We start from the raw sequence: 453275 nt of genomic DNA on the forward strand, positions 1-453275 counted from the left end.
TGGACGAGCCTGAACCGGCGGAGTAGGGGTCGGCCATACCGGCAGGACAACGGGAGGTGCCCGGCCATGACGCTATCGATGATCCAGCGGGGATTTCCCGCCTTTGGTCGTCGTCTCAAACGGCTTCGGCGGGCCACCGGGATGAAGCAGGCGGCGCTTGCACATGTGATGCGGGTAGATCAGGCCTCGGTGTCGCGCTGGGAAAACGGGGTCCAGACGCCAAGCCCCGAACAACAGGCCGCGGTTTTCGCGGCGCTTTCGGATCACCGCGCCGACGATGCAGCACTGAAGCGGCTTGTCGGCAGTTCGCAAGCCTGTCTGCATCTGGTGGACGAGGCGAGCCATGTTTGTCTGGCCTATTCACCCAGCCGCGCACGGGATTGGTCAGCCAGCCAGCACTCGTTGTTGGGGGTGTCGCTGTGGCAGTTTGCCACCGACGAGATCCGCCAGGCCGAAATGGAGTTGACGGACGAGGGTTGGTGGGACCTGCAGGCGCCAAATCCCAAGGCTTTCATCACTTCCCAGGCCGTGCACGACCAGATCACCATCAGCGCAGGCCAAATCGTATGGGAGCGGCTGTATCTGGCCGATGGAACCCCAGTGCGCCTGGTCAGTGGCACGCGCGTACGCGCCGCATAATATATGCGTTCACCTTGCCTGGGGGCGAGGGTAGAACGCGGGTGTGACTCAATCGTTTCGCATATTCCTGCAGGTGATCCTGTTGTGGCTGGCCGGACTGGGCGCGGCCACGCAGTTCGCCAAGATCGCCGTCGCCTTTGACGCGGTCGGTGCATTGTATCCAGGCTATGGGGATGCGATCGGCTGGTTGTTGTCGATCATCAGTTTGATGGGCGCCGTGCTGGGGGCCATGTCAGGCGCCATTACCGCGCAGTTCGGACCGGTCCGCCTGCTGGTGTTCGGTTTGCTACTGGGCGGCGTTGTATCGGTGTTCCAGTCCACTATACCCGGCTTTCACGTGATGCTGGGCAGCCGGATCATCGAGGGCGTTTCGCATCTGGCGATCGTGGTTGCCGCTCCGACGCTGATCGCACAGATCACACGCGGAGCCGCGCGCAATGCCGCCATGGTTTTGTGGAGTTCTTTCTTTGGAGTTGCTTTTGCGCTGAACGCTTGGTTCGGCCTGCCGATGATCCAGCGTTTTGGATTGGCGGATTACTTCATGGGCCACGGTTTCCTGATGGCGCTGATTGCAGGACTGGTCGCCCTGTTTCCGCCAAAGGTTCCGCCCATCGCGACGGAACGGCAGGGGTGGGGGCTGGGGTCCATCCTGCAGACGCATCTTGAAACCTACCGCTCGCCCCGCATGGCAGCACCGGCGATCGGATGGTTCTTCTACACTCTGACCTTCGTGTCGTTGCTGGCGATCCTACCCGGCCGTATGCCCGAGGATCAGTCGATTCTTGTAGCCAGTCTGATGCCGCTGGCGGGTATCGTGCTGTCGTGGGTCGCGGTGCCCGTGCTCTTGACGTTCGTGTCTGCGGTCACGGTTGTAAATCTTGGTTTTGCGGCCGGGATGGTTGCCTTGGCTCTGCTGTTTTTCGGAGCGCCTCTGCCCGTTGTCGGCATTGTGCTGTTTGCGGTGTTGGGCCTGGTGCAGGGCGGCAGTTTCGCGGCGGTTCCTCAACTGAATGGCTCGGCCCGGGATCAGGCGCTGAGCTATGGGGCGATGGCGCAGATGGGAAATGCGGGCAACCTGCTGGGCACACCTGTTCTGCTTGCAATCCTTTGGCGTGCCGGAGAGGGCTCGATGTTCGTGGCCGTACTTGTATTCTATGCAGCCGCCATCGCAGCACATCTGCTCCTGTCACTCCGCCGGCGACCGTCACCCGGCGATCTGGGCTGAGTTCAGTCGGTCAGCCCGGCAACCCCGGGGTGATGATCTGGAATGACCCGTCGTCGAATTTGACGAAACAAGACGCCGTGCCCAATGGCGGCAGGACGGTTGTTCGGGTCGGCGGAACGCCCGATTTGACCGATTGTTTACAGGGCGGCAGGCTGATGGGGCGGTATCCCTTTTTAGCCATGCACTGCGCCTCGACCGTGTTTCGCAGTCCCTGATTTACATCCACGGTGTAGACGCGGCCCGGCTCCCACCAACCTCCGGTGCGGTAGCATCGCCCGCGCCCGTCGCAATAGGTGCGGCCCGGCCAATAGGTGGGCGGGCTTTGGCGCACCTGATTTGCAACCGGTGCATCCTTAAGCGCCTGCACTTGGCATTCGGTCGTTTCGGCCTGCATCCGCGAGACGCTTTCGCCTTCGCGATAATACATCGACAACGGACCGCAGCCGGCCAGCAGGGCAAGGGGAACAAGCAATCGAAGCACTGTTTTCATTCGCTTATCTTGCATCACACAGGCCGTCATGACAATTCGATTGACCGCTTTGTGGGCATCTGTCATTCAAAACGCTCAGGCAGAAAGGCCAAAGGCATGAAGGTCATCATTTGTGGCGCCGGCCAGGTGGGCTGGCAGATCGCTCGGCACCTTTCGGGCGAATTGAATGACGTCACCGTTGTGGACAACAACCCTGACCTGGTACGCCGGGCGACCGAGACGCTGGACGTTCAGGGCATCGCCGGCTTCGCCAGCTATCCCGACGTGCTCGAGCGGGCCGGAGCCCGTGACGCCGACATGATCATCGCCGCGACCCATTCGGACGAGGTGAACATGGTCACCTGCCAGATGGCGCACTCGGTGTTCTCGATCCAGCGCAAGATCGCGCGGTTGCGGTCGAAATCCTACCTCGAAGCGATCCATCGCGACCTGTACCGCCGCGACCATCTTCCGATCGACGTGGTGATCAGCCCCGAACGTGAAGTGGCCGCAGCAGCCATGCGCCGCCTGTCGGCGCCTGCGGCTTTTGACACGGAACTGTTCATGGATGGCAAGGCGCAGCTTCTGGGTATTCGGATCGCCGAGGATTGCCCGATCGTCAACACGCCCCTGCGCCAACTGACAGACTTGTTTTCAACGCTCAGCGCCATCGTGGTGGGTATTCGCCGCGACGGAACACTTTTCGCGCCGGAATCCGAGGACCAATTGTTCGTCGGTGACGAATGTTATGTCTTTACCAGCGTCCAAGACGTTGATCGTACGATGGAAGTCTTTGGTAAATCGCAGAAAAAGCAGGATCGCGTGGTTATCGTGGGCGGCGGGAACGTCGGCCTCGAAGTTGCCCGGACGCTGGAAGAACGCGAGGGCCGCATCCGTGCAAAGGTTATCGAGCGTGATCGGCGCTGTGCGGAACTGGCCGCCGAGTCGCTGGAGCGTACGATCGTTCTGAACGGCGACGGTCTGGATTCCGCCCTGTTGAGCGAAGCGGGGATCGAGCGCGCGGACGCGATGCTGGCCGTCACCGATGACGATCGGACCAACATGCTGGCTGCGGTCCGAGCCAAGGCCGAAGGTTGTCCGCTGGCGATTGCGCTGATCAACGACCCCAGCATGGTGGCCTTGATGGGGCCATTGGGGATTGACGCCTATATCAACCCGCGGGCCACGACCGTCAGTTCGATCCTTCGCCATATCCGGCATGGCCGGGTGCGACAGGTCTATTCGATCGGCGATGCCGAGGCCGAAGTGATCGAGGCCGAAGTGCTGTCGACCTCGCCAATGGCCGGGCAGAAACTGCGCGACATCGACTTTCCCGAAGGCGTCTTGGTCGGCGCCGTGCGCAAGGGCGACGAGGTCCTGCGGCCCACTGGCAGTCTGCGGATTGACGAAAAGGACGTGGTTGCGATTTTCGCAATGGCCAATGATGTACCCGAGGTCGAACGCCTGATGCAGGTTTCGATCGACTTTTTCTGATGGCTGTCGCCCGCGCACCCAAAATCAGCGTAATTCGGCGGCTGCCGCTGTTTCTGTTGATCACGGCGGTTGTGTCCTTGGCGATGTGGGTCCCGGCGATCTACGCCCTTGCCTTGGATGACCATCCAACGTCGCGGTCGTTCTTTTATTCGGGTTTGGTTGGGCTGTTTCTGGTCACGATCGTAGGTCTGGCGACGGCCAGCCGGCAACCGCGGCGCGGAACCTTGGGGCAGTTGGCTGTCCTGCTGGGCTCGTTGACGGTATTGCCGCTGTTTCTGGCCGTTCCGGTCCATGACGCGTTGGGGAACACGACCTTTCTGAACGCCTATTTTGACATGGTCAGCGCCATCACCACCACCGGAGCGGACCTGTTTCCCGACCCCGAGCGCCTGTCGGCGCCGGTTCACCTGTGGCGGGCACTCGTCGGCTGGATGGGTGGGCTGCTGATGTGGATCTCGGCGGCTGCGATCCTGGCGCCTCTGTCGTTGGGCGGGTTCGAGATTACCGCGCGCGGACAACCGGGCCGCCCGGTTTCTGGCGTAGCCCAGAGCGAAAGGGTCGACCCGCGGGGGCGACTGCTCCGTGTGACGGCGACATTGACCCCGGTTTATGCCAGCCTCACAGCGGTAATCTGGGTCTTGCTGTTGATCGCCGGAGAAAAGGGCCTGACGGCCATTTGCCACGCAATGTCGGTGATGGCCACGTCCGGCATATCGCCAGTGGGCGGGTTGGAAGGATCCACCGCCGGGATCACCGGCGAGGCCATCCTGTTTCTGTTCCTGTTCTTTGCCTTGTCCCGCCTGACGTTTTCAAAGGACACCGCAACAACGGGTTATTCCCGGCTGGACCACGATCCAGAATTCCGGATCGGCCTGATGATCGTCGTCGGCGTGGCGGCACTGTTGGTCTTCCGAGTGCTGGCGGGGGTTGCCGAGATCGGCGGGCAGGTGACGGGCCTGCAAACGCTGAACGTCATCTGGGGCATGTTGTTCACGGTGATGTCGTTCCTGACGACGGCCGGGTTCGAAAGCGCTTATTGGAACGACGCGCAACAGTTGTCCGGCCTGGGAACACCGGGGCTTGTGTTGATGGGGCTTGCGCTTATCGGGGGCGGGGTCGCCACCACCGCCGGCGGGGTCAAGCTGTTGCGGGTCTATGCGCTTTACCTGAATGGCGCGCGTGAACTGGACAGGCTGATCCACCCGTCATCGGTCAGCGGGGCGGGCGGTGGCAACCGCCGCATCCAAAGCCAGGGTGCCTTTATCGCGTGGGTCTTTCTGATGATGTTCGCGCTGACGCTTGCGTTGCTTGATGTCGTTCTCGCTGCCGAAGGGGTTGGGTTTGAACGCGCCATGGTGCTGAGCGTCGCGGTGCTGAGCACGACCGGTCCGTTGATCGAACTGGCCACCGATCTGCCGATCCGTCTGATCGATCTGTCGGCCGGAGCCAAGCTGACCATGTGCGCCGGCATGGTGATCGGCCGGCTAGAGACACTGGCGATCATCGCGTTGATCACTCCGGCCCTGTGGCGGGATTGAACCGCCAATTCGGGCCTTCACGTTACTGCCTGATTTTTCATCTGGAATATCTCTGCGCGTCACTCCATACTCGCGCGGAGGGAGCGCGTTGGTCCGCAGCGCGTAAGCAAGAACAACGGCGAGATAACAAAATATGGCTTCGGACAGACAGAATCTTCAGGATGCCTTCCTGAACAATGTACGGAAAGCAAAGGTTCCCGTTACAATTTTCCTGATCAACGGTGTGAAATTGCAGGGTGTCATCACCTGGTTCGACAATTTCTGCGTATTGTTGCGCCGCGACGGACAGTCGCAGCTTGTCTACAAGCACGCGATCTCGACCATCATGCCGTCGCAGCCGATCAACCTGTATGAGGGCGAAGACGCCTCTTGATGGAACATGACCGGAGGCGCACCCGGGCTTGGGTGCTGCATCCCGATATCAAGTCAGATGACCAGCGCCGCGACCCCGTTCCGGCGTTGGAAGAGGCGGTGGCACTGGCTGCCGCTTTGCCCGATCTGGATGTGATCGGGTCCGAGATTGTGCGCCTACCGCGGGCGCAGCCCGGCCTGCTGTTCGGCAGCGGCAAGATCGAGGAATTGGGCGCGCGTTTTGCGGAAAACGAGATCGAGCTGGTTCTGATCGACGGGCCGGTCACCCCGGTTCAGCAGCGCAACCTGGAAAAGGCGTGGAAGGTCAAGATCCTCGACCGGACGGGGCTGATTCTGGAAATCTTCTCGGACCGCGCCCGCACGCGCGAGGGTGTGCTGCAGGTCGAGATGGCCGCGCTGAGCTATCAGCGGACGCGGCTGGTGCGAGCCTGGACCCACCTGGAACGTCAGCGCGGTGGGCTGGGCTTTGTCGGCGGACCGGGGGAAACCCAGATCGAGGCCGACCGGCGTGCGATCGACGATCAACTGGTGCGGCTGCGTCGTCAGCTGCAGAAGGTCGTGAAGACACGGACGCTCCACCGGGCCGCGCGGGCCAAGGTGCCGTATCCGATCGTGGCGCTGGTCGGCTACACCAACGCGGGCAAATCCACGCTGTTCAATCGCCTGACCGGGGCTGAAGTCATGGCCAAGGACATGCTGTTTGCCACGCTGGACCCGACCATGCGCCGGATCGAACTGCCCGACGGGCCCGAGGTGATCCTGTCAGACACGGTGGGTTTCATCTCGAACCTGCCGACCGAACTGGTCGCGGCCTTCCGCGCCACGCTCGAAGAGGTTCTGGCCGCCGACCTGATCGTGCATGTGCGCGACATCAGCCATGCCGAGACCGAGGAGCAGGCCGAGGATGTGCGCACGATCATGGCCTCGCTGGGTGTGGACAATACCCGCCCTCAGCTTGAAGTCTGGAACAAAATCGACCTGCTGTCCGATGAGGACCGCGATGCCGTGCAGGCCCGGGCCGAGCGCGATCCGGCGGTGTTCCCGATATCGGCCGTGACCGGCGAGGGGATCGACCCGCTGTTGACCGAGATCGCCACGATCCTGCAGGGCGTGCGCCGGGAAGAGGTTTTGAAGCTGGGCTTTGCCGACGGCGACAAACGCGCCTGGCTGTTCCGTCAGGACGTGGTGCGCGATGAAAAACAGACCGAGGACGGGTTCGAGATCACCGTTCTGTGGACCGACAAGCAGGCCAATCAGTTCGCGGGCCTCTGACGATCAGGCCCCGTCGATCTGGCGCTGATGGTCGTCGGCATCGAACCAGCACAACGACGACCGGATCTTGTACTCCGCGTCCAGCTCCCATTCTTCCCAGCCGCGCGTGATCACCGCATTTCCGGTCTGTGCATGGTGCCCTTCCAGGGTCCAGACGAAAATGGCATGGGGACCGGCCCATCGCAGCATATCGCAGCGCACTTCAAGATCGGGAAAGTCGGTATGAATCCCGCGCGCCATTTCCGCGATGGCCGCCCGCCCGACGATGGGCGCGCCGCGATTGATCGTGATCTGCCCGTCCGACGTAAAGAAGTCGGCCACGGCATTGGCGTCACCCGAGCTCCAGGCGATGGCATAGTCGCGGGCTAGATTGTTCAGGGTATCGCGCAAACTGGCCATGATCTTCCCCCTCGCGCTGCGGTCCGGGCGCTCCGGAATGGTAGGCCAAGCCACGGGGCCACGTCCACGGGGCGACAAAAAAGGGGCGGGGGTCCGCCGAAACCCCGCCTATTGCGGCATCAGGCGGGTGGTCCCGACGGCGGCGGCGCGCGCCAGATCCAGATCCAGCGACATCGGAATGTACTCACCCCGGCGCCACAGTTGCGCCTGATCGTCATAGTAGCGCGACAGGAAGTGGCCCGATTGCCCGGTGGCCGTGATGAAGACCGAGCTGTCGGGGTCGGCAAAGTCATAAACCCCACGATAGCCCGCGCCGTGCACGTTCTGGAACGGGTCCGGCCCTTCGCCCGAGGTGCGTCCGCGCTGCAGGGTGTTGTCGCCGCCGCTGGTCGATTGGCGGATGTTAACAAAATAGCGCAGCACCGGAACCTCACCCAGCACCGTGTGATCATGGGTGGCCTGGTGGGCATCGCCCCAACGCAGGGATTCCAGTTGGCTGCCATAGCGCTCGGAAATCCAGACCAGTGCATCGTCAAGGGCCAGCCGGGCCATGTCGGTGCAGCTTTCCACCGGTGCGCTCTGCCGGACGTCGCACCAGGTCGAGGCCCCGTCGATGTCGCGAAAGACGCGTTCGATGAACAAGGGCTCGACATGCTTGAATTCCTTGGCCAGCGGCCCGAGGTCATCGGCGATCAGTCGTTTTTGCAGCGCGCGGACCCAGGCCGCATAGATCAGCGGCTCGGGCAGGTGCTCGTTCATCTCGCCGTTCCATTCGGCCAGCAGGGTCAAGGCGATCTGGCGCTGGCGTTCGGGGGTGCCTTCGGGCGCGGCCTCGCCGGTGAACCAAAGGTCGGCCCCGATCAGCGGCAGCAGTGACCGCGCGGTGAAGCTGACCGTGTCCAACTGCGCCTCGATGAAGCTGTCGCGGGTGTGCACCTCGCGGGATTGCATCAGGAATTCCCAGCGGTGGACGCGCTGCGTATCGCCCCATTCATAGGACACATGCAGGGGGAAGGGCCGGTCGATGATCTTGTTGTTGGTGTTGCCCAGTACGCCGCCGGCCGGAGCCACGAATTCGGGGTTGTCGGAATAGGGCAGACGGCCCTGCCAACGGTTGGCAGCGATCCAGCCCGGGGTCGGGATGCGCCCACGGCTCTGGTTGTTGAGGTCGCGGCTGGGCATTGCGCCGATGAGTTTCATGCCGACGGTCGTCTTGTCGACCACCGACAGGTTTTGCGACGGCGCGATGAACAGCTCGGCGGCTTCAATCGCTTCACGTACGGTATCCGCGTTCATCAGCGCCATCGACGCGCTGATCGAGGTGTCGCGCGGACTGAGCGCCGTCCAGGACAGCGAGGCGACATGCCCCGGCGGTGTGATGGTTTCCAGGTTGAAATGGGTGCCTGGCAGGACGGGGCCGTTCTCGGTCCAGCGCAGGGTCAGGGTGATTGGGGGGGCGTCCTTGATCTCGATGATTGAAGGGCGCGACTTGAAGGGTTTGAAGCCTTCGGGCGTCAGATATTCCTCGGGGTTGTCGGGATTCACTCGTTCGATATGCACGTCCTGATCGTCCAGATAGGACGAGGTCAGGCCCCATCCCAGCCGGTCACTACGGCCGGACATAACCGCCGGAATGCCGGGGATGGTGGCGCCGATCACGCCGCCCTTGGTCAGTTCAAGACGCGCCAGATACCAGATCCCCGGCGCAGTCAGGCCCAGATGCGGATCGTTTGCCAACAGGGTTCCACCGGTTGCCGACCGCGAAGGAGCCGCAGACCATGCATTCGAGGCACCCGCCAACCCGCGCTGCGGGACCGGGTTCAGCCATGAGGCCGCGGGTTCCGAATTGGCGGCATAGCGGGGCAGGTTGGGAAACAGCGCCGCATATTCGGGCAGCGCTGCAATGCCCGCGCCAGGCACGTCCGGCAGAATATCTGAGAGCCGCTGCGGATCGTTCAGCATCAACGAGGTGCGCGCCCGCAGCACTTCGTCCTGCAAATGCCCGGATAGCTGAACCGCCATCAGCTTGATCATGGCTATGCTGTCACCCGGTTGCCAAGGAGCAACCGGTGCGTTGAACAAGAACATTTCGGGCGCGCCGCGGCCCAGGGCGTTTTCGTTGATTTCGTCCAGCCGCGCATTGACACCGGCGGCATAGGCGCGAAGAGCGGCCTTTGTGTAATCGTCCTGAACCTCGAAGGACTGATGCGCCAGCCCGTATAGATCCAGCCGACGCATGAGCTTGTCGATATGCACGGTCCGCTGGCCAAAAACCTCGGACAGGCGCCCCTGCACGGTCCGGCGCATGACCGTCATCTGCCACAACCGGTCCTGGGCATGCGCATAGCCCAGACCGAAGAACACGTCGGGGTCGGTCTGCCCCAGGATGTGAGGCACGTTGGCTGTGTCGCGCACGATCTCGACCGGGGCATTCAGGCCTTTGACCTGCAGCGTTTGATCGTAGTCAGGCAGCGACTGGCTGGCCAGGAAATACACCAGACCGATCGCCGCGAGGGTCAGCAGGACCAGACCCGAGGCGATACGCATCAACCAGCGAAAGACGACACCCATCAGCAGCGCACCATTTGAATTTGCAGATCAGGCGAAGGTTAATTCATGGCTCTGGCGACCGAAAGAGGCCGCGCCGCGGAATCTGCGTCTGAAACGAAAAACTCCGCCACGGCATTGGCCAGTGACGGAGTTTTCTTGAGGGGGGTCAGGGGGTCAGGGAATAATGCGCGTGTATTTGATGCCTTCGACCGTCGCGCCCAATTGCAGCCCAGCCTGACCGAAGACCGCCGCCAGCACGGGTTTGCGCAGGGTGGTCAGGTCGGTCGACAACTGGTCCGCCTGGTCGCTGACGACATATCCAATGTCCGCGCCGGCGGTCCATCCGCTTGAGCGGCGGAAATCGTTCAGGGCGTCTTCGGTCATGAAGAATAGGACATGGGCGTATTGCTGGGCGCCAATCTGAAGCCCCGCAGTGCCCTTTACGGCGGAGTAGTAGTCGACCGTGGCGCCATTGATGCGCAGTGCGCCTTTTCCGTAGCCGCCTCCAAAGACGAACCCCGCCTCGGTGATCAGCGGCATGACCAGCATCCCGTTGGCCTTGTTGGCGATTTCCTGGGTGTTCGGGTAGCGGGTATACATCTCGGTCAGCGTGGCATCGACGCGGGCATCGATCGTTGCCGCGTTCGAGTTTCCGACGCCGTTGCCGCAGGCGGCGGTCAGGGTCAGTCCGGCCATGCCAAAGGCAAAGCCGCGACGGCTCAGTCGTGGTGTGTTGGAACTGCTCATGTTTGTTTTTCTCTGTCTATGTGCCTGAAAAGCCGGGTGGTCCCGGTCTTGTGTGCAAGAATACGCCGAGCCGCCTCGGGTGTCACGGGAAAACCGGCAGGCCAAGGCCGGCCGATCGGCGAAAAATCGCGGAGTCCCGCGGGATTAGCCGTGCAGAAGCCGGGCGACCTGCGGTGCGAAATAGGTCAGGATGCCGTCACAGCCCGCGCGTTTGAAGGCCAGCAGGCTTTCCAGCATCACCTTTTCGCCGTCGATCCAACCGTTCTGCGCCGCGGCCTGGATCATCGCGTATTCACCCGACACCTGATAGGCATAGGTGGGTGCGCCAAACGTGTCCTTGACCCTCCGGCAGATGTCCAGATAGGGCATGCCGGGCTTGATCATCACCATGTCGGCGCCCTCGGTCAGGTCGCGTTCGATCAAGCGCAGCGCCTCGTTCGAGTTGGCCGGGTCCATCTGATAGGTCTTCTTGTCGCCGGTCAACGCGCCCGAGGCGCCCACCGCATCACGGAAGGGTCCGTAGAAGGCGCTGGCATATTTCGCGGCATAGCTGAGGATCATGACGTCGTGATGGCCGACGGCCTCGAGCGCCCGGCGCATCGCGCCGATCCGGCCGTCCATCATGTCGGATGGGCCGATGATGTCGGCTCCGGCCTCGGCCTGGGCCAGCGTCATCTTGACCAGCGCCTCGACCGTTTCGTCATTCACGATCTTGCCGTCCACCACGTATCCGTCGTGGCCGTTGATGTTGTAGGGGTCCAGCGCCACGTCGGTCATCACCGCGATCTCGGGCGCGGCCTGCTTGATCGCGCGGATGGCGCGGTTCGACAGGTTGTCGGGGTTCCACGCCTCGGCACAATCCTGAGTCTTGAGGCTGGGATCGGTGTAGGGAAACAGGCAGATCGCCGGGATGCCCATAGCCTGCGCCTCGGCTGCGGCCCTGGCGATCAGATCGACCGAGCGGCGCACCACGCCGGGCATCGAGGGCACGGGCTCTTCGATGCCCTCGCCGTCGCGCACGAAAACCGGCCAGATCAGGTCATCCACGGTCAGGGTGTTCTCGCGCACCAAGCCCCGGATCGCCTCGGACTGGCGGGCGCGACGAAAGCGGCCGTGGGGGTAGGGGGCGATTGTCGGTTTCATGGCGCGTTCTCCTTGAACAGTCGCGCATTGGGTGGCATGAATTTGCACAGGTCTCAAGGGTACCAATGGCCGCGCCGTTGCGATAGAACCGCCTGAGAATTTTGAACAATGAGGCAAGTTTGGACTGGTACTCCACGATCTTCGAGCTCATCGACATGCGCAGTTTCTCGAATCTGTGGTACTGGATCGCGCTTGCGGTGCTGTGGTCGACAGCCAGCCATTGGGTAATGGGCGTTCCCTATGATCTGGTCGTGCGCGCCCGCCGCGTCGGAGGCCAGGCCGAGACCGACCTGCTGGACATCGTGCGGATCAACACCAACCGCATCCTCTACATTGCCGACGTTTCGGGGGTCGTGATCTTGGCGCTGTGTTGTTTCCTGTTCGCGGGGCTGGCGACGCTGGGGTTTTACTATCAGGTCGAGTTCGCCCAGGCGGTGTTCCTGCTGCTGTTCCCGATGGTTCTTGTCGGCGCAAACAGCCTGCGGGTGGCCCGGAACCTGCGGCGGCAGGAGTTGACGATTGAAGCTGTGTCCAAGGCGCTGCATCGATGCCGGCTGGCGACGCAGGTCATCGGTATGTTTGCGATACTGGTCACTTCGATGTGGGGCATGTATCAGAACCTTTCGATAGGCGTTCTGGGATAGCAAAATCTGAAAGGCGAGGCGATGAAGGCTCCGAACCACGTGACAGTCGGCGGCGCCCCCGAGGGGTTTGACGCGCAGCTGGTGCTGAACGAGGTTGCCCGCTCGGGCGGGCCGGTTCTGCATGTGGCGCGCGACGACAAACGTGCCGAGGCGATGCGCGCCGCGCTGCGTTTCTTTGCGCCCGACATGCCGGTGATCCTGTTTCCCGGCTGGGATTGCCTGCCTTTTGACCGGGTGTCGCCCAACCCCGACATCGCGGCGGCGCGGGTGGCGACCCTGGCGGCACTGGTGCACCAGATGCCCGAGCGGTTCGTTCTGCTGACCACGCTGAACGCGGCCACCCAGCGCGTGCCGGCGCGCGACGTGCTGCGGCAGGCGGCGTTCACCGCTCGGGTCGGCCAGCGCATCGACGAGGCCGCACTGCGCGATTTTCTGTTGCGCATGGGTTTCAGCCAAAGCCCCACCGTGATGGAGCCCGGCGACTATGCCGTGCGCGGCGGGATCATCGACATCTTCCCGCCGGGCGAAGCAGGGCCGGTGCGGCTGGACCTCTTCGGTGACGTGCTGGACGGCGCGCGCCGGTTCGATCCGGCCACCCAGCGCACCACGGAAAAGCTTGATCTAGTCGAACTGGCCCCGGTTTCCGAGGTGATCCTGGACGAGGCCGCAATCACCCGGTTCCGTCAGAACTATCGCATCGAGTTCGGTGCGGCCGGTACGGATGATCCGCTGTACGAGGCGGTCAGCGCCGGGCGCAAGCATCAGGGCATGGAGCACTGGCTGCCCCTGTTCCACGAAAAGCTGGAAACGTTGTTCGACTACCTGCCGGACGCGACGATCACGCTGGACGATCAGGTCACGCCCGCCCGTCTGGCCCGGTGGGACAGCATCGCCGATCAATACGAAACCCGGCGTCTGGCGCTCGAGAACCGCTCGCGGATGGATTCGGTCTATAAACCCACGCCGCCGGGCCTGCTGTATCTGGATGATGACGCCTGGACCCAGGCGGTGGCGCAGCGGCGGGTGCTGCAGTTCAGCCCCCTTCCGCAGGCCAGTGGCCCGGGGGTGATCGATGCGGGCGGTCGGATCGGGCGCAACTTTGCCCCCGAGCGGCAGCAGGAAAGCATCAGCCTGTTCGGCGCGCTGGCCAGCCACATCAAGAACAAGCTGGAGAAGGGGCCGGTTCTGGTCGCGTCCTATTCCGAGGGCGCGCGCGAACGCCTGACCGGATTGATCGAGGATGAGGGCTTGGCCGAGGCGATTCATGTGCCCGACGGCTCGCGCATCGGCAAGCGCGGTTTACACCTTGCGGTTTGGGCGCTGGAGCACGGCTTCGAGACGCCCGACATGACGGTGATTTCGGAACAGGATGTGCTGGGCGACCGGCTGATCCGCCAACCCAAGAAACGCCGCAAGGCCGAGAATTTCCTGACCGAGACCCAATCGCTCAGCCCCGGCGATCTGGTGGTGCATGTCGATCACGGCATCGGCCGTTATATGGGCATGGAAGTCGTGACCGCCCTCGGCGCCGCGCATGAATGCCTGCTGCTGGAATATGCCGAAGGCGCCAAGCTGTACCTGCCGGTCGAAAACATCGAGCTGCTGTCGAAATACGGGCACGAGGAAGGTTTGCTCGACAAGCTGGGCGGTGGTGCGTGGCAGGCCAAGAAGGCCAAGTTGAAAGAGCGGATCCGCGAGATGGCCGACCGGCTGATCCGCATCGCCGCCGAACGCGCCCTGCGCAAGGCCCCGATCATGGACCCGCCGCCCCACGCGTGGGAGGAGTTCAGCGCCCGCTTCCCCTATCAGGAAACCGAGGATCAGCTGCGCGCCATCGCCGACGTAATGGAGGACCTGCACTCGGGCACGCCGATGGATCGCCTGATCTGCGGCGACGTGGGCTTTGGCAAGACCGAGGTCGCCATGCGCGCGGCCTTTGTTGCGGCCATGTCCGGCCTGCAGGTGGCAGTGATCGCGCCCACAACGCTGCTGGCCCGTCAGCACGCGGCCAGTTTCAAGGACCGGTTCCGGGGCTTCCCGCTGGAAGTCCGGCAATTGTCACGTTTCGTCTCGGCCAAAGAGGCGCAGCAGACCCGCGAAGGGCTGGCAAAGGGCACGGTCGATATCGTGATCGGCACCCATGCGCTGCTGGCCAAGGGCATCCGGTTCCAGAATCTGGGCCTGCTGATCATCGACGAAGAGCAGCATTTCGGCGTGGCCCACAAGGAGCGGCTGAAGCAACTGCGCTCGGACGTGCATGTGCTAACGCTGACCGCGACGCCCATTCCGCGTACCCTGCAACTGAGCCTGACCGGCGTGCGCGACCTGTCGATCATCGGCACGCCGCCCGTCGATCGCCTTGCGATCCGCACCTATGTCAGCGAGTTCGACGCCGTCACCATCCGCGAGGCGCTGCTGCGCGAGCATTATCGCGGCGGGCAGAGTTTCTATGTGGTCCCGCGCATCTCGGACTTGCCCGAGATCGAGGAATTCCTGAAAGAACAGCTGCCCGAACTGACCTATGTGGTGGCCCACGGCCAGATGGCGGCGGGCGAGTTGGATGATCGGATGAATGCCTTCTATGACGGCAAGTATGACATCCTGCTGGCCACCACGATCGTCGAAAGCGGGCTGGACATTCCCACAGCCAACACGATGGTTGTGCACCGGGCCGACATGTTCGGGCTGGCGCAGCTTTATCAGATCCGGGGCCGGGTGGGGCGGTCCAAGACCCGCGCCTATGCCTATCTGACCACCAAGCCGCGCGCGCGGCTCACCCCGGCGGCCGAAAAGCGGCTGCGGGTTCTGGGCTCGCTCGATACGCTGGGGGCGGGGTTCACGCTGGCCAGCCAGGATCTGGACATTCGCGGCGCGGGCAACCTGCTGGGCGAGGAACAGTCGGGCCAGATGCGCGACGTGGGCTATGAACTCTACCAGTCGATGCTGGAAGAGGCGATCGCCAAGATCAAGGCCGGTGAGATGGAGGGGCTGAGCGAGGCCGACGACCAGTGGGCGCCGCAGATCAACCTGAGCGTTCCGGTACTGATTCCCGAAGACTATGTGCCTGATCTGGACGTGCGGTTGGGCCTCTACCGCCGCCTGTCGTCGCTGTCGACCAAGGTCGAACTGGAGGGCTTTGCCGCCGAGTTGATCGACCGGTTCGGCCCGCTGCCGAAAGAGGTGAACACCCTGCTTCTGGTGGTGCGGATCAAGGCCATGTGCAAACGCGCCGGCATTGCCAAGCTGGACGGCGGACCGAAGGGGGCCACGATCCAGTTCCACAATGACAAGTTCGCCTCGCCGGAAGGTTTGGTCGAGTTCATCCAGAACCAGCGCGGGCTGGCCAAGGTCAAGGACAACAAGATCGTGGTGCGGCGCGACTGGAAAAAGGACAGCGACAAGATCAAGGGCGCCTTTGCCATTGCCCGCGATCTGGCCGAGAAGGTCGCCGCCGAGAAAAAGAAGAAGGCCAGCGCCTGAGGGCGCGGCCTAGTCCCCGGCCACGAACGTACACAGCTGCCAGTCACCGCTGTCCGACTTCACGAAGGCCGCGCGATAGCCGACCATCGACCACAGGAATTCGGAATAGATATAGCCGCGCGTTCCGTCGGTCAGGATGACGCCCTGATATTCGGCCTCTTCCAGATAGTCCGGCACGATCACCACCTCGTGGCTGATCAGGTCCAGAATGGGCGCGCCGCGGTTTGGGGCCTGGCGCAGGGTGACATCCTGACCGGTCACGAAATAGGCGGTGAACGGATCCAGCTTCGCTGGCAGGGTAAGCCGCCACTGGTGCGGCATCCAGAATTCGCCATCCTCGTCGAAATAGCCGGGCTGGGCCAGCGTGGTCTCGAGGTCGCGCCAGTAGTCCTCGCGGATGGTGGCGGCGTGGCGGTGGTCGGCCTCGGGCAGGGTTTCGGGATCGACCGTCAGATTGGCGCGGAACGTCTCGGGGCCGTCCTCGTCGCCGTGGCTGGTGTAGATCTCGGGGCAGGTGGCGGCCATCACGCCCTCGAGGTCGCGGGCGGCGACCTTTGCGCGCAGGTCCGCACGAAAGGCTTCCAGTGCCGGGTCTTGGCTGGCCTCGTCCACAGGCGGAAAGGTCTGACGGTCGGCCCAGGCGGGACCGCAGCACAGCGCGATCAGCGCAGCGTTCAACAGTTTCATTCAGCGGCTCTCATCGCGGCCTGGGCGCAGAAGCACGAGGCGCCGACGCTGCGGTCGGCCCGCGCCAGGGCCAGGTCAAGTCGTTGTCGGATCAGCTGCAATTCCTCTACCGCGCCACGCGCCTTGAGGCAATCGTGCAAGCCCTTGAGGCTCCAGACATTGTCGGGATGGATCGAGGCGCGGCTGAGGGTGCCGCCCAGACCCAGATCCTCGCGATAGACGGCTTCGGCCTCGGCCACGTGGCCCTGCTCGAACAGCAGCGCCCCCAGCGCGTGGCGGGTGGGCTGCATCCAGCCCCAGGGCTCGTCATAGGGCAGATTGTCGTCCAGCTCGACCGAGCGGCGCAGGTGGGCGAAGGCCGTGTCGAAATTGCCTTTGCGGTACTCGATCTCGCCCCGCAGCATCTCGCGCGCGATCTCCAGCAGGTCAATCACGCGGTTGTTGTGCAGCAGGCGGGTTTCGGGCACGCGGTCCTTGGCGGCGAGGAACAGCAGTTCCTCGGCCTCGGCCTCGGCCACGTCGCCGGTGGCGGCATGGGCGATGGCGCGGGCGTAATGCGTGGTGGCCGTCACCGTCAGATACAGGTCGGGATCGGGGGGCAGGGGCAGGGCCTTGGCTTCCTCCCACCGGCCGAAACGGATCAGGATATGCGGCCCCATGGCCATGTAGCTTTCGAAGTAATCCGCCATCGGCGGGCTTTCGATGCGAAGCATCTCCTCGGGCGTGGTGTCCCACAGGCCCTTGTTGGCACGCAGGGCGGGCTCCATCTGGCCCAAGAACAACGCGCCATAGATAACGAAGTGGTAGTTGTGCTGGCGATAGCCGGTATAGATGTTGAACGCGCCTTCGCGCTGGTAATATTTCAGATCGGCGATGACGGCCTGTTCGTTCCAGTGGACGACGTTCTGGTAGTGGCCGCACAGCACGTCGATATGGGTGGGCATGTGCACCAGATGCCCGGCATCCGGCACCAGCGTGCGCAGCACGTCACCGGCCTTCAGTGCCTTTTCGGGCGTGGGCGACATCTCCATCAGATGCACATAGAGGTGCAGCAGACCCGGATGCGACATCGCCGCCGGATCGTGAGCCATGGCCCATTCCAACGCCTCCTGCGCTTCAAGCGTGGCGGCGCCTTCGGCAGGCTGGCCTGTCCTCAGATCCCACATCTGCCAGGGGGTCAGGTTCAGCAGCGACTCGACATAGATGGTGCGCAGGTCCAGATGATCGGGCTGGGCCGCGAAGGCGGCGCGCATGGCGTCGGCGAAGTCGTCGTCCCAGCGGTGCATGTCGGGCGCCGGGTCACGCTGGGGATAGCGGGCGGGCAGGGCGCGGATCAGTTCGCGTTCGACGGGCGTGCAGCGATCCAGCAGGGCCTGTGCGCATTGGGTTGCGTCATAGGCGCAGTTCAGGGCCTTGGCCTTACCGCGGTCGTCCAGCAGATCCCAGGGCAGGTTGTAGTTGGGCCCGGCGGCATAGGCCACGCCCCAATGGGCCATGGCGCAGTCGGGGTCATGCTCCAGCGCGCGCTGGAAACACACGACCGCCTCTTCATGGTTGTAGCCGTAGGTCCAGACAAGGCCCCGGTCGAACCACAGCTGCGCCTGATCCGAGGACGTGGTGACGGGGCAGCTATGCGTGCCCAGATCGTAATAGTCGCTCATGCCGAACTCTCCCTGACTGGGGCGAGCCTAGCGCAGTTCGGGTGCGCTGCACAGGTCAGGCGGGAACGCGGTCTTCGATCCGGCCCATGTGGACCATCAGCCCGAAGGCCAGCGCGCACATGGTCAGGATGCCGATGGTCAGCGGCCCCAGCGTGCCGTCGAACAGCAGCCCCACCGGCGCGGCGATCGCGGCGGCCAGCACGGTCGAGATCGACCCGATGACCGAGGCCGCCATGCCGGCGATATGGCCCATCGGCTCCATCGCGATGGCATTCAGGTTACCCATGGTGACGCCGGCCATGAAAAAGACCGTGGTCTGCCAGAACACGAACAGCGCAAACGAGGCCTGCGGCGACAGGTTCGACATGTTCAGGGCAATCACCAGCGAGGTGATCAGGATCTGTCCGGCCAGCGCCCAGGTCACCATACGGCGCATCCCCACGCGCACCACGACGGCAGCGTTCAACAAGCTGGCCGAGCCGGACATCAGCGCCACGAATCCGAACCAGAAGGGGAAGCTGTCGGCGCGGTGGTGGATCACGTCATAGACCGGCTGCACCATGGTCAGCATGGTGAACAGCATGCCCATGCACAGGGTCTGGACAAAGATCGACAGGCGCACGGTGGGGTGGGCAAACATCTCTTTCACCGCACCGACCATCAGCGGCAGGCGGAACGGGCGGCGGTTTTCCGGCGCAAGCGACTCCGGCAGTCGGAACCCCATCCAAACAATGATCACCAGCGCGAACAGGATGAACGACATGAACACACCGCGCCAACCGGCGAAGGCAATCACGGCGGCTCCGGCCATGGGCGCGATGGCGGGCACCAGGGTGAAGATCATCATCGCGATGGACACGATCCGCGCCATTTCCCGGCCCGAGAACAGATCGCGGATGATCGCCATGGCGACCACGCGGGGCCCGGCGGCCCCCAGCCCCTGAACCACCCGGGCGGCCAGAACCAACTCTAGCGACGAACTGGCCCAGGCCACGGCCGATGCCAGAATATAGACTGCTGCTCCGGCAAAGATCACCGGCCTGCGTCCGACCGCATCCGAGATCGGGCCGGTGAAGAACGTGCCGATTCCCATTCCCAGAACAAAGCTGGTCAGGATCAACTGCGCCCGGTTCACGTCATCAGGGCTGAGCTGCGCGCCGATCTCGGGCAGGGCAGGCAGCATTGAATCAATCGAAAATGCGATGGTGGCAAACATCATCGCGATCAGCGCGATGAATTCGGCCTTGGAAATACGGTCAGCCATGCGGGGACTCCTTGCTCCAACGCGCTAACACGACAGGGCAAGGTGGGCTAGGTGCAATCGCGCACAGAACTCTGTGCTATTCTGCAGAGGAAGGCTCAAGCTGAGACATTATTTCGCCGATCACTTGCGCCCACAATTCCGGTGGTTGCGCCCCAGGGACCGCGTGCTGGTTGGCGACGATGAAGGTGGGGACCGAGTTTACGCCCATTTCACGCGAGTGCGTATCCCGCTGACGAATGTCGTCCCGGTCGGCGTCGGATTTCAGCAGCTTCAGAACAACTGCGGCGTCCATGCCCACGCTGTCGGCGATGTCGGCCAAAACCTCGTGGTCGCCGATGTCGCGGCCCTGCACGAAATACGCAGTGAACAGCGCATCCACCACCTGGTTCTGCTTGCCCTCGATCCCGGCCCAATGGATCAGGCGATGGGCGTCCAGCGTGTTCGGGGTGCGTTTCATGGCCTCGAAATCGATGTTCAGGCCGGCCTTTTCGGCATGCTCCACCACCGGCGCATAGGCGCGAACCGCACCCTCCTTGCCACCGAATTTGCGTTCCAGGTATTCGCGCCGGTCCATGCCGCCTTCGGGCATGTCGGGGTTCAGCTGGAACGGATGCCATTCGATCACGAACGGATGATCCGGGACCGAGGCCAGCGCCTTGTCCAGGTTGGTCTTGCCGATATAGCACCACGGGCAGATCGGGTCGGACAGGATATCAAGCTTGACGGTCTGGGTCATTCTTCGGGTGCCTTGAAATAGGCCGGCAATGCGCGGCGCAGGAGTTTTCCGTTGCCCCCGGTGGGCAGTTCGGGAAGATGGATGAAGGCGCGGGGTTGCTTGTAGCGCGCCAGGTTGGCCTCGACATAAGCGCGCAGGGCGGTTTCGTCCAGTTTTTCCGGCCCGGAATAAAAGGCGGCGATCACGAAGGTGTCCGGTTTGACCTCGACCGCCGCCGCGCCGACCTGAACGATTCCGGGAAAGCGCGACAGGACGGATTCGACCTCGACCGGGGATACCCGATAGCCACCGGCGTTCATCATGTCGTCGTCGCGCCCCAGATAGGTGATCTGCCCATCCACGGCCATCGCCCCCTGATCGCCGGTCAGGAACCAATCGCCCTGCATGCGCGCGCGGGCCTCGTCCGGGGCGTTGAGATAGGTCAGCATCAGCCCCGGGTCCGAGCGGTGAATGGCGATGGTGCCTTCCTGCCCCTGCGGAACCGGCCCGTCAGGCCCCAGGATCGCCACGCGGCGCCCCGGTTGCGGCTGGCCCAGAGAGTCTCCGCGCGCGGGGTGGGATGGGCTGGATGAGATGAAGGTCGAACATTCCGACATTCCATAGGCCTCGTACAGCTCGGTCCCGGTGGCCTGAACCCAGCGTTCGTGCAAGGCGCGCGACAGTTTCTCACCGGCGCTCAGGCCGTGGCGCAGATCGGGCAAGGACAGCGTGTCCGCCGCATTCAGCATCTTGCGGTAGACACCGGGGGCGGCCGCAAAGATCGAGGCGCGGTGGCGGCGCAGCAACTCAGGCAGGGCTGCCGGGTCGGTTCCGGGTTCGGGGATCAGCGCGGTGGCACCGATGGTCCACGGGTCCATCAAGCCGGTGCCCAGCGTGTAGGTCCAGTTGAACGCGCCCGCGTGGCACAGGCGGTCGGCCTCGCGCAGACCGTACCAGCCATCGACCATCATCTGCCGCGCCCAGATCGCGCGATGCGCATGGGCCACGGCGCGTGGTTTGCCCGAGGTGCCCGAGGTATAGACGACATAGGCCATGTGTTCCGGATCGCCCATGTCGAACGCCGCGGGCGGCAGGTTGCGCATGGCGGCAAGGTCGGCCAGGCAGATCTGGTTGGGGTGCGCGGCACAGGCCACGGACGGATCGCGCAGAATGGCGGCTGGAGACAGTTCCCGGATCATCCGCTCCGTTTCCGGCTCGGTCAGTTGCGAGGAGGTGGGCACCGGGACCAGCCCGACCGCGATTGCCCCAAGATAGGCGATGGGAAAATCGACCGTATTGCCCAGACGCATCAGCACGATGTTTCCGGGCACGAGGCCTGCACGCAGCAGCCCGGTTCCTGTGCCCAGAACTGCAGATTTCAACTTCGCAAAGGTCCAGTCGTTCGAACCGTCAGGGCGCAGCACGGACAGGGCCACCTTGTCGGGCGTGGCATCGGCGCGGCGCAGCACATGGGCGGCCAGGTTGAACGGCGCGGGGCAGGGCGTCGGCGGCCCCTGATCGAAAATCGACAACATGCGCCTTGGCTATTGCCGTTTGTCATGCGTTGCAAGCGCTCGGCGCTGGCCCTATAGAATGACGCATGACGAGCAAAGACCACAAATCCATCGTACGCATCGCCCGCGACAACGGTTCCCGCACCGAGCTGGAGCCGGTGGATCTGGGTGCCCGAGTGCGTGAACTGCGCAAGGCACGGAAATGGACCCTCGAGCAGGCGGCGAACCAGGCCGGGTTGGCCCGGTCCACGCTTAGCAAGATCGAGAATGGCCAAATGTCGCCGACCTATGATGCGCTCAAGAAGCTGGCGATCGGTCTCGAAATCTCTGTACCGCAGCTGTTCACCCCGCCCGAGCGGGATCAGGTTATCGGTCGCATGGCAGTGACCAAGATGGGTGAAGGCACCGCGCACGCCACCACGACCTACGAGCACGAGTTGCTGGCCGAAACGCTGACCAAGAAGCAGATGCTGCCCTATCGGGCCCGTGTGCGCGCCCGGTCAATGGACGAGTTCGACGGCTGGGTGCGTCACGATGGCGAAGAATTCCTGTATGTGCTGACCGGCGTGATCCGCCTGTACACCGAATTTTATGAACCGGTTGAGATGCGTCGGGGCGACAGCGCCTACTACGACGGCAGCATGGGGCACAACGTGATCTCGGTAAGCGATGAGGACGCGACCATCCTGTGGGTCACGTCGCTGGCCTAACGCCGGGCTAGCTCGCGGTTCAGGCCTTCGGTGTAAAGGAAATCCTCGACCTCTTCATGGGCCTCGTTCACCGTCAGGTGGTGCCGCTCGGCCAGATAGGCCTCAAAGCGTTTCCTGTCCGTCCTCACGCGCGCCATATCCTGATCGCGCAGGTTCGGAAAACGGCGCTTGGCACGTGCGTAGGACGCGCTCCAGTCTTGTGTCAAATCAGTCCAGTTCAACATCTGCGAGCCTTCCGTGGTTCGGGTTTCAGGACTGCTCTTCCCCAGACCAGCGTACGGAGCGCGCAGCCCGCGCGAAGACATGACAAAATGTCGCAGGTCAGGGCGCTGGAAAATCAAAGCGGTTTTTCACGCCGTGCTCGGCCCGTTTTCCCACTCACTGTCGGTTTTGGCGATCGTTCAAATGCTCGCACTCTGGACTGCGCCGAATACAGGGCTTTGTTCTATCTAAGAAATCTGTTTTCGGTGCAGGTGTCCGTTGCGTCGATCCTCACTTGGATTGCGAGATATCGTGGTAACAAGCGTTCCACCCGCAAAAAGTAGTCAAATGCTCTAGAAATAGCGGCCAGCGGATTTGTTTGATCGCCTTTTGGTGTTTGGTCACATGTGCCGAAAATTGCCGACGCCCGCGCGGCGTCCGATCCGAGCTAAGTGCATCACTTGAAATGGGCCGGGGCACAAGCCCCTGCCGGTTGCCTGCTACTCCTCGTACCACCAGACGTCGGGCATGAACTGCGGCCCGTCGCCGTAGATTGGCAAGATCTGAGGATGCTTCATTTCCTTCACATGGGCGATGCGGCCAACATCAAAGCTCCAGATTGGAATGACATACCGTCCGGCGGTCAGAACCCTGTCAAGCGCGCGGGTGGCGGCCACGAAATCCTCACGGCTTTCCGAGGCCAGCATCGCATCGATCAGCCCATCCACTGCCGGAGAGGTGACCCCCATCAGGTTGCGTGTCCCTGAAGCATCCGCGCCTTCGCTGCCCCAGTAGAGGCGTTGTTCGTTGCCCGGCGACAACGACAGTGCGCGGCGGAACGGGGTCATGTCGAAATCCAGCTCGGACACTCGCTGGGTGTATTGTGCGTCATCCACCTTGTCGACGGTCAGCTCGATCCCCAGCCGTTCCAGCGCGCGGGCATACATCTCGGCAATCGCATCCACGTTCTGAACCACATTCAAGCTTCCCTGACTGATGACCAGGGTTATCTTGAGCGGCTCTCCCGCTGCGTTCTTCAACACGCCGTCCTGGATTGTCCATCCGGCTTGCTCCAGCAGATCTGCCGCCTTGCGGATGTCCTTTCGGTTGCGAACCGAGTCGTCGCCTTCGGGCAGAACATACCCTTCCAGAGTTCCCGGAGGCAGATCAGCCGCGTAGGGCTGCAACATCTCAGCCACCCGGCCGGTTGCCGGTCCGGGTTGCATCGCCAGTTCAGACCCCGAGAAATACGAGGTGATCCGAGGCTGAGCACCGCCAGTGATCGTGCCGTTGATGAACTCAAAATTGAACGCAAGCGTCAGCGCCTCGCGCACGCGCCAATCGTCAAAAGGCGCTTTGCGCGTGTTCATGACCAGACCTGTCATGCCCGAGGGCTTTTTATGCGGGATCTCGGTTTTGATGACATCGCCGCGCTGAACGGCCGGGAAATCGTATTGTGTGGCCCATTTGTCGGCGTTGAACTCGCGGACGGCCGAAAGCGCGCCGGCCTTGAAGGCCTCGAACAGAACCGTCTGGTCGCCGTAGAACTCCAACCGCATCTCGTCGAAATTCATGGTACCCCGGCGGAACGGGACATCGTTGCCCCAATAATCCGGATTGCGTTTGAGGTTCACGAAACGCCCGGCCTCGTAGTCATCGATGACATAGGGGCCGGTGCCGATCGGGACATCTTGCAGCGCTGCCTCGGCGAAATCCTTGCCCTCCCATTGGGCCTTCTTGAGGATCGGCCGCAGCCCTGCGATCAGGGCCAGCTCGCGGTCTGGCTCGTTGAAGATGATCCGGACCGAGCGTGGTCCGGTCTGCTGAATGCTGTCGATCTTGGACCACAAACCGCGATAGCGCAGATGCCCCTGCGTTCCGAGGGTTTCGTAAGACCAGATCACATCGTCTACCGTGACCGGCGATCCGTCAGAGAATCGGGCAGTCTCACGCAGGGTGAATTCGACCCAGGATCGGTCCGGCGCGGTGTCGATTGATTCGGCCAAAAGCCCGTAAAGAGTGAAAGGTTCGTCCCACGAACGGCCCATCAACCCCTCGTGGGTCCAAAATCTCAGCTGCCAAGGGGCGGTGCCTTTTTGCACAAACGGGTTGAGACTGTTATAGCCGCCGGTATTGCCGAACACGACCTTGCCGCCCTTGGGCGCGTCGGGGTTGGCATAAGGCAGCGACACAAAATCCGGTGGTAGGGCCGGGTCTCCATACATAGCTATGCCATGGGTCGATTCTGCTTGCGCTAACGTGGCGACAACCGAGGCAGCGATTCCCGCGATCAACGGGCGGATGGGACGGAGAATATCGGGGCTCATTTTGGAAACAATCCTGCTCTGGCCTTATTTTGTTGGGATTCACCGTACCGATGATTTTTCTTATTATCAAACTTTTAGCTTGGATGACGGCGCGGAATTGCTTATAAAGGTTCCACTGCTCGATAGGTTTCTTGCCTGTATGAAACCTGCCTCAATAACTTAACGCCCGCTTCGTGCGGGCGTTTTTTTCTGCCTCGAGCTCCGAACTTCCCGCCCATAAATTGACCGTATCCGCAACCGGGTCTTTCCCCGTTTATTTTGCAGGTGCAGCATGGCACTGTGTCTCCAAATCATGAGTCTGTGGGAGACCCAAAATGAACCTGTCGGGAAAAACAGCAATCATCACCGGATCGAACTCGGGCATCGGGTTGGGCATTGCGCGCGAATTGGCCAAGGCGGGGGCCGACGTGGTTCTGAACTCGTTCACCGACCGCGATGAAGATCACGCGCTGGCGGCCGAGATCAGCAAGGAGACCGGAACCAACGCGCGCTACATCAAGGCCGACATGTCCAAGGGCGAGGAATGCCGGGCGCTGATCGAACAGGCCGGAGCCTGCGATATCCTGGTCAACAATGCAGGCATTCAGCACGTCGCGCCGATCGACCAGTTCCCGGTCGAGAAATGGGACGCGATCATCGCCATCAACATGAACTCGGCCTTTCACACGATGGCGGCGGCGCTTCCGATGATGCGCAAGGCCGAGTGGGGGCGGATCGTCAACATTGCCTCGGCGCATGGGTTGACTGCATCGCCCTACAAGGCGGCTTATGTGGCGGCCAAGCACGGGGTTGTCGGCATGACCAAGACCGTTGCGCTGGAAACCGCGCAGGAGCCGATCACCTGCAACGCCATCTGTCCGGGCTATGTGCTGACGCCGCTGGTCGAGGCGCAGATCCCCGACACGATGAAGGAATACAACATGAGCCGCGAGGACGTGATCAAGAACGTCATGCTCGAACGGCAACCCTCGAAAGAGTTCGCGACCGTCGAACAGCTGGGTGGAACCACCGTGTTCCTGTGCTCGGACGCCGCGGCCCAGATCACCGGCACCACGATCTCGGTCGACGGCGGCTGGACCGCGTTGTGATCCGCGGCGCGTGCCGGGGCTGGCCGATATGGTAAAGCGTATCAATCTTGCCCTGCAGGGCGGCGGCGCGCATGGCGCATTCACCTGGGGCGTGCTGGACCGTCTGCTGGACGACGAAGACATTGAGGTTGCGGCGATTACCGGAACCTCGGCCGGGGCGCTGAACGGAGCCGCGTTCAAGGCCGGCATGGTTCATGCCGGTCGCGATGGCGCGCGCGAGACCCTGAACGCCCTGTGGGAGAGGATGGGCGCGGTGGGCGACATGCGCATCGCCAACTGGCTGGCCGGGACGGAGCCCGCTCAGATCGCGCAGGCGATGGAGTATTCCTTGCCGTTCTCGGTGGCTGATACCTGGTCGCGGATGGTGTCGCCCTATGCCTATGGACCGTTCTACCGCAATCCGCTGGCCCCGGTGGTCGAGGCGTTTGATTTTGGCGAGGTCTGCGCCGATCAGGGGCCACGCCTGTTCGTCTGCGCCACCTGTGTGCGCAGCGGCAAGATCCGTGTTTTCACGGGCGATGAGGTGACGACTGACGCGATTCTCGCCTCGGCCTGCCTGCCGAACCTGTTCCAGGCGGTTGAAATCCACGACCCCGAAACCGACCGGACCGAAGCCTATTGGGATGGCGGCTATACCGGCAACCCGGCGCTGTTTCCGCTGTTCAACGCGGGCCTGCCCGAAGATGTTGTGATCGTGAACATCAACCCGCTGGAGCGCGACGAGGTTCCCAAGACCCCGCAGCAGATTCAGAACCGGATCAACGAGATCAGCTTCAATTCTTCCCTTCTGCGCGAGCTGCGGGCGATCAACTTCGTGCAGCGCCTGTTGGCCAAGGGCAAGCTGAAGGCGGGTGAAATGAGCCGGGTCTTCGTGCACATGATCGCCGATGACGCGCTGATGAACAGCCTGTCGGTGGCGACCAAGACAGTGCCCAACCCGGTGGTTCTGCACAGCCTGAAACAGGCGGGACGGGCCGCGGCCGACCAGTTTCTGGCCGATCACAAACCCGATCTGGGTGCGCGAAGCTCCGTTGATCTGCCCGCGATGTTCGGCTGATCACTCAGGCGGCTGCGTGGGGTCTTTCTGGTTCGGATAGACCAGCCCGGCCGAAATCACCAGCTTGGCGGCATCCTCGATCGACATGTCCAACAGGATTACGTCTTCCTCGGGGAAGAACAGCAGAAAACCCGAAGTCGGGTTCGGTGTGGTTGGGATGAACACGCTCAGCAGACCGCCGCCGGTTTCGGCGCGTTTGTTGATTTCGCCCTTAGCCTCGGTCGAGACGAAGCCGATGGCCCAGATGCCGCGGCGAGGATACTGCACCAGGCAGGCTTTCTCGAACGACCGCTCGGTCTGGGCAAAAACGGTTTCCGAGATCTGCTTGATCCCGGAATAGATCGACCGGACGACGGGCATCCGGTTGACCAGGCTTTCGGCAAAATGGATCAGTGACCGGCCCAGGATACCTTTGGCGATCCAGCCGACCAGAACCGTGAAGATCAGGAAGAACAGCACGCCCACGCCGCGCAGGTTGATGCCAACATATTGCTCGGGGCGGAACTGGTGTGGGATCAGGGGCAGGACCGCGCTGTCGATCCAACCGACCACCGACAGGATCAGCCACAGCGTCAGCCAGACCGGTGCGATGACGACGATACCCGTCAGAAACGACGCGCGTAGCCGCGACAGCAGGCCGGGGCGGCGGTGTGGTTCTTCATCAAACGGTGTGTTCATCGCGGTTCCGAGCGGTTTGCCGGACTAGTTAATCAGTCCGGCGCCTTGGTACAATAGGTCCGTTTGACGTTCAGCCAGCCTGAGCCTTCAAAGCCTTGGCGATACCAGCCGCAAGGCGCGCATTGTTGCGCACCAGGGCGATATTGGCGATCAGCGATCGGCCTTCGGTCCGCTCGTAGATGCGCTGCAGAAGATAGGGCGTGACGGCTTTGCCGGTGATGCGATGCGCTTCGGCGTCTTGCTGGGCCGAGGCGATGATGGGGTCCAGTTCCTCGGACGGGATCTGGTCGGCCAGCGGGATCGGGTTGGCTACCAGTTGTCCGCCGGGCAGACCCAGCGCGCGGCGCGTCGCATGGGCCTTGGCGATCTGCTCGGCCGTGTCCATCCGCAAGGGCGCGGCAAAGGGCGACTTGGCCGACCAGAAGGCCGGGAATTCATCCTGCCCATGGGCGATGACCGGCACGCCCAGCGTCTCAAGCACTTCGAGCGTTTTGGCCAGATCGAGGATCGCCTTGGCCCCTGCGGCCACGACCGTGACCGGGGTCTGCGCCAGTTCGTGCAGGTCGGCCGAGATGTCAAAGCTGGTTTCCGCGCCGCGATGCACCCCGCCGATGCCGCCGGTGGCAAAGACCTCGATCCCCGCGAAATGGGCCGCAATCATCGTGGCGGCAACAGTCGTTGCCCCGGTGCCGCCCGAAGCGATACAGGCGGCCATGTCCGCGCGCGAGATCTTGGCCACGCCCTGCGCCTGTCCCAGATCCTTCAGCTGATCGGGCTCCAGCCCCACATGCAGCCTGCCGTCGATCACCGCAATGGTGGCCGGAACGGCGCCCGCGTCGCGGATGTCCTGCTCGACCTGGGCCGCCACCTCGATGTTCTGCGGGTAGGGCATGCCGTGGGTGATGATGGTGCTTTCCAGGGCAACGATGGGGGTTCCGTCGTTCTTGGCCGCGCGCACTTCGGCGGAATACTGGATGTCGATCACAGGGGGGTCTCTCCGGATACATAGGTTGCGGCGGCATGCAGGGCGCGGGTCAGAGCCTCGTCGATGCTGGCGCCATTGGCTTCGGCGGCGATATGCGCCGCCATGAAGGTGTCGCCTGCGCCGGTCACGCGCGTGACCAGAACCGACGGGGGTTTCTGGGTGATCACCGCCTGGGCACTGGCCACGGTGGCCGAGTTGCCCCCGTCGGTAACAAGCGCACGCAGCGCGCCCCGGTCCAGCAGAGCGCGGGCGGCGGTTTCGGAATCGGCGAACTCGCGCTGGCACAGCAGCCCGGCTTCTTCGAGGTTCACGTACAGCGTGGCCCGGCCGTGCTTGAGGAAGGGCGACAGCCGTTCGGCCTTGCCGGGCGAGGCCGGGGCCACGCGCAGGTCGGCACGGGCGAAGGCCGGGCTGACGGCGATTTCTTCCAGAAGGTCCAGCGTGAGGTTGCCGTCCAGCGCGATCTGGCCCTCGAACGGGGTGTTTTCATAGCCCAGCGGGCCATGGATCAGCGGGCGCAGGATCTTGGCGCCGGCAGCCTCCAGCGAATGGGCGTCGGCGATGGCGGCGATCAGGCCGTTTGCGCCTTCGACCGCCATGTACCGGTCGGTGGGCAGGTCCTGCGAGCGGTAGACATGGGTCGTGTCCATGCCCAACCGCTTGCAGGCATGGACCAACTCGTCGCCTTCGGGGTCGCTGCCGATGGCGGTCAGCAGGGTCGGGGTCATGCCAAAGCGCACAAGCGTCATGGCGATGTTCATCGCAACGCCACCGGGCAGGCGCGTGATGCGGCCGGGCACGTCCGACCCTTGCCGCATGTGGCTGGCGGATCGTCCGATCACGTCCCACAGGACGGATCCGATACACAGGATGTCGCTGTTCTGAGTCATTTCCTCGTCATGCCGCAGGCGCAGGGCGCGCGCAAGCCGGAAGCTGCGCGGGCTGGGTCCACGTCGGCGATTTGGCTTGCCAATTGTTTGGAAGGACGAAACACTCGGACACAGTGTTTTTTGGTTCTTTTGGATATTTTCGGATGGGTCTCAATATCCGTTTGCTGACCTTCCTGCGGTTTCGCGCCTGGATAATTGCGCCATTGCTGGCATTTATGTTTTTGGCAATGCCTGCATGGGCGCAACAAAGCGGACGGACAATCGTTGACTTTCAGGTCCGGGACGGTCGGCTTCTGGTCGAAATCGCCTTGAACGCCGAGGCCGTTCTGGCCGGGGTCGATCCGCAAGAAGTCGCGAAGGGCGGCGACGGCGGGAGCGCGCGTTACGCACAGCTGCGCCGGCTTGTCTCGTCCGAGCTTGAGGAACACGTCCACGATTTTGTAACGGATTGGAAGCAATCCTTGCAGATCGACGTGAACGGGCCGGTTGCGTTGTCCTATGAAGGCGCAAGTATTCCGGTGGTCGGCAACCCGGACGTTCCGCGAATTTCCCGAGTGCTTTTGGCCGGTCCTCTGCCACCCGATGTAAGCAGCCTGCGCCTGACATGGCCCGAAGGGATCGGCCCCGTGGTCTTGCGCCAGCAAGGGGTCGAGGCGCCCTATACCGGGTTTCTGAGTGGCGGCGAGGTCAGTCCTCGCATTCCCTTGGCAGGCGGAGCCGGGCTGGGTGCCCAGCAAGCGGCCGAGGCTTTTTTCCGGGCCGGGCTGCTGCATGTCGCGGGCGCGGGGGCACAGCTTCTGGCGCTGGCCTCGGTTCTGGTTTTCTTGTCACTGAAGTTGCGCCCGGTCCTTGTTCAACTTGCCGCGCTGGGGCTGGGCGTTCTGGTGACGCTGCCGCTTGGGATGTTCGACGTGTTGAATGCGAGGCCGTTCCTGCCGTGGCCGGTTGTGCCGGCGGCCATCGCCTTGTTGGCGCTTTGGAACCTCGTCACCGACCGGTTGGGGGTCTGGCGCGTGCTGTTCCTTTTGGCGACCGGTGCGGTCCTTGGCCTGACACTGTCAGAAACATCGTCGCGCCTGGGTGTGCCGCCGCACCATGTCGCGCCGGCGGTGCTGGGTTTTGCCGCTGGCATCCTGTTGGCGCTGAGCGGTGTCGCGATCCTGATCCTCGCCACCCTGACCGTGCTCTTGCCGGATTCGCCCAGGCTGCGCGGCCGTATCTCCACAGTCGCCTCGCTGTTGTTGGCGGGCTTAGGGCTGTACTGGGCGGTTGTGTCCTAACCGCCGGTTTTCATCGGCGCGATCAGCGTGTGCAGGGCGCTGAGCGGGTCCTCTGCGGTCCAGATCTCGTCTCCGATACCGAAGAAGTCGGTGCATTCAGCCAGTTCGGCAACCAGTTCGGGTGTCAGGCCGCCTTCGGCGACAACCGGAACCTCGATCATCTCGGACCACCATTGGAACAGATCACGCTCGGCGCGGGTCCCTTTGCCCAAGGACACATCTCCAACGGGCCCAAAGGCCACATAGTCGGCCCCGGCTTCGCCCGCGGTCATCCCGTCATGGCGCGAGGTTCCGCAGAAACTGCCGACGATGGCATCCGCCCCCAGCTCTTTGCGCGCGGCCCGGACCGAGCGGGCCGCATCCTCCAGATGCACCCCGTCCAGCCCCAGCCGTTGCGCCAGCAGGACATGGTTCGAGATCACCAGCGCCACGTCGCGCGCATGGGCCACCTCGCGGCAGGCGTCGGCCGCGCGGGCGATGGCGTCCTCGTCGCTGCCGGCCAGCGCCAGCCGGATGCAGGCGATCTCGGTCCCGTCCAGAACGCGGGCCAGCCGGTCGGGAAAGGTGGCCGGGTCGATGGTCGGCGGGGTGATCAGATAGATCTGAGGCTGCTCGGGGGTGTCCATTGGCGGATCCTTCGCGGTTGGTCTTTGGCGCGGTTTAGCCGATTGCGGCGGCGAAGCAAACTTTATTGCCCGCAGACCGCGTGATTTGCAATCGGGCAGGGCGGCCGGGCTTGCCCTGTGCCAGCGGCGGCAGTATGGCAGGCGCAACTTTCGGAGATCAGAATGCCCATCGACAGACCCCAGCCCTCATTCGTGCTTGTCCGCCCGCAGATGGGCGAAAACATCGGCGCCGCGGCGCGGGCGATGTGGAATTTCGGTCTGGACCGTATGCGCATCGTCGCCCCGCGCGACGGCTGGCCCAACCCCAAGGCCGTGGCCATGTCGAGTGGTGCCGGGCGGCTGCTGGACGAGGCGCAGTTGTTCGACGATCTGGCCGGCGCGTTGGGCGACCGCACATACGTTTTCGCCACCACCGCCCGTCAGCGTGGCCTGACCAAACCCGTCTACAGCCCCGAACGCGCCATGCAGATCGCGGCCCAAAAAGTGGCGGCGGGCGAAAAAGTGGCCGTGCTGTTCGGGCCCGAGCGGGCCGGGTTGGAGAATGAAGACATCGCCAAGGCCAATGCGATCATCTCAGTGCCGGTGAACCCCGAATACGCCTCGCTAAACCTGGGGCAGTGCGTGTTGCTGACCGCCTATGAGTGGATGCGCCAGACCGGCAACTTGGTGCACGAGGCCACCGATCTGGGCAAAGGCGACTGGGCCACCGGCATCGAGGTCGAGAAACTGGTCGAACACTACGAACAGCGGCTGGACGAGGCCGGGTTCTTCTACCCGCCGGAAAAGGCCGAAGGGATGAAGGTGAACCTGCGCAACCTTTGGTCGCGCATGCGGATGACGCGGGCCGATGTGCAGATGCTGCACGGGATCATGCGTCAGATGGTCCGCTGGAAGGACAAGGGCTGAGGCTGGACCTTCCCGGGCACTGGCCCTAGCTTGCGGGAAAATCAAGGACATGAGGACGGCATGAGCGGCAAGCGCAGCATCTTCGAAGAAGTCTCGGGTGAACAAAAGCAGGAAACGGTCCAGCCCGGCATGATCGACCGCGGCCGGGGCGGCGCGCGCAAGGCCATCCGTATCTGGCTGATGATCCTGTTCGCGCTTGTCGTCATGATGATCGCGGTGGGCGGGTTGACGCGTTTGACCGACAGCGGCCTGTCGATCACCGAATGGCGACCGGTCACCGGGGCGATCCCGCCGATGTCCGAGGCCGACTGGCAGGCCGAGTTCGACAAGTACAAACAGATCGACCAGTGGCGCATCATGAACCAGTGGATGGAGTTGGAGGACTTCAAGACCATCTACTGGTGGGAATGGGGCCACCGGCAGCTGGGCCGGGTGATCGGTCTTGTCTGGGCGCTTGGCTTCTGTGGCTTTCTGGTGCTGCGCAAGATCCCCGCAGGCTGGACCGGGCGCCTTGCGATCCCCGGACTGCTGGGCGGCGTTCAGGGCGCCGTCGGTTGGTGGATGGTGGCTTCGGGCGTGACGCAGGGCGAGGGGATGACCGCAGTTGCCAGTTATCGTCTGGCTACCCATCTTGGCCTCGCGTTCGTGATCCTCGGCTTTCTGGCCTGGTACATCTTCATGCTGGGGCGCGAGGAACGCGACCTGATGCAGGCCCGCCGCGCGAAAGAGGCGCGGCTGTTCTCGCTGTCGACCGGGCTGCTGCACTTTGCCTTTCTGCAGATTTTGATCGGCGCATTGGTGGCTGGCATCGACGCCGGCCGGTCCTATACCGACTGGCCGCTGATCGGCGGGCAACTGCTGCCGCCGGACGCCACCGCGCTTGAACCGCTGTGGCGCAATTTCTTCGAAAGTCCGGGACTGGTGCAGTTCATCCACCGCTGCGTAGGCTATGCACTGTTCGCCTTCGCCATTTTCGTCTGGCGGCGCGGCAGCAGCAGCGCCCACCCGCAGACTCGGTTCGCCTTCAACGCCATGTTCGCGGCGCTTTCGCTGCAGGTGGTCGTGGGCATCCTCACCGTGGTCTATGGCGCGCCCTGGCAGATCGCCATCTTCCACCAGTTCATGGCCGTGGTCGTTTGGACCCTGATCCTGCGCGCCCGGTTCCTGACCGCTTATCCCATTGCAACCTCGCTGCGCGGAGCTTGACCCAATGACTGCATTCAACGACCTGATGGCCTTTCAGCGGGAAACCTCGGCACTGGCACAGATCGCCGGGCGTCTGGGCTGGGACCAGGAGACTGTCATGCCGCGCGGGGCCGCCAACCAGCGCGCCGAGGAGATGGCCGCGATCGAAGCCGTCCTACATGCGCGCCGTTCGGATCCGCGCGTGGCCGAGTGGTTGGAAAACGCCCATGCCGACACTGAGGTCGGTCAGGCGCAGTTGCGCGAAATCCGTCGCACATACGAGCGCACGGTCAAGGTGCCCGCTGATCTGGCCACGGCTATCGCCCGCGTGACCTCGGCCGCGCAGGGCAAGTGGGCACAGGCCCGCGCCGACGAGGATGTTGCCGCGTTTCTTCCGGTTCTGGAGGAAGTCGTGGCTCTGCGGCGTGAGGAAGGGGCGGCTCTGGCGCAAGGCGGCGATGTCTATGACGCGCTGGTCGAGGATTACGAGCCCTACACGACCTCTGCCCAGATCGGTGCGATCTTCGACGCCATGCGCCCACGCCTGGTTGCGCTGCGCGCGGCTGTGCTGGACCGGCCGTCCCCGGCGGGGGTGACCGGCACGTTCGACGAAGCGGCGCAGATGAAGCTGACGCAAAAGCTGGCCGTGACTTTCGGGTACGACTTGAATCGGGGGCGGGTGGACAAGGCTGTTCACCCGTTCAGTTCGGGCAGCGGCGATGACGTGCGGATCACTACCCGCACCAGCGAAACCGACCCGTTCAACTGTTTCTATTCGACCATCCATGAGGTCGGGCACGCCTGCTATGAGCAGGGCATCGATCCGGCTTACGCTCTGACTCCGCTGGGTGAGGGCGTTTCGATGGGCGTCCACGAAAGTCAGAGCCGCATCTACGAAAATCAGCTGGGCCGCTCGCGCGCCTTCACGGGCTGGCTGTTCCGGCAGATGACGGCCACCTTCGGTGACTTCGGTATCGCGGATGAAGATGCCTTCTATGCCGCCGTCAACCGGGTGCACAACGGATACATCCGCACCGAGGCGGACGAAGTTCAGTACAATCTGCACGTCATGCTGCGGTTCGATCTGGAACGCGCATTGATGTCTGCTGATCTGCAGGTGCGGGACCTTGAGGCCGCTTGGAACGACCGCTTCCATGCCGATTTCGGCTATGCGGTCGACAAGCCGTCGAACGGGTGTCTGCAGGACGTGCACTGGTCGGTTGGCCTGTTTGGCTACTTCCCGACCTATTCGCTGGGCAATGTGTACGCAGGCTGTCTGTATCAGGCCCTGCGGGCGGCAGTTCCAAGCCTGGACGACCAATTGGCGCATGGCGATACCTCCGCGGCAACCGGATGGCTGCGCGAGCATGTTCAGCAGCATGGCGGTCTGTATGCCCCACGCGACGTCATCCGCCGCGCTAGCGGCATGGAGCCCGGACCCGAGCCGTTGTTGGCTTATCTCGAAGACAAATTCGGCACGCTCTACGGTCTGTGACCTGGAAAGATGACCGCTATGGGTATGATAGGGGTCATCTAGCTGCGGTGTGCATCAGGCACCCAGTCTTCCAGAGGCCGGTTCCAGAACCGGTTCGGGTTGTCTTCGTCCTGCCCGCGGATGTGCAGCGTTCGAAAACACGTGTGCAGATAGATCACCGGTTCTTCATAGGGATGGGCCGCGTAGATTGCGCGCAGCACCTTCGAACGCACGCCGTTCGATACATCCAGAAAGAACGAGACTTCGACGCAGGGAACATCGACCGTGTCGCAGGTGACGGCATTTCGTCCGGTCCCGAGTGACCGAAAGCTCTGAGTTCCGGGCGTCGACCGGAAGCTGACGTGATCATAATCGCCGTAAACCAGGTTGGCCTCGGCCAGAACAGCATCAATCACCGCCTGCGCGCGGTCCTCGGGAACCTGAACGATCACGCGCCAACCTTCGTCTGTCAGATATCGTTCGGTGTCCTGTGGTTTTTGGGTCATTCCAGTCTCCTAACCAAGCAACGTCAGAATGGCCGGGTTTGCACCTCAAGTGTGACTTATCGCTTCGCCATCGACCGAATTGCCGGCCGGAGGCAATCAAACGCGGAGTCCGACAGGCCGAAATGGCGAGCCAGAGCGATCTTGCCTTCAGGTGTTACGGTCAGGGCGCGGCTGGACCTTTGGCGCGTCAACCATTTGTCTTTCAGAGCTTTTTCCAGAATCGCGATTCCCAAGGGACCTGAGATGTGATGGCGGCGCTCCGTCCAATCCAGACAGAATTTGGCGACCGGCCGGTGGGCGCTGACCCGCGGTGGGTCCAGGTCGAGATCGGTCAGAAACGCGTAATATCGCGGACCCGGCGCCAGAGCGCCATGTGCCAGTTGCAGAACACCCGTATCCAGCAGGTTGTCCGTGATCCACACACCGAGACGCCCGGCAAGATGATTATAGCAGCAACGGGCCAACAGGACGCCCGAGTCCGGTTTCGCGGCCCGCCGGACATGATCGCTGGGAGTTAGCGTCGACAGTTTTTCCAAAGCCAATGCGACCTGTTCGTTTGTGATCCGGTGATAGACATGCCTGCCGCTGCGCATCGATGTGGTCAGGCCGGCCTGCTCCAACTGCTTGAGATGGGCCGTTGCAGTTGGTGGCGTTATGTTGGCAGCGCAGGACAACTCCTTGTTGGTGAACGCCCGACCGTCCATCATTTCGCACAGGATGCGTGCGCGGGTTGGGTCGGCGAGGGCGGCGCCGATGATGTCCAGTCTGGGTTCGGGTCTCATTGGATGAGCCTACCGCAAAGCCCGGCTTGACCCCAGAAAGAACGCTTCGACATCCGCCGAAACGAAAAGGAGCGGCTGCTGTTGCAGAGCCGCTCCGTCGTCGTTGAAATGAGGGCCGCCGATCAGAGGCGGCCATCCTTACGTTTCGCTATCGTCTTCCTCGTCACCCTGGTCTGCGATCCAAGCGACGCTGACGACTTCCTCGCCTTTGCCGGTGTTGAACACCTTGACCCCGCCCGCACTGCGGGACCGGAACGATATACCGTCGACCGGAACCCGGATCGACTGCCCCTTGGACGTGGCCAGCATGATCTGGTCGTCGATTTCGACGGGGAACGAGGCCACCAGCGGGCCGCCCCGCATCGCCTTGTCCATCGCCATCACGCCCATTCCACCGCGGCCGCGCACCGGGTAGTCATGCGACGAGCTGAGCTTGCCCGACCCGCCGGCCGTGATAGTCAGGATAAGGTTTTCCGCCGCAGACATCTCGGCATAGCGCTCCTGAGGCAGGATGCTGTCTGCGTTGCCTTCGTCTTCGTCGGTTTCGGTCTCTTCGGTGACACCTGCCATCAGGCGGCGCATCTTCAGGTAGGCGGCGCGCTCGTCTGCCGTGGCCTCGAAGTGGCGAATGACGGACATCGAGACGACTCGATCGCCATTCGTCAGTTTGATGCCGCGCACACCGGTCGATTTGCGGCCCTTGAACACGCGCACGGCAGTGGTCGGGAAGCGGATTGCCCGGCCGGAGTTGGTGACCAGCATCACGTCGTCATCCTCGGAACAGATGCGCGCGTTGACCAGTTCCACACCCTCGGGCAGATCCATCGCGATCTTGCCGTTGCGCTTGACGTTGGTGAAATCGCTTAGCGCGTTTCGGCGCACGTCACCGGCACTGGTGGCGAAGACGATCTGCAGGTTTTCCCATTCTTCATCCGGCACATCGACCGGCATGATCGCCGCAATCGAAACACCCGTGGGAATCGGCAGGATGTTGACGATGGCCTTGCCCTTGCCGGTGCGCCCAGATTGAGGCAAGCGCCATGTCTTGAGCTTGTAGACCATCCCATCGGTGGTGAAGAACAGCAGTTGCGTATGCGTGTTCGCCACGAACAGATTGGTTACGACGTCCTCTTCCTTGGTCTGCATCCCCGACAGACCCTTGCCGCCGCGCTTCTGCGCGCGGAAGTCGGCCAGCGGCGTACGCTTGATGTAGCCGCCCGAGGTCACGGTGACGACCATGTCCTCGCGTTCGATCAGGTCCTCGTCTTCCATATCGCCGGACCAGTCGACGATTTCAGTGCGGCGCGGCACTGCGAACTGCTCTCGAACCTCGCGCAGCTCGTCGGCGATGATGCTCATGATGCGCTCGCGCGAGGACAGAATGTCCAGGTATTCCTTGATCTTGGCGGCCAGGTCTTCCAGCTCGTCCGTGACCTCTTTGACACCAATCTGGGTCAGGCGTTGCAGGCGCAGATCAAGGATCGCGCGGGCCTGAACCTCGGTCAGGTTGTAGGTGCCGTCGTCGTTCATCTTGGACAGCGGATCGTCGATCAGGCGTAGATAGCTCTCGATCTCGGCTGCGGGCCAGCGGCGGGTCATCAGCTTTTCGCGCGCCTCTGCCGCGTCGGCCGAGGACCGGATCGTGGCAACGACCTCGTCCACGTTCGAGACCGCTACGGCCAGACCGCACAGGATATGGCTGCGTTCCCGTGCCTTGCGCAGGTCGTATGCAGTGCGGCGGGCAACGACATCTTCGCGGAAGTCGATGAAGCTGGTCAGGAACCGGCGCAGGGTCAGCTGCTCGGGGCGACCGCCATTCAGCGCCAGCATGTTGCAGCCGAATGAGGTCTGCATCGGCGTGAACCGGTAAAGTTGGTTCAGCACCACCTCGGGCGTTGCGTCGCGCTTCAGCTCGACCACCACCCGCACGCCGTTGCGGTCAGATTCGTCCTGAACGTGGCTGACGCCTTCGATGCGCTTTTCACGCACGGCTTCGGCGATCTTCTCGATCATCGAGGCCTTGTTCACCTGATAGGGGATCTCGTCCACGATGATGGCATAGCGGTCCTTGCGCAACTCCTCGACGCGGGTTTTGGCGCGGATGATGACGCTGCCACGGCCCTCCAGATAGGCCTTGCGCGCACCGGACCGGCCCAGCATCACGCCGCCCGTGGGGAAATCGGGGCCGGGGACGTATTCGATCAGCTGTTCGCTGGTCAGGTCCGGATCGTCGATCAGCGCCAGCGTCGCGTCGACCACTTCGCCCAGGTTGTGCGGCGGGATGTTGGTGGCCATGCCCACCGCGATACCGCCGGCGCCGTTGACCAGCATGTTCGGGAACCGCGCGGGCAGGACGGTGGGTTCCTTGTCCTTGCCGTCGTAGTTGTCCTGGAAATCGACCGTCTCTTTCTCGATATCCGCCAACAGGGCGGCGGCTGGCTTGTCCATGCGGACCTCGGTGTAGCGCATGGCCGCCGGGTTGTCGCCGTCCATCGAGCCGAAGTTGCCCTGACCGTCCAGCAGCGGCAGCGACATCGAGAAATCCTGCGCCATCCGCACCAGCGCGTCATAGATCGCGCTGTCACCGTGCGGGTGGTATTTACCCATCACGTCGCCCACGGGACGGGCCGATTTGCGGTAAGCTTTGTCATGGGTGTTCCCGGTCTCGTGCATCGCATAGAGGATGCGCCGATGCACCGGTTTCAAGCCGTCGCGCAGATCGGGGATCGCACGGGACACGATGACCGACATCGCATAGTCCAGATAGGACGTGCGCATCTCGGATTCGATGGATACCGTCGGGCCGTCGTAAACCGGGCGCTCGGGCGGGGTTTCATCCATGTTTTTGGGGATTTCTGGCGTATCGCTCACGTAAACTGCCCGTTTATTGTGCTGGGTCTATATCTTGTGGATGCATCTTATCAGACCCGGCACATAGGGTGCAAGCAAGCAACCCGGAAGTGGCCAGAAACCGCGGTGTTTTTCGGGTAACACATTGTTTTAATACGGATTGAAAAGGAATCATGTTACCCTGAAGGGACCTTTGAGGAAATCTGGAGGTCTGAATGGAGAAAAACGAAACCGAATTGATGCTGAAGGGGTATGGCCTGACAACGGCTGAAATCTTCTATCGCATGCCGGATTTCATCCATGTTCTGAACACGTTCATCTGGCAGGATTACGACTTGGCGCCGGATCATCCCAAGCTGTTCAATTTCATCGAGTTCTGGCAGCGCGAAATAGAGGGGCCGCTGCATTCGGTGCGCTTTACCCACCGCAAGATGATCGCGCCCGGAGAATGGCGAAATGTCGTCGGAGAATACCGGCTGAACTAGCGTTTCGGCTAGGTTGCGCTCAAGGCCAATGCGCCTTGATCCGGCCGATGGATCATCGAATGAATGCCGACCTGCGTTTCGGCGCAGGTTACTCACTCTCTTAATTTCAAAACACAACCTGATCTTGGGAATCCTTTGACGGCGGACGCGCTGAGCGGTTGAATATTCTTCTGCGTTTCGGTCGCAATTCGGCGCAGCGCATACGATTGGCACAGATTGGAAAATCAGAGAAAGTCCACGATATGATTGCGCTAACATTGGACATGCCGGCGATGGCGCGTTAAGGACGGCTCATGGTTTCTCGAGTTATACCCGTCGACCCATTTGATCTGGTCATTTTTGGTGGCACCGGGGATCTGGCGCAGCGCAAGATTTTGCCTGCCTTGTTTCGCCGTTATTGCGCGGGACAGTGGAATGACGATGTTCGGATAATTGCCGCAGCAAGATCCGCGCATGACCAGGCGGGCTATCGCGCGATCGTGGCCGAGTCGCTGGCCCAGCACGCACCTCCTCAAGCGGCGGATCCCGTCAACATTGATGGGTTTCTGAACCGGCTGCAGTATCTGCGGTTGGATGCCAGTTCTGATGATGGGTGGGAAAACCTTTCAGGGCAGTTGACGGATTCGCGGATCCGCGCCTTCTATTTCTCTGTCGGACCCGGGTTGTTCGCCCCGTTGGCGGAGAAAATCCGCCAGCACGGTCTGGCAAACGAGCAGACGAGGATCGTTGTCGAAAAACCATTCGGTCACGACCTGGACAGCGCGCGGGCGTTGAATTCCACGCTGGCCTCGTATTTCAGCGAAAGCCAAGTCTACCGGATCGATCATTACCTGGGCAAGGAAACCGTCCAGAACCTGATGGCCGTCCGGTTCGGCAACATGCTGTTCGAGCCGCTGTGGAACAGCCAGTATGTCGACCATATCCAGATCACCGTCGCCGAGACCGTCGGCGTGGATGGTCGCGAGGAATATTACGAGCGCGCCGGGGCCATGCGCGACATGGTGCAGAACCACCTGATGCAGCTGTTGTGCCTGATCGCGATGGAACCGCCCGCCAAGTTCGATTCGGACGCCGTGCGCGATGAAAAGCTCAAGGTAATCCGCGCGCTGGACCCGGTGCAGCCGCACCACATCGTGCGTGGGCAGTATTCGGGTGGTCCCGACGGGCCGGGCTACCGCGAAGCGGTGGGCAATCCGCGCTCGACCACCGAAAGCTATGTGGCGCTGCGGGCGCATGTCAGCAATTGGCGGTGGGCGGGGACTCCGTTTTACCTGCGCACCGGCAAGCGGCTGGTGGCAAGGTCCTCGGTCATCAACGTGATTTTCAAGGACGCCCCGCATTCCATATTTGGGGCCGAGGCCGGTCGGCATGCCAACACGCTGTCGATCCGGCTGCAGCCGAACGAAGGCATCACGTTGAAAGTCACGATCAAAGAACCGGGGCAGGGTGGCATGCGCTTGATCGACGTCCCGTTGGATATGAGCTTTGCCGAAGCGCTCGGGCCCGAAAACCAGGAAGCGCCGGATGCTTATGAGCGTTTGGTGATGGACGTGATCCGGGGCAACCAAACCCTGTTCATGCGCGGAGACGAGGTCGAGGCCGCTTGGGCCTGGACCGACCCGATCATTGCAGGGTGGCAGGCGCGCGGCGACGTGCCAAAACCCTACGACAGCGGCAGTACCGGTCCCGGCGACGCCGAACTGCTGATGAAACGCGACGGTCGCCATTGGCAAGGGATCAAGCCATGAAGATTCAGGAATACGCTGACAGGGACATGCTGGCCATTGATGTTGCCAACGTTCTGGCCGGAGAGTTGGAGGCCGCGCTGCTGCACAACGATGTTGTGGCTTTTGCGGTTCCCGGCGGCACCACGCCCGGACCGATCTTCGACAGCCTGTGCGCCGCGGACCTTGAATGGGAGCGTGTCCGTGTGCTGCCCACTGACGAGCGCTGCGTCCCGGCAGACAGTGACCGGTCGAACGAACGCCTGATCCGCGACCGACTTCTGACCAACCGGGCGGCGGCGGCGGACTATGTCCCGCTCTATGTTCCCGGCAAGGCGCCCGAAGAGGTTCTGCCCCAAATCGAAGCTCTGATCGAGCCGCTGCGCCCGTTGGCGGTGCTGGTTCTTGGAATGGGCGACGACATGCATACGGCCTCATTGTTTCCGGGGATGGAGGGGCTGGCGCAGGCATTGGCCAGCAACGCACCGGCGTTGGCCGTTGCTCGCCCGCAGACGCAGCCCGAGACGCGCATCACCCTGACGGGTCCGGTTCTGGATGGCGCCCTTTCCAAACACTTGGTCATCTATGGTGAAAAAAAGCGCGCAGCGCTCGAGCGTGCCATGAGCCTGCCGCCCGAGGAGGCGCCAATTGCGGCAGTCTTGGATGGAATGACGGTACACTGGGCGGATTGATCTCATGCAACTGGACACTCTAAGAACTCTAGCGGCCAAAGGCGCCGACACCCGAATCCTCGATCTGTTCGCGCAGGATCCCGGCCGGGCGCAGAGCTTCTCGGCCTCGACAGGCGATTTGCTGTTCGACTATTCGAAAACCCTGATCGACGCGGATATCCGTGCGGCGCTGATTGACCTGTGCGATCAGGCCGCTCTGGCCGAGCGGCGCGACGCGATGTTCCAGGGCGACAAGATCAACGAGACCGAGGGCCGCGCGGTGCTGCATACGGCGCTGCGCAATCTGGATGGCGGCCCGGTCGAGGTTGATGGCCAGGACGTGATGCCCGACGTTTTGGACACCCTGCAGCGCATGCGCGTGTTCGCCGAAGAGGTCCGGGGCGGAACGGCCCAGGGGGCCGGGGGCAGCTTTACCGACGTGGTGAATATCGGCATCGGCGGTTCGGACCTTGGGCCGGTGATGGCGACGCTGGCGCTGGCGCCCTATCACGACGGGCCGCGCCTGCACTATGTCTCGAACGTGGATGGTGCGCACATCGCCGACACACTGCGAGAACTGGACCCGACGCGGACGCTGGTGATCGTGGCGTCCAAGACCTTTACCACCATCGAAACCATGACCAACGCGCGGACTGCGCGGGCCTGGATGCTGGACGGCGGCGGCGACCCGGGGCGGCAGTTCGCGGCCGTGTCCAGCGCCGTGGACAAGACGGCCGATTTCGGCATCCCGTCTGACTGCGTATTCGGCTTTGCCGATTGGGTCGGTGGGCGCTATTCGGTCTGGGGTCCGGTGGGGCTGCCAGTGATGATCGCGGTGGGCTCGAACGCCTTTGACGCGTTCCTGCGCGGCGGGCAGGCGATGGACGTGCATTTCCGCGCCGCGGACTGGGCCGAGAACATGCCGGTAATGCTGGCGCTGGTGGGCATCTGGCACCGTCAGGTGCTGGGCCATGCCAGCCGCGCGGTGCTGCCCTATGATCAACGGCTGCTGCGGTTGCCGGCCTATTTCCAGCAGCTCGAGATGGAATCGAACGGCAAATCGGTGGCTATGGACGGCTCGGCGCTGAGCGTGCCTTCGGGGCCCGTGGTCTGGGGTGAACCCGGCACCAATGGACAGCACGCGTTCTACCAGCTGATCCACCAAGGCACCGACGTGATCCCTTGCGAATTCATGGTGGCCGCGGAAGGGCACGAGCCCGAGCTGGCCCATCATCACCGTCTGCTGCTGGCAAACTGCCTGGCCCAGTCCGAGGCGTTGATGCGCGGCCGGTCGTTGGAGGAAGCGCGGGCGCGCATGGCCGAGAAGGGCCTGCAGGGCGACGAGTTGGAGCGTCAGGCCCGGCATCGCGTGTTCCCGGGCAACCGGCCCTCGACCACGCTGATCTATCCGCAGCTGACGCCCTTCGTTCTGGGGCAGATCATCGCGCTCTATGAGCACCGGGTGTTCGTCGAAGGCGTGCTGTTGGGCATCAACTCGTTCGACCAGTGGGGGGTGGAGCTGGGCAAGGAGCTGGCCACCTCGCTGGGGCCGATCGTCGATGGCGATGCGGGCACCGAGGGCAAGGACGGCTCGACCGCCGCACTCGTGGCCTATGCGCTGCGGCACCGGAGCTGAAGCCCTGCAAATCTGACGACCTGCCGCTGCGGCAGGTCGCATTCTTTTATTGTCAGACAATTAAATGATTGGCAGGATCGGCCCCGAGGAGAAGCCCCGGGGCCGGCCATGTCGCCGTGCCGCCGGGCCGCAACAGACGCCGCATCAAGGCGGCGCGATGAATGGGAGGATGTCCATGCTGGGACAGATGATGACGCAACCGTTGTTGATTTCGTCACTGATCGATCATGCTGCGCGCTATCATGGTCAGACCGAGATCGTGTCGGTCGAAACCGACGGAACCGTCACCCGGACGAACTGGGGCGAGATCGGCGCCAACGCCCGGCGCATGGGTTCGGCGCTGACCAAGCTGGGCCTGCAGCCGCAGGATCGGATCGGCACCCTGGCCTGGAACAACCGCCGGCATCTTGAGATCTACTATGCGGCCTCGGGCGCAGGGTTTGTCTGCCACACGATCAACCCGCGCCTGTTCCCCGAACAGCTGGTTTACATCATCAACCACGCGCAGGACCGGGTGCTGTTCTTCGACGCCACCTTCCTCCCGCTGGTTGCCGCGATCCGCGATCAACTGATTGAGGTGAAGCATTTTGTCCTGATGGGGCCGCGCGACGAGGACGCACTCCAGCAGATTCCCGGCCTGGAATTCTATGACGAGTTGATCGAGACCGGCGACGCCGATTTCGAATGGCCCGTCTTCGATGAAAACACGGCCTCGAGCCTGTGCTACACCTCGGGCACGACCGGTCACCCCAAGGGGGTTCTGTATTCGCACCGTTCGACCGTTCTGCACAGCTTTGCCTCGAACACCCGCGACGTCATCGGGTATTCGGCGATGGATGTGGTGATGCCGGTGGTGCCCATGTTCCATGTCAACGCCTGGGGGTCGCCCTATGGCTGCGCCATGTCCGGTTCGCAAATGGTGCTGCCCGGGCCGGACCTGCATGGCGAGGCGCTGGTGAACCTGATCGACACCTATGGCGTGACGCTGGCGATGGGGGTTCCCACGATCTGGCAGGGACTGCTGGCCCACGCCGCCAAATGCGGCACCAAGCTGGAAAGCCTCGAACGTACGGTGATCGGCGGTGCGGCGTGCCCGCCCTCGATGATCGAGACCTTCAGGGAAAAATACGGCGTCGACACCGTGCATGCTTGGGGGATGAGCGAAATGAGCCCGCTGGGCACTGCCAACATTCCGCTGGCCAAGCATCGCAAGCTGCCGATCGAGGAACAGCACAAACTGCGCGAGAATCAGGGCCGTCCGCCCTTTGGGGTCGAGCTGAAGCTCGTCGATGACGACGGCAACGATCTGCCGCATGACGGGGTAACGCAGGGCGACCTGATGGTGCGCGGACACTGGGTGTTGGACAGCTATTTCCAGTTGCAGGATCAAGAGCTTCTGCAGGATGGCTGGTTCGCCACCGGTGACGTGGCCACGCTGGATCCCGATGGCTACATGACCATCCGCGACCGCTCCAAGGACATCATCAAGTCGGGCGGTGAATGGATCAGCTCGGTCGAGCTGGAAAACATTGCCGTAGCGCACCCGAAACTGGCCACCGCAGCCGTGATCGGCGTGCCACATCCCAAATGGGACGAACGCCCGCTGCTGGTGGCCGTCAAGGCCGAGGGCGAAGACCCGTCCGAGGCCGAGCTGCTGGGGTTTTTTGACGGCAAGATCGCCAAGTGGCAGGTGCCGGACAAAGTGGTCTTCGTCGACGCACTGCCGTTGAACGCCACGGGCAAGGTTTTGAAACGCAAACTGCGTGATGAGTTCAAGGATGCCTTGGCAGGTTAACGCTTGATTTATTGGGATTTTTGGCTCCGGCGGTAGGGATCGAACCTACGACCAATTGATTAACAGTCAACTGCTCTACCGCTGAGCTACGCCGGAACGGTGCGCGCCGTATAGCAACCCGGTCCGGCGGCGTCCAGAGGAAGATGCGACATTTTTTGGTCGATTTTCGGATTGCCCAAATACCGAGAAATGCGCGCCAAACTATGTAATTTGAAAGTGTCTTCAGAGGAGGTTTTGGCTCCGGCGGTAGGGATCGAACCTACGACCAATTGATTAACAGTCAACTGCTCTACCGCTGAGCTACGCCGGAACTGAGGCGCGTATAGCAATCCGGTTTTTCGGCGTCCAGAGGGGAAAAGCACCGAGGGCGAATTTTTTGTGCGTTCAGGAGATGCGATGAAAACTGGTCTGCACCGACAGCGCGCCCCGGGGGGCGACGCGGTCTTTTCCGGTCAGGTCCACCAGATGGGCAAACACGTTGCGCTCGGCCGCTGGAAGCAGGGCAGGCGGGGTTTCGACATAGATCCGCTGGGCCAGATCCCGGGCTGTGCCCGGGCGCTCGGCCAGCGCGTCGAGTATTTGTGCCTCACGTTCGAGCCGGTGGCGGATCAACCAGTCAAGCCGACCCGAAGGGTCTGTGATCGGCGCGCCGTGTCCGGCATGGAAGACGGACCAGTCGCGTGCGCGTAGCCGGTGGCAGGCTTTCATGAAGTCTGTCAGATCGCCATCCGGAGGCGAAACCAGCGAACTGGCCCAGCCCATCACGTGATCGGCGGTGAAACACACGTCTCCCCAGGCCAGCGCGATGTGATTGCCCAGATGACCCGGCGTGTGAATGACCTCAAGGCCCCATCCGTTCCCCTCGATCCTGTCGCCGTCCGCCAACTCGATGTCCAGGCGGAATTCCGAGTCGATTCCCTCGCCGCCGCCGGCGAGGCCTTGCTCGGCCAGTTGGGACATGATCGCGCTGCGCCCTGCCTGTGGCCCGCCAAAGGCGTAGATCGGGGCACCTGTCCGCTCTGACAGCGGAGCAGCCAGCGGCGAATGGTCCAGGTGGCTGTGGGTGACCACGATATGGCTGATCTTTTGCCCGGGCTGCAGCGCATCCAGAATGGCTTGCATGTGACTGTCGCTCAACGGTCCGGGGTCGATTACGGCAAGGTCGCTGGTGCCCAGGAGGTATGTATTTGTCCCCAGATAGGTCATCGGCGACGGGTTTGGGGCCAGCAAGAGCCTGAGGCCCGGCTGCAGGGCGACAGGGATCCCCGGTTTCGGGTTGAAATCGTCTGCTTGCAGCATCTTGGCCTCTTTCTCTTGGCGGAGCAGCCCGCTAGGTTTAGCGCATGTCCTCGCGCTGGCTCAAACCCTATTTGCCCCGCAGCTTGTATGCCCGGGCGGCCCTGATTCTGGTGCTGCCGGTGATCGTGGTTCTGTTGGTGGTGTCGGTGGCATTCGTGCGTGAACACCTCGAGGATGTGACCGGTCAGATGACCCGCGCAGCGTCGCGCGAAGTGCGGCTGGTTCTGGAAGATATTCAGGGTGCCGAAACCCAACAGCAGGCGTTGGCCGCGGTGCGCCCGGATCTGAGGGTGCTGGACATGCAGGCCCGGTTTCTGGGGATCAACGAAACGCCTACGATTGAACCTCGGCGCTGGTATGATTTCATCGCACCGCAGATCGACGCTGATCTTCGAGAGCTGCTGCCGAACCTCGTAGCGGTATCGTTGCCGGACAGTCAGGTCGCGACTTTGTTCTTGAACACCCATCTGGGTGTTTTGGAGCTTGGCTTCGATCGCCGGCGTCTGTCGACGGTCGCCCCGCACCAGTTGATCGTCACGATGCTGTTCTTTGCGGTGATCATGACCTCGATTTCGTTCTTGTACATGCGCAATCAGTTGCGGCCGATCACTCGGCTGGCCGATGCGGCGCAGGCTTTTGGTCGCGGTCGGGTCGTGCCGTTCACCCCCGGAGGGGCCGTCGAGGTGCGGGCCGCTGGCAGCGCGTTTCTTGACATGCGCGCCCGGATCGAGCGGCAGATCGAGCAGCGGACCCTGATGCTGTCGGGTGTCAGCCATGACCTGCGAACACCTCTGACCCGGCTCAAGCTTGGCCTGTCGATGCTGCCCGAGGAAGATGCAAAGCCGCTGCTTCAGGACGTGAACGAAATGCAGTCACTCCTGGATGCCTTCCTTGATTTCTCGCGTGGCGCGTCCGAGGGCGAGCAGGTCGAGGTTCGTCCGGATGAGCTTTTGCGCTCGATCGTGGATGATGCGCAACGGGCCGGGCAAAGTGTCGAGTTGCTGCCGCTCGAAGGGCAGGGTGCAGTGATGCTGCGTCCGACTGCGATCCGCCGCGCCGTGGAAAACCTGATCGGCAACGCGGTGCGCTACGGGTCGCACGCGATGGTCAGCATGACTCTGACCGACAAATCGCTGCGCATTCGGGTTGAGGATGATGGCCCCGGCATCCCGCCTGAACAGCGGACCGAGGCGGTGAAGCCGTTCAGCCGGTTGGACCCGTCGCGGAACCAGAATCAGGGCAGCGGGGTGGGCCTCGGGCTGGCGATCGTTGCAGATATTGCTCGTGTCCACGGCGGTGTTTTACGCTTGGGACAAAGCGAGCGCTTGGGCGGTTTGTGCGCAGACATCATCATCGGGCGGTGATTTCGGCCGAATATGGTAGGCCCGGAGGGACTCGAACCCCCAACCAAAGCGTTATGAGCGCTCTGCTCTAACCAATTGAGCTACAGGCCCGCCTGAGCGCTTGGGTACCACGCAGAACAGCCGCGTCAAGCCTGACCGTTGCAACGCGGCGCACAATCGACTAACCCGCGCTGAAAGCATTCATGAGGGAACGGCCATGACAGCGGGCAAGAACGGCATCACCTATGCAGATGCGGGTGTGGACATCGATGCGGGCAATGCCCTGGTTGACCGGATCAAGCCCGCCGCCAAGCGGACGAACCGCCCCGGCGTCATGAGCGGCCTTGGCGGGTTCGGCGCGCTGTTTGACCTGAAGGGGGCAGGGTATTCCGACCCGATCCTGGTGGGGGCAACCGATGGCGTGGGCACCAAGCTGCGGATCGCGATCGACACGGGCGTGGTCGATGGTGTGGGCATCGACCTGGTGGCCATGTGCGTGAACGACCTGATCTGTCAGGGGGCCGAGCCGCTGTTCTTCCTGGATTACTTCGCAACAGGCAAGCTGGACACTGACACTGCCGCGCGGATCATCGAAGGCATCGCCGAGGGCTGCGTCCGCTCGGGATGTGCCTTGATCGGGGGTGAGACCGCCGAAATGCCGGGGATGTACCCCGATGGCGATTTTGACTTGGCCGGCTTTGCCGTCGGCGCGATGGAGCGCGGCAGCGATCTGCCTGCCGGTGTGCAGGCCGGGAATGTTCTGCTGGGGCTGGCCTCGGACGGGGTGCATTCCAACGGCTATTCGCTGGTGCGTAAGCTGGTTCAGATCTCGGGCTTGGGATGGGACGCGGACTCGCCCTTCTGCGACGGGCCTTTGGGAGAGGCGCTGCTGACGCCCACGCGGCTCTATGTCAAACCCGCCTTGGCCGCGATCCGGGCCGGTGGTGTGCATGCGCTGGCGCATATCACCGGCGGCGGGCTGACCGAGAACCTGCCGCGCGTGCTGCCCGACGATCTGGGTACGCAAATCGACCTGAATGCCTGGGACCTGCCGCCGGTGTTCAGGTGGATGGCGGAAACCGGGGGCATCGCCGAGGCGGAAATGCTCAAGACCTTCAACTGCGGGATCGGCATGATCGTCGTCTGTGCCGCCGACCGCGCAGATGACCTGGCCGCCCTGCTGACGGATGCCGGCGAGAGCGTCGCGCGCATCGGATCGGTCACCGAAGGGGCGGGCGTCAGCTACGCAGGCAAGCTGCTGTGAGCCACAAGCGCGTCGCCATCCTGATTTCCGGGGGCGGGTCGAACATGGTGTCGCTGGTCGACAGCATGACAGGCGACCACCCGGCGCGGCCTTGTTTGGTTCTGTCGAACAATGCAGATGCTGGCGGACTGGCCAAGGCTGCGGATCGCGGGATTGCCACGGCCGTGGTCGATCACCGGCCGTTCGGCGGCGACCGCGCCGCATTTGAGGCCGAGTTGTGCAAGCCGCTGCTGGAAGCCAAGCCCGACATCATCTGCCTGGCGGGGTTCATGCGCGTGCTGACTGGCGATTTCGTGTCCCGGTTTCAGGGGCGGATGCTGAATATCCACCCCTCGCTGCTGCCCAAGTACAAAGGGCTCAACACCCACGCCCGCGCCATCGCCGCCGGGGATGCCGAACACGGCTGCACCGTCCACGAGGTCACCGCGGCGCTGGATGACGGTCCGATCCTGGGTCAGGCGCGGGTTCTGGTCGAACCCGGCGACACCCCGGATTCGCTTGCTCGGAAGGTGCTGGCCTGGGAACACAAGCTGTATCCGGCGGTTCTGGAGCGCTTTGCCCGTGGCGATCGCGCACCGGTGTTACTCCCCTGATCTTGCGCCAGAGATTTACATGAGCGGCCAATTCGGCCTATGGTCTGGCCAAGCGCTCGGGGCAGAAGAAACCAACGGGCAATGACCAGAGCAAGAGCAAGAATAGCAAGCGCATGAAGACCCTCAAAACCACGCGAGAGTTGGCTGACTTCTGCAAGGCTGCCGCCCAACACCCCTATGTGACCGTCGACACCGAATTCCTGCGCGAGCGGACCTACTACTCCAAGCTATGTCTGGTGCAGTTGGCTGTGCCCTCTGAAGACGAGGACAGCGCGGTATTGGTCGATCCGCTGGCAGACGGGTTGTCGCTGGAGCCGCTTTACGAATTGTTCCAAAACGAAAACGTCGTCAAAGTGTTCCATGCCGCCCGCCAGGACCTTGAGATTTTCTGGGTAGAAGCCGGCATTTTCCCCAAACCGCTTTTCGATACGCAGGTCGCTGCGATGGTTTGCGGTTTCGGCGAACAGGTTGGCTATGAAACGCTGGTTCGCAAGATCTGCAAACAGGGTCTGGACAAGACCTCGCGGTTTACCGATTGGTCGCGGCGCCCGCTGAGTGAGGCGCAGCAGACCTATGCGCTGGCGGATGTGACGCATCTGCGCAAAATCTATGAACATCTGGCCGCCGAGCTGGAAAAGTCCAAACGCAGCCATTGGGTAGCGGAGGAGTTGCGCGTTCTGACCGATCCCGCAACCTATGACATCCGCCCCGAAGAGGCATGGCGGCGGGTCAAGACCCGGACCAACTCGGCCAAGTTCCTTGCGGTGGTGCGGGAGCTTGCCCGGTTCCGCGAGGAATATGCCCAACAAAACAACGTGCCGCGAAGCCGTGTATTCAAGGATGATGCGCTGGTCGAACTGGCGTCGACCAAACCACGCACGCATGCTGATCTGGGCGGCTCGCGTTTGCTGCTGCGCGAAGCGCGGAAAGGTGCCATCGCCGACGGGATTCTGGCCGCCGTGCAGGCAGGTGTGAATTGCCCGCCAGAGGATCTTCCCAAAGTGGACAACAGCCGGGACAAGATCAAGGTGAACCCTGCGCTGGCTGACCTGCTGCGAGTTTTGCTGAAGTCAAAGACGGAAACCGCAGGGGTCGCGGCCAAGCTCATCGCGACCAGCTCGGAGCTGGATCAGATCGCGGCTGGGGACCGTGACGTTGCTGCGATGTCCGGCTGGCGGTTCGAGGTTTTTGGAGAGGACGCGCTCAAACTCTGCAGAGGCGAGATTGCCTTGGCAGCGAAGGGACAAACTGTTCAGGTCGTCCCCCTGTAAGATCGATTTCAGCGCCGACGCGATTCCAGGGCGTTCTGCTGACCGACCACGCGGATCAGACGAATGCCTTCAAGGTCCTGACGGCTGACATTGACTGCATCGGTCACTTCACGCGTACGTTCGGGCCCCTGCGCAGTGGCATAGGTCGGGTAGTTCACGCGAAAAACGAACTCCATGACGCCGTTCTTCCGGTTTTCCTCGGATTCGACGAAGGTGAGCTTTGCGTCATAGGCGCCTTGGCGGAAGGCGGTGCCTTGCGCAACAACGATGGCACCCGAGGCGTTCGGCTCGATCCGCAGCTCTGTGATGGTGGTGATCGGTACGCTGGTGTCTTCAGGTTCAGGGCGCGCGAACAGTCCCCGGCCCGAGCTTTGCTTCGGTACCAGCGCGTCTGCGTCGCTGGCCGATGTCTCGACCGGGGCAGGGGTGCTGTTCCCGAACCAGTTCGACGGGTTTGCCCGGGAGTCGCGCCAGCTGCTGCAGGCGGACAGGGTCAACAGGGTGACGAGAAGGACGGAAACAGTTTTTTGCATGGACCCAAAGCTTTGCAAGGTATTACTCGCACTGGGTAGCCTACTTTGGGTCGTTTGAAAAGCCGCCCATAGGGGTGGACACCGGACATCGGGCGACTTAGGTCAGAACCAGAACCGCAACCAGAGGACCCACGTTCATGGCCACGCCTGCCTTTGAGGAGATTGTCGAGGATTTCGAGTTCCTTGAGGACTGGGAGGACCGGTACCGCCACGTGATCGAGCAGGGCAAGGCGATGGAGCCGCTGGATGACGCCTTGAAGGTGCCGGCAACCAAAGTCCATGGCTGCGCTAGTCAGGTCTGGCTTCATCCGGTGATCGAAGATGGTGTTTTTCGGTTTGACGGCGACAGCGATGCGCTGATCGTGCGTGGTCTGATTGCTGTATTGCGCTCGCTTTACAACGGTTTGCCCGTTGCCGAAGTGGAGAAGGTCGACGCCGCGGCCGAGCTTGCCCGATTGGAATTGAATGAACATCTGTCGGCCCAGCGGTCGAACGGTGTGCGTGCGATGATCGACCGAATCCGAGACGTAGCGCGCGAAAACGCCTGAGACAGTTTCACCACTCGGGGGCCAATCAGGAAGATTTGGGGCCTGCGCCGGCCCAGTCTGTCAGCGTGGTCTGGAGATCGCCATATCCGGTGAAACGGCGTTCGAACTCCAGCCCCATCCGCTCCGCGCATTCCTGTGCCCGACGGGTCAGTTCGGGGTCATCTGTCTGCGCCTGGTAGATCAGCTTGGTGTAATTTCCGAAATACATGTCGCGCAGTTCCGGGTGCCGATCCAGCCCCAGCGGCTTCCAGACGAACGCATCGAATTGTCTGGCCAGAAAGTCGGTCAGGTAGAAGGCCGTAGTCTCATCGTCGCCGCGTTCGGCGAATTTTTCGTTTCCTTCGAAGAAGGAATAGCAGTGCGGCCCCCGCACCATTTCGACACCCAGCCGTTTACACGCCTGCTCCAACAGTCCGCCGGTCCCGCAATCGGCATAGACGACAAAAATCCGGTCATACTGGTCGCGATGCTTGGCGACGGCATCCTCGACAGCCTGAGTGATCCGTTCGGGATAGACATGCAGGATGGCAGGCAGGCACGTCAGTGCAAGGTGGTCCCAGCCGTTGCGTGTCTTCAGATCCAGAATCTCGCGCGCCAACGCACCGCAGGCGATCAATAGGATGCTTTGCTGTGAATCCATTTCGTCAAACCCCTGTTCCGTCAGGCATTTGTCGTCAGGTATGTCATGCTGCGGCATGTGTCGCCTCCGCAAGGTTCCAATGTCAAATGACTGCGAAAAAGCCCCGGATGCAAGTTCGCGGCCTTTGGGATCACACACTCGGCACCTGAGTTTCGATCTCGTTGTGATGCCACGGCCCGGAAATGAAAAAGCCGCCCGGACAGGCGGCTTTGACAAAACAAGGCGTGCAGGATCAACCCGCCAGTTGGTTGTGCTTGCGCGAGACGAACTCCTTGGCGGTTTCGACCGCAACCGCCGCGTCCCGGCAATAGGCGTCAGCGCCGATCGCCTTGCCGAACTCTTCGTTCAGCGGGGCGCCGCCTACCAGCACGATGTAATCGTCACGCTTGCCCTGTTCGACCAACGTGTCGATGACCACTTTCATGTACGGCATGGTCGTCGTCAGCAGGGCCGACATGCCCAGAATATCAGGCTGCTCGGTTTCAAGCGCTTCCAGGTAGTTTTCGACCGGATTGTTGATGCCGATATCGACAACCTCGAAACCGGCGCCTTCCATCATCATCGAGACGAGGTTCTTGCCGATGTCGTGGATGTCGCCCTTGACGGTGCCGATCACCATCTTGCCAACGCGCGGAGCGCCGGTTTCCGCCAGCAGAGGCTTGAGGATGGCCATGCCGCCCTTCATCGCGTTGGCGGCCAGCAGAACTTCGGGCACGAACAGGATGCCGTCGCGGAAATCCTGGCCGACGATAGTCATGCCGCCGACAAGCGCCTTGGTCAGAATGTCATAAGGTGCCCATCCACGTTCCAGCAGGATGTTCACGCCTTCTTCGATCTCTTCCTTCAGACCATCGTAGAGGTCATCAAACATCTGTTCGACGAGTTCGTCGTCGTTGAGTTCCGACAGGACGATGTCTTCTTCATCGGACATGGGTCATTTCCCTGAGCTGGCGGGCCTTGCGCCCTTGGTGGCTGTTTTTCCCGTTTTGGCCATTTCGCCGCAGTTAGACTGTGACGATTGCGACCTCGGCGGTTCCGAGACCGACCTATAGGTGAAAATCTTGCCGCGCTCGACGCCAAATTTCACATGATCTTTCTGAGCGGTATTCATGGGTTCTGTGCTTGAGACAAGGCCGGCAACTGTGATGGCAGACTTGCCGCGGAAACCCGCAGATGCTAGGAATTACGGGAACAAAGAGGGAACAAATATGCCGTTGCGCCACACTATTTCCGGGCGAGGTGCCGTATCGAACGATGCTGGTCGGTACGAGGCGTATGCGCACGAAGCGGTCGATGACGGCTGGGAGGATCCCGAGCCTCTGCCTCCCTTGCGAACCTCGGTTCGGGACGAGGTCGCGAAGTCTCTGATCACCTACAACAAGTCACCCGATCTGCCATTTGACCGGTCGATCAACCCGTATCGCGGGTGCGAACACGGTTGCGTCTACTGCTTTGCCCGACCCACACATGCATATCTCGGTCTATCTGCCGGGTTGGATTTCGAAACGCGACTGATCGCACGTCCGAACGCGCCTGATGTGCTTGCGCGCGAGCTTTCGTCCGCGCGGTACAAGGTGGCGCCGATTGCGCTGGGTACAAATACGGACCCGTATCAGCCGATCGAAAAAACACGTTCAATCACAAGGGCCTGCCTGGAGGTTCTGAGAGATTTCAACCACCCGGTTGCGATCGTGACCAAGGGTGCTTTGATCGAACGGGATATCGACATTCTCGCTTCGATGGCCGCCCTCGGGCTGGTCAGGGTCGGCATCTCGCTGACCACGTTGGATGATGGCCTGTCGCGGCGGATGGAACCGCGTGCCCCTGCACCAAAACGTCGGCTGCGCACGATCCGAAAGTTGACCGAGGCCGGGATTCCCGTGCGCGTCATGACGTCCCCGATCATTCCGGGACTGACCGATCACGAGCTTGAAGCGCTGTTGGAGGCGGGCCGCGACGCAGGCGCGGATGCGGCCAGTTGGATCATGCTACGGTTGCCCCGCGAAGTCTCTCAACTGTGGCAGGAGTGGTTGTCCGAGCACGAGCCCGGTCGCGCCGAAAAGGTCATGGCGCGGTTGCGCGAAATGCACGGGGGCAGGGACTACGACCCGCGGTGGGGGCATCGGATGCGCGGCGAGGGGGTCTACGCCGAAATGGTCGCCAAGCGGTTCAAGTCTGCGATTGCGCGATTTGGATTGGCGACCACAACTCCCAAACTGCGTTGCGACCTCTTTGCCCGGCCTGCGCGGGCCGGGGATCAATTGTCACTGTTCCAATAAGAAAAGACCCCGCTCGATGGCGGGGCCTTTTGTCTGTCTCAGCGGTTTTCGATGTCGACGTAGTCGCGCAGAGTTTCGCCCAGATACAGCTGGCGCGGGCGGCCAATCTTGTTCTGAGGATCGGCGATCATTTCTTTCCACTGGCTGACCCAGCCAACGGTGCGCGACAGGGCGAAGATCGGGGTGAACATCGAGGTCGGGAAACCCATCGCCTCGAGAATGATGCCCGAGTAGAAATCGACGTTCGGGAACAGCTTCTTGTCGACGAAATACGGATCTTCCAGTGCCTGTTTCTCAAGCGCCTTGGCGACCTGCAGTTTCGGGTTGTTCTCGATGCCCAGCAAGTCCAGAACCTCATCGGCCGACTGCTTCATCACTTTGGCGCGCGGGTCAAAGTTCTTGTACACGCGGTGACCAAAGCCCATCAGGCGGAACGGATCGTTCTTGTCCTTGGCGCGTTCGATGAACTCGGGGATGCGGTCGACGCTGCCGATCTCTTCCAGCATCTCGAGGCAGGCCTGGTTGGCGCCGCCGTGCGCCGGGCCCCAGAGGCAGGCGATACCGGCCGCGATGCAGGCGAACGGGTTCGCGCCCGACGACGAAGCCAGACGCACGGTCGAAGTCGAGGCGTTCTGTTCGTGATCGGCGTGCAGGGTGAAAATCCGGTCCATGGCGCGGCTGAGGATCGGGTTGACGACGTAGTCCTCGGCCGGAACGGCGAAGCACATGTACAGGAAGTTCGACGCGTAGTCCAAGTCATTGCGCGGGTAGATGAACGGCTGACCGATCGAGTATTTGTATGCCATCGCCGCAATTGTCGGCATTTTGGCGATCAGGCGGTGCGTCGCGATTTCGCGCTGGCGCTCGTCGCCCACGTCAGTCGAGTCGTGATAGAAAGCCGACATGGCTCCGACCACGCCCACCATCGTAGCCATCGGATGCGCGTCGCGGCGGAAGCCACGGAAGAAATAGTGCATCTGCTCGTGGATCATCGTGTGGCGGGTGATGGTCGTTTCGAACTCTTCCAGTTCGTCGGCCTTGGGCAGGTACCCGTACAGAAGCAGGAAGCACACTTCGAGGAAGTGCGATTTCTCGGCCAGTTGGTCGATCGGATAGCCACGGTGCAGCAATTCGCCCTTTTCACCGTCGATATAGGTGATGGTGCTGTCGCAGCTTGCGGTCGAAGTGAAGCCCGGGTCGTAGGTGAACACGCCGGCCTGACCGTAGAGCTTGCGGATGTCGACTACGTCGGGTCCGGCCGTTGGCGAATGAACCGGCAACTCATAGGTTTTTCCGTGGACGGTCAGAGTCGCTGTCTTGTTGCTCTCGGTCATGTTTTCCCTTCCTCAATCATACGAATGCCGGCTCGCTGACCGACAAAACGGGCGGTGATCGCGCAAGTCTGCGCGAGTCAGGTCGTAGCGGAGCAGCGTTACCCGAATGTGAAGTCAGGACTGTGCCGCTGCATCAGAAATCCGTGCAATGGTCTCATCCCGACCCAGCACGAGCATCATGTCAAAAACCGAAGGTGTGACGGCCCGACCCGCCAACGCAGCCCTGAGGGTGCCAGCCAGCTTGCCGAACTTCAACCCGTTTGCCTCGGCAAACGAATTGAGGGTCTCCTCCAGTTCGTTCCGGGTCCAGCTAGCATTTTGCAGCTGCGGCGTCAATTGATCCAGTATACCGTCGGATACAGAACTCAGCGCCTTTTCTGCCTTCTCATCGCGCTCGATCGGTCGCGAAGTCAGTGCAAAATTCGCCTTTTCAAGGAGTTCCGGAAATGTACGCGCCCGATCCTTGAGGCAATACATCGCACGTTCCAAATCACCCGATTGTGTTTCTGTCAGCGCAGGCAGGCCAGCGGCGTCCAGATATTCTTCGATTTCTTGCCGCAATGCAGCATCATCGGATATGGCGATGTGCTGTCCGCACAAGTTCTCGAGCTTTTTCAGATCGAACCGCGCCGGGCTTTTCCCAATTCCGTCCAGGTCGAACCATTCCTTGGCCTGTTCATCTGTAAAAAACTCGTCGTCCCCGTGGCTCCAGCCCAGGCGCGCCAGGTAGTTTCGCATACCGGCGGCAGGATAGCCCATGGCCTGATACTCCTGCGCGCCCAACGCGCCGTGCCGCTTGCTGAGTTTCTTGCCGTCAGGGCCGTGGATCAGCGGGATGTGCGCCCAAACCGGAACCTTCCAGCCCATGGCTTCATAGATCATCATCTGCCGCGCCGCGTTGTTCAGGTGGTCGTCGCCGCGAATGACATGCGTCACACCCATGTCGTGGTCATCAACGACCACCGCCAGCATATAGACCGGTGTGCCGTCCGAACGCAGGAGGACCATGTCGTCCAGCTGATCGTTTCGGATGGTCACGTCACCCTGGACCTTGTCGCGGATGACGGTTGTGCCGTCCTGCGGAGCCTTGATCCGCACAACGAAGGGGCGATCGGGGTGGGTGCTGGGATCGGCGTCGCGCCACGGGCTGCAGAACAAGGTCGACTTGCCTTCGGCCCGGGCCTGTTCACGAAAGGCCGCGATCTCTTCCTGGGTTGCAAAGCACTTGTATGCTTTGCCTTCTGCCAGCAGCTGGTGGGCGACTTCGGCGTGACGAGCTGCGCCCTCGAACTGGCTGATGACATCTCCGTCGTGGTCGAGCCCGAGCCAGCTCATGCCCTTGAGGATTGCCTCGGTCGCTTCGGGCGTTGACCGTTCGCGGTCCGTGTCTTCGATCCGCAGCAGGAACTTTCCGCCACGACCGCGGGCGTAAAGCCAATTGAACAGCGCAGTACGGGCTCCGCCAATGTGCAGATAGCCGGTGGGCGAGGGTGCAAATCGGGTGACGACCTGATCGGACATTGTAGTGATTAACCTTTTGGTAACCGCGTTGAGCGTAGAGTTGAGCCTGTCTAACGAGCCTCAAGGACGGGGGCAACCATGCGTGTTGTGGCGTGGGTCGAAGGTGCGTTGCTAAACCAGCGAGGGCACCTTTTGCCTTGGTCTCCGGTTTGTCTGGCCATCGGCATAGGCCTGTATTTCGCAATCCGGTTCGAGCCGGATGCGCGGATTTATTCCGGCCTGTCCGGGTTGGTCCTGCTTGCCATTTGGGCCAGCCGCCGGATGTCGTCTGCCTGGGCTCCGTTGGCAATAGGGGGGGCGCTGGTCGCCGTTGGGTTCATCCTGGCGGGTGCTCGCGCTCACATGGTTGCAGAGCCGGTTTTGAAATGGCGCTATTACGGCCCGGTTGAGGGGAGGGTCGTGGCGTTGGATCGCTCTGCTTCGGATGCGCTGCGGGTTACGCTGGACCAGGTACGGATCGGGGACGTGCCGTCGGACCAAGCCCCGCGGCGCATCCGACTTTCGTTGCATGGCGACCATGTACCGATTGTGCCAGGGCAACGCGTTATGACGACGGCCCATCTGTCACCGCCGCAAGGTCCCGTCGAACCCGGCGGCTTTGATTTTCGCAGACACGCCTGGTTTCAGCGCTTGGGCGCGGTCGGATACGCGCGCACGCCAGTGGTCACCGCCGCTCCGTCCCGCTTTGAGGCCGGGGTGCGTATCGCTGCCGTGCGCATGGCCATTTCCGACAGAGTGAGAGAAGTGCTGCCAGGTGATGTCGGCGGCTTTGCCGCAGCTGTTTCGACCGGGGATCGCAGCGGCATCAGCGCCGCCGCTTTGGACAATTTGCGTGCGTCGAACCTTGCCCATCTGCTTGCAATCTCCGGCCTGCATATGGGGTTGTTGACGGGGTTCGTCTTTGTGACTTGCCGGGTACTGCTTGCGGCCTTGCCCGCCTTGGCGTTGCGGTGGCCGGTTCGCAAGGTTGCCGCGGTCTGCGCGCTGATCGCTGCAACGCTCTATCTGTTGCTTTCTGGGGGCAATGTCGCGACCGAGCGCGCCTTCGTGATGGTATCGGTTCTGTTTGGGGCAGTTTTGATCGATCGGCGTGCCATATCCTTGCGGGCCGTCGCGGTTTCCGCGCTGTTGGTGCTGTTTCTTCGCCCTGAATCATTGCTCAGCCCCGGTTTTCAGATGTCCTTTGCCGCCACGACAGCACTGGTCGCGGTTTTCGGTGCCCTTCGCGACGTCGAGGTTCCAAGAGCGCCCAAGTGGTTGCGCCCGGTGGGTGGGCTTCTGTGCTCCTCGGCGGTCGCTGGTTTGGCGACCGCCCCAATTGGTGCGGCGCATTTCAACATGGTTTCGCACTACGGCTTGCTGGCCAACACCCTGTCCGTGCCGGTTATGGGATCCGTCGTGGTTCCCTCGGCAGTTCTGGCAGCGATCCTCGCGCCTTTCGGGATCGAGGCCGTGGCGATCCATGTGATGGGTTTCGGGCTGGCGTGGATCCTGGCCGTTTCGGACTGGGTGTCCGGCCTGGATGGTGCGCGGAGCTTTGTTGCCAGCTCGCCCGGTTTTGTCCTGCCGCTGTTTTCCTTGGGTGCGCTGTGGGTCGTTTTGTGGCAGGGACGCAGCCGCTGGGTCGGAGTTTTTCCGATGGCGTTTGCCGCCGTATTCTGGGGACAAGGCCAGCGACCCGAGGTGCTGATCGCCGATTCAGGTGGTTTGGTTGGGGTGATGACCGAGCGGGGCCGCGCGTTGAGCAAGGAAAAGGGCGCTGGGTTCGTCGCTTCGGTCTGGCTTGAAAACGATGGAGACGGAGCAACCCAGCCGGAGGCTGCAGGCCGGTGGCCATCGGCCCCAGATCTTGTTCAGCGATACCCTTTCGAGAAATTCCAGCTGGTCCACATCACGGGCAAGCGCGCGGCCCAGCAGGTCACCGTTTGCCACCCGGGCGAACTCGTGGTCTCTGCTGTGCCGATCAAGCTGACTGGTGACTGCGCCGTTTTTGATCCAGATCGACTGCGAAAGACCGGAAGCCTTGCGATCCGCCAAGGAAAGCTGTTCAGCAGCGCTGATGCGACGGGGCCGCGCCTTTGGTCACCGGCTCGGCCCGACGGCTTCAGTAAGTCCGAATAAGTCCGACCAGACGCCCTTGGACCTTGACCTTGTCCTCGGGCAATACCCGCGTTTCGTAGGCGGGGTTGGCAGCCTCGAGCGCGATCGCCTGGCCGCGCCGGAAGAACCTTTTGAGGGTTGCTTCCTGGTCTTCGACCAAGGCCACGACAATGTCGCCATTGTCTGCCGAAGATGTTTCGCGGATCACGACTACGTCCCCGTCATTGATACCGGCGTCGATCATGGAATCTCCGCGCACCTCAAGGGCATAGTGTTCGCCACGGCCCGATACCATCGTGCCCGGTACCGCAACATGATGGGAAACGTGGCTGATCGCCTCGATCGGAACACCGGCGGCAATTCTGCCCATCACCGGAAGTTCGAGAGCGTCCACCGACACAGGCTCGACATTGGCGGGGCGGGGCACGCTGGGCTTGTCACCTTCGATCACGCGGGGCGTGAAGCCGGCGGTCGGCTCGCCCCCCAGACTTTCGGGCAGTTTCACGATCTCGATCGCGCGCGCCCTGTGGGCGAGACGCCGAATGAACCCACGCTCTTCCAGCGCGGTGATCAACCGATGGATGCCGGATTTGGATCTCAGGTCCAACGCCGTTTTCATTTCGTCAAAGCTGGGTGGAACACCGTCCGCCTGAACGCGTTTGTGGATGAATTCCAGCAAATCCAATTGCTTCTTGGTCAGCATCGCTCACACCTCGTTGCCCATACGTTTTCTTTTGTTCTACGCATGTTCACGTTTTGTGTCAATGGATTTGCCGACTGAACCTAGATGGCCAGGTAGGACACCGTTTCCCCCGCAGCCCGCGCGGGATCGTTTGGAGGGCGCATCAGCAAGGCGTTCGACCGCGCCAGAACGCTGAGCAGCGAACTGTCCTGATCCTCGAATGCGCGTATCCCATTGCTTTCCAATCGAGCGCGCATGTAATGCTCGCGCGGGCCGTTTGGTGGAAGGGCATCCGACAAGATGGCCTGATGGAGAATCGGGTCAACAGTCTGGATGCCCAGCATCTTTTTGACCAAGGGGACCAGGAAGAGATATCCGCAAACCATCGCGCTGACCGGGTTGCCGGGCAACCCGATCATCGTCGCATCACCCAGCCGCCCGGCCATCAGCGGCTTGCCGGGGCGCATCAGGACCTTGTAGAAGGATTGCTTGAGCCCCAGCCGATGCGATGCTTCGGCCACAAGGTCGTAGTCACCCACCGACGCTCCGCCAATTGTCACGACCAGATCGGAGCCTTCGGCCAAGCCAAACGCGGTTTCCAGCGATGACAGGGTGTCCTGTGCCACTGGCAACATGCGAACATTTGCGCCAGCTTTCTCGAGCAACGCTTTGATGCCAAACGAGTTTGAGGCAATGATCTGGTCAGGTCCCGGAGTTTCGCCCGGCATGACCAGCTCGTTTCCCGTAGCGATCAGCGCGATCTGAGGTTTGCTGGCCACTGAGACGGTTGGAACATTCATCGCCGCCAGCAATGCAAGATCTTCGGGCGAGAGAACTCGCGGTGCACTAACCGTATCGCCGATGGTAAAATCCACGCCTGCCGGTCGGATGTTGGTTTTTTGGCCGGGTTCTTCCGTGATCGTCAACAGATCGCCGCGCCGGTCGGTATCTTCCTGGATGACGACGAAATCTGCCCCCTCGGGGACCGGAGCCCCGGTGAAGATCCGAACCGCCTGACCCGGGCCCAGCGTACCCGTGAAACGCTGGCCAGCGGCGGCCTCACCGATGACCTTGAACATCGCGTGACGTTCAACCTCGGCCGACTTCAGCGCATATCCATCCATTGAAGAGGCGGCAAACGGGGGTTGGTCCCGCTCGGCTTTGACATCCCGCATCAGCACTCGGCCGGCCGCGTCAGCCAGCGCAATCTTCTCTTCGGGCATGGTGGCTACCAGGCCGAACAGCAGCTGTCGGGCTTCTTCAACCGTTATCATTTCGCCTCGTAACGACCGGATTTTCCGCCATCTTTCAGCAGAACATGGATGCCGCCGATTTCCATCCCCTTGTCAACGGCCTTGGCCATGTCATAGACGGTCAGCGCTGCGGTAGACACGGCTGTCAGGGCCTCCATCTCGACGCCAGTCTGTCCGGTGGTCTTGACCGTCGCTTCGATCTGCACGCCGGGCAGGTCAGGGTCCAATGTCAGGTCGACCGACACTTTGGTGACAGGCAAGGGATGGCACAGCGGAATCAGGTCCGGTGTTTTCTTTGCCCCCATTATTCCGGCCAACCGGGCAACCCCGAGAACATCGCCCTTCTTCGCGCGGCCTTCGGAAATGATTTCAAAGGTTTGGTGCGCCATTTTCACGTGGCCCGCGGCAACGGCGACCCGGTTTGTCGTGTCCTTGTCCGATACATCGACCATATGGGCCTGGCCGTCGCTGTCAAAATGCGTCAGGGGCATCACATGACCCCCGGCACCAGCGGGTTCGACAGGATGTGACGGGTTGCGGCGGCGACGTCCTGCTGCCGCATGAGGCTTTCTCCGATCAGGAAACACCGGGCACCATAGCGGGCGATATCCGCTAGGTCTTCCGGAGTGTTCAGCCCGCTTTCGCACACGATCATGCGGTCAGCGGGAACCAGCTTGGACAAGCGTCGAGTGGTATCAAGCGAAGTTTCGAACGTCTTGAGATTGCGGTTGTTTATCCCGATGAGGGGGCTTTTTAGATCGGCCGCGCGCTCAAGCTCGGCCTCGTCATGTACCTCGATCAGGACATCCATGTCCCAGTCAAACGCGGTCTGTTCCAGTTCGGCGGCTTGCTGGTCGTCCACCGATGCCATGATGATCAGGATACAGTCGGCGCCCAGTGCGCGCGCTTCGACCACTTGATAGGGATCATACATGAAGTCCTTGCGTAATGCCGGAAGCGAGCATGCAGCCCGGGCCGCGGTCAGGAATTCCTTGGCACCCTGAAAGCTTGGTGTGTCGGTCAAAACCGAAAGGCAGGCGGCGCCGCCTTCTTCGTAGGCCTTTGCCAGCGCGGGCGGATCGAAATCCTCACGGATCAACCCTTTGGACGGGCTTGCTTTCTTGATTTCGGCGATCAGACCATACCCGCGGCGACTGGCCGTGCGCAGTGCCTCCACAAAGCCGCGCGTCTCAGACGCTTCGCGGGCTTGTTGCTCAACCTCGTCCAGGGGAACTTGGGCTTTGTCGGCGGCGACTTCTTCCAGCTTGTAGGCCTTGATCTTATCCAGAACGGTTTCGGTCATGCGGCTTCCTGTGTGAGTTGTGCCAAAGCAGCAATCTTGTCTTTTGCCTTGCCGCTGTCGATGCTTTCGGCGGCCATTTCGACGCCTTCTTTCAGGTCTGGTGCAGCTTCGGCGACCACAAGGGCCGCAGCCGCGTTCAGCAGGACCGCATCCCGATAGGCCGACGGCCCGCCATCCAGTAACGCGCGGAACGCGACGGCGTTTTCCTCGGGTGTGCCGCCCAGAATATCTTCAAATGGATGAACCGGCAGGCCCGCATCTTCGGGATGCAGTTCAACCTCTTTCACCCGTCCGTCCTCAAGCGACGCAACCCAGCTGATGCCAGTAATCGTCAACTCGTCGGTCCCGTCCGAGCCATGTACCAGCCAGGCGTGCTCGGCCCCAAGCAGGCCAAGGGTCTCGGCCATCGGTCGGATCAGGTCACGGCTGAAGGCTCCGGTCAGCTGCCGCTTGACGCCGGCGGGGTTGGTCAGGGGGCCAAGGATGTTGAAGATGGTTCGGGTGCCAAGCTCTTGCCGGGTGGGCATGACATGGGCGATGGCCGGGTGATGCATGGGGGCCATCATGAAACCAATGCCGACGGTCTGCAAAGCATTTTCAACGACTTGCGGCCCGACCATCACATTGATTCCCATCTGTCCCAATGCATCGGCGGCCCCGGATTTCGAGCTGAGATTCCGGTTGCCGTGCTTGGCCACGGTCACGCCCGCGCCAGCAACGACAAAGGCCGTTGCGGTCGAGATATTGAGTGTGCCTTTCCCGTCGCCGCCGGTCCCCACGATGTCAATCGCGCCCGCTGGTGCTTTGACCGCGTTGCATTTCGCTCGCATCACGGCGGCGGCGGCGGCATACTCCTCGACCGTTTCGCCGCGCGTCCTCATAGCCATCAACAGACCGCCGATCTGGCTGGGCGTCGCGCGACCCTCAAACAGGATCTCAAAGGCCTGTTCGGCTTCGGCACGGGTCAGGGCGCGATCGGCCGCAGCTCCGATCAACGGTTTCAGCGCGTCACTCATGCGGGGACTTTCATTTCGTTCAGGAAATTCTTCAGCAGAGCGTGGCCGTGTTCCGAGGCGATCGATTCCGGGTGGAATTGAACACCATGGATCGGCAGCTCCTTGTGTTGCAGGCCCATGATGGTGCCGTCTTCCAACTCTGCCGTGATTTCGAGGCAATCGGGCAGGGTATCCCGATCGACGACCAGTGAGTGGTAGCGGGTCGCCTCAAACGGTGACGGCAGGCCGGCGAACAGGCCATTGCCAGTGTGATGCATGGTTCCCATTTTGCCGTGCACGATTTCGTGGCACCGCACAACCTTGCCGCCGAAGGTCTGACCAATGGTCTGGTGACCCAGACATACACCCATCAAAGGCGTGCGCGTTTCCGCAGCTGCCTCGGTCAGCGCGAGGCAGATCCCGGCCTGGTCCGGATCACAAGGGCCGGGGCTCAGCAAGATGCCGGCAGGGTTCATGGCCATTGCTTCCTGCACATCCAGCGCATCATTGCGGCGCACGACCATTTCCGCGCCCAATTCGCCCAAATAGTGGACAAGGTTGTAGGTAAACGAGTCGTAGTTGTCGATCAGCAGCAGCATTTGGCACTTGTCTTGTGTTTGGGCAATTCGGACTGGCGATACAGCCCCGCGCCACGGTATAGTGTTGGGACATACATGCTCAGGCTTGTGCGGCAGCGTCAAGGGGACAACCTCTACAAGACGACCGGACGGGTGAGTGCCGCAGAGACGGTGCACGGGCTGCCGAGGCAGGATGAAAGACGAGAGGCAAGAACAGATGGGCGGATTTATCGGTGGAATGATCGCCGGCGCGGTCGTTGTGTTGGTTCTGGGCGCAGTGCTTTCCCTGAACACGCCACTTGGCAGCAAACCGGATATTCAGACAGCGGCGCCAGCCGCGGCGGAAGCCGATCTGCCCAAGGCGGATACGGAAGTACAGGGCGCTGGTCCGGATTCCGATCTTGTCGAAATCGCACCACGAGCGCTCGAGGCGCTGGACGATACGTCGGATGGGGCCACTGGACTGGATGGCATTCAGGCCGAGCCGGATGATCGTCCGCAGGTCGGTGACACCGTGGCAGGCTTGAACGACCCGGGTGCGGGAGACGCCGCGTCGGTCGATGTGACGACCGACGCGCCAGCCGCGCCCCCGGCGCCCGGACCGGTTCCGTCCAGCCCGGACGAAGAGGTCCAGCCTGTCACTGTGGACGCGACGCCGCCGACCGCACCGCAGCCACCGGCGCAAGAGGTCACGGCCGTCGAGCCCGAGACCGCCGAACCAGAGACCACGGCAAATGCGGAACCCGAAGCGACCCCCGAGCCGGAAACAGCCGCGCTGCCATCGACGCCTGAGCCGGATCAACCGACCGGAACCGGCGACAGCCCGATCGCGGTCGAGGGGGACGAAGACACGCAGCCTCGCAAACGGGCCCGGATCGCGGCCTTGCCCCAGATCGGCGGCGAACAGGCAACGGCCTCATCCTCGATTGCCGGCAAACGCGTGATCCCGCTGACCGAACGCGATGATGCCCCGGCCGATCAGCCGGCAGAGGGTGAGGGCATGCCCGGCAAGCCGATCGATGCTTATGCGGCTGCCTTTGACAACCCGGATGCCAAACCGCTGATGTCGATCATCCTGATCGATGACGAAGGTGCGTTCGGGGCCGAGGCGCTGAAGGATTTTCCGTATCCACTGAGCTTTGCGGTCAGCCCTTCGGATCCGCAAGCGGCGGAGAAGATGAAGCGCTATCGCGAGGCTGGGTTCGAGGTTCTGGCCTTGACCGACCTGCCAAAGGCGGCCAGCGCGCAGGATGCCGAAGTTTCGCTGGCGGTCTGGCTTGAAACCTTGCCTGAAACCGTTGGCCTGCTTGAGGGCGTGAACACCGGGATACAAGGCAACCGAAAGTTGGCCGATCAGGTGGCTGCCATCGCGGCAGGAACGGGCCGTGGGCTGGTCGTGCAGGACAACGGGCTGAATACCGTTCAAAAGCTGGCCGCGCGGGCCGGTATTCCATCCAGTGTGGTGTTCCGCGACATCGACGGTGCGCGTCAGGATCCAACGGTCATGCGCCGGTTTCTGGACCAGGCCGCTTTTCGTGCCGGGCAGGAAGGCGCGGTTGTGATGCTGGGCCGATTGCGGCCCGAGACAATTTCGGCGTTGTTGCTCTGGGGGCTTGAGGATCGCGGCAACCGAGTTGCCCTGGCCCCGATCTCGGCGGTGATGAAAAGCCAGATCCAGTAATCAGTGTAGAAAAAGAAGAAAAGGCGGCCAGGTTAGCCGCCTTTTTTATGAATTCCCGGATCCGGTGAACCGCGCCGCATCCGCGGCGGCCCGCCTGATCGCATTCGATTTGTGCACGGTTTCCATATATTCGGCCTCGGGGTCGCTGTCATAGACGACACCACCGCCGGCCTGGATATATAGTTTCTGGTCCTTCACGATGGCCGTACGCAGCGCAATGCACATGTCCATGTCGCCACCGGCGCTGAAATAGCCGACACCGCCACCGTAGACACCGCGCTTTTCGGGTTCCAACTCGTCGATGATCTGCATCGCCCGGACCTTAGGTGCGCCTGACACCGTGCCCGCCGGCATCCCGGCAAAGAAGGCGTCCAGGGCATCCTTGTCGTCGGCCAACTCGCCCACAACGTTCGACACGATGTGCATCACGTGGCTGTAGCGCTCGATGATGAATTCCTCGGTCGGGCGGACGGTGCCGATTTTGGACACGCGACCTGTGTCGTTGCGGCCCAGGTCCAGCAGCATGAGGTGCTCGGCCAGTTCCTTTTTGTCGGCCAGCAAATCCAGCTCGTTCGCCTTGTCCTCTTCGGGGGTCGCACCACGGGGACGTGTTCCGGCGATCGGCCGGATGGTCACTTCGTTGCCGAACACGCGCACAAGTATCTCGGGGCTGGCGCCGATCACCTGAAAGCCACCGAAGTTGAAATAGAACATGAACGGCGACGGATTCGTGCGGCGCAAGGAACGATACAGTGCAAAGGGCGGCAGCGGGAAATCCTGCGTCCAGCGTTGTGCCGGAACCACCTGGAAGATGTCACCAGCCTGGATGTACTCCTTGGCCTTTTCCACGGCTTCCATGTAGCCCGATTTGGTGAAGTTGGATACCGGCGGCGCGATCTCGTGCGCTTCGCCCAAATCCCGCGATTCCGAGGGCATTGCGCGTTCCAGGTCGCGCACCGCGTCCATCACACGCTCGGCCGCTTGTGCGTAGGCGGCCTTAGCTGACTGCCCGTCGCTGGCCCAGGCCGGAGACACAATGGTGACTTCGCCTTTCACACCGTCCAAGACCGCAACCACCGACGGGCGCAGCAGTATCGCATCCGGCAGGCCCAAAGGATCGGGGTTAACATCCGGCAGGTATTCGACAAGGCGCACCATGTCGTATCCCAAATAACCGAACAGGCCGGCCGCAGCCTGGGGCAGGTCATCGGGCAGGTCGATGCCGCTTTCGGCGAGCAGCGCGCGCAGGTTGTCCATCGGGTTGCCATCTTGCGCGTCGAACGCATCCGCATCAAACCGCGCCGAACGGTTCAATTCCGAGGTTTCGCCCCGACAGCGCCAGATCAGATCCGGCTTCATCCCGATGATCGAATACCGCCCGCGAACTTCGCCTCCGGTCACCGATTCAAGGACGAAGGCGTCCTTCTGGGCGCCCGTCAGCTTGAGCATCAGCGAAACCGGTGTGTCCAGATCCGCGGCCAGACGGGTATAAACGACTTGGTTCTGTCCGGCCTCGTAGGCGCGGGCAAAGCTGTCGAAATCGGGTGTCAGAGCCATTTTCGTTCCGGTCAGAAGTTGGCCTGAACCGCGTTCAGCGCGCGCTGGTCCAGGGTCGGCCGCGCGCGTGTCTGAGCGTCGCGCACATAGATGTCGAAGATGTTTTGGGCCAGTGCCTGGTTCAGCTGAGCGGCAGCGGCTTCCTGCATCAGGCGCTGTTCGTCGGTTTCCGCAGGCGGAAGAACCTCGTCCAGCCGAACGATGAATGCCGCATCCGGTCCCGCGATCACGCGCAGCTCATTGGGCTCCATCTCAAAGATCTGGGTCATGAAGTCGGCCGGTACGTTATCCAGAAACGCGGTACGGGTCAGCGCGTTTTCGACACGGAATGGCAGACCGGTCGCCGTGAAATCACCGTCGACGGCCAATTGAGTCACGATGCCGTTGGCCTGTTCCTCAAGCGCCTTGGCCGTCTGTTCCTGTACCCATGCGGCGGCGACGCGGTCGCGAGCGGACTCCAGCGGCTCGGGGCGCGGCGGCAGAACCTCATCCAGCCGCAGGGCAAAGATCGAACCATCCTCGAGGAATCCGATTTCCGGGAAATCATCTTCGCGGACGGCCTGAGCGGCCTGGCGGAAGCCGTCATACGCGGCGATGCCGTCGTCGCTTTGGCGGGTCCAGTCAATCTTGCCAAGCTCCATTTCGGTTTCGTTGGCCAACTCTTCCAGCGTGGCGCCGCCGGCCAGCATGTCGTTGATATCTTCGGCCTGGCTTTCGATCAGGCGCCGGGCGCGTTCGCCGGCCAGCTCTGCGCGCAGTTCCGGTTCGGCGTCCTCAAAGCTCACGTTCTGTTCGGCCAGCGATCCGTTGACCCGGAACAGGGCCGGACCAAAGACCGAGGGCAGGGGACCCACGACCTGATCAATCTCCGCGGCAAAAACAGCATCCGCGGCCTCGCCCAGATCTTCGCGGGTCACATCACCCAGATCGACGCTGCTCAGTTCAAGTTCGCGTTCGCGTACCAGCTGCTCAAAATCCGCCCCGCCGACTTCCAGCTGCGCCATCGCCGCAGTCGCCTCTTCTTCCGAGGGGTAGACCAGCCGCTCAACCAGACGACGTTCGGGTTGCTGATACTGGTCCTTGCGCTGCTCATACAGACGCTTGAGCGCGTCTTCGTCGATTTCGACCGTATCCTGCAGCATCTCCGGCGACAGAACGGCGTAGGTGATCTTTTTGGTGCGCGGCAGAGTGAACCGATCGGTATTCGCGCCGTAATACGCTTGAATCTCGGCGTCTGTCGGCTCGGGGATCGGGGTCGTCAGAGCGTCCGGCGACAGAGTTGCGACGGTAAAGCTGCGGCGAGCGAGAACATAGTCGGCCAAGGCTTTGGTCATGATTGCGGGCATTTCAACACCGTCCATCATCGCGCCTTGGACAATTGTCCGTGCTGTTTCCTTTCGCAGGTCTTCCTCGAACTCGGTTTCGGTCATGCCGATCTGTTCCAGCTGGAACCGGTAGGCTTCGCGGTCAAAAGATCCGTCAGGGCCCTGAAAGGCCTGAATGCCGACGATTTCCTTCTGCAGGTTGGCATCACCGATCGAAACACCCAGCTGTGCGACCTCGTTGTTCAGGGCTGCCAGCGAAACCAGACGCGCCAAGGCCCGCTGATCCAGCCCCAGCTCGCGGGCTTGTGACATCTGCATCGGTTGACCGGTCTGCGCCTCGACCGCGCGGATTTCCCGCTGCAGCTCGCGGACATAGGCATCGACCGAAACGTCCTCATCCCCGACCTGGGCGACAGTGCGTACCGTTCCGCTGAGGTTGACGGCGCCAAAACCGGCAAGACCCAGCATCAGCATGCCCATGAGAATCCAAACGAAGGTTTTGGAGAGTTTATTAATGCCTGCGGCCATAGTGCCCTCTTGGATCTTGCGGCAGGGTTCTGCCGTGACTGTTGCGGCCCTGAATACGACGCGGGATGCCGGGGGGCAAGCTCAGAAGGACAGAGCCTGCAAGCGGTCGAACAATAGCCCGATTCCGGCACGGTCTAGATTGGCAAAAGCAATGCGCACCTGGCGTTTCCCGGCGGGGTCGTGATCGGGCATGAACATCGTACCCGGCAACAGCAGAATACCGGCCTGGGAGACCAATCTGCGCGCCAGTTCGTCCGACGGCATGTCGAACGGATGTTCGAGATAGGCGAAGTAGGCCCCCAGACCCAGCAGCCGCCAGCCCTTGTCGGTCAGGCGGGGCATGTTCTGCGTGATTGCGGCGCGGCGATCGAGAATCTCGGCGCGTTCGCCCGCCAGCCACTGCGACAGGTTCCGCATCCCCCACAGCGCCGCGAACTGGCCCATCTGGCCGGGGCAGATGGCGACGGTGTCGAGGAATTTCTCGACCTCGGACAGCAGCGGCGCACCTGTGGCGATCGCGCCCACGCGGTGGCCGGTCAGGCGGTAGGCCTTCGAGAAGGAATAGAGATGCACCAGCGTCCGGTCCCAGTTGGGCTGCTGGAACAGCGCGTGTGGCGGGCCGCTGCGGCTGTCGAAATCACGATAGGTTTCATCGACCAGCAGGCGCAGGCCATGCTGTTGCGCCAGGTCATAGAAGGCACGGACCAGATCCGCCGGGTATTCGACGCCACCCGGGTTGTTGGGTGTGACCAACGCGATCGCGCGCGTGCGCTTGGTGATCAGCGCGCGCGCCTGTTCCGGATCGGGCAGCAGGTCCGACCCGGTCGGCAGATCAACCGTTTTGACACCGGCCATGTCCAACCACATTTTATGGTTGAAATACCAAGGCGTTGGCAGGATGACCTCATCCCCCTGATCCGTGATCGCCGAGATGACCGAGGCAAAGGCCTGATTGCAGCCCGAGGTGATGGCTGTCTGCTCCGGCCGAACCTCGGCAGCGTAGTGATCGCCGATCTCACGCGCGAGCTCCGCGCGCAGATCGGGGTTGCCCAATACCGGGCCGTAGAGATGTGCGGCGTCCTGATTGATCGCGAAATCGGCCATCGCCTGCCGCAGCGCCAGAGGCGGCGGATCGACCGGCGCCGCCTGGCTGACGTTGATCAGCGGGCGGTCATCCGAGAACGTGACCCCTTCGAGCCAACGCCGCGCCTCCATCACCGGAGGGGCGAAGGTGGCGGCGGTGCGGGTCAATGTCATCGGGTGTCCGGTCTTGCTGATTTGTGGTGGTTAAGTGGGATCAGTCGGTGCCGCGATAGGGCTCGACATATTGCAGGGCCATATCCCAAGGGAAGAAGATCCAGGTGTCTTGGCTGACCTCGGTGATGAAGGTATCGACCATCGGGCGGCCCTTGGGCTTGGCATAGACCGTGGCGAAATGGGCCTTGGGGTACATCTTGCGCACCAGTTCCAGCGTCTTGCCGCTGTCGACCAGATCATCGATGATCAGCACGCCCTCACCATCCCCCATCAGATCGGCATCGGGGGCCTTGAGCACCTCTGCCTCGCCACGTTCCTGATGGTGATAGGATTTGACGCTGATGGTATCGACGGTGCGGATGTCCAGCTCTCGGCTGACGATCATCGCCGGTGCCATGCCGCCGCGCGTGATCGCGACGACGGCGCGCCAAGCACCGTCATCGGGGCCCTGACCGTCCAGCCGCCAGGCCAGCGCGCGCGAGTCGCGGTGAATCTGGTCCCAGCTGATATGAAAGCCTTTTTCGTGGGGCAGGCGGTCCTTTGCGCTCATGGTCTTATCCCTTTTCCACATCCGGCGCGTCGACGGCTTTCATGCCGACGATGTGATAACCCGAGTCAACGTGCAGGTTTTCACCGGTTACGCCGCTGCTGAGATCCGACAGAAGATAAAGGGCCGATTTGCCCACGTCATCGATGGTCACGTTGCGGCGCAGGGGAGAGTTGTACTCGTTCCACTTCATGATGTAGCGGAAGTCGCCGATGCCGCTGGCGGCGAGGGTCTTGATCGGCCCGGCCGAGATCGCGTTGATGCGGATGTTGTCCTTGCCCAGGTCCTCGGCCAGGTATTTCACCGACGCCTCGAGCGCAGCCTTGGCAACACCCATGACATTGTAATGCGGCATGACCTGCTCAGCACCATAATAGGTCAGGGTGATGGCGCTGCCGCCGTCAGTCATCAGCTTCTCGGCGCGTTGCATCACCGCGGTGAAAGAGTAGACCGACACGTCCATCGTCAGCTTGAAATTCGCGCGCGACGTGTCGACATAACGGCCGCGAAGTTCGTTCTTGTCGGAGAAACCAATGGCGTGGACGACGAAATCCAGCTTGCCCCATTTCTCTTTCAGCGCTGCGAACAGTTCATCGATCGACTCTTCGTTGCTGACGTCACACGGCAGGACGATTTCGCTCCCCAGTTGAGCCGCCAACGGGTCGACCCGTTTTTTCAGTGCATCCCCCTGATAAGAGAAAGCCAGTTCGGCTCCGGCTTCGGACAAGGCGCGGGCGATTCCCCATGCGATTGATTTGTCATTGGCCAGTCCCATGATGAGGCCGCGCTTGCCGGCCATCAACTGATTTGACATGTTCGGTTCTCCGCCTGTCGTCGCGATGTGTTGCGTTGGTTTATGCCATTGATTGCGCTGCATCAAGGCCATGCACTCTTGCCCGGGGCGGGTTCTCGCCGTAGGGTCATGTTCAATTCGTTCCAGGGGATGGACATGAGTGAGCGAAACGGCATCTTTGCCGGTGACGATCCGTTCGTGATCGCGGCCCGTTGGTTGGCCGAGGCCGAAAAGACGGAACCGAACGATCCGAACGCGATTGCCCTGGCGACCGTGGACCCCGATGGTATGCCGAACGCACGGATGGTGTTGCTGAAGGATATCGAGGCGGACTCCTTCGTTTTCTATACCAACTATCACAGTGCCAAGGCCCAAGAGCTGGATGCGGCCGGCAAAGCCGCCTTTGTGATGCACTGGAAATCACTGCGGCGTCAGATCCGGGTTCGTGGTACAATCACCAAAGAAGACGGTCCCTTGGCCGACGAATATTATGCGTCACGCTCGCTGAAAAGCCGGCTGGGTGCCTGGGCATCGCGACAGTCGGAACCTCTGAGCAGCCGGGCTGCCCTGATGGCCGAAGTTGCAAAGGTGACGGCAAAGCTGGGATCCAACCCGCCGAGGCCCGAATTCTGGGGTGGCTACAGGCTGACGCCGGTTGAAATCGAGTTTTGGGCGGATGGTGCCTTTCGGCTGCACGACAGGTTCCGCTGGCGGCGCGACCCGTCCGAGCAAAAGTGGAACGTACAGAGGTTGAATCCATGACGTTCGCGTATCGTGAAATGCAACACCCGGAAATGTCTGAATTTTTTCAGCTTGAATTTGCCCGACGTTTCCATACACATCAGACCCCTAACGACCCTTTGAATCTCGTGATGGGAACACCGTGCCAGAAGACCTGAACAGCATGTACCGCGTTCGTGGACACGTAAAATGGTTTGACCCCGCAAAGGGGTATGGCTTTGTCGTGTCCGACGATGGCGGTCCTGATATCCTGCTGCACGTGAACGTTCTGAGGAACTTCGGGCAAAGTTCGGTCGCGGATGGCGCGGGCATTGAGATCATGACTCACCGCACCGATCGTGGGGTTCAAGCGGTTGAGGTCGTGAGCATCGATCCGCCCGAACGGGCCGACTCGGTGATGCTGGCGGATTTCGCCGAAATGGATCCCAATGAGATCGCGCATGCGCCGCTCGAGGCTGCGCGGGTCAAGTGGTTCGACAAGAGCAAGGGTTTCGGCTTTGCCAATGTCTTTGGCCGCAGCGAGGACGTGTTTCTGCATATCGAAGTTCTGCGCCGGTCCGGGTTGGCCGATCTCCAGCCGGGCGAGGCGCTGGCGATGCGGGTCATCGACGGCAAGCGGGGGCGCATGGCCGCGCAAGTGCTTGCGTGGGAATCCGCGCTCAATGACTGAGCGCTGCGCGTGATGCGGATTCTGGCCGGTCTTCTTCTGAGTATTTTTCTGTCACAAGGCGCCTTTGCCGAATGCCGGCCTGACCGGGTGGACCTTCGCAATGACAAGGCACAGGTCCGGTTTCTGGTCGAATTGGCCGTTTCTCCGCAGGAGCGGGCAAAGGGTTTGATGTTCCGCGAAAGCATGCCTCAGGGCGAAGGGATGCTGTTCGTGTTCGATCCGCCCCAGCCGGTCGCATTCTGGATGAAGAACACCTTGATCCCGCTGGACATGATCTTTCTGGATCGCACTGGAGTGGTGACCCGTGTTCATGCCGACGCCGTACCGGGGGATCTGACCCCAATCGAGGGCGGCGATTCGGTCTTTGCGGTCCTTGAGGTCAATGCGGGACTGGCCGCCCGTTACTCGATCGCACCAGGTACGGTCATGCGCCACGAAATTTTTTCGCAAGGCTCTGCAATCTGGCCCTGTTAGGGCTTTTCAAATCCGAATGACGCCGTTAGGAAGGCGCACGGTCCGGGGCGTGGCGCAGTCTGGTAGCGCACCTGTTTTGGGTACAGGGGGTCGTGAGTTCGAATCTCGCCGCCCCGACCACTTTCCTTACAACGGAGTTCCACCGAAATAACGGTAGAGCCGTGTCAATTCATCATCCAGAACCGAGCTTTCGACGGGAACCTTGATCGTCGCTCCGTCCTTCTGGGGGACCAGGAAAAACAACTCGGCATCGACCCGGTAACCGGCCTGATTGCGGGTTGAAGACATGCGGCGCACCCCTTTGGGCAAGTCCTGCGGGTAACCGTCATAGTTGAGGATCAAGAACGCGGTGGTTTCCGGAGGCAGAGAGGAACGGCACTCGAAACTGCTGCGCTCGGGGCGTGTGAACCGTTCCTCCGGACCTTCGCAGCTGATCTCGAACGTGCTGAACAATTGATCGGGGTATTCGGCGAACTGAGCGCTGCGTGAAGACTTTTCCGGCTCCGGCGTCGCGCAAGCGGCCAGCAAGGTAAGAACCGGTAACAAACGGATAATCGAGGTTTTCACGGCGCACTCCGTCTTTTGTGTGTCGTGATGCGTCGCGTTGCGCTGCCACGAAGATTGGTGATTCTCCTCCCAGTATGGGGCACGGGCGGGCGGGTGACCATTTTCTCGTAACCGGGCCGGGAAAAAAGAAAATCCGATTTGACCGAACTGCACGGTTTTGTGGACAGCGTTGTGGAGGAATCGGCGCGTTCTGTCTTGGCCCATCCTGCGGTTTTGCGGTCAACAGAAAAGTTTTGGTTCGGAGCCAAAAAATGCCGTTGACCAACTATGGGTAGATACGCCAGATTGTATGAGCCGAGTGAGTTGCCACTAAATCTGGTAGGAATAGCCGGAGTTGGCATAGGGCGAGGGTCGGAAAGCACTCCAAACTGACGTGCAACCGTGCGAACGGGTTTGCGCTGCCAAAGGCAGCGCCCGGTCCTTAGCGTCCCTGATCGGCGGTCAAGGCGGGCGGCACCCCGCCAAAAAATGGAATTGGTGCCGGACAACCGAATTTGGGCTGATTGATCTAGGGCGGCGGACATGAAGATTGAAAGAACATTTACCAAGGCAGGGCAGGACGCATACGCAGAGTTGGACTTCGTGTCCGTCACGTCCGAGATCCGCAATCCGGATGGAACGATCGTGTTCCGCCTTGATAACATCGAGGTCCCCTCTCGGTGGAGCCAGGTCGCCAGCGATGTGATCGCTCAGAAGTATTTCCGCAAGGCCGGCGTTCCCAGCAAACTGAAAAAAGTCCGTGAGAAGGACGTGCCCGAGTTTTTGTGGCGCTCGGTTCCGGCCGACGATGCCGAATTTGGCGGCGAGACGTCTTCGAAGCAGGTGTTTGACCGCCTGGCGGGGGCGTGGGCCTATTGGGGCTGGAAGGGCGGTTACTTCTCGACCGAGGAAGACGCGCGCGCCTATTTCGACGAGATGCGCTACATGCTGGCGACCCAGCGCGCCGCGCCGAACAGCCCGCAATGGTTCAACACCGGTCTGCACTGGGCCTATGGGATCGACGGCCCGGCCCAAGGTCACCACTATGTGGACTACAAAACCGGCAAGCTGACCAAGTCGAAATCGGCCTATGAACATCCGCAGCCGCACGCGTGCTTCATCCAGTCGGTCGATGACGACCTGGTGAACGAAGGCGGCATCATGGATCTGTGGGTGCGCGAGGCGCGCCTGTTCAAATACGGCTCGGGTACCGGGACCAACTTCAGCCATCTGCGTGCAGAAGGCGAAGCGCTGTCGGGTGGCGGCAAGTCCTCGGGCCTCATGGGCTTTCTCAAGATCGGCGACCGCGCCGCTGGCGCGATCAAATCAGGCGGGACAACCCGTCGGGCAGCAAAGATGGTGATCGTCGATGCAGATCACCCTGACATCGAGCAATTCATCGAATGGAAGGTGATCGAAGAGCAGAAGGTGGCCTCGATCGTTGCTGGATCGAAGATGCACGAGAAGATGCTGAACGGCATTTTCGAGGCCATCCGCGCTTGGGACGGCGCACAGGACGACGCCTATGACCCCAAGAAAAACGACGCGCTGAAAGCGGCGATCCGCGAAGCGAAAAAGGTCGCGATCCCCGAGACTTATATCAAGCGCGTGCTGGATTATGCCAAGCAGGGCCACGACAGCATCGAGTTCCCGACCTATGACACCGACTGGGACTCTGAGGCCTACAGTTCGGTCTCGGGGCAGAACTCGAACAACTCGATCCGTGTGACCAACGCTTTCCTGAAGGCGGTAGCAAAAGATGCCGATTGGGAGCTGATCAACCGTACCGACGGCAAGGTTGCCCGGACGGTCAAGGCACGGGATCTGTGGGAAAAAGTCGGCCACGCGGCCTGGGCCTGCGCCGATCCGGGCATTCAATTCCACGACACGGTCAATGAATGGCACACTTGCCCTGAAGACGGCGAGATTCGTGGCTCGAACCCGTGCTCAGAGTACATGTTCCTGGATGACACGGCCTGCAACCTGGCTTCGATGAACCTGTTGACCTTCCTGAAGGATGGCGAGTTCCAGGCGGCCGACTACATGCACGCGGCCCGTCTGTGGACGCTGACGCTGGAAATCTCGGTGACGATGGCGCAGTTCCCGTCGAAAGAGATCGCACAGCTGTCTTACGACTTCCGTACGCTGGGTCTGGGTTATGCCAACATCGGCGGGCTGCTGATGAATATGGGCTATGGCTACGACTCGGACGAGGGTCGGGCGATCTGTGGCGCCCTGACCGCGATCATGACCGGCGTTGCCTACGCCACCTCGGCCGAGATCGCCGGAGAGCTGGGGCCGTTCGCCGGCTACAAGCGCAACGCCGAGCATATGCTGCGGGTCATCCGCAACCACCGTCGCGCTGCGCAGGGTGTGACCGAGGGCTATGAGAAGCTTTCGGTCAAGCCGGTGCCGCTGGATCACGCCAACTGTCCGGACAAACGCCTTGTCGATCTGGCCATGAGTGCCTGGGACGAAGCGTTGAGCTTGGGCGAGAAGAACGGCTATCGCAACGCGCAGGCCACGGTGATTGCGCCGACCGGCACGATCGGTCTGGTGATGGACTGCGACACCACCGGGATCGAGCCCGACTTTGCGCTGGTGAAGTTCAAGAAACTGGCCGGGGGCGGCTACTTCAAGATCATCAACCGCTCGGTGCCGTCGGCGCTGGAAAAGCTGGGCTATTCCTCGGCCCAGATCGAAGAGATCGTGTCCTACGCGGTGGGTCACGGCACCTTGGGCAACGCGCCGGGGATCAACCACACCTCGCTGACCGGTCACGGGTTCGGCCCGAACGAGCTGGCCAAGATTGACGCCGCGCTGGAAAGCGCGTTCGACATCCGGTTCGTCTTCAACCAGTGGACGCTGGGCGAGGATTTCTGTACCGGTGTTCTGGGCATCCCGGCCAGCAAGCTGAACGATCCGACCTTTGACATGCTGCGCCATCTGGGTTTCAGCAAGTCGGATATCGACGCGGCCAACGACCATGTCTGCGGCACCATGACCCTGGAAGGGGCCCCGCATCTGAAGCCCGAGCACTATGCAATCTTCGACTGCGCCAACCCGTGTGGAAAGAAGGGCAAGCGGTTCCTGGGTGTTGACAGCCACATCACCATGATGGCTGCGGCGCAAAGCTTCATCTCGGGCGCGATCAGCAAGACGATCAACATGCCCAATGACGCTACGATCGAAGATTGCCAGAAGGCCTACGAGCTGTCCTGGAGCCTGGGTGTCAAGGCCAACGCGCTGTATCGCGACGGGTCCAAACTCAGCCAGCCGCTGGCAGCGGCGCTGGTCGAGGATGACGACGAAGCGGCTGAAATCCTCGAAAGCGGCTCGATCCAGGAAAAGGCCGTGACGCTGGCCGAGAAGGTCGTCGAAAAGGTGGTGGTCAAAGAGATCATCCGCAGTCACCGCGAAAAGCTGCCGCACCGTCGCAAGGGGTATACCCAAAAGGCGATCGTGGGAGGGCACAAGGTTTATCTGCGCACCGGCGAATTCGAAGATGGGCAGCTGGGTGAGATCTTCATCGACATGCACAAAGAAGGCGCTGGCTTCCGTGCGATGATGAACAACTTCGCCATCGCCGTCTCGGTCGGTCTGCAATATGGCGTGCCGCTGGAAGAGTTTGTCGACGCCTTCACCTTCACCAAGTTCGAACCGGCCGGGATGGTTCAGGGCAACGACTCGATCAAAAACGCGACGTCGATCCTCGACTACATCTTCCGCGAACTGGCCGTGTCGTACCTCGATCGCACCGACCTGGCGCATGTGAAGCCCGAGGGCGCAACATTCGACGACCTGGGTCGTGGCGAGGAAGAGGGCGTATCGAACGTCTCGGAGATCAGCGACAGCGCGGCTTCGAAATCCTTGGAGGTGCTGAAACAGATCAGTTCGACCGGCTATTTGCGCAAGCGTTTGCCGCAGGACCTGATGATGTTCAACGGTGCCGCCGAAGCGACCGGACTGTCCGAAGCGGCCGTGACCTTTGAAACCAAGAGTGAAACCACCGTCGTCACCGAAACGGCCACCGGGATGGATGCCCGGACCAAAGCCAAAATGCAGGGATACGAGGGTGATCCGTGTGGCGAATGCGGAAACTACACGCTGGTGCGCAACGGCACCTGCATGAAGTGCAACACCTGCGGGGCAACCAGCGGGTGTAGTTAAGGCAAACGCCCCGCCAGGCGGGGTGTAGGGACCTGGATTTCCCCCCGGACTTCCGGTCCCGACGAATTCGGAGCAGGGCAAAACCTGAGACTTACCCTAGGTCGCCCTGGTCCACTCGGCCGGCATGCCCGTGCTGGCCGGGAACAGGGTGGGGCGGAATATCGGTCCTTCCCACTCTCTCACGGGGCGGGTGCGCTCGCCCCATGTGCAGTCCAGGCCGCAGGCAAAAAAACACCGGGCGGTCAACGAATTGAGCCTGGACGGCAAAACTGACAGGGGGCTTCGGCCCCCTTTCTTTTTTCGACTCAGTCGGGCTGAGCGACAGTTTGCCGGGAACAGGGGTACGGATGAGGGAAGTTGTGCCGATAGGCCGGCAAGCGGCTTGGCGCAGCGAAAGCTTGCGAATCCAAATGGCCCAAACGGGCAGGGATTGGCGCGAATTGCGGGAAAATCTCTGCGGTCGATGACAGTGCGGCTGAGCGGGTGTTTTGTGTGCCTGTCCGGACAGACTACCACAAACCCCCTATCAGGAGACTGACAATGAACTCTCAGAAACTGGCCGTTCTGGCCGCAGTTGCCCTCGGGTTCCCTGTGCTTGCATTCGCGCAGAGCTCGGCAGACGCAAATGGCAACGGCGTTCTGACCATCGAAGAGGTTCAGGCCGTTGTGCCGGACATGGATGCCGATGCGTTCGCGCTTTTGGACGCGAATGGTGACGGCGCTTTGGATGAGGCCGAAATCGCAGCCGCGCAAGAAGCCGGTCTGCTGCCGCCCAGCAACGGTTAACAGTTTGAAAAACGAGGCAGCCCAGAGTGATCTGGGCTGCTTTTCAATTGGTTATGCAGGCAAGTGAATGTTGAACCTGCTTCTGAGTTCCGCATCCAGCGCGGGATCGAAACGCGCCGGAGACGGAGCGCCAAGGATCTCTTCTTTGCGCGCGGTGGCCTTTTCGACCAGGTCCGGCTTGCCCAGCTCGGCCCATTCCTTGGGCGAGGTCCGGTCGCCAAGCGCCGGATAGACATAGTCGGCCTGCATCCGGCTGAGTGTTGCGTCGGTTCCCAGGTAGTGACCCGGGCCACCGAGACAGACCGACGCGATCTGGTCCAGCGCCAGCGTGTCGTCCGTGACCTCGATCCCACGAACGCATCGCAGGGCCTGACCAATCAGATCGTCACCAAGGATCAGGCTTTCAAAGCAGAAACCCAGCAGCGAAGCGTGCATGCCGGCTGCTTCGTAGACCATGTTCAGGCCGGACAGCCCGGCCATGACGTTGGAACACATCTGCTCCCATCCGGCTTGCATGTCGGGCAGTTTGGAGTCCGAAGCACCGGCTGCAGCGCCACCGGGCAGGTCATAGAATTTGTGCATCTGGGCGCAACCTGCCGTCAACAGGGCCTGCTCGCCAGACCCGACGCTCATTGCACCGGTCCTGAGATCAAGGCCAAATGGCCAAGTGCCAAAAACCGCCGGGGCGCCTGGGCTTACGGCGTTTACATAAACCAGACCGGCGAGGCATTCCGCCGTAGCCTGGACAATCGCACCGGCCACCGTTGACGGGGCCGTGGCACCCGCCATCCCAGCGGATAGCAACAGGACCGGCATCCCCGCCTTGATGCATTCTTCCATCACCTGGCAGCTCTCGGTCGCGAATTTCATCGGCGGCACGACAAAGCAGTTCGAGTTCGAGACGAAGGGCCGTTCACGCCATTTATCCTCGCCGCCAGCGATCATATGCAGCATTTCCATGGCCGGAGCTACATAGCTGGGGTCTGTGAAGGATGTTCCGACATGCTTGTAAGTCCCAGAACAACAAGCATAAATCGTGTTCAGGTCCATCTCGCGGTTGTCGGTGATGTCACGGCAGACCATGGGGCGCTGCACGAAATGGATATTGTCCAGTTGTTCGCAAATCCGCGCGGCATCGTGCAAGTCCTGCACGGTTGAGTCGCGGTAGTTGCGGCCTTGGGCGTCGACCATGCTGACGGCTGCACCGGCGGTTCCATAATGAACGCGTCCGCCGGACAGTTCGAGATCGGTTTTGCCGTCGCGGCTGTACAGCGTTACCGACCGGTTGGCGCGGGCGATCGTGTCCTCGACCAGCGCCCGGGGAAAACGGATGCGTCCGTCATCGCCCAGCGTACAGCCGGCATTGACCAGGTAATCGATCCCGCTGGGTGGCGCGTCGGCCAGACCGATGGTTTCGAGCGCATCGAGAGCGGCGGAGTGAATACGCTCCATGTCCTGTTGGCTGAGCGGTTTGTAGGTGCCGCCCTCAAGCCCCGGGCGGACGGGGCGCAGATGTTCGGGCAGGGCCGCGGCACGGGCGGCCCGTCGGGCGGCGCGGCCGCCACTGCGGGACGTTGAGCGGGATTGGTCGTTCATGGTGAGGATTCCAAATTGAAAGTCAGGTCAAAAGGGGGAAGCTTCAACCCGTCCCGGCCGTCCTCGTGCCGCACGCCCCCGATCGGCACCGATGGTGCGGCTGATCAGGCAGATCTTCCAGATATCGTTTGGCATGTGGTCCTCAACTCCTGCGACGAATGGTGTCAGGGTCCGCGCAAGCAATCTGTCCTGTTTGCGACCGATGTCGCTTTTGGCCCCGAAAATTTGGAACTTCGATGAACGCCGCAGGAAATCCTCACGCAAAGGGCGAAATATGTTATGCTTCCATTACTTATTGTTAAGATTTGCGTGACTTGAATTGATCTGACGGCACCAAAGCACATGTTTAATTGAGGTGCACATCACCGCATCTGTTGCAATCGCAAAGGGTGCTGAATGAAAACTCGGAGGGCTGCATGAAACTGATCCGCGCCTTGCTGTCGGTCCTGCTGATTCCAGCGGCGCAGGTGGCGTTGGCCGAGGATTGGACGGGTGCTTATGCCGGGTTCACCTTCGGTTATACCGACGCGGACGGTCCTGGCGGCAGCGGTGGCAATTCGGGCAGCATCGGTGCGAATATCGGATACGATCTGGATCTGGGCAGCTTCGTCGTCGGGGGTGAGTTGGAATATGACCGGCTGAATCTCGACTTAGGAGCCTCGGAGGGCAGTTTGGACAGCGTGTCCCGCGTGAAACTGCGCGGAGGGTACGAGTTCGGGCCCGCTTTGGGCTACGTCGTGGTGGGTGCCGCGCGGGCGAATACTTCGGGCGACAGCGACACGGCGGCCGTCTACGGGATCGGCGTAGCCTATCCTCTGAGTGACCGGCTGATCATCAGTGGCGAAGCCTTGCGGCAGAATTTCAACGATGTCACGCGGTCGCGCGGCGATCTGGACACCAACACCTTCAATCTGCGCACGACCTTCCGGTTCTGAACGAAACCCGTCTGCAGTTACTCGGCCGCTGTCTGACCCGCTAGCCGGGCGGCGAAATCGCATAGGGTCTGAAGGGCGGCGGCGAACCGGTCATCGTCAATGGTCATGGCCACACGCACATGCCCTGCGGCGGCTTGGCCAAAACTTTCTCCGGGCATGACCGCGATGGCGTGGGTGTCCAGCAGCGCATTGGCGAAGTCTTCGCCGCTTTGCCCCGTCGCGCGGATGTCCAGCATCAGATACATCGCGCCTTGGGCCGGGATCAGGCCCACGGTGTTCTGTCGGGCCAGAACCTGCATCGCCAAGGCGCGGCGGCGGCGGAAGGGAGCCGCGACCTCTTCCTCCAGTTCGTCCCCGGCGGTCAGCGCAAAGCTGGCAGCGTCCTGAATGAATCCCGGAACCCCGTAGGTGGTGTGCGTGGCGAGGTTGATCAAATGGTCGATGGCCTCTTCGGGGCCGACGATCCAACCGCAGCGTGATCCGGTCATGGCGTGGGATTTCGACATCGAGCCCACGACAAGGGTGCGGTCGGCCATACCGGGCAGGGCGCGGGGCGACAGGTGCGCGCCGTCCCAGACCTGCGTGTCATAGACCTCGTCCGAAATCAGCCAGATGTCGCGTTCGCGGCACAGATCGGCGATCTCGGTCAGGGTCTCGCGGGAATAGACGACCCCGGTCGGGTTGTTCGGCGTGTTGATCAGCAGCGAAGCGGCACCCTTGGCCTGTTCCGCGATCATGGCCGCGTCGGGTTGAAAGGCGTCCTCGGCTCGGGTCTGAACCGCGCGCGCGATCGCGCCGGCCCCGCGGATCGTGCCGGGGTAGGTGGCGTAGAACGGATCGAGATAGAGGCCCACATCGCCCGGGTCGCACACGGCCATATGCGCGGCGAACAGCGCGGCCTGTCCGCCCGGGGTGATCAGCACGTTGTGGCGCGTGGTGGGAACGCCCGTCCGGGTCTGCACCCGCGCGGCCACGGTATCGCGCAGCAGATCGGTGCCCGGAACCATGGCGTATCCGGTATGGCCCGCGCGCGCCGACCGGTCCATCTCGGCCAGGATCGAGGGGTGGGTGCGGATGTCATGCTCGCCGATGGTCAGCTCGGTCACGGCTTGGCCTTCGGCGATCATGCGGCGCGCACGATAGAACACGTCCCACCCGTCCGAACCTCCTCCGGTCAGATGCGTGATGCGGTGCGAAAGTTTCATGGCGCGCCTCCGTTGCAGCAAGCCCGCCGAATGGGTCAGAGCCGCGGTGATTTGTCAATCAGCTTCCCCGGTTGGCAACAGAAGTCTTGGCGCGCGGGACCGGGCGTGCTATGCGATGGGCCATGAACCGGAAGACCTGCATCATTATCTGCTGCATTCCCTGCTGAACTTTCACGCGGGCCGGTTTCTTTCGTTTTCTTCCCTGAGACAAGTTGCTAAGCCCGCGTCAACGCGCACGCTATTGCTGTATCCAGGAGCCAGACGCATGACGACGATCAAACTGCACAACACGTGGACCCGGACGAAGGAAGATTTCGTTCCGATCGATCCCGACAACGTGCGGATGTATGTCTGCGGACCCACCGTGTATGACCGGGCGCATCTGGGCAACGCGCGGCCGGTGGTGGTGTTTGACGTGCTGTATCGCCTGCTGCGTCATGTCTACGGGCCCGAGCATGTGACCTATGTGCGCAACTTCACCGACGTTGATGACAAGATCAACGCGACGGCCCTGGCGCGCAAGCAGGCCGGGGCCGAAGGAACGCTCGAACAGTTGGTGCAGGAGCGGTCGGACGAGACGATCGGCTGGTACCTGCATGACATGGGCGCGCTGGGGGCGCTGGAGCCCGACCAGATGCCGCGGGCCACGCGGTACATTGACCAGATGATCGCCATGATCGAGGACCTGATCGCCAAGGGTCACGCCTATGAGGCCGAGGGGCATGTTCTGTTTGCGGTGGACAGCTGGCGCGACGACTATGGCAAGCTGTCGGGCCGGTCGGTCGATGACATGATCGCAGGCGCGCGAGTCGAGGTGGCGCCCTACAAGAAGAACCCGATGGATTTCGTGCTGTGGAAGCCCTCGGACGATGAACTGCCCGGTTGGGAGTCGCCCTGGGGCCGGGGGCGTCCGGGCTGGCATATCGAGTGCTCGGCCATGAGCTATGAGTTGCTGGGCGAGAGTTTCGACATCCATGGCGGCGGCAATGACCTGATGTTCCCGCACCACGAAAACGAGATCGCCCAGAGCAAATGCGCCCATCCGCACGGCGAATTTGCGCGCTATTGGCTGCATAATGAGATGCTGCAGGTCGAAGGCAAGAAGATGTCCAAATCGCTGGGCAATTTCTTCACCGTGCATGACCTGCTGGATCAGGGCGTGCCGGGCGAGGTGATCCGGTTCGTCTTCCTGCAGACCCACTATCGCAAGCCGATGGACTGGACCGAGAAGAAGGCACGCGAGGCTGAGGCCACGTTGCGCAAGTGGCGGGCGCTGACTGCGGGCATTGAACCCGCAGCCAGCGCGGCGCCCGCGGTGATCGCGGCGCTTGCCGATGACCTCAACACTGCGGGCGCCCTGGCCGAGCTGCATCGCCTGGCCTCGGACGGCGACGCCGCTACCTTGCTGGCCAGTGCGCGGGTCTTGGGCCTGTTGGAATCCGAGATGGGGGGCTGGGCCGAAACCGACGGCGTGGATCTGTCGGCCCATGCCGACAGGCTGGCCCGTGTTCGGGCCGAGGCGATGCAGACCAAGGATTTCTCGGAAGTGGATCGGTTGAAGGCCGTCTATTTGGCGGCTGGTCTGGAAGTGCGGATGAGCAAGGACGGGGTCGAACTGGTGCCCGGCGCGGGCTTTGACGCCAGCAGGCTGGAGGGCGTGGAATGAGCAAAGAGCGCCTGTACCTCTATGACACCACGCTGCGCGACGGGCAGCAGACGCAGGGCGTTCAGTTCTCGACCGCCGAAAAGGTCCAGATCGCGCAGGCGCTGGATGCTTTGGGGGTGGACTATATCGAAGGCGGCTGGCCCGGCGCGAACCCCACCGACAGCGCGTTTTTCGATACTGCGCCAAAGACGCGCGCCCGCCTGACCGCTTTTGGCATGACCAAGCGGGCCGGGCGCTCGGCCGAGAATGACGACGTGCTGGCCGCCGTCATGAACGCCGGCACGCGGGCGGTCTGTCTGGTGGGCAAGTCGCATGACTATCACGTGACCGACGCGCTGGGGATCTCGCTGGAGGAGAATGTCGAGAACGTCCGCGCCTCGGTCGCGCATATCGTGGCGCAGGGGCGCGAGGCGCTGTTCGATGCCGAGCATTTCTTTGACGGCTACAAAGACAACCCCGCCTATGCGATGCAGGTCTGCCAGGCGGCGCTGGAGGCCGGTGCCCGCTGGGTGGTGTTGTGCGACACCAATGGCGGCGCGCTGCCGGCCGAAGTGGGGCGGATCGTGTCCGACCTGGTCGCCGCGGGCTTCCCCGGCGACCGGCTGGGCATCCACACCCACAACGACACCGAAAATGCTGTGGCCTGTTCCTTGGCGGCCGTGGATGCCGGCGCACGCCAGATCCAGGGCACGTTGAACGGGCTGGGTGAGCGTTGCGGCAACGCCAACCTGACCGCCCTGATCCCGACGCTGCTGTTGAAGGAGCCCTATGCCTCGGCCTTCGAGATCGGCGTCAACCGCGACGCGCTGACCGGTCTGACCCGCATCAGCCGCATGCTGGATGACATCCTGAACCGGGTGCCCAGCAAACAGGCGGCCTATGTCGGGGCCTCGGCCTTTGCGCACAAGGCGGGGCTGCACGCCAGCGCGATCCTCAAGGATCCGTCGACCTATGAACATGTCGATCCGGCCACCGTGGGCAATGCGCGGATCATTCCGATGTCGAACCAGGCGGGCCAGTCGAACCTGCGCAAACGCCTGACCGAGGCTGGGTTGCAGGTAGAGCCGGGCGACCCGGCGCTGGGGCGCATTCTGGAACGGATCAAGGCGCGCGAGGCCGAGGGGTATTCCTATGATACCGCGCAGGCCAGTTTCGAGCTGCTGGCCCGCGATGAACTGGGCCAGCTGCCGCAATTCTTCGAGGTCAAGCGCTACAAGGTCACGGTCGAGCGGCGCAAGAACAAGTACAACCAGATGGTCAGCCTGTCCGAGGCGGTCGTCGTGGTGAAGGTGGATGGCGAGAAGAAGCTGTCGGTCAGCGAGTCGATGGACGAAAACGGTAGCGACCGTGGCCCGGTGAACGCGCTGGCCAAAGCTTTGGCCAAGGATCTGGGGCAGTACTCGCCGATCCTGGACGATATGCACCTGGTGGACTTCAAGGTGCGCATCACCCAGGGCGGGACCGAGGCGGTGACCCGCGTCATCATCGACAGCGAAGACGGGCAGGGACGGCGCTGGTCCACGGTTGGGGTCAGCGCGAACATCGTTGATGCTTCGTTCGAGGCGCTGCTGGATGCGATCCAGTGGAAGCTGGTGCGCGATTGCAGCCCGCAATCGGTGGTGGCCGAGTGAGCGTGCCCTTCGACGACGACGTCAAGGCCTGCGCGGCGCTGGTCCACCGGGCCGACCCCGATCGGTTCATGGCCGCGATGGCGGCGCCGGTGCCGGCGCGGGCCGTGCTGTTTCCGATCTATGCGATGAACATCGAGGTCGCCCGCGCGCCGTGGGTCACCCAAGAGCCGATGATCGCGGAAATGCGCCTGCAATGGTGGCGCGACGCACTGCAGGAGATCGCCGAAGGGCCCTCCGTGCGGCGGCACGAGGTGGTCACGCCCCTGTCGCGCGTCCTGTCCCCGCATCTGGCGGCGATGCTGGATGAATTCGTGGCCGTAAGGCGTTGGGATATCTACCGGGATCCGTTCGAGGATGAGGAACACTTCGAGGCCTACCTCACCCACAGCGCAGGGTCGCTCATGGTCGCCTCGGCGCAAGCCCTGGGTGCCGCCGACGAAACGGTCCTGCGCGACTTTGGCTACGCGGTCGGTGTGGCGAACTGGTTCCGCGCCATCCCCGAGCTTGAAGCCCGCGGGCGCATTCCCCTGTTGGACGGGACGCCGAACGGGGTGCGCCAGTTGGCCGAGCGCGCGCTGGACAGGATGTCCGCGGCGCGAGCACGGCGCGCCGATGTTTCGGATCAGGCGCGCCCTGCGCTTTTTGTCGGCTGGCAGGCAGACCGTGTCCTGCGTCGTGTGCTGGCTGAGCCTGGTCGGGTCGCTGCTGGTGCGCTGGACGTGGGCGAAATCCGACGGCGCGTGTCACTGATCTGGACGGCTTCGACCGGTCGGTGGTGATCAGGAGAGTTTGGCCTCGCGGGGTCTGAGCACCAGCCACAGCAGCGCGCCGCCCGCCAAGGTCAGCAGCGGCACCATCGCCAGGTTGACGGCGGTCCATCCCTCGACCGGGGATCCGCCCGAACAATTCATCAATCCGCCCGAGGCCAGCGACGCTATCGTCACGCCGCCGAACACCAGCAGGTCGTTCAGGCCCTGCACTCGGCCGCGTTCATGCACCTCGTGCTCGGCCGCCAGCATGCTGGTGGCGCCGATAAAGCCGAAGTTCCAGCCGATGCCAAGCAGCACGAGGGCCAGAAAGAAGTTCTCGACCTCAACGCCTTGCAGGGCCACAACGCCCGCACCGCCCAAAACCGCCAAACCGATGGCGACCATCTTCTCGGCCCCGAACCGGGCGATCAGATGGCCGGTGAAGAAACTGGGAACATACATCGCTAGAACGTGGCTGGTGACCACATCCGCCGCATCACCTTCGGAGAAGCCGCAGCCGACGACCGCCAGCGGCGTCGAGGTCATCACCAGGTTCATCAGCGCGTATGAGACCATGGCACAGATGATGGCCACGGCGATGCGCGGAGTTTTCAGCAGTTCGAGCCGCGACCGGCCTTTGGGTGCATCCTGTGACGGACGGTCGGGGGTCGGAATGTCCAGAAACAGGAACAGGACCGAACCGATGACGTTCACCGCGATCACCGCGAAATAGGTGCCCAGGAACGGAATGACATAGGCCTGCGAGGTCAGTTTGACGATCTGCGGCCCGATGATGGCCGCAGCCAGACCGCCGGCCATGACGTACGAGATCGCCTTCGGCCGGAACGCGTCCGACGCGGTATCAGCGGCGGCAAAGCGATAGAAGCCATGTGCGCTCATGTAGATGCCGGTCAGCAGGCTGCCCAACAGGAACACGGGAAACGATCCCAGGTACAGGCCATAGGCGCCTACGGCGCCGCCCACCGCTCCGGCGGTGGCGCCGACGAGGAACCCAGCGCGGCGGCCCCAGCGCTGCATGATGGCCGAGACCGGCGTGGCCGCCAGCATCGAACCCAGAACGATCAGCGAAATCGGCAGCGTGGCGAGGCAAGCGTTGCTGGCCAGCGACTGGCCCGCCAATCCGCCGACGATGAAGATCATCGGCATCTGCGCGCCCAGAATCGCCTGGGCCGCCACCAGAACGGCAACGTTGCGCTTGGCGCGGGTATCGTCGGGGGCGGTGCTGGTCATCGTCATGCGCAAATGGGTATCGGCGAACCGACAGACATACAAGCGGGTTGCATATGCGACAAAGCAGCCTAACCTGCGCCCCGAACCGCCACCCGGAGCCGCCATGACCGTTGGTCGAATTATCGAGACACCAGAATGCGTTGCGGAAGGGGCCGAGTGGCTGTCTGACGCCTGTCCGCGCATGGCGCACGCGATCGAACTGACCCGCCCGTTGCCCCTGCGCCGTCGGCCCGACGGTTTCGCGCAACTGCTCAGCGCCATCGTCAGCCAGCAGGTCAGCGTGGCCTCGGCCAACGCGATCTGGGGGCGGATGCAGCAGGCGGGCCTGACCGGGCCGCGCAAGATCAAATGGGCCAGCGATGATGACCTGCGCGCAGTGGGGCTGAGCCGCCAGAAGATCCGCTATGCCCGGGCGTTGGCCGAGGCGCGGATCGACTACAAGGCCCTGCGCGACGCACCCGATGACGTAGTCATTGCGACTCTGACGCAGGTGCCGGGCATCGGGGTCTGGACGGCCGAGATCTATGCCATGTTCTCGCTGGGGCGGGCGGATGTGATCGCGCCGGGCGATCTGGCCCTGCAGGAGGCCGCGCGGATGCTGTACGGCCTGCCGGATCGGCCGACCGACAAGGCGCTGCGGCAGATGGCCGAGGCGTGGTCGCCGTGGCGGTCGGTTGCAGCCCGGGTTCTGTGGGCCTATTACCGCGTGGCCAAAGATAGGGAAGGGATCAGATGACACGGGTTTTGAACGCGCTCCGCAAAGAGCCGGTTTCGGGCGACACGCGCTCGGTTGTGGTGTTCGTGCATGGCTACGGCGCCAACGGGGCCGATCTGCTGGGGCTTGCGGATGTTCTGGGCGAACACCTGCCCGACACGCTGTTCGTGGCCCCCGACGCGCCCGAGCAGATCCCCGGCATGCCCAACGGGTATCAGTGGTTTCCGATCCCGTGGATCGACGGCTCGTCCGAGGAAGAGGCCCGGCGCGGCATGGAAATGGCGGTCGAGGATTTCAACGCCTTTCTCGATGCCCTGATGGTGGACGAGGACGTGCTGCCCGAGCAGGTGGTGCTGTTCGGCTTTTCCCAGGGCAGCATGATGAGTCTGCACGTGGCCCCGCGCCGCGAAGATCCGGTGGCCGGCGTGATCGCGTTTTCGGGCCGCCTGCTGGAGCCAGACCTGCTGGCCGACGAGGTGGTCAGCCGGATGCCGGTGCTGCTGGTCCATGGCGATGCCGATGACGTGGTGCCGCCGCAATCGCTGCCCGAGGCCGCCGAGGCCCTGCAGCGCGCAGGCTTCAAGGAGGTCTTTGCTCATGTCATGAAGGGCACGGGCCACGGTATCGCACCCGACGGGTTGGGCGTCGCGTTGGCCTTCATGCGCGACAAGCTGAGCCTGTAACGCGGCAGGGTCACCCCCACAGGTGACCCTCGGCAAACTCCACCGAATTTCCGGCCGGGTCTCGCACATAGAGTGACCGGGCCCCGTTGGGCCAGTCAAACTCGGCCTCGACCGGGACGTTCCAGTCCAGCAGATGCTTGCGCATCAACGCGATCTGGTCGCGCGTCAGGATCAGGCACACATGCCCCGGACCGCGTGCGCCATGTGGCGGCACCGGCAGGTCAGGGTTGGTCGTGGGCTGTTCCGTCTGGTCCGGGTTGAACAACAGCAACACCGAGGCGCCGACCCGGAAGAACACGTGCCGGCCCTCTACGCGCTGAATACGTTCGAGGCCCAGAACTTCGCCATAGAACCGTTCGGCGGCGTCCAGATCATCGACATACAACGCGGCCTCGAGAATGCCCGAAGGCGACGGGATTCCGGCTGCTACTTTCATGGAGATATGATAGCGGAAATCGCCGAAAAAGTCACCGCCTCGGACGCCGGTCCCGCTTGCGTTGGGGGGCCGTTTCCAGAACGGGCATCGGCAGGCTGTCCCAGCTGCCGGGGGCGAGGTCGTCCAGCGTCCAGTCGCCGATCCGGGCGCGGATCAGGCGCAGGGTGGGGTGGCCCACAGCGGCCGTCATGCGGCGCACCTGACGGTTGCGCCCCTCGCGCAACGTCAGTTCCAGCCAGCAATCCGGCACCGACTTGCGTTCGCGGATCGGGGGCGTGCGTGGCCACAGGCCCTCGGGTTCGTCGATCAGCCGCGCCTTGGCTGGGCGGGTCATGCCGTCATTCAACTCGACCCCGTCGCGCAGGGCCCGGATGGCCGCCGCATCCGGGATTCCTTCGACCTGAACCCAGTAGGTTTTGGGCATTTTGTGCTTGGGGTCCGAGATCTGGGATTGCAGCCGCCCATTGTCGGTCAGCAGCATCAACCCCTCGCTGTCACGGTCCAGCCGCCCGGCCGGATAGACCCCCGGCAGGTCGATGAAATCCGACAGGGTGCTGCGGGGCGACTCGGCATTTTTCCGGTCGGTGAACTGCGGCAGCACGTCAAAGGGTTTGTTGAAGCGGATGAACCATGACATGAGCTCCGCCTTACTCTCAGTTCCGGACCTGCGCAAGCTGTGGATAACTGTCACGTGATTGTTACGGATTCGGAATAGTCCGTTACCGAGATGTTGTGGAAAAACAGGACTTGTCAGAGTTTTAACACGATATATAGTTAAGTTAAGACCGGGGCGGGTGCTCCCCGCTCTGGTGTCCCATACAGGCAGCCGAGAGCGAGGAGCGATTCAGCCATGGACGGAGATTTCAGGACCGAATTTGTCAGGGAGCCAGGTGCCCTCAAGCACCATCCGGCATTGGTTTTGAACGCCGATTACCGCCCGCTTTCCTACTATCCGCTGTCGCTGTGGCCCTGGCAGGAGGCGATAAAGGCCGCCTGGCTGGACCGGGTCGATATCGTCGCCGAGTATGACGAAGTGGTCCGCAGCCCGAGTACGGTGATCCGAATACCGTCGGTGGTTGTCCTGAAAGACTATGTGAAACCCAGAAAGCGCGTGGCCTTCACGCGCTTTAATTTATTTCTGAGGGATGAATTCCGCTGCCAGTACTGCGGCAGCCGGGGCGAACTGACTTTCGACCATGTCGTGCCGCGTGCAGCAGGGGGCGTCACCAGTTGGCAGAACGTGGTGGCCGCCTGCAGTCCATGCAATCTGCGCAAGGGGTCGAAATCGCTGCGTCAGGCGGGGATGAGCCTGCGCAAGCCGCCTCGGCAGCCTGACGCCATAATGCTGCAGAATATCGGACGGAAATTTCCGCCGAACCACCTGCACGAAAGCTGGATCGACTTTCTGTACTGGGACGCGGAACTGGACGCCTAATAGGGTCAGCGCGCGCGCCAGGCGGCCAGCCACACCAGAACCAGACCTGCGGACAGCAGTGCGTTCCACCCAGCCATGGACAGCCCGAACATTTCCCACGGGATATCATCGCACCGTACCAACGGGGCGGCCATGATCTGCTCCATCAACTCCTCGGCGGACAGGCCACTGATACTGCCCGATGTGCAACTGGACGGGCCTTCCAACAGCCCGCGCTCGACCCCGGCGTGATAGACGCCGATGCCGGACGTGGCGGCGGCAGCGGCTGCGCCGAGGAGGGGCAGCAGGCGCACGCCCGGAAATGCAAAAGCCAGCACGCCGAGCAGCACAGCCGCACCATGCGGGTAGCGTTGCCAGATGCACAATTTACACGGGGCCATGCCGCCCAGATATTGGAACCCCCAAGCCGCAAGAAGCAATGCTGCAGACCCACCCGCGGCCAGCAAAATGAGTGTCCGTTTCCGCGTCATATGTATTTCACCACCAGAAATCCGCCGATCAGAAGAATGATGAACAAGGTGAACATCAGCCCAAGCCGCTTTTCGATGAAGTCCCGGATAGGCTCGCCAAAGCCCCAAAGCAACCCGGCGACGATGTAGAACCGCAAAGCGCGGGCGAGAATCGAAGTGGCGATGAAAGTTCCCAGCGGCATTCCCGTCCAACCGGACATGATCGTGATGACCTTGTACGGGAAAGGCGTGACACCGGCGGTCAGAACGGCCCAGAACCCGAAATCGTTGAACCTCTGGTTGAATTCCTGCATCGCGTGACCCTTGCCCATCGCTTCGAGGATGGGTTGTCCGATGCTGTCGTAGAAAAACGCGCCGATTGCGTATCCCAAAAGCCCGCCCAGGACCGAGAACACCAGCGCGACGGTGGCAATCAGCCATGCCCGCGATGGGCGCGCCAGAATCATTGGGATCATCAGCACGTCGGGTGGAATCGGAAAGACCGAGCTTTCGATGAATGCCACAAATGCCAACACCCACAGGGCGTGTGGGTGGTCGGCCAGTCGGATCGTCCGATCATAAAGCGATTGCAGCATCAGCGCGAGTTCCCAAGCTTAGTCATGACGAGGCAAACCACGCGCCCGACGGGGCGTCAACCGATCTGTCTCGGGCTGATCGTCGATTGACCGATTTTTGCCTCTGGACCTTCGGCCAGATGGGCGGTAATTCAATGCGCGTGGCCCAAGTGGCGGAATGGTAGACGCAGGGGATTCAAAATCCCCCGCCTTCACGGGCGTGAGAGTTCGAGTCTCTCCTTGGGCACCACCACCGCACCCGTTTTGGTATAGTGTTCAGGGCATTTGCTCTGTCAATTGTGGCGTGTGCGGTTGACTGCGACTCGGGCATCCAGCCTCGAATTGGGCGACGAAACTGTACGCGGACTAGCGGGATCTGGACCGTCTTCGATGCAATATCGGGGGCGGCGGTAGAGTTTCCAGATCGCCAACTATAGCTACAACAAGGGTCGTCTGTGTCTCCGCTGCACGGTGTCTCTGGCAGCGTATCCGCGCGCGACTGGGCGCTGAAGTGGGCGCATTCCAGAGTGACGTGATCCTTAAAGCTCGCGCAATATGAATACGGCCGCTTTGGGTGCAGAGCTGTCAAACACTTGAAAGAACGCGATTATGGTACAGCGTCACCGGGACAGGCCGTGACGCCATCATTTGGCCATAGAAATTGGTGAAACAAAGAGCCGTGACAGGCACTGACGTGATATCAAAGCAGGCTATGACGAGAAGAGTTGGCGGGCACGGCTGTGCAGTTGCCATGCCTTTTGAGCTTTGCAATAACGGACCTCATAGTTCCCCGTCCCGGGTAATGATTATAGTTGGTTGATTTATGTGCAAAATCCTTGTGGTAGATCTGGATGGCACTCTTTTGAAGAGTGACATGCTGTACGAAAGCTTTTGGTCGGCTTTCGGACGGAACTGGCGCAGCCCGTTTCACTCCGCCGCGGCTCTGTTGGGTGGACGCGCTTCATTGAAACGTTACCTGGCCGAAGAGGCCGAAATTGACGTCACCTCGTTGCCCTATGATCCCAAGGTGGTGGAATACGTCGAGAAATGGCGCGCTGATGGCGGCAAGACCGCTCTTGTGACGGCCTCGGATGAGGGCATTGCCCAAAGCATCGGAGCCCATCTGGGTATTTTCGACGAGGTTTATGGCTCCGACGGGTCGCTGAACCTGAAAGGTGAAAACAAAGCCGAGTTTCTGGACGAACGCTTTGGTCCGGGCGGATACGCCTATATGGGCGATTCCCACGCCGACCTTGCGGTGTGGCGAAGGGCCAATCTGGCGGTTTCCGTGAACGCGGGGCCGGGACTGGCGAAACAAGCGGAAGCGGTCGCACCCAAGGTCGAGCATCTGCACACACACGAAGTGACCGCCAAGTCCTACCTCAAGGCCTTGCGTCCGCATCAATGGATGAAGAACCTTCTGGTCTTTTTGCCGATGCTGGCGGCCCATCAACTAACGGGGCAGGTGTTTTGGTTGTCGTTGCTGGCTTTCATATCGTTCAGCCTGATCGCATCCAGTGTCTATGTCCTGAATGACTTGCTGGACCTTGCAGCAGATCGGGCGCATCCGCGCAAACGCGCGCGGCCGTTTGCTTCGGGCAGCATTCCGATTTCGTCTGGAACGTGGATGGCTGCCGGTCTGCTGATTTCAGGCTCGGTCATTGCAGCCATGGTCGGGCTGGAGTTTTTCCTTGTGATGGTGGCGTATTATGCACTGACGACCGGGTATTCATTGTATCTAAAGCGCCAGTTGGTCATCGACATCTGTGTCTTGGCCGGCCTTTACACGACCCGGATCGTGGCGGGTGGAGCGGCAACAGGGTTGGAGCTTTCAGTCTGGCTCCTGGCATTTTCGATGTTTCTGTTCCTGTCGCTTGCGGCGGTCAAAAGGCAGGCCGAGTTGGTGGACTATGCGGCACGCGGTAAATTGTCGGCAACCGGGCGCGGTTATCACGTGGATGACCTTCCAATCATCTCCATGATCGCCGTCAGCGCGGGTTATGTCGCCGTACTGGTGATGGCACTTTATGTCAGCTCGCCGGCGGTGGTGCAGCTCTACTCCTACCCGCAGGCCCTGTGGGGCGTGTGTGCTGTTCTGCTGTTCTGGATCACCCGGGCCGTCATGATTACGCATCGTGGCAACATGCACGATGATCCCGTGATCTACGCGGCCAAGGACCAGGTCAGCCTGCTTTGCTTTGCCATAATTTTGCTGTTCGTCGTCGCGGGGTCAATGCTGTGACGGTTCAGGGATTGATTCTGCGCTATTCCGCCTTTGCCATCGTGGCGATGGCCTTGAACCTGGCCGCGCAGCGCGCAGTCCTGTCGCTTGGCGAGGGTGGCTGGTACTTCGCGGCTGCAGTGTTTGCGGGTACTCTGGTCGGCCTTGTGGTCAAGTATACCCTCGACAAGCACTGGATTTTCTATGACCGGCAGACGGGACTGAAGGCCCACGGTCAGAAATTCTCGCTGTATACGGCGATGGGTGTGGTCACCACTGCAATTTTTTGGGGCACCGAGACGGCCTTTTGGGTGGTTTGGAAAACCGATCTCATGAGGGAGGTTGGCGCGGTTATCGGGCTGACAGTGGGTTACGTGATAAAGTACCATCTCGATAAGCGCTTCGTATTCAACACCGGCTCGGCGGAGGCGCGGGCATGAGGCTTTCCGGCTGGGGCAGGTACCCCGTTCTTGAGACCAGCGTGATCGCGCCGCGCAGCGTCGAAAGCCTTCGATCGGTCGTGCGGGAGGGACCCGATGTGATCGCGCGCGGCAATGGACGTGCCTACGGGGACAGCGCAATTGGGCGCACGACAACCGTACACACCCGGCATCTGAACAGGATGGTGTCCTTCGACAACCAGACCGGAGTGCTGGTTGCCGAGGCGGGAGTTCTGCTAGGCGACGTGATCGCAGCGTTTCTGCCCCGGGGTTGGTTTCCGATCGTTACACCGGGCACCAAATTCGTCACGATCGGCGGTGCCATCGCCGCAGATGTTCATGGCAAGAACCACCACCGTGTCGGTAGTTTCCGCCATTGCGTCGAATGGGTTGAGGTCATGGGCGATGATGGGGAAATCACCCGATGCAGCCGCGCCTCGAACAGCGCATTGTTCGACCACACCTTGGGCGGCATGGGCCTTACCGGGATCATCGTACGGGCCGCGGTTCGGCTGCAGCCGGTCGAGACAGGTTGGATCAAGCAAAAGACCATAGCCGCACCCAGCCTTCAGGATGCGATGAATGCATTCGAGGCCGCACAGGATGCAACATACTCGGTCGCGTGGATCGACTGCTTGTCCACTGGCCGAAACCTGGGGCGGTCTCTGGTGATGCTGGGAGAACACGCTGCGGTCTCGGACCTGCCGGGGCGGTATGCCCGGCAACCCCTGATCTGCCCGACCAAGCGAAAAAAATCCGTGCCGATGGATCTGCCGTCGTTTGCCTTGAATCGCCATTCGGTTCGGGCGTTCAACGCCGGTTACTACTGGATGGGGGTTCGAAACGGCGACACCAAGCTGGTGAACTGGGATACGTTCTTTTATCCGCTGGACGCCATATTGGGGTGGAACCGTATCTACGGTCGCAGCGGCTTTGCCCAGTTTCAATGCGCGTTGCCTATCCACCGTTCACGCGCCGGTCTGACCGAGCTTTTGCAAGCTATCGCTGGCAAAGGCATGGGTTCGTTTTTGTCCGTGCTGAAACGGTTCGGTCCACAGGACAGTCCGTTTTCCTTCCCCATGGAGGGATACACGCTGGCGCTTGATTTCCCGATTTCCGACAAAACGCTCATCCTCATGGACAAGCTGGATCGGATTACTCTGGAACATGGTGGACGGTTCTACCTGGCCAAAGACAGCAGAATGTCGGCCAATACTTTGAACAGATCAGACGATCGCGTGACCCGATTCCGCGAGGCGCGCAACGTCAATGGGTGGCGGGACCGGTTCCGCTCGGCCCAGTCAGAAAGGCTTGAAATATGACAATGGAACACGTTCTCGTTCTTGGTGCCCGGTCGGATATCGGCAAGGCCATCGCTCATGAGTTTGCCGAGCGGGGGCACCCGGTCCAGCTGGCCGCCCGGAATGCTGAGACGCTCGAGGCCGACAAGGCCGATATCGAACTGCGCTATGGTGTCGGGGCAACGTTGCACGAGTTCGACGTTCTGGAAACCGGCAGCTTCGATGGGTTCATCGATGCGTTGCCTGATTTGCCGGGGATCGTCGTGTGCGTTGTCGGGTACATGGGCGAGCAGACCGAGAATGAAGGGGACGCTGCCGCGGCTTCTCTGGTGATGCGCAGCAACTTCGAAGGGCCGGCTCAGATCCTCGGAGCGTTTGCCAACCGGTTTGAAGAGCGCGGATCGGGTACGATTGTGGGTGTCAGTTCCGTGGCCGGTGATCGGGGCCGGGCGACCAACTATGTTTACGGATCGGCCAAGGCCGGCCTGACTGCTTTTCTGTCCGGCTTGCGCAACCGGCTCGCCAAGAAAGGCGTGCATGTCGTGACGGTTCTTCCGGGATTCGTCGACACACAAATGACCGAAGGAATGGACTTGCCCGAGCGTCTGACGGCGCAGCCGTCCGAAGTTGCCGCCGCAACGGCCCGGGCGGTCGAGCGCGGTCGGAACGTGATCTACGTTAAGCCGATTTGGCAATTGATCATGGCGATCATCCGAAACATCCCCGAGCCGGTGTTCAAGAAGCTCAGCATCTGACCTCGCGTTGCCGGGTGGCCTCGTCACTCATTGCCGTCTCTAGACGAAGTCGCGCGCAAGTTGTCGCTGGCTGCGAGGGCCTGAATGCAGCCCACGACAAAAAACGGCATGAAGTACATGACCAGCCGACCGATATTGAACTGTACGTTCAACATGGCGATGAGCGAGAAAAACGCCAGCAGCGCCAAAACGTCCGTCCGGCGTAGGACCTGATTTTCAGCTTGACCGGTCACGGCAATCCACCAGCAGGCGGTCAGAACCAACAACGGCCAGACGTTCAGATACAGTCCTTTGACACTTGTGCTGCCTTTCAGCGTGGACAGCGCGCTGGAGATGAATTGCCCAATCTCTCTCTGATTGTCGTTCACGCCCGGAAACGGAAATGCGGTAATGACAACCAGAAATCCAACGAACAGGCAAAACAGAGCGGCCGTGACCTTGGCCTCGTGGCTGCGCAAGGACATTATTGCCAATGCGCGCAGACCAAAGATCAGCAGCGTCACGATGATGATCTTTTCATTGATGAACGCGCCAAGAAACACGGTAAGAAGAAACCACTTCCATTTCTTCTCGGCAGCAAACAGAAGGGCCACTGTCAATGGAAAGACCGAGATGCCGTCATTGCCTTCCAGCGCCAGAAACTGCCCCAGAAACAGAACTGACGCGGCGCCGATGAATGCCCACTGCGCATTGGTTCCAACACGCCGCAGCAAATAGGCGTAAACCAGAAGCGCCGTCAGAACCAGGTAGAAGACGTTTGCGGCACACATCGCGGCCAGTGCCTTTGCGTCAGCAACGCTGTCAGGAAGAAAGACTTCTCCCGACCCGGTGGACAGTGAGACGAATGGCAGATTGTAGAACGGCAGCGCAAGTATAACCGAGCCTATGCGGTAAACATGCGGCGAAGGGGGAACCCGGCCACGCTCTTCATCCAGAAGATACAGCAGGTAGTGGGAATAGTCGTCAAAAGAGACCGCGCCAAAGTAAACGACGCGATATGTGTCGAAAAACATCTCGCCGGCGGCGACCGTGAAGACCAGCGCCAGAAACAAATGCCAGCGGAACTCGCTGATTGATGACGATTTGCTTTGCAATGAAGAATAACCAATCACGCTGTGAACTCACACGAACAGGAAAAAAACAAATAACCGATTGTCACAAAACAAGAAATCTTCGAACTCAGCGACCTGAGAGATCATACTTGACGCGCCACAGACCGGTCAACACGGTGCGACACCCATAGTTGCGGGGTCAAGCCGGGGAAATTTTCGGGTTCTACGTCATATGTGCGTCCCGGCGCCGGGGACGGGCGCTTAACGCTTGACAACAGCGGTACGGGCAACAAACCATCGTGACCGTTGGGAGAATTCGGGAAAATTTGAGCTCATCCGTTGCCTGCTCATGCGGATTGTCATAATGGCTCGTCCCCCGGACAAGGGGCCTTTGGCCTGTCTTCCGTCCACAATAAGAATCTTGGGAGTTCCTAAATGATCAAGAAAAGCAAGCTCAGCCTCGGCGCGGTCGTGACCGCTGCCCTCATGGCTCCGGCGGCTTATGCCGAAGAATTCATCACCATCGGCACCGGCGGTGTGACCGGCGTGTACTATCCCACCGGTGGCGCGATCTGCCGTCTGGTGAACAAGGGCCGCAAAGAACATGGCGTGCGTTGCTCGGTCGAATCGACGGGTGGATCGGTCTACAACATCAACACCATTCGCGAAGGCGAGCTGGAATTCGGTGTGGCCCAGTCCGACTGGCAGTACCATGCCTACAACGGCACCTCGAAATTCGAGGAAAACGGCCCGTTCGAAGAGCTGCGCGCCGTATTCTCTGTTCACCCCGAGCCGTTTACCGTGGTGGCCCGTGCCGATTCCGGCATCAAGAACTTCGAAGACCTGAAGGGCAAGCGCGTCAACATCGGCAACCCCGGTTCGGGTCAGCGCGGCACTATGGAAGTTCTGATGGAAGCCCTGGGCTGGACCACGGATGACTTCGAACTGGCAACCGAGCTGAAGGCCGCCGAACAGTCGGCCGCGCTGTGTGACAACCAAATCGATGCGATGGTCTACACCGTCGGCCACCCGTCCGGTTCGATCCAGGAAGCCACCACTGCGTGCGACTCGGTTCTGGTGAACGTCAGCGGCGAAGCCGTTGACAAGCTGGTTGCCGACAACTCGTTCTACCGTACGGCCACCATCCCCGGCGGCATGTATCGCGGTTCGGACGCTGACACCCAGACCTTCGGTGTCGGCGCGACCTTCGTGACTTCGGCAAACGTGTCTGACGATGCGGTGTACGCGGTTGTCAGCTCGGTCTTCGAGAACTTCGACGACTTCAAAAAGCTGCACCCGGCCTTCGCCAACCTCAAGCCTGAGGAAATGATCAAGGACGGTCTGTCGGCTCCGCTGCATCCGGGCGCCGAGAAGTACTACAAAGAAAAAGGCTGGATCCAGTAATCCACCTTCAAGTCCAGAAACGAGGCGCTGTTCGCGCCTCGTTTTCACCGGTGAGAGGCCGGTAATACCAAAACTGCGCCGGAAACCGGCCGTTGGACGGGGAGACATTTGATGAGCGCTGATCAACAGGGCAATCGTCCGTTATCCGAAGAAGAACTACAGGAACTGGTCGCATCCTCGGATGCGGGGGCGCGGGACCCGGCTGGCAATGTCGGCTTGTTCCTGGCGATCGTGGCCGCGATTTGGTCGATCTTTCAAGTCGTTCTGGCGTCACCGATTGCCAACTATGTGCTGCCCGGCAGCGTTGTGAACAACGCGCGTCAGTTTCATTTGGCCTTCGCGATGTTCCTGGCCTTCGCGGCTTATCCAGCGCTTAAATCCAGTCCGCGAAACTACATTCCGATCCAGGATTGGATCATGGGTGTACTGGGGGCCGGTGTCGCCCTTTACGGCTATTTCTTCTATGACAAGATCGTCAATGCGGGCGGTCTGGCGGATGATGTCGACAAGTGGATCGCCCTCGGTGGTTTGATCCTGCTGTTCGAAGCCGCGCGGCGCGCGCTTGGCCCCGCCATGGCGATCATTGCGACGATCTTCCTGGCCTATGTGTTCTTCGGCTCGTCCGAGTGGGTGCCCGAGGTGATCCGCTGGAAAGGCGCCAGCCTGAAAAAGGCGATGAGCCACATGTGGATCACGTCCGAGGGTGTGTTCGGTATCGCCTTGGGTGTTTCGACGAAATTCGTGTTCCTCTTCGTTCTGTTCGGCGCTTTGCTGGATAAGGCCGGGGCAGGGAATTACTTCATCAAGATGGCCTTCGGCGCGCTGGGTCACCTGCGCGGCGGTCCGGCCAAGGCCGCCGTTGTCGGCTCGGCCGCAACCGGCCTGATTTCGGGCTCGTCCATCGCCAACGTCGTCACCACCGGCACCTTCACCATCCCGCTGATGAAGCGCGTAGGCTTTACCAGCGAGCAGGCCGGCTCGGTCGAGGTTGCAAGTTCGGTCAACGGCCAGATCATGCCGCCCGTGATGGGCGCCGCCGCCTTCCTGATGGTTGAGTACGTGGGCATCTCGTATGTCGAGGTCATCACCCACGCCTTCCTGCCGGCGGCGATTTCCTACATCGCGCTGGTCTACATCGTCCATCTCGAGGCCGTGAAGCGGAACATGCCCACTCTGGGCGACCGCGACGTGCATCTGGCGCGCACGGTCGTGGGGATGCTGATGTTCTTCCTGGTGTTTGCGGGGCTCTGCTATGGTTCGCAGTTCCCGGTGGATGCCGTCACAAGCTGGGCGCCGTCCAGCGCTGGTCTGATCCTGAGCGTGGCGGTGTGCGCCGTCTATGTTGCTCTGCTGTACCTGGCGGCTCAGGTTCCCGACCTTGAGCCCGATGACCCGAACGCGACCGAAGTGAAGCTGCCGGTGATCTCCGAGATCTACAAGGCCGGCCTGCATTACCTGCTGCCGATCATCGTTCTGGTCTACTTCCTGATGATCGAACAGAAGTCGCCGGGTCTGTCGGCCTTCTGGGCAACCGCGCTGCTGTTCGTGATCCTGCTGACGCAGAAACCGCTCAAGGCGATTTTCCGGGGTCAAAGCGATCTGGCAAACTCCTTTGTCGATGGAGTTGCCGATCTGTGGCAGGGCCTGATCGACGGCGCGCGCAACATGATCGGCATTGCTCTGGCCACGGCCACGGCCGGTGTGATCGTCGGCACCGTGACCCTGACCGGCGTGGGGCAGGTGATGGCCGATCTGGTCGAGTTCCTGTCCGGCGGCAACCTGATCCTGATGCTGGTGATGGTCGGGCTGCTCAGCCTGATCCTCGGCATGGGGCTGCCGACCACGGCAAACTATATCGTCGTCAGCTCGTTGATGGCGGGCGTTGTGGTGGAACTGGGCGCGCAAAGCGGCCTGATCGTGCCGCTGATCGCGGTCCACCTGTTCGTGTTCTACTTCGGTATCATGGCCGACGTGACGCCTCCTGTGGGTCTGGCCAGCTTTGCTGCGGCCGCCGTTTCGGGAGGTGATGCGATCAAGACCGGCTTCACCGCCTTCTTCTACAGCCTGCGTACCGTGGCGCTGCCTTTCGTGTTCATCTTCAACACCGACCTGCTGCTGATCGATGTCACCTGGGTTGAGGGGATCATAGTGGCCATATTCGCCACGATTGCGATTCTCGTGTTCACGGCCGGCACGATGGGCTACTTCCTGACCCACAGCCGCATCTACGAAAGCGTTGCGCTGATCGCGATCGCTTTCGCGCTGTTCCGGCCGGATTATTTCATGGATCGCATCTCGCCCTCGCACCTCGAAGTTGAGCCGGCCGGATTCGTTCAGGCCATTGGTGACGCTGAACCCGGCACCGACGTGCGGGTCGTGGTCGGCGGGCCGGATTTCGACACCGGCAACATGACCGAGACCACGGTCGTCGTCACCGTGGGGGCCGAACCTGATGGTGCGGCGCGTGTTGATGCCATGGGCTTTTTGTTGATCGAGGAAGATGGCCTGGTGAAGATGGACGAACCTATGTTCGGCTCGCCCATCGCCGATGACCTGGCCAATTTCGACTATTACGCGGACGAGCCGGTGCGTATCGCATCCGCCGATCTGCCGGTCAGCCAGCCGCCAAAACAGTTGATCTATATCCCGGCCATGCTGCTGCTGGGGTTGATCGCCTTCCTGCAACGCGGCCGTGCCGCCAGACAAGAGGTGCCCGCATGACAAAGTCCGTCCTGTGCGCCGTTGATATCAGCAACGGCAATATCGATGCTCCTGTCCTGAAAATTGCCGCGAAACTGGCCGATCTCGACGGGGCGCAGCTGGACGTGGTGACCGTTCTGCCGGATTTCGGTGAAAGCTGGGTGTCCGGCTTTTTCCGGCCCGACTTCCACGACAAGGCGCAGCACGAAGCGCATGACAAGCTGGTTGAGCTGTGTGTCGATGCGGTCGGGTCGGAGCGCAACGCCACGATCCGCCATGTCGTTGCAACCGGCACGGCCTATCAGGAGATCCTGAAGACCGCCGAAAGCGCCGGCAGCGATTTGATCGTGATTGGTGCGCACAAGCCGGATTTCAAGGACTACCTGCTGGGGCCGAACGCGGCGCGAGTGGTGCGCCACTCGAACGTCTCGGTCTACGTGGTCCGCTAAGTCCCGCTAATACCCGGTCATCTCAAGGTAGCCGCGCCCGTTGTGGCTGCCTGACACGGTGACCGGTCCCTCCCAGTATTGAAAGCGCGTTCCCATCCAGGCTTGGGAGTTCTGAGCTCGGACGCGAATGTCCAGATCCTCGCCCGGGATGGACACGCGCCAATCTGTCGGAACATCGCGGTCCGCCACCCGGCTGGTTTCCAGTGGCGTGAAGATAACCGATCCGTCCGGCAGACTGCGGCTGGAACCGTCCGCGTTGATCCAGGTGGCCGAGGTATAGTCCCCACGTCCGCCGCGCAGGCGAAACGCCATCAACTTGTCGCCGTCCTCGAAACTGAGTGAGAACCAGTCCCACCCGGATTGATCGGCGGCCAAAGGCTGCGAAGACCACTCGCGGTCCAGCCATCCGCTCCCAGTGACCGCCACATCGCCGTCGGGCAGATGTAGCGTGCCTTGGACGGCGTAGCCCGGCTGGGAATAATAGTAGCTGGCCTGCCCATCAGCGGATTTCACGGAAAACCCATTCTCACCATGAAAAACCAGCGGCCCCGAAGCAGACAGGTTCAGGTCGTACCCGAAATCGGCTCCGTTTGCAGTCAGGGTCAGGGTCTGGAGCGTTGGTCCTGCCATGCGCCATTCGTCGATCCATGCTTCGAACGGGTCGGCTGTGACACCGGCCTGACCAATTCCACCACGAGACAGGCGCTCGGCAAAAAAGTGGCGTTCCGGAGTTGTCAGCGCGGCATGGCCCATCCAGATCTGTGGGCTTTGCCAGCTGGCGGTTTCAAATGGCTTCAAGGCAGAGCGAAACAGAGTCCACTGTATGCCGTAGTCCCGACCGTCCTCTCCGGTCAGGTTGGCCGTCAGGTACCACCATTCGATCCGATAGGATGGATGCGGGCCGTGGTCGGTGGGAAAATCGAACTGGTACTCTGGCTGTGGTACGTCAAACCCGTCGGCAGAACCGCCCAAACCGGCAAACCCCTGCGCCATTGCCGCAAGTGGCCAGAACAGTGCACACACAAGTAGTTTAGCGTTCATTGGCAAAGACCCTCAGCAAATCGGCCGGCGGCACCCGCCGAAGCCGCCAGGCAGGCAGCGCCGCGGCAAGGGCGGCGGCCACAAGTGTCCACAGCATGAGCTGCACCCATGACAACGGGAAAAGGTGCATGGGTAGCCGCCATCCGAACGCCTCGACATTGATGACAGCCAGCAGAATCCACGCCAGCGCCAGGCCCAGCGGCAAGGCGAGGCAGGCGGTAAGGAAAGCCAGAACCATGCTGCGCGCCAGTTCCAGTTTGGACAAATGCGACAGCGTCAGCCCCATTGCCCAGACCGGAGCGATCTGAGGCAGCCGCTGGGTCCAGAGCGTCAGCAAGCTGGTCAGAATGGCAAAGCCGGCCACGCCAAGCGTCAGGATGTTCAGCGCGGATGTCACGACAAATGTCTTTTCGAAGATCGCCATGGACTGTGCCTTCAGCGCGGCCTGCCGGATGATCGCGCCGGGGTCCAGATCAAACCTGTTCTGCAGATCCGCCGCCAGCTCATCTGAGCGCTCCGGAGCGATGCGAATACCAAACTGTCGGTTTTCGGCATTTGGCGCGATCCTGCCGAACAGGTCCATTGAGACGATCGCTTGCCCGGTCGGATTGCCGTAGTCGGAATAGACCCCAGCGATTGCCAGAGTGTGATCGGCGGTGAGCGCAATCGAATCCCCAGGCCACAGATCAGCACGGCGGGCAAGCTGTTCGTTTATCAGGATGGCGCCGTCGGACAGAACCTTGGTCCATACGTCCGGGGCCGCGGCGACAAGGGGCCAGTTGTCCCGGTAGGTCGCATGATCGACCACTCCGTACAGAAACAGCGGGCCTGTGGGATGATCCAGCTCCACATTGCGTATCGGCAGGACTGCGTCCACGCGCGGGGTCAGCCATGTCTCGATCTCGCGTCCTTGATCCGAGTCCTTTGCCGTGATGTACAGCTCGGCCATCAGGCGCTGGTCCAGCCAACCGACGAAGGTAAGCCGGAAGCTGGAAACCATGGTTCCGACACCGATATTGGCGGCCAGGGCCAGCAGCAGGGCCATCAGCGCAAGCGACAGGCCCGGCAGCTGGGCCTGCATGTCGGCCAGCACCCACTGCCGCACCGGGTCACGGACGCGCCCTGCACACAGGTGCAATATGCTGGACAAAACCAAAGGTAGCAAAAGGGCGCTGCCGGTCAGAATGCCTGCCATCAGAGCGAAACCAGCGACCAATCCGTCAAAGAGCAGAAAGATCACGACCCCGCCAAGAGCGAGCCCCACACCCGCCAGTCCGGTCACGACGGCTCGTGTGCTGCGTCCACGCCATGCCTGCAGGCCGGGGCCGGACAATATCGGCATTCGGCTCAGACGCCACAGGGCGTATCCGCTGGCCGCCAGGGTCCCTGCGATGGACATACCCAGCCCGGCCAGCACCCAACCGCCCCTCAGTTGCAACTGGCCATCCACCGGAGCCCCATAGAGCCCGCGCAGGGTTGCGGCGACATCGGGCAACAACGCTCCGGCCAGGAAAAAACCCAGCAGCAGGCCCATGGATCCACCGATCAAAGCCAGACCTACAAGTTCGGCCAGAATGATGCGGGAAAGCGTCCCCATCGGGACACCCATCGCACGCAGACTGCGCACCATTCCGCGGCGCTGCGCAAAGGCCAGCCCAACCGTTCCATGTACAATGAACAGCCCGACGGCGAAGGACAGCAGGCCGAACGCGGAAAGGTTCAGGTGGAAGCTGTCGGTCAGGCGAGCAGTGTCGACGCTGTTTCCGGGGGGCTGGCGATTCAGCTCTGGCGCAACCTGGGACAGGGGCGCAACTCCGCGAGGCTGATCTGGCAGGATGGCAAGTCGCGAAATCTCACCCGGTTTGTTCAGCAACGTCTCAGCCACGCCGATATCGGTCAGAACCACATTGGGGGGAAGCGCAGTGCTGGCGATCGCCGGTGGAAGATCGGGCCGATCCTCCAGCATCGGCACCAAGTCGGGTGGCGCCAGCAGTCGGCCGGGCGCGGTCAGCATGGCCGCCGGGTCGGGTGGGGCTTCTTCCTGTTCCAGTTGCGTTACCGCCGGAAGCGGGGGGTAGGAGACAAGGTCCACTCCGGTCAAAAGAACCGACCGGTCCCCAACCCTGTACCGACCTTCCAGAACGGCCGCGACCTGCCATCCGGCGCGACGCATATTTACGTATGTTTCCAATGGAATGTGGCCGGACGGATGCCGCAGCATCTCCATCTGCCCAAGCGCCAATTGTTGGTTGGCACGCGCATAGCTGGCACGGGCTTCGGCGTTGATGGCCTGGACCGCCGACCAAAGGCCTGTCGCAAGCGCGATTCCGATCAGCAGCGTGGCCAGTTGGATATGGTGCCAACGCCAATGCGACCAGAGGGCCTGGATCACGGTGCGCGTCATGCGATCCGCCCGTTTGCAAGGTGCGCCGTTCGGTCAAGCCGGGCTGCGATCACGGGCGAATGCGTCACCAACAGCAGGGCTGCCCCGGTATCCGCGACCAAGGACAGCATAAGGTCCAGAACCGCCGCGCTTGCAGTCTCGTCCAGGTTTCCCGTCGGCTCGTCCGCCAGCAGCAGCTTGGGCCGGACGGCAAGGGCCCGGCCAATCGCGACCCGCTGTTGCTGGCCGCCCGACAGATGTTCGGGATAGCGTTGGGTCAAATCGGCGAGACCGAGCGTCGCGGTCAGATGCGCGAGCCACTCGGGGTCAACGCGATTTGCCAGCCGGGCATGAAATGACAAGTTCTGCGCAACCGTCAGCGACGGGATAAGATTGAATTGCTGGAACACCAGGGACACGTCTTCGCGCCTTAACAAGGCGCGGCCGCGATCGTCCAGTCGCGACAACGCCGTGCCATCCAGAACGATCTCACCGCTGTCAAAACTGTCCAGCGCGCCGGCAAGGTTCAGCAACGTGCTTTTACCGCTGCCACTTTCGCCGGTGATGGCAAGCGTCTGACCGCGTTCCAGCGACAAGGATACGTCGTTCAGGACAGGCCGCCCGCGCGGGTAGGTTTTGTGGATATTCTGTATTTCCAACAACATGATCAGTTCCACTTGGTGCGCTCTACAATGTGCGGCGCGCCGATCCGCTGTCCAGCCTTCAAAAAGTTTCGGTTCTTTTCGTCGCATGACCGCCCGCTGTCCGGCCTTGTGCCTAGAGGGCAGAGCCGCCATTGTGCAGTTTCAGTTTCCGGGCCGATGCAGGGTATCACCATGACATTGTCGCAGCAGATCCTTTGGGGCAGCTTCTATCTGGGGCTGTGTTTCCTGATCGAGATCGGGCTGCTCACATGGTGCACCATCATGGTGCGCAAGGTGATCGACAGGTGGGAAGGGCAGGGAACCTTTCTGCCCACGGCAGGCCCGATCGCCTTGGCGCTGGCCGTCATCGTGGCGACGCACACGATCCAGGTGTGGATCTGGGCGATCGTCTGGGTGATGGGAGATGTCCTGCCGGACTGGAACTCGGCCCTGTACTTCTCGCTCGTGACCTTCACGACACTGGGCTATGGCGACATTGTATTGGGCGAGGGGTTGCGGATTTTCGGGGCCTTCGCCTCGGTCACCGGATTGTTGGCCTTCGGTCTTTCCACGGCATTCATGGTCGCGCTGATGACGCGCGTGTTCCAAGAACGATTCCTGACCTAGAGGATCGGCGAGAACAACCGCGCCAAAGGCGCGCCATAGCGGATATGCGGCGGTTGCTGGGCGAGGCTTCTGGTCATTTCGTAGCTGGCTTCGAAATCGGTCTTCAGCATGTCCTCGGTGGCAGCGGCTGCCCGGCTGTCGAAGAACAGCGCCATCGCTTCGAAATTCAGACGGAACGAGCGGTTGTCCAGGTTGGTGGTGCCAACTGCGGCCAACGTATCGTCCACCAGAATGACCTTTTGGTGCATGAACCCGTCGGTGTAGCGGAACACACGTACGCCGGAATCCCGGATTTCATCGAAATAGGCAAAGGCGGCCAACCAGGGCAGGCGGTGGTCGATCATGTCCGGCACCAGAATGCGGACATCGACGCCGCGCAGCGCGGCATGTTCCAGTGCCGTCATCACGTCGATATCCGGCACGAAATAGGGTGATGCGATCCACAGCCGCTCCTGTGCCGCAGCGATCGTGGAAAAGAACATCAACGACCCCGTTTCAGTCGCGTCGCCCGGTCCGGTGGCGACCAGCAGCGCGTTCATGTCCTGATCGGATTCCGATCCGGCCCAGTCCAGCACGTCAATCAGGTCTTCTCCGCGGGCCCAGTGCCAGTCCTCGGTGAAAATCAGCTGCAACTGACGAACGATATGGCCGGTCATCTTGATGTGGGTGTCCCGCCAGCGGCCAAAATACGGATCCTGCCCCAGGTATTCGACGCCCACATTGTGCCCGCCGATGAACCCGGTTTCGCCGTCGATGATCACGGTCTTGCGGTGGTTGCGGTAATTCAGCTGAAACCGGAACTTCGGCCCGCGCTGGTCCCGTGGATCAGCGACATCCACACCGGCCGAGCGCAGATCCTCCAGGTATGAGGACGGCAGGCCATAGCTGCCCACCGCGTCAGTCATGAACCGGACGCTGACCCCGCGTTTGGCCGCATCGATCAACCTGTCTTGCAGTTCCAGCCCCAGCGCGTCATCGCGCACGATGTAGAACTGAATGAGGACGTAGTTTTTGGCCGCATCGATCGCGCGGAAGATGGATTGGAACGTCGCCTGTCCGTCGATCAACAGTTCGGCCCCGTTGCCGCGGGACAGGGGCAGGTGAGCCAGCGCCTCAAACGGGCGCGGATTGACGGTCAGCGTCGCGGGATCGGGTTTTGAGTGATCGGCAAAGCTGCGGATCCCTTCGACCACGCGCTCACTTTCCTTGCGGGCGATCCGATACCCTTTGAACCGGTGATGTCCCAGAAACAGGTATAGCGGCACCGCCAGAAACGGTGCCGAAAGCAGAAACACCACCCATCCCACGGCACCCTGCGGGGTGCGCGCCGTCTGGGCGGCCCGTACTGCGAAAAACACCGCGACACAGTAGATGGCAAAGACGGACAGCGAGGCGATGAATGTCCACATGTGTGTGCCGACCTTTCCGCGCTTTAGTTCGAGCCGGTGAAAACCCGGGACCAGTCTTTGGCCATATCCACGATAACCCAGCCCATTTCAGGGCCTTTGTCCAGCCCGTCGACAAGCCGCCCGATGTGGCTGTCGCGATCATAGGCCCATTCCCGTTCGGCATCTGTGTGGTGGATCAGAACGCCCATCCGCGGCCCGTCGCCGGCGGTGGTCCATTCCAGCATGGCAAAATCACCGTCCGAGTTGCCGACCGCCAGGATCGGGCGTTTCCCGATCGTACGCTCGATGTTGATTGGCTTGCCCTCCTTGTCGTCGATGAACGCCAGCGCGGGCGCCTTCATGATCGTGGGAGTGCCGTCGACAAGTTCGTAGGTGCTGTCCGCATAGGTACCCAAGATCTGGTTGGGCGGTATCCCATAGGCGTCCTCGGCGAACACGCGCATGAAATGCAGGCCTCCACCCGAAACTATGTAGGTCGTGAATCCCTCGTCGCGCAGATACCTGAGCAGTTCGACCATGGGCTGGTACGTCATCTGGTCATAGGCCAGCCCCGTATCGGGATGGCGTTCCGTATGAAGCCATTCGGCGACGGAAGCCTGGAACGCATCGACGCTGAGCCCCGAATGCGTGGCGCTGACGACTTCGATCAAGGCATCTTCACCGCCCTTCAGAACGGTTTCGGCGTCGCCCTTGGCCGCGGCCTCCAAGGTCGGCGTGGTCAGGATCGAGGGATCGTCCTGCGCCATCTCGGCCAACTCATCCATGGCGTATATGAACTGGAAATAGACCGGCTGCTCGGCCCAGAGCGTTCCGTCATTGTCAAACACCGCCACCCTGTCTGCGGGGGTGACATAGTCGTCCGAGTTCGGCGTCGTCACCGTATCGACAAAGGCGATGATCCGTTCCTTGGCCGGACTGTCGGTCCAACTGGGCAGAGGGTCCGCCGCAAGGCCCGCAGGCAACGCGAAAACGGCGGCTGAGAAGATCAGGCGGAACATGAAATATCCTTTCGCATCAAAGAAATGAGGGTCGCCGATCAAGCCGGCGACCCTCGAGAGTAGAACCGACCTTTATCAGTTGTTGGTCGGCGTCAGCATCTTTTCCATCACCTGATCCAGGCTGAAGCTCGCCGCCTTCTGGCGCGGCGGGAACTCCTGGAAGGTTGCGAGGAAATTCGCCACGTATTGCTGCGCGGGCACCAGGAAATACACGCGGTCGATCATCCAGTCATAGTACGTGTTGGACGTGCGATATCCACGCTCATAGGGATCGCGGCGCAGGTTCACGATGATCGGAACGCGCAGTTCGGTCCACGGCTCCATCCAGGCGCGCAGGGTGGCCCAGGCCTTCTGCTCCAGGAAGATCAGCTTCCAGTCTCCGAAGCGAAGCGCCGTCATGTCGCCGTCATCCGAAAAATAGAAGATCTCCTTGCGCGGGCTCTCTGTGGTTTCACCCGTCAAGAGCGGCAGGATGTTGTAGCCGTCCAGATGCACCTTGTAGTCGCGACCCATCCCCGAGGACGAATAGCCTGCTTTCAGCTTGTCCTTGATCTCGGGATCTCCGGCCGCCGCCAGATAGGTCGGAAGCCAGTCCATGTGATGCACGATCTCGTTTGTGACCGAGCCGGGTTCGATCTTGCCGGGCCAACGCACCATCGAGGGCACGCGCCAGCCGCCTTCCCAGTTGGTGTTCTTTTCGCCCCAGAACGGTGTGGACGCAGCATCAGGCCATGTATTGTAGTGCGGTCCGTTGTCTGTCGAGTAATGGACGATCGTGTTGTCGGCGATGCCCAACTCGTCCAGCAGATCGAGCAACTGGCCCACATGCATGTCATGTTCGATCATGCCGGCCGAGTATTCGTCCATCACACGACCGGTCATGTCATTGGCCTGCTGGCGCATCTCGTCTTTGACGTGAGTGCGGAAGTGCATGCGCGTTCCGTTCCACCAGACATAGAAGGGCTGGCCTTGCTCGTGGGCCCGCTTGATAAAGTCGATCGCCGCAGCCACCGTTTCCTCATCCACGGTTTCCATCCGCTTCTTGGTCAGCGGTCCGGTATCTTCGATGGTTCCGTCGGCCTTGGACTTGATGACGCCACGGGGACCGAAGGCTTCGCGGAAAGTCCGGCCATCGGGCAGAACGGTGTCACCCGGATAGTCTTCGTTCTCGGGCTCCTCTTCCGCGTTCAGGTGATAGAGATTTCCGAAAAACTCGTCAAATCCGTGGTTTGTCGGAAGATGTTCATCTTTGTCTCCCAGGTGGTTCTTGCCGAATTGACCGGTGGCATAGCCGTGGTCCTTCAACAACCCAGCAATGGTCGGATCTTCGACCTGCATACCAAGATCGGCACCTGGCAGGCCAACCTTCGACAGCCCTGTGCGGAACACTGACTGACCCATGATGTAAGACGACCGCCCTGCGGTACAGGACTGCTCACCATAATAGTCGGTGAAGATCATACCTTCATTCGCGACCCGGTCGATATTGGGCGTACGGTATCCCATCATGCCTTTGGTATAGGCCGAGATGTTCGACTGACCGATGTCGTCGCCCCAGATGACCAGAATGTTGGGTTTCTGATCTTGCGCCCAGGCCGGCGCGGCCAGCGCGACAGAAACCGTAGCAACTGCCAATCGTCGCAGTCCTCTGCGCCATAGATGCGTTAAATTTCCCTGTGATGACATCTTTTTCTCCTTATGTGGTCAGGCAAAAACGGCCTTGCAGGAAAGTCAAAAAGGGGAAAATGCGTCCCCCGATCCGTCAATCATTCAACACGCCCTTCGCAGGTCAGGCGGTTCGGCAAAAAGGGGGAATCAAGACAAGCCCCTCTAGGCAATTGATAACTATCACAAAGACCAATCTAAAAATACTTATGTTTGAAGATAGCGCCCTGGGATTTGGCTCAGATTGGGTTGACGTAAGGTAAGTAATTGGCAGCCGCGTCAGGGATTGAGCTGAGGCAAAGCGGATTGAGAGTGGCCTAGGGGGCGGGCGATACGGTCAAGGCAATCTCGGACCTTGCTCCAGTTTTCCGCTTGCTGATCGCCGCCGCCATATCTGGACGCGCCGATTTCGGCCAGAGAAGCCTCGAATTCAGCAGTGTCTGGCGGGTCGGCCAGTCGCCGTTTCCAGACTTCCAACTTTTGATAAACACGGGCCAAGTCTTGTTGGCGCACAGCCTGCTTGAGTTCCGAAAAGGCATGCGCTGCCGAGGCCAGCCTGCGTTGCCTGGCCGCTGCCCAGCGTGCTTTGATAACCGGATGTAGCCTAAGAAACACAAGCCATAATATCGCGATCCCAATGATGAAATAGCCTGCCAGCCGCAGGACGGTTTCTCGGTCGGGAGGCCGCCAAGGCGGCGGCGCAAGAACGAGGTCGACAGGATCGGCGCGCGCAGTTTCGACCTTGTTGGTCTTGAGATTGAACCAATCGATCTCGACAGCCGGCAATTGAGTTTGTCCGCCGTCCTGGGCCACATAGGTCACCCGGTCGGTTCGTTGGCCGGACAGAACGCCCCGGTCTTCGGTTTCCGACAATCGGGGTTCATTGGGATAGGCTCGCAACAACGGGCCCTCGATCTCGGGTAACAAAGGCGGGATCATGATCGGGGTCGTTCCAGTGATTTTGGCCGTCAGGGTGCGGGTCAGCGCGTCGCCGGTTTGAAGGCTGGTATCGCCCTCAATCTCCTGGGTCAGCTCGAACCCGTGAGCGATTATCAGGGGATCCAATCCTTGGGCTGCGTCAGGAACCTCGACTGTCAGGCGAACGGCGGGCAGGGGAACCGAGACCTGAACGGGATCATTGGTTTCCGGATCCGCAAATGTCACCTGCACCTCGGCAGCGGCGAAATCATACGTGCCGGGAGCCAGCGGATACAGCCGATAGCTACGCTGAACCCCTGACCATGTTTCGCCCTCAACGCTCTCGCTGACCGGCCCAGAAGCGCGATCGGGCAGGCGTACCAGAAGGTTTTCCTGTTCAAGCGATGGAAAGACCGGCGGATCTGGCATGTAGGTCGGCACCAGCACCTTCAGGCGAACGATGGCGGGTTGGCCGACGATTGTCGGATCCTCAGGCACTTCGATCGTGACGCGGGGCTGGATGTCTGTTGCTTGCGCCAAAACCTGGACTGGGCATAGAAGCAGCATCAAGAGCGCCAGGTACCTCATTGGGACCTCTCCTGATTTTCAAGAACAAACCGGCTGCGCAGGAAGTCCTGCATGTCTGTGTCGATGGCGCTGATCCACTGGTCGGCAGACAGGGGCGCGGCGTCCCCGGTCTCGGCCTGTTGCGTGGTGTCCGCGCCCAGACCGGCTTCGTTGTCGAACACCACGTCATCAGCCCCGATGCCCGCTTCCTCGCCGGTATCGGATTGCTCGCGGGTGGATTCGACTTCGGCCAGAATGGCTTTGGCGACGGCCAGATTGTACGCGGCCTCCGGCCAATCCGGGCGGCGCTCAAGCGCGGTTTCAAAGGCTGCGATGGCCGGACGATACTCTCGATTTCGGATGCGGGCCATGCCTTCGGCAAACGCCGCTTCGGGCGTTGAAAGCTGAGCAAAGGTCTCGGAGGCTTCCGCATATTGCCCGGCCTTTAGCTGCGCATACCCTCGGTGATACGGATCCTGAAACAGGGTGCTGGCGGCGGCGTAGTCCCTTTGGTTCATGGCGATGTGGCCCTGCTGGTCCGGGGTCAGGAACCAGTCCCGCCAACCGTCTGCGCGCGCGCCGGTCGGCGGCAGAAACAGCAATGCCACAAATCCCCAGCGAATGACCCAGCCACGTCGGAACCACAGAAGCGCGATCAAGGCGACGGGCCAGGCCAAAATCCAGGCCCGGTCCTGCCAGTCGACGCGATCATCCTCGCCCAAGGCTGCAGAAAAACTGCGGGTGATCCCGCGGTTCAGCCGGGTGATGTCGCGGTCGTCGCCCGAGAAGGGAACGATCGTGGCGCTGCGCAGGCCGTCCAGTTGCGGAATCTGGCGGCCATCCGGAAGCATTGTCAGAAAAAACAACGGGGTATCAGATTGTCCCAATGCGGAAACCTGTTGCGGATCGATGTCGTCGAGTACGAAGAGAACCGCGCCTGTGCCCATCTGATCGCCAAGAATGTCCTGCGCCAGCGTCAGTGCGTCACCGGCGGCATCGCCCGAAACCGGCATGACCGCCGGGGTCAAGCCTTCCAGCAAGGGGCGCAGGATGTTGGCGTCTTCGGTTAGCGGCGCGACCCGGTGCGCGGATCCGGCATAGGCGATCAGGGCGGTGGGCGCGCCTGCGCGGGTGTTGATCAGATCGGTGATCTTCAACTTGGCACGGTCCAACCGTGACGGCGCAAGGTCCGCCTCCTCCATGCTGTCGGTGACCTTGAGCGCGATCACCAGCGGCGCGGTGTCCGCGATCAGAGGGTTTGGCGCCCGTGACCATGTCGGCCCTGCCACGGCAAGGGTGAGAAGACCGGCGGCGAGCGCGGCGAGGTCCAGCGGACCGACTCGCCTTTGATCTTCGGCCCCCAGACGCAGTGCCTGCGCCAGGTGGGGCGCGATGCCCGCAGGCAGGTCCGAGCTGCCCGATCTGCGCGGCCGGGTAAGCCACCAGGCGGTGGCAATCGGCAGCAAAAGCAGCAACCAGTAGGGGCGCAGGAAATGGAACTGGGCCAGAGCGTCGATCATGCCGCGCGCCTCCGACCCTGTGAAAGGTAAAAGCCCAGGGTACTGGCGAGGATGAGCAGCAGCGCCGCCGCCAGCGGATAATGCGCAAGGCTGACCCTCGGGCGATAACTTTGGGTTTCCACCACGCGGGGGTTCTGGGCGTCGATCTGTTGGTAGACCTCGGTCAGAGCGGCCTCATCATCGGCAAAGAAATACTGGCCTTGGGTTTTGTTGGCGATGTCCTTCAGCGCGTCCAGATCGACCCGGTCTTCGCCCGTGGCATCCGGGTCGCCGACGCCGATCGTGTAGATCACGACACCCTTGTCCGCGGCAATCGATGCGGCATTGACCGGCGTCATGCGGCTTGAGGTGTCGGCACCGTCCGACAGCACGATCATCAGGCGTTGGTCCACCTCGCTCGACTCGAAGGTTCGGATGCCCAGCCCGATCGCATCGCCCAGCGCCGTGTTCGGACCGGCCATGCCGACGGCGGTCTGGTCCAGAAAGCCGGTGAGGCTTTGCAAATCCTCGGTGAACGGGGCCTGAACGAAAGCGCGGGTGCCAAAGATGATCAGCGCCATCCGGTCGCCGTCGCGCGCGGCGATGAAGGCGCGCAGAACGTCCTTGACGGCCTCCAGCCGCTGCTTGGGCGTGCCATCTGCGGCCTTGAAATCGCGCTGGTCCATCGAACCCGAGATGTCCACGGCCAGCACCACGTCGCGGGCGGTTTTTTCGATGACGATCGGGTCGCCCAACCGTTCGGGCCGTGCCATTGCCAGAACCAGAAGCACCCAGATCAGGATCGCCAGACCGGTTTGCAGCCGCCTCCGTCTCAGGGTTACCGAGCCGGATTGCGGCTCGGCCCCGGCCGCCTGGGCGACGTGGCGAAAGAACGGGATGCGAATGGCATCGACCCGCTGCCGGTGCGGCGGAGCATAGAAATAGACCAGTGCCGGCAGCGGCAGCAGAAGAAACACCCAAGGCGCGGCGAAACTGAACATCAGACCGCCCCCTTGGACCGATGCGACTTGATCCAGTGCCGCGCCAGTTCGGTGGCATCCGGATCGGTGACCCCCTTGCGGTAGGGGGCGGCCGCCAGATTGCCGAGGGCAGAGGCGGAAAACCCGGACAGATCAGCGGTTTGGCCCAGAAAATTCGTCCAGTCGTCACCGGTCAAACTGGCCACCTGAGACCGGTGAAAGGCGGCAAGGGCGGCACGGCGCACGATCTCCGCGGCTTTGGCCGGGTCATTCTGACACCGGTCCAATTCCTTCAGCGCAAGCCGCCGATAGGCATTTGCCCGCCGGTGCCGCCAGATCGTAACGAGGATCAGACCAAGCACGAGCAACAGCGCCACCGCCAGAACAACCCAGCCCCAGGTCTGCGGCACCATGGAAATCGGAGCCGGCTCGGGCGCGGGTTCCAGCATGTCCAGAAGCTCGACCAGCGATTTGCCTTCGGTGTCCGGGGTCATAACCGCCCCCCTTGATGGCCGAACAGCCTCAGGATCTGGGCCAATGCGGGCTCGGCGGTGGTCAGCGGGACGATGGGAAACCCGTATCGGCGCGACCAGGATTGCAGCTGCGCCAGTCTTTGCTCCATCGCTTGGGTCACGCGGTCCGACATTTGGCGGTCTGACGCATCCAGTTCGATCTGCTGGTCGCCGTCCGAGACCGTCAGCCGCAGCTCGGGCGGCATATGGCGCGAGATTGGGTCGGAGATGTCGAACAGGATCAGGTCATTGGAATGGGCCAGGCGGCGCAGCAGCCGTTCGGACCCGTCGGTCAGGCCGTCAAAATCCGAGAATACACAGACCAAGGCATTGGTATGTGCGATGCGCGCAGCCTGTTGCAGCACCTGGTTCAGCGTGACCGAGGCTTGTGGGCGCAGCCCGGCATCCAGGCTGCAATTGAGCGCACCGAGCGAGGACAGAAACCGCCGCAAGGCCGCTGGGCGGCGCTGTGGCCGATGTTCGGCCAGGTCGGTATCGCCGAACACGATACCGCCGACGCGGTCGCCTTGCGCCAGAACCCGATGAGCAGCGATGGCCGCGGCCTCGGCTGCCACTACCGATTTCATGTAGACTTGTGTGCCGAAGAACATCGAAACCCGCTGATCCACCAGCAGCAGCGCCGGGCGGTCACGCTCTTCGGTATAGACGCGCACATGCGGCTCGCCCGTTCGGGCCGTCACTTTCCAGTCGATCGTGCGGATGTCGTCGCCGGGCAGATAGGTGCGCAGTTCCTCGAAATTCAGGCCGCGCCCGCGCAGGCGCGAGGCATGGCGGCCGTTCAGCACCGAACGGGCAGGCTGTCGCGGCAAAAGGCTGAGTGCGCCGCTGCGTCCGCCGAGGCTCAGCAGGTGGCGGGCATCGACGTGGATGCGTGGGTCGCGGGATGTCGCTGCGGTCGGGGACACGCGGCTCTCCTTTGTTGCGATCAGGGCAGGGCGACGAGCTTCAGGATCTCGTCGATCACGTCATCGGCGGTCTTGGCGTCCCCCTGCGCTTCGAAACTCAGCGTGACGCGGTGGCGGAACACGTCATGGGCAATGGCACGGATGTCGGCCGGGTCGACATAGTCGCGCCCGTTCATCCAGGCATGGGCCCGGCCGCATTTGTCCAGCGCCAGCGACGCCCGCGGACTGGCGCCGATCTCGATCCACGCGGCGAGGTCATCGCTGAGCGCGGACGGCGTCCGGGTCGCCTGAACCAGATCGGCCATGTACCGATCCATCGCATCCGAAACATGGATCTGCCCGATCTGCTGCCGGGCGGCAAAAACGGCATCCTGCGGGATCGGTGAGGGTTTCTCGGCAGTGGTTCCGGAATTGGCGGCGGTGTCCTCGCCGCGGACCAGACGGATCACCAGCACCTCGTCCTCGACCGGGGGGTAGGTGATCTGCACATGCATCAGGAACCGGTCCATCTGCGCCTCGGGCAGCGGATAGGTACCTTCCTGCTCGATCGGGTTCTGGGTGGCCATCACGATGAACAGCGGCTCCATCTTATGGGTGGTGCCGGATACGGTGACCTGCCGTTCCTCCATCGCCTCAAGCAGCGCGGCCTGAACTTTGGCCGGCGCGCGGTTGATCTCGTCCGCCAGGACGATGTTGGCGAAGATCGGGCCGGGCTCGAACCGAAAGGTGCCGCCCGCGTCGGTCTGGGTATAGACTTCGGTTCCGGTCACGTCGGACGGCAGCAGGTCCGGCGTAAACTGGATGCGGCTGAATTCGGCATCAAGATTGCGCGCCATCGCCTTGACGGCACGGGTTTTGGCCAGGCCGGGCAAACCTTCGATCAGCAGGTTCCCGTTGGCCAGCAGCCCGATCAGAAGGCGGTCGATGACCTGTGTCTGTCCAATGATCGATTGGGCCATCCGGGCTTTCAGATCGTTGATTTGGTCAAGCGGTGTCATGGCGGTCCAATCATCAGAAACGGTCAATCATGCGTTTGCGCCGGACCCGCTGGATCTTTTCGGTCAATCCATTGCAATATTTGAAAGTTAGCAGCGCACCTCGGGCCGATCCACCCCCGATTTCAGGGTGTTCAGCCCTGATCAGGGCCGTGCCGACTTGACGTCGTCGGCCAGACGTCCGTCCAGCGACATCAGGACGGCGATCGGGCGCAGGGCCGGAATGTGGCTGAAGATGATCAGAATGCACACGGTCAACGGAACGCTGAGAAACGCGCCGATCAGGCCCCAGACCGTGGTCCAGAAGGTCAGCGCCAAAATCACAAGAAAGGTCGACATGTTCAGCGAGCGGCCCAGCAGGGCCGGATCAAGGAAGTTGCCGATCAGGAATTGGATGGTACCGCACCCGAAGACGATGATCAGGAACGGGCCGATCGTCTCGAACTGAACAAGGGCGATCATCGCGGGAAAGATCACAGCGATGATCGACCCGATTGATGGGATGAAGTTCAGGGCAAACGTCAGAACGGCCCAGGTTTCCGCGTATTCCAAACCCAACACGCGAAAAACCGAATAGCTGATTCCAGCGGTAACGAGGCTGATGAAGGTCTTGACCCCGACATAGCGCTGCAAGCTGAAGGTTATCGCATCCAGTACCGAGGAAAGCTCAGCTCCGGTGACGGGGTTGCCGGCTGCAATCCGCAGCTTTTTGCGGAAGGCCAGCCGCTCGGCCATAAGGAAGGCCACATAAAGGCTGATCAGGAAGAACTGGTTCAGCATCGAGGTGGCGCTGCCCAGCAAAATCCGGGCGACTGAAGTCATGTCGATGCTGATCAGGTTGTCCCGGACAAAAGAGGTGACATCATTCCCGACCAGACCGGTGACGCGGTTGATCACGCCGTCGAACTGGCTTTCATAGGTGCCCGCGGTTCGCGCGAACTGCGTGGCCTGACTGCCGAGGATGTAGGTGATCATGAACAGGCCTGCCAGAACCACTGTGACTGCGGCCAGGTTGGCAAGCCAGACCGGAGCACGGGTCAGCGCGATAACCCGATCGCTGAGTGCGATGATCAGCACGTTGATCAGCAAGGCCATGGTCAGCGGAATCAGAAAGCTGGCGCCTGCGTAAAGCCCCAGAACCACAAGCGTCAGCACGATGGTGACGTCGCGTACGACACTCAACCTCAGCGGTGTGCGGGTGGGGGGCTCTGATGGCGTCATGCGGGGCCTCAGCTATACCGGCGCAAGCCGGCAGCGATTGGAGTTTTGTGGGGCAATCCTGCACAGGCGGCGGGCTTTATGCAATCGGGCCAGACAGTTATTCGGAAGAATCTCGTGCAATTGGCACATTGGCTGGTTCTTCCAACGCGGATTGCAGGCTAGAGTTTCCCAATGACACGTCTTTCGATTCCCGTTTTTGGCCGGTTTGGCCGGGCGCTGTGGCTGGCGGTCCAACGCTTCGGCGACAAAAACGGTTTCGTCATGAGCAGCCATGTGGCGATGTCGCTGATGCTGGCGCTGTTTCCGTTTGTTCTGTTCACCGTCGCTTTGGCCGGATCGTTGTCGCAGGGATATGTGACGGACGAACTGATCGAGTTGATTTTCGGTGCGTGGCCACAGGACGTGGCCCAGCCCATCGTGGCAGAACTGCGCGCGGTTCTGGACGGGTCGGGTTCGGGTGTGATCACGCTGGGCGGTCTGCTGGCCGTCTACTTCGCCTCGAACGGAGTGGCGGCGGTACGAGCCGCCATGAACCAAGCCTATCATGACAATGACAGCTGGCCATTCTGGAAGACGCGCCTGCTGTGCCTCGGGTTGGTCATTTTGGGCGGAACCGCGATCCTGCTGATCGCGGCGGTTGAACTGGTGCTGCCGGTCTACACACGTCTGGTGTCCGAGAATACTGCCGTGGACGTGGGCGAATGGCTGTCGGTTGACCGTTTGCGGTGGACCTTTACGGTGGCGGTGCCGGCGGGAACGGTTCTGCTGGCCCATTTGATCCTGCCGACCAAGCGTCACCGCATCATGCAAATCCTGCCCGGCGTGGCGCTGACCCTTCTGTTGTGGGCGGCCGGAGGGTGGGGGTTCTCAGTCTATATCGCGCAGTTCGCGACGTACAGCGCCACCTATGCTGGCCTGGCCGGGGCCATGGCCGCGTTGATTTTCATGTATCTGTGCGCCGCCATCCTAATTTTCGGCGCAGAGTTCAATGGCGCGCTGATGGACATCGACAACCAGGGTGAGGTCGGACCTTCATGAGAAATTTGCACCGCATCGCCCGGATCATCGCATTTTCCGGATGCGCCCTGTTGCAAAACGGCGGTTGGGCTTGGGCGCAGGACTATGTCGGCTCGGACGCTTGTCGTGATTGTCATGACGAACAGGTGCAAGCCTGGGCGGGATCCCACCACGCCTTGGCTTGGACAGAACCCACGCCAGACACCGTTGTGGCCGATTTTGATGAAACGACCTTTTCTCATGACGGCATGTCCGTCACGTTTCGGCAGGAGGGGTCGGACTATCTTGCCGACGTGACCGAGAAGGACGGCCAAAGCCAGCAATACAGGGTTCATTCCGTCGCGGGGATTGAGCCGTTGCAGCAATATCTGTTTGAAACCGAGCCCGGCCGATTGCAGAGCTTTGATGTGGTCTGGGACACGCAGGCCGAGCGCTGGTACCACCTGTATCCCGATCAGGACTTGCCGCCAGACGATGGGTTGCACTGGACCGGCCCCTACAAGAATTGGAACGGCCGCTGCGCGGAGTGCCACGCGACAGGGTTCGAAAAAAACTTTCAGCCGCAGACCCAGTCCTTTGCTTCCGAGCAGGTTGAGATCGGCGTGGGCTGTGAGGCCTGCCATGGCCCCGGCTCGGCCCATCTGGATTGGACAAAAGGTCAGCCCGCGCCTGCCGGGCTGAACGAGTTTGGCTTCCCTGCCATCTGGGGTACGGGCGACACCGAGGTCGAGATTCAGCAATGCGCCGGCTGTCATTCCCGCCGCGAAGCGCTGGAGGACGGAAACCCGCTGCCTGGCACGCCATTTCACGATGCCTACAATCTGGCGCTTCTGCGTCCGGGTCTGTACCAGCCCGACGGCCAGATACTGGACGAGGTCTATGTCTATGGATCGTTTCTGCAGTCCAAAATGTATGCACAAGGCGTCGGCTGCCTGAATTGCCATGAGGCGCACAGCGCAACTTTAAAGGCCAAGGGCAATGCGGTCTGTACGCAGTGCCATTCTCCGGCCGGCAATCCCGATTTTCCATCACTGCGAAAGGCGCAATACGACGATCCCTCACACCACCACCACCCGGAGGGAGGCGAGGGGGCGCAGTGCAAAAGCTGCCACATGATCGAACGCCTCTATATGGGCGTGGATGGTCGGCGCGATCACAGTTTCCGTGTGCCGCGCCCCGATCTGGGCTTGGGAGAGGATGCCTGCACTGATTGCCACACGGATCAGGATCAGCCGTGGGCCGCCGCCGCCATCAATGACTGGTTCCCGGAATCGGATCACCGTACGCCCCATTTCGGTACGGCATTCGCCCCCGCATTCGCCGGAGAGGTCGAGGACCCGGCCGCGTTGCTAGCAGTTGCTCAGGACGGTGCGCAACCCGGCATCGTGCGGGCGACGGCCGCCTATCTGCTGCAACCCTTCGCGACCCCCGAAATGGCCGAGCAAACAGCAGCGATGCTGACCGATGAAGACCCGTTGGTCCGCGCCAACGCGGCAGTGTTGCAGCGGGCGGCAGGGCTGGACAACAGGGTGGCCCGGCTGTCGCCGCTGTTGTCCGACCCAGTGCGAAGCGTACGCCTTGCCGCTGCCAAAGAGTTCCTGCCCATTCCCGCCGCGGCTTTGACGCCCCTGCAGCGCAACAACGCGCGTGAGAACATGGCGGATTGGCAGCGCTCCTTGTCAAACCGTCTGGATTTCCCGGAAACTCATCTGGTCCTTGGGGGGATGGCGCTTACGCTGAGAAACCCTGTCGCCGCCGAACAGGCCTTTCGTCAGGTGGTATCGATGGATCCCCAGCGCGAAGATGCTTGGCCAATGCTGATCCAACTGGCCCAAATCAACCGCGGCACGGATGCAGCCCGCCAGGTATTGGAGGAGGGTCTTCGGACTCTGCCGGACAGCCCAGCACTTCAGGATTTTGCGCGGCAGCTAGGCCGGTAGGCCGGCATCGAAGCGACGCAGTTGCGCCATTTTGCAGTCCCATTTACGGGTCAACATCCATGGTCAAGGCATTGACCAGTTCAGGATGTGGTAATCCATGTTGTATTTGAAACGCCCGTCGACCAAGCTCGACCAACCTGTGGCCACGCGCCGGGTCTCGCTGGATCAGCGGATCGACGAGTTGCGCAACAAGCCGGCCACGTATCTCAACCATGGCGAGGCGTTGCTGCTGCAGGGGATGGCGGCGGCGTCGTTGCGGCCGCAGCGGATTGTAGCCGACAAGATCGCGTTGGACGACGACTGATCAGCCCCGAAAACCGGTTGCCACCACGAATTTTTCCGAACTGTCCGACCGTGAAGCTGGCGGTTTGACGTTTGCCACTTTGTCGAACTTCTGCTTCAGCAGTTTCTGCAGATCACCCTCGGCGCCACCGGCCAGGACTTTTGCGACAAAGGTTCCTCCGACCTCCAGCACGTCAAAGGCGAAATAGGCGGCGGTTTCGCACAGCGCCATGATCCGCAGGTGGTCGGTCTGCTTGTGCCCGGAGGACGCGGCGGCCATGTCCGACATGACAACATCAGCCTTGCCGCCCAACCACTGTTTTACCTTCTCGTCGGCATCGTCTTCCATGAAGTCCAGAACGTGGGTTTCGGCACCCGCCACGGGCTCGACCTCTTGGAGGTCGACACCCAGAACCGTCCCGATCCGCTTGCCCGATTTCTCGCCCAGCGCATTCACGCGTTTGACCGCGACCTGGCACCAGCCACCGGGTGCGCAACCAAGGTCGACCACGCGTGCGCCCGGAACCAAAAAGCGGAACTTGTCGTCCAACTCCAGAATCTTGTAGGCCGCGCGACCCCGATACCCCTCGGCCTGCGCTCGCTTGACATACGGGTCATTCAGCTGCCGCTCGAGCCAGCGGGTCGAGCTGAGCTTGCGTCCGCGCGCGGTCTTGACCTTGACCTTCAGGTCACGCTGCCCGCGTCCCGAAGTGTTTTTGCCGCTGGGTTTCTTGGCCATTGAAAAGGTCTCCTGAAGACTGCGAGGCCTTTACCCGCTTGTTCATGTGGCATCAAGCCGATGATATCGACCGCTCCATCAATAGCAGATCGGGCCAGGGCGTAGAAATACCAAATGCCACCCATCCAAGACCGTTCAAGAGCTTCCCGCCGAGGGTGCCAGATGTCGGCGGTGGGCTCGAAAAACTGTGCAACAGTTCTAGCGCCTCTGCCGAGTCGACCGCTGGCACGGCGATCCCAATGCCGCCAATCGCCAAAGCATAGTGCGGAACGGTGTTGGCGATGTGTAAACCCGGGCTGAACACCTTGAACCCGGCAGCCTCAAGCGCACAGATCGTTGTTGCAGCCGTCGAAACCCGGTAGGCGATCGCTATGGTCGCAAGCGGCATGCAGCGCAGAGCTTTCTCAAAACGGCCCGTCTTCCAGGACGCCATCGGCGCTCATCTGTGCATAAAGCAAACCCTCGCGCAGCCCGCGGTCCGCCACCGAGAGGCGGTCGGTCGGCCAGCAGCGCAACAGCGCCTGCAAGATGGCAGATCCGGACATGATCAGGGCCTGCCGGTCCTCGCCGATGCGTGGATCGCGACGGCGGCCTTGAGGGCCAAGCTCCAGATAGCCGCGAATGACCTTGTCGATCTGATCGCTGGTCATGCGCAGGCCGTCCACCTTGGTCCGGTCATAGCGTTTCAAGCCCAGATGAGAGGCAGCAACGGTTGTGACGGTGCCGCTGGTGCCAACGATCTGAAACCCCTCACGGGCCTGTTCGTCCTTATACGGCGCAAAATCGGCGAGGTTTTCTTCAAAAAACCAACTCATCAGGGCAAAGCGGGCAGCATCGTCTTCGACATCGTGGAACTGATCGCGCAGTGTGGCGACGCCCAGTGGAACGCTGATCCAGTCCACCACCTTGGCGGCGGGAAAGGGACTGTCGACGGTGTGAAACCCGTTATGCAGCCGCATGATCGCCGTTGAACGGTCGCGTCGCGGAACCGAGGACAGGTCGATCCAGACCAGCTCGGTCGAGCCGCCGCCGATATCGACGACCAACAACTGCTCGGTCTTGGTGCTGACCAGCGGAGCACAGGAAATGACCGCCAGACGGGCTTCTTCCTCGGGTTGGATGATTTCAAGGTTCAGGCCAGTCTCACGCTTCACCTGACGTATGAAGTCGCGTGAGTTTCGGGCGCGGCGGCAGGCCTCGGTCGCCACCAGCCGCATGCGCTTGACCTTGTTGCGCTTCAGCTTCTGCTGACAAATGCGCAAGGCTTGAATGGTTCGCGCCATGGAGGACCGCGACAGCCGTCCGGTCCTTTCAAGCCCCGAGCCCAGTTGCACGGACTTCGAGAAGCTGTCCACCACATGAAACCCGCTGCCCTTGGGCTGGGCGATCAACATGCGGCAGCTATTTGTTCCCAGATCCAGCGCAGCGTACAGGGCGTCTGGATCGGGTCTTGCCGGCGCGGGGCTTTCGACCACCTTCGGGAACGCGCCCGCACCTTTGGGACGCTTGGGCGCCATCGTCACGCCCTCCGATTTTCGAGTTACCCCGACCTTAGGTCGCGGGCGCGCGTCGTGCAAGACGCTCATTAAAGTCATGAGGATTTTGATGGACCCCGACACTGGAGAAACCGGTGCAGGGCCTGTATCCCGAACTGCAAAACGTCGCTGTAAAAGCCCCGGGTGTCGAAATCCGACCGACCCGGCCCCACATAGCCGTTTAGAACCGGATCATCTGGTTAGGAGGAATCAAGATCAATGCCTGACGTCACCATCGTTTACTGGCGCGACATCCCCGCTCAGGTCATCGTGGGCAAGGGCCGCCGTGGCGCAAAACGACAGTTGGATGTGCGGTTCGAGCAAGCCATCGATCGCGCAGCCATGAAGGTGAACGCCAAGGACAGTGATGCCTATCTGGCCGAGTGGCGCAAAGCCGAGCCGTTCGAGGTTGAGGGTGACCCGACCGAGATCGCCGAGGCTGAAGCGCTACGCCTGGAAACGGAATACGATCAGGACCGCATCAAGGCCCTGATCGCAAATGACGGTTGGGCATGAGCCCCAGATCTTTATGGGAGGCCGCAATGGCTTTGCTGAACTTCAAGAAACGTGATGCGGCCGACAAGGCCCCGGTGAACCCGACCGTCGAAGCCTTTTTGCAGGGTTATTCGATCGAAGTCATGCCGCGCACAGCCGAGAAGGTCGAGGATTTCCGCGACCTGCTGCCCGAAGGCACGCGCGTGTACATCGCCCATATCGAGGGCACACCCATCGAGGACATGGTCAAGACCGCCAAGCGGATCGCGGCCGAGGGATATTCTGTCATGCCGCATTTTCCGGCCCGCATCATCAAGGACGCGGCGACGTTGGAAAACTGGATCGCCATGTATCAGGGCGAGGCCGGCGTCGAGCAGGCGTTGCTGCTGGCAGGCGGCGTGGACAAGCCGCATGGCGACTTCGACAGCTCGATGCAGTTGCTGGAAACGGGGCTGCTCGACAAGGCGGGCTTCAAGCGCCTGCACGTCGCGGGTCACCCCGAGGGCAACAAGGACATTGACCCGGACGGTTCGACCAAAAACGTGGACGAGGCGTTGCGCTGGAAGCAGAAATTCAGCGAAACCACTGACGCTGAAATGGCGCTGGCCACCCAGTTTGCCTTTGACGCCAAGCCGATCATCGCTTGGGCCGACGGCCTGAAGGCGGCCGGGATCGAACTGCCGATCCACATCGGCATCGCCGGTCCGGCCAAGCTGCAGACCCTGATCAAATTCGCGATCGCCTGCGGTGTGGGCCCGTCGCTGAAGGTGCTGCAGAAGCGCGCCATGGACGTGTCCAAGCTGCTGCTGCCCTACGAGCCGACCGACGTGATCACCGCGCTGGCCGAGCACAAGGCGGCCAACCCCGACTTCAACATCACCAACGTGCACTTCTTCCCGCTTGGCGGCATCAAGACCAATGCCAACTGGGCCATCGAAAACGGCGGCGCCTCGGCGAAGCCTGCAAACTCCTAAGGACCCGACATGACCCGTACAGTCGTAGAATCAAAGACGAAAACCGCGATCATCGGCTTCGATCAGCCGTTCTGCGTGATCGGCGAGCGGATCAATCCGACCGGCCGCAAGAAGCTGGCCGCCGAGCTGGAAGCGGGCGATTTTTCGACCGTCGAGCAGGACGCGCTGGCACAGGTCGCGGCCGGGGCGACCGTGCTCGATATCAACGCGGGTGTGGTCTACAACTCGAACCCCAACCCCAATGAGACTGAACCGCCGCTGATGCGACAGATCGTCCAGCTGGTGCAGGGTCTGGTCGACGTGCCGCTGTGCATCGACAGCTCGGTTCCGGGTGCGTTGGAGGCCGGGCTGGAGGCCGCCGAAGGCCGTCCGCTGCTGAACTCGGTCACCGGTGAGGAGGACCGCCTGGAACTGGTTCTGCCGCTGGTCAAGAAATACAACGTGCCGGTCGTGGCGATCTCGAACGACGACACGGGCATTTCCGAAGACCCCGACGTGCGCTTTGAAGTTGCCAAGAAGATCGTTCAGCGCGCAGCTGACTACGGCATTCCGGCCCACGACATCGTTGTGGACCCGTTGGTAATGCCGATCGGCGCGATGGCTACTGCCGGCCAGCAGGTCTTTGCCCTGGTACGCCGCCTGCGCGAGGAGCTGGGCGTGAACACCACCTGCGGTGCGTCCAACATCTCGTTCGGTCTGCCGAACCGTCACGGCATCAACAACGCCTTCCTGCCGATGGCGATGGGCGCGGGCATGACGTCAGCCATCATGAACCCGGTGGCGCTGCCGGTGACGCAGAAGAAGATTGCCGAGAAAAAGGCCGAGGTTGCGGCGGCGGGCATCATCCTGCCCGACGGCATGGACGACGAAACTTTCGTTCAGATGTTCGGTCTGGGTTCGACCAAGCCGCGCGCCGGCAAGGAAATGGAGGCCATCCGCGCCGCCAACCTGCTGACCAACAATGACCCGCATGGCGGCGAGTGGATCAAGTTCAACAAACCGGCCGATGCTGCAGGCGCCGAAGGCGAGAGTGCACGCGGCCGCCGGGGCGGTGCTCGACGTCGCCGGGCCTGAGCAGGCTGCTTTGTCAACGGGCCGGGCAATCTGCCCGGCCTTTTTGTTTGCCGCGCTGGTCGAAGCATCTTGAATTCGGCGAAGGACGGGTGATATTCAGCACCGAGCGGCGGGTATGATGTAATGGTAGCCTGTCAGCTTCCCAAGCTGAACGTGCGGGTTCGATTCCCGCTACCCGCTCCAAAACACTTTGATATTGGCCCGCTTGAAGCTCAAAAGCTGAGGTGGACTGGGGCCATTTCGCGCCAAAATCCCGCCACAAAAAAGCCTAAATGAACGAATTCTCGCGTTATACGGGAAATCCTTTTCGTTTGTGGGGAGGTTTGCCAGATGCGGGCTCGCTACGATTTGAACTGACGGGGGAACCCTCGTTCCTGTGCGAAATTCGCACATTAATGAGTACAAACTGGAGTTCAAATCATGTCGAAGGCAATTCGTAGTCTTTTTATTCGTCTGCGCCGTGACGAGCGTGGCGCCACTCTTGTCGAATACGGTATCGCACTGTTCATCGCGATCGCTGTTGGCGGGACCCTGCTGACCGGTCTGGGCGGCACAACCAACACCAACTTCAATGACGCCAACACGGCTGCAACACGGCCGTAATCCTGCTGTTTTAGCCTGAAAAGCAACTGGTTTTCCGCCGCGAAGACGGCGGGAATCCAGAACCAGCCCAGTCTCGGCATTCGGCGTCCCGCGTGACGCAGTTTGGGCCTAGAACTGGCTCCACGTTTTCAGAATGACCGGCCCGGCTATTTGGAGGGACCTATGCGATTGAAATCCTTGATGATGACTATTCTTGGCGTGGGTCTGGCGGGTGGCGCCGTGATGATTGCGCAGGAGCAGCTGAGACGCAGCCAGGCCGCCGCTGATCCGACGATCGTTCGCGTGGTCGCCGCAGCAGAAGAGATCCCGTTCGGATCTCCGATTGAAGGTCACAAGTTGACCGCCATCGACTGGCCGGCGGATTCTGTGCCGGCAGGGGTATTTACAAGTTTCGAAGATGTTCTGCCCACAGCAGGTGCCGATCCGCGGCGCGCCAAGCGCGCGTTGGCGCAGGGTGAAATCCTGTTGGCGTCAAAGGTTTCTGACTTCGGTGAGAAGGTCACCATCGTTCAGACCTTGGGCGAGAACAATCGTGCAATGGCCATCAATGTGGATGCGCAGACCGGTGTTGGCGGGTTCGTCACACCAGGTGACTTTGTTGATATCGTGCTGACGCAGGGCAAGAACGAGTCGCTGCGGGCGGTAACGATCCTGCAAAATATCCGTGTCATTGGTGTTGATCAGACGGCTGATGAAGATGTCGACCAGCCCGGGATTGCCCGAACGGTGACTGTCGAAGTCACTCCGGACCAGGGACAGCGGTTGGCATTGGCTCAGAAGGCCGGGCAACTCAGCCTGTCGCTTCGGTCGCTGCAAATCCAGGAAGACAAGCCATTGGAGGCCATCCGCCTCAGCGACATTCTGCTTGAAAAGTCGCCGGTTGCCGAGGGCGCGCCCAAGCCGATCGTGAAGGTGCGTCGGGGCACCACGGACGTCCAGGAAGTTCCTGTTGCCGGCAACCCCTCGAATGCAACCGTGTCCAACTGATCGCTCTCGAGGTCTGTTCATGCCCACGCTGCGCAACATAAAGGACGACGAACAGGGGACCATTCTGGTTTTCGTCGGAATTTGCATGACCGTGATCGTTGGCATGGCGGCGCTGACCTTTGATCTTGGGCGACTGGCTTCTACGCAGACCGACCTGCAGGCTTATACCGATCACGTGGCTCTGGCCGCCGCCGGAGAACTGGATGGCGGTAGTGATGCGATCACACGCGCCACGGCCGCTGCAGCCGGAATGATCGAAGACTCCCAGTTCTTTGCCGAGGGCAGCCAAGATCTGGGGACGGCCGCAGATTATTCGCTGCGGTTTCTGTCGGGACTGCCCGATCCTGCCGCCGATCCGGATGACAATGATCCAGTCGATGGGTTTGTGACGACCGATCCCGCTCTGGCCGTTCTGGTTGAGGTGACCGCGACCCCTAGAACCGTTTTCCTTCCGTTCGGTCGGGCGCTCGCTGACTTGTTGGGCGTCACGCGTCCGGATGAGGATGTCGAGGCTGTCGCGATTGCGGGTTACACCCAATATGCCTGTGATGTGACGCCGTTGATGTTCTGCATCCCTCCCGGCTGGACGGCGAATGCAAACAAAGGGTCAACCATCAAGTTGCGCACTGGAGGTAACGGTGCCGCTTGGGGGCCGGGGAATTTTGGTTTCCTCGACCCGACGGACATCGGCATAAACCCCAACGGTCCTTGCGCGGGGCAGACCGGATCAAAACTCTATATCTGCCTGATCGCGGCGCATGGAAACCTGACGCAATGCGTGTCTCAGCGCGGGGTCGATACCGAACCCGGTCAGCGCAATGGCATTGGCAGCGCAATCTACAATTCACGGTTCGATATTTTCCACTCGACGATGAGCAACCTCAAGAATGATGAAGATTATGCGCCCGGACCGCAGGTCATCGCGGGCTGGGAAAACTCTGGCGGAAGCTGTCTGAAGAACAATCCCGAGGTTTCGACCGACTCGATGCCGTTTCCGCCCGACGATTGCTTTGCCGCCGGCACCTGCGCGCATGGCGGCCGTTTTGGAAACGGTGTCTGGACCTCCGGCAAAGCGGCTTATTTGGACATGAACTATGGCGACGGTCCGGCCAATGATCTGACGCCGCACCCGCTGGGTAACCCGACGGGTAATACGCGATACGAAATGTATCTCGACGAGATCGCCAGGGCTGGTACGGGTGATGTGCTGTTCGGGCGCAGCGAGTCCGGCCGCCCGCAATGCGCGAGCACAACGCTGGACGACCCTGACCGCCGCACATTTATCGCAGCCGCCATAAACTGCGGTGCCAATCCGGTCGCGGGACGCGCGGAGAACGTTCCGGTGCAGGAGTTTGTAAAGGTTTTCCTGATCCAGCCGCTCGAAGAATCCTCGGGGACTGATTTTGACATCTATGTCGAGGTGGTCGAGCAGGTCGGCGGTGGAGTAGGTGGCAGCAGCGATGATGGCATTTTTCGCGATGTCGTGAGGTTGTATCGATGACTCGGCTCGTTCGACATATCCGACGGTTGCGGTCGTGCGAGGCCGGCGCCCCGATGGTCGAGTTCGGGATCGTACTTCCGTTGATCCTGCTGTTCTTTGCCGTGATCATCGAAGGTGGGCGTATCACTTGGATTCATCAGGCAACGTCGGCCGGTGTGCGTGACGCCTCGCGTATGATCGCGCGGATCGCGCCGTTGGACTTGTGCGCAGCGGGCGGAGTCGGCAGCTATGACGCTCTGGCCACGGACATCGTCCAGAACCAGTTGGGCGGTTCGTCGATCATGCCGCATGGCACAACCGTCATCGACGTCACGCCGCGCTGTATCTCGCGGGCTGGCGTGTACCGGATCAATCCGACTTCGGTGGTCGAGGTCACGGCTCAGATCCGGATCGAGTACCTGTTTGGAAATGTTTTCAGCCTTTTCGGGGCAGCGCTGGGGCCTCTCGACACCGAGATCTCGGACCAGAGCCGGGTGTTTGGGGTATGACGGGTAATCTGCATATGCTGCGCGCTTTCTGGCGCCGTGAACATGGATCGGCACTGGTCGAGCTGGGCATGGTCGTTCCGTTGTTCCTGGTGCTCGTGTTTGGAATTCTCGAGTACGGACGGCTCTACTGGTCCACGACGATGGCGCAGAAAGCGATGCAAAAAGCCTCACGGCTTGCCACGGTCGGGCCGCCCCTGTGTGGCGCGATGCCGGCCACGCACACGCTGGCCGGTGGCGCCCCCGCAACAACCAAGTTCGGCGCGCTGTGCCGCAGTGGCAGCATCTGCGCCACTCCGAACCTGCCGGCGCCGTGTCAGCTTGACGCATCAACCGCCTATGGCAGCCGGATCTGGGACGAGATCGAAATGCTGCTGCCGCCCGGAGCCACCGCGGCAAATGTGCAAATCACCTATTCGCACGATCCTCGTCTTGGTTTTCTTGGTGGACCCTATACGCCGGTAGTTACAGCCGAACTGGTAAACCTGGACTACGATTTCGCGCTGCCAATTGGGCCGCTGGTCGCCCTTGCTGCTGGCAACCCTGCCATATCCGCCAGCAGCCCCAACACCATTTCAATCCCAACGATGAGCACATCCGTCCCGGCCGAGGATCTTGCCATCGGTGCCGTTGAGTAAGGAGAAGAGTCATGAGTGCCAAGCAGATTTCAGTGCTGTTGATTTCACCGGACGAAGAGATTTTCGCGGCAATCGAAACCTCGTTGGAGGGGCTGAGCAATTGCCGTTTTACGGGCCGCAAGGACACTGTCGCGCGGGTCAACGGGACGGCTGTTGCATTGTCAGCGCGTCATGACGTGGTTCTGTTCGATGTGGATGACAGTTCGCCCGAGCTGTTGCAGACCGCACAGCAAATTTGTGACGCGCGCATGCCCAATGCGATCATTATCGCGCTGGCGTCCGAAGATCTGCCGCTGGAGAAAGCCCGACAGCTCAAAAAGCTTGGAGTTGATGACGTGCTGCCGCGCAATGCAATCCATGAGGAGATCATTCCGCAGGTGGATGCGATCCGTGCCCGGCGGCAGGCGCAGCTTCCCGCCGTTTGGGGTGGACAAGCCACACTTGGCAAGTTGATCGCGGTTGGCAAATCTCGTGGTGGCGTCGGATCGTCCTTGGTTGCGGCCAATATGGCGAACGAGCTTCAATCCAAGGCCGGATTCCTGAAAAAGACGGCGTCGAACTCGGTTGCGCTGGTGGATCTGGACTTTCAGTTCGGCTCGATTGCGGCCCTGATGGATGTCGCCGAAAGCGACGCGATGTGGCGTATGGCCATGGAAGGCAGCATTCCCGACAGTGCCTTTTTGGAACAGGCGATGGTCAAGTCGCCCTGCGGGGTCGATATCCTGGCGGCTCCGTCGCGCTATGGTCCGTTGACTGCAATCAAGGAAGAGCAGATTTCGGCCATTCTGGATTCCCTGAAACGTACCCATGACTACGTCGTGGTAGATTTGCCGCGGGCGCTGGTGGAATGGATTACGCCCGTCCTGACGCAAGCGGACCGCCTATATTTGGTGACGGACGTTGCCGTTCCGTCCGTTCGCTCGGCCCGCAAGCTGATGGATTTCTACCAAGCGGAAAACCCAGCGCTGGAAATTCAACTGGTCGCCAACCTTGAAAAGAAACCCATCATTCCGGCGGCGCACCACAGAGCGGCGGCAAAACTCCTTGAAAAGGACTTTGCATTTTGGGTGCCGCGCGACGAGCGCACGGTACGCGAGTCGGTCGATCGGGGCGTGCCGTTAGAGGATGTTTCATCCCGTGCACCGATGACACGCGCAATCCGAAAGCTGGCGCACGAGACATGCCTGTCATTGCCGCCTCGGGTCGGCCAGAACTGAGCCAGACTGTTTCGGAATAGTTAAATATTTGCAGAAGGTTAAGTAGATGTTTCGAGAATTCGACCGACCAGGCCAGGAAAAACCGGACGCTTCGAAAGTTGTGCCGTTGGACACCAAGCAGTTTGCTCAGATCGGCAAGCCGGTTCATGGCTCCGGCGATGACCTCGTATTGATGCATGACATCCAGAACGATCGGATAGATCTGAAGGCGCGACTGCATAACTCCTTGCTGGACAAGCTGAACCTCGCCGTTATCGAAAAGGTCGAGGAAGAAACGCTGCGGGGCGAAATTGGGCGACATGTCACCGAACTGCTGCGCGCCGAAGGCCGTGCGATGCGCAGCGAGGAGGTCAAGCAGCTTGTCGAAGAGCTGATGCACGAAGTGCTTGGACTGGGTCCGCTGGAACCGTTGTTGGCCGACCCCACGATCAACGATATCCTCGTGAACGGCCACACGCAGATTTTTGTCGAGCGCTCCGGCATCCTCGAAAAGACATCGGCACGCTTCCGGGACGAACGTCATCTGCTGCGGATCATCGACAAGATCGTCAGCCGGATTGGTCGCCGTATTGATGAACGGCAACCGTGGGTGGATGCGCGGTTGGAAGATGGCAGCCGCGTCAACGCGATCATTCGGCCCTGCGCACTGGACGGGCCGGCGCTTTCCATTCGAAAATTCTCGCGGGTTCCGCTGACGATGGAACGCCTGATCAAAAACGAGGCCTTGAACGAAAGCGCGGCCAAACTGCTGCGGGGATTGGTTGAAGCCAAGATGAACGTGCTGATCTCGGGCGGAACCGGATCGGGCAAGACCACGATGCTGAATGCATTGTCGTCGTATATCAGCCCTCGGGAGCGGATCGTCACGATTGAAGACGCGGCCGAACTTCAGCTTCAGCAGGAACATGTCTTGCGCATGGAAACGCGGCCTGCTGGCCTCGACGGTACTGGCGCCGTTGCCCAACGAGACCTTGTGCGAAACGCGCTGCGGATGCGTCCGGATCGGATCATCATCGGCGAGGTGCGCGGCTCCGAAGCATTCGATATGTTGCAGGCGATGAATACCGGCCATGACGGGTCGATGACGACGGTACACGCCAACAGCCCACGCGATGCACTTTCCCGGGTCGAGCAGATGGTGCAAATGGGCGGGCTGGAGCTGCCGCATGCAGCAATCCGCGCGACTATCGCTTCGGCAATTCACTTTGTTCTGCAATTGAACCGCCTGTCTGATGGTACCCGCCGTGTCACCTCGATTGCCGAGATCACCGGCATGGAGGGCGATATCGTGACCATGCAGGACATCTTCGTCTTCAAACGTGAAGGCAAGGACGAGGCCGGCAACATCCTTGGGCGCTTCATGCCGACCGGTATCCGACCGAAATCCAGCGATGCGCTGGCGGCGGCGGGTGTCGACCTTTCATCGATCAAGTTCAACTGAGGGACCCGGCCATGTTGGAAGATCTCAGATCCTTCTTTTCGACGCACAGCATAGACTCGTTGATCGGACCAGAGATGGAAGTGGGCGGTTACGATGTCCGCTTTGTCCTGTCACTCTTGATATTCCTCGGCGCACTGATTGCCTTCGAAGGGGTCCGTCAGCTTTTGAAGCGCGGAGAAAACCGGGAAGAGGCGATAAACCGGCGCATCCAGATGCTGAACCAGGGAAAGACTGGCGAGGACGTTCTGGAATTGCTCAAGCCGCGGGAGAGCAAACCACTCATGAAGTCGTTTCCGCTGGTCGGCGACTTGCCGGGTGCCCTTGCGGCATCGGGCCTGAACATGGTGCCGGAAATGTTCCTGTTGGGTTGTGGGGGTGCTTTTCTGGTTTCGGCGACAGGAGGCTCATTGGTGGCCAACCCACTGACGGTAATACCCGTGAGCGCTGTGTGCTTCCTGTTGGCTCCGTTGGTCTACCTTGGCGCCAACCTCAGACGGCGCAAGGCTGCGCTGATCAAGCAGTTGCCGGATGCGTTGGACCTGATGTCGCGTGGGTTGAAGGTCGGACATCCGTTGAACACGACCTTGCAGAGCGTGGCAAACGAAATGCCCGATCCGATCGGAACTGAATTCGGTCTGGTCGTGGACCAAGTCGCTTACGGAGAAGAGTTAACGACCGCCATTCGCAACATGGCAGACCGAGTAGATGAAGAGGATATCCAGTACCTCTCGGTCGCGCTGACGATGCAGCACGGCACTGGCGGCGATCTGGCCGGCATTCTGCGGACATTGGCGCGCGTCATCCGTGCCCGAATGTCCTTGCGGCGCAAGATCAAGGCCATTTCTGCCGAGGGTCGGATGACCGCCTATATCCTGTCGTTCATTCCTGTCGGGATTGCCCTCGTGATGACGGTCATGACGCCGGACTATTACGGAAGCGTGGTGCAATACCCGATTTTCTGGCCCGTCATGAGCGTCATTTCTGCGGCCATCGTTCTGAATGCCATCGTTTTGTTCAAGCTTGTCAATTTCCGGATCTGAGGGAGGGTTGTCGAAATGGAAATCGTGAACTCGGTACTCGACACTGGTCTTTTTTCCCAACTCATGATCTTGGGCTTTGTTGCCGCCGGCGCGATCGTTGCGTTCTTTGGGATATCATCGTCGCTCGGCGATCGGTCTACAGCGGCCGAACGGATGCTTCCCAAACGAACAAGGGGCCAGAGCCTTGCACGTCTTGTGCCGGAAAAGGTGGAGGGCGATACACCGACCGGGCTGAGCGCCGCACTTATACCCAGTGATGCAAGTGTCAGGTTCGAAGTTGGCCAAGTGCTTGCGCGCTCGGGGTTTCGCGGCCGGAATGCAATCGCCAATTTCTATCTGATCCGTTTGGGCTTGGCGACGTTTCTGCCGCTTGTCTTTCTCGTCCTCATGTCGTGGCAGCCTTCGTCCAATATCGGCGCCACGATCAACGATTATGTGTCTGGCCTGAATTCATTTCAGATATTGCGGAACCTTGGTATCCTCTGCGGCATCGGGTTCTTCATCCCCCAACTTTGGATGAGCGCCCGGATCAAGGAGCGTAAACGTCGGATGGAAAACGCGTTCCCGAACATGCTGGACTTGCTCCAGATTGGGATCGAGGCGGGAATGGGCTTTGACCAGGCGCTTCTCAAAGTTGCAGTGGAAATGCAGACTGTATCGCCCGAAATGTCCGAGGAAATTCTAATTGCCCTGAGCGAGATTCAGGCCGGGCGCGACCGTGAAGTCGCGTTGATGAGAATGGCGCGCCGGACGGGCATCGACGAAATGAGTTCGTTCGTGAGCGTCGTCCTCCAGTCGTCCCGGTTCGGTGTCCCGTTGTCGGCTGCCTTGACTACGTATTCCGAAGAAATGCGCGAACTGAGAGAGCTTCGCGCGCAGGAAAAAGCCAACAAGTTGCCGGTGCAGATGTCCGCCGTCATGGCGAGCCTGATGTTGCCCTCGATCGCTGGGCTGATCCTTGCACCGATCATCATTCGATACGTCGAAACCTTCGTGAAATGACGCTGTTTTTGTAGGTGCGGCGCTCCCGGGTCTGCACGAGGTCAACTGTGCGTCCCCGACTTGGGTTGCGCTCTTTCAGGCGCCGTAAAGCAGCATCGACCAGCCGGCCAGGATCAGGCCTGAAAGGCCTATGGCAATCCCAAGGGGAAACTCGCGTCCGCTGAGCGTTGCTGCAAGCTTTCCTGTCGGTTGTCGGACGAACAGGCGCAGCAGGGTCAAGCTGGTCAGTCCAAACGCCATCGCGGCAGATAACAGCAGCATGTATGTCGAAAGGGCTTGGGTCGGTATCGCCAGAAAAACCACCGGTAGCATTTTGGCATCTCCGCCCCCAAGCCAACCGGCGGCGAAAAGGGCAAAACAGATCCCAAAGCAAAGCCCGGCGGCGATCAATCGCAATCCAACTTCATGCAAGCCGAGGGCAGGGGACCCGACCAGAAACAGGGTAACCCCTATCAGGCAATACAGGTTCGGTATCCGGTATTCGGTTAGGTCCGTCCACGCCACCGCCACAAACAGCGGCACCATCAACCACAGAGGTACCCAGATATGCCAAGGCAGATCGATCATCATGCGCGTGCCTGATTGTGTCTGCCGTGCAAGGCTTCGCGTTCTTCGATCGAAACCAGCCGTCTGGCCAACATGTGGAAGTTCTCCATTCCTGTCTTGCCGTAGATATGCTTGAGATGCGTTCTCACAGTCGCGGGACCAATCTCGAGCTCGGATCCAATGGACTGTTGCGACAGTCCCCGGGAAATCAGAACGCAGACCCGCCATTCGGCCCGTGTCAGGCCCGCTGGGTTTTCGAGGCTCATCAGCGGCGCGTCATTCACCGCCCTTTGGATGGTCGTTACGGATTGGCGGGAAATTGCTTCGGTAATCAGACCGGCGCGTCTGTTGCGGTAGATTTCGGAAATTTCGGGTGCAACTGTCTCTATCGCTTCGCGCCAGCCGGGTTCGAGACCTTTGGCGAAATGCAGCTCCAGAAAATCGATTTCGCAGCCTTGGTTGTCGAGACAGACGAACAGGATATCGTGCAGCTTGCGGTGCGAGATCCAGTCCAGAACAACGGCAGAAAGCTCGTTTACGGGTTTCCCATGATCCTTGAGGCTGAAGACGACGCCTTTCTTTGGCTTGCTCGCAAACGGACCAATCACGTCATTCGTGAAGGAAAGGAAAAGCGGCCGACTTATTGTCTGGTCACGGGTATCTGCGCGCGCAGCTATTCGGCTGCCAACTTTATTGAGCCAGACACGGCTGAGGGTACCGCAATCGGCTCCAAACGCGTTGACAACTTCGGTCAACGCAGCGTCCAGAACCACTCCGCCCTGGCTCCATTGAATGAAATTGATCAATGCGCGTGTGTGTTGCGTGTTCGGTAGCCACGCACCTGCACGGCCCATCCCCCTGTCCATATAGCACCAACTGGTAAACGTCTTACTCACTAAAGCGAGCCGGTTCAGCGGCTTCTGTAGATTTGAATTACTCTGCCCAATACATTCATATTTTACGATTTTTACGCAAAAATCACCAAGAATCTTATTAAGTTTCCGGATGTGGAGAAAAACACACGTAAAACGCAGACAATTCGGCCCAAAAGGCTGCAAAGAGCAGGCGGTCAGAAACAATGGCTGTCAGCGGGTATGATTGGTCAAGGGCGACACGCTCTGGTGTGTCAGGAGGGCTTGCGGGCCTGAAAGACGTTGATGACCGCCGGGATGCCAAACCCATCTGCCGTTTGAAAACTCGAAAACTCTTGGGCCACGGCGCTCTGGATTTTTCGTTCGTCGGTCTCATCGCCTTCAAAATGCGCTATCACGCGCGCGGCCGGCCCGACCCGGGTGCATAGCTCGGCGGTGGCCTCCACCGATCCAAGGCCCGGCAGTCGGAGGCTTACTGGGTTGGCGAAGATGTCATCCAAACCTGCCGTTTCCATCATCCCGGTCACTTGATCGATATCATGAAAGGCCAGTGGCCCGGGTGCGAACCGACCGTATTTTGGCGGTTGGCCCAGATGCGCTGTGGCGGCCATGTGGGGAATCCTGAACCAGGGATTGTCCGCCAGCGGTCCCCACGCGGCAAAGGTCATCCGTCCGCTGGGGGCCAGAGCCTTGGCGATGTTGGCGAACGCCGCAACCGAATCCTGAAAGAACATCACACCGAAGCGCGATATCGCAGCGTCGAACGCGCCCACGGGGAACGGGGCGACCTGAGCGTCGACGCATTGGAAATCGACGTTTTCAACACCTGCGGACAAGGCCCTTTCCCGCGCTCGATTGAGGAACGGCTCAGAAATGTCGCCGCCAAGAACATGGCCCTGCGGTCCGACACGCTGGGCGGCCGCGATGGTGCTGGCGCCGGTCCCGCAGCCGATGTCCAGCACGCGCATTCCAGAATCCAGCTCGGCCTGTTCCAGAACGAGGTCCAGAACCGGGGCCAGCATGTGATCCAGTTTGTCCTCAAAAGTCAGCCACTTGGTGCCGGATTCGGAGTTGCCCCAGTACTCAGCCTGATCTTCGTTTGCTGTTTGCATGGGGGTCCTCCGCAGTTTTTCGGACTATGCCTTTCTGCGGCGGCGGCGGCCAGTTTTTTCCGCGTCGCCGCCGGTGTTGAAGGACGGGGCGGGCAGGGTGACGATCTTGGCCAGTTCCGGGAACGGATCAGTCTTGTGCGGGATCGCGTTGGCGGCGACGAAATGCTCTTGAAATTTCGGCTCGATCGCGGTTTCGACCTTGGTGATCTCGCGTACCACACGTTCGATCTCGCCCCGGGCGGCGATGTTGCACAGCGCGATGCGTGCGCCGGTGCCGGCGGCGTTGCCCGCGCTTTGGACCTTGTCCAGCGGCGCGTCGGGGATCATGCCCAGAACCATCGCATGTTTGGTCGAGATATGGGCGCCGAACGCCCCGGCCAGCACCACGCGATCCACCTTGTCCACGCCCATCTCATCCATCAGCAGCCGCGCCCCGGCATAGAGCGCGGATTTCGCCAGCTGGATCGCCCGGATGTCGCCTTGGGTCACGGTGATGCGCGGGCCGCCCTCGGCGCTGGCGTCATGGATCAGGTAGGAATGAGTGCGGCCCTCGGGGATGCAGCGGCTGGTGCCGGTCTGCTCGGCCGAGCCGATCAGGCCGCTGTCGTCCAGCAGGCCGGCCATGCGCAGTTCGGCCACCGCCTCGATGATGCCCGACCCGCAGATGCCGGTGATGCCGGTGGTGGCGATGTCGGCCTCGAATCCGTCTTCGTCCGACCACTTGTCCGAGCCGATCACCCGGAAACGGGGTTCTTTGGTCACCGGGTCGATCTGAATGCGCTCGATCGCGCCCGGGGCTGCGCGCTGGCCCGAACTGATCTGCGCACCTTCGAAGGCCGGTCCGGTGGGCGAGGAACAGGCCAGCACGCGGGTCGTGTTGCCCAGCAGGATCTCGGCGTTGGTGCCGACGTCCACGATCAAAACCAGGTCCTGCGACTTGCCCGGCTCTTCGCTTAGCGCCACGGCGGCGCAGTCGGCTCCCACATGGCCCGCGATGCAGGGCAGGATGTAGACCTGCGCGCGCGGGTTCATCGTGGTCAGATCCATCTCGCGCGCGGGCAGCGAGACGCTTTCCGACGTGGCCAGCGCAAACGGCGCCTGGCCCAGTTCGACCGGGTCCAGGCCCAACAGCAGGTGGTGCATGACCGGGTTGCAGACGAACACGGTTTCCACGATCAGGGCCGGGTCGATCCCGGCCTCGTCGGCGATCGAGGTGACCAGATCGTTGATCGCCTCGCGTACGGCCCGGGTCATCTCCCGGTCACCGCCGTGGTTCATCATCGCGTACGAGACGCGGCTCATGAGGTCTTCGCCGAACCGGATCTGCGGGTTCATCAGGCCGGACGAGGCCTTGACCTCGCCGGTTTCCAGATCGGTCAGATGCGCGGCAATGGTGGTCGAGCCCAAATCGATGGCCAGCCCGTATAGCCCGTTTTCGTGCAGGCCGGGCCAGATTTCGACGATGCGCGCCACGCTGTCCTTGTGGCCCTTGTGCAGGGCGACCGTGACCTCCCACTTGCCTTTGCGCAGGGTCGGCTGCAGTTTGGACAAAAGCGACAGGTCGGCGGTGACGGCGTCGATCTGCCACTGCTCGCGCAGGGCGCGCTCCAGACGTTCCAGATCGCCGGTGGGCGAGTGCATATCGGGTTCTTCGACCACCACGAAATAAAGGCGCGTGGCCGGGTCCATGGTGATGGCGCGCGCGGCGGCGGCCTTGCGCACCACCTGGCGGTGCACCTGGCTTTCAGGCGGGACGTCGATCACCACGTCGCCCTGAACGGTGGCCTGGCAGCCCAGACGCCGGCCCGGTTTCAGACCGCGTTTGTCGTCATAGCGCTGCTCAACCGCGTTCCATTCGCTCAGCGCGTCTTCGCGGACCGTGACGCCGTGTTTGGGAAACTCGCCATAGCTGGGCGTGATCTGGCATTTCGAGCAGATCCCGCGCCCACCGCAGACCGAATCCAGATCGACCCCCAGTTGCCGGGCCGCCGTCAGGATCGGAGTGCCAACGGGGAAATGTCCGCGTTTGCCCGAAGGGGTAAAGACGACAAGGGGATCGGTGGTCATGACGGATGCCTTTTTGGTGTTCGCGCGTATGGCGGCAAGATATGGGTTTCGCGGCAAAGGGAAAGGCCAATCCGCGGCAGGTTTTGCGCGGCTTGCGTCGTTTTCCGCGCCATCACGGCGGTTTGTGGGCGAACAAGTTGGGGCAGGGGCTTTTCCTTTGGTCGAAACCATGCAATAGGGTCACCGCCAAACGGGGTTTTGCATGGGGTTAGCAGATGCAGATTCGTGAGGCACTCACCTTTGATGACGTTCTTTTGGTTCCGGCGGCCTCGTCGGTGCTGCCGGCAACGGCGGACACGTCCACGCGCGTGACGCGCGCGATCACCATGAACATACCGCTGCTCAGCTCGGCCATGGACACGGTGACCGAGGCGCGGATGGCCATCGCAATGGCGCAGGCCGGGGGCATCGGGGTCATCCACAAGAACCTGACCGTCGAGGAGCAATCGCGTGAGGTGCGCCGGGTCAAACGCTTCGAATCCGGCATCGTCTACAACCCCGTCACCCTGCGCGCCAATCAAACGCTGGCCGATGCCAAGGCCCTGGTTGAACGCTACAACTTCACGGGGTTCCCGGTGGTGGATGACGACGGCCGCGTCGTGGGCATCGTGACCAACCGCGACATGCGTTTTGCCACGTCGGACGACCAGCCGATCCGCGCGATGATGACCACGGATAATCTGGCGATGCTGCAGGAGCCGGCCGACCTGGAAGAGGCAAAGAGCCTGATGAAGGCTCGCCGGATTGAAAAGCTGCTGGTCGTCGACGGATCGGGCAAACTGACCGGTCTGCTGACCTTGAAGGATACGGAACAAGCGGTGCTGAACCCCACGGCCTGCAAAGACCATCTGGGTCGGCTGCGGGTTGCGGCGGCCACGTCGGTTGGCGATGCCGGCTTTGAACGATCCGAGCAATTGGTCGACTCTGGCGTCGACATCATCGTGGTCGACACGGCGCACGGCCATTCCCAAGGGGTGCTGGACGCGGTGAAGCGGATCAAGGCCCTGTCGAACGAAGTGCAGATCATCGCGGGCAACGTCGCAACGGGCGACGCAACCAAGGCCCTGATCGACGCTGGCGCCGATGCGGTCAAGGTCGGGATCGGGCCGGGCTCGATCTGCACCACGCGCATGGTGGCCGGTGTCGGCGTGCCCCAGTTGACGGCAATCATGGATTGCTCGGCTGCGGCTGGCGACGTGCCGGTCATCGCCGATGGTGGTATCAAGTTTTCGGGCGATTTCGCCAAGGCCATCGCGGCGGGGGCGTCCTGCGCCATGGTCGGCTCGATGATCGCCGGCACCGATGAAAGCCCGGGCGAGGTCATTCTGTACCAGGGCCGCTCTTTCAAATCCTACCGCGGCATGGGCAGCTTGGGCGCGATGGCGCGCGGCTCAGCCGATCGTTATTTCCAGAAGGACGCCGCGAATGACAAGCTGGTGCCCGAGGGGATCGAGGGACAGGTGCCCTACAAGGGCTCGGCCAGCGCCGTTGTTCACCAACTGGTCGGCGGTCTGCGTGCGGCCATGGGCTATACCGGCTGCGCGACCGTTGATGAAATGCGCCGCAATTGTCAGTTCGTGAAGATTACCGGAGCGGGTCTGAAGGAAAGCCACGTGCATGACGTACAAATCACACGCGAAAGCCCAAACTATCGCGTGATGTGACGGTTTCCGTCGGACTCAGGACCTCGACATGACCCCAGGCGCGCGCGTTCAGGCCGCTATCGAAATCCTAGACGATTTTCTGGGCGGAACTCCCGCCGAGAAAGCGTTGACGGGCTGGGCGCGGCGCAGCCGTTTTGCCGGATCGAAGGACAGGGCAGCGATCCGCGACCATGTCTTTGACGCGCTTCGGCATCTTCGGTCTTACGCTGCGATCGGCGGCGCAAGGACGGGGCGAGGCCTGATGTTGGGCGCTCTGCGGTCGCAGGGTCAGGACCCGGGCGATCTGTTCACCGGAGATCGTCACGCCCCAGACCACGTCACGGCGGACGAGGTCGGTCGCCTATTCGAAACGGAAGCCGAGCAGTTTGACATTCCCGAGTGGCTTTGGCCGGTTTTCGAGCGGTCGCTTGGTGAAAATGCCAGAGAGGCCGCCGCCGCGCTGCAATCGCGCGCTCCGGTTCACCTGCGGGTCAATTTGGCCCGCACGAGCTTGCAAGAGGCGGTGGACGCGCTGACGCGGGAAGGGATTTCCACTGCGCCGCACCCGGCCTGCGAGACAGCGCTTGAAGTTGTCGAAGGTGCCCGGAAGATTTCGCAATCCCAAAGCTATCGTGACGGCTTGGTCGAGTTGCAGGATGCAGCGAGCCAAGCTGTCGTTGCTGCATTGAACCTCAGGCCTGGCATGAGGGTTCTGGACTATTGTGCCGGGGGTGGCGGCAAGGCGCTGGCCATGGCCGCCACCGGCGGTGTCGAAGTCTTCGCCCATGACGCCAACCCCGGGCGCATGCGTGACCTTCCTGATCGAGCGCAACGGGCGGGAGCGCGCATTACCATCCTGTCGACAGATGACTTGGTAAAACACGGCCCGTTTGACGTGGTGCTGACTGACGCTCCCTGTTCCGGGAGCGGCTCGTGGCGGCGCGCACCTGCGGGCAAATGGGCATTGACGCCCGAGCAACTGGCCCAGTTGCCTCAGACACAATTGTCCATTCTGGACGCAGCCGCACCCCTCGTCGGTGATGGTAGTGTATTGGCCTACGCCACCTGTTCGATGCTGGATGTCGAAAACAGAGGCGTCATAGACACGTTCCTGTCGTCGCATCCGGAATGGCAATGCACGTTCAGCCGATTGTGGCAGGTTGTACACGGCACCGACGGCTTCTATTCCGCCCACTTGACGCGACGCTGATACGCTGAAAACAACTTAAAGGAGAATATTCGCCGGATTCCTTAAGCGGATATTAACCCTTTGTGCCACGATATGCCGTGGATTGATTTTGAATTGAGTTGTTGATGACCGAAGTCGCTCAATTTACGCCAAGCTTGACTGGGCGGCACTTTCCGAGCTGGTCGCGGGCCATCTCTCTGGTCGGTGTCGCGCTTTTGTTGGTCATTCTCGCACAGTTCTTTCCGATCTCACCCCAGTTGGTTTCGGGCCTGCTGGCGGTCGGAGGGTCTTTTCTGGCCGTTGGCGCGTTTGTTATGTTGCGCGGATGGTTCTCGTATCGCGTTGACAAACAGGCGCAAACCATTCTCGCGTCGTTTCTAGAAAAAGAGCCCGCCCCGGGATTCATCACGGATGCCAACGGGCGGGTGCTGATCGTGAATTCCGCAGCGCGAGACAGGTTCAACGCCTCGACAGGCGCAAGGCTGGACATGTGTTTGCAGTCCGTTTTCGCCAATCCTGCGGCGATACTGGTTCGGATGCAGTCATTGGCGCAAGTCGAAGGGCGCGCGGCAGAAGACATCGTGACAAAGGGTACGACAATTCCAGTTCTGGCGATCGACCTTGGCGATGATCTGTACCTGTGGCGGATCAAGGCCTCGGGTCGGCAACCCTGGGCGTATGCTTCGCTTCCAATCGTGACGCTCGGGCGAAACGACGTGGTCCTGAACATGAATGCAGCGGCCGAGGCGATGCTCCGAGGCAGCGAAGTGGGCGCGGCCGAGGCTCTGACGCCGGAGGTCATATCCGGTGAAACGGTTCTACGCCTGCCTGCTCAAGAAGGCTCGCGGCGGGTATTCGTGTGCGAGGTTCAAAAAACCAGTGCGGGCCAGGACATAGCGCTGGTCGCGCTTGACGACGCACCTGCAGATCGGTGGACCACGACTTTCGCCGACGTCCCGGTACCCATGATGCACCTTGCTCCGGGCGGAGAGATTCTGGATGCCAATCGATTGGCGCGCAAGCTGATCGGTGATGTTGAATTGGGTCAGACCAATATTGACACGATCCTGAGCGGATTGGGGCATCCCTTGCGGGACTGGCTGCTTCAGGTCGCCGCGTGCGACGGGCCACCACGTTCCGAATTCCTGCGGCTGGGTGGAAAGGACCGAGAGGTTTTCGTTCAACTGACCTTGACCCGCATCGTCAAGAACGGTGAGGTGCGCCTGGTTGCCGTGTTGAACGACGCGACCGAACTCAAGACGCTGGAGGCTCAGTTCGTCCAAGGGCAAAAGATGCAGGCGGTCGGGCAGCTGGCGGGCGGTGTTGCGCATGATTTCAACAATCTGCTGACCGCCATTTCCGGACATTGCGACCTGCTGCTGCTGCGCCATGATCAAAGTGATCCGAACTACGGCGATCTCGTCCAGATAAACCAGAATGCCAACCGGGCCGCTGCGTTGGTCAGCCAGTTGCTGGCCTTTTCCCGAAAACAGACTCTGCGACCCGAAGTGCTGGATCTGCGCGATACCATTTCCGATCTGATCCACTTGTTGAACCGCCTGGTGGGCGAGAAGGTCAAGCTGATCCTCAGTCATGATCCGGTTCTCAAGCCCGTTCGCGCAGACAAGAGGCAGTTGGAACAGGTCATCATGAACCTGGTGGTGAACGCGCGCGATGCGATGCCCGACGGCGGAGAAATCCGTATCGAAACAGAGGTGTTTTCTTTGACCGAGCCGCTGATGCGGGACAGGGCGACCGTTCCGGTGGGTGAATATGTTTCGGTCAAGGTCATCGACAGTGGCGTCGGTATTCCGTCAGACAAGCTGCAGAAGATTTTCGAACCCTTCTACACGACCAAGCGGACAGGCGAGGGGACCGGGCTGGGTTTGTCGACGGTCTATGGCATCGTCAAGCAAACCGGCGGCTTCATCTTTGTGGACAGCACCGAAGGGCGTGGGACCGAGTTCAACGTCATGCTGCCGGTCTGCTTGGCACGGGACACCGAGGTTGCGATCGAACCGCCGGCACAACCGGAACCGAACGCGCATCAAGGCGAAGGTGTCGTTTTGCTGGTCGAGGATGAGGCGCCGGTACGCGCCTTTGCCACCCGGGCCTTGCGCCTCAAGGGCTATACCGTCTTTGAGGTGGGCTCGGCCGAGGACGCGTTGCGCATTCTCGAGGATCAGAACCTGCATGTCGACGTCTTCGTCACGGACGTGGTCATGCCCGGAATGGATGGTCCAACCTGGGTTGCCAAGGCGCTGGAAAGCCGGCCCGATGTTCGGGTGGTCTTCATGTCAGGCTATACCGAAGGCGCGTTTGGGGACGCTGGGCCGGAGATCAGAAACTCGACTTTCCTGCCCAAGCCCTTTTCACTGACACAATTGACCGAGGCGGTGTTTCAGCACCTCAACTAACGCGCCTGCTGATGCAGACGAAACTCGACGGCATGAGCCTTGCGGAATGCATCCAATGTCTGGTCCGAAAGTGTCAGTTCCCGTTTGGGCGATACGTTTTCGCGGGGCAGACTGATCCGGGCGTTCAGCCGATCTTGAAGGAAGTCCAGAATTTCGTCCTGGTGTTCGTAGCGAAAGATATGCGAAGCGCCGGCGCCATTGCTGCGGCTCCGGAAGAATTCAGTTTGGCTTCCGACATCGGCAAACCCGGGACGGGGCGATTGCATATAGGCCTGAACAAACATGTCGAAAGACATGCCGGCGGTCGAATGCGGGTGGCCAGTCAATTCGGTGCGCGTCCTGTACCGGTACCAGCTGCCCAGCCAATCGACGGGTTCGCGGACTACGGCCATGATTTCCATTTCCGTGTCGTACATCTTGCGGAAAATGTTTTGGAAGAAACGGTCATAGCGACGCACCGGCGCATGTTTCAGATCCGGTGGACCCGATACCACGATATCTGCGCGGTCCCGCAACGCGACCTGATAGGCGGTGCTTCCGGTTTTGGGCAGCGACAGAAGCGCAAGGCGTTCCTTGAAGAAGATCAGCATTTCATGTCTTTCCTGCGCCGAAGGCTGTCGTGCCGCATGATTGTCCGCCCCGGCGGCCGAGGTCAATTGCTTCCGCACAAAATCACCAGCCTGTTCAAGTTAAATTTCATCGCAAAGACAGAGCCTTGGGCATGATTGAGCAGTTTCGAGATCAGAATAAACGACTCTTTAACCTCTTCATCGAAGGGTAAGGAATGAAAGTTTTTGTTGAAATGTTCTCTTTTTGATCTCATAAGGAACAAGAGGCGAACAAAGCAGCGATTGCCGCCCGGTGATGGGTGTGACAAAAGGGAAGGCGACAGGACAATGGCGGATCTTCTGACAATGAACGACAAGAAAAACCCCGACAAGCAAAAGGCGCTGGACAGCGCGTTGGCGCAGATCGAGCGGCAGTTCGGCAAGGGCTCGATCATGAAATTGGGCGATGGCGCCCGGCAGGAGATCGAGGCCAGTTCGACCGGGTCACTCGGGCTGGATATCGCCCTTGGCATCGGCGGACTGCCGATGGGTCGGATTGTCGAAATTTACGGCCCGGAAAGCTCGGGCAAGACGACCCTGACCCTGCATTGTATCGCCGAGCAGCAGAAACGCGGCGGCGTCTGTGCATTCGTCGATGCGGAACACGCGCTGGACCCGCAATACGCCCGCAAGCTGGGGGTGGATCTGGACGAACTGTTGATCTCACAGCCCGACACGGGTGAACAGGCGCTGGAAATCACCGATACGCTGGTGCGTTCCGGCGCAGTCAACATGGTTGTGGTGGACTCGGTGGCGGCGCTGACGCCGAAATCCGAGCTGGAAGGCGACATGGGCGACAGCAGCGTGGGCGTGCAGGCCCGGCTGATGAGCCAGGCGATGCGCAAACTGACAGGCTCGATCGCCCGCAGCAACTGCATGGTGATCTTCATCAACCAGATCCGCATGAAGATCGGCGTCATGTTCGGTAGCCCGGAAACCACGACCGGGGGCAACGCCCTGAAATTCTACAGCTCGGTCCGCCTGGACATCCGCCGCATCGGCGCGATCAAGGACCGCGACGAGGTGGTCGGCAACCAGACCCGCGTGAAGGTGGTGAAAAACAAGGTGGCCCCGCCGTTCAAGCAGGTTGAATTCGACATCATGTATGGCGAAGGCATCAGCAAGATGGGCGAACTGCTGGATCTTGGCGTCAAAGCCGGAGTGGTCGAAAAATCCGGCTCGTGGTTCAGCTATGGGGATGAGCGGATTGGGCAGGGGCGCGAGAACGCCAAGCAATACCTGCGGGACAACAGTCGGGTTGCGCTGGAAATCGAGGACAAGATCCGTGCCGCGCACGGGCTTGATTTCGACATGCCGCCTGCGGCGGATGAGGATGATATCCTCGAAGCCTGATCGGAAGATCAGAGAGAACACTGGCAAGGTGAGCCTTCGGGTTCACCTTGTTTCGTTTGCACTGCAGCAATCCTGTGGACTATCGGCGGGCAGGGGGCTAAACCGTCGCGATAGATCATGAATGCGCGCTGAGAGAGCCCAATGCCCACGCTGAACGATATCCGCTCAACCTTTCTGAACTACTTTGCCAAACAAGGGCACGAAGTGGTCGCGTCGAGCCCGCTTGTGCCGCGCAACGACCCGACGCTGATGTTCGTCAACTCGGGCATGGTGCAGTTCAAGAACCTGTTCACCGGCCTTGAGACACGCGACTACACACGTGCCACCACGGCGCAGAAATGCGTGCGCGCCGGCGGCAAGCACAACGACCTGGACAATGTCGGTTACACGGCCCGCCACCACACGTTCTTCGAGATGCTGGGCAACTTCTCGTTCGGAGACTATTTCAAATCGGAAGCGATTCCGTTCGCTTGGGAGTTGATCACCAAGGAGTTCGGGATCGACAAGAATCGTCTGCTGACGACCGTCTATCATACCGATGACGAGGCGTTCGAGATATGGAAGAAAGTCGGCGTTCCCGAAGACCGGATCATCCGCATCGCCACCAGCGACAATTTCTGGCAGATGGGCCCGACCGGCCCCTGCGGCCCCTGTACCGAGATCTTCTATGATCACGGCGACCACATCTGGGGCGGACCTCCGGGATCGGCCGAGGAAGACGGTGACCGGTTCATCGAGATCTGGAATATCGTTTTCATGCAGAACGAGCAGTTCGAAGACGGCTCGATGCGTGAACTGGACATGCAGTCGATCGATACCGGCATGGGTCTGGAACGGATCGGCGCGTTGCTGCAGGGCAGCCATGACAACTATGACACCGACCTGTTCAAGACACTGATCGAGGCCTCGGCCGAAGTCACGCATGTGGACCCCTATGGCGATCAGAATGTGCACCATCGGGTAATTGCCGACCACTTGCGGTCGACCTCTTTCCTGATTGCTGACGGGGTCATGCCCTCGAATGATGGTCGCGGATATGTCCTGCGCCGGATCATGCGCCGGGCCATGCGCCATGCGCATCTTCTGGGCGCCAAGGATCCGGTCATGCACAAGCTTGTTCCGACACTGGTTCAATTGATGGGCGCGCAGTATTCCGAGCTGGGTCGTGCTCAGGCTCTGATCGAAGAGACGTTGTTGTTGGAGGAAACCCGGTTCAAGCAGACGCTGGACCGCGGCCTCAAACTGCTGGATGACGAAGTGGCGGGCCTGCCGGACGGGGCGCCACTGCCCGGGGATGCCGCCTTCAAGCTGTATGACACCTATGGGTTCCCGCTTGACCTGACCCAGGATGCCCTGCGCGAAAAAGGTCGGACGGTTGATACCGACGGATTCGACACCGCCATGGCCGAGCAGAAGGCGAAGGCGCGCGCCGCCTGGGCTGGTTCGGGTGAGGCTGCAGATCAGGCAGTCTGGTTCGACATACTGGACGCAAGCGGTGCGACCGATTTCCTGGGCTACGAAACAGAAGTGGCTGAGGGTCAGGTTGTGGCCCTGGTGGTCGACGGTGACCTTGTAGACCGTATCGAGCAGGGCGGATCCGGCTGGGTGGTCGTAAATCAGACACCCTTTTACGGCGAGGCGGGTGGCCAAGTTGGCGATTCCGGCAGCATCCGCCGTCTTGAAGATCGCACCCAGAGCGCGACGGTCGAAGACACCCGGAAGTTCGCGGATGGCAAGGTCTATGCACACAAGATCGTCGTGGACAGCGGTGCGGTAGCCAAAGGTGATACCGTCGAACTAGAAGTCGATCACGCCCGGCGTTCGGCCATTCGAGCGAACCATTCGGCGACGCACCTCCTGCACGAAGCGCTGCGCGAAACGCTTGGCGATCATGTTGCACAGCGCGGATCGTTGAATGCTGCCGACCGTCTGCGGTTTGATTTCAGCCACGCCAAAGCGCTGACACCGGCCGAGCTGCAGACCGTTGAACGCGAGGTGAATGAGTTCATTCGTCAGAACTCGACGGTCGAAACCCGTATCATGACCCCGGACGATGCCCGCGCCTTGGGTGCACAGGCGTTGTTCGGTGAAAAATACGGCGACGAAGTCCGGGTTGTCTCGATGGGCAAGGCCCAGACCGGCAAGGGCCATGACGGCCAAACCTGGTCGATCGAACTGTGTGGCGGTACGCATGTGCGCCAGACTGGTGATATCGGGACCTTTGTCATTCTGGGTGACGGCGCAAGCAGCGCGGGTGTGCGGCGGATCGAAGCTCTGACCGGGGACGCTGCAATGCGGTATTTGACCGAGCGGGATCGGCGCCTTGGCCAGATTGCCGCCGAGTTGAAGGCGCAGCCGGATGATGTCGTCGATCGCATCAAAGCTCTGCTGGACGAGCGCAAGTCGTTGCAGAACGAAGTGGCGCAGTTGCGCCGCGATCTGGCGATGGCCGGTGGAGCCGGTCAAGGCGGCGGCGCTGAGGCCAAAGAGATCAATGGCGTCAAGTTCCTGGCGCAGGCTCTGAATGGGGTGTCGGGCAAGGATCTGCCGGCCCTCATTGATGAGCACAAAGCGCGGCTGGGATCAGGAGCCGTTCTTCTGATCGCCGACACGGGGGGCAAGGCTGCAGTCGCCGCCGGTGTCACAAGTGACCTGACGCAGTCGATATCGGCCGTCGATCTGGTCAAGGCTGCGGTGCAGGAACTGGGCGGCAAGGGCGGCGGCGGGCGTCCCGACATGGCGCAGGGCGGTGGTCGCGACGCCGCCAACGCCGCGGCGGCCATCAAGGCCGCGGAAGAGGTTTTGGGAGGATAAGATGCCAGCACTCTGGATAGCACATGTCACGGTTACTGATGCCGAAGCTTATGGCAAATACGCCGAGCTTGCCGGCCCGGCCATTTCCAAACACGGGGGCACGTTCATCGCCCGTGCAGGGCGCTACGTCCAACTGGAAGGCAAAGAGCGGCCCCGCAATGTCGTAGCCAAGTTCCCGTCGGTTGAAGCCGCCGTCGCCTGTTACAACTCGGCTGAATACCAAGAAGCCCTGAGCCACGCCCGGGGCGCAAGCGAGCGCGAATTGCTGGTCGTCGAAACGACCGAGTGAGAATCAGCCGGAGCCGGTTTTGGATCGGCTCCGGAACCCGCTTTGGATGACGCAACGTCAGACAAAGTTGCGACACCGATCCGGGAATTGGGCCAAAATTGTTCCGGTGATCACGTCCCGCAATAAAATTTACTCATGTTTTCAATTGGTTGAGCCTTTTTGTGGCGGTGAAATTATGACGCTCTACCTCTAATTGTGTCAGGCTTCGCCATTTTCTTGCGCAGAAAAGGTCATATTGAGTTACGAATTTCCGCCGTTTTTTGCCGACAACCTGACCGAGGATTGCCAGAGCCAGTCTGTTAACGGATAGTTTCCAAAAGCAGAATATGGTCCTCAGAAGCGGCAGTCAGTCGAACGTATGGGATCGAGGGACAGGCATGAATCGGGTTTTGGACAGGTTCAACGCAGTGGCAAGTCGCGCAGCCAGAAAGGCCACATTGGCTCTGGGTGTGTTGGGAGTGATCGGCGGTGCCGTTCTTACGACAGGACAAGCCAGCGCTTCAGAGACAGCTTTCATTTCGGGATTTTCGGCTTCGCCACCGCCGTCGGGCGCACGGACACTGTGCCGACAGTATGCGTGGGCCTGTGCGAACAAGAAATCGGTTTCGCTGCCCAGCCATCAGGAGCTGCGACTGGTCAAGCAAATCAATGCCCAGGTCAATGCGACAACGCGTGAGGTCACGGATCAGGTGCAGTACAAGACGCGGGAGCGTTGGGCCCTGCCAACATCGCGCGGCGGTGATTGCGAGGATTTTGCGCTGCTGAAAAAGCGTGACCTAATCAAGGCAGGAATTGATCCCAACAAGCTTTTGCTGGCGACCGTCCTGGACACCCGTCGCGGACCTCACGCGGTTCTGGTTTACCGCTCCAATCAGGGTGATCTCGTACTGGACAACCTGACCAATCGGATCAAACCCTGGTCGGCCACACGCTATTTGTTCCTGCGGATGCAGGACCCGAAACAGCCCCAGCGTTGGGTTGGGATCTACGGGCGAAGCTAAGAAGCAACAGCGAATTTGAGTTTCTTTAAGGCTCCAGCAAAAAAGGGCGATGAATTCATCGCCCTTTGTCATTTGTATGCCAGACTGCCACTCAAACGTGGCATCACGACCAAAGGCGGTTAGTCCTCGTCGTTGTTGGCGTTGTTGCCCTGACCAGGGCTTGCGCCTTCCGATCCATTTCCACCGCCATTATTACCGTTAACGCCGCCGCCGTTACCGTTGCCGCCGCCGTTACCGTTGCCGCCGCCGTTACCGTTGCCGCCGCCGTTACCGTTGCCGCCGCTTGAGCTGCCACCGTCGCCGCCGCCCGAGCCGCCATCACCCGAGCCGCCGCCGTCACCGCCGTCGCCACCGCCCGAGCCGCCATCACCCGAGCCGCCGCCGTCACCGCCGTCGCCACCACCAGAGCCGCCGTCACCAGATCCACCGCTGGAGCTACCGCCGCTTGAGCTGCCACCACCATCGCCGGACCCACCGCTGGAGCTGCCGCCACTCGAGCTGCCACCGCCATCGCCGGACCCGCCGCTGGAGCTGCCTCCGCTGGAGCTTCCACCATCGCCAGAACCGCCGCTGGAGCTGCCGCCGCTTGAGCTGCCACCGCCGTCGCCGGACCCACCACTGGAGCTACCGCCACTGGAACTGCCGCCGCTGGAGCTGCCACCGCTGGAGCTACCGCCCGATCCATCCGGGGGCGGTGCGGGATTATTGCCACCGCTCGAGCCACCGCTGGAGCTGCCACCACTGGAACTGCCACCGCTGGAGCTGCCGCCACCGGTTGGGGTAACGCCGCTTCCGCCAGAGGAACTCCCACCGCTCGAGCTGCCGCCCGAAGAACTACCACCCGGGTCCGAAGGGCCGTCGCCGGATCTTTGATCAACCGTACCAATCGACGCGGTCGGGAAATCCGTCAGTACGGCCGCAAAGGCAGGACAGGTCTGCAAAGTGCGGGCAAGAATGTCTTCGAAATCGGCACGACGCTGGATGTAACGCAGCATCCGTGCATCCACGACCGTACAGGCACACAGGGTTTCTGTGGAAACCGACTGCCGGGCTGTCTGGATCGTACACTTGTCCGCGGCGACAACAGGCCCGCCGGACATCAGAGGCAATGAAGCTGAAGCAAATACTATTGTCAGTAGACGGGATTTGATGCGCATATCGCGCCTCCTTAAACTCGTTAAACTCATCACCGAACAACCTGGCGATGACACACTTTGAACACAAATACACCCCTATCACGTCGCATTTTCAAGGGCAACACCGCGATAGCGATGCGGAATTAACTCATCTTATGAGCGAAATTGCAGGTAAAACAAAAGGGAAGCCATGAACCATTCATGGCTTCCCTGAGAAAACACCGTTTCAGATGGACGCAAAAATGCCACATTCGCGCCATTGTTTCCGACACGTTCAAAATCGAACGGACCGGGGGTCAGGCTGACTTGGCCATACGCTTGCGTTCGTGCGGGTCAAGGAACCGCTTTCGCAGTCGAATCGCGTTCGGGGTTACTTCGACCAGCTCATCGTCGTCGATGTAAGCAATGGCCTCCTCCAGCGAGAACTGGACATGCGGTGTCAGGCGAACGGCATCGTCCGAACCGCTGGCCCGCACGTTTGTCAGTTTCTTGCCTTTCAGCGGGTTCACCTCAAGGTCATTGTCCCGCGAGTGTTCGCCGATGATCATACCCTGGTACACATCGGTCTGGGGGCCGACGAACATCCGCCCACGCTCCTCCAGGTTCCACAGCGCATATGCGACGGCCTGGCCGTTCTCCATCGAGATCAGAACGCCGGCGCGGCGGCCGGGGATCGGGCCCTTGTGCGGTGCCCAGCCGTGGAAAACGCGGTTCAGAACGCCGGTGCCGCGGGTGTCGGTCAGGAATTCACCGTGATAGCCAATCAGACCGCGCGACGGTACATGCGCGATAATGCGGGTTTTGCCAACGCCTGCGGGGCGCATCTCAACCAACTCGCCCTTGCGCGCGCCTGTCACCTTTTCGATGACTGCGCCCGAGAATTCGTCATCCACGTCGATGGTGACTTCCTCGATAGGCTCCAGGCGTTGGCCGTCTTCCTCGCGGAACAGAACCTGCGGACGCGAGATGCTGAGTTCGAACCCTTCGCGACGCATGTTCTCGATCAGAACGCCCATCTGCAATTCACCGCGGCCCGCGACCTCGAAGGCTTCGCCACCGGGGGTGTCCGTGATCTGGATGGCCACGTTCGATTCGGCCTCTTTCATCAGGCGGTCGCGGATGACGCGCGACTGGACCTTCTTGCCGTCCCGCCCCGCCAGCGGCGAGTCGTTGATGCCGAAGGTCACCGTGATGGTCGGCGGGTCGATCGGCTGGGCGGGCAGGGCCTCATCCACCTGGGGCGCCACCAGCGAATCCGCAACGGTGGCCTTGCTCATGCCTGCGATGGTTACGATGTCGCCCGCTTCGGCGACGTCGATCGGTTGCTGGCTGAGACCACGGAAGGCCAGGATCTTGGTGGCCCGGAAATTCTCGATCAGCTTGCCGTCACGGCTGAGCGCTTTGAGGCTATCACCCGCTTTGAGCGTGCCGCTTTCCACACGGCCGGTCAGAATGCGACCGATGAACGGGTCGCTGCCCAGCGTGGTCGCCAACATGCGGAAGGGTTCATCCTTGCGCTCAGCTTGTTTGGGGGCGGGAACGTGGTCGACTACCAGATCGAACAGGGCGGACAGGTCCTTGCGTGGGCCGTCCAGTTCCATGTCGGCCCAGCCCGACCGCCCCGAGGCATACATGGCGGGGAAATCCAACTGGTCATCGTCGGCGCCGAGGTTGGCGAACAGGTCAAAGCACTCGTCCAGCGCGCGGTCGGGCTCGGCATCAGGCTTGTCGACCTTGTTCAGCACCACGATCGGACGCAGACCCAGCGCCAGCGCCTTCGAGGTCACGAATTTCGTCTGGGGCATCGGGCCTTCGGCGGCATCGACCAGCAGCACGACGCCGTCAACCATGCTGAGAATACGCTCGACCTCGCCGCCGAAATCGGCGTGGCCGGGGGTGTCAACGATGTTGATGCGCGTGCCTTTCCACTCGACACTGGTGGCTTTGGCCAGAATGGTGATGCCGCGTTCACGTTCGAGATCGTTGCTGTCCATGGCACGCTCGGCCACGGCCTGGTTTTCCCGGAATGCACCGGATTGTTTCAGTAGCTCGTCCACCAGGGTCGTTTTGCCGTGGTCCACGTGAGCGATGATTGCGATGTTGCGCAGGTCCATGAGGTCAGCCTTTGAACGGGAAGTTGCCGCGCGCATAACGCGGCGCGGCACAAGTTACCAGCCCTAACGCGCGATCAGTGGCCCGCAGTCTGCGAAAAGAGGTGGATGACCAGAATGCCGCCTAGAATCATCGCAAGGCCAAGAACCGCGGGCCAGTCCAGCCGTTGGCCAAAAACCACAAAGCCGATCAGCGCAATCAGAGCGATGCCAAGCCCGGACCAGATTGCATAAACGATGCCGACGGGCATTACCTTCAGCGTCAGCGCCATCAGGTAAAAGGCAAACCCATAGCCCACCACCACCAGCACCGAGGGCCAGAACCGGGTGAATTGCTGGCTGGCCTGCAGTGCGGTCGTTCCGATTGTCTCGGCAATAACAGCGAGAAGGAGGATCAGGTAGGCTTGGGGCATGGTTCTTGAACCCTTGATGCATCTGCTGCGACGTTGAGCACAGAATTCAGAAACGGCGCAAGGAATTTCAGGCAGTCGCCCCTTTCGTTGGTTCACCTAGGGTCAGGTAAACCCGACTATGGCAAGGCCATAAAGCGTGTAAACTAATACACGTTTTCGATTACTTTTTTAACGAGTGTGTTTCATGACGACATTTGCAAAAACGGTCGTATTGGCTTCGGCAATAATCGTGGCGATTGGGTGGCTTGCTGACGGGGGGTCCGTCGATACTGACGCAGCCAAATTGGTTGATAGGTCAAGCGCAACAACAGTTTGAACGCCACGAATGAAACGAAAAAGGAGCCCGCGGGCTCCTTTTTTGTGCGCCTATTGCTTTTCGATCGCCTTCACTTTGGACCGGTGATCCGACAGCCTCTTGATCAGGAATTGCCGCGCCTTGCGCTCGGCCAACCGGACGCGGATTTCGGTAAGGAAAGCCTCCTCAAGCGATTGGGAGGCTGCGCCCAGCACGTCACCGACTTCGACGTAGAACCGATCCTGGCCGGTTTCGTCCATGACCTTCATCGTATCCTCGGCCAGTTTCGCCGCGAGAATGGTGATGGTGTCGGACATCAGCGTGTGTTCTCGGTCAGGCGGCGTTTGACGTAGTCGGTCACGTTGGTCATCAGCGTATCCATGTGCTCACCCTGGAAGAAGTGGTCGGCTCCTTCAACCTCGGTATGGGTGATTGTGATACCCTTCTGTTCGTGCAGTTTTCCGACCAGTGCGGTGGTGTCCGCCGGCGGTGCTACACGGTCGGCCGTCCCGTTGATGATCAGCCCGGACGAGGGGCAGGGGGCAAGGAACGAAAAATCATACATGTTCGCGGGCGGCGACACGCTGATGAAGCCGGTGATCTCGGGGCGGCGCATCAGCAACTGCATGCCGATCCAGGCTCCGAACGAAAAGCCTGCGACCCAGCAGTGTTTCGAGTTGTTGTTCATCGACTGCAGATAGTCCAGCGCCGATGCCGCGTCGCTGAGTTCTCCGACGCCCTGGTCATACTCGCCCTGGCTTCGGCCGACGCCCCGGAAATTGAAGCGCAGGACCGTAAAGCCCATGTTGTAGAACGCGTAGTGCAGGTTGTAGACGACCTTGTTGTTCATGGTCCCGCCGAACTGGGGGTGCGGGTGCAGCACGATGGCGATCGGTGCGTCTTTTTCCTTTTGGGGGTGGTAACGGCCTTCCAGTCGGCCTTCAGGTCCGGGAAAAATCACCTCGGGCATGTGTGCGGTTGTCCTGTCTTTTTCTCGCGGGCGCCGGGATATACTTGACGGTTATCGTCAGGCACCTTAGAACGGTTCTAATTGAGTATCGCAGCGTGAACACGCTGTCAGTCGGAGATACGCACTGACCGCGGCGACGTCAATGTTTTCACGCGGTTCACGCCGGAGGGATCGAGGAAATGAAGCTGTCCACCAAAGGTCGTTACGCAATGGTTGCGCTGGCTGACATCGCGCTTCAGCCCGCCGACACTTTGGTGACGCTGGGTGAGATTTCCGAGCGTCAGGACATCTCGCTTCCTTATCTGGAACAGTTGTTCGTCAAACTTCGCCGCGCCGATCTGGTCGCATCGGTGCGCGGGCCGGGGGGCGGCTATCGTCTGGCGCGGCCTGCGTCCGAGATTCGCGTGGTCGAGATTTTGTCGGCGGTGGACGAGACCGTGGACGCCATGCACAAGGGGGCCGGGGCTTCGGGGGGATCCTCGGGCAGCCGGGCGCAGTCGCTGACCAATCGCCTGTGGGAAAGTCTCAGTGCGCATGTCTACGTGTTCCTGCACCAAACACGCTTGTCCGATGTGATCCAGAACGACCTTGCGCCGTGTCCGGCGGTGCCTGGGCTGTTCTCGGTCGTGGATGATTGACCGGTGAGCGGATCGGGAATCTCGAAGGGTGTGGCCGTGGATGAAAAGGTGAGTCCATGAGACGTGTTTACCTGGATCACAACGCCACGACCCCGCTGCGCCCCGAGGCGCGCGACGCGATGATCGCGGCGATGGAGGTCTGCGGCAACCCCTCCTCGGTACATGCCGAGGGGCGAGCGGCCAAGGCCGTCATCGAAAAGGCGCGTGCGCAGGTTGCGGCGGCCTTTGGGGCGGATGGGGCCGATATCGTATTCACATCCGGGTCGACCGAAGGCGCGGCGCTGGCCTTGGAAGGGCACGACCTGCATGGCGCGGCGATCGAACATGATGCCGTAAGGGCCTGGACTGTCGAGGATTTGCCGGTTTCGAGCCAAGGCGTTGTTACGGTTTCCGATCCGGCTCGGTCCACGTTGCAGCTCGCCAATTCTGAGACCGGACTCATTCAGGCCTTGCCCAAGGGTCTGGCCGTCACCGATGCCACGCAAGCGTTCGGGAAATTGCCGATCGCCTTCAACTGGTTGGACGTGCAGATGGCGTTGGTCTCGGCGCACAAGCTGGGCGGGCCAAAGGGTGCGGGCGCCGTGGTGATGAAACGCGGCACCGATCTGGAGGCCCGGATTAAGGGCGGTGGCCAGGAAATGGGGCGCCGGTCGGGAACGGAAAATGTCATTGGAATAGCAGGGTTCGGCGCTGCGGCTGAAGCAGCGGCGCGGGATCTGGCAAACGGAGTTTGGGAAAAGGTTGCAGAACTTAGAAATATTCTAGAAAAGGCCCTTGAGGCTGGTTCTAAATCTACTATTTTTGTCGGGAAAGATCAGGATCGGTTGCCTAACACCCTGTGCTTTGCGACGCCCGGCTGGAAGGGCGAAACGCAGGTAATGCAGATGGATCTGTCGGGCTTTGCGATCAGCGCCGGTTCGGCCTGCTCCAGCGGCAAGGTGAAGGCAAGCGCGGTACTGACCGCAATGGGATATGACGAGGCCACGGCAGCCAGCGCAGTACGCGTTTCGCTGGGCCCCGAGACGAGTGAAGAAGACGTGCTACGTTTCGCCGAAACGTGGCTGGAAAAAGAGAAAAAGCATCGCGCGCGGGCCGCGTGATCTGACGGAGGGTGGAACATGGCCGCTTTGGACCAGACCCAGGTAAAAGAAGGTGTCGATCAGGAAACCGTTGACGCGGTACGCGAGGTCGGAACCTATAAATACGGGTGGGATACGGATATCGAGATGGAGTACGCGCCCAAAGGCGTGAACCCCGATATCGTCAAGCTGATCTCGGAAAAGAACGAAGAACCCGAGTGGATGACCGAATGGCGTCTGAAAGCCTTCGAGCGCTGGACCCAGATGGAAGAGCCCAAATGGGCCATGGTTCACTATCCGAAGATCGACTTTCAGGACCAGTATTACTACGCCCGGCCCAAGTCGATGGAGACCAAGCCCAAGTCGCTGGACGAGGTCGATCCCAAACTGCTGGCCACTTACGAAAAGCTGGGTATCCCGCTGAAAGAGCAGATGATTCTGGCAGGCGTCGAAGGCGCTGAGGATGCCCCGGCCGAGGGCCGCAAGGTCGCCGTGGATGCGGTGTTCGACTCGGTTTCGGTGGGCACGACCTTCCAGGCCGAGCTGAAGAAGGCCGGCGTCATCTTCTGCTCGATCTCCGAGGCGATCAAGGAACACCCCGAACTGGTCAAAAAGTATCTGGGCTCGGTTGTTCCGGTGTCGGACAACTTCTACGCCACGTTAAACTCGGCCGTGTTCTCGGACGGCTCGTTCGTCTATGTGCCGCCCGGCGTGCGCTGCCCGATGGAGCTGAGCACCTATTTCCGCATCAACGCAGAAAACACGGGGCAGTTCGAGCGGACGCTGATCATCGCCGACAAGGGCTCGTACGTGTCCTATCTGGAAGGCTGTACCGCGCCGCAGCGTGATACCGCGCAGCTGCACGCCGCAGTGGTCGAAATCATCGTCGAAGAAGATGCCGAGGTGAAATACTCGACCGTTCAGAACTGGTTCCCGGGGGATGAGAACGGCAAGGGCGGCATCTACAACTTCGTGACCAAGCGCGCCGATTGCCGGGGCGACCGGTCAAAGGTGATGTGGACGCAGGTCGAGACCGGCAGTGCCGTGACCTGGAAATACCCGTCCTGCATCCTGCGAGGCGATGACAGCCAGGGCGAGTTCTATTCGATCGCCATCACCAACAACATGCAGCAGGCCGATACCGGCACCAAGATGATCCATCTGGGCAAGAACACCAAGTCGCGTATCGTGTCCAAGGGCATCAGCGCGGGCAAGGCCCAGAACACCTATCGCGGGCTGGTGTCGATGCACCCCAAGGCCAAGAACAGCCGCAACTATACCCAGTGCGACAGCCTGCTGATCGGCGACAAATGCGGGGCGCACACCGTTCCGTATATCGAGGTCAAGAACAACAGCAGCCGGGTCGAGCACGAGGCCACCACCTCGAAAGTCGATGACGATCAGCTCTTCTATTGCCGCCAGCGCGGCATGGACGAGGAAGAGGCCGTGGCGCTAGTTGTCAACGGGTTCTGCAAGGACGTGCTGCAGGCGCTGCCGATGGAGTTCGCCATGGAAGCCCAGCAGCTGGTCGCGATCTCGCTGGAAGGCTCGGTCGGCTGATGGCGCGTACCAGCCAAATCAGCCAAGAGGCCAAGGTTTTCGAAACCAATGCCAAGGAAGGCGCACGCTCGGAGGCTTTCTGTTGGTTGTCACGTCGGGCCGTGTTGCCGGTTGTGTTGATTTGTGTGGGACTCATTGTTGCGGCATTCGTCAAAAACGGACCGATGGCTGGAAGTCTGAGTCTTCTGATTTTCGTGCCGCTGTTGATCGTGGTTTGGAGGCTCTGGTGGCGTCAGTTTCAGAAGATATGGAAGTATTGGAGAAGTTGATGGCGCGAAATCACCAAAACGGCATCCGCAAGGATAATTTGCTGACTTGGCTTGGCTATGCGCTGCCGGTTCTGGGCGGCTTGCTGGGCGTGGCCTATGTCAACGTCAACTACACCGATTTCATCAACCCGGTCTGGGCAATCGGCGGCGGGGCGGTCCTGGGATGGATCGCGGCGCGGCTGCTGCGCAGAGTGCTGGGATAGGGACAAACCGGGGCCGGCGCGTCCCGACGATACGCAAAAGGAAAAAACATGCTGGAAATCAAGAACCTGCACGTCAAACTTGAGGAAGAGGAAAAGCAGATCCTCAAGGGCGTGGACCTGACGGTCGAGGCCGGCAAGGTACACGCGATCATGGGGCCGAACGGCTCGGGCAAGTCGACGCTCAGCTATGTGCTTTCGGGCCGTGACGGGTATGAGGTAACCGAGGGTTCGGCGACTCTGGATGGCGCCGACCTGCTGGAGATGGAGCCGGAAGAGCGTGCCGCCGCCGGCGTGTTCCTCGCGTTCCAATACCCGGTCGAAATCCCGGGCGTGGGCAACATGACCTTCCTGCGCACCGCCGTGAACGCCCAGCGCAAGGCGCGCGGCGAAGAGGAACTGTCGGCCGCCGACTTCCTCAAGCTGATCCGCGAAAAGGCCAAGTCGCTGAAGATCGACGCCGACATGCTGAAACGCCCCGTGAACGTGGGCTTCTCGGGCGGTGAGAAGAAGCGCAACGAAATCCTGCAGATGGCGATGCTGGAACCCAAGATGTGCATCCTGGACGAGACCGACTCGGGCCTTGACGTGGATGCGATGAAGCTGGTGGCCGAGGGCGTGAACGCGCTGCGCGACGAAGGCCGCGGGTTTCTGGTGATCACCCACTATCAGCGCCTGCTGGACCACATCAAACCCGACGTGGTGCACATCATGGCCGATGGCCGGATCGTCAAGACCGGCGGGCCTGAGCTTGCGCTGGAGGTCGAAAACAACGGTTACGCCGACATTCTTGCCGAGGTGAACTGATGGCCTTGCCCGATGTGAAACAATCCGCGACCGAGGCGCGGCTCGCCACGCTGCGCATGCCCGAAGCCGGCTGCACCCGCGAAGCGCGTGAGGTGGCCCTGGCCCGGCTGCGCGCCATGGGTCTGCCCGGGCGGCGCGACGAGTATTGGAAATACACGCGTCCCGATACGCTGATCTCGCCCGAGGTTCCGGTGGCCGAGGTATTCCACACCGACGAGCCGATGGTCTTTGACGGGTTTGACCGCTTGAAGATCGTCTTCGTCGATGGCGTATTCAGCCCCGAGGACAGCGATGATCTGACGCTGGAAGGCGTGAGCATCGACCGGCTTGAGGATATCTGCTGCAAGGACATCCACTGGGCCAAGCAGCTGTATGGCGTGCTGGAAGAAAGGGGCCAGACCCCGGTTCAGCGCCCGCTCGCGGCCTTGAACACCGCCTTTGCGCAGGACGGCGTGGCGATCCATGTGACCGGCAAACCGTCCAAGCCGATCAGCCTGATCTATCGCCACGACTCCGAGACCTCGGACGCGATCCTGCACCACGTGATCCGCGTGGAAAGTGGCGCCGAGGTGACAATTCTCGAGAATGGTCCGGCGGCCTCGCGGTTCAACAAATGCATCGAGATCGACATCGCCGATGGCGGCACGCTGCACCATGTCCGGGCGCAGGGCAGGGACCATCAGCGCCGCGCCGCGACGCATATGTTCACCCGGTTGGGCAAGGAATCCGTTTATAAATCCTTTACCCTGACCGTGAATGGTGTGCTGACGCGCAATGAACAGGTGGTCGAGCTGACCGGCGACGATGCGGTGGCGCATGTGGCCGGCGCTTGTGTGGGCGATGGCGACTTCCACCATGACGACACGGTGTTCATCACCCATGACGCGGTGAACTGCGAAAGCCGTCAGGTGTTCAAGAAGGTTCTGCGCAACGGCGCGACCGGCGTGTTCCAGGGCAAGATCCTGGTCAAGGAGGGCGCCCAGAAGACCGACGGTTACCAGATCAGCCAGTCTTTGCTGTTGGATGACGACAGTCAGTTTCTGGCCAAGCCCGAGCTTGAGATCTATGCCGATGACGTGGCCTGCTCGCACGGGTCGACCTCGGGTGCCATCGACGAGACCGCGATGTTCTACCTGCGCTCGCGCGGGGTTCCGGCCAAGGAAGCGACCAACATGCTGACGCTGGCCTTTTTGGCAGAAGCCGTGGAAGAGATCGAAGACGAAGCGCTGGCCGAGGACATCGTCTCGCGGCTGGAAGGCTGGTTGGCGCGGCACAGCTGATGCCGGTGACCACCGATATCGTCGCCTCCTATCGCGGGCCCGGTCGAGTTGTGCGTCGACTTCTGGACATGGGCCCGCGCGAAGACCGCGCGCTGGCCTTTGTCATGGCGTTCTGTGTGATTGGCTTTATCGCACAGTTGCCGGGCCTTGCGCGCCGTGCCCATCTTGAGGGGCTGGACCTGAACATGCTGATGGGTGGGGCCCTGTTGGGGTCGGTCTTCATTCTGCCGTTGCTGTTTTACGTCCTTGCATGGGGGACTCACCTGATTTCTCGCATGTTCGGCGGTGCAACCACGTCCTATCAGGCGCGGCTTGCGCTGTTCTGGGCTCTGCTCGCCTCATCACCGCTGGTGTTGTTGAACGGGCTGGTGGCTGGTTTCATCGGTCCGGGCCCTGTCCAGACACTGACCGGAGCCCTTTGGGTTGCGGTATTCGTCTGGTTCTGGTTTTCCGGGTTTTCTCAAACACGAAGGGCGCGGGCATGAACGCCGCATTTCTGGGACATCTGGCCGTTCTGACATTGGCAAATCCGGCCGAGGCGGCAAGGCGTCTGTTGGCCGGAGTACCCGGTCGGGATGTGCTTTGGACAGCGCTGGCATTGGTCGTTGTCCTGAACGCTTTGTCTCAATCACTATCGACCCTTGTGTTTCCGGCGCTTGATCCATCGCTGGATATGGCGTTTGAACCGGTCGTGCAGTCGTTGGCGACTTCGGCCGGAGCCGTTCTCTTGGGCATCTTCGCGTTTCATTTTGTCGGCAGGATGATTGGCGGCACCGGCAGCCTGGACGGTATGATGCTGCTGATGGTCTGGCTGCAATTCCTGCAGATTCTGGGCCAATTGATCATCTTCGTCATGGTGATGATTGCGCCGACTATGTTCCTGATCCTCGTATTGGGGATGAGCCTGTACAGCCTCTACATCAGCCTGCATTTCATCAATCAGGCGCACCATTTCGACTCGCTGGGCAAATCCTTTGTGGTCATCCTCATCTCGGGATTGCTGGCGATACCTTTCGTCCTGTTGATGACCCCAAGCGGGCCTGTTTAGGGAATTCGATCATGTATGACGTCCAGAAAATCCGCGCCGATTTCCCGATCCTCTCGCGTGAGGTGAACGGGAAACCCCTGACCTATCTCGACAACGGGGCCTCGGCGCAGAAACCTCAGGTGGTGATAGATGCGGTTACCAATGCCTATGCGCACGAGTATTCGAACGTGCATCGCGGATTGCACTACCTGTCGAACCTAGCGACCGAAAAATACGAATCCGTGCGCGGGACCGTCGCCCGGTTTTTGAATGTCGCGAATGAGGATGAGATCGTCCTGAATTCCGGGACGACCGAGGGGATCAACCTTGTCGCATATGGATGGGCCATGCCACGGATGCAGGCCGGCGATGAAATCGTTCTGAGCGTCATGGAGCATCATGCCAACATCGTACCCTGGCATTTCCTGCGCGAACGCCAGGGCGTCGTTCTGAAATGGGTGGACGTGGATGCAAGTGGTGCGCTGGATCCGCAGGCCGTGATCGACGCCATCGGGCCCAAGACCAAACTGGTGGCGGTGACCCAGTGTTCCAACGTTCTGGGTACCGTGGTTGACGTAAAGACGATTACCGAAGGCGCCCATGCCAAAGGCGTGCCTGTGCTGGTCGACGGAAGCCAGGGCGCGGTTCACATGCCGGTGGATCTGCAGGATATCGGGTGTGATTTCTATGCTATCACCGGGCACAAGCTGTACGGCCCCTCGGGATCTGGCGCCATTTTCATCAAGTCCGAACGGATGGCGGAAATGCGCCCCTTCATCGGCGGTGGAGACATGATCAAGGAGGTCTCGAAGGAGACGGTGATCTACAACGATCCGCCGATGAAATTCGAAGCCGGCACTCCGGGTATCGTCCAGACGATCGGCATGGGCGTTGCGCTGGACTACATGATGGGTTTGGGGATGGACAACATCGCGGCTCATGAGGCGGGCTTGCGCGACTATGCAATGCAGCGCCTGACCGGGCTGAACTGGCTGCAGGTTCAGGGGACGACGCCCGACAAGGCCGCTATCTTCAGCTTTACGCTGGATGGTGCGGGCCACGCGCACGATGTATCCACTATTCTCGACAAGAAGGGCGTCGCCGTTCGGGCGGGGCACCATTGCGCCGGACCGTTGATGGATCATCTCGGGGTTACGGCCACTTGCCGCGCCAGTTTTGGTCTGTACAACACAACCGATGAGGTCGACACGCTGATCGATGCGCTGGAACTGGCGCACGAATTGTTTGCCTGATTGTTCGTCGCTAAACCGCGTTCCGACATGCAAAATCCAGTTGCACCCGGATCGGAACAAGGTTAGCTAACGGCCAACGCACCTGTAGCTCAGCTGGATAGAGCGCTGCCCTCCGAAGGCAGAGGCCAGAGGTTCGAATCCTCTCAGGTGCGCCACTTTCTTCCAGAGTTTCAAGGCGTAGCGCTTCTGCGCCTGTGTCCGTCACTGCCAGATGCGCGCTGCGCAGCAAAAAGCCCCGGGCAGTGATGCGCCGGGGCTTTTTGCGGGGTTGGTGAGTGGTAGTGTATTAGCCGCGCCAGGAGCGAACGTCGCCGCAATCCATGTGCACGAAATTTGATCCATAGTATTGGCCGACACCGCCGGCACGGCACGAAATGGCTGCCTTGGCCATCTGTGAGACCGAGCGGGAGGCAAGCCGCAGGTCCGCAGCCTGACCTTTGACGTGGAGAGAGTTCTTGGCGACACCGCGCGACCGACGGCGCAGCATGGCGTTGGTCTGCGGAGAGCGGTAGCCCGACAACAGCATGTAGGGCTCGTTCACATCCAGCAGGTTGTGGGCCGCGGCCATGATGTCGATCGTGCGCAGATCCATGTCCTTTGACTGATCGGTGCGCCAGTCACGCATGAAGTGGTTGATTTCCTTGACCGCGTCTTTGACGTATTTACCATCGACCCAGTAGATCATGTCCAAGCGCTCGCCGGTACGACCCGAATACATACGGATCCTGCGGATGTCTCCACCCCCGCGAAGGAAGCCTGCTGCGTTTGAGTAGGTTGGTGCTGCAACAACTGCCGTTGCCGCGAATGCGCCCAATAGGGCACGCCGGGTCATCCCCGAGGTACTGCTCTTGGTCATAACGTGTTTCGTCCCGTACAGTTCCTGCCTGCACACGATGTTACGTGCGCTTTCTTAATTCTTTCCCATCCCAGATGCGGATTTTATGCCACAGAGGGATTCTTGCGCCAAGTGATCTTTTGGTCTTGTGCTTTCTTACGGGGAATTTTCGGCGAAAATCTGCGCAAGTGACGAAAAATGTGGCGAACAGGCCTGAATCCCTTTCGTTTTTTTCCAGACGATGCAAACGCGCATCAGGGGCCCAGCGGTGTGATGTGCTGTTGGAAATGTGAGTGGACAATCCCCCGAGGCGTGAAACATAATTGTCGGGCGCAAAAACTAGTGTTCCAAGTTATTGAAAACCAAGGCTATCCCATGAATTCTGTCCGTCGGACCTGTACTATTTTTCTGTTTGCCGCAAGCATCGCCGTGTCGGCCACATCCGTTCAGGCGGCTCCGACCCAGGCTGAGAGTTTCGCGTTTCGGATGGCTGTCGCGGAAAGCGCAGGGACAACCCCGGATATCGCGTCCTTCTATCGAGAACAGGAATTCGCGCCGATTTGGGTCGGTCCTACCTCTGATCACGCGGCGCGTCGGTCGGCACTTATAAAAGCATTGTCCCATGCTCAGATGCACGGTCTTCCGGCCGAACGATATGACGTTGATGGCCTGATGGCGAAGATGCAGAGCGCTCGGTCAAACCGCGATCTCGGGGCGCTTGAGGCTGCGCTGAGCGAGGCGTTTGTCCGCTATGCGCAGGATGTTCAGTCCGGGCTGCTGCGCCCGGCTCAGATCGACGCCGGCCTCGTGCGTGCGGTCGAACGGAAGCCGGCTTCGGATCATCTTGCGGCGATGATGAAATCCACCGACGGCTCTTATCTCGCGCAGCTTCCGCCGCAGTCCAGCCAGTACCGGGCGCTGCTCAAGCAGAAGATGGCGCTGCAGTCACTGAACGAACATGGCGAATGGGGTCCGACCGTACCAACCGGAAAATACGAACGCGGCGATACGGGGCTGAGCGTCATAAAGCTGCGTAATCGTCTGGTTGCGATGGGGTTCCTCAAGCCCACGGCCAGCCCGGAATATGACGACTCCATGGTGGCAGCGGTGCAAGCCTTCCAACGCGCCCATGGACTTGAACCAGATGGTGTCGCCGGCCAGGGAACGATTGCCGAAATCAACCGTTCACCTTCTGACCGGCTCAAGGCGGTGATGGTTGCGATGGAACGTGAACGCTGGCTCCCTCGCGAGAGGGGGGCACGGCATGTTCTGGTCAATCAGGCCGACTTTTCCGCGAAAATCGTCGACGATGGTCGGGTGACATTTGAAACACGTGCAGTGATAGGCAAAAACACCAGCGATCGTCAAAGCCCCGAATTTTCGGATGTGATGGAGCACATGGTGATCAATCCCAGCTGGCATGTGCCGCGCTCGATCATCACCAAGGAATACCTGCCGAAGTTGCGGGCCAACCCCAATGCCGTCCGGCATCTAGAGATAACCGATCGGCGCGGGCGGCAGGTGAACCGCAACGCGGTGGACTTCAACCAGTTCACGGCTCGCAGCTTCCCGTTTGCGATGCGCCAGCCTCCGGGGCAGAGCAACGCTCTGGGGCTGGTCAAGTTCATGTTCCCCAACAAGTACAACATCTATCTGCACGACACCCCGCAGAAGAGCCTGTTCGCACGCGAAGTGCGCGCCTTCTCTCACGGGTGCATTCGTTTGGCGCAACCCTTTGATTTCGCATATGCTTTGCTGGCAAAACAGGAAGAGGACCCCAAGGCCTTTTTCCACAGGGTTCTGGGCACCGGGCGTGAAACCAAGGTTGACCTCAAGCAGCCGGTCCCGGTTCATCTGATCTACCGCACCGCATTCGTCGGGCCGAAGGGCGACGTGCAGTATCGGCGCGATGTCTATGGGCGGGATCAGAAGATTTGGGATGCCCTGCAAAAAGCAGGGGTGGCCCTGCCGAACGTTCAGGGGTAAGCACGGGGCGCAAATCCTGCGACAAGGAAGCCCGCGATGCAGTTCACCTTACAGCAAATCGCCGATGCTCTGGGGGCGCCGGCCGAGGGAAACACCAGCCTGACGATTCTGAGGGCGGCCGAGCCCAAGGATGCCGGTCCGACCGATTTGGCTATGGCGATGGCTCCGAAATACGCCGAGGCGCTGGCTGAGGGTCAGGCGCGTTGTGCTGTTCTGTGGGAAGGTGCCGACTGGCGCGCACTGGGTCTGGAGGGCGCCGTGTTTGTCGGCCGCCCCCGTATGGCAATGGCCGGAATTACCACGATGCTGGACCGGGGGCAGGGCGTCGCACCCGGGATCCATCCTTCGGCGGTCGTGGACCCGACGGCCGAGATCGCCGGAGATGTGTCCATCGGGCCTCTGGCCGTTGTCGGCCCCCGGGCCCGCATCGGGTCCGGAACGGTGATCGGCGCCCAGTGCCACGTGGGTATGGATGTCGTGCTGGGCGAGAACTGCCTGTTGCGCGAAATGGTCAGCATCGGTGCGCGCGCCATGATTGGCGATCGCTTTATTGCGCAGCCCGGAGCGAGGATCGGCGGAGATGGGTTCAGCTTTGTCACGCCCGAGGTGTCCGGGGTGGAAAACGTGCGCAAGACCATGGGCGACGCCGGGGACGCCAAGGCACAGAGCTGGTTGCGCATCCATTCACTCGGTGCGGTCCAGATCGGCAATGATGTCGAGGTTGGCGCGAACTGCACCATCGACAACGGTACGATCCGCAACACCGTCATCGGAGACGGCTCCAAGTTGGACAATCTTGTTCATGTCGGGCACAACACTCAGGTCGGCAGAGACTGTCTGCTTTGCGGTCAAACCGGCGTGTCCGGTTCGGTCGAGATCGGCAACAACGTGGTTTTGGGTGGCCAGACCGGAGTCGTCGACAATATTTTCATCGGTGACGGCGTGATCGCGGGCGGTGGAACCAAGGTACTTTCGAATGTCCCGGCAGGTCGTGTGATCATGGGCTATCCGGGCGTGAAAATGGAAACGCACACCGAAATCTACAAGGCGCAGCGTCGGCTTCCACGCATGGCCCGTGACGTAGAGGCGCTTAAAAAGACGGTTTTCAAACCCTCGTCGAGCGACTAAATCAACCGCAACGCGACAATCAGGGGAACGACATGAGCATCAGCGACCGCGTCATCGCAATCATTGCAGAGCAGGCCGTGCTGGAGCCGTCCGACGTGACGCCCGAAAGCTCTCTGGAAGATCTCGGGATCGATAGCATGGGCCTCGTTGAAAGCATCTTTGCCATCGAGGAAGAATTCGACATCTCGATCCCCTTCAACGCCAACGAACCGACGGCAAGTGATTTCGACATTTCGAATGTTGCGGCGATCATTGCCGGGATCGAAAAGCTGGTCGCGGAAAAGGTTTGATCCGCGGTCATGAAACGGGTTGTCATCACCGGCGCTGGCACGATCAATTCGCTGGGCCATTCCGTGCCCGACACCCTTGAAGCGATGCGCGAAGGCCGTTGCGGCATTTCCGAGCTTGAATTTCGTGACGTCGACCGACTGAGCATCAAAATTGGCGGCCAGGTTCGCGGGTTCGAGGCAGAGGGCCGGTTCAATCGCCAGCAGATGGCGCTGTATGACCGTTTCACGCAATTCACTCTGACTGCGGCCAAAGAGGCGATCGACCAGTCGGGGCTGGAGTTTCACGGCGAATTGGCCGTGCGGTCGGGGGTCGTTCTGGGAACGGCCGGCGGTGGTGTTTCGACCTGGGATGACAACTACCGCTCGGTCTACGAAGACGGGAAGAACCGGGTCCATCCATTCGTCGTGCCGAAGCTGATGAACAACGCGGCGGCAAGCCACATTTCGATGGAGCACAACCTCAAAGGCCCCAGCTTCACCGTTTCGACGGCCTGTGCATCGTCCAACCACGCGATGGCGCTGGCGTTCCAGATGGTGCGCAGTGGCGCCGCCCCGGCGATGATTACCGGCGGGTCGGAATCCATGTTGTGTTTTGGCGGGGTCAAGGCCTGGGAAGGCCTTCGGGTTATGTCGAAGGACGCCTGCCGGCCGTTCAGCGCAAATCGCAATGGCATGGTTCAGGGCGAGGGCGCCGGTGTGTTCGTATTCGAGGAATACGAACATGCGCGTGCTCGAGGCGCTGAAATTCTGTGTGAGGTTGCGGGCTATGCGATGTCTTCGGACGCGACGGATATCGTGATGCCCAGCAAGCAGGGCGCGGCCCGTGCCATGGCCGAGGCCTTGAAGGACGCCGGGCTGAACGCAAGTGACGTGGGCTATATCAACGCCCACGGCACCGGAACCGCCGCCAATGACAAGACCGAATGCGCAGCAGTAGCGGATGTGTTCGGACGCCATGCCGACGATCTGATGATCTCATCGACCAAATCCATGCACGGCCACCTTATCGGCGGAACCGGCGCGGTTGAACTGCTGGCCTGTATCATGGCTGTCCGTGACGGCGTGATAGCGCCGACCATAGGGTATGAAGAACCCGACCCGGAATGCGCTTTGGACGTCGTACCAAACGAGGCGCGCGAGGCCGAGGTGAATGTGGCATTGAGCAACGCCTTTGCGTTTGGCGGTCTGAACGCGGTCTTAGCCCTCAAGAAGGTATGAAAAAAGCCGCCATCGGGGGATGGCGGCTTTGGTCATTCATCTTGGCGTGATCAGTTGGTGTTGACCTCCAGGCCGTCAAAGGCAGCGGTAAATCCGCTCAGCGACAGATCCATGTTGATAACCTGATCGGGCGCGCGTGCGGGCACCAGTGAAATGGTAGCCTTCGTTCCCGCTTTCATCGCGTCAATGTCGCCCTGGGTCAGACCCAGCTGCGCAACACAACCGACCGGAACACAGTGATGATAGTTGTACAGCTTGCGAGGTGCGCCATCGATCGAGATGGCCAGTTGTGCCTGCAGCAGGGTTTCCAGCGGAACAATGACGTTCGCCCAGGCTGCGGCGGCACCACCGGCGGGCAGCTTGCCAACGGTAATCTCGGCCAGAGGTTCATTCTGCGCTCCGTTGAGAATCTGAACCATCGCACAGGGGTCATCGCCGGTCTGCGCCTTGATGCAGGAGATCTCCCAGTCGCCCGACTTCTCGCGGACATATTGCTCGCCGACACGCGGGCCGCTTTGACCCAGATCCAGGTCGGAGCCGGTATCCGTGGTCTGACCGGCTTGGGTCTGCTCTTGAGTTTCAGTCGTGGCTTCCTGGGCGAACGCGCCTGAGCCCAGCAATGCAGCCGTTACCAGGGTGGCTGGAACAAGTTTGGTGATCATCAGTGCCTCATTGTGCTGATACAGCTTTTTCAAACGTCTCTAGCATTCCTGCTCGGCCATGTCAGTTGCAAAGCGCGCGCTGCACGCGGGATTGGACGGATTTTCGCCGACACATCGGAGGCCACCTGAAGTGACGCCGAGAAGCCTTTGAGTACAAACGACAAAGGGAGCCGTACGTGCGGCTCCCTTCAATCAATGTATCTCCCCGTCGGACTGGCCGACTTAGTTATGCCCGAACGTTACGAGAGGCGAACCCAGTGGTCAACTGCTAACAGCGAAATTTAATGTTTCCACAAGCAGAAACTTGGCAATTTCAAAAAATGGCTGTGCCCGAAAGCACAGCCAGTCGACAGGGAGGAAGTTTGCCCACCACACGAGGGAATTGCGAGGTGGGCAAAATCACTATCGCAGTCAAAGGTTAAGTTTGTATGGTGGTGCCGGGACGCTAAGTTTTGGGACGTATCAATATGACGGAAAACGTTTTTGTCGGCGGTGGCGGTGTTGAATACAAGCAGCCGCAGGGTTTGACGCTGAAATATGCAAACCGGCACGGTCTGATTGCCGGTGCAACGGGGACGGGCAAGACCGTGACCCTGCAAATCCTGGCCGAAGGGTTCTCGCAGCAGGGCGTTCCTGTTTTCCTGTCTGACGTTAAAGGTGACCTGTCCGGACTGGCGCGTCCCGGTAGCCCCGATCACAAGTTGCACCAGGCCTTCATGGACCGTGCCCAGCGCATCGGGTTTGCCGACTATTCCTATGCCGCGTGCCCAGTCACGTTCTGGGATCTGTTTGGTGAGCAGGGCCACCCTGTCCGGACAACGGTTACCGAGATGGGGCCGCTGTTGTTTTCCCGGCTTCTGGACCTGAGCGAAGCGCAGGAAGGTGTGCTGAACATCGCCTTCCGGGTTGCGGATGAAGAGGGGATGCCGCTGCTGGATCTCAAGGACCTGCAGGCTCTTCTGGTCTGGATTGGTGAAAACCGGTCACAGCTGTCGCTGCGCTACGGAAATGTCTCGACCGCTTCGATTGGCGCCATACAGCGACGATTGCTTGTGCTGGAGAACCAAGGAGGCGCACGGCTGTTTGGTGAGCCTGCGCTCGAACTGTCGGATTTGATGCGCTCGGATGAAAACGGCCACGGGATGGTCAACATCCTGGCTTCTGACAAGCTGATGGGCGCGCCCGGGCTGTATGCCACGTTCCTTTTGTGGCTGCTGAGCGAACTGTTCGAAGAACTGCCCGAAGTCGGCGATCCCGACAAGCCCAAGCTGGTCTTTTTCTTCGACGAAGCCCATCTGTTGTTCGATGATGCGCCCAAGGTTCTGGTGGACAAGGTCGAGCAGGTCGCGCGATTGATCCGATCCAAGGGCGTTGGGGTTTACTTCATTACTCAGAACCCGGCCGATATTCCCGAAGATATCCTCGGACAGTTGGGCAACCGCGTCCAACATGCTTTGCGCGCCTTCACCGCGCGCGATCGCAAGAATTTGCGGCTGGCCGCGGAAACCTATCGGGAAAACCCGGCCTTCGACACGGAAACCGCGATCCGGGAAGTCGGAGTGGGCGAGGCGTTGACCTCGATGCTTGAACGGAAGGGCGCGCCGGGTATGGTCGAGCGGACATTGATACGTCCGCCGGGTTCACAACTGGGCCCGATTACCGACGCCGAGCGCAAGGCTGTGATGGCGGCGTCTCCGATGGCTGGGAAATACGAAACGCTTCTGGATCGCAAATCGGCATTCGAAATCCTGCAGGCGCGCGCGGCCAAGGCCGCGGCCGAGGCCGAAGTAGCCGAACCCGAGGAGCATGACGACACCCGGTCGGTGTCCGAGCGGGAGTATTCGGCGGCGCGCAGATACAGCGGCAGCAGAGTAGGGCGATCGTCTGCACGATCGGTCCGAAAGCAGGACAGCTTTGCCTCTGCCATGAGCGAGGCAGTCATCAAAGAGCTGAAAGGAACCACAGGACGCCGCATCGTTCGCGGCATTCTGGGCGGGCTGTTTCGCAACCGTTGAATTTCATCGCCCTGCCAGCCGGAACTGGCGGGGCGTGCCGCGTCAGCGCTTGAGGCGCCGCTGTCCTTCCTGCTGGCAATAGGCGTCAGCTTCGGGAACCGACATCTTGGTGGCCGGGAAATCAATCGCGCGATCCCAGACAACCCGATCCTGGCGATACAGTTGGCAGGTCACGACGCCCTTGGGCGTCTGTACCTGGACGGGTGTGGTTTCCAGTTCACGGGGGCTCGGGATACATCCGGCCACAACAGCTAGGACCGGAACCATAAGGGCAATTTTCTTTGTGGAAGTCTTCATGGTGCAAGAACTTTTCTTCTGGGTCAGAGTTTACTCGTTAAGATCGGCGCATCAGGTGAGTGGTCTTTCGAACAATATGCGCCGATATGGTTCATAGAGTGTGAAGCCGTCTATTGATTTTTCAAGCCGCAATCAAGAAACCGCGCCATTCGCATGGCGCGGCCTGACGGTTTAGTGATGAAAGATGTCTACTTCTCGGGGATCAGGCCCCTTGGGCTGAATCTGAGAACAATCAGCAGGATAAGCCCCATCGTGAACAGGCGCATATGTGCCGTGCTTTCGATCAGGTGGGCCTTAAGCGCGCTGCCATCTGGCATGCTGGAAGTGATCAGGTTCATAAGCCACAGACCGATCGGTTCGACCTCGACCCACAGGAACCAGATCAGAAAGGCCCCCAGGACCGAGCCGAAATTGTTGCCGGAACCGCCGACGATCACCATCACCCAGACAAGGAAGGTGAACCGGAGCGGTTGGTAGGCGCTGGGTGTCAGCTGGCCGTCCAGCGTCGTCATCATCGCCCCGGCAATGCCACAGATGGCCGAGCCCAGAACGAAGATCTGCAGATGACGGCGGGTGACGTCCTTACCCATGGCTTCGGCGGCGACCTCGTTGTCGCGGATCGCGCGCATCATGCGGCCCCACGGGCTTTTGAGCGCCATCTGAGCCATCCAGAGCAGGATGAGAAGCACGATCAGAAACAGGAATGCATAACCCAGTTTCACCCACAGGGTCGAAGCGGTCACCGGGTCCAGCCCGAATGAGGCTGCACGTTCGACGAAGGTCGGATCGCTCTGCAGGTCAATCTCATAGCCTACGATAGGTGAAGGGCGGGGGATGCCGTAGACGTTCTTGACCCCTCGGGCCAGCCAGTCCTCGTTTTTCATGATCGCAATGATGATCTCGGCGATACCCAGCGTGGCAATCGCAAGATAGTCCGAGCGCAGACCCAAGGCCGTCTTGCCAATCAGCCAGGCAGCGCCCGCGGCCAACAGCCCACCCGCCGGCCATGCAAGCAGCACCGGAAGATTCAGCCCGCCGATATTTCCGGCAATGGCTGGGTCGATGGCTTCGACGGCAGCGATGCTCGGGTCGAACACCGCGCGATAGACGAAGAACCCGACGACGAGGATTGCGATGATTGCCAGCGTTCGTGCCCGGCCCTTGGGCATCTTTTGCGCGGCCATCACGGCTGCGACAACGGTCGCTGCCCCCAGCAGAAGCGCCAGCACGATCCCATACCCGCCTGCGGACCAGGCTCCGGGTGTCGGCGGGGTCGAGACCAGCACAACCGCAAGTCCGCCCAGCGCAACAAAACCCATGACGCCGACATTGAACAGTCCGGCAAAGCCCCATTGCAGGTTTACACCGATCGCCATGATCGCGGAAATCAGACCCATGTTCAGAATCAGGATCGCCGTGTTCCAGCTTTGAACGAAACCGGTCAGCAGGATGAGCCCGCCGACAATCACGAAAAGCAGGGTGTTTTTGACTGCTTCGTTCATACCGCTTTCCCCTTGAACAGACCCGTTGGCTTGAACAGAAGCACGATCAGCAGAATGACGAAGCTGACGGCGAATTTGTAATCGGTGGAGAGGAACTGCACCAGGCCCGAAGGTTCGAGGCTTTCCGGGGCAAGGTAGGTCAGCACCTTCTTCCAGGCATAAGTGATCGTGACTTCGGAAAAGGCGATGATGAATCCGCCTGCGATCGCCCCAATCGGGTTGCCCAATCCGCCCACGATAGCAGAGGCAAAGATCGGCAGAAGCAGTTGGAAATAGACGAACGGCTTGAAACTCTTGTCCAGCCCATAGAGAACCCCGGCCGTCGTGGCCAGCGCCGCAACGATGATCCAGGTGATCATCACCACACGTTCCGGGTTGATGCCGGACAACAAGGCCAGATCCTCGTTGTCGGAATAAGCGCGCATCGACTTACCAGTGCGGGTCTTGTTGAGGAACCAGAACAGCAAGGCTACGGCAACGACGGCGACGATCACGGTGATGCCCTGCGAGGTTTTGATCGCAAGCCCCTCATCCAGCCCGGTCATCTTTTTGAAATCCCGCGCAGAAATCAGGAACCGAGCCCCATCCGAGAACCGTTGGTCATCGGGGCCGATGATGAAACGCACCAGCCCATTCATGATGAACATCACACCCATGGATACGATCACCAGGATCACAGGTTTGGCTTTTTGCTCGCGATAGAAACGATAGACCAGCCTGTCGGTGATCAGCACCAGAAGGATGCACCCCAGGATCGCAAACGGAAGCGCCAGAAGCGCCGTCGGCAGGGGCCCGAACCCGATCCCTGCCGCCTGAAGACCCCAGGTGACCAGCACGGCGATCATTGCGCCGAAGGCCATCGTATCCCCGTGGGCAAAGTTGGAAAATCGCAGGATGCCGTAGATCAGGGTGACCCCCAGCGCCCCAAGTGCCAACTGGCTGCCATAGGCAACCGCAGGCACGATCACAAAGTTCGCAAGCGCAACAAGCGCATTCAGTAGGTCCATTATGTTCTTCTCACTGTCCGGGTGCGGCTTTATGGCATGACGCCGACGAAAGACACAACAATTTGGAGCATGATTTTTGCGGCTTTGTGCATGTTTTTATGCGGTTTGGCGAACATTGATCATGCGCGCTCCAACCGTCTGCTGATCCCCGAAAGAAAAAGACCGCGCCACCATGTGGGACGCGGCCTGAAATCGCAGATGATTGCGGGACTAGGCTCCGGTTTCCGTGCATTGACCACGGTCATTCTGAAGGACCGGACGGCGAATGGACAGGTTGTAGGACAGATCCGGGCTTTTGACGAAGAAGGTCATGACATGCTGTTCGGTCGCCAGGATGAACGTCATGTTGTTCAGGCCAGGAAACACCTGAGCATCCCCGGTCGTGTCACCGAATTTGACCGATCCCTTCTGCTCGCCTTCAAGCCGTGTCAGCCGGTACTCGGTTCCATCAATATCCGATATGCACACAAATTCGCGTTGCTGAGCCACAGCGCCAGTTGCCAAGTGTGCGACCAGTGCGGCGATCATCCATTTCTTCATTTTGTCTTCCAATTTCTGTGCCCCCAACCGGGGCGCGTTTCGGGGATTGGTGTAGTGGTTCGGGCGCAGCGATATTTTTGAAATTTGACCTGATTAAAGCAGCAGATAGGCATTCCGGGAATTTCCACAGGCTTTTTGAAGCGGTGCGCTACCAGGAAATAATTTATACTTTTCAGATGCCTAATAAGGGTTCTCAAGAAGAAGGTCATAGCCGGAAACACCGATTGCCATCTTCTGGCCTTCAATTTTGCGCAAAGCGATCAAGAAAAAGGGCCAGTCGAGAATCCCGACCAGCCCCATAAAAAAATCAGTTCTGAAAAGCGTCGGTTAGCCGCCCAAAAACGACTTGCGCACTTCCTCGTCCGCCAGCAGTTCCTTGCCGGTTCCGGTGTATGCGTTTCGCCCTTGGACCAGCACATAGCCCTTGTCGGCGATCTCAAGCGCCTGGCGTGCATTCTGCTCGACCATCAGGATCGGAAGGCCGGTGCGCGACACTTCGATGATGCGGTCGAACAGCTCGTCCATTACGATCGGCGAAACGCCCGCGGTCGGTTCGTCCAGCATCAGCACTTTGGGCTTGGTCATAAGCGCGCGGCCGACGGCCACTTGTTGGCGCTGACCGCCCGAGAGCTCTCCCGCCGCCTGGTTGCGTTTGTCTCGCAGAATCGGGAACAGTTCGAACACCTGTTCCATCGTGTCCGAGAAATCATCCGTGCGGATAAACGCGCCCATTTCCAGATTTTCCTGAACCGTCATCGAGGTGAAAATGTTCTGCGTTTGGGGCACAAAGCCCATGCCCTTGATCACTCGGTCCTGTGGGCTGAGGTTGGTGATGTCCTCTCCATCCAACCGCACCGATCCGGCGCGCACGTCCAGCATGCCGAAAACGGCCTTCATCGCGGTGGATTTGCCAGCGCCGTTGGGGCCGACGATCACGGCGATTTCGCCCTTGTCCACGGCGATCGTGCAATCGTGCAGAATGTCGGGGCCTTTGCCGTACCCGCCGGTCATGGTGTCACCGATCAGGAATGGACCGCCCTCTACCCGGTGGGTCTTGCCGCTGACCCGATGGGCCGGCGTCATCGTGCCGATGCCATGCGTGTTGGTGATCGAGGCGTCCTTGTTGCCCTTGTCGTCCTGATAGGGGTTGTCGCTCATGCCCCGGCCTCCAACTGGTCTTTGTTCTTGAGCCCAGTGCCCAGATAGGCCTCGATGACATGCTCGTTGGCCTTGATCTCGTCCAGTGTGCCTTGCGCCAGAACCTTGCCCTCGGCCATGCAGATCACCGGATCGCAGATCTTGCCGATGAAATCCATGTCGTGTTCGATCACTACGAAGGTATAGCCGCGTTCCTTGTTCAGACGCAGGATCGTATCGGCGATGGTCATCAGCAGGGTGCGGTTCACGCCTGCGCCGACCTCGTCCAGGAACACGATCTTGGCGTCCACCATCATCGTGCGGCCCAGTTCCAGCAGCTTTTTCTGGCCGCCCGAGACCTGACCCGCCTTGTGGTCGGCCAAATGTTCGATGGTTAGGAACTCCAGCACCTCGTCGGCCTTGGCGCGCAGGGCGCGTTCCTCATCCGCAATCCGCTTGCGGCCGAACCATGTGTTCCACAGCGATTCACCGGATTGGCCACCGGGGACCATCATCAGGTTTTCGCGGCATGTCATCGACGAGAACTCGTGCGCTATCTGGAACGTGCGCAACAGCCCCTTGTGAAACAGATCATGGGGCGGCAGGCCGGTGATGTCTTCGCCATCCATCCAGACCTTGCCGCTGGTCGGAGGCAGAACACCCGCGATCACATTGAAAAGAGTGGTTTTTCCGGCCCCGTTTGGACCGATCAGGCCAGTAATCGAGCCCTTTTCGATCTCCAGCGATGCCCCGTCCACCGCATGGAAACCGCCGAAATGCTTGTGCACGTCCTCGACGACGATCATGTGTTCCCCTGTCCGCGGCTTTCGCGGTTCTTCGTGTTGCCCCATCCCAAAGATAAGGTGGCGCCTTTTGTCATTGAAACAGCCCGGGCACAAGGCCCGGGCTGCTTGGTATCATGCGGTCAGCTGACGGATCAACGGAACTTGACGGTCTCGTTCTTGCCGTCTTTCACTTCGATCTCGCGGTAGGACCCAGCGCTTTCGCCCGGACCGATCAGTTCGACACCCGAAGCGCCGACATAGTCGATGTCCTGACCAGCGGCCAGCAGTTCCAGACCCTTGGCCAGTTCACCCGGATAGATCTTCTCGCCGGGGGCGTTGGCCACATCCAGGATCTTGCCACCGTACTGGGCCGGATCGGCCGACCCTGCGGCCTGCATGGCCAGCATGAACAGCGCGGCAGCGTCATAGCTTTCGGGCGAGTAGGGCGACGAGCCGTCAAAGCCCGCGGCTTCGGCCATCGCGAAATATTTCTCGGCGCCTTCACCGCCGGAACCGGCGATCTGACCAAACGAGCCGTCCAGATCGGGGCCGACATTCGCAGGCAGCGAGTCACCGATCATGCCGCCCGGCAGACCGAACGTGTCGAACGCGCCGCTGTCCAGAGCGGACTGGATGATGCCCAGACCACCCTGATCCAGGTAACCGGCAACCACGAGGATGTCACCGCCGGCCGAGGCCAGCGCGCCGACTTCGGCCGAATAGTCCGCTTTGCCGTCTTCATGTGCTGCAACGATGGTCACTTCGCCGCCCACGGCCTCGAACGACGACTGGATCGCGTCGGCCAGACCTTTGCCGTAGTCGTTGTTGGTATAGGTCAGAGCGATCGAGTTGATGCCGCGGTCTTTCAGAATGTCGGCCATAACCTGACCTTCACGCGCATCCGACGGGGCGGTGCGGAAGAACAGGCCGTTGTCTTCCATCGTCGACAGGCCGGGCGAGGTCGCCGACGGCGAGATCATGACCATGCCATTCGGAATAGCGACGTTCTGCAGGATTGCGCCAGTCACACCCGAGCAGTCGCCGCCGATGATGCCGGCAACGCCATCGGCGATCATGCGTTCGCCGTTCGAGGTGGCCAGACCGTTGTCGATGCAGCCGGTATCGGCACGCGACGGGGTGACGGTGGCGCCGCCCAGCAGCTTGCCGGATTCGGTCACTTCGGCCATCGCCAGTTCGGCGCCCGAACCCATTGCCGGGGCCAGCGATTCAATCGGCCCGGTAAATCCGAACAGAACGCCCAGTTTGACGTCTTCGGCCATTGCGGCACCAGCCAGCAATGCGGTTGCTGCAGTCGCAGTAAGCAGCTTTTTCATTAGGTTACTCCCTTGTTGGAACGTATGCGTTCTGAGCAAGACCCTAGGCAAGCTGTTCAGAAAAGAAAAGTCCAAACAGGAATGTGTCTTTTGGCTGAACAACTCTATTTGTTTTCTAAGGTTTGGTTCCCGGGCGGCTCATTCTGACCGGGATTGGAGCGATAGATATGATCAGGGTTTTCACGATTCTCATTCTGATGATTTGCGGCAGCGTCGCGTCGGGCGAGTCATTGAAGACATCCGCAGGCGAGGTCTCGGTGACGACCATGCTTGCCGGCCTCGATACGCCCTGGGCGATCGGCCTGCTGCCTGATGGCAGTTTTTTGGTTACCGAGCGCGACGGCCAGTTGCTTTTGGCGCGTGACGGCAAGGCCACCAAGGTACGGGGCGTTCCGAAAGTCGCGGCGCAAGGGCAGGGCGGTCTGCTGGACGTAACCATCGCCCGCGATTTTGACCGCACCAGAGAGGTGTTTCTCACATTCTCGAAGCCACAGAGCGGCGGGGCCGGTACGGCGGTTGCCGTGGCGCGCCTGTCCGAGAACGGCAAGCGGCTGACCAACCTGAAGGTGATATTCGAAGCGGTTCCCGGCGGCTCGGGTGGCCGGCATTTCGGATCGCGCGTGGTCGAGGCGCAGGACGGGACGCTGTTCATCACTTTGGGGGATCGTGGCGACAGGCCGACCGCACAGGACCGCTCGAACCACATGGGGACGGTTATTCGGATCAACCGCGATGGCTCGATCCCGGCGGATAATCCGTTTGTCGCGCAAGAAGGCATCCGCCCCGAGATCTGGTCCTTTGGTCATCGCAATCCGCAAGGCGCTGATATTGATACGAGTGGCCGGTTGTGGGTCTCGGAACATGGCGCCAAGGGCGGGGACGAAGTGAACCTTGTGAAACCCGGCGCCAACTACGGTTGGCCGGTCATTTCCTACGGGACGCATTATTCCGGAGAGAAGATCGGCGAAGGCACCAGCAAGGCCGGAATGGAACAGCCGCGCTTGTATTGGGATCCGTCCATCGCGCCGTCGGGCTTGATGGTCTATTCCGGCGGGATGTTTCCCGAATGGCAGGGTGACATCTTCGTGGGTTCGCTGAAATTCGACTATATCGCACGGCTGTCCGGCAACCCGTTGCGCGAGGTCGAGCAGATCAAAGGCCCCGAGACCGAACGGGTCCGTGACATCGTGCAGGCCCCGGATGGGGCGATCTGGTTCATCTCGGTCGGGCAGGGTGCGGTTTACAGGATTTCCCGTTCGTCCTAGGAGTGCAGCGATACACTTCTAAGAGGATTGAGATGTTCCGCATTCTCGCAGCAATATTTTTGTCCCTTTCGACACTTCCCGCCGCGGCCGACGAGGTCTTTGCGACCTATGCCGATTACGAAGCCTTCGTCGACACCAAGATCAAGAACCGCGAGTTCTCGAACGTCATCAACCGGTTGGGCGGCGCCGACGAATACACGCCGCAGCAGATGCAAGTCCTGCAAGGGCAGCTACGTGACCTTGTTCCGTACTACCTGACCAATGCCGACGTTGCCAAACGGGTCGAGCTTGAGAACGGGTTCGCGCAGGAAATGCGGATCTACTGGAACGACAAGAACAGCTATCTCTACTATTACGCTCTTCTGCACCAACGCGACGACGGCGTGATGGTTCTGCAGTTCAGCATCAACACCAGCGCCGAGTCCATTCTGGCGAAGTTCTAGGTGTCAGACCGACAGCCGTCCACTCTGCGTTCCACGCTCGCGATAGGGCGTGGTGTTGTAATGCGCGCGGTAGCATTTCGAGAAATGGCTGGGGCTGGCAAAACCGCAGGCCAAGGCCACGTTGATCACGCTCATGTCGGTCTGCATCAGCAGGTTGCGCGCCTTGTGCAGCCGCAATTCCATGTAATAGCGCTTGGGCGAACGGCTCAGATACCGGCGGAACAGCCGCTCGAGCTGGCGGGTCGACATGCCAACATCCTTGGCCAGGATCGAGGGCGAAATCGGCTCCTCGATGTTCTTCTCCATCATCAGGATGACCTGGCTCAGCTTGGGGTGGCGCACACCGATCCGCGTGGGCGTCGAAAGGCGCTGGGTGTCCTGATCGGTGCGGATAGAGGAATAGATCATCTGGTCAGCTACGGCGTTAGCCAACTCTTCACCGTAGTCATCGGCAATCAGCTTCAGCATCAGGTCGATTGACGAGGTGCCACCAGCCGTTGTCATCCGGTTGCCGTCGATCAGAAAGACGGATTTCGTCAGTTCGACGTTTTCGAACTCTTCCGCAAAGCTGTCGGCGTTTTCCCAGTGGATGGTGGCGCGTTTGCCGTCCAGCAGGCCGGCTTTGGCAAGGGTATAGGCGGCTGTGCACAAGCCACCGATCTTCAGACCTTTGCGGGCCTCGCGGCGCAGCCAGTTCAGAACCTTTTTGGTGGTCGCCGCCTGAACATCGACGCCGCCACATACAAGGATCACCTCGTCCCGCTGCAGTTCGTCCAGGTCGCGGTCAAGCTCGAACGTCGTCCCGGCCGAGCAGCTGACCACCTCTCCGCCTTCACCGGCCAGCGACCAGGTATAGATCTGCTGATCCGCCATCCGATTGGCAATCCGAAGGCTGTCCAGTGCCGAGGCAAAAGACAGCAACGAAAACTTGTCGAGCAACACGAATACGAAATTGAGCGGCTTGGCCGCGCGCTTGTCCACAGTGACAACTTGGCGTTGCTCTTGCATGGCGAACTGTCCTTGATTCGGCGGGCCGAGGCCCGAGGCCTGCGGCGAATTTGACCGACACCATGCTCAAAGCTTGTTTCCGACGTCAAGAGGCGCAAATCGGATATGGTCTCTGGTCTATGGATTTTGTATAGAGACCACCTGAATTACCTCAGCGGAGATCAAAGCTATGACCGAGTGGCAAAAAACGAACTGGCGCAGCAAGCCGCGGGTTCAGATGCCAGACTATACCGACGCGGCCGCGCTGGCCAAAGTCGAGGCCAAGCTTTCGCAGTATCCCCCGCTGGTTTTTGCGGGCGAGGCCCGGCGTCTGAAACAGCACTTGGGCGCGGCCGGCCGTGGCGAGGCCTTCCTGCTGCAGGGTGGGGACTGCGCCGAAAGCTTCGACCAGTTCAGCGCCGATGCGATCCGCGACACCTTCAAGGTGATGCTGCAGATGGCGATGGTTCTGACCTATGGTGCCAAGGTTCCGGTGGTCAAGGTGGGCCGTATGGCCGGCCAGTTCGCCAAGCCGCGCAGCGCGCCGACCGAAGTGGTCGATGGCGTAGAATTGCCAAGCTACCGTGGTGACATCATCAACGAGCTGGCCTTCACGCCCGAGGCGCGTATCCCGAACCCGGAAAAGATGCTGCAGGCCTATACCCAGGCTGCAGCCACTCTGAACCTGCTGCGCGCGTTCTCGACCGGCGGTTTCGCGGACATGAGCCGTGTGCATTCCTGGACCTTGGGCTTTACCAACGAACAGGACGTCCAGAAGTATTCCGAGATCGCCGACCGCATTCAGGACACGATCGACTTCATGGAGGCCGCTGGCATCACCGCAGATACCACCCATGAATTCTCGACCGTCGAGTTCTACACCAGCCACGAAGGTCTGTTGCTGGAATATGAGGAGGCGCTGACGCGACTGGATTCGACTTCGGGCAAATGGCTGGCCGGCTCGGGCCACATGATCTGGATCGGCGATCGCACCCGTCAGCCCGACGGCGCGCATGTCGAATTCTGCCGGGGCGTGCTGAACCCGATCGGTCTGAAATGCGGCCCGACGACAACGGCCGAAGACCTCAAGGTTCTGATGTCCAAGCTGAACCCGGACAACGAAGAAGGCCGTCTGACCCTGATCGCGCGCTTCGGCGCGGGCAAGGCGGGCGAGCACCTGCCGCGCCTGATCAAGGCCGTCAAGGAAGAGGGCGCCAAGGTGACCTGGGTCTGCGACCCGATGCACGGGAACACGATCAAGTCGGCCACCGGCTACAAGACCCGTCCGTTCGAATCGGTCCTGCGCGAGGTGCGGGATTTCTTCGGCGTGCATCAGGCCGAGGGCACGATCCCCGGCGGCGTGCATTTCGAGATGACAGGTCTGGACGTGACCGAATGCACCGGCGGCGTCCGCGCCGTCAGCGAAGAGGACCTGTCGGACCGCTACCACACCGCCTGCGACCCGCGCCTGAACGCATCGCAATCGCTGGAGCTGGCGTTCCTGGTGGCTGAAGAGCTGACCAACCTGCGCCGTGACCGAAAGGACCGCGCGGCAAGCTGAGGCATGTCGGATTGAAACGCAAACGGCGGGCCCTCGGGTCCGCCGTTCTGCTTTTTACTCGTCGCGAGAGAATACCAGCCGCAGGTGTTTCGCCGGTCTCTGGAAATCGGCCTGATCCTCGGCAAAACCCACCTCGACAGGCCGGCTGTTGTGGGCCTGATCCTGAATGTTCACCAGCGTGCGGATTCGAGTGTCCGCGATTCCGAACCGGCGCGGAGTAGCGCCGATCGTGCCATCGCTGACCATCACACCCAGCACCCGGCTGACATCCCCCAGATCGCTTCTGAGGGGCAACAGGATCATGCGGGCCTGCAGCCGCGTCCGGCCGAGCTTGCCTTTTGAAACAAGGCTGAACTCACCGATCGCCGGAGCGGCGAACACCTCTTCCAGTGTCTCTGACACCTGATCACGGGCGCTGGGATCAAAGAAGGCGGTCAGAGGCATTCCGCGCACCTCCATCCCCGCGATCTTGTTCAGATGGCTTCCCGCCAGTCGAAACCGGGCGAGGCCGGGCGCGATGCGTTCCAGAATGAATGTGTATTCCAGAATGTTTTCGAGGCCGCGTGGGTCGATCTGGGAACGCTTGGGAACGCCGTCGCCGCTCAGCAGCGCGGTCCAATACGCCTCAGCCTGACGGATGGGGGACAGACTGCGCCCACTGTCAAAGCGATCCATTGCGATGATCTTTCCAGCTTTCGACCCGGAACCATTCCAGAGGAAGGTTTTCATTACCATGCACCTCGTGTCGATTGGCGGCCATCCGGTCCGTGCGCCATGCAAAGCGATAGCGGCCGACCCATCCTTCGACTGACAGATTGACACGGGTTTATTCAATTTTGGACCAAATCTTTAAGGAATGGTTAACTTCTTGCGATGAATTGCACATCCGGCAAGGTCTTGCCCTATGGGGTACGATAGCTTTAGGTGCAGCAGAACAAGGCTGCGCAGCAGTGGGAAAGGGCAGGCATGATCAAATCCATGACCGGTTTTGCATCCGGAAAGGGCGCATTGGGGCCGCACAGCTGGAGCTGGGAACTGCGCAGTGTCAACGGCAAGGGTCTGGACATGCGGTTGCGGGTGCCGGACTGGCTGACGGGACTTGAGGCTGCGCTGCGCGCGGATATGTCCAAACAGATCAGCCGGGGCAACGTGACGCTGAGCCTGCGCGTCGCCCGCGAAGAAACCGCCGCGGAACTGAAGCTGAACGAAGGCGCAATGAGCGCCGCGCTGGATGCGTTGGCGCAAGCCGAGGAATTGGCGGTCAACAAGGGCGTCGCGCTTGCACCGTCAAAAGCCAGCGATCTGCTGATGCTCAAGGGGATGCTGGACGCAGCAGCCGAAGACGACGATCCCGCTCCGCTGGTCGAGGCGTTGAAATCCGAATTTGGCAGTCTGCTGGCCGAGTTTGTGACAATGCGCCGGGATGAGGGGCAAGCCCTGGCTTCCGTCCTGTCTGCCCAGTTGGATCAGATCCAGACCCTGACCGAGCAGGCCACCGAGCTGGCCGAGCGGCGCAAGGAAGCCATGGCCGACACTCTGCGCCAGAACCTCGCGCGGGTCATGGAAAACAGTCAGGGCGCTGATCCTGACCGGGTGGCGCAGGAGTTGGCCCTGATCGCGGTCAAGGCGGACATCACCGAAGAACTGGACCGCCTGGCCGCGCATGTCGTAGCCGCGCGCGCTCTGCTGGAGCAGGAGGCCCCGGTCGGCCGCAAGCTGGATTTCCTGATGCAGGAGTTCAACCGCGAGGCCAACACGCTGTGCTCCAAATCCCAGAACTCGGAACTGACATCGGTCGGTCTGGAGTTGAAGGCGGTGATCGACCAGTTGAGAGAGCAGGTGCAAAATGTTGAATAAGCAAGGAAAAGTGTAATGGCGGATCGCCGCGGTCTACTCATCATCCTGTCGTCGCCCTCGGGTGCCGGAAAATCCACTTTGGCCCGTCGCCTGATGGAGTGGGACACCGATCTCGAATTTTCGATCTCGGCCACCACACGCGCCCCGCGCCCGGGTGAGGAACATGGACGCGAATACTATTTTCTCAGCGAAGATGATTTCCGCCAGCAGGTATCAAATGGGCAGATGCTTGAGCATGCCCACGTGTTCGGCAATTTCTACGGCTCACCAGCTGGTCCAGTGCGCGAAGCGATCCAGAGCGGGCGGGACGTGCTTTTTGACGTGGACTGGCAGGGTGAAGTGCAGATACGGAATTCCGAGCTGGGCAAACATGCGTTGTCCATTTTCATTCTACCGCCATCGATCAAAGAGCTGCGCCGCCGGCTTGAAACCCGCGGTCAGGACAGCGCCGACGTCATTTCCAAGCGCATGATGAAAAGCTGGGACGAAATCAGCCATTGGGGCTACTACGACTATGTGTTGATCAATGACGATCTGGCCACAACCGAGGAAAAGCTGAAGACGATCGTCAGCGCCGAGCGGATGCGCCGTATTCAGCAGCCTCGGTTGCAGGATCACGTCCGCGCCCTGCAATACGAATTCGAGAGCATGTCATGACCATTTACGCATTGGGACAGGACGTCCCGCAGATTCACGAAGACAGCTGGGTTGCGCCGGACGCGAACCTGATCGGCAAAGTTGTCCTGGAGCAAGGTGCATCTGTTTGGTTCGGGTGCACGATCCGCGCCGATCACGAAGAAATCCGCGTGGGCGAGGGCAGCAACGTTCAGGAGAACTGCGTGATGCATATCGACGCCGGATTTCCTCTGACGATCGGAAAGAACTGCACCATCGGCCACAAAGTGATGCTGCATGGCTGCACCATCGGTGACAACAGCCTGATTGGTATGGGGGCCATCGTTTTGAACGGCGCGAAGATCGGCCGGAACTGCCTGATCGGGGCAGGGGCCCTGATCACGGAAGGCAAGGAGATCCCCGACAACTCGCTGGTGATGGGAGCCCCGGGCAAGGTGGTCCGGCAACTGGACGAGGCGGCGGCTCAGCGGATCACGTTCAGCGCGCTCCACTATCAAGAGAACATGCGCAAGTTCCGGGAAACGCTGGCGCCCGTTTCGCCCGGCGCATAGGTCCTGTGAACCGGTCATGAGCAACGAATTGCTTGCCGAAGTCGTCTCTGCCTTGCCGATGCCCGCATTGATGGTCGATCAGACCGAGCGGATCATCGCTTCGAACGCGGATGCGCGTGCGCTGTTGGGTCGAAACATCGACGGTCGCCATTTTGCGACGATCCTGCGACAGCCGCAGGTCATCGAAGCGATGGAGAAGAGCTTGCGAAGCAAGGGGCCGGCCAACAGCCGGCATCTGGCGAACGACGGCGCACAGGACACTGCGTTTCAGGTCCACTGTCGGTACATGCAGGGCGTCGGCGCGGTTTCCGGTGGCGCGGTTCTGGCAACGTTCATGGATGTGACCCACCTCGAGCAGGCCAGCCAGATGCGTCGTGACTTCGTTGCCAATGTCAGCCACGAACTTCGTACCCCACTGACCGCTCTGATGGGATTCATCGAGACCTTGCAAGGACCAGCGAAGGATGACGCGGCCGCCCGGGACAGATTCCTGAAGATCATGACATCCGAGGCCAACCGGATGAATCGTCTGGTTGGTGACCTGTTGTCGTTGAATCGGGTCGAAAGCGAAGAGCGCATTCGGCCAAGGCAGCAGATCGAACTGATCGAGCTGCTGCACGTGACGCTCGAGACGCTACGCCCCTTGGCTGATGACGCGGGTGTTTCCCTGACCCTGAGCGCCCCGGATAACCCCGTTCGCCTTCCGGGCGACAATGACCAGTTGCGGCAGGTTTTCACAAACCTTGTTGAAAACGCAATCAAATATGGTGGCAGCGGTGGCAGTGTGGATGTGCAAGTGTCGGTCTCTGATCAGGATACCGCCATCCGGGGGGCGGCCGCCCGGGTGAGGGTCATCGACAAGGGGCCGGGCATTGACCCGGTTCATCTGCCCCGGCTTACCGAACGGTTTTACCGCGCCGACAGCCATCGCTCGCGCGAACTGGGGGGTACGGGGCTGGGCCTGGCTATCGTCAAGCACATCATCAACCGCCACCGCGGCCGGTTGCGGGTGGAAAGTGATTTGGGAAAGGGCGCGGTGTTCACCGTCATTTTGCCCATGTAAGACCGGCGCGTGATAGGCTAGGAACGGCCAAGCCGAGCACTCGGACCAAAAAACGAAGGACCCGCCACCCGTGGATAGCGCATTGGAACCCGAAACCCTCAAGGTCTCAGCCAGGAACGTGAACGTGTTCTATGGTGACACGCACGCCATCAAGGACGTGAATGTAGAAATCCAGGACAAGACCGTCACGGCGTTCATTGGGCCCTCGGGGTGCGGCAAGTCTACCTTTTTGCGATGTCTGAACCGGATGAACGACACCATCGACATCTGTCGGGTCGAAGGTGAAATCCGCCTGGATGGGGAAGACATCTATGACAAGCGGATCGACCCCGTGCAACTGCGCGCCAAGGTCGGCATGGTGTTTCAGAAACCCAACCCTTTTCCAAAGTCGATCTATGACAACATCGCATACGGCCCGCGCATTCATGGTCTGGCCAAGACCAAGGCCGAACTTGACGAGATCGTCGAGAAATCCCTACGCCGCGGTGCCATCTGGGACGAGGTGAAGGATCGCCTGGATGCCCCTGGTACTGGTTTGTCAGGGGGGCAACAACAGCGCCTGTGTATCGCCCGCGCCATCGCCACAGCTCCCGAAGTTCTGTTGATGGACGAGCCCTGTTCGGCGCTGGACCCGATTGCCACCGCCCAGGTCGAAGAGCTGATTGATGAACTGCGTGAGAGGTTTTCGGTCGTGATTGTCACCCACTCGATGCAACAGGCGGCGCGCGTCAGCCAGAAAACGGCGTTTTTTCACTTGGGCAATCTTGTCGAGTTCGGTGATACCGCCCAAATCTTCACCAACCCCGAAGACCCGCGTACCGAAAGCTACATCACCGGCCGTATCGGCTGAGAACAGGTAAAAGACCATGAGCGAACAACATATTGCATCTGCCTTCGACCGCGATCTTGAGGCGGTTCAAGCCCACATCATGAAAATGGGTGGTCTGGTCGAGGCCGCGATCACAGGTGCGGCCCGTTCGCTGGAAACGCGGGATGAGGAACTGGCGCAGCAGGTGCGGCAGGGCGACAAGGCCATTGATGCGCTCGAGGACCTGATCAACGAAGAAACCGCCCGGGTGATCGCTTTGCGGGCTCCCACCGCCGGCGACCTGCGGTTGGTGCTGTCGGTTCTCAAGGTTTCGGCCAACCTGGAACGCATCGGCGATTACGCAAAGAACATCGCCAAGCGTACCACCATTCTGGTCGAGGCCAACCAGATCGGCGGCAGCACCGCCGCACTGCGCCGCATGGCGCGCGAGGTCGAGCGGATGCTGCGTGACGCATTGGATGCCTATATTCAAAGGGATGCTGAGCTGGCCCGTGACGTCATCGATCGGGACCAGGAAGTGGACCAGATGTACAACGGCCTGTTCCGCGAGTTGCTGACCTTCATGGCTGAAGACCCGCGCAACATCACGGCATGCATGCATCTGCATTTCATCGCCAAGAACATCGAGCGGATGGGTGACCACGTCACTGCCATCGCCGAACAGGTGATCTATCTGGTGACCGGCGAACGGCCGACCGAAGCGCGCCCGAAAGCAGACAACACCTCGCAATCTCTGTAGGGAGTGGCCGGCATGCCGACAGGCCAGCCGACTATCCTGATCGTCGATGATGAGCCGGCGCTGCGCGAGGTGCTGGCCTACAACATGCAGTCCGCCGGGTACGAAGTGGTTCAGGCGGCAAGCGGCGAAGAAGCCCTGGTGCTGGTCCAAGAGGTGGCGCCTGATTTGATCGTGCTTGACTGGATGATGCCCAATCTCAGTGGGATTGAGTTGTGTCGTCAGCTAAAGGCACGCCCGCAGACCCGCGCAATTCCGATCATCATGCTGTCGGCGCGGTCGGATGAGGTGGACAAAGTGCGTGGTTTGGAGACGGGGGCCGATGACTATGTGGCCAAACCGTATTCGATGGCGGAGTTGATGGCGCGGATCCGAGCTCAACTGCGTCGGGTACGCCCGGCGGCGGCTGCGGAAACCCTAGAATACGACGACATCATCGTGGACCTCGAAAGCCACAAGGCCAGTCGAGCGGGCAAGCCGCTCCGGATGGGACCAACCGAATTCGGGCTGCTGAGCACCTTCATGGAAAAGCCGGGGCGCGTGTTCAGTCGCGATCAGCTATTGGGCCGTGCCTGGGGGCGTGACGTCTATGTCGATTCCCGCACCGTGGATGTCCATATTGGTCGACTGCGCAAGGCTTTGACGGCATTCGGCGGATCCGACCCCCTTCGAACGGTTCGAGGTGCTGGATACGCGCTGGATTAGCCTACCTGGGCAGTGTTTCGTCGTTTTGGGCCTGAGAAGCCAACCAGTGACGGAAGTGCCGAAGTGTCGGATCTTCGGACTTTGAGCTTGGCCAGACCAGGTAATAGGCCCCCATGGTTTCAACCGGATCCTTGCAGGCCGCAACAAGCCTGCCGGTCGCCAGGTCTTGCTCGATCAGGTAGTTGGGCAGCAAGGCGACGCCCAGCCCATGCAGGGCGGCTTGATTGATGGTCGTGAATTGATCGTGCACCGTACCGGGCAGGGCGCCTGAATGCGGAACACCCATTTGCTTGAACCATTCTTGCCAGGCGCGCGGGCGGGTCTGGATGTGAAGCAGGGGCAGTTTCAGCAATTCGCGCGGATCGTCCGGCGCGCCTCCTGGCAGCAGCGCGGGGGAACATACAGGCAGAACCCTTTCCACCTTCAGCAGCAAGCGCTCGGTGCCGGGCCAATCCGGTTCCCCGAAATGTAACGCGGCATCAAAGGGTTCCGATGAGAAGTTGAATGGCCTCAGACGCGTGGACATGTTGATCGTGATGTCAGGATGCAAACGGGCGAAATCCGGCAGCCGTGGCACCAGCCAACGCATTCCGAATGTCGGCAGGATTGCCAGATTCAGCGTTCCACCCACTGGCGCGACGTGCAGTTTCAGGGAAGCCTGCGCAATTTGGTTCAGACCTTGTCGAATTTCCGCGACATAGTCCTGCGCCACCGGCGTCAACGCCAATCGCTTTTTGTCACGCAGAATGAGCTGCACGCCCAGCTGGGTCTCGAGCGTCTGCAGTTGCCGGCTGACGGCGCTCTGGGTCAGCGCAAGCTCTTCCGCGGCGGCCGAGGCGGAGCCCAGCCGGTCCAACGCTTCGAGCGCGCGAAGCGAAGAAATTGACGGAAAGAGTCGACGAGGCGTATCCATCTATGCGTTTTACTCATGAAAACTTGCAAATGTCTCGCTGTTTTTTGCGTAAATTGCAGGGTAGGGTGCGTGTGAACTTCAGTTTGGAGCCAGAAGATGAACGCCCCCGACACCAAACCTGCATTGCGCGCAAAGGATGCGCCCGATCTTGGCCGCTTTACTTGGTACGATCCGTTCCGCCTGTCTGATCAACTGACCGAGGATGAACGCCTGATCGCCGACAGCGCCCGTGCGTATGCGCAGGAAAAGCTGCAACCTCGGGTAACTCAGGCGTTTCAGAACGAGGAAACCGATCCTGAAATCTTCCGTGAGATGGGCGAAATGGGCCTGCTGGGCACCACCATTCCCGAGGAATACGGCGGGATTGGCGCCGGTTACGTAACCTACGGTCTCGTCGCGCGCGAGGTCGAACGTGTGGATTCCGGCTATCGCTCGATGATGTCGGTGCAAAGCTCGCTGGTGATGTATCCGATCTATGCCTATGGCAGCGAAGAGCAGCGCCGGAAATACCTGCCGAAACTGGCCAGTGGTGAATGGATCGGTTGCTTTGGCCTGACCGAACCGGATGCGGGATCTGATCCGGCTGGTATGAAAACCCGGGCAGAAAAGATCGACGGCGGCTACCGTCTGACCGGCAGCAAAATGTGGATTTCAAACGCGCCAATCGCCGATGTGTTTGTTGTCTGGGCCAAGTCCGATGCGCATGACGGAAAGATCCGCGGCTTCGTACTTGAAAAAGGCGCCAAGGGTCTGGGCGCGCCAAAGATCCAAAACAAGCTTAGCCTGCGCGCGTCAATCACCGGTGAAATCGTTATGGACGGCGTGGAGGTCGACGACAGTGCCTTGTTGCCGCACGTCCAGGGCCTGAAAGGGCCATTCGGATGCTTGAATCGAGCGCGCTATGGCATCAGTTGGGGTGTCATGGGGGCTGCAGAATGCTGCTGGCATGCGGCGCGTCAGTACGGTTTGGATCGAAAGCAGTTCAATCGTCCTTTGGCGCAGACACAGCTATTCCAGAAGAAACTGGCGGACATGCAGACTGAAATCGCGTTGGGTTTACAGGCCAGCCTGACGGTCGGACGGCTGATGGACAAAGCCGAAGCCGCGCCTGAGATGATCTCGATCATCAAGCGGAACAATTGCGGCAAGGCGTTGGATATCGCGCGGATGGCGCGGGACATGCATGGTGGCAACGGGATCTCGTTGGAGTTCCAAGTCATTCGTCACATGGTCAACCTTGAGACCGTCAATACCTACGAGGGCACGCATGATGTTCATGCGTTGATCTTGGGGCGGGCGCAGACCGGGTTGCAAGCATTCTACTGATCCGCAACCCAAAGTGCGCGTAATCGGTATTATGTAATTAAAGTGCAAGGCCTGGCACCGCTACGTTCGCGTTGGCGGTGCTATTTCAACCTGTTACGGTCCTGTGTGAAACCAAGACAGGATGCGCTGATGGACCTTCAAGGCAAAATCGTAGTTATTACCGGTGCAGCCCACGGCATCGGCAAAGGTATGGCGACGCGCTTCGCGGCGGACGGCGCGCGTGTGATCTGTGCGGATATCGATGAAGCCGGTGCCGAAGCCGTCGCGCAGGACATTGGCGGGCATTCGGTCAAATGCGATGTGGCCGACGAACACGAAATCCAGGCAATGATCGAAAGCGTTGAATCCAGCATCGGCCCCATTGATCTGTTCTGTGCCAACGCCGGCATTCTGACGCTTGGCGGTCTCGATGTTCCCGATGCGCATTGGGATAGGATCTGGAAGATCAACGTCATGTCTCATGTGTGGACGGCCCGCCATCTGGTGCCGCGGATGATTGCGCGCGACGGCGGCTACATATTGATCACGGCTTCCGCTGCGGGGCTGCTCAACCAGCCCGGAGCCGCGCCATACGGAGTCACCAAACATGCGGCGGTTGGTTTCGCGGAATGGCTGGCTTTGACCTATGCCGACAAAGGCATCCGGGTCTCGGTCTTGTGTCCTCAGGCCGTCCGATCGGAAATGACCAAAGGGTTTGAAGACTCAGTAGCCGCGATTGATGGCATGCTTGAACCCGAGGACGTGGCACAGGCATGTGTCGAGGCCATTGGGGCTGAGAGCTTTCTGGTTCTGCCGCACCCGCAGGTTCTGGACTACATGCGCTTGAAAACCGCCGATTACGACCGTTGGATTTCGGGAATGAACAAGTTGAATCAGCAGTTTGCAGGCGATACCTAGTCTTTCTTACGAGCGCGGCGCAGAAGGCCTTCCTGCGCGACGGACGCGACCAAGGTACCATCCTGCGTATAGATTGACCCGCGGTTGAAGCTGCGTCCCTGCCCTGTCCATGGCGACTCCATGGAATAGAGATGCCAGTTCTGGAATTGAACCGGCGCATGAAACCAGATCGCGTGATCCAGGCTCGCGCCATTGATTTCGCCCGTGAACCAGCTCAACCCGTGCGGACGCATGCCGGAACTCAGCAGCGCCATGTCCGAGGCATAGGCCAGCAACAGGTGTTGGGTCACGTGATCAGCCTGTTCCGCTGCTCCCATGCGGAACCACAGATGGTTTCGGTCGTCGCTTTTCTCGGGCTGAAATATGTCCAGGGGATCAATCTCGCGCACCTCGATCGGGCGTTCGCGGAGCAATTCGGCGCGCAGCCTTTCGGGAACGCGGTTCAGGTATTTCTGCCGCAATTCATCGCGTGACGGTTGCGTTTCGGGCGCTGGGACATCAGGCATCGCGTGCTGATGGTCCCAGCCTTCATCCTGAATGTGGAACGAGGCCGACATGTTGAGGATCTGCTTGCCGTGCTGGATTGCCACCACGCGCCGTGTGGTGAACGACCCGCCATCCCGTGCGCGATCCACCTGATAGATAACCGGAATTTCCGGATCTCCCGGACGGATAAAATAGGCATGCAGCGAATGGCAAAGGCGGTTTTCGACCGTTCGGTATGCTGCTGCCAAAGCCTGTGCGATGACCTGACCACCAAATATCCGCGTGGGCGTTTCACCGCCGGACCCGGTGCCTCGGAACAGGTCAACTTCAAGGCGTTCAATGTCCAGCAAATCCAACAGAATGCGTTCGGCTTCGGTCATTCGACTCTCTCTGGTTCTGTTCGTGATCGGCCTAGCAGGCCCGCGCGGGTCATTCAATGAGGGCGGCGTGAACCAGCGCTTTGAGTTCCGAGCGTGACGGGTAAGAACTGGAGGGCGACAACTGAGTAAAGAAAACCGCCGACAGGTCGTTCTTTTGGTCGACCCAGAAAAAGGTCGACGCCATTCCTCCCCAACTGAAATCTCCGACCGATCCGGGGGTACGTGCACGGCCCGGGTCCAAAACCACAGCGCCGCCAAGCCCGAACCCCATGCCGTCCATTGGCTGTTCGGCAAAGCTTTGGGGCCCCATGGACGCGATGTCGCCCGGCAAGTGGTTGCGCATCATGAAGTCCACTGTGCTCGGGCCCAGCAGTCGTTGATCACCCACCTGCCCATTTGCGCGTAGCATCTCGGCGAAACGGGCAAAATCGTCGATCGTGCTGACCAGCCCACCACCGCCGGAAAACAGCGTGGCCGCTTCGAATGGCGAGTTTCCGGCCGGATCCACCAATCGCAACGTTTCGCCGCCGGACCTGGCCGCGTTCAGGGCCATCGCGTCCCCCTCGAGCGGTGTGTAGAGCGAGGCGAACCGGTCCCCTGCCCCTTTGGGAACCGAAAACCCGGTTTCGTCCATCCCAAGCGGGCCAAAGATCTCATCGGCAAAGAATTGGCTCAGACTCCTGCCGGACACCACTTCGACCACGCGTCCGATTACGTCGATGCCAACCGAATACTCCCAGCGGCTGCCGGGTTGAAACGCCAGCGGCAATGCAGCCACGGCCCGAACCTGATCGGCCAGCAGACCCTGGTCCGGTTTGAACATCAGGTCCTGAGCATCCATCGCAGCGGGCAGAATGCCCGGGTTGAATGGATAGCTTAGCCCGCTGGTGTGGGTCAGCAGTTGATGCAGGGTCGGCGACGTCGAGTCTTCTGTTTGATCAATGGATTGCGCGTCTTTCCGCAACGCCTTCATGTCGGCGAATTCCGGCAGAAACTCGGACACCGGCGCCTCAAGGTGCATTAGACCTTGTTCTACCAGCATCATCAGCGCTGTCGTGGTTACTGGCTTGGTCATCGAGTAGATGCGAACCAAGGTCTGGCGGTCGAACGGCAAATCACCCTCGAGACTACGCAATCCGCAATCGTGAAAGAACTCTTCGCGCCCGTGCTGCTTCAACAGAAAGGCACAACCGGGGTATTTTCGTTCGTCCACATACCTTTGCATCCATGTCTGAATGCGGTTCAGCCTCGTCCGATCAAACTGCATTGGCCGAAATTTCCCCGTTTTTTCTTTCACCTACGCGCAATCCTGCCGCCCCGTGGCAGAGAAAAACAGCCCAAAAAACAAAGCCGGCAAAAATTGCCGGGCGGGCGATCAGCAAGTCCGCTCTCGGCCACGACCCACGACGCTGTTAGACTGACGGCGTTCTGGATTCGTGATTTGCAGCCGTTACCCCCTGATTTCGCCACCGGCCGGAGGTGCCAGATGACGCAGAACGTGGAATTCGTATACGACTTTTGCAGCCCAAACGCTTACCTCGCTCATAAGGTTTTGCCAGATCTCGCCGCGCGGCACGCGGCCAGGATCCGTTATGTGCCGGTTCTGCTGAGCACAGTTTTCAAGGCCACCAACAACCAGAGCCCATTTCAGGCGTTTTCGGAAAATCGGAAGAAATCGGCGTATCTGACCCATGACCTGCACCGCTTTGCGCGGCGGCGAGGCCTGATCTTTCATATGAGCCCCTATTTTCCGCTGAACACGAAGTTCGCCATGCGTGGGGCAGTCGCGGCGATGGGAAGACCTTGGGAAGGCAGATACATAGATGCCGTTTTTGATGCAATATGGGTGCACGGGCAGAAGATTGACGACCTGAATGTATTGACCGACATCGTTCAAGAACATGAGCTGCCCGTACGAAAAATCCGCGAGGCGATCACCGGCGATTTGGGCAAGCAGACTCTGAAGGATCAGACAAAGGCGGCCGTTCGCCGCGGAGTTTTTGGGGTGCCTAGCTTGTTTGTCGGTTCCGAGATGTTTTTTGGTAAGAACAGCCTGGCCAACGTAGAACTCGAACTCGAGGCGTTGCACTGAGGTTTCAAGGACGCAGTCCCAATTGCCGGGCAGCATCAATAAGCTTGTGCGCGTGGTCTTTTTCAAGCTCTTCCGGGGTCACGTAAAAGCTGGGCCCGCCGATATTCAATCCAAATACCCGCCCGTCGCTGGCGGTGGATACTGGAACGGAAATGGCATGGACGTCGTCCCGCCACAGAGAATATCCGGTACAATAACCTTGTGTATCGTACTCATCCAACGCGGTTTTTATCGAGTCGCGCAGGTGACCTTCGGGCAGGTTCAGATCGCGTCGTGCAGCGTAAACCGCGGTTTCCCTTTGATCCTCGGTCATGCCAACCAGAATGGCCCGCCCCATGGCCGAGGAGAACAACGGCAGCCGGGATCCGACATGCATGGTAAGCGCCACGTTCTGCGTCGACCTGCTGACCGCGACGTATACGACCTCGGCCCGATGCGCTTCGCCGAGGGCGGCCGTCAGGTAAGGATTGGCGCCATCGCGCAGTTCCCTCAGCACCTCGACGGCACGTTCGCATATGTCAGCCGCTCCCAGAACTCCAAATCCCAGCCGCAGCACTCCGACACCAAGCCGATACGAACCGCCTGCGTGATCCTGAACAAGGTAACCAAGCTGGCACAGCGTATGGGTCAACCGCGAGATCGTTGGCTTGGGCAGACCCGTGCGTTCGGCAAAATCCGTGTTGGTCAGGGCCGTTTCGCCGTGGCGAAAGCACCGCAGCAGTTCAAGCCCCCGCGCCAGTGCAGTGACGAAGTTCCGATCCTTGCCAATGTCGGCGCTTGATGATGTCTCGGATACCACGCCTGCCCCTCTATCCCAGCGCTGCCAGACCATGTTTGGCGAACATCGGCACATAAGCTCCGAATGCGCGCGCTCGGGCCGGATCGGATGCATTCCCGTCCAGGGCGCGTTTGTAGACGCCTTGGAGAATTCCGGCCATGCGGAAGAAGTTGAACGCAAGATAGAAGCCGAAATTGTCGATCCCCGGCAAACCGCGCCGCTTACAATATGAGGCGATGAACTGCTGATCGCTGGGCAGCCCGAGGCTGTCTCGGTCAACACCGGCCAGCCCCCGACCCTCTTTGCCCGGCGGCATCTGCCATTGCATGATTACGGCCGCCAGATCGGCATAGGGATGGCCGATGGTGGACAGCTCCCAATCCAGGACCCCGATGCAGGTGGTGCCGTCACGCTCGAACATCAGATTGTCGATGCGATAGTCGCCATGAACCAGCGTTCGTTGACCATCATCCGCCGGGATCGAGCTTTCCAGCGCGTGGATCAGCGCATCCATGTCGGCAACCGTTTCGGTTTCCGATGCGCGATACTGTTTGGTCCAGCGCGCGATCTGGCGTTCAAAGTAGTTGCCGGTCGGTCCGTAGTCGGACAGGCCCACGGCGTCGATATCGACCATGTGCAATTCGGCCAGAACCCGGTTCATCTCATCCAGAACGGCTCTGCGGGTTTCGTTGGTTTCGGCCTTCATGGTCGGTTCCAGAAAATTCCGACCGTCGAGACGCTCCATGACATAGAAGGCAGAGCCGATGATGCTGTCATCCTCGCACAGCACGTACATGCGCGGCACCGGTACATTGCTGTGCGCCAACGCGGTCTGAACACGGAATTCGCGGTCGACCGCGTGGGCGGATTTCAGCAGAACTCCGGGCGGTTTACGCCGCAGAACATAGGATTTGCCCGGCGTGCACAGTTCGTAGGTCGGATTGGACTGACCAACCGTGAACTTCGTCGCCTCAAGCGGACCGGCATAGCCTTGCAGGTTGGCGCGCAGATAGGAATCTACGGCGACAAGGTCGAGGGTGTTCGGGTCATCGCTCATGCGATCGGCCTCGCTTGATACTGGACCGGGTTTCACAGGGCATCGGCAAAGATGTTTCCTCCGGTCAGAACGTTGATTCCACCCGAAACCGGGATCACGGCGCCGGTCACGTAACTGCCACCGCGCCCGCTGAGGAACAGCATACAGCCCGCGATGTCCTCGTCGCGCCCGACACGACCCAGCGGGACCGACTTGCCCACTTTCTCGCGTTTTTCCTCGTCAGCCGTGGCAAAGGCGGTCATGCGCGAAACGAACGGTCCCGGCGCCAAGGCATTCACGGTTACGCGGTAGGGCGACAGCTCTTTTGCCATGATCTTGGTCAGATGGATGACGGCCGCCTTGGACGCGGAATAGCTGTAGGCGCCATCTCCCATGGGAACCTCTCCCATCACCGATGCGACGTTGATCACCCGTGCAGGATCATCGTCCGAGCCTGATTGCATCAGCAGGGGCAGCAGCTTCTGGGTCAGGTGAAAGATGCCGGCGACATTCACGGACATGACTTTGTCCCAGGCGTCATAGGGAAACTGTCCCATAGGCGCACCCCATGACACGCCGGCATTGTTCATAAGAATATCAAGCCTTTGGGTGCGGGTGTTCACCTCTTCGACCAGCGCATCAATACCGGCCTCGCTGCTGACGTCACCGGCAAACCCTTCGGCGGTTCCGGGAGCATCCAGCGCGTTCAGTTCGGCGGCTACAGCTTCGCAAGCTTCGCCCTTGCGCGAGGCGATCAGCACCCTCGCACCCGCGCGCAGCAAAGCCTCGGCTGCCATGCGGCCAATGCCGGTCGCACCGCCCGTGACCAAAGCAGTCTTGCCCGCTAGCGAAAATAATTTCTCCGGTGTCATCGGCCTCTCCCCATAATTCGTTTTTGTTGCGTCCTGAGTTCTATTTCAGGTCGGGTCAGTTTCACTGTGCAGAATTGCATTTCACATCTGCCTTGACAACATGGTGTCAGGACCCGACCTTCGGGCCGACAAATGGCGAGGATCGGAATACGAAATGCAAGCATTACTCAGCGTCGCCCCGGGTGGTCCGGAAACACTGGAACTTACCACCCTGCCCGATCCAACGCCCAAAAAGGGTCAGGTGCTGATCCGGGTACGTGCGGCAGGTGTGAATTTTCCTGACACGCTGATCATCCGCGATTTGTACCAGATGAAACCACCGCGCCCGTTCGCGCCCGGAGGGGAAGTGTCAGGCGATGTGATCGCCGTCGGAGATGGTGTTTCCGATCTGAAGATCGGTGACCGCGTTCTGGCCCTGACAGGCTACGGAGGTTTCGCCGAGCAGCTGTGCATTCCGGCCGCCAGCGCCGTTCCGATCCCGGAGTCCATGCCGTACGAGGATGCGGCTTGTTTCATCTTCACCTACGGAACGTCCTACCATGCGCTGAAGGATCGCGCCGGGCTCAAGGGCGGTGAGACCTTGTTGGTTCTTGGGGCCGCCGGTGGTGTCGGCTCGGCCGCGGTTGAGTTGGGCAAAGCGATGGGCGCGCGTGTAATTGCCGCGGTGTCCACGGAAGACAAAGCTCAGTTCTGCAAGGATTTGGGCGCTGATGAGGCGATCGTCTACTCCAAAGAGATGACGCGAGAGGCGCAAAAGGCGTTTTCTGCCGAAATCAAGAAGTTGGCGGGCGGTGATGGCGTTGACGTGGTCTATGATGCGGTTGGCGGCGACTATGCCGAACCGGCATTGCGCGCGATGGCCTGGAAGGGGCGGTTTCTGGTCGTTGGTTTTCCGGCCGGAATCCCCAATATCCCGTTGAATCTGCCTTTGCTTAAGGGCTGTGAGATCGTCGGCGTGTTCTGGGGCGCGTCCGTATTCCGCGATCCGGCCGGACATGCCGAAAACTTGCGGGAACTGTTTGCCATGTATCATGGCAGCAAGATCAAGCCGCGTATCAGCGCCCGCTTTTCCTTGCCCCGCGCCGCCGAAGCTTTGGAGATGTTGGGCGATCGGTCGGTTCTCGGCAAAGTTGTCGTGTCCATCGACTAGGAACGACATTCACGGTCGTTTCACAGCATGACCCCATGACCTGACCTGCACCCGCTCGCCTCATGAGAGCAAAGCCGGTAGACGCGTTTTCAATTCGCGGCTATGAAACAGGTATGGGGACAGAAAAATAATGCGTACTATTCTTGTATTGAACGGACCGAACCTGAACCTTTTGGGCACACGGCAGCCCGAGGTTTACGGTCATACCACCTTGAAGATGATCGAAGACTTGTGCGTTTCGCATGGCGCATCGATCGGGTTGCGTGTCGAGTGCGCTCAATCAAACCATGAAGGTGTGTTGATCGATGCCATCCACGGCGCGCGCGGGACCCATGACGGGATCGTCCTGAACGCCGGCGCGTATACCCACACGTCAATAGCGTTGATGGATGCCATTTCGTCGGCTGAACTGCCGGTAGTCGAGGTTCACCTGTCCAATATCCACGCCCGCGAGGCATTTCGGCACAAGTCCTACATCTCGGCCGTGGCCATCGGGCAGATCTGCGGCTTTGGCGCTCAAAGCTATGTTCTGGCGCTGGAAGCGCTGGCCGCGCATCTTCAGGAGGGTGGCGGCGCATGATGACGCTCAAGGAATACCTCAACTTTCTGAGCTATGTGAAAACCCTCGAGGAGCTTTGGGCCGCGCACACCGAACAGATGGCCAAGTATGGTTTTGACCGCCTGTTGTACGGACACACACAGTACCGCACCCAAACGTCTTTGGGCGACCCCGAAGATTTCGTGATCCTGACCAATCACTGCAAGGAATACATGGACGGTTTCCTTCGGGATGGTCTGTATTTCCATGCGCCCATGCTGAAATGGGCATTGGATCACGAAGGGGCCGCAAGCTGGAGCATGATCCGTGAGATGATGTCCAGCGGCACGATGACCAACGAAGAACGCAAGGTGTACGAGTTCAACCGCTCGAAAGGTATCACTGTCGGTTACACGATCAGTTTCACTTCGGTGTCCATGCGGTCGAAGGGGGCAATTTCGCTGGCCGCTCTGAACCGCAGCCAGGACGAGATGGACGAGATGTGGGCCGAGCATGGTGATGACATCCTGCTGATGAACAACATCGCCCATCTCAAGATCCTGACCCTGCCCTACAATCCCCCGAACCGCGCCTTGACCAAGCGGCAGCGTGAGGCTCTGGAATGGGTGGGTGACGGCAAAACGACCCAGGACATTGCCCTGCTGATGGGACTGACATCGGCAACTGTTGAAAAACACCTCAGGCTGGCGCGCGAGGCTCTTTCCGTCGAAACGACCGCACAGGCGGTTTTGAAGGCTTCGCTGCAGAATCAGATGTTCGTAATGGAGGTCTGAAGCCGCTGTCGCACGACGGTTGACCTTAGGTAAGGAATACATGACTTCCTAAAACTGCGCAGAAATTGCACATTGATCCCGTTCCGTGAGTGGTGGCTTTAGCCAAGGAACATTTGGACGGATCTTTGTATTCCCAAGGCTCTCCGTTCGCTCTGACAAAGGGCGCTTATTCGTCCGCGTGCCGATGTCGGAAATTTTGGGGGGCCTCGACCATCCCCATCTTGCGGGGCCCTCCAATTACTACTCTGATCAATCGGAAAATTCGCCAAGAAAAAACCGGTCGCGCGTTGCGCAACCGGTTTCGGGTGTTTTTGGATCAGCCCGGAAAACCCGGGCTGAATAGGCGTCAGCCCTGAGCCGCTTTGGCGACTTCGGCAGCAAAGTCTTCTTTTTCGACCACGATGCCTTCGCCAACTTCCAGACGAACAAAACCGGTGATGGTTGCGCCGGCTTCCTTGGCCGCTGCTTCCACGGTCAGGTCGGGGTTCACAACGAACTGCTGGCTCAGCAGGGTCGATTCCGCAACGAATTTCTTCATGCGGCCCTCGATCATCTTTTCGATGACCTGCTCGGGCTTGCCAGACTCGCGCGCGATGTCCATCTGGACCTGCTTTTCTTTTTCGACAACGGCCGGATCCAGGTCGGCTTCGGACAGAGCGGCCGGGTTCACGGCTGCGATGTGCATCGCGACCTGCTTGCCGATGGCTTCATCGCCGCCCGAAAGAGCAACCAGAACACCGATCTTGCCCATGCCGTTGGTCGCGGCGTTGTGGACATACGAGACTAAGGTGTCGCCCGACAGTTTGGCCATGCGGCGGACCGACATGTTTTCGCCGATGGTGGCGATCTTGTCGGTCAGCGTGTCGGCAACCGACTTGCCGCCGAGATCAGCAGCCAGCAGTTCCTCAACCGAGTCAACGCCCTGGGCTGCATAGGTGATCTTGGCGACCATTTCCTGGAACTCGGCGTTCTTCGCGACAAAGTCGGTTTCCGAGTTCACTTCGACAGCAACACCGTTGCCGCCTTCGACGTGAACGGCAACCAAGCCTTCTGCTGCGGTACGGCCGGATTTCTTTGCGGCCTTTGCCAGACCTTTGGTGCGCAGCCAGTCAACGGCCTCGTCCATGTTGCCGCCGGTTTCGGTCAGCGCTTTTTTCGCGTCCATCATGCCTGCGCCGGTCGAGTCGCGCAGTTCTTTCACCATTGCTGCAGTGATTGCCATCTCTTGGCTCTCCTCAATTCAAACGGAATTGGGGCAGGTCTACCCTGCCCCATATGTCATTTACGTGACGGGCAGCTTACGCTTCGGCCGACGCTTCGGCTTCTTCTGCAACGGCTTCTTCAACCGGTGCTTCTTCGAACTCGCCCAGGTCGACGCCGGCGGCGCCCAGCTGTGCGGTCATGCCGTCCAGCGCAGCACGTGCGGCCAGGTCGCAATACAGTGCGATTGCACGGGCAGCATCGTCGTTGCCGGGGATGATGTAGTCCACACCATCCGGCGAGCAGTTGGTGTCGACGACGGCCACAACCGGAATACCCAGCTTGTTGGCTTCGGCGATGGCCAGCGCTTCTTTCTTGACGTCGATGACGAACAGCAGGTCAGGAACGCCGCCCATCTCGCGGATGCCGCCCAGCGAAGCCTGCAGCTTGGCCTGGTCACGCTCCATGCCCAGACGCTCTTTCTTGGTCAGGCCTTCAGCGCCCGATTCCATGGCTTCGTCGATCTGGTTCAGACGGTTGATCGACTGGGAAACGGTTTTCCAGTTGGTCAGCGTGCCGCCCAGCCAGCGGTGGTTCATGTAATACTGAGCCGACTTTTCAGCGGCTTCGGCGATCGGCTGTGCAGCCTGACGCTTGGTGCCGACAAACAGAACGCGGCCACCTTTGGCGACGGTGTCACGTACCGCCTGCAGCGCCTGGTCCAGCATCGGAACGGTCTGGGTCAGGTCCATGATGTGGATGCCGTTGCGCGCGCCATAGATGAACGGCGCCATGCGGGGGTTCCAACGCTGTGTTTGGTGACCAAAGTGAACGCCAGCTTCCAGCAGCTGACGCATGGTGAACTCGGGAAGAGCCATGCTATCTTTTCCTTTTCCGGTTTTCGCCTTGGCGGGGGTGAAAGAAGCGTTTGCTCCAACCGGCGGCCTTGATGAGGATGTCTCCCTCAAAACGACCAAACCCCGCCTGCGGATTTGAATGCCGCGCGTATACGGCAGGTTGACTGATGGTGCAAGGGGCTTTTACCCCTATTTTTCTGGCCGCGCCAAGGCATGCCCGTGGCGAACGGCCTGCTCGCAATGCGCGGCCAAAGCCTTGCGGTTGTCGAAATCGCTGACCCGCGCCGGAGAATGATAAATCAATTCGACCCGCCCCTGCCGCCGCGCGCCCAGCGTCTTCAGAAGATGCGGGGCAAAATCCATGTCCCCCCACCAGCCATAGAACCGGTCCGGCTGCCCGTCGGGCGCGTGGTAGACAACCGAAACCGGCTGAACATACATGAAATCACGCAGCTCATCTGCAAAGAATGCCGCAAAAAGCGTTGTTTTGAATGGCAAAACCCGAAGGCCATCTGTCGATGTGCCCTCTGGAAAAAACAACAGCTTGTGCCCGGCCTTCAGACGGTCTTCGAACAATCTGGTCTGCTCGCGCGCTTTTTTGGGATTACGTTCGATGAACACGGTTCCGGTGGCCCGGGCCAGCCAACCGATGCCGGGCCAATTCGCCACCTCGGCCTTGGACACGAAGTATACACGCTTGCGGGCGTTGAGCGCGAAGATATCCAGCCAGGACGTGTGATTGGCCACAACTGCCCCGCGCTGCTGCATCAACTCACCCGAGCTGGAAAATCCGATCCCAAGAATTCGAAACGCATTGCGACATACGAATTGGGCAATGAACGGCGTTACCGGCCGACGCAGGCCAAAGATGGGTCTTTCGACCAGGCGCACAAGCAACAGAACGATCAGACCACCGAACACCAGCACAGCCAGAGGAAGCCCCCGCAGGATCACCAAAATCCAACCCGACACGCCCAACTCAACCGGGTCCGGGTCGTCCGAGCTGTGCCAGACAGCGCCGTTTGGCACGTCACGCTCCGCCATAGATGCGTCTCTGTCTTTCGTTCATCCGAGTGGTGTCGAGGATCAGGCAAACGTCGGTGGTGTTGAATGCATGATCGATGAATGCCCCCTCGCCCACAAACCCACCCAATCGAAGATAGGCCTTGATCAAGGCCGGAACTTGCAACATCGCACCCCGTCGATCCAGCGCATCTTTCGGAACCAGGTTCATGTTCTGAAAAACATCCGGCTGCGCCCGCACCCGCAGCTCGGGTGGCGCCAAGTGGTTGTGATGCAGCATCGACAGAGGCTGGGCAAGGTGCTTGACGTCTGTGCCGTGAAAACTGGCAACGCCGAACAGAACCTCGATCTCCCGTTCGGACACATATTTCGCGAGGCCATTCCACAAATGATACATTGCGGTTCCGCCGCGATAGTCCGGATGCAGGCAGGACCGGCCGAGTTCCAGCAATTTGCGGCCGCTGTTTTTCAGAACGGTAAGGTCGTATTCATCCTCAGAGTAGAACCGTCCGACTTCAGCTACGCGGTCACCCGGCAACAGGCGGTAGACTCCGACCACTTGTCCGTTGGCGTCGTCATAGGCCAGCATGTGATCAAAATACGGGTCGAACTGGTCGCGCTCCAGACCTTCGGCGTGATCGACCATCTCTCCCCCACCGCCCAGTTCACGCACGAAGACATCATAACGCAGCCGCTGCGCCGCGCGCAGTTCCTCGTCGGTTTCGGCAAGTTTGACAGTGAAAGAAGGGCCCGTATCCGGCATTTGGAATGGTCGTCGTCTTGTTGCGATCCCAGCGCTGATACCGCAGCTGCGCGGCGAATGGCAACACGAACCGGGTGGCGGACACCGTTAACCTTTCCTAAACCAGTTTCAGGGATCAAGAACCGGCATCAAGGCGATGCGTGTTCCGTCAATCACCACTTTGCCCTGGTCGCGAAAGTTCACGGTGATCTTGCCCGCGATGTTGGACTGGACCTGTCCGACGCCCCAGTCGGGGAAATCGGGATGGCGGACATACATGCCCGGTGCAAGAATGGCATTCAGATCTGTCATGCGGCGGCTCCGGGTCGGGCATGGGCGGATACCACAGGAGGTACGCATGGGCGACACCAACGTCAACCTGGCCGAGTTGATCGGCTCTCGGATCTGCCACGATCTGATCAGCCCGATCGGCGCGATCACGAACGGTCTGGAACTGTTGGAGATGGTTGGCGGCACCCAGGGCCCCGAGATGGAGCTGATTACCGGCAGCGTCGGCAGCGCCGGGGCGCGGATCCGGTTTTTCCGCGTGGCCTTTGGCGCGGCCAGCGATCAGCCGCTGGGCCGCAGCGAAGTGACGGACCTGCTGCGCGATGTCGAGCGTGCGGGCCGAGTCCGGGTGCATTGGAACGTCACCGAGGCAATGCCGCGCAATCAGATCAAACTGGCGTTTCTGGCCATCATGTGCTGCGAAAGCGCCATGCCGATGGGCGGCGAGGTCAAGATTGACAGCGTGGGCGACAAATGGACGGTCACCGGTACGGCTGATCGCATGAATGTCGATCCCGACCTTTGGAAAGGCCTCCCGACCGGCACATTCGCCAACAAGGTGACACCGGCGCAGGTCCAGTTCGCCCTTCTGCCGCAGACGGCGGCCGCTCAGGGCCGCCGGGTGTCGGCCGAGACGGGCGCGACCCGCGTGGTGCTGCGGTTCTGACCCGACGCCTCAGGCGCGCGTCGTGCCGTTGCCGCGCACCAGGTATTTGAAACTGGTCAACTGCGCCGCCCCCACCGGGCCGCGTGCGTGCATTTTGCCCGTGGCGATCCCGATCTCGGCGCCCATGCCGAACTCACCACCGTCCGCAAACTGGGTCGAGGCGTTGTGCATCAGGATCGCACTGTCGAGCCGTTCAAAGAAACGGTCGGCGGCGGGCTGATCCTCGGTCATGATGCAATCGGTGTGGTTCGATCCGTATTGGCGGATATGCGCGATTGCCTTGTCGATATCAGCCACCGGTTTTGCGGCGATGATGCTGTCCAGAAACTCCTTACCCCAATCGTCATCGCTGGCCGGCACGGTGCCGTCGATGGCCAGCGCACCTGCGGCATGGACCTCGACGCCCGCGGCCAGCAGCGCGGCGATCACGTCACGCCCCAGCGTTTCCGCGATATCCTGATGCACCAGCAGGCATTCGGCCGCCCCGCAGATGCCGGTGCGGCGGGTCTTGGCGTTCAACACCACGTCCAGCGTTTTCTGCGGATGCGCTGCCTTGTCGATGTAGATGTGCACGATCCCTTCAAGATGGGCAAAGACCGGAACCCGCGCCTCGCGCTGGACCAGCCCAACCAGTCCCTTGCCGCCGCGCGGCACGATGACGTCGACATAGTCGGTCATGGTCAGCAATTCCTGCACCGCCGCCCGGTCACGGGTCGGCACCAGCTGGATCGCATCCTCGGGCAGGTTGGCGGCCTTCAGACCATCGACCAGACAGGCGTGGATCGCGGTCGAAGAATGAAAGCTTTCCGACCCGCCGCGCAGGATCACGGCGTTGCCCGACTTCAGGCACAGCGCCCCGGCATCAGCGGTCACGTTCGGGCGGCTTTCATAGATCACGCCGATCACGCCCAGCGGGGTGCGTACGCGGCGGATGTTCAGCCCCGAGGGCATATCCCATTCGGCCAGAACCTCACCCACCGGATCGGACTGTTCGGCCACGGTGCGCAACCCGTCGACCATGCCCTGAATGCGCGACTCGTCCAGCATCAGGCGGTCCATCATGGCCGGGCTCAGACCTTTTTCGCGGCCATAGCCCAAGTCTTTCCTGTTGGCCTCGATGATCTGCGCGCGGTTCTTCCACACGGCTTCGGCGGCGGCGATCAACGCGGCGTGTTTGCGCTCGGCTGAGGCGAAGGCCAGGTCCCGAGATGCATCCTTGGCGCGCTTGCCAAGATCGGCCATCAGGGCGGGAATGCTGTCAAAGTCCTTCATGTCATCTGCCTTTCCGGTCGTCGGACCAGCCAAATCTATCAGTTTTCGCGGCTACAAAGCCAGATCATCACGGTGGATCATCACCGCACGGCCGGGATAGCCGAGTGCGTCCTCGATCTCGGAGGATTTGCGCCCCTTGATGGCGTCGGCCTCGTGCGCGGTATAGCGGCTGAGGCCCAATCCCAGACGCCGGCCCTCGTGGTCCTTGATGGCCACCGGGTCGCCCCGTCCGAAATCGCCCGTCACTTCGACGATGCCGGCCGGCAACAGGCTCTTGCCATTCTCCAGCGCCCGCGCAGCCCCTGCATCGACCGTGATCTCGCCCCGCGGCTTCATCGCCGAGATCCAGCGTTTGCGCGCCGCATGCGGGTCCAACTTGGCTTTGAACCAAGTGCTGTTCGCGCCATTGTTCAGCAGTTTCAGAGGGTTCAACGGCGATCCTTCCGTAATCGCCATGTCACAGCCCGCCGCCGTCGCCATCTGCGCGGCCATCAGCTTGGTCTTCATTCCGCCCTTGGACAGCCCCGAACCGGCATCACCGGCCATCGCCTCGATCTCGGGCGTGATCGCGTCGATCACGGCAAACCGGGTGGCGGACGGGTCCTCGGCGGGGTTGCCGGTGTAGAACCCATCGACATCGGACAGCAGAATCAATTGATCCGCACCGACGGTCACGGCGATCTGCGCGGCCAGGCGATCATTGTCGCCGTAACGGATTTCATCCGTGGCCACCGTGTCATTTTCGTTCACGATGGGCACGACACCCAGCCCCAGCAGAGTTTCCAACGTCGCGCGCGAGTTCAGGTACCGGCGGCGGTTCTCGCTGTCTTCAAGCGTTACCAGAACCTGTGCCGTGGTGATGTCGTGGGGGGCCAACGCCTCTTCATAGGCCCGCGCCAGCCGGATCTGCCCGACGGCGGCCGCGGCCTGGGACTGCTCCAGCGACAGCGCGGTTGCGGGCAGGCCCAGAACACCGCGCCCCAGCGCGATCGAACCGGACGAGACCAGAACCACATCGGCCCCCTGCCCCTTGAGCCACGCCACGTCCTGCGCCAGCGAATGCAACCAGTCCGAACGCAGCTTGCCGGTCGAACGATCGACCAGCAACGCCGAGCCGATCTTGACCACCAGGCGCTTTGCGTCGGTCAGGGCTGCCACGTCTCGCGCTCCTCGGTGGGTTTCTGGCGCAGACGGTTTTCGTCGATCTGGGCGCGCAGGGCCCGCAGAACCTCGGTCACGCCCTGTCGGGCGACGCCCGACATGGTCATGACAGGGCCGCCCACGGCCTCTTCCAATTCGGCCTTGGCCAGTTCGAGCTGTTCTTCGTCCAACGCGTCGATCTTGTTCAGCACGGTGATCCGGGGCTTGTCGGCCAGCGCGCCGCCATAGGCTTCAAGCTCGTGGATGATGGTGTGATAGTCCTGCGCGATGGTCTCAGACGTGCCATCGACCAGATGCAGCAACACCGCGCAGCGTTCGACATGGCCCAGAAAACGGTCGCCGATGCCGCGGCCTTCATGCGCGCCTTCGATCAGGCCGGGAATGTCGGCCACCACGAATTCCACGTTGTCCACGCCGACGACGCCCAGATTTGGGTGCAGCGTGGTAAAGGGATAGTCGGCGATCTTGGGCCGGGCATTCGAGGTGGCGGCCAGAAAGGTTGACTTGCCCGCATTCGGCAGGCCCAGCAGGCCCACATCGGCGATCAGCTTCAGGCGCAGCCAAATCGTACGGTCCACGCCCGGCTGCCCCGGATTGGCACGGCGCGGCGCCTGGTTGGTGGCCGATTTGAAATGCAGGTTGCCGAAACCGCCATTGCCGCCCCGCGCCAGAAGGACACGTTGCCCCACTTCGGTCAGGTCGGCGATCACCGTCTCCTGATCCTCGTCCAGGATCTCGGTTCCGACCGGCACGCGCAGGATAATGTCGTCGCCGTCCTTGCCAGTGCGCTGCTGGCCCCGGCCGGGCTGTCCGTTTTTGGCAAAGAAATGCTGCTGATAGCGGAAGTCGATCAGGGTGTTCAGCCCGTCCACGACCTCAGCCCAGACGGACCCGCCTTTGCCGCCGTCCCCGCCATCGGGGCCGCCGTATTCGATGTACTTTTCGCGTCGAAAGCTGACGCACCCGCTACCGCCGGCCCCGGACCGGATGTAGACCTTTGCAAGATCGAGAAATTTCATGTCAGTCCCCTACTGCAAAGGCCCCATCGGCCACAAGTCAGAGTTTTTTGCTGTACGTCCAGGTGGGCACATTTGCGTTGCGCGCCACCGAGAAGCTTTCGGCATCGCCAAGGTACTGGAACCCGCAATGAGTCAGGACCCGGGCCGAGGCGGGATTGTCCTGAAACACGCTGGCAAACATCGTGGCGTTTTCCAGCGGGTTCGAATGAACCAGCGTTTCCACCGCCAGCGAGGCGATGCCCGTGTTCCAGTACAGGGGCGCGACCCAATAGCCCACTTCGGACTGGTTGCGATCCAGCCGCTTGAGCGAGATCACTCCGATCAACTCGGGCCCGCCATCCTTGGTGGCGTCCATCGCCCAGACGTCCTCGTCCCGGTCCTCGGCCATGGCGCGGGTCACGAAAGCTTCGATCGAACCGGGCGGCAAAGGGTGCGGGATCGACGTGGTCATGCGCGCCACGCGCTCGTCCCCTGCGTAGTGCTCGATCAGGCCCATGTCCGACCGGCGCAGCGGGCGCAGGTCGAACCGCTCGGTTTCAATGACCGGCTGATTTATGATTGCCTCAAGTTTCATTGGTGTGTTCCTCCTCCGAACAACACGAAAAGTACGGATGCAACAGTCAGACCCGCGAGAGTCCACATCAGATATTTTTCCGCCGGCCGTCCCGCAACCACGCGGGCAATTCTATCGCCCGCAAAAGTCCAGATCGGGTGCAGGACCACCTGGCAGGTCAACAAAACGAGCGCGATCGTGAGCGTCGCACTCAGCACCGATGTTCCCGCCGCGACGAACCCGGTGAATCCCGCGATGGTCATCGCCCAGGCCTTGGGGTTCAGCGGATGGACCACCAACCCGGCCCAGAATCCGGGAACCGCCTCGCCCGCGTCCTGATGCGACAGGCGCAGGTTGGCGATTTTCCACGCAAGCCAGCAAATATAGGCCGCCGAAGCATATTTCAGAACCGCGAACGCTGTCGGAGCCTGTTCTGCCAGTTGCAGAAGGCCAAAGCCCAGCGGCCAGATGATCAGCTGCTTGCCCAGAATCACGCCTGCCACGAAAGGCAGCGCCGCGCGGAACCCAAAGCGCGCACCCGTTCCCAACAGGACCATGTTGGCCGGTCCCGGCGTGCCGACCTGGCTGGCGGCAAAGATCAGGAAACTGGTGGTTGCAACGGGCATCGGGGCTTTCGATCAAATCTGTGTCAAAACGAGAAAGGGGACCGGCACTTTGTGCCGGTCCCCCATGAATTTTTCTTAAACCTTCTGGGTTTCGGCTTACTCTGCGGCCTCCGCCACTGGCAGGACCGAAATGAAGGTGCGGTTTTTCAGTCCCTTGTGGAACTTCACGGCGCCATCGACAGTTGCAAAGATGGTGTGATCCTTGCCCATGCCCACGCCTTCGCCCGGCCAGAACTTGGTGCCGCGCTGACGCACGATAATGTTGCCTGCAACGGCGGCCTGGCCACCATACAGTTTCACGCCAAGGCGACGACCCGCTGAGTCGCGGCCGTTACGGGAGGAACCGCCAGCTTTTTTATGTGCCATTCTCTCTCTCCTTAGCCTTTGGCCAGCTCTTTGGCCTGCTCAACCCATTCGGGTTTCACTTTGACCGTCTCGATAGCAGCAATCTGCTCGTCCGACAAGGCGGCCAGAGCGGCAAAGCTCTCGATACCGGCTTCGGCCAGTTTCTTGGCAGCTGCGGGACCAACACCGGTGATCTGGGTCAGATCGTCAGCGGCAGCAGCAGCGACCGGAGCCTCTGCCTTGGCAGCGGCTTTCTTGGCGGGTTTCGCTGCTTTCGCAACTTCACCTGCCGGAGCCGAACCGGTAGCGGCCTTGACGCCCGACTTGTCCGCGCCCGAGGGCAGGATGTCGGTGATCTTGACCAGGGTCAGCTTCTGACGGTGACCAACGGTGCGCTTCGAGCTGTGCTTGCGGCGGCGCTTGACGAATTTGATGACCTTGTCACCTTTGATCTGTTCGATCACTTCCGCCTGAACGCCCGCGCCATCGATGAACGGCGCACCGACAACAGGAGCATCGCCACCCAGCATCAGAACGTCGTTGAATTGGACTTTTTCACCTGCGTCGGCAGCCAGTTTTTCAACGCGGAGCACGTCGCCCGCCTGAACCTTGTACTGCTTGCCGCCAGTCTTGAGGACTGCAAACATGCGTCTTTCCTTTTTCTACCGCGTTCTGTGGTCCCCGTCAGACGGGTGTTTCGGCCAAGGCCACCTCGAACAGCGCGCCTTTTTAGGGCGGATGAACGACCGTCAGGGCGCACCCGTCAGGCCAGCAATAACGATACCCGGCGCGGAGGTTCCGGCCGGGATGCGCGCTTATCCACGGATCACAGGGCAAAGTCAACAGCAAACCGGCCTAAAGATCCGACGCTTGCAGAACCTGCGCCACCGTCACGCCCAGCTGGTATGACAACTCGTTGAACATGGTGTCCAGACCAGCGAACAAGGCGTTGTTCAAGGCCTGCCCGGCCTCGGTGCGTGAAAAGGCGATATTCTCGCGCAGCTGGGCCTCGCTGAGCGGTTGGTATGCAAACAGAAGGAACGAGTACAGCCACTCGCGGGTTTGTTGCTCGGACTGCGCACCCTGCGCCAGCAATTGGGCCAACATTTCCCCGTCGTCGCCCGTGATGCCCTGCCCATCCGCCAACCCACGGAAGAAATTGTAATCGGCCTGCAACGCTCCACGCACGTTCCGATCAACAAGGTCGTTGATCTCGACATACTCATCGATCAGGCGAAAATAGGCCGCATCACGATCGGCCTCCCGATAGGCGGTCATGGCCATCTCTTCGATGGCTTCGTCGGAAAACGTTCGGCGGGCCGAGTTTTCCAAAGACACAACGGCGCGGCCCAGGTCGCTTTCGAAAAACAGCGCGGCCTGCTCCAATTGCCCTTCGGACATACCGCCAGCCAGCGCATCATGAATCTTGGCCTGCATCCAGGCCTTGTCGTACAAATCTTCAACCTGGGCCTCGAAAAACGATCCGCCCTCACCGTCCAGCAGGCTTTTGTCCAGTTCGCGCCCCTGCGCGACACCCTCATCACGCAGAATCTGCATCACGTCGGACAAATGCATTGCCTTGGTCAGACGGTCGACCTGATCGGCCGTGACCGCACTGGCCCAACCGGCCAGAACCAGCCACAGAGCCAGTAGCAACCGCATTAGATGTCCTGAGCCGGACGCAGCTCGGCCATGCGCGCCGCCAGAACTTCAAACCGCATGGCCATGATCTCGTACTGGATGGCGTTCAACAGCTCATAGACTTCCTGCATCAGCGGCTGTTCCAGCGCTTTGGTATAGGCGTCGACATCCGCGTCAGAGAAATCCTGATAGGTATAGGCCGCGTTGGCCAAGGCGGACAGTTGCAATGACTGCCGCATCTCGGGTTCGTTCAGCTTCATCATCTGGCGCAGCCCGTCCGCGTCCAATTGCAGGTCGATCACTCCGGCGGCGCTGGCGGCCAGCAGGAACCGAAGCTGGATCTCCTGCAATGCCCGCAACGAGGTTTCGCTGGCATCGATGGCACTGTTCATCCGCTTCAGGCTTTCGATGCGGCTCGAACCGGACTTGACCAGATCGGATATGATCTCCTGCCCCTCAAGTTGCTTGGCTTCGTCATCCTCGACAAGGTGCGAGGCATTTTCCGCCTCGACAAGCCGTTGCCCCAGATCCGAAGCATAAAACTCGACCGCGTGGTTCAGGGCCTCGTCGCTCAGCGTCTGTTCGAGAATCGCAACCGCAGTTTCATGCATGTCATCGGTGTCGAACACCTCTTCCGTCAGACGCGTCCATTGCGAGCCAAAACCCTCGGGGTCGATCCCCAGCATCTGAGGCGCCGAGGCCGAGGCCAGTGCGATGCTTTCCAGCGCCACGTCAAAACCCGTCGTGGTCAGAAAAGCCTCGATCCGATCCCGACTGGCGGACAAGGCGGTCTGAGCCGTCAGAGCGAACGCGAACACGGGCAGGATGAGCAGAAGCGAAATGCGGTGCAGAAGATGTCTCATACATGTCACCCTAGGAGATTTCGTCGGACTGGCAATGGAAAATCCTCGGTTTGGCGAATTCGGGAATTTTCTGCTTGCACCCCTCGGCGATCACAACTAAATCCCCCCCTCACAGACCCCCGCGGAGAGGTGCCGGAGTGGTCGAACGGGGCGGTCTCGAAAACCGTTGTGGGTGCAAGCCCACCCAGGGTTCGAATCCCTGTCTCTCCGCCATTACTTCCCAATGACGCCCCCCTTTCTTGTTCGCCTGATGGTTGCAACCGTGTATTTTCGCCGGTGGCGTGTTGCCGCCGCCGATCGTCTGATTGATCAGCGCCGAGTGGCCCAAACCCCGAACATGCGCCGAATTTTTGGGATTTCCCCTTTGATCTCAGGTAGTTTCTCCCCACATCAGCGGCACACATCCGAAAAGGAGACCCCAATGTCCCGCATTATCATCCTGATTATCATCGCCGGATTGGGTGCCGGCGCGTATTTCTACCTGAATCAGCCCGAGCCCACCCCGGCCGAGAAACTGCAATCTGCCGCCAAAGAAGCCGGCGAGGCCGTCGGCGAGGCCGCAACCGCAGCCCAGGAAGCCGCCAGCGAGGCGTTGTCGACGGCCGCGCAGCAAGCGGGTGACGCAGCCTCGGCCGCCGTCGAACAGGCCGGTGAAGCCGCCGAGCAAGCCGGTCAGACAGCCACGGATCTGGCAAACCAGGCCGGCGATGCAGCCACGGATCTGGCCAACCAGGCAGGCGATCAGGTTGCAGCACTCACTGCCCAAGGGCAGGAGTTGCTGAATACCTGGGTTGACGAAGGCATGCTGTCGGCCGAGCAGTTCGACTATGACGCGATGGTTGAATCCGTGAAGAACAGTCAGCTGAGCCAGGAGATTCAGGACCAGGTGATCAAGATCCTCGATGGCATCAAGGAAGCGCCGGAAACGGCTGCGCTCAAGATTCAGGAACTGCGCAACCTGTTGACGCAATAAGGCCTTCGACAAGGCCGGCATTTTTCCGGCCTTGTCACACCTGCACCGGCTTCCCAATTCCCCAACGTTAACCCTGTGGTCGATTGACCTGTCCGGTGCCATTTGTTTGGCTTGGCTTAACCAGTCGCATCAAGTCGGGACGACCTATTGTCGGCATCGGTGCGCCCTGCCCTGGGGCGTGCACTCGGATCGACCCGTTTGCTTGAAAATGTCGGAAACAAAGGAAAAAGAATGACTGAACTCCCCAAATCCATGTTTGCCGTGATCCAGAAATTTGACGGATACTCCGGTACGGCCACGGGCCCGGCGATCGATGACGCCGCCGACTGGGTTGAGAATGCCGAGATCCCGGTGCCCACGCCGGGCCCCGGCCAGGTGCTGATCAAATTGCGCACCGCATCGGTGAACCCCTCGGACCTTCATTTCATCAAGGGTGAGTACGGTCAGCCGCGGGTCAAAGGTGCACCGGCCGGTTTCGAAGGGTGCGGGGACGTCGTCGCCACCGGCGCGGGCGCCGAAGCGCTGAAGGGGCAAAGGGTCGCCTTCGTCGCCTCCGGGTCCGGCGCATGGGCCGAGTATGCCCTGACACAGGCCCAGATGTGCATTCCTTTGCGGCCCGAGATCTCGGACGATGACGGTGCTGCACAGATCGTCAATCCGCTGACCGCAATGGCAATGGTTGAGATCGCGCGTTCCGAAGGTGAGGCCTTTGTCGTTTCCGCGGCCACCAGCCAGTTGGGCAAGCTGATGTGCGGGCTGGGCCGAGACCTTGGCCTGAAGCCGATTGCCATGGTGCGGCGCCCTGAAACGGTCGAACTGCTCAAAAGCCACGGAGCGGCCGAGGTCATCGTAACCACCGAAGACGATGCCGTCTCCAAGTTTGCGGCCATCAGCGCACAGCTCAAGCCTCGGGTTTTTCTGGATGCGGTCTCGGATCAGCTGTCCGAGCAAGTATTCTGCGCCATGCCCAACGGCGGGCGCTGGGTGTCTTATGGCAAACTCAGCAGCGAGCCGCCGAAGCTGACCCAGATGGGCCAGTTGATCTTCATGAGCAAGCAGATCGAGGGCTTCTGGCTGACCAAATGGATGATGTCCACGCCACCCGAAGAGCAGATGCGCGCGGTTGCCGAGGTGCAGGCCCGCTTTGCGGACGGACGGTGGAAAACGGATGTCTCGGCGCATGTCCCGCTGAACAAAATCGTTTCCGATCTGGCAGTTGCACTGAAAAAGAGTGACGGTAAGGTAATAATCACGCCATAGTAGAACAGGCGCCCCGGTGATTGGAGGAGATCCGGGGCGTTAGGACGCCGGGCAAACCGGCAATTGGGAGGAGAATTTGGACAACGCACAGCTGCTGATCAGCGGGCTGGCGAATGGCTGTGTCTACGGCCTGATCGCACTCGGCTTCGTACTGATCTACAAGGCGACCGAGGCCGTGAACTTCGCCCAGGGCGATTTTATGATGCTGGGCGCCTTCGTCACCATCGGGCTGACCAATACCGAGTATATGGGCCTGCCCTTCTGGCTGGCCCTGCCCATCTCGCTGGGGATCATGGGTGCGCTGGGGTATCTGCTGGACCGGTTGATCATCCGCCGCCTGTTCGGGGAAAGCCAGACCGCCGTGGTCATCCTGACCATCGCCCTGGGTTTCGTGATCCGCTTTGTTGCCGGGCTGATCTGGGGGCACGAGCCGCAGACGCTGGAAAATCCGCTGGCCGGCAAGGAGGTCCGTTTTGGCGGGTTGGTTCTGGGGATGGAGGACGTGGCGGTCATCGTCGTGACGGTGCTGCTGACGTGGGGGCTGTATGTGTTTTTCAGCAAGACCAAGCTGGGTCTGGCGATGCAGGGCGCCTCGCAGAACCAGTTGGCGGCCTATTACATGGGGGTACCGGTCAAGCGTGTTCAGGGTTTCATCTGGGGTCTGGCCGGCGTCGTGGCCGGGATCGCGGGCATCCTGTTCGCCGCCAAGGGTTCGGTCGATCCGACCACCGGGCTGCTGGGAATCAAGGCGTTTGCGGCCGCGGTCATCGGCGGGTTTGGCAGCCTGCCCGGAGCCTTGGCGGGCGGTCTGATCGTCGGCGTGATCGAACCCTTCGCCAGCCGCTACATCGCTGCGGGCTACAGCCAGATCGCGCCCTATGCGCTGTTGCTGGCGGTGCTGATCTTCCGTCCGCACGGCCTGTTCAGCCAGGTCCGGGTCAAGAAGGTCTGAGCGCATGAGGATCGTTTTCAAAACCGACTACATGCAGGACATCCGCCCGTGGAAGGACGGATACCAGTTGTCACTCTACCTGATCCTGCTGACGGTGGTCTTTGCCGCGCCGTGGTGGCTGGACGCGTTCTATCTGGGAGAGCTGACGAACGTTCTGATCTGGGCCATCGCCGGGCTGGGTCTGATGATCCTGACCGGGCATACCGGCCAGGCCAGCCTGGGCCACGCGGCGTTTCTGGCCTTTGGCTGCTATGCCAACGTGATCCTGATCGAGTCAGGCGTGCCGTTTCTGGTGGCCTTTCCGTTGGCCGGCATCCTGACCGGTATCGCCGGGGTCACGGTTGCCATCCCTGCCCTGCGGCTACACGGAATCTATCTGGCGATTTTCACCCTGGCCCTGTCGATCCTGATGGACGACCTCATCGTTCTGGCCGAACCGATCACCGGCGGCGTGGCGGGCAAATACATGGGCGGGGTCGAGATATTCGGCCATCTGGTCGATCGCTGGGGCACGCCCGAGCAGTTCTATTGGCTGGTTCTGGCCGTCACGGTTCTGGTCACGCTGGGCTATATCAACCTTCTGCGTACGCCGCTGGGGCGCAGCTTCATCGCGGTGCGCGACTCGGAAGTGTCCGCGCAGGCGATGGGCATCGACATCGCGCGCACCAAGACCGTGTCTTTCGCATTGTCCTGCGCCGTGACTGGATGGGCGGGGGCGCTGATGGGCCTGTATGCCGGGGCCTTCAACAACGAAACCTTCAGCGTTGTGATCTCGATCCAGCTGCTGATGATGATCGTGATCGGCGGACTGGGCTCGATCCACGGCGCGTTTCTGGGCGCCATCGTCATCGGGTTTCTGCCGCAGTTCCTGTCGATCGCCAAGGAATACGCAGCCGCCCTGTTCGGTGGCGGAACCGTCGCCATTCCGGGGCTTGAATTCGGCATCTTCGGCATGATCCTGATCGGGTTCATCCTGTTCGAGCCGATGGGCATCTACGGCCGATGGCTGAAAATCCGCACCTGGTTCGAGCTGTTCCCCTTCTACCGCAAGGACATGTTCAAGCGGCAGAAATCCTATCTCAAGACGGAGCGCCTGAGATGAGCCTGCTGGAATTCGAGAACGTCACCCTGAAATTCGGTGGCCTGACGGCGGTGAACGATCTGTCCTTTTCGGTCGAGGAAGGCGAGGTCTTTGCCATCGTCGGCCCGAACGGGGCCGGCAAATCCACGGTGTTCAACTTGATTTCGCGCTTTTACGACCCGTTCGCGGGCCAGATCCGGTTCGACGGGCACGATCTGCTGCAGGTCAAGCCCTCGGGCGTGGCCGCCTATGGCGTCGCGCGCACCTTCCAGAACATCGAGCTGTTCGAACATGCAACCGTGTTGCAGAACCTGCTGGTCGGGCGGCACCGCCACCGGCGGACCAACCTGCTGTCCGAGGTGTTCTTTACTCCCTCGGCCCGCCGGCAAGAGCTGGAGAACCGCGAGAAGGTCGAAGAGATCATCGATTTCCTCGATCTGCAGGCCTATCGCGACAAGATGATTGCCGGCCTGCCTTACGGCGTCCGCAAGGTGGTCGAGGTCGCGCGTGCGCTGGCCACCGACCCCAAGCTGCTGCTGCTGGATGAACCGGCCTCGGGGCTGTCGGTCGAGGAAACAACAGACATGCGCTGGTGGATCGACGACATCCGGCGGCAGATGGGGATCACGGTGTTGATGGTCGAACATGACATGGGGCTGGTTTCGGGCGTGTCCGACCGGGTGCTGGCCATGGCCGACGGGGCGAAACTGGCCCTTGGGACACCGGCGCAGGTGCAATCGCACCCCGCCGTCGTCGAAGCCTATCTGGGGAAAGCCTCATGAGCGCACCGATCCTGAGCATCCGCAACATCGAAAGCTTCTATGGCCCGATTATGGCGATCCGCGGCGTGTCGCTGGACGTGCACCCGGGCCAGATCGTCTCAATCCTGGGCGCCAACGGGGCGGGCAAGACGACGCTGATGAAGACCGTCTCGGGCGTGATGGACCCGGAAAAGGGAACGATCACCTTCGACGGCGAGGAAATCCAGGGGCTGGAGCCGCACAAGATCGTCCAGAAGGGCATCGTGCATGTGCCCGAGGGGCGCGAGGTGTTCCCGCTGCTGACGGTGAACGAAAACCTCAGCCTCGGGGCCTACACCCTGCATGACAAGGCCCAGATCGAGCGCGATCGCGAGTTGGTGTTTTCCTACTTCCCGGTCCTGAAGGAACGTCGCAACCAAGAGGCCGGCACACTGTCTGGTGGGCAGCAGCAGATGCTGGCCATCGGCCGCGGCCTGATGGCCAACCCGCGCATCATGCTGCTGGACGAACCCTCGCTGGGCCTGTCGCCGCTGCTGGTCCAAGAGATCTTCGGCATCCTCAGACGCCTGAATGGCGAGCAGAACATGACCATGATGCTGGTCGAGCAGAACGCCAACGCCGCGCTGGAACTGGCCGATCATGGCTATGTCATGGAGGTCGGGCGCATCGTGATGGACGGCCCCGCCGACGTGTTGATGCGGTCCGAGGACATCCAGAACTTCTATCTGGGCGTGCAGGAGGAAGGCGCGCGGGAAAACCGCCGCTGGAAACGCAAGAAGACGTGGAGGTGAGCCGGATGAACATGACCACCCTGCCCCCGCAGACCACCATCAACGGCGTCCAGTTCAACGCCACCCCCGGCCAGCGCCCCGTGCGGGTCGATGGCTGCGTCACCATCCCCGAGCTGTTCCAGAAACGCTGTGCCGCCCTGGGCGACCGCACCGCGCATCGGGAAAAGGATCTGGGCATCTGGAAATCCTATTCCTGGGCCGTCTACTGGCAGCACGCCAAATGGATCGGGCTGGCGCTGCGCAAGCTGGGACTGCAACGCGGTGAGGTCGTCTCGATCCTGTCCGAGGACCGCAAGGAATGGGCCTGGTTCGATCTGGGCATCCAATGCGTCGGCGGCATCGCCTCGGGCGTCTACACCACCGACTCGGCCAGCCAGTTGAAGTACCTGATCAATGACAGCGACAGCCGCTTTCTGATCGTCGAAGACGAAGAGCAGCTGGACAAATTTCTGGACATAGAAGACGAGGTGCCCGGCCTGTTGAAGGTCATCATACTCGAAGACGAAGGCCTGCACGACTTGGCCCACCCCCGCTGCATGATGATCGAGGATCTCTATGCCCTCGGCCGCGCGGCCGAGCGCGAAGAACCGGGCCGGTTCGAAGCCGAAATCGCACTGGCCACGCCGCAGGACACGGCGCTGCTGATCTATACCTCGGGCACCACCGGCATGCCCAAGGGTGCGATGCTGAGCAACGAAAACATCATGGCCGCGATCGAATGCGGCGCACGCTGCCTGCCCGCGCTGGAAACGGACGAGCAGCTTTGCTTTTTGCCGCTGTGTCATATCCTTGAGCGCGACGTGTCGATCTATTTCCCGCTGGCCTCGAAATGTACGGTGAACTTCGCCGAAAGCCCCGAGACGGTCTTTGCCAACCTGCAGGAAGTGTCGCCCTCGACCTTTACCGCCGTCCCGCGCGTGTGGGAGAAGATCTATTCGCAGGTGCTGATCATGGCGCAAGAGGCCACCCCGGCCGGGCGCGCCGCCTTTGGCATGGCGCTGAAGGCCGGGATGAAACGGGCCGAGTACATCCTGCAGGGCAAACCGGTGCCGCCGGCGGTGGCCGCGAATTTCTGGCTGTGGGACCGGCTGGTGCTGCGCAACCTGCGCCGGATGCTAGGCATGGACCGGCTGCGGCGCGGCGGGTCCGGTGCGGCCCCGATCTCGCCCGAGCTGCTGAAATGGTACTGGGCCATCGGCGTGCCGCTGGTCGAGGGCTTCGGCATGACCGAGACCTCGGGCATCGCCACGCTGAACACGCCCGAGGCCAACCACATCGGTACCATCGGCAAGCCCGCACCGGGGATCGACCTGCGTATCTCGGACGAGGGCGAAATCCAGATCCGCGGCCTGAACGTGTTCCAGGGCTATTGGCGCAACAATGCCAAAACCGCCGAGACCTTCACCGCCGATGGCTGGCTGCGCACCGGCGATATGGGGCACGTGGACGCGGACGGCTATGTCACCATCACCGGCCGCCTCAAAGACATCATCATCACCGCCGGCGGAAAGAACATCACCCCGGCCGAGATCGAAAGCCGGCTGAAGTTCTCGCATTACATCTCGGACGCAGTGATCATCGGCGACCGCCGCAAGTACCTGACGGCGCTGGTGATGATCGATCAGGAAAACGTCGAGAAGTTCGCGCAGGACCGCAAGGTGCCGTTTTCGAACTTCGCCTCGCTCTGCGCTGCAGCCGAGGTGCGCGAACTGATCGGTGCCGAAGTGGCGGCGGTGAACAAGGAATTCGCGCGGGTCGAGCAGATCAAGGATTTCCGCCTGATCGACGTGCTGCTGACTGCCGAAGATGACGAACTGACCGCGACGATGAAACTGAAACGCAGCTTGGTGGAAAAGAAACACGCGCATCTCATTGAAGACATGTACAAATAGAACAGGGATCAATCCCAAGGGAGGAAGACACATGACCAAAGCAATCAGACGGCTGGCGGCAGCAACCGCCCTGTCCGCCCTGGCCTCGGTGGGCTGGGCCGAAACGCAAGGCGTGACTGACGACGAAATCGTCATCGGGTCGGTCAATGACCTCAGCGGCATTTTCGCCGCCGTCGGGGTTCCGGCCACCAAGGGCGCGAACGTGGTGTTCGACCGGGTCAATGCAAATGGCGGCGTGCATGGCCGCAAGATCCGCTATGTGGTCGAGGACAACGGATACCAGATGCCGCGCGCGATGCAGGGCTACAACAAGCTGCTGAACCGCGACAAGGTGTTTGCCATGCTGCAATCGCTGGGCACGCCGATGAACCTGGCCGGGTTCAAGCTGCTGGACCCCAAAGGCATTCCCAACGTCGCCCCCTTGTCGGCCGCGCGGCAGATGCTGCAGGAGCCGATGAAGAACAAGTTCACCTCGTTTTCCAGCTATTACGACCAAGCGCGCGTGGGCGTGAAATATCTGGCGCAGGAATTCGGCGGCGACAAGGTCTGCACGATGTATCTGCCCACCGATTTCGGCAAGGAAATCCTGGAAGGCAGCCAGGAAGGCGCCAGGGAATCCGGCACTACCTTTGCCGCGGAAACCACTCATAAACCTGACGAAACCGATTTCGTGGGCTCGCTGAGCAAGCTGAAGGAAGAAGGCTGCGACATCGTCACCATCGCCCTGGGCGTACGGCAGGCCATCACCGTGGTCGGCACCGCCAAGAAGATGGGCCTGACGGACATGAAGTTCCTGGGCACCTCGGCCAGTTTCCTGACCGTGGTGGCACAGGTGCCGGGTGGCGTGACCGATGGCTTCTACGCCGCCGCCTCGTGGCAGGACCTGTGGGCCCGCGCGGATGAACCGGCCCCCAAGGCCTTCATCGAGGAATACAAGGCTGCCACCGGCGAAGACCCGGTGGGCTTTTCAATGCTGGGATATGCCGCGGCCGAAATGATGGTCAAGGCGCTGGAGGCCGCCGGCCCCGACCTGACCCAGGAAAGCTTTATCGCTGCAATGGAGACGCTGGACTATCAGGATGAACTGGTCGGCAACCACATGACCTTTGGACCCGATGACCATCAGGGCGCCGATACTGTCTACGTCAACGTGGTGGAAAACGGCGCGTGGAAAATGGTCTACGAAGAGTAAAACCAAAGAAACACAACGAAAAAAGGGCTCGCGAATGCGAGCCCTTTGCATTTGAAAAACTCGGTAGCGATTAACGCTTCGAGAACTGGAACGAACGGCGGGCTTTGCGCTTGCCGTATTTCTTCCGTTCCACGACGCGGCTGTCGCGGGTCAGGAAGCCAGCGGCCTTCAGCGCACCGCGCAGGCTGGGATCGTACAGCTGCAGCGCTTTCGAGATGCCGTGCTTGACCGCACCGGCCTGACCGGTCAGGCCACCGCCCTTGACGGTTGCCACAACGTCGAATTCACCTTCGACACCAGCAACCTGGAACGGCTGGCGCAGGATCAGCTGCAGAACGGGGCGTGCGAAATACACGTCCTGGTCCTTGCCGTTCACGGTGACCTTGCCGGAGCCCGGCTTGATCCAAACGCGGGCAACAGCGTCTTTACGCTTGCCGGTTGCATAGGAGCGACCCAGTTCGTCACGCACGGGCTCGCGCACAACAACTTCTTCGGCCACGGTTTCAACGCCTGCGACGGCGCTCAGCTCTTCGAGAGTATTGATCTGATCAGCCATCGGTCATTAGCTCCGGGTGTTTTTCTTGTTCATGGATTTGACATCCAGAACTTCGGGGGCCTGGGCTTCGTGCGGGTGCTCGGCACCGGCATAGATGCGCAGGTTGGTCATCTGCTTGCGCGACAGACGGTTGCCCGGCAGCATGCGCTTGACGGCCTGAAAGACCACACGCTCGGGGTGCGCGCCTTCCAGGATCTGCTGTTTGGTGCGCGATTTGATGCCGCCCGGGTGGCCAGTGTGCCAGTAGAAGTGCTCGTCGCGCTTCTTGCCGGTCATCTGGATCTTGTCGGCGTTGATGACGATGACGTTGTCGCCCATGTCCATGTTCGGGGTGAACGACGGCTTGTGCTTGCCACGCAGGCGCATGGCGACGATCGAGGCAAGACGGCCCAGAACAACGCCCTCGGCGTCGATCAGGATCCACTTCTTGTCGATGTCTGCAGGTGTTGCAGAGAAGGTTTTCATGTCAGGACAATCCTGTTTGATGTGAAAGACCGCCCCCAAGGCGGAGCGGCCCGAATTCGATGAATGGGTATTTAGATGGCTCGAAAGTGCACGTCAAGAACGGTAACGTCCAATTTAAGTTTAAAAAACAGCAGCTTAAAAAATAGGTATCTATTTACCCCAAATCAAACACTGATTTGTTCGGGCGGATTGTCCAGCAAGGCGCGCAGACGCAACATGGCGGATTCGAACTGCTTCAGCGAGACATGCCCGTTCATCGCAATGCGCACGGCATTTGGCGCCCTTCCATCCCTCAGCGCGAATTCATCTGCCGATCGGAGTTGAATGCCCTCACGCTCGGCAGCCCTGCTGAAGGCTGCGGCGCGCCAGCCGGACGGCAGGCTCAGCCAGACAAATGGAATATCGGGGTCCCAGTTCAGATTGAAGCCGCCCAGTGCATTGACGGCCACCCGTACATACTCACCCATCTTCGCGCGAACATCCCGCGCCATTTGCCTGGATTGAGGGTGACTGAGGAGCAAGCGGGTCAATTCGGCCAATGGCTGCGCCAATCCGAAATACCCGTATTCCGCCGATCGGCGCAGGTCTCCGCTGCGTTCCCGCGGAGCGATGGCGAACCCCACGCGCAACGCAGGCGTAAGGGTCTTGGAAATCGACGACACATGCCAGCCCCGTTCAGGCGCAAGTGCCCTGTAGCTGGGTGCGCGCGCCTCGCCCATACGATAGCAATCGTCTTCGATGATTTGCAGATCGTAGCGGCGGGCGATCTCGATCACCTCGTTGCGGCGTTCAAGAGGCGAATGCCCACCGGTCGGATTCTGAACCTCGGGCGACACGCAAATCGCTTGCGCCCGAGTTTGACGAAGGATGTGGTCCAACGCGTCGGGGCTGATACCCCATTTGTCCATTTTCACACCAATAACTTCGGCGCGCATCAACTCACCGGCTCGACGGAACCCAGCATAAGAAAGGTCCTCGACCAGAACAACGGGTTTCGGATCGCGCAGAACGGTCTGGAACACGACGCACAGTCCGCTTTGCCCGCCATGCGTAAGAACGATGTCATCGGCGTTCAAAGCACCCAGCGGCAAGTCGGAGAGCCAATCTACGACCGCCTGGCGCACAGGCAGGTAAGCGTCGCGGGTGGGATAGTTCATGAACATCTTCGGATCCCCCTGCGCCACCTTGGCAAGGCATGACCGTATCAGGGACACCTGCCCGACATCTGGCAGTCGCGGGCTGAACAGGCTGACATTGGCGTCATACTTGTCGTCCCGAAGGTGAAGCTGCCGTGACCAGACATCGTCTAGCAATGGCATTTTCGGTGGTGCCACGAATGTACCACGCCCGACCTCGGCCTGCAGCAACCCCTCCTCGGTCAGAATGGAATAAGCCCGGGCGACCGTTCCCGGTGTGATTTGCAATCGATACGCCAATTCCCGCACCGGAGGAAGTTTCACCCCGACTTCCAGCTGCTTGTTTTCGATGGCTTTTCGAATTGTATCTGCGACCAGTGTGTACTTTGGTCCCTTGGATTTTGGCAGGTCTGTCGGCCAAATTGTATCCATTACAATTCTTCCTTTGCGTTCAGTACAATCTTGAATGTACCACAGCAATGTACCGAACATTTATGCTTTGTGTCAATACAATTTGAAAGGATACTTACCATGACACGCGCAATGCACACCCCCGCCCTCTTGCTGCTGAACGACAGCCCCCGGCTGCCTCTGATCGCTGCGCTGGCCGTGCGTTTTGCGGCGACTGTCACCCAATGGGAACGCCGGCGCCGCAGCCGCGTCAACCTGAGCAGGCTGGATGACCGTCTGCTGAAGGATGTCGGGCTGACGCGCTTTGAGGCTGACCGCGAAGCACGCCGCCAATTCTGGCTTGGCTAGAATATCCCCAGTCCCAATTACGGGACCTCTTCCTGTGCCGGGGCTTGTCCCCGGCATTTTTTTATCCGAACGCAGCTGCGGCGGAGCCGGCAGGTGGCAGCGAGTAGGTCATGCTTGCGCGCGCCACCGGCGCCTCCTGCCCTTCCGAGTACATCAGGACGTCGCCAACAGCCAGCGTACGCCCCAGTTTCAGCAACCTGCACTCGGCAATCATGTCGGCTCCACCGGCAGGTTTGCGCAGAAAATCCATGGAACTGCTGGTGGTCACGGCCAGGGATTGACGACCCTTTCGCGCCAGAACCATTGAATAGACACAGACATCGGCCAGGGCGAACATCGAAGGTCCGGACACAGTTCCGCCCGGACGCAGATGCCGATCTTCGACAACGAGGCGCATGCGGATCGAGTCGTCGGTCAGATCCATGACGACGAAATCCTTGTGCACCTGCGGGAAGACCTGCGCCAGATATTCCGTCAGCTCTTCCTTGTTCATTGCCAATGACATGCTTCCCCTCCTCGATTTGCCGACCTAAAGTTGGCCCCACAGCCGGCAGGAGGGCAAGATGGCAATTTTGGAACGTAACGACACGGGCGCGATCGCTCATCTGAAAATGAATACGCCCGAGCGGCTGAATGCGCTGAGCGACGAAATGCTGGAGGCACTGCAATCTGAATTGGATACGCTGCGCGATGATCGCACGATCCGCGCTGTAATACTGTCAGGGGCAGGCAAGGCGTTTTGTGCCGGTCATGACCTCAAGCAGATGACCGCGGGCCGGCAGGCTGAAGATGGAGGCAAGGCCTACTTCACCGAACTGTTCAATCGCTGCGCCCGAATGATGATGTCGATCCAATCCCTGCCCCAACCGGTGATCGCGCAGGTCCATGGCATTGCAACGGCCGCCGGCTGCCAACTGGTGGCGACCTGCGATCTGGCCGTGGCGGCCGAAGGAACGCGATTCGGCGTCAATGGCGTGAACATCGGTCTCTTCTGCTCGACGCCGATGGTGGCGCTGAGCCGCAACATTCCGCGCAAACTAGCGTTTGAGATGCTGACCACCGGTGATTTCATACCAGCGGAGCGGGCCGCCGAGCTGGGCCTGGTCAATCGTGTCGTTCCGGAAACGCTGCTGGAGCATGAAACCCTGTCGTTGGCCGAGCAGTTGGCGTCCAAACTGGGCGCGGCGGTAAAGATCGGGAAACAGGCGTTTTATCAGCAACTTCAGATGCCTTTGGATCAGGCATATGCCTATACCGGCGGCGTAATGGCCGAAAATATGCTGCACCGGGATACCGAGGAAGGTATTTCCGCATTTATCGAAAAACGCTCACCAAATTGGACCCAATGACGCAATTGTTATGGCTAAAATTATCGACTGTTCGCATTTTTGCACTTTTCAAAAGGGCATCTCTGTGGCAAAGCTGGGACAGGGCTGAGGCCTTCACTATCTTTTGGGTCGCCGTGGGCGGAAGGTCCCTCCAAGCTGGTTTCTCTCACCGGCGCAGACATTCCCGCAGCGGCGACCCCAAGACTTCCCAATAAAATCATAGCGTTGCTGCCTTGTTGGCAGCAGTTTTCGTTGGCCGTTGCACGCGCGGGCCACCTGCCCTATTTGGACGCACATGACACAGAAATTGCATATCGTTGGCGGCGGCATGGCCGGATCCGAGGCCGCATGGCAGGCCGCCGAAATGGGCGTGGACGTCGTGATTCACGAAATGCGCCCCAAAGTGGGCACTTTTGCGCATCAAACCGGCAACCTGGGCGAGATGGTCTGTTCCAATTCGTTCCGGTCTGATGATGACGAGCAGAATGCCGTTGGTTTGCTGCACTGGGAAATGCGCGCGGCCAATGGGTTGATCATGACCACCGCTGACGCCCACCGACTTCCTGCGGGCGGCGCTCTTGCCGTAGACCGTGAACCTTTTGCCGAAACGGTGACCGCCAAGCTGAAGACGCACCCACGCGTCACCGTCACCGGTGAGGAAGTCACCACGCTTCCGGACGATGGACTTTGGATTTTTGCCACCGGTCCGCTGACCTCGCCAGCGTTGGGCGCAGCGATCCAGCGCGAGACCGGGGCCGAAGCACTGGCCTTTTTCGACGCGATCGCCCCGATCGTCTACGCTGACACGATCGACATGAGCAAGGCGTGGATGCAGTCGCGCTATGACAAAGGTGAGACCGAGGAAGAGCGTACCGCCTATCTGAACTGCCCGATGGACCGTGACCAGTACGAGGCTTTCATCGACGCGCTGCTGGCCGCTGACAAGACCGAGTTCCACGAAGGTGAAACAGCTGGCTATTTCGATGGCTGCCTGCCGATCGAGGTGATGGCCGAGCGTGGGCGCGAGACCCTCCGCCACGGGCCCATGAAACCGGTGGGCCTAACCAATCCGCATCAGCCGGACGTAAAGCCCCATGCCGTGGTTCAACTGCGCCGCGACAACGCTTTGGGCACGCTGTTCAACATCGTTGGGTTCCAGACCAAGATGAAATACGGCGCCCAGACCGAGGTGTTCCGGATGATCCCGGGGCTCGAGAATGCCAGTTTTGCCCGACTGGGCGGCATCCATCGCAACACCTTCATCAACTCGCCCACCTTGCTGGATGCGCAGATGCGCCTGAAATCCAAGCCAAACATCCGATTTGCCGGGCAGATCACCGGGGTTGAAGGATATGTCGAGAGCGCCGCGATGGGCCTGCTGGCCGGACGTCTGGCGGCTGCCGAGATTCTGGGCCACCCCCTGCCCCCGGTTCCGCAGGACAGCGCCATGGGCGCGCTGATCCACCACATCACCGGCGGCGCAGAGGCCAAGACCTTTCAGCCTATGAACGTGAATTTTGGTTTGTTCCGACCGGTCGACGGGTTGAAAGGCGGACGGCGCGGCCGCAAGGATCGCTACAAAGCCTATACCGATCGCGCCAAGGAGGCATGGCGGCAGTGGCTGACGCAAAGCTGACTGGACGCAGACCGGGCCACGCGCCTAAACTGACGGCATGAGCGAGAAGTTCCTCAAAAACACATATGATCTGAACACGCCGCAGGAAACCCAGGCGCATTACCAGAAATGGGCGGCCTCTTACGAAGATGAGGTGGCCGAGCACGGGTATGCCACGCCGGGCCGCGTGGCCGAGGCGTTGTGGTCCAAGTTGCCGCAACCGGACACACCTATCCTTGACTATGGCTGCGGGACCGGGTTGTCCGGTGTCGCCTTGCACAAGGTCGGATACCGGGCAATCGACGGCGTCGATCCGACACCCGAGATGCTGAAAGGTGCTGCTGCCAAGGGCGTCTACCGCAACCTTGCTGCCATCGACATCACCGATCCCAACCCGTTGGAGACGGGGGCATACAAGGCAATCGCCGCGATCGGAGTGATCGGCGCCGGCGCCGCGCCGCCCCAGACATTCGACATGCTTATGAAAGTCTTGCCAAAGAGTGGCCTGCTGGCGTTTTCGTTCAACGACCATACATTGGACGACCCCGGCTATACCGGGCGCCTGAACGAATGGCTGGACATGGGAGCGGCGCGCCTTCTGTTTCGCGAACACGGACCGCACTTGCCAGGGCTGGACTTGAAATCCGACGTATATATCGTTGAAAAGACGTGAAATTCACCACAAGATTTGCCCCATCTCCAACCGGGCCATTGCATCTTGGTCATGCGTATTCTGCATTGCTGGCGTATGGCCTCGCTGCCCGAAACTCCGGCACGTTCCTGCTGCGGATCGAGGATATCGATCAGTCCCGGGCGCGTCGGCATTGGGAGGATCAGATCTATGACGATCTGACGTGGTTGGGTTTGACGTGGCCTCGCCCTGTGTTGCGGCAATCCGATCGTATGCCGCTCTATCGGCGGGCCTTGAACCGGCTGTGGTCCCAAGGGCTGCTATATCCGTGCACCTGCAATCGCAAGGATATCGCGGCCGCCGCCAGTGCGCCGCAGGAAGGGTATCCTCTGCACGGACCTGACGGCGTCATATATCCCGGAACATGCCGTGAAAAATGGACATATCAGGTGCAGTCCGCGATCCCGGAGGATGTGGCCCTGCGTCTCAATATGTCCGAAGCGCTGCGCCGGATCGCGAGGGACGCCACCGGGTTGAGGTTTCACGAGACCGGGTCCGGTCCGGATGGCGCGACTGGCTGGATAGAATTGTCGGACGAACAGATGCTGCACGGCGTCGGCGATGTCGTCCTCGCCCGGCGGGGTATGGGCACGTCCTATCACCTGTCAGTCGTTCTGGATGATGCCGCCCAGAACATCTCACATGTGGTTCGCGGTCAGGATCTGTTTGACGCAACCGGGATTCACGTGGTGCTGCAGCGCTTGTTGGGGTTGGAGACGCCCACCTATCACCATCACCGACTGATCCGGGACGAAACGGGAAAACGGCTGGCCAAGCGAGACGACGCCAGGGCGATTGCGAAATATCGGGCCGAAGGAGCGACGCCGGAAGACGTCCGCGCAATGGTCGGTCTTTAGGCCCGCTAGGCGCCGTCAAACCATCGGCGACATCAATTCGACCTCTTCCCCGTCCCGGACGGCGGTGTAGAAGCAGCTTTGGCGGTTTGTGTGGCAAGCGGGGCCGCTTTGTCGTACCAGAACCAACAGGCAGTCTCGATCGCAATCGACGCGAAAATCCACCAACTCTTGTACGTGGCCCGAGCTTTCTCCCTTGACCCAGAAGGACTGGCGCGAGCGCGACCAATAGGTGACGCGTCCGGTTTCCAGCGTCTTTCGGATCGCCTCGGCGTTCATCCAGGCCATCATGAGAACCTCGCCGGTGCTCTCCTCCTGAGCAATGGCCGGGACCAACTCAGCCTCATTGAATTTGAGTGTCGACGGGTCGAACGTAGCAGAGCGCGACATCGCAAAAACCTTTTGCATCCCAGAACATGGCCACTATGTATGGGGAACAGCCACCGAGGGAAACCCATGTCCGGCGAAACCGACCTGATCAAGCTCTACTCCGGGCGCATTCTGGCGCTGGCGGCCGACATTCCGCACCTGCAGCGGTTGGACGATCCGGATGCGACCGTCAAGAAACGGTCCCCCTTGTGCGGTTCGACGGTTGCCGTGGACATCAAAGTGCGGGACGGAAGGATCACCGAGTTCGGACAGGACGTGAAAGCCTGCGCGCTGGGTCAGGCAGCAGCGGCAGTAGTCGGTGCATCGGTCATCGGGGCAACCCGCCCCCAAATCGAAACCGCGCGCGACCAGTTGGCGGCCATGCTCAAGAGTGATGGCCCTACCCCGGATGCGCCGTTTGACGAGTTGGAAGTTCTGCGGCCCGCCCGCGATTACAAGAACCGGCACGCGTCGATCATGCTTGCGCTGGACGCGACCGCCGAGGCTTTCGAGAAGGCCGAACAAGCCAACTGCGCCTGAACATGGTCTTTTGAATCGAAGGCGGCTAACCTCCTGACCAATTTGACAGAGAAGCCAATTGAACAACCTTCTGGAACATTTTGTAACCTTGTGGGTCGTCATTGACCCGATCGGAACCATCCCGGTGTTCATTGCCGTCACCGCGGGTATCGAAGCCGCCGCGCGCCGGCGCACTGCCCTGCTGGCCGCACTGATCAGCGCCGGGATCCTTCTGTTCTTTCTGGTCTTTGGGCAATTGCTGATCGAGGCGCTGGATATCGGCCTCAACTCGTTTCAGGTCGCCGGCGGGATCATCCTGTTCCTGTTCGCGCTGACGATGATTTTTGGCGAAAGCAAACAGGAAATCGAACAGCGCCAGGCCGAAGAAGACATGGAAGACAAGCTGCACAGGCACAACCCGGCGATCTTCCCGTTGGCGGTCCCGTCATTGGCCTCACCCGGTGCGATGCTGGCCATCGTCATTCTGACCGACAACCACCGCTACAGCGTGGCGGACCAGGGCATTACTGCGCTGGTCATGCTGTCCGTGCTGGCCTGCGCCTTTGTGTTGATGTTGCTGGCCGAGCCAATCATCCGGCTGATCGGTCATTCGGGGGCGGCAATCATCAGCCGGGTCATGGGAATGATCCTGGCCTCGGTGGCCGTCAACTCGGTCCTGTCAGCCCTGCTTGAGATCTTCAAAACCGGTCAACTGTAAAAAAAACCGCCGCGCCTTCCGGGCGGAAAGGGCGGCGGCAGTCAATGCGTTTCTCGCGTGGGGTCCGGATTACCGCGTGGGGCCGAGGCACGGCCCCTTCAAGGGGTTTGGGACAGGCAGGTCACCCTTGACTGAAATGGGGATGACATACGCGGGTTGATCGGCACGAGATCGCAGGCAGAAAGGCTTAGAACCCGACGGGCACGTGAAGCGCCACCATCAGCATGACAACCAGCGAAGCTACGCCGGCTGCATCCTGCAAAAGCGTGGCTTGCGAACGGCTGAAAGCGCTTTTGATCTGGGTCAGCATGTTTCACCTCCGGTCGGGAATTAATCCTTTGTTGACCTTTTGTTCTCATATTTCCGGGGATCAGTAAAGAACTTTATGAGAACATTTGTGAACTTTTTGCGCGCAACCCGCTAACCCACTGAAATCAAACGGATGGCCTGATCCTGTTTCATCAACCAAAGAAGAACACGCGCGGCCTGACCTCTTTCCGAGGTCAATTTCGGGTCCGAAGCCAGCAGCGCACGCGCGTCAGATTGTGCAACAGCCATAAGTCCAGCCTGCCGTTCTAGGTCGGCAATCTGGAACCGGGGAAGACCGGATTGAGCGGTCCCGATCAGGTCCCCTGCCCCGCGCATCTCGAGGTCCGTTTCGGCAATTCTGAATCCATCTTCGGTTTCCCGCAGAACTTCCAGCCGTCTTCGGCCTCCTTCGCTGAGCGGCGCTTGATACATCAACAGACAGGTTGACGCGTCATGCCCGCGTCCGACCCGACCGCGTAGCTGGTGCAACTGGGCCAGCCCGAAGATTTCCGCCCGCTCAATGACCATGATCGTGGCGTTGGGGACGTTTACTCCCACCTCAATGACCGTCGTCGCAACCAAAACCTTGGTCCGCCCGTCCTGAAAGGCGGCCATTGCCGCATCTTTCTCGGCCGGGGGCATCTGTCCGTGCACAAGGCCGACGATTCCGTCACCCAGCTGGGCCCGCAAGTGTTTGAACCGTTCCTCGGCCGCGGTGAGGTCGGAGACCTCGGATTCGTCGACCAGCGGACAGACCCAATAACACTGCTTTCCGTCTTCGATCGCGCGGCGCAGATGATCGACCACCTCCTCCATGCGCGAAGTGCTGACAATCGCAGTTTTGACCGGTTTGCGTCCCGGCGGTTTCTCATCCAGGACCGAGACGTCCATATCCCCATATTGTGCAAGCGCAAGGCTGCGTGGGATCGGTGTGGCTGTCATGACCAGAACATCGGCCCCCTGTCCCTTCTCAGAGAGCTCCATCCGCTGGCGGACACCGAACCTGTGCTGTTCGTCGACAATCGCCAGACGCAAGTCATGGAATGCCACATCGTTCTGGAAAACCGCGTGAGTGCCCACCAGAATTTGGATGTCACCCGCCTTGAGCGCGGCCAGCTTCGCCTTGCGCTCGGACCCCTTGTCCCGTCCCGTCAGGATTTCGAGAACCACGCCGGCGTCCTCGGCCAGGGGGCGAAGGCCCTCCAGATGCTGGCGCGCGAGGATCTCGGTCGGAGCCATCATGACACCCTGAGCACCGGCCTCTACCGCAACCAGAAGCGCCATGAACGCAACCAGTGTCTTGCCGGATCCGACGTCCCCCTGCAGCAGGCGGTTCATTCGGGTCGGAGCGCCCATGTCTTCGGTTATCTCGCGTATGGCACGCAACTGCGCCCCAGTGGGTTTGTACGGAAGCGCATCCAGTACACGGGTCTGCAACGCCCCGGTCGCGACACTTACGGTTCCACGTGTTTTGCGTTCCCGCAGGCGGGCCAGAGCCAGAGTCAGTTGATGGGCGAACAGTTCGTCATAGGCCAGGCGTTCGCGCGCGGGAGCAAAGGCTGCCACGTCATCGGAACCTTGCGGTGTGTGGGCCGCCCGGACTGCATCGGCCCAGGTCGGCCAGCTCTGGCGGGCAACCTGTGCAGGATCCGCCCATTCCGCCAAATCTGGCAGGCGTGCCAGCGCGCTTTGCGCCGCCTTGTAGGCCGTCTTTTGGGTGACACCTTGGGTAAGGTGATAGACCGGTTCAAACTCGGGGATGCTGTTCGCCTGTTCGACCGGCAGAATGTGGTCCGGGTGAACCATTTGCGCTGTACCGTCAAACAGTTCGAGCTTGCCGGACACCACCCGTCTCGCCCCCTCAGGCAGGACCTTTTTCAGGTAGTCGGCACGGGCGTGAAAGAAGACCAGCTGGAAATCGGTCTGACTGTCCTGCACGAAAATCCGATAGGCTCCGCCCCTGTTGTGCGGCGGGCGGTGGGCGCCGACGGTGACTTCCACCGTGAGTGTTTTCGGCAGATCGACGCCCCGGATCGTATCACGCCGCCGCCGGTCAACCACTGCATATGGCAATGCAAACAGCAGATCGCGTGGCGTTTCCAGCCCGGTCTGCGCCAGCAGGCGTGCGGTCTTGGGACCGATACCATCCAGCCTCTCGAGCCCTGCAAAAAGCGGGAACAGTTGCTCTGGACGGCCGCTCATGCGTCCCCGATCAACTGCAGCCAGCTGTCTTCATCCAAGGTTTCGACCCCCAGCTCTGCCGCCTTCTTGGCCTTGGAACCTGCGCCGGGGCCGGCCACCAGATAGTCCGTTTTTGCGCTGACTGAGCCAGCCACTTTGGCCCCCAAGGCTTCCGCGCGGGCCTTTGCTTCGGCCCGGGTCATTTTTTCGAGCGTACCCGTAAAGACAACCGTTTTTCCCGCGACTGGGCTGCCCGATGTATCCGGCCGTTTGGCCTCTTGTACGTTCAGTTGGGCGACCAGCGCATCGATGCTTTGGCGCTCTGCGTCCTGAGCAAATGTCGAAACCAGGGTCCGGGCCATGACTTCACCGACGCCGTCGATATTCAGCAGTTCATCCCATTCGGGTCCGCTGAATTGGCTGGCAGCCGTGACAGCCTGCTCGAACGCGTCCCACGTGCCGTAGTGATTGGCGATCAGGTTCGAGGCGGCTTCACCAAGGTGTCGAATACCCAGCGCAAACAGAAGGCGGCCCAGCGGAATTGTCCGCTTTTCCTCGATCGCGGCAAAGAGTTTTGCGGCGCTCTGACTGCCCCAGCCTTTTCGGTTGGCCAGCTTGTTCAGATTTGCAGCGTCCCGCTTTTGCAATGTGAAAATGTCTGCCGGCGTACGGATCGGCAGATCCGGGTCGTTGTAGAACATTTCGATCTGCTTGGCCCCCAACCCATCGATGTCAAACGCCTTGCGGGAAACGAAGTGCTTCAGTTTCTCGACCGCTTGCGCCGGGCAGATCACCCCTCCGGTACAGCGGCGCACCGAGTCGCCTTCCTCGCGGATCGCGTCGCTGCCGCATTCCGGACATTTCGTCGGAAACTCAAACGGGACAGCTTGTTCCGGCCTTTTGCTCAGGTCGACGTCGGCTATTTTGGGGATCACATCGCCGGCGCGGTACACCTGCACCCAATCGCCAACACGGATATCTTTACCGTCGCGGATCTGCTCGCCTTTCGAATCCCGGCCGGCGATGTAGTCTTCGTTGTGCAAGGTTGCATTGGACACGACCACACCGCCAACCGTCACCGGGTGCAGCCGCGCAACCGGGCTAAGCGCGCCGGTGCGGCCAACTTGAATGTCAATCGCCTCAAGCCGGGTCCAGGCGAGTTCGGCAGGAAATTTATGAGCGATCGCCCATCTTGGTGTGGTCGAGCGAAACCCAAGACGGGCCTGCAACGACAAATCGTTCACTTTGTAGACGACGCCGTCGATGTCATAGCCAAGCGTAGAGCGCTGCTCTTCGATTGCGCGGTAGTGCTCCAGCATTTGCGCGGTCGAGCTGCAAACGGCAGTCAGGTCGTTGGTGGAAAAGCCAAAGGACTTCAACCGATCCAACGCAGATGACTGAGTGGTTCCCAACGGCTCGGACACTTCGCCCCAGGCATAGGCGAAGAACCGCAGGGGTCTTGCGCGCGTAACTTCTGGGTCAAGCTGGCGTAGCGAACCGGCGGCCGCATTTCTCGGATTCGCAAACAACTTCGCCCCCGCCTCTGCCTGCTTGGCATTCAGCTTCTCGAAATCGTCATGAGACATATAGACTTCGCCGCGAACCTCCAGGATCCCGGGCGCGTCGGCGATCTTTTGAGGGATATCTGAAACGGTCAACGCATTGGCCGTGACGTTTTCGCCGACCTCACCATCGCCCCGTGTTGCCGCCTGCACCAGTTCGCCGTCCTCGTAACGCAGAGACAGCGACAAACCGTCGATCTTTGGTTCGGCCGTGAATTCGAGGGGCGCCTCTTCGCTCAGCCCAAGATAGTTTCGTACGGACCGAACAAAGTCTGCTACGTCCTCATCGTCGAATGCGTTTCCAAGCGACATCATGCGGACCGCATGGGTCACTTTACCGAAACCGTCCACCGGTCGCGCACCAACCTGATCGCTGGGGCTGTCGGGGCGCTTTAGCTGCGGGAACCGCGACTCGATTTCGAGATTCCGAAGTTTCAGGGCATCGTATTCGGCATCCGAGATCTCGGGCGCGTCCTGGCCGTGATACAGGTCGTTGGCCTGCTGCAAGAGTTCCGCAAGGCGTGCCAATTCCTCTCGAGCCTGGTCCTCGGTCAGATCTTCTACTGCAATCGAATTGCTCATGGCCTCGCCCTGTCACATCGTCTTGGACCCCAGTGATAGGGCGAGGTCATGGTCAGGTCCAGATGTGCTGAGCCGTGAGTGCGAGTGCCACCCTGGACCGCGGTGGCGGATGGGTCAGATTTTCAGGCGCCGACGGCCAAGCGAGTGCTTTCCACCGTGTCCGTCTGGGGGTCGCGCAATACATATCCTCGGCCCCACACCGTTTCGATGTAGTTCTCGCCGCCTGTGGCATTGCTGAGCTTCTTGCGCAGCTTGCAGATGAAAACGTCGATGATCTTGAGTTCCGGCTCGTCCATGCCGCCGTAAAGGTGATTCAGGAACATTTCCTTGGTCAGGGTCGTGCCCTTGCGGAGGCTCAGAAGCTCAAGCATCTGGTATTCCTTGCCGGTCAGATGCACCGCCTGATTGTCAACCTCGACCGTCTTGGCATCCAGATTGACCGCGATTCGTGCGGTTCGGATAATCGATTGCGAATGACCTTTGGATCGGCGGATGATCGCATGGATTCGCGCCACCAACTCCTCGCGGTGGAACGGTTTGGTCAGGTAGTCGTCGGCCCCGAAACCGAAGCCCTTGATCTTGCTTTCAGTGTCGTCGGCTCCGGAAAGGATCAGGATCGGCGTTTCAACCCTTGCAATGCGCAACTGACGCAGGACTTCATGTCCGTTCATGTCCGGCAGGTTCAGGTCAAGCAGGATCAGATCGTAGTCATACAGCTTGGCCAGATCTATGCCTTCCTCGCCCAGGTCCGTCGCATACACGTTCAGGTTGGCATGCGTCAGCATCAGCTCGATGCTTTTGGACGTGGTCGGATCATCCTCGACAAGAAGAATTCGCATTGCACTGCTCCAATTCAGGTCAACTATTCCAGTTCGGGTTAACCCTGATCACAAATGGTTAATCTGACGTTACCGTTGAATCATTTATTCGCTTTCGCCTTTAGGTTGTCTATATTTTTTTAGCGCCGTCACTTTCAAGGCCTCGATTCCGTGTTCGGCGACCGCAGACACCCATGTGTTGAACTCTTCGTCACTCAGGCCGTATCGTTTCTTGGCGTCCGACAAGGAGATCAATCCGTAAAGCACGCCTCGAACGACAATGGCCTTTCTTGATGCGACCCAGCGTTTCGTATCCGCAGGCGGCAAATCCGCTCGGGACAAAACAGACCCATCCGGCAGGGTAACTGACCTTGGTCCCTCAACTTTGTGCAAATACATCTTTTGACCCTTTTTCTGGTGCCACAAAGCTGACGGCAGTCTACTTAATGCGCGGTGAAACCGCCCCTTGAGAGTGCGTAGAATTTTCCTATATTCTGCCGGTCTTTCTTAACCCGGACTGGAACAGCCCATGGCCCTCGACACCGAGACCCCTCTGAACTCGCTTGGCTTTGCCAAACCCCCGTCGGAAACGCGGGTGGTCGTCGCCATGTCGGGTGGTGTCGACAGCTCGGTCGTGGCGGCGTATCTGGCGGATCAGGGTTATGATGTGGTGGGTGTGACGCTGCAGCTCTACGACCACGGAGCGGCGCTGGCCAAGAAGGGCGCGTGCTGTGCCGGGATCGACATCCACGACGCCCGCCGCGTGGCCGAGGAACGCGGCTTTCCGCACTACGTTCTGGATTATGAAAACATCTTCAAGGACGCCGTGATTGACGAGTTCGCCGACAGCTATCTGGCCGGCGCAACTCCGGTGCCCTGCATCCGCTGCAATGAGCGCGTCAAGTTCAAGGACCTTCTGGAAACTGCCAAGGATCTGGAAGCCGACTGCATGGCGACCGGCCACTATATCCAGCGCAAGATGGGCCCGGGCGGCCCCGAATTGCACTGCGCCGAGGACGCCAACCGCGACCAGTCCTATTTCCTGTTCTCGACCACGCCCGAGCAGCTGGAATTCCTGCGCTTCCCGCTGGGGCACCTGCCGTCCAAGGACGCAACCCGCGAGATGGCCGCGCAATACGGGCTGAGCGTGGCCGACAAGCCCGACAGTCAGGACATTTGCTTCGTGCCCAACGGCAACTATGCCAGTGTGATCGAGAAACTGCGCCCCGGCGCGGCCGAGCCCGGCGAGATCGTTCACGCCGACGGCCGTGTTCTGGGCCAGCACGACGGCGTGATCCACTACACGATCGGCCAGCGACGCGGCCTTGGTATCGGCGGGCTCAGTGAGCCGCTCTATGTCGTCAAGCTGGACGTTGATCGCAAGCAGGTCGTCGTCGGCCCCAAGGAACTGTTGGCCACCCGCACCATCCCCGTACGCGAGATCAACTGGCTGGGCGACGAACCCTTCACCTCGCAGAAGGAATGGCATGTCTCGGTCAAGGTACGTTCGACCCGCCCCCCGCGCGAGGCGATCATCCGCCCGCTGACTGACACTACCGCCGAGGTCGAATTGCTGACCCCCGAGGAAGGTGTCTCGCCCGGGCAGGCCTGCGTGTTCTATGAAACCGAGGGCAGCCGCATCTTTGGCGGTGGCTGGATCTGGCGCGGTTACTGAACCGCGTCGGTCCACGAATTGCTGAGGATATAAAGCCCGGCGCAGATCATGACGTAAGGCACGAGGTACTCCAGCCGTTGCGCCAGGCGCCCCGTCTTGATCTGGGCGCGCCCACCGATCAGCCCCACTACTGCAAGTGAGAGAGCGGCCAGACCTGCCCCAAGCACACCTGCCAGCCGGAAATCGGGGGTGGAGTCGGCCAGCAAGGGGGCGAGGACCGCAAACGTGTCCATCGAAAGACTTGCGAACAAGAGCATGGTCACCAGCGCCGAGGCGCTGCCCGGCACAGCGGTTGCGTCCTGGCCATTTGCTCCGCGAAGCTGTCGAACGGCCCCGAAAAGCCCCAAGGCCAGCGGGATGGCGCCGAGGTAGCCCGCCCAGTGCGGCACCACATCCTCGACCCCCAGCGCCAGCAGGAAAGCCGCGCCGATCACCAGCCCCTGTGCCAGCAGAAACCCGAGAACCGCGCGTTGCGGACCAGTGACGATCATCAGGGCGACCAGCGCCATGAGGTTGTCGAGATTGGTCAGCACCTGCGCCATGAAGGCCGAGGCCGCAAAGACCGCGTAGTCCAGCATCACGGCGTCATCCGCTCCAACACCGCACGCGCGGCCCGAAGACCGGGCGCTTCGCCACCCCGGCCGAGACGTTCCATCGTGACGGCCATGGCCTGCTCCTGCGCGCCCGGCGCGGCAGACACTGCGCTGAGCGCGGCCGAAATGGCTTCAGGCGTGCAGTCATCCAGCAGGCATTCCGGCACCGTTCGGGTCTCGGACACAAGGTTGACCAGCGTGACCGTATCCAGCTTGACCATGCGCTCGGCGATCTTCTGGGTCAGCCAGGTCAGCTTGTAGGCAATTACCATCGGCGTGGACTGGGCCGCCAGTTCCAGCGAGACCGTGCCGGACGCGGCTAGGGCGATCTCGGCGGCGGCAAAGGCCGCGCGCTTGCTGGCCACCGCCTGATCCGTGTCGATGTTGCGCGGGTCCACCACGACCGGCTGGCCCGGCCAGGACCGGACATGGGCAGCCACGGTATCGGCCACATGCGCGACCGCCGGAACTACCACCCGAATGTCGGGGCGGTCCTTCAGGTACAAGGCAAGCGCCGCGCCGAATACGGGCGCCAGCCGATCGACTTCGCCCCGGCGCGAGCCGGGCAAGGCCAGCAGGATCGGCGCGTCGCCAAGACCGTGATCGGCGCGGAACTGCGCGATCTGCGCTTCGGTTGCAACCGGCTCGCTGGCCACCGGATGGCCGACGAAGTCGCACTCCATTCCGGCGTTTTCCATATAGGGTGGCTCGAACGGCAGCAGGGCCAGAACATGGTCGATGACCTTGGCCATCTTGTCCGCCCTCTTGGGGCGCCAGGCCCAGACGCTGGGCGCGACATAGTGCACCGTCCGAATGCTACTGCGCGCCTTGACCTGCTCGGCCAAGCGCAGCGAAAAGTCGGGACTGTCGATTGTGATTAGAACGTCGGGCTGGGTGTCCAGAACGGCCTGAGCGGTTTCGGCGATGCGGCGTTTGAGGTGAAAAAACTTGGGCAGAACCTCGATCAGGCCCATCACGCTGAGCTCGGACATCGGAAAGCGACTGACCAGACCCTGGGCCTGCATCAGCGGCCCGCCGACCCCGTCGAATTCGATCTCCGGAACAAGGGTCTTCAACCCCTCCATCAGCGCACCGCCCAGACGGTCGCCCGACGGTTCACCGGCGACCAGAAAGACGCGCATCAGACAGCCCGCTCGTGCACATGCAGGAACAGGCCCAGGCGGTCGCATTCCGCGATCACTTGGGGCCGGTCCAGCACGATCACCCCACCCTTTTCGATGACGATGCCGGACAATCCGGCGGCAACGGCGCTGGATACGGTGTCGGGGCCGATGGCAGGCAGATCGGCACGTCGGTCTTGGCCCGGCTTGGGGCCCTTGAACAGAATACCGCCGCCCGCATCCGGGCGCGCGGCCAGCGATTGCAGCATCCAGGCCGTGCCGAAGGCCCCTTCGACTACCAGAACCTGGCCCTTGTGAACCACGCAGGCCTGTCCGATATCCGCAGCCCCCATAGCCCGCAGGACACCCACGGCCCGATTTGCATCGCCCAGCTCCGCCTCGGTCGGCTGGGCCTGGGTCAGACACCCGAGCGGAGGCAACAGGTCCGGCGCAATCTCGTGCGCGGCCCGCACGCGCAGACCGGCGTCCTCCAAAATGCCGATCACCGCCCGCAAGGCTCCGTCGTCGCCCGACATCAACGCCTGCTGTATGATCGGAACCAAGGGCATGGTCTGCGCGTCAATCCGGGCGGGGTTTATTTCTGGCCTGCGAACGGCACCTGCGAGGCATACATCTGTGACGCCGCGCGCTTTGAGCTCGGCGATAAAACTGCCCAACTGCTCCAGCGGGAAGGTCACGTCTGGCGTCAGAGTGTCAGGCTGAAATCCCTCCATCGCGCAAACCAAGGGGCGTTCCGGCAGGTGCGCAACCAGTTCGTCCGGCAAAACCCCTGTTCCCGCGATCAGAGCCAGCATGATCCTATTTCCTTGGTGTCAGGAACGAACGATCGCTTTCGCCCGTCACGAATTCCACGATCTGACGTACATAGTCGCTGTCGGTGCTGTCGCCCAGTCGCTTGGCGCGGTCCATGAAGGTGCCCTCGCCTTCGGACAGTTCGCGAAAGGCCGCACGCAGCGCCGAAATGTCCGCCCGGGAAACGCCACGGCGTTTAAGGCCGACAAGGTTCAGCCCTTCCAATTCGCCACGCGAGGCCTGAACCAGGCCGTAAGGGATGACATCGTTGGGCACCATGGTCAGCGCACCGATGATGGCGCCGCGGCCCACGCGCACCCATTGATGCAAGCCGGAAATGCCGCCGAGGATCACGTCATCCTCGATGATGCAGTGGCCGGCGGCGCCGGAATGGTTCACCATGATCACCCGGTTGCCGATCTGGACGTCATGCGCCACATGAACCCCGGCCATCAGCAGGCAGTCATCGCCGATGCGGGTCACGCCGCCGCCACCCTCGGTGCCGGTATTGACCGTAACGTGTTCCCGGATGCGGTTTCGCCTGCCGATTTCCAGTCGCGTGTTTTCGCCCCCGAACTTGAGGTCCTGCGGGATTTCACCAATCACCGAAAAGTTGAAGATGACGCAGTCGTCACCGATCGAGGTATCCCCGGTGACCACCACATGCGACTTCAATTCGACTCGGTCGCCCAAACGCACCTGTGGCCCCACATGGCAGAACGGGCCGATTACGCAGTCCTGGCCGATCTGAGCGCCGTCTTCGATGATCGCGCTGGGATGAATTCGGCTCATGCTGTTTTTTCCATATCCCAATCGACATAGGCCGAAAACTCGGCCTCGGCCGCCACTTCGCCGTCAACGGTCGCACGGCCGCTGAACTTGAAGATCTTGCCGCCCTTCTTGCCGCGCACGGTTTCGACATGCATTTTCAGCACGTCACCCGGCACCACTTTGCGGCGGAATTTGCACTTGTCGATATTCATGAAATAGATCAGCAGTTCGCTGTCGATGACATCCATGCCGACGCCCAGCATAACACCTGCGGTTTGCGCCATCGCTTCGACGATGGTCACGCCGGGCATGATCGGCGTACCGGGGAAATGGCCCTGGAAATGCGGCTCGTTCATGGTGACGTTCTTGATGCCGACCGCCGACTGATAGCCGTCGATCTCGACAACCTTGTCAACCAGCAGGAACGGATAGCGATGCGGCAGGATCCGCTGGATCAGCTGAATGTCGGCGCTCTTGGTTTCCGTGGTCATTTTCAGGATGTCCTGTTCTCGGGGTCTCGTTCACGCGTGGTTAGCAATACCCGTACCCAAGGGCAAGCCACGCTATGGCTTGTCGCCCTCTTCCAGCTGCGATCCGTCGCCGATGGCAGCGTCGATCTTGCGGATGGCGATGGCCGTAACATCCGAGGCGTCCGAGCTGAGAAATACGTTGGATCGTTCGATGATCAGCGACGCGCCAGTTTCACGCAGCAGGTCGATGAGCACGGGCTGGGCCAGCTCAAAGAACTGATTGCGCGCCTCGTCACTGCGGCGGGCCAGAGCATCCAGTTTCGCGCGTTGCCCCTCGCGGTGAGACTGGACCTTTCGGTCGAAGGCTTCCGCAAGCGGGCGGAACTCCTCAGGGCTCAGAACTTCGCGCTTTTGCGTCAGCTCTTTTTCCTCGCGGCTCAGCTCGGCAACGATGCGTTCATTTTCAGCGGCCAGCGCAGCACTTTCTGCTTCGATCTCATCAAAAATCCGTCGCCCGAATGCGGAGTCGGTGAAGATCCGGTCGCTGGAGATGGTCAGCACGCCGGATTGCGGCACACCCAACTGCTGGGCCGCCACTGGGAGCGACACTACCAGGAAGATCAAAACACACAGGGCCCGCAACGGGCCCTGTACAAACTTCGATATCGTCTTGACCATGGACGTCAGAACCGTGCCTGAATTGTAAAGTCGAAGTTCTGCTCTTTGTCGAAGTCTTCCTTCTTCACGGCCTGCGAGAAGTTGAACCGCAGCGGACCGAACGGCGTATCCCATAGCAGCGAGACGCCGATAACCTGACGGATCGAGCCATCTGCGCCGACGATATTGGCACCTGTCGTATCAACATTGTTAATGTTGTACAGGTTGCCGATGTCATAGAAGACACCGCCGCGCAGCCCCAGTTCTTCGGGCAGCCCCAACGGGAAGTCCGACTCGAACCGGGCGACCCAGTAGTAGTTGCCGCCGATCGCATCATCCTGCCCGTTCGACAGGTCACGAGGGCCGATACCGGCCGGCTCGAAGCCGCGGAACGTTGTCGGACCCAGAACATAACGGTCAATTGCCCGGCTGAAGTCGTCACCCTGCCAATGGAGCGCGCCGGCCTCGAAGGACGCGCGCAGCGTCATTTCCTCGTTAAGGACCTTTGTTTGGGCAATCGCCCGGGTCGAGGTCTTGAAGTACTTGTTGTCGCCACCAAGGCCAGCCGCGTCCACGCCGACCTCGAACAGAACACCTGCATTCGGGTTCAGGCCGCCCAGTCGGCTGTCATAGACATAGGCCAACCCCAGCGAGCTTGTCGAACGTTTGCCTTGCGCGATTTCCGACGCGATGACTGCCCCGTTTACCTCATCGTCCTGTTGCGACATTTCGGACTTGTTCCAGTTGTACCGCAGCCGCAACGAGGACAGTTCGCCAATTGCGTAACTGATCTGCGGATTGAAGAACACACTCTTGGTGTCATAGCTGGCAAAGCTGGAATTGGTTCTCGAAAGACCAAAGCCCAGATCAAAACGCAGTTTGCGGCCCAGCAGATACGGTTCGGCAAAGTTGATGACGTACTGCTCAGAGTCCTGCGCAGTCGACAGCGTCAGGCCAAATTCCTGTCCGCGCCCGAGGAAGTTCCGTTCCTCAAGCCGGATGGCGATCCCGAAACCGTCGGAAACCGAGTAGCTACCGCCCAACGCCAGTGAACCGGTCGGCTGCTCTTGGACATCCACGTCCACGATCACCTGGCTGGGGCTGGACCCTTCGCGGGTTTCCACATCCGCGACCGAGAAGAAACCCAAGGCCCGGATACGTTCGGCGCTCTGCCGGATTTCGCGCGGGTTGAAGGGGTCACCCTCTACCGTGTCGAACTGGCGCCGGATGACCCGGTCTAGAGTGGTCGTGTTGCCCTCGATGTCGATCCGTTCGACAAAGATGCGCGGGCCTCTGGTCAGCACGAACTGAACATCCAGCGTCAGGTCACGGTCGTTGCGGGTCACGCGCGGCTCAACACGTAGGAAGTCGACGCCCTGCTTCAGGCCAAGACGTTCCTGCCGAGCGATCGAATTCTCAATCAGAGTTGGCGAATACGTGACACCAGGTTTGATCTTGAGGGCCTTCTGATACTCGGCCGCATCAACGCCCGGGATTTCGCTGACTGTCGAGATGTTGCCGAACGAGAATTTCTGACCTTCGGTGATGTTCATCACCAGATAAAAGGCGTCGCGCTCCCGCGTGAACTCGACATTGGCGCTGTTGATCCGAAAATCGACATAGCCGCGCGACAGGTAGAAATCACGCAGAACCTGTTTGTCGAATTCGATGCGGTCGGCAATGAACGTGTCACCGCGCAGGAAGGTGCGCAGGATGTTGGCCTGCTTGGATTCAAGGACACGGCGCAGACGACGGTCGGAATAGGCGCGGTTTCCAACAAAGCTGACGCGCTCGATCTCAATCGTGGTGCCTTCCGCCACTTCAAAAACCAGGTCCACCCGGTTGTCGCTGCGGCGGATGATCCGCGGAATGACAGTGGCCGATACGCGGCCTTGCGCCGAGTAGATTTCGGCGATCTTGTCAGCGTCGGACTCCGCGACTTGCGGCGTAAACACGCGGCGCGGCTGCGACGAGATTGCCTGGATCAACACGTCATCCTTGACGCGGCGATTGCCCTCGATGCTGATCTTGTTGATCGTCGGATACTCGGCGACCTCGATCACCAGAGTGTTCCCTCGCGGGGTCAATTCGACTGTCTCAAAAACACCACTGTCAAGCAAACGCTGGTAGGCGTCATTCAACTGGCCCGCAGTGACTGTCTGACCGGGTGTGATTCCTGTCCGGGCGATGATGGTGGACGTCTCAATGCGACGGTTGCCCTGAACATCGAACGACGAAATCGTGTAGGTCTGGGCCTGGGCGGCTTGCGGAACCGCCGTAAAACTCATTGCCGCAAAGAGGAAAAAAATCGTTAGTGCCCGCCACAAAATGTTGCCGTGCGGTTGCGCAGTACCGCAGGATGTGCCCGCGCCTCTCCTGTAAGCCATTTTTGTCTCTACCTAGAATTTCGGACTTTAGAAGTTGAGTAGCCGCTCTGGTGGGCCTTGTCAAAAGCACAAACGAAAAACGCGACCGGATCGGTCGCGCTCGGGTCGTTCAGCTGGGTATGGGGAATCACATACCGGCCAGATATGCGGCGCCTGCCAGTGCCAAAGCGGTCAGCCCAAAGCTCAGCAACGCGTCCCAGTTCAATACGAACAGGAAGCTGAAGCCCCGATAGGAATTTCGCAATGCCTTGGTCATTGGTTACAGCCCGCTTAATTGCATGTCTCGGCAGAATTACCCCAAACAAACTAGGTTTGAATTGAGGCAATTTTGCGACCGCAACGCGTCAATGCCGCCACAATCAGCAGAACAGGTCGTTGCTTACCGAGAAGATCATGAGGCTGAGAATTAACGTGATGCCCACCGCCATCAACAGTTGCAAAGCTCGGTCGCTGGGCGGTTTCCCCGCGACTGCTTCGTAGGCGTAGAAAACAAGGTGCCCCCCGTCCAATGCCGGGATTGGGAACAGGTTCAGCAAGCCTACAGCAGTGGACAGAACCGCGATGAAGAAGATGAAGCTCTGCGCCCCTTGGCTCGCCATCGCGCCCGAGGTTTCCGCGATACCAATGGGTCCGGACATGTTGCAGGTGCTGATCGCACCGGTGACCATGTGCCATATGCCGGACAGCGACCCCTCGATGATGCGGCCGGTCTGGATGACACCGCCATGCAGCGAGTCGACTAGACCCGCAGGTTCGGTCGCCGGGACCAGCATCATGCCGCCGACGATTCCAATCCGCCATTCGGTTTTGAAGCCGCCGTCCGCCTGTGGTTCATCCGTGCGACGCGGCGCCAGTGCAAATTCCAACTCGGCGCCGTCGCGCCAGACGTCCAGCAGAAGCACCTTTCCGTCCGAGCTTTCGACCTTTTCCTTGAGCTGTTCGAAGGCAAAAATCGGGTCGCCATCAACCGAGGTGATGACGTCGCCCGCCTGCAACTGGATATCCATCGCAGCACTGCGCGGGGCGACCTGCTGGATCAAGGGCGGGAACAGCCACGGAGCCGACACGTCGAGGGTCTGGCCGTCGCGGATGACAGTGTATTCGAGAACCGGCTGCACCGGCAGCGCTTCGGTAAACTCGGTCCAGGCCCCCTCCTGATCGAAATCAGGCGTGGGGATGCCAGCGATCGCAACGATTTCGTCCCCCTCCTGAAGCTCCTGCACGGTGCCCGGCAGAGGTTTCAGCGATCCGACCGTCAGTGGCTCGCGGGTCACGCCTTGCGACCAGAAGATCAAACCGAAGACAAGGATCGACAGAACGAAATTGAAGACCGGCCCGGCTGCAACCGTGGCTGTCCGCGCCCAAAGCGGTGCGCCATGCATCGTCCGACGCAATTCTTCGGGGCTTTGCGTGGTGATTTCGGCCATCGTCTCGGTGTCCTTGCCCGAGGCCGCATTGGCATCGCCCAGGAATTTCACGTAACCGCCAAAAGGCAGCAGAGCGATCTGCCATTTGGTGCCGCGTTTGTCCATTCGGCTCCATAGCACCGGACCAAACCCCAACGAGAACACCTCGGCATGGATCCCCGACCAGCGGCCAACGATGTAGTGCCCGTATTCATGCACCGCCACGATGACGGACAGCGCCACGACGAATGCGGCAATCGTATAGACCAGCCCTCCAAATTGCGGGATCAGCGAGAGTATGTCCAAAATTCTATCCTGCTCTTCGTAGTACGGCGTCATCCACCCATTGACGTGCCAGATGGTCCGTTTTCAGGACGTTATCAAGGGTCAAAGGGGCATCAATAAGGCCGCCTGCATCGTCGAAACGGCCCAGAACGGCGGCCACGGCGTCGGTCATGTCCAGAAAGCCGATGCGTTGACCGATGAAATGATCCAACGCACGCTCCTTGGCGGCGTTGAAGATCGCGCCTGACAGGCCACCGCGCTGCATGACCTCGCGGGCCAGCCGCAGGGCCGGGTAACGCGCCGGGTCCGGATCACGAAAACGCAGCTGGCCCAACTTGGCCAGGTCCAGGCGCGGCACCGGCAGGTCGCGCCTTTCGGGCCAATGCAGTGCATAGCCGATCGCATGCCGCATATCAGGCGCGCCCAAATGCGCCATCACTGCGCCATCGCGAAATCCGACGAGAGCATGCACGATGGATTCCGGGTGAACCACAACCTCGATCCGTTCAGCGTTGATCCCGAAAAACTCTTTGGTCTCTATTACTTCCAGCGCCTTGTTGAACATCGAGGCGCTGTCGATCGTTATCCGCTGACCCATGTCCCAATTGGGGTGGCTCGAAGCTTGCTCGACCGTAGCGCCGGCCAGCTTCTCGACCGGCCAGTCGCGAAAGGCGCCGCCGCTGGCAGTGATGATGATGCGCTCGACCGCATCCATGTCTTCACCCACAAGCGCCTGAAAGACCGCCGAATGCTCGCTGTCGACAGGCAGCAGACGCGCGCCATGGCGTTCCGCGGTTTCCAGAACAAGCGGGCCGGCACACACCAGCGTTTCCTTGTTTGCCAAGGCCAGGGTCGCGCCTTGCTTCAAAGCCTCAAGCCCCGGCGCCAAACCGGCCGAGCCAACAATGGCGGACATGACCCAGTCTACCGGGCGAGCGGCCGCTTCGATCAGCGCGGTTGCGCCCGCGGCAGCCTCGATCCCTGTGCCGGACAATGCATCACGAAGATCATCCAGATGCTGGTCAAAGGCGGTTACTGCCACTTCAGCGCCCAGCCGGCGGGCGTCCTGCGCCAACTGCCGGACATTCGCCCCGCCGGTGACGGCGACCACCTTGTAATCCTCCGGGGCCCGAGCAATCAGATCGATCGTATTCTGGCCAATCGATCCGGTCGCGCCGAATATCGAAACCTTTCGCATCAGATTTCCCCGGGCGAATAGACCAGCGACGCGATCAGAACCATCAGCGATGCACCCATCATGCCGTCAAATCGATCCAGAAAACCGCCATGTCCTGGCACCAGGTTCGAGCTGTCTTTGACCCCGAACCGCCGCTTGACGGCGCTTTCCACGATATCACCGGCCTGGCTGGCCATCGAGGCCAGGACCGAAACCAAAACAAACCGGTAGCCAAACCCGGCATACGCGGCAACGGCTGCGCCCACCAGCGCGGCTGCCACCCAGCCGCCCGCCGTGCCCGACCAGGTTTTCTTGGGGCTGACCCGCGGCCAGAACTTCGGGCCACCGAACGTCTTTCCCACGAAGTACCCAGCTACGTCCGTGGCAACGACGACCAAGATCAACCAGACCATCCAGCCAAACCCCATCGTCTCGCGGATCTGGATAAACCCGTAACCCGCACAGGCAATCCACATGGCAAACAGCACGTAGATCCCGCGTGAGTGCGAGACCTGCCCTGCCCCGACCAGTGCGGGTGCGATCAGAAAGGGCAGTTTGTAGAGCGGCGGAACATGATAGCTGAGCATGACGGCAACGCCGGTCAGGATTCCCAACTGAACCGCGACGCCCATCCGATCGGAATCGATCATGCGAACCAGTTCCCAAGTCATCAGACCACACGCGGCGGCAACAAATGTCTCAAACCATAGTCCGCCCAGCCAAACCTCGACCGCTCCAATTGCGACCAGTACCAGGGCAGACAACACCCGGGTGGTGAGGTCGGACCATCGGCCGTCCGTCATGCCGGAACTGCTCCGAACCGGCGTTCACGCGACCCGAAGCTCTTGCACAGCCGTTCCAGCTCGGCCGCGGTGAAGTCGGGCCAGAGCGTGTCGATGAATTCGTATTCCGAGTAAGCGGATTGCCAGAGAAGGAAATTCGATATCCGCGCCTCGCCACTGGTGCGAATGACCAGATCGGGGTCAGGCAGGACGCGCGTGTCCAGATATCTGGGCAGCGTTTCCTCGTCGACATCTTCGGGCCGCAGGTTGCCTGCGGCAACGTCCCGCGCCAGCCGCTTGGTCGCCCGGGCCACTTCGTCCCGACCACCATAGTTGAGAGCGACGGTCAGGTGGACAAGGTCATTGTCGGCCGTCTCGCGCTCCAGCGTGTCCATCAACTCGATCAGTTTGGCATCCAGCCGCACCCTGTCGCCGATGAATCGGACACGGATACCGTTTTGGGCCAGGGTTCGGGTTTCCTTGATGATGTAGCGCTTGAACAGGCTCATCAGACCGGCAACCTCGACCTGGGTCCGTTTCCAGTTTTCCGTCGAGAAGGCAAAAATCGTCAGGTACTTGATCCCCAGCCCCGGGCAGGCTTCGACCACTTCGCGCACCCGACGGGCACCGGCGTGATGCCCGTACAGCCGTGGCCGGCCGCGCGCCTGGGCCCACCTACCGTTGCCATCCATGATGATGGCCACGTGACGCGGACCACAGGGGGGCTCGTTTTGGGGATCAGCGGGCATGGCTTGCGCTCAAACCTGCATGATTTCGGCCTGCTTGGCCTCAAGGGCCGCATCCACGGCCTTGATCATCTGGTCGGTCAGTTCCTGTACCTCGGTTTCCCAGAACTTCTGATCGTCTTCCGACAGGCCGTCGGCCTTGGCTTTCTTGATCTGATCCATGCCATCGCGGCGCACATTGCGAATGGCAACGCGGGCGTGTTCGGCGTATTGCCCGGCCACTTTGCCCAGCTCGCGGCGGCGCTCTTCGTTCAGCTCGGGGATCGGCAGCATGATGATCGTGCCGTTCAGCTGCGGGTTGATGCCCAGTCCGCTTTCCCGGATCGCCTTTTCAACTTTGCCGACCAAAGACTTGTCCCAAACATTCACGGTGACCATGCGCGGCTCGGGAACGTTCACGGTGCCGACCTGGTTGATCGGTGTCATCGACCCATACGCATCCACCATAACCGGCTCGAGCATCGAAGCCGAGGCACGTCCGGTGCGCAGCGACGCGAATTCGGTTCTGAGGTTGGCCATCGCGCCATCCATGCGGCGTTTCAGATCATCGGTGTCCAGTTCAAAATCGTCAGACATGCTGCTCACTCCCCGTCTTCAGGTGATGTTGGAATGGCTCTTACGCCATCGCACCTGGGATGTATAGCAATCATGATCGGGAAATGTGGCAATGACCAGAGTTGTTTCCGCGAAAAACCCGATCCCCCAAACAAAAAAAGACCGGCCCTGTGGCGGGCCGGTCTGGCACAGAAAAAACCAAGGCTCAGGCGTTCAGGTCAACGACCACGCGTCCCTTGACCTGACCGTTGAGGATGTCGGCACCCAGCTTCGGAAGATCATTCAGAGTGGCCGGCTGAATCATCGCTTCCAGCTTGTCCATCGGCAGATCCGAAGCCACCCGCTGCCAGGCCCGCAGTCGGTTGTCGAACGGCTGCATCACGCTGTCGATACCCAACAGGTTGACTCCGCGCAGCAGGAACGGAATGACGGTCGCCGGCAAGCCCGCGCCACCGGCCAGACCGACCGCTGCCACTGAGGCGCCATACTTCATCTGACCCAGAACGCGCGCCAGCATTGCGCCCCCGACGGCATCAACGCAGCCAGCCCAGGTTTCGCTTTCCAGCGGACGTTTGGTGGTTTCGTTCAACTCGTCACGCGGCACGATCGACGTCGCACCAAGCGCCTTCAGATAGCCTTCGGTTTCAGGCCGCCCGGTCACTGCCGCAACTTCGTATCCCAGATTGGCCAAAATCGCCGTGGCAACCGAGCCGACGCCCCCGGCTGCACCGGTTACCAGAACCGGCCCGCGGTCGGGCGTCAGACCGTGATCTTCCAGCGCCATCACCGCCAGCATCGCGGTAAAACCGGCAGTTCCCACGGCCATGGCCTGGCGCGTGCTCAACCCCTCGGGCAGAGGGACGAGCCAGTCGGCCAGCGCGCTGGCCTTCTGGGCGTATCCGCCCCAATGCGCCTCACCCACGCGCCAACCGGTCAGCACGACCTTGTCGCCGGGTTTGTACCGGTCGTCCGAGGATTCTTCGACAGTTCCAGCATAGTCGATCCCGGGCACATGCGGATAATTTCGGACCAGACCGCCGCCCTTGGGCGACATGCACAAACCATCCTTGTAGTTGACGGTCGAGAACTCGACGGCCACACGTACTTCACCATGCGGCAAGTCATCTTCCGAGATCTGCTTGATCACCGGGCTGGCCAGTCCGCTTTCCTCGTCCTTTTCCATCACCAAAGCGTTGAACATATTCCAATTCCTTTCATTGACCGTGGCCCGAGCGATTTCTCATCTGGCCCAAATACTTCCCGGGCGCGTCCCGCGCGCCCTTCCCGGCTCAAATCCAGAACTTGTCCTGCACGATTGCAGTCCGCATTCCAGACGGCGTTTCGACTTCAACCTGCGTTCCCGGATCCCAATGGCTCAGCCGCAGCATACCGATCGACACGTTGGTTTGAAAATCCGGCGACCAAGTGGCCGAGGTCACTTGGCCCACACGCTTGCCGCCACCATAGACCGGCCACGGCCGATCACAGGGTGGCACCGCATCTCCCTCGATCGCGATCGGGCGGATTTGCTGAACCGGCCCCTCTTTGGCCACCCGCAGCAGAGCGTCCCGCCCGATGCAGCCAATGGCCGTATGCGTGTTGCAGAACTTGCCCAAACCGCACTCATGGGGCGTGTTGTCGTCGGTCATGTCGTTGCCGTAGGACAGCAACCCGCCCTCGATCCGCTCGATCAGGTTGGGGCAGCCCGCCCGAACCTGCAGGTCCTCTCCGGCGGCAAACAGCGCGTTCCACAAGGGCATGCCGATGTCGCCGCCCTCGACATAGATCTCGAACCCGCCCTGTTTGGAATAGCCCGACCGCGCAATCGCCAGATCACGCCCCTCGAACTGGAACATGTCGAACTTGAAAAAGCGGATATCGCGCACCCGGTCGCCAAAGACCCGTGCCATCAGGTCATCCGCCTTGGGTCCCTGCACCGCCAAAGGCGACACGTCCGGCTCATCCACCAGAACATCCAGTCGATACCCGTTGGCCAAGCCTTTGACCCACAACAGCAAATCGCTGTCTGCGATCGAAATCCACCAGCGGTCATCCGCCAGTTTCACCGCCACGGGATCGTTCAGCATTCCCCCGGTTTCGTCCACGATCGGCACATAGTAGCATTGGCCCGGCAACATGCCGCGCAGGTCGCGCGGGGTCAGCATCTGCATCAGCCGCGCGGCATCGGGGCCTCGCAGTTCGACCTGCCGCTCGCAAGACACGTCCCAGACCTGCACATGGGTCTTGAGATGCCGATAGTCGGCCTCGACGCTTTCAAACACCGTCGGCAGCAACATCCGGTTGTACACGGTATAGCCTTTGACACCGGCCGCCTCGACCCCGTCAGAGAACGGCGTGCGCCGGAGCCGGCGCGACAAAGAAATCTGTGGCACTTAGACCTCCTCGGGCAAGAAAACGAGATCACTGACCGGCGCCCCAGATCCGGCCTCGGTCAGCATTTTGTGGATTTGTCCCCGGTGATGCGTTTGATGATTGAAAAAATGCATCACGCACACGGCGTAAGGTAATGTAATGTCTTCTTCTTTTGCCGCGGAATACCAGGTGAACGGACCCGAGATTGGCTCGTCGCCCAGAGTTTCAACCCAAGCATCGATCCGCGCATCGATGGTCTCGCGCAGTGGAAGCCAGTGCGCCAGATCCGGGCACAGGTGGACGCTTTCGTGAATGCCGCCGCCCTTGCGGTGCGGATTGCTTTCAGGCCCCGACCCTTTGTCAAACCGGGACATCCAGATCCAGTCGCCCCACAGCAGATGGTTGGCAGTCCCCAGGATCGACCCGAAAAACGCTCCGCGTTCGCGGATCAACTCCTCGGGCGAAAGCTCTTGAAGAAAACCCGCCAACTGGCTGTTCTGCCAGCGGTTATAGCGGGCCATCTGCCGAGCATAGGCGCCGGTGATCATCACTTGGGTCCGTGCCAGTCGATCGGGCAGATTTCGGCCGATTTGCCGCCGAAATCCCAGACACGACCATAGTCGCGCACCTTCGACTTGGTGCCACGCGCCACGACGATGTCCGGACCCATCCAATACTTGGAGTTCGAAACCATGACCGGATGTTCGGGATCTTTGCCTGCCAGCATCTCGATCTCACCCTGGATCTTGCGGCCGATGACGATGCGGCGTTTGTTGCCGTCGCGCTCGATCTGCACTGGAGCACGCTCGGCCCCGATGATTTCACTCACCAGCATCGTGAACAGCCCAGTGGTGCCACCGGCCTGCCCGCTGAAAATCTGCAACAGGCCGTTGTACGCCTTGCCACTTGCGCGCTCATCCACGTAAGCGGCGACCTTCCACTGGCCTTCGCCCATCCGGCCGGGAATATCGACCAGCAGACCGACGTTCAGACCCGACAAGTCCTCACCTTCATAGTGTCCCTCGTCGATGATCACACCCATCCACGCATGACAATGCCCTTCGGTCGGAGGATGCGCCCCAAGCGAAACCACGCAGGGGCAGAACACGTCGCAGGAGCAGTTCAGAATAAGCTCACCCTTGATGGCCCAGTCCGTCGGGCTCATCTCTCGGCGCTTGGGATTGGGCATCCGGCTGTCAATTCGCTGACTGACCGGCAGCTTGTCGGCATCGGGTTTTCTGTTTTTTGCCATCGGCTTATCCTCCGTATGCAATTGGGTAGATCAGCAGCCCAAAGCCACCTGCAATCAAAGCGAAACCCAGCGGCCGTGTCAGAACATGACCGATCTGGGGCAATTTCTCCAACACCATGAACAGGGTCGCCAAACCCATCCACAGCAGGCTCATCACGCCTCCGACAAAGCCAAGCGCCATGAACCCCCAGCAGCAGCCGACACAAAAGGCGCCAAGCCCCAGCCCCATGCGCAGACCGCCAGAGAAACCGGTGCGCCAGTGTCCAAGGAAATAGGTCATGGGTGCATGACACACCCCGTGGCACACCTCCTTGGCTCGGGTGAACTGAAAGGCGCCGACGGCGATCAGAAGGCCGGCAGCAAAGAGCGGAGATTTGGCAATGCCCAGCATGTCGATCACGCCTCCGAACAGCAACGCCAGCTGAACACCTGTGATCAACGCGGCGAACCCGGCCCAGACTACGAAATAACCCATCAGAACGCCGACCCACCCGAGCCTTGTTCCATTGGCGCTCTGGATCAAATCTTCATAGCTTCTCAGTGTTGGAACCAACGTCGGAAGCATCATCGCGGCCATCATGATCGCCCACATCACGAACAGCGGGCCGAACTCGGCCATCGGCATGTACATGTCCATGCGGGGATCCATTGCACGCATCGCTTCGGCCATCGGCCCGGGTCGGCCAATCCAATCGACGCCCATGTCGCGGCTCATGGTGTACATCACCCACCAGGCCCACAGGATCAGGACGAAAAAGCCCAGCCACAAACCGTTGCGTAGAAGTGCCCGACTCATGTTCCCTCCCGACTCGGTGCTTGCTTTTCAAATGTCAGACTTTTAAATGTCAGACAAATAAATTTTTCACGGCGGCCTGCAGAATATGAAAATCGATCCTCAGAAAAGCACCGACCTGTCTGCACAGATCGCCCAGGCCATCCGTGATGCTATCGTATCAGGAGAGCTGATCGTGGACGCGCGCCTGCCCTCGGAATCCGAGCTGGCGGACCAGTTCCAGGTGTCGCGCCCCACTGTGCGCGAAGCGCTGAAACGGCTGGCGGCGCAATCGCTGATCCGCACCCAGCGCGGCGCGACGGGAGGTGCCTTCGTCAATCGGCTGAGTTTCCAGGACGCCTATTCCCAGCAGATCACGACTTCGACGCTGCTGCTTTCGATGAACGAGGTCAGTTTCGACACCGCTTGCGAGGCCCGCTATGCGTTGGAGCGGGCCTGCGCGCCCTTGTCCGCCCAACGGCGCACCGCGGATCAATTGGCCACCATGCGCGCGGAGATCTTCCGGCAGGCGCAGCCCGGCCTGACGGATGAGGCCTTCTGTGCGTCGGACGTGGCCTTTCACCGGGCGCTGGTCGATGGTGCGGGCAACCCTGTCCTGTCCTATCAACTGGCCGGCGCGGTCGAAGCGATGCAGCCCCTGATGAACATGATCACCTTCACCGCACGCTCGCGCGAAGAGATCATCCGCCTGCACAGCAAGATCGCCGACGCGCTGGAGGCGCAGGACGCCGAAACAGTCGACGCAGCTCTGGTCGACTTGGAAACCTACACACGCCGCCTGGCTCATGACGTGGCCGAACGTCGGCGGAAACCGGCCTGAAGACACTCTGAATACTTCTTGACGCATCACATCAACGGAAAGGACACTCGAGCAGGCAGACCATCATCCGGCGGGAAGACCGGCACTCTCAATAAAATTGATTTTCAATGACTTACGGGAGGACGTTATGAATAAAAGACCGGATCCAACATTCTATCCATCCGCCAAGATGGCCATGGAGGCCCCGCCCGAGACCTTGGCCTTTACGCTGATGCTCAGCCCCGATTTTTCGCAGCCCGATGGCCTGGCGGTTGTGAATGTCGACCCAACTTCGGGCGATTATGGCAAGATCGTTCACAAGGTGATGATGCCCAACAAGGGCGACGAGTTTCACCATTTCGGATGGAACGCCTGTTCCTCGGCCCTGTCTCCGCTGACCGGCCATGCTTTTCTTGAGCGCCGGTACTTGATCATCCCCGGTATCCGTTCCAGCCGGATCTACGTGATTGACGTGAAAGAGCCGCTGAAGGCCAAAATCCACAAGATCATCGAACCCGAAGAAGTCTTTGCAAAGACGGGGTATTCCCGCCCCCACACGATCCATTGCGGACCCGAAGGTATCTATGTCAGCACCTTGGGCGGCGGCGGACCAGATGGCACCGATGGGCCTCCGGGCATCTTCATCATGGATTGCGAAACCTTCGACATCATCGGACGTTACGAGATCGAGCGCGGCGTGCAGGACAAGCACTATGATTTCTGGTGGAACCTGCCGCGTGACTACATGGTCAGTTCCGAATGGGGTCTGCCCCCGCAATTCGAAAACGGGATCGTGGCCGAAGATCTGCTGTCGAACAAATATGGCCACCGGATCCATTTCTGGAACCTGCGCGACCGCACCAACATCCAGACCATCGACCTGGGCGAGAACCACCAGATGGCGCTGGAAATCCGGCCGGCGCATGACCCGGTCAAACAATACGGGTTCTGCGGCGTGGTGGTCGACACCACCAATCTTCAGGGTGCGATCTTTACCTGGTGGCGCAACAAGGATGGCAGCTTCGAGGCCAAGAAGACCATCACGATCGATCCGCAACCCGCTGATCCGAATGATCTTCCCGATCTACTCAAAGGATTCTCGGCGGTGCCGCCGCTGGTGACCGACATCGACCTGAGTCTGGACGACAAATATCTGTACGTCGCGTGCTGGGGCACCGGTGAAATGCACCAATACGATGTCTCGGACCCGATGAAGCCCAAGCTGGCCGGCAAGGTCGAGATCGGCGGAATCGTCAAGAAAACCAAGCATCCCAACGGCAAGGACTTTGGTTATGGCCCGCAGATGGTCGAGATCAGCCGCGACGGCAAACGCGTCTACTGGACCAATTCGCTCTATTCCACGTGGGATGACCAATTCTATCCCGGCGATCGCGGCGCTGCGATGGTCAAGGCGGATGTGGGCGAAAAAGGCGGCCTGACACTGGACAAGGATTTCTGGGTGGATTTCCCGAAAGGGTATCGCAGCCACCAGATCCGGCTTGAGGGAGGAGACTGCTCCACCGACAGTTTCTGCTACCCTTCGGTCTGAATTGGACGTCTTGATGACATCGACGGCCGGCCTTTGGCTGGCCGTTGTTCTGAGCGGCGCCTATCACGGGTTGAACCCCGGTATGGGCTGGCCGCTGGCCGTGTCGGCGGCATTGATGGAGCAACGCCAATCCGCCCTCTGGCGCGCGTTGGCAGCGCTGGCGGGCGGGCATTTCCTGGCGATGCTGGGCGTGCTGCTGCCCTTTGCGCTGATGACCATCCTTGTAGACTATCAGCGCGAAATCCGGATCGGAGCGGCTCTGATCGTGATCGCCATGGGCCTTTACATTGCGATCACCCGTCGTCACCCACGGTTTCTGGCGCGCGTCCCGCCCAGTCGGCTGGCGCTGTGGTCGTTTCTGGTGGCGCTGGCGCATGGTGCGGCGCTGATGCTGGTCCCGATCTATCTGGGCCTGTGCGGGCTGGACGAGTTGGATACCGGCCACAGAGCCGTGTCCGAGATCATGGGCAGCAATGGCCTGCTGGTTCTGGCTGTGGCCGCGGTCCATACCGGCGCAATGATGCTGGGCGGCGGTGCGCTGGCCTTCGCGGTCTATCGCTGGCTGGGCCTGCAGTTTCTGTCGCGCAGCTGGTTCAACCTGGAAATGGTTTGGGCGCTCAGCTTGATCCTTGTGGGCGTGCTCGGCTTCTGGGCCGCAATCTGAGGTCTTCCCCCTGCCCCGAAACAGATTAGGTTCGACGTACAGGCATTTGAAACGCGAGGCCCCATGACCGGAACACTCAACATCATCGCAGCCCTTCTGACCATCGGCTTTGGCCTGTTCGGCTTTTTGGCCCCGGCCTGGACGGCGGCCTCGCTTGACCTTGCGCCCACCAACAGCACGATGGGCCTCAGCGAGATGCGGGCCTCGGTCGGCGGGCTGTTTGTCGTGACCGGCATCGCCGTATTGTGGCTGAACCACCCGATGGCCTACGCGATGCTGGGCGTGGTCTATGCGGGCGCGGCGCTGGGTCGGTTCGTGTCCGTTTTGCTGGACAATCCCCCCTTGGCCAAGGCGTTGACCTTCGGCGGAATCGAGCTGGTGCTGGCGATCTGGCTGATCGCCGCCAACCTTTCCAAGCCCGCGTGAACGGTTGAAAAATCGCGATCGTCTCGCGCTTTGGGGGTTTGCATCCGCAAAATTCCTCACCTATATAAATGCTGTCCTTCTGGACTATGGACATAAACGCGCTCGTAATAAGCGGATCGGACCCGGGGGCGGTACCCGGCGGCTCCACCATACATCCTTCATTTGGGGATCATGGGGCCGAAACAGGATCGACGAACGTCTAAAGGGGTTAGCTTTGTCCCGGCTGTCTGCCACCGTTACCGGCGAAAACAGTACAATTGCAAATGACAATCGTGCTCCGGTTGCCGTTGCTGCGTAAGCAGTAACCAGACCGAAACTTAAGTCCTTGCGCCTAGCCGCGTAAGGCGGGGTTCGCAGGTACCTGGCAACAGAAACCTGCATTTCCCTAGATTTTGTCTGAGTTTTTGCGCCGAATTTGGCCGCCATTCAGAAACTGTTCACTCCTGTCATTCAAAGTAGCGGAAGACAGACAGGAGAGTTGGGATGACTCATTCAGAGATACTCAGGGCCTGGTATTCCGAGGTCTGGGAAAAAGGCAATATTGACGCGATCGACCAGTATTTTGCCCCGGAAACGATGGCCGAAGGGCTGATACCCGAAATGCAGGTCGGCGCGGACGACTTTCGCGACCTGGTCATGGCCTTCCGGCACGTTCTGGGCGAAATTCAGGTGGATTTGCCCAAAATTATCGAAAACGGCGATTGGGCGTCGGCCGTTCTGCATGTGCGGACCTCGCGGGCGGACAACGGCGCGCCCTTGGAGGTCACAGGCCAAGTGATGGCGCGCTTCAAAGGTGACAAGATGGTCGAAGCCTACAACCAGTTCGACTTCGTTTCCCTGTTCGAACAGCTCGGCCAGTTCCCGCAGGATACCTTGCCCGTCTGCATGACAGGGCAACGGCTGGACTGGGCCTGAACCGGTTCTTGACCGCGTGTGCTGACCCCGAGTAGCAAGAGCACACGGGGTCAGCATGTGAACGCCCTGCCCGGCGGCAGCCCGGGTTCGCATGTCTCCAAATCCAAAGGGGCACATGGCATGGCTGCGCAGTTTCAATGATCGCTGGTGGTCGGATCAGTACCTATGCTCCGGACAGCGGATGGGGACAGCACCCGTGGACCGCCACAACCGACCCATGCGTGACGGAGCCCCGGTATTGAAACCCTCACTGTCAGAGCTGGTTAGGGTTTTCGGCCGCATCGGCCTCCTCTCATTTGGTGGCCCAGCGGCACAGATCTCATTGATGCACCAAGAATTGGTCGAACGGCGGCCATGGTTGGATGAGCAGACCTTTCTGCGCGCGCTGTCGTTGTGCATGTTGCTGCCCGGCCCCGAAGCCATGCAACTGGCCACCTATGCCGGCTGGCGGCTGCGGGGCGTGCCGGGCGGGCTGATTGCCGGCGGCCTGTTCGTTTTTCCCGGAGCGCTGGTGATAGCCGTGCTGGTCGGCCTGTATGCCGCCTACGGAGACATTCCCCTGGTCCAGGCTGCATTTCTCGGGATCAAGGCCACGGTTATTGTGATCGTTCTCCAGGCCGTGCTCAATCTTTCGCGCAAAACTCTATCTGGGGCAGAGCCCGGGATTCTTGCGATACTGGCGTTCCTGGCGATCTTCGCTCTGAATCTACCTTTCCCCCTGATCATTCTGGCCGCGGCTGTCTGGGGCTTTTCACGTAAGCCTTCAGAGCAGCCTTCAGTTTCGCAGAATGTCGATACCGCATTGGCTCGGCCCGCGCGGACCGCAGCGCTCTGGCTGTTTCTTTGGTTGGCTCCGCTGGTGTTGTTGACCCTTTCCGGCCAGACGTTGCTAAGCGATCTGGGCTGGTTCTTTGCACGATTGGCAGTAGTCACTTTTGGCGGGGCCTATGCGGTGCTGGCCTACATGACCCAGACGGTCGTCGAGAACTATCAATGGATCTCTACCGATCAGATGATCGATGCGCTGGGACTGGCAGAAACCACCCCCGGCCCATTGATACTGGTCACGCAATTCGTCGCCATGCTCGCCGGGCAATTGGCGAGCGGGATGTCCCTTGCGCTGGCAGCCGGGGTCGTTGCGCTGTGGGCGACCTTCGTTCCGTGCTTCCTGTGGATATTCGTTGCCGCGCCTTACCTGGACGTCATAGCGCAAAGACCGAGACTGTCGGGAGCATTGCGCGCAATTACCGCGGCGGTCGTCGGTGTGATTCTCAACCTGTCGGTGTGGTTCGGACTGCACGTCCTGTTTGGAACCATCGGAGAAGTCGAGTTTGGTCCGATCTCACTGCCCATTCCGGTTTTTTCGACCTTGGACATCGCAGCCGTTGGATTGACGTCCCTTGCCGGATTCTTGATTTTCATAAGAAAAACCGGTCTGGCAATGACGCTGGGCATAATGATAGGAGCAGGCGCAATCCTGCATCTGGTTTAAACAATCAGACGCAACACGCTCTTTCGTTTCCGATCAAATCCCTTATGCTTGGGGTAACCACTTTCGAGGATGACACATGTCGCAAGGCATTGACTACGGCAACTTGATGCACACCGCTATGCGCGGGCTGATCAAGACTGTTCTGAAGCGCGTTTCCGAAACCGGATTGCCCGGCGCGCACCATTTCTTCATCACGTTCGATACCCGTGAGCCCGGCGTCGAAATCGCTGACTGGCTGCGCGAACGCTACCCTGATGAGATGACGATCGTGGTGCAGCACTGGTTCGAAAATCTCGAGGTTGGCGAGGACGGATTTGCCATCACGCTCAATTTTGGTGACGCTCCGGAGCCGTTGTATATCCCCTATTCGGCCATCCAGACCTTTGTCGATCCCTCGGTCGAATTCGGCCTGCGCTTCGAAAGCTCGGACGAAGAGGATGAGGACCCGGCGGAAATCGATGCCGAGTCGATCGAGGTCGAACCCGAAGACGAGCCGCATCATGATGCGGATATCGTATCGCTGGACAGCTTCCGCAAGTAATTCGCATCCATTGGACAAGGCTTCGCTTTTTTGGCGGAGCCTATTGTTTTTTCAGGAATGTTTCGACCGAGCGCGACTTCTGTCCATCTCTAAACCGAGAAAAGGATAGGTTCAGCCCACCCTCGGCCAGCGTCCGGTCATACTGCTGCAATTCGTACCCGCCGTCCTCATCTATGAACAGCGAGAAGACGGTCAGCGTTTCCCCTTCGATCCGGCCCCAGACAAAAGGCTCACCCTTCATTGGGTCCAGCGGAACCTCATGACCGAAGACATTCCGCTTCATGGCTGCGGAATAGATGTTGTTCCTATCAGAAGGTCGGAACTCGACCGAAAAGCTTTGTTCTTTCACCCGACCGTCGGCTTTGTAGGTGGTAGTCTTCCATTTGACCACGAACCCTTCGCCGGTCTCTGCGATCGAAACGCTCATGTCGCGCGGGGTCGACGATCCGTCCGCATCCACCAGGTTGGCAGATCCGACATAGTCGCCGACAAAGGGACCGATGTCCTGCGCCCATCCTGGAGACGCCAACAAAAGCCCAATCGCCAGTACCGACAGCCATCGGGCCATTAGCGCGAAAGATGAGGTCCGGTCTGAGCGATTCATGGTTCTTTCTCCGCGGTTGCCTTCTTTATCTTAGCTCAGCCGGGATCGGGCACAATGGTACGGCCCTTTGACCGACCAAGAAAAATGACGCACACCGCATGGCTATACCTTTTTTGCCCTTCGGACTAAGGTGCGCGCAACTGGCCGATTGCACCATAGCTTTGCTGCGGTTAAACGGCATGCGACTGCATACCAGACGGAGTGACAGATGTCTCAGACCCGCACCGAATCCGACAGTTTTGGCCCGCTCGAGGTTCCTGCCGACAAGTATTGGGGGGCGCAGACGCAGCGCTCGATCATGAACTTCCCCATCGGATGGGAGAAGCAGCCCGTCGCCATCGTGCGCGCGCTGGGCGTGGTCAAGAAGGCCTGCGCCATGCAGAACAAGGCCACCGGCAAGCTGGACGCACGCATCGCCGACGCCATCATCCAGGCCGCCAGCGAGGTGATCGAGGGCAAGTTCGACGACAATTTCCCTCTGGTCGTCTGGCAGACCGGATCGGGCACCCAGTCGAACATGAACGCCAACGAGGTCATCGCGAACCGCGCGATCGAGATCCTGGGCGGCGTGATCGGCTCGAAGGATCCGGTGCACCCGAACGATCACTGCAATATGGGGCAATCGTCGAACGACACCTTCCCCACCGCAATGCATATCGCCACTGCAATGAGCGTGCGTGACGTGCTGCTGCCGGGGCTGGAGAAGCTGGCCGCCGGGCTCGAGCAAAAGTCCGAGGAATTCAAGGACATCATCAAGATCGGCCGCACCCACACTCAGGACGCGACTCCGCTGACCCTGGGCCAGGAATTCAGCGGCTATGCCCATCAGATCCGTCAGGGCATCGCCCGCGTGAGCGCCGCCATGCCCGGCATCTACGAGTTGGCACAAGGCGGCACCGCCGTCGGTACCGGGCTGAACACCCAGAATGGCTGGGCCGAGGCCGTTGCCGCCAACATGGCCGAAATCACCGGCCTGCCCTTCGTCACAGCGCCCAACAAATTCGAGTCGCTGGCCGCTCATGACGCCATGGTGTTCCTGTCGGGCGCCTTGGCCACCGTTGCGGGCAGCTGCTACAAGATCGCCAACGACATCCGCTTCCTCGGCTCGGGTCCGCGCTCGGGTCTGGGTGAACTGATCCTGCCGGAGAACGAGCCCGGCTCGTCGATCATGCCGGGCAAGGTCAACCCGACCCAAGCCGAGGCGCTGACCCAGGTCGCCGCCCACGTGATGGGCAACGACGCTGCGATCAAGTTCGCTGGCAGCCAGGGCCATTTCGAGCTGAACGTCTACAACCCGATGATGGCCTACAACCTGCTGCAGTCGATCCAGCTGCTGGGCGACGCAACGGACAGCTTTACCGAGCGTATGCTGCTGGGCACCAAGGCCAACGAGGCGCGCATCGACAAGCTGATGAAAGAATCGTTGATGCTGGTGACCGCCCTGGCCCCCACCATCGGCTATGACAACGCCACCACGGTCGCCAAGACTGCGCACAAGAACGGCACCACGCTGAAGGAAGAGGCCATCAAGCTGGGCTTCGTCGACGAGGCAACCTTTGACGCCGTCGTGCGCCCCGAGCAGATGATCGGGCCCAAGGACTGATGGGCAAGCCGGTCAATCTGAACCGGTATCGCAAGGAAAAGGCGCGGGCCGAGAAAAAGGCCCGCGCCGACCGGAACGCGGCGGCGTTCGGGCGCAGCAAGGCGGACAAACAGCTGGACAAGGCCCGTGCCAACAAAGCCCGCCGCGATCTGGACAATCACGAGCTGGATGAATGAGCGGCCCGCCCGTCAAACGCTCGCTGACCCTCAAGGGGCACCGCACTTCGGTTTCGCTTGAGGACGAGTTCTGGCAGGCGTTTCGGGACATCGCCAAGGCAAAAGGTCTACCTATCAATGTTTTGGCCTCGGAAATTGATGTCGCGCGCGACCCTGAGACTGGATTGGCGTCGGCCATTCGTGTCTTTGTTCTGAACTGGTACCGGTCACCCCATCGCAGCCCTTGATCTGATCCCCGTCGGTGTCTAGGCTGGTGGTGAACAAAAGGGGTACATTCGATGCGCGAACTCGTGACCGGGCCGGATGGCCAACCGCGATGCGGCTGGTGTCAGGCCGCGCCGGAGTTTTTTGACTATCACGACAATGAATGGGGTTATCCGGTAGGTGACGACCAGCGCCTGTTCGAGAAACTCTGCCTTGAGAGTTTTCAGTCTGGCCTCAGCTGGCGCACCATTCTGGCCAAGCGCGAGAACTTCCGGAAAGCCTTTTCCGATTTTGATTTCAACGTGATGGCCGGTTTTTCTGATGCAGACGTTGAACGCCTGCTGCAAGATTCCGGCATCATCCGCCATCGCGGCAAGATCGAGGCGGTGATCAACAACGCCCGCCGCGCACAGGAGCTGGTGGCCGAAACCGGCTCTCTGGCGGCCTATGTCTGGCGGTTCGAGCCCGAGACCCCTCCTGCGCCGCAGACGGCCTCGACTTCGCCCGAGTCGGTTGCCATGTCCAAGGATCTGAAAAAGCGCGGGTGGAAATTTGTCGGCCCCACCACGGTGTTTGCCTTCATGCAGGCGATGGGGCTGGTGAATGACCACGCCACCGGCTGCGCCATGCGCGAAAAAGCGGCGCAGATGCGCCGCTCGTTCATCAAACCGGTCTGACCTCAGACCGAGGCGCGATAGATCTTGTCGATATTGCTGCCCAGGGCCGCGTTGAACTCGGCATCCGATTGCTGTTTCGACAGCCCCTCGGTCAGCGCGCGCGAGAAAGAGGCGATCATCTTGCCGTTCTGCGCCAGCAGGTCACAGGCCTCGTCGGTCGAATAGCCGCCCGACAACGCCACCACCCGCAGAACACGCGGATGATCGGCGGCCTCGTCATACAGATTGGCCTTGCTGGGCAGGGTCAGTTTCAGCATGACGTCCTGCCCCTCGCCCAACTCGTCGAGGTTCTTGAGGATTTCGGCTTTCAGGATCTCTTCGGCTTCGGCCTTGGTGTCCGACTTGATGTTCACCTCGGGCTCGATGATCGGAACCATGCTGGTGGCGATCACCTCGCGGGCCACGTCGAATTGCTGTTTCACCACGGCGGCGATGCCCTCGGCATTGGCCTCGTGGATGACCGAGCGTTCCTTGGTGCCGAACACGCCTTCGGCCTTGGCCAGCGTCTCGGCCAGGCCCGGGATGGGCTTCATCAGTTGTACGCCGTTTGCGGTGTCTTCCAGCCCCTTGTCGATCTTGAGGAACGGCACGATGCCTTTGACCGACCACAGGTAATCGGCCACCTTGCGACCGTCGATTTCCTCGCCCAAGGTGCGTTCGAACAGGATCGCGCCGATCACCTTGTCGCGGGTGAAGTCGTCGGCCAGGATGATCCGGGCGCGCATCTTCTGGATCTCGGCAAACATCTCCTCGTCCGAGCCATAGTCGGACGGCTGCACGCCATACAGCGCCAGCGCCTTGGGCGTCGAGCCGCCGCTCTGATCCAGAGCCGCGATGAAGCCTGCACCGTTGATCATCTGTTCGCGCTGTTCAGCCTTGGACATAACACTTTCCCGTTCAGTAATGATTCCGCTTTTCCAATCGCATACAGCATGGCGCGGGCCGATGATAGTTTGTTAGCGCTCAACCACGCGCAGCCAGATTCCGTGGCGCGACCGGACCGTCAGATGCGCCACCGGGACCGGCGTGCGGGCCTCGACAGGTTCGAACCGGTACCGCCGCAGCAGGGTCGACAGGATCAACGGCCCCTCGACCATCGCAAACCCCGCCCCGGTGCAGACGCGCGGCCCGGCCGAAAACGGGATGAAGGCCGCCCGCTGACAGGCCTTGCCGTTTTCGGTCGCCCAACGGGACGGGTCAAAGCCGTCGGGGTCCTCCCACAGCCGTTCATGCCGGTGCAGGTGCCATGGGCTGAGCACGATCTGAGCGCCCTTGGGCACGTCGCGGTCGCGGAAGCGTTCGGGGCATGTGGCCTCGCGCACCATCATCGGGACCGGGGGATAGAGGCGCAGCGCCTCGCGGAACACATCGCGGCTGATGCGCAGTCTGGACATGCTGGCAAAACTGATTTCATCCTGCGCGCGGGCTTCCTCGGCCACGCGGTCCTGCCAGTCGGGATAGGCGGCCATCAGGTACAGCGTCCATGCCAGGGCCGAGGCGCTGGTCTCGTGCCCGGCCAGGAAAAAGATGGCGACCTGATCGATCATCTCATCGGTATCGAAACACTGACCGGTCAGAGGGTCGGGCGTGGTCATGATCTTGGTGGCCAGATCGTCGGGCGCGGTGCCGGCGGCGATCTGCGCGGCCCGCTCGCGGGTCAGGCGGGCGATCAAGGCGCGGATTTCGGCCGCCGCACGGCGGGTCTTGCGCGGGTGGAACCGAGGCACCCAGCCGGGCAGCGGCACGAAAGCCGCAAGGTTCAGCAGAGGTTGCTGCCGCTGATAGGCGCGGAATTTCTCGAACACCTGCGCGGCAATCTCGTGCTCGATCGGCACCGAGAACAAGGTGCGAAAGATCACGTCGGCGGCGGCATGGCTGGTGACCTCCTCGATCTCGATCGGCACACCCGTCCTGTCGCGCAGGCGATCGGCGCAAGCCTCGGCCGAGGCCAGCATCGCGGGAAAGGTCTGCTTCAGCCGTCCGCCTTCGAAGGCCGGGTCGATGATGCGGCGCTGCCGTTCCCAGGTCGCACCATTGGTCAGGAATACCGATTGGCCCAGCAAGGGCCGCAGGCCTTCGCTGATCCGGCCGGATTTCGGGAAATCCTGGGGGCGGTGTTTCAGGACCCGGTCGATCAGCTCGGGCTGGTTGATCAGGTAGGACCGGAAGAACGGGGTGCGGAACTCGGCCATCCAGGCGCGGTACAGGCGTTGCGGCTGAGCTGACAGGATATCACGCCGGAACAGGCGCAGGTATTGCCAAAGCGATACCTTGTCCGGTCTGGTGGACGGTTTGGGCGGGGTCATGCGCGCACCGTTCGGTACTTGGACACCGCCCGCTCGATCCGCGATTTCGACGGCGCCCGCCCGGCGAACCGCGCGCCCAGTGTCAGCGGCCCCGCGGTGATGCGGAAATAGTCATAGCCGCCCGGCCGATCAAAGGTGCAAAGATACTGGAAATGCAGGCGGAAGAACCGCCAGCGCAGCGCGGCCCAGCGTTCGGGCGACAGGGTTTGCGTGAAAGCGGCCGACAGGACCAGAGGCCAGCGTTTGCCCGGCCCGGCAACCCCGCTGACCGCAACCGGATCACATAGGGCAAAGGCGCAGCCATCCCCGGGTGCCGAGACATCGACCCATGTCAACTGCTCGGTCTGCGACAGCAATTGCAGGTCGGACCGCAACCGGCCGGCCCGCGGCAGGAATGACACCATCGGCACCACCTGCCCCAATGTCAGGAACGACAGGACCGGGCCATCCGGTGGCACCTCGCCCCGCCGCAGCAGGTCGGCCAGAACCGAAACCCCCAGATGGGCGCCGGAACTGTGGCCCACCACCAGAACCTCATCGACGGGCGACCGTAGCGCTGCCGCAATAGTGGCACGGAATTCGTCCAGCCGAGCCTGCAACTCGGGCGGCGTTTCTCCCCGCAGCCGCGCAGAATAGGCATAGTCGTGCATCAGGTAATAGGCGAACAGGCGGTTGTCGATCTTTCGGAACCAGCGCAAGACCCACCAGCCCGCCAACACGCCAATAGCCAGGCTGAGATACATCCGCGCCGCAAAATAGGGACCGAACAGCGCGGGTCCTTCCACAGCTTCAACCAACCAATGCATCGCGGACTCGGACAACATTGCCACACCGTAGAAGACCAATCCCGCCAGCGCCAACTGCCCCAGCAACATCGCCACCGGATAGAGTGCGGCGATCACCGGTCCTTTGCGCAGCCGCATCAGCCGCCACAGCGTGCCAGTCGAGATGTAGATCGAGGCCGTGCACAGCAGTTGCCAGTAGGTCGCCGGGATCGAGCTGTCCATGCTGTCGCGCACGATGTCGGACCAGACTAAAACCTCGACATCCGTATCTACTTCGGCCCCGTCCTGCTCCGACCGGACGTGCCAGCCATAGGGGCCATCGCCCGTCTTGGCCGAGACCTCCAACCGATACCCGGAAATCGCTGACTGCGCGCGCCCCTCTTTCCGATAGAGTTCGCGATAGCGGCGGGGATGGATCGGATCATAGCCGGGGATATAGAACACCCGGCGTCGTTGTACCCCAGATTGCGGAACCTGACTGCTCATGCCTTTGCCCTTGTTGCGGGCAGGTTAGCGCAGCGATGTGGCCAAGGTAAGGCCCGATCATCGCGGCCGGGCGCTGCGTCAGCCCAGAGTGGCCAATGCCGGGAACGTCTCAAGCAGCCACCAGCTGAACTCGGTGAACAGACCTGTCACGAGCATGATGCCGACGACCAGCAACAAGCCACCCATGACTTTTTCGATCGTTCCCATATGCGGTTTCAGCTTGTTCATCACCGCCATCGACCGGTTCAGGAACATCGCAGCCAGCAGGAACGGTATACCCAGACCCGCCGCGTAGACGCCCAGCAATAGCGTGCCCCGCGCCACCGAGGCCTCGGACGCGGCCAGCGACAGAATCGCGCCCAGTTGGGGACCGATGCACGGGGTCCAGCCGAATGCGAAAGCCAACCCCAGGATGTAAGCCCCAAAAACCGAGCCGCCTGAGTCCCCGGTTTCGAGCCGCGCTTCGCGGTCCAGGATCGGAATGCGGAACACGTTCAGGAAATGCAGGCCGAAGACGATCACCACCAGACCCGAGGCCTTGGCGAACAGCTCCTGGTTCTGCAGCACGAATGCGCCGAAGGCCGAGGCCGTGAAGCCCAGCAGCAGGAATACCGTCGACAGTCCAAGAACGAAGAACAGCGCCGACAGGGTCGCCTTGCGCCGGGCTTGCGCCTGATCTTGCATCTCGTGGATGGTCACGCCGCTCATATAGGCCAGATAGGGCGGCACGATCGGCAAAACGCAGGGCGACAGAAAGCTGATCAACCCGCCGACCAGCGCGATGAACATGGCGGGCAGCAGCCCCGCGTCGATGATATCGATTCCGAACATGCCACTGCACATATGATATCCAATGGGGCGCGTCACGGGGCCATTCGGTCACATCCTCGTGGTTGCCGGCTGGACAGCCGTGCACGGTGCAAATATCTGAGAGCCATGACACAAGAAGCCGAAACACTGGATGCATTGGGCCTGCTGTGCCCCCTGCCCGTCCTGAAAGCCCGCAAACGGCTCAAGGCCATGCCTGCGGGTTCCTTACTCCGGGTCCTTGCCGACGATCCGGCCGCAATCGTCGATGTGCCTCATTTCTGCTCGGAGTCCGGGCACGAGCTGATCGGGATGGAAGAAGCTGCGGATCACCACGTCTATCTCATTCGGAAAAACGGCGGGGCCTGAAAGAAAAAAAGGCGGACAATACTGTCCGCCTTTGTTGTCTTATTGGCCCAGAGACCACCAACCGCGCCGCTTGGGCTTGGCCGGGGACGGCTCGGGTTCTTCCGCTACCGTCTCAAGCACCGGCTCTGCTGTGTCCTCGGCTTTTTCTTCTGTTGCCGCTTCCGGCGCTTCCGCCACGGGCCCGGCATCGGGCGTTTCGACTTCTGCCGCTACCTCGGGCTCACTCGCTTCGACCGGCTCCTCAGCTTGCGCTTCGGGGGCATTGTCCTCAGCAGGGGACGCCTCTTCGGCAGGCGTTTCTGCAGCAACCTGAACCGCTTCCTCGGCCACCTCGGGTTCCGGCGCGGCGGCCTCTTCAACCTCGGCCGTCTTCTTGCGGCGCGGTGCCCGACGTTTTTTGGGCTTGGCCGGTTTTTCCTCGGCCTGCTCCGCTTCACCCTCGGTCACGTTTTCAGCACCAGCTTCTGCGGCCTCAGCCGGAGCGGATTCAGGCTCAGCGGTCTTTTCCGTCCCGAGGTCCTCAGGTTGCACCTCAGTGCTCGCCTTGTCTTCCACAGCTTCGTCAGAAGTGGTTGCCTCCGATTGCTCGCCGTTACCGCCGTTCTTCTTGCGGCGACGCCGGCGGCGCTTGCGCTTCGGCTTGGCTTCCTCTTCCGCCTGTTCCGGCTCGACGGCGCTGTCCTCAACCTCGTCCTCGGAATCCACCAGATCCATCAGGGATGCCGTCGCGGACACCACCGGCGCAGACGCTTCGGGAACGATCCGGCTGGCCGTCTTGAACTTTTCCATCGAGAAATCAGGGCTGACCAGATGAATGTCACCTTCGATCCGAACCGACAGGCCATAGCGGGCCTCGATCTGCGCGATATGCTCGCGCTTCTGGTTCATCAGGAAGTTGGCAATGCTGACCGGACACCGCACCAGCACCTCGCGCGAACGGCGGCGTGTTCCTTCCTCTTCAATCTGACGCAGGATCGACAACGCCATGTTGTCATCCGAGCGGATCAGACCGGTGCCATGGCAGGACGGGCAAGGCTGTGTGGTTGCCTCAAGCATTCCTGGGCGCAGGCGCTGGCGGCTCATCTCCAGCAGGCCAAAGCCCGAGATCCGTCCGACCTGAATACGGGCCCGATCGGTCTTCAGCTTGTCCTTCAGGCGCTTTTCGACCGCCAGGTTGTTCTTGCGCTCGTCCATGTCGATGAAGTCGATGACGATCAGACCGGCCAGGTCGCGCAGGCGCAGCTGGCGTGCAACCTCCTCGGCGGCTTCCAGGTTGGTCTTCAGCGCGGTTTCCTCGATCGAGCCTTCCTTGGTGGCCCGGCCCGAGTTCACGTCGATGGCAACCAACGCCTCGGTCACACCGATCACGATATATCCGCCCGATTTCAGCTGGACCGTCGGGTTGAACATCCCCGCCAGATAGCTTTCCACCTGATAGCGCGCGAACAGCGGCAACTGATCCTCGTACCGCTTCACGTTCTTGGCGTGCGACGGCATGATCATCTTCATGAAGTCTTTGGCGATGCGGTAGCCACCTTCGCCTTCGACCAGAACCTCGTCGATGTCCCGATTGTAAAGATCACGGATCGACCGCTTGATCAGGTCGCCTTCCTCGTAGATCTTTGCAGGAGCGATCGATTTGAGCGTCAGTTCGCGGATCTGCTCCCACAGGCGCTGCAGGTATTCGTAGTCGCGCTTGATCTCGGACTTGGTACGCTTGGCACCGGCTGTACGGATGATCAGACCAGCGCCCGTAGGCACGTCGATCTCGGATGCTATTTCCTTGAGCTTCTTGCGGTCCGCGGCGTTGGTGATCTTGCGGCTGATGCCACCCCCGCGCGCGGTGTTCGGCATCAACACACAATACCGGCCGGCCAGCGACAGGTAAGTGGTCAGCGCGGCACCCTTGTTGCCACGTTCTTCCTTGACGACCTGCACCAACAGAACCTGGCGCACCTTGATGACTTCCTGAATCTTGTAGCGGCGCGGGCGTGGTTTGCGCGGAGGACGGATGTCCTCGCTGTCATCATCATCCGCAACCGACTCGATGGTGTCATCCTTGGAAGCCGCATCCGGCTTGGCCTCATCAGCTTCGGCGTCTGTGTCGTCGGCTAGATCTGCGTCGGGCTCGTCTGCTTCGACGGGTTCCGCGGGTGCGGCGTCGACTTCGGCTTCGGCCGTTTCGTCCGCCGGTTCGTCACTCGCGTCTTCACTCGGCTCTTCGACCGGAGTTTCAGCGACCGTCTCCATCGGAGACGTGCCTTCGGGCACATCCTGATCAGCGGCCTCTTCCTCAAGCAGGTCGATGGTTTCCATGCCTGTCGGCTCGGCGGATACGTCCAGCGTTTCGACCGGATCGTCCGTCTTGACCTCTGCCGCTTTCGAGCGCGACCGCGAGCGGCGCTTCTTGGGCTTGGATTCTTCGGCCTCGTCCCGCGCCTTCATTGCCTCGGCATAGGCGCGCTCTTCCTCCATCAGGGCTTCGCGGTCTGCGACCGGAATCTGATAGTAGTCCGGATGGATTTCCGAGAACGCAAGGAAGCCATGCCGGTTCCCGCCATAGTCAACAAAGGCCGCCTGCAGCGAAGGTTCGACGCGCGTTACTTTTGCCAGGTAGATGTTGCCAGCAAGCTGGCGTTTGTTTTCGGATTCAAAATCGAACTCCTCGACCTTGTTTCCGTCCACCACCACGACGCGGGTCTCCTCCGCGTGGGTGGCATCGATAAGCATTTTCTTTGCCATGTGTCCTTGGTGCACCGCGCCAAACGCGTTGTCCTGACCTGTCCAGGCGGACAGGCGCATCTGGGGTGGTGTCTTGTCTGGGCGATTACGGACGGCGCACGGCAGGGATCGGCGCTGTGGCCCCCTGCCCGTATACTCAATCGTAGCGCGCGCGTCATCGCGGTTCTTCTCCGACAGGCGCGAACACGCCGCTGCCTGCCCATTATTCCTTTCGCCCGAAGTTCGGGCTCAGGTACTCTACTGCCCCGTAACGGGGCACAATCGGTCTGCTTGGCCGGGCGGGAAAGGTCACCACCTGCAGCAAAGCAGCGAAACTCAATGATTCGGGACATTCAGGCACAAAAATGCGCCTGACCCGTCCCGGTACAATAAAAGCAGTCCTGTGGAAAACACAATGGGCAAACTGCAAAGGAGCCCGATCTACAGACAGGTCGGGCATCCTCTGGCTTCAAATTTCCCGGGTGTACTTTAGCCAGAAGGCCAACAGGGATTGCCCCCCTCGCCTACAGATAGTCCGCCCGTTGCAACCCGTACTTGGCCATTTTTTCATTCAAAGTTCGGCGCGGCAGGCAAAGTTCCTCCATCACCGAGGCGATAGATCCCTTGTGGCGCCGCATTGTGTTGTCGATCAGCATCCGTTCGAACGCCTCAACGTATTCCTTCAGCGGCTTACCCTCGGTGGTCATCACCGGCTGCATCTCTTCGTGATCGGACATCAACAGTGACGCGATGGTGCCCGAACCGCGCCGCGACTGCAGAACCGCGCGTTCGGCGATGTTGATCAACTGGCGCACGTTGCCCGGCCACGGGGCCTGCAGCAGCTGCGCGGCCTCCTGGGCACTGACTTGCGGCGCCTCACAACCATATTCCTCGGCAAACTGCTCGCTCAGCCGGGTGAACAGCGTCAAGATATCCTCGCCTCTCTGCCGCAGCGGCGGCATGGTGATCCGCAGCGCCGCCAGCCGGTAAAACAGATCGGGCCGCAGCACGTCCTCGCTGGTCTTGCCAGCTTCCTGCAGGTTCGAGATCGCAACGATCCGGGTTTCTGCCGGCGTTCCCTGCTCGTTCATCACGCTCAGCAACCGCGCCTGCAGCGTGTCGCTCAGCGCCTCGATGTCCTCCAGCACCAGAGTGCCACCGCGGGCTTCCTCGATGGCGGGCAACTGCGTGTCCTCGGGCATCATGGGCCCGAACAGCCGCTTGGCCAGCGCCTCTTCTTCCAGCGCGGCACAGGAGACCAGAACGAATTTCTTGCCCGCCCGGCTGCCCACTGCATGCAGCGCGTGCGCCACCAGGGTCTTGCCGGTGCCGGTTTCGCCGTCGATCAGCACATGCCCGTCGGCCTGGCCCAGGTCCAGAATATCCTCACGCAGGCGCTCCATCACCGGGCTGGCGCCGATCAGCTTGTTCATGATCTGCGTGCCGCCCGACAGCTCGCGCCGCAGCGCACGGTTGTCCAGCGTCAGCCGCCGCGCGTTGCTGGCGCGTTTGGCCAATTCCGACATCCGATCGGGGTTGAATGGCTTTTCAAGAAAGTCGAACGCCCCCACCCGCATCGCCTCGACCGCCATCGGCACGTCTCCGTGACCGGTAATCATGATCACCGGCAAGGTGCTGTCGGCGCCCATCAGCTTCTTCAACAGCTGAATACCATCCATGCCGGGCATCTTGATGTCCGAGATCACGATCCCCGGGTAATCCGGCCCCAGAACCTTCAGCGCATCCTCGGCGCTGGCGAAGGTTTCGGTGTCATAGCCGGACAGCGCCAACCATTGGCTGATCGACTGGCGCATGTCCTGTTCATCATCCACGATGGCAATTTTCATGGCCTGTGCCATAGGTACGTCCTCGTTATTCTGCGGCCTCAAGGCCGTCATGTCCCAAAATGGGCAGTTGCATCTCGAATACCGCGCCGCCGTTCTGGCCGTTGCGCGCAGTCAGCCGTCCGCCATGGTCGTTCACGATCCCGGACGAGATGGCAAGACCCAAGCCGACCCCGTCTCCGGGCCGCTTGGTGGTGTAGAACGGCTCGAACAGGTTCTCGATATCCTCGATCCCGTGGCCATTGTCGCGCACCGCCAGCACGGCGGTCTCACCTGCGGCCAGAATGATCTCGACCTCTGGCTCTGCAACAGATTTGGTGGCGTCTAGCGCGTTTCGCAACAGGTTGACCATAACCTGTTCGATCCTCATCCGATCTCCCATCACGATCACCGGCTCTTCGGGCAGAATCTGGGTGATCTTGACCTGCCTCTGACGCAGCTGCGGTTCCATCATTGACAGGGATGAGGCCAACGCCTCCCCAAGATTTACGGGCGAAAACGCGTCCGCACCCTTCCGGGCATAAGACTTGAGCTGCCGCGTGATCGCGCCCATCCGCTCGATCAGACCGTCGATCCGACCAAAGCTGGCCAGCGCCTCTTCGGGGCGGTTTCGGCGCAGCAACAGCCGCGCGCCCGCCAGATAGGTCTTCATCGCCGCCAACGGCTGGTTCAACTCGTGACTGACGGCCGCCGACATCTCGCCCAGGGCTGCCAACTTCGAGCTTTGCGCCAGCGTCTGTTCCGCCACTTCCAGCGTCTTTTCAACCCGTTCGCGTTCGGCGATTTCGCGCTGCAGCCTTGCGTTCAATGCGCGAAGCTCCGCCGACTCGCGTTGGAACAGCGCCATGCGGAACGTGGCCCTGCGGCTCAGTGCATAGAAGGTCAGCGCCAGGAGAATCGCAAACCCCATGATCTCGAGCGCCAGCACGCTGTTCACCTTTTCGCGGATCGAGGAATAGGTCGTGAACGAGGTCATCTTCCAGCCGCGGAACGGGATGCGGGTCTCCATCCGCATCACGGCCTCGCCCGCAACATAGGCGTCCGGTGGCAAGGCCGTCCAATCGGTAGTCGCCCGAATTGCGCGCTGGATGGCACCCTGCGGATGCTGCCGCAACAACGCCTCTGTCTCGTTCAGGCCGCGCCACTGGGGTTCGGTGGACAGAATGATCGTTCCGGTGCTGTCAGTCACCATGACCGCGTCCGAGATCCCGGCCCATGCGTTCTCGAACTTGCGCAGATCAACCTCGACCACGATCACGCCCAGAATTTCCGACCCGGCCTCGATCCTGCGGGAATAGAGAAAGCCATAACTGCCGGTCTCGCGCGCAATCTCCGAAAAGATCGTTGCGTTCGACCTGACGGCATTCACGAAATACGGGTCACTTCGATGGGACTCGCCCAGTCGATTGCGGTCTGTTGCGGCAACGACCCGACCATCCCGATCCAGCAGCATCAGCGACGCGGCCCCGATTTCCTCAACAAAGGACAAAAGCCGCTGCGTCGACAGGGAAAAATCGGCTGACTGCAAGGCCGAGATCAAGGTCGGGTCCCGGGCCAGCAATTGTGGAACGATGGCGTTTCGACGCAATTCGCTCAGCAGGTTGCCGGAATAAAGGGCCAGACGCAGTTCAGCCCTGTTACGGGTCGATTCCGTGAACCGATTTGTCAGCAGGCTGTTGGTGACCCAGACCGTTGCCGCAGCAGCAACCAGCAACACGAACACGGCCAGCCGCAGGCGCCACCCCAAAGGGGCACCGCGGCCAAATAGATTTGTCCAGCCAGATTGCGCGTCGGAACTCATGCTCCGAAGCTACGCTTCCGCGCCCACGACCTCAAGTCACGCAGGTGTAAGCACACCCGACAATGCGCGGAAGAGCGCCACTCCGTCGGTGCCGCCATGCGCCTCGTCCGCCGCCCGCTCGGGGTGGGGCATCATGCCCAGCACGCGCCGGTTGAGCGACAAGATCCCTGCAATATCCCCGCGCGAGCCGTTGGGGTTGTCGGTATAGTTGAAGGCGATCCGATCCTCGTCCCGCAGGCGGGCAATGGTTTCGTCATCAGCGAAGTAGTTGCCATCGTGATGCGCGATCGGAATCTGAATCACGTCTCCGGCGTTGTAGCCCTGAGTAAAGGCGCTTTCGCTGGTCGCAACCTTCAGCCCGACGGTTCGACAGATGTATTTCAAGCCGGCATTGCGCAGCAGCGCGCCCGGCAGAATGCCGGTCTCGGTCAGGATCTGGAACCCGTTACAGATGCCGATGGCATAGCCGCCCCGTTCGGTGTGTTCGACCACCGCCTTGCAGATTGGGGACTGCGCAGCAATCGCACCGCAGCGCAGGTAATCGCCGTAGGAAAACCCGCCCGGCACGCCCACGATGTCCACGCTCTGCGGCAGTTGGGCATCCTTGTGCCAGACCATGTCGACCTGAAAACCGGCCTGCTCAAAGGCGACGGCAAGATCCCGGTCACAGTTGGACCCCGGAAAAACGACAACCGCTGCGCGCATGGGAAACCCTCCTTGGGGATGACGGTCAGAGAACTCAGACCAGTTCGATCTCGTAACGCTCGATGACCGTGTTGGCCAACAGCTTCTCGCACATTTCGGCCACATCGGCCTCGGTTGCGCCATCGGCCAGTTCCAGGTCAATCACCTTGCCCTGCCGCACGCCCTGCACCTTGTCGAACCCCAGTGCGCCCAATGCGTGGCGCACAGCCTCGCCTTGAGGGTCCAGAACCCCGTTCTTGAGCATTACGTGCACCCGTGCCTTCATCGTCGCAACTCCACCTGTGGCCCGCCGCGCCGGGCCTGTTCCGTTGCGCGGGGGATAGCGCGACTGACCGCGCAGAACAAGCCTTGTGATGCGGTCGAATGACCGCAGGCGGTTCATCTTGAGGAAATCAATTGACCACGCTGCCGGTCAGACCGGGATAATGTGCATCAACCGCGTTGAAGATGCCGGTTAGAACCATTTCGACAGCCACGGCAACCAGCAGGATCGCCATGATCCGGGTCAGCACATTGATCATCGTCTCACCCACAAGACGCGAGATGCTGTCGGCAAACAACAGGCCGAGCCCGACGATGAAACAGGCGATCAGGATCGCCGAACCAAGGGTCACCAGTTCGGCCCCATCGGACAGTTGATGCGAGAACACGATCGTTACGGCAATCGTCCCCGGGCCGATTGTCAACGGGATCGCCAGCGGAACAACGGCAAAGTTCAATTTGCGCGCGTGACCATCGACCACCGCGGCCTGATCGCCCGGCGCCCTGTCTTGCGCGTTCAGCATCGACATGCCGATCCCGAAAATAATCAGCCCGCCAGCCACGCGAAACGATGGAACGTCGATCCCGAAGACAGCCAACACCTCTTCGCCGATTGCAACTGAGATCAGCGCGATCACCGTCACCGAGGCCATCACGATCATGGCTACCCTGCGCCGTTCGGCAGGTGTGCAGTCGCGCGTCATGCTCAGGAAGATCGGGATGTTGTAGAGCGGGTTGAATATGGCCAGCACGGCCGCCAGAAATTTCAGGAAAACCGCTTGATCGAACAACGCGCTCATTCAGTGTGCCACCTTGGTTAGCGGACCGGGTTGGTCGGTCAACCCGAAGATGCGTGACGGGGGCCTGACGTGTCAAACCCGCAATGAAAAATGCGCCGCTCCGAATAGGAGCAGCGCATCCTTGTTAGGCCCTGCCAGTCGGCGCGATCAGTTGATCAGGGTGGGCTTGCTCACGTTGCTTTTCGGCAGAACGCCCAGGCGGCGGGCGACCTCGGAATAGGCATCGGTCAAGCTGCCCAGATCGCGACGGAATACGTCCTTGTCCAGTTTCTGACCGGTCTCGATATCCCACAGTCGGCAGCTGTCCGGGCTGATCTCATCAGCGATGATCAGGCGCTGGAAGTCACCTTCGTAGACGCGCCCGATCTCGATCTTGAAGTCGACCAGACGAATACCCACGGCCAGCATCACGCCGCTCATGAAGTCGTTCACCCGCAGCGCCAGGCTGAGGACGTCGTCCATATCCTGCTGGCTGGCCCAGCCAAAGGCGGCGATGTGCTCTTCGGTCACAAGCGGATCACCCAGCGAGTCGTCCTTGTAGCAGTATTCCACGATCGGACGCGGCAGCTGCGTACCTTCGGCGATGCCCAGCCGTTTCGACAGCGACCCGGCGGCATAGTTGCGGACGATCACCTCCAGCGGGATGATCTCGCAGCTGCGGACCAGCTGTTCGCGCATATTCAGGCGGCGGATGAAATGGGTCGGCACGCCAATCTGATTCAGACCGGTCATGAAGAATTCGCTCAGGCGGTTGTTCAGAACACCCTTGCCGTCGATCACGTCTTTCTTTTCCGCATTGAACGCGGTGGCGTCATCTTTGAAATACTGCACGATCGTGCCCGGTTCCGGGCCTTCGTACAGGATCTTGGCCTTGCCTTCGTAAATCTTCTTGCGACGCGCCATGTGCGACCTTTCCAGGCTGGGGCGAGGGAATGAGTCCCATCGCGTTGGCGCTCTCATAGTGCAAGCCCCCCTTTCCCGCAAGTTCATGCATCCGAGAGGCTTTGACGCAGCGCAAATACCTTGCACCCAGCATCGCGTATGGTCATATCATCAGGAAACACACTTTTACTTGAAGAGGCCCAAAACCCATGACCACGTTCGACGAACGCGAAAACGCCTTTGAAGCAAAATTCGCCCATGACGAAGAAATGCAGTTCAAGGCACAAGCCCGTTGCAACAAGCTGCTGGGCCTGTGGGCTGCGGAAAAGATGGGCAAAAGCGGCGACGATGCCGCCGAATATGCAAAATCCGTCGTGATCGCCGATTTCGAAGAGGCCGGCCACGAGGACGTGGTGCGCAAGGTCGCCGCCGATCTGGGCGATCTGTCCAGCCCCGAGGAAATCCGCGCCAAGATGGCGGAACTGCTGCCCGAGGCCAAAGCTCAGGTGATGAGCGAAGCCAACTGAGGCATGCCGCCCACCTCATGATCTTCATGAGTATTATGAATTTGATTTGACGTCCCGGTCATGCGACACGGGGCGTCTAAATTTTTGGCCTTTGGGGCCACAACTCCGGACATCTCCAATGACCAACGCGCTGACCAGATTGCTGGAAACGAAGGACGCCATTCTTGCCGATGGCGCCACCGGAACGAACCTGTTCAACATGGGGCTACAATCGGGTGACGCGCCCGAGCTGTGGAACACCGACCAGCCCGACAAGATCCGCGCCCTGTATCAGGGGTCGGTGGATGCAGGCAGCGACCTGTTCCTGACCAATACGTTCGGCGGAACGGCTGCACGTCTGAAGCTGCACGACGCCCACACCCGCGTGGCCGAGTTGAACCGCATCGGCGCCGAACTGGCGCGCGAGGTGGCGGATGCCGCCGGACGCCCGGTGGTGGTTGCGGGCTCGGTCGGTCCGACCGGTGAAATCCTGGAACCTGTGGGCAGCCTGACCCATGCCGAGGCGGTCGAGATGTTCCACGAACAGGCCGAGGCGCTGAAAGCCGGCGGCGTCGACGTGCTGTGGGTAGAAACGATCAGCGCGCCGGAGGAATTCCGCGCCGCGGCCGAGGCTTTTGCCCTGGCCGACATGCCTTGGTGCGGTACCATGAGCTTTGACACCGCCGGGCGCACCATGATGGGCGTGACCTCGGCAGATCTGGCGCAACTGGTCGAAACCCTGCCCAACCCGCCGATCGCCTTTGGCGCCAACTGCGGCACCGGCGCGTCTGACATCCTGCGCACGGTTCTGGGTTTTGTGGCTCAGGGAACCGAACGCCCCCTGATCTCCAAGGGCAATGCGGGCATTCCGAAATATGTTGATGGCCACATCCACTATGACGGCACGCCCGAACTGATGGGCCGTTACGCAGCCATGGCGCGGGATTCAGGTGCGACCATTATTGGTGGTTGCTGCGGAACGATGCCAGCGCACCTGCGTGAGATGCGCAAGGCACTGGACACTGAACCCCGTGGCGCCCGTCCGTCGCTCGAGCAAATTACTGCAGTCCTTGGGCCTTTCTCGTCGGCCAGTGACGGAACCGGGGACGAGGCGATGCCCGAACGGCGCGCGCGTCGCCGCCGCCGGGCCTGATGGTCAGCGCCCCTCGAACCGGGGGGCGCGTTTTTCGAGAAATGCCACCACGCCTTCGGCGAAGTCACGGGTGCGCCCACATTCTCCCTGCAGGTGCGCCTCGGTCGCCAGTTGTTGCGGCAAGGTGTTTTCGTAGGTGCCTCTCATCGCCTTTTTGATCGCGGCAAAGCCCGCAGTCGGCCCTTTGGCCAGGTACTCGGCGCGCTTGCGCCAGTGCGCGGCGAATTCATCGTCGGCAACCGCCTCGTAGATCATGCCCCATTGGTCGGCCTGACGCGCAGAAATCTTGTCGGCGAACAGGGCCGCACCCATGGCTTTGGCCAGACCCATTTGGCGCGGCATGAACCACGTCCCGCCGGCGTCCGGCAAAAGACCGATCCGGGCAAAGGCTTGCAGGAAATAGGCGCTTTCGGTCGCAATGACCACATCGGCACACAGGGCTAGGTTGGCCCCTGCCCCCGCCGCGGGACCGTTCACGGCCGCGATCGTCGGCACCGGACAATCATGAACAGCTTCCAGCATCGGTTCGTATTCGTCGCGCAGCGCGCGTTCCAAATCGATCTTGCCAGTGCTGGACGCATCGCCCAGATCCTGGCCGGAGCAAAACGCCGGACCCGCGCCCGTCAGAACGATTGCACGCGCGTCATGAGCGGCTTTTTTCATCGCATGGGTAATCTCGGCGCGCATTTTCGTCGTAAGCGCGTTCATCTTGTCCGGCCGGTTCAGCGTGACCACAGCCAGACCGTCCGTGATGTCCAAAAGCACCGTTTCGTATTCCATGAAGTCCTCACATGCGCAGAATTTCCCGAACCCTGACGCAAATGCCGCGCAAGGGAAAGGCAAACCGCACGTCAGTCTTCAAGAATCCGGCGCAGGCGCTCTTTCTCGTCGTCACTCAATCCGTCTACGGCGGAGGTCTCGTCAACCCGCGCACGACCGCGCAGGAAGTTCCACCCCAGACCCGCCGCAATCAACAGCATGGCCGGCCCTGCCAGCCACAACAGAAGGTTCGCCCCCGTGGTCGTGGGTTTGAGCAGCACGTATTCTCCGTAGCGGTCGACGATATAGGCAACCGCTTCTTCATCGGTGTCGCCCGCGACCAGCCGTTCGCGCAGCAAAATGCGCAGGTCACGGGCCAGTTCCGCGTTGCTTTCGTCGATGCTTTCGTTTCGACAGACCAGACAACGCAGGCCCGTACTGATGTCTCGTGCTCGGGCTTCGAGCGCCGGATCCTCCAGGACTTCATCCGGCTGGACCGCCATCAGCGGCGATGCCAGCAACAACAACAAAACGATCAGACGTTTCATTCCGCAGGTACCCCGCTTACCGGGGCCTTGCGCGCGCCTGCGGCCACCCGGAAGCGGCGGTCGGACAAGCTGAACAATCCGCCCAGAGCCATCAGAATGCAGCCTCCCCAAATCCAATTCGCAAGAGGTTTGATGTAAGTACGCATGACCCAGCCGCCATCGTCCTGCTGATCCCCGATGACCACGTAGACATCACGCAGAAAACGGTAGTCAATCGCAGCCTCGGTCGTGGGCATGGCGGCCACCGGATAGGTCCGTTTTTCCGGGTTCAACGTAGCTATCTCTCGACCATCTTTTTGAACCTGCACATCGGCCATGGTGGAGAAATAGTTCGGTCCCTCAACTTCGCGCACGCCGTCCAAAGTGAACGAGAAACCGCCCACGTCGAAGGTTTCCCCGATACGCGCAACACGGATGTCTTCGACCTCCCAGGCGGTCAGGCCGGCAATCGCAAAGATCGTGACCCCCAGACCGGTATGGGCGATCGCCTTGCCCCAATCCGCACCCGGCAGACGCATCAGACGCCGGAAGCCGCCGGTGCGGCCTGTACGGCTCCACAGATCGACCGCGGCGCCGAAGGTGATCCATGCGCCAAGGAACAAACCAACCGGCCCGAGCGCGCTGCGGCCCGTCTGCAGCACCCAAACCAGTACGGCCAGCGAAACGGCCAGAACAAACGCATAGCGCAGTTGCCATGCGACGCGGCCCAGCCTGCCGCGCTTCCACGGCAGCATCGAGCCCAGCGGCAATGCGATGCCCAGCACCACCATGAACGGCGTAAAGGCCGCATTGAAGAACGGTGCCCCGACCGAGAGCTTTCGGTCGAACATCATCTCGGCAACCATCGGCCACAGGGTCCCGAAGAACACGACAAAACTGCTGACAGCCAGCAGGATATTGTTCAGCACCAATGCGCTTTCACGGCTGACCATTCCGAACAGCCCCTTGGCCTCCATCGCCTGCGCCCTGGCGGCGAACAGGATCAGCGCTCCGCCGATGAACGCCACCAGAATGAACAGGATGAACACACCACGCTCAGGATCGTTTGCGAAGGCGTGAACCGACGTCAGAAGGCCCGAGCGCACGATGAAGGTGCCGATCAGAGAAAAGCCAAACGCAATGATCGCCAACAGAATGGTCCAGCTTTTCAAGGCTTCGCGCTTTTCGACCACGATGGCCGAGTGCAACAGGGCGGCGGCCAGGAGCCACGGCATGAAAGACGCGTTTTCCACAGGATCCCAGAACCAGAACCCGCCCCAACCCAGTTCGTAATAGGCCCACCAGGATCCCAACGCGATGCCGATGGTCAGGAATATCCACGCTGCCAGGGTCCACGGTCGAACCCAACGACCCCACGCCGCGTCCACCCGCCCCTCGATCAGGGCAGCGACGGCAAAGCTGAATGCCATGCTCAGGCCCACATATCCAAGGTACAGAAACGGCGGATGGAAAGCCAAACCGGGATCCTGCAGCAAGGGGTTTAGATCGCGGCCGTCAAACGGCGCCACGGGAAGCCTGTCAAACGGGTTCGACGTAAACAGGATGAAGGCGTAGAACGCCACCCCGATTGCGGCCTGCATCGCCAAGACACGGGCCTTGAGCGTGGGTGGCAAACCCTGGCCGAAAAGCGCGGCCGTTGCGCCAAAAAGCGCCACGATCAGCACCCACAACAGCATCGAGCCTTCGTGGTTTCCCCAGGTTCCGCTGATCTTATACAGCATCGGCTTCAGGGAGTGGCTGTTTTCCACCACGATCCGCAGCGAGAAATCCGAGGTCGCAAAGGCCCACACCAGCGCAGTGAAGGCAAATCCTGTCAGCAGACACTGCGCAATAGCCGCGGGCTCGGAGAACAGCATCCATGACGGCCAGCGTTTTGCGGCGCCGATCAATGGCACGACTGTCTGAACTATGGCCACCATGAAGGCCAGGATAAGGGCGAAATGTCCAAGCTCGGTAATCATGGGCACGGGTATAATCCCGCGCCCGGGCAAGCGCCAATCACTTTCGCCGCAATCAGGCGCACATAGTGTCGCGGGTCAGGCGCGCTGCAGACGCCGCCAGTCCTCCAGCGCCGGGTTGTGATCGGGGATGATCACCTGGGCCGTCAGTTCCGCATCCGGCCCCGGATCGGCGGCTCCCGGACTTTCCGCTCGCATCTCGTGAAGAGCTTGCAAGTTGGCCATGACCTGTGGCGCCCGCATCATCGTGACTGAGATATCACGCTGAAGGTCCTGAACCTTCGCTTGGTGCCGCGCTCCGAAATAGAACGACACGATGACGCCCAGTAGCCACCACAGCGGCTCGGGCACCAGCGCAATTCCCTGCATCCGCGCCGCAAACCACAGTGGATCGACCATCGCGGCCACGAACAAACCCAATGTCCCCAGCGCCAATGCAGGCCTTGGCAACCGATTCAAACCGTCCATGAAACGGTCAAACCCGCCTTTGCGAGGAACCTCGAATTCCGCGCCGAACTGGTTCATCGCTTGTCCACGCAGCGCAACAGCGCGTTCCGCACCGGCCTCCGAGTTCTCGCGAAACACCTCTGCAGTTTCGCGCACCACGTTGCGCCCACCCCCGAACAGAAGATCAAGAACACCTGCGATCAGTCCCATGCGGCTATCCTTTGCTGAAACTCGGCCATGCTCAGGTGATAGGGCGGAGATAGAAACTTCTCGGCCCGGCGGATCCAACCCCCTTTCCCATCGTTGCGGCTGCGCACGTATTTGCGCAAGGCCGGACGTCGGTCAGCCAGCCGGAAATAGTAGTTCCTTCGTGCCACCCCATACGCGTCGCGCAACACCACCGGATCGGGTTTTGCGGCCAGATCGCACGCCCCAGCCGTTCGCGGCCCCAAAACGCCATCCACGGCGAGCGAAAATCCCATCTGCACCAAAAGACGCTGCAGGATGCGCACCGCCTGTCCGCCCGCATTCACGTACATGTCGAAAAGCGTTGGCTGCAGCGCGTCGGGCACCCGTGCCAAACCAGGCTTTTGAAAGTAATGCGTGATGAAAATCGCGACAGCCTGATCCCGGCCAAGCGCCATCACGTCACGACGATCGACCGTGCCGTCACGCGTCAGGTCAAGGCCCAACCGTCGCATTGTGTGGATTGTGACACCGTATTTCGTGGCCCCTCCGGGGTCGTCCGGATCATCGACGAAGCCGCCCTCGCGGGCTACGATCTCGTTGGCAATCTGCTGAACCGACTGCATGCTGCACCTCTGTGTTCCATTGCGGCATACGGTCCGGTGAAATCCTTAAATCCATGAAATGAAGAAGGGCGCTGCACGACCAGATCACGCAACGCCCTTCAATACTCATTCAGCCAGCCTATTGATGACTGTACTGCCTCAGCTGTCTGCCGGCTCTTCGTAGACGCCCTGCTCCTTCAAGGCATCTATGACCTCTTTCGGCATATAGGTCTCATCGTGTTTTGCCAGAATTTCAGTGGCTTGGAACACACCATCAACGTAGCTTCCGGTGCCGACCATCCCCTGACCCTCGGAGAACAGATCAGGCAAGACACCGGTGAAGGCCACCTTCACGCTCTCACCTCCGTCGGTGACGGTGAACCGTACGGTTTCACCCTGCCCGCGTACGATCGAGCCTTCTTCGACCAAGCCACCGATGCGAAACACCTCGTTCGGCGCCGGCGGTTCGGCGATCACCTGGCTGGGCGAGCGGAAATAGTTGATCCCGTCTCGCATGGCATAGCCGATCAGGCCCGTCGCCAGGGCCAAAGCCACAAAAGCCAACAGAATGATCTGTACACGACGACGTTTCTTCAGCGTCTTCATCTCGCCCTCATGGGAACAGTGGGGCCATCATAAGCCCCGTCGTTTCGGGTTCACCTAACATCAGGTTTGCGTTCTGCAAGGCCTGCCCACTGCTACCTTTTGTCAGGTTATCCAGCGCCGCTATCACGATGGCACGCCGTTCGATCCTGTCAGCAACGACGCCGATATGGCAGAAGTTCGACCCGCGTACATGGTGGGTCGAAGGCGTCTCGCCGAAAGGCAGCATGTGGATGAAGGGCTCGTCTGCATAGGCTGCACACAGCGTTTCATAAACGCTCTGCGGATCACCCTTCACATACGAGGTCGCCAGAATGCCTCGGTTCGCGGGGATCAGGTGCGGCGTAAACTGGATGTGAACCGCGCGGCCCGCCAGTTTCGAGAACTCCTGATCGAACTCGCCCAGATGCCTGTGGGTACCACCGACGGCATAGGCGTTGGTGCCCTCGCTCAGTTCGGCGTGCAGAAGGTTCTCCTTCAGCGCACGCCCCGCCCCGGAGACGGCGCATTTCAGGTCAAGAATGATGTCATCCAGGTCGATAACACCGGCCGCAATCAACGGCCGCAGCACATACTGCCCCGTGGCAGCATTGCACCCGGTGCCAGCCACCAACCGCGCAGCGCGGATGCCCTCACGGTAGAACTCGGTCAGGCCGTAGACGGCCTCATCCTGATGCGGGAGTGCGGCATGCGGATTGCCATACCATTTCTCGTATTCGTCGGGGTCGGCCAGCCGGAAATCCGCCGACAAATCAACGATTTTGAGGTCGGAGGGCAAATCCCGGATGACCTCCTGACTGGTCTTGTGCGGCAGCGCGCAAAAGCACAGATCGATCTGGCCAAAGTCGATCTGCTCGATCTTGCACAGACGCGGCAAATCCAGATGGCGCAGATGCGGAAACACCTCGGCCATGGTCTGCCCGGCCTTACGCTCGGCCGCCAGGGCAGTGATTTCCATGTTCGGGTGCTCGGCAATCAGCCGCACCAGTTCGGCACCGGTATAGCCCGAAGCGCCCAGGATTGCGATTTTGTGGGTCATGTCAGACCTCGTAGATTTATGTGACACGTCTGGCACCCGCCGACATGACAGGTACCGAATAAATTCATGACAGGGGCCGGTCCTTGACCTAAGTCAGGCGGCCTTGAAGGTGATCTGTCGTCGGAGAAATTGCGTTGCCCGGTCACTGACCTTCTGCGGATTGCCTGTTGTCAGGTAACCCGCCTCACCCCCGCCAAGCATATCCGGATGCCGCTGGAGATAATCCGCAAGGCTTTCGGCCACCAGGTCGCCCTGGCTGAAGACTTGGACGTCTGGGCCCAACGCCGCCTGAAAGGCTTCGGCCATCAAGGGGTAATGGGTGCAGCCCAAGATCGCAGCCTGCGGGTGCGGCATCTTGCGCTTCAACGCGTCCACATGGCTCCGCACAAGGGCTTCGGCCAGGATCATATCACCATCCTCGATAGCATCGACCACGCCGCCGCAGGCCTGTGCCTCAACATCCACGCCGATGGCGCGGAACGCCAGTTCACGCTGGAACGCGCGGCTGGCCACCGTCGCCGGCGTGGCAAACAGGGCCACATGCTTGACCGCCACTTCGCGCGGGGGGCTGTTGTCGCCCCACTGGCGCTCGGTCAGTGCTTCGATCAGCGGGACGAACACACCCAGCACGCGCTTGCCCTGGGGCACGCCCTCTTCCTGCATCCGCCGCAGCGCAGCAGCGCTGGCCGTGTTGCAGGCCAGAATCACCAGATCGCAGCCGCGCGACCACAGGTCCTGCACCGCGTTTCGGGTCAGGTTGTAGATATCCTCAGCGTCGCGCACGCCATAAGGCGCGTGCGCGCTGTCCGCGTAATACAGGAAATCCACCTCCGGCAGACGTGTCTGCGCGGCGTTCAGGACGGTCAGCCCGCCCAATCCGGAATCAAAGATGCCTACTGCCATTTGCCCCTTCAGGCGCGATGCCGTTCCTCGAATTCATAGCCATAGTCATACGACTTCAGCGGCTTCGGAGACAGCTCATACGTGGCTTTGCGCAAGAAATCCATCATCTTGCGCGTATCGCCGGCCAATGGGTCCAGAACGTCGCGGCCGATGGGCTGCCCCACGACCACATCCACTGGGGTATCGACGCGCTTTTTGAACTCTTTGATCAGCAAACCCATGCGCAGCGTCACATGCAGATGGCTGGCGATCTGGAACAGGCGCGAGGTGTGACCATCGAAGAACAAAGGCACCACGGTGGCATTTGACTTGGCTACCATCCGCGCGGTGAATCCGCGCCAGCCCGGGTCCATTGGGTGCGCGAATGGCCGAGCCGCCGTGCTGACCGTGCCACCGGGAAAAATCCCGATTGCCCCACCCTGCCCCAGATAATCCAAGGCGGTTTTTCGGGTCTGCAGGTTCAGCCGCATCGCTTCTTTGGTCTGATCGAAGGAGATCGGCAGGATGATCCGGTTCAGATCCTCGGCCTTGTGGAACACATGATTGGCCAGAATCCGGAAATCTCCGCGGGTCTGGGACAGCACATGCCCCATCATCAATCCATCCAGAATCCCGTAGGGGTGGTTGGCGATCAGGATCAGCGGGCCGTCCTTGGGGATGTTTGACAGCGCCCCACCTACCACATTCAGGCTCAGCCCGTAGCGTTCGACCATGACCGACCAGAAATCGCGGCCATTGGCGACCTCGCGCTCGTAACCATCCGCGCGCCGGATCAGACGCAGCCGACCGGTCGTATTCTCCATCAGTTTGATGACCATGCGCCCACCCCGCGTTTCTGCAGAATGGGCGTAGGAAATATCCCGAGCGACTTGGCGACGTGATTTCATCACGGGTCTCCGGCGTGGCCGTCATCGGACGGCGCGGACGGGAACCCTACCGCGCCTCCGTGACACCGATATGACGTTACTCGGCCGCGGCCCGCGTCTCGGTCCCTCCCTGCCGGATCACGGCCAGAAGTTCCTCGCGCCGCTTGGCGGCCTTGGCTTCGTTGGCGGCCAATACCGGACCGAAGCCGCGGATGTCCAGCGGCAACCGCGCCAGCGCGACAATCGCATCGCGGGTGTTGTCATCCAGCTTGGGCAGGACCTCTTTCATGTCCTTCTCGTATTGACGGATCAAGGCCCGCTCCATCCGGCGCTCGGCGGTATAGCCGAAGATGTCCAGCGGAGTGCCACGCAGCCCCTTCAGCTTGGCCAGAACCTTCATCGGCCCCAGCAGCCATTCGCCGAACTGCCGCTTGCGCGGACGCCCGTCCGGCCCTTTGCCCCCCAGGATCGGCGGAGCCAAGTGGAAGGTCATCTTGATGTCGCCGTCAAATTCGGCGGCGGCCTTGTCGCGGCTGTCCAATAACAAGCGGGCCACTTCGTATTCATCCTTGTAGGACAACAGCTTGTGATACCCGCGCGCGACGGCATCCCGGACCTTCGGGTCTTCGATCGACTCGACCAGCTTGAGATAGCGTTTTGACAATCGTTTACCCTGATAGGCCACCAGATGATCGGCACGGAAGGCGATGGCCTGCTCGGGCGTCTTGGGCAACTCGGTTACCGTGGGGGTCACGATGCGCGCCACTTCCTCGGGATGAAGAACCGCCCAGCGGCCGACCTCGAAGGCGCGCTTGTTGCGCTCGACCGCGGCGCCGTTCAGCTCGATCGCGGTCATGATCGCCTCGTGGCTGACCGGCAGCAGTCCCCGCTGCCATGCCGCCCCGAACACCATCATGTTGGAATAGATCGAATCGCCCATCACCGCGCGTGCCAGCTCGGTCGCGTCGAACAGGGCAAGACCGTCCTTCAGTCGCGCTTCCAGCGCCAATTCCAGCCGGTCGACCGGAATGTGGAATTCGGTGTTGCGGGTGAAATCGCCGGTTATGATCTCGTGGCTGTTGACCACCGCGCCGGTCTGACCAGTGCGCGTCAGGCCCAGCGTCTTGGCCCCGGCCGACACCACGAGGTCGCCGCCGATCAGCGCATGCGCTTCGCCGGTGGCCACGCGGATGGCGCTGATGTCTTCGGGCTTGTTGGCCAGGCGACAGTGGATATGCACCGCGCCCCCTTTTTGCGCCAGCCCGGCCATTTCCATCATGCCCGCGCCCTTGCCGTCGATCTGCGCGGCCTGCGCCAGAACCGCCCCGATCGTCACGACCCCGGTGCCGCCGACGCCCGTGATGACCACGTTGTGCGTGCCTTCGATCTGCGGCAGAACCGGCTGCGGCAGATGGGGGATATCGATCTCGGTGGTGGCTTCCTTGCGGATCTTGGCGCCTTCCAGCGTGACGAAGGACGGGCAGAACCCGTTGAGGCACGAGAAATCCTTGTTGCAGCTGGACTGGTCGATCGCCCGCTTGCGGCCCAGTTCGGTTTCCTTGGGCACGATCGAGACACAGTTCGATTGCACACCGCAATCGCCGCAGCCTTCGCAGATGTCCGAGTTGATGAAGACGCGCTTGTCCGGGTCCGGGAAGGTGCCGCGCTTGCGGCGGCGGCGCTTCTCGGCGGCACAGGTCTGGACGTAGACGATGACCGACACGCCTTCGATCTCGCGGAACTTGTTCTGAACCGCCATCAGCTCGGCCCGTTCGTGGGTTTCAACGTCGCCGGGCAGCGCCTTGAAGTTCACGTCTTCCTTCTCGTCATAGACGACGGCCACATGCTGGACGCCCATGGCCTTGACCTCGCGCACGATGCGCTCGGCGGTCAGATGGCCCTCGTTCTCCTGCCCGCCGGTCATGGCGACCGCGTCGTTGAACAGGATCTTGAAGGTGATGTTGGTTCCGGCCGCCAGCGCCGCCCGGATCGCCTGCACGCCCGAGTGGTTGTAGGTGCCGTCGCCCAGGTTCTGGAACACGTGTTTCGTGGTCGAGAACGGCGCCTCACCGATCCAGTTGGCGCCTTCGCCGCCCATCTGGGTAAAGCCGGTAGTCTCGCGATCCATCCACTGCACCATGTAGTGACAGCCGATCCCGGCATAGGCCCGGCTGCCCTCCGGCACTTTGGTCGAGCTATTGTGCGGACAGCCCGAGCAGAAATACGGCAGCCGCGTCGCGATCTCCTGCGCGTTGTCGTTGCGGCGCGCCTCTTGCAGGCTGGCCAGCCCTGCGCGGATTCCGTCGGTTTCGCGGCCTTCTTCGATGAAGATCCCGCCCAGCTTTTCGGCGATCATGATCGGATCAAGCGCGCCGCGGGTCGGGAACAGCTCTTCGCGGTGCAGCGTGCCTGCCCCGCCCTTGTACCAGCCGTACACGCGACGTCCGCGACGGTCGTCAAAGATCGCTTCTTTGACCTGCACTTCGATCAGCTTGCGCTTTTCTTCGACGATGATGATCAGGTCCAGCCCCTCGGCCCAGTCATGGAACCCCTTCATGTCCAGCGGGAAGGTCTGACCGATCTTGTAGGTGGTGATCCCCAGCCGTTCGGCCTCGGCCTCATCGATGTTCAGCAGCGACATGGCATGCACCAGGTCCAGCCAGTTCTTGCCCGCCGCGGCAATGCCGATCTTGGCGCCGGGCTTGCCCCAGACCCGCCGGTCCATCCGGTTGGTGTGCGAGAACACCTCGGCCGCGAACCGCTTGTAGTCGATGATCCGCGCCTCCTGCAGGTGCGGCGTGTCGCCCAGCCGAATGTTCAGCCCGCCCTCGGGCATGTCGAATTCCGGCGTCACCAGTTGCATCCGATCGGGCCGGCCATCCACGACCGAGGTCACCTCGATCGTGTCCTTCATCGTCTTGAGCCCGACCCAGACCCCGGCAAACCGGCTGAGGGCAAAGCCGTAGATTCCATAGTCGAGGATTTCCTGCACTCCGGCCGGGCTGACCACGGGCATGTACATGTCGACCAGCGACCATTCCGATTGGTGCAGCACGGTCGAGCTTTCGCCCGTGTGATCGTCGCCCATCGCCATCAGCACGCCGCCATGCTTGGCGCTGCCGGCCATGTTGGCGTGGCGCATCACGTCACCGGACCGGTCCACGCCCGGACCCTTGCCGTACCACAGGCCAAAAACGCCGTCATATTTTCCATCGCCGCGCAGACCCGCCTGCTGGCTGCCCCACAGGGCTGTGGCGGCCAGGTCCTCGTTCAGACCGTATTGAAAAGTCACATCACACTCGGCCAGTTGCTTTTCGGCACGTGACATTTGCAGATCGACCGCACCCAGCGGAGACCCCCGATAACCTGTGACCAGACCGGCAGTATTCAGGCCCGCGGCGGTATCGCGGGCCTTCTGCATCATCATAAGACGCACAAGCGCCTGCGTACCATTCAAAAGCACCGGGCTTTTAGTCAGATCGAAACGGTCGTTGAGCGAAATCTTTGGCTGACTCATCAGACGCCTCCCCACGTCGGAATAGTGTGCTGCATTTGACGTCATTTTAGGTCATAATTTCTGACCTGTATACAAAATTCCCCCTGTTCTGTAACGATTTCCCCGTTTGAATATGGAATTTGTTACCTCTTTCATATAGGGCTGCCAAAGGATAACGAAAGTTGCGACGATGAATTGGGACAAGCTCAGAATATTTCACGCGGTAGCTGACGCCGGCAGCCTGACGCATGCCGGAGACAAGCTGAATCTGTCCCAATCCGCGGTCAGCCGGCAGGTTCGCGCGCTTGAGGAGTCGCTGGGCGCCACACTGTTCCACCGCCACGCCCGTGGTCTGATTCTAACGGAACAGGGCGAGCTTCTGTTCGATGCAACAACGGCCATGTCCAAGCGTCTGGACGCTGCCGCGGCGCGAATCCGCGACAGCGAGGATGAGGTCTTTGGAGTCCTGCGGGTCACCACGACTTTTGGCTTCGGGACCCTGTGGCTGGCGCCGCGTCTGCCCAAGCTGTACGAGCAGTATCCGGACCTGAATATTGACCTGATGCTCGAAGAACGTGTGCTGGATCTTCCGATGCGCGAAGCAGATGTCGCGATCCGGATGAAGGAACCCAGTCAGGCCGATCTTGTCCGCAAGCGACTGATGACCGTTCGAATGATGTTGTATGCGACCAAGACCTATTTGGATTCGCACGGAGGCGCGCCTCAGACGCTGGAGGACATTTCGAAACACCGCCTGATCTGTCAGACCCCCGCCGCACCCCAGGTTGGCGTTGGCGCATCGATGGTCAGTCACCTGATGACCTACGAACCCAGCTCACTGCTGACGGTGAACAACTACTTTGGTGTTCTGCAGGGTGTCCTGAATGACCTCGGAATTGGCGTCCTGCCCGACTACGTGACCGAGGATTTCCCCGACCTGGTCCCGATCCTGTCCGACATCGAGACGGCGAATGTGCCGGTATATTTGGCCTATCCCGAAGAACTGAGGCACTCAAAACGGGTCGCAGCGTTCCGTGATTTCGTTCAAGATGAAATTATTGCGCACCGCAAACAGCTGAAACATCTGGGAAAACTGTAGCTATGCGCCCTCAGCATAGCGGACATGCCCTCAATGCGCCCAAAAAACCTTGATCGTTCACAGAGTGACCCCTAAATGAGCACTCGAAGGCGATGATGCTGAAACGCTCATCATCTTCATACCTCCCTGTTGGACTACGGCCGAGCTTAGTGCTCGGCCTTTTTTTTGGCCTGCACCCGCGCGCTCGGTGCCAAATCGTTTGGAAATATTTTGCCAACGGGCCTATGATCGCGGAAAACCATAATATTTCGTGTTCGAGGACAAAGTTTATGACCAGCCTACTCCGCCTGTTTTTGATGGCGTTGGTATCCGTCACGTTCCTGGCTCGGCCAAGCATGGCCCAGAGCACCAGCGAACCCACAACCACACATGTGACCATCCCCGAAGATCTGACCCCTGAACAGGTCGACGATCTGGTGGCGCGAATGTCTGACGATCAGGTCCGGGCCATTCTGCTGGAACGGCTTGATGCAGTCGCGGCGAAACAGGCTGAAACGCAGACTTCCCGTAAGGGGCTGCTGCAAACGATCTCATCCTCGGCGGGCGACATGGCTGCGTCTTGGCTGGATGTCATCCGCAAGGTTCCGCTGCTGGTTTCGGCGCAGGTCGAAGCGTTCAGCAATTTCGGAAACAAGTTTGGCGCAAGCGGTCTGGCAACCCTGTTCGGGTTCACCTTCCTGGCGCTGGCAATCGGGTACGCCGCAGAAACGGCGGTTGGCCTTTGGACACGCCGTTGGATAAAAGTCGTCGATGGGGATGCCTCGACCAACCTAAAAGGTGCCGTTGTCTTTCTGTTCAAGCGCTTCTGCGTCGAGTTTCTAGGGCTGCTTGTCTTTTATTACACGCTGGTCTTCGTCGGGCGTCGATTGCTGGACGAACAACAGATTGCCCAGGCGGCACCGTTCGTATTCTTCCTGATCTGGTTCCCCCGGCTGGGAGCCGCGATTTCCCGTTTCATTCTGGCTCCGAAGCAGAGCAATCTGCGACTGGTCAATGTGAATGACAAATGGGCAAAATACCTGCATCGGAACCTGATCGGCCTGTTCCTGCTGATCGGGTTCACCCTCTTCATCCTTGATTTCAATGCAATGAATGGCGTGATGCCGGGTGAATCGCGCCTTGGTTTCTGGCTGAACACCGCCATCCACATCTATGTCGGCGTCATTGCATGGACGGCCCGCAACGGCTTGACCGACATGATGCGTGGTTCCGATCCGGATCGTACGCATTTCGACGAAGAAGTCGCCCGCTACTATCCGTATTTCGCGATCGCCGTGTCGGCGGGTACCTGGCTTTTGGTCGAATTCCTCGCAGCTCAGCGTAATCCGGCCGTGTTTGCCCTTCTGGCCGAAGGCGCGCATTTCGTCACGATGTTCTGGCTGTTGATCGCACCGGCACTCGACACGCTGATCCGAGGGCTGACCCGGCACCTGCTGCCGCCGATGATGGGCGATGGCCCGATCGCGGAACGTGCCTACAAATCGACCAAACGTAGCTACATCCGCATCGGACGCGTTCTGGCCGGCATTCTGGTCATTTTGATGATTGCGAATGCCTGGAATCTGGACCTGCAGGATATTGCGGGCGGGGACTCGGAAACCGGCAGCAAGCTGGTTCAGTTCTTCATCATCATCGCAATCGGCTACATCCTGAACGAGGTCGTCTCGCTCTGGATCAACCGCCGGCTTGCCAAAGAGCAGACGGCTTCGGAGCAGAGCCCCGATGAGGAAGCCGGCGAAGGCGGCGGTGCCGGCGGCTCGCGACTGGCCACGGTTCTGCCGTTGCTGCGCGTGACAGCTCAGGTCGCGATCTCGGTGATCTTCGCCCTGCTGGCGCTGGGCGCGCTGGGCCTGGACATCACACCGCTTCTGGCTGGCGCCGGGATCCTGGGTCTGGCCATCGGTTTTGGCGCGCAGAAACTGGTCTCGGACATCGTGGGCGGCATCTTCTTCCTGATCGACGATGCCTTCCGCGTGGGCGAATACGTCGATGTGGGCGGCACCACAGGCACGGTGGAAAAGATCTCGATCCGCTCGATGCAACTGCGCCACCATCGCGGCCCGGTTCACACCATTCCCTATGGCGAGATCCAGAAGCTGACCAACTACAGCCGCGACTGGGTCATCATGAAGCTGAAATTCACCGTGCCCTTCGACACCGACCCGAACAAGGTCAAGAAGATCTTCAAGAAGATCGGCGCCGAGATGATGGAGGACCCGGTCCACAAGGATGGGTTCCTGCAGCCGTTCAAATCGCAGGGCGTGTTCGATTTTGACGATGTCGGCATGATCATCCGCGGCAAGTTCATGGCCAAGCCCGGCAAGCAGTTCACCCTGCGCAAGGAGATCTTCAACCGGGTCAAGGCCGCATTCAAGGAGAACGGGATCGACTTTGCCCGCCGCGAGGTGCGCGTTGCCATCCCCGGGTTGGAAGAGGCCGAAAACCTGACGGAACAACAGAAAGCGGCGATCGGCGCGGCAGCGGCCGACGCCGTGAACAAGAAGGAAGAGCCGCCTCAATAACTGCGGCGGGACAGCGGCGCACGCGCTGCTGTCCCCATCAAACCGGCGATGCGACGGGCATTTCAACAGTCACAGACCGCTGTATTCTGCCAGCAAAGAGCGGGTTCCTGTTCGCTGCGCGCTCTTGACCCTTTCCCAAATCGCCCGGTTGCCCTAAAAGGCCCGCAATCCCGGCCACCTTGGAAACAGGACACACGATGCAAGAGCCCGCCATCACACCGGATCTGATTGCCGCACACGGGTTGAAACCCGAAGAATACGACATGATCCTCGAGATTATCGGGCGCGAGCCGACCTTTACCGAGCTGGGGATTTTCTCGGCCATGTGGAACGAGCACTGTTCCTACAAATCCTCGAAGAAATGGCTGCGCACCCTGCCCACCTCGGGCCCTCAGGTGATCTGCGGCCCCGGTGAAAACGCCGGTGTGGTCGATATCGGCGACGGGCAGGCCGTGGTCTTCAAGATGGAAAGCCACAACCACCCCTCGTACATCGAACCCTATCAAGGCGCGGCAACCGGCGTGGGCGGCATCTTGCGCGACGTGTTCACCATGGGCGCACGGCCCATCGCGGCAATGAACGCGCTGTCCTTCGGCGAACCCGACCACCCCAAGACCCGCCAGCTGGTCAACGGCGTGGTCGAAGGCATCGGTGGCTACGGAAATTGTTTCGGCGTGCCGACCGTGGGCGGTGAAGTTCGGTTCCACCCGGCCTACAATGGCAACTGCCTCGTGAACGCCTTTGCCGCCGGGCTGGCCGATGCCGACAAGATCTTCTACTCGGCCGCGTCGGGCGTGGGCATGCCCGTCGTCTATCTGGGCGCCAAGACGGGCCGCGACGGCGTGGGCGGCGCCACCATGGCCTCGGCCGAATTCGACGACACGATCGAGGAAAAGCGCCCAACCGTGCAGGTCGGTGACCCCTTCACCGAAAAACGCCTGATGGAGGCGACGCTGGAACTGATGCAGACCGGCGCCGTGATCTCGATTCAGGACATGGGCGCGGCGGGCCTGACCTGCTCGGCCGTCGAGATGGGCGACAAGGGCGGGCTGGGTGTCCGGCTGGATCTGGAAAACGTGCCCCAGCGCGAAGAAAACATGACCGCCTATGAGATGATGCTGTCGGAGTCCCAGGAACGCATGCTGATGGTGCTGAAGCCCGAGCTTGAGGCCGAAGCCCGCGCCGTGTTCGAGAAATGGGATCTGGATTTCGCCATCGTCGGTGAAACTATCGCCGAAGACCGGTTCCTGATCATGCACAACGGCGAAATCAAGGCCGACCTTCCGCTGTCGAAGCTGGCCTCAACCGCACCGGAATACGACCGCCCCTGGGTTCCCACCCCGGCGGCCGAAGATCTGGGCGAGGTGCCGCAGATCGACCCGATCGACGGGCTGCGGGCGCTGATCTCGTCGCCCAACTACGCAAGCAAGCACTGGGTCTATGAGCAATATGACACGATGGTCATGGCTGACACGGCGCGTACGCCCGGTGTTGGTGCAGGCATGGTGCGCGTACATGGCACCGACAAGGTGCTGGCGTTCACTTCGGACGTGACCCCGCGATACGTGCGCGCCAACCCCGAGGAAGGCGGCAAGCAAGCCGTGGCCGAAGCCTATCGCAACCTGACCGCCGTGGGTGCCAAGCCGCTGGCCACAACCGACAACCTGAATTTCGGCAACCCCGAAAAGCCCGAGATCATGGGCCAGTTCGTCGGTGCCATCCAAGGCATCGGCGCCGCCGTGGCCGCACTGGACATGCCGATCGTTTCGGGCAACGTGTCGCTGTACAACGAAACCGACGGTCAGGCGATCCTGCCCACACCGACCATCGGTGCGGTCGGCCTTTTGGAGCACGCCGACGAAATCATCGGCAGCGAAGTTCGCGAAGGGCATGTGGCGCTGGTGATCGGTGAAACCAAGGGGCATCTGGGCCAATCCGCCCTGCTGGCCGAGGTCTTCAACCGCGAAGATGGCGACGCCCCTCACGTGGATCTGGATGCTGAAAAGCGCAACGGCGACTTCATCCGGGCCAATCGCGAGATGATCAAGGCCTGTACTGACCTGAGCGACGGCGGCCTTGCACTGGCGGCCTTCGAACTGGCCGAAGCCGCGGATGTGGGTGTGCATCTTGATGACGCCCCGACCGAATTCCTGTTCGGTGAGGATCAGGGCCGTTACCTGGTGGCCTGCAACTTCGATCAGGCCGAGGCGCTGATGATTGCCTCGGGCCAGGCGGGCGTCCCGCTGGTTTCGGTCGGTCGCTTTACCGGAGAAACCGTGCGGATCGGAGCGTCCGAAGCTCCTCTTAGTGAACTCTCAGCGCTGTATCGCAGCAGTTTTGCCGAGGCCGTCGCCTGAGCGCGACGACGCTGAGCCATACTCGGATCCTGCGCTGTTCGATCGGCGCGGGATCTTACAATTCCAAGGGTGCTGCACACCCTTGCGCGGGCTTCGGCATCGCTCTACATCTTTGAAAAGACCTTCAGGAGTATCCTAAATGCCAATGAGCACCCACGAAATCGAACATCTGCTGCGCGAAGCCTTTCCGAATGCGGAAATCCAGGTCGGCGGCACCGATGGCGTACACATGTCCGCCATGGTGGTGGACGAAAGCTTTCGCGGGAAGAACAGGGTCCAGCAGCAGCGCGCGGTCTATGCTGCACTGAAGGGCAAAATGGACGGCCCGGATGGCGAGTTGCACGCGCTGGCGTTGACCACGAAAGTACCCGAGTGATGAGACCCACGGCGGTCAGTGCCATGCTCACACTGGTGATGGCAACTGCTGCCTTGTTCACCCCGATGGCATCCGACTATTCGGCCATATGACATGATTGGTTGGGTTGTCTGGATCGGAATATGTGTCGGTGGACTGGTGGTTGCCGCGGCAACCGTCGAAGCCTATCTGAAACGGAACAGAACAAGACAATTGTCGGATATGTGCCCCGACCCCAACGCTTTGAAACACAGACCGTGGGAAGCCGACGGCGTGACAAAAGTCAATGTAATCGACGAGGTTCATGCGATGAACCAGGGTACTGAACCAAGAAACTGGTGGCGCAGCCGCCGATCGAAATGACCGCCCGACAGACGGACGAACGTAAACAAGGAAACGCGAAATGACCGACGTTAAGACCCAGATCGACGAGACCGTCAAAAGCAACGATGTGGTGCTGTACATGAAGGGCACCAAAGAAATGCCGCAGTGCGGATTTTCATCTCGGGTGGCCGGTGTTCTGAACTATATGGGTGTCGAATACACCGACGTGAACGTTCTGGCCGACGAGGAAATCCGCCAGGGCATCAAGGACTATTCGGACTGGCCGACTGTGCCTCAACTCTACGTCAAGGGCGAATTTGTGGGTGGTTGTGATATCATCACGGAAATGACCCTGTCGGGGGAGCTGGACACGCTGTTCGACGAAAACGGTGTCGCCTACAACAAGGAAGCCGCCGACAAAATCCGCGAGGCAAACGCCTGATCAGCCGCTCAGCGGCTGACACAGTCTTTCAAAATATCGGTTTCGTCGGTGGCTCCGGCCGCCGCGAAACTGACCATCGCGTTCCAGCCCTTCGACCGCAGGGTATACGTCCCCTGCCCGTTCACTGACTCGTAACGGATACCCGAGCCGCTCTGGACCTGGCGCAACGCAATCAACTGGCCATCGACGATCATAGCCGCAGCCCCTACGCCGTCGGACGGATTGAAGTATGTCACGGGCAGCTCAACGCCATTCTCGCAGGTGAAGGTCACCGATAGGATGTCGATCTGTGCCATTGCCGGGCCCGAGACCGCCCCGACCAACGCCGCCAGGCACAAACTCCGCAAATGTGTCATCTCGCGTTCTTCTCTTCGATCACCGAGGCCAGCGCCTCGGCTCGTGCCGCCATCTCTGCAAGTGTGTCGGTAACCGAGGGCGGGACAACGGCCACTTCGATCCGTTCTGGTTCTGGCGCGGGCGCACTGCGCATACGCTCCAATTCGCCTTTAACTTCGGCCAGCTTCGCCTCGAGTGTCTTGATGCGATCCTCAGTGGCCGCTGCTTTGTCGGCCAGCATAAGCCCCGCCATCAACAGCATCCGCGACTCGGGCATACGGCCAATCTGGTCGGCCATCACCTGGGCCTCATCGTCCAGCATCTTCGCGGCTGCGTGCAGAAACGGCTCCTCGCCGTCTTGGCAGGAAACCTCAAATCCGCGCCCGCCGATATGAATGGTAACCTCGGGCATTACTCTACCTCTCCTTCTGCCAGGTTGGCATGGGTCAGCAAAGGCTCAAGCCGTGCCAGAACCGCGTGAGCTTCGGCCGCGTCGGTGGCGCGGGCGGCCCGGGTGGCCTCCAGTTCGGCCACGGTTGCCTTGTTTAGAAGCTCGGCATCGGGAACGCCGTCCTCGGCAGCCTTTCGCAGCTCGTCGACCGCTTCGCGCAATTGGTCATTTGCCTTGCGCAAGCGCTGCAGGTCGTCATCCAGCCGCGACATGGCGGCGCCGTGGCTGGCGCGTTCGGCCCGCAGCATTTCCAGTTCGGCATTCAATTCGGGGATACGCTCGGAATCCTCCAACTGCCGCCGCAGCTCGGAGATCTCGGCCTTCAGCGCTGCACCTTCGTCCTGGTTCTCAAGCGCGGCCTTGGCTTCGGCCAGATCCGCACGCGCGGCCTCGACGGTGGCCAGTTTGGCATTGGACTCGCCCAGTTGGGCGCGCAAAGCGTCGATTTCCTGGTCATGCCGCTCTTTCAGAGACTTCAGGCGCTCTTCCAATTGCGCATTGGCCAACTTTTCCTCGTCCAGAGCGGCGCGCAATTGTCCATCTTCGCTGCTCGAGACCGGACCCGCCGATTGCAACGCCTCGATCCCGGTGCCAATCCGATCCATCGCGGCCATGATGCGTCGCTGTAAGTCTTCGATCTGACTCATTGCCCCTGTCACCTCTTTACCAAGGTTCGTTCTGTTTTTCCGATGGCCGAATCAATACGGCTCGTACCGATACTTAGTCTAACGGAATGTTCGCCAAAATACCCACTCTTTGCTTTCAAAGACTTGAGCAACACTCTTGAAGCGATGGCAATGCGCCGCGCCGGGTTCCGCTTGCACTTTGGGGGGTGGATGGTATTCAGCCCGCAATCTGCCGTAATCCAAAGGAACAACACCCGTGGACCTGACTGCGCTGCGCAATGCCAACCCTGAACACTGGGCGAAGGCTGCGGCCATTCGCACCCTGACCCTTGATGCTGTCGCCGCCGCCAATTCCGGCCATTCCGGAATGCCGATGGGCATGGCCGACGTCGCGACCGTGTTGTTTGAAAAACACCTGAAATTCGACGCCTCGGCCCCAAACTGGCCTGACCGCGACCGGTTCATCCTGTCGGCTGGCCATGGCTCGATGCTGATCTATTCCCTGCTCTACCTGACGGGCAACAGCGCAGTTACTCTGGACGAGATCAAGAACTTCCGCCAACTGGGCGCGAAAACCGCCGGCCACCCGGAAAACTTCCTGATTGACGGTGTCGAAACCACCACTGGTCCTCTTGGGCAAGGAATTGCCAATGCCGTCGGTTTTGCGATGGCCGAAGAAATCCAGCGGGCCCATTACGGCAAAAAGGTTGTCGACCACTACACCTATGTAATCGCCGGTGACGGCTGCCTGATGGAAGGTGTCAGCCAGGAGGCCATCACCCTGGCCGGTCGGCACGAGCTGAGCAAGCTGATCGTGTTCTGGGACAACAACAACATCACCATCGACGGCACCGTGGACATCGCCGACCGCACTGATCAGGTGCGCCGGTTCGCCGCTTCGGGCTGGCATGTGATCGAGATTGACGGCCATGACCCCAAGGCCATCGATGCGGCGATTGTGCAAGCAAAGGCGTCGAAGAAACCGACCATGATCGCCTGCGAAAGCCATATCGCGCTGGGTCATGCCGCGCAGGATACCTCGAAAGGTCACGGCGCTCTTACCGATGCCGAACAGCTGAAAGCCGCGAAAGAAGCCTATGGCTGGCCTTATGGCCCGTTCGAAATCCCCGCCGAGGTGAAATCGGCCTGGGAAGCGATCGGCGCGCGTGGCGCAATGGAACGGAAGGCATGGGAAGAGCGGTTTGCCCAACTGTCCGAGCGCAAGCAGGCCGAGTTCAACCGCGCTTATGCTTTCGAGGCGCCGAAAAAGCTGGCCGGCGCAATCCGTACCTTCAAAAAGCAGGTCTCCGAGGATCAACCCAAGCTGGCCACCCGCGCCTCGTCGGAAAAGGTGCTGAACGTCGTGAACCCGATCATGACCGAGACGGTCGGCGGTTCGGCGGACCTGACCGGGTCGAACAACACCAAATCAGCCGATATGGGCGTGTTCCTGCCGGAAAACCGCAAGGGCCGCTATATCCACTATGGCATCCGTGAACACGGCATGGCCGCGGCGATGAATGGCATGGCGCTGCATGGTGGCATCCGTCCCTATGGCGGCACCTTCATGGCCTTCACCGACTATGCGCGTCCGTCGATGCGCCTGGCCGCGCTGATGAAGATACCCAGCGTTTTCGTGATGACCCATGACTCGATCGGACTGGGCGAGGACGGCCCGACGCACCAGCCGGTAGAACACCTGGCGATCTCGCGCGCAACGCCGAACACCTATGTGTTCCGCCCCGCCGACACCGTCGAGACCGCCGAGGCCTGGGAACTGGCGCTGACCTTCAAGGACAGCCCCTCGGTTCTGTCGCTGACCCGCCAGGGCGTGCCGACCGTGCGCACCCAACACAAAACCAAGAACCTGACCGCCCAAGGCGCCTATGTTCTGGCCGAGGCCGAGGGCAAGCGTCGCGCGATCCTGATCGCCACGGGCTCCGAGGTGTCGCTGGCCATGGAGGCAAAAGCGATGCTCGAGGCCGAAGGGATCGGCACCCGGGTCGTTTCGATGCCCTGCATGGAGCTGTTCGCCGAGCAGGACGAAGCCTATCGCAAGAAGGTCCTGCCCGCCGGCCCCGTCCGCGTCGGCATCGAGGCCGCCGTCCGTGCCGGCGGCTGGGACCGCTGGCTGCTGGGCGAGCGCGGCCGCGAGGCCAAGGCCGGATTCATCGGCATGTCGAGCTTTGGCGCATCGGCCCCCGCGGGCGAACTGTACAAGCATTTCGGCATCACCGCCGAGGCGACGGTTGCCAAGGTCAAGGAATTGCTGGGCTGATCCAGCCGATCCGAGCAATCAAAGGGCGGTCATCGTGCCGCCCTTTTCTTTTGGGCCTCAATGGTCCGCTGTCTGCTCTGCCTTTTTGGGCCACAGCGGCGCGATGACCTTGGTCGCCAACGGGATCAGAACGAACCCCCAAGCCAGCCCGAACACGCCGTCCATAGCAGCCTTGCTGATCCACTCCACTGCGCCGGCCCATTGATCTGACACGGCATGACCGGCCGCATAGGCCCAATCGTGGATGTGGTGGCCGAGCCAGCCAAAGCCCAGCACCTCGAGCCCATGGATCATAATCGAGCCACCTACCCACAACATCGCCGCCGTACCCACGACCGACAGCGTCTTCATGACCTTTGGCATCGCCTTGACCAGCCCGCGACCCAGCCCGCGGCCGATCGGTGTCGGCGCGTTCTTGGCCAGATAAAGCCCGACATCGTCCATTTTTACGATCAACGCCACCGAGCCATAGACGGCCACCGTGACACCGATCCCCACAACCGCCAGAGTCGCGGCCTGCATCCAGACATTCGGGGCCTCAATGGCAGAAAGAGCGATGGTCATGATTTCGGCCGACAGGATGAAGTCGGTCTTGATCGCGCCCTTGATCTTCTGTTCCTCCAGATGACCCGGATCACGCACGTTCATATCTTCTTCGATCACGTGGCTTCCATGCGGGAACAGCACGTGAAAAATCTTCTCGGCGCCCTCGAAGCACAGGTATGAGCCACCGACCATCAGCAAGGGCGTTATCAGCCACGGCGCGAAGTTCGCCAGCAACAGCGCCACAGGCAGCAGCAGAATGACCTTGTTGAACATCGACCCGCGCGCGATGCGCCAGATGATCGGCAACTCACGCGCAGGGGCAAAGCCCTGGACATATTTTGGCGTAACGGCCGCGTCATCGATGATCACGCCCGCGGTCTTGGCCCCAGCCTTGCCGGCGGCCGCCGCCACATCGTCGACCGAGGCCGCCGCCACTTTGGCGATTCCCGCCACATCGTCCAACAGGGCCAGCAAACCGCTCATGCCGCATCCTTTCCGTTCATCCGTCGCCCTTTGGACCCTAACCGATCCGACAGCTAGCGCAAGCGTTAGCGCAACCACACCAAGTTTGCGCTAACACATTGCAAATATGGTATTTTCTATCTTTTTTGATGGGCCGATCATCGCTATATCGCCCGGAACACAAGCGGATTTGGAGACGTCAAATGACCATCAAGGTCGGCATCAATGGTTTTGGCCGCATCGGCCGCTGTACCCTGTCGCACATCGCCGCGTCAGGCCGCAACGATATCGAAGTGATCAAGGTCAACGCCACCGGGCCGCTTGAAACCTCGGCGCATCTGCTGAAATACGACAGCATCCACGGCCGCTTTCCGCGCGATGTCTCGATCAGCGGCAACACGATGGACCTGGGTCGCGGGCCTATGCAGATGTTCTCGACCTACGACATGAACGAGCTGGACTGGGAAGGCTGTGACGTTGTTTTGGAATGCACCGGCAAGTTCAACGACGGGCTGAAGGCCAATACGCACCTTGAACGTGGCGCACAGAAGGTTCTTCTGTCGGCTCCAGGCAAGAATGTGGACAAGACGATCGTGTTCGGCGTCAACCACAACAGCCTGACCGCCAACGATAGGATGGTGTCGAATGGCTCGTGCACCACGAACTGCCTTGCCCCGCTTGCCAAGGTTCTGGACGAAGGCATCGGCATCGAAAACGGCATCATGACCACGATCCACGCCTATACCGGCGACCAGCCCACGCTGGACCGCCGCCACAGCGACCTGTACCGCGCCCGCGCCGCCGCCATGTCGATGATCCCCACCAGCACCGGTGCTGCCAAGGCGCTGGGCGAGGTTCTGCCGAACCTCAAGGGGCGTCTGGACGGCTCGGCCATTCGCGTGCCCACGCCGAACGTGTCGGCCGTCGACCTGACCTTCCGCGCCGCGCGCGAGGTGACCGTCGATGAGGTCAACGCCATCGTCGCCGAGGCCGCCAAGGGGCCGATGCAGCGCGTCCTGGGCTATGAACCCGCCCCCCTGGTGTCGACCGACTTCAACCACACCGAGGAAAGCTCGATCTTCGCGCCCGAACAGACCCGCGTCGTGGACGGCCGCATGGTCCGCGTGCTGGCGTGGTACGACAACGAATGGGGCTTCTCGGTACGCATGGCCGATGTGGCCGTCGCCATGGGGCGGCTTAACTGATCTCATCAAGACCGCTTGAACCGCTTCGCCCGCTCAGGTTATCTGGGCGGGCTTTTTTGTTCGGAGCAGCAATGACAAACCAAATCGCGATCTGGCTGGGAGTCCTCATCCTTGGCGGTCTGATGCTGGATTTCGCGCTGTTTGGAACCGAGCACCTCCTGTTCCTCGGCAAGAAGTTCTACGACTTTCTCGACTGGGTCGCGTTCTGGCGCTGACAGAGGTTTTGCTTGACATTTTCGCCTGACTGCCTTTGTTAGCGCTAACTGATTTCAATCGCGGCTTAGCGGCCATTCAGACGGAGCGCGACATGACACTCAAACTTGCAATCAACGGATTTGGACGGATCGGGCGCGGTGTCCTGCGCGGACTGATGGAAAGCGGTCGTACGGATGTGCAGATCGTCGCGATCAACGACCTCGCCAAGCCTGAAATGAATGCGCATCTGTTTGAGTTCGACAGCGTGCATGGCCGCTACACCAAGCCGGTCACCCTGACCGAGGCCGGGCTGGACGTAGGCGCCGGCCCGATCCGGTTGACCAGCGAGCGCGACCCCGAGGCGCTTGATTGGTCGGACGTCGACGTGGTTCTGGAATGCACCGGCGTGTTCCGCACGCGCGAAGCTGCATCTCGCCATTTCAAGAACGGCGCGAAAAAGGTTCTGATCTCGGCGCCGGCGCGCGGGGATGGCGAGGTTAAAACCGTGGTGTTCGGCGTGAACGACCACGAGCTGACCGCCGCCGACACCGTGGTTTCCAACGCATCCTGCACCACCAACTGCCTGTCGCCGGTCGCTGCCGCGCTGGATGCTGGCCTGGGTATCGTGCACGGCAACATGACCACGGTGCACGCCTATACCGCCAGCCAGCCGGTGCATGACGCCGCCGGCAAGGACCCGTACCTGTCGCGCGCGGCTGCCCTGTCAATGATCCCGACCACCACTGGCGCCGCCTCGGCTGTGGGGCTGGTTCTGCCGCAACTGCAGGGCAAGCTGACCGGTCAAGCGATCCGGGTTCCCACCCCCAACGTCTCGGTCGTCGATCTCGTGGTCGAGGTATCGCGCCCCACCACCGAAGACGAGGTCAACGCCCTGTTCACCGAGGCAGCGGCCAAGATCCCGACCGTTCTGGCCGCGGAAACCCGCCCGTTGATCTCGATCGATTTCAACCACGATTCCCACAGCTCGACCGTGTCGCTGGCCGAAACCAAAGTGACCGACGGCACGCTGGTTCGCGTTCTGGCCTGGTACGACAATGAGTGGGGTTTCTCGAACCGGATGCTGGACACCGCTGCCGCGATGGGCGCGCTAGCCTAACCGCTCTTTCAGCGCGATATTGACCTGGGGCGTGACGAATTTCGACACGTCCCCACCCAGCCGGGCGATTTCCTTGACCAGCTTCGAGGCGATCGCCTGGTGTCGAGCTTCGGCCATCAGGAACACGGTCTCGATAGAATCGTCGAGCGCCCGGTTCATCCCAACCATCTGAAATTCATATTCGAAATCGGCAACAGCACGCAGGCCGCGTACGATGATCTGCGCCCCTACGTCCCGGGCGCAGTCTATCAGCAGGTTTTCGAACGGATGCGCAACAATTTCAGTGCCGGTCTGTTCGGTCAGGTAGGCGCATTCCGCCTCAATCATGGCCACCCGCTCTTCGAGCGAGAACAACGGACCCTTGTCGCGGTTGATCGCGACGCCAATCACCAGCTTGTCGACCAGCATGGCTGCCCGGCGGATGATATCGATATGACCCATGGTGATGGGGTCAAAGGTTCCCGGATATAATCCAACCCGCATCGCGCCCTCCTGAGCAAGAAAATTTCTGCGCAAGCAAACACAAGTTTTCCGCAGCTGCAAGAGGCCGCAATGTCGTCAGATGGGGCTAGTGCCCCATGATCATGCCCTGCAGGGCATCTTTTTCCATGGCCAGTTCGGACAATTGCGCTTTTACGACGTCGCCCAGAGTGACGATCCCAATCAGTTTGCCATCTTCGACAATCGGCATGTGGCGGAACCGACCTTCGGTCATGCGAGCAAGAACGTCCTGCACCTTGTCCTGTTGGGTGGCGGTCACCAGTTTCTTGGTCATGTAGGCGCTTACCGGCTGTGTCAGGCACCCGCTGCCACTGGCGGCCAATTCCCGCACGATATCGCGTTCCGAGAGGATGCCGGCTGCGGTTTCGCCCTCGTCCTCCGATACGATCACAGTACCAATGCGCTTATCGGCCAGAATCTTTGCCGCGTCGGACACGGTCATCGAAGGCGCCACCGTCACAACCCCGTCCGTCGACTTGGACTTCAGAATGGCCTGTACAAGCATGGGCAATACCTCCGAAATAATTTTCCCGTTTTCCAAAGCGTTGCCCGATTAGATCAGCCTGTCAAGCTTGGGCTTCGGCTTCCAGCCGCGCAACTTCGTCGCGAATTCCCCGGCTGAGCGCATCTGCAAATCGGTTCAACCGTTCGTTGCGTTGATCACCCTGATGGCGAACCAGGTGAAAGCTGCGCGTCAGACTGACTTGATCCGTCAGAATTTTTTTCAGCTGAGGATGGAATGGCAACGTGAAGTCATGCGCGATACACACCCCGGTACCCAGCGAGGCTTGCCGCAGTTGCACCGAGACCGAGTTCGATGCAAGTGGGACACGATCAATACCCAGATCGTTGAGGTAATCGAGCTCGCGGTCGAAGATCATGTCCGGGATATAACCGATCATGCGGTGACCCTTCAGGTCACCGACCGAGCGAATGGGACCATGCCGCGAAAGATAGTCGGCGCTTGCCACCAGATGCAGCTTGTAGTCGCTGATCCTTTGCACCAGCAGCTTGCCGGCCGTCGGGGCGCTGACGGTTATGGCCATATCCGCCTCGCGGCGCGACAGGTTGATGATCCGCGGCAAGGCCAGGATCTGTATGTCCAGGTCGGGATTCGAGTCGCTGATTTTGGCGCAGACTTGCGGCAGCAGATAGTTGGCGCTTCCGTCCGGAGCACCAATCCGGATTTGACCGCTCAGCGACTTGGTCGCGCCTTCCATCGCGCCAGCCGCTGCGCGCATCGCCTCTTCAGCGCCTTGAGCGTGCTCGAACAGTCGCTCTCCGGCCGAGGTCAGTACGTAGCCCTGCGGTGACTTCGTGAAAAGCGGCGCTTTCAGTGCCAATTCCAACCGGGAAACCCGCCGCCCAACTGTCGCCGGGTCGATCTTGAGCAACCGCCCGGCCGAAGACAGGCTTTCCTCGCGCGCAACCGCCAGGAATACGCGCATGTCATCCCAGTTCGGATCCATCTTTATCCCTGCATTTTTGCAAAACTCTTTTGGGATATTGCCTCTGTTCATGAGATTTATGCAAGCCTATGCTGCGCGCAAATTCAGCGGAGGAGTTTGCGATGCAAGACCTGACCCATTTCATCAACGGCGAATACACACCCGGCACATCCGGTCGATTTGACGACGTCTACAACCCCGCCACGGGCGAGGTTCAGTACAAATGCCCGATGGCCAGCACCGCCGAGACCACGGCAGCTATCGAACACGCCGCTGCAGCCCAGCCCGCATGGGGCGCGACCAACCCGCAAAAGCGCGCCCGCGTGATGATGCAGATGGTCCACCTGATGCATCGCGACATGGACAAGCTGGCCGAGGCGCTGAGCCGCGAGCATGGCAAGACCCTGCCCGACGCCAAAGGCGACCTGCAGCGCGGGCTCGAGGTGATCGAATACTGCATCGGCGCCCCGCAGATGCTGAAGGGTGAATTCACCGACAGCGCCGGCCCCGGCATTGACATGTATTCCATGCGTCAGCCGCTGGGTGTTGTCGCCGCCATTATGCCGTTCAACTTCCCGGCCATGATGCCTTTGTGGCATGTCGGCCCTGCACTGGCCTGCGGCAACGCGGTGGTGCTGAAGCCCTCGGAACGTGACCCCTCGGTACCGCTGATGCTGGCCGAACTGTTCGTCGAAGCCGGTCTGCCCAAAGGTGTGTTCCAAGTCGTCAACGGCGACAGGGAAGCCGTGGATACACTGCTGGACAGCGAGATCATTCAGGGTGTGTCCTTCGTCGGCTCGACCCCCATCGCGCAGTACATCTATTCGCGCGCCACGGCGAACGGCAAACGCGCCCAGTGTTTTGGCGGGGCTAAGAACCACATGATCGTCATGCCCGACGCCGACCTGGATCAGGCCGCCGACGCGCTGGTGGGCGCCGGTTTCGGCGCTGCCGGCGAACGCTGCATGGCCGTTTCGGTGGCCGTTCCGGTGGGCGAGGAAACCGCTGACGCGCTGATCGAGAAGTTGGTGCCGCGCATCGAAAAGCTGAAGGTCGGCCCCTATACCGCGGGCGACGACGTCGATATGGGGCCGGTCGTGACCGCCGCCGCCAAAGAACGCATCCTGGGCCTGATCAATTCGGGCGTGGAACAGGGCGCGAAACTGGTCGTCGACAACCGCGACTTCAAGCTGCAGGGCTATGAAGACGGTTTCTTTGTCGGCCCCCACCTGTTCGACCATGTCACCCCTGACATGGACATCTACAAGCAGGAGATCTTCGGCCCCGTTCTGTCCACCGTCCGCGCCGGATCCTACGAAGAGGCGCTGAAGCTGGCGATGGACCATGAATACGGCAACGGCACCGCGATCTTCACCCGCGACGGCGACACCGCCCGTGATTTCGCCAGCCGGGTCAATATCGGCATGGTTGGCATCAACGTCCCGATCCCGGTGCCGCTGGCCTACCACACCTTCGGCGGCTGGAAGAAATCCATGTTCGGAGACCTGAACCAGCACGGCCCAGACAGCTTCAAGTTCTACACCCGCACCAAGACCGTGACGTCGCGCTGGCCGTCGGGCATCAAAGAAGGTGGCGAGTTCAACTTCAAAGCGATGGATTAACAGACTGAATTTAAGAACAAAGGTCGCCCTAAATTGGGGCGGCCTTTTTGTCCGCAGGCAAACCCAATCCGCCAACCGCCGCCTTGTACCGCTTCTGCTTGGCAAAAAACTGCGCAAGTCTGGACGCGTTCACGAGAATTTCAGCACCGACCTCTGGCTTCACCTCTCTGCTCGGCATAAATTGGCCGGAAATTCGAGCAGTCAGTCGCCAGGAGGCCATCGTGACAACCAGAATTTCCCGCCGCTCGGCCCTTTTGGGTGTAGCATCCGTATTGGCGTCGCCGACCTTTTTGCGGGCGCAGAGCCAGGACGCCTTCCCTCAGAGCGAAGAGGCGATCAGTACTCAGCTTCCCGTTCGCCGCAACGTATCGTCCTTTTCCAAGCAGGACTGGCAGGATCACTTCGATGAACTGGGCGTGGGCTGCTTGCTGGCAGATGTAACCAGCCGGGCGGTGCATTATTGGGGTCCTGACGGTACCTACAAACTGTACCCCAGCTCGGTTCCCATGAGCGAAGAGCTGACCAAACGTGGCTACACCGAAGTCGTGCGCAAAGCGGAAAATCCCAGCTGGACGCCGACCGCATCGATGCGCGAGCGCGATCCCAACCTGCCGGTCCGCATGGAAGGTGGAGATCCGGGCAACCCACTTGGCACCCGCGCCATGTACCTGTCCTGGCCGGCTTACCTGGTGCATGGCACACATGACACCCGCAAGATCGGACGCCAAAGTTCATCCGGGTGCATCGGGTTGTACAACCAGCATGTCGAGGAACTGTATCCTCTGGTCCAGATCGGAACAAAAGTCAGACTGCTTTGAAACGACAAAGCCCCGGCCGATCGACCGGGGCTTTGATTTTGTGGCGAGTGGCTTGATTACTCGGGGATCAGAACCGTGTCGACGACGTGGATGACACCGTTGCTTGCCTCGATGTCGGCCTGAACAACATTCGCTCCGTCGACCTTGACACCATTCTTGGCATTGACGCTCAGACGTTCGCCCTGAACTGTCAGGACCTTCGCGCGCTTACCAGCAATGTCACCCGACATCACTTTTGCCGGCACAACGTGATAGGTCAGGATGGCGACCAATTGATCTTTGTTTTCAGGCATCAGCAGCGTCTCGACAGTGCCCTCGGGCAGAGCGGCGAACGCTTCATCGGTGGGCGCGAACACCGTGTAGGGGCCTTTGCCCTTCAGCGTGTCCACCAGACCGGCGGCCTGAACAGCGGCAACCAGCGTGTTGAACGACCCGGCCGAAACTGCGGTGTCCACGATGTCTGCGGCTTGGGCTTTCATCGGCAGTGCGAGTGCGACGGCGGCTGCGGCACCCATGAATGTACGACGGAACATGTTTAGTCTCCTCTCCAGCGTGATATGGAAAGGGGTACGCGCGCTTTCAAAAAGCGGATCACGAAAAAATCTGCTTTACCGCTTCTGAACCCAAATACTCTGCGCGCGGCCTTCAGTCAGAAAAGGCAACGCTTCGACAGCATCGGGGCGCGCCTGCTGAAGGTAAAAACCGGGCCAAAGCATTGAAAAAGAACCAGATTGCAGCAAAGCGTGCAGCATGTACTGCTCGCCCCAACCCGGGCAGTCGTAGAAGAACCGTTTGGGGTATTCATAGGGCAAAAAAACATCGTGGACATGGATCACGACGCCCGGTTTCAGGTTCGGAATGATGCGGCAGAACAGATGCGCTACGTCATTGCTCATGCGCACGACATGGCTCGAGTCGATGAACAGAACGTCTCCGGCCTCGAGCTGATCGAACACGGATGCGTCGACCTCTTCAAGTCGTTTTTGTTCGAATTGATCAACAACATGCGCGATGTCTGCGCGCGGATACGGGTCGATCGCCGTGATCCGCGTTTCCAAGCCGCCGTCTAGAACGGCTTGCCGGGTCACTCGGGTGGAGTTTCCACATCCGACCTCGACGACGCGTTTCGGCTTGAACCGCCGGATCATCAAGTACAGAGCGTCGGCGTCCGGACTGTCGTAGTACCCGTTGCCGATCCGGTAGCCGGTCTGGTTCCGCTCAGGATCTTTCAAGGCAGCCAGTGCTTCGGCATGGACCGTATATTCTGAGACCAGTTCGGCAATATCGAACCCTTCCATCCCGGGTGACAGGGCATAGGCCGGTCGGGTCAGGCCGCCAACCCGCTCGAATGCTTCAAGCCGTGCCCGCTCATCCCGCTCGGGTGCCTTGTCGATCAACCGTGTGCCGAACCTGTCCAAGAATGCATTGAGCTTCGGGAATTTCCTGGGTTTCACGTCACACGGCTCCGATTATCTGTCTGGCTTCTGGGGTGCTTACCGTCGGCACACGGGTCAGCGCAAGGTCGATGGCGCCAAAGCCTTGGCAAAAGAGCGGATTCCGTATTCACTGATCCCAAAAGGGAACGGGAGGCCCGCACATGCAGCAGGATTTCACGATCGGCATCGAAGAGGAATACCTGCTTGTCGATCGCGACAGCTTGCAGCTGGCTCAGGCGCCCGAGGCATTGATGCAGGCCTGCCAGGCGGATTTTGAAGGTCAGGTCAGCCCGGAATTCCTGCAATGCCAGATCGAGGTTGGAACCCGCCCGCATACGACGGTCAAATCCGCACGAGAGGACCTCAGGCGGCTGCGGTCCGGTGTCGCCAAGCGCGCCGCCGAGCACAACATGGCACCGATCGCCGTGTCCTGCCACCCGTTTGCAGATTGGAAAGACCAGCATCATACGCGCAAGGAACGCTATGACAACCTGCAACATGCCCTCGGCGGCGTGGCCCGCCGGATGCTGATCTGCGGCATGCACGTGCATGTGGGCGTCGAGGATGAGGCGCTGCGAGCTGACCTGATGCCACAGCTCAGCTATTTCCTGCCGCATCTGCTGGCGCTTTCAACCTCCTCACCATTCTGGAACGGACAGGATACCGGGCTGTCCTCGTATCGCTTGACGGTGTTCGACAACCTGCCCCGCACCGGCCTGCCCCCCATTTTTGGCAGTTGGTCCGAATACGAGCGCACCACCGGTGTCCTGGTCGAATTGGGTGTAATCGAGGATACCTCGAAAATCTGGTGGGACCTCCGACCGTCGCACAGCTATCCGACTCTCGAGACGCGGATCATGGATGTGCAGCCTCGCATGGAACACGCGCTGTCGCTGGCGGCCATGGTACAGGCATTGACCCGAATGCTCTGCCGTCTGAAAGACCGCAACCTGCGCTGGCGGCAATATGATCGGTTCCTGATCGGCGAAAACCGTTGGCGAGCGCAGCGCTACGGTGTGGGTGAAGGGCTTATCGACTTCGGAGACCGCTCGATCAAGCCGATGCCCGACCTGATGGGGGAGTTGATGGGCATGTTGGCCGAAGATGCCGAAGCATTGGGCACCATGGCCGAGTTGGCCCGTTTGCGTCAGATCGCCGAGAGCGGCACCTCAGCCACGCGACAGCGTCGCGTTCACGCCGAAGCGCTGGCCAATGGCGACGATCCGGGCCAGGCGGTGGTCCGGCACCTGATTGACGAATTCCACGCTGATCTCTGACTCTCACACCGCATTGAGGATCTGTCTGATCCGGTCGGCCACGGGCTCGTACAGGCTGCGGGCTTTCCAATACCCATTGTGCGAAAACGGATTCCATCCGGTGAAGATGTTACCGACCCGGATTGCCTGGTCGGTGATCTCACCCGTTCCGACAAGCTGCCCATAGCTGGGCGCGATCGGTCCAAGGGGGAAGCCAAGAACGTCGTGCTTGTCATAATAGTTCTGCCACCAGTTATGGAATTGCAGGGTCAATGGCAATTCCTGGTTGGGGCGTTGGATCGGCGTGATGTCCTGTTCGGGATAGGCGAACAGAAAGATCGGGATGTTGCAGCCAAACGTGACCAGCCCGGCCACTGTCTGCATGTCTTCCACCGGAACACCGTGCTGCGGCAATCCACCGTGGCGCAGATGGCGCTGAAGGTCATAGATGTAGTTCGACATGATATGCCCACCCAGGGAATGGGCGACGATCAGGATGGGGGCACGCTCGCCGATCTGAAACCGGACGATGCGTATCACTTGCGCAACTCGTTCATGGATCGCGGCATAGGTCTTGTCGCTGCCGTCGGGAGTCGGGCGATAGGATGCCGCGTCGGACAGGTTGCACACTACGAAACGGCGCGTGCGGTCATAGCCAGTATAGGGGCTTATGCTGTTCAGATAGGCCATCTGCCGCCCCTGCAGGATCTGCGCCCAGATCACCTCGTGCCAGGCAACCTTGCTCATGTCCTGCCCCAACTGCCGCCCCACCCGGTCGTGCAAGTCGCTCGAAAACGTCGGCACCGAGGACGGCTGGTTCGGCCCGACCGACTGGCTGCCCATTCCGTGTATCGCAACCACGGCCATCTTGTAATTCGACATCCACAACTCCGATCAATCAATAAAACGAATGGCTCAGCATAACCGCCTTTTGGCAATCACCCAAATCCGGCGCACGTGCATCACGGGGTTTGCTCAGCGTGAAAAATTTCTGTAAGGATTGCGCAATAAATAAACAGTCGTTCAATTCACGTCGCCACAAGGGGGAGACCGGCCATGGATTTCGCGCTGACCGAGGAACAGACGGCCATTTTCGATATGGCCTACGCGTTCGGGCAAGAACAGATCGCACCTTTCGCCCGCCAGTGGGAGGCCGAGGGCACCATACCCAAGGATCTGTGGCCCAAAGTCGGCGAACTGGGCTTTGGCGGGCTCTATGTGTCCGAGGAAAGCGGCGGTTCGGGCCTGACCCGTCTGGACGCCACGCTGGTGTTCGAGGCGCTGTCGATGGCCTGCCCCTCGGTCGCGGCCTTTCTGTCGATCCACAACATGTGCGCCAAGATGCTGGACAGCTTTGCAAGCGATGAATTGAAATCGCGCATCATGCCCGACGTTCTCAGCCTGAACACGGTGCTCAGCTATTGTCTGACCGAACCGGGCTCGGGCTCGGACGCGGCCGCGCTCAAGACGCGGGCCGAGCGCACCAACGAGGGCTATACGCTGAACGGCACCAAGGCCTTCATCTCGGGCGGCGGCTATTCCGATGCCTATGTCTGCATGGTGCGCACAGGCGGCGACGGGCCCAAGGGGATCTCGACCGTCTATGTCGAGGATGGCACACCGGGCCTCAGCTTCGGCGCACTGGAACAGAAGATGGGCTGGAAAAGCCAGCCCACCGCGCAGGTCCAGTTCGACGACTGCAAGATTCCGGCCGAAAACCTTGTCGGGACCGAGGGCGACGGGTTCAAATACGCGATGATGGGCTTGGACGGTGGGCGCCTGAACATCGCCTCATGCTCGCTGGGCGCGGCGCAGGCGGGGCTGGATATGACGCTGCAATACATGTCCGAACGCAAGGCCTTCGGCCAGACAATCGATCAGTTCCAGGCCCTGCAATTCCGGCTGGCCGACATGGAGATCGAACTGCAGGCCGCCCGCACTTTCCTGCGTCAGGCCGCATGGAAGCTGGATCAGGGCGCGCCCGACGCCACCAAATTCTGCGCGATGGCCAAGAAATTCGTGACCGAGACCGGATCGAAAGTGGTCGATCAGTGCCTGCAGTTGCATGGCGGCTACGGCTATCTGGCCGACTACGGCATCGAAAAGCTTGTGCGCGATCTGCGGGTGCATCAAATTCTGGAAGGCACGAACGAGATCATGCGCGTGATCGTCGCCCGCCAACTGCTCGCCCATCGCTGAGGTTTCCATGTCCGATATCGACATCCGCACCACGGGCCGCGCCGGCCGGATCACCCTGACCCGGCCCAAGGCCCTGAATGCGCTGAGCTATGAGATGTGCATGGCCATCGACACCGCCCTGCGCAATTGGCGCGAGGATGACGAGGTCGATCTGGTCATCCTTGATGCCGAGGGCGAAAAGGCCTTTTGCGCGGGCGGAGACATCGCCGAGTTGTACACAACGGGCACCAAGGGCGACTATGCCTATGGGCAGAAGTTCTGGCGGGATGAATACCGCCTGAACGCGATGATCTTCGAGTATCCCAAGCCGGTGGTCAGCTTCCTGCAGGGCTTTACGATGGGCGGCGGCGTAGGCATCGGCTGCCATGGGACACACCGGATCGTCGGCGAAAGCTCGAAGATCGCGATGCCCGAATGCTCGATCGGGCTGGTGCCGGATGTGGGTGGGTCGCTGCTGCTGGCGCTGGCGCCGGGGCGGCTGGGCGAATATCTGGGCGTCACCGGCGCGCGCATGGGTCCGGGCGACGCGATCTATGCCGGGTTCGCAGACCACTTCATCCCGCAGAAGCAATGGCCCGACATGATCGAGATGCTCGAGGCCTCGGGCCAGGCCGACCTGCTGGCCGAACACGCCGCCCCTGCCCCGGACCGCACCTTGCCGCAGGACGACATCGACCGTTTCTTCGGTGGTGAAACCCTGGGCGACGTACTGACCGACCTGCGCAATGGCGACACCGAATTCACGCGCGGCGCGCTCGAGGCGATGGGCCGCAATTCGCCGCTGTCCATGGCCTGCTCGATTGAGATGCTGCACCGCCTGCGCGGCCCCGCCCTGACCATGCGCAAGGCGCTGGAGCTGGAATACCGCTTTACCTTCCGGTCGATGGAGCATGGCGACTTTCTCGAAGGTATCCGGGCGCAGATCATCGACAAGGACCGCAACCCGGAATGGCAGTTTGCGGACATGAACGTACCGGCCGCGGCGGTATCACGGATGCTGATGCCGCTGGGCGCGGACACGCTGACATTCGAGGAGGAGTGAAACATGAAGATCGGATTCATTGGCCTGGGCAACATGGGCGCGCCGATGGCGGCCAATCTGGCCAAGGCCGGTCACGACGTGACCGGATTCGACACCGCGGGCGTGTCGGTCGAGGGCGTGACCAAGGCTGAAACGGCCATTGATGCTGTCCGCGGGGCCGAGGCGGTCATCACCATGCTGCCCAATGGCGACATCCTGCGCGCGGTGGCCGATCAGATCATTCCGCACATGGAGAAAGGCGCGGTGTTCATCGACTGCTCGACCGTCGATGTGGACAGCGCCCGCGCCGTGGCGAACCAGGCCGAACAGGCCGGGCTTCTGGCCGTGGACGCGCCCGTTTCGGGCGGAATCGGTGGCGCGGCCGCAGGCACGCTGACCTTCATGGCCGGTGGCTCGGACGCGGCCTTTGCCAAGGCGGCCCCGCTGTTCGAGATCATGGGCCAGAAGGCGGTGCATTGCGGCGCGGCGGGCGCCGGTCAGGCCGCCAAGATCTGCAACAACATGATCTTGGGCGTCACCATGATCGCCACTTGCGAGGCCTTTGCCTTGGCCGACAAGCTGGGCCTGGACCGGCAGAAGATGTTCGACGTGGTCAGCACTTCGTCTGGCTACAGCTGGAGCATGAATGCCTATTGCCCCGCCCCCGGTGTCGGGCCGCAGTCACCTGCCGACAACGGCTACAAGCCCGGTTTCGCTGCCGAGCTGATGCTCAAGGATCTGCGGCTCAGCCAGCAGGCCGCCGAAAGCGCCGATGCGGACACGCCGATGGGCCAGATCGCCACTGCACTGTACGAACAGTTCGTCGAATCCGAAGACGGCAAGGGCATGGATTTCTCGGCCATGCTGCCCCGGTTCGAAAAGCGCGGCCGCAGCTGAGCTTGGGCGGCATTTCGCCGCCCAGGGCTTGCACTTCTGGCGGGCATTCCAAAATACTGGGAAAAGCGGCATGACGGCGCGACGAACCGAGGGGAACCGCCCATGAAGACACTGTTGAATATTGCACTGCTTGCCGGCCTGTCACTGACCCCGGTTTCGACGCTGGCTGACAACGGCAAAGGCAAGGGAAAGAACAAGGACACGTTCTCGGTCGAGCGCGTGGCCCCGCAGAAAGGCGCAAAATCCGTTGCCAACTGCCCGCCCGGGTTGGCCAAGAAGGCCGTGCCCTGCGTCCCGCCCGGCCAGGTCAAGAACTGGTACAAGGTCGGCGACCGGATTGATCGCGACTATGTCTGGATCGACGATCCGTACCGCTATGGTCTGAAACGCGGCGGCAACTACGTTCGCGCGGGCGACTACGTTTACAGCATTGACCCCGATACGCGCAAAGTGCTGAACCTGATCGGCGCGGTGGCCGATATTCTGTACTGACGCGCAGGCAGCCTACTCGGCCGCCACGCGTTCGGGGTTCAGCATCGGCTTGAGGTATCGCCCGGTGTGGCTGCGCTCACATTCGGCGACCTCTTCCGGGGTGCCCACGGCCACGATCTCGCCGCCGCCATCGCCACCCTCGGGGCCGATGTCGATGATCCAGTCGGCGGTTTTCACCACGTCCAGATTGTGCTCGATCACGACGACAGTATTGCCCTGATCGACCAGTTCATGCAGCACTTCCAACAGCTTGCGCACGTCTTCAAAATGCAGGCCGGTTGTGGGTTCGTCCAGAATGTACAAGGTCCGGCCCGTCGAACGTTTTGCCAGCTCTTTCGACAGCTTGACCCGCTGCGCCTCGCCGCCCGACAGAGTCGTAGCCTGCTGGCCGACCTTGATGTAGCCTAGCCCGACCCGAGCCAGCGCATCCATCTTGTCGCGGATCGAAGGTACGGCCTTGAAGAACTCCTGCGCGTCCTCAACCGTCATGTCCAGAACGTCGGCGATGGACTTTCCCTTGAACTTGATCTCGAGCGTCTCGCGGTTGTAGCGCGCACCCTTGCAGGTCTCGCAAGTAACATAGACGTCGGGCAAGAAATGCATCTCAATCTTGATGACCCCGTCGCCCTGGCAGGCCTCGCAGCGCCCGCCCTTGACGTTGAAGCTGAACCGCCCGGGCTTGTAGCCCCGCGCCTTCGCTTCGGGCAGCCCTGCGAACCAGTCGCGGATCGGGGTGAAGGCGCCGGTATAGGTGGCCGGGTTCGACCGTGGCGTGCGCCCGATGGGCCGCTGGTCGATGTCGATCACCTTGTCCAGATGTTCGAGCCCTTTGATCGTTTCGCAGGGCGCAGGCGTCTGACGCGCGCCGTTCAGACGCATCGAGGCGGTCTTGAACAGCGTCTCGATCGTCAAGGTCGACTTGCCGCCGCCGGACACTCCGGTCACGCAGACGAACTTGCCCAGCGGAAACTCGGCCGTCACGTCTTTGAGGTTGTTGCCCGAAGCCTTTGCAACCGTTACCTTTTTCTTGTTCCCCTTGCGCCGCTCTGCGGGCACCGGAATTTCCCGCGCCCCCGACAGATACTGCCCCGTGATCGAGGCCGCATCGGCCGCGATCTGCTCGGGTGTGCCGTGACTGACCACCTGCCCGCCATGCACGCCGGCACCGGGGCCGATGTCGAACACATAGTCGGCCTCGCGGATGGCTTCCTCGTCGTGTTCGACGACGATCATGGTATTGCCCTGATCGCGCAGGTTCTTCAACGTACCCAAAAGGCGGTCATTGTCGCGCTGATGCAGCCCGATCGAGGGTTCGTCCAGCACGTAAAGCACCCCGGTCAGGCCCGAGCCGATCTGGCTGGCCAGCCGGATGCGTTGGCTTTCGCCACCTGACAGGGTGCCACTTGAACGAGATAGCGTAAGGTACTCCAAACCTACGTTATTCAGAAATCCCAGCCGCTCGCGGATCTCTTTGAGAATCGCGCGGGCGATCTCGTTCTTCTGGGCGCTCAGGTGGTTCGGCGCGTCCTCTACCCAGGCCAGAGCCTCTTTGATCGACATCTCGACCACCTGGCCAACATGCAGCCCTGCGATCTTGACGGCCAACGCCTCGGGTCGCAGTCGATAACCCTCGCAGGTGTGGCAGGGACGGTTGTTCTGATACCGCTCGAATTCCTCGCGGATCCACGCGCTGTCGGTTTCGCGATAGCGGCGCTCCATGTTCGGGATCACGCCTTCAAAGCTGCGGGTCACCTGATAGACCCGTCCGCCTTCGTCATAGCGGAACTGGATTTCATCATCGCCCGAGCCATGCAGAAACACCTGCTGCACATGCGCCGGAAGGTCCTTCCACGGCGTGTTCTTGTCGAACTCATAGTGGCGCGCGATCGCCTCGATCGTCTGCAGGAAATAGGGCGACTTACCCTTGCGCCACGGGGCCAGCGCACCGTCATACAGTTTCAGCGTTTGATCGGGCACCACAAGCCGTTCGTCGAAAAACAGCTCGACCCCCAGCCCGTCGCAATCCGGGCAAGCCCCAAAAGGCGCGTTGAACGAAAACAGGCGCGGTTCGATCTCGGGGATGGTGAACCCACTGACCGGACAGGCAAAGTTCTCGGAGAACGTGATGCGCTCGGGCTCGCCCTCGCGCGGGGCGGTCTCCAGTATCGCGATGCCATCGGCCAGGTCCAGCGCGGTGCGCAGGCTGTCGGCCAGGCGGGTCTCCATCCCCTCGCGCACGACGATCCTGTCAACGACCACGTCGATGTCATGGCGGAACTTCTTGTCCAGCGTCGGCGGCTCGTCCAGTTCGTAGAACTGGCCATCGACCTTGACGCGCTGGAACCCCTGCTTGCGCAGTTCCAGAAACTCTTTCTTGTATTCACCCTTGCGGTCACGAACGATGGGCGCCAGCAGATAGCCTCGGGTGCCCTCCTCCATCGCAATGATCCGGTCGACCATGTCCTGCACCTGCTGGGCTTCGATCGGCAAACCGGTGGCAGGGCTGTAGGGCGTGCCTGCGCGCGCGAACAGCAGGCGCAGATAATCATAGATCTCGGTCACCGTTCCCACGGTCGACCGCGGGTTCTTCGACGTGGTCTTCTGCTCGATCGAGATCGCTGGGGACAGGCCGCTGATGTGATCCACATCGGGCTTTTCCATCATGTCCAGAAACTGGCGCGCATAGGCTGACAGGCTTTCGACATAGCGGCGCTGGCCCTCGGCATAGATCGTGTCGAACGCCAAGGACGACTTGCCCGATCCGGACAGGCCCGTGACGACAACCAGCTGATCGCGCGGAATGTCCACGTCGATGTTTTTCAGGTTGTGCTCGCGCGCGCCGCGCACCTCGATATTCTTCAGCTCAGCCATCCAGGCCCCCAACACACAAGTGTCCTAGAGATAGGCGAGCGACGCTGAGTCTCCAACCGAAAAGTTAGAACAAAGTGTGAACGAGCAGATTTTCTCCGCTTGGGTCACCCGTCTTCGGGCTTTCGCGCCATGGCCCAGGCACAGATCGGAAAATCCGGGTCGTTTTCCAGACTGTCGGTTTCAGGGTCATAGACGGGCGGCCAGACCGGTTCGAGGTTGCGCAAAGCCGCCTGACGGTTGCCCCATTGTGCGGCCTGAATACTTTCCGGATCAAAGCCACATTCGGTCAGCAGGTTGCGCAATCCCCGCGCTGACCAGCGCGAACAGTCGTGCGGTGCGGCATGGAATGGGATGAAGAACGGCACGGCCAACCAAAACCACCCTCCCGGCCGCAGCATTTCGAGCACGTTCAGAGTGGCTTCATAGGGCCGGTCAAGATGTTCCCAGACCTGGTTGGCCAAGATCAGATCGAATTGTCGAACCTCAGCACGCTCATCCATCAGCGGGCCTTTGCAGTTATCGTGCTGACGATGCCAGATCTGGGTATGGCTGCGAAACCCGAACTGCGTTCCCCATTTTCCCGAAATTTCGGCGCAATCCAGCGCCTCGGGCCCCAGACTCCCTATCCATTTCTTGCTTTGACGAACCATGACGACGCGGTTCAAGCTGACCATCGAAAACCCCGACTGCGTGCTACCTGCCGGGACCGATTGTCCAGAAAAGCAAAACTGTGTCCACAGGGAACGCAACGACTTTTGAGGAGAAGTGGCGCGGTTGACGGGGCTCGAACCCGCGACCCCCGGCGTGACAGGCCGGTACTCTAACCAACTGAGCTACAACCGCGCATTAGGGTCTATGTCGATCCGTTTGCCTGGATCAAAGGCTGGCAGCGATGGCGCGGTTGACGGGGCTCGAACCCGCGACCCCCGGCGTGACAGGCCGGTACTCTAACCAACTGAGCTACAACCGCCCGCTGCCCGTTCATTGCTGAACGTTGGGGTGTATTATGGCTACGCCCGGGCATCGTCAAGCGGCGTTTTCAAGTTTTTTGCACGAACCGGAAAATTTGTTCCCGAGCGCGTTTGGCATGCTCCTTTGGGATAGCGCCGGCGCGGAGACACCCTAACCCTTGGTTGCCATCGCCGAGCCGCAACAAAACGGCGAACTTGCCAACGAATAGTCAGACGGCAGATTCTACTGCTAACAATTGCCCTGCAAAATCCCCCTCGACACAAATCGCTTGGCTTTCATAGCCGTCCACGTTGCAGTCGTTTCCTAGTTCCGGGACGAATTCAGCGATCAGTGTCTGGTTCATACCAAGGCTTCATTTGTTTCGGTTTCAATCTGGCGCAGCTGGCTCGCTGCATTAACCGCATTTGGGCTGCGCCACTTGTTAGACGCTCAAAACTATCGGACAGGGAAAAAGCCCAGTCACAGGACCCAAACGGTCTTGTCCGGATATGGAAAAAAACCGCATGCCTCCCCTCTTGCAGCCGGATAGAAAGCACTGTAATACGCCGCCCTACGGGTGATTAGCTCAGTGGTAGAGCGCTTCGTTCACATCGAAGATGTCAGGAGTTCAAATCTCTTATCACCCACCATTCCCTCTCTTTTTCAACGCTTGATACGGATGAGACTCGGCGTCTATCCTTGAGTTCGGGCCGGTGCAGCACCGGCATGGCAATCAGGGACATGCATGGCCGAACTAAAGCGCGACATCGGCCTGGTGGGTCTGACATTCATATCTGTCGGAGGAATCATTGGCTCAGGCTGGCTGTTCGGGCCGCTTCTGGCCGTTCAGCACGCAGGCCCCGCGGCCGTTTTGTCCTGGGTCATCGGGGCCGTCGCAATGTTCATTCTGGCCATCACATTCGCCGAAATCTCTGCCATGTTGCCGATCCCCGGAGGGATCGCTCGGGTTCCGCAGTTTTCACACGGCAATATCGTCGCCATGACGATGGGTTGGACTGCCTGGATCGGGTACAACACGACCGCTCCGATCGAGGTCGAGGCGATGCTGTCCTACCTCGCACCCTATGCACGCTGGCTGCATGCGCCATCTGGTGACCTGACCGCGCCCGGACAGGCTGTGGCCTTGGCATTCATGGTGTTCTTCGTCCTGATCAACATGCTTGGCGTAAAGTTCTTTGCGCGGGTCAACACAATGATAACAAGCGCAAAAGTGGCCATTCCAATCCTGCTATCCGTGGCGCTGATCCTTTCACGCTTCAATGCCGAGAACTTCACGCAGCCCGAGGGGTTCGCACCGTATGGGCTCAAGGGAATAATGGCCGCCGTTTCGACCGGTGGTGTAATCTTCTCGTTCATCGGGTTCAGGCATGTGGTCGACATGGCAGGCGAGGTGCGAAACCCGAAATTCGACATTCCGGCGGCGCTTGTATTGTCGATCATCATGTGTGCGGCGATCTATCTGGGCCTGCAGATCGCTTTCATCGGCTCGCTCGACCCTCAGATGCTGGTGCAGGGCTGGGCCAAGCTCAGTTTTGCCGGAGAGGGCCCTTTGGACGGGGTCATAATGTCCGTCGGGATATTATGGTTCATCAGCATCCTCAACGTCGGCTCGGTGATCGGACCGTTCGGAAACGCCCTCGTGGCCACCGGTTCGAACGCTCGTATTGCGATGGCCCTGTCGCAGAACGGGTTTCTGCCTGCGCGCATCCAACACCTGTCGGCATTTGGCGTGCCCATCTGGGCGCTGGTGCTCAACTTCGTGATTGGCACTCTTTTCCTTTTGACCATTCCCTTTGAGACAGTGATCGCCCTGAACGGGGCAGCGATCGTCCTGTCCTTCGCCGTGGGCCCCATCGCCGTTGTATGCCTGCGCAGCCTACTGCCAGACAGGCCCCGCTCGATCCGCGTTCCAGCGGTTGGTTTTGTCGGAATGCTGGCCTTTGCGATTGCAACTCTGATCGTCTACTGGAGCGGCTGGGATACGGTCTGGCGCCTGGGCATCACCCTTCTGATCGGACTGCTCCTGCTTTTGGTGCGGTTTCGGGGACGCCTGGAACAGATGGATCTCAAACAGGCCTTGTGGCTCGCGCCCTATCTGGCCGGACTTGGGTTGATCTCGTTTCTTGGTCAATTCGGAGACGGCGCGCTGCACCTGATCCCGTTCGGGTGGGACATCTTGTTGTGCACCCTGCTGTCATCGACCATTTTCTGGATCGCAGTCCGGTCCGCCCTGCCCCCTGAGAAATTCCAGCGCTACATAGCCGAGGAAGAAGTTCTGGACCCATCAAAACCTGTAATCGGGCTTTGAATCAGAAAGGGCGGGGATTATTCCCCGCCCTTCTCGTTGTTTTCAGATCAGTGCGCCGTGGCTGAAGGTCCGCTGTTATCCGAAGCCTTGGCCGCTGCGGCTGCGGCTTCTTCGGCGGCCTCATCCCATTCGATCGGCTCAGGTTTGCGCACCAAGGCGCGCTCAAGAACTTCGGACACGTGCTTGACCGGGATGATCTCCAGCCCTTCCTTCACGTTTTCGGGGATGTCGGCCAAATCCTTCTCGTTCTCTTCCGGAATAAGCACCGTCTTGATGCCACCCCGCAGAGCCGCGAGCAGTTTCTCCTTCAACCCGCCGATCGGCATGGCGTTGCCACGCAGCGAAACTTCGCCCGTCATGGCGATGTCCTTGCGGACCGGGATACCGGTCAGAACCGACACGATCGAAGTCACCATCGCCAGGCCGGCGCTGGGTCCATCCTTGGGCGTCGCGCCGTCAGGCACGTGCACGTGGATGTCGATCTTGTCGAACTGCGGCGGTTTGACCCCGATCTGAGGCGAAATCGACCGCACATAAGACGAAGCCGCGTCGATGGATTCCTTCATCACATCGCCCAGCTTGCCTGTGGTCTTCATCCGACCCTTGCCTGGCAGCTTCAACGCCTCGATATGCAGCAGGTCGCCACCGACCGAGGTCCAGGCCAGACCGGTCACAACGCCGACCTGATCATCCTGTTCAGCCAAACCGTAACGGAACTTGGGCACACCCAGGAATTCGTGCAGGTTCTCAGCCGTCACGACAACCCGGTCGGTCTCGTTCTTGATGATCCGGGTCAACGATTTACGCGCCACCTTGGCAATCTCGCGCTCAAGATTCCGCACACCGGCCTCGCGGGTATAGGTGCGGATGATCGCGGTCAGCGCCTCATCGGTCAGTTCGAACTCTTTGGCTTTCAGCCCGTGGTTCTTCACCTGCTTGGAGATCAGATGCTGCTTTGCGATCTCGCGCTTTTCGTCCTCGGTGTAGCCGGCCAGCGGAATGATCTCCATCCGGTCCAGAAGCGGCCCAGGCATGTTGTAGCTGTTGGACGTGGTCAGGAACATCACGTTGGACAGGTCGTATTCGACCTCAAGATAGTGGTCCATGAACGTGCTGTTCTGTTCCGGGTCCAGCACCTCGAGCATGGCCGAAGCCGGATCACCACGGAAATCCTGCCCCATCTTGTCGATTTCATCGAGCAAGATCAGCGGGTTCGTGGTTTTCGCCTTTTTCAGCGCTTGGATGATCTTGCCGGGCATCGAGCCGATATAGGTCCGGCGGTGACCGCGGATCTCGGATTCATCGCGCACCCCACCCAACGAGATGCGGATGAACTCGCGCCCCGTGGCCTTGGCGACCGACTTCCCAAGCGAGGTCTTGCCCACGCCCGGAGGGCCGACAAGGCACATGATCGGGCCTTTCAACTTCTTCGAGCGCTGCTGAACCGCCAGATACTCGACGATCCGTTCCTTGACCTTTTCGAGGCCATAGTGATCGGCATCGAGGATCTGCTGCGCCCGGCCAAGGTCTTTCTTGACCCGAGACTTGGTGCCCCAAGGCAGCGACAGGATCCAATCCAGATAGTTGCGCACCACTGTCGCTTCGGCCGACATCGGCGACATGTTCTTGAGCTTTTTCAGCTCGCCTTCCGCCTTTTCGCGGGCTTCTTTCGAAAGCTTGGTCTCGGCGATCTTGGCTTCCAGCTCGGCGATCTCGTTCGCGCCGTCCTCACCATCGCCCAGCTCCTTCTGAATGGCCTTCATCTGCTCATTCAGATAGTATTCGCGCTGGGTCTTCTCCATCTGCGACTTGACGCGGGTCTTGATCTTCTTCTCGACCTGAAGAACCGACATCTCGCCCTGCATCAGGCCATAGACCTTTTCCAGACGCTCGCTGATGCTGAGCGTTTCCAGCAGGTCCTGCTTCTGTTCGACCTCGATGCCAAGGTGACCCGAAACCAAATCGGCCAGTTTCGCCGGATCGGTTGTCTCGCTGACTGCAGTCAGGGCTTCTTCCGGGATGTTCTTGCGAACCTTGGCGTACCGCTCGAACTCATCGGCGACAGTGCGCAAAAGCGCCTGCGTCGTCGTAACGTCGCCGGGGATCTCGGTCAGGTATTCGGCGCGGGCCTCAAAGAACTCTTCATTCTCAATGAACTCCGAAATCTTGACGCGTGCCTGCCCTTCGACCAGCACTTTGACCGTGCCATCGGGCAGCTTGAGCAGCTGCAGGACATTTGCCAGAACGCCGCTGCGGTAGATACCGTCCTGGGTCGGGTCGTCGACGGAAGGGTCAACTTGACTGGACAGCAGAATTTGCTTGTCATCCTGCATCACCTCTTCCAGCGCGCGCACCGACTTTTCACGCCCCACGAACAGCGGGACGATCATGTGCGGAAACACGACAATGTCGCGCAGCGGCAGAACGGGGTATGAGGAATTAAGAGGCTCTTGCATGCTCTATCCTTATCATTGGCAAGATGGCACTGACCCCTGTTTCAGGCAGCCGTCGGCCATCTCCTTTCTCGGACGATAAAGGTGGGGCGCGGACCGCCCCATTTCAACCTCGTCGCCTTACCTGTACAAATCAGAATGGCCCGAGGTTTCCCCGACTGCAAGGCATCGCGGCAACATATCCACTGATTTTGACTTGGGTCGCCCAACACGCCCGTTAGAGCGGCTCGATATCACCCAGCGCCCGCTGCGCATGGAACTCGGCCTGCCAGACCTCGAATGCACCGGCGGCGATGGCGTCCCGCATACCCTGCATGATCTCTTGGAAATAATGCAGATTGTGCCAGGTCAGCAGCATGCCCGAAATCATTTCGTTGGCCCGGAATACATGGTGCAGGTAGGCGCGCGAGTAATTCGAGCAGGCTGGGCACGTGCACTGTTCGTCCAGCGGACGCGGATCGTCGGCGTGGCGGGCGTTCTTGATGTTCACGACCCCGCGGCGGGTGAACACCTGCCCCGTCCGTCCCGAGCGCGACGGCAGCACGCAATCCATCATGTCGATCCCGCGCGCCACGGCGCCCACGATGTCGTCGGGCTTGCCCACGCCCATCAGATAGCGCGGCTTATCGGTCGGCAGGAAATCAGGCGCATAGTCCAAACAGTCGAACATGGCCTCCTGCCCCTCGCCCACCGCGAGGCCACCAACGGCATATCCCTCGAACCCGATGGCCTTCAGCGCCTCGGCGCTTTCCTCGCGCAGGTCGCGCTCCAACCCGCCCTGCATGATCCCGAACAGCGCATGGCCGGGCCGATCGCCAAAGGCCTCGCGGGACCGTTCGGCCCACCGCATCGACAGGCGCATCGACTCGGCGATCCGATCGCGATCGGCGGGCAAGGCGGGGCATTCGTCGAAACACATCACGATGTCCGACCCCAGCAGGCGCTGGATCTCCATCGACCGCTCGGGTGTCAGCTCGTGCTTCGATCCGTCGATATGCGATTTGAAGGTCACGCCCTTCTCGGTCAGCTTGCGCAGACCCGCCAGCGACATCACCTGGAACCCGCCCGAGTCGGTCAGGATCGGGCGCTCCCAGTTCATGAACTTGTGCAGACCGCCCAAGCGGTCGATCCGTTCGGCCGTGGGCCGCAGCATCAGGTGATAGGTGTTGCCCAGCAGGATGTCGGCACCGGTGGCGCGCACGCTTTCGGGCATCATCGCCTTGACCGTCGCGGCCGTGCCAACGGGCATGAAGGCCGGCGTCCGCACTTCGCCCCGCGGCGTGTGGATTAAGCCGGTGCGGGCCTTGCCGTCGGTGGCCTTCAATTCGAATGAGAAACGCTGGGTCATGTCATCGCCTCGGGTCGCTGAACCGGGCAGGCTTTGCCCGATCTGCCCGGCCAATGCAACCCGTCAGGGCAAGCTGGCAACCCTTTGCGTGAACAGGTCCACCACCTGCTGACCGACGACGTCACAGCACACCTGCAGCGGTGGGCGAGACGGGTCCGGCCGGGTTGCCCCAACCTCGGGCCCTTCGGTTACCACTTTCAAACCTGTTTCTTGAATTTCGAACATCGCACGGTGCGAACAGGCGATGACTGCGGTCGAGTCATGCAGACCGCAGCCATCCAATCCGGCAACATCGCGGTAGAAATTCAGATAGAACTGAGAGATATCGTTCAGAAATCCACCGATTTCAGGCGCGCGTCGCGCCAGTTCCCCGAAATCAGCCGCGCGATAGAGCGTTTTCAAGGTCACATCCAGGCCGACCAGAACCGTCGGAGCGGGCTGAGCGAACACCTCGTCTGCGGCTTTCGCATCGTGATAGATATTCGCCTCGGCGTGATCGGTGATGTTGCCGGAACAGAAGACTGCACCGCCCATAATGACCAACTGGCCGATGTTCTGAGCGAAATCCGGATCCAGACGCATCGCATTGGCAATGTTGGTCAGCGGCCCAACCGCGCACACCGTTAGGTCCTTCTTGTAGCGCCGGGCCATCTCGACCAGAAACTCGGCTGCACTCAGGTCGTGGTTCGCGCCGATCTCGGGCACATCGATTACATCGCCAAAACCCTCATCCCCATGCACGTGCCGAGAGGGCGTGTGTGCATCTGCTTCCCATGGAAACGCTGCGCCCTCCGCTACAGGTATGTCCAGCCCAAGCTTGTGAGCCAGAAACCGCGCGTTCCGGCTGGACTGCTGGACATGCGTATTGCCAAAGACCGTAGTCAGGCCAATAAGGTCAATTTCCGGAGCGGCGGCGGCGTAGGCGATCGCCATGGCATCGTCGATGCCGGGGTCTGTGTCTATAATCAGTTTCATTTCGCCCCGATAGCGCAATCAACGGCGGATGCAAAGCAGCCACAACCCGAAATCTCCGTGCTTTGTCCCAATTACCTTGCATGGATATCCTGTTCGGTTCATTTCATAGCTGAGTTGAAATTCAGCCCTTCAATCCCCAAGTGTATACCATTGTACACAAAAAATGAGGACAGAAATGACCGAAGACCAGATCATCGGACTGCTATCATCGAACATCATCTACCTGCTTGGGGCGGCCTTGGTCGTCGTCATCATCCTCAAGGGTATCAAGATCGTTCCACAATCCGAGAAATATGTGGTCGAACGGTTTGGACGCCTGCACTCTGTGCTGGGCCCCGGGATCAACTTTATCGTTCCTTTTCTGGACGTTGCCCGCCACAAGATATCCATCTTGGAACGTCAGCTGCCCAATGCGACGCAGGACGCAATCACCAAGGATAACGTCTTGGTGCAGATCGATACATCGGTCTTCTACCGTATCCTCGAGCCGGAAAAGACCGTTTACCGCATTCGCGACGTCGACGGCGCCATCGCAACGACCGTTGCTGGTATCGTGCGGGCCGAAATCGGCAAAATGGACCTGGACGAGGTTCAGTCAAATCGCGCGCAACTGATTGAACGCATTCAAGAAAGCGTCGAAACCGCGGTTGACGACTGGGGGATCGAGGTAACCCGCGCCGAAATTCTGGACGTGAACCTGGACCAGGCGACCCGCGACGCCATGCTTCAGCAGTTGAATGCCGAACGCGCCCGTCGCGCTCAGGTAACCGAAGCCGAGGGCCAGAAACGCGCGGTCGAACTGCAGGCCGACGCCGAGCTGTATGCGGCGGAACAAGCCGCCAAGGCACGTCGCGTGCAGGCGGACGCGGAAGCCTATGCAACCGGCGTCGTCGCAAAGGCCATCCAGGACAACGGGATCGAAGCCGCCCAGTATCAGGTCGCGCTGAAGCAAGTTGAGGCATTGAATGCGATGGGCAAAAGCGGAGGCAGCCAGACGATCGTCGTGCCCGCAAATGCGCTCGAAGCGTTTGGCGACGCCTTCAAAATGCTCAAAGGAGGCAAATGATGGCGGATCCGTTCTGGCTGACGTGGTGGGTATGGCTGGCAGCCGCACTGGCGCTGGGCATTCTGGAAGTGGCTTTGCCAGGTTTCATCTTCCTTGGCTTCGCTATCGGGGCGGCTATCACCGGCATCCTTCTGGTCATCCCCGGCTTGGCACCGAACCTGCCTGTCCTGCTTTTGATCTTCGCCACCTTGTCGTTGATCGCATGGCTCGTTCTGCGGCGCATGTTCGCGCTGCCACATGGGCAAGTCAGGACGTTTGACCACGACATCAACGACTGACCGGTGCGGCGCCCTGTAGCGGGGCGCCCTCCCCCCTCTGGACGCTGCCTTCAGCTTTCCCTATATAATTGCTCAGGTAACAACCCGAGGCATTCATGACCCACCCCAGCGAACAGCTTGAAGGCACGCCCCTGATTGCGCCTTCGACCGTTGAGCACCCTCTGTACGAATCCGTGGTCGAGGCCTGCAGGACTGTCTATGACCCTGAAATTCCGGTCAATATCTATGACCTTGGACTGATCTACACGATCGACATCAGCAGCGACAACGCCGTCAAGATCATCATGACCCTGACCGCTCCGGGTTGCCCGGTGGCCGGTGACATGCCCGGCTGGATCGTCGAGGCCATCGAGCCCGTTGCCGGGGTCAAGGAGGTGGATGTCGAACTGACCTGGGAACCACCCTGGGGCATGGAGATGATGTCCGACGAAGCCCGGCTGGAACTTGGCTTCATGTAAGGGCCTGCCGCGCTGAGCGCGTGGGAATTGTCACAAACCTGAAACCCAGTTGTCACGGATCGGTCGTCGAACCGTTACGTTGCTGCGAAACAAGTACAACGCGGGCTTCGCAGTCGGACCCGTCACAGGAACTCGGCAACTCAAATATCGCCCCAGGAGTCAATGGCGACCACGTTTGAGCGTCTACCGCCCCCCTGCCGAGGCTCTGCAATACTGGGCCGTTCTTGCCCGAGAGCGGCCCTATTTTACTCTCTGAGGTACACTCAGTTCACGTTGCACTGTGCTTTGATCTCGGCGGCGCGGTCGTCCAGTTTCTTGACATAGTCACCCGACAGCATCTGCAACCGCTTCTGTTCCGTTCCAGAGATCAATCCAAGCAACGCCCCGGCCGGCGTGATCGCGACCACACTTTCCGCCTGCTGATCCTCGGCATGTTTCTTTTCCGCCGCAATTGCGCGCAGGTCACCTTCGGCGGTCGAGCAATTCACCGGGTGCCGCTTGTGATCGCCCGCTGCATGAACGGCACTACCGGCCACCAGAAGAGCCAGAAACGCAACCTGCCGGCAAAAGCCAATCTTATTTGAAATCCGCAACATCATCGAAACCCACCTTGTTCTGCTGTCAATTCGATCTCATCGGCAAACCCTGCCCTCTGCCCGTACGGTACGGTCAAAACCGGCGATGAGCAAACTTGTGGCTCTGCGCTCTCTTGAGCCCGGGCCCTCGGGGCCTTAGATTAGGTATAACGCGCGAAAATGGAGACGACGATGTTCGGCATTCCCGGCAAACAGGCCGTGACGATGACGCCCAAAGCTGCAGAGCAGATCCTCCGCCTGATGACGTCGGGCGGCCATGCCGGTCTGCGGATTGGCGTCAAGAAAGGTGGCTGCGCCGGTATGGAATATACCATGGAGTATGTCGATCAGCCGGATCCGCATGACGAAGTGGTCGAACAGGATGGGGCGCGGGTCATGATCGCTCCGATGGCTCAGATGTTTCTGTTCGGAACCGAGATCGACTACGAGGTTTCGCTGCTGGAATCCGGGTTCAAGTTCAAGAATCCCAATGTCGTCGATGCCTGTGGCTGCGGCGAGTCGATCAAGTTCGACGAAAACCTGGCCGAACAGCGCTGAGTCACCTAAAGCCTGCAACGTTTGTGGGCAGGTGAACTGCCGCCGGGGCCGTCTGGTTGAGTCCACCCAGATCGATCCGTCGCGCGACTCGCCAGCGCGCGGCCACCCAAGCGCAATTGTCAGACCTTGATCCGGGTGCTAACTGGATAGAAACGCACGAAAGATCACGGAGACCCCGCTATGCGACGCAGACTGGCAGCCGGAAACTGGAAAATGAACGGAACCGGGGCTGCTCTTTCCGAGTTGGACACGCTGACTGCGACGCACCCTTCTCCGACAGTCGATATTCTGATCTGCCCTCCGGCAACTTTGATCCACCGGGCCGCACAAGCCGTGCAAGGCTCGGGCGTCGCCATCGGCGGACAGGATTGCCACGCCGAAGTTTCGGGCGCCCATACGGGTGATCTGAGCGCCGAGATGCTGAAAGACGCCGGCGCGACCAGCGTAATCGTCGGGCATTCGGAACGGCGAGAAGACCACGGCGAGAAAGACGACGATATCCGCGCCAAGGCCCGGGCAGCCATGAACGCGGGCCTGACCGCAATCATCTGCGTCGGCGAAAGCCTTGAACAGCGCGAAGCGGCCAATACGCTCGATATCATTGGCGGACAGTTGTCCGGATCGATCCCGGATCTTGCTACCGGAGAGAACCTCGTCGTGGCTTATGAACCGATCTGGGCCATCGGCACCGGCAAGGTTCCCACCTTGGAAGAAATCGGAGAAGTCCACGATTTCATTCGCGCCAGACTTGAACGGCGATTTGGCGAAGGTGTCGGCCGGTCGGTTCGTTTGCTCTATGGCGGTTCGGTCAAGCCGGACAACGCGGCGGAGATTTTCGGAGTGTCAAACGTGGACGGCGCGCTGGTCGGCGGTGCAAGCCTGAAGGCACGCGATTTCTCGGGCATCATTTCAGCGCTGGAACAGGCCTGACCGGTCCACGCACACTCAGTCCGCGATGTCCTCGGCCCAAAGCTCAGGCTGGTCGGTCACGAACCTGCGCATCAGGGCGATGCAGTCGGGGTCTTCGGCCAAAACAACCTCGACCCCGCGATCGCGCAGGAAATCTTCGTTGCCGCCGAAGTTTTCCGTGTCACCGATGACCACGCGTGGGATGCCGAACTGAACGATCGTTCCGGCGCACATCATGCACGGAGACAGGGTGGTATACAGAACGGTATCTCGGTACGTCTTCTGCCGCCCGGCCTTGCGCAGCGCATCCATCTCGCCATGGGCGATCGGATCCCCCTTCTGAACCCGTTGGTTTCGGCCCTGCGAGATGATCATGCCGTTCCGAGCCAGTACAGATCCGATCGGGCAACCGCCCTCATCGAAACCGGCTTTGGCTTCTTGGTAGGCAACGCGCATCAGGCGCTTGTCATCATCGGTCAGCATGTTTCGGCACTCGTTGGTTGCGGTGATCAGGGTGGTTCCAGCCTGCCCACCGCGGGTGCCTGCGTCAACAACGGGCCGGTCACGCAAGTTTCATTGCGACCATGCCGGACACGATCAGCGTCGCCGCGATGACACGCAGCGGGGTCAGTGCCTCGCCCAGAAACATCACACCAACCAGGAACGCACCGACCGCGCCGATACCCGTCCACAGCACGTAGGCGGTTCCCAGTGGCAAGGAGCGCATGGCAAGGGCCAGCAAACCGAACGAACCGAGCATCGCGCCCCCCATGACAACGGTTGGCCAAAGCCGCGTGAATCCAGCAGACTGCTTCATGGCAACTGCCCAGACGATTTCCAGCAAACCGGCAAAAAGAAGAAAGATCCAGGACATCAGGGACACCTCTATGAACTTCGGGTCGTCCCGAATGATCACCCATGGTGGGGAGGTCGTCCTCGGTCACTATGTGGTAAGAACCGGTGGTGAGTTCAAGCCCGGCCATTCAGCGAGGCGGCCCTTCAGATGCCGGCCGGCCGCGCAAAAGTGATCCGAACCGGCTGCCCGGTTCGGATCGATTGCAATGGTCTAGTTCGTAATGATCTCGGGGCCCATGAAGGTATTTGGCAACACCGTCGACAGCCACGGGATGTACGTGATCATGATCAGGAAGACGAACAGAACGGCCAGGAACGGCAGTGCTGCGCGCACGACGGCCATCATCGGCATTCCCGCGACGCCCGACGTAACGAACAGGTTCAGACCGACCGGAGGCGTGATCATCCCGATTTCCATGTTCACCACCATGATGATGCCCAGATGGATCGGGTCGATGCCCAGTTCGATGGCAATCGGAAACACCAGCGGCGCCACGATGACCAGCAGGCCCGAGGGCTCCATGAACTGACCGCCGATCAGAAGGATTACGTTGACCACGATCAGGAAAGTGATCGGCCCCAGACCCGCCGACAGCATTGCGCCGGCAATGTGTTGCGGCACCTGCTCATCGGTCAGAACATGCTTGAGGATCAGCGCGTTGGCGATGACGAAAAGCAGGGTGACCGTCAGCTTGCCGGCCTCAAACAGCGTATGTTTGGTGTCGGGGTGGAAAAAGGCCGTGATCAGCGCCAGCGGCTTTTTCACAAGCGAGAGGTTTTGCTCACCATCCTGGGTGCTGAGTGGCCCCATGTCCTTGTAGACGAAGCTGGCAATGAAGAAGGCGTAAACAGCCGCGACCGCCGCTGCTTCGGTCGGTGTGAAGATACCGCCATAGATGCCGCCAAGGATGATGACGATCAGGAACAGACCCCAACCGGCCTCGCGTGCCGACGCAAATATCTCGCCCCAGCCTTTCCAATCACCTTTCGGCAGGTTCTTGACCTTGGCCATCACATAGATTGTGACCATCAGCATGAACCCGGCCATGAGTCCCGGAATGACACCGGCAAGGAACATCCTGCCGACCGAGACTTCGACCGCGGCCGCGTAGACAACCATAACGATCGACGGCGGGATCAGGATACCCAGCGTACCGGCGTTACAGATGACGCCAGCTGCGAATTCCTTGGAATAGCCGACCTGACGCATACCGGCGATCACGATCGAACCGATCGCAACAACGGTGGCCGGGGACGATCCTGACAGCGCGGCGAACAGCATACATGCGAACACGCCCGCGATTGCCAGACCGCCAGGCAGGTGACCAACGCAGGCGATCGAGAACCGAATGATCCGGCGTGCCACCCCTCCGGTCGTCATGAAGGACGATGCAAGGATGAAGAACGGGATGGCCAGCAGGGTAAAGTGGCCCTCGAACGCCTCGAACAGGGTCCCGGCAACCGAAGCCAGTGAGCTGTCCGAGTAGATCAGAAGAAACAGGGTTGAGCTCAGCCCTAGGGCGACCGCGATCGGAACGCCGATCAGCAGCAGGCCCACGACCATGGCAAAAAGTAGTACTACATCCATCAGTCGTGTTCTCCCTGAAGGGCCCGGACTTCTTCGATCTCGTCCTCAACCTCGTGGCTTGCGACAATACGGTCGGCCTCACCGCGCAGGATCTGCAACCCGGCCTGGGCAAAGCGGATCACCAGCAGCAGCATCGACAGCGGCAGGACGAAATACGGCACGACCTTGGGCAGCTTCTCGTAGTACTCGCCATAGTTGATGAGGTCTTCGAGGAACCGTAGCGGCGCGACCATGGGGATGTCGTCCACCTCGTAGAAGCTCTGACTACGAGCGTCGAAATCAAAGCCCGTGGGGAACCAGCGTCCAGAGGTCGGAGGCAGGTCGGCAAAAACCGCCCAGTAGTCGTAGGACCCCTTCAGCAGCAGCAGCGAGAATACGAGGCAGCACCCCACCGCGATCAGTGCCAATACCCTGCGCGGTGCCGGAGGCAGCATATTCAGGATGGCATCCACACCCAGATGCGCGTGTTTCTTGACGGCGTAGGACGCCCCCAGCAATACCAGCCATCCGAAAGTGAATACGGTCAGCTCTAGCGCCCAAAGGATGTTGGAGTTGAAGACGAAACGCGCGATCACGTTGGCAAAGGTCACGGCCGTCATCAGGCCAAGAAGCAACGCGATCAGGGTTTCTTCGATTCGGTCGACCAGCCCACCGGGGCCGGTTTTCGCACCAGACATCTTTCTGTCCCCATTTTTGTTGATTTATCGAGGTGGCGGGCGCGATTGGGCCCACCTGGTATGTGCTCCGGCGGGCTTGCGACCGTCGGAGCACACCTGCGTGTCGGATCAGAACCCGGCGTTGATCGCCTGAGCGGCGTCGATCTTGTCCTGACCGACGTCACCGGAGAACTTGTCCCAAACCGGCTTCATCGCGTCGACCCAGGCCTGACGCTGCTCGGGTGTCAGCTCGCGGATCGTTCCGCCCGCGTCGATGATGGCCTGCTTGGCCTTTTCGTTGACCGCAAACGCCTCTTTGTTGCGCTCTTCGGTCACCTCGGCCAGGATCGTCAAGAACTGCTCGCGCACTTCCGGATCCAGGCTGTCCAGCCAGTCGACCGAAGTCACGACCAGATAGTCGATGATGCCGTGGTTGGTTTCGGTGATGCCATCCTGAACTTCGAAGAACTTCTTGCCGTAGATGTTCGACCAGGTGTTCTCCTGACCGTCCACAACGCCCTGCTGCAGAGCACCATAGACTTCCGAGAAGGCCATTTTCTGCGGGCTGCCGCCGATGGCTTCCATCTGCGCAACCAGCACGTCCGAAGACTGAACGCGGAATTTCAGTCCGTTGGCGTCCGAAGGATCGATCAGCGGCTTGTTGGCCGACATCTGCTTCATGCCGTTGTGCCAGAACGCCAGACCCTGCAGGCCGCGGCGCTGCATGCTATCCTTCATTGCCTGGCCATCCGCCGAGGCCTGGAACGCATCAACCGCGTCGATGTTCTTGAACATGAACGGCAGGTCGAACAGACGGAACTGCTTGGTGAACTTCTCGAACTTCGACAGCGACGGGGCGGCCAGTTGCACGTCGCCCTGCAGCATCGCCTCGAGAACCTTGTCGTCGTTGTACAAGGTCGAGTTCGGATAGACCTCCATGCACATGACGCCGTTCATCTCGTCATTCACGCGCTGCTCGAGCAGCGATGCGGCGATGCCCTTGGGGTGCTTGTCGGTGTTCGTCACATGCGCGAACTTGACGACGATCTCGCCATCGTCGCAGGCAGCGAAGCCCGCTGTTGCGGTAACGGAAAGCGCAAGCGCGGTGGCGGCTGTTGCCAGGAATTTCATCTGTCTTTTCCTCCCAGACTTCCAAAGAAACTTCCTTTGACATCCATGCGGATGCCGGATGCGCAAGAGTGAAACGAATCGACGGTCACCGTTCAACAATTCGAAAACGACTGGCGGAAGACAGATTTTCTAATTACTTTTCATTGGCTTAAATAGAACATCCGCAATGAGTATTTTGTTATCGCAGACATTTGTGCGGGAAACCGCACACCCAAATGCGCGAGTGTGCGAAAAACCGCACATACATCGAATCATCGGGCGAATCGTTCCGCGTCAGCGCCGATAGTCTTCAGGGCGTATGCCGTAGCGGGCCAATTTGTCGTAGAACGTCTTACGCGGCAGTTTCAGGGACTTGGCCGCATCCGACGCCCTTCCGTTGTGACGACCCAAGGCCGCAATCAGCAACGAGCGCTCAACGCGCGCCATCTGTTCGTTCAGCCCAAGATCGGCCGCGGCGGCAACATCCTCGGGCATCCCCAGAACAAAACGCATCGCAGCTGACATCAGTGAACGCGCGTTGCCGGGCCAGTCCCGTGCCATCAATGACGCCAAGTGTTCGGACGAGACATCAGGTACCGCGATCCCGGCCTGCTCGGCCGCCTGGGCGACGTAGTGGCGAAAGATCACCGGGATGTCCTCGGGGCGTTCGGCCAAAGACGGTACGCGCACCCGCATCACGTCCAACCGATAGAACAAATCTGCGTTGAACCGACCCTCGGCCGCCATCTCGGCCAGATCCGCGGTTGTTCCGGCGATGATGCGGACCCCGGGCCCGTTTTCGATCATCTCCAGGGCCGCATATTGCGTCGCCTCGGGCATGGCCGAGACTTCATCCAGAAACAACGATCCGGCTGCCGCATCCTTGCATATCGCCTGCAGGGCATCCGCTCCCAGACCTGACGCCGGGCGCTTGACGAACGGCCCCTGCGCGCGGGGTGACATCAAATGGATGACTTCGGCGACTTTCGAAATGCCGCTGCCGGGTGGTCCGGTTACCAGAACTTCGGCCTGAGTTGGGGCAACGCTGCGCACCCTGTTTCGCAATGCATCAGCCTGCGGTGATAAACCGAACAACAAGCGGGCCGCAGGATCACCCTTCTCCAGTTCGCGCTTGGCTGCCCGGTGGTCCAATACCTGACTGCGCGCAGCAAATGCGCGGCTCAGAACCGCAAGCAGATCGGCGGCAGCGCAGGGCTTCTCAAGAAAGTCGAACGCGCCCTGCCCCATGGCCTGCACCGCCATCGGTATGTCGCCCTCGCCGGTCAGCAGAACGACCGGCAACTCCGAGTCGACCTCGCGGGCATAGGACAGAAGATGAAACCCATCCCGTCCCGGCATCCGAATATCCGAGACAATCACACCTGGGAAATCGTCCCGGATATGGTCTTTGGCAGCCACAAACGATCCAGCGGGAATTACGGAATAGTCCGCAAGCTCCAGAGTCTGGGCCAGTGCCTCACGCACGGCAGCGTCATCATCGACCAATAGAACCGTTCGGATCATGCCGCGGCTTCCTTTTCAAAAGGTTCCAACTCGACGGTGAATTCTGCTCCGTCGGGCATGTTCGCGCCGCGTATCTCTCCTCCGAAACTCTGGACCAGACCGTATGAGATCGAAAGGCCAAGGCCCATTCCCTCGGATGAGCCAACGGTTTTGGTCGTGTAGAACGGCTCAAAAACGCGATCGGGATCCTGAATGCCCGGGCCGGTATCGCGCACCGCGACCATCAACCGCTCGCCACGGGTCAGCGTGATCGTCAGGCTTCGGGTTTCGCGGCCGGTCATCGCGTCGGCGGCATTGGTAATCAGATTGACGAAGACCTGCACCAGCCGCACCTCTCCGCCCCAGGCAAAGACAGGTGCATTGGGCGGTTGCCAGATCAACTTGACCCCGTCCGAGCGCAACCGGCCGTCGGTCAGTTCGACGGCGGTGTTGAGCACCTGAACCAGATCGACCTTGCCCATAGGCTCGCTCTCATTGCGGGCAAAAGCTCGCAAGTTCTTGATAATGCGCGCCATACGGGCAGCCATGTCCGAGATTCGCCCCAGGTTTTCGCGGGCCTTTTCGGGCTTGCCCTGCAACAGAAAGGCCGTGCCGTTGTCGGCGTATTGCCGGATGGCCATCAGCGGCTGATTCAATTCGTGACTGATGCCCGCCGACATTTTCCCCAGCGCGCTCAGCTTGCCCGCCTGTACCAGATCGTCCTGCGCGCGTTTCAACGCCGCTTCGGCCTCTTGCCGCTCGGCCACCTCGCGGCGCAGCGCCACGTTTGCGGCCGTCAAAGCGCGGGTCCGCTGTGCCACCCGGCTCTCCAGCACCGCATTGGCTTCGGCCAGCGTACGCCGCCGTTCGGTCGCCAGAAACAGCAACGCGCCAAAGGCAAGGCAGATCGCTGCGACCGCGGCGGCCTGCAATCCGGCCAGACGTCGTGCCGGCGTCACATCCATCAAGACTTCGCCGGTCATTCCGATCACCGGCAGATCGCGGGTCAAGTGCAGGGCGCGATCCGGCAAGTACGGGCTCCAGCCGATCGACCATAGTTCGTGCGGGCCCATGCGTGTAGACGAAAACGCGCCCGGCTTGCCATCAGCCGGCTGCAAGCCGATCTGCCCCGGCGGACGTTGCCAAAACAGCAGTTCGGACCGGTTGGAAATGAAGACCGAGCCAGAACGATCCACAAAAAACACCGCCTCGGTACTGCCGCGCCACGTGCTTTCAACGTCTTCGACATCCGCGATGACCATCAGGGCTCCGGTTACCTGACCATCTTCGGAAAACGCAGGCGCCGCATAGGAATAGATCCGGTTTCCAGTGTCGCGCAAAACCCCGTGCGAGCTGCCAAGAGCGCCGTGTAGCGCGCGTTGAAACGCGGGCTGGTCGGCCATGTTGCCATTCACCACGTCCCGCGCAGCGGCCAGAACGCGCCCGGTCTTGTCCGCATAAAGAACATCCACAGCCGAGGTCTTGTCCGCGACCTCCAGCAGAAGCGCCTGCGCCGCCCGTCGCCGGTCGCTGGTGTCCAACGCCCGCAGCGTCGGGTGCTCGGCCATCAGCACCGCAAGTTCCTGATAGACCTGCAACTGAGTGCTCAGACGATCCGACGCCAACTCCAGATCGGCCTCGGCTTTCTCGCTAAGCTGAGAGAGCGCCTGCCGGTACCCATAAGACCAGACGGCCGCCGACAACAGCGCGACCGCGAACAGGAAACCAATCGTGACCCAAACTCTTTGCATGAAACAGGGTCTTGCATTCACAGCGCCGCATGGCAAGTCTGCGCCGCATGAAGACCGTGCACCAATCTCCGACCGAGCCCGAATTTGTTCAAAACACCTACCCTTTCTACCGGGCAGCGCGCGATCACGGTGACTTGGTGTACTGGCAGGACTACGACATGCCCGCGGCGATGTCTCACGCGGCGGTCCAGACCCTCTTGCGCGATCGGCGTTTCGGACGTGAAGTACCGCCAGAGATGGCCACAAAAGGCCCCGATCACCTTGCGCCGTGGCTGACGGTCGAAGCGCATTCGCTACTCGAAGCCGAACCTCCGCGCCATACCCGCCTTCGCGCTCTGGTTCTGCGCGCCTTTACCTCGCGGGCTATCGGAGCGCTCGCACCGGACATCGAAAGGCTGTGTCACAACCTGATCGACGCGTTCCCCGATGCTCCATTCGACATTCTGGATGCCTATTGCACGCAGGTTCCTGTGATCACGATCTGCCGGTTGCTGGGTGTACCCGAAAGCATGGCACCGCAGTTGTTGCAGTGGTCCCACGCCATGGTCGCCATGTATCAGGCCAGTCGTACCCGCGAGACCGAAGATCAGGCAGCACAGGCCGCCGCCGAGTTCTCGGCATTTCTGAACGACTACGTCTCTCACCGCCGATCCGAACCGAAAGATGATCTGATCACCCGTTTGATCACGGCAGAGGAAGACGGCGAGAAACTGTCACGCGACGAGTTGATCGCTACCTGCATCCTATTGTTGAACGCCGGCCATGAGGCAACCGTTCATTCGCTGGGCAACGGCGTCAAAACACTTTTGGAGTCCGGAACCACCCCTGATGCCCTGAGCCCGGACACAATCGACATGACGGTCGAGGAGATCCTGCGCTTCGACCCGCCGCTACATATGTTCACGCGCTATGCCTATGAGGACGTCGAGGTTTTTGGCAATCAGTTTGCCCGCGGCGATCAGGTGGCGTTGATGCTTGGGGCCGCCAACCGTGACCCGGACGTCTGGACCGACCCGGACAACTTTGACCCCACCCGCAGCATTCAGGCCAACACGAGCTTTGGCGGTGGTTTGCATTTCTGCGTCGGCGCCCCGCTGGCCCGGCTGGAAATGCGGATCGCTCTGCCGGTTCTTTTTGACCGTTGTCCGGGTCTGCGACTGGCCGAATCCCCGGAATATGCCAACACGTACCACTTCCACGGGCTGACACGACTAATGGTCCAAACCTGAGCGCCGATCAGGTGTCTGCCAAGGCATTCAGGGGCAGCATGGTGGTCGACTTGATTTCTTCCATCGACAACAGCGCGGTGACGTTGTGCACGCGCACCTCCGAGATCAGCGCCTGGTAAAAAGCATCGTAGGCCCGTGCGTTCCTGACCCGAACTTTCAGAATGTAGTCGATGTCGCCAGCCAGGCGGTGCGCCTCTTGAACTTCGGGACGATCACGCAGGGCCTGCAGGAACTTGCGTTGCCAGTCCGCCTCATGCTCGGAGGTTCGTATCAGAACAAAGAACGTCGCCTCGAAACCCAGCGCCTCTGCGTCCAGCAGAACGGTCTGTTGACCGATGATTCCGGCCCCCTTCATCTTGCGGATCCGATTCCAAACGGGTGTCTTTGAACTGCCCACTTTGGCCGCGATTTCGTCCAGCGATTGACTGGCGTCTCGCTGCAGCTCGGCCAGAATTTTCCGATCCGTGTCGTCTATTCGAACCGACATTCCAATTTTCCTTCCGAATGAAAACCCATGTTCCGCCTGCCGCGCATTTCAGAACGCCTGTCCTTATTTGATCGGCAATATGGCATCTGGGCGGGAATATTTCCTATATTGAGGGCCAAGTCAAACAACAGCCAGGGCTACCCAATGAAGGCCACGCAGACAAAAGGACAAACGGGACAGGTCGACTTCGTCGGCGCAGGACCCGGTGATCCTGAATTGCTGACTCTCAAGGCCCTGTCCGCATTCCAGCGGGCCGAGGTTGTTTTGCATGATCGCCTGATCAGCCCAGAGGTTTTGCAATTGGCCGGCCAGAACGCCCGGCTGGTCGACGTGGGCAAGGCCGGCTTTGGTCCGTCCTGGAAGCAGGATGACATCAACGCATTGCTGGTTGACTACGCGCTCAAAGGACAACGGGTCGTTCGCCTCAAATCCGGTGACGCGACCCTCTTCGGCCGGCTGGACGAAGAGATTGATGCACTGGACGCCGCAGGTATCCCGTGGACGATCGTTCCCGGCATTACGGCTGCTTCGGCGGCGGTGGCCGGAATTGGCCAAAGCCTGACCCGACGCGGCCGAAACTCCTCGGTCCGGTTTTTGACCGGGCACGACATGGAGGGCTTTGCCGATCACGACTGGGCTGCGCTGGCACGTCCGGGGTCGGTTGTAGCCATCTATATGGGCAAGAAATCCGCCCGATTCATTCAAGGACGCCTGATCATGCACGGCGCCGATCGCGCCACGCCGGTCACGTTGGTCGAAAATGCCTCGCGACCTGATCAGCGCGTTGTCGCCACGACGCTGGATCAACTGCCTGCAGACCTCGCCGCTGCCGGCCTCGACGGTCCTGCACTCACATTCTATGGCCTGGCCCCGCGCGACGCGGCCAAAGCCGTCACCGAATTCAACAAGGAGCTTGCCTGATGGCCCGCGCTTTCACCCCCAAAGTCGTTACCGCAAATGACCTGCTGGAAGGCGACGTGATCTATCTGACCGCCGATGACCGTTGGTCGCGCGATCTGCGCGAGGCCGAACTGATCACCGACGAAGCGCACGCTCAGCTGCGTCTTCTGGATGCACAGAAGCAAGTCGACAAGATCGTAGGTGCCTATCTCGCCGATGTCGTTGCAGGCGAAAACGGTCCTGAACCCACCCATTTTCGGGAAGACTTCCGCCGGACTGGTCCGTCCAACTATGCCCACGGCAAACAGGAATCTTCCCCGCAGCCCCGGGTCTGACCTCAGGCCCCTCTCTCCCCGTAAAAAGGCCCCGGATCCGGGGCTGCAACAAAGGACAGCCAAAGATGTATCGCTACTCCGAGTTTGACAAAGCATTCCTGGCCGAGCGCAACGCCCAGTTCCGCGCCCAGGTCGAACGCCGCATCGACGGCTCGCTGACCGAGGACGAGTTCAAGCCCCTGCGCCTGATGAACGGCCTGTATCTGCAATTGCACGCCTACATGCTGCGGGTGGCCATCCCCTATGGCACGCTCAACAGCGCCCAGATGCGCCAACTGGCCCTGCTGGCCGAGAAGTGGGACAAGGGCTACGGCCACTTCACCACGCGCCAGAACATCCAGTACAACTGGCCGAAACTGCGCGACGTGCCTGACATGCTGGACGCGCTGGCCGAGGTCGGCCTGCATGCGATCCAGACCAGCGGCAACACCATCCGCAACGTGACCGCCGACCATTTCGCCGGTGCCGCCGCGGATGAGGTCGCCGATCCGCGCCCCTATGCCGAACTGCTGCGTCAGTGGTCCACCGACCATCCGGAATTTCAGTTCATGCCGCGCAAGTTCAAGATCGCGATCACCGGGTCCGAGCATGACCGCGCGGTGATCAAGGCCCATGACATCGGCCTGCAACTGGTCGAGCGCGACGGCTTTCTGGGCGCCCGCGTTCTGGTCGGCGGCGGTCTGGGCCGCACGCCGATGATCGGCAAGGAGCTGTCTGATTTCGTCGCCTTTGACGACCTTCTGGCCTATCTGGAGGCCACCGTTTCGGTCTGGAACCAGATCGGCCGGCGGGACAACAAGTACAAGGCGCGCATCAAGATCACCGTGCATGAACACGGCATCGACGCGATCCGCGCCAAGGTCAACGAACGCTTCCTGCAGGTCCGCCCGCAGTTCAAGGGCGCCGACATGGCGCTGCTGGATCAGATCAAAGCGCATTTCGCCCCGCCCGCCTTCCGCGAAGGCTCGGTCGCGGCGTTCGAGAGCGCCTATTCGAACGACCCGGTGTTCCGCTCGTGGATCGACACCAACATCGCGCCGCACAAGCAGGCGGATCACGCGATCGTCACGATTTCGATCAAGAAACACGGCCAGACGCCGGGTGACGCAACCGCCGAGCAGATGCGCGTGATGGCCGATCTGGCCGAGCAATACGCCTATGACGAGCTGCGCATCAGCCACGAGCAGAACGTGATCCTGCCGCATGTCCACAAATCGGACCTGCCCGCGATCCACGCCAAGCTGAAAGAGCACGGTCTGGCCACCGCGAATATCGGCCTGATCAGCGACATCATCGCCTGCCCCGGCATGGACTATTGCGCGCTGGCAACGGCCCGCTCGATCCCAGTGGCGCAGCAGATCGCGACCCGGTTCGACGAGCTGAAGCTGGAGCACGACATCGGCCACCTGAAGATCAAGATCTCGGGCTGCATCAACGCCTGCGGGCATCATCACGTGGGTCACATCGGCATCCTGGGCTTGGATCGCGCGGGCGTCGAGAACTACCAGATCACGCTGGGCGGAGACGCCACCGAAACGGCTGCCATCGGCGACCGCACCGGTCCGGGCTTTGCCTATGACGAGATCGTGCCCGCGGTCGAACGTATCGTGGAAACCTATCTGGAACAGCGCACAAGCGCCGAGGAGACTTTTTTGGAAACCTACCGCCGTGTTGGAATGGCCCCGTTCAAGGCGGCCCTCTACCCCGAGGCGCGGGCCAATGCCGCTTGACCTGATCCAGACGGAACTGGGCCGGGAACGACGCGAACTGACCGAAAAGGTCGAGGCGCTGAACGCCCGGTTCCGCCACCACAGCGCACATGACGTCATGCATGGTGCGCTCGAGGAGGCGGGCAACCTGGCGCTGGTCTCCAGCTTCGGTGCCGAGTCGGTGGTGTTACTGCACATGGCTGCCGTGGTCGACAAGGCCACGCCGGTCCTGTTCATCGACACGATGATGCTGTTTACCGAAACGCTGGAATACCAGCATGAGGTCAGCGAGCGTCTGGGCCTGAGGAACGTCCAGATCATCCGCGCAGATGACGAGGATATTCAGCGCGAAGACCCCTATGGCGCGCTGCGGCTGCGTGACATGGACGCCTGCTGCAACCTGCGCAAGACCTTCCCCTTGCAGCGGGCCTTGGCGAGATATGAAGGCTGGATTACCGGACGCAAGCGGTTCCAATCCGGCACCCGCGCCACGCTCGAGTTCTTCGAGGTCGAGGACGGCACCGGCCGGATCAAGGTGAACCCTCTGGCGCATTGGGCGCCTCAGGACGTGCGCGCCTACATGGAAGAAAACCGCCTGCCCCGGCATCCGTTGGTGGCAAAGGGCTATCCCTCGATCGGCTGTGCGCCCTGCACCTCGCCGGTGAAGGATGGCGAAGATCCCCGCGCCGGACGCTGGCGCGATCAGAACAAGGAAGAATGCGGCATCCATTTCGTCGACGGCAAAATGGTACGCAGCGGAGAGAAAACATGAACGTGATCGTGAATGACGAGGGCTTTGCCCCTGATGACTGGACCGACGGCTTTGTCACCCTCGAGGATGCCGCAAACGATGTGATCGCACTGGACGTCACCTCGGATACGGACCCCGACGAATTGTTCGAGCGGCTTGGAAACACGCGCATGGTGCGCGTCGACTTTCCGTCCTTTGCCGATGGCCGAGGCTTTACCATTGCCCGCACGCTGCGCCTGAATGGCTATGAAGGCCGCCTGCGCGCGAAAGGACATGTGTTGGCCGACCAATACGCGATGGCCCGGCGCAGCGGCTTTGACGAAGTCGAGATTGACGCAGACCTTGCCGCCCGCCAGCCCGAGGACCAATGGCTGGCCCGCGCCAGCTGGCAGGACCACGATTATCAGGCCCGCCTGCGCGGCTGACGCAACGATCGGGGCAATCTGCCCCCTTTTCCTGACCTGGATCAAAGCTTAAACGGAGATGCCGGTTTACCAGACCGGTAGTGAAACGATGACAGAGATGAAGCCCGTGACCGAAGCCACCGCCGTGAAGGCCCCCGTCCTGCCGGACGCCCAGACCGTTCTGGAAGTGAAACACTGGACCGACCGCCTGTTTTCGTTCAAGGTCACGCGTCCGCAATCGCTGCGCTTCCGCTCGGGCGAATTCGTTATGATCGGCCTCTTGGGCGACAACGGGAAACCGTTGCTGCGCGCCTATTCGATCGCGTCGCCGTCGTGGGACGAGGAACTGGAATTCTATTCGATCAAGGTGCAAGACGGCCCGCTGACCTCGAAACTGCAGCATATCCAGCCCGGCGATCAGATCATTCTGCGGCCCAAACCTGTGGGTACGCTGGTGCATGATGCACTGCTGCCGGGCAAGCGCCTGTGGTTCTTTGCCACCGGAACCGGGTTTGCCCCGTTTGCTTCGCTGCTGCGCGAGCCGCAGACCTATGAGGACTACGATGAGGTCATCATCACCCACACCTGCCGCGAGGTGGCGGAACTGGAATATGGCCGCCAGCTGATCGAAAGCATCCGCAAGGACGAGTTGCTGGCCGAACTGATCGGCGAAGGTTTTGCCGACAAGATCCGCTATTACCCGACGACCACCCGCGAACAGAGCCCCAAGATGGGCCGGATCACCGACCTGCTGAAGGACGGAACTGTTTTCAAAGACCTGGGCATCGAAGGCGGCATCAAGCCCGAGACCGACCGCGCCATGGTCTGCGGCAGCCTGGCCTTCAACCACGACATCAAGGCCATTCTTGAAGAATTCGGCCTGCGCGAAGGCGCCAATTCCGACCCCAAGGAGTTCGTGATCGAAAAGGCCTTTGTCGGCTGAGATCGAACCCGGCCAGCGCTCCATGCGCCGGCCGCTGCCTTTCGCGCGGCGGGGGCAGAGATTTTCGCACCTGGCCCGCGTTATCCCGCTTGAAAGACGCAGGGTCTCAGTTTAAATTCCGGGCTCGAAATTCTGCAATTATCAAAGGAATGAACCCATAGCTCGCAGACCTCACAACGCGCCGCCGCAACGCGACACCGGCCCGCGCGTCAATGAAAAGATCCGTGCCCCCGAAATTCGCCTGATCGGCGCCGAAGGTGAGAATGTCGGGGTGGTTCATCCCGCCAAGGCCATGCAGATGGCGGCCGATGCCGGTCTTGATCTGGTCGAGATCTCGCCCAACGCGAATCCGCCGGTCTGCAAGATCATGGACTTTGGCAAGTTCAAGTACGAAACGCAGAAGCGCGAAGCCGAAGCCCGCAAGAAACAGAAGATCATCGAGGTGAAAGAGGTCAAGTTCCGGCCCAACACCGATACGCATGACTACGACGTCAAGATGCGGAACGTTTTCAAGTTTCTCGAGAATGGCGACAAGGTCAAAGTGACTCTGCGCTTCCGCGGTCGGGAAATGGCGCACCAGAACCTTGGACGTGAACTGCTTGAGCGCGTGGCGGAAGACATCAAGGAAATCGGCAAGATCGAAAACATGCCGAAGATGGAAGGCCGCCAGATGATCATGATGATCGGACCTCTTCCCCAGAAGTGACGGCACATGCATCCGAGTGACCAAAGCTCCCTCGTTCGAGGGAGCTTTTTTGTTTGTGGGTCACATTCAGAACGGCGTGTCAGATTGCTTTGGAAATCGCAACCGACAGCTTGTCCACCAGTTCGTGCAACTGCGGCTCTTCGATGATGAATGGCGGGGCCAGAAGCACATGGTCTCCTCTCCTGCCGTCGCGTGTTCCGGACATCGGATAGCAGATCAACCCCGCTTCGACGGCGGCTTTTTTGATCTTGGCCGCCACTCCCCGGGTCGGGTCAAACGGTTCGCGCGTATCTCTGTCAGCCACCAGTTCGATGCCTCGGAACAGGCCCCGACCACGGATGTCCCCGACATTGGGATGCTGGCCAAAGGCCGCTTCGAGTTTGGCTTGCAGTTTGTCACCCATGTTGCGGGCACGGGCCGGCAAATCGCGCGAGGTAAGCTCTGTCACCACGGCGAGAGCTGCAGCTGTGGCGACTGGGTGCCCGACATAGGTATGGCCGTGCTGAAAGAAACCCGAGCCATTTCGGATGGCGTCATAAATCCGATCCGTGCACAACGTGGCACCGATGGGTTGATATCCAGCCCCCAAGCCCTTGGCAATGCAAAGAATATCTGGCGCAACTCCATCGTGGTCGCAGGCAAACAGATGGCCGGTCCGGCCCATGCCGCACATGACCTCGTCGAGGATCAACAACACGCCGTATTGATCACAGATTTCGCGGATTCGCTTGTAATACCCCTCGACCGCGGGGACGGCGCCCAACGTGGCCCCGACCACCGGTTCCGCCATAAACGCCATCACGGTCTCGGGTCCCAGCCGCTTGATCTCCACCTCAAGCTCGTTCGCCACGCGTTGACCATAGTCATAGCTGCTCTCGCCTTCTGGTTTTTCGGCGTATTCGTAGCAGGGCGCGATATGGCTCATCTCGATCAGCATCGGTGCGAATTGAGCCCGTCGCCATGCATTTCCGCCCGCTGAAAGCGCGCCCAACGTATTGCCATGATAGCTCTGCCGCCGTGCGATAACCCGAGACCGCTCGGGCTGCCCGATTTCAAGGAAGTACTGGCGCGCCAGCTTGATCGCGGCCTCGGTCGCCTCGGACCCGCCGGACACGAAATAGACCCGGTCCAACGATCCGGGCGCGTGCTGGATCAGCAGATCTGCCAGGGCTTCGGCCGGTTCCGAGGTCATGAAACCAGTATGGGCAAAAGCGATCTTCCGGACCTGCTCCTGCACCGCGTGGATCACTGCCGGGTTTGAATGTCCCAGACACGACACAGCCGCATCCCCGCAGTCGAGATACCGTTTGCCCTGTGCGTCGATCAAATAGCACCCGTCACCGCCGACAGCGATCGGCAATTCCGCCTTGGTGTGGCGCGGAAAAACATGGCTCATGTCAGTGTCCTTTCAGCAAAGCGATCAACGCCGCGACCGAGGCCGCGTTGTCCGTCCATCGGGTTCCATCCGAGTTCGTCAGGCTGTTCTCAAAACCGACTCTGACATCGCCGCCACGAGCGGCGGCAGCCGCCAGACAGGCGTGTTCCAGACGCCCGAACGCACAAACCATCCAAGGCGTGCGAGCAGCGGGAAAGGCCTCCAGATCCGCCGGTTGGGATTCCTGCCCGGTGGTATAGCGTCCCAAGACCAGCAAGCGGTCTTCCTGCTCGCGCCGCACGATCCCTTCCGACTGCCATCGCTCCAGCAGATCCGCATCCGTCGAATCGTACAGGATATGCTGCACTCGAGTTCCCTGTTCCGCGCACAGCCCATAAACCCGCGGGGCCAGATCGGGCGCGCGCGCAATTTCTCGAACCGAGATCGAGGCCCATTTCGGGGCCACCTGCTGCAGGCACTCCAACTGCGCAGAAACGTCGTAGATACCGGCGGCCTCGGTCGTGATCTGAACATCCATCGTTGGCACGGTTCGGGCAAGCTCGGCCATAGCCTCCCGATAGCGCCCTGCATCCAGAGAATGCGCGCCCTGCCCATCCCTGACATGCAGGTGCAACCCGTTTGCCCCGGCCGCGTGGCAGGCAATGGCCGTCTCCACAATCTCACCGGTCGAAACCGGCAAGGCGGGGTGATCCGCATGACCGCGCCGCGCACCGTTCGGTGCGACCAAAACATACGGAAGCGACGAAGCCTGTGTGTCAGACATTGAATCATCCTATCGGTTTCTTGCGTGCTTAGCTCGTGTGAGGATGTTTTTCTCTTGTAATAATCATAACATTTGTTTTTCTCCCATCATGACACCCTCAACTCACCACCTGATGGATCGGCTGCGCCGAGAGATCGACCATTTGCCGGCCCAATTGCAGGCCGCAACAAAATACATCATCGACCATCCGGGCGATTTCGGAATCGACTCCATCCGCGTGTCTGCCGAAAAGATCGGCGTCAGCACAAACGTGATCGTTCGTCTGGCACAGCATCTTGGTTTTGATGGCTTCGAAGCCTTTCGCCGCCCTTTCCGCAGGGATCTTGTGACAGACAGCGAAGACCGCCTCAGCCGGGATTGGCTGACCCAGTTGAATGCCGGCGATGCCTTTGCGTCGGCACAGGCCAGCTATGCCCGCAACGAAATGAACGTGGTGTCACGTTCGTTGCGCCAGCTGGATCCGGGCAAGGTCAGATCCGCAGTCACCCTGATGTCCGATGCTTCCCAGTGCTTGGTCACCGCAACCCGCGCAAGCTATGCCTTGGCCTATTACTTCCACTACGCCGGACGTATGGCCCACCCGGGGATGCAGTTGATCCCCAGGCATATGGGCTCGGCCATCGACGACCTTCTGAACGCCAGCGAAACCGACTGCCTGTTCGCGATCACCGTTCATCCCTATTCGGCCGACACGATACGTGCCATCCGGTTTGCCAGGGAAAAGGGTATGCGCGTTATACTGCTGGCTGACAGCGATGTCATTGCTCCGGGGGTCGAGGCGGACGTGACGCTGACCGTCAGCACCCGATCACAGCATCAGTTCTCCAGCTTCTCCGGAGCGATGGCCGTTCTCGAGGTTCTTCTAAGCCACCTTTTCGCAGTCAAGGGCGACGCGGCTTATCACCGGGTTCAGGACTATCAGAAAGCGCGCGAGGATGCCGGAGCCTACTGGCAGCCCAAAGGGCTTCCGCGTGTCGCGAAAAAGAAATAGGCCCCGGAACACGTCCGGGGCCCAAAGCAGTCACCGCGACCGCGTCACATGCAGGCCTGAACCGCCCGCCGGGTCATGACACCCACCAAGTGTGCGCGGTAGTCTTTGCTGCCGTGCAAATCTCCGATCATGTTCATCGGGTTGACCCGAAGATCCATTAGGGCGTCGGGCCGGAATTCCTTGCTCAGCGCCTGCTCGGCTTCGCTCCAACGGAACACGCCGTCTTCGCTGGCTCCGGTCACGGCAACGCGCACCCCGTCCGCGAAGCGGGCAAGGAAAACACCCACCAGCGCAAAGCGCGAGGCAGGCTGCAGAAACTTCTGGTAACTCGCTGCCTGCGGTACCGGGAACCGGACCGTCGTGATCAGCTCGCCCTCGTCCAGCGCTGTCGTGAACATGCCCTGAAAGAAGTCATCCGCGGCGATTTCGCGCGCATTCGTACGAATGGTCGCGCCTGACCCCAATGCAGCTGCGGGGTAGCAGGCCGCCGGATCGTTGTTGGCCAGTGACCCGCCTATCGTGCCTCTGTTGCGAACGGCAGGATCACCGATATGCCCCGCCAGATCAGCCAGCGCGGGATACTTGCCCGCAACTTCTGCTGCTACCGTGGCATGCGTGGTCGCCGCTCCAATCGAAATCGACCCATCATCTTCGATGCAGACGCCCTTCAACTCGGGAATGGCACCCAGGCTCACCAGCGTCGCGGGTGAGGCCAGTCTTTGCTTCATCGTCGGGATCAGGGTCTGACCGCCCCCCAACGCCTGTGCATCCTCTCCCGCCAACGCGGCAACCGCATCAGCAATGGTCGAGGGGTTCTTGAACTCGAAATTGTACATTTCGCTTTTCCTTTCCGAAAGGCGCGGAACCGCCCTTCATCTGGCATTTGATTGACCAGGGAGCGCGAGGGGCTGACCCCTCGCGGTCCAACCTCTCCACTCAGCTGTTCATCGCTGCCCAAACACGCGACGGGCTGACCGGCATGTCGATGTGGTCCACCGCCTTGCCACCCGAGTTCAGCGCATCGATCACGGCATTGACCACCGCAGGCGGCGATCCAATCGCCCCGGCCTCGCCGCAGCCCTTAACGCCCAACGGATTGTGCGTGCACGGCGTCTGGCTGGAATGATCGACGGTATAGAACGGCACGTCATCGGCCCGCGGCATGGCATAGTCCATGAAGGACGCGCTCAGCAGCTGGCCATTCTCGTCATAGACGCAGTTCTCCAACAAGGCCTGACCGATCCCCTGTCCGATGCCACCATGCACCTGGCCGTCGACGATCATCGGGTTGATGATGTTGCCGAAATCATCCGCCGCGGTGAACCGTTCGATGGTCACCTGCCCGGTCTCGGGGTCAACCTCGACCTCGCAGGCATAGGCACCGGCCGGGAAGGTGAAGTTGGCCGGATCATAGAACGCGGTTTCCTCCAGCCCCGGCTCGACCTCAAGCGGGAAGTTGTGCGGCACATAGGCAGTCAGGGTCACATCCCCCCAGGCCACCGACTTGTCGGTGCCGGCCACGGTGAACTGGCCATCCTTCAGCTCGATATCGGCCTCGGACGCCTCCAGCAGGTGCGCCGCGATCTTCTTGGCCTTGTCGATCACCTTCTCGGTCGCCTTGACCATCGCCGATCCACAAACCGCCAGCGAGCGCGACCCATAGGTGCCCATGCCGAACGGGATCTTCGAGGTATCGCCGTGCACGATTTCAACCATCGACTCGTCGATGCCGATCATGTCGGCCACGACCTGCGGAAAGGCCGTCTCGTGCCCCTGCCCGTGGCTGTGCGCCCCGACCATGACGCTGATCGAGCCGGTGGCGTTCACCCGCACGGTTGCGGCGTCATACAGGCCCGCACGCGCACCCAGCATCCCCACGATGTTCGAGGGCGCGATGCCGCAGGCCTCGATATAGCAGTTCACGCCCAGGCCGCGCAGCTTGCCCCGTGCCTCGCTTTCGGCGCGACGTGCCGGGAACCCTGCGAAATCGGCGGCCTGTTCCAGCTTGTCCATGGTGCCGTTGTAGTCGCCGGTGTCATAGGTCAGCGCCACAGGCGTGTCATAGGGGAACTGCGTGATGAAGTTCTGCCGGCGCAGCGCCACCGGATCGACACCCAGCTCGCGCGCGGCTTTGTCGATCACGCGCTCCAGCTGATAGGTCGCCTCGGGGCGGCCTGCACCGCGATAGGCATCCACCGGCACGGTGTTGGTGAACATCGCCCGCACATTCACCTGAATGACCGGCGTCTTGTAGTTGCCCGCCATCAGCGTCCCGTGCAGCCAGGTCGGCACCGAGCTGGAAAACGTCGACAGATACGCGCCCAGATTGGCAAAAGTATTTGTCCGCAGCCCGACAAAATTGTTGTCGGCATCCAGCGCCAGCTCGATCTTGCTGACATGGTCGCGTCCCTGTGCATCCGACATGAACGCCTCGGACCTGCTGGCCGTCCACTTGACCGGGCGGTTGCAGGCCTTGGCGGCGAAGGTGCAGAACGCCTCTTCTGCGTAGTGGAAGATCTTGGTGCCAAAACCGCCACCCACATCCGGAGCCACGACGCGGACCTTGTGCTCGGGCAAGCCCAGCACGAAGGCACACATCAGCAGTCGGATCACATGCGGGTTCTGCGAGGTGGTATAGAGCGTGTATTCATCCGTGCCCCGGCTGTATTCCGCCACGGCCACGCGCGGCTCCATCGGGTTGGCGACCAGACGGTTGTTCACCAGTTCCAAGGTGGTGACATGCGCCGCATTGGCGAACACCTCGTTCACCTTGGCATCGTCGGCCTCGCCCAGCTGCCAGTCATAGCAGATGTTGTTTTTCAGATCGTCATGGACTAGCGGCGCGCCCTCTTCGGCGGCGGCTTTCATGTCCAGAACGGCGGGCAGTTCCTCGATGTCGACGTCGATCGCCTCGGCCGCGTCGCGGGCCAGTTCCAGGCTGTCGGCCACGACGGCCGCGATCGGGTCGCCCACATGGCGCACCTTGCCTTGCGCAAGGATCGGGTGCGGCGGTTCCTGCATGGGCGCGCCGTGCTTGTCGGTCACCTCCCAGCCGCAGGGCATGCCGCCCACGCCTTCGAAATCCTTGCCGGTAAACACCCGGACTACGCCGGGCATGGACTCGGCGACGGACGTGTCGATGCTTTTGATCCGGCCATGCGCGATGTCGGATCGCAGAAAATACACATAGGCCTGACCACGTACGTTGATGTCGTCGGTGTAATTGCCCGCTCCGGTCAAAAAGCGCACGTCCTCGCGGCGCTTGGAACTGGCTCCGATGCCACTGTCTTTGGGCATTGCTTGTTCTCCTCCCATAAACGGATGCTTGGGCGCATCCCTGTCAACCCACGGGCGCTTTCAGTCACGCCCGCAGCGGCATCATTCGGCGGCGATGTGGCTGACGTCCTGGCCGGACGCGGCCATGATCGCCTTGACGATGTTGTGGTACCCGGTGCAGCGGCACAGGTTGCCTTCCAGGTATTTGCGGATTTCGGCCTCGGTCGGGCGCGGGTTTTCCTTCAGCAGGGCCGCTGCCGACATCACCATGCCGGGCGTGCAGAAACCGCATTGCAGGCCGTGATGATCCTGGAACGCCTGCTGGATCACGTTCAGCGATCCGTCCGGGTCGGCCTGCCCCTCGATGGTGCCGACATCGGCCCCGTCGGCTTCAAGCGCCAGCATGTTGCAGGACTTGACCGCCTCGCCGTTCACATGAACCACGCAGGCGCCGCATTGGGCCGTGTCACAGCCCACATGGGTACCGGTCAGCGACAGGTTATCGCGCAAAAAACTGGACAGCAGCGTCCGGCCTTCGACATCACCGCTCACGGTCTTTCCGTTCACGGTCATTGAGACCTGTGTCATTAGTTCCTCCCATTTTCGTATTTATCCTTGGCCCGAGTTAAACACGGGAAAAGTCGTTTGAGAACAAAAATCTTGGCCGTTTCCAACCCGTCTCTTGGGAGCAAAGAGCTAACACATATCGCAGGTCGCCAGCGGTGCGAAACTGCCGTTACGTCACTTTGGGTTTCGCCCGGGGTTGCGGACGGGTCGGGATTTCCTTGAGCAGACCACCGACGCCCATCGCCGCGATATCGGCACCCGCCGTCGGGATGCCGCAAGCCACCCGCGACAGCACCCAGTCGGCCCCGTTCAACGCGGGCGAGCGTGCGCATCCCGGCAAACCGATGACCGGCCGCTTGCCCAAAGCCCCGAGAAACAACAGGTTGCCCGGATCAACCGGCATGCCGAAACGGTCCACCTGCCCACCCGCACGCCGAACGGCCTTCGGCGCCACGTCCTCGACATCGGATGTGGCCGAGCCGGTCAGGATCATGACGATATCGGTATTCATCCGGGTCAATGCCTGCGCCAGAGCATCGACCGCATGCGGAACGATCTGCACGACGTCCAGGCTCAGACCCAGGGCCTCGACCCGGCCGCGCATCGCGGCGATGCCCTTGTCATTGGGCGGCCCGCCGGGGATGTCGGTCACCACCAACCCGGCGCTGCCAAATATCGGCGTGGCCAGGCGAATGGCCCCGCTGGCCAGCTCCGCCGCGCGCTGAACGTCCGCCAGCGGCACCGCGTAGGAAATGACCTTGATCGTGGCAACCATGCCACCCGCACCCATCTGCTGATGCTGAGGAACGGTGGCCACCGTGATCATCGGGTTGACCTGATTGAACGCCAGAAGAGCCTCAACGCCCAGAAAAGCTACGCCCGCGTGATCCGCAATCAGGTTGACACGCCCCGTGAACGGCTCGGTCACGCGCAAGTTGGCCCGCTTCGGATCCGGGGTCAGTGCCGCAGCCAAATGGCGCGCGGCCTCGTCCTCGTGACAGTCGCCGGGTTCCAGCCGCGCGACCACCACCTCGGACACGCCCGCCTCGGCCAACAGGGCGACATGCGTATCGTCCAGCATCATTCCCTTGCGCAGCTTTTTCGTGCCAGCCATGACCGAATGCGCAAGGATCGCGCCCTTCGCGTCCGCAACCGGTATAGGGCCGAACCTCATGCCTTGCCCCGCAGCACGGCTGTCATCTGCGCGATGATCGCAACGGCAATCTCGGCCGGTCCGGCCGCGCCGATATCCAGACCGATCGGCCCGTGGATGCGCTGCAGCTGCTCCGCCGAGAAGCCTGCCTCGGTCATCCGCTGCACCCGTTTGGCATGGGTGCGCGACGACCCAAGCGCGCCGATGTAGAACACGTCCGAGTCCAGCGCAGCCTGCAGGGCCGGATCATCCAGCTTGGGGTCGTGGGTCAGCAGAACCATCGCCGTGCGCGAATCCAGACCGATGCTAGCCACGGCCTCGTCCGGCCAGTCGGTCAGCAGCTTTTCACCGGGAAAACGGGATTTGGACGCAAACGCCTCGCGCGGGTCGATGATGATCGGGTCATAGCCCGCGATCCGCGCCATCGGCACCAGCGCCTGCGCGATATGGACCGCGCCCACCACGATCAGCCGCAAGGGCGGGTTGTGCACGGCCACGAAGGTCTGACCGTCTTCTTCGAACCCTGAACGATCCATGCGCAACCGGTCCGCATAGGCGTTGCGCCGGAGCGCGCGGTGGCCGGTTTCGACATTGACCTCATACGCCACGGGCTCGCGCCGCGCCCGAGCCGCCACCAGTTCGGCCAGCATCTGTTCGGGCAGGACCGCGCCCACCGGCTCGACCAGAACCCGGATCGTGCCGCCGCAGGCCAGCCCAACGGCAAAGGCATCCTCGTCGCTGACCCCGAATTCCAGCAGGCGCGCTTCGCCTTCTTCGATGGCTTCAAGCGCCTCGACGATCACCGCGCCTTCGACACAACCGCCCGAGACCGAGCCTTCGATCCGGCCGTCGCCGCTGATGACCAACTGAGCGCCCACCCGCCGAGGTGCGCTGCCCCACGTTTCGACGACCGTCGCCAGAACCGCGCCGCGACCCTCGCGAAACCACGCCAATGCCGTTTCCGGACTGTTGTCAAATCTGTCCATCGGACCCTCCCGCGGTGGTTCGCATCAACATAAGCAGGATTGACGCGATGAAAAGCAAGGAGCGCGTTCTCGGGTGGATTATCTCGAGCACCGACCCTGCCAACTTGGTTCTTCACGTGACGCAGAAGGCAGGTTTCGGCCGAAGTCCGCGACAGACAATCAAACATTTGATTGTTTTTCGGACGCCGACTAGCCTGCGGACAGGCCCGACTTGCGGCCGAATTGACGCAAGAGATTTCGTAAAGGAGACAATGTCTTGAAACAGATATTTACACTAACCATCGGCGCAGCGGCATTGATTGCAGGCAGCGCCTGGGCCGACACTTTCGAACGCTACGGAGAGGTCGAGGGCTGGAAGGTCTTTGTCGACAAGGACAAAAAGTCATGCCTGATCGAAGCGGTCGATGATGCCGAGAACGTGGTGCAGATGGGTCTGACCGAAGACCGCAGCGTTGGATATGTCGGTGTGTTTACCAAGGCGGAAACCGACATCAAGCGCGGAGACAAGGAGGCCGTCGCGATCCTGTTGGGCGACAACCTGTATGTCGGCGAGGCGACCGGCATGAAGGGCAACATCACCAAGGGGTATTCGGGCGGCTATGTCCTGTCGGACGACCCGCAATTCGCCGACGACCTGGCCAAGCAAAAGGTCATGGCGGTGTTTCCCGAGAAGTCCTTTGGCTTCACCGTCGATCTGACCGGCACCTACAAGGCCATGGAAATGGCGCGCGAGTGCAACGAAAAGCAACTGCAGTAACGTTAGCCTGAAAGCGCGGCCAACAACCGCGCTTTCTCTCCCTGGTCGTCGGGTCGTGAAATCACGGCGGCCAGATCCTCAAGCGATGCAATCGAATGACCGGCACGGAAGCTGTCCACATGCGGCAGCATGGTGGCGACGCCCTGCGCCTTTGGCGCGAACCCGTCCCAGCGCAGCAGCGGGTTCAGCCAGATCAACCGCCGGGCCGACAGATGCAGGCGTTCGATCTCTTTTTCCAGCAGATCGGGGTCACCCCGTTCCAGCCCGTCGGTGATCAGTAGCACCACGGCCCCCTGCCCCATCACCCGGCGCGACCAGTCGCGGTTGAACTGGTGCAGGCATTCGCCGATGCGCGTGCCGCCCTCCCAATCCTGAGCCTCGGCCCCGGCGGCGGCCAGCGCGGCATCGACGTCGCGCTGATGCAGGTGCCGCGTGATGTTCGTCAGCCGCGTGCCGAAGGTGAACGCATGCACCTTGGCCCAGCCGGCCCCTTTGGCGTTCGAGACCGTGTGCAGAAAGTGCAGGATGATCCGGCTGTACTGGCTCATCGACCCCGAGATGTCACACAGCGCGATCAGATTGGGCCAGCGCGGTTTCGGTTTGACGAGTGCGATCTGTCGCATCTCGCCGCCCTGACGCATGGCCGCGCGCAAGGTGCGCGCCCGGTCGATCCGCTGGCCCAGATGGCTGGCCTGCCCCCGGCGCGAGGCGATCGGGTCCACCGGCAGTTGCAGCCGCGCCAGAATGCGCTTGGCCTGTGCGGTTTCCGCGGTGCTCATCTGTTCGAAATCCAGCGACCTCAGCCGTTCTTCGGACGAGGCGGTCTGCGTGGCATCAATCTCGATTTCGCTTTCGCCTTCTTGCTCGACGTCCTTGGGCTCGTCCCGTTCGACACCGTCCAGCAGGGCCTCGGCCGCGCGTTTTTCGCCCGCTTCGGCCATGCGTTCCTCCTGAACGCCACGAATGGCCGGCAGCATCATCGACATCATGTGCTCAAGATACCGCGGGTCGCGCCAGTACAGGCGGAAGATCTGGGCAAACACGGTGCGATGCTCGGGCCGGTTCACGAAACAGGCATGCAGGGTCCAGTAGAAATCCTGCTTGCGGGTGAAGCCCGCCGCCTGCACCGCGCGGATAGCGTCGACCACGCGGCCGGGGCCGATCGGCAGTCCGGCCTTGCGCAAGGCGCGGGCGAAATGGGTGATGTTCTGCGCCAATTTCGGATCGGCCGGGATATCCAGCGGAAGCTGTTCGGCCATCGCTAGGCCCCCGGAGTGTTTTGGCGCCGCGATGACATTAGACCGGTTCGAGCGTGGCTTTGGCCTGATCCAGAATGCGCTTGGCCTCGGAGCCCTGCAGTTTCTGGATGTCGTCCTGGTATTTCAGGATCGCGCCCAGCGTGTCGCCGATCACCTCGGGGCTGAGGTTGATCACGTCCAGTGCCAGCAGGCATTTCGCCCAGTCGATGGTCTCGGCCACGCCGGGTTTCTTGAACAGGTCCTCGGTGCGCAGATGCTGGACAAAGGCCACCACTTCGCGGCTCAGCGCCTCGGCGGCCTCGGGCGCGCGGGCGTGCAGGATCTCCAACTCGCGGTCGAAATCGGGGTAATCGACCCAATGATACAGGCAGCGGCGCTTGAGCGCGTCATGCACCTCGCGCGTGCGGTTCGACGTGACGATGACAATGGGCGATTCGGGCGCTTTGATCGTGCCGATCTCGGGGATCGTAACCTGGAAATCGCTCAGCGCCTCTAGGAGGAAGGCCTCGAACGGTTCGTCCGTGCGATCCAGTTCGTCGATCAGCAGCACCGGCGGGCCAGCCGGGTCGGGCTCCATCGCCTCGAGCAGCGGGCGGCGGATCAGATAGTCGCCGCTGAACAGTTCCTCCTGCAGGCCCTTCCGGTCGGACCCGCCGACCGCCTCGGCGGTGCGGATGGCCACCATCTGGGCGGGAAAGTTCCATTCATAGACGGCCGAAGACGCATCGAGCCCTTCATAGCATTGCAGCCGGATCAGGCGGCGGCCAAGTCCAGAGGCCAGGGCCTTGGCGATCTCGGTCTTGCCGACACCCGCCTCGCCCTCCAGAAACAGCGGCCGGCCCAGTCTCAGCGACAGGAACACCACGGTGGCCAGGGCGCGACCGCAGACATAGCCCTGTTCGCCCAGCATCTTCTGAACGGCGTCGATGGAATCTGGCTGGCTCATGTGTCTCATTCTCCCTTGGCACAACAGGTCATGGCTGCCGCTGCGCGTCAAGACCGTGATCTTTCCGGGACTTGCGGCAATCTGGTCGCCTGGCAAGGTTTGTTGTCACTTTCCCGTACGGCCTGCCTGTGCTAGCCCGGCGCCATGACCGATACTCTGACGCTCCGCCGCCCCGATGACTGGCACCTGCATCTGCGCGATGGCGCCATGCTGCAGGCCGTCCTGCCCGAAACCGCCCGCCATTTCGCGCGGGCCATCATCATGCCCAACCTGGTGCCCCCAGTGGTCACCGGCGCTCAGGCCGCGTCCTACCGCGACCGTATCCTGGCTGCCCTGCCCGAAGGCATGAGCTTTGAGCCGTTGATGACCCTGTACCTGACCGAGGATACCGACCCAGACGACATGGCCGCGGCCCATGCCAGCGGTCTGGTCAAGGCGGTAAAGCTGTACCCGGCAGGGGCCACGACCAACTCGGCCTCGGGCGTGCGGGATTTCGACAAGGTGCGCCCCGTGCTGGAACGGATGGCCGAGATCGGCCTGCCGCTCTGCGTGCATGGCGAGGTCACCGATGCCGAGATCGACATCTTCGACCGCGAGGCGGTGTTCATCGACCGCGTTCTGGACCCGATCCGCAAGGCCACGCCGGGCCTGCGCGTGGTTATGGAGCATATCACCACCCGCGACGGCGTGGAATATGTGCGCGCGAACGAGATCGACCTGGGCGCCACGATCACCGCGCATCACCTGATCATCAACCGCAACCACATCCTTGTGGGCGGGATCAAGCCGCACTACTACTGCCTGCCCGTCGCCAAGCGCGAAGATCACCGCAAGGCGCTGGTCGATGCAGCAACCTCGGGCGACGAACGGTTCTTTCTGGGGACTGACAGCGCCCCGCATACGGACGCCAACAAGGAAATGGCCTGCGGCTGCGCGGGATGTTTCACCGCCACGAACACCATGTCGCTGGTGGCCGAGGTCTTTGACCGCGCGGGTGCTCTGGACAAGCTGGAAGGGTTCACGTCGGTCAACGGGCCAAGGTTCTACCGGCTGCCCGTCAACGATCAGACCATCACCCTGCAGAAGGGCGAACCGGTCACCTACCCTGACAAGATCGAAACGCGCGATGGCCCGGTCACCGTGTTCGACCCCGGCTTCCCGCTGCACTGGCGCGTGGTCTAGTCAACCAGTCGTTTTGCTAGATCCGCTGCGCGCCCGCCGGTGCGCAGCATCGACCAGATCGCATCCGCGTCGTCCGCGCCGATCAGTTTGGCGGTCTTGTCGCGGACCCGGTCCTCGCGTTCGGAAATCGAGATCGGCGCGGCCAGATCGCGGGTCGCCTCGCGCCGTACCCCGTCCCGCCGCAAAAGCGCCAAGCGGGCCTCGGTCTCGGACAGGGTTTCATCCGCTTCAACCGTAATCCGGTCGCGCAGAGATTGCAGGCGCGGATCGGCGCAGACCTTGTCCGTGTAGCTTGCAGGCAGAGCGGTATCGTATCCCAATGCCTGCATCGCGATCACCGTCCGATAGGAAAACTTGGCGCCCAGCCCGGTTGTCGGCGCGGTCTTATTGCAGACGCTCATCCATCGGGGATGGGTGAGGATCTTGATCTCGGCCACCTCGGGTTCGGCGATGTCCAGATCGCGCGCCGCCTCGAGCGCGGCGTGCAGCCCGTGGCAGCAGGCGTGGAACTTGTGGCTGACGCTTTCGAACAGCCACTCATCCCCAAGTCCCGACAGAGCCGTGGCAGTATCATCGGCACCGTGATGGGTCGCGCCAAATCCGAACGGGCCGGTCAGGGCATCGGGATTGGGCGCGAACCCCCGCTGAACCAACAGCGCGGCCTCGACCCCGACCGACGCCGCCTGCCCCGCATTGTAAGGCTTGCCCATGGTGCCAAACTGCGCCTTGAGACCCGCCGCCCGGGTCGCGGTCAACCCCAGAACCCGGCGCATGGCCGCCGCATCGCATCCCAGTAGGCGGGCGGCCGCCGCGGCCGCTCCGAACGCGCCCGCCGTCGCGGTCTGGTGGAACCCGACCTGATAATGCCCCCGCCCCAGCCACAGGCCGATGCGGATGGACAACTCCATCCCCACCAAGGCCGATTCCAACAGCTCGACGACGGGCTGGTCCTGCCATTCGGCGACGGCCAGCGCGGCTGGAAACACCGCCACCGAGGGGTGACCGATATGGGCGAAATGCGTGTCATCATAGTCCAGCGCGTGCGACACCGTGCCGTTGACCAAAGCCGCAGCGCGCATCGGCGCAGTCCCGCCGCCGAACAGAGTGGCCTGGCCGGCCCCGCCTTCGTCCAGGACCATCTCCCGCAGGATGCGAGAGACCTGTTCGTTGACGCCTGCGCGCCCAACCGCCAGCCAGTCGAGCGCGGACAAAGACGTGACGATCCGAGCCCGCGCAGTTGTCTTGACCGGGCCTGCGGCGAATTCGGAAAGAGTGCGTGTGAAATCAGTCATGCGGCGCAGTCTAACGTGCGCCCGCGCCGGGTAAACCCTCAGCCGTAAAGGCTGGCCGCGCGCTGCTCGAAGGCCCGTACGATCCGGTGCATCGCCTCGTTGAAAACCACGCCGATGATGCCCTGCAACACGGCGTTCTTGAACTCGAAATCCACGTGGAAGGATACGTTGCAGCCGCCCTCGGGCGCGTCCTCGAAATGCCAGTCCGATTTCATGTATTTGAACGGGCCGTCCAGATATTCGGTGTCGATCTTCCTTTGATCGGGGTACAGCGTCACCCGGCTGCCGAACCGTTCGCGGAACACCTTGAACGAGATCACCAGATCGGCCTCCATCACCTGCGCCTCGCCCGCCGCATAGGTTCGCCGGATCCGCGCGGCCGCGCACCAAGGCAGAAACTCGGGGTATTTCGCCACATCTGCAACCAGATCATACATCTGCTGCGCGCTGTATGGGAGGTGGCGGGTTTCCGAATGAGTGGGCATGGCAACCTGGGCATTTGAAACGTGACAATGGCGCGTCATGTCGTATGTTGCGCGCCAAAGATCAAGGGGGCAGCCATGAGCCAGCGCGCATATGTGATAGATGAGATGATCTCGGCCAAGGCCATCGCGGCGCGGATCGAGGAATTGTGCCGCGAAATCACCCGCGAATTCGGCGACACCGACAAGCTGGTGGTCGTGGGCCTGCTGCGCGGCAGCTTCGTGTTCATCGCCGATCTGGTGCGCGAACTGGACCTGCCGATCGAGGTCGATTTCCTCGAGGCGTCCTCGTATGGCGATTCAATGGAAAGCAGCCGGGAAGTGCGCATTCTCAAAGACTTGCGTGGGGCAATTGAAGGGCGCGACGTGCTGGTGGTCGAAGATATCGTCGACACGGGACACACGCTGAACCACGTCACCCACCTGCTGCGCAGCCGCCAGCCGAAACGGCTCAAGTCGATTGCACTGTTGGACAAACCCAGCCGCCGCGAGGTCGATTTCCGCGCCGACTGGATCGGCTTTGAAATCCCTGACGAATTCGTCGTGGGCTATGGCATCGACTATGCCCAACGCAACCGCAACCTGCCCTTCATCGGCAAGGTCCGCTTTACCGAAGACTGATCCCGCCGCGGATTCGAGGCCCCATGATCCTGCGCCACCTTCTGCGAATGTCCCGATGGGCGCGCAATCCGCCCTCGGACCAGCGGGTCAAACTGGTGCTGGGCCTGATCGTTCTGTGTCTGGTGATTGCCGGCGTTGAATACATGGGCTGGTGGCCCGAATGGGCAACCAGCCAGCCACGCAAGCTCAGGCCGTGACCGGCGCGTCCAGCACCTGACGAATTGCCGCCAGAAAGATACCCGCACCGACAGGAATCAGCGCATCGGGGAAATCATAGTCGGGGTTGTGCAATTGCGGATGGTCGACCCCGGACCCCAGCCAGAACATGGCGGTTTTCGACCCCTTGGCGAATTGCCCGAAATCCTCCGAGAACCGTTGCGGCGCGGTGGTCAGGCGCGGTTGCACCCCGGCCTGCGCGCAGGCTTGAGCCAGGATCTGCACGGCCTCTGGGTGGTTGACGCAGGCCTCGAACACGTCGTCATAGGTGATCTCGACACCCAGTCCCTCGTCGGCCGCAGCCTTGCGCACCAGCGCCTCGGCCTGATCGACCAGTTGCGCCATGCGCGCGTCCGAGACGGTGCGCAGCGTGACCCATATCTCGGCCTCACCGGGCGCCACGCCGAATGTCGGGGCCCCCAGTTGGGCGTGGGTGACGGTGGTCAGCGCGTAATCCTCAGTCAGTTCGCCGCCCGGCCCCAAGGCCGCCAAGGCCGGCATCAACTCGGCCATGGCCGAGGCCGGCGACAGCCCGTTCTGCGGGGCCGCGGCGTGCGAGGTCTTGCCCGTCAGCCGCACCCGCATCCCGCGTGAGGCGCAATTGGCCGGGCCAGAGCACAGCTCGACCGCGCCCAGCTGCAAGCCCGACAAGTTGTGCAGCGAGAACAGAAAATCCGGCTGTATCTCAGCATATTGCGGATCGTTCCGAAAGTCGCGTGCGCCCTGTCCGGTCTCTTCGGCGGGCTGAAAGATCAGCACGACCCGACCGCGTGACATGGGCGCTTGCGCCAGGTCCTGCGCCACGCCCAGCACAATGGCCATATGGCCGTCATGCCCGCACAGATGACCCTTACCCGGAACCTGCGAGCAATAGGGTTTGCCCGGCATCTCCAATATCGGCAGCGCGTCGAGTTCGCAGCGGATACCAACGGTCGGCCCCGGCTGGCCCGAGTCGAACACGGCCGCCACCCCATGCCCACCGATCCCGGTCAGAAGCCGACTGGCCAAACCGCGCAATTGCTCGGCGATGAAAACGGCCGTTTCGGCCTCTTCACCCGAGACCTCGGGCCGTTGGTGCAACGCGTGGCGCAGCGCAGTCAGTTGCGCGAGCCGTTCGGGCGTCACGCCTGCCCCAGCTTTTTCTGCCGCGCTGCCCGCAGGCGCGCGAAATCATCGCCCGCATGGTACGAGGACCGGGTCAGGGGCGTGGCTGAAACCATCAGGAACCCCTTGCCATAGGCGGCTTTTTCATAGGCCGCGAACTCTTCGGGCGTGACAAAGCGGTCCACGCGGTGGTGTTTCGGCGTGGGCTGCAGATACTGACCGATGGTCAGGAAATCGATGTCGGCGGCGCGCATGTCGTCCATGACCTGGCGCACCTGCTGTTCGTTCTCGCCCAGTCCGACCATGATGCCCGACTTGGTGAAGATCGACGGGTCCAGTTCCTTGATCCTCTGCAACAGACGCAGCGAGTGGAAATAGCGCGCGCCCGGGCGCACCTCGGGGTACAGGCCCGGCACGGTTTCAAGGTTGTGGTTGAACACATCCGGCTTGGCCGCGACCACGGTTTCCAAAACCGACGGATCGCATTTCAGAAAATCCGGGGTCAGGATCTCGATCGTTGTCTTGGGCGAGCGGTGACGCACCGCGCGGATGGTCTGAGCGAAATGCTCGGCCCCGCCATCGGCCAGGTCGTCGCGGTCGACCGAGGTGATCACGACATGATTCAGACCCAGCTTTTCCACCGCATGTGCCACCCGGCCCGGTTCGAACGCGTCCAGCGCATCGGGGCGACCGGTGGCGATGTTGCAGAAGGTGCAGCCGCGGGTGCAGATCTCGCCCATGATCATCATTGTCGCGTGGCCCTGGCTCCAGCATTCGCCCACATTCGGGCAGCCGGCCTCTTCGCAGACGGTGACCAGGTTGTTGTCGCGCATGATCCGGCGCGTGTCGGCATAGCCCTTGCCGCCGGGTGCTTTCACTCGGATCCAGTTGGGCTTTTTCGGCTGCGCATTGTCGGGCTTATGCGCCTTTTCCGGGTGACGTTGTTCAGGGATTTTCAGATCGCGCACGGGGCCGGTTTCCTGACTTTGGGTCAATTTGGTTGGTGCATAACATAAACCGGTCGGATGTATTACGCCAGCCATGCATAGCTGTCATGCGTCAGCGTTTCGCACACGCAGAATGCAATCGTGATTTTCCGGGAGACCGTCGCAAATTTCGACATGATTTCTGAGGACAAGAGGATATTCGCAAACGCAGCACATCCCGTGTTGAAGCCGGTTTGGAATCGTTTTAACCCACGGGCCGAACAAATGTGAATCACAGGAGATGCCCATGAAAACCGGCGCCAAGCTGCCCGACGTGACATTCCACACCCGCGTGCGCGACGACTCGATCGAAGGGCCCAACCCGTTCCGCTGGGAAGACAAGACCACGGCCGACTACTTCGCAGGCAAGCGGGTCATCCTGTTCTCGCTGCCCGGTGCGTTTACCCCCACCTGCTCGACCTACCAACTGCCGGGGTTTGAAAACAACTACGAGGCGTTCAAGGCCAAGGGCATCGACGAGATCTACTGCATGTCGGTCAATGACAGCTTTGTCATGAACAAGTGGGCGCAGGATCAGGGGCTGAAGAACGTCAAGGTCATTCCTGACGGGTCGGGCGAGTTCACCCGCAAGATGGGCATGCTGGTCGACAAGGCAAATCTGGGCTTTGGCATGCGGTCGTGGCGCTATGCCGCCATCATCAACGACGGTGTGGTCGAGGCGTGGTTCGAAGAGCCTGGCCTTATGGACAACTGCCCCGAGGACCCCTATGGCGTTTCGTCGCCCGAAAACCTGATGAAGCACCTGGAAGAAGCGCAGCAGCCCGAAATGGCCTGAGCCTTCAACCAGCCTCCACTCGAAGGGCTCGCCAAGTGCGGGCCCTTTTCAGTTCCGGGTTTCTGACACGATGTTTTCGCCGACCTGCCGGATCACCTGGGCCAGTTGATCGAACCACACCGCCCCATCCGACGAATCGCGCCGCACGAGGCCGATCTGCCGCGCGGGCTCCGGGGCGCCGAACCGCAGCAGTTTCAGCCTCGGCACGGCATCGGCCTCGGAACGCGCCGCCAATTCCGGAATCAAGGTCAGGCCGAACCCCTCGGCCACCAAACGCGACAGCGTGGCCAAAGACGACGCGCCCATGTTGATATGGGCGCTGGTCCGGTCCTGCCCGCACACCTCAAGCGCCTGATCCGTCAGGCAATGCCCGTCTTCCAGCAGCATCAGCTGGGCTGCGTTCAGGTCGATCGGGCGCAGAGCGTCGGGGCTGACGGTCAAGCTCTTCAGGCGTGTCTCGCTGCCGGCCAGCAGAAAACGATCCTCGAACAAAGGCACCTCGTCCAGGCCGTGCGCGCCCACCGGCAGGGCCAGCACGGCGGCGTCAATCTCGCCCGCTTTCAGCATCGACAGCAACCGCTCGGTGCGCGCCTCGCGTACCTGTACGCGCAGGGACACATCCGCTGACCGCAGACCAGCCAAAACACCCGGCAACAGATATGGCGCGACCGTCGGGATCAAGCCGACCGACAGACTGCGATGCCCGGTGGAGTTGTCACGCGCGAACCGATCCAACCGTTCGGCCGCGCCCAAAATGCGCCGTGCGTGCTCCAGCGCATCACGCCCCAACGGTGTCAGCAGAACATCGCGGGCGCGCCTTTCAAACAGCGGCCCGCCCATGATGTCTTCCAAAGCCCGGATCTGCACCGATAGCGCCGGTTGAGAAACATGACACACCTGAGCGGCCCGGCCAAAGTTGCGTTGCTCGGCCACGGCGCGGAAGTATTGTAGCTGCCTGAGGGTAAAATTCATAACCCCTGATTATCACCTGCTGCGTTTTCCGCAACTGCAGCCAATCGGATTCAACGTGAATCAGCCGATCAACCGGTCACACTCTGCTTGCTTCTCGTAATGTCGCTTGAGGCGCTGCAGTGCAATGCGCAGCACGATCTTCCCCGAACGTGCTGACCAGCCCATCCGTTTCTCGGCCAGTTCCAGACCTTCCAGATAGCAACAACACCGCAGCGCAACGTCGCTCAGACCCGGACCCAGATCCGACAAGGCCCGGGCCACGCGATCACGCGCCTCGGACGACCCCCGCGCAACCGGCACATCGCCCTCGAAACCCGCACAACCGCCAGCGGTGAGGAACCGGTCCCAGTTTTGCGTGACCCGCGGTCCGATCTGGGCCAGCTCGAAATCTTCGCGCAGTCGCTCTCCGGCGCGCACCAGGCTTTCGTCCAGAAACGGCTTTCCATCCCGGTCGCGCCGGCGCGACAAGGCAATCAGGGGGCTCTCTGCTGCGCAATAGCGGATGCGCCGTGGGCGCCTCTCGTCGGCTTGGCTGCACGTTTTGAATTTCGCCGGTGCCTCGGCCATCCCATATTCTGTCTGTGTCCGCGCGCGGTTTTCGGCATCGGCAATCAACTGGCTCAGTGCGGTTCGGCCCGTTTGCGTGATCCGGTAGCGCGACACACGCCCCGGATTGTCACAAACGATCCAGTCCTTCAGAGCCAAAGCCTGAGCGGTCTTGCAGTCAACAACGGCGGTCCGAGTTGTACCGCCCTCGCCGCTGTCGCGGACAACGACCGCCTTTTCCATGTCCTCGGCCACGGCCAGAACCGCACCCGTTTCGCAAAGGCGCCGCAGCACCCGCAAAGCCTCGCGCTCGAACGCCTCGTCTTCGGCATTGGGAATGCGATGAGGATCATCGCCGACGCCAAAGAAGGGACCAGAGGCCACTTCATTCCCCGCACCGGGAAAGTGTGTTTCGGCAAGTGACTGCAGTGCTTTATCCACTAAGGGATCGTCGCGGCGCATTTCGATCCTTCGGATCTGTCGCAGAATGGTTGACGCGTGACACCCTGCCGACCGCGCCAGATCCCGGATCGACCGTCCCGCCTCAGTATGGGCTAGGTATCGCTGTGCCCCTTCGGGAACCCAAGCTGGAACGGTGAATGCGGTGCTGTTTTCCATCGTTATTCGCCCTCGTCGACAATCAAACTGCCACTGTCCGCCGTCGGATAAAGTGTTAACCAAATCTACCTAGAGTTGCTTTCGTTACTCGTTCGTTAACCTCCAATGGCTCTAACCAGAATTGATTCAAAAAGATAAACAGTCGTGAAACCATCGTTCGGCGCGAGCCATGTCACGGCAACACCCGCTTGGGTTGTGCTAAATTGCTGCAGGAAAAATTGAACAGAGGAACGCCGAAATGCAGGACCTGATGACTATGATCACCGCCCTCCGCCGCCCGCGGCTGCTGTCTCGGGCAGCCAAGGTCGGAGCACAGGAATACGACCGTGACCGCCACTTGCAGCGCCTGTTCGGCTATGGCGCGCTACCGGGAACCGGAGCGGCCTTGATGCGACTGTTGGAGATGGAGCGGAGCGTCGACGACCAACGACGCTCGGGTGATGCCGCATATTCGCTGGTTCGCCACCTGGATCTACTGATCGCACTGATTGGTGAGGCGCGACTGCATCAAGCCAGCCGCGCCCCGGAACTTCGTGTCGTCAAGTGAAGGCGTCGGGCATGGACGCTTTCTTTTCCTCGACATAGGCGGTTAGCGCCGCCAGTTTTTCCGGGTCGAGTTGCGGTTGCTGGTAGTTGGCCAGCAGATGCTCGACCCGGACGGAGGCAAGCATGCGCGTGTCCCGCGCACCCTCTTCTTCCCATGTTTCAAAGGGTTTGTAGTCCAGCAGGTCGGTCTTCCAGAAGGCGCTTTGGAAATTGGCCTGGGTGTGCGCACAGCCAAGATAGTGACCACCCGGCCCCACCTCACGAATCGCGTCCATGGCCTGCGCGTTTTCATCATAGGCCACCCCTTTGGCCAACGCATGAAGCGCTCCCAACTGATCGGCATCCATGACGAATTTTTCGAAATCGGCGACCAGACCGCCTTCGAGCCACCCACATGCGTGCAACATGAAGTTGACGCCTGAAAGCAGCCCCATGTTCAGCGAGTTCGCAGTCTCGTAGGCCGCCTGCGCGTCCGGAAGCTTGGATCCACAGAACGACCCGGCCGAGCGGTAGGGAACACCCAAACGGCGCGCCAACTGACCGGCCCCATAGGTGATATGCGCGGCTTCGGGCGTGCCGAAGGTCGGTGCGCCAGAGTTCATGTCGATCGACGACACGAATGCGCCAAAAATGGCCGGTGCTCCCGGACGGATGATCTGACTGTAGGCGATGCCGGCCAGCACCTCGGCCAGCACTTGCGTCAGAGTTCCGGCAACCGAAACCGGGGCCATTGCGCCGCCCACGATGAAGGGCGAAATGATGCAGGCCTGATTGTTGCGCGCATAGACTTCCAGCGACCCCATCATCACGTCGTCGAACGTCATCGGCGAGTTGATGTTGGTAAGCGAGGTCATCACGGTGTTTTCCTGAACGAACTCCTTGCCGAACAGAATCTCGCACATCTCGACCGAATCCTGCGCCCGGCTGGGATCGGTCACCGAACCCATAAAGGGTTTGTCGGACAGCGTCATGTGCGCCATCAGCATGTCCAGATGACGTTTGTTCACCGGAACGTCCGTCGGTTCGCAGACCGTGCCGCCTGAATGGTGCAGCCACTTGGACATGTAGGCCAGTTTCACGAACTTGTTGAAATCGTCCATCGTGGCATAGCGGCGGCCACCCTGCGCGTCCCGCACGAAAGGCGGTCCGTAGACCGGCGCCAGCACCAGGTTGCGCCCGCCGATTACCACCGATTTTTCGGGGTTGCGCGCGTGCTGCGTGAATTCCTTGGGCGCGGTCTTGATCAGTTCGCGGGCCAGACCTCGCGGAATGCGAACGCGCTCACCATCGATGTCGGCTCCGGCATCCCGCCAGCGTTCCAGCGCCGCGGGGTTGTCGACGAAATTGACGCCGACTTCCTCCAGCACGGTTTCCGCATTGGCCTCGATGATCTCCAACGCTTCGTCATTGAGGATCTCGAAGTTCGGAATGTTGCGTTCGATATACTTCGCCGTTTCGATCCGAACCGCGGTACGCTCGGCCCGGCGGGCGGCGCCTCCGCCACCACGCACTCTGCGTCGGGTGCTTGCCTCTGTCATGAGATGATCCCGTGTGAAAGTTTAGATTGGATTGCTTGTTACAAGATGCCGCGACTTCATCAGATGTGGATTCCGGCGCAATAGGGGGAAAAGCGACATATTCCGCGCTGTCCAGCACCAGAAACAGGCCTTACGGCGCGTCAGGTTGGCTTGCTGAAATAAACCTTGTTCCCCTCGTGCCCGGTCTCCTGCCACCCAAGATGACAGTACATCGCGCGGGTGTCCGCCATCAGGCGGTGGGTTGTCAGGCGCATGCTCCAAACCCCGTTTTCGCGAGCCTCTGTCGCGACGAAATCGAGCAACTGCCGAGCAATGCCCCGCCCTTGCGCATCCGGTGAAACGGCCAGATTGAAGATCATCGCGGTTTCTCTTTCGAAACCAAAAACCACGACACCCTGCAGGGATGTTTCATCCGCGGCGACAACGACGTTCCGGTCGCGAATGTCCTCCTCGACCCCCTCGGTCACATCCGGCAGGTCGGGAATGGACTGGCGCGCTGCGGCATAGGCCGCTTCGATACATCGGCGGATGGGCTCCGCATCGGTTGCCACAGCCCTTCTGAGCGAAATTCCGGTCATTCAATGCGCTCCGCGTCACTCTTTCCCGCCAAATGACGTCAAGGCGCTTGCACATGCAAGGCTTCCGACCTAAAGGCCGGGTATGACCGAGACATCCCATGACCGCCTTCTGATCATCGACTTCGGCAGCCAGGTAACGCAGCTGATCGCCCGCCGCCTGCGCGAGTTGAACGTCTATTGCGAAATCCACCCCTACCAGAACGTCACGACGGATTTCGTGCGTGACATGGCCCCGCGCGCCATCATCTTTTCGGGCGGGCCGGACAGCGTGACCCGCGAGGGATCACCGCGCGTCCCGCAAGAGATATTCGAGTATGGCGTTCCGATCCTGGGCATCTGCTATGGCCAGCAGGTCATGATGCACCAGCTGGGCGGCAAGGTTGAAAGCGGCCACGGCACCGCCGAGTTCGGACGGGCATTCGTGACGCCGCGCGGCAAGCTCGACCTGCTCGAGGGCTGGTTCACCGATGGCAACGAACAGGTCTGGATGAGCCACGGCGACCATGTCAGCCAAGTCGCACCGGGGTTCGAGGTGTTCGGCACCTCGCCCAACGCGCCCTTCGCGATCACCGCCGATACCGACCGCCATTTCTATGCCGTTCAGTTCCACCCCGAGGTGCACCACACCCCCAAGGGCGCAAAACTGTACGAGAATTTCGTGAAGCTGGCCGGGTTCAAGGGCGACTGGACCATGGGCGCCTATCGCGACGAGATGATCCGCAAGATCCGCGAACAGGTCGGCGACAAGAAGGTGATCTGCGGTCTGTCGGGCGGTGTCGACAGCTCGGTCGCCGCTATCCTGATCCACGAGGCGATCGGCGACCAGCTGACCTGCGTTTTCGTCGATCACGGCCTGCTGCGCAAGAACGAGGCGCAGGAAGTCGTCTCGATGTTCCGCGACAACTACAACATCCAACTGATCCACGCGGATGAAAGCGAGCTGTTCCTGGGAGAGCTCGACGGCGTTTCGGACCCCGAAACCAAGCGCAAGATCATCGGCAAGCTGTTCATCGACGTATTCCAGAAACACGCCGACACGATCGAGGGCGCCGAGTTCCTGGCCCAGGGCACGCTGTACCCCGATGTCATTGAATCGGTGTCGTTTTCCGGCGGCCCGTCAGTCACGATCAAATCGCATCACAACGTCGGCGGCCTGCCCGAAAAGATGGGCCTGAAACTGGTCGAGCCGCTGCGTGAACTGTTCAAGGACGAAGTGCGCGCGCTGGGCCGTGAACTGGGCCTGCCGCCCAGCTTTATCGGCCGCCACCCCTTCCCCGGACCGGGTCTGGCCATCCGCTGCCCGGGCGAGATCACCCGCGAAAAGCTGGAAATCCTGCGCGAGGCCGACGCGATCTATATCGACCAGATCCGCAAGCACGGCCTGTATGACGAGATCTGGCAGGCCTTCGTCGCGATCCTTCCGGTGCGCACAGTCGGCGTGATGGGCGACGGGCGCACCTATGACTATGCCTGCGCCCTGCGGGCGGTGACCTCGGTTGATGGAATGACGGCCGATTACTACCCGTTCACCCACGAATTCCTGGGCGAAACCGCCACCCGGATCATCAACGAGGTCAAGGGCATCAACCGTTGCACCTATGACATCACCTCCAAGCCTCCGGGCACGATCGAATGGGAATGACACCAAAAGCCGGGCGCTGACCCGGCTTTTTTGTTGTTGTGAACCGGCGTCGGTTTTGGTTCGGTGGCCAAACGCACGCTCAGCCCAAGGATCGAAACATGCGCGATAGCAAATCGATGATTGCCAAAACCGCGCTGTGGATGACCGGGGCGATCGCTTCTTTCTCGTCAATGGCCGTTGCCGGGCGCGAGCTTAGCCTGACGCACGACACGTTTGAAATCATGATGTACCGCAGCATTGTCGGCGTCATCGTCGTTTCGGCCGTTTTGACGGCAACCGGCAAATGGCACCAGGTATCGACACAACGTCTGGGTCTGCACGCGGTTCGAAACTCGTTGCATTTTGCGGGCCAAAACCTGTGGTTCTACGCTGTCAGCGTCATCCCGCTGGCGCAGGTTTTTGCGTTGGAATTTACGCAACCGATATGGGTCGTACTCCTGTCTCCGCTTCTGCTGGGCGAACGCCTGACACCCACGCGGGTCATGTCGGCAATCATAGGTTTCGCAGGCATATTGATCGTCGCCCGACCCGGAGCCACACCGCTCACGCCCGGTGTTCTTGCAGCGGCCTCCTCGGCTGTTTTCTTTGCGCTTACAACGATTTCGACGAAGAAACTGACAGGGTTCGCCAGCATCGGATGCATCGTTTTCTGGCTGACTACGATGCAGGCCGCAATGGGTCTTGCTGTTGCCGGAGCGGACGGGCAGATCGTCCTGCCAACCGCTCAAAGCGCGCCCCTGTTGTTGCTGGTCGGGCTGGCCGGCCTGCTGGCCCATTTCTGCATTACAAACGCGCTTGCCATCGCTCCGGCCACGGTCGTTATTCCCTTTGATTTCGCGCGCCTGCCGACGATCGCCATTGTTGGGATGCTGCTGTATCACGAACCCCTGGATCAGTGGACCATGCTGGGCGCCGTCGTGATTTTCTCGGGCATCTTCCTGAATGTCTGGTCCGAAGGCCGCGCGGGATCGGGCACTCTGGCAAAAACCACACACAAAAACTGACGTTCGGTCACTGGCAGAAACTAACGTATGGTCAGTGGTTGACGTTTTTTTAAACTCCCCGTGAATAATGGCCACAGAAATCACCGCCACTGACACTCACAAGACAATACTGTGGCGCCGGATAGTGAAAAGGGAGGAATACATGAAGAAAGCGCTGTTACAGGCGTGCGTGCTCTGTGCAGGGGCGACCGCCGCTCATGCCGGCGGTATCGACCGTAGTGGGCAAGGCATCAACATTATCTTTGAGGAAGGTTCCGTCGTACAGTTTCGCCTGGGCTACACCAACCCAAGCGTAAGCGGCACGATGCTGGGCGTGGACTCGGGCAACGTTGCAAACGACTTCTTCTCGCCTCATCTCGCGTACAAGCACGCCTTCACCGACCAACTCGACTTTGCGCTGATCTATGACGAACCGTTCGGTGCCGATATCGCCTACGGTTCGAACTACCCGCTCTCGCAGAACCCGATCCCGGGCGGTCGCACTGACGTTCTGCGCGCGAAAGCCGACACAGAGGCAATTACTGCCCTGTTGCGCTACAAGTTCGACGGCGGCTTCAGCGCCATCGGTGGTCTGCGTATTCAGCGGCTCAGCGCTGACGTTGCCGTGCCGGCGGCGGCTGGTTACGAGGTGAATGCCGACAAGGATACCGCGCTGGGTTACGTCGTAGGTGTGGCTTGGGAAAAGCCCGAGATCGCAGCGCGCGTGGCGCTGACCTACAACTCGAAAATTTCCCATGACCTGTCGCAAACGGAGTCGGTGAACCCAATCCCAATCCCGCCGATCCCGCCTGGAACCGTGGCGACATTCGACACTTCCAGCGAGGTCGTTTCTCCGCAATCGGTGAACCTGGACTTCCAGACCGGCGTTGCCCCCAGGACACTGCTGTTCGGATCGATCCGCTGGGTCGATTGGCCGCAAACGGTTTACGATCCCCCGAACTATCCGCCGACCAGCGCGCTTGTGGACTATGACGATCCGACCTGGACCTATTCGCTGGGTCTTGGCTACCAGTTCTCCGAACAGTTCTCGGGCGCAGTGACCCTTGGCTATGAATCGGCAACCAATGAGCCCGTTTCCAACCTGGGTCCGACCGACGGGTTCTGGAGCATCGGCCTTGGCGGCACCTACTCGATGGAACGCGCCAAGATTTCGGGCGGCGTTCGCTATACCGATCTGGGCGACGCAACCGCTGACGGTGCTGGCCCCGCGGCGCGGGCGAACTTCTCTGGAAACAGCGCGTGGAGCGTTGGTATTCAGGTGACCTACGCCCTGAACTAAGGGATACGCTCATACAGAATTGGAAAACCCCGCCCTTGTGGCGGGGTTTTTCGCATGATCCGGGTCGCTTACCGAATTGCCGAATGCAAGTATTCCGCGTGAGGCAAACAGAAACATGCAAGAAATAGCCATGACGCAACAAAAATCCCTCTCCGCCCTTGCTTGGTTCGAGCTCATTCTTCTTGGACTGATCTGGGGCGCGTCCTTCCTGGCGATCCGCGTCGCACTGGACACGATACCTGTGATGACGGCCGTGTTTCATCGCGTTTTCTGGGCCGCGCTTGCACTTTGGGCCGTCGTTCTCCTCCGCCGAGAAACGATACCGAGGGACCCGCGTATTTGGGGCGCTTTTCTGGTCATGGGTCTGCTGAACAACGTATTGCCCTTCTCGCTGATGGCCTGGGGCCAATTGTATGTCGACACCGGTCTGACCTCGATCTTGAACGCTGCCACGGCAATCTTCGGTGTTCTGGTTGCGGCTGCATTCTTTCCCGACGAGCGACTGACCAAACGTCGAGCCGTGGGTGTTGCGCTTGGCTTTGGCGGAGTTTCCACCGCAATCGGATTGCACAATTTCCTTGGGTTCAGCCTGCAAAGCGCTGCTCAGTTGGCCATTCTGGCGGGGACCGTATCCTATGCGCTGGCGGCTGTATGGGCCCGTCTGCGCTTGTCAGGCCTGGCGCCGCAGGTTGCGGCGGCGGGAATGCTGAGCGGGTCAACCATCGTCATGCTGCCGGTAATGCTGTTCGTCGACGGTGTGCCATCGTTCGACCTGCCTATGACAACTTGGCTCGCCGTAGCTTATTACGCACTCGTCGCTACGGCTGGTGCCTACTTGCTGTACTACAGGGTTCTGGCCGCAGCCGGCAGCGGCAACTTGCTGCTGGTCACCCTGATCATCCCTCCGGTCGCCATTCTGCTCGGCGCCTATGTCCGGCACGAAACCCTTGCCCCGAACGCCTTCATCGGCTTTGCGATCCTTGCATTGGGGCTATTGATCCTAAGCCGATCCCGCAGCCGAGATTGACGCCATCGCCGGGCCGATTTAGCTAGGACAAAACAAGGGACGGTTGCACATGATCTACAGCTCGGCGAAGGACTGGCGCGAAGCGGCGCGCAAAAAGGTGCTGTTTTTCGGCATGTCCGGCTTGGGCAAGACTTACGTTTCGAACATCCTTCGCGACTCGGGCGACTGGTTCCACTACTCGATCGATTATCGAATTGGCACGCGTTACATGGGTGAGTACATCACCGACAACGCCAAGGCTGAAGCCATGAAAGTTCCCTTTCTGCGGGACCTGCTGCTCTCTGACTCGATCTATATCGGTTCCAACATTTCGTTCGAAAACCTGACGCCGGTCGCCGCCTATCTGGGCAAGCCCGGAAACCCGGCCGTGGGTGGGCTGGCGATGCCGGAATATCGGCGTAGACAAGAGCAGTTCCGGCAGGCCGAAATCCACGCTCTGCTGGACACCGAATATTTCATTGACCGCGCTCAGCGTCTGTACGGGTACCCGCATTTCATCTGTGACACCGGCGGGTCAATCTGCGAATGGGTGGACCCTGACAATCCTTCCGACCACGTCTTGTCGGAACTCTCGCGCCAGACCCTGATGGTCTGGATCAAGGGCGACGACGACCACACCGCCGAACTGATCCGACGGTTCGACAAGGCCCCCAAACCGATGTCTTATCAGGCCGATTTCCTGACGCGCACCTGGCAGGAATACCTTGATCAGCACGGCTGCGCCGAGGCAGAGGTCAATCCCGACGACTTCATCCGCTGGACCTATGCCCGCGCCCTGGCCCACCGTCAGCCCAGATACCAATCCATGGCTGAGAATTGGGGGGTCACTGTTACCGCCGACGCAATCGGAAAGGTGCGGAATGCGCGTGATTTCGATGAGTTGATCGAGAGCACACTTGAGACCCGCGCCGCGGCGTCCTAACTAGAACGCTTCAGAAGAAACTGGAAAAACCCGCCTCATGCCTATCAAGATTCCGTCCGACCTCCCGGCCTTTGACGTTCTGACGAAAGAGGGCGTCATGGTCATGGCCGAGGATCAGGCTGCACGGCAGGACATCCGGCCCCTGAAGATCGGGTTGCTGAACCTGATGCCGAAGAAAATCCAGACCGAAAACCAGTTTGCCCGGTTGATCGGCGCGACGCCGCTGCAGATCGAGTTGTCTCTGATCCGCATGACCGAGCATCAGACGAAAAACACCGCGGCCGAACACATGGAAGAGTTCTACCGCCCTTTTCAGGACGTGAAGGACCAGAAATTTGACGGCCTGATCATCACCGGCGCCCCCATCGAGCATCTGGAATTTCAGGACGTCACCTATTGGGACGAACTGACCGAGGTGTTTGAATGGACCCGAACCAATGTGCATTCGACCTTCGGCGTGTGCTGGGGTGGCATGGCGATGATCTATCATTTTCATGGCGTAAAAAAGCATATGCTGGACGCCAAGGCGTTTGGGTGTTTCCGGCATCGGAACCTGTCGCCGGCCTCGCCTTTCCTGCGAGGTTTCTCGGATGACTGCGTGATCCCGGTCAGTCGCTGGACCGAAGTCCGGCAGGATGAAATCGACGCTGCCAAAGGGCTTGTGACCCTTCTGGGCAGCGACGAGGTCGGTCCGTGTCTGGTTGAAGATCGGCAGAACCGGGCGCTGTATATCTTCAATCACTTCGAATACGACAGTGACACGCTGAAACAGGAATACGATCGGGACGTGGCCAATGGCACTCCGATCAACGTACCCATCAACTATTATCCCGACGATGACCCGTCCCGCACGCCTCAGAATCGGTGGCGTAGCCATGCGCATCTGCTGTATGGGAACTGGATCAACGAAATCTACCAGACCACTCCTTTCGACATGACGAAAATTGGTCATTAAGTCGTTGATATACCTAGGCCTGTTTGCGGCCCTTTTTGCGGCTTTGACGGCTTGGCTTGCCGCACGCCATGAGGCCCGGGCCGAGGCCGCGTTTCCGCCAGAGGGTCAGATATTGGATGTCGACGGCGTTGCTGTACATGCCGTCGTCATGGGCGAAGGCCCGGATGTCGTCCTGATCCACGGGTCCAGCGGCAATACCCGGGACATGACGTTTGCTCTTGCGCCGTTGCTGGCAAAATCCTTTCGGGTCATTGTATTTGACCGACCGGGGCTGGGCTATTCTCAGAGCTTCTCGGCGGAGGGCGAAACCATCGTTGAGCAGGCAGAAATCCTGCAGAAAGCTGCCGCGATGCTGGGGGCCGACAAACCCATCGTAGCCGGCCAAAGCTATGGCGGGTCGGTATCGCTGGCCTGGGCTGTGACGCGACCTGACAACATCTCGGCTCTGGTCCTGATCGCCCCGGCCGCGGTGCCATGGGAAACTCCGCTCGATTCCTTCAACCGGATTACCTCGACCGCCTGGGGAAATGCTCTCGTCCTGCCGTTGATCACCGCCTACGTTCCGGACTGGTACGTCAACAAGGCCCTGGATACGGTCTTTGCCCCCCAGGCGGCACCCGAAGGCTATGCCGAGCACTTTGGCCCGCCCCTGACGCTCCGCCGGTCGTCGATGCATGCCAACGCAAAACAACGGGCCAACCTCCTGAACGAAGTTGCCGAGCTGCAACCGCGCTACCCCGAGATTTCGGTGCCCACCGAAATTGTGCATGGTACGGCAGACACCACAGTTGGGCTGGGCTGGCATTCCGAGCGGTTGATCGAACAAATCCCCGGCGCTGAGCTGATCGAACTTGAAGGTATGGGTCACATGCCTCAAGTGGTGGCCGCTCCAGAAGTTGCTGCTGCGATCGAACGCGCCGCGGAACGAGCGGATTTGCGTTAACCCCGCCCGTAATCCATAGTAGAAACTGGATTTTATGGCGAGGCAACTCATGACCCGTGCAGCGGACCGAGCAATCAACAGCTACTTTCGGAACGACGCTCCCGAGAGCGTGCGAAAGGCCATCGAAGACGCTGAAAAAGGCGACATCCTCAACCCCAGCTACCCATATCAGGAGAGGATGAAGCGCAAGGACTATGACAATCAGATGGAGGCCCTGCAGATCGAACTGGTCAAGATGCAGGCATGGGTCAAGGAAACCGGACAACGCATCGCGATCGTGTTCGAGGGCCGGGATGCAGCAGGCAAAGGCGGTACGATCAAGCGATTCCGGGAAAACCTGAACCCGCGTGGCGCCCGCAATGTCGCCCTCAGCAAACCCTCCGACGCCGAGCGCAGCCAATGGTATTTCCAGCGGTACATCCAGCACCTGCCATCAGCCGGCGAGATCGTTTTCTTCGATCGCAGCTGGTACAACCGGGGGGTCGTCGAAAACGTCTTTGGATTCTGTACCGCAGACCAGCGGGAACGCTTCTTCAGGCAAGTCATGCCGCTGGAGATCGGGCTTGTGCATGACGGCATTCACCTTTTCAAGTTCTGGCTCAACGTCGGACGCGCAGAACAGCTCAATCGGTTTCTCGCGCGCGAGAATGACCCGCTGAAACAATGGAAACTGAGCCCTATCGACATCGCCGGTCTGGGCAAATGGGATGAATACACGCAGTCGATTTCCGAATCTCTGACACGCTCCCATTCCGATCTGTGCCCTTGGACGATCATCCGTTCAGACGACAAGAAGCGCGCGCGGCTTGCGGCAATCCGGGCGGTATTGTCGAATGTGGACTATGACGAAAAGGACGTCGAAGCCGTTGGCGAGCCCGACCCGATGATTTGTGGCGGACCGGAAATCTGGGATGCGTAGTCTAGGGCGTCTTTGGTCAAGCATTAGTCCCTTTGATCATGTCTCAAGGATTGGACCTGCTGCCCCGCGTGCATTATGTCTGGTTGGTAAAAGAGCACGCAAACACAGGCAGGTGCCGTCGGAATGACCAAACGCGGCTATCACCATGGGAATCTTAAACAGGCGCTGATCGACGCCGCCCTCTCGCTGATCGAGGAAAAAGGTCCGACCGGCTTCACCCTGTCTGAAGCCGCAAAACGGGCCGGTGTCACCCCAGCCGCGGTTTACCGACACTATCAGGGTCGCGAGGATCTGATCGCCGAGGCGGCCCGTCAGGGGTTCGAGATGTTCGCGGACCTCATGCAGTATGCCTATGACAAGGGGCAGCCCTCGGCGCTGGCCGCTTTCGAAGCGACCGGGCGTGCATATCTGGCGTTTGCGCGCAAGCATCCCGGCCATTACATCTCGATGTTCGAAAGCGGAATCTCGGTCAACCGGACGCCCGAGCTGGCGTTGGCCGCCAACCGGGCAAAAGAGGTTCTGGAAATGGCTGCGGCCGATCTTTCAGAACACATCCCGCCGGAAAAGCGCCCACCGGCGTCTATGTTCAGCGCGCATATCTGGGCGATGAGCCATGGTGTCGTAGAGCTTTATGCCCGCAATGCAGGTGCCAGCTCGCCTTTCCCACCCGAAGACCTTTTGGAATCCGGGATCGGCATATACCTCAGAGGGTTGGGGCTGGTGCCGCCCGACGAATGATCGTCAGAACATCCTGCTGGCATGTGGTGCGTTCAGCCGTGAGGTGACATTGATCAGATCCATCATGCCCATCCCCTTGATGTCGACCGGACCCAGGTCCGAGACCTGAAATTCATCGATCAGGGCGTATTTCATCTCTTCCGGGGCAACGATGTTCATGGGGTTCGCAAAGACCTGCAACCGCGATGCGATATTCACGGCCGGTCCAAAAACGTCATAGACGTATTTCTGGATCCCTACCACGGACCCAACGGCCGGCCCCATGCCAAGCCCGATCCGGGCCTGCCATTTGTGCGGATGACTTTCGTTGCGCCGTTCCAGATACCGCAGAAATCGGACCGCACAATGCGCAACCGCCGTGGCATGGTCGGGCGTGGCGTCGGGCATGCCTGACACCGCAAGATATGCGTCGCCGATCGTCTTGATCCGTTCACAGCCGAACTGTTCGACGATCCGGTCGAAGGCGGTGAAGATGTCATTCAACTCACTGAGAGTGACCGTAGGGTCGGTTTTTGCCGCAAAATCCGTAAAACCGACGAAATCCAGCATGACCACGGAAACCTGATCATACAGCTGAGGCGTTACTACGCCGAAGGTTTTGAACTCTTCATAAACCGCGCGCGGCATCAGATTCAGCAAAAGCCGTTCGACCCGTTCCTTTTCTCTTTCCAACTCGCGGGTGTTGCGCTCGACCATGGTCGAATAGCTGTCGATCATGCTCTCCAGTTCACGAATTTTCGTGATGTTCTGACATTCGACAACCAGAACCTGCTCATCCATCCCATTGGCCAAGGAAATCGTTACAGCAAAGATCAGCGTGCGGCGTTTCGGTTTCATCTGCAGCTCTGCCGAATACCGCAGGCCCGATTGCTTGACGTCATCCAGCTCGCGCTGGTCCAGATCCGGCAAAATATCCAAAAGTGTCTGACCGGGCTCGGGCTTGCCGAACCATTCGGCGAATGGGCCATTGTGGAACACGAAGGTCAGGTCCGAGGCCCGCAATACTGCAACACCGACCCCGATGGCACGCAGCAGATGCTCGTTGATGGCCAGAATGCTCATGCCGCATCCCGGGCAACGATGATCGCCCTCTTGCCCTCGATCGCAGCCAGCGCGACCTGCACGTCATCTTCGGTCATTCCATGAATTGAAAGTGCTTCACCGAACAGCGTAGCCATCTCGTCGAAATCATCATGGCTGATGTTGAGGTGCCGATGCACGGCCTCGATCCGATCATCACTGAAAGACGCTGGTCCACCCACCAGAGACGAAACGAACTTGGTTTGATGATCGATCAACCGAGGCATGTCGATGTCTTCGAAGTAGCCTCCGATCTCATCCGATTCCAATGCCATTTCGTAAAATGTCATCACGATCCGGCTGATGGTTTTGAACCCGCCGTATTTCTCGTAAATCGTTTGACCCACACCAAAACCCCAAAAAATCGCGCAATAACACTGTGAGGTTATATCAAATCGAGAGTTTTGTTAACGTTTATGCGCTTTGCGACCGGCGCGGATGGTTGGAACCGCTCGGTTTTTCACCATCGGCTCAAAGACTTCAGGACCAAGGGCGCACGATCAGATCGTCGGCACAGGGAATGAAGTCCACCATGCCGCCGCGCTGGACAAGCCGCGCCTGACCGCCCAGCTTCCATTTCAGTTTGCAGCCGGCCGACTGAAGCTCGCGCCGCAGCCGAAACCATGTGGGGCCCTTGTCCAATCCGCTGTTCGTGGCTGCGTTTTGGGTTCGCTCACTGCTTTTGACCGGTTCGTCGATCTGCTCCTGCCGTCCCGACCAGATCATTTGAACACCAACGGCCGGAAAGCATTGAAACATGTTCCAATCCCTGCGCGGCAACGACAGAAAGTCATCGAGATGGTCAGAATATCTCTGCGACCAGGCCAACAGTTTGCGGCAGCCAGCCTGTGACAGAACATAGGCCGCCGCACTTGGCGCCATTTCCAACATTGGGCGCACGCGGACATTTCCGATCCCGGTTTCCGGCCCAAAGCGCAGTGACCGGGGCGAGTAATCCAATTTGACGCAATCATAGGCTTCCGGGTGGTTCAGCACTTCGGTGATCACCCGGCCAGCGTCAGAGGACATTTCCACATCATCCTCAAAGACGACAGCGGCCGGAAGGTTCCGATCGACGATCCGCTGCCAAACCGATCTATGGCTTTCGAAACAGGCGATTTCGCTGGTCGTCAGACCCCAGCGCGTTCCCGTTCCCGCAACATATCCGTTTTGCTCCAACGCACCCGGCTGACTGGCATCCGTCGCACTGATCCTATGTGCCCCCACAAGGCCCGCCTTCAGAAACTGCGCCTCCATGAACGCCCGGCGCTCGGGCACACGGTCCAGATTGATGTAATAGACGCTGTCGCCTGCCATCTGCTGGGTTATCTGCACCGGAAGTCCTTTCGCATCGCGCCGCTTTATTGGCCATATCCCCTGTTGGGACTGGAAGTCCAGATTGCACCACTGGCAGAAGTACGGCCAGCGGGGTGACCGAACTGACTGGCTACAGCTTGTTCAGCCGATGCTTTTCCAAGATGTCGATGATGACGGATTTGGCATGCAGCCGGTGCTGGCGATGCCGGTCGCGCGCCACATCAGGTTTGCCGTCACGGATTGCGGTGTAGACCGCACGGTGATCTTCATTCGATTTGACCGGTAACGGGCGAATGAACAGGGTCGAGGCCCGCGCTCTGCGGACCTGGTCGCTCATCATGGAAACGATGCTTTCCACCCGTCGGTTGCCACCCAACCGGACAAGCTCGCGGTGGAACAGGTCATCGGCCTTGGCCCACGCCTCCAGGTCTTCCTCACCGATGGCGCGATCCATTTGGGCGATCGAGTCCGCCAACGGCTGAAGGTCCTGTTCAGAAAATCCGGCCTCGGCCGCGCGTTCGGCTGCAAGGCTCTCCAACTCGGTCAAAATGTCATAGATCTCGCGCATATCATCCGGAGATACCGGCAGGATCCGCACCCCTTTGCGCGGCCGCATTTCCAACAGGCCCTTGCTTTCCAGCATCAGCGCTGCTTCGCGAACCGGCGTGCGCGACATCCCCAACTGCTCGGCCAGTTCAGTTTCCAGATGGTCGGTGCCCGCGGCCAACTCTCCGGTCAGGATCATCCGCCGCAAGTCCCGCACCGCGCGCTGAGTATTCGAGAGAGCCTTGCCGGTCTCGTTTTTCATTCGGCCTCCAAAACGATTTTCCTGCCCTCCGCATCAGATCTGTAGATCGCCTGCTCAATGCGGATAACGTCCAGATAGTCCGGGCCAGTATTTTCCAAATGCGTTCCATTTAGAAGACCGGATATGACATGCTGCTGCAATGCGTGCACGCAATCGCCACCAAAGCCCTCCCATTTATCGGGCGCAAGCAACTGCACGCTGCTCTGGCTGCCGAATTCCCGCAGCCCAACGGCGCCAAAGCCATCCATCGTCAGTGTTCCGCCGGTGCCTTCGATCAGGGCCTCCCCCATGGTGCGGCGCAGATTGTCCGAGGCATGATCCAGGTTCCGGTTGCCATCGAACACGGCCCTCAACCCGTTTTCGAACTCAAAGATGACATAGCCTGCGTCCTCTCCGGCAATGACAGGGTTGATCCGCCGCAGATCGGCGTAAACCGAGACCGGATTGCCGAACAAGAACCGAAACGTATCGACCCAATGCACCGCCGTTTCGTGGATCAGAAAACGCGGCATCTTCTGAAAATAGGGTTGCCGATCAAGATAAGCGCGAGGCCCCTGCCCGTCGCCCGGGCGCAGCCGGAACGTGGCCTGCAGCGGTGTCCCGATATCCCCGCGTGTCAGGGCGTCCTTCATCACCCGATACCACGGCTGAAAGCGAAAATTCTCGTGGACAACGACGGTGGCTCCGGCATCCCGAGCGTCCTTCAGTACATCCTCCGCTTCTGCCAGAGATCGACAAAACGGTTTTTGGCACAGGATCCAACCCACACCCGCGTCCAGCGCGACGCGAATTGCGTCGGCATGACCGTCAGGCGGCAGGATTATGTCCAACAGCTGGGGCGTTTCCTGGGTCAGCATCGACGGCAGATCATCATAGGCAGGCAACCCAGTGGCGGCCGCCTTCTCGAGATCGCGATCACATGCGGCCACCAGTTGAACCTGCGGTATGCGGCGCCAGCTGCCATAGTGAAACTGGCTGAAATAGCCGGCGCCGACACAGGCGACACGAATGAACTGCTGGCTGCTCACACCGAGAACACCCTGTCCGCTACCGCCCGCGCTGAGGCCAGCGTGTCGGCTTCTCCGCCCAGATCACGGGTCAGAACTCGGCCCTCGGACACGACGCTGTCGACTGCGGCGTGCAGCCGTTGCCCATCGCGCGACAACGCCGGGATCTGATGCCGCAACCCAAGCCACTCCAGCATCATCGCCGCCGACTGGAACATGGCAAACGGATTGGCGATGCCCTCCCCGGCAATGTCGGGGGCGGAACCGTGACACGGCTGGAACACCGCATGATCCAGACCAATGTCAGCCGAGGGTGCCAGACCCAGCCCTCCCATCAGCCCGGCCCCAAGGTCAGACAAAATGTCTCCAAACATGTTTTCCGTGACCAGAACATCGAATTCCCAAGGCTTCTGAACCATCCACAAGGCCGTTGCATCCACATAGGCATGATCCGCAACCAGGTCCGGGTGACGCTCAGCCTCGGCATCGAACAGATCTCGGAAGAATGCAAAGGCCCGGAAGACGTTGGCCTTGTCCACACAGGTGACTCGACCCCGACCCTGCCCGGATGCCCTTCGGTCATGCGCCAACTGGAAGGTAAACCGAAACAGCTTTTCGCAGACCTCTCGGGTGATCAGCAGCGTCTCGCGCGCCTCATCCTCGGTCACTTCTCCGCACCCCTGGGTGTGAAACAACCCCTCAGTACTTTCGCGGATCAGAACGAAGTCAATTTCCTTGCCCGGTGGCAGGGCCAATGGTGTCGCCTGCCCGGCCCTCACCCGCACAGGGCGCACACCGGCAAACAGCCCCAGCGCCTTGCGGAGGTCGATCTGAGGGGAAATCTCAGTCCCATCCGGGTACCGAACGTCCGGCAAACCCATCGCGGACAATAGAATGGCATCCGCCTGCCGCGCCGCATCCATTGAAGTTTTCGGAAATGATTCTCCGGTTTGCGCATAGTGGGCTGCCCCGGCCGAAACCTCCCGAAACTCAAGTGTATAGTCCTCGGTCTGCTCAGACAGCTGCGCAAGGATGCTTAGCGTCGGAGCCATGATTTCCGGGCCGATCCCGTCCCCGTGGAACACTGCAATCTGTAGTTTCTCGGCCATATGCGCCCTGCGTCCTTTTCCTGTGTTCTTGCGTTCGACCTTAAATCAATTCCGGTCGTTGACAACGCATTGTGTAACGTATACGCAAATAAATGCAATAACAAACACATCACTGCATCTGGGAGGAAAAGATGAAGTCGAAAATCGCAAGGTTGGCCGCGGCCGCCCTAATGACGGCAGGTGCCGCAGGGCTCGCCAGCGCGCAGGAGTATCCTTACCGGGACATTACCACCGCCGTCGTCTGGGGCGCCGGAGGCGGCACCGACACCATCAACCGGATGATCATGGCCGAGATGGAGAAACACCTGCCGGTGTCGATCAACGTGATCAACCAGACCGGAGGCGTGGCGGGTTCAAACGGAATGGTCTACGTCATGAACCAGCCTGATGACGGCTATACGTTGGTCGGACTTTCCGAATCAAACGTGACCGCCGCCGTCCAGGGCGGCTGGGACAAAAAGTTCGACTACTGGTTTCCATTCATCGTTGGCGGCTCGCCTGATTTGATCTCGGTTCCCGCAGACAGCCCCTACAACAGCCTTGAAGAGTTGGTGGACGCGGCGAAGGCCGCGCCCGGAACCATCCCCGCGGCAGCCTCGGGTGCGGGATCCATCCACCACCTGAACCTGCTGGCCATCGAAAAAGGCTCGGGCGCCGAGTTCAAATTCGTCCCCTACAAAGGCTCAGCTCCGGGGCAAGAGGCCGCCATCGCCGGTGAAGTTGCGCTGGTCGTGACCTCGCTGGCGGAACAGGCCCCGCTGATCGAAGGCGGACAGTTGCGCCCTCTGGCGATGCTGACACCTGAAAACGCGGAAATCGCGGGAATGACCGTTCCTTCGGCCTTTGGCATCTATGACGGGCTCGACCAATATTTGCCGCTGAAACAGGCAATCGGCTTTGCGGTCCACAATTCGGCAAGCGACGATGTAAAGGCAAAACTGGCCGAAGCATTCCAGAAAGCCATGGCCTCGCAAGCCGTGGCCGATTGGGCCGCAGCAAACAATTATGACATCGGCGGACAGTACGGACCCGAGGCGCAGAAACTGTTCTCGACGCTGGAATCCACCTTCGCATACACCCTGCAGGATCTGGGTGCGACGACCGTCGATCCGGCCTCTCTGGGCATCGAGAAGCCCTGAGCGACAAACGATCTTGGGGGCGCGGTTCCGCGCCCCTTTTTTTTGCACGGGAGGGCAAAGTTGGAAAAGGCTGAGGACATTCTGGTCCTGCGCGCACGGGATTTCTGGGCGTCGCTGGTTTTGGGGGCAACATCGGTGTTCTTCCTGTGGAAGACCATGGACATCCCCCTGTGGGGAGAAAACAAAGCGGGGGTCAGCGGTACCCAATGGTACGACTCAGCAGCCATTGTTCCGTTGTTCATCTTTGTGGGCCTCTTGTGCCTCTCGATCGCGCTGTTCGTGATCTCGGTCCGGTCCGGCGGGGCGCGGCACGCCCTTGGTGCGGCTGGCATCGGTTGGAACCCTGACGAAGCATTTCGATTTTCCACCATTGGCCTGATCCTTCTGGCTTATGTGGGCGGGCTGGTCCCGCGCGTCGATTTCATCCTGTGTTCCGGCCTTCTGATTACCACTCTCATATTTGGGTACTACGGTGGGCACCCGCGGCGCGCGATGATCGCTTGCGGCGCCGTTTGCCTGGCTGGGTTCACGTCCTGGTTGCTCTACCCTGCTCAAGCCGACTGGAACGCACATGCGGACGACTGGATCACGTTGGGCATTTGGGTTGCCCTGACGATCCCGGTTTTGATCAAAGCCCGGTCCGAGCGGCTTTTGCGGGTTGTTCCCTACATTGCCGTCCTGGCCCCGTTTATTCTTGTTTGCGCCATGGCCTTCGGGTTTCGCCAGAATGTTCCGGCGCGCGGTGGCCTGCTGTTTCAACAAATCGAGTACCACTATTACGTGACGCTCCGCCCGATCTGGAAAGGCTAAGACCATGGAGTTCGTCTTGTCTCAGCTGGCGGGTTTCGGCCATGCCTTCGCTGCGCTGGTCGCCGATCCGCTGACCTATCTCTATCTGGTTTTTTCGGTCTTTCTGGGCATAACATTCGGTGCCCTGCCCGGCCTGACCGCGACCCTTGCCGTGACCATTCTGACCGGATTCTTCGGCAACAAGATCCCGCTGGATTACTCTTTGATCGCACTGCTGGGCGCATATGTGGGGGCGATTTACGGCGGGTCCTATCCCTCGATCCTGCTGAACATCCCAGGCACCGCCGCCAGCGCTGCCACCGCAATGGACGGTCACCCGCTTGCCAAGGCCGGACGCGGCGGTGAGGCCCTTGGATTGACGACGACGGCCAGTTTCATCGGGACCATTATCGGCACACTCACGCTCCTGATCTTCGTCTGGGCACTGCTGCTTGTTTCAAAGAATATCGCAAGCCCGGAAAAGGCGCTACTGGCCCTGTTCGGTATCCTTCTGTCTGGCACGCTCATGAGCGAGGACCTGGTACTCAAAGGGTGGATATCCGGTCTGATCGGGCTTGCCATGGCCATGGTCGGACTTGACCCCTTGCTGTCCGAACCCCGCTACACTTTCGGCTGGTCCTACATGCTGAGCGGGTTCCAGGTGGTGCCCGTTCTCATGGGGGCCTTCGCGATCCCTCAGATCATCGAAGGCCTGCGCCATGTCGAAGCCGGCAAGGTCATGGCTCTGAAAGGCTCGATCCTGCCAAATCTCTCGACGGTCCGCCGTCACCTGCCCACCATCGGCAGGTCCGGCGTGATCGGCACCGGCGTTGGTGCCCTGCCGGGCGTCGGCGAGGATGTTGCCGGATGGGTCAGCTACGGTGTCGGCAAAACCGTTTCGAAGGATGGGAAGAACTTCGGCAAAGGTTCACTGGACGGGCTTTTGTGTTCAGAGACAGCCAACAACGCCTGTATCGGCGGCGCACTGATCCCCCTGTTGGTGCTGGGCATCCCCGGCTCACCACCCGCGGCCGCGCTGCTGGGGGCGTTCAAAATCAACAACGTCATCCCCGGCCCAACGATCGACCCCGAAATCATCCTGCGGGTCGTGGCCATCCTGGTGCTGGCATCGTTGACGATGTTCCTGATGGGCCTTTTCACCGCGCGGGTCTTCATCAAGATTCTCAAAATCCCGCAAACTGTTTTCTTGCCCGTCGTGATGGTTCTGACCACGATTGGTTCATTCAGTGTGGGTGGCGGCATCAATGACCTTTACCTGATGCTGGGGGTCGGCTTCGTGGCGTATTTCATGAACCTGATGAAGTATCCGATTGCGCCGCTGGTCATTGGCGTCATCCTTGGTGGGTTGTTCGACGAGACATTCCGCCGGTCACTGTTCCTGTCGGATGGCGATCTGTCGGTATTTGTTTCTCGACCCGGAGCAGCAATTCTGCTGGTGTTGAACGTGGCGCTGATCCTCAGCCAATTGCCTCCGGTCAAACGCCTGTTCGCCCGTCTGAAAGGAGCGCCCGCCTGATGTATGCCGTCACCGTAACCTTCGAGTTGAAGCCCGGGACACGCGATCGTTTCCTGCCTCTGATGCTGGACAACGCGCGCATGTCGTTGAGCTACGAGCCCGGGTGCCTCCAATTCGACGTCTGCGCAGGGGACGATCCGGCCATCGTTTTTTTGTATGAGATCTACTCGAACGCCGAAGCGTTCAGGATCCACTTGGACAGTCCGCATTTCAAGACATTCGATCTGGCAGTTTCGGATATGGTGGTCCGAAAGCAGGTCAACACGTTCTCCGAGGTCATGCGATGAACGACTGGGAAGTCTATGCCATCAAATATGCGGACAGAAATGCCCGCACCCGCGCCGACAGTTTCATACTGGATGACGATCACGCTGCCCCTCATGCCATGGACTACTACTTGTGGCTGCTCAAGCGCGGCACGCAGGTCATTCTGGTGGATACCGGATATGACACCGACGAAGGGCTGAGCCGCGGACGGCCTATTGCCATGGATCCACGTGATGCCTTGCGGCCATTCGGGATCGCGCCAGAGGCCATTCAGCAAGTGATCGTCACGCACCTGCACTATGACCACGCAGGGGGTCTGCACCTGTTTCCAAACGCCACGTTGCATATGCAGGCGGCCGAGATGGCCTTTGCCACGGGTCCCTGCATGTGCCACGACACTCTGCGCGCGCCATTTTCGGCCGGTCATATCTGCGAGGCGATCAAGCGGCTTTATTCCGGCAAAGTGGTTTTCCATGACGGCGATGCCGAGTTGGCTGACGGAGTCACGGTCCATTGCATCGGCGGCCACTCCCGCGGGCTGCAATGCGTACGTGTCCGGACTGCCAGCGGCTGGATGGTTTTGGCCTCGGACGCATCGCATTACTATGAGAACTTCATGGCCCGAAAACCATTTCCCATTGTGGTCGACCTGCAGGACATGCTGGAAGGCTTTGACAAGCTGCAAAGCCTCGCGTCCGCCCTTGGCCTGATCATCCCAGGCCACGATCCACTGGTCCGGTCCGTTTTTCCCCCGGGACCAGCCGACCACATCAACCGTCTGGACACGGGGCCAATCAGAGAGATCAAACTATGAAGATCGGAGTCATTGCCGATGATTTCACCGGCGCATCCGACATTGGCCTGACCCTCGCCGAGGGCGGCTTGCGCGTCAGCCAGTTTGTTGGCATCCCAAAGGCCCACACGGACCAAGATCTGGATGCGGCCGTGGTTGCGCTAAAGTCGCGCACGGCCCCGGTTGACGAGGCGGTGCGCGACAGTCTGGCAGCCTGTGACTGGCTGCTGTCCCAGGGTGCGCGGCAAATCGTCTTCAAGGTCTGTTCGACCTTCGACAGCACCGCAAATGGCAATATCGGTCCGGTTCTGGATGCGCTTGCGGAAAGGCTGAACGCTCAGACCACGATCGTCTGTCCGGCTTTTCCCGAAAATGGGCGCAGCGTTTACCAAGGGCATCTGTTCGTGCAGGACAAGTTGCTGAGTGAAAGCGGCATGCAGAACCATCCACTGACACCGATGACCGACCCTGATCTCCGGCGTCTGCTGGCCGCTCAGTCCGCCCGTCCGATCCATCATGTGGCCGCCTTGGTGGTCATGCAGGGGGCTGCGGCCATTCGGTCTGCCCTGCCCGCCAAAGGTCATACGATCGTCGACGCAATCCGCGACGCAGACCTGCTGGAAATCGGCAAGGCTGCCCGTGATACCCTGCTCCTTTGCGGCGGGTCCGGGATCGCGCTTGGGTTGCCGGCAAATTTTGGGTTCGAACCGCGACACCCACAGTGGGACGGAGTGTCCGGGCCCGGCATCGTGCTGTCAGGATCCTGCAGCCGCGCCACCCGAGAGCAAGTCGCGCGCTTCCGGGACGTCGCCCCACACCGTGAGGTCACGGCGCGGGACGCGGTCAGCGGCTCGATCTCGGTGGAAGAATTGGTCAACTGGGCGCTCGAGCAGAAACAACCGCCGCTGATCTATTCTTCGGCCGATCCACAAGTCGTGAGGCAAGCACAGGACTCCTTCGGCAAGGAAAAGGCATCTGCAGCGATCGAAAACCTGTTCTCCGATCTCTCCCGCAGCCTGCGGGCCGCGGGCTTCCGACGGATGGTCATTGCTGGGGGTGAGACTTCGGGCGCGGTTGTCCAGGGTCTGCGCGCGCAGCAGTTGCAGATCGGCCGCCGCTTGGCCGCCGGCGTTCCCATGGTACTCCTGCCCGGCACCCCGTCCATTGCACTGGCTCTGAAATCGGGCAATTTCGGCGGCCCCGATTTCTTTGCGGACGCCTTGAACAGAATGGAGCGGCAACAATGAGCGAGGCGGCGAAGCTGCGGGAAGAAATCTGTCTGCTTGCAAAGTCGATGTTCGACCGGGGACTGACCTGCGGTGCGTCGGGCAACATCTCGGCCCGGCTGACCGACGGAACGATCCTGGTTACGCCGACCGGCAGTTCGATGGGGTTTCTCGACCCGGCGCGGATCAGCCATCTGGATGCCCGGTTTCAGCACATTGATGGCGACTTGCCGACCAAGGAAGTCCCGCTGCACTCGGCCTTCTACGACACAAGGCAGCAGACCGGGGCTGTGGTCCACCTCCACTCGACGCATTCGGTGGCCTGGTCCATGCTTCCCGAAGTTGACCCCGAGGACGTTCTGCCGCCGCTGACCCCGTATTCAATCATGCGGGTCGGTCGGGTGAAATTGCTGCCATTCTTCCTGCCCGGCGACCCTGAAATGGGCAACGCGGTCCGGGGACTGGCTGGACAGCGCAGCGCGGTGCTGCTGGCCAATCATGGCCCTGTGGTTGCTGGCAAAGACATCTGGGCGGCCAGTTTCGCAATGGAAGAACTGGAGGAAACCGCAAAACTCGCCCTGTTGACCCGAGGACTGACCCCTCGACAGCTGAGCGCCGAACAGATTTCAGCCCTGTACGACATGACAGGCCACAGCAAGTAACCGGTTCGAACACCTACTGCTCTGACAACACGCTTTGCGATCCAATCGGCCGGAGTTCGGCTATTGCCGCCAGCGTTTGCGCACATTTCTGGCAAAGTTCATCTCAAGCTTGCTCAATTACCCTGCGTAAATTACCATTTTTCGGCGGGGGACTGTGTCGTTGAATGGTTTAAAGCTGCTTTTTGTGCAGGCAGGGTTCGGTCCGGGTGGTGCGGAAAAAGTCATCGCCATGTTGTCGAACCATTTCGTGGAACGCGGTTGCGAGGTTCACGCAACGGCGTTCAGCATGCCGGAAAACGGTCCCTATTTCTCGATGAATGAAAAAGTGCGGACCAGTGCGCTATCAGGCAGGCGCGGACAGTTGAACAGGATCACGCACGTACGTTCGGTCATTCGCGACCTACGCCCCGATGTCGTGATTTCGTTTCTGACCAAAGTGAATGTAGTTACCCTGATCGCCACATTGGACTCCAAGCTGCCGGTCATCATTTCGGAACGGAACAACCCACGTCTACAGGACGCACACCCCGGATGGGCGCGATTGCAATCCGTTCTGGGCCGAAGGTCGAAGGCTGTCGTTGCATTGACACAAAAAGGTCTGGAGGATCTGCCTGGCCCGCTCCGCCGTCGCGGTCGGGTCATACCGAACCCGATCGAGCCCTTCACACGGGCGCAGGTGTCGAACTCCGAAAAAGCGCGTCACCTGGTCTCGGTTGGTCGCCTGGTGCCGCAGAAAGGTTTTCACCTTCTTCTGGAGACCATGGCCAAGATCCATGCCGAGTGCCCATGGACCACCCTGACGATCTATGGTGAAGGCCCCGAGCGTCCCCCACTCGAGCGGTTGCGCAAGTCTCTCGGTCTTGAGGGTTGCGTTCATTTGCCCGGCAATACGGCCCGGGTCGGAGAATGGGCAAACGACGCCGATATCGTGGTTGGGTCTTCGCTGTATGAAGGGTTTCACAATGTTGTCGCCGAAGCTGTCGTCAGCGGGATCCCGGTCGTCTCATTCGATTGTGACTATGGTCCGTCCGAATTCATCCGCCACGGGCGAAATGGCTATCTGGTACCGACCGGCGACGTAACTGGACTGGCAGAAGCCGCCATTCGTCTGATCAATGACCCGACGGCCCGCGCGGGAATGGCAAACGAATCCGATGAGTTAAGGGCGCTTCTTTCTCCAGAGAGGGTCTACTCCGCGTGGGAGAACGTCGTCGCGGACGCAGTTGCGCGAAACGGTCGTATGATCTGACGAGACCCGACACGGACGACCATCCCATCATGCCAAATCCTGAGCAGGGACAGGCTAATTTTGGCCTGTCTTCAACCCTGCTTTGTTAATTTTCATTATTGACAACTCTCACGCTGTAGTTATTTGTCAAATTTGACAATAAAGGAGCCCCAATGCCCCGACCCACGCTCAAAGACCAACGATCCGCTGAAATACTCGATGCCTATCTGACCTGTGTGGCCCGTTTCGGATTGGAAGGCGCAACACAAGAACGCATCGCGGCAGAGGCTGGTGTCAAACGGCCCTTGTTGCGCCACTACTTGGGAAACCGGGATGACATGACGGCGGCATTGGCAGACCACGTGATCAACGCTTTTGCCGAAGTGACAGAGGCGGTCTCGGTTCAATTCGGGTCGCAGGGTGAGCCATCTGAGTTGATTGATGCCCTGTTTGACGACGGGCACGGCCATGATCCCCGGCTGATGCTGGCTTGGCAGGCTTTGGCAACGGCCGCCGAACGCATTCCTGACCTGGGCCCCAAACTGACCCAAAGCTACGCAGACTTTCTGGCCGTCATCGAAGGTGTTCTGGCACGCGCATATCCATCGGCACCTCCCGAACGCATTCGGGCCGTCGCCCATGGAGTAACCGCTTGCGCTCAAAACATCGACGCGCTTGTCCCGATTTCACCGCCAGTTCAGTGGCGCGACGATCTAAGAGCGGCGGCGCTGGCGTTGCTTGCAAGCTTGGAGGGTGACGCATGATCAATCTTCCCAGACTGATCAACTACGCAGCCCTACCCGTTCTTTTGGTGGCCACATGGCTGGGGCTCCAGTGGCCCTGGGGACTGGTATTCCTCTGGTGGGCCATACCTTCGATCCGCAGCGGCCAAGCTTTCCTGATCGATGCCGTCAACCGCGACACCGATCCACTCCTGTTCTGGACCGTTACTGTTCTTTGGATGGTCTTAGGCGGCCTGATGGTTACCGCCGACATCGCACCGGCCATCTATCCGGCCTGGCTGGTCTGAGAGGTTTTCATGACACGAATGTATCACCGGCTTCCCGCCTCTGCCTATACAGCGCAGGACTGGTACGACCGCGAGCAAGAACTGATCTTCTCTCGCACCTGGCGATATGCCGGGTTTGCCGAGGATGTACCCGAGCCCGGACATTACATCTCGGTCCAGGCGGGTTTGAACAACATCTTCGTTGTAATGGGGCGCGACCGTCGGCTGCGGGCGTTCCACAACATCTGCCGTCACCGCGGAACCCAATTGATCCGTGCAGTGGGCAAAACACAGAAGGCACTGACCTGCCCATATCACGATTGGACCTACGATCTGGGAGGCAACCTGATCTCAGTCCCAGATGAAAACCGCGAGTATCCTGACGGCATCGAAAAGTCTTGCCTCAGGCTGAAACCCGCGAGCGTCGATCTCTGGCGCGGGATGATCTTCGTGCACCCTGATCCGCAGGCGCCAAGCCTTGCGGAGTGGTTCGGGCCCGTGGATCCGTTGCTGGGCCCGCACAAGCCCGAAGAAATGGTCGAATACGGCGAAGCCCGCCAAAGCTATGAGATCCGCGCCAACTGGAAGATCGTGGTTGAGAACTACATCGACGTCTATCACCTGAGCCACCTGCATTCGAACACGCTTCACATGTATGACCATGGCCGCGCAGTATACGGCTGGGAAGGTCCACACTATCATTTTTGGGAGCCGCCCTCGTCAGACTATGCCCGCGCGCTCGAGAAAAACCTGCCCACCCCGCGGGTAATCCCGAAACCGCATATTGGCGCCTGGGTGCCGATGCTGTTTCCGGGCATTGGCTTGGCTGGCAGTGAAGACAGCTGGAACATCTTCATCATCACGCCCCTCGCGCCCGACCGAACACGCGTGGAGAACCGCACCAGATTGGCCAGCGCGTCGGCGTGGGAGTACTCGCGGCAGCAATGGTCATCTTACGCGTTCTGGCGTGACTTCGGTGGCCCCAAATACAAAGGCGACGATGCGTTGGGCAAAGATGACCCGATGGCATCGGGCGATTTCACGGCCGAAGATGTCTATGCCTGCGAACAGCAACAGAAATCCTTGGCAAGCCCGTTGTTTGAAGTCGGCCCCGCCTCTGTCGGAGAAGGCCCGGTTCTGCAGCATCAGCAAGTTGTTCTGGACTTCATGGCGAAAGCTGAGGCCGAGACATGACCAGGCCCAAAACACTCTCCCAAAATGCCCTCTCCGGGCCGGCACCAATCATCCCGCGCCCAAATGCCCAGAACCAAAAGGTCATCCTGTGAGACTTCGCATTCTTGCCACCTTGGCTGGGATCGCCCTGGCAGGCGGACTGGCTCTCGCCGCGCGCGGCAGCGACCCGAAGGTCATCGCCGAACGTCAGCTCTCTGTCCCCAACTCTCAGATCGCGTGGAGCGACTGGGATCCCGAAGCGATCCACACAATCACCGTAAACTATGGTCAGGGCCAGCCGGATGATCACTTTAGCTATTCGGTGGCCGATTGGGCCCAGCGAAACGGCGATACCGGCTTTGAAACTGTCCTAGCGCTGCAGGGATATGTGGAAACAGACCGCTCACCCCCGCGGATCGTGACTACAGAAGAGCCGGGCAGCGCCACAGCAACAGCGGTCACCACAGTCAACTACGACTGGCAGGGTCACGCAGGTGCGATGAGGCAAACCGACCGCTTTTCGCTGAAACGAAAAGGCGGAAAATGGGTGATCCGCGCGCTGGACACCACCAAGGATTATCGCTGACTGAAGATGGCCGTCTTTTGCTCAGGAAAGGACCACTCGTGACCCGTAAATTCTTTCCCTTGTCCGTGGCTGAAATCCGGCCTGAAATCGGTGGCGAAGCAACCACCGTCGTGCTGGACGTACCACCAGCCCTGACCGAGCTGTTTCGCTGGTCCCCCGGCCAACATCTGACACTGCGCTTCGGCCTGAGCGGGAAAGAGCAGCGACGCTGCTACACCATCTCCAACCCGCCAAACGAAGCGCTGCGGATCACCGTGAAACGCGTTTCCGGGGGATTGGTGTCGAACCATATCGGCGACGCCCTGCGCGCCGGAGATACGGTCGAGGCGATGCCACCCTTTGGCCGCTTCACGCTGGAACCCAACGCAACTGCACGACGTACCCACTACTTTTTTGGCGCGGGCAGCGGATTGACTCCGCTTTATGCGATGATCCGAGCCGTGCTTGATCACGAGCCACATTCCGTCGCCCATCTGATCTACGGCAACCGGTCCGAGAATGAGATTCTGTTTCGGGAAACGCTGGATACCCTCGTCGAGGCCAACCCATACCGGTTCACCCTGCGCCATGTCTTGTCTGCCCGATCGCTGTTGAGCTGGTTCAGCCCGTGGCGAACCGGCCGTGTTGACGCGGATGCGATCAAGGCGGCAATCGACGAGACGCCCCCCATCGCGCAGGACGTCCTGTATTGGATCTGCGGCCCAGGCAGCATGAACGCAGACGTCCGGGCAGCGCTGAACGCGCTGGATGTGCCCGATGCACGCATCCACATGGAAAGCTTCGGCGCCAACCCAGCTCAGGACACGAACCAATCTGGCATGGCGGCCACAGCGAGGGTGACGCTGGATGGGGAAACCCGCGAGGTGCATATCGAGGCTGGGCAAACGATCCTGGAGGCCGCCATTGCAGCGGGACTGGCGCCGCCCTTCAGCTGCCAGTCAGGCGTCTGCGGCGCATGCCGCGCAATTCGGACAGAGGGTCAGGTACAAATGCGAGCGCACATGGCCCTCGATCGGAACGACATCGCGCGGGGTGAAGTTCTGACCTGCCAAGCCGTCCCCAAAAGCAAAGAACTGGCCGTGCAGTTCCCCGATACGTAACAGTCTCGGTACAACCCCTCACCGCTCGGCAGTACGGATCCCAGCACACAACACATCTTCGCCCAACGTGCCGGGGTCAAAGCAAGGCCGATCCCGCGCGGTGCGCAAAAACTGTGGGTATTCAAGGTGAATGGCGGAGAGACAGGGATTCGAACCCTGGAGACGGTTTCCCGCCTACACACTTTCCAGGCGTGCGCCTTCGACCACTCGGCCACCTCTCCGTGCCGGCGATATTTGGACCAACGAACAGGGATTTGCAAGGGCCGATTGCGCGGAAATCCAAGGGATACGCAAGTTGCCTGAAGCGCCCCCACCCCAAACGATTGAGCGGGGTCGCTTCGGTCTCGGCCAGCCGGGGAGATGGTGCTGTAGTCCTATGACTACAGCTCTTCGCCGTTGTCTCCGTCCATGTCGGCCTCGGTCAGGTCCATCGGCGCCGCGCTTGAGTCGTCGGTCTTCACAGGTTCCTGTTGATCCGGCTGTTGGGGCTTCGCTGCCTTGTTGGCCGGTTGCACCAAAACCTCGGGGTTCCGCAGCCAGAGATCGCGCTGTGCGAATGGAATCTCGATCCCTTCTTCGGTGAAGCGCCGGTTGATTTCGTGATTCATGTCCGACTTTACGGACAGGACCCAATTCACGTCACGCAGGATCGCTCTGATTTCGAAATCCAGCGAGTCCGCGCCAAACCCCTGGAACACGACGTTGGGTGCCGGGTTGGCCAACACCATCGGATGCGCATTCGCGATTTCGCCCAGGATCTTCTCGACCTTTCGGGTGTCGGTCCCATAGGCGACGCCAACCGGAACGATGACCCGTCCGATGGTATTGCCGCGGGTATAGTTGGTCACCACACCGCTGATCAGGTCCGAGTTCGGAACGATCACATCGGTCCGGTCAAAGGTTTCCACCCGCGTCGAGCGTACCGAGATGTCGCGCACATAACCCATCATCCCGTTGACATCGATCCAGTCCCCTTTGGCAATCGGCCGTTCGACCAACAGGATGATGCCCGAAACAAAATTCGACACGATTGTCTGCAATCCGAAACCGATGCCCACAGACAACGCACCCGCGACGATCGCAAGTGACGACAGATCAAAGCCCGCGACAATGATCGCGGCCAGTGCTGCAAGGAAAATTCCCACATAGCCCGTGCCAGCGACGATCGCGTTCTGCCCACCCGGATCGATGCTGGTTTTGGGAAGTAACGAGTTGCGCAAACCGCTCTGCAGCAGTCTGGTCAGCATGTAACCGATCGCAAATACGGCCACGAAAGTCAGGAAGTTGCTGGGCGAGATCGTCACGCCGCCGATGTCAAAACCCATCAGAAGGCGGGACCACGCCTCGCGCAGATCCGAGTCGCGCGCGCCCCAATACAGCGCTAGAATCGGCAACGACAGAATGGCCAGAGCGAACCCGACGAGCACCGAGAACAACGAGTCGCTGGCCGCGTCGCCCTGCCCCGTCAGCCAGCCATAGATCGAGCTGATGAACCGCTGGAAGATGACGATGGCCGTTATCAGGACCAGCGTTTTGACCGATGGGAACACGATCGCCTCGGCGGCATTTGTATAGCCGATGGCAGCCAGAACAACGCTTGCGATGCCCAGGAAAAACAGCGCACGGCGGAGCAGTTCGACCAGCTGACTGAACCCGGCAGCCCGTGCTGACTGGCCCTGCTCAGGCTCGTCCTCAGATCCTTCGGGGCGGCGGATTTGGCGGATCCGCAGCAGCAACAGGGCTGTCACGAGTATCACCGGGAAGCTGACGACGGCGCGAGTAGCCTCAGAGGTGTTTTCGATCCGTTCGAACAATTGGCCAAGTTCATGCAGAATCAGCATCAGCGCGAGCAGATCCAGATAAACCCGCAGTTCCTTGATCGTATTTGCCGACAGGACTTTGAAACCCCGTTCTTCGCCCATCAAATAGACCTGACGGCCGATCCAGTCGTAAAACAGGATGATCGCGGCCCAATACGGAATTTCCTGGATCAGCAATGTGCCGCGCAACCCCGGAATTCCGGTCATGACCACCGCCTGAACGATGATGGCAACCCCGAACCATGGCAGGATGATCCGGAACAGCGACACGACGAATGTCCATACGCCACGCCCGGAGCCTCCGAACCGCCGCAGATAGTCCCCAGCTTTCTCTGACCATGATCGCCCGAACAGCAGCAGGATCGCGGCCACCGCGAGCAGAATACCGATGGCAAGTCCGCTCTCTTTCAGCTTTTCGCGGACAAGGGCCGAACGCATGTTGGCCTTCGTCTCGTTGATCAACGCACGGCCCGCTTCGGTCACGTCCACCCAGGCAGGTGCCCAATGCGCCGGGTTGAGCGGCGATGGCCCGCGCTCAAGAAACTCTTTCCGCTGCCGTTCACGGATGATCTTATCAATTTCGCTGATCAGGCCGTTGGCGCGGCTGTAGGCCTCTTCCGAGATGATCCGCGGTACCTTCAGGCTGTTGAGTTGCTGCTCGAGGTTCTCTCGCAAGCTGGCGATATCTTCGGATTCCGAAGATCCGTCATCGGGTTTGGGCCCCAATGCCTTGAGCTGGCTTTCCAGCGTTTGAATGCGGTCTGTATTCGCACTTCGCGCGCGATTGAAGTCGTCCCGATAACCACTTATTTCAGAACGCAATTTCTCCATCGAAGCATTGGATGCCCGATTGGCTTCGATCACCTTCTCAGCACGCTCGGCGGTGCTGAGCCATCCCTGGTAGTACTCGCTCTGACGGTCGGTCAGCTGCGCCGAGGCTCCGCCTGCGACCCCAATGGCGACCACAAACGCAAATGCCAGTAAAACCAGAAACTGCCGCAGCATCATACGTCCTCAAAAACACCCGGAATACTGCGCGGGGCCTCGGTCATCCACTCTGGAACCGGCAATTCCTTTTCACGCAGGAAGTCGGGGTTGAACAGTTTCGACTGGTAGCGCGTGCCATAGTCGCACAACACGGTGACGATGGTGTGACCCGGACCCATTTCCTTGGCCAGTCTCACAGCGCCGGCAATGTTGATTGCGGTGGACCCACCCATGACCAACCCCTCTTCGCGCAGAAGGTCGAAGATATAGGGCAACGCTTCGTTGTCCGTAATCTGGTAGGCGTGGTCGGGCTTGAACCCTTCAAGGTTTTTGGTGATGCGGACCTGGCCGATCCCCTCGGCGATTGAGCCACCCTCCATCGCGATTTCACCCGTCGTGTAATAGGAATAGAGACCGGCACCCATCGGATCGGCGATACCGATCTTGACGCCCTTGGGCTGCAAAGCCTCGGCCACTCCGGCCAGCGTTCCGCCCGATCCGACCGCGCAGATGAATCCGTCGACCTTGCCGTCGGTCTGCTCCCAGATTTCCGGCCCAGTGGTCTCGACATGCGCCTGACGGTTCGCGACGTTGTCGAACTGGTTTGCCCAAATCGCGCCATTGGGTTCGGTCTTGGCCAACTGCTCGGCCAGCCGCCGCGAGTAATGCACAAAATTGTTGGGATTCCGGTAAGGTGCGGCGGGAACCTGAACCAGTTGAGCCCCGGCGAGGCGCAGCATGTCCTTCTTCTCTTCCGATTGGGTTTCCGGGATGACGATCACGGTTTTGAACCCCATCGACGCGCCGACCAGCGCCAGACCAATACCCGTGTTGCCCGCGGTCCCCTCGACAATCGTCCCGCCGGGCTTGAGATCGCCGCGCGCAATGGCGTCGCGAATGATGAACAGCGCCGCGCGATCCTTGACCGACTGACCGGGGTTCATGAACTCGGCCTTCCCAAGGATTTCGCACCCGGTTTCTTCGCTGACACGGCGCAGCCGGATCAACGGAGTTTTTCCTACGGCGTCAGCAAGGTCTCGTGCAATGCGCATGGCACCCTCTTGTAAATTGGCGTTTTCGCAGATGTACAGGTGCCCTGCGCCGACCACAAGGCGGGATAGTCATCCCCGCAACCGATCGCGGTTGCGTGCCAACCAATGCGCTAGGGACAAAAGTGGAAGGTCCTTGAAGACATGCCGGTCAACCATATCCATGAATTCGGCATACGGCAGAATCCTGCTGCGAATGTCCTCCCCCTCGGTTGCTAAGCCACCATTGTTGATCGAGGCGGTCAAGTCTCCAATCCCAACATACAGTTGGATGAATTCGGTGGACGATCCGCTCGAAGAATAGGCGCCGCCTGCATATTCGAGCCGCGAGAACGACACCTGCGCCTCCTCCATGGCTTCCCGGTGGGCCGCCTGTTCAGGGGTTTCTCCGGGATCGATCATGCCGGCGACCGGCTCCCACATCCACGGCTCGGGGTCGTCGATCAGGAATACCGGGGTTCGGAACTGCTCAACCAAAAGGACCGTATCGCGCAGGGGATCATACGGCAGCACTACGACCGCAGCACCCTGCATCAAACCATTCCGATTGAGAACCGGCCCCATCGATCCATCGTATCGGCGGTGCTGCAGTTCGATTTCTTCCATCCCGAAATAGTCGATGTATGCGCGCGTGTGGCGGTGCACGATCACATCATCGCCGGCGCTGCGTCCATCCCCGGTTTTTCGTTGCTGCGCCGCAAGCTTGGCCCAGGCCCGGGTACGAATGGCGGGAAAGCTGCGCGCGATCCGAGAGGCATCGACCTTGCCGAAATACCCCATGACCTCATCCGCAGCCAAAAGGGTCATCGCACCCCACTCGGACACCCACTGTTCCAACGACCAGGGATCGGCCGGCGTCCATAACCCGGGGGCGGGAAAGAAGACTTGGGCGGAAACGGGCGATCCGCCCTCAAGGACGACCTCTTTGACGTGCAGGTCATAGTCGAACCCACCTTCGTAGAAGGCCAACCGTTCGATGTCTTGCGTAGATAGGTTCTGCACCAAGATACCCTGTGCCGCTGCGCCGGGCGCCTCAAGGATCATCGGAAAGGCCTGGTCCCGCACCGCGTGAACCGCGTGGTCCGGCAGCATCGCCGGCTCGGCCGCAAGATCCTGTCCCGAGCGACCCAAAACAAGTTCAAGCAGCGGCAAATACCGCAATGTGCCGTAGAAAAACAGATTGGTCATCGTAGGCTCGTGACTAGGGCGTCAGTTCCAGCGCCGCGAGGCGCCTTCGGTAAACAGGCCGGACAGCAGCGCACCAATCGCCAAGGTCGCGATGATCTCGGGCGAGATCAGTTGCTTGCCGAAATCCACTCCGATCTGGAAGATGGCCAGCAATGCCTCGAATGGCCCGTCATAGCGGTGACGCATCGCAAGCCGGAACATCTCGTACGTGCCCTGGACGAACAGGCCCCAAAACACCAGAGAAACCACTCCGGTCAGGCCATTGTTCACGGCTGCAGTCCAGCCTCGGCCCGCCCGTTTGCCCATGATGACCCAACCACACAAAAAACCAAGGACCAGGTTCACATAGGTGAAGTAGCCGTAGTCCTTTCCCTCTTCGCCGTTGTCGATGATCATGCCGGACACAAGGAAAGCCACCACCATGAGACTGAGCGCGGCAACAAGACGTGAGGCTGTCGGCATTCCGGTATTTCCGTGTGTTAGTTGGGTTTTGCTACGGTGATCTGTGTCACATCGCAATTGCCCGTGTCAAAGGCTGCGCCGCAGGCGGTCAAATAATAATTCCACATGCGGCGGAAACGCTCATCAAAGCCCATTGCAGCCACTTGGTCCCATTTATGGTTGAACGTGTCGTACCAGCGCCGCAAGGTCAGGTCATAGCTTGGGCCGAACTCCTTCGACTTGACCACATCCAGACCGGCCTGCTGGATTTCCTGCCTCAGCACCGTCGGGGCTGGCAACATGCCGCCCGGAAAGATGTATTTCTGAATAAAATCAACACCGTTCTTGTAAACGTCCCAGCGGCGGTCGGCCACAGTGATGATCTGAAGCGTGGCCCGTGCGCCGGGCTTCAACCGGTCGCGGACCGTTTGAAAATAAACCGGCCAGTACTTTTGCCCAACAGCTTCGAACATCTCGATCGACGCAATGCCGTCATACTGCCCACGCTCGTCGCGATAGTCCTGCAGCTTGAAGGTTACTCTGTCCGAAAGTCCAGCTTTTTCTATACGTTGCGTCGCATACTTCAACTGTTCCTGACTGATGGTCAGGCCTGTGACCCTGAGGTCTCTTTCCTTGGCGGCGTATTCGGCAAAGCCACCCCAACCGCAGCCAATTTCAAGGATGTGGTCGCCCGGCTTTGCTCCCATCTCGTCGACCAGGCTGGCATATTTGGCCGTCTGAGCCTTTTCCAAACTTTCCTGACCGGTTTCGAACAGCGCGCTGGAGTAGGTCATCGTCTCGTCCAGCCAAAGGCTGTAGAAATCATTGCCCAGATCATAGTGGTACGAAATGTTCTTTTTGGCCTGCTTTCGGTTGTTCCGGTGCAGCCAGAACCGCAGGCGCTCATAGGCCTGAACCAAAAACTTGCCAGTGAAATCATCATAGACCGTCTCGGTGCCCAGATGGACAAGATCCATGAAGGCGCGCAGGTCAGGTGTGCTCCACCCACCCTCAAGGTAGGCGTCGGAAAAGCCGAGCTCGCCTTCACGGATCAGCCGCGCGAATACATCCGGGTCGTGAATATCAACGCGGGCGACAGGTCCGGGCTTGGCGCCTTCGTTGCGAAAAATGCGCCCGTCCGGCAGCGCGATGTCCAGCCGTCCGGACTCCATTCGCTGCAGCATCTTGAAGACCTGCGAAAAATATCTGGGCAGGCTTTTCTGCCCCTTTGTCGTCGTCAGGATCATCCGCTCTCCCCTGTGCGGTGGTCGGAGCAGGCTAGGACGGGATTCCGTTTCTGGCAAGTTTTCAATTCCTTACTGGTGTTTTCGGCCTTCGTAGGCGGCAAGCGCCCGCTGTCGCCCAACCTTCAGATCAACGACCGGATCAGGATAGGCATCCGTCGGAGACAGTCCCCATGACACCGGCACCGCATCGAAATAGGCAAGCGCCGTCTCGGGTGGGTTCTTTTGTCCTTCGGCCAGCCACCGGCGGACATAGGCGCCCGTGGGGTCAAACTTCTCGGCTTGGGTCTGCGGGTTGAAGATACGAAAGAACGGCGAGGCATCCGGCCCCGACCCCGCAACCCACTGCCACCCCATGGCATTCGCTGCCGGATCCCAATCGACCAGACAGTCCGCAAACCAATCCATGCCGATCTTCCAGTGCGTCATCAGGTGCTTGGTCAGGTAGCTGGCGACGATCATTCGGACGCGGTTGTGCATCCGCCCGGTGACATACATCTGCCGTAGGCCCGCATCTATCACCGGTATCCCTGTTCGCGCCATTGTCCAGGCTCGAACTTCGGGGGTGTCGGCGTCTGTGTTCCACGGAAACGCATCCCATTCCGGCTTCCAGTTTGCGCTCAGTAGATGCGGTGTGTGGTACATCAAGTGATATGCGAACTCGCGCCAGACGAGTTGGCGCAAGAAGCCCTCGGCCCCGGACGAGCCGGAAAACCCTGTGCTCTGCACCCGGTGCCAAATGGTTGCCGAGCTGATCTCGCCCAACGAAAGGTACTCGGATAGTCCCGACGTGCCGTCTTCGCCCAGATCGTCCCGTTTTGCGGGATACGCGTCGAGCCGTTCCGTAAATTCGTCCAGCTGCGCAAATGCGGCGGCCTCGCCCGGTTCGACATGAGCCCGCACGACCGCTGCGCCACGACGCATATCCGCGCCAAGGTTCCAGGCCTCAAGCTCGTCCGACTGCGGCCATGATCGGGGTGCCGCGATCCGCGACGGTGCCGACTTGGGAGCATCAACCTCTCTCCCGCGCACAGCCCGCCACATGGGCGTAAAAACACGAAACGGCTGACCCGCCTGTGTGGCGACCGTCCATGGCTCGAACAAAAGATGCCCGGCAAAGGACTTGGCGGTTACGCCCTGCGCGGACAACGCAGCCTTTATCTGAGTGTCACGCCCGATGGATTCGGGATCATAGGCCCGCGACCAATAGACGTCAGTTGCCCCCGTTTCCCGTATCAGGTCTTCAAGCGCGGCCAGCGCCGGGCCGCTTCGCAGGATCAGCTTGCTGCCCTTGCGCTCGAGGCTGTCTGACAATGCGGAAAGGCCGAGGCCCAGCCGCCATTTCGGAGCCGCGCCCAAGTCATCGACCAGCTGATCTCGCAGAAAAACAGGAATCACAGGTCGGCCTGTCTGCGCGGCCGCAGCCAAAGCCGGATGGTCACTCAGGCGCAGATCACGCCGGAACCACAAAATGATTGGTGACTGCTCTTTGTCCATTTCCGCCCCGTTTTCATATGTCTACGGGGCGGAACTGTTACCGGATCACAAAACCCGGTCAAATGCTTCAAGCAATTGGTCGATCTCGTTTCGCGAGGTGTAGTGGGTGAAACTGACCCGTAGAACACCTTGCCCCAGATCGACACCCATGGCGGTCAGCGGGCGAACCGCATAGAAGTCACCACCGCCGGCCATGATGCCGTGTTCGGACAGATCAGCCGCCACGCTTTCGGCGTTGCGGTTGACGGCCAAGGCCACGGTCGGAGCCCGTCGTTCGGCATCGGACGGGCCGATCAGGCGCACCGCGTTGCGATCCTTGAGCGCGTCCAGAACCGGCTGCAGAAGCTCAACTTCGTGCGCACGCATCAGGTCGTGGACAAAAGCACCACGCGCAGAAGCCCCCGAGGATGGGCCGCCGTGGTGGTCGCAGAGTTGTTCGACATAGTCGGCCATACCGGCGCTGGCGGCAATCTGAGCATGGTCCGGTCCGGCCGGCGTGAACCGCTTGTACAGCACGTCTCCGTTGAAGAAATGCCCCTGATTGGGCAGCAACTCGCCCAGCGTGCGCCGGATCACCATGCAGCCCTGATGCGGTCCGTAGGTCTTGTAGGCAGAGAACAGATAGATATCCGGCCCAAGGTCCCCCACGTTCGGGAAGCCGTGCGGTGCGTAGGAAACACCATCCACGCAGACAAATGCCCCGGCCGCATGCGCGATCGCAGTGATTTCGGTGACCGGGTTGATCTCGGCGATCACGTTCGAACAGTGGGGAAAGCAGACCAGCCGCACCTTGTCGTCCAGCAGGTTTTCCAGATCGGACGGATTCAGCGAACCGGTTTCCGGGTCGATTTCCCATTCGCGAACCTCGATGCCGTCCTCGGCAAGGCGCCGCCAGGGGCCCGAGTTGGCTTCATGGTCCTGGTTGGTCACTACGATCGCTTCACCCGGCTTCATCCACTGCCGAAATGCCTGCGCCAGCACGTAGGTGTTCTGCGTGGTCGAAGGGCCAAAACTCAGTTCGTCGGTGTCCACGCCCAGCAGGGCCGCCATCCGGGCACGTGCCTCATCCATCTCTTCGCCCGCCAGGCGGCTGGCCTCGTAGGGCGCATATGGCTGAACCTTGCGCTGGGTATAGAAGCGGGTCAGCCGATCCAGAACGGGTTTGCAGGTATAGGAGCCGCCCGCGTTCTCAAAGAATGCCTGCCCTTTCAGGCTGGGTTCGGAAAAAGCCGGAAACTGCGCCCGAACGAAATCGATATCCAGAGTGCCCATCGCACAATCCTTCTGTTGTCATGCCCAATGTTCCGAAATTCCGCCCGCGCATGACACCGGACAACTCCGATACATGGCAGGTCTTCCAGCCAGCCGCGGGTATCGCCGTGGCAGTTCGGCAGCCCGCACGGGGATGACGGGACCAAACGCCGTCAGTTAGCCTGGCCAACCCCGCGCGGTCAAGCCGGGCGTCTGATGCCAGCTTCTGTCATCAGCGCATGCCAAACTCGCGGCACTCAAGACAAGAGAGGTTAAAGATGAGTTATCTTCCAAAGGATTTTCTGGTGTGGGGCGAACTGCCCGTTTCCGACTTGGACAAGGCGGTACAATTCTATGCACACGCCACGGGGGCAGAACTTGCGGTCGACACATCCGGCCCAAACCCCATGGCCATGTTCCGCCCCGCTGACCCGGCAACGGGCGTGGCCTTGCATCTGTACCCGGGAAAGCCAGCAAAAGATGGTACCGGTCCGACCCTTCATCTGGCGGCAGAGGGCACGGCTGAAGAGATCATGGCCAGAGTCAAGGTTGCCGGGGGTCAGGTTGTCTCGGATCCGATCCAGATCCCGGCCGGTCGGTTCTTCTATGCGGTCGATCCCGACGGCAATTCGGTCGGCTTCTTCGAAGGCAGTCAGAAATGAAAAGAAAGGCCCCGGTGACGTCACCGGGGCCCTCTGTCAGTGGCGGTACGCTCAGTTGCGTCGACGTTCGTTCATCAGACCGATGAAGATGGACACGCACATCAAAACCAACACGATCGCAAAGGGAAAGCCGGTGGCAATGGCCGCGGCCTGCAATGCGCCGAGCCCACCGCCCAGCAGCAGTACGACCGCGATGGCCCCTTCCAGCACGCACCAAAATACGCGCTGAGCCGTCGGAGCATCGGTCTTGCCGCCAGCCGTGATGGTGTCGATCACCAGCGAACCCGAGTCCGAGCTTGTGACGAAGAACACAACCACCAGAACGATACCGACGAACGACAGCAGACCTGCCATCGGGAAGGCCTCGAACATCTTGAACATCTTCAGTTCCAGCGCCGCATCGGTCAAAGCCTGCCCATTGCCGGACATGACCTGATCCAGAGCAGCTCCGCCGAAAACGCTCATCCAAAGGGCGCCGACCAGCGTCGGGATCAGGATGACACAGGTCACGAACTCGCGGATCGTGCGCCCGCGCGATATACGTGCGATGAACATGCCGACGAACGGCGACCAAGAAATCCACCACGCCCAGTAGAAGGTGGTCCAGCCCTGCATGAAGTTCGTGTCTTCGCGACCGATCCAATTGGACAGGCCCGGCAGCGCGACGACGTATTCGATCATGCTGTCGAAGAACCCGGTCAGGATCACCATGGTCGGCCCCACGATCAAGACCAGCAACAAAAGCAGGGCTGCCAGCACCATGTTGGCCTCGGACAAGCGTTTGACCCCTTTGTCCAGTCCGGCGATCACAGAAATCAGGGCGAAGACCGTGATCAAGCCGATCAACAGCACTTTCATCCCGTCCGTCACCGGAACATCAAACAGATAATTCAAACCGGCCAGCGCCTGTGTCGCCCCCAGGCCAAGCGAGGTCGCCAGGCCGAAGATGGTCGCAAAGACCGCAAGCACATCGATGACATGCCCCAGCGGGCCCCAAGTGGCCTCGCCGAACAGCGGGTAAAAGACCGAACGCATCGTCAAGGGCAGCCCGCGATTGAAGCTGAAGAATGCCAAGGCCAGCGCAACAACCGCATAGATCGCCCAAGGATGCATGCCCCAATGAAAAATCGTGGCTGCCATCGCCAGCTTCCGCGATGCGTCGGGATCCTCCAGCCCGGCGCCCAACGGTGCCCAGTCGGTGCGCAGGCCGTCCTCTCCCACAGCGACACCGCCAAGTGATGCGCCATAGTGCGAGATCGGCTCGGCCACACCCCAGAAAACAAGCCCGATCCCCATGCCAGCGGCGAACAGCATCGAGAACCAACCCGCATAGCTGTAGTCCGGTTTCGCATCGTCGCCGCCCAACCTGATCTTGCCCAGCGGCGTCACGATCAGCAGCAACGAAAACACGACGAAGATGTTGGCCGAAAGCATGAATACCCAGTCGAACCGGTTGGTCAGCGCGGGGCGCAACCAGCCGAAGAAATCAGCAGCCTGCTCGCGGAAAACCAACGAAAAGAAGACGAAGGCGATGATGGTCAGGCCAGACACGGCAAAAACCGGATTGTGAATATCCAGCCCCATGACCTGGATATTGTCCTGGCCGACCTCGTAGTCGGCATCTGAATTGTCGGACATTCTCTCTCCTCTCACTTTAATGCGCTTTTGATCAGGGAAAGATCGCTTTTTCGGTCAGCCGCCAGAGACTTTCCGGCGGGCAAAAGCGACACGCATACCGGTCACACCGAGCATTTTCAGCGGACCGGAAGGCGTTGGGTTACCTAACGTCCGAACCGAGTCGGGCGCCAGGCAAACTAATGTGGGCTGTTCGGTCGGACCTTTGGCTAGCCTTGAACCTTGGTATAGGTCCCCTCGCCTGCCAGAATTCCGCGGAACCCGCCGGGCTCGTCCAGTCCGAATACGATCAGCGGCAGATTGTTGTCGCGCGCCAGAGCGATAGCCGAAGCATCCATGACCTTCAAACGCTTGGCGAGAACGTCGTCATAGGTCACCGAGTCATAGCGGACAGCGTCCGAATGTGCCTTGGGGTCCTTGTCGTAGACGCCGTCGACCCCGTTCTTGCCCATGAAGATGGCCTCGCAGGTCATTTCGTTGGCACGCAACGTCGCTGCGGTATCTGTGGTGAAGTACGGGTTGCCAGTTCCAGCCGCAAAGATGCACACCCGTTTCTTTTCCAAGTGGCGCACAGCGCGGCGGCGAATATAGGGCTCGCACACCTCATCCATGCGGATGGCCGAGATCACCCGGGTGAAGACGCCCAGGCCCTCAAGCGCGGATTGCATGGCCAGCGCGTTCATCACGGTCGCCAACATGCCCATGTAGTCGGCCGTGGTCCGTTCCATCCCTTGGGCCGAACCGGACAGGCCGCGAAAGATATTCCCTCCGCCGATGACCATGCAGATCTCGACCCCGAGATCATGCACCGACTTCACCTCCTGCGCGATGCGCTGGACAGTCGGCGGATGCAGCCCGAATCCCTGATCCCCCATCAGCGCCTCGCCCGAGATTTTCAACATGACGCGTTTGTATGTCGTTTTTGGGGTTTCGGCGGTTGTGTTGGTGGAAGAAAGGCTCATGTTGCGCTCCGGGCTGGCACGGGTTTGTTTTCCGGCGCAAAATGAAGCAAAACCACCGCGGGTTCAATGCGGATGGTCAAGGAACAGGGCAAACACTCATGGCTGAAAACACAGCGCGCAATTTGCTGAACAGTCTGCCGCCCATTCCCGACGATCTGCCGGTCCTTATCATGGGGCCGACCGCATCGGGCAAATCAGCCCTTGCACTGGAGATTGCCGAACACGCGGGCGGGATCATCGTCAATGCGGATGCCAGCCAGGTTTATGACTGCTGGCGCATCATTTCCGCCCGACCCTCGATCGACGAAGAAGCTCGGGCTCCACACGCTCTCTATGGCCATGTCGCTTTTGATCAAGACTATTCGGCCGGCCACTGGCTGCGCGAGGTGCGGACTTTTTTGTCAGGGCCGCAGCGTCCGATCATCGTGGGCGGAACAGGTCTCTACTTTTCGACGCTGACGGAAGGTATGGCAGACATCCCGGCAACGCCGCCCGAGTTGCGCAAGACTGCGGACGCGATCCCCCTGCCCGAGCTTCTGGCCGGGATTGATCCAAGGACACGGGACCGGATCGACACGCGCAACCGCGCCCGTGTGCAACGGGCCTGGGAGGTCGAGCAAGCCACGGGCCGGACCCTAGCGGATTGGCAGGACGACACGCCGCCACCGCTGCTGCCATTGGATCAAGCGTTTCCGATCGTCGTGACTCCTGAGCGAGACTGGCTGATCACGCGCATCAATTCGCGCTTTGACCAGATGTTGCGGGCGGGTGCCCTGGACGAAGTTGCGGCGATGCGCGACAGGTACGACCCGAACCTGCCTTCGTGCAAGGCCATCGGGGTACCTGAATTGATGGCCCACATCGAGGGGCGAATGACCTTGGCCGATGCCCGCGAAAGAGCAACGATTGCGACACGCCAATACGCCAAACGCCAGCGCACGTGGTGCCGTGCCCGGATGAAGCAATGGCATAACGTCGATCCGAGCCAAGGCTGAGTGAATCACTGACATCTCACCAAAACCTCGTCCGAAGTCATTTATTTTCAGCCACATAAGGGGTTTTCGGCCGAAACCCTTCGGAAAAGGGAATCACAAGTTCCAGAATCAGACTTGCCGATAGCAGCCCCGGCGGCCACGGCTCAGGTTTCTCTGCAAATGTCGTTTTTGTGCACTTGATGACGATTTCGAACATTGACCTAAATTGGAATCTGGTGCCGAATGAACCCATGGGGATGCACAGAATTCAAATAACCACATCCAAAATGACCTTGCTCGGCGCTGTCTGGCTTCGACGGGGACCAACAAATACCCATAATAATCTCACAGGGAGACATCCATGAAAACCAAGACTTTGACCGGAGCACCGATGCACTGGGCTGCCGAAATGCACGCCCAGGAATATCGGGACGGCAAGCTGAGCCGCCGCGAGTTTCTGACGCGCACGACCAGCCTTGGTGTCACTGCAGCGGCCGCCTACGGCATGGTCGGCCTGACCGCACCCGCCAAGGCGGCGGGCGAAGACGCCAAGAAAGAAGGTGGCACCCTGCGCGTTCAGCAGGAAGTTCGCGCGCTGAAGGATCCGCGCACCTATGACTGGTCGCAGATCGCCAACGTCACCCGTGGCACGCTGGAATACCTGGTCGAGTACAACTCGGACGGCACATTCCGCGGCATGCTGCTGGAGGGCTGGGAAGTCAACGACGATGCGACCGTCTACACGCTGAAGGTCCGTCAGGGCGTCAAGTGGAACAACGGCGACGATTTCACTGCCGAAGACGTGGCACGCAACATCGCGCGCTGGTGCGACAAGAGCTCGGAAACGAACTCGATGGCGGGCCGTTTCGCTACGCTGGTCGACGCAGACACCGGCCAGGCAATCGAAGGCGCGATCGAGGTTGTGGACTCGCACACCGTCAAGCTGAACCTGCCGAACTCGGACATCTCGTTGATCCCGGGCATGGCAGACTATCCGGCCGCGATCATCCACAGCTCGTTCAGCGAAACGGACCTGACAAACAATGTCGGCACGGGCCCCTACCTGATCGAAGAGCTGGAAGTGGGTGTGAAAGCCGCGCTTGTGCGCAACGAAAACCACACCTGGTGGGGCGAAGCCGTATTCGGTCGTCCGGCGCTGGACCGCATTGAGTACATCGACTACGGCACCGATCCGTCGGCATGGCTGGCGGCTCTGGAATCGGACGAAGTCGACATGCTGTATGAATCGGTTGGTGAATTCATCGACGTGATGGACAGCCTGGGCTACGTGAAGTCCGAGGTTGTCACGATGAACACGATCGTGGTCCGCCCGAACCAGCTTGCGGAAGTGGACGGCAAGAAGGTCTATGCCGACAAACGTGTGCGTCAGGCGCTGCAGATGGCCGTGGACAACTCGGTCTGCCTCGAACTTGGCTACGGTGGTCGCGGCTCTCCTGCGGAAAACCACCACGTTGGTCCGATCCACCCGGATTACTACGAACTGCCGCCGCAGAAAGTTGACCCGGAAGGCGCTCGCAAGCTGATGGAAGAGGCCGGTATGGCCGATTTCGAGCACGAGCTGATCTCGATCGACGATGACTGGCGCCGCAACACCACCGATGCCGTGGCAGCCCAGCTGCGCGACGCGGGCATCAAGGTCAAGCGGACGGTTCTGCCAGGCAACACGTTCTGGAACGACTGGGCGAAATACCCCTACAGCTCGACCAACTGGAACCATCGTCCGCTGGGCGTTCAGATCTGGGCACTGGCCTACCGCACCGGCGAGGCCTGGAACGAATTCGGCTGGTCCAATGCCGAGTTTGACGCCCTTCTGACCGAAGCTCTGGCCATTGCCGATGCCGACAAGCGCCGCGAAATCGTGGCCAAGGGCGAAGCAATGATCCAGGAAGAAGGCGTCACCATCCAGCCCTATTGGCGGTCGCTGTACCGTCACATGAAGGACGGTCTGGTCGGAACCGACATGCATGTGTCGTTCGAACACCATCACTACAAATGGGGTTGGGCGGCCTGATCCCGACCTGAACCTTTCAAGGGGCGCCCGAATGCGGGCGCCCCTTTCCAGCCGCAGACACACCGACGCGGGGTCGGACGTCCGAGGCCAGAAAATGGTCCACTGATCTGCGGAGAACCCGAACAACAGGGGCCAACATGGGACTCTTCATCCTTCGACGATTGGGCGTGATGCTGTTGACGGCACTCTGCCTGACCTTCGTTGTCTTCTTCCTGACCAACCTCTATCCAAACCTGGAAAAACTGGCCAAGACGCAGGGCAACCAGCGTATGTCCGATGAACAGGTCGTCACCTGGCTTGAGAACCGCGGATACATGCAGCCCACGCTGGTCAAGTACGGCCAATGGCTTGGGGTGGTGCCCGGTTTCACCAACACGCTACCGGATGGTCAGTTCGTGGGAAGTTGCACCCGTCCCGGCTCTACTTCGGAAACGACACCGCGCTACTGCGGCGTTCTTCAGGGCGACTGGGGCTATTCAACCGTCTTCAAGGACGAAGTCGGAACGATCGTCAGCAAGCGTCTGGGCAACACCGGCTACCTGATGTTCTGGGTGCTGGTGCTGATGATCCCGACCGCCCTATTGGTTGGTGTGCTAGCCGGCATGCGCGAGGGGTCTGCCCTGGACCGGTCCCTTTCCACGTTTTCGATCATCACGACGGCCACGCCGGAATACGTGTCGGGCGTGATCTTCATCGCCATCTTCACCTCTTCAACCGTGGGTCTGAAATGGTTCAAGGGCACCGCCACACAGGCCATGGAGAACCCGACCTTCGAGAATTTCTTCCTGCCGGTCCTGACCATTGCCCTTTACGGCATGGGCTACATTGCACGGATGACCCGAGCCTCGATGACCGAAGTGATGACCGCGCAATACATCCGGACTGCGCGCCTGAAGGGTGTGTCCTTCGGGAATATCGTTCTGAAGCACGCCCTACGCAACGCGCTGATCGCGCCCTTCACCGTTATCATGCTGCAGTTTCCCTGGTTGCTGAACGGCGTCGTGATCGTCGAGACCCTGTTCAACTACAAGGGTTTCGGTTGGGCACTGGTGCAGGCCGCGGGGAACAACGACATCCAGCTTCTGCTGGCGATCTCGGTCGTGTCGGTCTTTGTGGTGCTCGTGACGCAGCTGATCTCGGATATCGGCTATGTCTACCTCAACCCGCGCATCCGCATTTCATAAGGGAGGATAGACCATGGAACCTCTGAGCTGGACTGGCTCTATCGCCTTTCTGAACCCGATCATGATGATCGCCCTGGCTGCGCTGGTCGTATCCGTCGTTGTCTGGATCCTGGCAAGCATTCTGCTGCCCGAGACGCAAGTCAGCGTGAATGCGGATGGCACCGTCAGTTCGGGCGGCGGCCTCAGGAACCTGACGCAATCCGCGCTGTGGTATTCTTTCCTGGCCAGCATCGCGACGGTGGTCGCCTACCTGCTGCTGGGAATACTCTTGGGCACTGGGGCCGGGATTATCGGCGCGATCTCGCAGCAATTTCTGCCGGTCTGGCTGTCGCTGATCATTCTTTTCGCGATGTCGGTTGCCTTCAAACGGCGCCTTGGCCTGTACGGCAAGCTTTTCGACAGCCCGATCGGCATGATCGGTTTTGGACTGGTCATGTTCTGGGTTTTCACCGGCATCTTCGGGGCTTTGGACCTGATCGTGACACATGATCCGTTGGTCCAGGTTTCCGGCATGAAGAACAAGGTGCCCGGCACCCCCCTGCCGAATGCCGAGGACGGTGAGTTCGCCTGGTACCTGCTGGGCGGCGACAACCTTGCCCGCGACGTATTCAGCCGCATGGTCAAGGGGGCGTGGATCGTCGTACAGATTGCTCCGCTGGCCACGATGTTTGCCTTCATGGTCGGGATCACGCTGGGCTTGCCCGCCGGGTATTATGGCGGGCGGCTGGACACGTTTCTGTCGTTCCTCGCCAATCTGATCCTGGCGTTCCCGGTCATCCTGCTGTTCTACCTGCTGGTCACACCGGAAATCGTCGCGACCGGCGTGCCGAACTATATGGCCGCAGTCCTGTTCGTGTTCCCGATCCTCTTCATCGGTGTCCTTCTGAATTCGCGCTACTACACCCGGCCGAAATTCCGTACGCCGCTGCTGATCGGCGTCTTGGGTATCGCGATCTGGCTGTACCTGTCGCTGATCTCGACCGGGGGATACGTCATCCGCACGGACGACTACAGCATCTGGGGTCTGCCGACCTATCTGGATCTGTTCGACATTCCTGGCGGCATCCTGGTCGTGTTCGTTTCGGTTGTCTTCGTCAACTCGCCCACGGTGTTCCGCATCGTGCGCGGCTTGGCCATGGACATCAAGACACGCGATTACGTGGCCGCGGCGCAGACGCGCGGCGAAGGCCCCTGGTACATCATGCTTTGGGAAATCCTGCCCAACGCCCGCGGGCCGCTGATCGTCGATTTCTGCCTGCGCATCGGCTACACGACCATCCTCTTGGGGACCTTGGGGTTCTTTGGACTGGGCCTGCCGCCGGAAAGCCCGGATTGGGGGTCCACGATCAACGAAGGACGCAAGCTGCTGTCGATCTACCTGCACCCTGCACTGCCGCCGGCACTGGCGCTGTTGTCACTGGTTCTGGGATTGAACCTGCTGGCGGATGGCCTGCGAGAAGAAAGCCTGAAGGACTGATGTGAAAGCGGCCGGGGGACTGCCCCCGGCCCCCACCAGGATATTTTTAGCCAGATGAAGGGGATCCCCCGAGTGCTGGCGAGGAGCAAGCAAGATGAACAAACTGGCGGATTACGACGGGCCGATCCTCGAAATCGACAAGCTCTCGATTTCGTTCTTTACCCGCTTGCGGGAAATACCGGCCGTTATGGATTTTTCGGTCAGTGTGCAGCCCGGCGAGGCTGTCGGGTTGGTCGGTGAATCCGGCTGCGGCAAGTCGACGGTCGCCTTGGGTGTCATGCAGGACCTTGGCAAGAATGGTCGGATCGTTGGCGGCTCGATCAAATTCAAGGGCCGTGACCTTAGCGAGATGAGCAAGGAAGAACTTCGGGATATTCGCGGCAATGAGATCGCGATGATCTATCAAGAGCCGATGGCTTCTTTGAACCCGGCGATGAAGATCGGCAAACAGCTGATGGAAGTGCCGATGATCCACGAAGGGGTCAGCAAAGAAGAGGCCTATGCCCGTGCTCTGGAAGTGGTGACGGATGTGCGCCTGCCGGACCCCGAGCGGATGCTGAACAGCTTTCCGCATCAGCTGTCCGGTGGCCAGCAGCAGCGCATCGTGATCGCGATGGCCCTGATGTCCAAGCCGTCGCTTCTGATCCTGGACGAACCGACAACCGCGCTGGACGTGACGGTCGAGGCCGCCGTGGTGGAACTGGTCAAGGATCTGGGCAAGAAATACGGCACATCAATGCTGTTCATTTCGCACAACCTCGGCCTGGTTCTAGAGACATGTGACCGTTTGTGCGTGATGTATTCCGGCGAGGCGGTCGAACGTGGCTCGATCCACGATGTCTTTGACGAGATGCAGCACCCCTACACTCAGGCGCTGTTCCGCTCGATCCCCCTGCCCGGCGCGGACAAGAATTCGCGCCCGCTGGTTGCTATCCCCGGCAACTTCCCGTTGCCGCACGAACGCCCACCGGGCTGCAATTTCGGCCCGCGATGCGACTATTTCGAGGAAGGGCGTTGTGACGCGCAGGACATTCAGATGTTCCCGGTCCCCGGCAATGACCGCCACCATACGCGCTGCTTGAAGTTCCAGGAAATCGACTGGAACGCACCCATCACGGTTGCCGAGCAAAAAGAAAAAGCGCCGATCGGCAAGACCGTTCTGAAGATGGACAACCTCAAGAAATATTACGAGGTGGCCGCAAACGCCCTGTTCGGTGGGGGCGAGAAGAAAGTGGTCAAGGCCAACGAAACCCTCAGCTTCGACGCACATGAATCGGAAACGCTGGCCATCGTTGGCGAGTCCGGCTGCGGCAAATCCACGTTTGCCAAGGTCCTCATGGGATTGGAGACGGCGACCGACGGGCAGATCCTGCTGGACAACCGCAATATCGAGCATTTGCCGATCGAAGAACGGGATGCCAAGACCGTCGGCGAAGTCCAGATGGTGTTCCAGAACCCGTTCGATACGCTGAACCCGTCGATGACGGTCGGACGTCAGATCATCCGCGCGCTGGAGATCTTCGGCGTCGGAAACTCGGAGGCCGAACGCAAGCAACGGATGCTCGAGTTGCTGGACCTGGTGAAGCTGCCGCGCGCGTTTGCCGACCGTATGCCGCGCCAACTGTCAGGCGGCCAGAAACAGCGCGTCGGGATAGCCCGTGCCTTTGCCGGGGACGCCCGGATCGTCGTCGCGGACGAGCCGGTCTCGGCATTGGATGTGTCGGTGCAGGCAGCCGTGACCGATCTGTTGATGGAGATCCAGCGCGAACACAAGACGACACTGCTTTTCATCAGCCACGACCTGTCGATCGTACGCTACCTCAGCGACCGCGTCATGGTTATGTATCTGGGCCACGTGGTCGAGTTGGGCACGACCGATCAAGTCTTCTCGCCGCCCTATCACCCCTATACCGAGGCACTGCTGAGCGCGGTTCCAATCGCCGATACCTCGGTCGAAAAGAAACACATTGTCCTTGAAGGCGACATTCCTTCGGCGATGAACCCGCCGCCCGGATGTCCGTTCCAAACCCGGTGTCGTTGGAAGTCCGAAGTTGCGGGCGGATTGTGCGAAAAAGAGGTTCCGCCGGTCCAGACGCTGGCTGACGGACACCAGGTCAAGTGTCATCTGTCCACGGAGACACTGGCCAAGATGGAGCCTGTCATCAAAATAGCAGCCGAGTAAGCGCCCAAAGAAAAACCGGCCCTGGGCCGGTTTTTTGTGCGGCTTTGGTATCAGCCGCCCCAGATGACTTTGACGTAATTCTGTGTCTCGGCATAGGGCGGCACGCCGCCATGTTTTTCCACCGCTTGCGGACCCGCGTTGTAGGCTGCCAGCGCCAGGCGCCAGGACTTGAATTTACGGTATTGCCACGAAAGATACCGCGCACCGCCTTCAAGGTTTTGCTTCGGGTCATGCGGGTTCACGTTCAGCAGTCTGGCGGTTTGCGGCATCAGCTGCGCGAGGCCCAAAGCGCCCTTATGCGACTTGGCGTGAGGGTTCCAACCGCTTTCCTGTTGCACCAGACGCAGGAACAGTTCTTCCGGGACATTGTGCTTGCGCGCTGCTTGGCGCGCCATGGCAAGGTACTCACCACGGTACTTGCCGGAATAGCGCTTTTTGAAACTGCCGTCCGGTGTCTTCGGTTTCAGCCGTTCAGAGTCGCGATACTGGCTGGCGGCCCGCGTGTCCAGAATCTTGGCCTGCTTCAAAAAGATATCTTTGCGATTCTTGGTCGACAGGACATCCGCGCTCAGCGGCGTCGACGCCAGAACGAGGCATGCAATTGAAAAACCACTTAACAGACAACGCATTCAAGCAATCCCGCTCGTTCAGCACTCATTCGGATTATAGGTATTTCAGGCAGAAATGAAAGCTTGGTTAAGGAAACACTGATTTTCCGGGTGGCATTCCGGGCATCAACCGTGTTCCAACCCGGGCGCAGGACGTATAGGGTTTCAGGTGAACTCAGCGTCAGATTCGGGCGCCATCAAGCTAGTCAAAAAACGGGGAAATCCATGGCAGGTTCAGTCAACAAAGTCATTCTGGTCGGCAATCTCGGGCGCGATCCCGAAGTGCGGTCGTTTCAGAACGGTGGCAAGGTCTGCAACCTACGGATCGCGACCTCGGAGAACTGGAAAGACCGCAATACCGGTGAACGCCGCGAACGGACCGAGTGGCACACAGTCGCTATTTTTTCCGAACCGCTCGTCCGCATCGCCGAGCAGTATTTGCGCAAAGGGTCAAAGGTCTACATCGAAGGCCAACTGGAAACGCGCAAGTGGCAGGATCAGTCCGGACAGGATCGCTATTCCACCGAAGTCGTTCTGCGCCCTTACCGCGGTGAACTGACCCTGTTGGACAGTCGCAACGAGGGCGGCGGATACGGTGGCGGCCAAAGCAGCGGTTACGGAGGCGGACAGGACAGCGGCGGATACTCCGAGCCCTACGCCGCGCAGTCCAGCGCACCGGCACCGGCATCAGGCGGCATCGACGACGACGAAATCCCGTTCTAAGCTACAGCGAGGCACGTCATGACATGGTCCTTCGCCGTCGGCCGATTGCTCGGATCGGAACTGAGGGTCCATGTCACCTTCTTTCTGCTGCTGGCCTGGGTCGGCTTTGCCGCCTACTCTGACGGTGGGTGGCCAGCAGCCATCGACAACATCGTTTTTGTTCTGGCGTTGTTTGCCTGCGTGGTTGCCCATGAGTTCGGTCATGCGCTGATGGCCCGCAGGTATGGCATTCGCACTCCTGACATCACTCTGCTGCCCATCGGCGGCTTGGCCCGCCTGGAGAGGATGCCGGAAAAGCCGATGCAAGAAGTTGCCGTCGCATTAGCTGGTCCAGCGGTCAACGTCGTCCTCTGGGGCATTCTGGTCCTTCTGGGCGCGGGAATGCAGGTTGAAACGCTGGCGCAAATCGACTCGACCCGCGTCGACCTGCTGAGCCGGCTGGCCTACGTGAATCTGTTCCTCGCGGTGTTCAACCTGATCCCCGCGTTTCCGATGGACGGCGGCCGCGTGTTCCGCGCCCTGCTCTGCCTGAAGATGGACAGAGTAAAGGCCACACGGGCAGCTGCCTTTGCGGGCCAGGCCGTGGCCGTCGGGTTCGGGTTTCTGGGGCTCAGCACCGGTAACCCGATCCTGGTTCTGATCGCGGTTTTCGTCTTCATCGCGGCAAATGCAGAAAGTCAGGATGTAGCAATGCGGTCGGTGGCGCGCCGCGTGCTGGCCCGCGACGCGATGATTACCGAATTCCACGCGCTGACCCCCCAAGACACGTTGGCAACGGCGGCCCAGGCCGTGATCCAGACAACGCAGCACGAGTTCCCGGTTTTGGGCGCAGACGGGCAGCTGTTGGGCTTTGTGACCCGCAATCGGCTGTTTGCCGCGCTAGCTGGCGATCACCCCCGGTCGGAACCCGCGACCTCGGTCATGGAAGAGCAAATCCCCCGGGTGGCCCTGACCAGTGGGCTCGAAGCCGTTTTGGATGGTCTCCATGGTGGCGCACCGGCCGTGGCGGTCTGCACCAAGACCGGTCAGATGGTCGGATACATCACCCGCGAAAACATTGGCGAATTGATGGTGATACGGGGCCGCTGACTCCGCTTATCAGCACGTTGCCAAGGCATCCTGCAGCACAGACAGAACGGCATCGCGTGGCACATCCGACGTGACGAAGGCCTGCCCGATCCCGCGCGCCAGGATAAAGCGCAGCTGGCCGTCAACGACCTTCTTGTCCTGAGCCATAAGGTCGACCAGATCTTCGGCGCCCGGCAGATCTCCGGGAATGTCAGACAGATCGGTCTTCATGCCCATCGCCTTCAGGTGCGCGCGGACGCGGCTCGGGTCTTCTTGGGAACACAGACCCATGCGGGCCGACAGCTCGAACGCCAGGGCACAGCCAATGGCAACACCCTCGCCATGCAGCAGCCGGTCGGAATAGCCCGTCGCCGCCTCAAGCGCGTGGCAGAACGTATGCCCGAGGTTCAACAGCGCCCGGTCGCCTTGTTCGGTCTCGTCACGGGCCACGATGTCGGCCTTCATCTGAACCGAACGGGTGACTGCCTGAACCCGGGTCGCCATGTCCCCGGCCGACAGCGCGGGGCCGTTGCGCTCCAACCATTCGAAGAAATCGGCATCCCCCAAAAGGCCATATTTTACGACTTCACCATATCCCGCCAGAAAATCACGCGCCGTCAGGGTGCCAAGCACTGAGGTATCAGCCAGAACCAACGAAGGTTGATGAAACGCACCGATCAGGTTTTTGCCTTGCGGAGCATTGATACCGGTTTTGCCCCCCACGGAACTGTCGACCTGCGCCAAAAGCGAGGTTGGGATCTGCACAAAGCGCACACCGCGACGCAGCACCGCGGCGGCAAAGCCCCCCAGATCGCCGATCACTCCACCGCCGAAGGCTACGACGATATCGCGCCGTTCGATCTTTTCGGCCAACAGCCATTCGACGGCGCGCTCGAAATGCGGCCAGCTTTTGGTCGCCTCACCTGCGGGCAGAGCCAATGCGGTCATTTCCACCCCGGCCGATGCCAGGCCGCTGCGCAAAGCATCCAGATGCAAACCGGCCACGGTTTCATCGGTTAGAACCGCGACGCGCGGACGGTGCAGCATGGGTTTGATCCGCGCACCGGCCTGAGCCAACAGGTCCGGCCCGATTTCCACGTCATAGGACCGCTCGGCCAGATCAACGTTAACTGTCTGATGCATCTATTTGACTTCCAATACATCCGGGCGCGTCATCAGCTTTTCCAGAACCCGGTCAACCATATCCTCGATCGCGGTGTCGCCGTCCGAATTCACCACCAGATCAGCCTGTGCGTACAACGGCACGCGGGCCTCGTACAGGTCACGCAGCGTTGCATATGGATCAGGCGTGCGCAGCAAGGGTCGCGTGTCTTTGTGGCGCACCCGGTTCCACAACACTTCCAGATCGGCGCACAGCCATACGGAAACCCCACGGTCCGAAATCATCGTCCGGTTTTCTTCGCTCAGAAAAGCGCCACCGCCGGTCGACAGGATACCCTTTTTCTCGTCCAGGAGACGGCCGATGACCTGGCTTTCCTTGGCACGAAAGAACGGCTCGCCGTCCCGTTCAAATATCTCGGGGATGGTCATGTTGGCAGCCGATTCGATCTCGCTGTCACTGTCGAGGAAAGGAACACCGAGACGCGCGGCCAGAGCGCGCCCCACGGCCGTCTTGCCAGCGCCCATCATGCCGACCAAAACCACCGTTTTGTGCAGGTCATAGACCTGCCGTTGTCCGGTCGGCGCCACGTTATGCTTAATTTCGCTCATTTCCCTGTGAATGACGTGATCTTGGGAAAAATGCCAGTTATAACTTGGCCAAAATCGAAAATTGAGGCAGCGTTGAGCCATGGGCCGTCTGATCAAATTCCTGTTGTACCTAATTTGCCTGCTTTTCATCGGCTTGGTGGCCTATGCGTATCTTGGCCCGTTCTTCGGCGCCGACTTCTCGGCCCCGCAAAGCGAAATCAGCGAACCGGTAATTCTGGATGTCAACTAGGGCCGTCGTGCTGGCGCTTGCACTGACCGGCCAAGCCGCCGCGCAAACCGAACAACCGCTTTCCGCGATCGACTGGCTGGAGACGGCCCCTGACCTGTTGCCGGGGACCGTATTGCTCGAGCCGCCGGTTACCGATACGGGCCTGCAGCCCGACATCCAGGTGTCCCCGCTCGAGGCGCTGTCGCCACCGTTGGGATTGGTGGATGGGTCGGCGACCGGGCTGCCGGTTGATCTGTGGCTGCCCAGCGATCCGGCCCGGCTGGCCGAACTTATCGCGCGCGTGCCGGTCAAATCGAACCCTGCCATGCAGCGGCTGTTGTTCACGCTTTTGTTGACCGAGGCCCGAGCGCCGGCAAATTCCAATGAGCCAGACGAGCTCCTTCTGGCGCGGCTGGATCGCCTGATGCAGCTGGGTGCCGCCGATCCGACGCAATCTTTGGTGCAGCTTGCCGGCCCCACCGATACGCCTGAGCGGTTCAAACGATGGTTTGACGCAACTCTGCTGACCGGCGACGAAGACCGCAGCTGCACTGCGCTGATCGCGCAACCGCATTTGTCGAGGGATTATTCCGCGCAGGTCTTCTGCAAGGCCCGCAGAGGTGACTGGGCTTCGGCCGCACTGACGCTCGAAGCGGCGCACGCGCTCGAATTACTGCCGCCCGAGCAACTCGATCTGCTGGATCGCTTCCTAAGCCCCGAGATGTTCGAAGGCGCCGCATATCTGCCGCAGCCCGAAGACCCTGACCCGCTGACGTTTCGCCTGTTCGAAGCGATCGGCGAGCGACTTCCGACCGCCTCGTTGCCGAGGGCCTTTGCCAATGCCGACCTGCGCGATGTTGCCGGTTGGAAGGCCCAGATCGAAGCGGCCGAGCGCCTGACCCGCATAGGCGCGCTTACGCCGAACCATCTGCTGGGCCTTTATACCGAGCGCACGCCTGCGGCTTCGGGCGCGGTCTGGGATCGCGTCTCGGCGGTTCAGCGTTTCGAAACGGCGCTGGAGACCGGAAGCCCCGAAGCGATTTCCAAGACCCTGCCGAAAGTCTGGGCAGAAATGGGTTCGGTCGGGCTCGAAGTGCCCTTTGCCGAACTGTTCGCCGAGCGCCTGATGTCGATCAAGCTGTCCGACCCGACCACCGAGAACCTGCGCTGGCGCATCCTGCTGTTGTCCGAGCTGTACGAGGATGCCGCACGATCTGTCCCCGACGGACCCGAGGCCAATGCCTTTCTGGCTGCTTTGGCATCGGGCCAACCCGAGCGTTCGAACTCGCTCTCACCGATGGCTGACGCCATCGCCGAAGGGTTTGCATGGTCGGCACCGATCCCGTCCGATATCCGCGCGATGTTGGAAGCAAACCGTCTGGGTGAGGCAATTCTTGAGGCCATGCAGATGTTCGCGCATGGCGCGCGCGGCAATCTGGTTGACTTGACTGCGGCCATCGCGGTGTTCCGACACGTCGGCCTGGAAGACACGGCGCGCCGCGCCGCCTTGCAGTTGCTTGTTTTGAAGGGGGCCTGACAGTGTCCGCTCCGGCGACACAAGACTTGTGGATTTCCGCGTTTCTCGAGGCGCAGGCCGCAGAACTTGGGGCCGCAACTAACACTTTGCTGGCCTATGGGCGAGACTTGAAGGACTTTGCCGCGTGGCTCGACCGGCGACATGCCGGGTTCGAAGCCGCCGACCAAGATATGATCGAGGCCTACCTGATTGACTGTGACGCACAAGGCCTTTCGCGCGCGACCCGCGCCCGCCGCCTCTCCGCCATCAAGCAATTGTATCGTTTCGCGTTTGAAGAAGGCTGGCGCTCGACCAATCCGGCCATCCAGATCAAAGGCCCGGGACGCCAGAAAAGGCTGCCCAAAACGCTGGACGTGGCCGAAGTCGACCGCCTGCTTGAGGCGGCCAGGCAAACAGGGCGCAGTACGGCAGACAAGGTGCGCAACACTTGCCTGATGGAAATTCTGTATGCGACCGGGATGCGTGTGACCGAGCTTGTTTCCCTACCGGTATCATCCGCCCGCGGCGACCCACGTATGCTGCTGGTTCTCGGCAAAGGTGGAAAGGAGCGCATGGTGCCCTTGTCACCGCCTGCGCGCGATGCTTTGGCGGCATGGCTGACCATCCGGGACGAAGCCGAAGATGCAGCCGCCGCCAATGGAGGCCAGCGGTCCCGGTTCCTGTTTCCTTCGCGTGGAAAATCAGGGCACCTGACCCGGCATCGGTTCTTTGCACTGATAAAGGAACTGGCCGTGCAAGGTGGTGTTTCTCCCGACAAAGTCACGCCACACACGCTCCGCCATGCCTTTGCGACGCATCTTTTGGCCAATGGGGCCGATTTGCGTTCGATCCAGACCCTGCTTGGTCACGCCGACGTCGCGACGACCGAAATCTATACGCATGTCCTGGACGAGCGCCTGTCGGAGCTGGTGTTGCAGCATCACCCGCTTGCCAAGGATGACGGTCGAGACTAGGGCCAAACCCTTGATCGCGCGCATCTGCGCCCCCATAACCATTGCATCAACAATACCTGAAATGGACCGATGGACTCTGACCCTTCTCTTCTCGATGGCGCCTTCTGGCTGACTACGGCCTCAATTCTGCTTCTGCTGGTTCTCTCCGGCTTCTTCTCGGGGTCTGAAACAGCGCTGACGGCGTCTTCGCGGGGTAAACTGCGGGCGCAAGCCGACAAAGGATCGCGCGGCGCGCAAAAGGCGCTGGAGATCACTGATGACAACGAACGTCTGATCGGCTCGGTTCTGCTTGGCAACAACCTCGTCAACATCCTTGCGGCCTCGCTGGCCACGGCTTTGTTCACCCGACTTTTCGGAGAAAGCGGCGTGGCACTGGCCACCTTGGTCATGACCCTGCTTGTTCTGGTCTTTGCCGAAGTTTTGCCCAAGACCTACGCGATTACCAATGCCGAAAAGGCCGCCGCGGCCGTCGCCCCGGTGATCGGTGTTGTCGTTACGGTGTTTTCGCCGGTGGTGGCCGCCGTGCGCCTGCTGGTGCGCGGGGTCCTGCGCCTGTTCGGGGTTCAGATCGACCCCGACAGCAACATCCTTGCCGTGCGTGAAGAGATCGCCGGCGCCCTGCAACTGGGCCATTCCGAAGGCGTCGTGGAAAAAGAGGACCGCGACCGCATCCTGGGTGCGCTTGATCTCGGCGACCGCACGGTCGAGGAAATCATGCTGCATCGCTCGAATATCGAGATGATCGACGCGGACGCAGACCCTGAATCGATCCTGAAACAATGCCTCGAAAGCCGTCACACGCGCCTGCCGGTGTTCCGTGGCCAGCCCGAGAACATCGTGGGCGTCGTGCACGCCAAGGATCTGTTCCGCGCCATGTACGCGCAGGCCGGCGGCGGCGAGGGCAGTGCCGACCGGCTGAAGTCGTTCGACATCCTCAAAGTGGCCAACGCCCCCTATTTCGTACCGGAGACCACCACGCTGGATGATCAGATGCGGGAGTTCCTGCGCATGCACAGCCATTTTGCGCTGGTGGTTGATGAATACGGCTCGCTGCGCGGATTGATCACGCTCGAGGACATCCTCGAAGAAATCGTGGGCGAGATCGCGGACGAGTTCGACGTGGACGAAGATGTGACGATTACGCGCACCGAAGACGGTCAGTACCTGGTCGAAGGCTCGATGACCATCCGCGACCTGAACCGTGCGATGGACTGGAACCTGCCCGATGACGAGGCCAACACAATTGCCGGGCTGGTGATCCATGAGGCGCAGATGATCCCGACCGTTGGTCAGGTGTTCTCGTTCCACGGCTTCCGGTTCGAGGTCGTCGAACGCGAGGGCAACCGGATCACCTGGTTGAAGGTGCGGCCGCTCTGACGGACGGCCGGCGGAAACGACAAACTCGGTCGTTTTCGTGACAGATACCGTCGCGGCACCCCTGCACCTTCGGGCCAGACGCAAGGAGGTGCGGATGAAATCGACGTGTCAGGTTGCCGTGATCGGCGGTGGAGTTGTCGGGTGTTCGGTGCTGTATCACCTGACCAAGCTGGGCTGGTCGGATGTGATGCTGCTGGAACGGTCGGAACTGACCAGCGGATCGACCTGGCACGCGGCGGGCGGGTTCCACACGCTGAACGGCGACACCAACATGGCCGCGCTTCAGGGCTATACCATCCGGCTTTACACGGAACTGGAAGAGATCACCGGCATGTCCTGCGGGCTGCACCATGTGGGCGGCATCACGCTGGCCGACAACCAGGACCGGTTCGACATGCTGCTGGCCGAACGCGCCAAGCATCGCTTCATGGGGCTGGAGACCGAGATCGTCGGCCCCGACGAGATCAAGAAGATTGCCCCGATCACCAACACCGACGGCATCATCGGCGCGCTGTATGATCCGCTGGACGGGCACCTCGACCCCTCGGGCACGACCCACGCCTATGCCAAGGCCGCGCGGATGGGCGGAGCGACGATCGAAACCCACTGCATGGTACGCGAAACCAACCAGCGCCCCGACGGTACATGGGACGTGGTCACCGACAAGGGCACCATCCACGCCGAGCATATCGTCAACGCCGGCGGCCTCTGGGCGCGCGAAGTGGGCGCGATGGCGGGCATCTATTTCCCGCTGCACCCGATGGAGCATCAGTATCTCGTCACCGACACCATCCCCGAAATCGAGGCAATCATCGACGCGGGCGGCGAGCATCCGCATGTGATGGACCCGGCCGGCGAAAGCTATCTGCGGCAGGAAGGGCGCGGATTGTGCATCGGGTTCTACGAGCAGCCCTGCAAGCCCTGGGCCGTGGATAGCACGCCGTGGGAGTTCGGCCACGAGCTGTTGCCGAATGATTTCGACAAGATCACCGACAGCATCGAGTTCGCCTATCGCCGTTTCCCGGTTCTGGCCGAGGCCGGGGTGAAATCGGTGATCCACGGCCCGTTCACCTTTGCCCCCGACGGCAACCCGCTGGTCGGGCCGGTGCCGGGCGTGCGCAACTACTGGTCGGCCTGCGGCGTGATGGCCGGGTTCAGCCAGGGGGGCGGCGTCGGCCTGACGCTGGCGCAATGGATGATCGAGGGCGAGCCCGAACGCGACGTCTTTGCCATGGACGTGGCCCGGTTCGGCGACTGGATCACCCCCGGCTATACCCGCCCCAAGGTGATCGAGAACTATCAGAAGCGTTTCTCGGTCTCCTACCCGAACGAGGAACTACCCGCTGCCCGCCCCAACCGCACCACGCCGATGTATGACATCTTCAGCGATCTGGGCGCGGTTTGGGGCCAGCAATACGGGCTCGAGGTCGCCAATTACTTCGCGCAGGATGGCGAGCCCGGCTATGAAACCCCCTCCTTCCGCCGCTCGGACGCCTTCGGGGCAACGGGCCGCGAGGTGCGGGCCGTGCGTGAGGGCGTCGGCATCAACGAGGTGCACAATTTCGGCAAATACATGGTCACCGGTCCCCGCGCCCGCGACTGGCTGGATCGGATCATGGCGGGCCGCATCCCCGCTCCGGGCCGCCTGTCGCTGACGCCCATGCTGTCACCCAAGGGCAAGCTGATCGGGGATTTCACCGTGTCGTGCCTGGGTGAGGAAGAGTTCCAACTCACCGCCTCCTACGGCGCACAAAGCTTCCACATGCGCTGGTTCCGGCAGCATCAGGAAGACGGCGTAACCGTCGAGAATATCAGCGACAAACGCAACGGCTTCCAGATTGCAGGCCCTAAGGCCCGCGAGGTTCTGGCCGCCTGCACCCGCGCCGATATCAGCGACATGCGCTTCATGGACGTACGCCGAACGGTCGTCGGCATGACCGACTGCGTCGTGCAGCGGGTCAGCTATACCGGCGATCTGGGGTTCGAGATCTACTGCGATCCGATGGCACAACGCCAGCTCTGGTGGACCCTGTGGCAGGCCGGCCAGCCGCACGGTATCACCCCCTTCGGGATGCGCGCGATGATGAGCCTGCGGCTCGACAAGTTCTTCGGCTCGTGGATGCGCGAGTTCTCGCCCGACTACACGGCCGCGGAAACCGGGCTGGACCGCTTCATCTCGTTTGCAAAGAACGTCGATTTCATCGGGCGCGCTGTCGCCGAGGCCGAGCGGGCTGAAGGGCCGGCCCGCAAGCTTGTGGCCTTTGAGGTCGAGGCCGAGGACGCGGATGTGAACGCCTACGAACCCATCTGGCATGACGGCGCAGTGGTTGGGTTTTGCACATCCGGCGGGTATTCGCATTTCGCACAGAAATCAGTCGCCATGGGCTTCCTGCCAACGGGCCTGGCGGCCGACGGCTTGGCGGTCGAAATTGAAATCCTGGGCCAGATGCGCAAGGCCCGTGTGCTGACGAGCCCACTATTTGACCCCGACGGTGCTCGAATGCGGGGGTGACAGCCGTTCCGGTTGGCGGCAAGGTGGCCGGCATGAAGGATATCCCTGTCATCTTGCTGGCGGCCGGTAGCTCTCGCCGTATGGGCGGAGCGGACAAGTTGATGCAAATTATCGATGGTCAACCACTGATCCGACGCTCGGCTGAAATCGCAGGACCTGTCGGGCCGGTCATCGTCGCCCTGCCGCCGGCGCCTCACCCGCGATACACCGCGCTGAGCGGGATGGACTTGCAGGTCGTTTCTGTTCCCGATGCGGATGAAGGCATGAATGCCAGTTTGCGCAGAGCCGTCGCACAGGTGCCGGTATCAGCCCGGGCAGCGATGATCCTGCTGGCCGATCTGCCAGAGCTGACATCAGACGATCTGCGCGCGGTCCTCCGGTCGGTCACCGAACATCCTGACAAGCTGATCTGGCGCGGAGCGTCCTCGGACGGAGTTCCAGGCCATCCTGTGATCTTCGACCGAAGTCTCTTTGCTGATCTGGCGCATTTGACCGGAGATGGCGGCGCACAAGCCATCGTACGCGCGCATCTGGACCAAGTGCACCTACAGCCTTTGCCGGGTCAGAACGCTATTCTGGATCTGGATACGCCCCAAGCGTGGGCCGAATGGCGCAAAAACCAAAAATCCCAAAAGTAACGCGGCCCGGTCGAGAACGACCGGGCCGGTTGCCCAAAACAGGACTACCACTTTCACCAATCCCGAAAACGCGGCCCGGACGTCGTCAAGACATCAGACCAATGTGCTGCCGAACCGAAACAAGACCCCCTCGTTAACATGCCGCTCAGCGCTTCCGGTGACTGAGATCTGCCTTCAAGCACCCCCTTGATGCCGTCAGGCCCCCTTTCACTTGGGCACGTTTATCGTCACCGATAAGTTCATTGCAAACAACGTAAAATTGGTTGAATTGGTTAATTTTGCCGAATTCGTGATGGTATTTCCGCAACAACGCGTGTCGCGGAAATCTACCCAAGGTTGTTCGTGCGCTTTGCCATAGCCGACCCAAGGCATGAAATATTTAGCGCCAAACGATCAAAATGACATTTTTGCAAATACCTATTAGACAAATACCAACTTCTGAAAAGGCGGTGGCGCAACCTGTGAGTGTCCCTGAAAATTCGGTCAAAAACCGCCGCTGGACTGTTAACAAATTTGATTCAATTCAATGCTTTTGCGAATTTGACCCTCATTTCGGCAACAATCCACCGATTCGACCGGCAACTCCCACGGCCGATTCCCGGGTTTGCGAGCGCTACCAGACGCCCCCAATGTGGCAAAATTAAGATTTATTAATTGATCAGTCAGAAAACGCAAAGACTGGTGGCTCATGTTCCCTGCAAAGCGCACATCAACAAGCGCCGAACCAAGGAGACCTAGTCAACATGAGCATCCGCAAATCCCCCCTTATTCTTCCTCGCACCTCAGGGCTGTTTGGCGCCACCGCGCTGAGCGCGGCGTTGCTGGCCGCGACCGCCATTCCGTCGCAGGCCGACGAAGCCCTGGCGGATCTGGTCGAAACCGTTTCACCGTCCGTGGTAACCGTCATTGCCTCGATCGACGCGGCCCCGTCGCCGGCGAGCGGCCAGGAGTTTGATTTCGAAGGCCAGCCTTTTGGTGAGTTCTTCAAACGTTTCGGGCTTCCCGAAGGCTTTGACGCCCCGCGCCGTGGTCCCAGTCAGGGCCTCGGGTCCGGGTTCGTACTGGATGAAGATGGCTATATCATCACAAACCACCACGTCGTCGACAAAGCCAGCAAGATCACCGTGCGCCTGAACGATGATCGCTCGTACGAGGCTGAAGTCGTGGGGACCGATCCCCTGACCGATATCGCGCTGCTCAAGATCGACGCGGATGAGGCGCTGCAGCCGGTCCCGCTGGGGGATAGCGACGACATCCGCGTGGGCGAAGACGTGGTCGCCATCGGCAACCCGTTCGGCCTGAGTTCGACCGTCACGACCGGCATCGTGTCCGCCAAGGGACGCAATATCTCGGAAGGCCCCTACGCTGAATTCATTCAGACCGATGCAGCCATCAACAAAGGCAACTCGGGCGGCCCCCTGTTCAACATGGACGGCGAAGTCGTCGGGGTGAACTCGGCCATCTATTCGCCCAGTGGTGGTTCGGTCGGACTGGGTTTTGCCGTGACTTCGAACATCGTCGAGCACATCGCTGCGGACCTGCGTGACGATGGCCAGGTCAGCCGCGGTTGGCTGGGTGTCTCGATCCAGAACATCAGCCCCGAGCTGGCAGCAGCAATGGGTGTCGATGGCACTGTCGGCGCACTGGTGTCCGAGGTTCTGCCGGACAGCCCCGCTCAGGGCGTGCTGCAACAGGGCGACGTAATCATCGCCTTCAATGGCGAGAAGGTCGACTCAAGCAGTGAACTGCCGGTGCTTGTTGGCACCACGGCCGTCGGAACCGACAGCAAGGTCACCGTTCTGCGCAATGGCAAGGAAGAGACCCTGAGCGTCACGATCGGACAGCATTCGGCCCAGATGGCCGCAAACGCGGAACCGACCGATGACGCGGCGGCGGGCAAGACGCTGGGTGTCACCGTAGCACCGCTGTCCGAAGCGACTCGTGCGCAGATCGGAATTCCCGAGAACGTGCATGGCGTGATCGTCACTTCGCTCAAGCCGGACAGCCCGGCGGCCAAGGCCGGTCTGCGGCAGGGCGACGTGATCGTGAAGCTGGGCAACCAGGATGTGGAAACACCCGAGGCGCTCAAATCCGCGCTCGAAGATCAGAAGACCGATCCGGCGCTGATGCTGATCAACCGCGGCGGCAATCAGATCTTCGTCGCCGTCGAGATCGCCTGACCTGCGTCCCGCGCGCACCGCATGATGGGGATATCCGGTGCGCGCATCTCCTGACGGACACGATTTGTCCACGTGCTGTCGGGATTGCCGGGTGCGGATTTCGCACCCGGCAGTTTTTTTACCTGTCCATACGTGATTATATCCTGAGTGAAAGGAAATCCGACCATGAGCAGACGTCTGTTGATCGTTGAGGATGATGAAGACACGCGGGACTTCATCGCCAAGGGATTTGGCGAGGAAGGTTATGTCGTCGAATGCGCCGAAGACGGCCGCGAAGGTTTGTACCACGCGACCGACGGCGGATTTGACGCGGTCGTTCTGGACAGGATGCTGCCCGGACTGGACGGTCTGGCCCTGATCAAGTCAATGCGCGCCGCCGGGGTCAAGACGCCGGTTCTGATGCTGACAGCCATGAGCGCCGTGGACGAGCGGGTGAAAGGGCTGCATGCGGGTGCCGACGACTATCTGGTCAAGCCCTTCTCATTTCAGGAACTTCATGCCCGGATCGAAGCCCTGTTGCGCCGACCTCAGGAATCCGAGGAAACCCCAACCCTCAAATGCCGCGACCTTGAAATGGATCTGTTGACCCGAAAGGTCACGCGCAACGGTCGCGAGATCACCCTGACGCCCAGAGAGTTCCAGATTCTGGAATTCTTCCTTCGCCGGAAAAACCGGGTGGTGTCGAGGACGATGCTTCTCGAAGGTGTCTGGGACTATCATTTCGACCCGAACACAAACGTCGTCGACGTTCATATCTCCAAACTGCGTCGGCAATTGGACGAAGGTGGTGAACCACCGCTGATCGAAACCGTGCGCGGGGCCGGTTACATGGTTTCTGATGGTTAAGTCGCCCTTGTCGTTCAAGGATTCCCGGACGCGGCTGGTGTTGGCCAGCATGGTGCTCAGCACATTGCTGACCGCGGCCGTATTGCTGCTGGTCTATATCACCGCCAACCGCACGATCGAAGGCGAAACCCGATCTGTCGTGTCCGCCGAGCTGACCGGGCTGGCGGATGAGTACGAACGCCTTGGGCTGGTCGGTCTGATGGTGGCCATCGAACGCCGGCTTCCGACCGCGTCCGAGCGCGATGCGCTTTATCTGTTGGCTGACCGCTCGGGAAAAACCTTGGCCGGCAACCTAAAGCGATGGCCCGAAGGCATCGCCGCTGGCAGTGGGTGGGTGGATCTGGAGCTGCGCAGAACCGAGACGGATCAGCTGGTCCCGATCTCCGCCGCATCGATCTTGCTGCCCGGCGGCGAAAGGCTGTTGGTGGGCCGCGACGCCCTCGCCCGTCAGCAGTTCGACCGGGTGCTGTTTCATTCGGTGGCGCTGGCCTTGGGCGCGGCCCTTGCGCTGAGCATTCTGACCGGTTGGCTTTTGACCCGTCTGGTGTTTTCGCGGCTGAAGGATATCGCCGACACCGCAGAAACCATCGTGTCCGGCGACCTGTCCCAACGAATGCCACAGCGTGGCACCGGCGACGAGTTCGACCAGATGGCAGGCACATTGAACAACATGCTGGACCGGATCGAAGAGTTGGTCAGCAACTTGCGCACCACGTCGAATTCGATCGCGCATGATCTGCGGTCACCTCTGTCCCGGTTGAAGCAGCGGGTGGTCGCCTTGGCCGAGCCGGGCAAAAGCGACTTGGATCGCGAAGTCGACATCGCCCGGGCAACGGCCGAAATCGATCACGTGTTGCGGGTTCTCGGGCAACTGACCGAGATCTCACGCGCCGAGGCCGGGCTGGGGCGGGAGCAGTTTGAACCTGTGGATCTTGAGCGCTTGGTCAACGATGCCGTGGAGTTGTACGAACCGGTCGCGGCCGACAAGGATGTGCGCCTCGAGGTCACGGGTCGGGCAGCTCCGATCATGGGGCACCGCCCTTTGCTGTCGCAGGCCCTGTCGAACCTTCTGGAAAACGCCATGCGCTATGCCCCTCAAGGAACTGCAATTTCCATCGAACTGCGCGAAGACGGCCCGTTTGCCCTGCTGAGTGTCCGCGACCGCGGCCCGGGCGTGCCGGCCGAGATGCTGTCGCAGCTTCAACTGCCTTTCGTCACACTCGATCCCGCGCGGTCGGACAGAAACTCAGGCCTCGGACTGGCTCTGGTGGCGGCCATCACCCGCATGCATGGCGGGGGCTTCAGTGCCCAGAATGCGGATCCCGGGCTGAAGGCAGTTCTGAAGCTGGCGCAAAAACCTTAGGTTAGCGCCTCACGTTTTTTGCCGATCAAAGGGACGCAGGCAAGGAAGCGTATCCGCGGAACCGCATACGTCCACCTCTGACACGTTCATCGGACAGTTGGAAATCTGGGAACCGTGTCACGAACCGCGACAGGGCAACCCGTCCTTCAAGGCGCGCAAGTGTAAGGCCTGCGCAGACATGCGGCCCGCCGGCAAAGGCAAGGTGACGGTTCGGTTTGCGCGAAATGTCGAACCGGCCCGAGTCTGGGAACACGGCCGGGTCCCTGTTTGCAGCGCCGATACACAGATGAAGGTTGGTGCCCTTGGCAATCGAACGCCCGTCAATCACGACGTCAGCCGTCGTTTCCCGGTTGCCGAACTGGTTGGGTGAACGGAACCGCAAAACCTCTTCGACCGCCGAATTGATCAGGCTTGGATCATCCATAAGCCGCTGACGCTGCTCCGGGTGGTCATGCAGCAGGGCCAACCCGTTTCCGATCAGGTTCGTCGTGGTTTCATGACCCGCATTCAGAATAAAGATGCAATTCTGAAGCAGTTCGATTTCACTCAACTTTTCGTCGGCCCCTTCACCGCGGATCAACCGCGTCAGGACGTCGGTTTCGGGGTCGCCAGGCGCGGCCCTGCGCCGGGCCACCAGATCTGCCAGATACTCCTTGAAGTCCCGAACGGCCGCATGGCCGTCCTCGAGTTGCTTGGCGCTCAATGCCGGTTCGAGCGCCCCAAGAATGGCGAGTGACCAGTCGCGCAGCGGTTCGCGCTCGTCCACCGGTACGTCCAGAAGGTTTCCGATGATCTGGATCGGGATGGTGGCGGCATAGTCTTCGATCAGATCCACTTGCCGCTTGTCTTCCAGGCGATCCAGCAAGAGATCGACGGTCTGGATCAAACCGGGCTCCATCCGGGCGATGGCGCGCGGGGTCAGGGCCGAAGTCATGATTTTGCGAACTCGCGTGTGCAATGGCGGATCCGAGAACACAAGCGAGGTGGTGTGATGCTCGAACAATGGTGATCCCGGACCAAACTTTGGTCCGAACACGGCTTTTTTGTCGGACGAGTACAGGGTCGTATCCCGATAGATCCGGTCCAGATCAGCATGCCGCGACAATAGAACCGAGCCATCGGGTTGCGCCAGAACCGGCGCCGAAGACAGCAGCGCATCATAAAACGGGAAGGGATTGTCTATGAAGCCCTCAGGCGGGTTCATCAGGTCCAGATTGCTGATGTCGCTTGTCAATTCCTTCCCCCTCCTGCACGGACCCGTCGCTCAATGCCTAGCCCAACGGAATTCGTCGCACAACGTTCCGGCGGGCAGTGACAGCACGCCCCGGCAAAGCTAAGAAAGAAACATGCCCGAACCTGTGTCTTCCATCCGCAATCTTGGACCTGCTTTCGAGCAGGCCTGTGCCCGTGCGGGCATCCACTCGGCCGAAGAGCTGCGCGAGCTTGGTGCCGATGCGGCTTATGCCCGGCTGATACAGGCCGGAACCCGGCCTCATTTCATCGGCTATTACGTGTTGGTCATGGGTTTGCAGGGCCGCCCCTGGAACGATTGCAAGGGCGAAGAAAAGAAAGCCCTGCGCGCAAGGTTCGATGCTTTGAAATCGTCAACGAACCGGGCTCCGGCGTCCCGGATCATCGCGGATCTGGATGCCATCGGTGTACGGGTCGGCCCTGACGATCTGAAATCCGTCTGACCAACAAAAAACCGCGCCCGAAATCGGACGCGGCAATCTCGACAGGTATCGTGGTACGGCTTAGCCGACCAGTTCGATGCCCGAGAAGAAATATGCGATCTCAACCGCTGCGGTTTCCGGCGCGTCCGAGCCGTGAACCGAGTTCTCACCGACCGACTCGGCGAACTCGGCGCGGATGGTGCCCGGTGCCGCATCGGCGGGGTTGGTTGCACCCATGACTTCGCGGTTTTTGGCGATGGCGTTTTCGCCCTCCAGAACCTGAACGACAACCGGTGCCGACGACATGAACTCGCACAGTTCGTCATAGAACGGACGCTCGGCATGAACTTCGTAGAACTTGCCGGCTTGTTCCTTGGTCATGTGGATGCGCTTCTGCGCGACGATGCGCAGGCCGGCTTCCTCGAACTTGGCGTTGATCTTGCCGGTCAGGTTGCGGCGGGTTGCATCGGGCTTGATGATCGAAAAAGTGCGTTCCAGTGCCATATCGGGCCTCTCCTTGGTCTGACGGCGCGGGCTGGGCCGCGCGAAATTCATCGCGCGCCGCCTAACACGGTATTTCGCCCGTGAAAAGTGGAATGATGGCGCGATCGCGCCTTTGGGCGTCAGATTGCGTCGGGAAGCGGGTCCCGTGCATCCACCCAACGGACATACAGAACGGCCAAAAGGCCCAGAAAGCTGCTGCCTGCCATCATCGACAGCACCAGATACGGCCCGTTTTCAGGGCTGACCGCAGCTCCGGTGATCGAAGTGATGACCGCACCGAGCGCGACGATCAGAGCCCCGGAAAGGCCCGCCGCGCTGCCGGCCAGCTGGGGGCGAACCGACATGACCCCTGCAGACGCGTTGGCGTTCGTCAAACCGTTTCCAAAACCAACAAAGATTGCTGATCCGAAAAACACCCAGACCGACCCCATTCCCCCTAAGAACAGCAGCAGCCCGCAGAACGGCCCGACTGAGGCGATGATGCGTCCGGCCAGAATCATCGTCGTCAGCCGAGTGCGCGCGGCGATCCGACCCGTCACGAAATTGCCGACCATGAAACCTCCGGTGATGATGCCGATCCCCAGGCCCAGCGTCGCGGGGCTCAGATCGAACCAGGCGGCGGCCACCAGGGGCGCTCCGGTGATGAAACTGTAGAACCCCCCGATCGAGAATGCCGCGCACAACGCGTAGCCCCAGAACCGCCGGGCACGGAACAGGTGCGGGTATTCGCGCATCTGCGCGCCGAAAGTGGCGGACCGGTTGTGGTTGGTCTCGCCCATATCCGCCCAGAGCAGCGTCAGCAGCGCCGCCCCAGCAACCGTATAAAAGACGAACCCGGCCCGCCACCCGAACATCATGTCCAAAGTGCCGCCCAGCATCGGACCCAGCATCGGCGCCAAAGCCATCGCCATGGCGACATATCCCAGCTTGCTTGCGGCCTCGTTGGGCGGAAACTGGTCGCGGATCGACGCGGCAGACAGCACCGAGCCCCCAACCACGGCGGCCTGCATCAGACGGAACCCCAGAAAGGTCCAGATCGACTCGGCCAGAACACAGCCCAGTGACGCGGCCACAAAAACCGTCATGCAGGTCAAAAGAACCGGCCTGCGCCCGAACCGGTCGGACATTGGCCCAAGGATCAGTTGCAGTACGGCGGACACGGCCAAATAGGCCGCGATTGACAGGTTCACCAGCGCATAATCCGCCCGAAAATCGACCGCCATGTTCGCAAGGGACGGAAGGAACATGTTCAGCGACAGCACGGACAGACCGGTCGCTAAGACAAGGGTCACCAAAGAGGGTGGAGTTTGTGCCGCGCGCATACCAACTACCGTTTTGTGTTCCCGAGACGGCTACCACATGCGGGTCTGCAAGCCCATGCCCAATGCCCCGGCCATCGGATGGCGCGTTCCGAAGCGGTGGAATGTCGCACACGGAGATTTCGGATTCCAAATTCAGACTATTTTTGTAAGTTTTTTCCGCGAACAGATTCCGCAACCTGTGAAAGACACGACCATGACATACAAAATCGTTATCCCCGCCTGTCTTCTTGCCTCATCCGCGCTGGCAGATCAGACCGCCTTGCCGATGGAATATGAACTGTTCGAAACCGCGGTTCCGCATGTCGATCTCGTGGAGTGTCCCGTGGCGTTGCAGAGCCCGGGAACTTTCTGCCGCGCGACCGTCCATCATGACGAGATACACGTTTTCGCCTTCAGCGAGGACGGCGATCAGCCTCTGGTCGGGTTCAAATCCTACCCATTTGAAAAGACTGCCAGCGTGTTGGATTGACGGCCAATTGGCCCATTGCCCCCATTGACAAGCCGTGGGCCGTGCCTCAGTGCTCGGCTCATGCTACGGATCGAGAACATCACCTATTCGGTTGAGGGCCGCCCCCTGTTCGAGGGCGCCAGCGCCACCATTCCCGAAGGCCACAAGGTGGGTCTGGTCGGCCGCAACGGCACCGGCAAGACTACTCTGTTCCGCCTGATCCGGGGCGAGCTGGCGCTGGAATCGGGCAGCATCACCCTGCCCCGCCGCGCGCGGATCGGCGGTGTGTCACAAGAGGTGCCCTCGTCCAACGTGTCGCTGATCGACACGGTCCTGGCCGCCGACACCGAGCGCAGCGCCCTGATGGCCGAAGCGCAGGAGGCCGCCGACCCCGACCGGATTGCCGAGATTCAGACCCGGCTGGCCGATATCGATGCCTGGTCGGCCGAGGCCCGCGCGGCCACGATCCTCAAGGGGTTGGGCTTTGACGATGCAGATCAGCAGCGGCCCTGTTCCGATTTCTCGGGCGGCTGGCGGATGCGGGTCGCTCTGGCGGCGGTTCTTTTCTCGCAGCCCGACCTGCTGCTTCTGGACGAACCGACCAACTATCTGGACCTTGAAGGCGCGCTGTGGCTGGAAAGCTATCTGGCGAAATATCCGCATACGGTCATCGTCATCAGCCACGACCGGGGCCTGCTGAACCGGGCGGTCGGCTCGATCCTGCATCTGGAAGACCGCCAGCTGACCTATTACGCGGTGCCCTACGACAAGTTCGCCGAACGCCGCGCCGAACGTCTGGCTCAGGCCGAGGCCGAAAACGCCAAGGCCAAGGCCCGCATCGCCCATCTGCAAAGCTTCGTTGACCGGTTCCGCTACAAGGCGTCCAAGGCCGTTCAGGCACAATCGCGGCTGAAGATGATCGAACGGATCCAGTTGATCTCGACCCCGCAGGAGGCCGCCTTGCGCGCCTTCTCGTTCCCCGAGCCCGAGGAACTGTCGCCGCCGATCATTCAGATTGAGGGCGGCGTCACCGGCTATGGCGACACCGAGGTGCTGCGCCGGCTGAACCTGCGCATTGATCAGGACGACCGGATCGCGCTGTTGGGGAAGAACGGTCAGGGAAAATCGACACTTTCCAAGCTGCTGTCGGACCGGTTGCCCCTGATGGCTGGCAAGATGACTCGCAGCAGCAAGCTGCGCATCGGGTATTTCGCCCAGCATCAGGTGGATGAGCTGCATGTGGACGAAACACCGCTGGATCACCTGCGGCGCCTGCGCCCGACCGAGACCCCGGCCCAACTGCGCGCGCGTCTGGCCGGGTTCGGGCTGGGCGCGGATCAGGCCGAAACCGAGGTGGGCCGGCTGTCGGGCGGCCAGAAAGCGCGCCTGTCGCTGCTGATCGCGACGATCGACGCGCCGCACATGCTGATCCTCGACGAGCCGACCAATCATCTGGACATCGAAAGCCGCGAGGCCCTGGTCGAGGCGCTGACTGCCTATTCCGGTGCTGTGGTTCTGGTCAGCCACGACATGCACCTGCTGGGGCTGGTGGCCGATCGGCTGTGGTTGGTCTCGGACGGCACGGTCAAAACCTTTGACGGCGACCTGGAAGCCTATCGCCAGATGCTGCTGGCGCGCGACAAACCACCGGCCCGGGAAAAACCGGCCGCCAAACCCAAACGCGCCTCTCGCGATACCATTCTCGCGCTACGGGCCGACCTGCGGAAATGCGAGGAACGGCTGGAGAAATTGACGGACATGCACGAAAAGCTCTCGGCCAAATTGTCCGACCCGGCCTTGTACGAAGATGACCGGATCGCTGATCTGGAAACCTGGAACCGAAAATTCGCCGAGGTGGTCGAGGCCATGTCCCGCGCCGAGGCGCTGTGGGTCGCCGCCGCCGAGCGGCTGGAAAGCGCAGAGGCCGCCGCATGATCGAAATGGCATTCTTCATAACCGCGTTCACAACCCTGTTCGTTGTGATCGATCCCTTTGGCACCGCACCGATCTTCGTCGCGCTGACACAAGGAATGGACCCGGCCACCCGTCGCCGCGTCGCCTACCGCACGTGCCTGACCGCTTCGGGCATCCTTATCGCCTTCGCCGCTTTCGGAGAGGCGGTTCTCGGCTTTGTCGGCATCTCGATGGAGGCTTTCAAGGTCGCTGGCGGCGCATTGCTGTTTCTGACCGCGCTCGACATGCTGTTCGAGCGGCGCAACAAGCGGCGCGAGGACCGAGCGGAAGAAGAAGAGCACCCTGACCCCTCGGTCTTTCCGCTGGCCATTCCGCTGGTGGCCGGGCCCGGATCGATCGCAACGATCATCCTTCTGGCCGGTGAGCACCCCGGCATTCAGGGCATCGCTGCCGCTGTCGGCGTGATGCTTGCCGTGATGGCGGTTGTATTGCTGTTCTTCTTGTCCAGCGGCCTGATCGCGCGCATTCTGGGCAAGACCGGCCTGACCGTGCTGACCCGCCTTCTGGGCATGTTGCTGGCCGCGCTGTCGGTTCAGTTCATTCTTGACGGGCTCAAGGCCTTTGGGTTCGCGTCCTGAAACCCCATATTGCCCTTATGAAAGAAGGTTTCGGGTGCCCGCATGGATGGTAACGATTTTGGACGGTTGGCCTATCTGGTTCTGCTGGGAGCCGCACTGCTGATGTGGTTCTTCACTCACAATCGGCAGTCGTTGGGGAAGACCCTGCAGATGGCTATGGCCTGGGTCTTCATCTTCATCGGGATCATTGCCGTTGTCGGCCTTTGGGGCGACATCCGCTCGACCGTTGGCGTATCTCCGCAGATGTCCGTGACCGGAGATGTGATCGAAGTACCCCGCTCGTTCGACGGGCACTACTACTTGCCGATGCTGGTGAATGGCAAACCGGTGACATTCCTGGTGGATACCGGGGCCAGCCAGATCGTGCTGAGCCCGCAGGACGCGGAGCGCGTCGGATTCGATACCGGTCAGCTGACCTTTCACGGGCGTGCCTCGACCGCAAATGGGGTGGTCCAGACTGCGCCTGTGCGCCTCGACAGCCTGGCGTTGGGGCCCATCACGGACCGAAATGTTGCGGCATGGATCAACGGAGGAGATCTGGACCAGTCCCTGCTTGGCATGGATTATTTGCACCGTTTTTCCAACATCCAATTTTCTGATGGCCGGATGATCCTGTCGCGCTGAACGGTGGCTTTCGGGATTGAGAACAAAGTGCGAACATGCTAGCATTCGGCCATGTCCACGCATCTTCTTGGCCGCAAACCGGCGCGCGCGGCGCCGGGGCTGACCCTGCATGATGAGATTTCGCTGCAACTGGCCCGCGTGCACGAGGCCTGCGGCCCCGCGCGGCGCAGCTTTGCCATGTGGCTGGCCGGTCAGGCGCAGGGGCCGGTTCTGTGGATCTCGCCCGCGTGGGAGGCCGATCAGCTGAACCCCGACGGCATGATGCCCTTTGCCGATCCCGCCCGTTTCCTGTTCGTCCGCCCCACCCGGGCCGAGGACCTGCTGTGGTGCATCGAAGAGGCGCTGCGCAGCGGGGCGGTGCCGCTGGTGGTCGGCGATCTGCCGGGGGCACCGGGTCTGACGCCGGTGCGCCGGATGCATCTGGCCGCCGAACAGGGGGGCACGATGGGTCAGGCCCCGCTGGGCCTGCTGCTGACCCCGGGCGACGGCGGTGCGCAGGGGATCGAGACGCGCTGGCACATGGCCCCGGCGCACACGGGCCAGACTCGCCGCTGGACCCTGACCCGCCGCCGCGCCCGCGCCCTGCCCCCGGTCAGCTGGCACGCCACCCAGACCGCGCCGCGCACCGGGCTGCACCTGCAACGGATCGGCGTCGAGGAAACCTGCGCCTGACCGACCGGCCCCGGATCACGCAAGTTGTGACTGGTCAAACTGCATCCCGCCCCCTAGCGTGCCGAAATGACCCATCCGATCCACGACAGCCGCTATTCCTGGCTTCGCCTTCTGGTCACGCTGGCCATTGCGGCGGTGGCCAATGTGGGCATGTGGGCGGTGATCGTGGTGATGCCCGCGATCGAGACCCAGTTCGGCGCCAGCCGGGCCGAGGCCTCGATGCCCTACACGCTGGCCATGATCGGATTTGCGCTTGGCAACATGTGGCTGGGTCAGGTGGTGGACCGGCTGGGCGTGACCAAGGCGCTGATCGGTGCCGCAGGCCTCAGCGCGCTCAGCTATCTGCTGGCGACATGGGCGCCGACGATCACGATGCTGTCGGTGGCGCATCTGCTGCTGGGCTTGGGCACCGCCGTCGGGTTCGGCCCGCTGATCGCCGACATCTCGCACTGGTTCCTGCGCCGACGCGGGATCGCCGTGGCGCTGGTGGCCAGCGGAAACTACCTGTCCGGAGCGATCTGGCCCACGCTCCTGTCCGGTATCCTTGCCCGCGACGGGTGGCAGCAGGTCTATCTGACATTGGCGGTCATCACCCTGATCGTGGTTATCCCGCTGTCGCTGCTGCTGCGCCGGCAGGTCCCGGCCGAGGCGCATGGCACCGCCGCAGCCGCCGCGCAGATCAACGCGCGCAGCGTCGGCCTGTCGCCGCGGACCCTGCAATATGTGCTGGGCCTCGCCGGAATTGGCTGCTGCGTCGCCATGTCGATGCCGCAGGTCCACATCGTCTCCTACTGCGTAGGGTTGGGCTATGGCCCGGCGGTCGGGGCCGAGATGCTGTCGCTCATGCTGATGGGCGGTGTCGTCAGCCGGATCATCTCGGGGCTGGTGGCAGACAAGTTGGGCGGCGTTCACACGTTGCTGATCGGGTCGATCCTGCAATGCATCGCCCTGTTCCTGTTCCTGCCTTATGACGGGATGGTGTCGCTCTATGTCATCAGCCTGTTGTTCGGACTGGCGCAGGGCGGCATCGTGCCCAGCTATGCGCTGGTCGTCCGCGAATACATGCCCCCGCAAGAAGCCGGGGCACGGGTCGGTTTCGTGATGATGATGACGATCATGGGCATGGCGCTGGGTGGCTGGATGTCCGGCTGGATCTATGACGTGACCGGGCAGTATGAACTGGCCTTCGTGAACGGGATCCTGTGGAACGGGCTGAACATCGCCATTATTGCGACACTGCTGATACGCTCGCGGCCGCGCCAGGGGCGGGTTCCGGCATGAGCCGCCTGACCCGCCGAACTCTGGTACTGGCGGGGCTGGCATCGCTGCCCTTGGTGCGGCACGCCGTGGCCGCCCCGGTTCCGTATATACTTGAAACACAAGGGACATTGATCGAATTCACATTCGGTCTGGCTGGCTCGGCCCAGACCGGCACCATGCCGATCCAGACCGCTGATGTTCTGGTGGACACGAAAAACCTGCGCAACAGCATGGTCGACGTCGTCCTGAACGTCGCCGAGGCACGCACGAAACTGCCGTTTGCACGCGGCCCGATGCTAAGCCGATCCGTGTTGGATGCCGCGCGGTTTCCATCTATCCACTTCGTCTCGACGGCCGTCAGCCTTGGCCCCGGCGGACGCATTTCCGACGGAGCGACCGTCACCGGCGATTTGACGGTGCGCGACGTGACTCGTCCGATCACTCTCGATGCCGCGCTTTATCGCCCGCCGGGTTCCGCAAAGGACGATCTGGACCGGCTGTTCATCCATTTGACCGGCGCGTTGAACCGGAACGATTTCGGCGCCACCGGCTATGCGGACCTGGTCGACGAAACTGTGGGATTGAACATACGAACCGAAATTCGCAGAAAACCCTGAAACTGGCGGAAAACGACACCACAAAGTCGAATAGCCGCGCGCATCGTCATACGCCATTCGGACATCTACTGGACCCATGCGTACCATCATCTCATTCGCCGCCCTTTTTCTTTCGGTCATTCTTTTGCAGCTTTCCACGGGCGGCGTGGGTCCGCTGGACGCGATATCCGGCCTGACGCTGGGGTTTTCAACAGAACAGATCGGCCTTCTGGGCTCGGCTCACTTTTTGGGCTTTTTCGCGGGATGCTGGTGGGCGCCAAGGCTGATGGGATCCATCGGGCACTCGCGAGCCTTTGCGGTCTGCACGGCTCTGGGCGCGATGGGTCTGATTGGCCACACGTTGACCGAAAACTCCTATGCCTGGGCAGCGCTGCGCATTGCCTCGGGGACCTGCGTGGCGGGTTGTTATACGGTTATCGAGGCCTGGCTGAACGCAAAAGTCACCAACGAAACCCGCGGCCGCGCAATGGGCACATACCGGCTGGCCGATATGGGAGCATCGCTGAGCGCGCAGTTGATCATCGCCGTTCTGCCACCTGCCTCATATGTCTCTTACAACCTGCTGGCCATCCTGTGCTGTGCCTCGTTGCTGCCGCTGACCCTGACGCGCGCCAGCCAGCCCGAAACCCCGGAGACACCGCGTTTGAGGCCCAAGCTGGCCTGGAATTGCTCGCCCTTGGCGGTGGCTGGTGTGATCGTCTCGGCCATCAGTTCTGCTTCGTTCCGGATGGTTGGTCCGGTCTACGGACAGGAGGTTGGGCTGGGCGTCGATCAGATCGCGTTCTTTCTGGCCGCTTTTGTTTTGGGCGGCGCGCTGGCGCAGTATCCGGTTGGGTGGCTGGCCGACAAATACGACCGGCGCTGGGTGCTGATCTGGATGTCGATTGCCGCTGTTGTCAGTTGCAGCATCACCATGGCGGCCAGCGGCACAGGCACCGTGGGCGTCATGCTGGCCGCCGGATTGTTCGGCATAACGACCTTTCCGATATTCTCGATCTCTTCGGCGCATGCCAACGACTTCGCCACCACCGAGCAGCGGGTGGAACTGTCGGCGGCGCTGATGTTCTGGTACGCGCTGGGGGCTATCGCCTCGCCCTATGTTTCCTCGACGCTGATCGAGCAATTCGGCCCCGGCGCGCTGTTTGCCTTCGTGGCATTGGGTCACGCGGTCCTGATCGTCTTTGGACTGGCCCGGATGCGCTCGCGCCCGACGCCCGAAGAACGCACCAACTACGTCTACGCGCCGCGCACGTCCTTCACCATCGGCCGCCTGCTGAAACGCTCGCGCGAAGGACGATAGCATTCTGGGGCTGGGATTTCCCGATCCGGTTTGATAGAGCGCGCGCAGACAGTTAGGCGGAAACCAAACATGGCTCGGATTCTCATTACCTCGGCAATTCCCTACATCAACGGGATCAAGCACCTTGGCAACCTGATCGGCTCGCAGCTGCCGGCGGATCTGTTCGCGCGCTACCAGCGCGGCCGCGGCAACGAGGTCATGTTCCTGTGCGCCACCGACGAACACGGCACCCCAGCCGAGCTGGCCGCCGCCAAGGCGGGCAAGCCGGTCGCCGAATACTGCGCCGAGATGCACGAGGTGCAGGCCGACATCGCCAAACGCTTTGGCCTGAGCTTCGATCACTTCGGCCGCTCGTCCAGCCCGCAGAACCACAAGCTGACACAGCATTTCGCCGGTAAGCTGGCCGAGGCCGGGCTGATCCGCGAAGTGACCGAGAAGCAGGTCTATTCCAACGCCGACGACCGGTTCCTGCCCGACCGCTACATCGAGGGCACCTGCCCCAACTGCGGTTACGAAAAGGCCCGCGGCGACCAGTGCGAGAACTGCACCAAGCAGCTGGACCCGACCGATCTGATCGACCCGCGCAGCGCGATTTCCGGCTCGACAGACCTCGAGGTACGCGAGACCAAGCACCTGTACCTGCGCCAGTCGGCGATGAAGGATCAGCTGGACGCATGGATCGACAGCAAGACCGACTGGCCGGTGCTGACCACCTCGATCGCCAAGAAATGGCTGCATGACGGCGACGGCCTGCAGGATCGTGGCATTACCCGCGATCTGGACTGGGGTATCCCGGTCAAGAAGGGCGACGAAGACTGGCCCGGCATGGAAGGCAAGGTCTTCTACGTCTGGTTCGACGCGCCGATCGAATACATCGCCTGCGCCAAGGAATGGGCTGACGCGCACGGCAAGCCGGATGCGGAATGGGAACGCTGGTGGCGCACCGACAAAGGCGCCGACGACGTGCGCTATGTGCAGTTCATGGGCAAGGACAATGTGCCCTTCCACACCCTCTCCTTCCCGGCTACGATCTTGGGCTCGGGCGAGCCATGGAAGCTGGTCGATCACCTGAAGTCGTTCAACTATCTGAACTATGACGGCGGACAGTTCTCGACCAGCCAGGGCCGTGGCGTCTTCATGGACCAGGCGCTGGATATCCTGCCCGCAGACTACTGGCGCTGGTGGCTGCTGAGCCACGCGCCCGAAAGCAGCGATAGCGAATTCACCTGGGAGAACTTCCAGCAATCGGTCAACAAGGACCTGGCCGACGTGCTGGGCAATTTCGTCAGCCGGATCACCAAGTTCTGCCGCTCGAAATTCGGCGAAGAGGTTCCGGTCGGTGGCGCATACGGCGAACGCGAACAGGCACTGATCGAGGAACTGACCAAACGCATCCGCGCCTACGAGGCCCACATGGAGGCGATGGAGGTGCGCAAATCGGCGCAGGAATTGCGCGCGATCTGGGTTGCGGGCAACGAATACCTGCAGGCCGCGGCACCGTGGTCGACCTTCAAAGAAGACCCGGAACAGGCCGCCGCGCAGGTGCGGATGGGCCTGAACCTCATCCGGCTTTATGCGGTGCTGAGCGCGCCGTTCATTCCCGAGACTTCGGCCAGGATGCTGAGCGCGATGAACACGCTCGACACCAGCTGGCCCGAGGGCGTGGACGCCGCGCTGAGCGCCCTGCCCGCCGGGCACGCGTTCACGGTGCCCGACGTCCTGTTCGCCAAGATCACCGACGAACAGCGGGAAGACTGGCAAACACGTTTTGCCGGGGTGCGAAGCTGAGTACATCAAGGGGGCCGGCGGCCCCCTTTTTCACAACCAATTGACCCGACCGATCAAGTTAAATCGTCGGACGATATTGGTTCGATGACCGAGACATCCCCGGACAGGGTTCGAGCGTTTAAAATTCAAATACTTGAGAATTTTCAACAATACCTCCATCCTGACTTGGAGTTTAGTCGACTCGGGCTTCAGGAACGGTCCGGTTCGACCCAAATCCCGGTTCGAATGAGGCACTCGCAATGACCGTTGAAAAGACGCTTACCCACACGACCAGCAATCGGCCGCTCTCGCGCCTCGGCCTTTGCGCGACTTTGCTGGCAAGCCTTGCGTTTACTCCGGTCGTATTTGCCCAGGATCAGTCCGATGCACCGCCGCCCAAGGTTTCGATTGCGGCCGCATACACTCAGGAAATCACCGAGGAGGCTGTTTTCATCGGGCGGGCCGAAGCCACGGACAACGTGGACATCATCGCACGGGTCAGCGGTTTCCTGGAAAGCCGGAATGTGGAAGAAGGCTCGTTGGTCAACGAGGGCGATCTGCTGTTTACCATTGAACCCGACCTGTACCAGGCCACGCTTGACGCCCGAAAAGCGGATCTTGATCGGGCCGAAGCCAATCTGGAGCTGGCCAAGGTCGACCTGGCCCGCAAGGAGGAGCTGTACAGGCGCGACGCAACGCCGGAATCCGAGCGCGACATTGCCCGCGCGAACGAGCTGGTGGCCGAGGCCGAAGTCAAAGCGGCCAACGCAGCCATTCAGCAGGCGCAGCTCGATCTGGACTACACACAGATCCACGCCCCGTTTTCCGGTCGGATCGGTCGGATCAGCACCAGCGTCGGCGACGTGGTCGGCCCCAACACCGAACCGCTGGTCAACCTGATCAGCGAAGCGCCGATCTACGTGAATTTCTCGTTGAATGAAAAGCAGTTCACCTCCGTTCTTCAGACGGTTGGTGAGACGGCCTCCACCCTCGCTGAAAGCAACAAGAGCCCGATTGTCCGGCTTACGCTGCCCAATGGTACCGAGCTGGAAGAAACCGGCAAGATCGTGTTCGTGGACAACCGGATCGATCCGTTGACCGGCGCGATCACCTTGCGCGCCGAGTTTGCAAACGACAAACGTCTGATCGTGGATGGCGCCTTTCTTAACGTTCACATCGAGGCGCTTGAACCCACGCTTGAGGTGCTGATCCCTCAAGCTGCCCTGCAGCGGGATCAACGCGGAGAGTTCGTCCTGGTGGTCAACGACAAGCAGATGGTCGAACAGCGCTACATTACGACCGGCGAAACGGTCGGCTCGGCCGTGATCGTCAAGGAAGGTCTGCGTGATGGCGAAAGCGTCATCGTGGAAGGGCTGCAAAGGGTGCGCCCGGGTGTTGCCGTTGACGCCGTTGTCGCCTCTGAACAGCCGGGAGAATAATTGATGTTTTCCGCCCTGTTCATCAGCCGGCCCAAGCTGGCACTTGTGATCTCGCTTGTGCTGACAATCATGGGTGCGATCGGCTACATGGTCCTGCCGGTTGCCCAGTTCCCAGACATTACGCCGCCGGTGGTCAGCGTCACGACGACCTACACCGGCGCCAACGCCGAAACCGTTGAAAACACGGTTGCCGCGCCGATCGAAGCGCAGGTCAACGGCGTGGATGACATGATCTACATGACGTCCACATCCTCGGACAACGGCTCGTATTCGCTGAACATCACCTTCGAGGTGGGCACCGACCCCGACATCGCGTCGGTCAACGTGCAGAACCGTGTGGCACAGGCCATGTCCTCGCTGCCGACCGAAGTTACCTCGTCGGGGGTGGTGACGCAGAAAGCGTCGACCAACATGCTGTTGCTGGTCACGCTGACCTCGCCCAACGGCACCTATGACAGCGTGTTCCTGTCGAACTACGCGTCGATCAACCTCAAGGATGCGCTGGCGCGAGTGCAGGGCGTGGGCAAGGCCGACGTTCTGACCAACCTGGAATACGCGATGCGGATCTGGATGGACCCCGACAAGATGGCCGCCCTGTCCATCACGCCGGGTGACGTGATCTCGGCCATTCGCGAACAGAACATCGAGGTTTCCGCTGGCTCGATCGGTGCCCCGCCGGTGCCCGAAGGCCAGACGTTCCAATACACGATCAAGACCAAGGGACGCCTCACGTCTGCCAAGGAATTCGGCGATATCGTGATCCGCACCGGCGACGCCGGCTCTATCGTACGGGTCCGTGACATTGCGCGCGTCGAACTGGGGGCTCAGTACTATGCCGCCTCCGGTTTATATCAAGCCGTACCTGCCACCGTCATCGGCATCTATCAAGCGCCGGGCGCCAATGCGCTGGCGGTGTCCGATCGGGTTCAGACAGAACTGGAGCGCCTGTCGCGCGCCTTTCCGACGGATGTCGAATACGACGTTCCGTTCAACACCACCGATTTCGTCGAACAATCCCTCAACGACGTGGTATCGACGCTGGTTCTGACCTTCATCCTGGTAATTTCGGTCGTGTTCATCTTCTTGGGCAGTTGGCGGGCGACCATCATTCCGGCGGTGGCGATTCCGGTCTCATTGATCGGGACATTTGCGTTCCTGCTGCTGTTCGGGATGTCGCTCAACACAATCTCGCTTTTCGCACTCGTGCTGGCCATCGGGATCGTGGTAGACGACGCTATTGTGGTCGTCGAAAACGTGGAGCGGATCATCGCCGAGGAAGGCCTGCCGCCGGCCGAAGCGACCCGCAAAGCCATGGGGCAGATTACTGGACCGGTCATCGCGACAACTCTGGTTCTTCTGGCCGTGTTCGTGCCCGTGACCTTCATGCCCGGTATCTCGGGGCGGCTGTACTCACAGTTCGCGGTAACAATCTCGACCGCCGTCGTCATCTCGTCCATCAATGCGCTGACCTTGTCGCCAGCGCTGTGCGGTTTGGTCCTTCAGGCGCGTTCAGGCCCACCCAAGGGTCTGCTGGCGGTGTTCGAGAAATTCATCGGGACGATGCGCGCAGGTTATGTGTCCATCGTGCGCAAGCTGCTGATCGTCCCCGTGGTCTCGCTTGGGATCATCGCGGGCTTTGCCTTTGGCGGCGTGACGATCATGTCGAACACCTCCAGCGGGTTCCTGCCGCTTGAAGACAACGGCTATCTGTTCGTGGACATCCAATTGCCCGACGCGGCCACACTGGAGAGAACCGAGGCGGTATCCAAACGTGTCGATGACCAGATCCGCGAGATTCCGGGCGTGGCGAATACCGTTCTGATCAACGGTTTCTCACTACTGAACGGAACCATCACCAACGGCGCGGCTGTGTTCGTCAACCTCGACAACTGGGATGAACGGCAAGACGAGGATCTGACGGCGGACGCCATCCTGCAGAAAGTACTGGCCATCGCAAACGGCGAATCCGCCGCCTCGATCGTCGCGTTCAACCCGCCGCCGATCCAAGGTCTTGGCATGTCGGCGGGCGTCGAAATGGAGGTTCAGCAAACCGGAGGCGGCTCGCCGCAGGATCTGGCCTCGGCCGTGGGATCCTTTGTCTACGCGGCCAACCAGCGGCCTGAAATCGGCCAAGCCTACACGACTTTCCGGGCCAACGTCCCGCAGCTGTTCGTGGATCTGGATCGGGAAAAGGCAAAAACGCTGAACGTATCGGTCGCCGAAATCTTCCAGACGATGCAGGCTCAGCTTGGCTCGTACTATGTGAACGACTTCAACCTGTTCGGCCGCGTCTATCGCGTGATGATCCAGGCCGAAGGGTCGTATCGCGACAACGTCGAGGACATCTCGAACCTGTATGTCCGCTCGAACACTGGTGAGATGGTCCCGCTGGGAACGCTGATCGACGTCGAAAACGTGCTTGGCCCGGTTCTGCTGAAGCGCCACAACCTGTTCCGTTCCGCGACGGTGACGGCAGTTCCGGCAGAAGGTCTGTCAACGGGTGATGCGATCACCGTGATGACCGAAGAGTCGGCGACCGCCCTACCTCCGGGGTATGCCTTTGAATGGACCGGTACCGCCCAGCAACAGCTGGCATCCGGCGGGCTGGTCGTGGTGATCCTGGGGCTGGCGATCATGTTCGGGTATTTGTTCCTGGTCGGACAATACGAAAGCTGGACGATGCCGGTCTCAATCCTGCTGTCGGTGATCGTGGCCCTGTTCGGCGCGGTTGCGGCGGTGGCGATCGTGGGCAGTGACATCAACCTGTACACGCAGATCGGGATGATCATGCTGGTGGGGCTTGCGTCAAAGAATGGCATCCTGATCGTGGAGTTCGCGATGGAGCAGCGGGCCAAAGGCCTGTCTGTCAAAGACGCTGCCGCCGAGGCTGCTCATCAGCGTTTCCGGGCCGTCATGATGACCGCGCTGTCTTTCCTGTTGGGCGTTGTGCCCCTGCTGGCCGCCAGCGGCGCTGGTGCCGCCAGCCAGAAGGCAATTGGTGTGGCCGTGTTTGGCGGGATGCTCGCCGCGACCCTGTTCGGGGTGATCCTGGTGCCGGTCCTATATGCGGTGATGCAGAGCATGCGAGAGTGGATCAAGGGCACGAACAAGGATCCCGACCCTTCGGAAAAGGCGGCCTGACCGACAGAAAAAAGATACGCCCCGCGAAAACTGCGGGGCGTTTTTCTTTGGTGGGTTATTAAGCGGTTTTCAGTTCTTCCTGACGACGCTTCTGCATCCAGGTCTCGATCTGATCAACCTGCTCGGGCTTCAGGCGCAGTCCCAGTTTGTTTCGACGCCAGATCACATCCTGCGCTGTACGGGCATATTCCTTGTCCATCAGCCATTCGAGCTCACGCTCGGTCAGGGTCGCGCCAAAATCGACGCCCAGATCATCGGCCTGGACCGCGTCCCCGAGGATGATGCGTGCTTCGGTGCCGTACGCATGTACCAGACGGTGCGCCCATTTGTCGGTGAGGAATCCGTAGTCGGCCTTCAACCCGGCAACCAGTGCCTCGACCCCGTCGACCGGGAAATCCCCGCCCGGCAGAGCAACTCCCGCAGTCCAAGGGCCAGACAGGTCTGGGAAGTGCTCGGCCACCTTCTCCATCGCGCTTTCGGCAAGGCGGCGAAAGGTTGTGATCTTGCCACCAAACACGTTGAGGACCGGCGCACCTCCCTCGGCGTCCACTTTCAATGTGTAGTCCCGCGTGGCGGCCGTGGCGCTTTGCGCGCCATCATCATACAGCGGGCGAACACCGGAATAGGTCCAGACAATTTCGTCACGCGAGACCGGCTTCTTGAAGTATTTGGACGCGAAGGCGCACAGATAATCCTGCTCGGCCTCGGTGCAGACGGGCGGCTCGGACGGATCGGGGTGGTCCTGATCAGTGGTCCCGATCAGAGTAAAGTCCTGCTCATAGGGAATGGCGAAGATGATGCGCCCGTCCTCACCTTGGAAGAAGTAGCATTTATCATGGTCGTAGAGGCGCGGCGTCACGATATGGCTGCCGCGCACCAGCCGCACGCCCTCGCGTGAGTTCGAACGGATCTTGGTCCGGATAATGTCTCCAACCCACGGCCCGCCCGCATTGATCAGCATCCGCGCGCGCAGTTCACGGGTTTCACCGCTTTCGCAATCCTGCACGGTGATCCGCCAGACATCTTCGCTGCGTTCGGCCGACAGAACCTTGGTGCCGACCAAGATCCGCGCGCCGCGTGCCGCTGCATCGCGTGCGTTCAAGATCACCAGCCTTGAATCCTCGACCCAGCAATCTGAATACTCGTACGCGGTTTCGAACTTGTCCTGCAGCGGCGCGCCCTCGGGCGCCGTGCGCAGGTCCAATGAACTTGTTCCCGGCAGGATCTTCCGTCCGCCCAGGTTGTCATACATGAACAGCCCCAAACGG

437 protein-coding genes, 12 tRNA genes, 1 other RNA gene and 1 pseudogene (2 of these 451 running past the window's edge) are annotated in these 453275 nt (G+C 60.8%); 228 read left to right on the plus strand and 223 right to left on the minus strand.

Annotated elements, in window-relative coordinates; all coding sequences use genetic code 11:
* The 3 genes in view from ntrX to ACR0FC_RS03935 are tightly spaced (at most 43 nt apart) and all read left to right on the plus strand, a layout consistent with a single transcriptional unit that may run on beyond the window.
* Positions 1–26: the 3' end of a nitrogen assimilation response regulator NtrX gene (gene ntrX / locus ACR0FC_RS03925; RefSeq protein WP_093962238.1), read on the plus strand. It extends 1384 nt beyond the left edge of the window; 26 of the gene's 1410 nt are visible here — the last part of the coding sequence; its start codon lies off the left edge, out of view; it ends in the stop codon at positions 24–26.
* Positions 27–66: 40 nt separating this feature from the next.
* Entirely contained in the window at positions 67–639 is a 573-nt protein-coding gene (locus tag ACR0FC_RS03930; protein WP_254437751.1) for a helix-turn-helix domain-containing protein, read from the plus strand.
* Between the two features lie 43 nt (positions 640–682).
* A complete protein-coding gene (locus tag ACR0FC_RS03935; RefSeq protein ID WP_170338372.1) occupies positions 683–1864 on the plus strand; it encodes an MFS transporter in 1182 nt (393 codons plus the stop codon).
* Positions 1865–1874: 10 nt separating this feature from the next.
* Here the strand turns inward: ACR0FC_RS03935 and ACR0FC_RS03940 are convergent, their stop codons facing one another.
* Positions 1875–2354, minus strand: a complete 480-nt coding sequence (locus ACR0FC_RS03940) for a hypothetical protein (RefSeq protein WP_093962235.1) — start codon at positions 2352–2354, stop codon at positions 1875–1877.
* Positions 2355–2450: 96 nt separating this feature from the next.
* On the opposite strand from ACR0FC_RS03940, the gene trkA reads away from it, so the two are divergent.
* The 4 genes from trkA (at position 2451) to hflX (ending at position 7009) form a co-directional block, all read left to right on the plus strand.
* On the plus strand, positions 2451–3827 hold the full coding sequence (gene trkA / locus ACR0FC_RS03945; RefSeq protein WP_093962234.1) for a Trk system potassium transporter TrkA: 1377 nt from the start codon (positions 2451–2453) through the stop codon (positions 3825–3827).
* A complete protein-coding gene (locus ACR0FC_RS03950) occupies positions 3827–5365 on the plus strand; it encodes a TrkH family potassium uptake protein (protein WP_170338373.1) in 1539 nt (512 codons plus the stop codon). Before trkA ends, ACR0FC_RS03950 begins: the two co-directional genes overlap by 1 nt.
* Before the next feature lie 133 nt (positions 5366–5498).
* Positions 5499–5738, plus strand: coding sequence for an RNA chaperone Hfq (hfq, locus tag ACR0FC_RS03955; RefSeq protein ID WP_005982826.1), 240 nt, complete (start codon positions 5499–5501; stop codon positions 5736–5738).
* The gene (gene hflX / locus ACR0FC_RS03960) at positions 5738–7009 is read left to right on the plus strand and encodes a GTPase HflX (RefSeq protein WP_093962232.1); all 1272 of its coding nucleotides are present in this window, start codon (positions 5738–5740) and stop codon (positions 7007–7009) included. The genes hfq and hflX overlap by 1 nt, the downstream gene beginning before the upstream one ends.
* A gap of 3 nt (positions 7010–7012) precedes the next feature.
* Here hflX and ACR0FC_RS03965 read toward each other — a convergent pair whose 3' ends face one another.
* The 4 genes from ACR0FC_RS03965 to hemB form a co-directional block, all read right to left on the minus strand.
* The gene (locus tag ACR0FC_RS03965; RefSeq protein WP_170338375.1) at positions 7013–7408 is read right to left on the minus strand and encodes a nuclear transport factor 2 family protein; all 396 of its coding nucleotides are present in this window, start codon (positions 7406–7408) and stop codon (positions 7013–7015) included.
* Between the two features lie 108 nt (positions 7409–7516).
* On the minus strand, positions 7517–9979 hold the full coding sequence (locus tag ACR0FC_RS03970) for a penicillin acylase family protein (RefSeq protein WP_170338377.1): 2463 nt from the start codon (positions 9977–9979) through the stop codon (positions 7517–7519).
* A gap of 153 nt (positions 9980–10132) precedes the next feature.
* Positions 10133–10705 carry a lipid-binding SYLF domain-containing protein gene (locus ACR0FC_RS03975; RefSeq protein WP_093962230.1) on the minus strand — a complete coding sequence of 191 codons (573 nt, stop codon included), beginning with the start codon at positions 10703–10705 and terminating at the stop codon, positions 10133–10135.
* A 144-nt stretch (positions 10706–10849) separates the two neighbouring features.
* A complete protein-coding gene (hemB, locus tag ACR0FC_RS03980) occupies positions 10850–11848 on the minus strand; it encodes a porphobilinogen synthase (protein WP_170338380.1) in 999 nt (332 codons plus the stop codon).
* Between the two features lie 119 nt (positions 11849–11967).
* Between hemB and ACR0FC_RS03985 the strand changes: the two genes are divergently transcribed.
* Both ACR0FC_RS03985 and mfd read left to right on the plus strand, forming a co-directional pair.
* Positions 11968–12492 carry a component of SufBCD complex gene (locus ACR0FC_RS03985; RefSeq protein WP_170338382.1) on the plus strand — a complete coding sequence of 175 codons (525 nt, stop codon included), beginning with the start codon at positions 11968–11970 and terminating at the stop codon, positions 12490–12492.
* Positions 12493–12513: 21 nt separating this feature from the next.
* Complete coding sequence (gene mfd, locus ACR0FC_RS03990; protein ID WP_170338384.1) at positions 12514–15972, plus strand: transcription-repair coupling factor; 3459 nt, start codon at positions 12514–12516, stop codon at positions 15970–15972.
* Positions 15973–15981: 9 nt separating this feature from the next.
* On the opposite strand, the gene ACR0FC_RS03995 is transcribed toward mfd, so the two are convergent.
* The 5 genes from ACR0FC_RS03995 to ACR0FC_RS04015 all read right to left on the minus strand — a co-directional run bounded on the left by ACR0FC_RS03995 (position 15982) and on the right by ACR0FC_RS04015 (position 21834).
* Positions 15982–16659 (minus strand): SH3 domain-containing protein, encoded by a 678-nt coding sequence (locus ACR0FC_RS03995; RefSeq protein WP_170338386.1) that lies wholly within the window; start codon positions 16657–16659, stop codon positions 15982–15984.
* On the minus strand, positions 16656–18320 hold the full coding sequence (locus tag ACR0FC_RS04000; protein WP_170338388.1) for a tetratricopeptide repeat protein: 1665 nt from the start codon (positions 18318–18320) through the stop codon (positions 16656–16658). Before ACR0FC_RS04000 ends, ACR0FC_RS03995 begins: the two co-directional genes overlap by 4 nt.
* Positions 18321–18375: 55 nt before the next feature.
* Positions 18376–19584 carry a multidrug effflux MFS transporter gene (locus tag ACR0FC_RS04005; RefSeq protein ID WP_170338390.1) on the minus strand — a complete coding sequence of 403 codons (1209 nt, stop codon included), beginning with the start codon at positions 19582–19584 and terminating at the stop codon, positions 18376–18378.
* A 76-nt stretch (positions 19585–19660) separates the two neighbouring features.
* Positions 19661–20320: a DsbA family oxidoreductase gene (locus ACR0FC_RS04010; RefSeq protein WP_170338392.1), complete on the minus strand. Its 660-nt coding sequence runs from the start codon at positions 20318–20320 to the stop codon at positions 19661–19663.
* On the minus strand, positions 20317–21834 hold the full coding sequence (locus tag ACR0FC_RS04015) for a class I adenylate-forming enzyme family protein (protein ID WP_170338394.1): 1518 nt from the start codon (positions 21832–21834) through the stop codon (positions 20317–20319). Before ACR0FC_RS04015 ends, ACR0FC_RS04010 begins: the two co-directional genes overlap by 4 nt.
* Positions 21835–21899: 65 nt before the next feature.
* Between ACR0FC_RS04015 and ACR0FC_RS04020 the strand changes: the two genes are divergently transcribed.
* A complete protein-coding gene (locus ACR0FC_RS04020) occupies positions 21900–22523 on the plus strand; it encodes a helix-turn-helix domain-containing protein (RefSeq protein WP_093962221.1) in 624 nt (207 codons plus the stop codon).
* Here ACR0FC_RS04020 and ACR0FC_RS04025 read toward each other — a convergent pair.
* Together ACR0FC_RS04025 and ACR0FC_RS04030 are read right to left on the minus strand one after the other, a co-directional pair.
* Positions 22520–22747 carry a hypothetical protein gene (locus ACR0FC_RS04025; RefSeq protein ID WP_093962974.1) on the minus strand — a complete coding sequence of 76 codons (228 nt, stop codon included), beginning with the start codon at positions 22745–22747 and terminating at the stop codon, positions 22520–22522. The two genes, ACR0FC_RS04020 and ACR0FC_RS04025, sit on opposite strands and share 4 nt — an antisense overlap.
* A 477-nt stretch (positions 22748–23224) precedes the next feature.
* Positions 23225–25051 (minus strand): extracellular solute-binding protein, encoded by a 1827-nt coding sequence (locus ACR0FC_RS04030; protein ID WP_170338396.1) that lies wholly within the window; start codon positions 25049–25051, stop codon positions 23225–23227.
* 314 nt (positions 25052–25365) lie between these two features.
* Between ACR0FC_RS04030 and ACR0FC_RS04035 the strand changes: the two genes are divergently transcribed.
* A complete protein-coding gene (locus ACR0FC_RS04035) occupies positions 25366–26139 on the plus strand; it encodes a 3-hydroxybutyrate dehydrogenase (protein ID WP_170338398.1) in 774 nt (257 codons plus the stop codon).
* Between the two features lie 28 nt (positions 26140–26167).
* Entirely contained in the window at positions 26168–27196 is a 1029-nt protein-coding gene (locus ACR0FC_RS04040) for a patatin-like phospholipase family protein (RefSeq protein WP_170338400.1), read from the plus strand.
* Here ACR0FC_RS04040 and ACR0FC_RS04045 read toward each other — a convergent pair whose 3' ends face one another.
* The 3 genes from ACR0FC_RS04045 to ACR0FC_RS04055 form a co-directional block, all read right to left on the minus strand.
* A complete protein-coding gene (locus ACR0FC_RS04045; protein ID WP_093962217.1) occupies positions 27197–27874 on the minus strand; it encodes a DUF502 domain-containing protein in 678 nt (225 codons plus the stop codon).
* Positions 27875–27944: 70 nt separating this feature from the next.
* The gene (locus ACR0FC_RS04050) at positions 27945–28859 is read right to left on the minus strand and encodes a pseudouridine-5'-phosphate glycosidase (protein ID WP_170338402.1); all 915 of its coding nucleotides are present in this window, start codon (positions 28857–28859) and stop codon (positions 27945–27947) included.
* Positions 28856–29749, minus strand: a complete 894-nt coding sequence (locus ACR0FC_RS04055; RefSeq protein WP_093962215.1) for a PfkB family carbohydrate kinase — start codon at positions 29747–29749, stop codon at positions 28856–28858. The genes ACR0FC_RS04050 and ACR0FC_RS04055 overlap by 4 nt, the downstream gene beginning before the upstream one ends.
* A gap of 143 nt (positions 29750–29892) precedes the next feature.
* Between ACR0FC_RS04055 and ACR0FC_RS04060 the strand changes: the two genes are divergently transcribed.
* Positions 29893–31029: a HupE/UreJ family protein gene (locus ACR0FC_RS04060; protein ID WP_170338404.1), complete on the plus strand. Its 1137-nt coding sequence runs from the start codon at positions 29893–29895 to the stop codon at positions 31027–31029.
* On the opposite strand, the gene ACR0FC_RS04065 is transcribed toward ACR0FC_RS04060, so the two are convergent.
* Positions 31026–31655: a thiamine phosphate synthase gene (locus ACR0FC_RS04065; protein ID WP_170338406.1), complete on the minus strand. Its 630-nt coding sequence runs from the start codon at positions 31653–31655 to the stop codon at positions 31026–31028. The two genes, ACR0FC_RS04060 and ACR0FC_RS04065, sit on opposite strands and share 4 nt — an antisense overlap.
* A 162-nt stretch (positions 31656–31817) precedes the next feature.
* Here ACR0FC_RS04065 and ACR0FC_RS04070 point away from each other — a divergent pair, with 162 nt between their 5' ends.
* From ACR0FC_RS04070 to ACR0FC_RS04080, 3 genes are read left to right on the plus strand one after another with little or no spacing between them, the layout of a single operon-like run.
* Positions 31818–32561 carry an RNA methyltransferase gene (locus ACR0FC_RS04070; protein WP_170338408.1) on the plus strand — a complete coding sequence of 248 codons (744 nt, stop codon included), beginning with the start codon at positions 31818–31820 and terminating at the stop codon, positions 32559–32561.
* Positions 32562–32621: 60 nt separating this feature from the next.
* The gene (gene ctaA / locus ACR0FC_RS04075; RefSeq protein ID WP_170338410.1) at positions 32622–33767 is read left to right on the plus strand and encodes a heme A synthase; all 1146 of its coding nucleotides are present in this window, start codon (positions 32622–32624) and stop codon (positions 33765–33767) included.
* A 4-nt stretch (positions 33768–33771) separates the two neighbouring features.
* The gene (locus ACR0FC_RS04080) at positions 33772–35241 is read left to right on the plus strand and encodes a carboxypeptidase M32 (RefSeq protein WP_170338411.1); all 1470 of its coding nucleotides are present in this window, start codon (positions 33772–33774) and stop codon (positions 35239–35241) included.
* A gap of 38 nt (positions 35242–35279) precedes the next feature.
* Here ACR0FC_RS04080 and ACR0FC_RS04085 read toward each other — a convergent pair whose 3' ends face one another.
* From ACR0FC_RS04085 to gyrA, 3 genes are all read right to left on the minus strand, one after another.
* Positions 35280–35726 carry a YqfO family protein gene (locus ACR0FC_RS04085; protein ID WP_170338413.1) on the minus strand — a complete coding sequence of 149 codons (447 nt, stop codon included), beginning with the start codon at positions 35724–35726 and terminating at the stop codon, positions 35280–35282.
* A 56-nt stretch (positions 35727–35782) separates the two neighbouring features.
* Positions 35783–36508 (minus strand): ArsR/SmtB family transcription factor, encoded by a 726-nt coding sequence (locus ACR0FC_RS04090; protein WP_170338415.1) that lies wholly within the window; start codon positions 36506–36508, stop codon positions 35783–35785.
* 138 nt (positions 36509–36646) lie between these two features.
* Positions 36647–39349: a DNA gyrase subunit A gene (gene gyrA / locus ACR0FC_RS04095; protein ID WP_170339448.1), complete on the minus strand. Its 2703-nt coding sequence runs from the start codon at positions 39347–39349 to the stop codon at positions 36647–36649.
* Between the two features lie 224 nt (positions 39350–39573).
* Here gyrA and ACR0FC_RS04100 point away from each other — a divergent pair, with 224 nt between their 5' ends.
* The 5 genes from ACR0FC_RS04100 to ACR0FC_RS04120 all read left to right on the plus strand — a co-directional run bounded on the left by ACR0FC_RS04100 (position 39574) and on the right by ACR0FC_RS04120 (position 45669).
* Positions 39574–39843 (plus strand): usg protein, encoded by a 270-nt coding sequence (locus ACR0FC_RS04100; protein ID WP_170338417.1) that lies wholly within the window; start codon positions 39574–39576, stop codon positions 39841–39843.
* A 293-nt stretch (positions 39844–40136) separates the two neighbouring features.
* Positions 40137–41591 (plus strand): glucose-6-phosphate dehydrogenase, encoded by a 1455-nt coding sequence (gene zwf, locus ACR0FC_RS04105; protein WP_170338419.1) that lies wholly within the window; start codon positions 40137–40139, stop codon positions 41589–41591.
* Complete coding sequence (gene pgl / locus ACR0FC_RS04110) at positions 41588–42259, plus strand: 6-phosphogluconolactonase (protein WP_170338420.1); 672 nt, start codon at positions 41588–41590, stop codon at positions 42257–42259. Before zwf ends, pgl begins: the two co-directional genes overlap by 4 nt.
* A 4-nt stretch (positions 42260–42263) precedes the next feature.
* The gene (pgi, locus tag ACR0FC_RS04115; protein WP_170338423.1) at positions 42264–43874 is read left to right on the plus strand and encodes a glucose-6-phosphate isomerase; all 1611 of its coding nucleotides are present in this window, start codon (positions 42264–42266) and stop codon (positions 43872–43874) included.
* 175 nt (positions 43875–44049) lie between these two features.
* A complete protein-coding gene (locus ACR0FC_RS04120) occupies positions 44050–45669 on the plus strand; it encodes a long-chain-fatty-acid--CoA ligase (RefSeq protein WP_170338424.1) in 1620 nt (539 codons plus the stop codon).
* A gap of 21 nt (positions 45670–45690) precedes the next feature.
* On the opposite strand, the gene ACR0FC_RS04125 is transcribed toward ACR0FC_RS04120, so the two are convergent.
* The 3 genes from ACR0FC_RS04125 to ACR0FC_RS04135 form a co-directional block, all read right to left on the minus strand.
* Positions 45691–45765: transfer RNA gene (locus ACR0FC_RS04125), tRNA-Asn, on the minus strand.
* 139 nt (positions 45766–45904) lie between these two features.
* Positions 45905–45979, minus strand: a tRNA-Asn gene (locus ACR0FC_RS04130).
* A 74-nt stretch (positions 45980–46053) separates the two neighbouring features.
* The gene (locus tag ACR0FC_RS04135) at positions 46054–46968 is read right to left on the minus strand and encodes an MBL fold metallo-hydrolase (RefSeq protein ID WP_170338426.1); all 915 of its coding nucleotides are present in this window, start codon (positions 46966–46968) and stop codon (positions 46054–46056) included.
* Positions 46969–47012: 44 nt separating this feature from the next.
* Here ACR0FC_RS04135 and ACR0FC_RS04140 point away from each other — a divergent pair, with 44 nt between their 5' ends.
* Positions 47013–48332 carry an ATP-binding protein gene (locus ACR0FC_RS04140; RefSeq protein ID WP_170338428.1) on the plus strand — a complete coding sequence of 440 codons (1320 nt, stop codon included), beginning with the start codon at positions 47013–47015 and terminating at the stop codon, positions 48330–48332.
* Between the two features lie 13 nt (positions 48333–48345).
* Here ACR0FC_RS04140 and ACR0FC_RS04145 read toward each other — a convergent pair.
* Positions 48346–48422, minus strand: a tRNA-Ile gene (locus tag ACR0FC_RS04145).
* 106 nt (positions 48423–48528) lie between these two features.
* On the opposite strand from ACR0FC_RS04145, the gene purM reads away from it, so the two are divergent.
* The 3 genes from purM to rnd all read left to right on the plus strand — a co-directional run bounded on the left by purM (position 48529) and on the right by rnd (position 51439).
* On the plus strand, positions 48529–49575 hold the full coding sequence (gene purM, locus ACR0FC_RS04150) for a phosphoribosylformylglycinamidine cyclo-ligase (RefSeq protein WP_170338430.1): 1047 nt from the start codon (positions 48529–48531) through the stop codon (positions 49573–49575).
* Positions 49572–50168, plus strand: coding sequence for a phosphoribosylglycinamide formyltransferase (gene purN / locus ACR0FC_RS04155; RefSeq protein WP_170338432.1), 597 nt, complete (start codon positions 49572–49574; stop codon positions 50166–50168). Before purM ends, purN begins: the two co-directional genes overlap by 4 nt.
* A gap of 113 nt (positions 50169–50281) precedes the next feature.
* Positions 50282–51439, plus strand: a complete 1158-nt coding sequence (gene rnd, locus ACR0FC_RS04160) for a ribonuclease D (RefSeq protein ID WP_093962192.1) — start codon at positions 50282–50284, stop codon at positions 51437–51439.
* A gap of 8 nt (positions 51440–51447) precedes the next feature.
* Here the strand turns inward: rnd and ACR0FC_RS04165 are convergent, their stop codons facing one another.
* Positions 51448–51972, minus strand: a complete 525-nt coding sequence (locus tag ACR0FC_RS04165; protein ID WP_170338433.1) for a hypothetical protein — start codon at positions 51970–51972, stop codon at positions 51448–51450.
* 137 nt (positions 51973–52109) lie between these two features.
* Here ACR0FC_RS04165 and ACR0FC_RS04170 point away from each other — a divergent pair, with 137 nt between their 5' ends.
* A complete protein-coding gene (locus ACR0FC_RS04170) occupies positions 52110–52520 on the plus strand; it encodes a SufE family protein (RefSeq protein WP_170338435.1) in 411 nt (136 codons plus the stop codon).
* A 25-nt stretch (positions 52521–52545) separates the two neighbouring features.
* On the opposite strand, the gene ACR0FC_RS04175 is transcribed toward ACR0FC_RS04170, so the two are convergent.
* Entirely contained in the window at positions 52546–53217 is a 672-nt protein-coding gene (locus ACR0FC_RS04175; protein ID WP_170338437.1) for a DUF1638 domain-containing protein, read from the minus strand.
* Positions 53218–53392: 175 nt separating this feature from the next.
* On the minus strand, positions 53393–54091 hold the full coding sequence (locus ACR0FC_RS04180) for a corrinoid protein (RefSeq protein ID WP_093962188.1): 699 nt from the start codon (positions 54089–54091) through the stop codon (positions 53393–53395).
* A 277-nt stretch (positions 54092–54368) separates the two neighbouring features.
* On the opposite strand from ACR0FC_RS04180, the gene ACR0FC_RS04185 reads away from it, so the two are divergent.
* Positions 54369–55439 (plus strand): PA0069 family radical SAM protein, encoded by a 1071-nt coding sequence (locus ACR0FC_RS04185; RefSeq protein WP_170338438.1) that lies wholly within the window; start codon positions 54369–54371, stop codon positions 55437–55439.
* A gap of 38 nt (positions 55440–55477) precedes the next feature.
* Here ACR0FC_RS04185 and gltA read toward each other — a convergent pair whose 3' ends face one another.
* A complete protein-coding gene (gltA, locus tag ACR0FC_RS04190; RefSeq protein ID WP_170338439.1) occupies positions 55478–56773 on the minus strand; it encodes a citrate synthase in 1296 nt (431 codons plus the stop codon).
* A gap of 114 nt (positions 56774–56887) precedes the next feature.
* Positions 56888–58294 (minus strand): glutamate--tRNA ligase, encoded by a 1407-nt coding sequence (gene gltX, locus ACR0FC_RS04195; RefSeq protein WP_170338440.1) that lies wholly within the window; start codon positions 58292–58294, stop codon positions 56888–56890.
* Positions 58295–58372: 78 nt separating this feature from the next.
* Between gltX and ACR0FC_RS04200 the strand changes: the two genes are divergently transcribed.
* Positions 58373–60415 carry a ComEC/Rec2 family competence protein gene (locus tag ACR0FC_RS04200; RefSeq protein WP_170338441.1) on the plus strand — a complete coding sequence of 681 codons (2043 nt, stop codon included), beginning with the start codon at positions 58373–58375 and terminating at the stop codon, positions 60413–60415.
* Here the strand turns inward: ACR0FC_RS04200 and lexA are convergent.
* From lexA to ACR0FC_RS04230, 6 genes are all read right to left on the minus strand, one after another.
* Complete coding sequence (lexA, locus tag ACR0FC_RS04205; RefSeq protein ID WP_093962183.1) at positions 60399–61097, minus strand: transcriptional repressor LexA; 699 nt, start codon at positions 61095–61097, stop codon at positions 60399–60401. The two genes, ACR0FC_RS04200 and lexA, sit on opposite strands and share 17 nt — an antisense overlap.
* 80 nt (positions 61098–61177) lie before the next feature.
* On the minus strand, positions 61178–62350 hold the full coding sequence (locus ACR0FC_RS04210; RefSeq protein ID WP_170338442.1) for a molybdopterin molybdotransferase MoeA: 1173 nt from the start codon (positions 62348–62350) through the stop codon (positions 61178–61180).
* Positions 62347–62820, minus strand: coding sequence for a cyclic pyranopterin monophosphate synthase MoaC (gene moaC / locus ACR0FC_RS04215; protein WP_170338443.1), 474 nt, complete (start codon positions 62818–62820; stop codon positions 62347–62349). Before moaC ends, ACR0FC_RS04210 begins: the two co-directional genes overlap by 4 nt.
* On the minus strand, positions 62820–63632 hold the full coding sequence (gene trpC, locus ACR0FC_RS04220; protein ID WP_170338444.1) for an indole-3-glycerol phosphate synthase TrpC: 813 nt from the start codon (positions 63630–63632) through the stop codon (positions 62820–62822). The genes moaC and trpC overlap by 1 nt, the downstream gene beginning before the upstream one ends.
* Positions 63629–64648: an anthranilate phosphoribosyltransferase gene (gene trpD / locus ACR0FC_RS04225; protein WP_170338445.1), complete on the minus strand. Its 1020-nt coding sequence runs from the start codon at positions 64646–64648 to the stop codon at positions 63629–63631. The genes trpC and trpD overlap by 4 nt, the downstream gene beginning before the upstream one ends.
* A complete protein-coding gene (locus ACR0FC_RS04230) occupies positions 64645–65226 on the minus strand; it encodes an anthranilate synthase component II (RefSeq protein ID WP_170338446.1) in 582 nt (193 codons plus the stop codon). The genes trpD and ACR0FC_RS04230 overlap by 4 nt, the downstream gene beginning before the upstream one ends.
* Positions 65227–65422: 196 nt before the next feature.
* Here ACR0FC_RS04230 and ACR0FC_RS04235 point away from each other — a divergent pair, with 196 nt between their 5' ends.
* The gene (locus ACR0FC_RS04235; protein ID WP_170338447.1) at positions 65423–66886 is read left to right on the plus strand and encodes a divergent polysaccharide deacetylase family protein; all 1464 of its coding nucleotides are present in this window, start codon (positions 65423–65425) and stop codon (positions 66884–66886) included.
* Positions 66887–66931: 45 nt separating this feature from the next.
* On the opposite strand, the gene trpE is transcribed toward ACR0FC_RS04235, so the two are convergent.
* The 5 genes from trpE to fabI all read right to left on the minus strand — a co-directional run bounded on the left by trpE (position 66932) and on the right by fabI (position 72914).
* Positions 66932–68443, minus strand: coding sequence for an anthranilate synthase component I (gene trpE / locus ACR0FC_RS04240; RefSeq protein WP_170338448.1), 1512 nt, complete (start codon positions 68441–68443; stop codon positions 66932–66934).
* Positions 68444–68454: 11 nt separating this feature from the next.
* On the minus strand, positions 68455–70296 hold the full coding sequence (locus ACR0FC_RS04245) for a peptidyl-prolyl cis-trans isomerase (protein ID WP_170338449.1): 1842 nt from the start codon (positions 70294–70296) through the stop codon (positions 68455–68457).
* A gap of 81 nt (positions 70297–70377) precedes the next feature.
* Positions 70378–71553, minus strand: a complete 1176-nt coding sequence (locus ACR0FC_RS04250; RefSeq protein WP_170338451.1) for an aminotransferase — start codon at positions 71551–71553, stop codon at positions 70378–70380.
* Between the two features lie 40 nt (positions 71554–71593).
* Positions 71594–72103, minus strand: a complete 510-nt coding sequence (gene gpt, locus ACR0FC_RS04255; RefSeq protein WP_170338452.1) for a xanthine phosphoribosyltransferase — start codon at positions 72101–72103, stop codon at positions 71594–71596.
* Between the two features lie 4 nt (positions 72104–72107).
* A complete protein-coding gene (gene fabI, locus ACR0FC_RS04260) occupies positions 72108–72914 on the minus strand; it encodes an enoyl-ACP reductase FabI (protein WP_170338454.1) in 807 nt (268 codons plus the stop codon).
* Positions 72915–73049: 135 nt separating this feature from the next.
* On the opposite strand from fabI, the gene pdxH reads away from it, so the two are divergent.
* The 4 genes from pdxH (at position 73050) to ACR0FC_RS04280 (ending at position 74898) form a co-directional block, all read left to right on the plus strand.
* Positions 73050–73655, plus strand: coding sequence for a pyridoxamine 5'-phosphate oxidase (gene pdxH, locus ACR0FC_RS04265; RefSeq protein ID WP_170338455.1), 606 nt, complete (start codon positions 73050–73052; stop codon positions 73653–73655).
* Positions 73656–73776: 121 nt separating this feature from the next.
* The gene (locus ACR0FC_RS04270) at positions 73777–74304 is read left to right on the plus strand and encodes a cold-shock protein (RefSeq protein ID WP_093962172.1); all 528 of its coding nucleotides are present in this window, start codon (positions 73777–73779) and stop codon (positions 74302–74304) included.
* A gap of 12 nt (positions 74305–74316) precedes the next feature.
* On the plus strand, positions 74317–74778 hold the full coding sequence (locus ACR0FC_RS04275; protein WP_170339450.1) for a DUF192 domain-containing protein: 462 nt from the start codon (positions 74317–74319) through the stop codon (positions 74776–74778).
* A 43-nt stretch (positions 74779–74821) separates the two neighbouring features.
* Positions 74822–74898, plus strand: a tRNA-Pro gene (locus ACR0FC_RS04280).
* 6 nt (positions 74899–74904) lie between these two features.
* Here ACR0FC_RS04280 and ACR0FC_RS04285 read toward each other — a convergent pair.
* Positions 74905–75345: a hypothetical protein gene (locus tag ACR0FC_RS04285; protein ID WP_367646342.1), complete on the minus strand. Its 441-nt coding sequence runs from the start codon at positions 75343–75345 to the stop codon at positions 74905–74907.
* 522 nt (positions 75346–75867) lie between these two features.
* On the opposite strand from ACR0FC_RS04285, the gene ACR0FC_RS04290 reads away from it, so the two are divergent.
* Both ACR0FC_RS04290 and ACR0FC_RS04295 read left to right on the plus strand, forming a co-directional pair.
* On the plus strand, positions 75868–79494 hold the full coding sequence (locus ACR0FC_RS04290) for a vitamin B12-dependent ribonucleotide reductase (RefSeq protein ID WP_170338456.1): 3627 nt from the start codon (positions 75868–75870) through the stop codon (positions 79492–79494).
* A gap of 540 nt (positions 79495–80034) precedes the next feature.
* Positions 80035–80280 (plus strand): EF-hand domain-containing protein, encoded by a 246-nt coding sequence (locus ACR0FC_RS04295; RefSeq protein ID WP_170338457.1) that lies wholly within the window; start codon positions 80035–80037, stop codon positions 80278–80280.
* Between the two features lie 51 nt (positions 80281–80331).
* Here the strand turns inward: ACR0FC_RS04295 and ACR0FC_RS04300 are convergent, their stop codons facing one another.
* Entirely contained in the window at positions 80332–81876 is a 1545-nt protein-coding gene (locus ACR0FC_RS04300) for a trimethylamine methyltransferase family protein (RefSeq protein ID WP_170338458.1), read from the minus strand.
* A gap of 416 nt (positions 81877–82292) precedes the next feature.
* Here ACR0FC_RS04300 and ACR0FC_RS04305 point away from each other — a divergent pair, with 416 nt between their 5' ends.
* A complete protein-coding gene (locus tag ACR0FC_RS04305; protein ID WP_170338459.1) occupies positions 82293–82811 on the plus strand; it encodes an outer membrane protein in 519 nt (172 codons plus the stop codon).
* A gap of 17 nt (positions 82812–82828) precedes the next feature.
* Here ACR0FC_RS04305 and ACR0FC_RS04310 read toward each other — a convergent pair whose 3' ends face one another.
* A complete protein-coding gene (locus ACR0FC_RS04310) occupies positions 82829–84016 on the minus strand; it encodes a pyridoxal phosphate-dependent aminotransferase (RefSeq protein ID WP_170338460.1) in 1188 nt (395 codons plus the stop codon).
* Positions 84017–84281: 265 nt separating this feature from the next.
* Here ACR0FC_RS04310 and cysS point away from each other — a divergent pair, with 265 nt between their 5' ends.
* The 3 genes from cysS to ACR0FC_RS04325 are packed head-to-tail and all read left to right on the plus strand — an operon-like array spanning position 84282 to position 88092.
* Positions 84282–85682 (plus strand): cysteine--tRNA ligase, encoded by a 1401-nt coding sequence (gene cysS / locus ACR0FC_RS04315; protein ID WP_170338461.1) that lies wholly within the window; start codon positions 84282–84284, stop codon positions 85680–85682.
* Entirely contained in the window at positions 85679–87313 is a 1635-nt protein-coding gene (cimA, locus tag ACR0FC_RS04320) for a citramalate synthase (RefSeq protein WP_170338462.1), read from the plus strand. The genes cysS and cimA overlap by 4 nt, the downstream gene beginning before the upstream one ends.
* Positions 87314–87315: 2 nt before the next feature.
* Positions 87316–88092: a squalene/phytoene synthase family protein gene (locus ACR0FC_RS04325; protein ID WP_170339454.1), complete on the plus strand. Its 777-nt coding sequence runs from the start codon at positions 87316–87318 to the stop codon at positions 88090–88092.
* Here the strand turns inward: ACR0FC_RS04325 and ACR0FC_RS04330 are convergent, their stop codons facing one another.
* Positions 88093–89319: an MFS transporter gene (locus tag ACR0FC_RS04330; RefSeq protein WP_170338464.1), complete on the minus strand. Its 1227-nt coding sequence runs from the start codon at positions 89317–89319 to the stop codon at positions 88093–88095.
* Between the two features lie 97 nt (positions 89320–89416).
* On the opposite strand from ACR0FC_RS04330, the gene ACR0FC_RS04335 reads away from it, so the two are divergent.
* Positions 89417–90049, plus strand: a complete 633-nt coding sequence (locus tag ACR0FC_RS04335; RefSeq protein WP_170338466.1) for a DNA-3-methyladenine glycosylase family protein — start codon at positions 89417–89419, stop codon at positions 90047–90049.
* Positions 90046–90711 carry an alpha/beta hydrolase gene (locus ACR0FC_RS04340; RefSeq protein ID WP_170338468.1) on the plus strand — a complete coding sequence of 222 codons (666 nt, stop codon included), beginning with the start codon at positions 90046–90048 and terminating at the stop codon, positions 90709–90711. The genes ACR0FC_RS04335 and ACR0FC_RS04340 overlap by 4 nt, the downstream gene beginning before the upstream one ends.
* Positions 90712–90721: 10 nt before the next feature.
* Here ACR0FC_RS04340 and ACR0FC_RS04345 read toward each other — a convergent pair whose 3' ends face one another.
* Positions 90722–91147 (minus strand): VOC family protein, encoded by a 426-nt coding sequence (locus ACR0FC_RS04345; protein WP_170338469.1) that lies wholly within the window; start codon positions 91145–91147, stop codon positions 90722–90724.
* Between the two features lie 31 nt (positions 91148–91178).
* Complete coding sequence (locus ACR0FC_RS04350) at positions 91179–91784, minus strand: rRNA large subunit pseudouridine synthase E (protein ID WP_170338471.1); 606 nt, start codon at positions 91782–91784, stop codon at positions 91179–91181.
* Between the two features lie 213 nt (positions 91785–91997).
* On the opposite strand from ACR0FC_RS04350, the gene ACR0FC_RS04355 reads away from it, so the two are divergent.
* Positions 91998–92582, plus strand: a complete 585-nt coding sequence (locus ACR0FC_RS04355) for an HNH endonuclease (RefSeq protein WP_170338473.1) — start codon at positions 91998–92000, stop codon at positions 92580–92582.
* A 5-nt stretch (positions 92583–92587) separates the two neighbouring features.
* On the opposite strand, the gene ACR0FC_RS04360 is transcribed toward ACR0FC_RS04355, so the two are convergent.
* Entirely contained in the window at positions 92588–93052 is a 465-nt protein-coding gene (locus tag ACR0FC_RS04360; protein ID WP_170338475.1) for a disulfide bond formation protein B, read from the minus strand.
* Positions 93049–93627 carry a YqaA family protein gene (locus ACR0FC_RS04365; RefSeq protein WP_093962156.1) on the minus strand — a complete coding sequence of 193 codons (579 nt, stop codon included), beginning with the start codon at positions 93625–93627 and terminating at the stop codon, positions 93049–93051. Before ACR0FC_RS04365 ends, ACR0FC_RS04360 begins: the two co-directional genes overlap by 4 nt.
* A gap of 143 nt (positions 93628–93770) precedes the next feature.
* On the opposite strand from ACR0FC_RS04365, the gene ACR0FC_RS04370 reads away from it, so the two are divergent.
* The 5 genes from ACR0FC_RS04370 to ACR0FC_RS04390 all read left to right on the plus strand — a co-directional run bounded on the left by ACR0FC_RS04370 (position 93771) and on the right by ACR0FC_RS04390 (position 98323).
* Positions 93771–93856 (plus strand) — tRNA-Leu (locus ACR0FC_RS04370).
* Between the two features lie 573 nt (positions 93857–94429).
* A complete protein-coding gene (locus ACR0FC_RS04375; protein ID WP_170338476.1) occupies positions 94430–95848 on the plus strand; it encodes a UbiA family prenyltransferase in 1419 nt (472 codons plus the stop codon).
* On the plus strand, positions 95845–96267 hold the full coding sequence (locus ACR0FC_RS04380; RefSeq protein WP_170338477.1) for a GtrA family protein: 423 nt from the start codon (positions 95845–95847) through the stop codon (positions 96265–96267). Before ACR0FC_RS04375 ends, ACR0FC_RS04380 begins: the two co-directional genes overlap by 4 nt.
* On the plus strand, positions 96264–97589 hold the full coding sequence (locus ACR0FC_RS04385) for an FAD-binding oxidoreductase (RefSeq protein WP_170338478.1): 1326 nt from the start codon (positions 96264–96266) through the stop codon (positions 97587–97589). The genes ACR0FC_RS04380 and ACR0FC_RS04385 overlap by 4 nt, the downstream gene beginning before the upstream one ends.
* Positions 97590–97591: 2 nt before the next feature.
* Positions 97592–98323, plus strand: coding sequence for an SDR family oxidoreductase (locus ACR0FC_RS04390; protein WP_244952411.1), 732 nt, complete (start codon positions 97592–97594; stop codon positions 98321–98323).
* A 23-nt stretch (positions 98324–98346) separates the two neighbouring features.
* Here ACR0FC_RS04390 and ACR0FC_RS04395 read toward each other — a convergent pair whose 3' ends face one another.
* A complete protein-coding gene (locus tag ACR0FC_RS04395; protein WP_480656798.1) occupies positions 98347–99435 on the minus strand; it encodes a hypothetical protein in 1089 nt (362 codons plus the stop codon).
* 375 nt (positions 99436–99810) lie between these two features.
* On the opposite strand from ACR0FC_RS04395, the gene ACR0FC_RS04400 reads away from it, so the two are divergent.
* The 3 genes from ACR0FC_RS04400 to ACR0FC_RS04410 all read left to right on the plus strand — a co-directional run bounded on the left by ACR0FC_RS04400 (position 99811) and on the right by ACR0FC_RS04410 (position 103928).
* Positions 99811–100779, plus strand: coding sequence for a TAXI family TRAP transporter solute-binding subunit (locus tag ACR0FC_RS04400; RefSeq protein ID WP_170338481.1), 969 nt, complete (start codon positions 99811–99813; stop codon positions 100777–100779).
* 111 nt (positions 100780–100890) lie between these two features.
* Positions 100891–103500, plus strand: a complete 2610-nt coding sequence (locus tag ACR0FC_RS04405; protein ID WP_170338482.1) for a TRAP transporter permease — start codon at positions 100891–100893, stop codon at positions 103498–103500.
* Positions 103497–103928, plus strand: coding sequence for a universal stress protein (locus ACR0FC_RS04410; RefSeq protein WP_170338483.1), 432 nt, complete (start codon positions 103497–103499; stop codon positions 103926–103928). The genes ACR0FC_RS04405 and ACR0FC_RS04410 overlap by 4 nt, the downstream gene beginning before the upstream one ends.
* 6 nt (positions 103929–103934) lie before the next feature.
* Here the strand turns inward: ACR0FC_RS04410 and ACR0FC_RS04415 are convergent, their stop codons facing one another.
* Genes ACR0FC_RS04415 through ACR0FC_RS04425 form a run of 3 tightly spaced genes read right to left on the minus strand, consistent with a single transcriptional unit; the run spans position 103935 to position 108017 of the window.
* The gene (locus tag ACR0FC_RS04415; RefSeq protein WP_170338485.1) at positions 103935–104969 is read right to left on the minus strand and encodes a lipocalin-like domain-containing protein; all 1035 of its coding nucleotides are present in this window, start codon (positions 104967–104969) and stop codon (positions 103935–103937) included.
* Positions 104959–107373: an ABC transporter permease gene (locus ACR0FC_RS04420; protein ID WP_170338486.1), complete on the minus strand. Its 2415-nt coding sequence runs from the start codon at positions 107371–107373 to the stop codon at positions 104959–104961. The genes ACR0FC_RS04415 and ACR0FC_RS04420 overlap by 11 nt, the downstream gene beginning before the upstream one ends.
* Positions 107370–108017, minus strand: coding sequence for an ABC transporter ATP-binding protein (locus ACR0FC_RS04425; RefSeq protein WP_170338488.1), 648 nt, complete (start codon positions 108015–108017; stop codon positions 107370–107372). Before ACR0FC_RS04425 ends, ACR0FC_RS04420 begins: the two co-directional genes overlap by 4 nt.
* A gap of 171 nt (positions 108018–108188) precedes the next feature.
* On the opposite strand from ACR0FC_RS04425, the gene ACR0FC_RS04430 reads away from it, so the two are divergent.
* Positions 108189–108623 (plus strand): ion channel, encoded by a 435-nt coding sequence (locus ACR0FC_RS04430; RefSeq protein ID WP_170338490.1) that lies wholly within the window; start codon positions 108189–108191, stop codon positions 108621–108623.
* On the opposite strand, the gene cls is transcribed toward ACR0FC_RS04430, so the two are convergent.
* The 10 genes from cls to ACR0FC_RS04480 all read right to left on the minus strand — a co-directional run bounded on the left by cls (position 108620) and on the right by ACR0FC_RS04480 (position 120313).
* Complete coding sequence (gene cls / locus ACR0FC_RS04435; protein WP_170338491.1) at positions 108620–110032, minus strand: cardiolipin synthase; 1413 nt, start codon at positions 110030–110032, stop codon at positions 108620–108622. The two genes, ACR0FC_RS04430 and cls, sit on opposite strands and share 4 nt — an antisense overlap.
* A 23-nt stretch (positions 110033–110055) precedes the next feature.
* Positions 110056–111030 carry an HAD family hydrolase gene (locus ACR0FC_RS04440; protein ID WP_170338493.1) on the minus strand — a complete coding sequence of 325 codons (975 nt, stop codon included), beginning with the start codon at positions 111028–111030 and terminating at the stop codon, positions 110056–110058.
* Positions 111031–111105: 75 nt separating this feature from the next.
* The gene (locus ACR0FC_RS04445; RefSeq protein WP_093962145.1) at positions 111106–112716 is read right to left on the minus strand and encodes an arylsulfatase; all 1611 of its coding nucleotides are present in this window, start codon (positions 112714–112716) and stop codon (positions 111106–111108) included.
* A gap of 258 nt (positions 112717–112974) precedes the next feature.
* Entirely contained in the window at positions 112975–114201 is a 1227-nt protein-coding gene (locus tag ACR0FC_RS04450; RefSeq protein WP_170338495.1) for a BatD family protein, read from the minus strand.
* Entirely contained in the window at positions 114198–115700 is a 1503-nt protein-coding gene (locus tag ACR0FC_RS04455) for a vWA domain-containing protein (protein ID WP_170338497.1), read from the minus strand. The genes ACR0FC_RS04450 and ACR0FC_RS04455 overlap by 4 nt, the downstream gene beginning before the upstream one ends.
* Positions 115697–116680, minus strand: a complete 984-nt coding sequence (locus ACR0FC_RS04460; RefSeq protein WP_170338499.1) for a vWA domain-containing protein — start codon at positions 116678–116680, stop codon at positions 115697–115699. Before ACR0FC_RS04460 ends, ACR0FC_RS04455 begins: the two co-directional genes overlap by 4 nt.
* Positions 116680–117153 (minus strand): DUF4381 domain-containing protein, encoded by a 474-nt coding sequence (locus ACR0FC_RS04465; protein ID WP_170338501.1) that lies wholly within the window; start codon positions 117151–117153, stop codon positions 116680–116682. The genes ACR0FC_RS04460 and ACR0FC_RS04465 overlap by 1 nt, the downstream gene beginning before the upstream one ends.
* Positions 117150–118097: a DUF58 domain-containing protein gene (locus tag ACR0FC_RS04470; RefSeq protein WP_170338503.1), complete on the minus strand. Its 948-nt coding sequence runs from the start codon at positions 118095–118097 to the stop codon at positions 117150–117152. Before ACR0FC_RS04470 ends, ACR0FC_RS04465 begins: the two co-directional genes overlap by 4 nt.
* Before the next feature lie 20 nt (positions 118098–118117).
* On the minus strand, positions 118118–119095 hold the full coding sequence (locus ACR0FC_RS04475; protein ID WP_170338505.1) for an AAA family ATPase: 978 nt from the start codon (positions 119093–119095) through the stop codon (positions 118118–118120).
* A 141-nt stretch (positions 119096–119236) separates the two neighbouring features.
* Positions 119237–120313, minus strand: a complete 1077-nt coding sequence (locus tag ACR0FC_RS04480) for an AI-2E family transporter (protein ID WP_170338507.1) — start codon at positions 120311–120313, stop codon at positions 119237–119239.
* A 171-nt stretch (positions 120314–120484) separates the two neighbouring features.
* Here ACR0FC_RS04480 and ACR0FC_RS04485 point away from each other — a divergent pair, with 171 nt between their 5' ends.
* The 3 genes from ACR0FC_RS04485 to ACR0FC_RS04495 all read left to right on the plus strand — a co-directional run bounded on the left by ACR0FC_RS04485 (position 120485) and on the right by ACR0FC_RS04495 (position 123574).
* Positions 120485–121351, plus strand: coding sequence for a YihY/virulence factor BrkB family protein (locus tag ACR0FC_RS04485; protein ID WP_170338509.1), 867 nt, complete (start codon positions 120485–120487; stop codon positions 121349–121351).
* A complete protein-coding gene (locus tag ACR0FC_RS04490; protein WP_170338511.1) occupies positions 121348–123270 on the plus strand; it encodes a multiheme c-type cytochrome in 1923 nt (640 codons plus the stop codon). Before ACR0FC_RS04485 ends, ACR0FC_RS04490 begins: the two co-directional genes overlap by 4 nt.
* 97 nt (positions 123271–123367) lie before the next feature.
* Positions 123368–123574: a hypothetical protein gene (locus ACR0FC_RS04495; protein WP_093962135.1), complete on the plus strand. Its 207-nt coding sequence runs from the start codon at positions 123368–123370 to the stop codon at positions 123572–123574.
* Here the strand turns inward: ACR0FC_RS04495 and ACR0FC_RS04500 are convergent, their stop codons facing one another.
* The 3 genes from ACR0FC_RS04500 to ACR0FC_RS04510 are packed head-to-tail and all read right to left on the minus strand — an operon-like array spanning position 123575 to position 125808.
* A complete protein-coding gene (locus ACR0FC_RS04500) occupies positions 123575–124291 on the minus strand; it encodes an RlmE family RNA methyltransferase (protein ID WP_170338513.1) in 717 nt (238 codons plus the stop codon). It abuts the gene before it with no gap.
* Positions 124292–124343: 52 nt separating this feature from the next.
* Positions 124344–124724 carry a hypothetical protein gene (locus tag ACR0FC_RS04505; RefSeq protein WP_170338515.1) on the minus strand — a complete coding sequence of 127 codons (381 nt, stop codon included), beginning with the start codon at positions 124722–124724 and terminating at the stop codon, positions 124344–124346.
* On the minus strand, positions 124696–125808 hold the full coding sequence (locus tag ACR0FC_RS04510) for a Ppx/GppA phosphatase family protein (protein WP_170338517.1): 1113 nt from the start codon (positions 125806–125808) through the stop codon (positions 124696–124698). The genes ACR0FC_RS04505 and ACR0FC_RS04510 overlap by 29 nt, the downstream gene beginning before the upstream one ends.
* 237 nt (positions 125809–126045) lie before the next feature.
* Here ACR0FC_RS04510 and ACR0FC_RS04515 point away from each other — a divergent pair, with 237 nt between their 5' ends.
* The 13 genes from ACR0FC_RS04515 to ACR0FC_RS04575 all read left to right on the plus strand — a co-directional run bounded on the left by ACR0FC_RS04515 (position 126046) and on the right by ACR0FC_RS04575 (position 137283).
* Entirely contained in the window at positions 126046–126342 is a 297-nt protein-coding gene (locus ACR0FC_RS04515; protein WP_093962131.1) for a virulence factor, read from the plus strand.
* A gap of 26 nt (positions 126343–126368) precedes the next feature.
* Complete coding sequence (locus ACR0FC_RS04520; RefSeq protein WP_170338519.1) at positions 126369–127295, plus strand: methylenetetrahydrofolate reductase; 927 nt, start codon at positions 126369–126371, stop codon at positions 127293–127295.
* A gap of 9 nt (positions 127296–127304) precedes the next feature.
* Positions 127305–128369: a methyltetrahydrofolate cobalamin methyltransferase gene (locus ACR0FC_RS04525; protein ID WP_170338520.1), complete on the plus strand. Its 1065-nt coding sequence runs from the start codon at positions 127305–127307 to the stop codon at positions 128367–128369.
* A 109-nt stretch (positions 128370–128478) separates the two neighbouring features.
* Positions 128479–128552: transfer RNA gene (locus ACR0FC_RS04530), tRNA-Gly, on the plus strand.
* Between the two features lie 237 nt (positions 128553–128789).
* On the plus strand, positions 128790–128972 hold the full coding sequence (locus tag ACR0FC_RS04535; protein ID WP_093962121.1) for a Flp family type IVb pilin: 183 nt from the start codon (positions 128790–128792) through the stop codon (positions 128970–128972).
* A 162-nt stretch (positions 128973–129134) separates the two neighbouring features.
* Positions 129135–129959, plus strand: a complete 825-nt coding sequence (cpaB, locus tag ACR0FC_RS04540; RefSeq protein ID WP_170338522.1) for a Flp pilus assembly protein CpaB — start codon at positions 129135–129137, stop codon at positions 129957–129959.
* Positions 129960–129978: 19 nt separating this feature from the next.
* Complete coding sequence (locus tag ACR0FC_RS04545) at positions 129979–131460, plus strand: pilus assembly protein TadG-related protein (RefSeq protein ID WP_170338524.1); 1482 nt, start codon at positions 129979–129981, stop codon at positions 131458–131460.
* Positions 131457–131948 carry a TadE/TadG family type IV pilus assembly protein gene (locus ACR0FC_RS04550; RefSeq protein ID WP_170338526.1) on the plus strand — a complete coding sequence of 164 codons (492 nt, stop codon included), beginning with the start codon at positions 131457–131459 and terminating at the stop codon, positions 131946–131948. Before ACR0FC_RS04545 ends, ACR0FC_RS04550 begins: the two co-directional genes overlap by 4 nt.
* Complete coding sequence (locus ACR0FC_RS04555) at positions 131945–132583, plus strand: TadE/TadG family type IV pilus assembly protein (RefSeq protein WP_170338528.1); 639 nt, start codon at positions 131945–131947, stop codon at positions 132581–132583. Before ACR0FC_RS04550 ends, ACR0FC_RS04555 begins: the two co-directional genes overlap by 4 nt.
* An 11-nt stretch (positions 132584–132594) precedes the next feature.
* Positions 132595–133800, plus strand: coding sequence for a CpaE/TadZ family protein (locus ACR0FC_RS04560; RefSeq protein ID WP_170338530.1), 1206 nt, complete (start codon positions 132595–132597; stop codon positions 133798–133800).
* A gap of 46 nt (positions 133801–133846) precedes the next feature.
* Positions 133847–135241, plus strand: coding sequence for a TadA family conjugal transfer-associated ATPase (locus ACR0FC_RS04565; RefSeq protein WP_170338532.1), 1395 nt, complete (start codon positions 133847–133849; stop codon positions 135239–135241).
* 11 nt (positions 135242–135252) lie between these two features.
* Entirely contained in the window at positions 135253–136281 is a 1029-nt protein-coding gene (locus tag ACR0FC_RS04570; protein WP_093962114.1) for a type II secretion system F family protein, read from the plus strand.
* A gap of 15 nt (positions 136282–136296) precedes the next feature.
* Positions 136297–137283: a type II secretion system F family protein gene (locus ACR0FC_RS04575; RefSeq protein ID WP_170338533.1), complete on the plus strand. Its 987-nt coding sequence runs from the start codon at positions 136297–136299 to the stop codon at positions 137281–137283.
* A 75-nt stretch (positions 137284–137358) separates the two neighbouring features.
* On the opposite strand, the gene ACR0FC_RS04580 is transcribed toward ACR0FC_RS04575, so the two are convergent.
* The 4 genes from ACR0FC_RS04580 to ACR0FC_RS04595 form a co-directional block, all read right to left on the minus strand.
* Positions 137359–137853 carry a prepilin peptidase gene (locus tag ACR0FC_RS04580; protein ID WP_170338535.1) on the minus strand — a complete coding sequence of 165 codons (495 nt, stop codon included), beginning with the start codon at positions 137851–137853 and terminating at the stop codon, positions 137359–137361.
* Complete coding sequence (locus tag ACR0FC_RS04585; protein ID WP_170338536.1) at positions 137850–138683, minus strand: helix-turn-helix transcriptional regulator; 834 nt, start codon at positions 138681–138683, stop codon at positions 137850–137852. The genes ACR0FC_RS04580 and ACR0FC_RS04585 overlap by 4 nt, the downstream gene beginning before the upstream one ends.
* A 272-nt stretch (positions 138684–138955) precedes the next feature.
* Complete coding sequence (locus ACR0FC_RS04590) at positions 138956–139813, minus strand: class I SAM-dependent methyltransferase (RefSeq protein ID WP_170338538.1); 858 nt, start codon at positions 139811–139813, stop codon at positions 138956–138958.
* Positions 139814–139837: 24 nt separating this feature from the next.
* Positions 139838–141880 (minus strand): ASKHA domain-containing protein, encoded by a 2043-nt coding sequence (locus tag ACR0FC_RS04595; RefSeq protein ID WP_170338540.1) that lies wholly within the window; start codon positions 141878–141880, stop codon positions 139838–139840.
* Between the two features lie 215 nt (positions 141881–142095).
* Here ACR0FC_RS04595 and guaB point away from each other — a divergent pair, with 215 nt between their 5' ends.
* From guaB to ACR0FC_RS04610, 3 genes are all read left to right on the plus strand, one after another.
* Positions 142096–143544: an IMP dehydrogenase gene (guaB, locus tag ACR0FC_RS04600; RefSeq protein ID WP_170338542.1), complete on the plus strand. Its 1449-nt coding sequence runs from the start codon at positions 142096–142098 to the stop codon at positions 143542–143544.
* 28 nt (positions 143545–143572) lie between these two features.
* Positions 143573–144733 carry an RsmB/NOP family class I SAM-dependent RNA methyltransferase gene (locus tag ACR0FC_RS04605; protein WP_170338544.1) on the plus strand — a complete coding sequence of 387 codons (1161 nt, stop codon included), beginning with the start codon at positions 143573–143575 and terminating at the stop codon, positions 144731–144733.
* 104 nt (positions 144734–144837) lie between these two features.
* Positions 144838–147129, plus strand: coding sequence for an ATP-binding protein (locus ACR0FC_RS04610; protein WP_170338546.1), 2292 nt, complete (start codon positions 144838–144840; stop codon positions 147127–147129).
* On the opposite strand, the gene ACR0FC_RS04615 is transcribed toward ACR0FC_RS04610, so the two are convergent.
* Positions 147126–147719, minus strand: a complete 594-nt coding sequence (locus tag ACR0FC_RS04615; RefSeq protein ID WP_170338548.1) for a gamma-glutamyl kinase — start codon at positions 147717–147719, stop codon at positions 147126–147128. The two genes, ACR0FC_RS04610 and ACR0FC_RS04615, sit on opposite strands and share 4 nt — an antisense overlap.
* Positions 147720–148025: 306 nt before the next feature.
* On the opposite strand from ACR0FC_RS04615, the gene recA reads away from it, so the two are divergent.
* From recA to ACR0FC_RS04635, 4 genes are all read left to right on the plus strand, one after another.
* On the plus strand, positions 148026–149090 hold the full coding sequence (gene recA / locus ACR0FC_RS04620; RefSeq protein WP_170338550.1) for a recombinase RecA: 1065 nt from the start codon (positions 148026–148028) through the stop codon (positions 149088–149090).
* 141 nt (positions 149091–149231) lie between these two features.
* Positions 149232–151904: an alanine--tRNA ligase gene (gene alaS, locus ACR0FC_RS04625; RefSeq protein ID WP_170338552.1), complete on the plus strand. Its 2673-nt coding sequence runs from the start codon at positions 149232–149234 to the stop codon at positions 151902–151904.
* A 1-nt stretch (position 151905) separates the two neighbouring features.
* Positions 151906–152193, plus strand: a complete 288-nt coding sequence (locus ACR0FC_RS04630) for a DUF1330 domain-containing protein (protein ID WP_093962104.1) — start codon at positions 151906–151908, stop codon at positions 152191–152193.
* Positions 152194–152570: 377 nt separating this feature from the next.
* The gene (locus tag ACR0FC_RS04635; RefSeq protein WP_170338554.1) at positions 152571–153194 is read left to right on the plus strand and encodes a transglutaminase-like cysteine peptidase; all 624 of its coding nucleotides are present in this window, start codon (positions 152571–152573) and stop codon (positions 153192–153194) included.
* Between the two features lie 119 nt (positions 153195–153313).
* Here the strand turns inward: ACR0FC_RS04635 and ACR0FC_RS04640 are convergent, their stop codons facing one another.
* The 5 genes from ACR0FC_RS04640 to ACR0FC_RS04660 all read right to left on the minus strand — a co-directional run bounded on the left by ACR0FC_RS04640 (position 153314) and on the right by ACR0FC_RS04660 (position 158119).
* Entirely contained in the window at positions 153314–154189 is an 876-nt protein-coding gene (locus ACR0FC_RS04640) for a hypothetical protein (RefSeq protein WP_480656799.1), read from the minus strand.
* A 437-nt stretch (positions 154190–154626) separates the two neighbouring features.
* The gene (gene typA / locus ACR0FC_RS04645) at positions 154627–156444 is read right to left on the minus strand and encodes a translational GTPase TypA (protein WP_170338557.1); all 1818 of its coding nucleotides are present in this window, start codon (positions 156442–156444) and stop codon (positions 154627–154629) included.
* A gap of 74 nt (positions 156445–156518) precedes the next feature.
* Positions 156519–156854, minus strand: a complete 336-nt coding sequence (locus ACR0FC_RS04650; RefSeq protein ID WP_093962101.1) for a DMT family transporter — start codon at positions 156852–156854, stop codon at positions 156519–156521.
* A gap of 366 nt (positions 156855–157220) precedes the next feature.
* Complete coding sequence (locus ACR0FC_RS04655; protein WP_093962100.1) at positions 157221–157466, minus strand: hypothetical protein; 246 nt, start codon at positions 157464–157466, stop codon at positions 157221–157223.
* Complete coding sequence (locus ACR0FC_RS04660) at positions 157466–158119, minus strand: alpha/beta hydrolase (protein ID WP_093962099.1); 654 nt, start codon at positions 158117–158119, stop codon at positions 157466–157468. The genes ACR0FC_RS04655 and ACR0FC_RS04660 overlap by 1 nt, the downstream gene beginning before the upstream one ends.
* Before the next feature lie 179 nt (positions 158120–158298).
* On the opposite strand from ACR0FC_RS04660, the gene iscR reads away from it, so the two are divergent.
* From iscR to ACR0FC_RS04715, 11 genes are all read left to right on the plus strand, one after another.
* Entirely contained in the window at positions 158299–158757 is a 459-nt protein-coding gene (iscR, locus tag ACR0FC_RS04665) for a Fe-S cluster assembly transcriptional regulator IscR (protein ID WP_093962098.1), read from the plus strand.
* A gap of 56 nt (positions 158758–158813) precedes the next feature.
* Complete coding sequence (locus ACR0FC_RS04670) at positions 158814–159857, plus strand: cysteine desulfurase family protein (protein WP_170338559.1); 1044 nt, start codon at positions 158814–158816, stop codon at positions 159855–159857.
* A gap of 18 nt (positions 159858–159875) precedes the next feature.
* Positions 159876–161396: a Fe-S cluster assembly protein SufB gene (gene sufB, locus ACR0FC_RS04675; protein WP_170338561.1), complete on the plus strand. Its 1521-nt coding sequence runs from the start codon at positions 159876–159878 to the stop codon at positions 161394–161396.
* Complete coding sequence (locus tag ACR0FC_RS04680) at positions 161396–161665, plus strand: hypothetical protein (RefSeq protein ID WP_170338563.1); 270 nt, start codon at positions 161396–161398, stop codon at positions 161663–161665. Before sufB ends, ACR0FC_RS04680 begins: the two co-directional genes overlap by 1 nt.
* Complete coding sequence (locus ACR0FC_RS04685) at positions 161665–161868, plus strand: hypothetical protein (RefSeq protein WP_170338565.1); 204 nt, start codon at positions 161665–161667, stop codon at positions 161866–161868. Before ACR0FC_RS04680 ends, ACR0FC_RS04685 begins: the two co-directional genes overlap by 1 nt.
* Before the next feature lie 48 nt (positions 161869–161916).
* The gene (sufC, locus tag ACR0FC_RS04690; protein WP_170338566.1) at positions 161917–162672 is read left to right on the plus strand and encodes a Fe-S cluster assembly ATPase SufC; all 756 of its coding nucleotides are present in this window, start codon (positions 161917–161919) and stop codon (positions 162670–162672) included.
* Positions 162672–163952, plus strand: a complete 1281-nt coding sequence (gene sufD, locus ACR0FC_RS04695; protein ID WP_170338568.1) for a Fe-S cluster assembly protein SufD — start codon at positions 162672–162674, stop codon at positions 163950–163952. The genes sufC and sufD overlap by 1 nt, the downstream gene beginning before the upstream one ends.
* Positions 163952–164437: a YIP1 family protein gene (locus ACR0FC_RS04700; RefSeq protein ID WP_093962092.1), complete on the plus strand. Its 486-nt coding sequence runs from the start codon at positions 163952–163954 to the stop codon at positions 164435–164437. Before sufD ends, ACR0FC_RS04700 begins: the two co-directional genes overlap by 1 nt.
* Complete coding sequence (locus ACR0FC_RS04705; protein WP_093962091.1) at positions 164434–165000, plus strand: Yip1 family protein; 567 nt, start codon at positions 164434–164436, stop codon at positions 164998–165000. Before ACR0FC_RS04700 ends, ACR0FC_RS04705 begins: the two co-directional genes overlap by 4 nt.
* A gap of 11 nt (positions 165001–165011) precedes the next feature.
* Complete coding sequence (locus ACR0FC_RS04710) at positions 165012–166232, plus strand: cysteine desulfurase (RefSeq protein ID WP_170338570.1); 1221 nt, start codon at positions 165012–165014, stop codon at positions 166230–166232.
* 78 nt (positions 166233–166310) lie between these two features.
* Positions 166311–166387 (plus strand) — tRNA-Arg (locus ACR0FC_RS04715).
* 131 nt (positions 166388–166518) lie between these two features.
* Here ACR0FC_RS04715 and mepK read toward each other — a convergent pair.
* On the minus strand, positions 166519–167088 hold the full coding sequence (gene mepK, locus ACR0FC_RS04720; protein WP_170338571.1) for a peptidoglycan L,D-endopeptidase MepK: 570 nt from the start codon (positions 167086–167088) through the stop codon (positions 166519–166521).
* A 354-nt stretch (positions 167089–167442) separates the two neighbouring features.
* Between mepK and ACR0FC_RS04725 the strand changes: the two genes are divergently transcribed.
* The 4 genes from ACR0FC_RS04725 to ACR0FC_RS04740 are packed head-to-tail and all read left to right on the plus strand — an operon-like array spanning position 167443 to position 171689.
* Positions 167443–169053: a L,D-transpeptidase family protein gene (locus tag ACR0FC_RS04725; protein ID WP_170338573.1), complete on the plus strand. Its 1611-nt coding sequence runs from the start codon at positions 167443–167445 to the stop codon at positions 169051–169053.
* A 36-nt stretch (positions 169054–169089) separates the two neighbouring features.
* Positions 169090–170181: a UDP-3-O-(3-hydroxymyristoyl)glucosamine N-acyltransferase gene (lpxD, locus tag ACR0FC_RS04730; RefSeq protein WP_170338575.1), complete on the plus strand. Its 1092-nt coding sequence runs from the start codon at positions 169090–169092 to the stop codon at positions 170179–170181.
* Positions 170182–170213: 32 nt separating this feature from the next.
* Positions 170214–170471, plus strand: a complete 258-nt coding sequence (locus ACR0FC_RS04735) for an acyl carrier protein (protein WP_093962086.1) — start codon at positions 170214–170216, stop codon at positions 170469–170471.
* A 9-nt stretch (positions 170472–170480) separates the two neighbouring features.
* Positions 170481–171689 (plus strand): beta-ketoacyl-[acyl-carrier-protein] synthase family protein, encoded by a 1209-nt coding sequence (locus ACR0FC_RS04740; protein ID WP_170338577.1) that lies wholly within the window; start codon positions 170481–170483, stop codon positions 171687–171689.
* Between the two features lie 50 nt (positions 171690–171739).
* Here ACR0FC_RS04740 and ACR0FC_RS04745 read toward each other — a convergent pair whose 3' ends face one another.
* Positions 171740–172351, minus strand: coding sequence for an invasion associated locus B family protein (locus ACR0FC_RS04745; protein ID WP_170338579.1), 612 nt, complete (start codon positions 172349–172351; stop codon positions 171740–171742).
* A gap of 467 nt (positions 172352–172818) precedes the next feature.
* On the opposite strand from ACR0FC_RS04745, the gene ACR0FC_RS04750 reads away from it, so the two are divergent.
* The gene (locus ACR0FC_RS04750) at positions 172819–174366 is read left to right on the plus strand and encodes a helicase HerA-like domain-containing protein (protein WP_170338581.1); all 1548 of its coding nucleotides are present in this window, start codon (positions 172819–172821) and stop codon (positions 174364–174366) included.
* A gap of 42 nt (positions 174367–174408) precedes the next feature.
* Here the strand turns inward: ACR0FC_RS04750 and ACR0FC_RS04755 are convergent, their stop codons facing one another.
* From ACR0FC_RS04755 to ACR0FC_RS04785, 7 genes are all read right to left on the minus strand, one after another.
* Positions 174409–174663, minus strand: a complete 255-nt coding sequence (locus ACR0FC_RS04755) for a hypothetical protein (RefSeq protein ID WP_170338583.1) — start codon at positions 174661–174663, stop codon at positions 174409–174411.
* A 188-nt stretch (positions 174664–174851) separates the two neighbouring features.
* Complete coding sequence (locus tag ACR0FC_RS04760) at positions 174852–176165, minus strand: branched-chain amino acid ABC transporter permease (RefSeq protein WP_170338584.1); 1314 nt, start codon at positions 176163–176165, stop codon at positions 174852–174854.
* Positions 176162–177172, minus strand: coding sequence for a branched-chain amino acid ABC transporter permease (locus tag ACR0FC_RS04765; RefSeq protein ID WP_093962081.1), 1011 nt, complete (start codon positions 177170–177172; stop codon positions 176162–176164). The genes ACR0FC_RS04760 and ACR0FC_RS04765 overlap by 4 nt, the downstream gene beginning before the upstream one ends.
* A gap of 210 nt (positions 177173–177382) precedes the next feature.
* The gene (locus ACR0FC_RS04770; protein ID WP_170338586.1) at positions 177383–177712 is read right to left on the minus strand and encodes a hypothetical protein; all 330 of its coding nucleotides are present in this window, start codon (positions 177710–177712) and stop codon (positions 177383–177385) included.
* A 327-nt stretch (positions 177713–178039) separates the two neighbouring features.
* Positions 178040–178870 carry an ABC transporter ATP-binding protein gene (locus ACR0FC_RS04775; RefSeq protein WP_170338588.1) on the minus strand — a complete coding sequence of 277 codons (831 nt, stop codon included), beginning with the start codon at positions 178868–178870 and terminating at the stop codon, positions 178040–178042.
* A complete protein-coding gene (locus ACR0FC_RS04780; RefSeq protein WP_093962961.1) occupies positions 178867–179655 on the minus strand; it encodes an ABC transporter ATP-binding protein in 789 nt (262 codons plus the stop codon). Before ACR0FC_RS04780 ends, ACR0FC_RS04775 begins: the two co-directional genes overlap by 4 nt.
* Positions 179656–179786: 131 nt before the next feature.
* Entirely contained in the window at positions 179787–180968 is a 1182-nt protein-coding gene (locus ACR0FC_RS04785; protein WP_170338589.1) for an ABC transporter substrate-binding protein, read from the minus strand.
* A 167-nt stretch (positions 180969–181135) separates the two neighbouring features.
* On the opposite strand from ACR0FC_RS04785, the gene ACR0FC_RS04790 reads away from it, so the two are divergent.
* Entirely contained in the window at positions 181136–182233 is a 1098-nt protein-coding gene (locus ACR0FC_RS04790) for a PQQ-dependent sugar dehydrogenase (protein WP_170338591.1), read from the plus strand.
* A 32-nt stretch (positions 182234–182265) separates the two neighbouring features.
* Positions 182266–182676: a hypothetical protein gene (locus tag ACR0FC_RS04795; RefSeq protein WP_170338593.1), complete on the plus strand. Its 411-nt coding sequence runs from the start codon at positions 182266–182268 to the stop codon at positions 182674–182676.
* 3 nt (positions 182677–182679) lie between these two features.
* Here the strand turns inward: ACR0FC_RS04795 and ACR0FC_RS04800 are convergent, their stop codons facing one another.
* On the minus strand, positions 182680–183684 hold the full coding sequence (locus ACR0FC_RS04800) for a GlxA family transcriptional regulator (RefSeq protein ID WP_170338595.1): 1005 nt from the start codon (positions 183682–183684) through the stop codon (positions 182680–182682).
* Between the two features lie 169 nt (positions 183685–183853).
* On the opposite strand from ACR0FC_RS04800, the gene ACR0FC_RS04805 reads away from it, so the two are divergent.
* Complete coding sequence (locus tag ACR0FC_RS04805) at positions 183854–185224, plus strand: class II 3-deoxy-7-phosphoheptulonate synthase (RefSeq protein ID WP_093962074.1); 1371 nt, start codon at positions 183854–183856, stop codon at positions 185222–185224.
* A 54-nt stretch (positions 185225–185278) separates the two neighbouring features.
* Here the strand turns inward: ACR0FC_RS04805 and ACR0FC_RS04810 are convergent, their stop codons facing one another.
* Entirely contained in the window at positions 185279–185953 is a 675-nt protein-coding gene (locus ACR0FC_RS04810; RefSeq protein WP_170338597.1) for a PAS domain-containing protein, read from the minus strand.
* 237 nt (positions 185954–186190) lie between these two features.
* Here ACR0FC_RS04810 and ACR0FC_RS04815 point away from each other — a divergent pair, with 237 nt between their 5' ends.
* The 7 genes from ACR0FC_RS04815 to phoB all read left to right on the plus strand — a co-directional run bounded on the left by ACR0FC_RS04815 (position 186191) and on the right by phoB (position 191601).
* Complete coding sequence (locus ACR0FC_RS04815; RefSeq protein WP_170338598.1) at positions 186191–187081, plus strand: YicC/YloC family endoribonuclease; 891 nt, start codon at positions 186191–186193, stop codon at positions 187079–187081.
* A gap of 15 nt (positions 187082–187096) precedes the next feature.
* Entirely contained in the window at positions 187097–187738 is a 642-nt protein-coding gene (gene gmk, locus ACR0FC_RS04820) for a guanylate kinase (RefSeq protein WP_170338600.1), read from the plus strand.
* Positions 187735–188268 (plus strand): gamma carbonic anhydrase family protein, encoded by a 534-nt coding sequence (locus tag ACR0FC_RS04825; RefSeq protein WP_093962071.1) that lies wholly within the window; start codon positions 187735–187737, stop codon positions 188266–188268. The genes gmk and ACR0FC_RS04825 overlap by 4 nt, the downstream gene beginning before the upstream one ends.
* A 16-nt stretch (positions 188269–188284) precedes the next feature.
* On the plus strand, positions 188285–189331 hold the full coding sequence (locus ACR0FC_RS04830; RefSeq protein WP_170338603.1) for an ATP-binding protein: 1047 nt from the start codon (positions 188285–188287) through the stop codon (positions 189329–189331).
* A gap of 70 nt (positions 189332–189401) precedes the next feature.
* Positions 189402–190181: a phosphate ABC transporter ATP-binding protein PstB gene (gene pstB / locus ACR0FC_RS04835; protein WP_093962069.1), complete on the plus strand. Its 780-nt coding sequence runs from the start codon at positions 189402–189404 to the stop codon at positions 190179–190181.
* 16 nt (positions 190182–190197) lie between these two features.
* Entirely contained in the window at positions 190198–190899 is a 702-nt protein-coding gene (phoU, locus tag ACR0FC_RS04840) for a phosphate signaling complex protein PhoU (protein ID WP_093962068.1), read from the plus strand.
* A 12-nt stretch (positions 190900–190911) separates the two neighbouring features.
* Positions 190912–191601 (plus strand): phosphate regulon transcriptional regulator PhoB, encoded by a 690-nt coding sequence (gene phoB / locus ACR0FC_RS04845; protein ID WP_170338605.1) that lies wholly within the window; start codon positions 190912–190914, stop codon positions 191599–191601.
* Position 191602: 1 nt separating this feature from the next.
* On the opposite strand, the gene ACR0FC_RS04850 is transcribed toward phoB, so the two are convergent.
* Entirely contained in the window at positions 191603–192514 is a 912-nt protein-coding gene (locus tag ACR0FC_RS04850) for a LysR family transcriptional regulator (protein WP_170338607.1), read from the minus strand.
* A 96-nt stretch (positions 192515–192610) separates the two neighbouring features.
* Here ACR0FC_RS04850 and ACR0FC_RS04855 point away from each other — a divergent pair, with 96 nt between their 5' ends.
* On the plus strand, positions 192611–193840 hold the full coding sequence (locus ACR0FC_RS04855) for an acyl-CoA dehydrogenase (RefSeq protein ID WP_170338609.1): 1230 nt from the start codon (positions 192611–192613) through the stop codon (positions 193838–193840).
* A 129-nt stretch (positions 193841–193969) separates the two neighbouring features.
* Positions 193970–194737 (plus strand): SDR family oxidoreductase, encoded by a 768-nt coding sequence (locus tag ACR0FC_RS04860; RefSeq protein ID WP_170338611.1) that lies wholly within the window; start codon positions 193970–193972, stop codon positions 194735–194737.
* On the opposite strand, the gene ACR0FC_RS04865 is transcribed toward ACR0FC_RS04860, so the two are convergent.
* From ACR0FC_RS04865 to ACR0FC_RS04875, 3 genes are read right to left on the minus strand one after another with little or no spacing between them, the layout of a single operon-like run.
* Positions 194734–195603 carry an acyl-CoA thioesterase gene (locus tag ACR0FC_RS04865; RefSeq protein WP_170338613.1) on the minus strand — a complete coding sequence of 290 codons (870 nt, stop codon included), beginning with the start codon at positions 195601–195603 and terminating at the stop codon, positions 194734–194736. The genes ACR0FC_RS04860 and ACR0FC_RS04865 overlap by 4 nt on opposite strands.
* Positions 195604–195652: 49 nt before the next feature.
* Positions 195653–196870 (minus strand): serine hydrolase domain-containing protein, encoded by a 1218-nt coding sequence (locus tag ACR0FC_RS04870; protein WP_170338615.1) that lies wholly within the window; start codon positions 196868–196870, stop codon positions 195653–195655.
* Positions 196860–196985, minus strand: a complete 126-nt coding sequence (locus tag ACR0FC_RS04875; RefSeq protein ID WP_254920127.1) for a hypothetical protein — start codon at positions 196983–196985, stop codon at positions 196860–196862. Before ACR0FC_RS04875 ends, ACR0FC_RS04870 begins: the two co-directional genes overlap by 11 nt.
* Positions 196986–197089: 104 nt before the next feature.
* Here ACR0FC_RS04875 and ACR0FC_RS04880 point away from each other — a divergent pair, with 104 nt between their 5' ends.
* On the plus strand, positions 197090–197695 hold the full coding sequence (locus ACR0FC_RS04880; protein ID WP_093962062.1) for a 2-hydroxychromene-2-carboxylate isomerase: 606 nt from the start codon (positions 197090–197092) through the stop codon (positions 197693–197695).
* A 4-nt stretch (positions 197696–197699) separates the two neighbouring features.
* Here ACR0FC_RS04880 and ACR0FC_RS04885 read toward each other — a convergent pair whose 3' ends face one another.
* Genes ACR0FC_RS04885 through ACR0FC_RS04895 form a run of 3 tightly spaced genes read right to left on the minus strand, consistent with a single transcriptional unit; the run spans position 197700 to position 200381 of the window.
* Entirely contained in the window at positions 197700–198494 is a 795-nt protein-coding gene (locus ACR0FC_RS04885) for an IclR family transcriptional regulator (protein ID WP_367646341.1), read from the minus strand.
* A 10-nt stretch (positions 198495–198504) separates the two neighbouring features.
* Positions 198505–199530 (minus strand): phosphotransferase, encoded by a 1026-nt coding sequence (locus ACR0FC_RS04890; protein ID WP_170338619.1) that lies wholly within the window; start codon positions 199528–199530, stop codon positions 198505–198507.
* Between the two features lie 32 nt (positions 199531–199562).
* Complete coding sequence (locus ACR0FC_RS04895; RefSeq protein WP_170338621.1) at positions 199563–200381, minus strand: SDR family NAD(P)-dependent oxidoreductase; 819 nt, start codon at positions 200379–200381, stop codon at positions 199563–199565.
* A gap of 154 nt (positions 200382–200535) precedes the next feature.
* Between ACR0FC_RS04895 and ACR0FC_RS04900 the strand changes: the two genes are divergently transcribed.
* The 3 genes from ACR0FC_RS04900 to ACR0FC_RS04910 all read left to right on the plus strand — a co-directional run bounded on the left by ACR0FC_RS04900 (position 200536) and on the right by ACR0FC_RS04910 (position 202863).
* On the plus strand, positions 200536–201531 hold the full coding sequence (locus tag ACR0FC_RS04900) for an NADPH:quinone oxidoreductase family protein (protein ID WP_170338623.1): 996 nt from the start codon (positions 200536–200538) through the stop codon (positions 201529–201531).
* 130 nt (positions 201532–201661) lie between these two features.
* Entirely contained in the window at positions 201662–202111 is a 450-nt protein-coding gene (gene aroQ / locus ACR0FC_RS04905; protein WP_170338624.1) for a type II 3-dehydroquinate dehydratase, read from the plus strand.
* Entirely contained in the window at positions 202111–202863 is a 753-nt protein-coding gene (locus tag ACR0FC_RS04910; RefSeq protein ID WP_093962957.1) for a LuxR family transcriptional regulator, read from the plus strand. The genes aroQ and ACR0FC_RS04910 overlap by 1 nt, the downstream gene beginning before the upstream one ends.
* 346 nt (positions 202864–203209) lie before the next feature.
* Here ACR0FC_RS04910 and tsf read toward each other — a convergent pair whose 3' ends face one another.
* From tsf to ACR0FC_RS04935, 5 genes are all read right to left on the minus strand, one after another.
* Positions 203210–204085 carry a translation elongation factor Ts gene (gene tsf / locus ACR0FC_RS04915; protein ID WP_170338626.1) on the minus strand — a complete coding sequence of 292 codons (876 nt, stop codon included), beginning with the start codon at positions 204083–204085 and terminating at the stop codon, positions 203210–203212.
* Positions 204086–204161: 76 nt separating this feature from the next.
* Positions 204162–204941 (minus strand): 30S ribosomal protein S2, encoded by a 780-nt coding sequence (gene rpsB, locus ACR0FC_RS04920; protein ID WP_093962056.1) that lies wholly within the window; start codon positions 204939–204941, stop codon positions 204162–204164.
* A 168-nt stretch (positions 204942–205109) separates the two neighbouring features.
* Positions 205110–205964, minus strand: a complete 855-nt coding sequence (gene olsA, locus ACR0FC_RS04925) for a lyso-ornithine lipid O-acyltransferase (RefSeq protein WP_170338628.1) — start codon at positions 205962–205964, stop codon at positions 205110–205112.
* Positions 205951–206706: an L-ornithine N(alpha)-acyltransferase gene (gene olsB, locus ACR0FC_RS04930; RefSeq protein ID WP_170338630.1), complete on the minus strand. Its 756-nt coding sequence runs from the start codon at positions 206704–206706 to the stop codon at positions 205951–205953. Before olsB ends, olsA begins: the two co-directional genes overlap by 14 nt.
* A gap of 108 nt (positions 206707–206814) precedes the next feature.
* The gene (locus tag ACR0FC_RS04935; protein WP_093962053.1) at positions 206815–206997 is read right to left on the minus strand and encodes a DUF3553 domain-containing protein; all 183 of its coding nucleotides are present in this window, start codon (positions 206995–206997) and stop codon (positions 206815–206817) included.
* 46 nt (positions 206998–207043) lie between these two features.
* Here ACR0FC_RS04935 and ACR0FC_RS04940 point away from each other — a divergent pair, with 46 nt between their 5' ends.
* A complete protein-coding gene (locus tag ACR0FC_RS04940; protein WP_093962052.1) occupies positions 207044–207640 on the plus strand; it encodes a histidine phosphotransferase family protein in 597 nt (198 codons plus the stop codon).
* 9 nt (positions 207641–207649) lie between these two features.
* On the opposite strand, the gene ACR0FC_RS04945 is transcribed toward ACR0FC_RS04940, so the two are convergent.
* From ACR0FC_RS04945 to ACR0FC_RS04985, 9 genes are all read right to left on the minus strand, one after another.
* The gene (locus tag ACR0FC_RS04945) at positions 207650–208912 is read right to left on the minus strand and encodes a glutamate-5-semialdehyde dehydrogenase (protein WP_170338631.1); all 1263 of its coding nucleotides are present in this window, start codon (positions 208910–208912) and stop codon (positions 207650–207652) included.
* Between the two features lie 51 nt (positions 208913–208963).
* The gene (gene proB, locus ACR0FC_RS04950; RefSeq protein ID WP_170338633.1) at positions 208964–210070 is read right to left on the minus strand and encodes a glutamate 5-kinase; all 1107 of its coding nucleotides are present in this window, start codon (positions 210068–210070) and stop codon (positions 208964–208966) included.
* Positions 210058–211092, minus strand: coding sequence for a GTPase ObgE (obgE, locus tag ACR0FC_RS04955; protein WP_005983058.1), 1035 nt, complete (start codon positions 211090–211092; stop codon positions 210058–210060). Before obgE ends, proB begins: the two co-directional genes overlap by 13 nt.
* 37 nt (positions 211093–211129) lie before the next feature.
* Positions 211130–211666 carry a GNAT family N-acetyltransferase gene (locus tag ACR0FC_RS04960; RefSeq protein ID WP_170338635.1) on the minus strand — a complete coding sequence of 179 codons (537 nt, stop codon included), beginning with the start codon at positions 211664–211666 and terminating at the stop codon, positions 211130–211132.
* Entirely contained in the window at positions 211663–212271 is a 609-nt protein-coding gene (locus ACR0FC_RS04965) for a LysE family translocator (protein ID WP_170338637.1), read from the minus strand. Before ACR0FC_RS04965 ends, ACR0FC_RS04960 begins: the two co-directional genes overlap by 4 nt.
* Positions 212272–212367: 96 nt before the next feature.
* Complete coding sequence (gene rpmA, locus ACR0FC_RS04970) at positions 212368–212637, minus strand: 50S ribosomal protein L27 (protein WP_005983052.1); 270 nt, start codon at positions 212635–212637, stop codon at positions 212368–212370.
* A gap of 11 nt (positions 212638–212648) precedes the next feature.
* Positions 212649–213263 carry a 50S ribosomal protein L21 gene (locus ACR0FC_RS04975; RefSeq protein WP_170338638.1) on the minus strand — a complete coding sequence of 205 codons (615 nt, stop codon included), beginning with the start codon at positions 213261–213263 and terminating at the stop codon, positions 212649–212651.
* 208 nt (positions 213264–213471) lie between these two features.
* A complete protein-coding gene (locus tag ACR0FC_RS04980) occupies positions 213472–214278 on the minus strand; it encodes a DUF2059 domain-containing protein (protein ID WP_170338639.1) in 807 nt (268 codons plus the stop codon).
* Positions 214278–215120, minus strand: coding sequence for a DUF2059 domain-containing protein (locus ACR0FC_RS04985; protein ID WP_170338641.1), 843 nt, complete (start codon positions 215118–215120; stop codon positions 214278–214280). Before ACR0FC_RS04985 ends, ACR0FC_RS04980 begins: the two co-directional genes overlap by 1 nt.
* 123 nt (positions 215121–215243) lie before the next feature.
* Between ACR0FC_RS04985 and ACR0FC_RS04990 the strand changes: the two genes are divergently transcribed.
* From ACR0FC_RS04990 to ACR0FC_RS05030, 9 genes are all read left to right on the plus strand, one after another.
* Positions 215244–215333, plus strand: a tRNA-Ser gene (locus tag ACR0FC_RS04990).
* A gap of 208 nt (positions 215334–215541) precedes the next feature.
* Entirely contained in the window at positions 215542–216093 is a 552-nt protein-coding gene (locus ACR0FC_RS04995; protein ID WP_170338643.1) for a hypothetical protein, read from the plus strand.
* A 231-nt stretch (positions 216094–216324) separates the two neighbouring features.
* A complete protein-coding gene (locus tag ACR0FC_RS05000; protein ID WP_170338645.1) occupies positions 216325–217353 on the plus strand; it encodes a zinc-binding dehydrogenase in 1029 nt (342 codons plus the stop codon).
* 76 nt (positions 217354–217429) lie between these two features.
* The gene (locus tag ACR0FC_RS05005; protein ID WP_005983028.1) at positions 217430–218305 is read left to right on the plus strand and encodes a branched-chain amino acid ABC transporter permease; all 876 of its coding nucleotides are present in this window, start codon (positions 217430–217432) and stop codon (positions 218303–218305) included.
* Between the two features lie 4 nt (positions 218306–218309).
* Positions 218310–219407: a branched-chain amino acid ABC transporter permease gene (locus tag ACR0FC_RS05010; protein WP_170338647.1), complete on the plus strand. Its 1098-nt coding sequence runs from the start codon at positions 218310–218312 to the stop codon at positions 219405–219407.
* Positions 219404–220168 carry an ABC transporter ATP-binding protein gene (locus ACR0FC_RS05015; protein ID WP_170338649.1) on the plus strand — a complete coding sequence of 255 codons (765 nt, stop codon included), beginning with the start codon at positions 219404–219406 and terminating at the stop codon, positions 220166–220168. The genes ACR0FC_RS05010 and ACR0FC_RS05015 overlap by 4 nt, the downstream gene beginning before the upstream one ends.
* Positions 220165–220938: an ABC transporter ATP-binding protein gene (locus tag ACR0FC_RS05020; RefSeq protein WP_170338651.1), complete on the plus strand. Its 774-nt coding sequence runs from the start codon at positions 220165–220167 to the stop codon at positions 220936–220938. Before ACR0FC_RS05015 ends, ACR0FC_RS05020 begins: the two co-directional genes overlap by 4 nt.
* Before the next feature lie 5 nt (positions 220939–220943).
* On the plus strand, positions 220944–222830 hold the full coding sequence (locus ACR0FC_RS05025; RefSeq protein ID WP_170338653.1) for an AMP-dependent synthetase/ligase: 1887 nt from the start codon (positions 220944–220946) through the stop codon (positions 222828–222830).
* A 31-nt stretch (positions 222831–222861) separates the two neighbouring features.
* Positions 222862–224022 (plus strand): ABC transporter substrate-binding protein, encoded by a 1161-nt coding sequence (locus tag ACR0FC_RS05030; protein WP_170338655.1) that lies wholly within the window; start codon positions 222862–222864, stop codon positions 224020–224022.
* Positions 224023–224092: 70 nt separating this feature from the next.
* On the opposite strand, the gene rpsI is transcribed toward ACR0FC_RS05030, so the two are convergent.
* The 3 genes from rpsI to ACR0FC_RS05045 all read right to left on the minus strand — a co-directional run bounded on the left by rpsI (position 224093) and on the right by ACR0FC_RS05045 (position 226611).
* Entirely contained in the window at positions 224093–224578 is a 486-nt protein-coding gene (gene rpsI / locus ACR0FC_RS05035) for a 30S ribosomal protein S9 (RefSeq protein ID WP_005983014.1), read from the minus strand.
* A gap of 6 nt (positions 224579–224584) precedes the next feature.
* Positions 224585–225043, minus strand: a complete 459-nt coding sequence (gene rplM / locus ACR0FC_RS05040; RefSeq protein WP_093962031.1) for a 50S ribosomal protein L13 — start codon at positions 225041–225043, stop codon at positions 224585–224587.
* A 164-nt stretch (positions 225044–225207) separates the two neighbouring features.
* Positions 225208–226611 carry an aminotransferase-like domain-containing protein gene (locus ACR0FC_RS05045; protein WP_170338657.1) on the minus strand — a complete coding sequence of 468 codons (1404 nt, stop codon included), beginning with the start codon at positions 226609–226611 and terminating at the stop codon, positions 225208–225210.
* Positions 226612–226710: 99 nt separating this feature from the next.
* Between ACR0FC_RS05045 and ACR0FC_RS05050 the strand changes: the two genes are divergently transcribed.
* The gene (locus tag ACR0FC_RS05050) at positions 226711–226938 is read left to right on the plus strand and encodes a DUF1127 domain-containing protein (RefSeq protein WP_093962029.1); all 228 of its coding nucleotides are present in this window, start codon (positions 226711–226713) and stop codon (positions 226936–226938) included.
* 61 nt (positions 226939–226999) lie between these two features.
* On the opposite strand, the gene ACR0FC_RS05055 is transcribed toward ACR0FC_RS05050, so the two are convergent.
* On the minus strand, positions 227000–227443 hold the full coding sequence (locus ACR0FC_RS05055) for a PaaI family thioesterase (protein WP_093962028.1): 444 nt from the start codon (positions 227441–227443) through the stop codon (positions 227000–227002).
* A gap of 58 nt (positions 227444–227501) precedes the next feature.
* Here ACR0FC_RS05055 and ACR0FC_RS05060 point away from each other — a divergent pair, with 58 nt between their 5' ends.
* From ACR0FC_RS05060 to gluQRS, 4 genes are all read left to right on the plus strand, one after another.
* Positions 227502–228287: an enoyl-CoA hydratase gene (locus ACR0FC_RS05060; protein WP_170338659.1), complete on the plus strand. Its 786-nt coding sequence runs from the start codon at positions 227502–227504 to the stop codon at positions 228285–228287.
* A gap of 274 nt (positions 228288–228561) precedes the next feature.
* Positions 228562–229902: a methylenetetrahydrofolate--tRNA-(uracil(54)-C(5))-methyltransferase (FADH(2)-oxidizing) TrmFO gene (trmFO, locus tag ACR0FC_RS05065; RefSeq protein ID WP_170338661.1), complete on the plus strand. Its 1341-nt coding sequence runs from the start codon at positions 228562–228564 to the stop codon at positions 229900–229902.
* Between the two features lie 37 nt (positions 229903–229939).
* Positions 229940–230554 (plus strand): class I SAM-dependent DNA methyltransferase, encoded by a 615-nt coding sequence (locus ACR0FC_RS05070; RefSeq protein WP_170338662.1) that lies wholly within the window; start codon positions 229940–229942, stop codon positions 230552–230554.
* Positions 230551–231429 carry a tRNA glutamyl-Q(34) synthetase GluQRS gene (gene gluQRS, locus ACR0FC_RS05075; protein ID WP_170338664.1) on the plus strand — a complete coding sequence of 293 codons (879 nt, stop codon included), beginning with the start codon at positions 230551–230553 and terminating at the stop codon, positions 231427–231429. The genes ACR0FC_RS05070 and gluQRS overlap by 4 nt, the downstream gene beginning before the upstream one ends.
* Positions 231430–231444: 15 nt before the next feature.
* On the opposite strand, the gene hisI is transcribed toward gluQRS, so the two are convergent.
* Positions 231445–231834: a phosphoribosyl-AMP cyclohydrolase gene (gene hisI, locus ACR0FC_RS05080; protein WP_170338665.1), complete on the minus strand. Its 390-nt coding sequence runs from the start codon at positions 231832–231834 to the stop codon at positions 231445–231447.
* 48 nt (positions 231835–231882) lie between these two features.
* On the opposite strand from hisI, the gene ACR0FC_RS05085 reads away from it, so the two are divergent.
* Together ACR0FC_RS05085 and ACR0FC_RS05090 are read left to right on the plus strand one after the other, a co-directional pair.
* Positions 231883–232335: an iron-sulfur cluster assembly scaffold protein gene (locus tag ACR0FC_RS05085; protein ID WP_170338667.1), complete on the plus strand. Its 453-nt coding sequence runs from the start codon at positions 231883–231885 to the stop codon at positions 232333–232335.
* A 58-nt stretch (positions 232336–232393) separates the two neighbouring features.
* Entirely contained in the window at positions 232394–233032 is a 639-nt protein-coding gene (locus ACR0FC_RS05090) for a MarC family protein (RefSeq protein WP_093962021.1), read from the plus strand.
* Positions 233033–233219: 187 nt separating this feature from the next.
* Here the strand turns inward: ACR0FC_RS05090 and ACR0FC_RS05095 are convergent, their stop codons facing one another.
* The 5 genes from ACR0FC_RS05095 to sciP form a co-directional block, all read right to left on the minus strand.
* Positions 233220–233342 (minus strand): hypothetical protein, encoded by a 123-nt coding sequence (locus ACR0FC_RS05095; RefSeq protein WP_261391793.1) that lies wholly within the window; start codon positions 233340–233342, stop codon positions 233220–233222.
* Between the two features lie 110 nt (positions 233343–233452).
* Positions 233453–235543 (minus strand): ATP-dependent DNA helicase RecG, encoded by a 2091-nt coding sequence (recG, locus tag ACR0FC_RS05100; RefSeq protein ID WP_170338669.1) that lies wholly within the window; start codon positions 235541–235543, stop codon positions 233453–233455.
* Complete coding sequence (ligA, locus tag ACR0FC_RS05105) at positions 235540–237666, minus strand: NAD-dependent DNA ligase LigA (RefSeq protein ID WP_170338671.1); 2127 nt, start codon at positions 237664–237666, stop codon at positions 235540–235542. Before ligA ends, recG begins: the two co-directional genes overlap by 4 nt.
* A 122-nt stretch (positions 237667–237788) precedes the next feature.
* The gene (ctrA, locus tag ACR0FC_RS05110) at positions 237789–238505 is read right to left on the minus strand and encodes a response regulator transcription factor CtrA (RefSeq protein WP_170338673.1); all 717 of its coding nucleotides are present in this window, start codon (positions 238503–238505) and stop codon (positions 237789–237791) included.
* An 84-nt stretch (positions 238506–238589) separates the two neighbouring features.
* Positions 238590–238883 (minus strand): CtrA inhibitor SciP, encoded by a 294-nt coding sequence (sciP, locus tag ACR0FC_RS05115; RefSeq protein WP_170338674.1) that lies wholly within the window; start codon positions 238881–238883, stop codon positions 238590–238592.
* A 130-nt stretch (positions 238884–239013) separates the two neighbouring features.
* Here sciP and mnmA point away from each other — a divergent pair, with 130 nt between their 5' ends.
* Positions 239014–240159, plus strand: coding sequence for a tRNA 2-thiouridine(34) synthase MnmA (gene mnmA / locus ACR0FC_RS05120; protein WP_170338676.1), 1146 nt, complete (start codon positions 239014–239016; stop codon positions 240157–240159).
* On the opposite strand, the gene ACR0FC_RS05125 is transcribed toward mnmA, so the two are convergent.
* The 18 genes from ACR0FC_RS05125 to ACR0FC_RS05210 all read right to left on the minus strand — a co-directional run bounded on the left by ACR0FC_RS05125 (position 240153) and on the right by ACR0FC_RS05210 (position 256343).
* Positions 240153–240737 carry a hypothetical protein gene (locus ACR0FC_RS05125; RefSeq protein ID WP_217358566.1) on the minus strand — a complete coding sequence of 195 codons (585 nt, stop codon included), beginning with the start codon at positions 240735–240737 and terminating at the stop codon, positions 240153–240155. The genes mnmA and ACR0FC_RS05125 overlap by 7 nt on opposite strands.
* Entirely contained in the window at positions 240737–241894 is a 1158-nt protein-coding gene (gene lpxB / locus ACR0FC_RS05130) for a lipid-A-disaccharide synthase (RefSeq protein ID WP_170338681.1), read from the minus strand. Before lpxB ends, ACR0FC_RS05125 begins: the two co-directional genes overlap by 1 nt.
* Positions 241894–242688, minus strand: a complete 795-nt coding sequence (locus ACR0FC_RS05135) for an LpxI family protein (RefSeq protein ID WP_170338683.1) — start codon at positions 242686–242688, stop codon at positions 241894–241896. The genes lpxB and ACR0FC_RS05135 overlap by 1 nt, the downstream gene beginning before the upstream one ends.
* 4 nt (positions 242689–242692) lie before the next feature.
* The gene (gene lpxA, locus ACR0FC_RS05140; RefSeq protein ID WP_170338685.1) at positions 242693–243478 is read right to left on the minus strand and encodes an acyl-ACP--UDP-N-acetylglucosamine O-acyltransferase; all 786 of its coding nucleotides are present in this window, start codon (positions 243476–243478) and stop codon (positions 242693–242695) included.
* Positions 243475–243948, minus strand: a complete 474-nt coding sequence (gene fabZ / locus ACR0FC_RS05145; RefSeq protein ID WP_093962012.1) for a 3-hydroxyacyl-ACP dehydratase FabZ — start codon at positions 243946–243948, stop codon at positions 243475–243477. Before fabZ ends, lpxA begins: the two co-directional genes overlap by 4 nt.
* 72 nt (positions 243949–244020) lie before the next feature.
* A complete protein-coding gene (locus tag ACR0FC_RS05150; protein ID WP_170338686.1) occupies positions 244021–244605 on the minus strand; it encodes an OmpH/Skp family outer membrane protein in 585 nt (194 codons plus the stop codon).
* A 5-nt stretch (positions 244606–244610) separates the two neighbouring features.
* Positions 244611–246971 (minus strand): outer membrane protein assembly factor BamA, encoded by a 2361-nt coding sequence (gene bamA / locus ACR0FC_RS05155; RefSeq protein WP_170338688.1) that lies wholly within the window; start codon positions 246969–246971, stop codon positions 244611–244613.
* 127 nt (positions 246972–247098) lie between these two features.
* On the minus strand, positions 247099–247227 hold the full coding sequence (locus tag ACR0FC_RS05160; RefSeq protein WP_254920122.1) for a hypothetical protein: 129 nt from the start codon (positions 247225–247227) through the stop codon (positions 247099–247101).
* 103 nt (positions 247228–247330) lie between these two features.
* Positions 247331–248683, minus strand: a complete 1353-nt coding sequence (rseP, locus tag ACR0FC_RS05165) for an RIP metalloprotease RseP (RefSeq protein ID WP_093962009.1) — start codon at positions 248681–248683, stop codon at positions 247331–247333.
* Between the two features lie 4 nt (positions 248684–248687).
* Positions 248688–249860, minus strand: coding sequence for a 1-deoxy-D-xylulose-5-phosphate reductoisomerase (gene dxr, locus ACR0FC_RS05170; RefSeq protein ID WP_170338690.1), 1173 nt, complete (start codon positions 249858–249860; stop codon positions 248688–248690).
* The gene (locus tag ACR0FC_RS05175; protein ID WP_170338692.1) at positions 249860–250642 is read right to left on the minus strand and encodes a phosphatidate cytidylyltransferase; all 783 of its coding nucleotides are present in this window, start codon (positions 250640–250642) and stop codon (positions 249860–249862) included. The genes dxr and ACR0FC_RS05175 overlap by 1 nt, the downstream gene beginning before the upstream one ends.
* Complete coding sequence (uppS, locus tag ACR0FC_RS05180; RefSeq protein WP_170338694.1) at positions 250639–251370, minus strand: polyprenyl diphosphate synthase; 732 nt, start codon at positions 251368–251370, stop codon at positions 250639–250641. Before uppS ends, ACR0FC_RS05175 begins: the two co-directional genes overlap by 4 nt.
* A 9-nt stretch (positions 251371–251379) precedes the next feature.
* Positions 251380–251943, minus strand: a complete 564-nt coding sequence (gene frr, locus ACR0FC_RS05185; RefSeq protein ID WP_170338696.1) for a ribosome recycling factor — start codon at positions 251941–251943, stop codon at positions 251380–251382.
* 184 nt (positions 251944–252127) lie between these two features.
* Entirely contained in the window at positions 252128–253123 is a 996-nt protein-coding gene (gene acuI, locus ACR0FC_RS05190; protein ID WP_170338698.1) for an acryloyl-CoA reductase, read from the minus strand.
* Positions 253124–253211: 88 nt separating this feature from the next.
* The gene (locus ACR0FC_RS05195) at positions 253212–254315 is read right to left on the minus strand and encodes a dimethylsulfoniopropionate demethylase (protein ID WP_170338700.1); all 1104 of its coding nucleotides are present in this window, start codon (positions 254313–254315) and stop codon (positions 253212–253214) included.
* Complete coding sequence (locus ACR0FC_RS05200) at positions 254316–254843, minus strand: DinB family protein (RefSeq protein WP_170338702.1); 528 nt, start codon at positions 254841–254843, stop codon at positions 254316–254318.
* Positions 254843–255547 carry a DUF1326 domain-containing protein gene (locus ACR0FC_RS05205; protein ID WP_170338704.1) on the minus strand — a complete coding sequence of 235 codons (705 nt, stop codon included), beginning with the start codon at positions 255545–255547 and terminating at the stop codon, positions 254843–254845. Before ACR0FC_RS05205 ends, ACR0FC_RS05200 begins: the two co-directional genes overlap by 1 nt.
* A gap of 4 nt (positions 255548–255551) precedes the next feature.
* Complete coding sequence (locus tag ACR0FC_RS05210; protein ID WP_170338706.1) at positions 255552–256343, minus strand: DUF2182 domain-containing protein; 792 nt, start codon at positions 256341–256343, stop codon at positions 255552–255554.
* 85 nt (positions 256344–256428) lie between these two features.
* Here ACR0FC_RS05210 and ACR0FC_RS05215 point away from each other — a divergent pair, with 85 nt between their 5' ends.
* From ACR0FC_RS05215 to ACR0FC_RS05250, 8 genes are all read left to right on the plus strand, one after another.
* Positions 256429–257160 carry a FadR/GntR family transcriptional regulator gene (locus ACR0FC_RS05215; protein ID WP_170338708.1) on the plus strand — a complete coding sequence of 244 codons (732 nt, stop codon included), beginning with the start codon at positions 256429–256431 and terminating at the stop codon, positions 257158–257160.
* Between the two features lie 127 nt (positions 257161–257287).
* On the plus strand, positions 257288–258688 hold the full coding sequence (locus ACR0FC_RS05220; RefSeq protein ID WP_170338710.1) for a selenium-binding protein SBP56-related protein: 1401 nt from the start codon (positions 257288–257290) through the stop codon (positions 258686–258688).
* A 13-nt stretch (positions 258689–258701) separates the two neighbouring features.
* Positions 258702–259352, plus strand: coding sequence for a hypothetical protein (locus tag ACR0FC_RS05225; RefSeq protein WP_170338712.1), 651 nt, complete (start codon positions 258702–258704; stop codon positions 259350–259352).
* Between the two features lie 63 nt (positions 259353–259415).
* The gene (locus tag ACR0FC_RS05230) at positions 259416–259778 is read left to right on the plus strand and encodes a DUF4345 family protein (protein ID WP_093961997.1); all 363 of its coding nucleotides are present in this window, start codon (positions 259416–259418) and stop codon (positions 259776–259778) included.
* A 34-nt stretch (positions 259779–259812) separates the two neighbouring features.
* Positions 259813–260160, plus strand: a transfer-messenger RNA (tmRNA) gene (gene ssrA / locus ACR0FC_RS05235).
* A 101-nt stretch (positions 260161–260261) separates the two neighbouring features.
* Positions 260262–260693, plus strand: a complete 432-nt coding sequence (locus tag ACR0FC_RS05240; protein ID WP_093961996.1) for an ester cyclase — start codon at positions 260262–260264, stop codon at positions 260691–260693.
* Positions 260694–260931: 238 nt separating this feature from the next.
* Complete coding sequence (gene chrA, locus ACR0FC_RS05245) at positions 260932–262185, plus strand: chromate efflux transporter (protein WP_437342512.1); 1254 nt, start codon at positions 260932–260934, stop codon at positions 262183–262185.
* Between the two features lie 76 nt (positions 262186–262261).
* On the plus strand, positions 262262–262726 hold the full coding sequence (locus ACR0FC_RS05250) for an SspB family protein (RefSeq protein WP_093961995.1): 465 nt from the start codon (positions 262262–262264) through the stop codon (positions 262724–262726).
* 40 nt (positions 262727–262766) lie between these two features.
* On the opposite strand, the gene ACR0FC_RS05255 is transcribed toward ACR0FC_RS05250, so the two are convergent.
* Complete coding sequence (locus ACR0FC_RS05255; RefSeq protein WP_170338713.1) at positions 262767–263330, minus strand: hypothetical protein; 564 nt, start codon at positions 263328–263330, stop codon at positions 262767–262769.
* 208 nt (positions 263331–263538) lie between these two features.
* Between ACR0FC_RS05255 and fumC the strand changes: the two genes are divergently transcribed.
* Genes fumC through ACR0FC_RS05275 form a run of 4 tightly spaced genes read left to right on the plus strand, consistent with a single transcriptional unit; the run spans position 263539 to position 265990 of the window.
* Positions 263539–264933 (plus strand): class II fumarate hydratase, encoded by a 1395-nt coding sequence (gene fumC / locus ACR0FC_RS05260; protein WP_170338715.1) that lies wholly within the window; start codon positions 263539–263541, stop codon positions 264931–264933.
* Complete coding sequence (locus ACR0FC_RS05265; RefSeq protein ID WP_170338717.1) at positions 264933–265109, plus strand: DUF4169 family protein; 177 nt, start codon at positions 264933–264935, stop codon at positions 265107–265109. The genes fumC and ACR0FC_RS05265 overlap by 1 nt, the downstream gene beginning before the upstream one ends.
* Positions 265106–265336 (plus strand): ribbon-helix-helix domain-containing protein, encoded by a 231-nt coding sequence (locus ACR0FC_RS05270; protein ID WP_170338719.1) that lies wholly within the window; start codon positions 265106–265108, stop codon positions 265334–265336. Before ACR0FC_RS05265 ends, ACR0FC_RS05270 begins: the two co-directional genes overlap by 4 nt.
* 51 nt (positions 265337–265387) lie before the next feature.
* Entirely contained in the window at positions 265388–265990 is a 603-nt protein-coding gene (locus tag ACR0FC_RS05275) for a DNA-3-methyladenine glycosylase I (protein WP_170338721.1), read from the plus strand.
* Positions 265991–265992: 2 nt separating this feature from the next.
* Here the strand turns inward: ACR0FC_RS05275 and ACR0FC_RS05280 are convergent, their stop codons facing one another.
* The 4 genes from ACR0FC_RS05280 to ACR0FC_RS05295 all read right to left on the minus strand — a co-directional run bounded on the left by ACR0FC_RS05280 (position 265993) and on the right by ACR0FC_RS05295 (position 270398).
* Positions 265993–266874, minus strand: a complete 882-nt coding sequence (locus tag ACR0FC_RS05280; protein WP_170338723.1) for a fructose bisphosphate aldolase — start codon at positions 266872–266874, stop codon at positions 265993–265995.
* A gap of 72 nt (positions 266875–266946) precedes the next feature.
* Entirely contained in the window at positions 266947–268296 is a 1350-nt protein-coding gene (locus tag ACR0FC_RS05285) for a cytochrome P450 (protein ID WP_170338726.1), read from the minus strand.
* A complete protein-coding gene (locus tag ACR0FC_RS05290) occupies positions 268293–269567 on the minus strand; it encodes a hypothetical protein (RefSeq protein WP_170338727.1) in 1275 nt (424 codons plus the stop codon). Before ACR0FC_RS05290 ends, ACR0FC_RS05285 begins: the two co-directional genes overlap by 4 nt.
* Positions 269568–269645: 78 nt before the next feature.
* Entirely contained in the window at positions 269646–270398 is a 753-nt protein-coding gene (locus tag ACR0FC_RS05295) for a cytochrome c biogenesis CcdA family protein (protein WP_170338729.1), read from the minus strand.
* A 105-nt stretch (positions 270399–270503) separates the two neighbouring features.
* Between ACR0FC_RS05295 and ACR0FC_RS05300 the strand changes: the two genes are divergently transcribed.
* A complete protein-coding gene (locus tag ACR0FC_RS05300; RefSeq protein ID WP_170338731.1) occupies positions 270504–270743 on the plus strand; it encodes a sulfurtransferase TusA family protein in 240 nt (79 codons plus the stop codon).
* A gap of 39 nt (positions 270744–270782) precedes the next feature.
* On the opposite strand, the gene ACR0FC_RS05305 is transcribed toward ACR0FC_RS05300, so the two are convergent.
* From ACR0FC_RS05305 to purC, 7 genes are all read right to left on the minus strand, one after another.
* Positions 270783–273485, minus strand: a complete 2703-nt coding sequence (locus ACR0FC_RS05305; RefSeq protein ID WP_170338733.1) for a ribonuclease E/G — start codon at positions 273483–273485, stop codon at positions 270783–270785.
* 503 nt (positions 273486–273988) lie between these two features.
* Positions 273989–275323, minus strand: coding sequence for a sigma-54-dependent transcriptional regulator (locus tag ACR0FC_RS05310; protein WP_093961984.1), 1335 nt, complete (start codon positions 275321–275323; stop codon positions 273989–273991).
* Between the two features lie 13 nt (positions 275324–275336).
* On the minus strand, positions 275337–277109 hold the full coding sequence (locus tag ACR0FC_RS05315; RefSeq protein WP_093961983.1) for a sensor histidine kinase: 1773 nt from the start codon (positions 277107–277109) through the stop codon (positions 275337–275339).
* A 36-nt stretch (positions 277110–277145) separates the two neighbouring features.
* Positions 277146–277814, minus strand: coding sequence for a phosphoribosylformylglycinamidine synthase subunit PurQ (gene purQ / locus ACR0FC_RS05320; protein WP_170338735.1), 669 nt, complete (start codon positions 277812–277814; stop codon positions 277146–277148).
* Between the two features lie 34 nt (positions 277815–277848).
* On the minus strand, positions 277849–278079 hold the full coding sequence (gene purS, locus ACR0FC_RS05325; protein WP_093961981.1) for a phosphoribosylformylglycinamidine synthase subunit PurS: 231 nt from the start codon (positions 278077–278079) through the stop codon (positions 277849–277851).
* 127 nt (positions 278080–278206) lie between these two features.
* Positions 278207–278875, minus strand: coding sequence for a MarC family protein (locus ACR0FC_RS05330; protein WP_170338737.1), 669 nt, complete (start codon positions 278873–278875; stop codon positions 278207–278209).
* 147 nt (positions 278876–279022) lie between these two features.
* Positions 279023–279778 (minus strand): phosphoribosylaminoimidazolesuccinocarboxamide synthase, encoded by a 756-nt coding sequence (gene purC / locus ACR0FC_RS05335; RefSeq protein WP_170338739.1) that lies wholly within the window; start codon positions 279776–279778, stop codon positions 279023–279025.
* Positions 279779–279966: 188 nt separating this feature from the next.
* Between purC and ACR0FC_RS05340 the strand changes: the two genes are divergently transcribed.
* Entirely contained in the window at positions 279967–280284 is a 318-nt protein-coding gene (locus ACR0FC_RS05340; RefSeq protein ID WP_170338741.1) for a DUF1476 domain-containing protein, read from the plus strand.
* 118 nt (positions 280285–280402) lie between these two features.
* Complete coding sequence (gene bmt / locus ACR0FC_RS05345; RefSeq protein ID WP_170338743.1) at positions 280403–281416, plus strand: betaine--homocysteine S-methyltransferase; 1014 nt, start codon at positions 280403–280405, stop codon at positions 281414–281416.
* A gap of 3 nt (positions 281417–281419) precedes the next feature.
* On the opposite strand, the gene ACR0FC_RS05350 is transcribed toward bmt, so the two are convergent.
* The 10 genes from ACR0FC_RS05350 to ACR0FC_RS05395 all read right to left on the minus strand — a co-directional run bounded on the left by ACR0FC_RS05350 (position 281420) and on the right by ACR0FC_RS05395 (position 292847).
* The gene (locus ACR0FC_RS05350; RefSeq protein ID WP_093961976.1) at positions 281420–282196 is read right to left on the minus strand and encodes an enoyl-CoA hydratase-related protein; all 777 of its coding nucleotides are present in this window, start codon (positions 282194–282196) and stop codon (positions 281420–281422) included.
* Positions 282197–282267: 71 nt separating this feature from the next.
* On the minus strand, positions 282268–282723 hold the full coding sequence (locus tag ACR0FC_RS05355) for a cytochrome c-type biogenesis protein (RefSeq protein ID WP_170338745.1): 456 nt from the start codon (positions 282721–282723) through the stop codon (positions 282268–282270).
* A complete protein-coding gene (locus ACR0FC_RS05360) occupies positions 282720–284684 on the minus strand; it encodes a heme lyase CcmF/NrfE family subunit (protein WP_170339458.1) in 1965 nt (654 codons plus the stop codon). The genes ACR0FC_RS05355 and ACR0FC_RS05360 overlap by 4 nt, the downstream gene beginning before the upstream one ends.
* 75 nt (positions 284685–284759) lie before the next feature.
* Entirely contained in the window at positions 284760–285338 is a 579-nt protein-coding gene (locus ACR0FC_RS05365; RefSeq protein ID WP_170338747.1) for a holin family protein, read from the minus strand.
* Positions 285329–285940, minus strand: coding sequence for a holin-associated N-acetylmuramidase (locus ACR0FC_RS05370; protein ID WP_170338749.1), 612 nt, complete (start codon positions 285938–285940; stop codon positions 285329–285331). Before ACR0FC_RS05370 ends, ACR0FC_RS05365 begins: the two co-directional genes overlap by 10 nt.
* Before the next feature lie 138 nt (positions 285941–286078).
* On the minus strand, positions 286079–286525 hold the full coding sequence (ccmE, locus tag ACR0FC_RS05375) for a cytochrome c maturation protein CcmE (protein ID WP_170338751.1): 447 nt from the start codon (positions 286523–286525) through the stop codon (positions 286079–286081).
* Between the two features lie 7 nt (positions 286526–286532).
* Complete coding sequence (gene argC / locus ACR0FC_RS05380) at positions 286533–287561, minus strand: N-acetyl-gamma-glutamyl-phosphate reductase (protein ID WP_170338753.1); 1029 nt, start codon at positions 287559–287561, stop codon at positions 286533–286535.
* 93 nt (positions 287562–287654) lie between these two features.
* The gene (locus ACR0FC_RS05385; protein WP_170338755.1) at positions 287655–288464 is read right to left on the minus strand and encodes a glutamate racemase; all 810 of its coding nucleotides are present in this window, start codon (positions 288462–288464) and stop codon (positions 287655–287657) included.
* A gap of 8 nt (positions 288465–288472) precedes the next feature.
* Positions 288473–289351: a lysophospholipid acyltransferase family protein gene (locus tag ACR0FC_RS05390; RefSeq protein ID WP_170338757.1), complete on the minus strand. Its 879-nt coding sequence runs from the start codon at positions 289349–289351 to the stop codon at positions 288473–288475.
* 76 nt (positions 289352–289427) lie between these two features.
* Complete coding sequence (locus ACR0FC_RS05395; RefSeq protein WP_170338759.1) at positions 289428–292847, minus strand: indolepyruvate ferredoxin oxidoreductase family protein; 3420 nt, start codon at positions 292845–292847, stop codon at positions 289428–289430.
* 169 nt (positions 292848–293016) lie between these two features.
* Here ACR0FC_RS05395 and ACR0FC_RS05400 point away from each other — a divergent pair, with 169 nt between their 5' ends.
* The 5 genes from ACR0FC_RS05400 (at position 293017) to grxD (ending at position 299925) form a co-directional block, all read left to right on the plus strand.
* A complete protein-coding gene (locus ACR0FC_RS05400; protein WP_093961966.1) occupies positions 293017–293925 on the plus strand; it encodes a LysR family transcriptional regulator in 909 nt (302 codons plus the stop codon).
* Between the two features lie 269 nt (positions 293926–294194).
* Positions 294195–296447: a mechanosensitive ion channel family protein gene (locus ACR0FC_RS05405; RefSeq protein ID WP_170338761.1), complete on the plus strand. Its 2253-nt coding sequence runs from the start codon at positions 294195–294197 to the stop codon at positions 296445–296447.
* 197 nt (positions 296448–296644) lie between these two features.
* Positions 296645–298804, plus strand: coding sequence for a phosphoribosylformylglycinamidine synthase subunit PurL (purL, locus tag ACR0FC_RS05410; RefSeq protein ID WP_170338763.1), 2160 nt, complete (start codon positions 296645–296647; stop codon positions 298802–298804).
* Between the two features lie 139 nt (positions 298805–298943).
* Positions 298944–299180, plus strand: coding sequence for a BolA/IbaG family iron-sulfur metabolism protein (locus ACR0FC_RS05415; protein WP_170338764.1), 237 nt, complete (start codon positions 298944–298946; stop codon positions 299178–299180).
* Between the two features lie 382 nt (positions 299181–299562).
* Complete coding sequence (gene grxD, locus ACR0FC_RS05420) at positions 299563–299925, plus strand: Grx4 family monothiol glutaredoxin (protein ID WP_170338767.1); 363 nt, start codon at positions 299563–299565, stop codon at positions 299923–299925.
* A gap of 8 nt (positions 299926–299933) precedes the next feature.
* Here grxD and ACR0FC_RS05425 read toward each other — a convergent pair whose 3' ends face one another.
* The 3 genes from ACR0FC_RS05425 to ACR0FC_RS05435 are packed head-to-tail and all read right to left on the minus strand — an operon-like array spanning position 299934 to position 301359.
* The gene (locus ACR0FC_RS05425) at positions 299934–300281 is read right to left on the minus strand and encodes an MliC family protein (RefSeq protein WP_170338769.1); all 348 of its coding nucleotides are present in this window, start codon (positions 300279–300281) and stop codon (positions 299934–299936) included.
* Positions 300278–300673 (minus strand): cell division protein ZapA, encoded by a 396-nt coding sequence (locus ACR0FC_RS05430; protein WP_170338771.1) that lies wholly within the window; start codon positions 300671–300673, stop codon positions 300278–300280. The genes ACR0FC_RS05425 and ACR0FC_RS05430 overlap by 4 nt, the downstream gene beginning before the upstream one ends.
* Entirely contained in the window at positions 300673–301359 is a 687-nt protein-coding gene (locus ACR0FC_RS05435) for a hypothetical protein (RefSeq protein WP_170338773.1), read from the minus strand. Before ACR0FC_RS05435 ends, ACR0FC_RS05430 begins: the two co-directional genes overlap by 1 nt.
* Positions 301360–301594: 235 nt before the next feature.
* Here ACR0FC_RS05435 and tkt point away from each other — a divergent pair, with 235 nt between their 5' ends.
* On the plus strand, positions 301595–303616 hold the full coding sequence (gene tkt / locus ACR0FC_RS05440) for a transketolase (RefSeq protein WP_170338774.1): 2022 nt from the start codon (positions 301595–301597) through the stop codon (positions 303614–303616).
* Positions 303617–303673: 57 nt separating this feature from the next.
* Here tkt and ACR0FC_RS05445 read toward each other — a convergent pair whose 3' ends face one another.
* Positions 303674–304645, minus strand: a complete 972-nt coding sequence (locus tag ACR0FC_RS05445) for a DUF808 domain-containing protein (RefSeq protein ID WP_170338776.1) — start codon at positions 304643–304645, stop codon at positions 303674–303676.
* Positions 304646–304827: 182 nt separating this feature from the next.
* Here ACR0FC_RS05445 and gap (ACR0FC_RS05450) point away from each other — a divergent pair, with 182 nt between their 5' ends.
* The 3 genes from gap (ACR0FC_RS05450) to gap (ACR0FC_RS05460) all read left to right on the plus strand — a co-directional run bounded on the left by gap (ACR0FC_RS05450) (position 304828) and on the right by gap (ACR0FC_RS05460) (position 307141).
* Positions 304828–305829: a type I glyceraldehyde-3-phosphate dehydrogenase gene (gene gap, locus ACR0FC_RS05450; protein ID WP_170338778.1), complete on the plus strand. Its 1002-nt coding sequence runs from the start codon at positions 304828–304830 to the stop codon at positions 305827–305829.
* A gap of 71 nt (positions 305830–305900) precedes the next feature.
* Entirely contained in the window at positions 305901–306044 is a 144-nt protein-coding gene (locus ACR0FC_RS05455) for a hypothetical protein (protein ID WP_170338780.1), read from the plus strand.
* Between the two features lie 92 nt (positions 306045–306136).
* Entirely contained in the window at positions 306137–307141 is a 1005-nt protein-coding gene (gene gap / locus ACR0FC_RS05460; RefSeq protein ID WP_170338782.1) for a type I glyceraldehyde-3-phosphate dehydrogenase, read from the plus strand.
* Here the strand turns inward: gap (ACR0FC_RS05460) and coaD are convergent.
* From coaD to ACR0FC_RS05475, 3 genes are all read right to left on the minus strand, one after another.
* Complete coding sequence (gene coaD, locus ACR0FC_RS05465) at positions 307133–307624, minus strand: pantetheine-phosphate adenylyltransferase (RefSeq protein WP_093961954.1); 492 nt, start codon at positions 307622–307624, stop codon at positions 307133–307135. The two genes, gap (ACR0FC_RS05460) and coaD, sit on opposite strands and share 9 nt — an antisense overlap.
* 85 nt (positions 307625–307709) lie before the next feature.
* Positions 307710–308147 carry a CBS domain-containing protein gene (locus ACR0FC_RS05470; RefSeq protein ID WP_170338783.1) on the minus strand — a complete coding sequence of 146 codons (438 nt, stop codon included), beginning with the start codon at positions 308145–308147 and terminating at the stop codon, positions 307710–307712.
* A gap of 61 nt (positions 308148–308208) precedes the next feature.
* Positions 308209–309111, minus strand: coding sequence for a LysR family transcriptional regulator (locus ACR0FC_RS05475; RefSeq protein ID WP_170338784.1), 903 nt, complete (start codon positions 309109–309111; stop codon positions 308209–308211).
* A 101-nt stretch (positions 309112–309212) separates the two neighbouring features.
* On the opposite strand from ACR0FC_RS05475, the gene ACR0FC_RS05480 reads away from it, so the two are divergent.
* The gene (locus ACR0FC_RS05480) at positions 309213–310712 is read left to right on the plus strand and encodes a CoA-acylating methylmalonate-semialdehyde dehydrogenase (protein WP_170338786.1); all 1500 of its coding nucleotides are present in this window, start codon (positions 309213–309215) and stop codon (positions 310710–310712) included.
* A 221-nt stretch (positions 310713–310933) separates the two neighbouring features.
* Positions 310934–311530, plus strand: a complete 597-nt coding sequence (locus ACR0FC_RS05485; RefSeq protein WP_437342513.1) for a L,D-transpeptidase — start codon at positions 310934–310936, stop codon at positions 311528–311530.
* A 56-nt stretch (positions 311531–311586) separates the two neighbouring features.
* Here the strand turns inward: ACR0FC_RS05485 and ACR0FC_RS05490 are convergent, their stop codons facing one another.
* Both ACR0FC_RS05490 and ACR0FC_RS05495 read right to left on the minus strand, forming a co-directional pair.
* Positions 311587–312063, minus strand: a complete 477-nt coding sequence (locus ACR0FC_RS05490; RefSeq protein ID WP_170338788.1) for a fasciclin domain-containing protein — start codon at positions 312061–312063, stop codon at positions 311587–311589.
* A gap of 75 nt (positions 312064–312138) precedes the next feature.
* Positions 312139–312984 carry a class I SAM-dependent methyltransferase gene (locus ACR0FC_RS05495; protein ID WP_170338790.1) on the minus strand — a complete coding sequence of 282 codons (846 nt, stop codon included), beginning with the start codon at positions 312982–312984 and terminating at the stop codon, positions 312139–312141.
* 143 nt (positions 312985–313127) lie between these two features.
* On the opposite strand from ACR0FC_RS05495, the gene ACR0FC_RS05500 reads away from it, so the two are divergent.
* A complete protein-coding gene (locus ACR0FC_RS05500; RefSeq protein WP_170338791.1) occupies positions 313128–314243 on the plus strand; it encodes a carboxylate-amine ligase in 1116 nt (371 codons plus the stop codon).
* 3 nt (positions 314244–314246) lie between these two features.
* Here ACR0FC_RS05500 and ACR0FC_RS05505 read toward each other — a convergent pair whose 3' ends face one another.
* Complete coding sequence (locus ACR0FC_RS05505; RefSeq protein WP_170338794.1) at positions 314247–315104, minus strand: hypothetical protein; 858 nt, start codon at positions 315102–315104, stop codon at positions 314247–314249.
* A gap of 174 nt (positions 315105–315278) precedes the next feature.
* Between ACR0FC_RS05505 and ACR0FC_RS05510 the strand changes: the two genes are divergently transcribed.
* The 4 genes from ACR0FC_RS05510 (at position 315279) to ACR0FC_RS05525 (ending at position 318831) form a co-directional block, all read left to right on the plus strand.
* Positions 315279–316421 carry an acyl-CoA dehydrogenase family protein gene (locus ACR0FC_RS05510; RefSeq protein ID WP_170338796.1) on the plus strand — a complete coding sequence of 381 codons (1143 nt, stop codon included), beginning with the start codon at positions 315279–315281 and terminating at the stop codon, positions 316419–316421.
* A 7-nt stretch (positions 316422–316428) separates the two neighbouring features.
* Positions 316429–317463 (plus strand): enoyl-CoA hydratase/isomerase family protein, encoded by a 1035-nt coding sequence (locus ACR0FC_RS05515; protein WP_170338799.1) that lies wholly within the window; start codon positions 316429–316431, stop codon positions 317461–317463.
* Positions 317464–317466: 3 nt separating this feature from the next.
* On the plus strand, positions 317467–318339 hold the full coding sequence (mmsB, locus tag ACR0FC_RS05520; RefSeq protein WP_170338801.1) for a 3-hydroxyisobutyrate dehydrogenase: 873 nt from the start codon (positions 317467–317469) through the stop codon (positions 318337–318339).
* 102 nt (positions 318340–318441) lie between these two features.
* The gene (locus tag ACR0FC_RS05525) at positions 318442–318831 is read left to right on the plus strand and encodes a hypothetical protein (protein WP_170338803.1); all 390 of its coding nucleotides are present in this window, start codon (positions 318442–318444) and stop codon (positions 318829–318831) included.
* A gap of 12 nt (positions 318832–318843) precedes the next feature.
* Here the strand turns inward: ACR0FC_RS05525 and uvrA are convergent, their stop codons facing one another.
* From uvrA to ACR0FC_RS05550, 5 genes are all read right to left on the minus strand, one after another.
* Complete coding sequence (gene uvrA / locus ACR0FC_RS05530; protein WP_170338805.1) at positions 318844–321702, minus strand: excinuclease ABC subunit UvrA; 2859 nt, start codon at positions 321700–321702, stop codon at positions 318844–318846.
* 104 nt (positions 321703–321806) lie between these two features.
* Positions 321807–322376 carry a methyltransferase domain-containing protein gene (locus tag ACR0FC_RS05535; protein ID WP_170338806.1) on the minus strand — a complete coding sequence of 190 codons (570 nt, stop codon included), beginning with the start codon at positions 322374–322376 and terminating at the stop codon, positions 321807–321809.
* A gap of 92 nt (positions 322377–322468) precedes the next feature.
* A tRNA-Asp gene (locus tag ACR0FC_RS05540) sits at positions 322469–322545 on the minus strand.
* Between the two features lie 50 nt (positions 322546–322595).
* Positions 322596–322672, minus strand: a tRNA-Asp gene (locus ACR0FC_RS05545).
* A 210-nt stretch (positions 322673–322882) separates the two neighbouring features.
* Entirely contained in the window at positions 322883–323017 is a 135-nt protein-coding gene (locus ACR0FC_RS05550) for a hypothetical protein (protein ID WP_260065949.1), read from the minus strand.
* Positions 323018–323228: 211 nt separating this feature from the next.
* On the opposite strand from ACR0FC_RS05550, the gene ACR0FC_RS05555 reads away from it, so the two are divergent.
* A tRNA-Val gene (locus tag ACR0FC_RS05555) sits at positions 323229–323303 on the plus strand.
* Between the two features lie 95 nt (positions 323304–323398).
* Positions 323399–324982 (plus strand): APC family permease, encoded by a 1584-nt coding sequence (locus tag ACR0FC_RS05560; protein ID WP_170338808.1) that lies wholly within the window; start codon positions 323399–323401, stop codon positions 324980–324982.
* Between the two features lie 47 nt (positions 324983–325029).
* Here ACR0FC_RS05560 and lon read toward each other — a convergent pair whose 3' ends face one another.
* The 3 genes from lon to ACR0FC_RS05575 form a co-directional block, all read right to left on the minus strand.
* Entirely contained in the window at positions 325030–327438 is a 2409-nt protein-coding gene (gene lon / locus ACR0FC_RS05565; protein ID WP_170338810.1) for an endopeptidase La, read from the minus strand.
* Positions 327439–327652: 214 nt separating this feature from the next.
* On the minus strand, positions 327653–328783 hold the full coding sequence (gene tgt / locus ACR0FC_RS05570) for a tRNA guanosine(34) transglycosylase Tgt (protein ID WP_170338812.1): 1131 nt from the start codon (positions 328781–328783) through the stop codon (positions 327653–327655).
* Positions 328784–328846: 63 nt separating this feature from the next.
* Positions 328847–329758: a nucleoside hydrolase gene (locus ACR0FC_RS05575; RefSeq protein ID WP_170338814.1), complete on the minus strand. Its 912-nt coding sequence runs from the start codon at positions 329756–329758 to the stop codon at positions 328847–328849.
* 175 nt (positions 329759–329933) lie between these two features.
* Between ACR0FC_RS05575 and ACR0FC_RS05580 the strand changes: the two genes are divergently transcribed.
* The 3 genes from ACR0FC_RS05580 to ACR0FC_RS05590 all read left to right on the plus strand — a co-directional run bounded on the left by ACR0FC_RS05580 (position 329934) and on the right by ACR0FC_RS05590 (position 331560).
* Positions 329934–330824 carry an SPFH domain-containing protein gene (locus ACR0FC_RS05580; RefSeq protein WP_170338815.1) on the plus strand — a complete coding sequence of 297 codons (891 nt, stop codon included), beginning with the start codon at positions 329934–329936 and terminating at the stop codon, positions 330822–330824.
* Positions 330824–331102: an NfeD family protein gene (locus tag ACR0FC_RS05585; RefSeq protein ID WP_093962948.1), complete on the plus strand. Its 279-nt coding sequence runs from the start codon at positions 330824–330826 to the stop codon at positions 331100–331102. Before ACR0FC_RS05580 ends, ACR0FC_RS05585 begins: the two co-directional genes overlap by 1 nt.
* A gap of 95 nt (positions 331103–331197) precedes the next feature.
* Positions 331198–331560 carry an SUF system Fe-S cluster assembly protein gene (locus tag ACR0FC_RS05590; protein WP_093961939.1) on the plus strand — a complete coding sequence of 121 codons (363 nt, stop codon included), beginning with the start codon at positions 331198–331200 and terminating at the stop codon, positions 331558–331560.
* A 263-nt stretch (positions 331561–331823) separates the two neighbouring features.
* Here ACR0FC_RS05590 and ACR0FC_RS05595 read toward each other — a convergent pair whose 3' ends face one another.
* On the minus strand, positions 331824–332159 hold the full coding sequence (locus ACR0FC_RS05595; RefSeq protein ID WP_480656800.1) for a hypothetical protein: 336 nt from the start codon (positions 332157–332159) through the stop codon (positions 331824–331826).
* Between the two features lie 168 nt (positions 332160–332327).
* Here ACR0FC_RS05595 and ACR0FC_RS05600 point away from each other — a divergent pair, with 168 nt between their 5' ends.
* Both ACR0FC_RS05600 and tpiA read left to right on the plus strand, forming a co-directional pair.
* On the plus strand, positions 332328–332693 hold the full coding sequence (locus ACR0FC_RS05600) for a HesB/IscA family protein (protein WP_170338817.1): 366 nt from the start codon (positions 332328–332330) through the stop codon (positions 332691–332693).
* 180 nt (positions 332694–332873) lie between these two features.
* Positions 332874–333623, plus strand: coding sequence for a triose-phosphate isomerase (gene tpiA, locus ACR0FC_RS05605; protein WP_170338818.1), 750 nt, complete (start codon positions 332874–332876; stop codon positions 333621–333623).
* 15 nt (positions 333624–333638) lie between these two features.
* Here tpiA and ACR0FC_RS05610 read toward each other — a convergent pair whose 3' ends face one another.
* The 7 genes from ACR0FC_RS05610 to ACR0FC_RS05640 form a co-directional block, all read right to left on the minus strand.
* Entirely contained in the window at positions 333639–334085 is a 447-nt protein-coding gene (locus ACR0FC_RS05610; RefSeq protein ID WP_170338821.1) for a nucleoside deaminase, read from the minus strand.
* A 79-nt stretch (positions 334086–334164) separates the two neighbouring features.
* Entirely contained in the window at positions 334165–334476 is a 312-nt protein-coding gene (locus ACR0FC_RS05615; protein ID WP_170338823.1) for a DMT family transporter, read from the minus strand.
* 192 nt (positions 334477–334668) lie between these two features.
* Positions 334669–336045, minus strand: a complete 1377-nt coding sequence (locus ACR0FC_RS05620; protein ID WP_170338824.1) for a TRAP transporter large permease — start codon at positions 336043–336045, stop codon at positions 334669–334671.
* The gene (locus ACR0FC_RS05625) at positions 336045–336722 is read right to left on the minus strand and encodes a TRAP transporter small permease (RefSeq protein WP_170338826.1); all 678 of its coding nucleotides are present in this window, start codon (positions 336720–336722) and stop codon (positions 336045–336047) included. Before ACR0FC_RS05625 ends, ACR0FC_RS05620 begins: the two co-directional genes overlap by 1 nt.
* A 108-nt stretch (positions 336723–336830) precedes the next feature.
* A complete protein-coding gene (locus tag ACR0FC_RS05630; RefSeq protein ID WP_170338828.1) occupies positions 336831–337832 on the minus strand; it encodes a DctP family TRAP transporter solute-binding subunit in 1002 nt (333 codons plus the stop codon).
* A 273-nt stretch (positions 337833–338105) separates the two neighbouring features.
* Positions 338106–339335 carry a sigma-54-dependent transcriptional regulator gene (locus ACR0FC_RS05635; RefSeq protein ID WP_170338830.1) on the minus strand — a complete coding sequence of 410 codons (1230 nt, stop codon included), beginning with the start codon at positions 339333–339335 and terminating at the stop codon, positions 338106–338108.
* Positions 339332–341065: a sensor histidine kinase gene (locus tag ACR0FC_RS05640; protein WP_170338832.1), complete on the minus strand. Its 1734-nt coding sequence runs from the start codon at positions 341063–341065 to the stop codon at positions 339332–339334. Before ACR0FC_RS05640 ends, ACR0FC_RS05635 begins: the two co-directional genes overlap by 4 nt.
* Positions 341066–341112: 47 nt before the next feature.
* Between ACR0FC_RS05640 and ACR0FC_RS05645 the strand changes: the two genes are divergently transcribed.
* Entirely contained in the window at positions 341113–342294 is a 1182-nt protein-coding gene (locus tag ACR0FC_RS05645; protein WP_170339461.1) for a cytochrome P450, read from the plus strand.
* Between the two features lie 7 nt (positions 342295–342301).
* Here the strand turns inward: ACR0FC_RS05645 and ACR0FC_RS05650 are convergent, their stop codons facing one another.
* A complete protein-coding gene (locus ACR0FC_RS05650; protein WP_093961931.1) occupies positions 342302–342781 on the minus strand; it encodes an Lrp/AsnC family transcriptional regulator in 480 nt (159 codons plus the stop codon).
* 174 nt (positions 342782–342955) lie between these two features.
* Between ACR0FC_RS05650 and cobA the strand changes: the two are divergent.
* The 7 genes and pseudogenes from cobA to infC form a co-directional block, all read left to right on the plus strand.
* Positions 342956–343702, plus strand: a pseudogene (gene cobA, locus ACR0FC_RS05655) (uroporphyrinogen-III C-methyltransferase); the annotation flags it as partial.
* Entirely contained in the window at positions 343702–344016 is a 315-nt protein-coding gene (locus ACR0FC_RS05660) for a DUF2849 domain-containing protein (RefSeq protein WP_093961929.1), read from the plus strand. The pseudogene cobA and the gene ACR0FC_RS05660, both read left to right, overlap by 1 nt.
* A 65-nt stretch (positions 344017–344081) precedes the next feature.
* Positions 344082–345746, plus strand: coding sequence for a nitrite/sulfite reductase (locus ACR0FC_RS05665; protein WP_170338836.1), 1665 nt, complete (start codon positions 344082–344084; stop codon positions 345744–345746).
* Positions 345736–346497 (plus strand): phosphoadenylyl-sulfate reductase, encoded by a 762-nt coding sequence (locus tag ACR0FC_RS05670; protein WP_170338838.1) that lies wholly within the window; start codon positions 345736–345738, stop codon positions 346495–346497. The genes ACR0FC_RS05665 and ACR0FC_RS05670 overlap by 11 nt, the downstream gene beginning before the upstream one ends.
* Positions 346494–346901 carry a DUF934 domain-containing protein gene (locus ACR0FC_RS05675; protein ID WP_170338840.1) on the plus strand — a complete coding sequence of 136 codons (408 nt, stop codon included), beginning with the start codon at positions 346494–346496 and terminating at the stop codon, positions 346899–346901. The genes ACR0FC_RS05670 and ACR0FC_RS05675 overlap by 4 nt, the downstream gene beginning before the upstream one ends.
* Before the next feature lie 88 nt (positions 346902–346989).
* Positions 346990–347823 (plus strand): ferredoxin--NADP reductase, encoded by an 834-nt coding sequence (locus ACR0FC_RS05680; RefSeq protein ID WP_170338842.1) that lies wholly within the window; start codon positions 346990–346992, stop codon positions 347821–347823.
* Between the two features lie 244 nt (positions 347824–348067).
* A complete protein-coding gene (gene infC / locus ACR0FC_RS05685; RefSeq protein ID WP_254920153.1) occupies positions 348068–348529 on the plus strand; it encodes a translation initiation factor IF-3 in 462 nt (153 codons plus the stop codon).
* Between the two features lie 79 nt (positions 348530–348608).
* Here infC and ACR0FC_RS05690 read toward each other — a convergent pair whose 3' ends face one another.
* Both ACR0FC_RS05690 and ACR0FC_RS05695 read right to left on the minus strand, forming a co-directional pair.
* Positions 348609–349925: an aspartate aminotransferase family protein gene (locus ACR0FC_RS05690; protein WP_170338844.1), complete on the minus strand. Its 1317-nt coding sequence runs from the start codon at positions 349923–349925 to the stop codon at positions 348609–348611.
* Position 349926: 1 nt separating this feature from the next.
* A complete protein-coding gene (locus ACR0FC_RS05695; protein ID WP_170338846.1) occupies positions 349927–350688 on the minus strand; it encodes a beta-keto acid cleavage family enzyme in 762 nt (253 codons plus the stop codon).
* 88 nt (positions 350689–350776) lie between these two features.
* Between ACR0FC_RS05695 and ACR0FC_RS05700 the strand changes: the two genes are divergently transcribed.
* Positions 350777–351679, plus strand: coding sequence for a MurR/RpiR family transcriptional regulator (locus ACR0FC_RS05700; RefSeq protein ID WP_170338848.1), 903 nt, complete (start codon positions 350777–350779; stop codon positions 351677–351679).
* Positions 351680–351723: 44 nt separating this feature from the next.
* On the opposite strand, the gene ACR0FC_RS05705 is transcribed toward ACR0FC_RS05700, so the two are convergent.
* From ACR0FC_RS05705 to ACR0FC_RS05725, 5 genes are all read right to left on the minus strand, one after another.
* Positions 351724–352515, minus strand: coding sequence for an FAD binding domain-containing protein (locus tag ACR0FC_RS05705; RefSeq protein WP_170338850.1), 792 nt, complete (start codon positions 352513–352515; stop codon positions 351724–351726).
* Positions 352516–352615: 100 nt separating this feature from the next.
* A complete protein-coding gene (locus tag ACR0FC_RS05710) occupies positions 352616–354976 on the minus strand; it encodes a xanthine dehydrogenase family protein molybdopterin-binding subunit (protein WP_170338852.1) in 2361 nt (786 codons plus the stop codon).
* 81 nt (positions 354977–355057) lie between these two features.
* Positions 355058–355543 (minus strand): (2Fe-2S)-binding protein, encoded by a 486-nt coding sequence (locus tag ACR0FC_RS05715; RefSeq protein WP_170338854.1) that lies wholly within the window; start codon positions 355541–355543, stop codon positions 355058–355060.
* A 148-nt stretch (positions 355544–355691) separates the two neighbouring features.
* Positions 355692–356696 (minus strand): molybdopterin-binding protein, encoded by a 1005-nt coding sequence (locus ACR0FC_RS05720; RefSeq protein WP_170338855.1) that lies wholly within the window; start codon positions 356694–356696, stop codon positions 355692–355694.
* Positions 356693–357661: an XdhC family protein gene (locus ACR0FC_RS05725; protein WP_170338857.1), complete on the minus strand. Its 969-nt coding sequence runs from the start codon at positions 357659–357661 to the stop codon at positions 356693–356695. Before ACR0FC_RS05725 ends, ACR0FC_RS05720 begins: the two co-directional genes overlap by 4 nt.
* 256 nt (positions 357662–357917) lie before the next feature.
* Here ACR0FC_RS05725 and ACR0FC_RS05730 point away from each other — a divergent pair, with 256 nt between their 5' ends.
* Complete coding sequence (locus tag ACR0FC_RS05730; RefSeq protein ID WP_170338859.1) at positions 357918–358418, plus strand: hypothetical protein; 501 nt, start codon at positions 357918–357920, stop codon at positions 358416–358418.
* 2 nt (positions 358419–358420) lie between these two features.
* Here ACR0FC_RS05730 and ACR0FC_RS05735 read toward each other — a convergent pair whose 3' ends face one another.
* Together ACR0FC_RS05735 and ACR0FC_RS05740 are read right to left on the minus strand one after the other, a co-directional pair.
* Positions 358421–359677, minus strand: a complete 1257-nt coding sequence (locus ACR0FC_RS05735; protein WP_170338861.1) for a vWA domain-containing protein — start codon at positions 359675–359677, stop codon at positions 358421–358423.
* Positions 359678–359714: 37 nt separating this feature from the next.
* On the minus strand, positions 359715–360623 hold the full coding sequence (locus ACR0FC_RS05740) for an AAA family ATPase (protein WP_170338863.1): 909 nt from the start codon (positions 360621–360623) through the stop codon (positions 359715–359717).
* Between the two features lie 144 nt (positions 360624–360767).
* Between ACR0FC_RS05740 and pyrC the strand changes: the two genes are divergently transcribed.
* Positions 360768–361805, plus strand: coding sequence for a dihydroorotase (gene pyrC, locus ACR0FC_RS05745; RefSeq protein ID WP_170338865.1), 1038 nt, complete (start codon positions 360768–360770; stop codon positions 361803–361805).
* Here pyrC and ACR0FC_RS05750 read toward each other — a convergent pair.
* Together ACR0FC_RS05750 and ACR0FC_RS05755 are read right to left on the minus strand one after the other, a co-directional pair.
* A complete protein-coding gene (locus ACR0FC_RS05750; RefSeq protein ID WP_170338867.1) occupies positions 361802–363097 on the minus strand; it encodes an MmgE/PrpD family protein in 1296 nt (431 codons plus the stop codon). The two genes, pyrC and ACR0FC_RS05750, sit on opposite strands and share 4 nt — an antisense overlap.
* Before the next feature lie 38 nt (positions 363098–363135).
* The gene (locus ACR0FC_RS05755) at positions 363136–363582 is read right to left on the minus strand and encodes a type II toxin-antitoxin system RatA family toxin (protein ID WP_093961911.1); all 447 of its coding nucleotides are present in this window, start codon (positions 363580–363582) and stop codon (positions 363136–363138) included.
* A 75-nt stretch (positions 363583–363657) separates the two neighbouring features.
* On the opposite strand from ACR0FC_RS05755, the gene hpt reads away from it, so the two are divergent.
* Both hpt and ACR0FC_RS05765 read left to right on the plus strand, forming a co-directional pair.
* Positions 363658–364200: a hypoxanthine phosphoribosyltransferase gene (hpt, locus tag ACR0FC_RS05760; protein WP_093962943.1), complete on the plus strand. Its 543-nt coding sequence runs from the start codon at positions 363658–363660 to the stop codon at positions 364198–364200.
* Positions 364201–364223: 23 nt separating this feature from the next.
* Complete coding sequence (locus ACR0FC_RS05765) at positions 364224–364397, plus strand: hypothetical protein (protein ID WP_005983545.1); 174 nt, start codon at positions 364224–364226, stop codon at positions 364395–364397.
* Here ACR0FC_RS05765 and ACR0FC_RS05770 read toward each other — a convergent pair.
* The gene (locus ACR0FC_RS05770) at positions 364387–365541 is read right to left on the minus strand and encodes an amidohydrolase (protein WP_170338869.1); all 1155 of its coding nucleotides are present in this window, start codon (positions 365539–365541) and stop codon (positions 364387–364389) included. The genes ACR0FC_RS05765 and ACR0FC_RS05770 overlap by 11 nt on opposite strands.
* Complete coding sequence (lipA, locus tag ACR0FC_RS05775) at positions 365538–366488, minus strand: lipoyl synthase (protein WP_170338871.1); 951 nt, start codon at positions 366486–366488, stop codon at positions 365538–365540. The genes ACR0FC_RS05770 and lipA overlap by 4 nt, the downstream gene beginning before the upstream one ends.
* Positions 366489–366753: 265 nt before the next feature.
* Here lipA and ACR0FC_RS05780 point away from each other — a divergent pair, with 265 nt between their 5' ends.
* A complete protein-coding gene (locus ACR0FC_RS05780) occupies positions 366754–367302 on the plus strand; it encodes a peroxiredoxin (protein ID WP_170338873.1) in 549 nt (182 codons plus the stop codon).
* 48 nt (positions 367303–367350) lie between these two features.
* Here ACR0FC_RS05780 and ACR0FC_RS05785 read toward each other — a convergent pair whose 3' ends face one another.
* Together ACR0FC_RS05785 and ACR0FC_RS05790 are read right to left on the minus strand one after the other, a co-directional pair.
* Complete coding sequence (locus tag ACR0FC_RS05785; protein ID WP_170338875.1) at positions 367351–368274, minus strand: LysR substrate-binding domain-containing protein; 924 nt, start codon at positions 368272–368274, stop codon at positions 367351–367353.
* Between the two features lie 60 nt (positions 368275–368334).
* Positions 368335–369438, minus strand: a complete 1104-nt coding sequence (locus tag ACR0FC_RS05790; protein WP_170338877.1) for a DUF6456 domain-containing protein — start codon at positions 369436–369438, stop codon at positions 368335–368337.
* Positions 369439–369676: 238 nt separating this feature from the next.
* Between ACR0FC_RS05790 and ACR0FC_RS05795 the strand changes: the two genes are divergently transcribed.
* Positions 369677–369985, plus strand: a complete 309-nt coding sequence (locus ACR0FC_RS05795) for a DUF6477 family protein (protein WP_170338879.1) — start codon at positions 369677–369679, stop codon at positions 369983–369985.
* On the opposite strand, the gene ACR0FC_RS05800 is transcribed toward ACR0FC_RS05795, so the two are convergent.
* A complete protein-coding gene (locus ACR0FC_RS05800; RefSeq protein ID WP_170338881.1) occupies positions 369978–371522 on the minus strand; it encodes a trimethylamine methyltransferase family protein in 1545 nt (514 codons plus the stop codon). The genes ACR0FC_RS05795 and ACR0FC_RS05800 overlap by 8 nt on opposite strands.
* 140 nt (positions 371523–371662) lie before the next feature.
* On the minus strand, positions 371663–372100 hold the full coding sequence (locus tag ACR0FC_RS05805; protein ID WP_170338883.1) for a GNAT family N-acetyltransferase: 438 nt from the start codon (positions 372098–372100) through the stop codon (positions 371663–371665).
* An 82-nt stretch (positions 372101–372182) separates the two neighbouring features.
* On the opposite strand from ACR0FC_RS05805, the gene guaA reads away from it, so the two are divergent.
* The 9 genes from guaA (at position 372183) to ACR0FC_RS05850 (ending at position 381529) form a co-directional block, all read left to right on the plus strand.
* On the plus strand, positions 372183–373742 hold the full coding sequence (gene guaA, locus ACR0FC_RS05810; RefSeq protein ID WP_170338885.1) for a glutamine-hydrolyzing GMP synthase: 1560 nt from the start codon (positions 372183–372185) through the stop codon (positions 373740–373742).
* A 98-nt stretch (positions 373743–373840) separates the two neighbouring features.
* On the plus strand, positions 373841–374746 hold the full coding sequence (locus ACR0FC_RS05815; RefSeq protein ID WP_170338887.1) for a DMT family transporter: 906 nt from the start codon (positions 373841–373843) through the stop codon (positions 374744–374746).
* Between the two features lie 142 nt (positions 374747–374888).
* Positions 374889–376025, plus strand: coding sequence for an OmpP1/FadL family transporter (locus ACR0FC_RS05820; protein ID WP_170338889.1), 1137 nt, complete (start codon positions 374889–374891; stop codon positions 376023–376025).
* A gap of 130 nt (positions 376026–376155) precedes the next feature.
* A complete protein-coding gene (locus ACR0FC_RS05825; protein WP_170338891.1) occupies positions 376156–377052 on the plus strand; it encodes a DMT family transporter in 897 nt (298 codons plus the stop codon).
* Between the two features lie 49 nt (positions 377053–377101).
* Entirely contained in the window at positions 377102–377974 is an 873-nt protein-coding gene (locus tag ACR0FC_RS05830) for an ATPase (RefSeq protein WP_170338893.1), read from the plus strand.
* A gap of 37 nt (positions 377975–378011) precedes the next feature.
* Positions 378012–378929 (plus strand): homoserine O-acetyltransferase MetA, encoded by a 918-nt coding sequence (metA, locus tag ACR0FC_RS05835; RefSeq protein WP_170338894.1) that lies wholly within the window; start codon positions 378012–378014, stop codon positions 378927–378929.
* The gene (locus ACR0FC_RS05840; protein ID WP_437342581.1) at positions 378925–379872 is read left to right on the plus strand and encodes an alpha/beta fold hydrolase; all 948 of its coding nucleotides are present in this window, start codon (positions 378925–378927) and stop codon (positions 379870–379872) included. Before metA ends, ACR0FC_RS05840 begins: the two co-directional genes overlap by 5 nt.
* A 49-nt stretch (positions 379873–379921) precedes the next feature.
* Entirely contained in the window at positions 379922–380791 is an 870-nt protein-coding gene (ppk2, locus tag ACR0FC_RS05845) for a polyphosphate kinase 2 (protein ID WP_170338898.1), read from the plus strand.
* A gap of 123 nt (positions 380792–380914) precedes the next feature.
* Complete coding sequence (locus tag ACR0FC_RS05850) at positions 380915–381529, plus strand: TetR/AcrR family transcriptional regulator (protein ID WP_093961897.1); 615 nt, start codon at positions 380915–380917, stop codon at positions 381527–381529.
* Between the two features lie 3 nt (positions 381530–381532).
* Here the strand turns inward: ACR0FC_RS05850 and ACR0FC_RS05855 are convergent, their stop codons facing one another.
* The 6 genes from ACR0FC_RS05855 to ACR0FC_RS05880 all read right to left on the minus strand — a co-directional run bounded on the left by ACR0FC_RS05855 (position 381533) and on the right by ACR0FC_RS05880 (position 386850).
* A complete protein-coding gene (locus tag ACR0FC_RS05855; protein WP_093961896.1) occupies positions 381533–382591 on the minus strand; it encodes an adenylate/guanylate cyclase domain-containing protein in 1059 nt (352 codons plus the stop codon).
* The gene (locus ACR0FC_RS05860; RefSeq protein ID WP_170338900.1) at positions 382588–382956 is read right to left on the minus strand and encodes a group I truncated hemoglobin; all 369 of its coding nucleotides are present in this window, start codon (positions 382954–382956) and stop codon (positions 382588–382590) included. Before ACR0FC_RS05860 ends, ACR0FC_RS05855 begins: the two co-directional genes overlap by 4 nt.
* A gap of 133 nt (positions 382957–383089) precedes the next feature.
* Positions 383090–383944, minus strand: coding sequence for a glycosyltransferase family 25 protein (locus tag ACR0FC_RS05865; protein ID WP_170338902.1), 855 nt, complete (start codon positions 383942–383944; stop codon positions 383090–383092).
* 112 nt (positions 383945–384056) lie between these two features.
* A complete protein-coding gene (locus ACR0FC_RS05870) occupies positions 384057–384734 on the minus strand; it encodes a GntR family transcriptional regulator (protein WP_170338904.1) in 678 nt (225 codons plus the stop codon).
* Positions 384731–385762, minus strand: coding sequence for a Gfo/Idh/MocA family protein (locus ACR0FC_RS05875; RefSeq protein WP_170338906.1), 1032 nt, complete (start codon positions 385760–385762; stop codon positions 384731–384733). Before ACR0FC_RS05875 ends, ACR0FC_RS05870 begins: the two co-directional genes overlap by 4 nt.
* Entirely contained in the window at positions 385759–386850 is a 1092-nt protein-coding gene (locus tag ACR0FC_RS05880) for an isocitrate/isopropylmalate dehydrogenase family protein (protein WP_170338908.1), read from the minus strand. Before ACR0FC_RS05880 ends, ACR0FC_RS05875 begins: the two co-directional genes overlap by 4 nt.
* A 131-nt stretch (positions 386851–386981) precedes the next feature.
* Between ACR0FC_RS05880 and ACR0FC_RS05885 the strand changes: the two genes are divergently transcribed.
* The 13 genes from ACR0FC_RS05885 to ACR0FC_RS05945 all read left to right on the plus strand — a co-directional run bounded on the left by ACR0FC_RS05885 (position 386982) and on the right by ACR0FC_RS05945 (position 398359).
* Positions 386982–387989: a Bug family tripartite tricarboxylate transporter substrate binding protein gene (locus ACR0FC_RS05885; protein WP_170338910.1), complete on the plus strand. Its 1008-nt coding sequence runs from the start codon at positions 386982–386984 to the stop codon at positions 387987–387989.
* Between the two features lie 60 nt (positions 387990–388049).
* A complete protein-coding gene (locus ACR0FC_RS05890) occupies positions 388050–388799 on the plus strand; it encodes a hypothetical protein (RefSeq protein WP_170338913.1) in 750 nt (249 codons plus the stop codon).
* 4 nt (positions 388800–388803) lie between these two features.
* Positions 388804–390315: a tripartite tricarboxylate transporter permease gene (locus ACR0FC_RS05895; RefSeq protein ID WP_170338914.1), complete on the plus strand. Its 1512-nt coding sequence runs from the start codon at positions 388804–388806 to the stop codon at positions 390313–390315.
* Positions 390315–390602 carry a putative quinol monooxygenase gene (locus tag ACR0FC_RS05900; RefSeq protein WP_170338916.1) on the plus strand — a complete coding sequence of 96 codons (288 nt, stop codon included), beginning with the start codon at positions 390315–390317 and terminating at the stop codon, positions 390600–390602. The genes ACR0FC_RS05895 and ACR0FC_RS05900 overlap by 1 nt, the downstream gene beginning before the upstream one ends.
* Positions 390599–391396 carry an N-acyl homoserine lactonase family protein gene (locus ACR0FC_RS05905; RefSeq protein WP_170338918.1) on the plus strand — a complete coding sequence of 266 codons (798 nt, stop codon included), beginning with the start codon at positions 390599–390601 and terminating at the stop codon, positions 391394–391396. Before ACR0FC_RS05900 ends, ACR0FC_RS05905 begins: the two co-directional genes overlap by 4 nt.
* Positions 391393–392622, plus strand: coding sequence for a 3-oxo-tetronate kinase (gene otnK / locus ACR0FC_RS05910; RefSeq protein WP_170338920.1), 1230 nt, complete (start codon positions 391393–391395; stop codon positions 392620–392622). Before ACR0FC_RS05905 ends, otnK begins: the two co-directional genes overlap by 4 nt.
* Positions 392619–393263 carry a 3-oxo-tetronate 4-phosphate decarboxylase gene (otnC, locus tag ACR0FC_RS05915; RefSeq protein WP_170338922.1) on the plus strand — a complete coding sequence of 215 codons (645 nt, stop codon included), beginning with the start codon at positions 392619–392621 and terminating at the stop codon, positions 393261–393263. Before otnK ends, otnC begins: the two co-directional genes overlap by 4 nt.
* A 160-nt stretch (positions 393264–393423) precedes the next feature.
* Positions 393424–394512 carry a glycosyltransferase family 4 protein gene (locus ACR0FC_RS05920; RefSeq protein WP_170338924.1) on the plus strand — a complete coding sequence of 363 codons (1089 nt, stop codon included), beginning with the start codon at positions 393424–393426 and terminating at the stop codon, positions 394510–394512.
* A 152-nt stretch (positions 394513–394664) separates the two neighbouring features.
* The gene (locus tag ACR0FC_RS05925) at positions 394665–395255 is read left to right on the plus strand and encodes a TetR/AcrR family transcriptional regulator (RefSeq protein ID WP_170338926.1); all 591 of its coding nucleotides are present in this window, start codon (positions 394665–394667) and stop codon (positions 395253–395255) included.
* Positions 395252–395521, plus strand: coding sequence for a hypothetical protein (locus tag ACR0FC_RS05930; protein ID WP_093961882.1), 270 nt, complete (start codon positions 395252–395254; stop codon positions 395519–395521). The genes ACR0FC_RS05925 and ACR0FC_RS05930 overlap by 4 nt, the downstream gene beginning before the upstream one ends.
* A 9-nt stretch (positions 395522–395530) precedes the next feature.
* A complete protein-coding gene (locus ACR0FC_RS05935) occupies positions 395531–396694 on the plus strand; it encodes an aromatic ring-hydroxylating oxygenase subunit alpha (RefSeq protein WP_170338928.1) in 1164 nt (387 codons plus the stop codon).
* An 88-nt stretch (positions 396695–396782) separates the two neighbouring features.
* Entirely contained in the window at positions 396783–397259 is a 477-nt protein-coding gene (locus ACR0FC_RS05940) for a hypothetical protein (RefSeq protein WP_170338930.1), read from the plus strand.
* Positions 397260–397297: 38 nt separating this feature from the next.
* Entirely contained in the window at positions 397298–398359 is a 1062-nt protein-coding gene (locus tag ACR0FC_RS05945) for a 2Fe-2S iron-sulfur cluster-binding protein (RefSeq protein ID WP_170338931.1), read from the plus strand.
* 131 nt (positions 398360–398490) lie between these two features.
* On the opposite strand, the gene ACR0FC_RS05950 is transcribed toward ACR0FC_RS05945, so the two are convergent.
* The 8 genes from ACR0FC_RS05950 to ACR0FC_RS05985 form a co-directional block, all read right to left on the minus strand.
* Positions 398491–398580, minus strand: a tRNA-Ser gene (locus ACR0FC_RS05950).
* A gap of 159 nt (positions 398581–398739) precedes the next feature.
* The gene (locus ACR0FC_RS05955; RefSeq protein WP_170338933.1) at positions 398740–401184 is read right to left on the minus strand and encodes a DUF3772 domain-containing protein; all 2445 of its coding nucleotides are present in this window, start codon (positions 401182–401184) and stop codon (positions 398740–398742) included.
* The gene (locus ACR0FC_RS05960; protein ID WP_170338935.1) at positions 401184–402218 is read right to left on the minus strand and encodes a cysteine synthase A; all 1035 of its coding nucleotides are present in this window, start codon (positions 402216–402218) and stop codon (positions 401184–401186) included. The genes ACR0FC_RS05955 and ACR0FC_RS05960 overlap by 1 nt, the downstream gene beginning before the upstream one ends.
* Positions 402219–402287: 69 nt before the next feature.
* Positions 402288–403403 (minus strand): NUDIX domain-containing protein, encoded by a 1116-nt coding sequence (locus ACR0FC_RS05965; protein ID WP_170338937.1) that lies wholly within the window; start codon positions 403401–403403, stop codon positions 402288–402290.
* 21 nt (positions 403404–403424) lie between these two features.
* On the minus strand, positions 403425–403865 hold the full coding sequence (locus ACR0FC_RS05970) for a TrgA family protein (protein ID WP_093961876.1): 441 nt from the start codon (positions 403863–403865) through the stop codon (positions 403425–403427).
* Between the two features lie 17 nt (positions 403866–403882).
* Positions 403883–405091 carry an SAM-dependent methyltransferase gene (locus tag ACR0FC_RS05975; protein ID WP_170338939.1) on the minus strand — a complete coding sequence of 403 codons (1209 nt, stop codon included), beginning with the start codon at positions 405089–405091 and terminating at the stop codon, positions 403883–403885.
* Between the two features lie 69 nt (positions 405092–405160).
* Positions 405161–406585: a cryptochrome/photolyase family protein gene (locus tag ACR0FC_RS05980; protein WP_170338941.1), complete on the minus strand. Its 1425-nt coding sequence runs from the start codon at positions 406583–406585 to the stop codon at positions 405161–405163.
* A gap of 45 nt (positions 406586–406630) precedes the next feature.
* On the minus strand, positions 406631–407857 hold the full coding sequence (locus tag ACR0FC_RS05985; protein ID WP_093961873.1) for an aminotransferase class V-fold PLP-dependent enzyme: 1227 nt from the start codon (positions 407855–407857) through the stop codon (positions 406631–406633).
* A gap of 257 nt (positions 407858–408114) precedes the next feature.
* Here ACR0FC_RS05985 and ACR0FC_RS05990 point away from each other — a divergent pair, with 257 nt between their 5' ends.
* Positions 408115–408498 carry a VOC family protein gene (locus tag ACR0FC_RS05990; protein ID WP_170338943.1) on the plus strand — a complete coding sequence of 128 codons (384 nt, stop codon included), beginning with the start codon at positions 408115–408117 and terminating at the stop codon, positions 408496–408498.
* A gap of 51 nt (positions 408499–408549) precedes the next feature.
* On the opposite strand, the gene ACR0FC_RS05995 is transcribed toward ACR0FC_RS05990, so the two are convergent.
* On the minus strand, positions 408550–410136 hold the full coding sequence (locus ACR0FC_RS05995; RefSeq protein WP_093961871.1) for a BCCT family transporter: 1587 nt from the start codon (positions 410134–410136) through the stop codon (positions 408550–408552).
* A gap of 206 nt (positions 410137–410342) precedes the next feature.
* A complete protein-coding gene (gene pyrH, locus ACR0FC_RS06000) occupies positions 410343–411095 on the minus strand; it encodes a UMP kinase (protein ID WP_170338945.1) in 753 nt (250 codons plus the stop codon).
* 98 nt (positions 411096–411193) lie between these two features.
* Here pyrH and miaA point away from each other — a divergent pair, with 98 nt between their 5' ends.
* The 5 genes from miaA to ACR0FC_RS06025 all read left to right on the plus strand — a co-directional run bounded on the left by miaA (position 411194) and on the right by ACR0FC_RS06025 (position 418944).
* A complete protein-coding gene (gene miaA, locus ACR0FC_RS06005; RefSeq protein WP_254437757.1) occupies positions 411194–412090 on the plus strand; it encodes a tRNA (adenosine(37)-N6)-dimethylallyltransferase MiaA in 897 nt (298 codons plus the stop codon).
* Between the two features lie 340 nt (positions 412091–412430).
* Positions 412431–414101 carry an ABC transporter substrate-binding protein gene (locus ACR0FC_RS06010; RefSeq protein WP_170338949.1) on the plus strand — a complete coding sequence of 557 codons (1671 nt, stop codon included), beginning with the start codon at positions 412431–412433 and terminating at the stop codon, positions 414099–414101.
* Between the two features lie 137 nt (positions 414102–414238).
* The gene (locus tag ACR0FC_RS06015) at positions 414239–415285 is read left to right on the plus strand and encodes an ABC transporter permease (RefSeq protein ID WP_170338951.1); all 1047 of its coding nucleotides are present in this window, start codon (positions 414239–414241) and stop codon (positions 415283–415285) included.
* 13 nt (positions 415286–415298) lie between these two features.
* Entirely contained in the window at positions 415299–416762 is a 1464-nt protein-coding gene (locus ACR0FC_RS06020; protein ID WP_170338952.1) for an ABC transporter permease, read from the plus strand.
* A 94-nt stretch (positions 416763–416856) separates the two neighbouring features.
* On the plus strand, positions 416857–418944 hold the full coding sequence (locus tag ACR0FC_RS06025) for a dipeptide ABC transporter ATP-binding protein (RefSeq protein ID WP_093961865.1): 2088 nt from the start codon (positions 416857–416859) through the stop codon (positions 418942–418944).
* A 50-nt stretch (positions 418945–418994) separates the two neighbouring features.
* Here the strand turns inward: ACR0FC_RS06025 and ACR0FC_RS06030 are convergent, their stop codons facing one another.
* The gene (locus ACR0FC_RS06030) at positions 418995–419573 is read right to left on the minus strand and encodes a lytic transglycosylase domain-containing protein (RefSeq protein ID WP_093961864.1); all 579 of its coding nucleotides are present in this window, start codon (positions 419571–419573) and stop codon (positions 418995–418997) included.
* A gap of 204 nt (positions 419574–419777) precedes the next feature.
* On the opposite strand from ACR0FC_RS06030, the gene ssb reads away from it, so the two are divergent.
* On the plus strand, positions 419778–420275 hold the full coding sequence (gene ssb, locus ACR0FC_RS06035; RefSeq protein ID WP_170338954.1) for a single-stranded DNA-binding protein: 498 nt from the start codon (positions 419778–419780) through the stop codon (positions 420273–420275).
* A gap of 18 nt (positions 420276–420293) precedes the next feature.
* Positions 420294–421364, plus strand: a complete 1071-nt coding sequence (locus ACR0FC_RS06040) for a site-2 protease family protein (protein ID WP_170338956.1) — start codon at positions 420294–420296, stop codon at positions 421362–421364.
* A 9-nt stretch (positions 421365–421373) separates the two neighbouring features.
* Here ACR0FC_RS06040 and aroB read toward each other — a convergent pair whose 3' ends face one another.
* Entirely contained in the window at positions 421374–422486 is a 1113-nt protein-coding gene (gene aroB, locus ACR0FC_RS06045) for a 3-dehydroquinate synthase (protein WP_170338959.1), read from the minus strand.
* Positions 422487–423074 carry a shikimate kinase gene (locus ACR0FC_RS06050; protein WP_170338960.1) on the minus strand — a complete coding sequence of 196 codons (588 nt, stop codon included), beginning with the start codon at positions 423072–423074 and terminating at the stop codon, positions 422487–422489.
* Between the two features lie 79 nt (positions 423075–423153).
* On the opposite strand from ACR0FC_RS06050, the gene ACR0FC_RS06055 reads away from it, so the two are divergent.
* The 9 genes from ACR0FC_RS06055 (at position 423154) to ACR0FC_RS06095 (ending at position 434688) form a co-directional block, all read left to right on the plus strand.
* A complete protein-coding gene (locus ACR0FC_RS06055; RefSeq protein WP_170338962.1) occupies positions 423154–423303 on the plus strand; it encodes a hypothetical protein in 150 nt (49 codons plus the stop codon).
* Positions 423293–424819 (plus strand): hypothetical protein, encoded by a 1527-nt coding sequence (locus ACR0FC_RS06060; RefSeq protein ID WP_170338964.1) that lies wholly within the window; start codon positions 423293–423295, stop codon positions 424817–424819. Before ACR0FC_RS06055 ends, ACR0FC_RS06060 begins: the two co-directional genes overlap by 11 nt.
* Before the next feature lie 2 nt (positions 424820–424821).
* Complete coding sequence (locus ACR0FC_RS06065) at positions 424822–425772, plus strand: site-specific tyrosine recombinase XerD (protein WP_170338966.1); 951 nt, start codon at positions 424822–424824, stop codon at positions 425770–425772.
* A gap of 69 nt (positions 425773–425841) precedes the next feature.
* Complete coding sequence (locus ACR0FC_RS06070) at positions 425842–427149, plus strand: HlyC/CorC family transporter (protein ID WP_170338968.1); 1308 nt, start codon at positions 425842–425844, stop codon at positions 427147–427149.
* A gap of 94 nt (positions 427150–427243) precedes the next feature.
* Entirely contained in the window at positions 427244–429661 is a 2418-nt protein-coding gene (locus ACR0FC_RS06075) for a GcvT family protein (RefSeq protein WP_170338970.1), read from the plus strand.
* A 32-nt stretch (positions 429662–429693) separates the two neighbouring features.
* Entirely contained in the window at positions 429694–430299 is a 606-nt protein-coding gene (locus tag ACR0FC_RS06080) for a nucleotidyltransferase family protein (protein WP_170338972.1), read from the plus strand.
* Positions 430300–431042: 743 nt separating this feature from the next.
* Positions 431043–432479 carry a DegQ family serine endoprotease gene (locus tag ACR0FC_RS06085; protein ID WP_170338974.1) on the plus strand — a complete coding sequence of 479 codons (1437 nt, stop codon included), beginning with the start codon at positions 431043–431045 and terminating at the stop codon, positions 432477–432479.
* A 165-nt stretch (positions 432480–432644) separates the two neighbouring features.
* Positions 432645–433325, plus strand: coding sequence for a response regulator transcription factor (locus ACR0FC_RS06090; protein ID WP_093961855.1), 681 nt, complete (start codon positions 432645–432647; stop codon positions 433323–433325).
* Positions 433318–434688: a sensor histidine kinase gene (locus ACR0FC_RS06095; protein ID WP_170338977.1), complete on the plus strand. Its 1371-nt coding sequence runs from the start codon at positions 433318–433320 to the stop codon at positions 434686–434688. Before ACR0FC_RS06090 ends, ACR0FC_RS06095 begins: the two co-directional genes overlap by 8 nt.
* A 25-nt stretch (positions 434689–434713) precedes the next feature.
* Here ACR0FC_RS06095 and ACR0FC_RS06100 read toward each other — a convergent pair whose 3' ends face one another.
* Entirely contained in the window at positions 434714–435892 is a 1179-nt protein-coding gene (locus ACR0FC_RS06100; protein ID WP_170339463.1) for a cytochrome P450, read from the minus strand.
* A gap of 142 nt (positions 435893–436034) precedes the next feature.
* Here ACR0FC_RS06100 and ACR0FC_RS06105 point away from each other — a divergent pair, with 142 nt between their 5' ends.
* Positions 436035–436382 carry a TfoX/Sxy family protein gene (locus ACR0FC_RS06105; RefSeq protein WP_093961853.1) on the plus strand — a complete coding sequence of 116 codons (348 nt, stop codon included), beginning with the start codon at positions 436035–436037 and terminating at the stop codon, positions 436380–436382.
* Positions 436383–436442: 60 nt separating this feature from the next.
* Here the strand turns inward: ACR0FC_RS06105 and ndk are convergent, their stop codons facing one another.
* A complete protein-coding gene (gene ndk, locus ACR0FC_RS06110; protein ID WP_027237357.1) occupies positions 436443–436865 on the minus strand; it encodes a nucleoside-diphosphate kinase in 423 nt (140 codons plus the stop codon).
* 119 nt (positions 436866–436984) lie between these two features.
* Entirely contained in the window at positions 436985–438187 is a 1203-nt protein-coding gene (locus tag ACR0FC_RS06115; protein WP_170338979.1) for a multidrug effflux MFS transporter, read from the minus strand.
* A gap of 193 nt (positions 438188–438380) precedes the next feature.
* Here ACR0FC_RS06115 and ACR0FC_RS06120 point away from each other — a divergent pair, with 193 nt between their 5' ends.
* The 11 genes from ACR0FC_RS06120 to ACR0FC_RS06170 all read left to right on the plus strand — a co-directional run bounded on the left by ACR0FC_RS06120 (position 438381) and on the right by ACR0FC_RS06170 (position 452007).
* Complete coding sequence (locus ACR0FC_RS06120) at positions 438381–438656, plus strand: hypothetical protein (protein ID WP_170338980.1); 276 nt, start codon at positions 438381–438383, stop codon at positions 438654–438656.
* Positions 438657–438716: 60 nt separating this feature from the next.
* Complete coding sequence (locus tag ACR0FC_RS06125) at positions 438717–440570, plus strand: ABC-F family ATP-binding cassette domain-containing protein (protein WP_170338982.1); 1854 nt, start codon at positions 438717–438719, stop codon at positions 440568–440570.
* Positions 440567–441187, plus strand: a complete 621-nt coding sequence (locus ACR0FC_RS06130) for a MarC family protein (protein ID WP_093961850.1) — start codon at positions 440567–440569, stop codon at positions 441185–441187. Before ACR0FC_RS06125 ends, ACR0FC_RS06130 begins: the two co-directional genes overlap by 4 nt.
* Before the next feature lie 42 nt (positions 441188–441229).
* Complete coding sequence (locus ACR0FC_RS06135) at positions 441230–441811, plus strand: retropepsin-like aspartic protease family protein (RefSeq protein ID WP_170338984.1); 582 nt, start codon at positions 441230–441232, stop codon at positions 441809–441811.
* Between the two features lie 51 nt (positions 441812–441862).
* Positions 441863–442483 carry an ImuA family protein gene (locus tag ACR0FC_RS06140; RefSeq protein ID WP_170338986.1) on the plus strand — a complete coding sequence of 207 codons (621 nt, stop codon included), beginning with the start codon at positions 441863–441865 and terminating at the stop codon, positions 442481–442483.
* A gap of 66 nt (positions 442484–442549) precedes the next feature.
* Positions 442550–443764: an MFS transporter gene (locus tag ACR0FC_RS06145; protein ID WP_170338988.1), complete on the plus strand. Its 1215-nt coding sequence runs from the start codon at positions 442550–442552 to the stop codon at positions 443762–443764.
* The gene (locus ACR0FC_RS06150; protein WP_170338990.1) at positions 443761–444360 is read left to right on the plus strand and encodes a YceI family protein; all 600 of its coding nucleotides are present in this window, start codon (positions 443761–443763) and stop codon (positions 444358–444360) included. Before ACR0FC_RS06145 ends, ACR0FC_RS06150 begins: the two co-directional genes overlap by 4 nt.
* A 76-nt stretch (positions 444361–444436) precedes the next feature.
* Positions 444437–445660: an MFS transporter gene (locus tag ACR0FC_RS06155; RefSeq protein WP_170338992.1), complete on the plus strand. Its 1224-nt coding sequence runs from the start codon at positions 444437–444439 to the stop codon at positions 445658–445660.
* Positions 445661–445729: 69 nt separating this feature from the next.
* Positions 445730–447448 (plus strand): methionine--tRNA ligase, encoded by a 1719-nt coding sequence (gene metG / locus ACR0FC_RS06160; RefSeq protein ID WP_170338994.1) that lies wholly within the window; start codon positions 445730–445732, stop codon positions 447446–447448.
* Positions 447449–447687: 239 nt separating this feature from the next.
* Positions 447688–448866: an efflux RND transporter periplasmic adaptor subunit gene (locus ACR0FC_RS06165; RefSeq protein WP_170338996.1), complete on the plus strand. Its 1179-nt coding sequence runs from the start codon at positions 447688–447690 to the stop codon at positions 448864–448866.
* 3 nt (positions 448867–448869) lie between these two features.
* Positions 448870–452007, plus strand: coding sequence for an efflux RND transporter permease subunit (locus ACR0FC_RS06170; RefSeq protein WP_170338998.1), 3138 nt, complete (start codon positions 448870–448872; stop codon positions 452005–452007).
* Positions 452008–452065: 58 nt separating this feature from the next.
* Here the strand turns inward: ACR0FC_RS06170 and glpD are convergent, their stop codons facing one another.
* Positions 452066–453275 carry the 3' portion of a glycerol-3-phosphate dehydrogenase gene (gene glpD / locus ACR0FC_RS06175; RefSeq protein ID WP_170338999.1) on the minus strand. Its footprint extends 383 nt past the window's final position, so 1210 of the gene's 1593 nt are visible here — the last part of the coding sequence; its start codon lies off the right edge, out of view — the gene reads right to left on this strand; the stop codon is at positions 452066–452068.

The organism is Ruegeria sp. BB9, assembly GCF_056539345.1.

Bases quoted from the DNA above. Each gene is read 5' to 3' on its own strand.
- ACR0FC_RS04235 (WP_170338447.1), top strand. From the start codon at position 65,423: ATGGGCGGATTTATCGGTGGAATGATCGCCGGCGCGGTCGTTGTGTTG.
- ACR0FC_RS04550 (WP_170338526.1), top strand. From the start codon at position 131,457: ATGACTCGGCTCGTTCGACATATCCGACGGTTGCGGTCGTGCGAGGCC.
- ACR0FC_RS06030 (WP_093961864.1), bottom strand. From the start codon at position 419,573: ATGCGTTGTCTGTTAAGTGGTTTTTCAATTGCATGCCTCGTTCTGGCG.
- trpD (WP_170338445.1), bottom strand. From the start codon at position 64,648: ATGAGTGACGCGCTGAAACCGTTGATCGGAGCTGCGGCCGATCGCGCC.
- cls (WP_170338491.1), bottom strand. From the start codon at position 110,032: ATGTGGACATTCATCGCCTCGCTGTCCGTCTTTGCCATCTACTGTGTC.
- gmk (WP_170338600.1), top strand. From the start codon at position 187,097: ATGGCGGATCGCCGCGGTCTACTCATCATCCTGTCGTCGCCCTCGGGT.
- ACR0FC_RS05720 (WP_170338855.1), bottom strand. From the start codon at position 356,696: ATGAGGTTCGGCCCTATACCGGTTGCGGACGCGAAGGGCGCGATCCTT.
- ACR0FC_RS05705 (WP_170338850.1), bottom strand. From the start codon at position 352,515: ATGTACAATTTCGAGTTCAAGAACCCCTCGACCATTGCTGATGCGGTT.
- ACR0FC_RS04785 (WP_170338589.1), bottom strand. From the start codon at position 180,968: ATGAAAAAGCTGCTTACTGCGACTGCAGCAACCGCATTGCTGGCTGGT.
- recA (WP_170338550.1), top strand. From the start codon at position 148,026: ATGGCGGATCTTCTGACAATGAACGACAAGAAAAACCCCGACAAGCAA.
- ACR0FC_RS04800 (WP_170338595.1), bottom strand. From the start codon at position 183,684: ATGCAAGAGCAACGCCAAGTTGTCACTGTGGACAAGCGCGCGGCCAAG.
- ACR0FC_RS04775 (WP_170338588.1), bottom strand. From the start codon at position 178,870: ATGAGCGACAACCCCTATCAGGACGACAAGGGCAACAAGGACGCCTCG.
- ACR0FC_RS04250 (WP_170338451.1), bottom strand. From the start codon at position 71,553: ATGACATTGACCCGCACCGCCGCCACCTTCGCCCCTCCGGTGATGGAG.
- tgt (WP_170338812.1), bottom strand. From the start codon at position 328,783: ATGACCCAGCGTTTCTCATTCGAATTGAAGGCCACCGACGGCAAGGCC.
- rnd (WP_093962192.1), top strand. From the start codon at position 50,282: ATGAAGACCCTCAAAACCACGCGAGAGTTGGCTGACTTCTGCAAGGCT.
- ACR0FC_RS04360 (WP_170338475.1), bottom strand. From the start codon at position 93,052: ATGACGCGGAAACGGACACTCATTTTGCTGGCCGCGGGTGGGTCTGCA.
- ACR0FC_RS04490 (WP_170338511.1), top strand. From the start codon at position 121,348: ATGAGAAATTTGCACCGCATCGCCCGGATCATCGCATTTTCCGGATGC.
- sufB (WP_170338561.1), top strand. From the start codon at position 159,876: ATGGCCGCTTTGGACCAGACCCAGGTAAAAGAAGGTGTCGATCAGGAA.
- ACR0FC_RS04165 (WP_170338433.1), bottom strand. From the start codon at position 51,972: ATGCAAAAAACTGTTTCCGTCCTTCTCGTCACCCTGTTGACCCTGTCC.
- ACR0FC_RS05025 (WP_170338653.1), top strand. From the start codon at position 220,944: ATGAACATGACCACCCTGCCCCCGCAGACCACCATCAACGGCGTCCAG.
- ACR0FC_RS04635 (WP_170338554.1), top strand. From the start codon at position 152,571: ATGAATCGGGTTTTGGACAGGTTCAACGCAGTGGCAAGTCGCGCAGCC.
- grxD (WP_170338767.1), top strand. From the start codon at position 299,563: ATGACCGACGTTAAGACCCAGATCGACGAGACCGTCAAAAGCAACGAT.
- ACR0FC_RS04000 (WP_170338388.1), bottom strand. From the start codon at position 18,320: ATGAGCGACTATTACGATCTGGGCACGCATAGCTGCCCCGTCACCACG.
- ACR0FC_RS04590 (WP_170338538.1), bottom strand. From the start codon at position 139,813: ATGCAAACAGCAAACGAAGATCAGGCTGAGTACTGGGGCAACTCCGAA.
- ACR0FC_RS06060 (WP_170338964.1), top strand. From the start codon at position 423,293: ATGTCAACTAGGGCCGTCGTGCTGGCGCTTGCACTGACCGGCCAAGCC.
- ACR0FC_RS04940 (WP_093962052.1), top strand. From the start codon at position 207,044: ATGGGCGACACCAACGTCAACCTGGCCGAGTTGATCGGCTCTCGGATC.
- purS (WP_093961981.1), bottom strand. From the start codon at position 278,079: ATGAAGGCACGGGTGCACGTAATGCTCAAGAACGGGGTTCTGGACCCT.
- ACR0FC_RS04520 (WP_170338519.1), top strand. From the start codon at position 126,369: ATGGCTTTGCTGAACTTCAAGAAACGTGATGCGGCCGACAAGGCCCCG.
- ACR0FC_RS04655 (WP_093962100.1), bottom strand. From the start codon at position 157,466: ATGTCCGACACCATCACCATTCTCGCGGCGAAACTGGCCGAGGATACG.
- ACR0FC_RS06020 (WP_170338952.1), top strand. From the start codon at position 415,299: ATGGAACCTCTGAGCTGGACTGGCTCTATCGCCTTTCTGAACCCGATC.
- ACR0FC_RS05150 (WP_170338686.1), bottom strand. From the start codon at position 244,605: ATGGTCAAGACGATATCGAAGTTTGTACAGGGCCCGTTGCGGGCCCTG.
- ACR0FC_RS06155 (WP_170338992.1), top strand. From the start codon at position 444,437: ATGCGTACCATCATCTCATTCGCCGCCCTTTTTCTTTCGGTCATTCTT.
- ccmE (WP_170338751.1), bottom strand. From the start codon at position 286,525: ATGAAGACGCTGAAGAAACGTCGTCGTGTACAGATCATTCTGTTGGCT.
- ACR0FC_RS04535 (WP_093962121.1), top strand. From the start codon at position 128,790: ATGTCGAAGGCAATTCGTAGTCTTTTTATTCGTCTGCGCCGTGACGAG.
- ACR0FC_RS04780 (WP_093962961.1), bottom strand. From the start codon at position 179,655: ATGATCGTCGTCGAGGACGTGCACAAGCATTTCGGCGGTTTCCATGCG.
- ACR0FC_RS04560 (WP_170338530.1), top strand. From the start codon at position 132,595: ATGAGTGCCAAGCAGATTTCAGTGCTGTTGATTTCACCGGACGAAGAG.
- ACR0FC_RS05270 (WP_170338719.1), top strand. From the start codon at position 265,106: ATGAGCGGCCCGCCCGTCAAACGCTCGCTGACCCTCAAGGGGCACCGC.
- ACR0FC_RS03940 (WP_093962235.1), bottom strand. From the start codon at position 2,354: ATGAAAACAGTGCTTCGATTGCTTGTTCCCCTTGCCCTGCTGGCCGGC.
- ACR0FC_RS05030 (WP_170338655.1), top strand. From the start codon at position 222,862: ATGACCAAAGCAATCAGACGGCTGGCGGCAGCAACCGCCCTGTCCGCC.
- ACR0FC_RS04580 (WP_170338535.1), bottom strand. From the start codon at position 137,853: ATGATGATCGATCTGCCTTGGCATATCTGGGTACCTCTGTGGTTGATG.
- ACR0FC_RS05955 (WP_170338933.1), bottom strand. From the start codon at position 401,184: ATGCTGCGGCAGTTTCTGGTTTTACTGGCATTTGCGTTTGTGGTCGCC.
- olsA (WP_170338628.1), bottom strand. From the start codon at position 205,964: ATGGCGGAGCGTGACGTGCCAAACGGCGCTGTCTGGCACAGCTCGGAC.
- ACR0FC_RS04750 (WP_170338581.1), top strand. From the start codon at position 172,819: ATGACGGAAAACGTTTTTGTCGGCGGTGGCGGTGTTGAATACAAGCAG.
- ACR0FC_RS04070 (WP_170338408.1), top strand. From the start codon at position 31,818: ATGCCCATCGACAGACCCCAGCCCTCATTCGTGCTTGTCCGCCCGCAG.
- ACR0FC_RS05740 (WP_170338863.1), bottom strand. From the start codon at position 360,623: ATGAGCCAGCCAGATTCCATCGACGCCGTTCAGAAGATGCTGGGCGAA.
- coaD (WP_093961954.1), bottom strand. From the start codon at position 307,624: ATGCGGGTTGGATTATATCCGGGAACCTTTGACCCCATCACCATGGGT.
- purQ (WP_170338735.1), bottom strand. From the start codon at position 277,814: ATGCGCGCAGCGGTTGTCGTTTTTCCGGGGTCCAACTGTGACCGGGAT.
- gap (WP_170338778.1), top strand. From the start codon at position 304,828: ATGACCATCAAGGTCGGCATCAATGGTTTTGGCCGCATCGGCCGCTGT.
- ACR0FC_RS04865 (WP_170338613.1), bottom strand. From the start codon at position 195,603: ATGACCGAAGCCGAACGCATTCTGTTGGATTTGCTGGACATTGAACGC.
- ACR0FC_RS04455 (WP_170338497.1), bottom strand. From the start codon at position 115,700: ATGATCGACGCTCTGGCCCAGTTCCATTTCCTGCGCCCCTACTGGTTG.
- hfq (WP_005982826.1), top strand. From the start codon at position 5,499: ATGGCTTCGGACAGACAGAATCTTCAGGATGCCTTCCTGAACAATGTA.
- cpaB (WP_170338522.1), top strand. From the start codon at position 129,135: ATGCGATTGAAATCCTTGATGATGACTATTCTTGGCGTGGGTCTGGCG.
- ACR0FC_RS05020 (WP_170338651.1), top strand. From the start codon at position 220,165: ATGAGCGCACCGATCCTGAGCATCCGCAACATCGAAAGCTTCTATGGC.
- ACR0FC_RS05965 (WP_170338937.1), bottom strand. From the start codon at position 403,403: ATGACCAATCTGTTTTTCTACGGCACATTGCGGTATTTGCCGCTGCTT.
- ctrA (WP_170338673.1), bottom strand. From the start codon at position 238,505: ATGCGAATTCTTCTTGTCGAGGATGATCCGACCACGTCCAAAAGCATC.
- ACR0FC_RS05690 (WP_170338844.1), bottom strand. From the start codon at position 349,925: ATGAGCCATGTTTTTCCGCGCCACACCAAGGCGGAATTGCCGATCGCT.
- metA (WP_170338894.1), top strand. From the start codon at position 378,012: ATGCCTATCAAGATTCCGTCCGACCTCCCGGCCTTTGACGTTCTGACG.
- ACR0FC_RS05755 (WP_093961911.1), bottom strand. From the start codon at position 363,582: ATGCCCACTCATTCGGAAACCCGCCACCTCCCATACAGCGCGCAGCAG.
- ACR0FC_RS04935 (WP_093962053.1), bottom strand. From the start codon at position 206,997: ATGACAGATCTGAATGCCATTCTTGCACCGGGCATGTATGTCCGCCAT.
- hemB (WP_170338380.1), bottom strand. From the start codon at position 11,848: ATGAAACCGACAATCGCCCCCTACCCCCACGGCCGCTTTCGTCGCGCC.
- purM (WP_170338430.1), top strand. From the start codon at position 48,529: ATGACAGCGGGCAAGAACGGCATCACCTATGCAGATGCGGGTGTGGAC.
- ACR0FC_RS05640 (WP_170338832.1), bottom strand. From the start codon at position 341,065: ATGCAAAGAGTTTGGGTCACGATTGGTTTCCTGTTCGCGGTCGCGCTG.
- hflX (WP_093962232.1), top strand. From the start codon at position 5,738: ATGGAACATGACCGGAGGCGCACCCGGGCTTGGGTGCTGCATCCCGAT.
- ACR0FC_RS06140 (WP_170338986.1), top strand. From the start codon at position 441,863: ATGTCCACGCATCTTCTTGGCCGCAAACCGGCGCGCGCGGCGCCGGGG.
- ACR0FC_RS05135 (WP_170338683.1), bottom strand. From the start codon at position 242,688: ATGCTGGCTCTGATCGCGGGAACAGGGGTTTTGCCGGACGAACTGGTT.
- ACR0FC_RS05630 (WP_170338828.1), bottom strand. From the start codon at position 337,832: ATGAAATTCCTGGCAACAGCCGCCACCGCGCTTGCGCTTTCCGTTACC.
- ACR0FC_RS04355 (WP_170338473.1), top strand. From the start codon at position 91,998: ATGGACGGAGATTTCAGGACCGAATTTGTCAGGGAGCCAGGTGCCCTC.
- ACR0FC_RS04080 (WP_170338411.1), top strand. From the start codon at position 33,772: ATGACTGCATTCAACGACCTGATGGCCTTTCAGCGGGAAACCTCGGCA.
- ACR0FC_RS06170 (WP_170338998.1), top strand. From the start codon at position 448,870: ATGTTTTCCGCCCTGTTCATCAGCCGGCCCAAGCTGGCACTTGTGATC.
- acuI (WP_170338698.1), bottom strand. From the start codon at position 253,123: ATGTTCAACGCTTTGGTGATGGAAAAGGACGAGGAAAGCGGACTGGCC.
- ACR0FC_RS05505 (WP_170338794.1), bottom strand. From the start codon at position 315,104: ATGTCGAATTACAAGATGGCCGTGGTTGCGATACACGGAATGGGCAGC.
- ACR0FC_RS03975 (WP_093962230.1), bottom strand. From the start codon at position 10,705: ATGAGCAGTTCCAACACACCACGACTGAGCCGTCGCGGCTTTGCCTTT.
- iscR (WP_093962098.1), top strand. From the start codon at position 158,299: ATGAAGCTGTCCACCAAAGGTCGTTACGCAATGGTTGCGCTGGCTGAC.
- ACR0FC_RS05370 (WP_170338749.1), bottom strand. From the start codon at position 285,940: ATGCAGTCGGTTCAGCAGATTGCCAACGAGATCGTAGCCCGCGAGGGC.
- ACR0FC_RS04350 (WP_170338471.1), bottom strand. From the start codon at position 91,784: ATGTCATGGTTCATCCGCTTCAACAAACCCTTTGACGTGCTGCCGCAG.
- ACR0FC_RS06150 (WP_170338990.1), top strand. From the start codon at position 443,761: ATGAGCCGCCTGACCCGCCGAACTCTGGTACTGGCGGGGCTGGCATCG.
- ACR0FC_RS04725 (WP_170338573.1), top strand. From the start codon at position 167,443: ATGAATTCTGTCCGTCGGACCTGTACTATTTTTCTGTTTGCCGCAAGC.
- ACR0FC_RS05725 (WP_170338857.1), bottom strand. From the start codon at position 357,661: ATGGACAGATTTGACAACAGTCCGGAAACGGCATTGGCGTGGTTTCGC.
- lexA (WP_093962183.1), bottom strand. From the start codon at position 61,097: ATGCTGACCAAGAAGCAATTGGATTTGCTGGAATTCATCCACAAACGC.
- pdxH (WP_170338455.1), top strand. From the start codon at position 73,050: ATGAGTGAGCGAAACGGCATCTTTGCCGGTGACGATCCGTTCGTGATC.
- ACR0FC_RS04045 (WP_093962217.1), bottom strand. From the start codon at position 27,874: ATGAACACACCGTTTGATGAAGAACCACACCGCCGCCCCGGCCTGCTG.
- ctaA (WP_170338410.1), top strand. From the start codon at position 32,622: ATGAGCGGCAAGCGCAGCATCTTCGAAGAAGTCTCGGGTGAACAAAAG.
- ACR0FC_RS06055 (WP_170338962.1), top strand. From the start codon at position 423,154: ATGGGCCGTCTGATCAAATTCCTGTTGTACCTAATTTGCCTGCTTTTC.
- ACR0FC_RS05500 (WP_170338791.1), top strand. From the start codon at position 313,128: ATGCAGCAGGATTTCACGATCGGCATCGAAGAGGAATACCTGCTTGTC.
- ACR0FC_RS04710 (WP_170338570.1), top strand. From the start codon at position 165,012: ATGTATGACGTCCAGAAAATCCGCGCCGATTTCCCGATCCTCTCGCGT.
- ACR0FC_RS04850 (WP_170338607.1), bottom strand. From the start codon at position 192,514: ATGGATACGCCTCGTCGACTCTTTCCGTCAATTTCTTCGCTTCGCGCG.
- ndk (WP_027237357.1), bottom strand. From the start codon at position 436,865: ATGGCACTGGAACGCACTTTTTCGATCATCAAGCCCGATGCAACCCGC.
- purL (WP_170338763.1), top strand. From the start codon at position 296,645: ATGCAAGAGCCCGCCATCACACCGGATCTGATTGCCGCACACGGGTTG.
- ACR0FC_RS05390 (WP_170338757.1), bottom strand. From the start codon at position 289,351: ATGAAATCACGTCGCCAAGTCGCTCGGGATATTTCCTACGCCCATTCT.
- ACR0FC_RS05580 (WP_170338815.1), top strand. From the start codon at position 329,934: ATGACCGAAGACCAGATCATCGGACTGCTATCATCGAACATCATCTAC.
- ACR0FC_RS06095 (WP_170338977.1), top strand. From the start codon at position 433,318: ATGGTTAAGTCGCCCTTGTCGTTCAAGGATTCCCGGACGCGGCTGGTG.
- ACR0FC_RS05805 (WP_170338883.1), bottom strand. From the start codon at position 372,100: ATGACCGGAATTTCGCTCAGAAGGGCTGTGGCAACCGATGCGGAGCCC.
- ACR0FC_RS05960 (WP_170338935.1), bottom strand. From the start codon at position 402,218: ATGCGCATTGCACGAGACCTTGCTGACGCCGTAGGAAAAACTCCGTTG.
- ACR0FC_RS04480 (WP_170338507.1), bottom strand. From the start codon at position 120,313: ATGACGCCATCAGAGCCCCCCACCCGCACACCGCTGAGGTTGAGTGTC.
- ACR0FC_RS05535 (WP_170338806.1), bottom strand. From the start codon at position 322,376: ATGGTCAGCTTGAACCGCGTCGTCATGGTTCGTCAAAGCAAGAAATGG.
- ACR0FC_RS04575 (WP_170338533.1), top strand. From the start codon at position 136,297: ATGGAAATCGTGAACTCGGTACTCGACACTGGTCTTTTTTCCCAACTC.
- ACR0FC_RS04465 (WP_170338501.1), bottom strand. From the start codon at position 117,153: ATGACCCCGGACACCGAAGGCAAATCGCTGGTCGAGCTTCTGGACATG.
- ACR0FC_RS04400 (WP_170338481.1), top strand. From the start codon at position 99,811: ATGATCAAGAAAAGCAAGCTCAGCCTCGGCGCGGTCGTGACCGCTGCC.
- ACR0FC_RS04405 (WP_170338482.1), top strand. From the start codon at position 100,891: ATGAGCGCTGATCAACAGGGCAATCGTCCGTTATCCGAAGAAGAACTA.
- ACR0FC_RS04100 (WP_170338417.1), top strand. From the start codon at position 39,574: ATGGAGAAAAACGAAACCGAATTGATGCTGAAGGGGTATGGCCTGACA.
- ACR0FC_RS05585 (WP_093962948.1), top strand. From the start codon at position 330,824: ATGGCGGATCCGTTCTGGCTGACGTGGTGGGTATGGCTGGCAGCCGCA.
- ACR0FC_RS05925 (WP_170338926.1), top strand. From the start codon at position 394,665: ATGCCCCGACCCACGCTCAAAGACCAACGATCCGCTGAAATACTCGAT.
- ACR0FC_RS04995 (WP_170338643.1), top strand. From the start codon at position 215,542: ATGTCCCGCATTATCATCCTGATTATCATCGCCGGATTGGGTGCCGGC.
- moaC (WP_170338443.1), bottom strand. From the start codon at position 62,820: ATGCCCCTGACGCATTTTGACAGCGACGGCCAGGCCCATATGGTCGAT.
- ACR0FC_RS04765 (WP_093962081.1), bottom strand. From the start codon at position 177,172: ATGGACCTACTGAATGCGCTTGTTGCGCTTGCGAACTTTGTGATCGTG.
- metG (WP_170338994.1), top strand. From the start codon at position 445,730: ATGGCTCGGATTCTCATTACCTCGGCAATTCCCTACATCAACGGGATC.
- ACR0FC_RS03970 (WP_170338377.1), bottom strand. From the start codon at position 9,979: ATGGGTGTCGTCTTTCGCTGGTTGATGCGTATCGCCTCGGGTCTGGTC.
- ACR0FC_RS05230 (WP_093961997.1), top strand. From the start codon at position 259,416: ATGACCGGAACACTCAACATCATCGCAGCCCTTCTGACCATCGGCTTT.
- ACR0FC_RS05670 (WP_170338838.1), top strand. From the start codon at position 345,736: ATGCCGCTTGACCTGATCCAGACGGAACTGGGCCGGGAACGACGCGAA.
- ACR0FC_RS04440 (WP_170338493.1), bottom strand. From the start codon at position 111,030: ATGTTCCGCCTGATCTTCTCAGCCGCCGTTTTCGCGTTGCCTGCGGGC.
- ACR0FC_RS04015 (WP_170338394.1), bottom strand. From the start codon at position 21,834: ATGTTGTCGATTTTCGATCAGGGGCCGCCGACGCCCTGCCCCGCGCCG.
- ACR0FC_RS05455 (WP_170338780.1), top strand. From the start codon at position 305,901: ATGACAAACCAAATCGCGATCTGGCTGGGAGTCCTCATCCTTGGCGGT.
- ACR0FC_RS04740 (WP_170338577.1), top strand. From the start codon at position 170,481: ATGAAACGGGTTGTCATCACCGGCGCTGGCACGATCAATTCGCTGGGC.
- hisI (WP_170338665.1), bottom strand. From the start codon at position 231,834: ATGCAAAAGGTTTTTGCGATGTCGCGCTCTGCTACGTTCGACCCGTCG.
- ACR0FC_RS06025 (WP_093961865.1), top strand. From the start codon at position 416,857: ATGAACAAACTGGCGGATTACGACGGGCCGATCCTCGAAATCGACAAG.
- ACR0FC_RS05295 (WP_170338729.1), bottom strand. From the start codon at position 270,398: ATGTTCGGAATCGATATCATCGACGCGGGGCTGCTGCCCGCCATGTTC.
- ACR0FC_RS04415 (WP_170338485.1), bottom strand. From the start codon at position 104,969: ATGAACGCTAAACTACTTGTGTGTGCACTGTTCTGGCCACTTGCGGCA.
- ACR0FC_RS03930 (WP_254437751.1), top strand. From the start codon at position 67: ATGACGCTATCGATGATCCAGCGGGGATTTCCCGCCTTTGGTCGTCGT.
- ACR0FC_RS05310 (WP_093961984.1), bottom strand. From the start codon at position 275,323: ATGGCACAGGCCATGAAAATTGCCATCGTGGATGATGAACAGGACATG.
- ACR0FC_RS05765 (WP_005983545.1), top strand. From the start codon at position 364,224: ATGATCCTGCGCCACCTTCTGCGAATGTCCCGATGGGCGCGCAATCCG.
- ACR0FC_RS06120 (WP_170338980.1), top strand. From the start codon at position 438,381: ATGACATACAAAATCGTTATCCCCGCCTGTCTTCTTGCCTCATCCGCG.
- zwf (WP_170338419.1), top strand. From the start codon at position 40,137: ATGGTTTCTCGAGTTATACCCGTCGACCCATTTGATCTGGTCATTTTT.
- argC (WP_170338753.1), bottom strand. From the start codon at position 287,561: ATGACCCACAAAATCGCAATCCTGGGCGCTTCGGGCTATACCGGTGCC.
- ACR0FC_RS05680 (WP_170338842.1), top strand. From the start codon at position 346,990: ATGACAGAGATGAAGCCCGTGACCGAAGCCACCGCCGTGAAGGCCCCC.
- ACR0FC_RS04890 (WP_170338619.1), bottom strand. From the start codon at position 199,530: ATGAGCGATGACCCGAACACCCTCGACCTTGTCGCCGTAGATTCCTAT.
- ACR0FC_RS06010 (WP_170338949.1), top strand. From the start codon at position 412,431: ATGAAAACCAAGACTTTGACCGGAGCACCGATGCACTGGGCTGCCGAA.
- tpiA (WP_170338818.1), top strand. From the start codon at position 332,874: ATGCGACGCAGACTGGCAGCCGGAAACTGGAAAATGAACGGAACCGGG.
- ACR0FC_RS04330 (WP_170338464.1), bottom strand. From the start codon at position 89,319: ATGACGATGACCAGCACCGCCCCCGACGATACCCGCGCCAAGCGCAAC.
- ACR0FC_RS05285 (WP_170338726.1), bottom strand. From the start codon at position 268,296: ATGACCCCGCCCAAACCGTCCACCAGACCGGACAAGGTATCGCTTTGG.
- ACR0FC_RS06075 (WP_170338970.1), top strand. From the start codon at position 427,244: ATGAAATCGACGTGTCAGGTTGCCGTGATCGGCGGTGGAGTTGTCGGG.
- ACR0FC_RS04420 (WP_170338486.1), bottom strand. From the start codon at position 107,373: ATGACGCGCACCGTGATCCAGGCCCTCTGGTCGCATTGGCGTTGGCAC.
- ACR0FC_RS05930 (WP_093961882.1), top strand. From the start codon at position 395,252: ATGATCAATCTTCCCAGACTGATCAACTACGCAGCCCTACCCGTTCTT.
- ACR0FC_RS06135 (WP_170338984.1), top strand. From the start codon at position 441,230: ATGGATGGTAACGATTTTGGACGGTTGGCCTATCTGGTTCTGCTGGGA.
- ACR0FC_RS05790 (WP_170338877.1), bottom strand. From the start codon at position 369,438: ATGGAAAACAGCACCGCATTCACCGTTCCAGCTTGGGTTCCCGAAGGG.
- ACR0FC_RS05900 (WP_170338916.1), top strand. From the start codon at position 390,315: ATGTATGCCGTCACCGTAACCTTCGAGTTGAAGCCCGGGACACGCGAT.
- tsf (WP_170338626.1), bottom strand. From the start codon at position 204,085: ATGGCAATCACTGCAGCAATGGTGAAAGAACTGCGCGACTCGACCGGC.
- ACR0FC_RS04295 (WP_170338457.1), top strand. From the start codon at position 80,035: ATGAACTCTCAGAAACTGGCCGTTCTGGCCGCAGTTGCCCTCGGGTTC.
- trpE (WP_170338448.1), bottom strand. From the start codon at position 68,443: ATGGCTCTGACACCCGATTTCGACAGCTTTGCCCGCGCCTACGAGGCC.
- uvrA (WP_170338805.1), bottom strand. From the start codon at position 321,702: ATGGCTGAGCTGAAGAATATCGAGGTGCGCGGCGCGCGCGAGCACAAC.
- lpxA (WP_170338685.1), bottom strand. From the start codon at position 243,478: ATGAGCCGAATTCATCCCAGCGCGATCATCGAAGACGGCGCTCAGATC.
- ACR0FC_RS05700 (WP_170338848.1), top strand. From the start codon at position 350,777: ATGACACCCTCAACTCACCACCTGATGGATCGGCTGCGCCGAGAGATC.
- ACR0FC_RS04170 (WP_170338435.1), top strand. From the start codon at position 52,110: ATGGCCACGCCTGCCTTTGAGGAGATTGTCGAGGATTTCGAGTTCCTT.
- ACR0FC_RS04495 (WP_093962135.1), top strand. From the start codon at position 123,368: ATGTTGTATTTGAAACGCCCGTCGACCAAGCTCGACCAACCTGTGGCC.
- fabI (WP_170338454.1), bottom strand. From the start codon at position 72,914: ATGTCAAATCAGTTGATGGCCGGCAAGCGCGGCCTCATCATGGGACTG.
- obgE (WP_005983058.1), bottom strand. From the start codon at position 211,092: ATGAAATTTCTCGATCTTGCAAAGGTCTACATCCGGTCCGGGGCCGGC.
- ACR0FC_RS05870 (WP_170338904.1), bottom strand. From the start codon at position 384,734: ATGAAAAACGAGACCGGCAAGGCTCTCTCGAATACTCAGCGCGCGGTG.
- typA (WP_170338557.1), bottom strand. From the start codon at position 156,444: ATGGACCTGCGCAACATCGCAATCATCGCTCACGTGGACCACGGCAAA.
- ACR0FC_RS05430 (WP_170338771.1), bottom strand. From the start codon at position 300,673: ATGCCCGAGGTTACCATTCATATCGGCGGGCGCGGATTTGAGGTTTCC.
- ACR0FC_RS03995 (WP_170338386.1), bottom strand. From the start codon at position 16,659: ATGAAACTGTTGAACGCTGCGCTGATCGCGCTGTGCTGCGGTCCCGCC.
- ACR0FC_RS04860 (WP_170338611.1), top strand. From the start codon at position 193,970: ATGGACCTTCAAGGCAAAATCGTAGTTATTACCGGTGCAGCCCACGGC.
- ACR0FC_RS04460 (WP_170338499.1), bottom strand. From the start codon at position 116,680: ATGTTCAGTTTCGCCGCGCCTTGGGTGTTTCTTCTGCTGCCGCTGCCG.
- ACR0FC_RS05045 (WP_170338657.1), bottom strand. From the start codon at position 226,611: ATGGATACAATTTGGCCGACAGACCTGCCAAAATCCAAGGGACCAAAG.
- ACR0FC_RS04855 (WP_170338609.1), top strand. From the start codon at position 192,611: ATGAACGCCCCCGACACCAAACCTGCATTGCGCGCAAAGGATGCGCCC.
- ACR0FC_RS05575 (WP_170338814.1), bottom strand. From the start codon at position 329,758: ATGAAACTGATTATAGACACAGACCCCGGCATCGACGATGCCATGGCG.
- ACR0FC_RS05985 (WP_093961873.1), bottom strand. From the start codon at position 407,857: ATGGGCACTCTGGATATCGATTTCGTTCGGGCGCAGTTTCCGGCTTTT.
- ACR0FC_RS05255 (WP_170338713.1), bottom strand. From the start codon at position 263,330: ATGAATCGCTCAGACCGGACCTCATCTTTCGCGCTAATGGCCCGATGG.
- ACR0FC_RS05300 (WP_170338731.1), top strand. From the start codon at position 270,504: ATGACACAAGAAGCCGAAACACTGGATGCATTGGGCCTGCTGTGCCCC.
- ACR0FC_RS04555 (WP_170338528.1), top strand. From the start codon at position 131,945: ATGACGGGTAATCTGCATATGCTGCGCGCTTTCTGGCGCCGTGAACAT.
- ACR0FC_RS04545 (WP_170338524.1), top strand. From the start codon at position 129,979: ATGCCCACGCTGCGCAACATAAAGGACGACGAACAGGGGACCATTCTG.
- ACR0FC_RS05350 (WP_093961976.1), bottom strand. From the start codon at position 282,196: ATGGAATACGAAACGGTGCTTTTGGACATCACGGACGGTCTGGCTGTG.
- ACR0FC_RS04485 (WP_170338509.1), top strand. From the start codon at position 120,485: ATGACACGTCTTTCGATTCCCGTTTTTGGCCGGTTTGGCCGGGCGCTG.
- ACR0FC_RS05355 (WP_170338745.1), bottom strand. From the start codon at position 282,723: ATGAAACGTCTGATCGTTTTGTTGTTGTTGCTGGCATCGCCGCTGATG.
- ACR0FC_RS05635 (WP_170338830.1), bottom strand. From the start codon at position 339,335: ATGATCCGAACGGTTCTATTGGTCGATGATGACGCTGCCGTGCGTGAG.
- ACR0FC_RS04510 (WP_170338517.1), bottom strand. From the start codon at position 125,808: ATGGCGCCCAAGCGTCCCAAAGGTGCGGGCGCGTTCCCGAAGGTGGTC.
- ACR0FC_RS04290 (WP_170338456.1), top strand. From the start codon at position 75,868: ATGAAGATTGAAAGAACATTTACCAAGGCAGGGCAGGACGCATACGCA.
- lpxB (WP_170338681.1), bottom strand. From the start codon at position 241,894: ATGCGCGTCTTTCTGGTCGCCGGTGAACCGTCGGGCGACCGTCTGGGC.
- sufD (WP_170338568.1), top strand. From the start codon at position 162,672: ATGGCCTTGCCCGATGTGAAACAATCCGCGACCGAGGCGCGGCTCGCC.
- ACR0FC_RS04595 (WP_170338540.1), bottom strand. From the start codon at position 141,880: ATGACCACCGATCCCCTTGTCGTCTTTACCCCTTCGGGCAAACGCGGA.
- ACR0FC_RS04755 (WP_170338583.1), bottom strand. From the start codon at position 174,663: ATGAAGACTTCCACAAAGAAAATTGCCCTTATGGTTCCGGTCCTAGCT.
- ACR0FC_RS04120 (WP_170338424.1), top strand. From the start codon at position 44,050: ATGCTGGGACAGATGATGACGCAACCGTTGTTGATTTCGTCACTGATC.
- frr (WP_170338696.1), bottom strand. From the start codon at position 251,943: ATGTCTGACGATTTTGAACTGGACACCGATGATCTGAAACGCCGCATG.
- ACR0FC_RS05590 (WP_093961939.1), top strand. From the start codon at position 331,198: ATGACCCACCCCAGCGAACAGCTTGAAGGCACGCCCCTGATTGCGCCT.
- ACR0FC_RS05780 (WP_170338873.1), top strand. From the start codon at position 366,754: ATGAAAACCGGCGCCAAGCTGCCCGACGTGACATTCCACACCCGCGTG.
- mepK (WP_170338571.1), bottom strand. From the start codon at position 167,088: ATGACCAAGAGCAGTACCTCGGGGATGACCCGGCGTGCCCTATTGGGC.
- ACR0FC_RS06050 (WP_170338960.1), bottom strand. From the start codon at position 423,074: ATGAGCGAAATTAAGCATAACGTGGCGCCGACCGGACAACGGCAGGTC.
- ACR0FC_RS05800 (WP_170338881.1), bottom strand. From the start codon at position 371,522: ATGACAGAGGCAAGCACCCGACGCAGAGTGCGTGGTGGCGGAGGCGCC.
- ACR0FC_RS05015 (WP_170338649.1), top strand. From the start codon at position 219,404: ATGAGCCTGCTGGAATTCGAGAACGTCACCCTGAAATTCGGTGGCCTG.
- ACR0FC_RS04430 (WP_170338490.1), top strand. From the start codon at position 108,189: ATGACATTGTCGCAGCAGATCCTTTGGGGCAGCTTCTATCTGGGGCTG.
- ACR0FC_RS05750 (WP_170338867.1), bottom strand. From the start codon at position 363,097: ATGACTGATTTCACACGCACTCTTTCCGAATTCGCCGCAGGCCCGGTC.
- ACR0FC_RS04700 (WP_093962092.1), top strand. From the start codon at position 163,952: ATGCCGGTGACCACCGATATCGTCGCCTCCTATCGCGGGCCCGGTCGA.
- ACR0FC_RS04900 (WP_170338623.1), top strand. From the start codon at position 200,536: ATGCAAGCATTACTCAGCGTCGCCCCGGGTGGTCCGGAAACACTGGAA.
- ACR0FC_RS04055 (WP_093962215.1), bottom strand. From the start codon at position 29,749: ATGACTCAGAACAGCGACATCCTGTGTATCGGATCCGTCCTGTGGGAC.
- ACR0FC_RS04365 (WP_093962156.1), bottom strand. From the start codon at position 93,627: ATGCTGCAATCGCTTTATGATCGGACGATCCGACTGGCCGACCACCCA.
- gpt (WP_170338452.1), bottom strand. From the start codon at position 72,103: ATGAGCGCAAAGGACCGCCTGCCCCACGAAAAAGGCTTTCATATCAGC.
- ACR0FC_RS05200 (WP_170338702.1), bottom strand. From the start codon at position 254,843: ATGATCACCGGCGCCTATGCTCGGCAGATGGCCCGCTATAACCGCTGG.
- ACR0FC_RS04585 (WP_170338536.1), bottom strand. From the start codon at position 138,683: ATGGGCCGTGCAGGTGCGTGGCTACCGAACACGCAACACACACGCGCA.
- ACR0FC_RS04390 (WP_244952411.1), top strand. From the start codon at position 97,592: ATGGAACACGTTCTCGTTCTTGGTGCCCGGTCGGATATCGGCAAGGCC.
- ACR0FC_RS04880 (WP_093962062.1), top strand. From the start codon at position 197,090: ATGACGCAGAACGTGGAATTCGTATACGACTTTTGCAGCCCAAACGCT.
- ACR0FC_RS04185 (WP_170338438.1), top strand. From the start codon at position 54,369: ATGCCGTTGCGCCACACTATTTCCGGGCGAGGTGCCGTATCGAACGAT.
- mmsB (WP_170338801.1), top strand. From the start codon at position 317,467: ATGAAGATCGGATTCATTGGCCTGGGCAACATGGGCGCGCCGATGGCG.
- ACR0FC_RS05425 (WP_170338769.1), bottom strand. From the start codon at position 300,281: ATGACACATTTGCGGAGTTTGTGCCTGGCGGCGTTGGTCGGGGCGGTC.
- ACR0FC_RS05510 (WP_170338796.1), top strand. From the start codon at position 315,279: ATGGATTTCGCGCTGACCGAGGAACAGACGGCCATTTTCGATATGGCC.
- ACR0FC_RS04500 (WP_170338513.1), bottom strand. From the start codon at position 124,291: ATGGCCAAGAAACCCAGCGGCAAAAACACTTCGGGACGCGGGCAGCGT.
- ACR0FC_RS04140 (WP_170338428.1), top strand. From the start codon at position 47,013: ATGTCCTCGCGCTGGCTCAAACCCTATTTGCCCCGCAGCTTGTATGCC.
- ACR0FC_RS05265 (WP_170338717.1), top strand. From the start codon at position 264,933: ATGGGCAAGCCGGTCAATCTGAACCGGTATCGCAAGGAAAAGGCGCGG.
- alaS (WP_170338552.1), top strand. From the start codon at position 149,232: ATGCCCACGCTGAACGATATCCGCTCAACCTTTCTGAACTACTTTGCC.
- lpxD (WP_170338575.1), top strand. From the start codon at position 169,090: ATGCAGTTCACCTTACAGCAAATCGCCGATGCTCTGGGGGCGCCGGCC.
- otnC (WP_170338922.1), top strand. From the start codon at position 392,619: ATGAGCGAGGCGGCGAAGCTGCGGGAAGAAATCTGTCTGCTTGCAAAG.
- ACR0FC_RS04605 (WP_170338544.1), top strand. From the start codon at position 143,573: ATGACCCCAGGCGCGCGCGTTCAGGCCGCTATCGAAATCCTAGACGAT.
- ACR0FC_RS04450 (WP_170338495.1), bottom strand. From the start codon at position 114,201: ATGAGGTACCTGGCGCTCTTGATGCTGCTTCTATGCCCAGTCCAGGTT.
- olsB (WP_170338630.1), bottom strand. From the start codon at position 206,706: ATGCCGGATACGGGCCCTTCTTTCACTGTCAAACTTGCCGAAACCGAC.
- ACR0FC_RS04275 (WP_170339450.1), top strand. From the start codon at position 74,317: ATGCGGATTCTGGCCGGTCTTCTTCTGAGTATTTTTCTGTCACAAGGC.
- ACR0FC_RS05625 (WP_170338826.1), bottom strand. From the start codon at position 336,722: ATGTCTGGTGCGAAAACCGGCCCCGGTGGGCTGGTCGACCGAATCGAA.
- ACR0FC_RS05990 (WP_170338943.1), top strand. From the start codon at position 408,115: ATGAGTTATCTTCCAAAGGATTTTCTGGTGTGGGGCGAACTGCCCGTT.
- ACR0FC_RS05395 (WP_170338759.1), bottom strand. From the start codon at position 292,847: ATGAGTCAGCCAAAGATTTCGCTCAACGACCGTTTCGATCTGACTAAA.
- ACR0FC_RS05715 (WP_170338854.1), bottom strand. From the start codon at position 355,543: ATGACACAGGTCTCAATGACCGTGAACGGAAAGACCGTGAGCGGTGAT.
- ACR0FC_RS05290 (WP_170338727.1), bottom strand. From the start codon at position 269,567: ATGAGCAGTCAGGTTCCGCAATCTGGGGTACAACGACGCCGGGTGTTC.
- ACR0FC_RS04790 (WP_170338591.1), top strand. From the start codon at position 181,136: ATGATCAGGGTTTTCACGATTCTCATTCTGATGATTTGCGGCAGCGTC.
- ACR0FC_RS05515 (WP_170338799.1), top strand. From the start codon at position 316,429: ATGTCCGATATCGACATCCGCACCACGGGCCGCGCCGGCCGGATCACC.
- ACR0FC_RS05205 (WP_170338704.1), bottom strand. From the start codon at position 255,547: ATGGCAAAAAACAGAAAACCCGATGCCGACAAGCTGCCGGTCAGTCAG.
- ACR0FC_RS05050 (WP_093962029.1), top strand. From the start codon at position 226,711: ATGACACGCGCAATGCACACCCCCGCCCTCTTGCTGCTGAACGACAGC.
- ACR0FC_RS05480 (WP_170338786.1), top strand. From the start codon at position 309,213: ATGCAAGACCTGACCCATTTCATCAACGGCGAATACACACCCGGCACA.
- ACR0FC_RS05010 (WP_170338647.1), top strand. From the start codon at position 218,310: ATGAGGATCGTTTTCAAAACCGACTACATGCAGGACATCCGCCCGTGG.
- ACR0FC_RS05525 (WP_170338803.1), top strand. From the start codon at position 318,442: ATGAAGACACTGTTGAATATTGCACTGCTTGCCGGCCTGTCACTGACC.
- ACR0FC_RS05815 (WP_170338887.1), top strand. From the start codon at position 373,841: ATGCGCGATAGCAAATCGATGATTGCCAAAACCGCGCTGTGGATGACC.
- ACR0FC_RS05855 (WP_093961896.1), bottom strand. From the start codon at position 382,591: ATGAGCATTCTGGCCATCAACGAGCATCTGCTGCGTGCCATCGGGGTC.
- ACR0FC_RS04335 (WP_170338466.1), top strand. From the start codon at position 89,417: ATGACCGTTGGTCGAATTATCGAGACACCAGAATGCGTTGCGGAAGGG.
- ACR0FC_RS04180 (WP_093962188.1), bottom strand. From the start codon at position 54,091: ATGTCCGATGAAGAAGACATCGTCCTGTCGGAACTCAACGACGACGAA.
- ACR0FC_RS04020 (WP_093962221.1), top strand. From the start codon at position 21,900: ATGACGAGCAAAGACCACAAATCCATCGTACGCATCGCCCGCGACAAC.
- ACR0FC_RS04735 (WP_093962086.1), top strand. From the start codon at position 170,214: ATGAGCATCAGCGACCGCGTCATCGCAATCATTGCAGAGCAGGCCGTG.
- ACR0FC_RS04830 (WP_170338603.1), top strand. From the start codon at position 188,285: ATGAGCAACGAATTGCTTGCCGAAGTCGTCTCTGCCTTGCCGATGCCC.
- ACR0FC_RS04010 (WP_170338392.1), bottom strand. From the start codon at position 20,320: ATGACCCAGACCGTCAAGCTTGATATCCTGTCCGACCCGATCTGCCCG.
- ACR0FC_RS04760 (WP_170338584.1), bottom strand. From the start codon at position 176,165: ATGAACGAAGCAGTCAAAAACACCCTGCTTTTCGTGATTGTCGGCGGG.
- ACR0FC_RS05905 (WP_170338918.1), top strand. From the start codon at position 390,599: ATGAACGACTGGGAAGTCTATGCCATCAAATATGCGGACAGAAATGCC.
- ACR0FC_RS05490 (WP_170338788.1), bottom strand. From the start codon at position 312,063: ATGTTCCGTCGTACATTCATGGGTGCCGCAGCCGCCGTCGCACTCGCA.
- ACR0FC_RS05660 (WP_093961929.1), top strand. From the start codon at position 343,702: ATGGCCCGCGCTTTCACCCCCAAAGTCGTTACCGCAAATGACCTGCTG.
- ACR0FC_RS05475 (WP_170338784.1), bottom strand. From the start codon at position 309,111: ATGGATCCGAACTGGGATGACATGCGCGTATTCCTGGCGGTTGCGCGC.
- fumC (WP_170338715.1), top strand. From the start codon at position 263,539: ATGTCTCAGACCCGCACCGAATCCGACAGTTTTGGCCCGCTCGAGGTT.
- ACR0FC_RS04965 (WP_170338637.1), bottom strand. From the start codon at position 212,271: ATGCCCGTTGCAACCACCAGTTTCCTGATCTTTGCCGCCAGCCAGGTC.
- dxr (WP_170338690.1), bottom strand. From the start codon at position 249,860: ATGCGAAAGGTTTCGATATTCGGCGCGACCGGATCGATTGGCCAGAAT.
- ACR0FC_RS05340 (WP_170338741.1), top strand. From the start codon at position 279,967: ATGACCACGTTCGACGAACGCGAAAACGCCTTTGAAGCAAAATTCGCC.
- ACR0FC_RS05125 (WP_217358566.1), bottom strand. From the start codon at position 240,737: ATGCTGGACTACGCGGTCTTTGCGGCCTCGGCCTTCATGGCGCAGGTG.
- ACR0FC_RS04200 (WP_170338441.1), top strand. From the start codon at position 58,373: ATGCGTGTTGTGGCGTGGGTCGAAGGTGCGTTGCTAAACCAGCGAGGG.
- ligA (WP_170338671.1), bottom strand. From the start codon at position 237,666: ATGAGCAATTCGATTGCAGTAGAAGATCTGACCGAGGACCAGGCTCGA.
- ACR0FC_RS04745 (WP_170338579.1), bottom strand. From the start codon at position 172,351: ATGATCACCAAACTTGTTCCAGCCACCCTGGTAACGGCTGCATTGCTG.
- ACR0FC_RS05240 (WP_093961996.1), top strand. From the start codon at position 260,262: ATGACTCATTCAGAGATACTCAGGGCCTGGTATTCCGAGGTCTGGGAA.
- ACR0FC_RS05220 (WP_170338710.1), top strand. From the start codon at position 257,288: ATGAATAAAAGACCGGATCCAACATTCTATCCATCCGCCAAGATGGCC.
- ACR0FC_RS05445 (WP_170338776.1), bottom strand. From the start codon at position 304,645: ATGAGCGGTTTGCTGGCCCTGTTGGACGATGTGGCGGGAATCGCCAAA.
- ACR0FC_RS06125 (WP_170338982.1), top strand. From the start codon at position 438,717: ATGCTACGGATCGAGAACATCACCTATTCGGTTGAGGGCCGCCCCCTG.
- trkA (WP_093962234.1), top strand. From the start codon at position 2,451: ATGAAGGTCATCATTTGTGGCGCCGGCCAGGTGGGCTGGCAGATCGCT.
- ACR0FC_RS06105 (WP_093961853.1), top strand. From the start codon at position 436,035: ATGCCCGAACCTGTGTCTTCCATCCGCAATCTTGGACCTGCTTTCGAG.
- bamA (WP_170338688.1), bottom strand. From the start codon at position 246,971: ATGGCTTACAGGAGAGGCGCGGGCACATCCTGCGGTACTGCGCAACCG.
- ACR0FC_RS05620 (WP_170338824.1), bottom strand. From the start codon at position 336,045: ATGGATGTAGTACTACTTTTTGCCATGGTCGTGGGCCTGCTGCTGATC.
- ACR0FC_RS04065 (WP_170338406.1), bottom strand. From the start codon at position 31,655: ATGGACACCCCCGAGCAGCCTCAGATCTATCTGATCACCCCGCCGACC.
- ACR0FC_RS04670 (WP_170338559.1), top strand. From the start codon at position 158,814: ATGAGACGTGTTTACCTGGATCACAACGCCACGACCCCGCTGCGCCCC.
- ACR0FC_RS04475 (WP_170338505.1), bottom strand. From the start codon at position 119,095: ATGACACCGCTTGACCAAATCAACGATCTGAAAGCCCGGATGGCCCAA.
- pyrC (WP_170338865.1), top strand. From the start codon at position 360,768: ATGACCGATACTCTGACGCTCCGCCGCCCCGATGACTGGCACCTGCAT.
- ACR0FC_RS04525 (WP_170338520.1), top strand. From the start codon at position 127,305: ATGACCCGTACAGTCGTAGAATCAAAGACGAAAACCGCGATCATCGGC.
- ACR0FC_RS05820 (WP_170338889.1), top strand. From the start codon at position 374,889: ATGAAGAAAGCGCTGTTACAGGCGTGCGTGCTCTGTGCAGGGGCGACC.
- ACR0FC_RS04975 (WP_170338638.1), bottom strand. From the start codon at position 213,263: ATGTTTGCAGTCCTCAAGACTGGCGGCAAGCAGTACAAGGTTCAGGCG.
- trpC (WP_170338444.1), bottom strand. From the start codon at position 63,632: ATGACCGAAACCGTTCTGGATAAGATCAAGGCCTACAAGCTGGAAGAA.
- ACR0FC_RS06100 (WP_170339463.1), bottom strand. From the start codon at position 435,892: ATGAACCCGCCTGAGGGCTTCATAGACAATCCCTTCCCGTTTTATGAT.
- ACR0FC_RS05210 (WP_170338706.1), bottom strand. From the start codon at position 256,343: ATGAGTCGGGCACTTCTACGCAACGGTTTGTGGCTGGGCTTTTTCGTC.
- otnK (WP_170338920.1), top strand. From the start codon at position 391,393: ATGAAGATCGGAGTCATTGCCGATGATTTCACCGGCGCATCCGACATT.
- ACR0FC_RS05175 (WP_170338692.1), bottom strand. From the start codon at position 250,642: ATGACGGACGGCCGATGGTCCGACCTCACCACCCGGGTGTTGTCTGCC.
- ACR0FC_RS03965 (WP_170338375.1), bottom strand. From the start codon at position 7,408: ATGGCCAGTTTGCGCGATACCCTGAACAATCTAGCCCGCGACTATGCC.
- ACR0FC_RS04680 (WP_170338563.1), top strand. From the start codon at position 161,396: ATGGCGCGTACCAGCCAAATCAGCCAAGAGGCCAAGGTTTTCGAAACC.
- ACR0FC_RS04425 (WP_170338488.1), bottom strand. From the start codon at position 108,017: ATGTTGTTGGAAATACAGAATATCCACAAAACCTACCCGCGCGGGCGG.
- ACR0FC_RS04660 (WP_093962099.1), bottom strand. From the start codon at position 158,119: ATGCCCGAGGTGATTTTTCCCGGACCTGAAGGCCGACTGGAAGGCCGT.
- ACR0FC_RS05095 (WP_261391793.1), bottom strand. From the start codon at position 233,342: ATGCTGACCCAGATCAAAAGCGCTTTCAGCCGTTCGCAAGCCACGCTT.
- ACR0FC_RS04825 (WP_093962071.1), top strand. From the start codon at position 187,735: ATGACCATTTACGCATTGGGACAGGACGTCCCGCAGATTCACGAAGAC.
- pgl (WP_170338420.1), top strand. From the start codon at position 41,588: ATGAAGATTCAGGAATACGCTGACAGGGACATGCTGGCCATTGATGTT.
- ACR0FC_RS04030 (WP_170338396.1), bottom strand. From the start codon at position 25,051: ATGAGCCCCGATATTCTCCGTCCCATCCGCCCGTTGATCGCGGGAATC.
- ACR0FC_RS05250 (WP_093961995.1), top strand. From the start codon at position 262,262: ATGTCGCAAGGCATTGACTACGGCAACTTGATGCACACCGCTATGCGC.
- phoB (WP_170338605.1), top strand. From the start codon at position 190,912: ATGCCGACAGGCCAGCCGACTATCCTGATCGTCGATGATGAGCCGGCG.
- ACR0FC_RS04650 (WP_093962101.1), bottom strand. From the start codon at position 156,854: ATGCCCCAAGCCTACCTGATCCTCCTTCTCGCTGTTATTGCCGAGACA.
- ACR0FC_RS06115 (WP_170338979.1), bottom strand. From the start codon at position 438,187: ATGCGCGCGGCACAAACTCCACCCTCTTTGGTGACCCTTGTCTTAGCG.
- ACR0FC_RS04685 (WP_170338565.1), top strand. From the start codon at position 161,665: ATGGCGCGAAATCACCAAAACGGCATCCGCAAGGATAATTTGCTGACT.
- gltA (WP_170338439.1), bottom strand. From the start codon at position 56,773: ATGACCGAGAGCAACAAGACAGCGACTCTGACCGTCCACGGAAAAACC.
- ACR0FC_RS05560 (WP_170338808.1), top strand. From the start codon at position 323,399: ATGGCCGAACTAAAGCGCGACATCGGCCTGGTGGGTCTGACATTCATA.
- ACR0FC_RS05415 (WP_170338764.1), top strand. From the start codon at position 298,944: ATGCCAATGAGCACCCACGAAATCGAACATCTGCTGCGCGAAGCCTTT.
- ACR0FC_RS05330 (WP_170338737.1), bottom strand. From the start codon at position 278,875: ATGAGCGCGTTGTTCGATCAAGCGGTTTTCCTGAAATTTCTGGCGGCC.
- ACR0FC_RS05275 (WP_170338721.1), top strand. From the start codon at position 265,388: ATGCGCGAACTCGTGACCGGGCCGGATGGCCAACCGCGATGCGGCTGG.
- ACR0FC_RS05470 (WP_170338783.1), bottom strand. From the start codon at position 308,147: ATGCTTGTACAGGCCATTCTGAAGTCCAAGTCGACGGACGGGGTTGTG.
- ACR0FC_RS05405 (WP_170338761.1), top strand. From the start codon at position 294,195: ATGACCAGCCTACTCCGCCTGTTTTTGATGGCGTTGGTATCCGTCACG.
- ACR0FC_RS05360 (WP_170339458.1), bottom strand. From the start codon at position 284,684: ATGATTACCGAGCTTGGACATTTCGCCCTTATCCTGGCCTTCATGGTG.
- ACR0FC_RS05710 (WP_170338852.1), bottom strand. From the start codon at position 354,976: ATGCCCAAAGACAGTGGCATCGGAGCCAGTTCCAAGCGCCGCGAGGAC.
- ACR0FC_RS04005 (WP_170338390.1), bottom strand. From the start codon at position 19,584: ATGGCTGACCGTATTTCCAAGGCCGAATTCATCGCGCTGATCGCGATG.
- ACR0FC_RS05070 (WP_170338662.1), top strand. From the start codon at position 229,940: ATGAGCGAGAAGTTCCTCAAAAACACATATGATCTGAACACGCCGCAG.
- uppS (WP_170338694.1), bottom strand. From the start codon at position 251,370: ATGCCCGCTGATCCCCAAAACGAGCCCCCCTGTGGTCCGCGTCACGTG.
- ACR0FC_RS05280 (WP_170338723.1), bottom strand. From the start codon at position 266,874: ATGTCCAAGGCTGAACAGCGCGAACAGATGATCAACGGTGCAGGCTTC.
- ACR0FC_RS04985 (WP_170338641.1), bottom strand. From the start codon at position 215,120: ATGAGACATCTTCTGCACCGCATTTCGCTTCTGCTCATCCTGCCCGTG.
- cimA (WP_170338462.1), top strand. From the start codon at position 85,679: ATGAGCAAAGAGCGCCTGTACCTCTATGACACCACGCTGCGCGACGGG.
- ACR0FC_RS05825 (WP_170338891.1), top strand. From the start codon at position 376,156: ATGACGCAACAAAAATCCCTCTCCGCCCTTGCTTGGTTCGAGCTCATT.
- purC (WP_170338739.1), bottom strand. From the start codon at position 279,778: ATGGCGCGTCGCAAGAAGATTTACGAAGGCAAGGCCAAGATCCTGTAC.
- cysS (WP_170338461.1), top strand. From the start codon at position 84,282: ATGACGACGATCAAACTGCACAACACGTGGACCCGGACGAAGGAAGAT.
- ACR0FC_RS05850 (WP_093961897.1), top strand. From the start codon at position 380,915: ATGACCAAACGCGGCTATCACCATGGGAATCTTAAACAGGCGCTGATC.
- ACR0FC_RS06085 (WP_170338974.1), top strand. From the start codon at position 431,043: ATGAGCATCCGCAAATCCCCCCTTATTCTTCCTCGCACCTCAGGGCTG.
- ACR0FC_RS05935 (WP_170338928.1), top strand. From the start codon at position 395,531: ATGACACGAATGTATCACCGGCTTCCCGCCTCTGCCTATACAGCGCAG.
- ACR0FC_RS05980 (WP_170338941.1), bottom strand. From the start codon at position 406,585: ATGGACAAAGAGCAGTCACCAATCATTTTGTGGTTCCGGCGTGATCTG.
- ACR0FC_RS04340 (WP_170338468.1), top strand. From the start codon at position 90,046: ATGACACGGGTTTTGAACGCGCTCCGCAAAGAGCCGGTTTCGGGCGAC.
- hpt (WP_093962943.1), top strand. From the start codon at position 363,658: ATGAGCCAGCGCGCATATGTGATAGATGAGATGATCTCGGCCAAGGCC.
- ACR0FC_RS04230 (WP_170338446.1), bottom strand. From the start codon at position 65,226: ATGCTGCTGCTGATCGACAACTACGACTCGTTTACCTACAACCTTGTC.
- ACR0FC_RS05315 (WP_093961983.1), bottom strand. From the start codon at position 277,109: ATGAGTTCCGACGCGCAATCTGGCTGGACAAATCTATTTGGCCGCGGT.
- ACR0FC_RS04805 (WP_093962074.1), top strand. From the start codon at position 183,854: ATGACCGAGTGGCAAAAAACGAACTGGCGCAGCAAGCCGCGGGTTCAG.
- ACR0FC_RS06080 (WP_170338972.1), top strand. From the start codon at position 429,694: ATGAAGGATATCCCTGTCATCTTGCTGGCGGCCGGTAGCTCTCGCCGT.
- ACR0FC_RS04035 (WP_170338398.1), top strand. From the start codon at position 25,366: ATGAACCTGTCGGGAAAAACAGCAATCATCACCGGATCGAACTCGGGC.
- rpsB (WP_093962056.1), bottom strand. From the start codon at position 204,941: ATGGCTCTTCCCGAGTTCACCATGCGTCAGCTGCTGGAAGCTGGCGTT.
- ACR0FC_RS04895 (WP_170338621.1), bottom strand. From the start codon at position 200,381: ATGACACCGGAGAAATTATTTTCGCTAGCGGGCAAGACTGCTTTGGTC.
- ACR0FC_RS06090 (WP_093961855.1), top strand. From the start codon at position 432,645: ATGAGCAGACGTCTGTTGATCGTTGAGGATGATGAAGACACGCGGGAC.
- ACR0FC_RS05435 (WP_170338773.1), bottom strand. From the start codon at position 301,359: ATGAGTCAGATCGAAGACTTACAGCGACGCATCATGGCCGCGATGGAT.
- ACR0FC_RS05675 (WP_170338840.1), top strand. From the start codon at position 346,494: ATGAACGTGATCGTGAATGACGAGGGCTTTGCCCCTGATGACTGGACC.
- ACR0FC_RS04795 (WP_170338593.1), top strand. From the start codon at position 182,266: ATGTTCCGCATTCTCGCAGCAATATTTTTGTCCCTTTCGACACTTCCC.
- ACR0FC_RS04305 (WP_170338459.1), top strand. From the start codon at position 82,293: ATGAAACTGATCCGCGCCTTGCTGTCGGTCCTGCTGATTCCAGCGGCG.
- ACR0FC_RS05600 (WP_170338817.1), top strand. From the start codon at position 332,328: ATGTTCGGCATTCCCGGCAAACAGGCCGTGACGATGACGCCCAAAGCT.
- ACR0FC_RS05995 (WP_093961871.1), bottom strand. From the start codon at position 410,136: ATGTCCGACAATTCAGATGCCGACTACGAGGTCGGCCAGGACAATATC.
- ACR0FC_RS05055 (WP_093962028.1), bottom strand. From the start codon at position 227,443: ATGTCATTGGCAATGAACAAGGAAGAGCTGACGGAATATCTGGCGCAG.
- aroB (WP_170338959.1), bottom strand. From the start codon at position 422,486: ATGCATCAGACAGTTAACGTTGATCTGGCCGAGCGGTCCTATGACGTG.
- mfd (WP_170338384.1), top strand. From the start codon at position 12,514: ATGAAGGCTCCGAACCACGTGACAGTCGGCGGCGCCCCCGAGGGGTTT.
- ACR0FC_RS04245 (WP_170338449.1), bottom strand. From the start codon at position 70,296: ATGGCCGCAGGCATTAATAAACTCTCCAAAACCTTCGTTTGGATTCTC.
- ACR0FC_RS05795 (WP_170338879.1), top strand. From the start codon at position 369,677: ATGCAGGACCTGATGACTATGATCACCGCCCTCCGCCGCCCGCGGCTG.
- ACR0FC_RS06015 (WP_170338951.1), top strand. From the start codon at position 414,239: ATGGGACTCTTCATCCTTCGACGATTGGGCGTGATGCTGTTGACGGCA.
- ACR0FC_RS04960 (WP_170338635.1), bottom strand. From the start codon at position 211,666: ATGAAACTTGAGGCAATCATAAATCAGCCGGTCATTGAAACCGAGCGG.
- ACR0FC_RS05385 (WP_170338755.1), bottom strand. From the start codon at position 288,464: ATGGCAGTAGGCATCTTTGATTCCGGATTGGGCGGGCTGACCGTCCTG.
- ACR0FC_RS05215 (WP_170338708.1), top strand. From the start codon at position 256,429: ATGAAAATCGATCCTCAGAAAAGCACCGACCTGTCTGCACAGATCGCC.
- ACR0FC_RS04705 (WP_093962091.1), top strand. From the start codon at position 164,434: ATGAACGCCGCATTTCTGGGACATCTGGCCGTTCTGACATTGGCAAAT.
- ACR0FC_RS05225 (WP_170338712.1), top strand. From the start codon at position 258,702: ATGACATCGACGGCCGGCCTTTGGCTGGCCGTTGTTCTGAGCGGCGCC.
- gltX (WP_170338440.1), bottom strand. From the start codon at position 58,294: ATGTCCGATCAGGTCGTCACCCGATTTGCACCCTCGCCCACCGGCTAT.
- ACR0FC_RS05970 (WP_093961876.1), bottom strand. From the start codon at position 403,865: ATGCCGACAGCCTCACGTCTTGTTGCCGCGCTCAGTCTCATGGTGGTG.
- ACR0FC_RS03950 (WP_170338373.1), top strand. From the start codon at position 3,827: ATGGCTGTCGCCCGCGCACCCAAAATCAGCGTAATTCGGCGGCTGCCG.
- ACR0FC_RS05610 (WP_170338821.1), bottom strand. From the start codon at position 334,085: ATGCTGACCGATGATGACAAGCGCCTGATGCGCGTTGCCTACCAAGAA.
- ACR0FC_RS05665 (WP_170338836.1), top strand. From the start codon at position 344,082: ATGTATCGCTACTCCGAGTTTGACAAAGCATTCCTGGCCGAGCGCAAC.
- ACR0FC_RS04445 (WP_093962145.1), bottom strand. From the start codon at position 112,716: ATGTCATCACAGGGAAATTTAACGCATCTATGGCGCAGAGGACTGCGA.
- ACR0FC_RS04410 (WP_170338483.1), top strand. From the start codon at position 103,497: ATGACAAAGTCCGTCCTGTGCGCCGTTGATATCAGCAACGGCAATATC.
- ACR0FC_RS05975 (WP_170338939.1), bottom strand. From the start codon at position 405,091: ATGATCCTGACGACGACAAAGGGGCAGAAAAGCCTGCCCAGATATTTT.
- ACR0FC_RS04090 (WP_170338415.1), bottom strand. From the start codon at position 36,508: ATGAGACCCGAACCCAGACTGGACATCATCGGCGCCGCCCTCGCCGAC.
- ACR0FC_RS04570 (WP_093962114.1), top strand. From the start codon at position 135,253: ATGTTGGAAGATCTCAGATCCTTCTTTTCGACGCACAGCATAGACTCG.
- ACR0FC_RS05830 (WP_170338893.1), top strand. From the start codon at position 377,102: ATGATCTACAGCTCGGCGAAGGACTGGCGCGAAGCGGCGCGCAAAAAG.
- rpsI (WP_005983014.1), bottom strand. From the start codon at position 224,578: ATGGCTGATCAGATCAATACTCTCGAAGAGCTGAGCGCCGTCGCAGGC.
- ACR0FC_RS05895 (WP_170338914.1), top strand. From the start codon at position 388,804: ATGGAGTTCGTCTTGTCTCAGCTGGCGGGTTTCGGCCATGCCTTCGCT.
- fabZ (WP_093962012.1), bottom strand. From the start codon at position 243,948: ATGACCACGGAAACCAAGAGCGCCGACATTCAGCTGATCCAGCGGATC.
- ACR0FC_RS05650 (WP_093961931.1), bottom strand. From the start codon at position 342,781: ATGTCGGTTCGAATAGACGACACGGATCGGAAAATTCTGGCCGAGCTG.
- ACR0FC_RS04565 (WP_170338532.1), top strand. From the start codon at position 133,847: ATGTTTCGAGAATTCGACCGACCAGGCCAGGAAAAACCGGACGCTTCG.
- miaA (WP_254437757.1), top strand. From the start codon at position 411,194: ATGGCTGAAAACACAGCGCGCAATTTGCTGAACAGTCTGCCGCCCATT.
- ACR0FC_RS06040 (WP_170338956.1), top strand. From the start codon at position 420,294: ATGACATGGTCCTTCGCCGTCGGCCGATTGCTCGGATCGGAACTGAGG.
- ACR0FC_RS05305 (WP_170338733.1), bottom strand. From the start codon at position 273,485: ATGGCAAAGAAAATGCTTATCGATGCCACCCACGCGGAGGAGACCCGC.
- rplM (WP_093962031.1), bottom strand. From the start codon at position 225,043: ATGAAAACCTTCTCTGCAACACCTGCAGACATCGACAAGAAGTGGATC.
- pgi (WP_170338423.1), top strand. From the start codon at position 42,264: ATGCAACTGGACACTCTAAGAACTCTAGCGGCCAAAGGCGCCGACACC.
- ACR0FC_RS04870 (WP_170338615.1), bottom strand. From the start codon at position 196,870: ATGCAGTTTGATCGGACGAGGCTGAACCGCATTCAGACATGGATGCAA.
- ACR0FC_RS04515 (WP_093962131.1), top strand. From the start codon at position 126,046: ATGCCTGACGTCACCATCGTTTACTGGCGCGACATCCCCGCTCAGGTC.
- ACR0FC_RS05695 (WP_170338846.1), bottom strand. From the start codon at position 350,688: ATGTCTGACACACAGGCTTCGTCGCTTCCGTATGTTTTGGTCGCACCG.
- ACR0FC_RS04810 (WP_170338597.1), bottom strand. From the start codon at position 185,953: ATGAAAACCTTCCTCTGGAATGGTTCCGGGTCGAAAGCTGGAAAGATC.
- pyrH (WP_170338945.1), bottom strand. From the start codon at position 411,095: ATGAGCCTTTCTTCCACCAACACAACCGCCGAAACCCCAAAAACGACA.
- ACR0FC_RS05645 (WP_170339461.1), top strand. From the start codon at position 341,113: ATGAAGACCGTGCACCAATCTCCGACCGAGCCCGAATTTGTTCAAAAC.
- ACR0FC_RS04135 (WP_170338426.1), bottom strand. From the start codon at position 46,968: ATGCTGCAAGCAGACGATTTCAACCCGAAACCGGGGATCCCTGTCGCC.
- ACR0FC_RS05085 (WP_170338667.1), top strand. From the start codon at position 231,883: ATGTCCGGCGAAACCGACCTGATCAAGCTCTACTCCGGGCGCATTCTG.
- gyrA (WP_170339448.1), bottom strand. From the start codon at position 39,349: ATGGATGAAACCCCGCCCGAGCGCCCGGTTTACGACGGCCCGACGGTA.
- ACR0FC_RS06130 (WP_093961850.1), top strand. From the start codon at position 440,567: ATGATCGAAATGGCATTCTTCATAACCGCGTTCACAACCCTGTTCGTT.
- ACR0FC_RS05735 (WP_170338861.1), bottom strand. From the start codon at position 359,677: ATGGCCGAACAGCTTCCGCTGGATATCCCGGCCGATCCGAAATTGGCG.
- ACR0FC_RS05880 (WP_170338908.1), bottom strand. From the start codon at position 386,850: ATGGCCGAGAAACTACAGATTGCAGTGTTCCACGGGGACGGGATCGGC.
- ppk2 (WP_170338898.1), top strand. From the start codon at position 379,922: ATGACCCGTGCAGCGGACCGAGCAATCAACAGCTACTTTCGGAACGAC.
- ACR0FC_RS04300 (WP_170338458.1), bottom strand. From the start codon at position 81,876: ATGAACGACCAATCCCGCTCAACGTCCCGCAGTGGCGGCCGCGCCGCC.
- ACR0FC_RS06145 (WP_170338988.1), top strand. From the start codon at position 442,550: ATGACCCATCCGATCCACGACAGCCGCTATTCCTGGCTTCGCCTTCTG.
- ACR0FC_RS04615 (WP_170338548.1), bottom strand. From the start codon at position 147,719: ATGCTGATCTTCTTCAAGGAACGCCTTGCGCTTCTGTCGCTGCCCAAA.
- ACR0FC_RS05785 (WP_170338875.1), bottom strand. From the start codon at position 368,274: ATGAATTTTACCCTCAGGCAGCTACAATACTTCCGCGCCGTGGCCGAG.
- guaB (WP_170338542.1), top strand. From the start codon at position 142,096: ATGCAGATTCGTGAGGCACTCACCTTTGATGACGTTCTTTTGGTTCCG.
- ACR0FC_RS06070 (WP_170338968.1), top strand. From the start codon at position 425,842: ATGGACTCTGACCCTTCTCTTCTCGATGGCGCCTTCTGGCTGACTACG.
- ACR0FC_RS05060 (WP_170338659.1), top strand. From the start codon at position 227,502: ATGGCAATTTTGGAACGTAACGACACGGGCGCGATCGCTCATCTGAAA.
- ACR0FC_RS04980 (WP_170338639.1), bottom strand. From the start codon at position 214,278: ATGCGGTTGCTACTGGCTCTGTGGCTGGTTCTGGCCGGTTGGGCCAGT.
- ACR0FC_RS05550 (WP_260065949.1), bottom strand. From the start codon at position 323,017: ATGAACCAGACACTGATCGCTGAATTCGTCCCGGAACTAGGAAACGAC.
- ACR0FC_RS04345 (WP_170338469.1), bottom strand. From the start codon at position 91,147: ATGAAAGTAGCAGCCGGAATCCCGTCGCCTTCGGGCATTCTCGAGGCC.
- ACR0FC_RS04385 (WP_170338478.1), top strand. From the start codon at position 96,264: ATGAGGCTTTCCGGCTGGGGCAGGTACCCCGTTCTTGAGACCAGCGTG.
- guaA (WP_170338885.1), top strand. From the start codon at position 372,183: ATGACCGAGACATCCCATGACCGCCTTCTGATCATCGACTTCGGCAGC.
- ACR0FC_RS04630 (WP_093962104.1), top strand. From the start codon at position 151,906: ATGCCAGCACTCTGGATAGCACATGTCACGGTTACTGATGCCGAAGCT.
- bmt (WP_170338743.1), top strand. From the start codon at position 280,403: ATGACCAACGCGCTGACCAGATTGCTGGAAACGAAGGACGCCATTCTT.
- ACR0FC_RS04815 (WP_170338598.1), top strand. From the start codon at position 186,191: ATGATCAAATCCATGACCGGTTTTGCATCCGGAAAGGGCGCATTGGGG.
- ACR0FC_RS05000 (WP_170338645.1), top strand. From the start codon at position 216,325: ATGACTGAACTCCCCAAATCCATGTTTGCCGTGATCCAGAAATTTGAC.
- ACR0FC_RS04375 (WP_170338476.1), top strand. From the start codon at position 94,430: ATGTGCAAAATCCTTGTGGTAGATCTGGATGGCACTCTTTTGAAGAGT.
- rpmA (WP_005983052.1), bottom strand. From the start codon at position 212,637: ATGGCACATAAAAAAGCTGGCGGTTCCTCCCGTAACGGCCGCGACTCA.
- trmFO (WP_170338661.1), top strand. From the start codon at position 228,562: ATGACACAGAAATTGCATATCGTTGGCGGCGGCATGGCCGGATCCGAG.
- ACR0FC_RS04640 (WP_480656799.1), bottom strand. From the start codon at position 154,189: ATGCTGCGTTACATCCAGCGTCGTGCCGATTTCGAAGACATTCTTGCC.
- ACR0FC_RS06165 (WP_170338996.1), top strand. From the start codon at position 447,688: ATGACCGTTGAAAAGACGCTTACCCACACGACCAGCAATCGGCCGCTC.
- mnmA (WP_170338676.1), top strand. From the start codon at position 239,014: ATGGCCCTCGACACCGAGACCCCTCTGAACTCGCTTGGCTTTGCCAAA.
- ACR0FC_RS04610 (WP_170338546.1), top strand. From the start codon at position 144,838: ATGACCGAAGTCGCTCAATTTACGCCAAGCTTGACTGGGCGGCACTTT.
- ACR0FC_RS04085 (WP_170338413.1), bottom strand. From the start codon at position 35,726: ATGACCCAAAAACCACAGGACACCGAACGATATCTGACAGACGAAGGT.
- phoU (WP_093962068.1), top strand. From the start codon at position 190,198: ATGAGCGAACAACATATTGCATCTGCCTTCGACCGCGATCTTGAGGCG.
- recG (WP_170338669.1), bottom strand. From the start codon at position 235,543: ATGAGCGGCCGTCCAGAGCAACTGTTCCCGCTTTTTGCAGGGCTCGAG.
- ACR0FC_RS05400 (WP_093961966.1), top strand. From the start codon at position 293,017: ATGAATTGGGACAAGCTCAGAATATTTCACGCGGTAGCTGACGCCGGC.
- ACR0FC_RS04060 (WP_170338404.1), top strand. From the start codon at position 29,893: ATGGGTCTCAATATCCGTTTGCTGACCTTCCTGCGGTTTCGCGCCTGG.
- ACR0FC_RS04505 (WP_170338515.1), bottom strand. From the start codon at position 124,724: ATGGCGTCCTGGAAGACGGGCCGTTTTGAGAAAGCTCTGCGCTGCATG.
- ACR0FC_RS05595 (WP_480656800.1), bottom strand. From the start codon at position 332,159: ATGATGTTGCGGATTTCAAATAAGATTGGCTTTTGCCGGCAGGTTGCG.
- sciP (WP_170338674.1), bottom strand. From the start codon at position 238,883: ATGTATTTGCACAAAGTTGAGGGACCAAGGTCAGTTACCCTGCCGGAT.
- ACR0FC_RS04210 (WP_170338442.1), bottom strand. From the start codon at position 62,350: ATGATAACGGTTGAAGAAGCCCGACAGCTGCTGTTCGGCCTGGTAGCC.
- sufC (WP_170338566.1), top strand. From the start codon at position 161,917: ATGCTGGAAATCAAGAACCTGCACGTCAAACTTGAGGAAGAGGAAAAG.
- gap (WP_170338782.1), top strand. From the start codon at position 306,137: ATGACACTCAAACTTGCAATCAACGGATTTGGACGGATCGGGCGCGGT.
- ACR0FC_RS05885 (WP_170338910.1), top strand. From the start codon at position 386,982: ATGAAGTCGAAAATCGCAAGGTTGGCCGCGGCCGCCCTAATGACGGCA.
- aroQ (WP_170338624.1), top strand. From the start codon at position 201,662: ATGCGTACTATTCTTGTATTGAACGGACCGAACCTGAACCTTTTGGGC.
- ACR0FC_RS05615 (WP_170338823.1), bottom strand. From the start codon at position 334,476: ATGTCCTGGATCTTTCTTCTTTTTGCCGGTTTGCTGGAAATCGTCTGG.
- ACR0FC_RS04040 (WP_170338400.1), top strand. From the start codon at position 26,168: ATGGTAAAGCGTATCAATCTTGCCCTGCAGGGCGGCGGCGCGCATGGC.
- ACR0FC_RS04945 (WP_170338631.1), bottom strand. From the start codon at position 208,912: ATGAAGGACTTTGACAGCATTCCCGCCCTGATGGCCGATCTTGGCAAG.
- ssb (WP_170338954.1), top strand. From the start codon at position 419,778: ATGGCAGGTTCAGTCAACAAAGTCATTCTGGTCGGCAATCTCGGGCGC.
- ACR0FC_RS04025 (WP_093962974.1), bottom strand. From the start codon at position 22,747: ATGTTGAACTGGACTGATTTGACACAAGACTGGAGCGCGTCCTACGCA.
- lon (WP_170338810.1), bottom strand. From the start codon at position 327,438: ATGCAAGAGCCTCTTAATTCCTCATACCCCGTTCTGCCGCTGCGCGAC.
- ACR0FC_RS05160 (WP_254920122.1), bottom strand. From the start codon at position 247,227: ATGACCAAGGCATTGCGAAATTCCTATCGGGGCTTCAGCTTCCTGTTC.
- ACR0FC_RS04310 (WP_170338460.1), bottom strand. From the start codon at position 84,016: ATGAAACTTTCGCACCGCATCACGCATCTGACCGGAGGAGGTTCGGAC.
- ACR0FC_RS05365 (WP_170338747.1), bottom strand. From the start codon at position 285,338: ATGGGACTGATCGCAGGTGTTCTTGATCTTCTGTTCGGGGGTGGGCGC.
- ACR0FC_RS04175 (WP_170338437.1), bottom strand. From the start codon at position 53,217: ATGCCGCAGCATGACATACCTGACGACAAATGCCTGACGGAACAGGGG.
- ACR0FC_RS04910 (WP_093962957.1), top strand. From the start codon at position 202,111: ATGACGCTCAAGGAATACCTCAACTTTCTGAGCTATGTGAAAACCCTC.
- ACR0FC_RS04770 (WP_170338586.1), bottom strand. From the start codon at position 177,712: ATGAAGAAATGGATGATCGCCGCACTGGTCGCACACTTGGCAACTGGC.